439 protein-coding genes, 9 tRNA genes, 2 pseudogenes and 1 riboswitch (2 of these 451 running past the window's edge) are annotated in these 455,736 nt (G+C 62.7%); of the genes and pseudogenes, 234 read left to right on the forward strand and 216 right to left on the reverse strand.

Features of this window, described 5'->3' with window-relative positions; all coding sequences use genetic code 11:
* The 7 genes in view from IHE39_RS03960 to IHE39_RS03990 are tightly spaced (at most 60 nt apart) and all read left to right on the forward strand, a layout consistent with a single transcriptional unit that may run on beyond the window.
* A protein-coding gene (locus IHE39_RS03960) for an ABC transporter substrate-binding protein (RefSeq protein WP_184768802.1) crosses the window boundary here: on the forward strand, positions 1-849 show its 3' portion. It extends 711 nt beyond the left edge of the window; only the last 849 of its 1,560 coding nucleotides appear in the window; its start codon lies beyond the left edge, outside the window; its stop codon occupies positions 847-849.
* A 60-nt stretch (positions 850-909) separates the two neighbouring features.
* A complete protein-coding gene (locus IHE39_RS03965) occupies positions 910-1,878 on the forward strand; it encodes an ABC transporter permease (RefSeq protein WP_184768803.1) in 969 nt (322 codons plus the stop codon).
* 16 nt (positions 1,879-1,894) lie between these two features.
* Entirely contained in the window at positions 1,895-2,845 is a 951-nt protein-coding gene (locus IHE39_RS03970) for an ABC transporter permease (protein ID WP_192565579.1), read from the forward strand.
* A 5-nt stretch (positions 2,846-2,850) separates the two neighbouring features.
* Positions 2,851-4,044, forward strand: coding sequence for an amidohydrolase family protein (locus IHE39_RS03975; RefSeq protein ID WP_184768805.1), 1,194 nt, complete (start codon positions 2,851-2,853; stop codon positions 4,042-4,044).
* On the forward strand, positions 4,041-5,537 hold the full coding sequence (locus tag IHE39_RS03980) for an amidohydrolase family protein (RefSeq protein WP_192565580.1): 1,497 nt from the start codon (positions 4,041-4,043) through the stop codon (positions 5,535-5,537). The genes IHE39_RS03975 and IHE39_RS03980 overlap by 4 nt, the downstream gene beginning before the upstream one ends.
* On the forward strand, positions 5,530-6,513 hold the full coding sequence (locus IHE39_RS03985) for an ABC transporter ATP-binding protein (RefSeq protein ID WP_184768807.1): 984 nt from the start codon (positions 5,530-5,532) through the stop codon (positions 6,511-6,513). The genes IHE39_RS03980 and IHE39_RS03985 overlap by 8 nt, the downstream gene beginning before the upstream one ends.
* On the forward strand, positions 6,510-7,487 hold the full coding sequence (locus tag IHE39_RS03990) for an ABC transporter ATP-binding protein (protein WP_434781276.1): 978 nt from the start codon (positions 6,510-6,512) through the stop codon (positions 7,485-7,487). The genes IHE39_RS03985 and IHE39_RS03990 overlap by 4 nt, the downstream gene beginning before the upstream one ends.
* Before the next feature lie 19 nt (positions 7,488-7,506).
* On the opposite strand, the gene IHE39_RS03995 is transcribed toward IHE39_RS03990, so the two are convergent.
* The gene (locus IHE39_RS03995; protein ID WP_184768808.1) at positions 7,507-8,184 is read right to left on the reverse strand and encodes a GntR family transcriptional regulator; all 678 of its coding nucleotides are present in this window, start codon (positions 8,182-8,184) and stop codon (positions 7,507-7,509) included.
* Positions 8,185-8,321: 137 nt separating this feature from the next.
* On the opposite strand from IHE39_RS03995, the gene IHE39_RS04000 reads away from it, so the two are divergent.
* Both IHE39_RS04000 and IHE39_RS04005 read left to right on the forward strand, forming a co-directional pair.
* The gene (locus IHE39_RS04000) at positions 8,322-8,957 is read left to right on the forward strand and encodes a flavin reductase family protein (RefSeq protein ID WP_192565581.1); all 636 of its coding nucleotides are present in this window, start codon (positions 8,322-8,324) and stop codon (positions 8,955-8,957) included.
* An 11-nt stretch (positions 8,958-8,968) separates the two neighbouring features.
* Positions 8,969-9,715, forward strand: a complete 747-nt coding sequence (locus tag IHE39_RS04005; protein WP_192565582.1) for an aspartate/glutamate racemase family protein — start codon at positions 8,969-8,971, stop codon at positions 9,713-9,715.
* An 88-nt stretch (positions 9,716-9,803) separates the two neighbouring features.
* Here the strand turns inward: IHE39_RS04005 and IHE39_RS04010 are convergent, their stop codons facing one another.
* Positions 9,804-11,276, reverse strand: coding sequence for an amidohydrolase family protein (locus tag IHE39_RS04010; RefSeq protein ID WP_192565583.1), 1,473 nt, complete (start codon positions 11,274-11,276; stop codon positions 9,804-9,806).
* A 195-nt stretch (positions 11,277-11,471) separates the two neighbouring features.
* On the opposite strand from IHE39_RS04010, the gene IHE39_RS04015 reads away from it, so the two are divergent.
* The 4 genes from IHE39_RS04015 (at position 11,472) to IHE39_RS04030 (ending at position 16,113) form a co-directional block, all read left to right on the forward strand.
* Positions 11,472-13,040, forward strand: a complete 1,569-nt coding sequence (locus tag IHE39_RS04015; protein ID WP_192565584.1) for an ABC transporter substrate-binding protein — start codon at positions 11,472-11,474, stop codon at positions 13,038-13,040.
* 121 nt (positions 13,041-13,161) lie between these two features.
* Positions 13,162-14,640, forward strand: a complete 1,479-nt coding sequence (locus tag IHE39_RS04020) for an amidohydrolase family protein (protein WP_192565585.1) — start codon at positions 13,162-13,164, stop codon at positions 14,638-14,640.
* 406 nt (positions 14,641-15,046) lie between these two features.
* A complete protein-coding gene (locus tag IHE39_RS04025; RefSeq protein WP_184768814.1) occupies positions 15,047-15,361 on the forward strand; it encodes a hypothetical protein in 315 nt (104 codons plus the stop codon).
* Positions 15,362-15,591: 230 nt separating this feature from the next.
* Positions 15,592-16,113 carry a hypothetical protein gene (locus IHE39_RS04030; protein WP_192565586.1) on the forward strand — a complete coding sequence of 174 codons (522 nt, stop codon included), beginning with the start codon at positions 15,592-15,594 and terminating at the stop codon, positions 16,111-16,113.
* Positions 16,114-16,188: 75 nt separating this feature from the next.
* Here IHE39_RS04030 and IHE39_RS04035 read toward each other — a convergent pair whose 3' ends face one another.
* The 3 genes from IHE39_RS04035 to IHE39_RS04045 all read right to left on the reverse strand — a co-directional run bounded on the left by IHE39_RS04035 (position 16,189) and on the right by IHE39_RS04045 (position 17,982).
* Positions 16,189-16,641: a hypothetical protein gene (locus tag IHE39_RS04035; RefSeq protein WP_192565587.1), complete on the reverse strand. Its 453-nt coding sequence runs from the start codon at positions 16,639-16,641 to the stop codon at positions 16,189-16,191.
* 208 nt (positions 16,642-16,849) lie between these two features.
* Positions 16,850-16,923, reverse strand: a tRNA-Gln gene (locus IHE39_RS04040).
* A gap of 114 nt (positions 16,924-17,037) precedes the next feature.
* The gene (locus IHE39_RS04045; protein WP_184768818.1) at positions 17,038-17,982 is read right to left on the reverse strand and encodes a lysylphosphatidylglycerol synthase transmembrane domain-containing protein; all 945 of its coding nucleotides are present in this window, start codon (positions 17,980-17,982) and stop codon (positions 17,038-17,040) included.
* A 234-nt stretch (positions 17,983-18,216) separates the two neighbouring features.
* Here IHE39_RS04045 and IHE39_RS04050 point away from each other — a divergent pair, with 234 nt between their 5' ends.
* A complete protein-coding gene (locus tag IHE39_RS04050; RefSeq protein ID WP_210327468.1) occupies positions 18,217-19,632 on the forward strand; it encodes a Ppx/GppA phosphatase family protein in 1,416 nt (471 codons plus the stop codon).
* Entirely contained in the window at positions 19,629-20,351 is a 723-nt protein-coding gene (locus IHE39_RS04055) for an RlmE family RNA methyltransferase (protein ID WP_192565589.1), read from the forward strand. Before IHE39_RS04050 ends, IHE39_RS04055 begins: the two co-directional genes overlap by 4 nt.
* Here IHE39_RS04055 and IHE39_RS04060 read toward each other — a convergent pair.
* The 3 genes from IHE39_RS04060 to IHE39_RS04070 form a co-directional block, all read right to left on the reverse strand.
* Positions 20,346-21,755 carry an MFS transporter gene (locus IHE39_RS04060; RefSeq protein WP_192565590.1) on the reverse strand — a complete coding sequence of 470 codons (1,410 nt, stop codon included), beginning with the start codon at positions 21,753-21,755 and terminating at the stop codon, positions 20,346-20,348. The genes IHE39_RS04055 and IHE39_RS04060 overlap by 6 nt on opposite strands.
* A gap of 122 nt (positions 21,756-21,877) precedes the next feature.
* Positions 21,878-22,945, reverse strand: a complete 1,068-nt coding sequence (locus IHE39_RS04065) for a M48 family metallopeptidase (RefSeq protein WP_246485376.1) — start codon at positions 22,943-22,945, stop codon at positions 21,878-21,880.
* Positions 22,935-24,035 (reverse strand): YjgN family protein, encoded by a 1,101-nt coding sequence (locus tag IHE39_RS04070; protein WP_246485377.1) that lies wholly within the window; start codon positions 24,033-24,035, stop codon positions 22,935-22,937. The genes IHE39_RS04065 and IHE39_RS04070 overlap by 11 nt, the downstream gene beginning before the upstream one ends.
* 231 nt (positions 24,036-24,266) lie before the next feature.
* Here IHE39_RS04070 and guaB point away from each other — a divergent pair, with 231 nt between their 5' ends.
* Together guaB and IHE39_RS04080 are read left to right on the forward strand one after the other, a co-directional pair.
* Complete coding sequence (gene guaB / locus IHE39_RS04075; RefSeq protein WP_184768823.1) at positions 24,267-25,769, forward strand: IMP dehydrogenase; 1,503 nt, start codon at positions 24,267-24,269, stop codon at positions 25,767-25,769.
* A gap of 5 nt (positions 25,770-25,774) precedes the next feature.
* Positions 25,775-26,350: a hypothetical protein gene (locus tag IHE39_RS04080; RefSeq protein ID WP_192565592.1), complete on the forward strand. Its 576-nt coding sequence runs from the start codon at positions 25,775-25,777 to the stop codon at positions 26,348-26,350.
* A 5-nt stretch (positions 26,351-26,355) separates the two neighbouring features.
* Here IHE39_RS04080 and IHE39_RS04085 read toward each other — a convergent pair whose 3' ends face one another.
* Entirely contained in the window at positions 26,356-26,535 is a 180-nt protein-coding gene (locus IHE39_RS04085; protein ID WP_192565593.1) for a hypothetical protein, read from the reverse strand.
* Positions 26,536-26,884: 349 nt separating this feature from the next.
* Between IHE39_RS04085 and IHE39_RS04090 the strand changes: the two genes are divergently transcribed.
* A complete protein-coding gene (locus IHE39_RS04090; RefSeq protein WP_192565594.1) occupies positions 26,885-27,304 on the forward strand; it encodes an MAPEG family protein in 420 nt (139 codons plus the stop codon).
* Positions 27,305-27,323: 19 nt separating this feature from the next.
* Here IHE39_RS04090 and rnd read toward each other — a convergent pair whose 3' ends face one another.
* Both rnd and IHE39_RS04100 read right to left on the reverse strand, forming a co-directional pair.
* Positions 27,324-28,481 (reverse strand): ribonuclease D, encoded by a 1,158-nt coding sequence (rnd, locus tag IHE39_RS04095; RefSeq protein ID WP_192565595.1) that lies wholly within the window; start codon positions 28,479-28,481, stop codon positions 27,324-27,326.
* A gap of 84 nt (positions 28,482-28,565) precedes the next feature.
* A complete protein-coding gene (locus tag IHE39_RS04100; protein ID WP_343070067.1) occupies positions 28,566-29,855 on the reverse strand; it encodes an MFS transporter in 1,290 nt (429 codons plus the stop codon).
* A 130-nt stretch (positions 29,856-29,985) separates the two neighbouring features.
* Here IHE39_RS04100 and IHE39_RS04105 point away from each other — a divergent pair, with 130 nt between their 5' ends.
* Both IHE39_RS04105 and aspS read left to right on the forward strand, forming a co-directional pair.
* Positions 29,986-30,402: a GNAT family N-acetyltransferase gene (locus tag IHE39_RS04105; protein WP_192565597.1), complete on the forward strand. Its 417-nt coding sequence runs from the start codon at positions 29,986-29,988 to the stop codon at positions 30,400-30,402.
* A gap of 137 nt (positions 30,403-30,539) precedes the next feature.
* Positions 30,540-32,330, forward strand: coding sequence for an aspartate--tRNA ligase (gene aspS, locus IHE39_RS04110; RefSeq protein ID WP_184768830.1), 1,791 nt, complete (start codon positions 30,540-30,542; stop codon positions 32,328-32,330).
* A gap of 107 nt (positions 32,331-32,437) precedes the next feature.
* On the opposite strand, the gene IHE39_RS04115 is transcribed toward aspS, so the two are convergent.
* On the reverse strand, positions 32,438-33,631 hold the full coding sequence (locus tag IHE39_RS04115; protein WP_192565598.1) for an aq_1923 C-terminal domain: 1,194 nt from the start codon (positions 33,629-33,631) through the stop codon (positions 32,438-32,440).
* A 262-nt stretch (positions 33,632-33,893) separates the two neighbouring features.
* Between IHE39_RS04115 and parC the strand changes: the two genes are divergently transcribed.
* On the forward strand, positions 33,894-36,200 hold the full coding sequence (gene parC, locus IHE39_RS04120; RefSeq protein ID WP_192565599.1) for a DNA topoisomerase IV subunit A: 2,307 nt from the start codon (positions 33,894-33,896) through the stop codon (positions 36,198-36,200).
* Between the two features lie 206 nt (positions 36,201-36,406).
* Positions 36,407-37,567, forward strand: a complete 1,161-nt coding sequence (locus tag IHE39_RS04125) for an AI-2E family transporter (protein WP_192566043.1) — start codon at positions 36,407-36,409, stop codon at positions 37,565-37,567.
* 45 nt (positions 37,568-37,612) lie between these two features.
* On the opposite strand, the gene IHE39_RS04130 is transcribed toward IHE39_RS04125, so the two are convergent.
* The 4 genes from IHE39_RS04130 to hemB all read right to left on the reverse strand — a co-directional run bounded on the left by IHE39_RS04130 (position 37,613) and on the right by hemB (position 41,076).
* Positions 37,613-38,509 carry an EamA family transporter gene (locus IHE39_RS04130; protein WP_192565600.1) on the reverse strand — a complete coding sequence of 299 codons (897 nt, stop codon included), beginning with the start codon at positions 38,507-38,509 and terminating at the stop codon, positions 37,613-37,615.
* A 52-nt stretch (positions 38,510-38,561) separates the two neighbouring features.
* On the reverse strand, positions 38,562-39,317 hold the full coding sequence (locus IHE39_RS04135) for an arginyltransferase (RefSeq protein WP_192565601.1): 756 nt from the start codon (positions 39,315-39,317) through the stop codon (positions 38,562-38,564).
* A 140-nt stretch (positions 39,318-39,457) separates the two neighbouring features.
* Positions 39,458-39,928, reverse strand: coding sequence for an RDD family protein (locus IHE39_RS04140; protein WP_192565602.1), 471 nt, complete (start codon positions 39,926-39,928; stop codon positions 39,458-39,460).
* A gap of 116 nt (positions 39,929-40,044) precedes the next feature.
* Positions 40,045-41,076, reverse strand: coding sequence for a porphobilinogen synthase (hemB, locus tag IHE39_RS04145; RefSeq protein WP_192565603.1), 1,032 nt, complete (start codon positions 41,074-41,076; stop codon positions 40,045-40,047).
* A 144-nt stretch (positions 41,077-41,220) separates the two neighbouring features.
* On the opposite strand from hemB, the gene IHE39_RS04150 reads away from it, so the two are divergent.
* The 15 genes from IHE39_RS04150 to IHE39_RS04220 all read left to right on the forward strand — a co-directional run bounded on the left by IHE39_RS04150 (position 41,221) and on the right by IHE39_RS04220 (position 55,063).
* Positions 41,221-42,258, forward strand: a complete 1,038-nt coding sequence (locus IHE39_RS04150; RefSeq protein WP_192566044.1) for a 3-hydroxyisobutyryl-CoA hydrolase — start codon at positions 41,221-41,223, stop codon at positions 42,256-42,258.
* A gap of 26 nt (positions 42,259-42,284) precedes the next feature.
* Positions 42,285-42,677: a DUF6163 family protein gene (locus tag IHE39_RS04155; protein ID WP_192566045.1), complete on the forward strand. Its 393-nt coding sequence runs from the start codon at positions 42,285-42,287 to the stop codon at positions 42,675-42,677.
* A gap of 214 nt (positions 42,678-42,891) precedes the next feature.
* Positions 42,892-43,407 (forward strand): transcriptional regulator LdtR, encoded by a 516-nt coding sequence (gene ldtR, locus IHE39_RS04160; RefSeq protein ID WP_109576855.1) that lies wholly within the window; start codon positions 42,892-42,894, stop codon positions 43,405-43,407.
* A gap of 310 nt (positions 43,408-43,717) precedes the next feature.
* Positions 43,718-44,971: a L,D-transpeptidase family protein gene (locus tag IHE39_RS04165; protein ID WP_192565604.1), complete on the forward strand. Its 1,254-nt coding sequence runs from the start codon at positions 43,718-43,720 to the stop codon at positions 44,969-44,971.
* Positions 44,972-45,150: 179 nt separating this feature from the next.
* On the forward strand, positions 45,151-46,452 hold the full coding sequence (gene glyA, locus IHE39_RS04170; protein WP_184768839.1) for a serine hydroxymethyltransferase: 1,302 nt from the start codon (positions 45,151-45,153) through the stop codon (positions 46,450-46,452).
* A 141-nt stretch (positions 46,453-46,593) separates the two neighbouring features.
* Positions 46,594-47,058 carry a transcriptional regulator NrdR gene (nrdR, locus tag IHE39_RS04175; RefSeq protein ID WP_184768840.1) on the forward strand — a complete coding sequence of 155 codons (465 nt, stop codon included), beginning with the start codon at positions 46,594-46,596 and terminating at the stop codon, positions 47,056-47,058.
* Positions 47,059-47,061: 3 nt separating this feature from the next.
* On the forward strand, positions 47,062-48,186 hold the full coding sequence (ribD, locus tag IHE39_RS04180; RefSeq protein ID WP_184768841.1) for a bifunctional diaminohydroxyphosphoribosylaminopyrimidine deaminase/5-amino-6-(5-phosphoribosylamino)uracil reductase RibD: 1,125 nt from the start codon (positions 47,062-47,064) through the stop codon (positions 48,184-48,186).
* Complete coding sequence (locus IHE39_RS04185; RefSeq protein WP_192566046.1) at positions 48,186-48,803, forward strand: riboflavin synthase; 618 nt, start codon at positions 48,186-48,188, stop codon at positions 48,801-48,803. Before ribD ends, IHE39_RS04185 begins: the two co-directional genes overlap by 1 nt.
* A gap of 116 nt (positions 48,804-48,919) precedes the next feature.
* Positions 48,920-49,384, forward strand: coding sequence for a 6,7-dimethyl-8-ribityllumazine synthase (gene ribH, locus IHE39_RS04190; protein ID WP_184768843.1), 465 nt, complete (start codon positions 48,920-48,922; stop codon positions 49,382-49,384).
* Positions 49,381-49,881 (forward strand): transcription antitermination factor NusB, encoded by a 501-nt coding sequence (gene nusB / locus IHE39_RS04195; protein ID WP_184768844.1) that lies wholly within the window; start codon positions 49,381-49,383, stop codon positions 49,879-49,881. Before ribH ends, nusB begins: the two co-directional genes overlap by 4 nt.
* A complete protein-coding gene (locus IHE39_RS04200; RefSeq protein ID WP_184768845.1) occupies positions 49,878-51,080 on the forward strand; it encodes an MFS transporter in 1,203 nt (400 codons plus the stop codon). Before nusB ends, IHE39_RS04200 begins: the two co-directional genes overlap by 4 nt.
* 156 nt (positions 51,081-51,236) lie before the next feature.
* Complete coding sequence (osmF, locus tag IHE39_RS04205; RefSeq protein WP_184768846.1) at positions 51,237-52,148, forward strand: glycine betaine ABC transporter substrate-binding protein OsmF; 912 nt, start codon at positions 51,237-51,239, stop codon at positions 52,146-52,148.
* Between the two features lie 58 nt (positions 52,149-52,206).
* Complete coding sequence (locus tag IHE39_RS04210) at positions 52,207-53,376, forward strand: ABC transporter permease (RefSeq protein ID WP_184768847.1); 1,170 nt, start codon at positions 52,207-52,209, stop codon at positions 53,374-53,376.
* Positions 53,373-54,311 carry an ABC transporter ATP-binding protein gene (locus IHE39_RS04215; protein WP_192565605.1) on the forward strand — a complete coding sequence of 313 codons (939 nt, stop codon included), beginning with the start codon at positions 53,373-53,375 and terminating at the stop codon, positions 54,309-54,311. The genes IHE39_RS04210 and IHE39_RS04215 overlap by 4 nt, the downstream gene beginning before the upstream one ends.
* Positions 54,308-55,063 carry an ABC transporter permease gene (locus tag IHE39_RS04220; RefSeq protein ID WP_192565606.1) on the forward strand — a complete coding sequence of 252 codons (756 nt, stop codon included), beginning with the start codon at positions 54,308-54,310 and terminating at the stop codon, positions 55,061-55,063. The genes IHE39_RS04215 and IHE39_RS04220 overlap by 4 nt, the downstream gene beginning before the upstream one ends.
* Before the next feature lie 2 nt (positions 55,064-55,065).
* On the opposite strand, the gene IHE39_RS30555 is transcribed toward IHE39_RS04220, so the two are convergent.
* Positions 55,066-55,281, reverse strand: coding sequence for a hypothetical protein (locus tag IHE39_RS30555; protein WP_246485378.1), 216 nt, complete (start codon positions 55,279-55,281; stop codon positions 55,066-55,068).
* A gap of 94 nt (positions 55,282-55,375) precedes the next feature.
* Here IHE39_RS30555 and IHE39_RS04230 point away from each other — a divergent pair, with 94 nt between their 5' ends.
* Both IHE39_RS04230 and IHE39_RS04235 read left to right on the forward strand, forming a co-directional pair.
* The gene (locus IHE39_RS04230; RefSeq protein WP_192565608.1) at positions 55,376-55,870 is read left to right on the forward strand and encodes a DUF2165 family protein; all 495 of its coding nucleotides are present in this window, start codon (positions 55,376-55,378) and stop codon (positions 55,868-55,870) included.
* Positions 55,871-56,158: 288 nt separating this feature from the next.
* Complete coding sequence (locus IHE39_RS04235) at positions 56,159-58,300, forward strand: sodium-translocating pyrophosphatase (RefSeq protein WP_184768852.1); 2,142 nt, start codon at positions 56,159-56,161, stop codon at positions 58,298-58,300.
* Positions 58,301-58,466: 166 nt separating this feature from the next.
* Here IHE39_RS04235 and IHE39_RS04240 read toward each other — a convergent pair whose 3' ends face one another.
* Positions 58,467-58,988, reverse strand: a complete 522-nt coding sequence (locus IHE39_RS04240) for an outer membrane protein assembly factor BamE (protein WP_434781277.1) — start codon at positions 58,986-58,988, stop codon at positions 58,467-58,469.
* A 125-nt stretch (positions 58,989-59,113) separates the two neighbouring features.
* Here IHE39_RS04240 and IHE39_RS04245 point away from each other — a divergent pair, with 125 nt between their 5' ends.
* The 6 genes from IHE39_RS04245 (at position 59,114) to IHE39_RS04270 (ending at position 63,489) form a co-directional block, all read left to right on the forward strand.
* The gene (locus IHE39_RS04245; RefSeq protein WP_184768854.1) at positions 59,114-59,656 is read left to right on the forward strand and encodes a ubiquinol-cytochrome C chaperone family protein; all 543 of its coding nucleotides are present in this window, start codon (positions 59,114-59,116) and stop codon (positions 59,654-59,656) included.
* Between the two features lie 13 nt (positions 59,657-59,669).
* Positions 59,670-60,224, forward strand: a complete 555-nt coding sequence (locus IHE39_RS04250; RefSeq protein ID WP_184768855.1) for a YceD family protein — start codon at positions 59,670-59,672, stop codon at positions 60,222-60,224.
* Between the two features lie 105 nt (positions 60,225-60,329).
* Entirely contained in the window at positions 60,330-61,397 is a 1,068-nt protein-coding gene (gene plsX, locus IHE39_RS04255; protein WP_184768856.1) for a phosphate acyltransferase PlsX, read from the forward strand.
* A 12-nt stretch (positions 61,398-61,409) separates the two neighbouring features.
* Positions 61,410-62,381 carry a beta-ketoacyl-ACP synthase III gene (locus IHE39_RS04260; protein WP_184768857.1) on the forward strand — a complete coding sequence of 324 codons (972 nt, stop codon included), beginning with the start codon at positions 61,410-61,412 and terminating at the stop codon, positions 62,379-62,381.
* Between the two features lie 128 nt (positions 62,382-62,509).
* A complete protein-coding gene (locus IHE39_RS04265) occupies positions 62,510-62,833 on the forward strand; it encodes an integration host factor subunit alpha (protein WP_055971437.1) in 324 nt (107 codons plus the stop codon).
* A gap of 116 nt (positions 62,834-62,949) precedes the next feature.
* Positions 62,950-63,489 carry a MerR family transcriptional regulator gene (locus IHE39_RS04270; protein WP_067966704.1) on the forward strand — a complete coding sequence of 180 codons (540 nt, stop codon included), beginning with the start codon at positions 62,950-62,952 and terminating at the stop codon, positions 63,487-63,489.
* 169 nt (positions 63,490-63,658) lie between these two features.
* Here IHE39_RS04270 and IHE39_RS04275 read toward each other — a convergent pair whose 3' ends face one another.
* The gene (locus IHE39_RS04275) at positions 63,659-64,339 is read right to left on the reverse strand and encodes a hypothetical protein (protein ID WP_192565609.1); all 681 of its coding nucleotides are present in this window, start codon (positions 64,337-64,339) and stop codon (positions 63,659-63,661) included.
* A 294-nt stretch (positions 64,340-64,633) separates the two neighbouring features.
* Between IHE39_RS04275 and IHE39_RS04280 the strand changes: the two genes are divergently transcribed.
* A tRNA-Pro gene (locus tag IHE39_RS04280) sits at positions 64,634-64,710 on the forward strand.
* A 174-nt stretch (positions 64,711-64,884) separates the two neighbouring features.
* On the opposite strand, the gene IHE39_RS04285 is transcribed toward IHE39_RS04280, so the two are convergent.
* From IHE39_RS04285 to IHE39_RS04320, 8 genes are all read right to left on the reverse strand, one after another.
* A complete protein-coding gene (locus IHE39_RS04285; RefSeq protein ID WP_192565610.1) occupies positions 64,885-65,136 on the reverse strand; it encodes a hypothetical protein in 252 nt (83 codons plus the stop codon).
* A gap of 274 nt (positions 65,137-65,410) precedes the next feature.
* Positions 65,411-65,662 (reverse strand): DUF1344 domain-containing protein, encoded by a 252-nt coding sequence (locus IHE39_RS04290; RefSeq protein WP_184768861.1) that lies wholly within the window; start codon positions 65,660-65,662, stop codon positions 65,411-65,413.
* A gap of 315 nt (positions 65,663-65,977) precedes the next feature.
* Entirely contained in the window at positions 65,978-66,214 is a 237-nt protein-coding gene (locus IHE39_RS04295) for a DUF1344 domain-containing protein (RefSeq protein WP_115732453.1), read from the reverse strand.
* A 478-nt stretch (positions 66,215-66,692) separates the two neighbouring features.
* Complete coding sequence (locus IHE39_RS04300; RefSeq protein ID WP_184768862.1) at positions 66,693-66,929, reverse strand: DUF1344 domain-containing protein; 237 nt, start codon at positions 66,927-66,929, stop codon at positions 66,693-66,695.
* Positions 66,930-67,135: 206 nt separating this feature from the next.
* A complete protein-coding gene (locus IHE39_RS04305; RefSeq protein ID WP_192565611.1) occupies positions 67,136-68,374 on the reverse strand; it encodes an O-antigen ligase family protein in 1,239 nt (412 codons plus the stop codon).
* Positions 68,371-69,906: an undecaprenyl-phosphate glucose phosphotransferase gene (locus tag IHE39_RS04310; protein WP_184768864.1), complete on the reverse strand. Its 1,536-nt coding sequence runs from the start codon at positions 69,904-69,906 to the stop codon at positions 68,371-68,373. The genes IHE39_RS04305 and IHE39_RS04310 overlap by 4 nt, the downstream gene beginning before the upstream one ends.
* A 97-nt stretch (positions 69,907-70,003) precedes the next feature.
* Entirely contained in the window at positions 70,004-71,155 is a 1,152-nt protein-coding gene (locus IHE39_RS04315) for a glycosyltransferase (RefSeq protein ID WP_192565612.1), read from the reverse strand.
* Positions 71,156-71,161: 6 nt separating this feature from the next.
* Positions 71,162-71,728, reverse strand: coding sequence for a polysaccharide biosynthesis/export family protein (locus IHE39_RS04320; RefSeq protein WP_192565613.1), 567 nt, complete (start codon positions 71,726-71,728; stop codon positions 71,162-71,164).
* Positions 71,729-71,929: 201 nt separating this feature from the next.
* Between IHE39_RS04320 and IHE39_RS04325 the strand changes: the two genes are divergently transcribed.
* Positions 71,930-74,149: a GumC family protein gene (locus IHE39_RS04325; protein WP_192565614.1), complete on the forward strand. Its 2,220-nt coding sequence runs from the start codon at positions 71,930-71,932 to the stop codon at positions 74,147-74,149.
* A 74-nt stretch (positions 74,150-74,223) separates the two neighbouring features.
* Here the strand turns inward: IHE39_RS04325 and IHE39_RS04330 are convergent, their stop codons facing one another.
* On the reverse strand, positions 74,224-75,432 hold the full coding sequence (locus IHE39_RS04330; protein WP_192565615.1) for a GNAT family N-acetyltransferase: 1,209 nt from the start codon (positions 75,430-75,432) through the stop codon (positions 74,224-74,226).
* A 90-nt stretch (positions 75,433-75,522) separates the two neighbouring features.
* Here IHE39_RS04330 and IHE39_RS04335 point away from each other — a divergent pair, with 90 nt between their 5' ends.
* Positions 75,523-76,572, forward strand: a complete 1,050-nt coding sequence (locus tag IHE39_RS04335; RefSeq protein WP_192565616.1) for a polysaccharide deacetylase family protein — start codon at positions 75,523-75,525, stop codon at positions 76,570-76,572.
* 3 nt (positions 76,573-76,575) lie between these two features.
* Here IHE39_RS04335 and IHE39_RS04340 read toward each other — a convergent pair whose 3' ends face one another.
* Entirely contained in the window at positions 76,576-76,794 is a 219-nt protein-coding gene (locus IHE39_RS04340; RefSeq protein WP_192565617.1) for a DUF2842 domain-containing protein, read from the reverse strand.
* 158 nt (positions 76,795-76,952) lie between these two features.
* Between IHE39_RS04340 and IHE39_RS04345 the strand changes: the two genes are divergently transcribed.
* Complete coding sequence (locus IHE39_RS04345) at positions 76,953-78,047, forward strand: COX15/CtaA family protein (protein WP_192565618.1); 1,095 nt, start codon at positions 76,953-76,955, stop codon at positions 78,045-78,047.
* On the opposite strand, the gene IHE39_RS04350 is transcribed toward IHE39_RS04345, so the two are convergent.
* The 3 genes from IHE39_RS04350 to speB all read right to left on the reverse strand — a co-directional run bounded on the left by IHE39_RS04350 (position 78,037) and on the right by speB (position 80,879).
* The gene (locus tag IHE39_RS04350; protein ID WP_192565619.1) at positions 78,037-78,897 is read right to left on the reverse strand and encodes an aminoglycoside phosphotransferase family protein; all 861 of its coding nucleotides are present in this window, start codon (positions 78,895-78,897) and stop codon (positions 78,037-78,039) included. The two genes, IHE39_RS04345 and IHE39_RS04350, sit on opposite strands and share 11 nt — an antisense overlap.
* 1 nt (position 78,898) lies before the next feature.
* Positions 78,899-79,837 (reverse strand): N-acetyl-gamma-glutamyl-phosphate reductase, encoded by a 939-nt coding sequence (gene argC / locus IHE39_RS04355; protein WP_192565620.1) that lies wholly within the window; start codon positions 79,835-79,837, stop codon positions 78,899-78,901.
* Positions 79,838-79,922: 85 nt separating this feature from the next.
* Positions 79,923-80,879, reverse strand: coding sequence for an agmatinase (speB, locus tag IHE39_RS04360; RefSeq protein ID WP_184768874.1), 957 nt, complete (start codon positions 80,877-80,879; stop codon positions 79,923-79,925).
* Between the two features lie 189 nt (positions 80,880-81,068).
* On the opposite strand from speB, the gene IHE39_RS04365 reads away from it, so the two are divergent.
* Positions 81,069-82,148, forward strand: a complete 1,080-nt coding sequence (locus tag IHE39_RS04365) for a glycerophosphodiester phosphodiesterase family protein (RefSeq protein WP_192565621.1) — start codon at positions 81,069-81,071, stop codon at positions 82,146-82,148.
* Positions 82,149-82,233: 85 nt separating this feature from the next.
* On the opposite strand, the gene rpsI is transcribed toward IHE39_RS04365, so the two are convergent.
* The 3 genes from rpsI to IHE39_RS04380 all read right to left on the reverse strand — a co-directional run bounded on the left by rpsI (position 82,234) and on the right by IHE39_RS04380 (position 83,922).
* Complete coding sequence (gene rpsI, locus IHE39_RS04370) at positions 82,234-82,710, reverse strand: 30S ribosomal protein S9 (protein ID WP_184768876.1); 477 nt, start codon at positions 82,708-82,710, stop codon at positions 82,234-82,236.
* A 2-nt stretch (positions 82,711-82,712) separates the two neighbouring features.
* Positions 82,713-83,177: a 50S ribosomal protein L13 gene (gene rplM / locus IHE39_RS04375; protein ID WP_184768877.1), complete on the reverse strand. Its 465-nt coding sequence runs from the start codon at positions 83,175-83,177 to the stop codon at positions 82,713-82,715.
* A 298-nt stretch (positions 83,178-83,475) separates the two neighbouring features.
* Positions 83,476-83,922 (reverse strand): PaaI family thioesterase, encoded by a 447-nt coding sequence (locus IHE39_RS04380; protein ID WP_184768878.1) that lies wholly within the window; start codon positions 83,920-83,922, stop codon positions 83,476-83,478.
* A 178-nt stretch (positions 83,923-84,100) separates the two neighbouring features.
* On the opposite strand from IHE39_RS04380, the gene IHE39_RS04385 reads away from it, so the two are divergent.
* The 5 genes from IHE39_RS04385 (at position 84,101) to IHE39_RS04405 (ending at position 87,773) form a co-directional block, all read left to right on the forward strand.
* Entirely contained in the window at positions 84,101-84,922 is an 822-nt protein-coding gene (locus IHE39_RS04385) for an enoyl-CoA hydratase (RefSeq protein ID WP_192565622.1), read from the forward strand.
* A gap of 2 nt (positions 84,923-84,924) precedes the next feature.
* Positions 84,925-85,347 (forward strand): VOC family protein, encoded by a 423-nt coding sequence (locus IHE39_RS04390; protein ID WP_192565623.1) that lies wholly within the window; start codon positions 84,925-84,927, stop codon positions 85,345-85,347.
* Positions 85,348-85,410: 63 nt separating this feature from the next.
* Entirely contained in the window at positions 85,411-85,932 is a 522-nt protein-coding gene (locus tag IHE39_RS04395; RefSeq protein WP_192565624.1) for a CoA-binding protein, read from the forward strand.
* 144 nt (positions 85,933-86,076) lie between these two features.
* Positions 86,077-87,360, forward strand: a complete 1,284-nt coding sequence (locus tag IHE39_RS04400; protein ID WP_192565625.1) for an O-acetylhomoserine aminocarboxypropyltransferase — start codon at positions 86,077-86,079, stop codon at positions 87,358-87,360.
* A gap of 68 nt (positions 87,361-87,428) precedes the next feature.
* On the forward strand, positions 87,429-87,773 hold the full coding sequence (locus tag IHE39_RS04405) for a cupin domain-containing protein (protein WP_184768883.1): 345 nt from the start codon (positions 87,429-87,431) through the stop codon (positions 87,771-87,773).
* A 3-nt stretch (positions 87,774-87,776) separates the two neighbouring features.
* Here IHE39_RS04405 and IHE39_RS04410 read toward each other — a convergent pair whose 3' ends face one another.
* Entirely contained in the window at positions 87,777-88,424 is a 648-nt protein-coding gene (locus IHE39_RS04410; protein WP_184768884.1) for a CatB-related O-acetyltransferase, read from the reverse strand.
* A 30-nt stretch (positions 88,425-88,454) separates the two neighbouring features.
* Positions 88,455-89,057, reverse strand: a complete 603-nt coding sequence (locus IHE39_RS04415) for a class I SAM-dependent methyltransferase (RefSeq protein WP_343070056.1) — start codon at positions 89,055-89,057, stop codon at positions 88,455-88,457.
* A gap of 313 nt (positions 89,058-89,370) precedes the next feature.
* Between IHE39_RS04415 and IHE39_RS04420 the strand changes: the two genes are divergently transcribed.
* The 4 genes from IHE39_RS04420 (at position 89,371) to IHE39_RS04435 (ending at position 94,823) form a co-directional block, all read left to right on the forward strand.
* Positions 89,371-90,003, forward strand: a complete 633-nt coding sequence (locus IHE39_RS04420; protein ID WP_184768885.1) for an ATP-dependent Clp protease proteolytic subunit — start codon at positions 89,371-89,373, stop codon at positions 90,001-90,003.
* A gap of 300 nt (positions 90,004-90,303) precedes the next feature.
* Entirely contained in the window at positions 90,304-91,578 is a 1,275-nt protein-coding gene (gene clpX, locus IHE39_RS04425) for an ATP-dependent Clp protease ATP-binding subunit ClpX (protein WP_115733862.1), read from the forward strand.
* Positions 91,579-91,951: 373 nt separating this feature from the next.
* Positions 91,952-94,366, forward strand: coding sequence for an endopeptidase La (gene lon / locus IHE39_RS04430; protein ID WP_184768886.1), 2,415 nt, complete (start codon positions 91,952-91,954; stop codon positions 94,364-94,366).
* Positions 94,367-94,550: 184 nt separating this feature from the next.
* Positions 94,551-94,823, forward strand: coding sequence for an HU family DNA-binding protein (locus tag IHE39_RS04435; RefSeq protein ID WP_018427423.1), 273 nt, complete (start codon positions 94,551-94,553; stop codon positions 94,821-94,823).
* Between the two features lie 160 nt (positions 94,824-94,983).
* Here the strand turns inward: IHE39_RS04435 and IHE39_RS04440 are convergent, their stop codons facing one another.
* From IHE39_RS04440 to IHE39_RS04450, 3 genes are all read right to left on the reverse strand, one after another.
* Positions 94,984-96,078 (reverse strand): M24 family metallopeptidase, encoded by a 1,095-nt coding sequence (locus IHE39_RS04440; RefSeq protein ID WP_192565626.1) that lies wholly within the window; start codon positions 96,076-96,078, stop codon positions 94,984-94,986.
* A gap of 92 nt (positions 96,079-96,170) precedes the next feature.
* Positions 96,171-97,763 carry an ABC transporter substrate-binding protein gene (locus IHE39_RS04445; protein ID WP_192566048.1) on the reverse strand — a complete coding sequence of 531 codons (1,593 nt, stop codon included), beginning with the start codon at positions 97,761-97,763 and terminating at the stop codon, positions 96,171-96,173.
* On the reverse strand, positions 97,763-98,416 hold the full coding sequence (locus IHE39_RS04450) for a helix-turn-helix domain-containing protein (RefSeq protein ID WP_184768889.1): 654 nt from the start codon (positions 98,414-98,416) through the stop codon (positions 97,763-97,765). Before IHE39_RS04450 ends, IHE39_RS04445 begins: the two co-directional genes overlap by 1 nt.
* Before the next feature lie 227 nt (positions 98,417-98,643).
* Here IHE39_RS04450 and IHE39_RS04455 point away from each other — a divergent pair, with 227 nt between their 5' ends.
* Genes IHE39_RS04455 through IHE39_RS04475 form a run of 5 tightly spaced genes read left to right on the forward strand, consistent with a single transcriptional unit; the run spans position 98,644 to position 102,629 of the window.
* Complete coding sequence (locus tag IHE39_RS04455; RefSeq protein WP_192566049.1) at positions 98,644-99,636, forward strand: ABC transporter permease subunit; 993 nt, start codon at positions 98,644-98,646, stop codon at positions 99,634-99,636.
* Positions 99,636-100,541, forward strand: a complete 906-nt coding sequence (locus IHE39_RS04460; protein ID WP_192565627.1) for an ABC transporter permease — start codon at positions 99,636-99,638, stop codon at positions 100,539-100,541. The genes IHE39_RS04455 and IHE39_RS04460 overlap by 1 nt, the downstream gene beginning before the upstream one ends.
* The gene (locus tag IHE39_RS04465) at positions 100,538-101,368 is read left to right on the forward strand and encodes an ABC transporter ATP-binding protein (RefSeq protein WP_184768891.1); all 831 of its coding nucleotides are present in this window, start codon (positions 100,538-100,540) and stop codon (positions 101,366-101,368) included. The genes IHE39_RS04460 and IHE39_RS04465 overlap by 4 nt, the downstream gene beginning before the upstream one ends.
* Positions 101,365-102,108, forward strand: a complete 744-nt coding sequence (locus IHE39_RS04470; RefSeq protein WP_192565628.1) for an ABC transporter ATP-binding protein — start codon at positions 101,365-101,367, stop codon at positions 102,106-102,108. The genes IHE39_RS04465 and IHE39_RS04470 overlap by 4 nt, the downstream gene beginning before the upstream one ends.
* A gap of 14 nt (positions 102,109-102,122) precedes the next feature.
* A complete protein-coding gene (locus IHE39_RS04475; RefSeq protein ID WP_184768893.1) occupies positions 102,123-102,629 on the forward strand; it encodes a GAF domain-containing protein in 507 nt (168 codons plus the stop codon).
* A gap of 105 nt (positions 102,630-102,734) precedes the next feature.
* Here IHE39_RS04475 and IHE39_RS04480 read toward each other — a convergent pair whose 3' ends face one another.
* The 13 genes from IHE39_RS04480 to IHE39_RS04540 all read right to left on the reverse strand — a co-directional run bounded on the left by IHE39_RS04480 (position 102,735) and on the right by IHE39_RS04540 (position 116,433).
* A complete protein-coding gene (locus tag IHE39_RS04480; protein ID WP_192565629.1) occupies positions 102,735-103,508 on the reverse strand; it encodes a hypothetical protein in 774 nt (257 codons plus the stop codon).
* Between the two features lie 144 nt (positions 103,509-103,652).
* Complete coding sequence (gene panD, locus IHE39_RS04485) at positions 103,653-104,105, reverse strand: aspartate 1-decarboxylase (RefSeq protein ID WP_184768895.1); 453 nt, start codon at positions 104,103-104,105, stop codon at positions 103,653-103,655.
* Between the two features lie 32 nt (positions 104,106-104,137).
* Positions 104,138-105,121 (reverse strand): 3-oxopimeloyl-[acyl-carrier-protein] synthase BioZ, encoded by a 984-nt coding sequence (bioZ, locus tag IHE39_RS04490; RefSeq protein WP_192565630.1) that lies wholly within the window; start codon positions 105,119-105,121, stop codon positions 104,138-104,140.
* On the reverse strand, positions 105,118-106,383 hold the full coding sequence (locus IHE39_RS04495; RefSeq protein WP_192565631.1) for an adenosylmethionine--8-amino-7-oxononanoate transaminase: 1,266 nt from the start codon (positions 106,381-106,383) through the stop codon (positions 105,118-105,120). The genes bioZ and IHE39_RS04495 overlap by 4 nt, the downstream gene beginning before the upstream one ends.
* Complete coding sequence (gene bioD / locus IHE39_RS04500; protein WP_434781278.1) at positions 106,380-107,045, reverse strand: dethiobiotin synthase; 666 nt, start codon at positions 107,043-107,045, stop codon at positions 106,380-106,382. Before bioD ends, IHE39_RS04495 begins: the two co-directional genes overlap by 4 nt.
* Positions 107,042-108,178: an aminotransferase class I/II-fold pyridoxal phosphate-dependent enzyme gene (locus IHE39_RS04505; RefSeq protein ID WP_192565632.1), complete on the reverse strand. Its 1,137-nt coding sequence runs from the start codon at positions 108,176-108,178 to the stop codon at positions 107,042-107,044. The genes bioD and IHE39_RS04505 overlap by 4 nt, the downstream gene beginning before the upstream one ends.
* The gene (gene bioB, locus IHE39_RS04510) at positions 108,178-109,173 is read right to left on the reverse strand and encodes a biotin synthase BioB (protein ID WP_192565633.1); all 996 of its coding nucleotides are present in this window, start codon (positions 109,171-109,173) and stop codon (positions 108,178-108,180) included. Before bioB ends, IHE39_RS04505 begins: the two co-directional genes overlap by 1 nt.
* A 61-nt stretch (positions 109,174-109,234) precedes the next feature.
* Positions 109,235-110,086, reverse strand: coding sequence for a carboxylating nicotinate-nucleotide diphosphorylase (nadC, locus tag IHE39_RS04515; RefSeq protein ID WP_184768901.1), 852 nt, complete (start codon positions 110,084-110,086; stop codon positions 109,235-109,237).
* On the reverse strand, positions 110,086-111,624 hold the full coding sequence (locus tag IHE39_RS04520; protein ID WP_192565634.1) for an L-aspartate oxidase: 1,539 nt from the start codon (positions 111,622-111,624) through the stop codon (positions 110,086-110,088). Before IHE39_RS04520 ends, nadC begins: the two co-directional genes overlap by 1 nt.
* Positions 111,621-112,595 carry a quinolinate synthase NadA gene (gene nadA, locus IHE39_RS04525; protein ID WP_192565635.1) on the reverse strand — a complete coding sequence of 325 codons (975 nt, stop codon included), beginning with the start codon at positions 112,593-112,595 and terminating at the stop codon, positions 111,621-111,623. Before nadA ends, IHE39_RS04520 begins: the two co-directional genes overlap by 4 nt.
* An 84-nt stretch (positions 112,596-112,679) precedes the next feature.
* Complete coding sequence (locus IHE39_RS04530; RefSeq protein WP_192565636.1) at positions 112,680-113,618, reverse strand: NUDIX hydrolase; 939 nt, start codon at positions 113,616-113,618, stop codon at positions 112,680-112,682.
* Between the two features lie 429 nt (positions 113,619-114,047).
* On the reverse strand, positions 114,048-115,220 hold the full coding sequence (locus tag IHE39_RS04535; RefSeq protein WP_192565637.1) for an ABC transporter substrate-binding protein: 1,173 nt from the start codon (positions 115,218-115,220) through the stop codon (positions 114,048-114,050).
* Positions 115,221-115,497: 277 nt separating this feature from the next.
* A complete protein-coding gene (locus tag IHE39_RS04540; protein WP_192565638.1) occupies positions 115,498-116,433 on the reverse strand; it encodes a LysR family transcriptional regulator in 936 nt (311 codons plus the stop codon).
* Between the two features lie 231 nt (positions 116,434-116,664).
* On the opposite strand from IHE39_RS04540, the gene IHE39_RS04545 reads away from it, so the two are divergent.
* Genes IHE39_RS04545 through IHE39_RS04555 form a run of 3 tightly spaced genes read left to right on the forward strand, consistent with a single transcriptional unit; the run spans position 116,665 to position 119,539 of the window.
* The gene (locus IHE39_RS04545; protein WP_192565639.1) at positions 116,665-117,822 is read left to right on the forward strand and encodes an FAD-dependent oxidoreductase; all 1,158 of its coding nucleotides are present in this window, start codon (positions 116,665-116,667) and stop codon (positions 117,820-117,822) included.
* 46 nt (positions 117,823-117,868) lie between these two features.
* The gene (locus IHE39_RS04550) at positions 117,869-118,657 is read left to right on the forward strand and encodes an alpha/beta fold hydrolase (RefSeq protein ID WP_192565640.1); all 789 of its coding nucleotides are present in this window, start codon (positions 117,869-117,871) and stop codon (positions 118,655-118,657) included.
* A 12-nt stretch (positions 118,658-118,669) separates the two neighbouring features.
* Positions 118,670-119,539, forward strand: a complete 870-nt coding sequence (locus tag IHE39_RS04555; RefSeq protein WP_192565641.1) for an alpha/beta hydrolase — start codon at positions 118,670-118,672, stop codon at positions 119,537-119,539.
* A gap of 104 nt (positions 119,540-119,643) precedes the next feature.
* On the opposite strand, the gene IHE39_RS04560 is transcribed toward IHE39_RS04555, so the two are convergent.
* A complete protein-coding gene (locus IHE39_RS04560; RefSeq protein WP_192565642.1) occupies positions 119,644-120,555 on the reverse strand; it encodes a LysR substrate-binding domain-containing protein in 912 nt (303 codons plus the stop codon).
* A 190-nt stretch (positions 120,556-120,745) separates the two neighbouring features.
* Here IHE39_RS04560 and IHE39_RS04565 point away from each other — a divergent pair, with 190 nt between their 5' ends.
* The 10 genes from IHE39_RS04565 to IHE39_RS04610 all read left to right on the forward strand — a co-directional run bounded on the left by IHE39_RS04565 (position 120,746) and on the right by IHE39_RS04610 (position 130,197).
* Complete coding sequence (locus tag IHE39_RS04565) at positions 120,746-122,179, forward strand: NAD-dependent succinate-semialdehyde dehydrogenase (protein ID WP_192565643.1); 1,434 nt, start codon at positions 120,746-120,748, stop codon at positions 122,177-122,179.
* Positions 122,180-122,217: 38 nt separating this feature from the next.
* A complete protein-coding gene (locus IHE39_RS04570) occupies positions 122,218-123,177 on the forward strand; it encodes a dihydrodipicolinate synthase family protein (protein ID WP_192565644.1) in 960 nt (319 codons plus the stop codon).
* A gap of 51 nt (positions 123,178-123,228) precedes the next feature.
* A complete protein-coding gene (locus IHE39_RS04575; protein ID WP_192565645.1) occupies positions 123,229-123,774 on the forward strand; it encodes a 3-hydroxyanthranilate 3,4-dioxygenase in 546 nt (181 codons plus the stop codon).
* A gap of 4 nt (positions 123,775-123,778) precedes the next feature.
* On the forward strand, positions 123,779-124,777 hold the full coding sequence (locus IHE39_RS04580; RefSeq protein ID WP_192565646.1) for an MBL fold metallo-hydrolase: 999 nt from the start codon (positions 123,779-123,781) through the stop codon (positions 124,775-124,777).
* A 2-nt stretch (positions 124,778-124,779) separates the two neighbouring features.
* On the forward strand, positions 124,780-125,943 hold the full coding sequence (locus tag IHE39_RS04585) for an ABC transporter substrate-binding protein (protein ID WP_192565647.1): 1,164 nt from the start codon (positions 124,780-124,782) through the stop codon (positions 125,941-125,943).
* A 78-nt stretch (positions 125,944-126,021) separates the two neighbouring features.
* Complete coding sequence (locus IHE39_RS04590; RefSeq protein WP_184768914.1) at positions 126,022-126,936, forward strand: branched-chain amino acid ABC transporter permease; 915 nt, start codon at positions 126,022-126,024, stop codon at positions 126,934-126,936.
* 19 nt (positions 126,937-126,955) lie between these two features.
* A complete protein-coding gene (locus tag IHE39_RS04595) occupies positions 126,956-127,939 on the forward strand; it encodes a branched-chain amino acid ABC transporter permease (RefSeq protein ID WP_192565648.1) in 984 nt (327 codons plus the stop codon).
* The gene (locus tag IHE39_RS04600; RefSeq protein ID WP_192565649.1) at positions 127,936-128,691 is read left to right on the forward strand and encodes an ABC transporter ATP-binding protein; all 756 of its coding nucleotides are present in this window, start codon (positions 127,936-127,938) and stop codon (positions 128,689-128,691) included. The genes IHE39_RS04595 and IHE39_RS04600 overlap by 4 nt, the downstream gene beginning before the upstream one ends.
* On the forward strand, positions 128,685-129,386 hold the full coding sequence (locus IHE39_RS04605; protein ID WP_184768917.1) for an ABC transporter ATP-binding protein: 702 nt from the start codon (positions 128,685-128,687) through the stop codon (positions 129,384-129,386). Before IHE39_RS04600 ends, IHE39_RS04605 begins: the two co-directional genes overlap by 7 nt.
* Positions 129,373-130,197, forward strand: coding sequence for an aspartate dehydrogenase (locus IHE39_RS04610; RefSeq protein ID WP_192565650.1), 825 nt, complete (start codon positions 129,373-129,375; stop codon positions 130,195-130,197). The genes IHE39_RS04605 and IHE39_RS04610 overlap by 14 nt, the downstream gene beginning before the upstream one ends.
* Here IHE39_RS04610 and IHE39_RS04615 read toward each other — a convergent pair.
* The 10 genes from IHE39_RS04615 to IHE39_RS04660 all read right to left on the reverse strand — a co-directional run bounded on the left by IHE39_RS04615 (position 130,129) and on the right by IHE39_RS04660 (position 139,682).
* Positions 130,129-131,286, reverse strand: a complete 1,158-nt coding sequence (locus IHE39_RS04615; RefSeq protein WP_192565651.1) for a peptidase C39 family protein — start codon at positions 131,284-131,286, stop codon at positions 130,129-130,131. The genes IHE39_RS04610 and IHE39_RS04615 overlap by 69 nt on opposite strands.
* Before the next feature lies 1 nt (position 131,287).
* Positions 131,288-132,283 (reverse strand): succinylglutamate desuccinylase/aspartoacylase family protein, encoded by a 996-nt coding sequence (locus tag IHE39_RS04620; RefSeq protein ID WP_192565652.1) that lies wholly within the window; start codon positions 132,281-132,283, stop codon positions 131,288-131,290.
* A 2-nt stretch (positions 132,284-132,285) separates the two neighbouring features.
* On the reverse strand, positions 132,286-133,386 hold the full coding sequence (locus tag IHE39_RS04625; RefSeq protein ID WP_184768921.1) for an ABC transporter ATP-binding protein: 1,101 nt from the start codon (positions 133,384-133,386) through the stop codon (positions 132,286-132,288).
* Positions 133,383-134,381: an ABC transporter ATP-binding protein gene (locus tag IHE39_RS04630; RefSeq protein WP_192565653.1), complete on the reverse strand. Its 999-nt coding sequence runs from the start codon at positions 134,379-134,381 to the stop codon at positions 133,383-133,385. Before IHE39_RS04630 ends, IHE39_RS04625 begins: the two co-directional genes overlap by 4 nt.
* Positions 134,378-135,256: an ABC transporter permease gene (locus IHE39_RS04635; RefSeq protein ID WP_192565654.1), complete on the reverse strand. Its 879-nt coding sequence runs from the start codon at positions 135,254-135,256 to the stop codon at positions 134,378-134,380. Before IHE39_RS04635 ends, IHE39_RS04630 begins: the two co-directional genes overlap by 4 nt.
* A complete protein-coding gene (locus IHE39_RS04640; RefSeq protein WP_165915944.1) occupies positions 135,253-136,200 on the reverse strand; it encodes an ABC transporter permease in 948 nt (315 codons plus the stop codon). Before IHE39_RS04640 ends, IHE39_RS04635 begins: the two co-directional genes overlap by 4 nt.
* Before the next feature lie 112 nt (positions 136,201-136,312).
* Positions 136,313-137,872, reverse strand: a complete 1,560-nt coding sequence (locus IHE39_RS04645; RefSeq protein WP_192565655.1) for an ABC transporter substrate-binding protein — start codon at positions 137,870-137,872, stop codon at positions 136,313-136,315.
* A gap of 206 nt (positions 137,873-138,078) precedes the next feature.
* Positions 138,079-139,041: a transcriptional regulator GcvA gene (gene gcvA / locus IHE39_RS04650; RefSeq protein WP_192565656.1), complete on the reverse strand. Its 963-nt coding sequence runs from the start codon at positions 139,039-139,041 to the stop codon at positions 138,079-138,081.
* Positions 139,042-139,135: 94 nt separating this feature from the next.
* On the reverse strand, positions 139,136-139,327 hold the full coding sequence (locus tag IHE39_RS04655; protein ID WP_192565657.1) for a hypothetical protein: 192 nt from the start codon (positions 139,325-139,327) through the stop codon (positions 139,136-139,138).
* A gap of 279 nt (positions 139,328-139,606) precedes the next feature.
* Positions 139,607-139,682, reverse strand: a tRNA-Val gene (locus IHE39_RS04660).
* 213 nt (positions 139,683-139,895) lie between these two features.
* Here IHE39_RS04660 and IHE39_RS04665 point away from each other — a divergent pair.
* Positions 139,896-139,972, forward strand: a tRNA-Asp gene (locus IHE39_RS04665).
* 356 nt (positions 139,973-140,328) lie between these two features.
* Here the strand turns inward: IHE39_RS04665 and IHE39_RS04670 are convergent.
* Together IHE39_RS04670 and bcp are read right to left on the reverse strand one after the other, a co-directional pair.
* On the reverse strand, positions 140,329-141,597 hold the full coding sequence (locus tag IHE39_RS04670; RefSeq protein ID WP_192565658.1) for a peptidoglycan DD-metalloendopeptidase family protein: 1,269 nt from the start codon (positions 141,595-141,597) through the stop codon (positions 140,329-140,331).
* Positions 141,598-141,986: 389 nt separating this feature from the next.
* Positions 141,987-142,454, reverse strand: a complete 468-nt coding sequence (gene bcp / locus IHE39_RS04675) for a thioredoxin-dependent thiol peroxidase (protein ID WP_192565659.1) — start codon at positions 142,452-142,454, stop codon at positions 141,987-141,989.
* Between the two features lie 103 nt (positions 142,455-142,557).
* Between bcp and IHE39_RS04680 the strand changes: the two genes are divergently transcribed.
* Positions 142,558-145,962, forward strand: a complete 3,405-nt coding sequence (locus IHE39_RS04680; RefSeq protein ID WP_192565660.1) for a YhdP family protein — start codon at positions 142,558-142,560, stop codon at positions 145,960-145,962.
* Between the two features lie 100 nt (positions 145,963-146,062).
* On the opposite strand, the gene tyrS is transcribed toward IHE39_RS04680, so the two are convergent.
* Positions 146,063-147,316, reverse strand: a complete 1,254-nt coding sequence (tyrS, locus tag IHE39_RS04685) for a tyrosine--tRNA ligase (RefSeq protein WP_192565661.1) — start codon at positions 147,314-147,316, stop codon at positions 146,063-146,065.
* Between the two features lie 203 nt (positions 147,317-147,519).
* Here tyrS and IHE39_RS04690 point away from each other — a divergent pair, with 203 nt between their 5' ends.
* Both IHE39_RS04690 and IHE39_RS04695 read left to right on the forward strand, forming a co-directional pair.
* Positions 147,520-148,077, forward strand: a complete 558-nt coding sequence (locus IHE39_RS04690) for a GNAT family N-acetyltransferase (RefSeq protein WP_192565662.1) — start codon at positions 147,520-147,522, stop codon at positions 148,075-148,077.
* Positions 148,078-148,172: 95 nt separating this feature from the next.
* A complete protein-coding gene (locus IHE39_RS04695) occupies positions 148,173-149,531 on the forward strand; it encodes an esterase-like activity of phytase family protein (RefSeq protein ID WP_192565663.1) in 1,359 nt (452 codons plus the stop codon).
* A gap of 55 nt (positions 149,532-149,586) precedes the next feature.
* Here IHE39_RS04695 and IHE39_RS04700 read toward each other — a convergent pair whose 3' ends face one another.
* Genes IHE39_RS04700 through IHE39_RS04715 form a run of 4 tightly spaced genes read right to left on the reverse strand, consistent with a single transcriptional unit; the run spans position 149,587 to position 151,637 of the window.
* Positions 149,587-149,832 (reverse strand): hypothetical protein, encoded by a 246-nt coding sequence (locus tag IHE39_RS04700; protein ID WP_192565664.1) that lies wholly within the window; start codon positions 149,830-149,832, stop codon positions 149,587-149,589.
* Positions 149,833-149,838: 6 nt separating this feature from the next.
* The gene (locus IHE39_RS04705; RefSeq protein ID WP_192565665.1) at positions 149,839-150,273 is read right to left on the reverse strand and encodes a GNAT family N-acetyltransferase; all 435 of its coding nucleotides are present in this window, start codon (positions 150,271-150,273) and stop codon (positions 149,839-149,841) included.
* Positions 150,274-150,297: 24 nt separating this feature from the next.
* The gene (locus IHE39_RS04710) at positions 150,298-150,948 is read right to left on the reverse strand and encodes an FMN-binding negative transcriptional regulator (RefSeq protein ID WP_192565666.1); all 651 of its coding nucleotides are present in this window, start codon (positions 150,946-150,948) and stop codon (positions 150,298-150,300) included.
* A 14-nt stretch (positions 150,949-150,962) separates the two neighbouring features.
* The gene (locus tag IHE39_RS04715) at positions 150,963-151,637 is read right to left on the reverse strand and encodes an alpha/beta hydrolase (RefSeq protein WP_184768933.1); all 675 of its coding nucleotides are present in this window, start codon (positions 151,635-151,637) and stop codon (positions 150,963-150,965) included.
* Positions 151,638-151,855: 218 nt separating this feature from the next.
* Between IHE39_RS04715 and IHE39_RS04720 the strand changes: the two genes are divergently transcribed.
* The 10 genes from IHE39_RS04720 to IHE39_RS04765 all read left to right on the forward strand — a co-directional run bounded on the left by IHE39_RS04720 (position 151,856) and on the right by IHE39_RS04765 (position 160,055).
* Complete coding sequence (locus tag IHE39_RS04720; RefSeq protein ID WP_192565667.1) at positions 151,856-153,019, forward strand: cysteine desulfurase family protein; 1,164 nt, start codon at positions 151,856-151,858, stop codon at positions 153,017-153,019.
* Positions 153,020-153,190: 171 nt separating this feature from the next.
* The gene (gene sufB, locus IHE39_RS04725; RefSeq protein ID WP_184768935.1) at positions 153,191-154,720 is read left to right on the forward strand and encodes a Fe-S cluster assembly protein SufB; all 1,530 of its coding nucleotides are present in this window, start codon (positions 153,191-153,193) and stop codon (positions 154,718-154,720) included.
* On the forward strand, positions 154,720-154,881 hold the full coding sequence (locus tag IHE39_RS04730) for a hypothetical protein (protein WP_184768936.1): 162 nt from the start codon (positions 154,720-154,722) through the stop codon (positions 154,879-154,881). Before sufB ends, IHE39_RS04730 begins: the two co-directional genes overlap by 1 nt.
* 82 nt (positions 154,882-154,963) lie before the next feature.
* Positions 154,964-155,719 carry a Fe-S cluster assembly ATPase SufC gene (sufC, locus tag IHE39_RS04735; RefSeq protein WP_108608421.1) on the forward strand — a complete coding sequence of 252 codons (756 nt, stop codon included), beginning with the start codon at positions 154,964-154,966 and terminating at the stop codon, positions 155,717-155,719.
* 10 nt (positions 155,720-155,729) lie between these two features.
* Positions 155,730-156,995, forward strand: coding sequence for a Fe-S cluster assembly protein SufD (sufD, locus tag IHE39_RS04740; RefSeq protein ID WP_184768937.1), 1,266 nt, complete (start codon positions 155,730-155,732; stop codon positions 156,993-156,995).
* Positions 156,996-157,062: 67 nt separating this feature from the next.
* Positions 157,063-158,304 (forward strand): cysteine desulfurase, encoded by a 1,242-nt coding sequence (locus IHE39_RS04745; protein WP_192565668.1) that lies wholly within the window; start codon positions 157,063-157,065, stop codon positions 158,302-158,304.
* 5 nt (positions 158,305-158,309) lie between these two features.
* Positions 158,310-158,708 (forward strand): SUF system Fe-S cluster assembly protein, encoded by a 399-nt coding sequence (locus IHE39_RS04750; RefSeq protein WP_184768939.1) that lies wholly within the window; start codon positions 158,310-158,312, stop codon positions 158,706-158,708.
* Between the two features lie 102 nt (positions 158,709-158,810).
* Entirely contained in the window at positions 158,811-159,197 is a 387-nt protein-coding gene (sufA, locus tag IHE39_RS04755; protein WP_192565669.1) for a Fe-S cluster assembly scaffold SufA, read from the forward strand.
* A 9-nt stretch (positions 159,198-159,206) separates the two neighbouring features.
* Positions 159,207-159,725: a DUF2199 domain-containing protein gene (locus IHE39_RS04760; RefSeq protein WP_192565670.1), complete on the forward strand. Its 519-nt coding sequence runs from the start codon at positions 159,207-159,209 to the stop codon at positions 159,723-159,725.
* 15 nt (positions 159,726-159,740) lie between these two features.
* Entirely contained in the window at positions 159,741-160,055 is a 315-nt protein-coding gene (locus IHE39_RS04765; RefSeq protein WP_192565671.1) for a TfoX/Sxy family protein, read from the forward strand.
* A 499-nt stretch (positions 160,056-160,554) separates the two neighbouring features.
* On the opposite strand, the gene IHE39_RS04770 is transcribed toward IHE39_RS04765, so the two are convergent.
* Together IHE39_RS04770 and IHE39_RS04775 are read right to left on the reverse strand one after the other, a co-directional pair.
* A complete protein-coding gene (locus tag IHE39_RS04770; RefSeq protein WP_192566051.1) occupies positions 160,555-161,484 on the reverse strand; it encodes a pseudouridine-5'-phosphate glycosidase in 930 nt (309 codons plus the stop codon).
* A 20-nt stretch (positions 161,485-161,504) separates the two neighbouring features.
* On the reverse strand, positions 161,505-162,446 hold the full coding sequence (locus IHE39_RS04775; RefSeq protein ID WP_192565672.1) for a carbohydrate kinase family protein: 942 nt from the start codon (positions 162,444-162,446) through the stop codon (positions 161,505-161,507).
* Positions 162,447-162,728: 282 nt separating this feature from the next.
* Here IHE39_RS04775 and recA point away from each other — a divergent pair, with 282 nt between their 5' ends.
* Positions 162,729-163,817 carry a recombinase RecA gene (gene recA / locus IHE39_RS04780; RefSeq protein WP_184768943.1) on the forward strand — a complete coding sequence of 363 codons (1,089 nt, stop codon included), beginning with the start codon at positions 162,729-162,731 and terminating at the stop codon, positions 163,815-163,817.
* A gap of 237 nt (positions 163,818-164,054) precedes the next feature.
* Positions 164,055-166,715, forward strand: coding sequence for an alanine--tRNA ligase (gene alaS, locus IHE39_RS04785; protein ID WP_192565673.1), 2,661 nt, complete (start codon positions 164,055-164,057; stop codon positions 166,713-166,715).
* Positions 166,716-166,810: 95 nt separating this feature from the next.
* Here alaS and IHE39_RS30560 read toward each other — a convergent pair whose 3' ends face one another.
* A complete protein-coding gene (locus IHE39_RS30560) occupies positions 166,811-167,062 on the reverse strand; it encodes a VOC family protein (protein ID WP_246485379.1) in 252 nt (83 codons plus the stop codon).
* 413 nt (positions 167,063-167,475) lie between these two features.
* On the opposite strand from IHE39_RS30560, the gene IHE39_RS04795 reads away from it, so the two are divergent.
* On the forward strand, positions 167,476-168,324 hold the full coding sequence (locus IHE39_RS04795; RefSeq protein WP_192565674.1) for an AraC family transcriptional regulator: 849 nt from the start codon (positions 167,476-167,478) through the stop codon (positions 168,322-168,324).
* 27 nt (positions 168,325-168,351) lie between these two features.
* Here the strand turns inward: IHE39_RS04795 and IHE39_RS04800 are convergent, their stop codons facing one another.
* From IHE39_RS04800 to IHE39_RS04810, 3 genes are all read right to left on the reverse strand, one after another.
* A complete protein-coding gene (locus IHE39_RS04800; RefSeq protein ID WP_192565675.1) occupies positions 168,352-169,137 on the reverse strand; it encodes a hypothetical protein in 786 nt (261 codons plus the stop codon).
* Between the two features lie 26 nt (positions 169,138-169,163).
* Complete coding sequence (locus IHE39_RS04805) at positions 169,164-170,375, reverse strand: NADP-dependent isocitrate dehydrogenase (RefSeq protein ID WP_184768947.1); 1,212 nt, start codon at positions 170,373-170,375, stop codon at positions 169,164-169,166.
* 179 nt (positions 170,376-170,554) lie between these two features.
* Positions 170,555-170,875: a TfoX/Sxy family protein gene (locus IHE39_RS04810; RefSeq protein WP_192565676.1), complete on the reverse strand. Its 321-nt coding sequence runs from the start codon at positions 170,873-170,875 to the stop codon at positions 170,555-170,557.
* Between the two features lie 84 nt (positions 170,876-170,959).
* On the opposite strand from IHE39_RS04810, the gene IHE39_RS04815 reads away from it, so the two are divergent.
* From IHE39_RS04815 to IHE39_RS04825, 3 genes are read left to right on the forward strand one after another with little or no spacing between them, the layout of a single operon-like run.
* The gene (locus IHE39_RS04815) at positions 170,960-171,841 is read left to right on the forward strand and encodes an RNA methyltransferase (RefSeq protein WP_192565677.1); all 882 of its coding nucleotides are present in this window, start codon (positions 170,960-170,962) and stop codon (positions 171,839-171,841) included.
* Positions 171,834-172,628 (forward strand): glutamate racemase, encoded by a 795-nt coding sequence (gene murI / locus IHE39_RS04820; RefSeq protein WP_184768950.1) that lies wholly within the window; start codon positions 171,834-171,836, stop codon positions 172,626-172,628. Before IHE39_RS04815 ends, murI begins: the two co-directional genes overlap by 8 nt.
* Positions 172,629-172,674: 46 nt before the next feature.
* Complete coding sequence (locus IHE39_RS04825) at positions 172,675-172,863, forward strand: DUF3008 family protein (protein ID WP_192565678.1); 189 nt, start codon at positions 172,675-172,677, stop codon at positions 172,861-172,863.
* 82 nt (positions 172,864-172,945) lie between these two features.
* Here IHE39_RS04825 and IHE39_RS04830 read toward each other — a convergent pair whose 3' ends face one another.
* Positions 172,946-173,581 carry an NAD(P)-dependent oxidoreductase gene (locus IHE39_RS04830; RefSeq protein WP_184768953.1) on the reverse strand — a complete coding sequence of 212 codons (636 nt, stop codon included), beginning with the start codon at positions 173,579-173,581 and terminating at the stop codon, positions 172,946-172,948.
* Between the two features lie 149 nt (positions 173,582-173,730).
* Between IHE39_RS04830 and IHE39_RS04835 the strand changes: the two genes are divergently transcribed.
* From IHE39_RS04835 to ttcA, 4 genes are all read left to right on the forward strand, one after another.
* Positions 173,731-174,141, forward strand: a complete 411-nt coding sequence (locus tag IHE39_RS04835) for a winged helix-turn-helix transcriptional regulator (protein WP_192565679.1) — start codon at positions 173,731-173,733, stop codon at positions 174,139-174,141.
* Positions 174,142-174,214: 73 nt separating this feature from the next.
* The gene (locus IHE39_RS04840; protein ID WP_184768956.1) at positions 174,215-174,922 is read left to right on the forward strand and encodes a 2OG-Fe(II) oxygenase; all 708 of its coding nucleotides are present in this window, start codon (positions 174,215-174,217) and stop codon (positions 174,920-174,922) included.
* 224 nt (positions 174,923-175,146) lie between these two features.
* Positions 175,147-175,764, forward strand: a complete 618-nt coding sequence (gene rpsD / locus IHE39_RS04845; protein ID WP_115732354.1) for a 30S ribosomal protein S4 — start codon at positions 175,147-175,149, stop codon at positions 175,762-175,764.
* A gap of 172 nt (positions 175,765-175,936) precedes the next feature.
* On the forward strand, positions 175,937-176,785 hold the full coding sequence (gene ttcA, locus IHE39_RS04850; protein ID WP_192565680.1) for a tRNA 2-thiocytidine(32) synthetase TtcA: 849 nt from the start codon (positions 175,937-175,939) through the stop codon (positions 176,783-176,785).
* A 91-nt stretch (positions 176,786-176,876) separates the two neighbouring features.
* Here the strand turns inward: ttcA and IHE39_RS04855 are convergent, their stop codons facing one another.
* From IHE39_RS04855 to IHE39_RS04885, 7 genes are all read right to left on the reverse strand, one after another.
* The gene (locus IHE39_RS04855) at positions 176,877-178,142 is read right to left on the reverse strand and encodes a multidrug effflux MFS transporter (RefSeq protein ID WP_192565681.1); all 1,266 of its coding nucleotides are present in this window, start codon (positions 178,140-178,142) and stop codon (positions 176,877-176,879) included.
* A gap of 92 nt (positions 178,143-178,234) precedes the next feature.
* The gene (gene grxD, locus IHE39_RS04860; protein WP_184768959.1) at positions 178,235-178,570 is read right to left on the reverse strand and encodes a Grx4 family monothiol glutaredoxin; all 336 of its coding nucleotides are present in this window, start codon (positions 178,568-178,570) and stop codon (positions 178,235-178,237) included.
* A gap of 164 nt (positions 178,571-178,734) precedes the next feature.
* On the reverse strand, positions 178,735-178,959 hold the full coding sequence (locus IHE39_RS04865; RefSeq protein WP_192565682.1) for a hypothetical protein: 225 nt from the start codon (positions 178,957-178,959) through the stop codon (positions 178,735-178,737).
* A gap of 70 nt (positions 178,960-179,029) precedes the next feature.
* On the reverse strand, positions 179,030-179,767 hold the full coding sequence (locus IHE39_RS04870; RefSeq protein WP_192565683.1) for a class I SAM-dependent DNA methyltransferase: 738 nt from the start codon (positions 179,765-179,767) through the stop codon (positions 179,030-179,032).
* 13 nt (positions 179,768-179,780) lie between these two features.
* Complete coding sequence (locus IHE39_RS04875; RefSeq protein WP_067962623.1) at positions 179,781-180,014, reverse strand: BolA family protein; 234 nt, start codon at positions 180,012-180,014, stop codon at positions 179,781-179,783.
* Between the two features lie 14 nt (positions 180,015-180,028).
* On the reverse strand, positions 180,029-182,254 hold the full coding sequence (gene purL / locus IHE39_RS04880; protein ID WP_192565684.1) for a phosphoribosylformylglycinamidine synthase subunit PurL: 2,226 nt from the start codon (positions 182,252-182,254) through the stop codon (positions 180,029-180,031).
* 133 nt (positions 182,255-182,387) lie between these two features.
* Positions 182,388-183,803, reverse strand: a complete 1,416-nt coding sequence (locus tag IHE39_RS04885) for an aminotransferase-like domain-containing protein (protein ID WP_192565685.1) — start codon at positions 183,801-183,803, stop codon at positions 182,388-182,390.
* An 83-nt stretch (positions 183,804-183,886) separates the two neighbouring features.
* Between IHE39_RS04885 and IHE39_RS04890 the strand changes: the two genes are divergently transcribed.
* Positions 183,887-184,102, forward strand: a complete 216-nt coding sequence (locus IHE39_RS04890; protein WP_246485380.1) for a DUF1127 domain-containing protein — start codon at positions 183,887-183,889, stop codon at positions 184,100-184,102.
* A 123-nt stretch (positions 184,103-184,225) separates the two neighbouring features.
* On the opposite strand, the gene IHE39_RS04895 is transcribed toward IHE39_RS04890, so the two are convergent.
* The 5 genes from IHE39_RS04895 to purC form a co-directional block, all read right to left on the reverse strand.
* Positions 184,226-184,636 (reverse strand): hypothetical protein, encoded by a 411-nt coding sequence (locus tag IHE39_RS04895; RefSeq protein ID WP_192565687.1) that lies wholly within the window; start codon positions 184,634-184,636, stop codon positions 184,226-184,228.
* 50 nt (positions 184,637-184,686) lie between these two features.
* Positions 184,687-185,361 carry a phosphoribosylformylglycinamidine synthase subunit PurQ gene (purQ, locus tag IHE39_RS04900; RefSeq protein ID WP_192565688.1) on the reverse strand — a complete coding sequence of 225 codons (675 nt, stop codon included), beginning with the start codon at positions 185,359-185,361 and terminating at the stop codon, positions 184,687-184,689.
* Positions 185,358-185,591 (reverse strand): hypothetical protein, encoded by a 234-nt coding sequence (locus IHE39_RS04905; protein WP_192565689.1) that lies wholly within the window; start codon positions 185,589-185,591, stop codon positions 185,358-185,360. The genes purQ and IHE39_RS04905 overlap by 4 nt, the downstream gene beginning before the upstream one ends.
* A gap of 19 nt (positions 185,592-185,610) precedes the next feature.
* The gene (gene purS / locus IHE39_RS04910; protein WP_108609867.1) at positions 185,611-185,853 is read right to left on the reverse strand and encodes a phosphoribosylformylglycinamidine synthase subunit PurS; all 243 of its coding nucleotides are present in this window, start codon (positions 185,851-185,853) and stop codon (positions 185,611-185,613) included.
* 68 nt (positions 185,854-185,921) lie between these two features.
* Positions 185,922-186,689 carry a phosphoribosylaminoimidazolesuccinocarboxamide synthase gene (gene purC / locus IHE39_RS04915; protein WP_115732345.1) on the reverse strand — a complete coding sequence of 256 codons (768 nt, stop codon included), beginning with the start codon at positions 186,687-186,689 and terminating at the stop codon, positions 185,922-185,924.
* A gap of 287 nt (positions 186,690-186,976) precedes the next feature.
* Here purC and IHE39_RS04920 point away from each other — a divergent pair, with 287 nt between their 5' ends.
* Both IHE39_RS04920 and IHE39_RS04925 read left to right on the forward strand, forming a co-directional pair.
* Positions 186,977-187,297 carry a DUF1476 domain-containing protein gene (locus tag IHE39_RS04920; protein WP_184768969.1) on the forward strand — a complete coding sequence of 107 codons (321 nt, stop codon included), beginning with the start codon at positions 186,977-186,979 and terminating at the stop codon, positions 187,295-187,297.
* Between the two features lie 215 nt (positions 187,298-187,512).
* Positions 187,513-188,283, forward strand: a complete 771-nt coding sequence (locus IHE39_RS04925; protein WP_192565690.1) for an HpcH/HpaI aldolase family protein — start codon at positions 187,513-187,515, stop codon at positions 188,281-188,283.
* Positions 188,284-188,334: 51 nt separating this feature from the next.
* Here IHE39_RS04925 and IHE39_RS04930 read toward each other — a convergent pair whose 3' ends face one another.
* A complete protein-coding gene (locus IHE39_RS04930) occupies positions 188,335-188,889 on the reverse strand; it encodes an RBBP9/YdeN family alpha/beta hydrolase (RefSeq protein ID WP_192565691.1) in 555 nt (184 codons plus the stop codon).
* A 46-nt stretch (positions 188,890-188,935) separates the two neighbouring features.
* Entirely contained in the window at positions 188,936-189,430 is a 495-nt protein-coding gene (locus IHE39_RS04935) for a GNAT family N-acetyltransferase (protein ID WP_343070057.1), read from the reverse strand.
* A gap of 212 nt (positions 189,431-189,642) precedes the next feature.
* On the opposite strand from IHE39_RS04935, the gene IHE39_RS04940 reads away from it, so the two are divergent.
* A complete protein-coding gene (locus IHE39_RS04940) occupies positions 189,643-190,545 on the forward strand; it encodes a VOC family protein (protein ID WP_434781279.1) in 903 nt (300 codons plus the stop codon).
* 99 nt (positions 190,546-190,644) lie between these two features.
* Entirely contained in the window at positions 190,645-190,935 is a 291-nt protein-coding gene (locus IHE39_RS04945) for a putative quinol monooxygenase (RefSeq protein WP_192565693.1), read from the forward strand.
* A 90-nt stretch (positions 190,936-191,025) separates the two neighbouring features.
* Here IHE39_RS04945 and purB read toward each other — a convergent pair whose 3' ends face one another.
* The 5 genes from purB to IHE39_RS04970 all read right to left on the reverse strand — a co-directional run bounded on the left by purB (position 191,026) and on the right by IHE39_RS04970 (position 195,810).
* The gene (gene purB / locus IHE39_RS04950) at positions 191,026-192,327 is read right to left on the reverse strand and encodes an adenylosuccinate lyase (protein WP_184768976.1); all 1,302 of its coding nucleotides are present in this window, start codon (positions 192,325-192,327) and stop codon (positions 191,026-191,028) included.
* Between the two features lie 59 nt (positions 192,328-192,386).
* Positions 192,387-192,881 (reverse strand): hypothetical protein, encoded by a 495-nt coding sequence (locus IHE39_RS04955; RefSeq protein WP_192566053.1) that lies wholly within the window; start codon positions 192,879-192,881, stop codon positions 192,387-192,389.
* A gap of 41 nt (positions 192,882-192,922) precedes the next feature.
* Positions 192,923-193,639 carry a DUF2259 domain-containing protein gene (locus IHE39_RS04960; RefSeq protein ID WP_184768977.1) on the reverse strand — a complete coding sequence of 239 codons (717 nt, stop codon included), beginning with the start codon at positions 193,637-193,639 and terminating at the stop codon, positions 192,923-192,925.
* Positions 193,640-193,714: 75 nt separating this feature from the next.
* Positions 193,715-194,737: a P1 family peptidase gene (locus IHE39_RS04965; protein WP_192565694.1), complete on the reverse strand. Its 1,023-nt coding sequence runs from the start codon at positions 194,735-194,737 to the stop codon at positions 193,715-193,717.
* Positions 194,737-195,810 carry a branched-chain amino acid ABC transporter substrate-binding protein gene (locus IHE39_RS04970; RefSeq protein ID WP_192565695.1) on the reverse strand — a complete coding sequence of 358 codons (1,074 nt, stop codon included), beginning with the start codon at positions 195,808-195,810 and terminating at the stop codon, positions 194,737-194,739. The genes IHE39_RS04965 and IHE39_RS04970 overlap by 1 nt, the downstream gene beginning before the upstream one ends.
* A gap of 153 nt (positions 195,811-195,963) precedes the next feature.
* On the opposite strand from IHE39_RS04970, the gene IHE39_RS04975 reads away from it, so the two are divergent.
* The 7 genes from IHE39_RS04975 (at position 195,964) to IHE39_RS05005 (ending at position 202,402) form a co-directional block, all read left to right on the forward strand.
* Entirely contained in the window at positions 195,964-196,458 is a 495-nt protein-coding gene (locus tag IHE39_RS04975; protein ID WP_184768980.1) for a flavin reductase family protein, read from the forward strand.
* A 20-nt stretch (positions 196,459-196,478) separates the two neighbouring features.
* On the forward strand, positions 196,479-197,408 hold the full coding sequence (locus IHE39_RS04980; RefSeq protein ID WP_184768981.1) for an AAA family ATPase: 930 nt from the start codon (positions 196,479-196,481) through the stop codon (positions 197,406-197,408).
* A 2-nt stretch (positions 197,409-197,410) separates the two neighbouring features.
* Positions 197,411-198,655, forward strand: coding sequence for a vWA domain-containing protein (locus tag IHE39_RS04985; RefSeq protein WP_192565696.1), 1,245 nt, complete (start codon positions 197,411-197,413; stop codon positions 198,653-198,655).
* Between the two features lie 19 nt (positions 198,656-198,674).
* Positions 198,675-199,010: an XdhC family protein gene (locus IHE39_RS04990; RefSeq protein ID WP_184768983.1), complete on the forward strand. Its 336-nt coding sequence runs from the start codon at positions 198,675-198,677 to the stop codon at positions 199,008-199,010.
* 4 nt (positions 199,011-199,014) lie between these two features.
* Positions 199,015-199,725 carry an XdhC family protein gene (locus IHE39_RS04995; protein WP_184768984.1) on the forward strand — a complete coding sequence of 237 codons (711 nt, stop codon included), beginning with the start codon at positions 199,015-199,017 and terminating at the stop codon, positions 199,723-199,725.
* Complete coding sequence (locus IHE39_RS05000; RefSeq protein WP_192565697.1) at positions 199,722-201,332, forward strand: NTP transferase domain-containing protein; 1,611 nt, start codon at positions 199,722-199,724, stop codon at positions 201,330-201,332. The genes IHE39_RS04995 and IHE39_RS05000 overlap by 4 nt, the downstream gene beginning before the upstream one ends.
* A 224-nt stretch (positions 201,333-201,556) precedes the next feature.
* A complete protein-coding gene (locus IHE39_RS05005; protein WP_184769199.1) occupies positions 201,557-202,402 on the forward strand; it encodes an alpha/beta hydrolase family protein in 846 nt (281 codons plus the stop codon).
* Between the two features lie 3 nt (positions 202,403-202,405).
* Here IHE39_RS05005 and IHE39_RS05010 read toward each other — a convergent pair whose 3' ends face one another.
* On the reverse strand, positions 202,406-203,446 hold the full coding sequence (locus IHE39_RS05010) for a DUF1176 domain-containing protein (RefSeq protein ID WP_192565698.1): 1,041 nt from the start codon (positions 203,444-203,446) through the stop codon (positions 202,406-202,408).
* Positions 203,447-203,512: 66 nt separating this feature from the next.
* On the reverse strand, positions 203,513-203,683 hold the full coding sequence (locus tag IHE39_RS05015; protein ID WP_154383983.1) for a hypothetical protein: 171 nt from the start codon (positions 203,681-203,683) through the stop codon (positions 203,513-203,515).
* Positions 203,684-204,017: 334 nt separating this feature from the next.
* Between IHE39_RS05015 and IHE39_RS05020 the strand changes: the two genes are divergently transcribed.
* The 7 genes from IHE39_RS05020 (at position 204,018) to IHE39_RS05050 (ending at position 208,517) form a co-directional block, all read left to right on the forward strand.
* Positions 204,018-204,524, forward strand: coding sequence for a hypothetical protein (locus tag IHE39_RS05020; protein WP_184768987.1), 507 nt, complete (start codon positions 204,018-204,020; stop codon positions 204,522-204,524).
* Positions 204,525-204,625: 101 nt separating this feature from the next.
* Positions 204,626-204,874: a ParB N-terminal domain-containing protein gene (locus tag IHE39_RS05025; protein ID WP_184768988.1), complete on the forward strand. Its 249-nt coding sequence runs from the start codon at positions 204,626-204,628 to the stop codon at positions 204,872-204,874.
* Positions 204,875-204,959: 85 nt separating this feature from the next.
* Complete coding sequence (locus IHE39_RS05030; RefSeq protein WP_184768989.1) at positions 204,960-205,427, forward strand: SRPBCC family protein; 468 nt, start codon at positions 204,960-204,962, stop codon at positions 205,425-205,427.
* Positions 205,428-205,882: 455 nt separating this feature from the next.
* Positions 205,883-206,815 (forward strand): alpha/beta fold hydrolase, encoded by a 933-nt coding sequence (locus IHE39_RS05035; protein ID WP_184768990.1) that lies wholly within the window; start codon positions 205,883-205,885, stop codon positions 206,813-206,815.
* A 240-nt stretch (positions 206,816-207,055) separates the two neighbouring features.
* Positions 207,056-207,520 carry an aminoacyl-tRNA deacylase gene (locus tag IHE39_RS05040; protein ID WP_184768991.1) on the forward strand — a complete coding sequence of 155 codons (465 nt, stop codon included), beginning with the start codon at positions 207,056-207,058 and terminating at the stop codon, positions 207,518-207,520.
* 246 nt (positions 207,521-207,766) lie between these two features.
* Positions 207,767-207,994, forward strand: a complete 228-nt coding sequence (locus IHE39_RS05045) for a hypothetical protein (protein WP_192565699.1) — start codon at positions 207,767-207,769, stop codon at positions 207,992-207,994.
* Between the two features lie 124 nt (positions 207,995-208,118).
* Entirely contained in the window at positions 208,119-208,517 is a 399-nt protein-coding gene (locus IHE39_RS05050) for a GFA family protein (protein ID WP_246485381.1), read from the forward strand.
* 112 nt (positions 208,518-208,629) lie between these two features.
* Here the strand turns inward: IHE39_RS05050 and IHE39_RS05055 are convergent, their stop codons facing one another.
* The gene (locus tag IHE39_RS05055) at positions 208,630-209,070 is read right to left on the reverse strand and encodes an NlpC/P60 family protein (RefSeq protein WP_343070058.1); all 441 of its coding nucleotides are present in this window, start codon (positions 209,068-209,070) and stop codon (positions 208,630-208,632) included.
* Positions 209,071-209,414: 344 nt separating this feature from the next.
* Between IHE39_RS05055 and IHE39_RS05060 the strand changes: the two genes are divergently transcribed.
* Positions 209,415-209,900: a GNAT family N-acetyltransferase gene (locus tag IHE39_RS05060; protein WP_192565700.1), complete on the forward strand. Its 486-nt coding sequence runs from the start codon at positions 209,415-209,417 to the stop codon at positions 209,898-209,900.
* 23 nt (positions 209,901-209,923) lie between these two features.
* Here the strand turns inward: IHE39_RS05060 and IHE39_RS05065 are convergent, their stop codons facing one another.
* From IHE39_RS05065 to IHE39_RS05080, 4 genes are all read right to left on the reverse strand, one after another.
* Positions 209,924-210,538 (reverse strand): nucleoside/nucleotide kinase family protein, encoded by a 615-nt coding sequence (locus IHE39_RS05065; protein ID WP_192565701.1) that lies wholly within the window; start codon positions 210,536-210,538, stop codon positions 209,924-209,926.
* A 53-nt stretch (positions 210,539-210,591) separates the two neighbouring features.
* Entirely contained in the window at positions 210,592-211,485 is an 894-nt protein-coding gene (locus tag IHE39_RS05070; RefSeq protein ID WP_192565702.1) for a LysR substrate-binding domain-containing protein, read from the reverse strand.
* Positions 211,486-211,501: 16 nt separating this feature from the next.
* Complete coding sequence (locus tag IHE39_RS05075; RefSeq protein ID WP_192565703.1) at positions 211,502-212,572, reverse strand: YeiH family protein; 1,071 nt, start codon at positions 212,570-212,572, stop codon at positions 211,502-211,504.
* Between the two features lie 232 nt (positions 212,573-212,804).
* Positions 212,805-213,548, reverse strand: coding sequence for a DUF1647 domain-containing protein (locus IHE39_RS05080; RefSeq protein ID WP_343070059.1), 744 nt, complete (start codon positions 213,546-213,548; stop codon positions 212,805-212,807).
* A 225-nt stretch (positions 213,549-213,773) separates the two neighbouring features.
* Between IHE39_RS05080 and IHE39_RS05085 the strand changes: the two genes are divergently transcribed.
* On the forward strand, positions 213,774-214,667 hold the full coding sequence (locus IHE39_RS05085; RefSeq protein WP_184768997.1) for a DMT family transporter: 894 nt from the start codon (positions 213,774-213,776) through the stop codon (positions 214,665-214,667).
* 140 nt (positions 214,668-214,807) lie between these two features.
* Positions 214,808-215,224 (forward strand): DUF1801 domain-containing protein, encoded by a 417-nt coding sequence (locus tag IHE39_RS05090; protein WP_343070060.1) that lies wholly within the window; start codon positions 214,808-214,810, stop codon positions 215,222-215,224.
* A gap of 12 nt (positions 215,225-215,236) precedes the next feature.
* Here IHE39_RS05090 and IHE39_RS05095 read toward each other — a convergent pair whose 3' ends face one another.
* Together IHE39_RS05095 and IHE39_RS05100 are read right to left on the reverse strand one after the other, a co-directional pair.
* Positions 215,237-216,661: a coniferyl aldehyde dehydrogenase gene (locus IHE39_RS05095; RefSeq protein WP_192565705.1), complete on the reverse strand. Its 1,425-nt coding sequence runs from the start codon at positions 216,659-216,661 to the stop codon at positions 215,237-215,239.
* A pseudogene (locus tag IHE39_RS05100) lies at positions 216,648-217,341 on the reverse strand (lysoplasmalogenase). The gene IHE39_RS05095 and the pseudogene IHE39_RS05100 overlap by 14 nt, the downstream one beginning before the upstream one ends.
* Positions 217,342-217,575: 234 nt before the next feature.
* On the opposite strand from IHE39_RS05100, the gene minC reads away from it, so the two are divergent.
* From minC to minE, 3 genes are read left to right on the forward strand one after another with little or no spacing between them, the layout of a single operon-like run.
* Positions 217,576-218,280 carry a septum site-determining protein MinC gene (gene minC, locus IHE39_RS05105; protein WP_192565706.1) on the forward strand — a complete coding sequence of 235 codons (705 nt, stop codon included), beginning with the start codon at positions 217,576-217,578 and terminating at the stop codon, positions 218,278-218,280.
* Between the two features lie 17 nt (positions 218,281-218,297).
* Positions 218,298-219,113, forward strand: coding sequence for a septum site-determining protein MinD (gene minD / locus IHE39_RS05110; protein WP_192565707.1), 816 nt, complete (start codon positions 218,298-218,300; stop codon positions 219,111-219,113).
* Positions 219,110-219,379 carry a cell division topological specificity factor MinE gene (minE, locus tag IHE39_RS05115; protein WP_184769003.1) on the forward strand — a complete coding sequence of 90 codons (270 nt, stop codon included), beginning with the start codon at positions 219,110-219,112 and terminating at the stop codon, positions 219,377-219,379. Before minD ends, minE begins: the two co-directional genes overlap by 4 nt.
* 72 nt (positions 219,380-219,451) lie before the next feature.
* On the opposite strand, the gene IHE39_RS05120 is transcribed toward minE, so the two are convergent.
* Positions 219,452-219,910: a hypothetical protein gene (locus tag IHE39_RS05120; RefSeq protein WP_184769004.1), complete on the reverse strand. Its 459-nt coding sequence runs from the start codon at positions 219,908-219,910 to the stop codon at positions 219,452-219,454.
* A gap of 101 nt (positions 219,911-220,011) precedes the next feature.
* Positions 220,012-220,971 (reverse strand): aspartyl/asparaginyl beta-hydroxylase domain-containing protein, encoded by a 960-nt coding sequence (locus IHE39_RS05125; protein WP_192565708.1) that lies wholly within the window; start codon positions 220,969-220,971, stop codon positions 220,012-220,014.
* Positions 220,972-221,241: 270 nt separating this feature from the next.
* On the opposite strand from IHE39_RS05125, the gene IHE39_RS05130 reads away from it, so the two are divergent.
* A complete protein-coding gene (locus IHE39_RS05130) occupies positions 221,242-221,625 on the forward strand; it encodes a hypothetical protein (protein ID WP_192565709.1) in 384 nt (127 codons plus the stop codon).
* A 113-nt stretch (positions 221,626-221,738) separates the two neighbouring features.
* Here the strand turns inward: IHE39_RS05130 and IHE39_RS05135 are convergent, their stop codons facing one another.
* A complete protein-coding gene (locus IHE39_RS05135) occupies positions 221,739-222,629 on the reverse strand; it encodes a LysR family transcriptional regulator (RefSeq protein WP_184769007.1) in 891 nt (296 codons plus the stop codon).
* 130 nt (positions 222,630-222,759) lie between these two features.
* On the opposite strand from IHE39_RS05135, the gene IHE39_RS05140 reads away from it, so the two are divergent.
* The 8 genes from IHE39_RS05140 to IHE39_RS05175 all read left to right on the forward strand — a co-directional run bounded on the left by IHE39_RS05140 (position 222,760) and on the right by IHE39_RS05175 (position 230,489).
* Positions 222,760-223,386: an RraA family protein gene (locus IHE39_RS05140; protein WP_184769008.1), complete on the forward strand. Its 627-nt coding sequence runs from the start codon at positions 222,760-222,762 to the stop codon at positions 223,384-223,386.
* Positions 223,387-223,433: 47 nt separating this feature from the next.
* Positions 223,434-224,960 (forward strand): ABC transporter substrate-binding protein, encoded by a 1,527-nt coding sequence (locus IHE39_RS05145; protein ID WP_246485382.1) that lies wholly within the window; start codon positions 223,434-223,436, stop codon positions 224,958-224,960.
* 76 nt (positions 224,961-225,036) lie between these two features.
* On the forward strand, positions 225,037-225,954 hold the full coding sequence (locus IHE39_RS05150) for an ABC transporter permease (protein WP_184769009.1): 918 nt from the start codon (positions 225,037-225,039) through the stop codon (positions 225,952-225,954).
* A complete protein-coding gene (locus IHE39_RS05155) occupies positions 225,920-226,855 on the forward strand; it encodes an ABC transporter permease (protein ID WP_184769010.1) in 936 nt (311 codons plus the stop codon). The genes IHE39_RS05150 and IHE39_RS05155 overlap by 35 nt, the downstream gene beginning before the upstream one ends.
* Before the next feature lie 2 nt (positions 226,856-226,857).
* Positions 226,858-228,492 carry an ABC transporter ATP-binding protein gene (locus IHE39_RS05160; RefSeq protein ID WP_192565710.1) on the forward strand — a complete coding sequence of 545 codons (1,635 nt, stop codon included), beginning with the start codon at positions 226,858-226,860 and terminating at the stop codon, positions 228,490-228,492.
* Between the two features lies 1 nt (position 228,493).
* Positions 228,494-229,078 (forward strand): chromate transporter, encoded by a 585-nt coding sequence (locus tag IHE39_RS05165; RefSeq protein WP_192565711.1) that lies wholly within the window; start codon positions 228,494-228,496, stop codon positions 229,076-229,078.
* A 1-nt stretch (position 229,079) separates the two neighbouring features.
* On the forward strand, positions 229,080-229,619 hold the full coding sequence (locus tag IHE39_RS05170) for a chromate transporter (RefSeq protein WP_192565712.1): 540 nt from the start codon (positions 229,080-229,082) through the stop codon (positions 229,617-229,619).
* 522 nt (positions 229,620-230,141) lie between these two features.
* On the forward strand, positions 230,142-230,489 hold the full coding sequence (locus IHE39_RS05175) for a RidA family protein (protein WP_184769014.1): 348 nt from the start codon (positions 230,142-230,144) through the stop codon (positions 230,487-230,489).
* A gap of 473 nt (positions 230,490-230,962) precedes the next feature.
* Here the strand turns inward: IHE39_RS05175 and IHE39_RS05180 are convergent, their stop codons facing one another.
* The 14 genes and pseudogenes from IHE39_RS05180 to IHE39_RS05240 all read right to left on the reverse strand — a co-directional run bounded on the left by IHE39_RS05180 (position 230,963) and on the right by IHE39_RS05240 (position 260,087).
* Entirely contained in the window at positions 230,963-237,091 is a 6,129-nt protein-coding gene (locus IHE39_RS05180) for a DEAD/DEAH box helicase (RefSeq protein ID WP_192565713.1), read from the reverse strand.
* A 10-nt stretch (positions 237,092-237,101) separates the two neighbouring features.
* Positions 237,102-240,548 carry an STY4851/ECs_5259 family protein gene (locus tag IHE39_RS05185; RefSeq protein WP_192565714.1) on the reverse strand — a complete coding sequence of 1,149 codons (3,447 nt, stop codon included), beginning with the start codon at positions 240,546-240,548 and terminating at the stop codon, positions 237,102-237,104.
* A gap of 298 nt (positions 240,549-240,846) precedes the next feature.
* Complete coding sequence (locus IHE39_RS05190) at positions 240,847-241,356, reverse strand: hypothetical protein (RefSeq protein ID WP_192565715.1); 510 nt, start codon at positions 241,354-241,356, stop codon at positions 240,847-240,849.
* Between the two features lie 7 nt (positions 241,357-241,363).
* Positions 241,364-243,019 (reverse strand): tyrosine-type recombinase/integrase, encoded by a 1,656-nt coding sequence (locus IHE39_RS05195; protein WP_192565716.1) that lies wholly within the window; start codon positions 243,017-243,019, stop codon positions 241,364-241,366.
* A 373-nt stretch (positions 243,020-243,392) separates the two neighbouring features.
* Positions 243,393-245,387, reverse strand: a complete 1,995-nt coding sequence (locus IHE39_RS05200; RefSeq protein WP_192565717.1) for a hypothetical protein — start codon at positions 245,385-245,387, stop codon at positions 243,393-243,395.
* 83 nt (positions 245,388-245,470) lie between these two features.
* Positions 245,471-245,974: pseudogene (locus IHE39_RS05205) on the reverse strand (integrase core domain-containing protein); the annotation flags it as partial.
* Entirely contained in the window at positions 245,896-246,102 is a 207-nt protein-coding gene (locus IHE39_RS31210; RefSeq protein WP_434781280.1) for a transposase, read from the reverse strand. The gene IHE39_RS31210 and the pseudogene IHE39_RS05205, both read right to left, overlap by 79 nt.
* Positions 246,103-246,175: 73 nt before the next feature.
* On the reverse strand, positions 246,176-247,441 hold the full coding sequence (locus tag IHE39_RS05210) for a site-specific integrase (protein ID WP_192565718.1): 1,266 nt from the start codon (positions 247,439-247,441) through the stop codon (positions 246,176-246,178).
* Positions 247,442-248,057: 616 nt separating this feature from the next.
* Positions 248,058-250,169 (reverse strand): 3'-5' exonuclease, encoded by a 2,112-nt coding sequence (locus IHE39_RS05215; protein ID WP_192565719.1) that lies wholly within the window; start codon positions 250,167-250,169, stop codon positions 248,058-248,060.
* Between the two features lie 8 nt (positions 250,170-250,177).
* The gene (locus IHE39_RS05220) at positions 250,178-251,059 is read right to left on the reverse strand and encodes a hypothetical protein (protein WP_192565720.1); all 882 of its coding nucleotides are present in this window, start codon (positions 251,057-251,059) and stop codon (positions 250,178-250,180) included.
* Positions 251,060-251,159: 100 nt separating this feature from the next.
* The gene (locus IHE39_RS05225) at positions 251,160-254,135 is read right to left on the reverse strand and encodes a site-specific DNA-methyltransferase (protein WP_192565721.1); all 2,976 of its coding nucleotides are present in this window, start codon (positions 254,133-254,135) and stop codon (positions 251,160-251,162) included.
* A complete protein-coding gene (locus IHE39_RS05230) occupies positions 254,135-255,139 on the reverse strand; it encodes a PGN_0703 family putative restriction endonuclease (protein ID WP_192565722.1) in 1,005 nt (334 codons plus the stop codon). The genes IHE39_RS05225 and IHE39_RS05230 overlap by 1 nt, the downstream gene beginning before the upstream one ends.
* Positions 255,140-255,178: 39 nt before the next feature.
* Positions 255,179-257,047, reverse strand: coding sequence for a DUF262 domain-containing protein (locus IHE39_RS05235; protein WP_192565723.1), 1,869 nt, complete (start codon positions 257,045-257,047; stop codon positions 255,179-255,181).
* Positions 257,040-260,087, reverse strand: coding sequence for a BPTD_3080 family restriction endonuclease (locus tag IHE39_RS05240; protein WP_192565724.1), 3,048 nt, complete (start codon positions 260,085-260,087; stop codon positions 257,040-257,042). The genes IHE39_RS05235 and IHE39_RS05240 overlap by 8 nt, the downstream gene beginning before the upstream one ends.
* A 233-nt stretch (positions 260,088-260,320) precedes the next feature.
* Between IHE39_RS05240 and IHE39_RS05245 the strand changes: the two genes are divergently transcribed.
* Both IHE39_RS05245 and IHE39_RS05250 read left to right on the forward strand, forming a co-directional pair.
* A complete protein-coding gene (locus IHE39_RS05245; RefSeq protein WP_192565725.1) occupies positions 260,321-261,409 on the forward strand; it encodes a dsDNA nuclease domain-containing protein in 1,089 nt (362 codons plus the stop codon).
* 47 nt (positions 261,410-261,456) lie between these two features.
* Positions 261,457-263,139, forward strand: a complete 1,683-nt coding sequence (locus tag IHE39_RS05250) for an ATP-binding protein (protein WP_192565726.1) — start codon at positions 261,457-261,459, stop codon at positions 263,137-263,139.
* Between the two features lie 170 nt (positions 263,140-263,309).
* Here the strand turns inward: IHE39_RS05250 and IHE39_RS05255 are convergent, their stop codons facing one another.
* The 3 genes from IHE39_RS05255 to IHE39_RS05265 form a co-directional block, all read right to left on the reverse strand.
* Positions 263,310-264,065 carry a metallophosphoesterase gene (locus IHE39_RS05255; RefSeq protein ID WP_192565727.1) on the reverse strand — a complete coding sequence of 252 codons (756 nt, stop codon included), beginning with the start codon at positions 264,063-264,065 and terminating at the stop codon, positions 263,310-263,312.
* A gap of 121 nt (positions 264,066-264,186) precedes the next feature.
* The gene (locus IHE39_RS05260) at positions 264,187-265,716 is read right to left on the reverse strand and encodes an AAA family ATPase (RefSeq protein ID WP_192565728.1); all 1,530 of its coding nucleotides are present in this window, start codon (positions 265,714-265,716) and stop codon (positions 264,187-264,189) included.
* 8 nt (positions 265,717-265,724) lie between these two features.
* Positions 265,725-266,066 (reverse strand): DUF6634 family protein, encoded by a 342-nt coding sequence (locus IHE39_RS05265; RefSeq protein ID WP_192565729.1) that lies wholly within the window; start codon positions 266,064-266,066, stop codon positions 265,725-265,727.
* A 172-nt stretch (positions 266,067-266,238) separates the two neighbouring features.
* Here IHE39_RS05265 and IHE39_RS05270 point away from each other — a divergent pair, with 172 nt between their 5' ends.
* The gene (locus IHE39_RS05270) at positions 266,239-266,508 is read left to right on the forward strand and encodes a helix-turn-helix domain-containing protein (RefSeq protein ID WP_192565730.1); all 270 of its coding nucleotides are present in this window, start codon (positions 266,239-266,241) and stop codon (positions 266,506-266,508) included.
* Positions 266,509-266,913: 405 nt separating this feature from the next.
* Here the strand turns inward: IHE39_RS05270 and IHE39_RS05275 are convergent, their stop codons facing one another.
* The 5 genes from IHE39_RS05275 to IHE39_RS05295 form a co-directional block, all read right to left on the reverse strand.
* A complete protein-coding gene (locus tag IHE39_RS05275) occupies positions 266,914-270,696 on the reverse strand; it encodes a vitamin B12-dependent ribonucleotide reductase (RefSeq protein ID WP_192565731.1) in 3,783 nt (1,260 codons plus the stop codon).
* Between the two features lie 639 nt (positions 270,697-271,335).
* Complete coding sequence (locus IHE39_RS05280; RefSeq protein ID WP_192565732.1) at positions 271,336-271,827, reverse strand: NUDIX hydrolase; 492 nt, start codon at positions 271,825-271,827, stop codon at positions 271,336-271,338.
* A gap of 145 nt (positions 271,828-271,972) precedes the next feature.
* Positions 271,973-272,470, reverse strand: a complete 498-nt coding sequence (gene gpt, locus IHE39_RS05285; RefSeq protein WP_055970685.1) for a xanthine phosphoribosyltransferase — start codon at positions 272,468-272,470, stop codon at positions 271,973-271,975.
* Between the two features lie 128 nt (positions 272,471-272,598).
* Positions 272,599-273,438 carry a universal stress protein gene (locus IHE39_RS05290; protein ID WP_192565733.1) on the reverse strand — a complete coding sequence of 280 codons (840 nt, stop codon included), beginning with the start codon at positions 273,436-273,438 and terminating at the stop codon, positions 272,599-272,601.
* Between the two features lie 140 nt (positions 273,439-273,578).
* Positions 273,579-274,319, reverse strand: coding sequence for a competence/damage-inducible protein A (locus tag IHE39_RS05295; protein ID WP_192565734.1), 741 nt, complete (start codon positions 274,317-274,319; stop codon positions 273,579-273,581).
* A gap of 180 nt (positions 274,320-274,499) precedes the next feature.
* On the opposite strand from IHE39_RS05295, the gene wrbA reads away from it, so the two are divergent.
* Together wrbA and IHE39_RS05305 are read left to right on the forward strand one after the other, a co-directional pair.
* The gene (gene wrbA / locus IHE39_RS05300) at positions 274,500-275,129 is read left to right on the forward strand and encodes an NAD(P)H:quinone oxidoreductase type IV (RefSeq protein WP_192565735.1); all 630 of its coding nucleotides are present in this window, start codon (positions 274,500-274,502) and stop codon (positions 275,127-275,129) included.
* A 121-nt stretch (positions 275,130-275,250) separates the two neighbouring features.
* Positions 275,251-276,240 (forward strand): alpha/beta fold hydrolase, encoded by a 990-nt coding sequence (locus tag IHE39_RS05305; RefSeq protein ID WP_281399345.1) that lies wholly within the window; start codon positions 275,251-275,253, stop codon positions 276,238-276,240.
* A gap of 54 nt (positions 276,241-276,294) precedes the next feature.
* Here the strand turns inward: IHE39_RS05305 and IHE39_RS05310 are convergent, their stop codons facing one another.
* From IHE39_RS05310 to IHE39_RS05355, 10 genes are all read right to left on the reverse strand, one after another.
* Entirely contained in the window at positions 276,295-276,648 is a 354-nt protein-coding gene (locus IHE39_RS05310) for an SH3 domain-containing protein (RefSeq protein ID WP_192565736.1), read from the reverse strand.
* 107 nt (positions 276,649-276,755) lie between these two features.
* Positions 276,756-276,995: a DUF2188 domain-containing protein gene (locus IHE39_RS05315; protein ID WP_184769022.1), complete on the reverse strand. Its 240-nt coding sequence runs from the start codon at positions 276,993-276,995 to the stop codon at positions 276,756-276,758.
* A gap of 635 nt (positions 276,996-277,630) precedes the next feature.
* Positions 277,631-277,715, reverse strand: a tRNA-Leu gene (locus tag IHE39_RS05320).
* A 58-nt stretch (positions 277,716-277,773) separates the two neighbouring features.
* Positions 277,774-277,977, reverse strand: coding sequence for a hypothetical protein (locus tag IHE39_RS05325; protein ID WP_192565737.1), 204 nt, complete (start codon positions 277,975-277,977; stop codon positions 277,774-277,776).
* A 158-nt stretch (positions 277,978-278,135) separates the two neighbouring features.
* Complete coding sequence (locus IHE39_RS05330; protein ID WP_192565738.1) at positions 278,136-278,987, reverse strand: alpha/beta fold hydrolase; 852 nt, start codon at positions 278,985-278,987, stop codon at positions 278,136-278,138.
* Positions 278,988-279,091: 104 nt separating this feature from the next.
* Complete coding sequence (locus IHE39_RS05335; RefSeq protein ID WP_184769025.1) at positions 279,092-280,603, reverse strand: tripartite tricarboxylate transporter permease; 1,512 nt, start codon at positions 280,601-280,603, stop codon at positions 279,092-279,094.
* Positions 280,604-280,613: 10 nt separating this feature from the next.
* Positions 280,614-281,075 (reverse strand): tripartite tricarboxylate transporter TctB family protein, encoded by a 462-nt coding sequence (locus IHE39_RS05340; RefSeq protein ID WP_184769026.1) that lies wholly within the window; start codon positions 281,073-281,075, stop codon positions 280,614-280,616.
* A 245-nt stretch (positions 281,076-281,320) separates the two neighbouring features.
* Positions 281,321-282,298: a tripartite tricarboxylate transporter substrate-binding protein gene (locus IHE39_RS05345; protein ID WP_192565739.1), complete on the reverse strand. Its 978-nt coding sequence runs from the start codon at positions 282,296-282,298 to the stop codon at positions 281,321-281,323.
* A gap of 212 nt (positions 282,299-282,510) precedes the next feature.
* Positions 282,511-283,866 carry a sigma-54-dependent transcriptional regulator gene (locus tag IHE39_RS05350; protein ID WP_192565740.1) on the reverse strand — a complete coding sequence of 452 codons (1,356 nt, stop codon included), beginning with the start codon at positions 283,864-283,866 and terminating at the stop codon, positions 282,511-282,513.
* On the reverse strand, positions 283,863-285,704 hold the full coding sequence (locus IHE39_RS05355; protein ID WP_281399346.1) for a sensor histidine kinase: 1,842 nt from the start codon (positions 285,702-285,704) through the stop codon (positions 283,863-283,865). Before IHE39_RS05355 ends, IHE39_RS05350 begins: the two co-directional genes overlap by 4 nt.
* 123 nt (positions 285,705-285,827) lie before the next feature.
* Here IHE39_RS05355 and ade point away from each other — a divergent pair, with 123 nt between their 5' ends.
* Positions 285,828-287,639 (forward strand): adenine deaminase, encoded by a 1,812-nt coding sequence (gene ade / locus IHE39_RS05360; protein ID WP_192565741.1) that lies wholly within the window; start codon positions 285,828-285,830, stop codon positions 287,637-287,639.
* A gap of 86 nt (positions 287,640-287,725) precedes the next feature.
* On the opposite strand, the gene IHE39_RS05365 is transcribed toward ade, so the two are convergent.
* A complete protein-coding gene (locus IHE39_RS05365) occupies positions 287,726-288,802 on the reverse strand; it encodes an alpha/beta fold hydrolase (RefSeq protein ID WP_192565742.1) in 1,077 nt (358 codons plus the stop codon).
* 181 nt (positions 288,803-288,983) lie between these two features.
* On the reverse strand, positions 288,984-290,441 hold the full coding sequence (locus IHE39_RS05370; RefSeq protein ID WP_192565743.1) for a potassium transporter TrkG: 1,458 nt from the start codon (positions 290,439-290,441) through the stop codon (positions 288,984-288,986).
* A 153-nt stretch (positions 290,442-290,594) separates the two neighbouring features.
* On the opposite strand from IHE39_RS05370, the gene ilvA reads away from it, so the two are divergent.
* Positions 290,595-291,851: a threonine ammonia-lyase IlvA gene (gene ilvA / locus IHE39_RS05375; RefSeq protein ID WP_192565744.1), complete on the forward strand. Its 1,257-nt coding sequence runs from the start codon at positions 290,595-290,597 to the stop codon at positions 291,849-291,851.
* Positions 291,848-292,387: a DUF1697 domain-containing protein gene (locus tag IHE39_RS05380; protein ID WP_192565745.1), complete on the forward strand. Its 540-nt coding sequence runs from the start codon at positions 291,848-291,850 to the stop codon at positions 292,385-292,387. Before ilvA ends, IHE39_RS05380 begins: the two co-directional genes overlap by 4 nt.
* A gap of 62 nt (positions 292,388-292,449) precedes the next feature.
* Here the strand turns inward: IHE39_RS05380 and gloA are convergent, their stop codons facing one another.
* Entirely contained in the window at positions 292,450-292,890 is a 441-nt protein-coding gene (gloA, locus tag IHE39_RS05385; RefSeq protein ID WP_184769034.1) for a lactoylglutathione lyase, read from the reverse strand.
* A 218-nt stretch (positions 292,891-293,108) separates the two neighbouring features.
* On the opposite strand from gloA, the gene IHE39_RS05390 reads away from it, so the two are divergent.
* The 3 genes from IHE39_RS05390 (at position 293,109) to IHE39_RS05400 (ending at position 295,180) form a co-directional block, all read left to right on the forward strand.
* Positions 293,109-293,705, forward strand: a complete 597-nt coding sequence (locus IHE39_RS05390) for a cold-shock protein (RefSeq protein WP_184769035.1) — start codon at positions 293,109-293,111, stop codon at positions 293,703-293,705.
* A gap of 146 nt (positions 293,706-293,851) precedes the next feature.
* Entirely contained in the window at positions 293,852-294,370 is a 519-nt protein-coding gene (locus tag IHE39_RS05395) for a DUF192 domain-containing protein (protein ID WP_192565746.1), read from the forward strand.
* Between the two features lie 33 nt (positions 294,371-294,403).
* A complete protein-coding gene (locus IHE39_RS05400) occupies positions 294,404-295,180 on the forward strand; it encodes an alpha/beta fold hydrolase (protein ID WP_192565747.1) in 777 nt (258 codons plus the stop codon).
* A gap of 3 nt (positions 295,181-295,183) precedes the next feature.
* Here the strand turns inward: IHE39_RS05400 and IHE39_RS05405 are convergent, their stop codons facing one another.
* Together IHE39_RS05405 and IHE39_RS05410 are read right to left on the reverse strand one after the other, a co-directional pair.
* Entirely contained in the window at positions 295,184-295,774 is a 591-nt protein-coding gene (locus IHE39_RS05405; protein ID WP_192565748.1) for an HD domain-containing protein, read from the reverse strand.
* A gap of 1 nt (position 295,775) precedes the next feature.
* Complete coding sequence (locus IHE39_RS05410; protein ID WP_192565749.1) at positions 295,776-296,558, reverse strand: enoyl-CoA hydratase-related protein; 783 nt, start codon at positions 296,556-296,558, stop codon at positions 295,776-295,778.
* A 130-nt stretch (positions 296,559-296,688) separates the two neighbouring features.
* Here IHE39_RS05410 and cysE point away from each other — a divergent pair, with 130 nt between their 5' ends.
* Both cysE and IHE39_RS05420 read left to right on the forward strand, forming a co-directional pair.
* Complete coding sequence (cysE, locus tag IHE39_RS05415) at positions 296,689-297,537, forward strand: serine O-acetyltransferase (RefSeq protein WP_192565750.1); 849 nt, start codon at positions 296,689-296,691, stop codon at positions 297,535-297,537.
* Between the two features lie 130 nt (positions 297,538-297,667).
* Positions 297,668-297,871, forward strand: a complete 204-nt coding sequence (locus tag IHE39_RS05420; RefSeq protein WP_115732280.1) for a DUF3126 family protein — start codon at positions 297,668-297,670, stop codon at positions 297,869-297,871.
* A gap of 45 nt (positions 297,872-297,916) precedes the next feature.
* Here IHE39_RS05420 and IHE39_RS05425 read toward each other — a convergent pair whose 3' ends face one another.
* Positions 297,917-298,642 carry a hypothetical protein gene (locus IHE39_RS05425; RefSeq protein ID WP_192565751.1) on the reverse strand — a complete coding sequence of 242 codons (726 nt, stop codon included), beginning with the start codon at positions 298,640-298,642 and terminating at the stop codon, positions 297,917-297,919.
* Between the two features lie 207 nt (positions 298,643-298,849).
* Here IHE39_RS05425 and IHE39_RS05430 point away from each other — a divergent pair, with 207 nt between their 5' ends.
* A complete protein-coding gene (locus tag IHE39_RS05430; protein WP_192566060.1) occupies positions 298,850-299,383 on the forward strand; it encodes a gamma carbonic anhydrase family protein in 534 nt (177 codons plus the stop codon).
* A gap of 215 nt (positions 299,384-299,598) precedes the next feature.
* Here the strand turns inward: IHE39_RS05430 and IHE39_RS05435 are convergent, their stop codons facing one another.
* From IHE39_RS05435 to IHE39_RS05445, 3 genes are all read right to left on the reverse strand, one after another.
* On the reverse strand, positions 299,599-300,204 hold the full coding sequence (locus IHE39_RS05435; RefSeq protein ID WP_192565752.1) for a transglutaminase-like cysteine peptidase: 606 nt from the start codon (positions 300,202-300,204) through the stop codon (positions 299,599-299,601).
* Positions 300,205-300,893: 689 nt separating this feature from the next.
* Positions 300,894-301,511 carry a PilZ domain-containing protein gene (locus IHE39_RS05440; protein WP_184769043.1) on the reverse strand — a complete coding sequence of 206 codons (618 nt, stop codon included), beginning with the start codon at positions 301,509-301,511 and terminating at the stop codon, positions 300,894-300,896.
* Positions 301,512-301,628: 117 nt separating this feature from the next.
* Positions 301,629-302,267, reverse strand: a complete 639-nt coding sequence (locus IHE39_RS05445; protein ID WP_192565753.1) for a PAS domain-containing protein — start codon at positions 302,265-302,267, stop codon at positions 301,629-301,631.
* A gap of 381 nt (positions 302,268-302,648) precedes the next feature.
* On the opposite strand from IHE39_RS05445, the gene IHE39_RS05450 reads away from it, so the two are divergent.
* Both IHE39_RS05450 and IHE39_RS05455 read left to right on the forward strand, forming a co-directional pair.
* Positions 302,649-303,383, forward strand: a complete 735-nt coding sequence (locus IHE39_RS05450; RefSeq protein ID WP_192565754.1) for a rhomboid family intramembrane serine protease — start codon at positions 302,649-302,651, stop codon at positions 303,381-303,383.
* 102 nt (positions 303,384-303,485) lie between these two features.
* Entirely contained in the window at positions 303,486-303,917 is a 432-nt protein-coding gene (locus IHE39_RS05455) for a CBS domain-containing protein (protein WP_184769046.1), read from the forward strand.
* A gap of 63 nt (positions 303,918-303,980) precedes the next feature.
* On the opposite strand, the gene IHE39_RS05460 is transcribed toward IHE39_RS05455, so the two are convergent.
* Positions 303,981-304,238 carry a YjhX family toxin gene (locus IHE39_RS05460; RefSeq protein ID WP_192565755.1) on the reverse strand — a complete coding sequence of 86 codons (258 nt, stop codon included), beginning with the start codon at positions 304,236-304,238 and terminating at the stop codon, positions 303,981-303,983.
* Between the two features lie 394 nt (positions 304,239-304,632).
* On the opposite strand from IHE39_RS05460, the gene IHE39_RS05465 reads away from it, so the two are divergent.
* The 5 genes from IHE39_RS05465 to IHE39_RS05485 all read left to right on the forward strand — a co-directional run bounded on the left by IHE39_RS05465 (position 304,633) and on the right by IHE39_RS05485 (position 309,772).
* On the forward strand, positions 304,633-305,478 hold the full coding sequence (locus tag IHE39_RS05465; protein WP_192565756.1) for a MipA/OmpV family protein: 846 nt from the start codon (positions 304,633-304,635) through the stop codon (positions 305,476-305,478).
* A 76-nt stretch (positions 305,479-305,554) separates the two neighbouring features.
* Positions 305,555-306,286 (forward strand): response regulator, encoded by a 732-nt coding sequence (locus IHE39_RS05470; RefSeq protein WP_434781281.1) that lies wholly within the window; start codon positions 305,555-305,557, stop codon positions 306,284-306,286.
* Complete coding sequence (locus IHE39_RS05475) at positions 306,283-307,614, forward strand: sensor histidine kinase (RefSeq protein ID WP_192565758.1); 1,332 nt, start codon at positions 306,283-306,285, stop codon at positions 307,612-307,614. The genes IHE39_RS05470 and IHE39_RS05475 overlap by 4 nt, the downstream gene beginning before the upstream one ends.
* A gap of 159 nt (positions 307,615-307,773) precedes the next feature.
* Positions 307,774-309,276 carry an Asp-tRNA(Asn)/Glu-tRNA(Gln) amidotransferase subunit GatB gene (gene gatB / locus IHE39_RS05480; protein WP_192565759.1) on the forward strand — a complete coding sequence of 501 codons (1,503 nt, stop codon included), beginning with the start codon at positions 307,774-307,776 and terminating at the stop codon, positions 309,274-309,276.
* 4 nt (positions 309,277-309,280) lie between these two features.
* Positions 309,281-309,772: a GNAT family N-acetyltransferase gene (locus IHE39_RS05485; RefSeq protein ID WP_184769049.1), complete on the forward strand. Its 492-nt coding sequence runs from the start codon at positions 309,281-309,283 to the stop codon at positions 309,770-309,772.
* Here the strand turns inward: IHE39_RS05485 and panC are convergent.
* The 3 genes from panC to IHE39_RS05500 form a co-directional block, all read right to left on the reverse strand.
* The gene (gene panC, locus IHE39_RS05490; protein WP_192565760.1) at positions 309,769-310,629 is read right to left on the reverse strand and encodes a pantoate--beta-alanine ligase; all 861 of its coding nucleotides are present in this window, start codon (positions 310,627-310,629) and stop codon (positions 309,769-309,771) included. The genes IHE39_RS05485 and panC overlap by 4 nt on opposite strands.
* Entirely contained in the window at positions 310,626-311,462 is an 837-nt protein-coding gene (gene panB, locus IHE39_RS05495; protein ID WP_192565761.1) for a 3-methyl-2-oxobutanoate hydroxymethyltransferase, read from the reverse strand. Before panB ends, panC begins: the two co-directional genes overlap by 4 nt.
* A gap of 130 nt (positions 311,463-311,592) precedes the next feature.
* Positions 311,593-312,075 (reverse strand): hypothetical protein, encoded by a 483-nt coding sequence (locus IHE39_RS05500; RefSeq protein ID WP_184769052.1) that lies wholly within the window; start codon positions 312,073-312,075, stop codon positions 311,593-311,595.
* A gap of 156 nt (positions 312,076-312,231) precedes the next feature.
* Here IHE39_RS05500 and IHE39_RS05505 point away from each other — a divergent pair, with 156 nt between their 5' ends.
* The 3 genes from IHE39_RS05505 (at position 312,232) to IHE39_RS05515 (ending at position 313,800) form a co-directional block, all read left to right on the forward strand.
* Positions 312,232-312,630 carry an NADH:ubiquinone oxidoreductase subunit NDUFA12 gene (locus IHE39_RS05505; RefSeq protein ID WP_184769053.1) on the forward strand — a complete coding sequence of 133 codons (399 nt, stop codon included), beginning with the start codon at positions 312,232-312,234 and terminating at the stop codon, positions 312,628-312,630.
* A 312-nt stretch (positions 312,631-312,942) separates the two neighbouring features.
* Entirely contained in the window at positions 312,943-313,353 is a 411-nt protein-coding gene (locus IHE39_RS05510) for a DUF2155 domain-containing protein (RefSeq protein ID WP_434781292.1), read from the forward strand.
* Positions 313,354-313,422: 69 nt separating this feature from the next.
* Positions 313,423-313,800 (forward strand): hypothetical protein, encoded by a 378-nt coding sequence (locus tag IHE39_RS05515; protein ID WP_192565762.1) that lies wholly within the window; start codon positions 313,423-313,425, stop codon positions 313,798-313,800.
* Positions 313,801-313,809: 9 nt separating this feature from the next.
* Here the strand turns inward: IHE39_RS05515 and aat are convergent, their stop codons facing one another.
* From aat to IHE39_RS05545, 6 genes are all read right to left on the reverse strand, one after another.
* The gene (gene aat / locus IHE39_RS05520; RefSeq protein WP_192565763.1) at positions 313,810-314,427 is read right to left on the reverse strand and encodes a leucyl/phenylalanyl-tRNA--protein transferase; all 618 of its coding nucleotides are present in this window, start codon (positions 314,425-314,427) and stop codon (positions 313,810-313,812) included.
* Positions 314,428-314,439: 12 nt separating this feature from the next.
* Complete coding sequence (gene accC, locus IHE39_RS05525) at positions 314,440-315,783, reverse strand: acetyl-CoA carboxylase biotin carboxylase subunit (RefSeq protein ID WP_192565764.1); 1,344 nt, start codon at positions 315,781-315,783, stop codon at positions 314,440-314,442.
* A 17-nt stretch (positions 315,784-315,800) separates the two neighbouring features.
* The gene (gene accB / locus IHE39_RS05530) at positions 315,801-316,268 is read right to left on the reverse strand and encodes an acetyl-CoA carboxylase biotin carboxyl carrier protein (RefSeq protein WP_184769057.1); all 468 of its coding nucleotides are present in this window, start codon (positions 316,266-316,268) and stop codon (positions 315,801-315,803) included.
* Between the two features lie 29 nt (positions 316,269-316,297).
* Complete coding sequence (gene aroQ, locus IHE39_RS05535; RefSeq protein WP_192565765.1) at positions 316,298-316,732, reverse strand: type II 3-dehydroquinate dehydratase; 435 nt, start codon at positions 316,730-316,732, stop codon at positions 316,298-316,300.
* Between the two features lie 131 nt (positions 316,733-316,863).
* Positions 316,864-317,682, reverse strand: a complete 819-nt coding sequence (locus IHE39_RS05540; protein ID WP_192565766.1) for a DsbA family protein — start codon at positions 317,680-317,682, stop codon at positions 316,864-316,866.
* A gap of 146 nt (positions 317,683-317,828) precedes the next feature.
* A complete protein-coding gene (locus IHE39_RS05545) occupies positions 317,829-319,229 on the reverse strand; it encodes a M48 family metalloprotease (protein WP_192565767.1) in 1,401 nt (466 codons plus the stop codon).
* Between the two features lie 136 nt (positions 319,230-319,365).
* Between IHE39_RS05545 and IHE39_RS05550 the strand changes: the two genes are divergently transcribed.
* Positions 319,366-320,514: a pyridoxal phosphate-dependent aminotransferase gene (locus IHE39_RS05550; RefSeq protein ID WP_192565768.1), complete on the forward strand. Its 1,149-nt coding sequence runs from the start codon at positions 319,366-319,368 to the stop codon at positions 320,512-320,514.
* 129 nt (positions 320,515-320,643) lie between these two features.
* Here the strand turns inward: IHE39_RS05550 and IHE39_RS05555 are convergent, their stop codons facing one another.
* The 4 genes from IHE39_RS05555 to IHE39_RS05570 form a co-directional block, all read right to left on the reverse strand.
* Positions 320,644-322,320, reverse strand: a complete 1,677-nt coding sequence (locus tag IHE39_RS05555; protein WP_192565769.1) for a S8 family serine peptidase — start codon at positions 322,318-322,320, stop codon at positions 320,644-320,646.
* Positions 322,321-322,330: 10 nt separating this feature from the next.
* Positions 322,331-323,296: a phosphatase PAP2 family protein gene (locus tag IHE39_RS05560; RefSeq protein ID WP_434781282.1), complete on the reverse strand. Its 966-nt coding sequence runs from the start codon at positions 323,294-323,296 to the stop codon at positions 322,331-322,333.
* A 48-nt stretch (positions 323,297-323,344) separates the two neighbouring features.
* Positions 323,345-325,132, reverse strand: a complete 1,788-nt coding sequence (locus IHE39_RS05565) for an AfsR/SARP family transcriptional regulator (protein ID WP_192565771.1) — start codon at positions 325,130-325,132, stop codon at positions 323,345-323,347.
* Between the two features lie 386 nt (positions 325,133-325,518).
* Positions 325,519-325,710, reverse strand: a complete 192-nt coding sequence (locus tag IHE39_RS05570; protein ID WP_184769065.1) for a hypothetical protein — start codon at positions 325,708-325,710, stop codon at positions 325,519-325,521.
* Positions 325,711-325,985: 275 nt separating this feature from the next.
* Here IHE39_RS05570 and IHE39_RS05575 point away from each other — a divergent pair, with 275 nt between their 5' ends.
* Positions 325,986-326,918: a glutaminase gene (locus IHE39_RS05575; protein WP_184769066.1), complete on the forward strand. Its 933-nt coding sequence runs from the start codon at positions 325,986-325,988 to the stop codon at positions 326,916-326,918.
* Here the strand turns inward: IHE39_RS05575 and IHE39_RS05580 are convergent.
* Positions 326,853-327,347, reverse strand: a complete 495-nt coding sequence (locus IHE39_RS05580; RefSeq protein ID WP_184769067.1) for a hypothetical protein — start codon at positions 327,345-327,347, stop codon at positions 326,853-326,855. The genes IHE39_RS05575 and IHE39_RS05580 overlap by 66 nt on opposite strands.
* Positions 327,348-327,668: 321 nt before the next feature.
* A tRNA-Asn gene (locus tag IHE39_RS05585) sits at positions 327,669-327,743 on the reverse strand.
* Between the two features lie 202 nt (positions 327,744-327,945).
* Here IHE39_RS05585 and IHE39_RS05590 point away from each other — a divergent pair.
* From IHE39_RS05590 to IHE39_RS05630, 9 genes are all read left to right on the forward strand, one after another.
* Positions 327,946-328,209, forward strand: coding sequence for a hypothetical protein (locus IHE39_RS05590; protein ID WP_184769068.1), 264 nt, complete (start codon positions 327,946-327,948; stop codon positions 328,207-328,209).
* Positions 328,210-328,488: 279 nt separating this feature from the next.
* Positions 328,489-328,562: transfer RNA gene (locus tag IHE39_RS05595), tRNA-Cys, on the forward strand.
* 84 nt (positions 328,563-328,646) lie between these two features.
* The gene (locus IHE39_RS05600; protein ID WP_192566061.1) at positions 328,647-329,321 is read left to right on the forward strand and encodes a protein-L-isoaspartate O-methyltransferase family protein; all 675 of its coding nucleotides are present in this window, start codon (positions 328,647-328,649) and stop codon (positions 329,319-329,321) included.
* Positions 329,322-329,488: 167 nt separating this feature from the next.
* On the forward strand, positions 329,489-330,868 hold the full coding sequence (locus tag IHE39_RS05605) for a TolC family outer membrane protein (protein WP_192565772.1): 1,380 nt from the start codon (positions 329,489-329,491) through the stop codon (positions 330,866-330,868).
* A 229-nt stretch (positions 330,869-331,097) separates the two neighbouring features.
* Positions 331,098-331,862 carry a DUF2497 domain-containing protein gene (locus IHE39_RS05610; protein WP_192565773.1) on the forward strand — a complete coding sequence of 255 codons (765 nt, stop codon included), beginning with the start codon at positions 331,098-331,100 and terminating at the stop codon, positions 331,860-331,862.
* A 140-nt stretch (positions 331,863-332,002) separates the two neighbouring features.
* The gene (locus IHE39_RS05615) at positions 332,003-334,786 is read left to right on the forward strand and encodes a valine--tRNA ligase (protein ID WP_192565774.1); all 2,784 of its coding nucleotides are present in this window, start codon (positions 332,003-332,005) and stop codon (positions 334,784-334,786) included.
* Positions 334,787-335,152: 366 nt separating this feature from the next.
* Positions 335,153-336,295, forward strand: coding sequence for an outer membrane protein transport protein (locus IHE39_RS05620; RefSeq protein ID WP_192565775.1), 1,143 nt, complete (start codon positions 335,153-335,155; stop codon positions 336,293-336,295).
* Positions 336,296-336,544: 249 nt separating this feature from the next.
* Entirely contained in the window at positions 336,545-337,018 is a 474-nt protein-coding gene (locus tag IHE39_RS05625) for a hypothetical protein (RefSeq protein ID WP_192565776.1), read from the forward strand.
* On the forward strand, positions 337,005-337,823 hold the full coding sequence (locus IHE39_RS05630) for a tetratricopeptide repeat protein (protein WP_192565777.1): 819 nt from the start codon (positions 337,005-337,007) through the stop codon (positions 337,821-337,823). The genes IHE39_RS05625 and IHE39_RS05630 overlap by 14 nt, the downstream gene beginning before the upstream one ends.
* Before the next feature lie 120 nt (positions 337,824-337,943).
* Here IHE39_RS05630 and xth read toward each other — a convergent pair whose 3' ends face one another.
* Positions 337,944-338,735, reverse strand: coding sequence for an exodeoxyribonuclease III (xth, locus tag IHE39_RS05635; protein WP_184769075.1), 792 nt, complete (start codon positions 338,733-338,735; stop codon positions 337,944-337,946).
* Positions 338,736-338,873: 138 nt separating this feature from the next.
* Here xth and IHE39_RS05640 point away from each other — a divergent pair, with 138 nt between their 5' ends.
* Positions 338,874-340,358 carry a nucleobase:cation symporter-2 family protein gene (locus IHE39_RS05640; RefSeq protein ID WP_192565778.1) on the forward strand — a complete coding sequence of 495 codons (1,485 nt, stop codon included), beginning with the start codon at positions 338,874-338,876 and terminating at the stop codon, positions 340,356-340,358.
* A gap of 50 nt (positions 340,359-340,408) precedes the next feature.
* Here IHE39_RS05640 and IHE39_RS05645 read toward each other — a convergent pair whose 3' ends face one another.
* The 3 genes from IHE39_RS05645 to erpA all read right to left on the reverse strand — a co-directional run bounded on the left by IHE39_RS05645 (position 340,409) and on the right by erpA (position 341,710).
* The gene (locus IHE39_RS05645; RefSeq protein ID WP_192565779.1) at positions 340,409-340,894 is read right to left on the reverse strand and encodes a GNAT family N-acetyltransferase; all 486 of its coding nucleotides are present in this window, start codon (positions 340,892-340,894) and stop codon (positions 340,409-340,411) included.
* 88 nt (positions 340,895-340,982) lie between these two features.
* The gene (locus tag IHE39_RS05650) at positions 340,983-341,360 is read right to left on the reverse strand and encodes a VOC family protein (protein ID WP_184769078.1); all 378 of its coding nucleotides are present in this window, start codon (positions 341,358-341,360) and stop codon (positions 340,983-340,985) included.
* Between the two features lie 2 nt (positions 341,361-341,362).
* Positions 341,363-341,710, reverse strand: coding sequence for an iron-sulfur cluster insertion protein ErpA (gene erpA, locus IHE39_RS05655; RefSeq protein ID WP_184769079.1), 348 nt, complete (start codon positions 341,708-341,710; stop codon positions 341,363-341,365).
* Positions 341,711-341,781: 71 nt separating this feature from the next.
* Between erpA and IHE39_RS05660 the strand changes: the two genes are divergently transcribed.
* The 14 genes from IHE39_RS05660 (at position 341,782) to IHE39_RS05725 (ending at position 357,382) form a co-directional block, all read left to right on the forward strand.
* Positions 341,782-343,002 carry a deoxyguanosinetriphosphate triphosphohydrolase gene (locus tag IHE39_RS05660; protein WP_184769080.1) on the forward strand — a complete coding sequence of 407 codons (1,221 nt, stop codon included), beginning with the start codon at positions 341,782-341,784 and terminating at the stop codon, positions 343,000-343,002.
* 62 nt (positions 343,003-343,064) lie between these two features.
* Complete coding sequence (gene argS / locus IHE39_RS05665) at positions 343,065-344,822, forward strand: arginine--tRNA ligase (RefSeq protein WP_192565780.1); 1,758 nt, start codon at positions 343,065-343,067, stop codon at positions 344,820-344,822.
* 106 nt (positions 344,823-344,928) lie between these two features.
* Complete coding sequence (locus IHE39_RS05670) at positions 344,929-348,132, forward strand: SPOR domain-containing protein (protein ID WP_192565781.1); 3,204 nt, start codon at positions 344,929-344,931, stop codon at positions 348,130-348,132.
* A gap of 112 nt (positions 348,133-348,244) precedes the next feature.
* Positions 348,245-348,448 carry a hypothetical protein gene (locus tag IHE39_RS05675; protein WP_192565782.1) on the forward strand — a complete coding sequence of 68 codons (204 nt, stop codon included), beginning with the start codon at positions 348,245-348,247 and terminating at the stop codon, positions 348,446-348,448.
* Positions 348,449-348,514: 66 nt separating this feature from the next.
* Positions 348,515-349,315 (forward strand): segregation and condensation protein A, encoded by an 801-nt coding sequence (locus IHE39_RS05680; protein ID WP_184769208.1) that lies wholly within the window; start codon positions 348,515-348,517, stop codon positions 349,313-349,315.
* Positions 349,312-350,046, forward strand: a complete 735-nt coding sequence (gene scpB / locus IHE39_RS05685; RefSeq protein ID WP_184769084.1) for an SMC-Scp complex subunit ScpB — start codon at positions 349,312-349,314, stop codon at positions 350,044-350,046. The genes IHE39_RS05680 and scpB overlap by 4 nt, the downstream gene beginning before the upstream one ends.
* A gap of 39 nt (positions 350,047-350,085) precedes the next feature.
* Positions 350,086-351,189 (forward strand): ABC transporter ATP-binding protein, encoded by a 1,104-nt coding sequence (locus tag IHE39_RS05690; RefSeq protein WP_184769085.1) that lies wholly within the window; start codon positions 350,086-350,088, stop codon positions 351,187-351,189.
* A gap of 35 nt (positions 351,190-351,224) precedes the next feature.
* Positions 351,225-351,443: a twin-arginine translocase TatA/TatE family subunit gene (locus tag IHE39_RS05695; RefSeq protein WP_184769086.1), complete on the forward strand. Its 219-nt coding sequence runs from the start codon at positions 351,225-351,227 to the stop codon at positions 351,441-351,443.
* 138 nt (positions 351,444-351,581) lie between these two features.
* Positions 351,582-352,256 carry a Sec-independent protein translocase protein TatB gene (gene tatB, locus IHE39_RS05700; protein ID WP_192565783.1) on the forward strand — a complete coding sequence of 225 codons (675 nt, stop codon included), beginning with the start codon at positions 351,582-351,584 and terminating at the stop codon, positions 352,254-352,256.
* 41 nt (positions 352,257-352,297) lie between these two features.
* Positions 352,298-353,143, forward strand: coding sequence for a twin-arginine translocase subunit TatC (tatC, locus tag IHE39_RS05705; RefSeq protein ID WP_192566062.1), 846 nt, complete (start codon positions 352,298-352,300; stop codon positions 353,141-353,143).
* Between the two features lie 57 nt (positions 353,144-353,200).
* A complete protein-coding gene (serS, locus tag IHE39_RS05710; RefSeq protein WP_192565784.1) occupies positions 353,201-354,505 on the forward strand; it encodes a serine--tRNA ligase in 1,305 nt (434 codons plus the stop codon).
* Position 354,506: 1 nt separating this feature from the next.
* Positions 354,507-355,265, forward strand: a complete 759-nt coding sequence (gene surE / locus IHE39_RS05715) for a 5'/3'-nucleotidase SurE (RefSeq protein ID WP_192565785.1) — start codon at positions 354,507-354,509, stop codon at positions 355,263-355,265.
* Positions 355,262-355,915, forward strand: coding sequence for a protein-L-isoaspartate(D-aspartate) O-methyltransferase (locus IHE39_RS05720; RefSeq protein WP_192565786.1), 654 nt, complete (start codon positions 355,262-355,264; stop codon positions 355,913-355,915). Before surE ends, IHE39_RS05720 begins: the two co-directional genes overlap by 4 nt.
* A 180-nt stretch (positions 355,916-356,095) precedes the next feature.
* Positions 356,096-357,382: a peptidoglycan DD-metalloendopeptidase family protein gene (locus IHE39_RS05725; protein WP_184769091.1), complete on the forward strand. Its 1,287-nt coding sequence runs from the start codon at positions 356,096-356,098 to the stop codon at positions 357,380-357,382.
* A 124-nt stretch (positions 357,383-357,506) separates the two neighbouring features.
* Here IHE39_RS05725 and IHE39_RS05730 read toward each other — a convergent pair whose 3' ends face one another.
* A complete protein-coding gene (locus tag IHE39_RS05730) occupies positions 357,507-358,379 on the reverse strand; it encodes an ATP-binding protein (RefSeq protein WP_192565787.1) in 873 nt (290 codons plus the stop codon).
* A gap of 180 nt (positions 358,380-358,559) precedes the next feature.
* Between IHE39_RS05730 and yajC the strand changes: the two genes are divergently transcribed.
* From yajC to IHE39_RS05760, 6 genes are all read left to right on the forward strand, one after another.
* Complete coding sequence (gene yajC / locus IHE39_RS05735; RefSeq protein ID WP_184769093.1) at positions 358,560-358,898, forward strand: preprotein translocase subunit YajC; 339 nt, start codon at positions 358,560-358,562, stop codon at positions 358,896-358,898.
* A gap of 51 nt (positions 358,899-358,949) precedes the next feature.
* Positions 358,950-361,511, forward strand: a complete 2,562-nt coding sequence (secDF, locus tag IHE39_RS05740) for a protein translocase subunit SecDF (protein ID WP_184769094.1) — start codon at positions 358,950-358,952, stop codon at positions 361,509-361,511.
* Positions 361,512-361,901, forward strand: coding sequence for an Mth938-like domain-containing protein (locus IHE39_RS05745; RefSeq protein ID WP_184769095.1), 390 nt, complete (start codon positions 361,512-361,514; stop codon positions 361,899-361,901).
* A 34-nt stretch (positions 361,902-361,935) separates the two neighbouring features.
* Positions 361,936-362,736, forward strand: a complete 801-nt coding sequence (locus IHE39_RS05750) for a phytoene/squalene synthase family protein (protein ID WP_192565788.1) — start codon at positions 361,936-361,938, stop codon at positions 362,734-362,736.
* Positions 362,737-362,819: 83 nt separating this feature from the next.
* The gene (locus tag IHE39_RS05755; protein WP_192565789.1) at positions 362,820-363,257 is read left to right on the forward strand and encodes a hypothetical protein; all 438 of its coding nucleotides are present in this window, start codon (positions 362,820-362,822) and stop codon (positions 363,255-363,257) included.
* On the forward strand, positions 363,257-364,258 hold the full coding sequence (locus tag IHE39_RS05760) for a sterol desaturase family protein (RefSeq protein WP_246485383.1): 1,002 nt from the start codon (positions 363,257-363,259) through the stop codon (positions 364,256-364,258). The genes IHE39_RS05755 and IHE39_RS05760 overlap by 1 nt, the downstream gene beginning before the upstream one ends.
* A gap of 216 nt (positions 364,259-364,474) precedes the next feature.
* Here the strand turns inward: IHE39_RS05760 and IHE39_RS05765 are convergent, their stop codons facing one another.
* Positions 364,475-364,996, reverse strand: coding sequence for a GNAT family N-acetyltransferase (locus IHE39_RS05765; protein WP_192565790.1), 522 nt, complete (start codon positions 364,994-364,996; stop codon positions 364,475-364,477).
* 14 nt (positions 364,997-365,010) lie between these two features.
* Positions 365,011-366,420: a methylenetetrahydrofolate--tRNA-(uracil(54)-C(5))-methyltransferase (FADH(2)-oxidizing) TrmFO gene (gene trmFO / locus IHE39_RS05770; protein ID WP_192565791.1), complete on the reverse strand. Its 1,410-nt coding sequence runs from the start codon at positions 366,418-366,420 to the stop codon at positions 365,011-365,013.
* Positions 366,421-366,510: 90 nt separating this feature from the next.
* On the opposite strand from trmFO, the gene IHE39_RS05775 reads away from it, so the two are divergent.
* Positions 366,511-367,101 carry a hypothetical protein gene (locus tag IHE39_RS05775; RefSeq protein ID WP_192565792.1) on the forward strand — a complete coding sequence of 197 codons (591 nt, stop codon included), beginning with the start codon at positions 366,511-366,513 and terminating at the stop codon, positions 367,099-367,101.
* Positions 367,102-367,572: 471 nt separating this feature from the next.
* On the opposite strand, the gene IHE39_RS05780 is transcribed toward IHE39_RS05775, so the two are convergent.
* The gene (locus IHE39_RS05780) at positions 367,573-367,713 is read right to left on the reverse strand and encodes a DUF1127 domain-containing protein (RefSeq protein ID WP_018427695.1); all 141 of its coding nucleotides are present in this window, start codon (positions 367,711-367,713) and stop codon (positions 367,573-367,575) included.
* A gap of 51 nt (positions 367,714-367,764) precedes the next feature.
* Complete coding sequence (locus tag IHE39_RS05785; protein WP_082496386.1) at positions 367,765-367,905, reverse strand: DUF1127 domain-containing protein; 141 nt, start codon at positions 367,903-367,905, stop codon at positions 367,765-367,767.
* Between the two features lie 223 nt (positions 367,906-368,128).
* Here IHE39_RS05785 and IHE39_RS05790 point away from each other — a divergent pair, with 223 nt between their 5' ends.
* Positions 368,129-369,232, forward strand: a complete 1,104-nt coding sequence (locus tag IHE39_RS05790; protein ID WP_192565793.1) for a DUF2157 domain-containing protein — start codon at positions 368,129-368,131, stop codon at positions 369,230-369,232.
* Positions 369,229-369,837, forward strand: a complete 609-nt coding sequence (locus tag IHE39_RS05795; RefSeq protein ID WP_192565794.1) for a GDYXXLXY domain-containing protein — start codon at positions 369,229-369,231, stop codon at positions 369,835-369,837. Before IHE39_RS05790 ends, IHE39_RS05795 begins: the two co-directional genes overlap by 4 nt.
* Positions 369,838-369,860: 23 nt before the next feature.
* On the opposite strand, the gene IHE39_RS05800 is transcribed toward IHE39_RS05795, so the two are convergent.
* The 3 genes from IHE39_RS05800 to IHE39_RS05810 all read right to left on the reverse strand — a co-directional run bounded on the left by IHE39_RS05800 (position 369,861) and on the right by IHE39_RS05810 (position 373,787).
* Positions 369,861-371,438 (reverse strand): glycosyltransferase, encoded by a 1,578-nt coding sequence (locus tag IHE39_RS05800; protein WP_192565795.1) that lies wholly within the window; start codon positions 371,436-371,438, stop codon positions 369,861-369,863.
* Positions 371,439-371,529: 91 nt separating this feature from the next.
* On the reverse strand, positions 371,530-372,774 hold the full coding sequence (locus IHE39_RS05805; RefSeq protein ID WP_192565796.1) for a glycosyltransferase: 1,245 nt from the start codon (positions 372,772-372,774) through the stop codon (positions 371,530-371,532).
* Positions 372,775-372,938: 164 nt separating this feature from the next.
* Positions 372,939-373,787 (reverse strand): GntR family transcriptional regulator, encoded by an 849-nt coding sequence (locus tag IHE39_RS05810; RefSeq protein WP_312880768.1) that lies wholly within the window; start codon positions 373,785-373,787, stop codon positions 372,939-372,941.
* A 231-nt stretch (positions 373,788-374,018) separates the two neighbouring features.
* Between IHE39_RS05810 and IHE39_RS05815 the strand changes: the two genes are divergently transcribed.
* Genes IHE39_RS05815 through IHE39_RS05850 form a run of 8 tightly spaced genes read left to right on the forward strand, consistent with a single transcriptional unit; the run spans position 374,019 to position 383,151 of the window.
* The gene (locus IHE39_RS05815) at positions 374,019-375,182 is read left to right on the forward strand and encodes a C45 family autoproteolytic acyltransferase/hydrolase (RefSeq protein WP_192565797.1); all 1,164 of its coding nucleotides are present in this window, start codon (positions 374,019-374,021) and stop codon (positions 375,180-375,182) included.
* Between the two features lie 2 nt (positions 375,183-375,184).
* Entirely contained in the window at positions 375,185-376,129 is a 945-nt protein-coding gene (locus IHE39_RS05820; protein WP_192565798.1) for an ABC transporter permease, read from the forward strand.
* Entirely contained in the window at positions 376,126-376,944 is an 819-nt protein-coding gene (locus IHE39_RS05825) for an ABC transporter permease (RefSeq protein WP_184769110.1), read from the forward strand. Before IHE39_RS05820 ends, IHE39_RS05825 begins: the two co-directional genes overlap by 4 nt.
* A complete protein-coding gene (locus IHE39_RS05830) occupies positions 376,941-378,590 on the forward strand; it encodes a dipeptide ABC transporter ATP-binding protein (RefSeq protein WP_192565799.1) in 1,650 nt (549 codons plus the stop codon). Before IHE39_RS05825 ends, IHE39_RS05830 begins: the two co-directional genes overlap by 4 nt.
* Positions 378,591-378,611: 21 nt before the next feature.
* Positions 378,612-379,472, forward strand: a complete 861-nt coding sequence (locus IHE39_RS05835; protein ID WP_192565800.1) for an alpha/beta hydrolase family protein — start codon at positions 378,612-378,614, stop codon at positions 379,470-379,472.
* Between the two features lie 26 nt (positions 379,473-379,498).
* Entirely contained in the window at positions 379,499-381,058 is a 1,560-nt protein-coding gene (locus IHE39_RS05840; protein ID WP_192565801.1) for an ABC transporter substrate-binding protein, read from the forward strand.
* A gap of 21 nt (positions 381,059-381,079) precedes the next feature.
* Complete coding sequence (locus IHE39_RS05845; RefSeq protein ID WP_192565802.1) at positions 381,080-382,516, forward strand: amidase; 1,437 nt, start codon at positions 381,080-381,082, stop codon at positions 382,514-382,516.
* Between the two features lie 8 nt (positions 382,517-382,524).
* A complete protein-coding gene (locus IHE39_RS05850; RefSeq protein WP_192565803.1) occupies positions 382,525-383,151 on the forward strand; it encodes an FMN-binding negative transcriptional regulator in 627 nt (208 codons plus the stop codon).
* A gap of 51 nt (positions 383,152-383,202) precedes the next feature.
* On the opposite strand, the gene IHE39_RS05855 is transcribed toward IHE39_RS05850, so the two are convergent.
* Positions 383,203-383,287, reverse strand: a tRNA-Leu gene (locus tag IHE39_RS05855).
* Between the two features lie 342 nt (positions 383,288-383,629).
* Between IHE39_RS05855 and tig the strand changes: the two genes are divergently transcribed.
* Positions 383,630-385,090: a trigger factor gene (gene tig / locus IHE39_RS05860; RefSeq protein WP_192566063.1), complete on the forward strand. Its 1,461-nt coding sequence runs from the start codon at positions 383,630-383,632 to the stop codon at positions 385,088-385,090.
* 88 nt (positions 385,091-385,178) lie between these two features.
* Here the strand turns inward: tig and radC are convergent, their stop codons facing one another.
* The 5 genes from radC to IHE39_RS05885 form a co-directional block, all read right to left on the reverse strand.
* A complete protein-coding gene (gene radC, locus IHE39_RS05865) occupies positions 385,179-385,931 on the reverse strand; it encodes a RadC family protein (RefSeq protein WP_192565804.1) in 753 nt (250 codons plus the stop codon).
* Between the two features lie 144 nt (positions 385,932-386,075).
* Positions 386,076-386,903, reverse strand: a complete 828-nt coding sequence (gene map / locus IHE39_RS05870; protein ID WP_184769117.1) for a type I methionyl aminopeptidase — start codon at positions 386,901-386,903, stop codon at positions 386,076-386,078.
* 135 nt (positions 386,904-387,038) lie between these two features.
* Positions 387,039-387,740, reverse strand: coding sequence for an SH3 domain-containing protein (locus IHE39_RS05875; protein ID WP_192565805.1), 702 nt, complete (start codon positions 387,738-387,740; stop codon positions 387,039-387,041).
* A 73-nt stretch (positions 387,741-387,813) separates the two neighbouring features.
* The gene (locus IHE39_RS05880; protein WP_184769119.1) at positions 387,814-388,035 is read right to left on the reverse strand and encodes an alkylphosphonate utilization protein; all 222 of its coding nucleotides are present in this window, start codon (positions 388,033-388,035) and stop codon (positions 387,814-387,816) included.
* Positions 388,036-388,426: 391 nt separating this feature from the next.
* Entirely contained in the window at positions 388,427-389,458 is a 1,032-nt protein-coding gene (locus tag IHE39_RS05885; RefSeq protein ID WP_184769120.1) for a LacI family DNA-binding transcriptional regulator, read from the reverse strand.
* 265 nt (positions 389,459-389,723) lie between these two features.
* On the opposite strand from IHE39_RS05885, the gene IHE39_RS05890 reads away from it, so the two are divergent.
* The 7 genes from IHE39_RS05890 to IHE39_RS05920 all read left to right on the forward strand — a co-directional run bounded on the left by IHE39_RS05890 (position 389,724) and on the right by IHE39_RS05920 (position 396,953).
* A complete protein-coding gene (locus tag IHE39_RS05890) occupies positions 389,724-391,058 on the forward strand; it encodes an ABC transporter substrate-binding protein (protein WP_184769121.1) in 1,335 nt (444 codons plus the stop codon).
* Positions 391,059-391,162: 104 nt separating this feature from the next.
* Complete coding sequence (locus IHE39_RS05895) at positions 391,163-392,110, forward strand: carbohydrate ABC transporter permease (RefSeq protein WP_184769122.1); 948 nt, start codon at positions 391,163-391,165, stop codon at positions 392,108-392,110.
* Positions 392,107-393,048 carry a carbohydrate ABC transporter permease gene (locus tag IHE39_RS05900; RefSeq protein WP_184769123.1) on the forward strand — a complete coding sequence of 314 codons (942 nt, stop codon included), beginning with the start codon at positions 392,107-392,109 and terminating at the stop codon, positions 393,046-393,048. Before IHE39_RS05895 ends, IHE39_RS05900 begins: the two co-directional genes overlap by 4 nt.
* Entirely contained in the window at positions 393,045-393,233 is a 189-nt protein-coding gene (locus tag IHE39_RS05905; RefSeq protein ID WP_192565806.1) for a hypothetical protein, read from the forward strand. Before IHE39_RS05900 ends, IHE39_RS05905 begins: the two co-directional genes overlap by 4 nt.
* Positions 393,234-393,237: 4 nt before the next feature.
* Complete coding sequence (locus tag IHE39_RS05910; protein ID WP_192565807.1) at positions 393,238-394,335, forward strand: ATP-binding cassette domain-containing protein; 1,098 nt, start codon at positions 393,238-393,240, stop codon at positions 394,333-394,335.
* On the forward strand, positions 394,328-395,323 hold the full coding sequence (locus tag IHE39_RS05915) for an ABC transporter ATP-binding protein (protein WP_192565808.1): 996 nt from the start codon (positions 394,328-394,330) through the stop codon (positions 395,321-395,323). Before IHE39_RS05910 ends, IHE39_RS05915 begins: the two co-directional genes overlap by 8 nt.
* Positions 395,324-395,333: 10 nt before the next feature.
* Positions 395,334-396,953 carry a dihydroxyacetone kinase subunit DhaK gene (locus IHE39_RS05920; RefSeq protein ID WP_192565809.1) on the forward strand — a complete coding sequence of 540 codons (1,620 nt, stop codon included), beginning with the start codon at positions 395,334-395,336 and terminating at the stop codon, positions 396,951-396,953.
* A gap of 271 nt (positions 396,954-397,224) precedes the next feature.
* On the opposite strand, the gene IHE39_RS05925 is transcribed toward IHE39_RS05920, so the two are convergent.
* The 3 genes from IHE39_RS05925 to IHE39_RS05935 all read right to left on the reverse strand — a co-directional run bounded on the left by IHE39_RS05925 (position 397,225) and on the right by IHE39_RS05935 (position 400,630).
* A tRNA-Glu gene (locus IHE39_RS05925) sits at positions 397,225-397,299 on the reverse strand.
* Between the two features lie 79 nt (positions 397,300-397,378).
* A complete protein-coding gene (locus IHE39_RS05930; protein ID WP_192565810.1) occupies positions 397,379-398,584 on the reverse strand; it encodes a YcbK family protein in 1,206 nt (401 codons plus the stop codon).
* A gap of 216 nt (positions 398,585-398,800) precedes the next feature.
* The gene (locus tag IHE39_RS05935) at positions 398,801-400,630 is read right to left on the reverse strand and encodes a PHA/PHB synthase family protein (protein WP_192565811.1); all 1,830 of its coding nucleotides are present in this window, start codon (positions 400,628-400,630) and stop codon (positions 398,801-398,803) included.
* A 144-nt stretch (positions 400,631-400,774) separates the two neighbouring features.
* On the opposite strand from IHE39_RS05935, the gene IHE39_RS05940 reads away from it, so the two are divergent.
* The 5 genes from IHE39_RS05940 (at position 400,775) to recJ (ending at position 406,771) form a co-directional block, all read left to right on the forward strand.
* Entirely contained in the window at positions 400,775-401,122 is a 348-nt protein-coding gene (locus tag IHE39_RS05940; protein ID WP_246485384.1) for a hypothetical protein, read from the forward strand.
* 48 nt (positions 401,123-401,170) lie between these two features.
* Positions 401,171-402,388: an LL-diaminopimelate aminotransferase gene (locus tag IHE39_RS05945; RefSeq protein WP_192565813.1), complete on the forward strand. Its 1,218-nt coding sequence runs from the start codon at positions 401,171-401,173 to the stop codon at positions 402,386-402,388.
* A gap of 52 nt (positions 402,389-402,440) precedes the next feature.
* A complete protein-coding gene (locus IHE39_RS05950) occupies positions 402,441-403,757 on the forward strand; it encodes a homoserine dehydrogenase (protein WP_192565814.1) in 1,317 nt (438 codons plus the stop codon).
* A 192-nt stretch (positions 403,758-403,949) separates the two neighbouring features.
* A complete protein-coding gene (gene glpX / locus IHE39_RS05955) occupies positions 403,950-404,924 on the forward strand; it encodes a class II fructose-bisphosphatase (RefSeq protein WP_192565815.1) in 975 nt (324 codons plus the stop codon).
* A gap of 56 nt (positions 404,925-404,980) precedes the next feature.
* Entirely contained in the window at positions 404,981-406,771 is a 1,791-nt protein-coding gene (recJ, locus tag IHE39_RS05960; RefSeq protein ID WP_192565816.1) for a single-stranded-DNA-specific exonuclease RecJ, read from the forward strand.
* On the opposite strand, the gene IHE39_RS05965 is transcribed toward recJ, so the two are convergent.
* The 3 genes from IHE39_RS05965 to folE form a co-directional block, all read right to left on the reverse strand.
* Positions 406,768-407,733, reverse strand: a complete 966-nt coding sequence (locus tag IHE39_RS05965; RefSeq protein WP_192565817.1) for a patatin family protein — start codon at positions 407,731-407,733, stop codon at positions 406,768-406,770. The two genes, recJ and IHE39_RS05965, sit on opposite strands and share 4 nt — an antisense overlap.
* Before the next feature lie 84 nt (positions 407,734-407,817).
* Entirely contained in the window at positions 407,818-408,273 is a 456-nt protein-coding gene (gene hisI, locus IHE39_RS05970) for a phosphoribosyl-AMP cyclohydrolase (protein ID WP_192565818.1), read from the reverse strand.
* A 36-nt stretch (positions 408,274-408,309) separates the two neighbouring features.
* Complete coding sequence (gene folE, locus IHE39_RS05975) at positions 408,310-408,951, reverse strand: GTP cyclohydrolase I FolE (protein WP_067961716.1); 642 nt, start codon at positions 408,949-408,951, stop codon at positions 408,310-408,312.
* Positions 408,952-409,189: 238 nt separating this feature from the next.
* On the opposite strand from folE, the gene IHE39_RS05980 reads away from it, so the two are divergent.
* Entirely contained in the window at positions 409,190-409,618 is a 429-nt protein-coding gene (locus IHE39_RS05980; RefSeq protein ID WP_184769141.1) for an iron-sulfur cluster assembly scaffold protein, read from the forward strand.
* Here IHE39_RS05980 and IHE39_RS05985 read toward each other — a convergent pair.
* A complete protein-coding gene (locus IHE39_RS05985) occupies positions 409,600-410,541 on the reverse strand; it encodes a LysR substrate-binding domain-containing protein (protein WP_184769142.1) in 942 nt (313 codons plus the stop codon). The genes IHE39_RS05980 and IHE39_RS05985 overlap by 19 nt on opposite strands.
* 354 nt (positions 410,542-410,895) lie before the next feature.
* Here IHE39_RS05985 and yidD point away from each other — a divergent pair, with 354 nt between their 5' ends.
* The 3 genes from yidD (at position 410,896) to thrS (ending at position 414,399) form a co-directional block, all read left to right on the forward strand.
* Positions 410,896-411,258 (forward strand): membrane protein insertion efficiency factor YidD, encoded by a 363-nt coding sequence (yidD, locus tag IHE39_RS05990; protein WP_192565819.1) that lies wholly within the window; start codon positions 410,896-410,898, stop codon positions 411,256-411,258.
* A 225-nt stretch (positions 411,259-411,483) separates the two neighbouring features.
* On the forward strand, positions 411,484-412,269 hold the full coding sequence (gene blaOXA, locus IHE39_RS05995; RefSeq protein WP_343070068.1) for a class D beta-lactamase: 786 nt from the start codon (positions 411,484-411,486) through the stop codon (positions 412,267-412,269).
* Positions 412,270-412,422: 153 nt separating this feature from the next.
* Entirely contained in the window at positions 412,423-414,399 is a 1,977-nt protein-coding gene (gene thrS / locus IHE39_RS06000) for a threonine--tRNA ligase (protein ID WP_192565820.1), read from the forward strand.
* A gap of 54 nt (positions 414,400-414,453) precedes the next feature.
* On the opposite strand, the gene IHE39_RS06005 is transcribed toward thrS, so the two are convergent.
* Positions 414,454-414,651, reverse strand: a complete 198-nt coding sequence (locus IHE39_RS06005; protein WP_192565821.1) for a hypothetical protein — start codon at positions 414,649-414,651, stop codon at positions 414,454-414,456.
* A gap of 207 nt (positions 414,652-414,858) precedes the next feature.
* Entirely contained in the window at positions 414,859-415,830 is a 972-nt protein-coding gene (locus IHE39_RS06010) for an RgsD C-terminal domain-containing protein (RefSeq protein ID WP_184769146.1), read from the reverse strand.
* 139 nt (positions 415,831-415,969) lie between these two features.
* Here IHE39_RS06010 and IHE39_RS06015 point away from each other — a divergent pair, with 139 nt between their 5' ends.
* Both IHE39_RS06015 and IHE39_RS06020 read left to right on the forward strand, forming a co-directional pair.
* The gene (locus IHE39_RS06015) at positions 415,970-416,554 is read left to right on the forward strand and encodes a nitroreductase family protein (RefSeq protein WP_192565822.1); all 585 of its coding nucleotides are present in this window, start codon (positions 415,970-415,972) and stop codon (positions 416,552-416,554) included.
* Between the two features lie 5 nt (positions 416,555-416,559).
* Positions 416,560-417,165: a flavin reductase family protein gene (locus tag IHE39_RS06020; protein ID WP_184769148.1), complete on the forward strand. Its 606-nt coding sequence runs from the start codon at positions 416,560-416,562 to the stop codon at positions 417,163-417,165.
* Positions 417,166-417,168: 3 nt separating this feature from the next.
* On the opposite strand, the gene IHE39_RS06025 is transcribed toward IHE39_RS06020, so the two are convergent.
* Both IHE39_RS06025 and IHE39_RS06030 read right to left on the reverse strand, forming a co-directional pair.
* Positions 417,169-418,050, reverse strand: coding sequence for an HpcH/HpaI aldolase/citrate lyase family protein (locus IHE39_RS06025; protein ID WP_184769149.1), 882 nt, complete (start codon positions 418,048-418,050; stop codon positions 417,169-417,171).
* Positions 418,050-418,502 (reverse strand): MaoC family dehydratase, encoded by a 453-nt coding sequence (locus IHE39_RS06030; protein WP_184769150.1) that lies wholly within the window; start codon positions 418,500-418,502, stop codon positions 418,050-418,052. The genes IHE39_RS06025 and IHE39_RS06030 overlap by 1 nt, the downstream gene beginning before the upstream one ends.
* 149 nt (positions 418,503-418,651) lie before the next feature.
* Between IHE39_RS06030 and IHE39_RS06035 the strand changes: the two genes are divergently transcribed.
* A complete protein-coding gene (locus IHE39_RS06035; RefSeq protein WP_184769151.1) occupies positions 418,652-419,773 on the forward strand; it encodes a DUF2336 domain-containing protein in 1,122 nt (373 codons plus the stop codon).
* Between the two features lie 118 nt (positions 419,774-419,891).
* Here the strand turns inward: IHE39_RS06035 and parE are convergent, their stop codons facing one another.
* On the reverse strand, positions 419,892-421,952 hold the full coding sequence (gene parE / locus IHE39_RS06040; RefSeq protein WP_184769152.1) for a DNA topoisomerase IV subunit B: 2,061 nt from the start codon (positions 421,950-421,952) through the stop codon (positions 419,892-419,894).
* Positions 421,953-422,210: 258 nt separating this feature from the next.
* Between parE and IHE39_RS31215 the strand changes: the two genes are divergently transcribed.
* Positions 422,211-423,437, forward strand: coding sequence for a GGDEF domain-containing protein (locus IHE39_RS31215; RefSeq protein WP_434781283.1), 1,227 nt, complete (start codon positions 422,211-422,213; stop codon positions 423,435-423,437).
* Between the two features lie 56 nt (positions 423,438-423,493).
* Here the strand turns inward: IHE39_RS31215 and gcvP are convergent, their stop codons facing one another.
* From gcvP to IHE39_RS06085, 8 genes are all read right to left on the reverse strand, one after another.
* The gene (gcvP, locus tag IHE39_RS06050; RefSeq protein ID WP_192565823.1) at positions 423,494-426,304 is read right to left on the reverse strand and encodes an aminomethyl-transferring glycine dehydrogenase; all 2,811 of its coding nucleotides are present in this window, start codon (positions 426,302-426,304) and stop codon (positions 423,494-423,496) included.
* A gap of 14 nt (positions 426,305-426,318) precedes the next feature.
* On the reverse strand, positions 426,319-426,687 hold the full coding sequence (gene gcvH / locus IHE39_RS06055; RefSeq protein ID WP_184769155.1) for a glycine cleavage system protein GcvH: 369 nt from the start codon (positions 426,685-426,687) through the stop codon (positions 426,319-426,321).
* A 5-nt stretch (positions 426,688-426,692) separates the two neighbouring features.
* A complete protein-coding gene (gcvT, locus tag IHE39_RS06060; RefSeq protein WP_184769156.1) occupies positions 426,693-427,793 on the reverse strand; it encodes a glycine cleavage system aminomethyltransferase GcvT in 1,101 nt (366 codons plus the stop codon).
* A gap of 147 nt (positions 427,794-427,940) precedes the next feature.
* Positions 427,941-428,027: riboswitch (glycine riboswitch) on the reverse strand.
* A gap of 119 nt (positions 428,028-428,146) precedes the next feature.
* Entirely contained in the window at positions 428,147-428,527 is a 381-nt protein-coding gene (locus IHE39_RS06065) for a helix-turn-helix domain-containing protein (protein ID WP_184769157.1), read from the reverse strand.
* 158 nt (positions 428,528-428,685) lie between these two features.
* Entirely contained in the window at positions 428,686-429,477 is a 792-nt protein-coding gene (locus IHE39_RS06070) for a molybdopterin-binding protein (protein WP_184769158.1), read from the reverse strand.
* A 1-nt stretch (position 429,478) separates the two neighbouring features.
* On the reverse strand, positions 429,479-430,354 hold the full coding sequence (locus IHE39_RS06075) for a cytochrome b/b6 domain-containing protein (protein WP_192565824.1): 876 nt from the start codon (positions 430,352-430,354) through the stop codon (positions 429,479-429,481).
* Between the two features lie 120 nt (positions 430,355-430,474).
* A complete protein-coding gene (locus tag IHE39_RS06080) occupies positions 430,475-431,131 on the reverse strand; it encodes a DUF1345 domain-containing protein (protein WP_184769160.1) in 657 nt (218 codons plus the stop codon).
* Positions 431,128-431,601: a YaiI/YqxD family protein gene (locus tag IHE39_RS06085; RefSeq protein ID WP_184769161.1), complete on the reverse strand. Its 474-nt coding sequence runs from the start codon at positions 431,599-431,601 to the stop codon at positions 431,128-431,130. Before IHE39_RS06085 ends, IHE39_RS06080 begins: the two co-directional genes overlap by 4 nt.
* Before the next feature lie 65 nt (positions 431,602-431,666).
* On the opposite strand from IHE39_RS06085, the gene IHE39_RS06090 reads away from it, so the two are divergent.
* On the forward strand, positions 431,667-432,011 hold the full coding sequence (locus IHE39_RS06090) for a cupin domain-containing protein (protein WP_192565825.1): 345 nt from the start codon (positions 431,667-431,669) through the stop codon (positions 432,009-432,011).
* 13 nt (positions 432,012-432,024) lie between these two features.
* On the opposite strand, the gene IHE39_RS06095 is transcribed toward IHE39_RS06090, so the two are convergent.
* Both IHE39_RS06095 and IHE39_RS06100 read right to left on the reverse strand, forming a co-directional pair.
* Complete coding sequence (locus IHE39_RS06095) at positions 432,025-432,498, reverse strand: GNAT family N-acetyltransferase (RefSeq protein WP_184769163.1); 474 nt, start codon at positions 432,496-432,498, stop codon at positions 432,025-432,027.
* Entirely contained in the window at positions 432,498-433,625 is a 1,128-nt protein-coding gene (locus IHE39_RS06100) for an S-(hydroxymethyl)glutathione dehydrogenase/class III alcohol dehydrogenase (RefSeq protein ID WP_192565826.1), read from the reverse strand. The genes IHE39_RS06095 and IHE39_RS06100 overlap by 1 nt, the downstream gene beginning before the upstream one ends.
* A gap of 300 nt (positions 433,626-433,925) precedes the next feature.
* Between IHE39_RS06100 and dnaE the strand changes: the two genes are divergently transcribed.
* Positions 433,926-437,375, forward strand: a complete 3,450-nt coding sequence (gene dnaE, locus IHE39_RS06105) for a DNA polymerase III subunit alpha (RefSeq protein ID WP_192565827.1) — start codon at positions 433,926-433,928, stop codon at positions 437,373-437,375.
* A 24-nt stretch (positions 437,376-437,399) separates the two neighbouring features.
* Here the strand turns inward: dnaE and IHE39_RS06110 are convergent, their stop codons facing one another.
* Entirely contained in the window at positions 437,400-438,017 is a 618-nt protein-coding gene (locus tag IHE39_RS06110; protein WP_343070061.1) for a DUF6596 domain-containing protein, read from the reverse strand.
* Positions 438,018-438,029: 12 nt separating this feature from the next.
* Between IHE39_RS06110 and IHE39_RS06115 the strand changes: the two genes are divergently transcribed.
* The gene (locus IHE39_RS06115; protein ID WP_192565828.1) at positions 438,030-438,320 is read left to right on the forward strand and encodes a methyltransferase; all 291 of its coding nucleotides are present in this window, start codon (positions 438,030-438,032) and stop codon (positions 438,318-438,320) included.
* Positions 438,321-438,344: 24 nt separating this feature from the next.
* Here IHE39_RS06115 and IHE39_RS06120 read toward each other — a convergent pair whose 3' ends face one another.
* Entirely contained in the window at positions 438,345-439,673 is a 1,329-nt protein-coding gene (locus tag IHE39_RS06120) for a DNA polymerase IV (RefSeq protein ID WP_184769166.1), read from the reverse strand.
* Positions 439,674-439,740: 67 nt separating this feature from the next.
* On the opposite strand from IHE39_RS06120, the gene IHE39_RS06125 reads away from it, so the two are divergent.
* Positions 439,741-440,316, forward strand: coding sequence for a GNAT family N-acetyltransferase (locus IHE39_RS06125; RefSeq protein WP_192565829.1), 576 nt, complete (start codon positions 439,741-439,743; stop codon positions 440,314-440,316).
* 16 nt (positions 440,317-440,332) lie between these two features.
* On the opposite strand, the gene IHE39_RS06130 is transcribed toward IHE39_RS06125, so the two are convergent.
* Both IHE39_RS06130 and IHE39_RS06135 read right to left on the reverse strand, forming a co-directional pair.
* Positions 440,333-440,878, reverse strand: coding sequence for a DUF924 family protein (locus IHE39_RS06130; RefSeq protein ID WP_184769168.1), 546 nt, complete (start codon positions 440,876-440,878; stop codon positions 440,333-440,335).
* 2 nt (positions 440,879-440,880) lie between these two features.
* Positions 440,881-442,743, reverse strand: coding sequence for a monovalent cation:proton antiporter-2 (CPA2) family protein (locus tag IHE39_RS06135; RefSeq protein ID WP_192565830.1), 1,863 nt, complete (start codon positions 442,741-442,743; stop codon positions 440,881-440,883).
* Positions 442,744-443,008: 265 nt separating this feature from the next.
* Between IHE39_RS06135 and IHE39_RS06140 the strand changes: the two genes are divergently transcribed.
* Complete coding sequence (locus tag IHE39_RS06140) at positions 443,009-443,275, forward strand: hypothetical protein (RefSeq protein WP_184769170.1); 267 nt, start codon at positions 443,009-443,011, stop codon at positions 443,273-443,275.
* A gap of 66 nt (positions 443,276-443,341) precedes the next feature.
* On the opposite strand, the gene IHE39_RS06145 is transcribed toward IHE39_RS06140, so the two are convergent.
* The 4 genes from IHE39_RS06145 to IHE39_RS06160 all read right to left on the reverse strand — a co-directional run bounded on the left by IHE39_RS06145 (position 443,342) and on the right by IHE39_RS06160 (position 447,091).
* Complete coding sequence (locus tag IHE39_RS06145; protein WP_246470689.1) at positions 443,342-443,854, reverse strand: hypothetical protein; 513 nt, start codon at positions 443,852-443,854, stop codon at positions 443,342-443,344.
* Positions 443,855-443,968: 114 nt separating this feature from the next.
* Positions 443,969-445,051 carry a YcjF family protein gene (locus IHE39_RS06150; RefSeq protein ID WP_192565831.1) on the reverse strand — a complete coding sequence of 361 codons (1,083 nt, stop codon included), beginning with the start codon at positions 445,049-445,051 and terminating at the stop codon, positions 443,969-443,971.
* Complete coding sequence (locus tag IHE39_RS06155; RefSeq protein WP_192565832.1) at positions 445,048-446,520, reverse strand: YcjX family GTP-binding protein; 1,473 nt, start codon at positions 446,518-446,520, stop codon at positions 445,048-445,050. The genes IHE39_RS06150 and IHE39_RS06155 overlap by 4 nt, the downstream gene beginning before the upstream one ends.
* Positions 446,521-446,587: 67 nt before the next feature.
* A complete protein-coding gene (locus tag IHE39_RS06160; RefSeq protein WP_184769174.1) occupies positions 446,588-447,091 on the reverse strand; it encodes a SixA phosphatase family protein in 504 nt (167 codons plus the stop codon).
* Between the two features lie 243 nt (positions 447,092-447,334).
* On the opposite strand from IHE39_RS06160, the gene dksA reads away from it, so the two are divergent.
* A complete protein-coding gene (dksA, locus tag IHE39_RS06165; protein WP_067961780.1) occupies positions 447,335-447,751 on the forward strand; it encodes an RNA polymerase-binding protein DksA in 417 nt (138 codons plus the stop codon).
* 76 nt (positions 447,752-447,827) lie between these two features.
* Here the strand turns inward: dksA and IHE39_RS06170 are convergent, their stop codons facing one another.
* Complete coding sequence (locus IHE39_RS06170; RefSeq protein ID WP_192565833.1) at positions 447,828-448,562, reverse strand: flagellar biosynthetic protein FliO; 735 nt, start codon at positions 448,560-448,562, stop codon at positions 447,828-447,830.
* Positions 448,563-448,771: 209 nt separating this feature from the next.
* Between IHE39_RS06170 and cckA the strand changes: the two genes are divergently transcribed.
* The 5 genes from cckA to IHE39_RS06195 all read left to right on the forward strand — a co-directional run bounded on the left by cckA (position 448,772) and on the right by IHE39_RS06195 (position 455,599).
* Entirely contained in the window at positions 448,772-451,369 is a 2,598-nt protein-coding gene (cckA, locus tag IHE39_RS06175; RefSeq protein WP_184769176.1) for a cell cycle histidine kinase CckA, read from the forward strand.
* A gap of 94 nt (positions 451,370-451,463) precedes the next feature.
* Positions 451,464-452,201 carry a purine-nucleoside phosphorylase gene (deoD, locus tag IHE39_RS06180; protein ID WP_192565834.1) on the forward strand — a complete coding sequence of 246 codons (738 nt, stop codon included), beginning with the start codon at positions 451,464-451,466 and terminating at the stop codon, positions 452,199-452,201.
* A gap of 187 nt (positions 452,202-452,388) precedes the next feature.
* On the forward strand, positions 452,389-452,565 hold the full coding sequence (locus IHE39_RS06185; protein ID WP_184774253.1) for a hypothetical protein: 177 nt from the start codon (positions 452,389-452,391) through the stop codon (positions 452,563-452,565).
* A 334-nt stretch (positions 452,566-452,899) separates the two neighbouring features.
* The gene (locus IHE39_RS06190; RefSeq protein ID WP_192565835.1) at positions 452,900-454,258 is read left to right on the forward strand and encodes a DEAD/DEAH box helicase; all 1,359 of its coding nucleotides are present in this window, start codon (positions 452,900-452,902) and stop codon (positions 454,256-454,258) included.
* A 105-nt stretch (positions 454,259-454,363) separates the two neighbouring features.
* Positions 454,364-455,599, forward strand: coding sequence for an MFS transporter (locus tag IHE39_RS06195; RefSeq protein ID WP_192565836.1), 1,236 nt, complete (start codon positions 454,364-454,366; stop codon positions 455,597-455,599).
* Here the strand turns inward: IHE39_RS06195 and IHE39_RS06200 are convergent.
* A protein-coding gene (locus IHE39_RS06200; protein ID WP_192565837.1) for an SDR family NAD(P)-dependent oxidoreductase crosses the window boundary here: on the reverse strand, positions 455,572-455,736 show its 3' end. Its footprint extends 657 nt past the window's final position; the window shows 165 of its 822 coding nt (coding positions 658-822); its start codon lies off the right edge, out of view — the gene reads right to left on this strand; the stop codon is at positions 455,572-455,574. The genes IHE39_RS06195 and IHE39_RS06200 overlap by 28 nt on opposite strands.

Raw genomic sequence — 455,736 nt, forward strand, 5'->3', positions numbered from 1 at the left:
GAGATCAACTTCACCGAAAACGCGCCGTCCCAGGACCTGCCGCGCCTCGTCGCGCAGCCGGATCTGAAGGTGATGGAGCGTACCGACCTGCGCACGATCATGGTCGGCTTCAACCGCAAGCCGAAGCTGGCGAATGGCGCCGACAACAAGTTCAACGACCTGCGCGTGCGCCAGGCCTTTGCCCACGCTCTGGACAGCGAACTGGTCCAGAAGCGCATCATGCGCGGCAAATCGCGGACTGCAGGCGCGATCATCGCACCTGAGATCCCAGGTTATGTCGAGGCATTGGATTCGGTGCTTCCCTTTGATCCGGATCTGTCCAAGAAGCTGCTGGCCGAAGCCGGCGCCAGCGATCTTCCGTTCACGCTGGTCTGCACCAATGACGCCTATGTAAACGAAGAGGAGCTGTGCCAGGGCCTGGTCAATATGCTGACCCGCGCTGGATTCAAGCCGCAGCTCGACATCGCCCCGGCCGCGGCGCAGACCCCCAAGCGCGCCGGTGGCCTGGCCGACGTCTATCTGATCGGCTGGGCGAACGAGCCGATGCTCGACAGCTATTCCATCCTGCTGCAGATGATAAAGACGAAGACCGACAAGGCCGGCGTCTTCAACTGGGGTGGCTGGACCTACCCGGAGATCGACAAGCTCATCGAGCAGGCGTCGACAGAGATGGACAGGACGAAGCGTCTCGAGCTGCAGACCAAGGCGCTGCAGATGGCGAAAGACGACCTCATCATGCTGCCACTGCACCAGCAGCCAATGGCCTGGGTCATGAGCAACAAGATCGATGGGATCACGCAGCTTGCCGACAACAAGCCGCGCCACTGGCTGACACATTTCGCGCAGTAAACATCCACATGGAGCCGGCGCGGCAGGCGCTCCGGCTCCATCCACCCTGCGAGGCTCCACATGCTGGTCTTCACAATAAGCCGCATCGCCAACGCCATCATGGTCATGCTCGCCGTGGCCATGCTCGCATTCGTGATCTTCCGCCTTGCGGGCGATCCGGTCGAGCTGATGGTCAACGAGCAGATGACCCAGGAGGATCGCGACAACATACGCGAGCGGCTCGGTCTCAATGACGGCACCGCAACGCAGTTCGTGCGCTTCGTCACCAATGCCGCGCGGGGCGACTTCGGCATCTCCTACCGCAATGGCCAGGACGTTCTGACTCTGATCGGCGAGCGCTTTCCTGCAACGCTCGAGTTGGTTCTTGTGGCCACGCTGATTTCGCTGGTGGTCGGCCTGCCGCTCGGGGTGCTTACAGCCATCAAGCGAGGGCGATGGTATACCGAGTCGTTGCAGTTCCTGTCGATTATCGGCGTCTCGCTACCCAGCTTCGTCGTCGGAATCCTGCTTATCCTGGTCTTTTCGGTTGTACTTGGGATTGCCCCATCGTTCGGTCGGGGTGAGGTCATCCAGATCGGTTGGTGGTCGACGGGCTTGCTCACGCCCTCGGGCCGCGCGGCGCTGATCCTGCCCGCCGTGGCTCTTTCGCTCTACCAGATCACACTCATCATGCGCCTTGTCCGCGCCGAGATGCTGGAAGTGCTGCGTTCCGACTTTGTGAAGTTTGCGCGCGCCAGAGGCATTCCGCGCTGGCGCATCTATTTCCGCCACGCGCTGAGGAACTGCCTGATGCCGGTGGTGACGATGACGGCCATGAATGTCGGTTCGCTGATCGCCTTTGCCCTCATCACCGAGACTGTCTTCCAGTGGCCAGGCATGGGCATGCTGTTCATCCAGGCGGTTACCTTCCTCGATATCCCGGTGATGGCGGCCTACCTCTGCATCATCTCCTTTATTTTCGTCGCGCTGAACACGCTGGTCGACATCACCTACGCGGTGATCGATCCGCGCCTGCGCAACGCACGCTGACCACAAGGGCGTCTCGATGACGAGCGATACTTCAAAGCCGGGCGCGGCACAGCCCACCACCATGCTGCAGCGTGCGCGAGGCAGCGACGTCTGGTGGTCGTTCACGCACAGCAAATCGGCGATGATCGCCGCCACGGTTTTGGCCGTGCTGATCCTCACGGCGGTTTTTGCGCCGCTCATTGCGCCGCAGAACCCCTATGACGCAGCACAGCTCGACATGTGGAAGGCGGAGTTGCCGCCGGTCTGGCAGGAGGGCGGCGAGTGGCCCTATTTGCTTGGCACCGACACGCAAGGTCGCGACATGCTGTCGGCGATCCTTTACGGCACCCGTATATCGATCGTCATCGGCCTCGCCTCGGTTGCCCTGTCGCTGCTGATCGGCATGACGGCAGGTCTGGTCGCCGGCTTCTTCGGCGGCATGATCGAAAACGTCCTGATGCGCATCGGCGACATCACGCTGTCGATGCCAACGATCCTGATTGCCATTCTCGTTTCGACCGTGGTGCGGCAGCTGCTGCCAAGCGAGCTGCGCGAAATCGGGGCTTCGGCCGTGCTCATCCTCGCCATTTCGCTATCGGCGTGGGTGCAATATGCGCGCACGGTGCGTGCGCAGACCATCGTCGAGCGTAACAAGGAGTATGTTCAGGCGGCTCGGCTCCTGAAGGTGCCCGCCCGTCGCATCCTGGCGTACCATATCCTGCCCAACACGCTGACGCCGGTGCTGGTCGCCGCCACGTTGAATTTCGGCATGGCGATCCTCACCGAGGCGACGCTGTCATTCCTCGGCATTGGCATGCCGCCGGGACAGCCATCACTGGGAACCCTGATCCGCATCGGCAACCAGTTCCTGTTCTCAGGCTCGTGGTGGATCGTGCTCTTTCCAGTGATCCAGCTCTGCCTGCTCGTCGTCGTCGTCAATATCCTGGGTGACTGGCTGCGCGACGTTCTCAATCCGAAACTGAGGTAAGCGTGATGACCAACCTGTTGCTCCGCAACGTGCGCCCCCATGGCGGTGCGAACTCCGATCTGCTGATACGCGACGGGCGGATCGCCGGCATCGGCCGTTTCGAGGCGGACCCCGGCATGCCGGTCGAGGACGGCAAGGGTGCTATCGCCATTCCGGGCCTGATCGACGCGCATACCCATCTCGACAAGACCACCTGGGGCATGCCCTGGCACGAGAACAACCGCCGTGCAGTGCTGCGCGAGCGCATCGACTTCGAGCGCGAGAACCGCATCGAGATCGGCATCGACCCGCACCGCCAGTCGATGCGCCACGCGATCGGCCTTGCCGCTCACGGCGCGACGCATATCCGCAGCCATGTCGACATCGATCCGGTCCACAAGTTGGCTCTCGTCGACGGCATCATGGAGACTCGCGAGAAGCTGAAGGGCGTCATCGACATTGAGATCGTCGCCTTCCCGCAGTCGGGCTTGATGGTCATGCCGGGCACGCTGGAACTGCTCGACGAAGCGCTTAGCCAGGGCTGCGAGGTTCTCGGCGGCATCGACCCCTGCGGCATCGACCGCGATCCCAAGGGGCAGCTCGACGCCATCTTCGCGCTTGCGCTGAAGCACCAGAAGCCGATCGACATCCATCTGCACGAGGCGGGCGACCTCGGCGCCTTCACCATGGAACTGATGTTCGAGCGCATCCGCGCCAATGGCATGCAAGGCAAGGTCGCGATCAGCCACGCCTTCGCGCTCGGCATGAACGACTACCTCCGCGTCGGCCAGTTGATCGAACAGATCGCCGAACTCGACGTCGCGATCCTGACGACCGGTGCGCCGTCGGCGACTGTGCCGTCGATCATGCGCCTCAAGCAGGCCGGCGTGCGCGTCGGTGCCGGTTGCGACGGCATTCGTGACACCTGGGGGCCATGGGGCCAGCCCGACATGCTCGACCGCGCCAAGGTGGTTGGCATGAAGAACGGCCTGCGCTCGGACATCGAACTGGCCCACGTGCTGCACGTCGTTTCGCAAGGCGGGGCGGATGTTATGCGCATCGACGGTTACGGCCTCGCCGAAGGCTGCAATGCAGATCTCACGCTGCTGACGGGCGAGACGCTGGCCCATGCGGTCGTCGACGTCGCGCCACGTCCGCTGGTCATCAAAGGCGGCCGCGTTACCGCGCGCAACGGCCAGGCCACGGTGGAAATGCCATGACACGACAGGTTCTCGACACACTCGAACTCGGCAAGCGTCCCGACGGGCGGACGCTGATCACCGCAGCCTGGGTGCTCGGTCATCGCGATGGCGGGCATAGGCTGGTTCCAAACGGCCAGGTCGCCATCGAAGACGGCGAGGTGGTCTTTGTCGGCACTGACTTCACTGGGGAGGTCGCTCGCCGGATCGATTTCGGCAATGCGCTGGTCAGCCCCGGCTTCATCGATCTCGACGCGCTCTCGGATCTCGACACCACCATTCTCGGCATCGACCATCATCCCGGTTGGGCCAAGGGTCGGGTGTGGCCGCGTCACTATGTTGAGGCCGGGCCCTACGAGATGTACTCGCAGGAAGAACTGGCGTTCCAGAAGCGCTTTGCCTTTGGCCAGTTGCTGCTGAACGGCATCACCACGGCGGCGCCCATTGCCTCGCTGTTTTATCGCGAGTGGGGCGAAACGGTCGCCGAGTTTGATGCTGCGGCGGATGCGGCCGGGGACCTTGGCCTGCGCGTCTATCTCAGCCCGGCGTATCGCGCCGGCGGCATGGTGCTTGAGGCGCCGGGCCGGATGGAAGCTGTGTTCGACGAGAAGCGCGGTCTCGATGGCTTGCGCGATGCGGTCGACTATATCGGCCTTCAGACCGGTCGCCATGGCGACCTTGTGCGCGGCCTGCTGGTGCCGGATCGCGTCGAGACCTGCACGGAAGCGCTGCTGCGCCAGACGCAGGCCGCGGCCGACGAGCTCGGCTGCAAGATCCGCCTGCACATGGCGCAGGGCGCCATGGAGGTCGAAACCGTACGCAAGCTGCATGGCTCGACGGCTCCTGTTTGGCTGGCGCGCGCCGGCCTGCTCAGCGACAGGCTGATCGCGCCGCACGCCACCAACGCCACCGAGGAAGACCTCGGGCTCTATGCTCAGAACGGTGTGTCGATCGTTCATTGCCCGCTGGTCTCGGCCCGCGGCGGCAGCACACTCAACTCGTTCTCGAAATGCAAGGAGCGCGGCATCAACATCGCGATGGGCACTGATACGACGCCTGCCGACATGCTGATGAACCTGCTCGTTGGCCTCATCACCTGCCGCATCAACGATCAGGCCCCCGATCGCGTTCGCAGCGCCGACCTGTTCGATGCGGCAACGCTTGGCGGCGCCAAGGCACTCGGTCGCGACGACCTCGGGCGGCTTGCGCCGGGCGCACGCGCCGACATCGCAGTCTTCGGACTGGACGATGCGGTCATGGCCCCGTCGATCGATCCGATCACCACGCTGGTAACAGGCGGTTCGGGCAAGGTCACGCAGGCCGTGTTTGTCGACGGGCGCATGTCGATGCGCTTCGGCGAGGTCGCCGGCATCGACATGAAGGCCGCACGGCAACGCGCCCAGCGCCAGTTCGACGGCCTCATCGCAAAGTATCCCGAACGCAGCTGGGATAACCCACCTGTTTCGGAGATTTTTCCGCCAAGCTATCCGATCGAGGATAAACCCAATGGCTGAAGTCGACAAACCAGTACTCGATGTCCGCAATCTCAGGGTTGAGTTCCCGGGTCGCCGGGGCGTGGCCACCGCGCTTTCCGACGTAAGCCTGTCGATCCGGCCGGGCGAGATCCTCGGGGTCGTCGGCGAATCCGGCGCCGGCAAGTCGATGACCGGGCTGGCGATCCAGGGCCTGCTCGAACAGCCGGGTCGTATCGCCGAAGGCGAGATCTGGCTCGCCGATCGTCGCATCGACAATCTCGACGACCGCGCGATGGAGAAAATTCGTGGCCGCGAGATCGGCGCCATCTTTCAGGACCCGCTGACCTCGCTCAATCCGCTCTTCACAGTCGGCGCACAGCTGACCGAAACGATACGGCAGCACCTCACATTGAAGAAGGGGGAGGCGAGGGCACGGGCAATCTCGCTGCTGAAAGACGTCGGCATTCCGTCGCCCGAGGAACGCTTCGACCAGTATCCACATCAGTTCTCCGGCGGCATGCGCCAACGCGTGGTCATTGCCCTTGCACTCGCGGCCGCACCCAAGCTGATCATCGCCGACGAACCCACCACCGCCCTCGACGTCTCGATCCAGGCCCAGATCACGTCATTGCTGCGTCGCCTGTGCAAGGAGAAGCGGACCGCGGTCATGCTGGTCACGCACGACATGGGCGTCATTGCCGAGACTGCCGACCGGATTGCCGTGATGTATGCCGGTCGCCTTGTCGAGATCGGGCCCGTGGAGCAGGTGCTGAGCGCGCCCACGCATCCCTACACACGAGGGCTCATGGCTTCCATTCCAGAGCTTGGCGCACGCGTCAAGCACCTGAACCAGATCGATGGCTCGATGCCGCGGCTCGATGCCGTTCCGGCCGGCTGCGCATTCAATCCGCGCTGCAAGGAGGCCGGGCCGCGTTGCCTGCGAGAGCGGCCGGGCCTGTTGCCGGTGGGCGCCGGCGCCAGCGCCTGCTGGCTGAATGCGGGAGGAACAGCATGACCGCCATGACAGTACAGAAGACGCCGGCGCTCAGCGTCGACCGGCTCGTCAAGTCCTTCGACGTATCGGCGCCCTGGCTCAACCGGGTGGTCGAGCGCAAGCCGCGCCAGTATCTGCAGGCGGTCAGCGACATCAGCTTCGAGGTTCCACTGGGGGGCTGCCTCAGCCTTGTCGGCGAAAGCGGCTGCGGCAAGTCGACCGTCGCGCGCCTGGTAACCGGGCTCTACAGGGCTAATAGCGGCGAGATGCGCTTTGCGCTGGGCGCGGATGGCAAGCCGCTATCGGCCCAGATGATCTTCCAGGATCCTTACGCCTCGCTCAATCCGCGTTGGCGCGTGAAGAACATCATCGCCGAGCCGCTGCGCGAGTTGAAGCTGCGGAACTCCGCTGCCGAGATCAACGAGCGGGTGGTGGAGCTTCTGAAGACCGTCGGCCTGTCGGCTTCAGACGGCGACAAGTTCCCGCATGAGTTTTCCGGCGGGCAGCGGCAGCGAATCTCGATCGCGCGTGCCTTGGCAAGCGAGCCACGTTTCCTGGTGTGCGACGAGCCAACCTCGGCCCTGGATGTGTCGGTGCAGGCCCAGGTGCTCAATCTGATGCGGCGGTTGCAGGATGAATTCGGCCTGACCTATCTGTTCATCAGCCATGACATGAGCGTGGTCAGGCACATGTCCGATCGCATTGCTGTCATGTATCTCGGCCGCATCGTCGAGGAAGGCGACACCGAGGATCTGTTCGCCAAGCCGCGCCATCCCTATACGCAACTGCTGCTGGAGACGATCCCGAACGTCAAGCATCCGCACCGGGATCGCATCGTTGCCGGTGGAGAGGTGCCGAGCCCGCTCAAGCCTCCGTCAGGCTGCCCGTTCCATCCAAGATGCCCGATCGCTACCGCGCGCTGTTCGGCCGAACTGCCGCCGATACGCACGCTGGCAGGCGGAACGCGTGTCGCCTGCCACCTTGTGGCCGAGTGATGACAATGCCGGATGTAGGCTATGCCAGGGCGGCCTTGAGGTCGTGCGACATGTCGCGGACTTCCCTAAGGTCCAGCTCGGCCTCCACATGATCGAGATGATGTTGCATCAACCGCAAAGCCTTTTCGCCGTCGCCAGCGGAGATAGCCTCGACGATTTCGTCATGTTCGTCGGGCCCGCAGTTGAAGCGTGCTGTGTTGCGGTACACGGCGGTGATCAACGACGTGCGCGAGATCAGGTCGCGCATCATGCCGAAGAGGAAGTCCGAGCCGGAGAGCTCGGCGAGCAAGAGGTGGAAGCCGCCGGACAGTTTTATGATGTCGGTGGTCGCGTCATTCGCGTTCGCCACCCTCTCGCGGGCGACATGGCTGCGCAACCTGGAGACATCGGCCTTCGACGTCGACTTGCAGATGCGCTCGACGACGCAGCGCTCGACCGAGCGTCGCACGAAGAACACGTCGCGGGCCTCGTCGACGGAGGGCTGGCACACGTAAGCACCGCGATTTGGTATGATCGTCACAAGGCCTTCGCGCTCAAGCGCCGTCAGCGCCTGGCGAATGCGCGCGCGGCTGACGTCGAAGATTTCAGCGAGATGGCCTTCCTTGAGCTGGACGCCCGGACGGAGCCGGCGCTCGGCAATCGAAAGCCATACCTTTTCGACAATCTGCTGCGTCGAAACGCTTGCTTGTTCGGTCATGAAGCGATGCCTCCTACAAAGGCCGACATTCGTCATGGCCAACTAAAAGTCAACATTCCAATAAATTTTCCGAAACCAATTTTGCCGACAATTTAGTTTAAAATTGTGTACCAAATAGTTCGGAACTGAGAGGGCTTATGGAGTTCGATTTCACCAAGCTGGAGATGGACGGCCGCTATCGCCTGCTGACCAATTTCATTGGTCCGCGTCCGATCGCGCTCGTCACCACCCGCTCGGCCACCGGGCACAGCAACGCAGCACCCATGAGCTTCTTCAACGTGTTCTCGCATGAACCGCCGATCGTGGTTCTCGGTATCCAGCCGCGCCTTTCCGGCGAGGACAAGGACACCATGGTCAATATCAGGCGTACCGGCGAGTTCGTGGTCAACATGGTCGACATGGCGCTGTCTCAGCAGATGCTCGTCTGTGGCTTAGGCTTCGACAGCGATGTCGATGAGCTTGAGATGGCCGGGCTGCCCACCGCCAAGGGGGCACAGCTCGATGTCGAATACGTCACCAGTGCGCCGTGCGCCTTCGAATGTCGCGTTGAGCGGCTGATCGAGTACCCGCGTCGCGTGCTCGTGTTGGGCGAAGTGGTGCACATGCACGTCCGCCGCGATTGTCTCGACGAGGCCGGGCGCTACGTGAACCCTGAAGTTTATCAGCCGATCGCCCGACTTCATGCGGACAATTACATCACCTCCGACCGCCAGTTCGTGCTCAAGGCGCCGGCGATGGCGGATGTGCTCAAGGCAAACCAAAGCGGCGAGTAGGATCCAGCAAAGTGCATATCCGCCTGATCAATCCAAATTCGACCGCTTCCATGACCAACCAGGCGCTTGAAAGCGCGCTGCGCGTGGCAAGTGCGGGAACGCATGTCAGCGCCGTCAACCCGACCCGGACGCCTGTCAGCATCGAAGGCAGCGCCGACGAGGCTCTGGCCGTACCTGATATGCTGTCGGAAATCCGCAAGGGCGAGGAACAGGGCGTCGACGCCTATGTGATCGCCTGCTTCGACGATCCGGGCCTGCATGCTGCCCGCGAAGTCGCCAAGGGGCCGGTTATCGGCATCTGCCAGGCTGCCGTGCAGGTGGCCATGACAATCAGCCGGCGCTTTTCGGTGGTGACCACCTTGCCGCGATCGGTGCCGATCATCGAAGACATCGTCCAGGCCTATGGCGCGGGGCATCATTGCCGCGCCGTGCATGCCATCGACCTGCCGGTTCTTGGCCTTGAGGAAGACCCCGAGACGGCCGAGCGCCTGCTGATCGAGACGATCGAGCGCGCAAAGCTCTATGATCGTGCCGAGGCGATAATCCTCGGCTGCGCCGGCATGTCGAGCCTGTGCGACCGATTGGCCAAGGCAACGGGCGTGCCTGTCATCGACGGGGTGACCGCAGCCCTCAAGATCGCCGAAGCGCTTGTCGGCGCCGGTTACATAACGTCGAAAGTCAACGCTTATGATTTTCCGCGCCAGAAGGGGCCGGCGATCGCTGATGCCGACCTGCTGCTGAGGGCGGCGAACAGATGAAGCCGGAAAAGAAAAAGGGGCCGTTGGGCCCCTTTGCCTTGGTGCATGGTGGCGGCTTACTTCGGCAGGCCGCGATGGATGCGGGATTTTACATGGGCGGTGTCGGTGGCACCACAGGTTCCTCGAAGGTGCGATAGAGCTTGCCCCAGGCCGGGTCGTGCATATGCGCTTGCAGGCCGGCCCGGTCGACAAGAGCCTGCGCTTCCCGCTCGCCGAAATCGAGTGCCTGTTCGACATCCGTCGTCAGCACCTTGCCGCCTTCCATCAACACCTTGCCGTCGACGATGACGGTGTCCACGTCGCTGCCAAGCACCTGATGAACCAGCCGGTGAACGACCATCCAGTTGGGCGTCAGATGCGGCTGGCGCATGTTGATGATGGCGATGTCAGCCTTCTTGCCGATCTCGAGCGAGCCGATCTCGTGGTCCATGCCGAGCGCTCTCGCGGCGTCGATGGTGATCATCTCGAACATCTTGCCCGGCGGCAGCAGGTAGCGGTCGTGGTTGTGCAAGAGGTGTTGGGTGTATTGGGCAAGCCGCGCCATCTGGAACATGTCGAAGTGGCGGCTTGGCGAGACGCCGTCGGAGGTGACGGCCACCGGCACGCCCTTGGAAATCATGTCGAGGATCGGCGTCGAACGTCCGGGCGGTGCGTGAGTGACGAAGGTGCCGGTCTCGGCCAGGATATCGACTTCCTCATGCGAGATGCCCCAGCAGTGTTGTAAATGAACATCAGGGCCGAGGAGGGCGTTCTCCTTGTCCTGGAAGGCCATGCGGATCTGGCCGGCGAAGGCGTCGGAATGGATGCGCACGCCCCATTTGCGGGCCGTCTCGCGCACGCGGCGAGCCTGCATGCGGTCGTTGTCGGTGAGCTTGACCGCCCGGTCCGGCGTCGTCGTGTTGGAGGGATCAAGCGACGGCACGATGGTGAAAGGCGTCAGGAACACCTTGATGCGCCCTTCTGCATCGCCGTTCAGTTCCTGAATGGTTGCCTCCGCTCCCTCGATCATTTCTTCGAACGAGACGTTGCGCCGTTCCGGCTTGCCGCCCTCCCAGCGTGTCACCGGATGTGGCCAGGGCAACCCTGCCGGGCCGACGCAGATGATTTCCCTCAGCCCTATCTGGCCATAGGCCTTGGCATGGTTGCTGGCGAAGACCGGATCGTCGCTCCTCGGCATGGATGAGATGATGCTGACACCCGTCGTGACGCCGGCACGCAGGCGCTCGAGGCCGGAAACCAGTCCGTCCGCATACCAGTAGTCGCGGGTGGTGTAGTGGTAGTAGGTCGGCGTGACGATCTGCATCCACATGGAGTTGGTGTCCGCTGCGATACTGCGGATCAGCACGTGGCCGGCGTGGCCATGCGCGTCGATGAGGCCCGGAATGATCAGCTTGCCGCGGCAGTCGACGACCTTCTTGTCTTGATGTCGGGGCTCAAGTTCGCTCGCCAAACCAATGTCGACAATCTTGTCGCCCGATATGGCGACCGCGCCGTCCTCGATGATCCGCCGTTCGGCATCGACGGTGACGATGGTTCCATGGAGCAACAGCAGTTCGCTCATGCGATTTTGTCCATTCCAGTCAAGTGGTTGAGCCCAGATAGTGTCTTCCGAAGCGGTGAGCGTCCTGCGGCGGATAAGGACGCGCATACCAATTTTGCTACCGTTTTGGGTACTTTACGTCAACGATATTGTTGACAATGTCGTCGACCATCGTGATGGTGGAGATCGAGAAGCGACAGGATATGGGGAGGTAACATGTCTCGCTTGAAACGGATTATTCTTGGCGCGGTGGCGGCAGTCGCCCTGGCCGCACCGGCCAGCGCGGAAACCCTGCGTTGGGGCGGCCGAGCCGATATCTATTCGCTCGATCCCGACTCGATCGCGTCGACGTTCAACCTGTCGTTCCTCAACCATATCTATGAGGGACTGGTCCGCTACGATGCGAACTTCAAGATCGAGCCGGCGCTGGCGACCGAGTGGAAGCTCATCGACAACAAGGTCTGGCGCTTCACTTTGCGCAAGGGCGTCAAGTTCCATGACGGCGCGGACTTCACTGCCGACGACGTGATTGCCTCGCTCAATCGCGTTGCCGATCCGTCCTCGCCGCTGCGCGGCAACATCCCGCTCTACGTCAGCAGCAAGAAGGTCGACGACTACACCGTCGATGTCGAGGTCTCGGCTCCGACGTCGCTGTTCCTCAACGACATGACGAACATCTTCATGTTCAGCGGCAAATGGCTGAAGGCCAACAACACCGAAAAGCCGACTGCCGTCGACACGAAGACGGAAGGCTACGCAACCCACAACACCAACGGCACGGGGCCGTTCAAGCTCGAAAGCCGCGTGGCCGACAGCAAGACCGTGCTGCTCGTCAACGATCTGTGGTGGGACGAGAAGAAGCACAATCTCGACCGCATCGAATACATGCCAATCGCCTCGCCGGCGACCCGCGTCGCAGCGCTGCTGTCGGGCGAAGTGGACCTTGTCGATTCCGCGCCGATCCAGGATCTGCCGCGTCTCGAAAGCTCGCCGGGCCTGACGGTCCTGAAGAAGCAGGAGTTCCGCACGGTCTTCCTCGGCTTCAACCGCAAGGACAGGCTCGAGGATGGACGCCCCAATCCGTTCAACGACGTGCGTGTTCGTGAAGCCGTGGAAGCGGCGATCGACCGCGATCTGATCAATGCCAAGGTGATGCGCGGGCTTGCCCGTCCGTCCGGCTCGTTGATCGCGCCCGAGATTGCGGGTTATGCCAAGTCGCTCGACACCTACAGCAAGGCCGATCCGGAACGCGCCAAGAAGCTGCTCGCCGAGGCTGGCCAGGAAGGTCTCAAGTTCACCTATATGTGCTCCAACGACGAGAGCATCAACGAGGAGGACTTCTGCGCCGGCATCGCCAACATGCTGAAGCGCGCCGGCTTCGACGTCTCGATCGACATCGCGCCGCGGGCCATCCAGTCGCCGAAGCGCACGCAGGGCAAGGCCGATATGTTCAATCTGAGCTGGGCCAACGAGCCGACGCTCGACGCCTACTCGATCCTTGCCCAGGTGCTCTCCAGCAAGAACGACAAGGTCGGCGTGTCGAACTATGGCGGATGGTCGTATCCAGAGCTCGACAAGCTGGTTGCGCAGGCCGTGCAGGAACCTGACGTCGCCAAACGCCTGGCGCTGGAAGAAGCTGCCCTCAAGATCGCCAAGGACGACACGATCCTCGTTCCGCTGCACCAGCAGCCGATCGCCTGGGCGACGCAGGCCAAGGTCAAGAGCGTCGACTTCCGCTCGGACAACAAGCCACGCCATTGGCTGACGCAGATGGCCGGCGACTAAGCCCAGCCCAACGATAACTCCCAAGAAGACCTGGGCGCTTCATCCTGAAAGGTGAAGCGCCCTTTCTTTAACTGCGCCCGTCTGCCGGCCGGCGCGATGACTTCAGACGACTGGATTGGCGATGACACGTCCCAAAGAGCTGACCCTCGGCCAGCGGCCCGCCGGCCGTACGCTGATGACTGCCGACTGGCTGCTTGCCTATCACGGCGAGGGGCACTGCCTGGTGCCGCGCGGCGAACTGGTGATCGAGGGAGGCGAGGTCGTCTTCGCCGGCCGCCGCTTCGATGGCGAGGTTGCCAGGCGCATCGACTTCGGCGCAGCCCTGATCAGCCCCGGCCTGATCGATCTCGATGCGCTGTCGGACATCGACACCTATGTGCTCGTCACCGACAACCAGCCCGGATGGGCCAAGGGCCGTATCTGGCCGCGCTCCTATGTCGAGCGCGGGCCCTATGAGATGTATTCGCCCGAGGAGCTGGCCTTCCAGAAGAAGTTCGCCTTCGGCCTGTCGCTGCTGAACGGCGTCACCACGGCAGCGCCCATCGCCTCGCTCTATTATCGCGAATGGGGCGAGACGGTCGCCGAGTTCGACGCGGCCGCGGATGCCGCCGGCGATCTTGGCCTGCGTGTCTTCCTCAGTCCTGCCTATCGCTCGGGCGGCATGGTGCTTGAGGCGCCAGGCAAGATCGTGCCCGACTTCGACGAGGCGAGGGGCCTTGCCGGGCTCGACGATGCGATTGCCTTCATCGAGCGGCAGCACGGCCGGCATGGCGGGCTGGTCAATGGCATGCTGGCGCCCGACAGGGTCGAGACCTGCACGCTCGCGGTCCTGCAACGGACCATGGCGGCGGCACGCGACCTCGATTGCCGCGTGCGGTTGCATATGGCCCAGGGCAAGCTCGAGCTCGAAACCATGCAAACGCTCCACGGCGTGTCAGGTCCGCGCTGGATGGCCGATCATGGCCTGCTGAGCGAGCGGCTGATCACGCCGCACGGTACCCACGCCTCGGGCGACGACCTGGCCCTCTATGCCGAGAACGGCGTCTCCATCGCGCATTCGCCACTGGTGTCGGCGCGCATGGGCAGCATGCTGCACTCGTTTGCCGCGTGCAGGAAGCTCGGCATCAACATCGGCATGGCGACCGACACCTCGCCGCCTGACATGCTGATGAACCTGTTGATGGGCCTGGTTACCTGCCGCATCAGCGAAAAGGCGTCGGATGCCGTGCTGAGCAAGGACTTCTATGATGCAGCCACGCTTGGCGGCGCCAAGGCGCTGGGCCGCACCGACATCGGCCGGCTCGCCGCTGGCGCCAAGGCAGACATCTCGGTGTTCCGCCTCGACGACCCCCACATGACGCCGACAGTCGATCCGATCACCACTGTGGTAACAGGCGGTTCGGGCAAAGTCACACAGGCCGTGTTCGTCGACGGGCGGCTGTCAATGCTCGACGGCAAGCTCCCCGGCTTTGACATTCGTGCCGCACGCGCCCGCGCGCAGCGACAGTTCGAGGGCTTGATCGCCAAATATCCCGACAGGAGCTGGCAGCATCCGCCGGTGTCGGAGATATTCGCGCCGAGCTATCCCGTCTTGAGTTGAGTAGACGGCCGCCCTGGTCGGAAGCTGATTGCGCAACTGCCCAAAGGCGTTGATCGGGAAAGACCTCAAAAAGCAGCGAAATTACTACCTGTCGGGTCATCCCCCTGTCCTTGTCGGAAAAACCGACATGATCGACTGGACCGACGTATTGGTATGTGAGCAAAAGAAGCCGGATCGACATTTCCCCTTTTAGCGCGCCCCCCCCTCGTCGGGACACGGCGCACGACTGGCGGGGAGGCAACCTCCCCAGTTTTTCACAGGCCCGCCGACGACCATCGGCGGGTTTTTCTTGTCTATATTCTGGGACAGAGGCACAATCGGGCGTAGGCAGGGAATCTATTGATGCAAGTCGACTATCGCGCCACGGCTCGCTTACAGACCGGCGTCCGGCGGGACTGAAAAGGCGATGGGAGCGATCATTGGGCTTATGATCACCTGCTTTGCGGCTGTCGGTGTCTACAAGCTCTTCACGCAATCCGATTTCAGAAAGAGCCTGTTCGGAGAATTTGCAGCCTCACCGATAGAGACCACTTTCATCTTCGCCCTATGCGCCTGCATGTTGCTTTTCTTTTGGGGTGTTTTCATCCCGGCTCTCGGCACAATCAAGATACCGTTCATGGGCAAGCGCTACGAGCTATGGGCGGTCGCGGGCATCGCGTCGCTTGTCGGATTTGCGATCATGGTTTTCTATACTTGGCTAAAGACACCGCGTTCCAGATAGGGCAGTGCGCGAACCGTAGGGCATGGCATTGGCATTCGATGAAGATCGGCAGTTAAAAGCTATAGTTACCAGCGACGGGCTTTTCGATTGGGCACCTAAAGCGAGGCGAGAAGACCACTGGCAAGACGAAGACTTGAATTTGTCGGGTGACGATGAGGACTGGTGCTCGTGAGGAGGACCCCAGAACAGCCAATCGACAGACAGACTTGTCCCCAGAAGGAGAGGCATATTTGACCGATGGAGCCGGGCGCTTTCTTACTGATGCGCAAGGTCGCAGGCTTGTGATAGGTCGCCCCGTTGAGCGGTCCGCCGCCCGCGAAGCGCCGAGAGATTTCCATCAAGAGCTACTGGCAAAAGTTGAAAGCCTAGAGGCTTCGCTTCAAACGTATAGAGACAACCTTCCGCCACGAAGCCATAACAATCCACCGGAGCTTGTGGAGCCGGACCCGATTTCACCCGTCGAGATTCGTATGGTGGTGCAGGTGACCGTAGAGCTACGGACAGAAGCTGCACAGGCTCAGCCGGACCCAGTAAAACTTGAAGCGCAGGCCTCAAAGCTCAAAGCCGTGGCAGGTTCGATTCTCGCTTGGTTGGGACGCAAGGCTGATACCGCCGTTGATAGCGCAATTAAGTGGGCCATGCCCGTTGGAGCGGCTCGGGTGCTTGCCGGCCCGGATAAGGTCTATGCGAAGCTCTTGGCTGTAGCCGAGACTGTCTCGGCGTGGGCGCAGCATCTCTCAGCGGGAATGTGAAGCAGCTAAAAGCTAAACATGGACCATCCACCAAGCGCAAGTATCCTGCCAGCGTCACCTAAAACCCAAGCCGTATCAGAACAGCGCTTGAACGGCCTTGGCGAGCGCGACCCCGTTGAGCGGCTTCTCATCGCTCCATTGGAGCCCGCCTTCTGCCTTGTCCATCTGATAGATGATTTCCAAAAGAACCCGCTTCCGGTCGCCTTCCGATAGGGGAACGACTAGCGTGTTTCCTGCTTCATGTTGGGGACACACCAGCACGGCCCCGCCGATGGAGATGGACCCTGAATATAGTGCGGCTTCCTTCAGCACGTCGCACAGGTCTTTGTAGCGCGGATCATCGCGCTCAAGCGATTCAACAAGGTCTGCAGTTTGGTCGAACGCGGCGTGGACAACGTGCGGGGAGGAGTCCGTGATCTTTTCGGCAACGAACTGAAACGCGAGCCCCTGCGCGTCGGCCTTGTTCGCGGCGAAGATGATGAAATGCGTCTCGTCCTCAAGGCGCTTCTGAAGATCACCCTTCAGCAAATAGGTGCCCGATAGAAGCTTGATCCTGAAAGGTCTCAAAATAGCCCCTATGAAATCCCGCGAGTCGTCAGACGACTGCGACCAACGTAGGTTTGCGCGGACATGCATTCAAGAGCCGGTTAAGTCCACGTGGGGCATCCACGAATCTGTAACACTTAGCGTTTGCTAATGTTTTTTAAGTGCTTGAAAAATATATGAAAAAGAGGTGTGGCTGGGGAACCTGGATTCGAACCAGGACTAACGGAGTCAGAGTCCGTGGGTCTACCGTTAACCTATTCCCCAGCAAGGCCGATTTTTTGGTTCGGCCGCGACGCTGTCTCGACAACGCCGCCGGTGCGCGCCTTTTAGCCGCCGCCGGGAAATAGTCAACCCCATCGGCAACGGCAATTTCGGTTTTCAGCGCTCGTCGAGCTTGCCGCTGCGTCCGAATTGCGAATGCTCGAAGGCAAGGACCGCGGCAATGCCGAGGACGAGTGGAATGAGCAGATAAAACAAGCGGAAAACCAGCAGTGCGGCAAGCACGGTGGCCGGATCCATCTCCGGCAGGCCGGTGAGGAACACCACCTCGAGCACGCCCAGGCCGCCCGGCGCATGCGATGCCTGGGCGACCGCAAACGAGATCAGGAAGATGCCGAGGACGATCAGGTAGCCTGGATTGTTCTCAGTGGGCAGGGCGAAATAGATGATCGCCGCGGCAGCCAGGATCTCCAGCGGGCCGATGATCAGCTGGCGCGCGACGATGGGCAGGGACGGGTAGTAGAGGCGGAAGCTGCGGATGGCGAGCGGCTTGAGGTGCAGCCAGCTGCCGAAGATATAGGCGGCGACGGCGAGCAGCATGGCGATGCCCAGCGCGACCCACCAGCCTTCGTGGCTGCCTTCGGTGTAGCGGTCGAGCAGGCCTGGCTCGAGTAGAATCACCACGGCGCCGACAAAGACGCTCGACAGCACGAAGGTGAACCAGCAGATGCCGACCAGCACGCCCACATCCTGGCCGTTCAGCCCCTTGGTGGCATAGGCGCGGTAGCGGATGACGGCGCCCGAAAACACCGAGCCGCCGATATTGTGCGACAAGGCGTAGGTGGTGAACGAGCATACCGTGACGAAGAACCACGACACCCGTTTGCGCAGGTGCAAGAGCGCGATGTGGTCATAGCCGGCAAGGGCTGCGTAGGCGACGGCCGAGCTCAGCGCCGACAGGATCCAGCCATGTAGCGGGATGGCGGCAAGGCCGCTCCAGACGTCGTCGAGGGAGATTTCGCGCCACTCATTGTAGAGCAGCCAGGCGGAAACGGCGACGGCGCCAAATCCGATGACGGGCCAGATGAAGTCCTTGATTCTCATGCGGCAGCGCTTGCCCGCTCCTTTCGGTCTGGCGTTTCAGTACCTCGCGTTGTGGTTATGCGTCCGCTCGCACGACCGGCTGGGGTGCCAGCTTTGCCCCATCGAAGCCGGCTATTCAACCCGAGCCAAGGTTTTCTATAGGGAGGCCTGCCGCCCGGGACGCCGCGAGGCAAATTTCGACGCAGGCGGCCTTGGTGATCCGCGCGCGCGCTGATAGTCTGGTTTCAACACAAGATGAGATGCGCGTGCAGCGTCCGAAAGGTTCGCGCGGCGCCAGAAGGAAGTTGCAAGGTGAAGGACCGCGAGCCCGGCGCTGACGCGTCGGATGCGGGTGTCTCCGGGGATGGGCCGTCGCGTCATGGCGCCGGCCGATCTCAAAAGGGCCGTCAGGCCGCCGCACGACCGGCCAACGGTCACGGCCAAGGGGACGCTGCGCAACACAAGGCAAAGACCAGGAAAAGGCGTAAGCGCCGTCGCGGCCGCAAAGTTTTTGCGCGCGATGGCGCACAGCCCGTGGTTGACGGCGGACAGGCTGAAACAGCCCGCCCGCCAGCGTCGCTCAAGCCGAACATGCCCGCGGCAAGACCAGGTCCCGCGGCAATCCCAGAGCAGACCGAGCAGGTGCGTCGCGTTCCCATGTCGGAGCTGCCGGTTTTTGCCGCGCTTGACCTCGGCACCAACAATTGCCGGCTGCTGGTTGCCGTGCCTGGCCGGCCCGGACAATTCCGCGTCATCGATGCCTTTTCGCGCATCGTGCGGCTGGGCGAGGGGCTGTCTGCTTCCGGGCGGCTGGGCCAGCCGGCGATGGACCGCGCGGTCGAGGCGCTCAAGGTCTGCAGCGACAAGCTGCGCAACCGCAAGATCAAGAAGGCGCGCCTGATCGCCACCGAAGCCTGCCGCACGGCGGCAAACGGTGCCGAATTCATCGACCGCGTCGAGCGCGAAGCAGGTCTCAAGCTCGAGATCATTGACCGTCAGACCGAGGCGCGGCTTGCCGTATCCGGCTGTGGTTCGCTGGTCGAGCGCGATACCGACGGCGTGGTGTTGTTCGACATCGGCGGCGGCTCATCGGAGATCGCCCTGATCGACGTCTCCCGCCATCGTTCGCCTCGCCTGGCGAATCACATCGTGTCGTGGACGTCGCTTCCGGTTGGGGTTGTTTCGCTCGCCGAGCGTTTTGGTGGCCGCACGGTGACGCGCGAGATCTTTGCCGCGATGGTCGAGGACGTCGCGACGCGGCTGCGCTCGTTCGACGGGCGTGACCGTCTCGGTCATATCGTGTCGGGTCCGAAGTTCCATCTTTTGGGCACCTCGGGCACGGTGACCACGCTCGCCGGCGTGCATCTCGAACTCGACCGCTACGACCGCCGCCGTGTCGACGGTCTGTGGATGGACGGCTTGAGCGTCGATCGGATGGTCGAAAAGGTGCTCGGCTGGGATTTCCAGCAGCGCGTGGCCAATCCCTGCATCGGCGCCGACCGGGCCGACCTCGTTTTGGCCGGCTGCGCCATTCTCGAGGCCATTCGGGCCGTGTGGCCGTCGGAACGGCTGCGCGTCGCCGACAGGGGCTTGCGCGAAGGCATTTTGAGCGAATTGATGGCCGACGACGGCGTGTGGCGCCGCAACTGGCGGAACGGACAATTGAGATGACCAAGAAGCCGACAAAGCCGGGAGTTGCGGCAGGCGCGACCCGCGTGCTGCGCACCAAGATCAAGAAGAAGCACGGGCTCAAGGAATCATCGCGTCGCTGGCTCGAGCGCCACATGAACGATCCTTACGTCCAGCGCTCAAAGGCCGACGGCTACCGCTCGCGCGCCGCCTACAAGCTGATCGAGATCGACGACAAGCACCATCTGCTCAAGCCCGGCATGAAGGTCATCGATCTCGGGGCGGCGCCCGGCGGCTGGTGCCAGGTGGCGGCCGCCCGCACCAGCTCGACCGCCGAGAACCCGCATGTCCTTGGCATCGACTATCTTGAGATGGACGCGGTTCCGGGCGCGCCCGTGCTGCTGATGGATTTCCTCGACGACGATGCGCCGGCACGCTTGTCTGAGGCGCTTGGCGGCGCACCCGACCTGGTGTTGTCCGACATGGCGGCACCGACGACCGGGCATCGCCGCACTGACCACATTCGCACCATGCACCTGTGCGAGGTCGCCGCTGATTTCGCCATCTCGGTGCTCAAGCCAGGCGGCCATTTCCTCGCCAAGACGTTTCAGGGCGGCACCGAAGCCGATCTCTTGAACCTGCTCAAGAAGAATTTCCGCAGCGTCCATCACGTCAAGCCGCCAGCGTCGCGTGACGAATCGGCCGAGCTCTACCTGCTCGCCAAAGACTTCAAGGGCAAGGCCGAACCCGAAACCTCATAGTTGCTGCGGTTCGTCAGCGGGGTTGTGAGGCAGGCGATGACCGGAGATCGCCTTGCCGGCGTCCGGCGCCATGCGCGCATACATGAACGCCGGAACCAGCGCGATCATGCCAACCGTCAGGAAGGCGAAGGTGAAGCCTGCGCCGCCGATCGCCTGGCCTGTGGCCAGCGACCAGATTTCGAGCGCCCCGCCGCCGACGGCAACGCCCAGCGCCACCGAGGTTTGCTGCGCCACCGCCGAGATCGCGGTGGCCTGGCCGCTTTGTGCCGCCTCGATGTCGGCGAACACCAGCGCGTTCGACGAGGTGAAGAACAGCGAGCGCAGGAAGCCTGCCAGGAACAGTACCGCCAGCATCACCAGATATGGCGTCTGCGGTGTGAAAAACGCATTGGCAGCCATCAGGCCAGCCGACACCACTGATGCAATCATCAGCACGGAACGAAAGCCGACGGTCCGCAGGATCTTCGGCGCGACGAACTTCATCGACAGTGCGCCCGCGGCGGTGGCGAAGGTGATCATGCCCGACTGGAACGGCGACAGGCCGAAGCCGAGTTGGAACAGCAGCGGCAACAGGAAGGGGGATGCACCGACACCGACGCGAAACAGCGAGCCGCCGAAAATGGCGGTGCGGAAAACCGGATTGGCAAACAGCTTGAGTTCGAGCAGCGGGTAGGGCGCTGTGCGGGCGTGCCTGACATAGAGCAGGCCGGCGCCAAGGCCGATGGCGATGGTGATTGCGCCGATGATTGGCGGCAAGGCCGGCAAGCTGACAACGGACAGGCCGAAGACCACGCCCGACGCAGCGATCGCCGACAAGAAAAAGCCGGGCACGTCGATCGGTCGTGTCGCTTCAGGCGGTATCTCGGGCAGGAAGCGCCCGGACAGCCAGATGCCAAGCGCGCCGATCGGAATGTTGATCAGGAAGATCCAGTGCCAGGCAAAGAAGGTGGTGATGAAGCCGCCGACGGGCGGGCCGATCAACGGACCGACCAGCGCAGGTATCGTCAGCGTTGCCATTGCGGCGACAAGGCCGCTCTTTTCCGTCGTGCGCACCAGCACGAGGCGCGCCACCGGCGTCATCATCGATCCGCCCATGCCTTGCAGGAACCGCGCCAGCACGAATTCGCCGAGCGAGCCCGATATGGCGCAGGCGACCGAACCCAGCATGAACACGCCGATCGCTACGCGGAAGACCAGCTTGGCGCCGAAACGGTCGGCCATCCAGGCGCTGATCGGGATGAAGATGGCGAGCGAAACCAGATAGGCTGTCAGCGCCAGCTTGAGCGCGATGGGGCTCGTGCCGATGTCGGTGGCGATCGCCGGCAGCGATGTAGCGATGACCGTCGAGTCCATGTTCTCCATGAACAGGGCAACGGCAAGGATCAGCGGGGTGGTTCTGTTCACGCGGGGCAAGTCCGGGGGGCAGGAAGTCAGACGCAATGCGGTCTCTGGTTGGGCCGCAATCGAGGGTTATCACGGATGCCGAGGCATGTCCGCTGCCAGCGCCCTTTGCATTTCAGGGCCAGCTATTTCGAGACGCCGACTTCGCGGGCATAACGCAAAGTCTCGGCGATGCGTTCCGGTGTCGCCGGGTGCGTCGACAGGAAGTCGGTTTCATCCTTGTCGCCATACTTGTCGCGCAGCAGTTCGAAGAAGCGGGCGATGGCAGTCGGGTCGCGTCCTGCCTTGTGCATCAGCTCGACGCTGAACCGGTCCGCCTCGGCTTCGGCGCCGCGTGAATAAGACAGCGACATCAGCGCCGATCCCTGGATCAGCAAGTCCTCGGTGCCGGAGCCGATGTCGCCGCCGATCAGCATGATCAGAGCGGTCACGCCTGCCGCGCGGTAGAGCTGCCTGAGGCTGTGCTCGTGGTCGACATGGCCGATCTCGTGGCCGAGCACGCCCAGGATCATCTCGTCGTCCTTGCCGGCAAGCTCGACGAGTTCGTCGGTCAGTACGACCGTTCCATCCGGAAGGGCAAAGGCGTTGGGACCGATCGCACCGCCGGCGCGGAAGTTCAGCGTGTAGGCCGGCCCCTCGTATTTGGCCTGTGGTGTCAACGCCACGAGCCCGGCGAAGCCGTCGCTCAGCAGCTTCTGGCGCTCGGGGCTGAGCTTGCTCGGTTCGAAGATTGCCTGATCAAGCGAGGCAAGTGCACTCTTGCTCATCAGGGCCGTCACCGACGGCGGGGTAACAGCAACGGCCACCTCGACCAGAACCGGAACAGCGTAGCGATAGAGCGCGGCACATAGGATGACCGTTGCGGCGACAAACACCAGCAAGCGCGGATGGAAGCGCTCGAGTTGGTGGATCAAGCCGGGGCGCTTGCCCGAATGCGGTGCAATGAGCGCGTCGATGCGGTCATTGTCTGTGGTTTCGAATACACCAGAACGGGGATATGTCAGTTGGCGGGCAACCGAGCCGACGCGGTCCGAAACCGTGACTGCCGAAAAGGGTGAGGCTGCGAGTTGCACGCCGGCCTTGTCGGTGACTGCGGTCGCACCATCGGTGGCGATGGTCAAAAGCGCATCGACGGCGCGGGCTTCTCCGGCCTTGCGCCAGAGCCCAGAAACGGCTGCCGGCTCAGAAACCAAGGTCGAACCCTTCCACATCAAGGAACTCGGAACCCGTCGCCGTGCCCTCGTTCTGCAGGGCGCTCGCATAGGCGTCGAGCGATCCCGTGCTGTCCAATGCTGTTACCGTGGCCATGTAGCTGGCCATCCGAATGGCAGCCCAAGGGCGGGCAAGGCCAAGGGTGAAGATCGTGGCCAACAGGTTGCTGACCGATATCCAGGCGAAGCGCCGCCTGCCGATGGAGGATGCCAGCATGTGTCGTCCATCGATGACGGTTTCATTCATCGCGACGTTTCGCGTGCCAGCCCGATAAAGCAGGGACGATAGCATGAACACCAGTAATAGCGGGATCATCGCGCCATAGAGCGTGATCATCATCACGCCGATTGACCAGCCGCTGGCACTTGCAGGATCGACGGGCTTGAAATCCAGCCCGAAAAGCAGGCCGAACGCCAACGCGCCGGCGAGCACCGTGCCGCCTACAAACACGAAGGCCGGCAACCACCATTGTCCGTAAAGCCTGTCGAGGCGCGGGTCGCAGTCGATCGACCGGCCGCCATAGCGCAGGTTGCCGAGCATGTAGTTCCAGATCCACCGCGAGGCGAGCGGTGCAAGCAGGCCGAGCGAACCGTAGATCAGCATGCCGCCGACGATATAGGCAAGGAACGCGCCCCAGTAGCCGCCGGTGAAATCGAAACGCACATTGCGATAGCTGGTGACGCGCGCGTTGAAACGAAGACCGCGCATGATGAACCAAGGGATGGCAAACATCAGGGCGATGAAGATGAAAAGCCCCAGCACAGGCAGAAACTGCAGCGTCAGATTGTAGGCGACGAGCAGCACCAGCACGATGATGCGCCCGACAAGGATGCGCCATGGCAGCGCGTGGTAGTCGAAGCTGGCGCCGGCAAGATGCGTGTTGCCGTAGAAGTAACGCTGCCGCCGCACCTTGGCCCAGGCCGAGTAGATGCCAAGCGTCAGGATGGTCAAAAGTACGTTGACGATCCAGATGCCGAAATATTCGCGAGTCGTGCCGGTAAAGGTGAAGGGTTCGCGTCGCATCGCATAGTTCGGCGCGGTCTGCGGTTGCGCTGCCGGCATGTCGTTCATCGTGCGTTTGCCCCTGCAATTTGCGGCTGCATCCCACCTTTGCTGCACCTTGCCGAGAAAATGAGTCGGCGCAAGTATCGCTGGCCACGGCTGCGTCGATTGGCCTTGATCGACCGCTTTTCATCGGTCCGAAGACGTGGTACCAGCCAGCGCCAATCCTGAAAGGGAAAAGACGAGTCGACGCTGCATACCAATGGTTCCAGCGTCCTTTCACGCATTCCGAGGTTGGCCATGGCAAAAATCATTGAATCCTCCACCGGCGCTCTGGCGCTGACCTTTGACGACGTGCTGCTGCAGCCCGGCCATTCCGAGGTCATGCCCGGCGAAACCGACATCAGCACGCGCATTGCCGGTGATATCGACCTCAATGTGCCGATCATTTCGGCGGCCATGGACACGGTGACGGAGGCGCGCCTAGCCATCGCCATGGCTCAGGCTGGCGGCATCGGCGTCATCCACCGCAATTTCACGCCGGTCGAACAGGCCGAACAGGTCCGCCAGGTCAAGAAATTCGAATCGGGCATGGTGGTCAATCCTGTCACCATCGGCCCGGACGCCACGCTGGCCGATGCGCTCACCTTGATGCGCACGCACGGCATTTCAGGCATCCCGGTCGTCGAAAATGGTGGCACCGGTGGCCAGAAGACCGGCCGCCTTGTCGGCATCCTGACCAACCGCGACGTGCGTTTTGCCTCCGACCCGGCGCAGAAGGTCTACGAGCTGATGACGCGCGAGAACCTGATCACCGTCAAGGAGACGGTCGAGCAGGACGAGGCCAAGCGGCTGTTGCACCAGCACCGCATCGAAAAGCTGCTCGTCGTCGACAAGCACGGCAATTGCGTCGGCCTCATCACCGTCAAGGACATGGAGAAATCGCAGCTCAACCCGAACGCCTCCAAGGATGCGCAGGGACGCCTGCGAGCTGCCGCCGCCACCAGCGTTGGCGATGACGGCTTCGAGCGTGCCGAGCGCCTGATCGACGCTGGTGTCGACCTGCTGGTCATCGACACGGCGCATGGCCATTCGCAGCGCGTTCTCGACGCCGTCGCGCGGGCCAAGAAGATCTCCAACTCCGTGCGCATCATGGCCGGCAATGTCGCGACCGCCGATGGCGCCCAGGCGCTGATCGACGCAGGTGCTGACGCCGTCAAGGTCGGCATCGGACCGGGCTCGATCTGCACCACGCGCATCGTCGCGGGCGTTGGTGTGCCGCAGCTTTCGGCGATCATGTCGGCGGTCGAGGCTGCCCAGAAATCAGGCGTCACCGTCGTTGCCGACGGCGGCATCAAGTATTCGGGCGATCTGGCCAAGGCGCTTGCTGCTGGCGCGGGCGCTGCGATGATCGGCTCGCTGCTTGCCGGCACCGAGGAAAGCCCGGGCGAGGTCTATCTGCATCAGGGCCGCTCGTTCAAGGCCTACCGCGGCATGGGCTCGGTCGGTGCGATGGCACGCGGCTCGGCTGACCGTTACTTCCAGGCCGAGGTTCGCGATACGCTCAAGCTCGTGCCCGAGGGCATCGAGGGCCAGGTGCCGTACAAGGGCGCGGTTGGCGGTGTGCTGCACCAGCTTGCCGGCGGCCTCAAGGCTGCGATGGGTTATGTCGGCGGCCGCAATCTTGCTGATTTCCGCGAGCGCGCCACCTTCGTGCGCATCTCCAATGCCGGCCTGCGCGAGAGCCACGCCCATGACGTGACCATCACCCGCGAAAGCCCGAACTATCCCGGCGGCATGTGAGGTCGATGATCGGACGGCTGCGGCGTCACGCGGCCGCATTGAGCTTCGTTGCGGCGGCGGTTTTCGCCGCCATGACGCTGCTGGAGTTCTTCTATTTCCGCGGCCTGAGCGGTGGCCTGGCGTCGCTCGACCTGCGTTTCCTGGGCTTCTCCGAGAGTGAGGGATTCGCCTGGGTCGCAGCACTAGGGCGGCCTGGCGCCGAGATCATTCTCGTCTGGCACTACCTGACGTTCGACCTGGTCTTTCCGGCTTTGCTGTCGGCGACGCTGGTCAGCCTGATCCTGAAATCAGGCGATCGGTTGCCGCGCTTCGCAGCCATGGCGGAGACGATGCGCGCGGCGGTCGCGCTCGCCCTGGCGCTGCCCTACACGATTGCCGACTACGCCCAGAACATCGTCGTCGCACGCATCCTGTCCGACCCGCCATCGGCCGGAGCGAAGTCGATGTCGCTGGCTTCATCACTGATCGTGACGAAGTTTGCACTTCTGGCGATTCCGTTGATCGCCATCGCTGCCTTTTTGCTTGCGGCGCTGCGCAAGCGGGCGCTTCCACGAGACGTCGGACACCGCTTCAAAGGCTGATCAGATCAAAGCCGTGTCGCGAATTTCTGCTTTTTGTCGAAGGCCGACCCGTCGATGAATTCAAGATAGTGAACGAGGATGCCGCGAAGCTCATAGGTGCGCCGGTCGGGGGCAGTCGCATTGTCATTACCAGCGATAGTGACGTCAACGCCCAGTTCGCCGACCTGGCTGTCATCCGATGGCATGGACGAGGCGGTCGGTGGAATTTCGCTCTGGCCGCTCAGCCTGGGTGCTGTCCGCAGTGCGCGCTCCGCCTACGGCCAGGGCTTGCTCCAATGCGTGACGGAGCTTTTCGGGCGCGTCAGAGGCTTCTTCGAGCGCGCACCGCACGTTCGCGCGCAAACGTGCCGGCCTGAATGATGGCCAGGGCCGGTTAGTAGCGATTGGCAGTTGCAGGGAGCATCATGTTTGACCGATCATGGGATTGTGCTTCACGCCAATAATTTCGTCCACCTAAGTAAACTCTCAATTAGGACGAATGAAGTGTGTGGCAGATGATCTTGTAATTATTCGGCTTTGCTTGAGGGGATGCTTATGAACCAGGCTGTGATTTTCTGGCCCATGCTTGCCCAGGTGCTGCTGGTCTACGTCGTCTATGCCGTACTTTCTGCCCGGCGCAGGCATGCAGTTCGCTCGGGCGAGGCACGTGTCAACCAGTTCAAGACGCGGGCCACCGAGCCCGAATCGAGCGTGACCGCAGCCAACAACATCATCAACCAGTTCGAATTGCCGGTGCTGTTTTACGTCGCGTGCTTGTCGCTCTATGTGACGTCAGGCATTTCTTACGTAGCGCTCGTGCTGGCGTGGTTGTTCGTGGCGTTGCGTTATGCGCATGCCTGGTTCCACCTGACCCACAACAGGATCAAGTATCGCAGCAGGGCCTTTATTCTGGGCGCGCTGCTGCTGGCCCTGCTTTGGATATGGTTTGCACTGCATCTTGCTGGCGCGGTCTGAGCAACGCCGAACAGACCGTTCAAGCCTCGACTTCGAACACCGCGATCTTGCGCTTGTCGAAGCGGATGGCGAGTTCGCCACGCACGAGCTTCAGCGCTGCTTCGCCGAACACCGAACGGCGCCAGCCCTGAAGGGCAGGGACATCAGCGGCTTCGCCTTCGGCGGCGATGCGGTCGATGTCGTCGCCGGAGGCAAGCACCTTGGGTGCCACGCCTTCCTTTTCCGACACCAGGCGCAGTAGCACCTTGAGTAGTTCGGAGGCCGCACTTGAGCCTTCCGGCGGCTGGAACGTCTTGGGCAGCTTGGGCATCTGCTCGCGCGGCATGTCCAGCGCCTCGTTGACGACGGTCAGCAGTGCCGTGGCCGAGGATGACCGCTCCCAGCCCTTTGGCGTGGTGCGCAGCCGCGACAGGGCCGCGGCATCACGTGGCGCCTGCTGGGCGACTTCGTAGATCGCGTCGTCCTTGAGCACGCGTCCGCGCGGTACGTTGCGCTCGCGCGCCTCGCGCTCGCGCCAGGCTGCCACCGCCTGCACGATGGCCAGTTCCTGCGGCTTGCGCAGCCGCATCTTGAGCCGCTTCCAGGCATCTTCTGGATGCGGGTCGTAGGTCTCGCGCGAGGTCAAAACCTCCATCTCTTCGTTGAGCCAGTGCGCGCGGTTCTCGCGCTCGAGCTCGGTGACGAGATGCTTGTAGACATCGATCAGGTGGGTGACGTCGGCCAGTGCGTAGTCGAGCTGCTTTTCCGACAGCGGCCGGTGGCGCCAGTCGGTGAAGCGCGACGACTTGTCGATGCGCCCGCCGGTGATCTTCTGGACGATCTGCTCGTAGGAGACACTGTCGCCGAAACCACAGACCATGGCGGCGACCTGGGTATCGAACACCGGGTGCGGGATCAGTGCGCCGAGATGAAAGATGATTTCGATGTCCTGACGGGCGGCATGGAAAACCTTGGTCACCGCCTCGTTGGCCATCAGCGCGAAGAATGGCTTGAGATCGAGGCCCGGCGCCAGAGGATCGACCAACGCGGAAACACCGGGTGCTGCCATCTGGATAAGGCAGAGCTCGGGCCAGAAAGTGGTTTCGCGAATGAACTCGGTGTCTACCGTGACGAAGTTGGATTTTTCGAGAGCGGCTACGACGGTTTCGAGTTCGTCCTGGGTCGTTATTACATGCATAATATTGCTTTTATCAGAACGCGTTATCTTTCCATTTCAGCCGGGCGCCCTTTCGTCAAGCGCTTGCACGTCCAACGGGGATGTCTAGCGCTCATCAGTGCCGTTGGAGGGGCTATTTCGGCCGGCAAGACGGGCGAAAATGGGTGACGTCCTCAACAGGGCGATAAAGCGACCGCGATGACCGGCCGGAACCGGCGAGCGCGAGCCCATACGGTAGATGATCACCCCGACGAACACGACGTAGACAGCAGCGCTGAAGCTGAACAGCGAATGCGGGCCATATCGCTCCATCACGACCGAGGCCACGAACGGACCCGCTATGGCGCCGACCGAGTAGAACAGCATCAGGGCCGCATTGATCAGGACGAACTCGCCCTTTTCGGCGCGGTCGTTGGCATGTGCCGCCGACAGCGAATAGAGCGGCATGGCGAACGAGCCGAAGATGAAGACGAACACAAAATTGGCCAGCGGCGAGTCGCCGGCGAGGAAGACCAGCATCAGCGCCGAAGCCATCGCACCCATCGTGGTGACGAGCAGCACCTTGCGCCGATCCCACAGGTCGGACATGTAGCCGAGCGGGTACTGGACAAGCGCGCCGCCGATGATGCCGACACTGACAAAGGTGACGACGTCGGTGACCGACAGGCCGATCTGCTCGGCATAGATCGGGCTCAGTGTGCGGAACGCGCTGTTGGTGACGCCGACGAAGATGCAGCCGATGCTGCCGAGCGGCGATATCTGCCAGGCGCGCTTGAGGTCTAGCTTGACGTCTTCTGGCGGCGTCGGATTGGAGCGGTCGCCAAGCGAGACCGGCACCAAGGACAGCGTGATCATGATCGACATGATGGCGAAGATGGTGAAGCCACCGGCGCCGAAGACCGGGATCATGAACTGCGCGCCTGTCACCGAAGCGATGTCGATGATGCGGTAGATCGCCAGGATGCGGGCACGGTCATGATTGGAAACGCCCGAGTTGAGCCAGCTCTCCATCACCGTGAACAGTCCGGCGAAGCAGAAGCCGGTGGCAAAGCGGATCACCGACCACATCACCGGATCGATGACCAGAACCAGCGTCAACGTCGCCGAGGCGGCGATGGCGGCGAGTGCGGCGAAGGCGCGGACGTGGCCGACGGCCTTCATGATGCGCGTGATGAAAATGCAGCCGAGCAGGAAGCCCATGAAATAGGCTGTACCCATCAAGCCGATTGTCGACGCCGAAAATCCTTCCTGCGCCCCGCGCAGCGCAATCAAGGTGCTTTGCAGGCCGTTGCCGCCGAGCAGAATGCCGGCAGTGATCAGGAGCGGGATGAGGGGGCGTATGGAGGACATCAGGCAACGCGATACAAAAGCTGAGGTGGCTACAGTTTGCCCGATCGGTCAATGGCAGTCAGCCACTGGTGCGACATATTCCGTCGGCTGCGCCAACGTCGTTGTCACGGACGCGGCTAGCTTGCGCGCTTGGCTCCGGCCGCTGGCTGGATTGCCAAGGACCAACGAGGCCGCGATGACGACATTGACCGTGAGCACCAGCATTGACGACGAGACCGCCCGGTTCATCGGCGAGGGGCTCAACGCCTACAACTACGAGGCAGGCGGCCCCCATAACGACCAGGATCTCTGGATCGTTGCCCGTGATGACGACGGTCATGTTGCAGGCGGTCTCAAGGGTTCGTCGGAATACACATGGTTGTTTATCGAATGGCTCTGGATCAGCAGTGCAAAACGCGGCGAGGGTCTCGGCCAGCAGCTGCTCGCGCGGGCCGAGACGGCGGCGAGGCAGCGTGGCTGTATCGGTGTTCACCTCGATTCGTACACCTTCCAGGCGCCGGAGTATTACAAGCGGTTGGGATATGAGGAGTTCGGCCGCATCGACGATTATCCGGCCGGGCACTCCAGGGTCTGGCTGAAGAAGCGCTTTTAGGCGGCCGAGCGTATGGCCTGCCGTGGCTTTACCTTGACAAAACCGGGCACCCATGCGCTTTTCGCGCCAAATTTTAGGCCCGGGTGCAGCTGTCGCCCCGGCGTGACGTGAAAACAGCCTGAACCGGAAAATTTGCCATGCATCGTTACCGCAGCCACACCTGCGCTCAATTGAGGAAATCCGACGTCGGCTCAGCCGTTCGCCTGTCCGGCTGGGTGCATCGCGTCCGAGATCACGGCGGCCTGCTGTTCATCGACATGCGCGATCACTATGGCCTGACCCAGATCGTCGCCGATCCCGACTCGCCTGCCTTCAAGGTCGCCGAGACCGTGCGTGGCGAGTGGGTCATCCGCGTAGATGGCGAGGTCAAGGCGCGCATGGCCGAGTCCGTCAACGGCAACCTGCCGACCGGCGAGATCGAAGTCTTCGCCCAGGAAATCGAGGTTCTGTCTGCTTCCAAGGAGTTGCCGCTGCCGGTGTTCGGCGAGCCGGAGTACCCTGAAGACATCCGCCTCAAATACCGTTTCCTCGACCTGCGCCGAGAAACGCTGCACAAGAACATCGTTGCCCGCACCAAGATCATCGCCGAAATGCGCAACCGCATGACCGGCGAGGGCTTCACCGAATATTCGACGCCGATCCTGACGGCCTCGTCGCCGGAAGGCGCGCGCGACTTCCTGGTGCCTTCGCGCATCCATCCGGGCAAGTTCTTCGCGCTGCCGCAGGCCCCCCAGCAGTACAAGCAACTGCTGATGGTCGCCGGCTTCGACCGCTACTTCCAGATCGCGCCGTGCTTCCGTGACGAAGACCCGCGCGCCGACCGCCTGCCGGGCGAATTCTACCAGCTCGACCTCGAAATGAGCTTCGTGACCCAGGAAGACGTCTGGAACACGATGGAGCCGGTGATGCGCGGCGTGTTCGAGAAGTTTGCCGACGGCAAGCCGGTTACCCAGCAGTTCCGCCGCATTCCCTACGACACGGCGCTGCGCACCTACGGCACCGACAAGCCGGACCTGCGCAACCCGATCGAGATTCAGCCTGTCACCGAGCATTTCGATGGCTCGGGCTTCAAGGTGTTCGCCGGCATGATCGCCTCGAACCCAAAGGTCGAGGTCTGGGCCATCCCGGCCAAGACTGGTGGCTCGCGTGCATTCTGCGACCGCATGAATTCCTGGGCGCAGGGCGAAGGCCAGCCGGGCCTCGGCTACATCTTCTGGCGCAAGGAAGGCGACAAGCTCGAAGGCGCCGGTCCGATCGCCAAGAACATCGGTGAGGAGCGCACCGAAGCGATCCGCCAGCAGCTCGGCCTGTCGGATGGTGACGCTGCCTTCTTCGTCGCTGGCGATCCCAAGAAGTTCGTCTCCTTCGCCGGTGCTGCCCGTACCCGCGCCGGCGAGGAACTCAACCTCGTCGATCGTGATCGCTTCGAGCTGTGTTGGATCATCGACTTCCCGTTCTACGAATGGCTGGAAGAAGAAAAGAAGATCGACTTCGCCCACAACCCATTCTCGATGCCGCAGGGCGGCCTGGATGCGCTGAACAACCAGGACCCACTGACCATCAAGGCCTATCAGTACGACATGGTCTGCAACGGCTTCGAGATCGCCTCAGGTTCGATCCGCAACCAGCTGCCAGAGCTGATGGTCAAGGCGTTCGAACTGACCGGCAAGTCGCGCGAGGAGGTCGAGGAGCAGTTCGGCGGTCTCTACCGCGCCTTCCAGTACGGCGCGCCGCCGCATGGCGGCATGGCGGCCGGCGTCGATCGCGTGATCATGTTGCTCGTCGGTGCCAAGAACCTGCGCGAAGTGACGCTGTTCCCGATGAACCAGCAGGCACAGGATTTGCTGATGAACGCGCCGTCGGAAGCAACGCCGCAGCAATTGCGCGAGCTGTCGCTGCGCGTCGCGGTGGCCAAGAAAGAAGCTTAAGCAATCCGCGCAAGCGACTCTTTCGACTCAAAAAAATCTCGGCGACTCAACAAAAAAAGCCCGGCATCGCTGCCGGGCTTTTTCGTTTCGGGAGGTGGCGGCCAGGATCAGTCCTGGTTCGCCGTAACCGTCAGGCCGAGCGTCTTGGGCAGGTCCTTGGGGTTCGACATGCCGCTGGCTGCGAGCAATGCGAACGGAACCGGCGAGGCTGGCTTGGCGGCGATCTCGATCGACTTGGGCGCGTCGAGATAGGCGGTGACAGCTGCGGTGACCTGCGTCGCCAGCTCGGGGTTGTTCAGTTCCATCATCAGGAACGGCACGATCGCCTTGGCCTGGTTGGCGATGTCCTTGGCTGTCATGTTCTGCTGCTTGCCGAGGTATTCGAGCACCTTGTTGGTCACCGAATCGTCGTCGAAGCGGACGGTCGCGCCGTTGAAGGTCAGCTGCTGCATCAGGCCGAGCATGGCCAGGCCCTGGGCCGAGTTGTCAGTGCCTTCCGGCTGGGCAGCCATCTTCTTCTGCAGTTCTTGCACCGACTTCAGGAACTCGACGGTGTAGCCGCCGAGGTCGAAGGTCATGCCGAGCGTGCCTGCATTGTCGACGGTGACGTCGTAGCTCGACAGCGCCATGCGGCCGTCCGTCGGCTGCCAGGTGCCTTCCATCTGGAAATCGCCTGATATGTTCTGGTAGCCGAGCGCTTCGATCGCAGCCTTCGACTGTGGGTCTTCCACCAGGGTCAGGTCGGCGGTGAACTTCTCGGCCGAGCCGGTGAACTCCATGGCGTTGCCGTCGGCCGGCGGGGTCACCTCGGCCGCGAAGTTGGTCATCTGGAAGGCCTGCTTGTCGCCGATCTTGACGCTGACATTGTCGAGATTCGCGGTCTCGTACATCAGAAACGAGGCCAATAGGTCGGTCGAGTCGGAGGCCGGCAGCGTGACATTGCCGAGCGTCAGCGGACTGACCTCGACCTTGGTCGGGCCTTCGTTGAGGCTATAGGGCTCGGTCGTGATCGTCTCGATCTTGAAGCCGCGATTTTCTTCGGTGATGCCGCTGAGCGTGAGCTTGCCGATGGAAAACGGCTTGCCTTCGCCAGCCATCTGGATGCTCGTTCCCTCGAGCACGGCTTCGGAAGCATCGCCGGTTACGCTGGTCCAGGCGAGCGTCAGGTTCTGGCCGGCCAGCACCGACTTGAGCCGCTCGGCGACCGCGGTGGCATCCTGTGCCAGCGCTGCGTTGAGCGGAAGCGAAAACAGGAAGGTCGTGAGTGCGAGCTTGCGGAATGCAGAGCGGTGTTGCGTCATCATAGATCCCTGAGACTGTGAAATGGCTCAGCCTTTCGTCCGCCATGAACTGGACCGGAAGAAGGCGACGCAACGACAATGGCCGCAATTCGAGCCAAAAGGCAATCACTGGTGAGCAACGCGCGCAAAAATGGTGAATGAGCCACTGATCGCGTAATTGCTACTTTAGCGAGCGGGCAGATTTGTCGCAGTGTGATCCCGGCAGACCTTGCATTCGGCGATAAGGCTTGTCGCGAATCAGCCGTTCCGCTAGTCCAAACCCATGGGAAAAGGGCTTTTGCCGCCCGGAAACGGTAGCGGCGACAATATTGAACCGGTCGATCTGAAGAAGGCGCTCGAAGAGCGCTATCTGGCCTATGCGCTGTCGACCATCATGCACCGGGCATTGCCTGACGTACGCGACGGACTGAAACCGGTCCATCGCCGCATCATGCACGCCATGCGCCTGCTCAGGCTCAATCCTGACCAGGGATTCGCCAAATGCGCCCGCATCGTCGGCGAGGTCATGGGCAAGTTCCACCCGCATGGCGATCAGTCGATCTACGACGCGCTAGTGCGTCTAGCGCAGGATTTTTCGGTCCGCTATCCGCTTGTCGACGGGCAGGGCAATTTCGGCAACATCGACGGCGATAGTGCCGCTGCCATGCGTTACACCGAAGCGCGCATGACCGAGGTGTCGGTCTCGCTGCTCGAAGGCATCACGGAAGATGCCGTCGATTACCGCCCGACCTATAACGAAGAAGACGAAGAACCCGTCGTCCTGCCGGGAGCGTTTCCGAATCTGCTGGCCAACGGCTCGTCCGGCATCGCGGTGGGCATGGCGACATCGATCCCGCCGCACAATGCAGCCGAGCTGTGCAGTGCCGCGCTTTACCTGATCGACAACCCGGATGCCTCGGTCACTGACCTGATGACCTCGCCGGGCGAGTGGGAGCGCATCAAGGACGATGCCGAGCTTCGCCTCGGCTGCAAGGTGCGTGGGCCGGATTTCCCCACCGGCGGCAGTGTCGATGATGACTGGGACTCGATCGTCAACGCCTACGAGACAGGGCGTGGCGGCTTCCGCATGCGCGCCATGTGGCAGCAGGAGGACCAGGGCAGGGGTACGTGGAATCTCGTCGTCACTGAAATCCCCTATGGGGTGCAGAAGTCGCGGCTGATCGAAAAGATCGCCGAGCTGTTGATCGCCCGCAAGCTGCCGCTGCTCGAGGACATCCGCGACGAGTCGGCCGAAGACATCCGCGTCGTTCTGGTGCCCAAGAGCCGTACCGTCGACCCCGGCCTGCTGATGGAATCGCTCTATAAGCTCACCGAGCTTGAAAGCCGCTTCCCGCTCAACATGAACGTGCTGTCGCGCGGCAAGGTGCCGAACGTGCTGTCGCTCAAGAGCGTGCTGCGCGAATGGCTCGATCACCGCCGCGAGGTGCTGGTCCGTCGCTCGAAGTTCCGTCTCGGCGAGATCGAAAAGCGCCTCGAAATCCTCGGCGGCTATCTGATCGCCTACCTCAATATCGACGAGGTGATCCGCATCATCCGCGAAGAGGATGAGCCCAAGCGCACGATGATGGCGCGCTGGGACCTGACCGACAACCAGGCCGAAGCCATCCTCAACATGCGCCTGCGGGCGTTGCGCAAGCTCGAGGAATTCGAGATTCGCAAGGAGCACGACGCGCTCAGCATCGAGAAGAAGCAGATCGAGGCACTGCTGGCGTCTGATGCCAAGCAATGGTCGACGATAAAGTGGGAAGTGAGCGAGGTCCGCAAGCATTACGGCCCTGAGACCAAGCTCGGTCGCCGCCGCACGGTATTCGCCGAAGCACCCGATCATGACCTGACCGACATCGCGCATGCCATGATCGAGAAGGAGCCGGTGACGGTCGTCGTCTCGGAAAAGGGCTGGCTGCGCGCGATGAAGGGGCATCTGGCCGACTTCTCGCTGCTCACCTTCAAGGAAGGCGACAGCCTCAAGCTCGCCTTCCACGCCCAGACCACCGACAAGATCCTGGTCTTCACAACAGGCGGCAAGTTCTACACAATCGGTGCAGACCGTCTTCCCGGCGGGCGCGGCCATGGCGAGCCGATCCGCATCATCGTCGACATGGACAACGACCAGGACATCGTCACCGCTTTCGTCCATGAACCCAAGCGCAAGCTGATGTTGGTCAGCCACGAAGGCAACGGCTTCACCGTTCCTGAAGAAGAGGTCATTGCCAACACCCGCAAGGGCAAGCAGGTGATGAACGTCAAGACACCTGACGAAGCCAAGCGCTGCATTCCGCTGCAGGGCGACCATCTCGCCATCGTCGGCGAGAACCGCAAGATGCTGGTGTTCCCGCTCGAGCAGATCCCGGAGATGACGCGCGGCAAGGGCGTCAGGTTGCAGAAGTACAAGGACGGCGGCGTGCTCGACGTGAAGACCTTCGCCATGGAGAGCGGCCTCAGCTGGCTGGATTCGGCGGAACGCACCTTCACCCGGTCGCGTGAGGAACTGCTCGAATGGATCGGCACACGCGCCACCGCCGGGCGCATGGTTCCCAAGGGTTTCCCACGTACGGGCCGCTTTGGCTGAGTGCGACGTAACGGCTGAGCGCGTGCGGTGCGGCAAAGTTTTGATGCGCGGCACCGCGTTAGGCTCTATGATCTGCCCGTTGGCGCTGACCTGAGTGCCGGCGACTAAGCGGGTCCATTTCAGGGCCGAGGAGATCCAGGCTCTTGAACGTGACCAATCCCCGTAAACCGGAGCGAGAGCAGAGGCTGTTCGGCCCGGCCCAGCCGATGCGTGCGGCCCTGGTGCCACCGCTTTCGGCCGCGCGCTGGCTGCTCGTGCTGATCGTCGCCGCGGGCATCTATTTCTTCCATGGCTTCCTCGTGCCGGTGTTGGCAGCACTCGTCATCGCATTCGCCAGCTGGCCGCTGTACAGGCGGCTGCTGGTCGCGGTCGACGGCAACAGGACCATTGGCGCGACGCTTGCGCTGCTTTTCATCATCGCCTTCCTCGTCGTGCCGATCTCCTTTGCCGCGACCTACGCCGTCAACGAGATCCGCGATTGGGTCGGTTGGGCGGTGGAGACCAATCGCCATGGTGCGACAACGCCGGAATGGATCAACAACCTTCCGGTCGTCGGCGAGTGGCTGAACGAACAATGGACACGCTACGTCGGCCATCCCGGCGCCATCGGCGAACTGGCCCAGCTTCTCAGCGGTGCCAATATCGGCAGCATCTATCGCGGCGTGCTTGCTGCCGGTGGCAGCGCCTTCGGCATCCTGCTGACACTGCTGTTCATGCTGATCGCCCTGTTCTTCACCTATCGCGACGGCGAATCCTTCGTTGGCCAACTCGACCGCCTGGGCGAACGCATCCTGCCGATGCGCTGGGAGCGGATTTCGCGGGTCGTGCCCAAGACGATCAGCGCCACCGTCACCGGCATGACCTTGATCGCCATCGGCGAAGGCGTGGTGCTCGGGCTTGCCTACTGGGTTGCCGGCGTGCCTTCGCCCGTGACGCTCGGTGTGCTGACCGGTTTCATGGCGCTGATCCCCGGTGGCGCGCCGTTGTCGTTCACGCTTGTGTCGATCTATCTGGTTGCCAGCGGCTCGCCAATTGCCGGCATCGCCCTGTTTGCCTGGGGTTCGATCGAGCTGTTCATCGTCGACAAGACCTTGCGCCCCAAGCTTGTAGGCGGTCCGATCAAGCTGCCGTTCCTGCCGACCTTTTTCGGCCTCATCGGCGGCGTCAAGACGATGGGCTTTCTCGGCCTGTTCATCGGCCCCGTACTGATGGCGCTTCTTGTCGCGATCTGGCGCGAATGGCTGCATGAAGTCGAACTGAACGATGAGGCGGCGATGCTAGCAGCCGCTAATGCGCTGCCCGAGAATGACACGCCACGCACGATCGAAGCCATCACCGAGGACGTGCCGGCCAAACGGGTCGGTTAGGGGGCAAGCGGCCCCGGCAGGCCCGATCCGGGAAAAGGCAGCAGGCTACGCCGGCTGCCTTGCGAGGGCTGCCCTGCGCCTGCGCCCTTCGGACAACTGCCAGACCGAGTGGGCGACGAGCGTGATGATGAGGATGGCGCCGCCGATCAGGCTGTTGGTTGTCGGCACCTCGGCGAAGATCATCCACACCCAGATCGGCGCCAGCACCGTCTCGAGCAGGTAAAACATCGCGACTTCCGGTCCGGAGATGTATTTCGGCCCGTTGGCGAGGCAGAAAAACGAAATCGGCATGATCACCGCGCCGTTGAAGATGATCCACCAAGGCGCTTCGACGTGAAAGCCAGTCTTGGAAACCATGAACGCCGCGACCAGCCCCGGCAGGAGCACGCCGACAAGTGCCGTGAAGCCCATGTCCTTGTCGCTGGAGCGTGAAATGGTGATCGCCGATGCGATGCAGAAGGCCGAGCACACCGCCATCAGGTCGCCGAACAAGTGGCCGGTGCCGATCGAACTGCTGACGATGACCAGAACCCCGCAGACCATCGCCAGCATGGCGAGCATCGTCGCGGGGCGCGGCCGTTCCCGGAGAAATATCCACGACAACACGGCCGCGAACACCGTGTTGAAGGCCAGGATGAACACCAGGTTGGCGGTGGACGTGCTGTAGACGGCGGTGATGAATGAAATCGAGCCGATGCCGTAGAGACCGGCAACGACGAGGCCGGCGCGGCCTGGAATGAGTTGCGGTGCCTTTGGGCTCAGCGAGCGCCAGACCAGCCAAATGATGATGGCGGCGATGAAAGTCGTCCCGCTGCGCATCAGCAGGATGGACCAGTTGTTGCCGTCCGCGAGCTTGATCAGCGGGATGTCGACGGTAAGCGCCAACCCGCCGAGGCCGGTCAGCAGCAGACCTTTTGAGTGGTTCGATTGAGTGTTTGCCACGTGCTTCCCTGCCAGATGGTCGACGGCAGCGTGGAAAACGGGCCGGACGTGCTCAGATGTCGCCTTCGAAACGCTCCCAGCCTTTCATGCCGAGATGCTCCTGAGGTGTGAAGCGGACCTTATAGTTCATCTTGCGCGAACCGTTGACCCAGTAGCCGAGATAGACGTGGGGCAGGCCCATGGCGCGCGCGCGGGCAATATGATCGAGGATCATGAAGGTGCCAAGCGAGCGTTCGTCCATTTCCGGATTGTAGTAGGAATAGACCATCGACAGGCCGTCCGACATCTGGTCGGTCAGCGCCACCGCCATCAGTTCGCCTTGGCCCTGGCCGGTGATGAAGGTGTCGGGTCCGCGGCGGCGGTACTCGATCACCTTGGTGATCACATGCGTGTCCTCGACCATCATGGCGTAGTCGAGCACGGTCATGTCGGACATGCCGCCCTTGCGGTGGCGGGCATCGAGATAGGAACGGAACAGCGAATATTGCTCGGTCGAGGGCTCGGCGTTGTGCATGGCCCCGACAAGGTCGGAATTGCGCTCGATCACCCGGCGCATGTTGCGCGTCGCTTTGAACTCCTGGGCCAGGATGCGGACGGAAACGCAGGCACGGCAGGTCTCGCAGGCCGGGCGATAGGCGATGTTCTGCGAACGCCGGAAGCCGCCCTGCGTCAGCAGGTCGTTCATCTCCGGCGCCTTGTCGCCGACGAGGTGGGTAAAGACCTTCCGCTCGAACTGCCCCTCAAGATAGGGGCAGGGGGACGGCGCCGTCAGGAAGAATTGCGGAGAATGGGTCGGATGCTGCGTCATCGAGCGTCAGGAAGACTCCCAATCAATGTTCCCTAGCTTGGCGCTGCCGGCGAAAAATTCAACATGAATGTGAAGGCAGGCAGACTCTTTGCCTTCACATTTTGGCGCAAGTGCCCGTTTTGACTCGCCGAATGGCAATTTTAGCTGTCGCTGCGGCTGACCACGGTGCCGAGCAGCAGGTCATGCAGCGTGCGCTTGCGGTCGGAAAATAGCGTGACCAGCAGCACCAGCGGCGTCAAAACGACGTTGCCGGCCCAGAACAAGACGGAGTGAACCACCGCCAACAGGCCATCGATTGGCCTGCCGTCCAGGCGGTCGAGGCGAATGCCCATCATGCGCATGCCGGTCGTTGCCTGGTTCGGCCCGCCGAGCGTCATCCAGATGTAAAGCAGGGCGACTGCAGGAAACAGGACGCCGAACAGCAGCCAGCCGAGGCCGAGCGTCAGGAGGCCGAGAAACAAGATGACGATGGCGAAAGGGATCATCAGAAGACCGACGATCAGATAGTCGATCAGGAACGCCAGGATGCGACGCGTGCGCACGCCGTCATAGGCGCGGCTGTCGTCGAGCCTGCTGTTGATGATTTCGCCGTCCAGAACTCGTGCGGTCATAGCTTCCTCAATTGGCGGACGAGATTGTCCGCGCAGGACTGCAAATGGGAATTGCGGCGCCGGATTCAAGAATTCCGGCGCGATCTGGCGCAAATCCTCTCACAGAGAGCGCAGGCTCAGCCCTTGAGAATCTGCGCCACTTCGGGCGCGAAATAGGTCAGGATGCCGTCGCATCCGGCGCGCTTGAAGGCGAGCAGGCTTTCCAGCATCGCCTTTTCGCCGTCGATCCAGCCATTGGCACCTGCTGCCTTGATCATCGAGTATTCGCCCGACACCTGGTAGGCAAAGGTCGGCACGCGGAACTCGTCCTTCAGTCGGCGGATGATGTCGAGATAGGGCAGGCCGGGCTTGACCATCAGCATGTCAGCGCCCTCGGCCAGGTCCTGCTCGGCTTCGCGCACCGCCTCATCCGAATTGGCGTGGTCGATGTAATAGGTCTTCTTGTCGCCCTTGAGCAGGCCCTGCGTGCCAATCGCCTCGCGATAAGGGCCGTAGAAGGCCGAAGCGAACTTGGTCGCATAAGACATGATCGCCACGTCGTGGAAGCCGTTGTCGTCGAGCGCGTCGCGGATGGCGCCGATGCGGCCGTCCATCATGTCGGAGGGAGCGATGATATCGGAGCCGGCCGCGGCCTGCAGCACGGCTGCGGCAGCCACCTGGGCCACCGTCTCGTCATTGACGATGATGCCATCGCGCAGGATGCCGTCATGGCCGTGGCTGGTGAACGGGTCGAGCGCGACGTCGGTGATGATGCCGATCTCCGGCACCGCCGCCTTGATCGCGCGGGTGGCGCGGTTGATGATGTTGTCGGGCTCGAGGATATGCGCGCCCGTCTGGTCGCGCAGGCCCATCTCGACATTGGGGAAAGTGGCGAGTGCTGGAATGCCGAGCTTTGCCGCGCGTTCCGCTTCCTTGACCGCGAGATCGACCGACATGCGGAACACGCCGGGCATTGCCGGGATCGCTTCCTTGCGGTTTTCGCCGTCGATGATGAAGATCGGCCAGATCAGGTCGTCGACGCTCAGGCGGTTTTCCTGCACGAGGCGGCGCGACCAGTCGGCCTTGCGCATCCGGCGCAGACGCCGGCTGCCAGTGATCTCGTCGACGCTGCGGGCGCCGGCTGGCTTGGCTGGGGTGAACTTGTTCATCGGCATTCTCCGGCAATTGTGCAGTTTTTAGCATACCGGTTTGCCCAAGACCAAGATGCCGGATGGGACCTGCGGCATTGACGCACCCATGCGCTCCACATTAGCTCTGCACACCCAGCCTGAATGTGAGGGATTCCAGTGGACATCGACTTTGGCGGCGACGACGAAATCCGCTTCGAGCGCGCCGGAGCCGCCGGCATCGTCACCCTGACGCGGCCGCAAGCGTTGAACGCACTGACCCACAAGATGGTTCTGGCGCTGTCGCGGGCGCTCACCGCATGGCAAGCCGACTCAAACGTCGTCATCGTCATCGTCAAGGCCGAGGGCAGGGCGTTTTCCGCTGGCGGTGACATCCTGCATGTCTATCACGCCGGTCTCGCCGGCAACCCGCCAGTCGACTTCTTCGCCGACGAGTACCGACTCAACGCCCAGATCCAGCGTTTTCCGAAACCCTACCTCTCGCTGATCGACGGCATCGTCATGGGCGGTGGCGTCGGCCTCTCGTTTCACGGCTCGCATCGGGTGCTGACCGAAAATGCGCAGTTCGCCATGCCCGAAGTCGGCATCGGCTTTTTCCCCGATGTCGGCGGCAGCCATCTTTTGCCCGACCTCGGCGGCCATTTCGGCATGTATCTGGCGCTGACGGGCAACAGGATCCGCTATGGCGACGCGCTGTGGTCAGGCCTCGCAACGCACACGATTTCGGCGGACGGGCAGGTCGGGCTTCTCGAGCGCCTGTGCGAAACCGGCGAGCCCGAAGCGATGCTGCGCAATTTCTTCCGTCCAGCCAAGCGCGAGACCGAGCGGGAAACACTGGAGGCCATCGCCAGGCATTTTTCCGCTCCGACGCTGTCGGATGTCATCGCAAGCCTGGAAACGGACGCCAGCGAGTTCGCCAAAAAGACACTTGCGACCATCCTGTCGCGTTCGCCCACCAGCCTGTCCGTCGCCTTCCGGCAGGTCAGGGCGGGCCTGACCATGTCGATGGACGACTGCATGCGGATGGAGTTCCGCATCCTGAACCGGATGCTGGCCGGTCGCGACTTCTATGAAGGCATCCGCGCCGTGCTCATCGACAAGGGTTCGACCCCGCAATGGCAGCCGGCGCGACTCGAAGATGTCGATCCCCTCGACATCGGTCGCTACTTCGAAACGCTTGGCGACAGGGAACTTGCCCTGTGAGTGACAGTGCAAGCCACCTGCGCGAGATGCATCCTTCGGCGATCGAGAGCGCCTTCGCCTTGTTCCTGCGCGTGGTGGCTGGCTATTGCCTGCTGTTCGGCATCCTCTACTGGGTTCGTCTCATCGGTGTCTATGACGGCCCACTCTGGCGTTTCGACCTGATGCCGATCCATTGGCAGGTCGCGGCGGTGACACTGTCGGCGTTTTTCCCCTTCGCCGCGATTGGCCTGTGGATGTTGTCATCCTGGGGGCCGGTCATCTGGTTCATCTGCGCCATGACCGAAGTCGCGATGTATGCAGGTTTCCCCGAACTGTTCGGCAACAGGCCACTGATCGTTGTCTCCCACATCGTGGTGGCCTTGATCTATGCGGCCTTCCGCATTGTCCTGCACCTGAAAAGGCGCCGCGCCGCGCACTAGCAATGCTTTCAGCGCGTTGGCGGGCACTCCGTAAAATACAAGGTTAATTATTCTTACTCGGAAGGGTTTTCATTAACCCTCTTTCGAAACCAGTGGCTGGTAAGCCCTTGTTAAGCCTGACGTTTAAGTCGAATTTTATGGGTATTCGATAAGTTCGCGATCAAGGTGACATCAAACAAAAAAGTCACCAGGCGAAAACAGAGAGGCAAAGACAATGATCAATTCGCGTCAGGTGGCCAAGCCCGCCATGGTTTCCGAGGACCGTAACGAAGCGATCCGTTCGCTTTACATGGAATCTCTGCAGCTTGTTGAAAGACTTCATCGTCGTCTTCTTGACGTTATCAAGGATGAGTTCGATCGCAACGGCCGCAGCGACATCAATGCGATCCAGGCTCTGCTGCTCTTCAACATCGGCAATGCAGAACTGACCGCCGGCGAATTGCGCTCACGCGGCTACTATCTCGGCTCGAACGTCTCCTACAACCTCAAGAAGCTAGTCGAGCTCGGCTTCATCAATCACCAGCGCTCGCGCATCGACCGCCGCTCGGTCCGTGTCAGCCTGACGCCGAAGGGCCAGGATGTGGCCGAGGTGGTTGCCGGCCTCTATGACCGTCATGTCGGTTCGATCGAGCATGTCGGCGGCATCAATACCGACGAGTTCAAGCAGATGAACCGCGCCTTGCAGCGCCTCGACCGCTTCTGGAACGACACCATCGCTTACCGGATGTGAGCATTTCTGCCTGAAAAGGAACGACCTCCAGTCGCAGAGCCGGTTGCAGAAATGCACCGGCTCTTCCTTTTTTAGCTCAAGGCATGGCGATAGAAGCAGGCCCAGCCATGTTGCCGCCATATTCGAATGACTAACGGGAAGCTGTGATGTGCCAGATCTGCCTGTTCGGCCGTCAGCAACCCGTGCGATGAAGGCGCGTTTCACGCCTTGGTGATGCCGGGTTATGGTTGGCTAATTGTTAAGCATGGCCGTCATATCGTCGCGGGAGATTTCCTGCCGGTTGAGTTGCGCGAATATGTCTGGAACGTCCATGAAAACTAGCCGCCGTTTCTTTCTCACCGGTGCCGGCGCGATCGCCATGGCAGCCTTGTCGGGTGCCGCCAGCGCTCAGGACGTGATCGGCGAAGTTCTCGGTTCGTCGCGCCGCGGCAATTGGGACGACCAGTTCGATGCCCGCGTCAGCCAGGGCGCCAAGGTTGCCAGCACGCTGCCGGTTTTCACGTCGCAGACCGCCGCTTTCACCCAGCAGGCGATAGGCCAGTATCAGAACATCGTCGCCCAGGGCGGTTGGCCGATCGTTCCGGCCACCAAGAAGCTCAGGCTCGGCGTCGAGGATCCCGATGTCCAGGTGCTGCGCAAGCGCCTGATGGTATCGGGCGACCTGTCGGCGCGCGCGGGCCTTTCCGATTCGTTCGACACCTATGTCGATGCCGCCTTGAAGCGCTTCCAGGCACGCCACGGTCTGCCGGACGACGGCGTGATGGGCCAGTACACTTATGCGGCGATGAACATCAGCGCCCAGATTCGCCTTGGCCAGCTTGAGACCAATCTCGGTCGCATCCAGGCGCAGGCCGGCACGCTCGGCCAGCGTTATGTCAACGTCAACATTCCGGCCGCCCAGGTCGAAGCGGTTGAAAACGACCGCGTCGTGCTGCGCCACACGGCGATCGTCGGCAAGGTCGACCGCCAGTCGCCGATCGTCAATTCGAAGATCAACGAGATCGTCGTCAACCCGTATTGGAATGCGCCGGTGTCGATCGTCCGCAAGGACATCATTCCGCTGATGCGAAAGAATCCGAACTATCTGACCGACAACAAGATCCGCCTGTTTGCGCCCGATGGCAGCGAAGTCGATCCGATGAATGTCGACTGGTCGACGGAAGAGGCGGCGAAGTACCGTTTCCGCCAGGATCCCGGCGCCAACAACGCCATGGCTTCGGTCAAGATCAACTTCCCGAGCCCGGATGGCGTCTACATGCACGACACGCCGCAGCAGAGCCTGTTCGGCAAGCTGATGCGCTTCGACTCCTCGGGCTGCGTCCGCGTCCAGAACGTGCGCGACCTGGTCACCTGGATCCTGCGTGACACGCCCGGTTGGAGCCGCTCGCACTTCGAGCAGACGATCAAGTCGGGCGAAAACACCCCGATTCCTGTCACTAACCCGGTGCCGGTCTACTTCACCTATGTCTCGGCCTGGTCGACGGGCGATGGTGTCGTGCAGTTCCGCGACGACATCTATGGCCTCGACGGCGTCGACGAGCTGCAGATCACCTCGGCTCTCTGATCGAGCCATAGCGAACAGTCAAAGGCCGTCCTACGGGGCGGCCTTTTTCGTTGCGGCTATTCTTTTGGCGCAAAGCGACCATGAAATTTCGCGCGGCAAACGTGGCGACGCTGGGGCAAGTGTGTTAATGCGCGCCGAACCTCCCCGATGCCCCCTCCGGACAGCAAGGATCTTTCGCCATGGCCGCTTCGAAACAACTCGAATCCTTCTTTGGAACCCCGCTCGAGGAGGCCGATCCGGAAATCTTCGGCTCGATCCGCAATGAGCTTGGCCGCCAGCGCCACGAGATCGAGCTGATCGCCTCGGAAAACATCGTTTCCCGCGCTGTGCTCGAGGCGCAGGGCTCGATCATGACCAACAAATATGCCGAGGGTTATCCGGGCAAGCGCTACTATGGCGGCTGTCAGTTCGTCGACGTCGCCGAGGAGCTCGCCATCGAGCGCGCCAAGAAGCTGTTCGACTGCAAGTTCGCCAACGTCCAGCCGAACTCCGGCAGCCAGATGAACCAGGCGGTGTTCCTGGCGCTGCTGCAGCCGGGCGACACCTTCATGGGCCTCGACTTGAATTCGGGCGGCCACCTGACCCACGGTTCGCCGGTCAACATGTCCGGCAAATGGTTCAAGGTCGTCTCCTATGGCGTGCGCAAAGATGACAATCTGCTCGACATGGACGAGGTCGCGCGCCTTGCCCGCGAGAACAAGCCGAAGCTGATCCTCGCCGGCGGCACCGCCTATTCGCGCATCTGGGACTGGAAGCGCTTTCGCGAGATCGCCGATGAGGTCGGTGCCTATCTGATGGTCGACATGGCCCACATCGCTGGCCTGGTTGCCGGCGGCGTGCATCCCTCGCCACTGCCGCACGCCCATGTCGTCACCACCACCACGCACAAGTCGCTGCGCGGCCCGCGTGGCGGCATGATCCTGACCAATGACGAAGACATCGCCAAGAAGATGAACTCGGCCGTGTTCCCTGGCCTGCAGGGTGGCCCGCTGATGCACGTCATCGCCGCCAAGGCGGTTGCTTTCGGCGAAGCGCTGAAGCCTGAGTTCAAGACCTACGCGGCAAATGTCGTTGCCAACGCCAAGGCGCTGGCCGCGAGCCTCAAGGATACCGGCCTCGACATCGTTTCAGGCGGCACCGACAACCATCTGATGCTTGTCGACCTGCGTCCCAAGAACGCCACCGGCAAGCGCGCCGAGGCAGCTCTTGGCCGCGCCAACATCACCTGCAACAAGAACGGCATTCCCTTCGACCCGGAAAAGCCGTTCGTCACCTCGGGCGTCCGTCTCGGCACCCCGGCCGGTACGACGCGTGGCTTCGGCGAGGCCGAGTTCCGCGAGATCGGCCAGCTGATCACCGAAGTGCTCGACGGCCTCAAGGTCGCCAATTCGGATGAAGGCAACGCAGCCGTCGAAGCGGCGGTCAAACAGAAGGTCGTCAGCCTGACCGATCGCTTCCCGCTCTATCCTTATCTCGGCTAAGCATCCCTTAGCTTGGCGGGGGCCAGAAAAGGCCTTCACAATTCGAAGCCCCATGCTGGTCGTCCCGGCATGGGGCTTCTGCTTTTGGGGATGATGCATTAAGCCTTTCCCGGTCGAGGATTCGAATGACAAGGCTGAACGATGCGTTGCCCCTATTGCCAGTCTGAAGACACGCAAGTGAAGGACTCCCGTCCTGCAGAGGACGGGGCGGCGATCCGTCGCCGGCGCATCTGCCCGGTCTGCGGTGGCCGCTTTACCACCTTCGAGCGTGTCCAGCTGCGCGACCTGGTCGTGCTCAAGAAGACCGGCCGCAAGGTGCCGTTCGACCGTGACAAGCTGGCCCGTTCGGTCGAGATCGCGGTGCGCAAGCGCAATGTCGATCCCGAACGTATCGAGCGCGCCGTGACCGGCATCGTGCGCCAACTTGAAAGCTCCGGCGAAACCGAGATTCCGTCCGGCGAAATCGGCCGCCTCGTGATGGAGGCGCTGAAGACGCTCGACGATGTCGCTTATGTGCGCTTCGCCTCGGTCTATCGCAATTTCCGCGAGGCCAAGGATTTCCATGATGTGCTGGGGGAGCTCAAGGGCGACGAGGACGCCGGTTGAACGATGGCCAGCAGCAGTGCATTTGAACAAGACAGGATTGATCGCCGCTACATCGCAGCTGCCCTCAGGCTGTCGCGCAAGCATCTCGGACTGACCTCTACCAATCCGGCAGTCGGCACCCTCATCGTCCGCGACGACGGCAATGGCCCGGTCATCATCGGGCGCGGCGTCACCGCCATTGGCGGGCGCCCGCATGCTGAAGCCGAAGCGCTTGCCGAAGCGGGCGAACTGGCGCGCGGCGCCACTGCCTATGTCACGCTCGAGCCTTGCGCCCACCACGGCCGCACGCCGCCTTGCGCCAATGCGCTGGTCACTGCCGGCATTGTTCGCGTCGTCGGAGCAGCCGCAGATCCGGATCCGCGTGTTTCCGGCAAGGGCTACGCAATCCTTCGCAGTGCCGGCATCGAGGTCAAGGAAGGCGTGCTTGCCCGCGAAGCCGCCGATCAGCTTGCCGGCTACATGAATCGTTCGATGAGAAAGCGTCCGGAAGTGATTCTGAAGCTTGCGCTTTCCGCCGATGGCATGATCGGCCGCCGCGGCGAGGGACAGATCGGTATCACCGGCGAGATCGCCCGGCGCCAGGTCCATGTCATGCGCGCCGAATGCGATGCCATCCTGATCGGCATCGGCACCGCCATATCAGACGATCCCGAGCTCACCGTTCGGCTGCCCGGAATGCGTAGCCGTTCGCCGGCGCGTATCGTGCTCGACAGGCTCGCACGGCTGCCTGCGACCTCGAAGCTTGCGCGCTCGGCCAGTGACGTGCCGGTTCTGGTCGCCGCCTGTTCGGAGAGCCCCGCCGCCAACAAGGCCGAACTGGAGCGCGCCGGCGTGAAACTCCTGGCGACCGAGACTTATGGCGGCCGCGTCGCACTTCCTGAATTGCTCGAGGACCTGGGCAACCAGGGCATGTCGCGGATCATCGTCGAGGGCGGTGCTGACACGGCGCGTGCCTTCCTCGACGAGGGCATGGTCGACCGCATCGCACTGTTCTACGGCCCCGAGGCCATCGGCTCCGATGGTATTGCAGCCCCCATTGGTCGCGACCATATACCGGCAGGGTTCGAGCTGGTGCGCGAGGCGCGCTACGGCGAGGACAGCTTCGCCGAATGGATAAGGGAAATCTGATGTTTACCGGGATCGTCACCGACGTGGGTACAGTCGCGTCTGCAGCCCAGCTTGACCAGGGCGTGCGTCTGCGCATCGACACCGTCTATGATCCCAAGACCATCGACATCGGTGCCTCGATTTCCTGTTCGGGCGTCTGCCTGACTGTGGTCACGCTGCCGGAAGCAACGTCCAATGCCCGCTGGTTCGAGGTCGAGGCCTGGGAAGAGGCACTGCGCCTGACCACGGCGAGCGAATGGAAGGCGGGACAGAAGATCAACCTCGAGCGCGCGCTCAAGATCGGCGACGAGCTCGGCGGCCACATCGTTTCGGGTCATATCGACGGCATGGCCGAGATCGTCGCGCGCGAGGACGAAGGCGAGGCGGTACGCTTCCGCCTGGAAGCGCCGCGCGAACTGGCCAGGTTCATCGCGCCCAAGGGGTCGGTTGCACTCGATGGCACCTCACTGACCGTCAACAAGGTCGAAGGCACCCGCTTCGATGTGCTGCTGATCCATCATTCGCTGCAGGTGACGACCTGGGGCGAGCGCAAGGTCGGCGACCGGGTCAATCTCGAGATCGATACCATGGCGCGTTATGCGGCGCGACTCGCCGAGGCGGCCAGGGAAGGGCTCTGACGCGAGGCACCAACCGCGGGTCTTTTGGACAGCGGTTTCCTGCCACAGTGCTTAACACTCCGCTTGCGAACTCACCCGGTTCGGCCTAAGTCAGCCGCTCCTGCCGGAGATTTTACATGGCCAACGACAAGAAACTGAAGCTCCTCATCGTCGAGGCGCGCTTTTACGACGACCTCTCGGACGCGCTGCTGGACGGCGCCAAGGCCGCCCTCGACGCTGCCGGCGCAGCCTACGACGTGGTCACCGTTCCCGGAGCGCTCGAAATCCCGGCTGTGATCTCGTTCGCGCTCGATGCAGCCGATGACGAAGGCACCGAGTATGACGGTTATGTCGCGCTCGGCACCGTCATCCGTGGCGAAACCTATCACTTCGACATCGTCGCCAATGAATCCTGCCGCGCGATCATGGACCTGTCGGTCGCGGAATCGATCGCAGTTGGCAATGGCATCCTGACCGTCGAAAACGACGACCAGGCCTGGGCACGTGCCCGCCGCACCGAAGGTGACAAGGGTGGCTTTGCCGCGCGTGCAGCCCTCACTATGATCGCCATACGCGAAAAACTCGGAGCAGCCCGCTCGTGACGTCTCCTGAAGATAACGGCCAGCCGCCCGTCCGCCACGCCAACAAGCGCGGTGCTGCCCGCCTGGCCGCCGTCCAGGCCCTGTACCAGATGGACGTCGCCGGCAGCGGCCTGCTCGAAATCACCGCTGAATACGAGGCGTTTCGCCTTGGCAAGGAAGTCGACGGCGCGCTCTACCGCGAAGCCGATGCCCAGTGGTTCCGCGCCATCCTCGCCGGCGTCGTCGAAAACCAGAAGTTTGTCGATCCCGTCATTCGCGAGGCCTTGACCGAGGACTGGCCACTGTCGCGGCTCGATTCGACGCTGCGCGCCATCCTGCGTGCCGGCGTCTATGAACTGATGAAGCGCCAGGACGTGCCCGTGGCGGTGATCGTCTCGGAATATGTCGACATCGCCAAGGCTTTCTATGCCGACGACGAGCCCAAGCTCGTCAATGCGGTGCTCGACCGTGTCTCGCGTAAGCTGCGCGGCGAAGGTAAGGGCAAGGACGCGCTATGATCGGTGGCGAACGCGAAGCGCGGCGAACAGCATATATTCTCGCCGCATCGCAAGCCATCATCGGTTCCGCTGCCCCGATAGCCCTGTCCATTGGCGGGCTCGCCGGTTTTTATCTGCTCGATACCGACAAGTCGCTGGCGACAGCGCCTGTCACCGGTTTCAGCGTCGGCATGGCGCTTGGCGCGCTGCCTGCTGCCGCGATCATTCGCGGCCTCGGCCAGCGCAGCGGCTTCATGTTCGGCACCGCCGTCACCGCTGCCGGTGGCGCGATTGCGACGCTCGCCTTGTTTCGCTCGGAATTCTGGCTGTTTGCCTTCGGCCTGCTGGTCATCGGCGTCGGCAACGCCTTCGTGCAGCAGTTCCGCTTTGCCGCCGCCGACAATGCGCCGCCTGAATTCAAGGCGAACGCCATTTCGTTCGTGCTGGCCGGTGGCATCATCACCGCCATCCTCGGGCCGCAGATCGTCATCTTCACCCGCGAAATGTTCGCCCCCATCATGTTCGCCGGCTCCTTTGCCTCGATCATCGGGCTTTCGGCCGTCGGCGCGGTGATCCTCGCCTTTCTGCGCGTCAAGGCAAGTGCTGGTGCCGTTGCTGCCGTGGATATGGCCGACGCGCGCCCACTGATGGAAATCGTCACCCAGCCACGTTTCGCCGCGGCTCTGATCTGCGGCGTCGGCACCTACACGCTGATGAGCTTCGTCATGACCGGCGCGCCGCTGGCAATGGTCGGCTGCGGCTTCTCGCCCGACGAAGCGACCCTAGGCATTTCCTGGCATGTCATGGCGATGTTCGGGCCGAGCTTCTTCACCGGCCGGCTGATCCAGCGCTTCGGCGCCGAACGCATCGTGGCGCTCGGCCTGCTGCTCTTGATCTGCTGCGCTGTCGTTGCTCTTTCAGGCATTGCCTTGTGGCAGTTCTGGACCGCGCTGATCCTGCTCGGCCTTGGCTGGAATTTCGGCTTCATCGGCTCGACCGCGATCGTCGCAGACACCTATCGCCCGTCGGAAAAGGGCAAGGTCCAGGGCTTCCATGACTTCGTCCTGTTTGGTGCTGTCGCCTTCGCCTCGCTGATGTCCGGTGCGGTCTACAACGCCTATGGCTGGGAAATGCTCAACTGGATCGTCTTCCCGGTCTGCGCCGTGAGCCTGGGGGCACTTGCGACTCTGTCACTGACAAGCCGGCGACAAGCCACCTGACAGAACGCTGTCGGCAGCATTGGCCGCCGATTTCTTCGGACCACAAAAAAATATTGCGCAAGCACTGCGCATTGTGAAACCGTATGCCCCGACGAACGTTAGGTCGCCATGCTCTTATGCGGCCACCGAATTCCGGGAACGAGAAGGGGTTTCACTATGCGTCACACCACAACAATCGCCGCAGCGATCATCGCGCTCGGCCTCGCCACCAGTGCCGCGAGCGCGCAGGTGGTGGTCTCTTCCAAGATCGACACCGAAGGCGGCGTGCTCGGCAACATCATCAAGGCCGTGCTTGACGCCAACAACATCGCCACCACCGATCGCATCCAGCTCGGCGCGACGCCCGTCGTGCGCAAGGCGATCACTGCTGGTGAAATCGACATCTATCCCGAATATACCGGCAATGCCGGCTTCTTCTTCGAAAAGGCCGATGATCCGCTCTGGAAGGACGCCGCCAAGGGCTTCGAGACCGCCAAGCAGCTCGACTACGACGCCAACAAGATCGTCTGGCTGTCGCCGTCGCCGGCCAACAATACCTGGGCGATCGCCCTGCGCAAGGACGTTGCCGAGGCCAACAAACTCGCAACGCTAAGTGATTTCGGCAAATATGTCGCCGGCGGTGGCACTGTCGTGCTCGCGGCCTCGTCTGAATTCGTCAATTCGGCTGCGGCACTCCCGGCCTTCCAGACGACCTACGGTTTCACGCTCAAGCCCGAGCAACTGATCACGCTTTCGGGCGGTGATACGGCTGCCACCATCGGTGCGGCCGCCAACCAGACCAACGGCGCCAATGCCGCCATGGTCTATGGCACGGACGGCGGTATCGCGCCGTCCGGCCTCGTCGTGCTCGACGACGACAAGGGCGTGCAGCCGGTCTACCAACCGGCGCCGATCATCCGTGAGGCCGTGCTCAAGGAGCACCCTGAGATCGAGACCCTGCTCAAGCCGGTGTTTGAGAAGCTCGACCTTGTCACCTTGCAGGAACTCAACGGCCGCGTTCAGGTTGGTGGCGAGCCGGCCAAGGCAGTCGCTGAAGATTTCCTGAAGAAGAACGGCTTTCTGAAGTAAGCTTCCCCGGCGCGCCTCTTTAGGGGCGCGCCGACGGAACCGGGGACGCATCGCGGTCGTGAGCATCAGGTTCGACAAGCTGGGTGTGGCGATCGCCGCGATCACCTGTTATGGCGCTTTCGTGGCGCCTTTTGCCACTTTTCGCGCCAATCGTATCGTGGCTGGCGAACCGCGCTCGATCATCGAGGCATTGCCGCAACCGCTGGGCCTGGTTCTTCTGGCCATTCTGGTTGCCGCTGGCCTCGTTGCACTGTTCAAGACGCCCCTCGGTGCCCGACTTGGTGGAAGCGTTGTGGCCCTTGCTTCGCTGGCACTGCTGATCGGCCTTGCAGGCAGCCACCTGACCCCTGAAGGCAACACCTTCGCCCGGATATCTCCGGCCTCCGGCTTCTGGTTTCTGATCTTTTCCTTCACTTTGCTGCTTGCCGATGTCCTGACCCGGCTCGAGCTTTCGCCGGTCGGGCGTGTCGTCGTGCTTGTGGCGGCGGCTGTGGCGATCTGGTTGCTGCTTGCCTCCGGTCAATGGGACAGCCTGTCGATCCTCAAGGAATACGCCAACCGCGCCGACAGTTTCTGGAACGAGGCGAAGCGCCATGTCCAACTCGCACTCGGTTCGCTGGTTGCCGCCACCATTGTCGGCCTGCCGCTCGGCATCCTGTGTCACCGTGTCGAGGTGTTGCGGGACGGGGTACTCAATGTGCTCAACATTATCCAGACAATCCCCTCCATCGCACTGTTCGGCATCATGATCGCGCCGCTCGGCTGGGTCGCGGCCAACATTCCAGGTGCCTCGGCGCTCGGCATTCGCGGCATCGGTGCCGCGCCGGCTTTCGTCGCTCTGTTTTTGTATTCGCTGCTGCCGGTGGTCGCGAACACGGTCGTCGGCCTGGCCGGCGTGCCGCGCGCAGCCAACGACGCGGCACGCGGCATGGGCATGACCGGCTGGCAGCGGCTCACAAACGTCGAATTCCCGCTCGCCTTTCCAGTCATTCTCACCGGCATCCGCATCGTCCTGGTCCAGAACATCGGCCTTGCCACCATTGCCGCGCTGATCGGCGGCGGCGGCTTCGGGGTATTCGTTTTCCAGGGCGTCGGCCAGACGGCGATGGACCTTGTCCTGCTCGGCGCGGTTCCTACGGTGGCGCTGGCCTTTGCCGCGGCCATCATCCTTGACGCGGTGGTCGAGTACCTCGCGACCCGTAAATCCGCTGAGGTGGCTCTGGCATGATCGAAATCGAACACGTCACCAAGCGTTATGGCGAAACGACTGTTGTCGACGACGTCTCGATGGTCATCGAGCCGCGCACGGTCACGGTGATCGTCGGCACCTCCGGCTCGGGCAAGACGACGCTGCTGCGCATGATCAACCGCCTTGTCGAGCCGACCTCCGGCACGATCAAGCTCGACGGAACCGACAATCGCTCGGTGCCTGGCCACGAGCTTCGCCGCAGCATCGGCTACGCCATCCAGGGCAATGGTCTGTTCCCGCACCGCACCGTGGCGCAGAACATCGCCACCGTTCCCGCGCTGCTCGGCTGGGATACCGGGCGCATCAATGGTCGTGTCGACGAGTTGCTGTCGCTGCTGCAGCTCGATCCCGCAGCCTTCGGTCCGCGCTATCCGCATGAACTGTCGGGTGGCCAGCAGCAGCGTGTGGGCGTAGCCCGCGCGCTCGCCGCCGAACCCAATGTGCTGTTGATGGATGAACCGTTTGGCGCGCTCGACCCGATCATCCGCACCAAGGCGCAGGAAGACCTGCTGGCGATCCAGAAGCGCTTCGGCACCACCATCATCCTCGTCACACATGACATGGAGGAGGCGGTGCATCTTGGCGACCGCATCGCCGTCATGGATGCCGGTCGCCTGATCCAGTACGCGACACCCGCCGAGATTCTTGCCAGACCCGCCAATGACTTCGTCGAGACGCTGATTGGCGCAAGCGATCGCCCGTTCAAGCTGTTGTCGCTGGGCACTGTCGGCGCAGCGGTCGAACCCGGCCAGGCCTTGGGCGAGGGGATTCGGGCCGAGGCGAGCCAGCGCGACGCGCTGGCCGAATTGTTGTGGTCGGGACGCGCCGCAATGCCTGTAACTGCCAAGGATGGTTCAGCCCTTGGCCGCGTCACGGTCGAGGGCCTTTTGAAACGTGCCGCGAGGCCGCAATGAAGGCCTGGATTCCGCTCCTACTGCGCTTTTGCCTCTTGGTGTTGCTGATAGCGTTCCTGACCAACCCACTGTGGTTCGAGCCGCTGCTCAAGCCGCTGACGCAGAATGGCGCGCCCGCGATCTACAATCAGGGCAGCCTGCTGTCGCTGGCGCTGCTGCATCTGCGCACAGTCGCCATTGCTACCGTTGCGGCGATGGTGGTTGCGGTCGCGCTCGCCATCCTGGTCACCCGGCCCGTCGGCGCCGAGTTCCTGCCCTTGTCGCGCTCTCTGGTGAACATCGGCCAGACATTTCCGCCGGTCGCGGTGCTGGCGCTTGCCGTTCCCGCCGTCGGTTTTGGTGAGAAGCCGACGCTGATTGCCTTGTTCCTCTACGGTCTTCTGCCGATCTTCGAAAACACGCTGACCGGGCTTACCACCACGCCGGCCAACATTGTCGAGGCCGCCCGTGGTGCCGGCATGACCGGCTGGCAGCGCCTGCTCAAGGTCGAACTGCCGCTCAGCGTGCCGGTCATGCTCGCAGGGATCCGGCTCTCCGTGGTCATCAGCCTCGCCACCGCCACCATCGGCTCCACGGTCGCCGCCAAGACGCTCGGCGAAGTCATCATCGCTGGCCTGCAATCCAACAACCTGGCCTTCGTGCTGCAGGGCGGCCTGATCGTCGCGGCCCTTGCCGTGCTGATCTACGACGCGTTGTCTGCACTTGAACGCATGGCGGCAAGGCGCATGGGGCAGGTGGCGCAGGCTGCCTAGCCCTACCGGCCACGCACAGGGTAATCGAGGGTGATTTCGAGCCGGTTGCCGGTTGCACCCACGATCCAGCGGCGGCGCAGCACCGCGAAATCATGGCTGGTGCCGGTTGCCGAAACGGTCACGACGTCGCCTGTCTGGCATTCCGGCGAGAGCGCCAGCCCACTGAGCACACCGTCCAGCCCGGCCTTGCCGGCATAGATCTTGGCAGAACCTGTCAACGCGACATCGGCCGTCTGGCCTGTTGCACCGCTGCCGAGACTCGGTGATTGATCTGGCTGATGCCCCGATACGTCTTTTGAAGGAGTTTTTGCCATGGTTTGGCGTCTCTCTAAGATCGTGATGTGTCTTTGTCTCGCAGCTTTCGCCTTTCTTGTCGCGTTCGGCAATATCACCGACTACGGCTCCAACTTTGCTTTCGTCCAGCACGTCTTGAGCATGGACACCACATTCCCCGGCAATGCCCTGATGTATCGCTCGATCACCAGCCCGACGCTTTGGACCGTCGGCTACTGGCTGATCATCTGCGGCGAGGCGCTGACCTGTATCCTGTTCCTGATCGCCGCGCTGAAGCTTTGGCAGGCGCGCAAGGGTTCCGGCCGACAATTCGACGACGCCAAGGGCTTCGTCGTCATCGGCGCGACCATGGGTTTCCTGGTCTGGTTCCTCGGTTTCATGGTCGTTGGCGGCGAATGGTTCGCCATGTGGCAGTCAAGTACCTGGAACGGACAGGAAGCCGCGTTCAAATTCTACATGTCGATGTTGGCCGTGCTCATCTTCGTCAATCAGCCGGATCGCGATCTGGCCTGATCCAGCGCATCGGCCCGAAAATCGGAATCGATTTTCGGAAAGCACGATGCGTAAGTCTTATGATTTAGAGCGTCCTTTGTGCGTCCTTCCGGACGCACGGCGCTCTAAAGCTCGACTGTCTTCAACAACGGGGCGGCGAAAGCCGAGAAACACCTTTTCGATATCTTGACGTGCGCTGCCCTGTTTCGGATTGTTCGCCAGAGGCCGGAAACCGCGTAGAGGCTGCCGGTCTCGTTCACTAGCCCGGGGAGGGGAATTCCGGGCGCAATCAGGGAAGAGAAATTGGCAATGACAATGCTTTACGTCGTCATCGCCTGCGGCTTGCTATCTGTCCTTTACGCCATATGGGCGACTCAGTCGGTTCTCGCAGCCGACCAGGGCAATGCGCGCATGCAGGAAATCTCCGCCGCCATCCGAGAAGGTGCGCAGGCATATCTGGCCCGCCAATACACAACCATCGCCATCGTTGGCGTCGTCGTGTTCCTGCTCGCATGGTGGCTGCTTTCCGCGACCGCGGCGATCGGCTTCTTGATTGGGGCAGTGCTTTCGGGGGCAGCCGGCTTCATCGGCATGCATGTTTCCGTCCGGGCCAATGTGCGCACAGCACAGGCGGCGTCCAACAGTCTGGCTGCCGGCCTCGACATCGCCTTCAAGTCTGGCGCCATCACCGGCATGCTGGTGGCTGGTCTCGCTCTGCTCGGCGTCTCCGTCTACTACCTCATCCTGACTGGCCCGATGGGCCATGCGCCTGCTGATCGCATCGTCATCGATTCGCTGGTGGCACTGGGCTTCGGTGCTTCGCTGATCTCGATCTTCGCCCGTCTCGGCGGCGGTATCTTCACCAAGGGTGCGGATGTCGGCGGCGATTTGGTTGGCAAGGTCGAAGCCGGCATTCCCGAGGATGATCCACGCAACCCGGCGACCATCGCCGACAACGTTGGCGACAACGTCGGCGATTGCGCCGGCATGGCCGCCGATCTGTTCGAGACCTATGCGGTGACGGTCGTTGCCACCATGGTGCTCGGCGCGATCTTCTTTGGCGGCACCGAAGTGCTGTCCAACGTGATGCTCTATCCGCTCGCCATCTGCGGCGCCTGCATCATTACCTCGATCATCGGCACTTTTTTCGTCAAGCTTGGCGCCAACGGCTCGATCATGGGCGCGCTTTACAAGGGGCTGATCGTTACCGGCCTGTTGTCGATCGTCGGCCTTGCCGCGGCAACGTCATGGACCGTCGGCTGGGGCGAGATCGGCACAGGCGGTGGTGTCGTGATCACCGGTCAGAACCTGTTTTTCTGCGGCCTCGTCGGCCTCGTGGTGACAGGGCTCATCGTCGTCATCACCGAGTACTACACCGGTACCAACAAGCGCCCGGTCAATTCGATCGCCCAGGCGTCTGTCACCGGTCACGGCACCAACGTCATCCAGGGCCTTGCGGTGTCGCTCGAATCGACAGCGCTGCCGGCGATCGTCATCGTTGGCGGCATCATCGCCACCTTCCAGCTTGCCGGCCTGTTCGGTACGGCAATCGCCGTCACCACCATGCTCGGCCTCGCCGGCATGATCGTGGCGCTCGATGCTTTCGGCCCGGTCACCGACAATGCCGGTGGCATTGCCGAAATGGCCGGCCTGCCCAAGGAAGTGCGTCAGTCTACCGACGCGCTTGATGCCGTTGGCAACACCACCAAGGCTGTCACCAAGGGTTACGCGATCGGTTCGGCCGGTCTCGGTGCGCTGGTGCTGTTTGCCGCCTATAGCTACGATCTGCAGTATTTCGCAGCCAACAGCGCGCAGTTCCCGTACTTCGCCGACATCGGCACGGTGTCGTTCGACCTGTCCAACCCTTACGTCGTCGCCGGCCTGATCTTCGGTGGCCTCATTCCCTACCTGTTCGGTGGCATCGCCATGACCGCAGTTGGCCGTGCAGCCGGCTCGATCGTCGAGGAGGTGCGTAAGCAGTTCCGCGAGGATCCGGGCATCATGAAGGGCACCTCGAAGCCCAACTATGCCCGCGCCGTCGATATCCTGACCAAGGCAGCGATCAAGGAAATGATCATCCCGTCGCTGCTGCCGGTGCTGGCACCGCTGGTCGTCTATTTCGGCGTGCTGCTGATCTCGGGCTCGAAGGCTTCGGCCTTTGCCGCCCTTGGTGCCTCGTTGCTCGGCGTCATCGTCAATGGTTTGTTCGTGGCCATCTCGATGACCTCAGGCGGCGGTGCCTGGGACAACGCCAAGAAGTCGTTCGAGGACGGCTTCACCGATAAGGATGGCGTCAAGCACATGAAGGGTTCCGATGCCCACAAGGCGTCGGTTACCGGCGACACCGTCGGCGATCCCTACAAGGACACTGCGGGCCCTGCGGTGAACCCGGCGATCAAGATCACCAACATCGTCGCACTTCTGCTGCTCGCCGTGCTGGCACATAGCTGATCAGACTTGGCGGGCGGCTACGCCCGCCAAGTTTATCAGGCACACGATTACCCCGTCCGCGCTTTGCGCGGGCGGGGTTTTTTGCTTGATGGGGCTCGCCAAAAAGAAGCCCGCGGAATTGCTTCCGCGGGCTGTTGCCTGAGATTTTTGAAACTGCGTGGGCGGATCAGCTGCCGCCGAAGATGCTGCTGGCCGCGCTCGAACCCATCTTGCCCGCGCCCGAAAGCAGCTGGCCGAGGAAGTTCTGGTCCTTGCCGCCGGTCGGCGTCGTGCGCGAAATGAAGTCGAACACCTTGCCTTCCTGCATGCCGTAGTTGGCAATGTTGGAGACGCGTCCGTCAGCGCCGAAATAGACGGCGAGCACGCGCTGTTCGATCAGCTTCGGCTTGGCGAACGCGACAGCGCGCCTGCGCGTCTGCGAGATGTAGTAAAACACCTCATTGTCGAAGGTCGCGGTCGTGGACGGCGTGCCGAGTGCCAGCAGAACCTGCTCGCGGCTCGAGCCCACCGGCACAGAGTCGATCGACTGTTGGTCGATGACATAACCCTGGGTCAGCGTCTCGCTGGGGGTCAGGTCACCGAATGTCTTCGAGGTGTTGCATGCCGACAAGGCGGCAGCGGCCACGATCAGCGACACGGCCCCAGCCGGACGCAACGAGAATGGCATCTTGAATTTCAGCGAGTGCAACAACAACTCCATCCTGTCGTGCCAGAGCCCCTGCTTGCGCGAAGCCGCAAAACCGGTAAACCAGCTTGCGCGCCGATGCAACAAGGCCACTAAGCGAAACGGGTCCCCGGGAGACCGCCCTCAAAATGTTCCAGCGTCTGTTTGGCCGTGAACGCCAAGCCAATCGCGCCATCACCGAGGCGCTCTATACACGAATCGTGGCAGCCGCGCGGCAGGAACCATTTTATTCCGCATGGAATGTTCCCGACACGCCGCTTGGTCGCTTCGAGATGCTTTCGCTGCACATGTTCCTGTTTCAACACCGTCTGCGCGGCGAACCGGGGGCGTCGGCCGACATTGCCCAGCGTCTGATCGATGAGTTCTTTCTCGACGTCGACCATTCGCTGCGCGAGCTAGGCATCAGCGACGTCGGCGTTCCCAAGCGTATGAAGAAACTGGCGAAGATGTTCTACGGCCGTACCGAATCCTACAAGAACGCGCTTGAAGCAGATGACCGCGCAGCGCTCGCGGCGGCACTTTTGCGCAATGTCCGCCCGGATATGAAGGAATGGCCGGAAGCTGCCGCACTTGCCGAATATGTCTTTGCGGCGAATCGCGCCCTTGCCGACCAGCCCTCGGAAGACATATGTGCCGGCAAACTGACATATCCGGCGCCGCTGGCAGCCTGAAGGAGGCCACCCCATGATGCCTGACGAGACACCGAGCCCGGTTTCCTTCAAGATCAACGTCGCCAGACTGCCCCAGAAAGGCATGCCTGTCATTGTCGATGCCGGTGTCGCCCAGCGTGCTGCATTGGCCGAGGCCCATGGCCTGTCGTCGGTCGAGCGTTACAAGGCGGACCTGCTGGTCACCAAGTGGAAGCGCAATGGCATCAAGATCCGCGGCCGGGTCCAGGCCGAGATCACCCAGGCATGCGTCGTCACCCTCGAACCCGTTACGTCTGTGATCGACGAGGATGTCGACGGCGTCTTCCTGCCCGAGGATTCCAAGCTTGCCAGGCTGGGCTTCAACGCGGCTGGCGAGATCCTGCTCGACGCCGAAGGGCCGGACGCGCCCGAAACCTTCACCGGCGACACCATCGATGCAGGTGCGCTGGCCGAGGAGTTCTTTGGCCTCGCCATCGATCCTTATCCCCGCAAGGCCGGCGTCGCAGTCGCCAGTACTGATGACGATGACGTCGAGCCGGTCGAGAGCGAATTCCAGAAAAAGCTCCGCCTAATATCCAAGAAGCTTTGAAAACGCCCACCGTTTCGCGTAATCCCGGTTGTGCGGTTATCCAAAACCGTTACTTTCGCCGGACTTTTGCGTGCCCAGCTACGCCAACAGTGAGATGACCGACGCGTGATCAAGATTTCCATTGATGCCATGGGTGGCGATCACGGCCCTTCCGTGATCATTCCTGCCCTGGCCAAGGTCGCCACCAGGCGTACCGATATTCGCTTCATCATCTATGGCCGCGAAGAAGTGGTCCGTCCCGAGCTTGCCAAGCAGCCTAAGCTCGCTGCCGTCAGCGAGTTCGTGCACTGCGAGGTCGCGGTGCGCATGGACGACAAGCCGAGCCAGGCATTGCGCCAGGGTCGCTGGAAGTCGTCGATGTGGAAGGCCATCGAGGCCGTCAAGTCGGGCACGTCTGATGCCTGCGTCTCCGCCGGCAACACCGGCGCGCTGATGGCGATGTCGAAATTCTGCCTGCGCACCATGGCGACCATCGACCGCCCGGCGATCGCGGCCCTGTGGCCGACGTTGCGCGGCGAGAGCGTCGTGCTCGACGTTGGCGCCACCATCGGCGCGGACGCGCACCAGCTCACCGATTTCGCCATTCTGGGCACCGGCATGGCACGCGCATTGTTCGGCATCGACCGGCCGACCGTCGGGCTGCTCAATGTCGGCGTCGAAGAGATCAAGGGTCAGGAAGAGGTCAAGGAAGCCGGGCGCATGCTGCGCGAGGCCAACATGGCCTCGATGAACTACCAGGGCTTCGTCGAAGGCGACGACCTTGGCAAGGGCACCACTGACGTGGTCGTCACCGAAGGTTTTTCCGGCAACATCGCGCTCAAGACCGCCGAAGGCACGGCGCGCCAGATCGCCGGCTACCTGCGCGAAGCGATGAGCCGCACGCTGATGGCCAAGATCGGCTACATCTTCGCCAAGGGCGCTTTCGACCGTCTGCGCGAAAAGATGGACGTTCGCCGCGCCAATGGCGGCGTCTTCCTCGGCCTCAACGGAATCGTGGTGAAAAGCCATGGCGGCGCCGACTCGGACGGCTTCGCCGCTGCCATCGAAATGGCCTATGATATGGTCCGGAACCGGCTGCTCGACCGCATCGAAGCCGACCTCGACCTGTTTCACGCACGCAACCCGCATGCTGCAATGGGCCGCCCGGCGGCCGCGGTCGAAGATCAGGAATAGGATTTTTTCAACGTGATCAGATCAGTTGTGCGCGGCATTGGTTCGGCGCTGCCCCGCCGCATCATGAAGAACGCCGATTTCGAAGGCATGGTCGAGACTTCCGACGAGTGGATCGTCCAGCGCACCGGCATCCGCCAGCGCCATATCGCTGCCGACGACGAGACGACCGCTTCTCTTGGCGAGGCGGCAGCCCGCGCAGCGCTTGAAAACGCCGGTCTGACGCCTGACGACATCGACCTGATCGTGCTTGCCACCTCGACGCCGAACAACACGTTCCCGGCGACGGCGGTTGAAATCCAGAACAGGCTTGGCATGCGCCATGGCTTCGCCTTCGACATGCAGGCGGTGTGCAGCGGCTTCGTCTATGCCGTCACCACCGCCGACCTCTACATCAAGGGCGGCCTTGCCAAGCGCGTGCTGGTCATCGGATCCGAGACCTTCTCGCGCATTCTCGACTGGAACGACCGCTCGACCTGCGTGCTGTTCGGCGATGGCGCCGGTGCGCTGGTGCTGGAAGCCCAGGAGGGGCAGGGCACCATCGCCGACCGCGGCGTGCTGGCTGCCAGCCTGCGCTCCGACGGCACGCATAAAGACAAGCTTTACGTCGACGGCGGACCGTCGACGACGGGCACTGTCGGTCATCTCAAGATGGAAGGTCGGGAAGTCTTCAAGCATGCCGTCGGAATGATCACCGACGTGATCGAGGACGTTTTTGCCCAGACAGGCGTTTCCGCCGAAACCCTGGATTGGTTCGTTCCGCACCAGGCCAACAAGCGCATCATCGATGCTTCGGCCAAGAAGCTGGGCATTTCCGAGGAAAAGGCGGTCGTTACCGTGCATCTGCACGGCAACACCTCCGCCGCCTCGGTGCCATTGGCTCTGTCGGCTGCCGTGGCCGACGGACGCATCAAGAAGGGCGACCTCGTGATGCTCGAGGCGATGGGCGGCGGTTTCACCTGGGGCGCCGTCCTCGTGAGGTGGTGATCGCGTAGGCTTCGGCCTCCGCGCAACGTCTTGGAAAGGTCATGGGATCGGTCCTTGACCTTGACGGATCAATTACTTAACCTCCGGCGCGTTGCTGGATTTCAGATATTGAGGATGGGGCCCGTCGCATGGGGGGAAAGACACTGACACGTGCCGACCTCGCTGAATCCGTCTATCGGAAAGTCGGCCTTTCGCGCACGGAATCGGCGCAACTGGTCGAAACCGTTCTCGACGAAATCTGCGAAGCAATCGTGCGCGGCGAAACGGTCAAATTGTCGTCTTTCGCCACGTTCCACGTGCGCGACAAGAACGAACGTGTCGGCCGCAACCCCAAGACCGGCGAAGAAGTGCCGATCCTGCCGCGCCGGGTGATGACCTTCAAGGCATCCAACGTTCTCAAGAGCCGCATCCTGCGCGCTCATCAGAACGGCAAGTCCAAGGCCGCCAAGTAGCCAATTTGCTTCGACTATCCGGTTGATAGCCTGGTGCGTGATTCGCACCGGGCTTGAATGTTGTTGCCCAAAGCGCTGAAATAGATCACGAATCGTTTTTTGCGAAAGTGGCGACCATGGACAAGAGCCCCGACGCCTTCCGCACCATAAGTGAAGTTGCTGAAGATCTTGATTTGCCGCAGCATGTGCTGCGCTTTTGGGAAACCCGTTTCACCCAGATCAAGCCGATGAAGCGTGGCGGCGGCCGGCGATATTACAGGCCGCAGGATGTCGAGCTGATCAAGGGCATCCGCCACATGCTCTACGAGCAGGGCTACACCATCAAGGGCGTGCAGAAGCTGTTGCGCGACAATGGCAATCAGTTCCTGGTTGCCATTGGCAGCGGCGACATGAAGGCCGTCGAGGCGATTGCCCAGCGCAAGCAGGCTGAAGCGCCCCTGACACCGGCAGCGCAGCCGCGCGGTCCCGATGAGGAGATGCTGGTGGGCGAGGCGCGTGCCAAGCCCAGTCGCCGCTTCTTCGGCCTGGGCAAGGGCGATGACGAGGGGCCGGTGGCAGCTGATTCCGGCAAGCTTTCCCGCGACAACCGGGCGCTGCTGCAGGAGGCGCTGTTCGACCTGCTCGAATGCAAGCGCCTGCTCGACCAGGTTCGCTGAGGCCGGTAAGGCCAACAAAAAATATTCTGCTCGGGAATGAAGAAGTTTGACGGGAAAGCTGCCGAAACGGGTTGATGGCTTGCCGGCGAGAGCCAAAGCGCCTGCGCGAGGGAAGGCAGGAGGGACCTCATGGGTTGTTGGCGAGGACGTCGCTGATCGCTGCCGAAACCTATCGAGTGATCAGGGCGCACGCCTCCCACAACTCCATTGGCTTTGGGTGGGGCCTTGTACGTGCGTTCGGATGATGTCGTTCTCCAGCGTTTGCCGTTTGGGTAAACCGGCTAATTTCCTTTTTCGCTATCCCGCCGTTAGGCAATCCATCAAGCGCTTCAAAAGCCTTGTACAGCTCGAACCAACCCGGCTTCCCCTCCAAGTAGCGAAGAGCACTGCCGATTTCTGGGTTTAGCGTGGCGGCCCGCATCCAAAGTTGTGCTCGGGATGGTGTAGGTTGGGGTTGGACTACTTTGCCTTGCGCGTCAGTCAAAGTTAGTTCGGCCATGCCGCCCCGAATTCGCATTGCGGTGCCCTCCGCCTTTATGTAGCGGTGCCTTCGCGGTTGGCCCCCGTGAGAAAAATCGACAACAGCTCCATCTGTGACGGGGTCGGTATCCGCGTTCTTTGACATCGCTACGTTGAGCGTACTGAACAGCTGTTCGGCAAGGTTATGCACCTCTCCGCTGCTGGCAATTCCGTCAAATATTGTAGATCGCAGGACCAGGTAATCGCCTGCGTCGTTCTTGACCTCTTCGACGAATGGGTCGAACGGCGGCTTTAGTAATGCGCGCCAGACCCTCTTGTCCTGGTCGGCGCCGTTGATTTCAACGCCCCAATGATTGCTGGCCTGACTCATTCCTTCTCCTCGCTGTTGAGGACACTGCAATCGGCAAGCAAAACGCCACAGATATACAAACGTAGAAACGAAGCGCCACTTCCGCCATGTCGCCCACGGGTGGTTCATGAAGTGTCTCCCTTAAGACGGCCGATTCGGGAGCGGCAGGATGAGATATCCACAGAACGACCCGCAACACTGTGGGGCTTTTCGTCTGGCTTCGCGCTGCTTTGCCGAAAATGATCGGCTTATGATCTCCGCGAGCGATTTAGGTCTTGCGCCGTAAACCCCGAATATATATGCCTCCCCTCGGTCCGGAGTGTAGCGCAGCCCGGTAGCGCACTTGACTGGGGGTCAAGGGGTCGTCGGTTCGAATCCGGCCACTCCGACCATTTTTCCCTTCCCCTAAATTTCACCAGAGTTCTGAACGGTTCGCCGGCCGCCGCAAGGCGGTGATCCTTGTTCTGCTGGCTCGCGGTGCATGCTTCTTTAAATGAAGAACGCCATGGACGCTGGGTGGCGTCCATGGCGTTGTCTCAGGTCAAGGCCGATGCCGGCGCAGGATGCTAGCTGGCCGAACCCACCATCACGGATTCGATCTTGGCGCCGTTGTCATGCTGGTCGATTGCCACCAGCTTGCCGGGTGCCAGCTGCGGCGGGATCGCGACGTCGCGCGGGATGGTGAAGCTCTCGCCATTGGTGAGCGTGATGACGCGGACCGCCGGGTTGAACTTGGCAACGACGCCATCGACTTCGGTAGCAAGGGCTGCGCCCGACATGAGGGCAAGAGCGGATGCTGCAAGGATGAGCTTTCTCATTGTACTTCTCCTATCGCTCTATGACCAAGGATCGGATCCGGGAGGGAGATGCCAATTGCTTGGTGCGGAGAAGAAACATCCTGCTGTTAATTTGGTTCGGTAAACAACAAACACAAATAGCTCACGCGCTTTTGCTGTTGTCACGGTGTCGCACTGTCTTGAATTTCTGGCAGCGCGGTCAGCTGCAGGCTGAGATTGGCAGCGGTCAGGTCGGATGCGCAAAAGCCATGGGCGTGGCGCGCCCATGGCTTCAGGTCTTTTCGCTGTGGCGGCGCTACATCATCTGCGGGCCGGCCAGCACGTTGCGGACGACATCACCCTCGTCGTTGAAGAGGATCGAGATCTTTTCGCCGACCTTGACCGACGGCAGGGCGACATCGCGTGGAATTGTGTAGCTGCCGCCGCCCTGGAGCGTGATGACGCGGGTGTCGGCATTGAAGCGGGTGACGACGCCGCTGGCGTCCGAGGCGAGGGCGGAGCCGGAGAGGAGTGCGAATGCGGCTGCAGCCAGGATGAGCTTGTTCATGATCGTTCTCCTGATGGGGTTATGCGAGGTGCTGCTTGTTGCGGGACACCTTGCTGACACCATCAACTACGATCCGACGTCGGTGCTTGTTACGCGCCAACAGGTAAACTCTAGACACGTTTTGATCACGTGAACTTGCCGCGCGGCGGTGAAACTCTGGTGGCGAGTTGCCGTTCGCGCGGGGCATTTTCAATGCCGATGATTTGGCATCGCCATGTCCTGGAACGCCAAAAAAGCCATGGGTGGGAGGGCCCATGGCTTTTTGTCGAGGTGAGGCCGGCTTGGGGTAAGTCGGACCATCAATGCTGATCCGCCTTAGCGTAGAACGGCATTGACCTTGTCGCCTTCGCCGTTGAGCTGGATCGATACCTTTTCGCCAGCCTGGATCGCCGGGATGGCGACATCACGCGGAACGGTGTAGCTCTGGCCGCTCTCGAGCGTAATGACGCGTGCCTGTTCGTTGAACTTGGCAACAACGCCGTTTGCAGACGAAGCAAATGCAGCGCCAGACATCATGGCGATAGCCGAAGCGGCAAGGATGATCTTCTTCATTGTTTTGGTCCTTTCAATGTTCGGTAGCGAATAGACGGTTAATTGTTTTGTCGTTTCGCTTACCACTGAAAGATAGGCACCTATCTTTCGAATTTCCATAGGCTGGGTGGTCACTCTGAGTCACAAAGCGGTCACGCTGAGTTGAGCCGGCAAACGGGTGCCGGACCGTTCACAAATCGGCGCAACTGTGCGCAACGCCCCCGGGCGGGAAAACGAATCTGCTCGCTGCAGTGAGACGCGAGCCCGGTCTATCGTGGAGGACAGTGAAAGTGTGCAGGAGCGAGCCTGCATCTGGATGCAGGTCGGTTGCTCGATCGCGCTGGCTGGGCAATGCGGCGTTGGATGGAGCGCGGGGCGCATTGTGGAGCCGACGGCGGATTGCCAAATGTGCGCTGCGTCACAAACGAAAAAAGCCACGGGTGGGAGGGCCCGTGGCTTTTTCGGAGGTAAAGGCAGTTGAAGGGTATGGCGGTTCCGCTTAGCGGAGGACGCCCTGGACCTTGTCGCCTTCGTCATTGAGCTGGATCGATACCTTCTCGCCGGTCTGGATCGACGGGATAGCAACGTCACGCGGAACCGAATAGCTCTGGCCGCTTTCGAGCGTAATGACGCGTACGGCTGGGTCAAACTTGGCAACAACACCTTCAGCGGACGAAGCAAGTGCTGCACCAGACATCAAAGAGAGAGCCGAGGCGGCGAGAATGATCTTTTTCATGGAGGTAGTCCTTTCTTTTTTCGGTAGCGAGGCGGTTGTTTTTTGTTTTCCCGTCTCGCTGACCACTGTGAGATAGGCGCCTACCTTTCCGATTGCCATAGGCCGATCGGTCACTCTGATTCACAAAGCGGTCACGCTGAGTTGAGCCGGCAAACCGGTGCCGGACCGTTCACAAATCGGGAATCTTGTGTGCAACGGCGGGCGAGTCAGGCTGTGCGCAAAGCCATGGCTTGCTGGTGGCGGGCTTCAAGAGCGATCGAACCCCAGATCAGGCCGAGCAGCAGGTAGAAGTGGCGCCAGTGGTCGGTGTCGATGACAGTGCCAAGCGCGATATGGCCGAGGAAAACGACATAGGCCGACAGCAGATAGGGCTGCCACGGCCTGTCGCGCAGCAGGATGCGGAACCCGGCAGCGACAGTCCAGACGATCAGCGTCAGGTAGCTGGCAAAGCCAAGCCAGCCATAGTCCATCAGCGTCTTGAGCCAGATGTTGTGGGTGTCCTCGCCATAGATCTGGCCGAACACCAGGGGGCCGATGCCGAAAGGTTTCTCCGTTGCCAGAAGGAAACCGATGGCGTAACGGGCGAAGCGGCCAAGGCGCGCGCCGTCATAATCCTGCACGAGTTGGGCACGCGTGGTGAACAGTTCGGCGATACTCGGGATCTGCAGGACGATCAGCAGCGCCACGGTCAACAGCGCGACAGCCGCGATGCTCATCACCACGATCCGCAGTCGGAACCTGCCGCTGTCGCTCTGCAGGAACAGGAAACCGGTGAGCAGGATCGCCGAGGCGCCGAACAAGCCCCAGGCACCGCGCGAGAACGACAAGAAGATGCCGCCGGTGACGATGAGCAGCGGTACGGCATAGATCGCCATCTTGAGCGGGTTGCCGGTCAGCACACGGTAAAGCAGGTAGATGCCGGGCAAGGTGAGGAACGGGCCGAAGACGTTCGGATCCTGGAAGGCGCCGGCGGCGCGGCCGAATTTGGTAAACATCTCGGCGCCCGGCACCGCTCCGAAATAGCCAAGGATGCCGAGTACGGAAGTGAAGACCGCGGATGTCACCCAGGCCAGGAAGATGACCCTGAACAATCTGGGGTCGGCCTCGGTGACCGCGGCGAAGAAGATCGCGGTGAAGCCGAGAAACAGCGACACCGCCAGATAGAGTGGGGTGTTCATCAGGTCCGCCATCTGCGTCATCGCAAGCATGCCGCCGATGTTGAACGCCACGATCAGCACGACCAGCGGGGTGATGGCGCTTGAAATGCGCAGGCCGAAGAGCGACCACACGGCGATCAGCCCGGCCATGTAGAGTTCGTAAGGTGCGGGCTCGCGGATGACGAAGCCCGACAGCAGCACGCCCAGCGCGATGGCACCGGTGGAAATGAGCCCGATCAGCTTGGCGTTGATCGCGGCTCGCGGCAGCTCATAGGTGATCGTGCTCAATAGGCGTTTTCCGTGTCGAGCAGGCGGATCGGCGTCAGGAACAGGATCTTGATGTCGAACCAGAGCGACCAGTTCTCGATGTAATAGAGGTCGAACTCGGTGCGCTTGCGGATCTTCTCGTCGGTGTCCATCTCGCCACGCCAACCGTTGATCTGAGCCCAGCCGGTGACGCCGGGCTTGACCTTGTGGCGGGCGAAGTAGCCATCGACCACTTCGTTGTAGAGCAGGTTGTGTGATTGGGCCGCGATCGCATGCGGGCGCGGGCCGACCAGCGACAGGCTGCCGAACAGCGAATTGAAGAACTGCGGCAGCTCGTCGATCGAGGTCTTGCGGATGATACGGCCGACGCGGGTGACGCGCGGGTCGTTCTTGGTCACGGTCTTTTTCGCCGATGGGTCGGACAGCTCGGTGAACATCGAGCGGAACTTGTAGACCTCGATCACCTCGTTGTTGAAGCCGTGGCGCTTCTGCTTGAACAACACCGGGCCTTTGCTGTCGAGCTTGATGGCGATCGCAGTCGCCAGCATCACAGGCGAAAAGACGATGATGCCGAGCAGGCTGAAGATGATGTCGAAGGCGCGCTTGGCGACCGAGTCCCAGTCGTTGATCGGCTTGTCGAAGATGTCGAGCATCGGCACGGCGCCGATGTAGGAATAAGAGCGCGGCCGGAATTGCAGCTGGTTGGAATGTGCCGACAGGCGGATGTCGACAGGCAGGACCCACAGCTTCTTGAGCAACTGCAGCACCCGGGTTTCGGCGGTCAGCGGCAGCGACACGATCAGCATGTCGATGCGTGCAATGCGCGCGAATTCCAGCAGCTCGGAGACGGTGCCGAGCTTGGGATAGCCGGCGACGATCGGCGGCGAACGCCTGTCGTCACGGTCGTCGAAGATGCCGCAGATGCGTATATCGTTGTAGGGTTGCTGTTCAATGGAGCGGATCAGCACCTCGGCGGCCTTGCCGCCACCGACGATGACCGCCCGTCGTTCCATGCGCCCGTTGCGGGCCCAGCGCCGGATGACGCGCGCCATGATCAGGCGCTGGCAAACCAGCAGCGCCAGCCCAACAACGAACCAGCCGCCGAACAGCAGTCGCGAAAACTCCGCCGAAACCTTCATGAAGAAGGCGGTGACCGCCATCAGGGCGAAGGTGGTCGCCCAGCACAGCGCCATCCGTCCCAGCGAGACGCCCGGCCGCATCAGCGATTGCAGCTGGTAGCAGTCCATGATTTCGAAAAAGACGATCGCAGCCGCAGCGGCGGCCAGAATGACAAGCGGGTATTGCCAGCTGAGGTGACCGAGGAAACCGACGTGATAGGCGTAGAGCACCAGGCCCGTGACAAACAGCATGGCGAATTCGGTCAGGCGCAGGATGCCGCTGAGCATGACAGGGGACATGGTGTCGCGACGGTACTGAGCGGCCACCTCTTGCGCGACGCTGCTCAGCTTGGCCTTGTCCGACGGCTTGCTGTCGCCATCAGCCGCCTTGACGGCTTCCGGGGTGAAGCGGCGCTTTGGGTCGAAATTGTTCATCGTCGTCGATCTGTTGGCCGGTCGCCCGATTGCCAGATTGACATATCAAAGATGAGCTAAGAAACCCTTGAACAAGAAAATTGTCTCGTAGCGCAGTTCAGGCGCGACGCGACGGCAAGGCGGAGAAGTATGCTTTCTCGACTTCGCGAGCCATCACTTCGACGCCGAAACGCGCTTTCAGTTCAATGATATCAGGCATTGCTGCGGCATAGCTTGCCGGCGACTGGAAGGCCTCGATCATCTTAAGGCTTATTTCACCAGAATCCGGATTTACCAGAGCAAGCGATTGGGCCCCGAGGATTTCGGGGATGCCGCCAACTGACGTCGCGACGATTGGCTTGCCGGCGGCAAGCGTCTCAAGAACGATGTAGGGCATCGCCTCGGCACGCGACGGCACGACAACGAAGCGGGCAAGGGCAAAAGCCTGTCGCGCCGGCATTGGCGTCAGAAAGCGGACATTGCCGACCAGTTCGAGCCTTTTGACCTGCGCGTGGTAACGCGGCAGGTCATCGCCATCACCGACCATCACTGCGGTGACGTCGCGGTCGAGCTTTTGCCGCGCCGCGTCTAACGCGTCGATGAACAGGTCGGGACCCTTCAGGTCGCGCATCATGCCGATATAGAGAAAGTCGGCAGCGTCAGGCTGGGCTGCCACCGGTTCGAATTCCGCGTCGCTGAGGCCGTTATAGACCAGGCTGTTGGGGACGCGTGGCTTGCCGACCTTGCGGATGAAGGTGCGGCGCTCGTAGTCGGAGACGAAAAGCAGATGATCGGTGAAGTGCTCCATCAGGCGTTCAAGCCCGAAGAACAGCTTTCCGGTCATCGTCTTTTCGTCATAGTGCAGCGAGCCGCCATGCGGCGAGTAGAGGCGGGCCACGCAATACCTTGAAACCCGCAACAGTGAGCCGAACGCACGCGCATAAGCACCACCTTTGGCGCCATGCCCGTGCAGCACGTCCGGCCGCAATTCCTTGATGATCTTGTAGGTGCGCCAGCCATCGGCAATGTCGCCGGGGCCGATATGGCGCTGCATCGACGTGCGCCTGATACCAAGCGCCAGCATTGGCCGGATCGCCTCGAACAGGCGCTCCTCATGCTCGCCGCCGGTGGTCGAGTCGCAAATGATTCCGACCTGGTGGCCGGCAGCCACCTGGGCCTCTGTCAGGTCGCGCACATGCCTGAAGATGCCGCCGACCGGCGACCTGAAGCAGTGGACAATCCTGAGTTGGCGGGGCGGGGTCTGCTGCACGGCGACTCAGAACAGCCGCTCGCGGACGTAGATCGTGTCGCCGGGCAAAAGCGGGTCGGTCGTCAGCACGCGCCCGGTCATCACCTTGCCGTTGATGTCGCGGGTGATGTCGACATTGCCCTGGTTGGCGCGGGCGCTGTAGCCGCCGGCCATTGCCACCGCCTTCTGCACGGTCAGGCCGGGGACATATGAATATTGCCCGGCAGCACCCACTTCACCCATGACGAAGATCGGCCGATAGCGATCGATCTCGACCGAAACGTCGGGGTCGCGCAGGTAGCCCTGGCGCAGCTTGGCGGCGAGTGCTTTTTCGACTTCCTGCGCGGTGGAGCCGCGCGCCGGCACGCCACCGACGAGCGGGAAGGAGATGTAGCCCGACTGGTCGACGCTGTAGGTGTTGGTCAGGCCTTCCTGCTCGAAGACGGTGACCCGGATGCGGTCGCCGGCGCCGAGACGGTAGGGCTGGTCGAGCACTTCATGAAAGGCGGCAGGCGCTGGGCGATAGCTCGAGCAGCCGCTGACGACCAGCATGGCTGCGAGAAGCGCATGGCAAAGGGGAAGGGAGCTTTTCATTTCGGCAGACACACCTTCGACTGCTTGCCGCCACGCAGCGGAATATCGGTTCGCGACAGTTATCGACTTGTTAGGGTTAATGCCCGGTAAAGGACACGCTCATCTTGCGAGGCTGAGGTTGTATCTCGCGCGGCGATGTTAACGCATGGGTTACCATGTTTGTTTACCATGCAGTCTGCTCAGCCTCGGAGTAGGAACTGCATGTCTGGCGTCCAATCCACTGCCGGTGATGTCGATGTCGATCTGCGCCAGCTCTTCGCCAGTCTTGCGAGGAACTGGCTGCGCCTGGTGTTGTTTTCGGTTGCCGTCACCGCTCTTGCCTTCGTGCTGGCCTCGCTGGCGACGCCGCAATACCGCGCCGAGACCCGACTTTTGATCGAAACGCGCGAGTCGGTCTTCACGCGACCCGACGGCAGCGGCGAGAATGAGCGGCCCATCCTCGACGAGGAGGGCGTGACGAGCCAGGTCGAGGTCATCGGTTCGACCGATATCCTCAAGCAGGTTGCCAAGAAACTCGATCTGGCCAGCTTGCCGGAATTCGATGCCGCTTCGGAAATGTCGACGATTTCGCGTCTCCTGGTCATTGCCGGGCTCAAGAGCGATCCAAGCGAATTGCCGCCCGAGGAGCGCGTGCTCAAGGCGTTTCGCGAAAAACTCACCGTCTACCGGGTCGAGAAATCGCGCGTCATCGTCATCCAATTCTCCTCGGCCGATCCCAGGCTCGCCGCAGCCGTGCCGAATGCGATCGCCGAGGCCTATCTCGATTTCCAGCGCGGCTCCAAACTTGAGTCGAGCACCGAGGCGACGGATTGGCTGAAGCCCGAGATCGCCGACCTGAACAAGCGCGTCAAGGATGCCGAGGCGAAGGTCGCCAGCTTCCGCTCGCAGTCCGACCTGCTCGTCGGGCAGAACAATTCCGCGCTCGCCACCCAGCAGCTGTCCGAACTCTCCAGCGAGCTGTCGCGTGTCCGTGCCAGCCGTTCGGCGGCCGAAGCGACAGCCCAGAGCGTGCGCCAGGCATTGAAGGGTGGCGGTTCGATCGACGCCATTCCCGAGGTGCTGTCGTCGGGTCTCATCCAGCGCCTGCGTGAGCGCCAGATCCAGCTACGCACCGACATCGCCGATCTTTCGACCACGCTGCTGCCCAATCATCCCCGCATCAAGGCGCTGAATTCGCAACTCTCTGACCTCGACGCGCAAATCCGCTCGGAGGCTGAAAAGGTTCTTGTTGGATTGGTCAACGAGGCCAGCAACGCCGACCTTCGCGAAAAGCAGCTTGTCGCCGACCTCAACAGGCTGAAGGTGGAATCAGGACGCGTATCGGAAGAAGAGGTCGAACTGCGGGCTCTCGAGCGCGAGGCCGCTGCACAGCGAGCGCTGCTTGAATCCTATCTCACCCGCTACCGTGAGGCCGCGTCGCGTCAGGACCGCAACTATCTGCCGGTCGACGCGCGGGTGTTCTCGACCGCGATCGTGCCCTCCGAATCCTATTTCCCGAAGATCATCCCGATTGTCGGCGCTGCCTTTGTCAGCTCGCTACTCGTGATGGCGATCTTCACGCTGCTGAAGGAGCTGTTCTCCGGCCGCGCCATGCGGCCTGCAGCCGGCGCGCGCGTCACGCCAGTCGAGCAGGTGGCGATGCCGGTGCGCCGCGCCGCAAACTTGCCGGAAGAAGACGCGCCTCAGGCGTGGGTCGAAGAGCAAGAGCCTGCACTTGCTGTGCCGCTCGCCGACGACGATGGCGAGCCGCTGATGTTGGTCGATGCGCAAGATTACGTGGCTGCCGCAGAGCAGCCAGCCTTGGAAGCTGCGCCTGCGCCGACGCATGGCGGTATCAGCATCGAAACTGCCGCCGAGAAACTCATCGCCGGCGGCGCTGCCCGTGCCATTTTCGTGTCGCCAGAAGGCGATGACGCTGCAGCGACCGCGGTGCTGGTTGCCCGCGAGGTCGCCGATTCTGGTCTGCGGGTGCTGCTGCTCGATCTGACGGCCTCAGGTGCTGCGGCAGGGCCGATGCTCGACGGTGGCCGCTATCCCGGCATCACCAACCTTCTGGCTTCCGAAGCCCAGTTCACCGATGTCATCCGTGCCGACCACTATTCGGATTGCGATGTCATGCCGGTGGGCACTGCAGATCCGGCGCGCGCCATGCGTGCCGCCGATCGTCTGCCGATCATCATGGAATCGCTGACGACCGCCTATGATCTCGTCGTCGTTGAATGTGGGCCAGCCGATGCCGGCGAAATCAGGCGTCTTGTCGGCGATGGCACCGAGGTGCTGGTCAGCTTCCTCCACCACGACGACGAGATTGCCTATGTCGCCGATGGCCTGCGTGCCGGTGGCTATGAGGACGTCATCTTGGTGACCCCGGTAGGCCACCACTTGCCGACGACGCCGCAACCGACGCGGTCGGCTGCCTGAGGTAGAGCAACTCCAGGAAAAGTGTGCAGCGGTTTTCCGTCCGGAATTGCGATTCGAAGAAATGCGGAAACGCTCTAGTCGTCTTCGACTGGTACTGCGGCTGGCTTGCCGCGCACACCTGACCGCAATCGCTTGATCAGCGCCCACATCGTGGCATTGTTCTTGATCGTGCCCTTGGCACGCGACAGCGATTTCAGCCCGAGCGCATAGATGCGTCCCTTGACCGTCAATGGCACCAGCACATCGGAATGCAGGATCTCGAGATCGCACCACTGGCGCTTGTAAGGTTCGTCGCCGACGCTGAAATCGTAGATGTCGAAGCCCTGGTCGCAAGCTTCCGAAATGTTGTCGAAGAACAGGTATTCCCCTGGGCTGGCATAGGCCAACTCGTCGTCTGATATGGCGCCAAACTCGCAGACCAGGCGGTTTCCGGCCCGGCTCGAGCCGGTAACAGCGCGATACTTGCCGCCGACTTCGAGCCCGTGCAGCACGAAGGACGGATTTTCCTGTGCGAGCGCGTCGACGAACAGTTTGCGGAAGAAATTGCGCACCTCCGCGTCGGCAAACACATCGGTGATGCCCATGGCGCCGAAGCGCTGCTCTTTCATCGCGTAGAACGCATCGAGCATGGCGTTGGCCTCGGCAGTCGTGTGCGCCATCGTGCGCCGAGCGCCGCCAACGGCTTCGTATTTTCGTTCCTGACTGCGATGTCGCTTGCGCTTCTTCTTGCCGTTGGTCCGCGTCAGCACGCGTTCGAAGCCGCCGTCGAGATCGACGGCTAGCGCCACATTCGGGCTCGGCGACGACGACAGCTTGAGCAATGGATTGGACAGGCCCTTGAAATCGCCGATCAGGCGGTCGAAGGCGACAAGGTCGATGTCCGGCCGGGCTTTTCCGATCGCGCGCACAAGCACGTCGATGTCGCCGGCGCTCGCCGTGGCCAGCCAGTTCTTGTCGACGGCCGGAAAATTGCCGTTGGCATGCTTGCCGCCGAGGAAACGGGCGATGCGGAACGGTCCTTCGCGGCCGACTTCAAGCGCAACTGACATCACCGGACGCCCATTGGCGCTCAAGGTGGCGAGCACCGCGTCGGGTTTGCTGGCATCGATCCAGGTCGAGACCCATTCCGGGCTCTGGGCCGGCGCGTAAATGTGCGCGAACTTGCCGTAGGCGCTCAACGCTTCACTTGAAGCCGACAGGACGGCTGCGCTTGTCGCGTTGCCGGTGGTGGCAGCGTGACGAAGCAAGGCGTTGTTTTCGCTGGGGGCAGTAGCGTCAACCATACTTCAATCCTTGCCGGCTATTGATCGGCACATGTTGAGCATTCCTCGGTATGCTCGACGCCACCGAGCCTAAGCGCCAAAGGTGAAGGAATGATCGACATAGCCCGAAAGCTGGCTTTCCTGCTGATCGGATATGGCGGTCTTGGCGCACTGGCCAAGCCGCTGGTGGGCGGCGTCGGTGTCATCCTCATGCTGCACAGGGTCACCGCATTTCTCGATCGGCCCGACGGTCCCAACCGTCATCTGACGATAACGCCCGACTTCCTCGACCTGCTCATCGGCGAAATGAAACGGCTCGGTTATGCCTTCGTTTCGATGGATGAGGTCGTGGCTCGCCTCCGCTCTGGCCGGAATGCCGGGCCGTTCGCGGCACTCACCGCCGACGACGCCTACCGCGACAATCTCGTCGAGGCGCTACCGGTCCTCGAAAGCCAAGGCGCGCCCATCACCATCTATGTCGCGCCGGGGCTCACGTCAGGTGCCGCTGACCTGTGGTGGGAGGTTCTCGATGAGATCGTTGAGGTCGGCAGGCCAGTGACGGCCACGATCATGGGCAAGCAGCGCACATTCGAATGCGCCACCCCAGTGGCCCGCAAGAGCGCTTTCCTCGAACTGTCCGAGTGGCTGACATCAGAGGTGACGGAAGAAGAACAGCGGCAGGTTCTGCGGGGGCTGGCCGAACAGGTCGGCGTCGACGCCTCGGATACCAACCGGGTGTTGTTGATGGATTGGAGCGAGGTCCGCCAGGCCGCGAGCCACCCGCTTGTCACGATCGGTGCCCACACTGTCCATCATTGCAATCTCAAGCGCCTCGAAGCCGGCAAGGCGTTGCGCGAGATGCATCGTTCACGGAGCCTGATCGAGGCCGAGCTGGGCGAAGCACCGCTGCACTTCGCCTATCCCTACGGTTATGCCGCCGCCGCTGGAATGCGCGAGACCCATCTGGCGCGCGAGGCCGGTTTCGTGTCGGCGGTTACAACCCGACACGGTGTCCTGCTGCCCAACCATGCGACGCACCTGCACGCGCTGCCACGCTTGTCAGTCAACGGCCGTCATCAGGACCTTGCCGCGACGCGTGCCATGCTGTCTGGCGCGACGACGCTGCTGGCCAATGGCGGTCGCAGGCTCGTTACGGTGTAGGCTCTAGCGGTTGGCGGTCCTGGACGGCTTAACCATCCATTTGATGATCAACATCGCCGGCAGGATCCATAGAAGGCCGCTGAGGAAGAAGAACAGCAGGTGCACGACCGGACCTGACTGCGACAGCTGGGCCACCGCCACCATGGTCGCGATCAGCGCGTAGACGATGACCAGGAGCACCAGCAGCACGGTTCCGATCAGCTTCTTGACGCGCACGGGCATTTCTTCATCCTCTGTCGAGGCTTCGCATAGTCGCTCTTGCCAGCCGGTGCAACCGGGTAGGATGGTCGGCGCGACTGCTTGTCGCGTGAGCCGAACTTGCCAGCGGGGCCGTCATGGTCCACCAGTCCCGCGGTTTCGATGAGCCGGGAACGATCGTAATGTCAGCCATGACCAACACTGCCGCACCGCTTGCCGAGCGAAACAGGGAGCTGCGCAACCGCGCGCTCGTTCGTAGCTGGCTCTATGTCGTGCTTTTGGTCCTGTTTGCGCTGGTCATGGTCGGCGGCGCCACGCGCATGACCGGTTCTGGGCTCTCGATCACCGAATGGAAGCCGATCCACGGTGTCATTCCGCCACTCAACCAGGCCGAATGGCAGGAAGAGTTCGAGAAGTACCAGCAGATCCCGCAATACGAGCAGATCAACAAGGGCATGACCGTTGACGAGTTCAAGGGCATCTTCTGGTGGGAATGGGCGCACCGCCTGCTCGCCCGCGGCGTCGGTTTCCTCGTCGCCATCCCGCTCGCCTTCTTCTGGATCTCGGGCCGTCTCGAGCGGAGGCTGAAGCCGCGTCTTGTCGGCCTCCTGGCACTGGGTGGCTTCCAGGGCTTCATTGGCTGGTGGATGGTCGCTTCCGGGCTTTCCGAGCGCGTCTCGGTCAGCCAGTATCGGCTGGCGATCCATCTCACCTTTGCCTGCATCATCGTCACATCGGTCGCCTACATCGCGCGCGGCCTTGCGACCTATTCCGAGGCGCCGGCAGACCGGCGCATCCAGCGCTTCGCGGGCGTCATGGTGCTTCTGGTGATGTTCCAGATCTATCTCGGCGCCCTGGTCGCCGGCCTGCATGCCGGCCTGTCCTACAACACCTGGCCGCTGATGGACGGCGCCATCATCCCGGGCGACCTGCTGGTCATCGAACCGGTCTGGCGCAATTTCTTCGAAAGCCCCAAGACCGTGCAGTTCGTCCACCGCATGTTCGCCTATACGGTGCTGGTGGTTGCGCTCTGGCACGCCTTTTCGACCATGACGCAGGCGCCGCGCACGACCCATTCGCGCCGTGCCTGGGTGCTGGCTGTGCTGATCGTCGGCCAGGCTGCAATCGGCGTCGGCACCTTGCTGATGCAGGCGCATATGCACTGGGCGCTGCTGCATCAGGGCTTTGCGCTGATCGTGCTGATCTTCGCTACCGCGCACTGGCGCGCGACGAAGGGGGCCTATCCGCTCGAAAACGACGTCGCCGTCAGAAGCTAGCGCGTACCGCCCTGACGGCCGCCACGACAGCAAGTTCGCTCGCCTCCTCCTCGTCGTTTTCGTCCTCGGCATGCCAGGACGATGACAGGCAGCCCCAGGCGATGGCGTGATCCAGGATGGCGTCAGGGCGCTGGCCCAGCGTCTTGGCGAACATCTCTGCCATGTAGGCGATGCGCTGCGGGTCGACGCAGAGATCATCGTGCCGGTCGAGCGGGTTGTAGAAGAAGTTGGCCGCGTCGAAACCTGGATCGCCAAGGATGCCCTTGGGGTCGATGACCAGCCAGCCGCGCTCGCCGAGCAGGATGTTGTCGTGGTGCAGGTCGCCATGCAGCACGCGCAACTCGTGCGGATTTGACAGCAAGCGCTCCGCAATGGTTGCGGCGTCGCGATAGGGGCTTTGCAGCCCGGCATTGCGATCGAGCTCAGCCTTGTTGAACAGGCTGACAAAGCGCTCCCGCAGCGGCTGCAGATCGGCGGGAGGAGGGGCGTCGGACGGCGAAAACAGCCTGGCCATCACTTCGTTGGCGATTTCGGTAGCGTGCCGGTCGCCATGTTCGTTCAATTCATCGACGAGCAGCCTGTCGCCGGCATATTCGAGCAGCATGTCGTGGCCCTCGAAACCGAGCAATCGCACGGCTCCTATGCCGTCGCGCCAGCTGAGATAATGCGCACCACGCAACTCGTCGGCAACATCGTCGAACGGCTTGAGCGCCTTGACCACGGCAGGCTTGCCGTCGGCCAGCCGCACCTTCCAGATGCGGCTGGAGAACGTCTCGGCAATGAGTTCGGGGTCGCTGACATTCCAGTGATCCGGCCAACGATCTGGCCCAGGAACGACAGCCTGATCCATCCTAGTGCTTGAGCCCGAGCATCAGGTCCATGTTCTGGACGGCAGCGCCCGATGCACCCTTGCCGAGGTTGTCGAGCAACGCCACGAGGTTGACCTGGCCTTGGCCTTCGGTGCCGAAAATGTAGAGTTTCATGCCGTCGGTGTCGGCAAGTTCGGTCGGGTCAAGCCGGTCGAGCTTGGCGCTGACGGCCAGCGGCACGACCTCGACGATGTCCTGTCCGGCGTAATGTGCGGTGAGCGTCGCGTGGATGGCGTCGATCGACGCCGAACCGTTGAGGTCGGCGAGATGCAGCGGCACCTGGACGATCATGCCCTGGGCAAAACGGCCGACCGACGGTGCGAAGATCGGGCGCCGTTCGAGCAGGCCGTGCTGCTTCATCTCTGCGACATGCTTGTGCATCAGCGGCAGGCCATAGAGGAAATGCGGTGAGGCGATGTGGTCGGGACGGGACGCGTCCTCCATCTGGCCGATCATCTGCTTGCCGCCGCCGGTGTAGCCGGAGACGGCATTGACGCTGACCGGATAGTCGGCGGGCAGGATGCCGGCCGCGACCAGCGGACGTATCAGCGAGATCGCGCCGGTGGGATAGCAGCCGGGGTTGGCGACCAGTCGCGCATCGGCGATGCGCCGGCGCTGGGCGCCGTCCATCTCGGCAAAGCCATAGGCCCAGTCGGGGTGGACGCGATGCGCGGTCGACGTGTCGATGATGCGTGTCGAGTTGTTGCCTTCGAGGATGTGCACCGCTTCCTTCGACGCATCGTCGGGCAGGCAGAGGATGGCAACATCCGCCTCATGCAGCCGCTCGGCCCTGAGGTCGACGTTGCGGCGCTCGGCTTCCGGGATCGACAGCACGGCGAGGTCGTCGCGGGCGGCGAGCCGAGTGCGGATCTGGAGGCCCGTCGTGCCATGTTCGCCGTCGATGAAAATTTTTGGTTTCATTGTATGCCGTCCGTCGAAAAATTCGTTATTTCAGTTGGTTATGGCCAAATTCGGACTCACGTCCGCAAGCTCTTGATTCAGTGCCTCAAGCCTTGTCGCGCGCCTTCTTCTCGGCCAGCAGGCCGAGATAGTGCATCGCGACCGTCGAGCCTGCGATGGCCGTAATATCGGCATGGTCGTAGGCGGGTGCAACCTCGACGATATCGGCGCCGACGATATCGATCTGAGTCATCTGGCGCAGCACCGAAAGGATCTTGGCTGATGATGGACCACCGGCCACCGGAGTGCCGGTTCCGGGCGCATAGGCCGGGTCGAGGCAGTCGATGTCGAAGGTGACATATGTCTTCTTGCCACCGGTGCGTTCGGCGATCGCATAGGCGATGTCGGCGGCACGCATCTCCTCGACCTCGTGGCCGTAAAGGATCTTGATACCGCAATCGTCGGGCGCATGCGTGCGGATACCGATCTGGATCGAGCGGTCGGGATCGATGATGCCGTCCTTGACCGCGCGCGCCACGAACGAGCCGTGGTCTATGCGCTTGCCGTCGTCCGGCCAGGTGTCCTGGTGGGCGTCGAACTGTACCAGCGCCATGGGACCGTGGATTGCGGCATGGGCCTTCAGCACCGGCCAGGTGACGAAGTGGTCGCCGCCTAAGGTGAGCAGGAAAGCGCCAGATTTGAGGATCTTGGTCGCCTCGCGTTCGATCGCTGCCGGCGTCTTCTGGTGGTTGCCGCTGTCGAGCAGGCAGTCGCCATAGTCGATGACGGCAAGGTCGTCGAACAGGTCACGGTTGAACGGATACTGCGGATCACAATCGAAGATCGCCGAGGCGCGGCGGATGGCCTGCGGGCCGAAGCGCGCGCCGGGCCGGTTGGTGACCGCGGCGTCGAAGGGGATGCCCCACACGACGGCATCGGCCCCAGTGACGTTCTTCGAGTATTTGCGGCGCATGAAGGACAAAGCCCCTGCATAGGTCGGATCACCCGAGCGCCCCTTTGGGGTGCGCGCGTTGAAGGCGTGATCGATCGACGAAGAGGCCATAGGCAAACTCCTTTTTCAGTCTTTCGTAATTTCGAGGCGCAAGAACTACAGAAGCATTCGACAACATGCCAGCCCCAAGGCGAAAGGCGTGTGACACCTGCATTCATCGCGCTGTCATCCGGCTTTCACGCCCATGTCATCGCCGCCGCCTAGATCGTTTCCGGCAACTTCAGCCATGGAGCGATTCCCATGCGGACTGTTCTGGCAGGCACAGCCTCGTTCTTCCTGGCGCTTGGCCTGGCGACATCGGGCCATGCGGGTTCCCGCGCTGAAGAGATCCTCCAACGCTTCGAAAATGCCAACCAGTGGCGAGACCATGTGATGGTCGTGGCGCACAGGGCAGGTGGCCTGCAGGACGGCAAACGGCGCTTCGCCGAGAATTCCATCGCCGCCCTGCGCGATGCGATCATGCTTGGCGCCGAGATGGTCGAGATCGATATCCGACGCTCTGCCGACGGCGAATTGATCGTCATGCACGACAGCTGGCTCGACCGCACCACCGACTGCAAGGGCGAGGTGCTTGGCTACACCATGACTGAACTCAGGAAATGCCGGCTCGCTGTCGAGGGCACCGGCGATGTCACGGCCGAGCCGGTGCCGACGCTGCGGGACTATCTGTCTGTCGCCAGGGGAAAAATCCTGGTCAATCTCGACAACAAGCTCGAAACCGCTGACCTCGTCGACATGGTTGCGCTGGCGCGCGCCATGGAGATGGAAGAGCAGGTCGTGGTCAAGGCGAACCTGTGGAGTGCCGAGCGCGTCGCCACCGTCAAGGCGACCATGGCGCGCGTCGGGCGGGGGTTCCAGTTCATGCCGATCATGGCCGACGACGCCGTGCGCGACCCTGCCTTCGTCGCAGCCGCCGGCAAGGCCTTTGCCGCGGATGCGGTGGAGATGATCACCTGGCGCGGCGATACCGAGAAGATGACCGACACAGGTGGGCCGCTGTTTTCGGCGAAGGTGAAGGCTGCTGCCGTACGCGGCAACTGGCACATCTGGGTCGACACCCACGCCATCGTCAATAAGCCCGGCGGCTATCTCTCCGGCGGCCGCGGTGACGAATTGGCGGTTGCTGCCGGCTTTCCCAATGAGGTGTTTGGCTTCTGGGCTGAACGGGGCGCGACGATGATCCAGACTGACGAACCAAGGGCTGCGATCAACTGGCTGGCCGCCAATGGCTATCGAGTTCCCTATGCCGAAGCGGCGAAACCGGTGGTTTCGGTCGCCGGGCAGGCGGCAGCCGAACTGTCCGGCCAGCCGACGAACTGACTTTTCCGATGAACTGATGTCTCCCTTGCCACAACGAAAAAGGCCGCCCGAAGGCGGCCTTTCCAAATTCTGAACTGCGAAACGCTTAGCGCTTCGAGAACTGGAACGAACGGCGGGCCTTGGCCTTACCGTACTTCTTACGCTCGACGACACGGCTGTCGCGGGTCAGGAAGCCGCCCTTCTTGAGCACGCCGCGCAGCGTCGGCTCGTAGTAGGTCAGCGCCTTGGAGACGCCGTGACGAACAGCACCGGCCTGGCCCGAAAGACCGCCACCAACGACGGTGGCAACGACGTCGTACTGGCCGACGCGGGCAGCAGCGACGATCGGCTGGTTCAGGATCATCTGCAGCACGGGGCGCGCGAAGTAAGCCGCGAATTCCTTGCCGTTGACGATGATCTTGCCGGTGCCCGGCTTGATCCAGACGCGAGCAATGGCGTTCTTGCGCTTGCCGGTGGCGTACGCACGGCCGCTCTTGTCGAGCTTCTGGACGTGAACCGGAGCGGCAGGCTGCACCGAAGCGGTCACGGTGCCGAGTTCTGCGAGCGAGCTGAGATCAGCCATGATTACGAGGCCTTCTTGTTCTTGACGTTCAGCGCGCCGACGTCGAGCGTCACTGGCTGCTGAGCGACATGCGGATGTTCGGCGCCTGCATAGACGCGGAGATTCTTCATCTGGCGACGGCCGAGCGGACCACGCGGGATCATGCGCTCAACGGCCTTCTCCAGGACGCGCTCGGGGAAACGGCCCTCGAGCAGCTGGCGAGCAGTGCGCTCCTTGATGCCGCCTGGGTGACCGGTGTGCCAGTAGTACACCTTGTCGGTGAACTTCTTGCCGGTGAAGGCGACCTTGTCGGCGTTGATGATGATGACATTGTCACCGTCGTCGACGTGAGGCGTGAAAGTCGGCTTGTTCTTGCCGCGGAGGATGTTGGCGACGATGGAGGCGAGACGGCCGACGACGAGACCTTCGGCGTCGATCAGCACCCACTTCTTCACCACGTCCGCAGGCTTCTGCGAAAAGGTTGTCATGGTTATATGCTTTCGGTTCGGACCTTCAAAAGAAGGCGTTTCTTGTTGCTTTCATTGGCGAAAGACCGAAGCCCCAGCCAATAACAAAACGGCGACCCAATGCGGGCCGCTGCTTTGGATGGACTTATAGGCGAGGGTCTTCGCATCGTCAAGCATCTGCAATCCAGCGCTAGGACGAAAAAGATATAGAAAACATAGACATAGATATGCGGTATTATTTTACCGCATTCCCGTCGTTTGAATCGACCCCGGGTTTGGCACCTCCGCCGGCGGCAATGGCTAACCTATTGCGGCGCGTTCAGCGCTTTGGCGGGATGGAATAGGTGCCGGTTGCGTGCGCCACCGTCTGCTGGTTTGGGCCGGCCACGATGTCGATGTCGAACACCATCAGGCTCTTGCCGAGCTTTAGGATACGGCAATGGCCGTCGATCGGCCCCGCTTGTGCCTTGCGCATGAAATTGATGTTGAGGTTGGTCGTCACCGACAAGGCGTCGGGCCCGGCGTGGCTGAGCACGCAGACGTAGCCGCCTATGTCGGCAAGGGTGAATAGCGATGGCCCCGACACCGTTCCGCCGGGGCGGAGGTGGCGCTCGTCGGCATTGAGCCTGACCGTGCAGCCGCCCGCGAAGACATCCGTCACCTGGTAAAAATCATAGTGCTCGTTGAGTTGCGGGTAGACCTCCTTGAGGAGGGCGTTGACCTCGGCCGCGGCCATTAGCGGCTTCAATCCATTCTGCTCGGGCATCAGCTCTTTCCGTTGGCTTGCGGCAACATTTCCGGGGGCGTCATTCCGACTGCGTTTGAACCTGTGCGGTCGCCCGCGACACATAGTTGGGAACCAATGTTTGTGTGCAAACGTATATGGCTCAAGCTCGACGCCGGCGATTCGTCTTTCGCCGCATTGGTTCACGTTGGGGGACACTATGGCAGAAATCGTTGCCATCAAGCGCAGCACACCGGAAGGACCTGTTTGGTCCAGTCTGGAGAATGGCGTTCTGCGCCTGGTCCTCGCCAACCCACCCGCCAACGCCTTGTCGATCGACACGATGGCGGCGCTGCAGGCGCAACTCGATGGCGCTCGTGAGGACAGCGACGTCAGGGTGATCGTGCTTGCGGCTTCGGGCAGCGTGTTTTGCGCCGGCCACGATCTCAAGGAAGTGACGGCGCACAGGAGTGACGCTGATCGCGGCCGCGCCTTCTTCGAACTCACCATGTCACGCTGTTCGGCCCTGATGCAGTCGATCGTGCGCCACCCCAAGCCGGTCATCGCCGAGGTCGATGGCCTGGCAACCGCCGCCGGGCTGCAACTGGTGGCCAGCTGCGATCTGGCGATTGCCTCGGACCAGTCCACATTCTGCACGCCGGGCGTCAACATCGGGCTGTTCTGCTCGACGCCGATGGTGGCGCTGTCGCGCAACGTTTCGCGCAAGCAGGCGATGGAGATGCTGCTGACCGGCGAGACGATCGACGCGACCACGGCGCGCGACTTCGGCCTGATCAACCGCGTGGTGCCACGCGAGTACCTGACTCACATTGTTGCCAAATACGTCCAAACCATTGTTTCGAAATCACCTTTGACGCTGAAGATCGGCAAGGAAGCGTTCTATGCCCAGGCCGAGATGGGGCTGGCCGAAGCCTACGATCATGCGTCGCGGGTGATGGTCGAGAACATGTTGGCACGCGATGCCGAGGAGGGCATTGGCGCTTTCATCGACAAACGCAAAGCCGAATGGAAGGGAAAGTAAGTTTGGAACAACGCCTTTCGCTTGTCACCCTGGCGGTCGACGATCTCGGTCGCGCCGTGCGCTTCTATGAAGCGATGGGGCTCAGACGAAACCAGTCGATCACCGACGGTGTCGCCTTCTTCCAGATGGGTGGGATCGTGCTCGGCCTTTGGGGACGCGAGCAACTGGCGAGCGACGCTGGCATTCCAGGTGGCAAGGGCGGATTTTCCGGCGTGTCGCTTGCCTACAACACGCGCTCGGAGGGCGAAGTCGACGAGGTGCTGGCTACCGCAGAGAAAGCCGGCGGCCGAATCGTAAAACCCGCGCAGCGCGCCTTCTGGGGTGGCTGGTACGGCTATTTCGCCGATACCGAAGGCCATTTGTGGGAGGTGGCCCACAATCCGGATTTCCCGATCGCCGAGGATGGCAGCATCTCGCTGCCGTGAGCTGTGCGGCGTTTGCGCGCCTTGGCGAAAGCCGGTATCCAAAGGCCGTCGAACGAGGCGGCCATGAACCACGACAGCTACGACAACACCTACATCGCTGGCATCTTAAATTCGGTGAAGACGATCGCCGTCGTCGGCGCTTCGGCCAATGACGTCCGGCCGAGCTACTTCGTCACCAAGTACCTCATCGACAAGGGCTACGAGGTCTTTCCGGTCAATCCGGGACATGCCGGCAAGGAAATCCTCGGCCGCATGACCTATGCCAGCCTCGCCGACATCCCCGCGTCCGTCGACATGGTCGACGTCTTTCGCGCGTCAGGCGCTGTTCCCGGCATCGTCGACGACGTGCTCAACCTTGATCCGTTGCCCAAGGTCATCTGGATGCAATTGACCGTGCGCAACGATGAAGCGGCGGCACGCGCCGAAGACGCCGGCATCAAGGTCGTCATGAACCGCTGTCCCAAGATCGAGTACGCGCGGCTCGCCGGCGAAATCGGCTGGACCGGGGTCAACTCCGGCGTGCTCTCCTCCAAGCGCCCGGTGATGCGCGAGGGTTTCCAGAGCTTCGGCATACGCGCAAAATAATAGCGGCAGCTTCGCTTCAGCCTGACCCGATTGGAAAATCGTGCCGGAAGTATCGGTCCGGCTGGAACATTCGTCTTTGCTTTCCGGCGCGGGCTCCGCCAAAGATGGCGGCCGAATTCACCTTGCATGTCCTTGGAGGAACAAATGTCCCAGCGCGCTCCTGGTTTCAACACACTTGCGGTCCACGCCGGCGCGAAGCCTGATCCGGCAACCGGCGCTCGCGCCACGCCGATCTACCAGACGACGTCCTATGTCTTCGACGACGCCGACCACGCCGCGTCGCTGTTCGGGCTCAAGGCCTTCGGCAACATCTACACCCGCATCATGAACCCGACCCAGGCCGTGCTCGAGGAGCGCGTAGCAGCCCTTGAAGGCGGCACCGCAGCGCTGGCAACCGCCTCGGGCCATGCCGCTCAGCTGCTCGTGTTCCACAATCTGATGCGTCCGGGCGACAATTTCGTCGCCGCGACCCGGCTCTATGGCGGCTCGATCAACCAGTTCGGCCATGCCTTCAAGAATTTCGGCTGGGAAGCGCGCTGGGCCGACACCAACGACATTGCGAGCTTCGACAAGCAGATCGACGGCAAGACCAAGGCGATCTTCATCGAGAGCCTGGCCAATCCCGGCGGCACCTTCGTCGACATCGAGAAGGTCGCCGACATCGCCCGCAAGCACGGCCTGCCGCTGATCGTCGACAACACGCTGGCAAGCCCTTATCTGATCCGCCCGATCGAGCATGGTGCCGACATCGTCGTCCATTCGCTGACCAAGTTCATCGGCGGCCATGGCAATTCGATCGGCGGCGTCATCGTCGATGGCGGCACCTTCGACTGGTCGAAGTCGGGCAAGTACCCGATGCTGTCGGAACCGCGGCCTGAATATGGCGGCGTCGTGCTGCACGAGACCTTCGGCAATTTCGCTTTCGCCATTGCCGCCCGCGTGCTCGGCCTGCGCGACCTTGGCCCGGCGATCTCGCCGTTCAACTCGTTCCTGATCCTGACCGGCCTCGAGACCTTGCCGCTGCGCATGCAGCGCCATTGCGACAATGCGCTGACCGTCGCCGGCTGGCTGTCCGACCATCCCAAGGTCGAATGGGTGGCTTATCCCGGCCTCAAGAGCGACAAGAACCATGCGCTGATGAAGAAGTACTCGCCCAAGGGCGCGGGCGCTGTCTTCACCTTCGGCCTCAAGGGCGGCTACGAGTCAGGTGTCAAGTTCGTCGAAGGCCTGGAGCTGTTTTCGCACCTCGCCAATATCGGCGACACCAAGTCGCTGGTCATCCACCCGGCTTCGACCACCCACCGCCAGCTCTCCGACGAGCAGAAGATCGCTGCAGGTGCCGGACCTGATGTCGTCCGCCTCTCGGTCGGCATCGAGGATGTCAGCGACATCATCGCTGACCTCGAACAGGCGCTGGCCAAGGCCTGATCGGCCATGCAAGAGTTGACCCCGGCAGATTGCGCTGCCGGGGTCTTTTGCTGTTTGGGAGTTCGATCTTGCCGAGATTTCTTACCATCGACGTCAATGGCATCGAGCCGGAAGCAGGCGCTCCGGCGAGCGACCGCCTGATTTCGGGCGACCCGAAATTCAGCACCTGGAATGCCGAGGAGGCCGATGGCGGGCTTTATGCCGGTATCTGGCAATCGACGCCTGGCAAGTGGCGCATCGAATATGATGAATGGGAGTTTTGCCACATCCTGTCGGGCGTATCGGTGATCACGGAGGAGGGTGGCGAAGCCCGCACCGTCCGCGCCGGCGACAGCTTCGTGCTCAGGCCCGGCTTTAGGGGAAGCTGGGAAGTGCTTGAAACGACTCGCAAGGAATATGTGATCCGGCTCTGAGCCTCAGCTTCTCACGGCGTCGAATTTTTCGGACGCCAGCGTCAGTGCGTCGATCTCGTTGGCGCACAGCAGCGGCTTCAGCGCCTCGAACTTTTCCGCCGGCCATTCGTAGACCTTGAGCGCCAGCAGCCTGCCGACAACGTTCTGGGCAAAACGCGTCTTGATCGGAACGGCCGGATTGCCCGCAACGATCGTGTAGGGCGCGACGTCCTTGGTAACGATGGCGCCTGAGGCAACAATCGCGCCTTCGCCGATGTTCACGCCGGGCATGATCATGGCACGCATGCCGATCCAGGCGCCATCGCCGATGATCGTATCGCCCTTGCCGGCATAGGCATCCACAATGAACTCAGGGAACGGATAGAGGCTGAACCAGTCCGTCCGGTGTGTGTGGTTGCCGCCGAGCAGGATCACCGCCTCGGCACCAATGCAGACATAATCGCCGATATGGAGCTGATCGATCGGCCAGGCTGGCTGCCATGCCTTGAGGCTGTAGTCGTCGCCATAGAGATAGCGCACCACGCTCTCCTCGAACGATCCCGTCCAGGCATCGCTGTAGTAGCTGTGCGTGCCGCGAATGTGGATGTTCGGGTTCCTGACCGTCTCGTGCAGCAGCTCAACCTTGGACCAGTGTTTGGTATCGTTTGTCATCGTGTAAACATCCTCAGGCCACCCAGCCGCTCAGGCCTTGGTGGCGAACACATAAAGCCAGTCCGTCGGCAGGCCGTCATAGCCGCTGCCTTTGCGACTGGTGATTTCGATCTGCCCTTTCCAGCCGCGGTCGCCATATGCGTCTGCAAGCCAGTCGGGGGAAGGGTAGTTGTAGTACCTGCCGAAGCGATCGCGTCCCTCGGCTTCGCCAGCCTTGAAGCTCGCGTAGAACACGCCTCTCGGTCTCAGCGCCCGCTGCACACGTGCAATGATCCCCGCAAGATGCGCTCGCGGCACATGTAGCAGGCAGGCGTTCGCCCAGACGCCGTCATAGGCGTCGGTTTCTTCGATGTCTTCGAACAGAAGGACCTTGACGGTTCGGCCAAGACGTCTTGCAGCCGCTGCTGCCATCTCCGGTGTGCCATCCGATGGCGTGACGTCGAAGCCTTCGGCGAGCATGGCTTCGCTGTCTTGTCCTGCGCCGCATCCAAGTTCGAGCACGCGGCCACCACTCGGCAGCCGAGCCATGAATGCGTGGAGTTGGCGGTCGCTCGCCGCGACCCCCCTGGTCGTGTAGGCTTCCGCCTCGTTTGAGTAGAAGCTGATTGTCTCGCTGTCCTTGGCTTCCGACACGATCGCTCCGGCATCTGTCTTTCCGTGAAAAGGGCCGTCAACTGGCTTGCGAGCTGAGGCCTGGCTGTTTGTCGAGGCCCCAGGCATTCGCTCATCTGACGGGCGGGCATCATTTTCCCTACCGCAGCAGGTGCGGAAAGCGCCAGTGCCGACCATTGAGCCAGCTGTTGCTGCGAAAGTTAGCGGCAGCTGAAATCATGCGTGTTCACCGGCCTTGCGCAATGGTGAGGCGGCATCCTATTTACAGGGCAAAGCCTCTGAACCGATTCTGCCCGTCCGGCGCCGGAATCCCCTCACGATAAAGGGATAGTCGATGAAGAACCCCGTCGAAACATACATGAACCTCGTTCCGATGGTGGTCGAGCAGACCAACCGGGGCGAACGCGCCTACGATATCTTCTCGCGCCTGCTCAAGGAGCGCATCATCTTCATCACCGGTCCGGTCGAAGATGGCATGGCGACGCTCGTCTGCGCCCAGCTTCTGTTCCTCGAAGCCGAGAACCCGAAGAAAGAGATCAACCTCTACATCAACTCACCCGGGGGCGTGGTGACCTCTGGTATGGCGATCTACGACACCATGCAGTTCATCAAGCCGGCGGTTTCGACGCTGTGCATCGGCCAAGCCGCCTCGATGGGCTCGCTGCTGCTCTGCGCCGGCCACAAGGACATGCGCTTCGCCACGCCGAACGCCCGCATCATGGTGCACCAGCCTTCGGGCGGCTTCCAGGGCCAGGCCTCCGACATCGAGCGTCACGCCCAGGACATCATCAAGCTCAAGCGCCGTCTCAACGAGGTCTACGTCAAGCACACCGGCAAGGACTACGAGACCATTGAAAAGACGCTCGACCGAGACCATTTCATGACGGCGGACGAGGCCCGCGACTTCGGATTGATCGACAAGGTCATCGCCAGCCGCGACCCAGTTGAGGGTGCCACGGCTTCGTGATTGGACGCTGCGACCTGCCTGCAGGGCCACATCTCGCATTTTTGAGGTGCCCTGCGGCATTTCGGACACATTTTGCTGTTCCCTCCGTGGAAGCGTCGGCCTACGTTAAGGTGGCGTTGAGCTTCGACGGCTTAGCGTTGTTCAAGGGTGCCGCGACTCGTTGCAGCGACTTCTGGAATGTGAGTGTACGGAGCTCGTTGCGGCGGCCAGGGAATGGCGGTGGCGGCGTCCGTCGTTAGATTGCATATGCGCCCCGGAGCCAGACCTTCGGCCGGGCGGCAGTGAAAGGACTTGGACAAGATGAGCAAGGTCAGCAACGGCGGCGGCGACTCCAAGAACACGCTCTATTGCTCGTTCTGCGGCAAGAGCCAGCATGAGGTACGCAAACTCATAGCCGGGCCGACCGTCTTCATCTGCGATGAATGCGTCGAACTGTGCATGGACATCATCCGCGAGGAGAACAAGACCTCGATGGTGAAGTCGCGCGAGGGCGTGCCGACACCGCAGGAAATCCTCAAGGTTCTGGACGACTACGTCATTGGTCAGCCCTACGCCAAGCGCGTGCTGTCGGTGGCTGTCCACAACCACTACAAGCGCCTGGCGCATGCTTCGAAGAGCAACGACGTCGAATTGGCGAAGTCGAACATCCTGTTGATCGGCCCGACCGGCTGCGGCAAGACGCTGCTCGCCCAGACGCTTGCCCGCATCATCGACGTGCCGTTCACCATGGCGGACGCAACGACGCTGACCGAAGCCGGTTATGTCGGCGAGGACGTCGAAAACATCATCCTCAAGCTGCTCCAGTCGGCCGACTACAATGTCGAGCGCGCCCAGCGGGGCATCGTCTACATCGACGAAATCGACAAGATTTCGCGCAAGTCGGACAATCCTTCGATCACTCGCGACGTCAGCGGCGAGGGCGTCCAGCAGGCGCTGCTGAAGATCATGGAAGGCACTGTCGCTTCCGTCCCGCCCCAGGGTGGCCGCAAGCACCCGCAGCAGGAATTCCTGCAGGTCGACACGGCCAACATCCTGTTCATCTGCGGTGGTGCGTTTGCCGGCCTCGACAAGATCATCTCGGATCGCGGCCGCAAGACCTCGATCGGCTTTGGCGCCACTGTCGCTTCGCCGGAAGACCGGCGCAGCGGTGAAGTGTTCCGCCTCGTTGAGCCAGAGGATCTGCTGAAGTTCGGCCTGATCCCCGAGTTCGTTGGCCGTCTGCCGGTCCTGGCAACGCTCGAGGATCTCGACGAGCCGGCGCTGATCCAGATTTTGACCGAGCCAAAGAACGCGCTCGTCAAGCAGTACCAGCGCCTGTTCGAGATGGAAAATGTCGACCTGACCTTCCACGAGAACGCACTGTCGGCGATCGCCAAGCGCGCTATTGAGCGCAAGACCGGCGCCCGCGGCCTGCGTTCGATCATGGAAGCGATCCTGCTCGACACGATGTTTGAGCTTCCAGCGCTCGAAGGCGTCCAGGAAGTGGTGATTTCGGAAGAGGTGGTGACTGGCAGTGCAAGGCCGCTCTACATCTACTCCGAGCAGAAGGAAAAGAAGGGCAACGTCAGCGCCTGAGGCCTGGCAGTTTAGCTTTGAACCGCTCCAGCGAACGGCGCCCCTGCGGCGCCGTTGGCATTTGGGGCCTCGCCTCATTCTGGCCAGCAAATGATACGGCGCGGCGCATCCTCGGATGCGCAAAGCACGCTGTAGAATTTTGAAGCGGTGCATGTTCCTTTCCGAAAATCGATTCCGATTTTCGGGGGGCATACACTAGCGTGATTGGCCTTGATGTTTACCCGGCGAAGCTCCAACTAACGGAGAAGAGGCGATGGGTGCGTTTTCGTGCTGTAATACCGCGCGGTAATCGGCGGTAGGCGGAACCGTCCATGGTCGTTAATATGAGATTCGCGGTTGGCGCTCGCGCGGCTGCGAAATGAAAGGTTGGACAATGGCCAAAATATCCCGCTCTTCCAGCGAAGGTACCTTCGCAGTCCTGCCGTTGCGCGACATTGTCGTGTTCCCGCACATGATCGTCCCGCTCTTCGTGGGGCGTGAAAAGTCGATCAAGGCCCTGGAAGAGGTGATGGGTCAGGAAAAGCAGATTCTGCTTGCGACCCAGATGAATGCCGCCGACGATGATCCTGAGCCCGATGCCATCTACGACATCGGCACGCTCGCCAATGTGCTGCAACTGCTCAAGCTGCCGGACGGTACCGTCAAGGTGCTGGTCGAAGGCACGACGCGCGCCAAGATCCAGTCCTTCACCGACAAGCCTGATTTCCACGAGGCCCACGCTCTCGTCCTGAGCGAGCCCGAAGAGGAAGAGGTCGAGGTTGAAGCGCTTGCCCGTTCGGTGGTGTCCGACTTCGAAAACTACGTCAAGCTGAACAAGAAGATTTCGCCCGAAGTGGTTGGCGCTGCCAGCCAGATCGAGGACTACTCCAAGCTCGCCGATACGGTGGCCTCGCATCTTGCGATCAAGATCACCGAGAAGCAGGAAATGCTCGGCACGCTGTCCGTCAAGGAGCGGCTCGAGAAGGCGATGGGCTTCATGGAAGCCGAAATCTCCGTCCTGCAGGTGGAAAAGCGCATCCGTAGCCGCGTCAAGCGGCAGATGGAGAAGACGCAGCGCGAGTACTACCTCAACGAGCAGATGAAGGCGATCCAGAAGGAACTCGGCGAAGGCGAAGACGGCCGCGACGAGTCCGCCGAGATCGAGGCACGCATCAAGAAGACGAAGCTGTCGAAGGAGGCTCGCGAAAAGGCGGATGCCGAGCTCAAGAAGCTGCGCTCGATGTCGCCGATGTCGGCTGAAGCGACCGTCGTGCGCAACTATCTCGACTGGATCCTGTCGATCCCGTGGGGCAAGAACTCCAAGGTCAAGCAGGACCTGAACTTTGCCCAGGAGGTGCTCGACACCGACCACTACGGCCTCGACAAGGTCAAGGACCGCATCGTCGAGTATCTCGCCGTGCAGAGCCGCCAGAAGAAGCTGAAGGGGCCGATCCTGTGCCTCGTTGGCCCTCCCGGCGTCGGCAAGACCTCGCTCGGCAAGTCGATCGCCAAGGCGACCGGCCGCGAATTCGTGCGCATGGCGCTCGGCGGCGTGCGTGACGAGGCCGAGATCCGCGGTCACCGCCGCACCTATATCGGCTCGATGCCCGGCAAGGTCATCCAGTCGATGAAAAAGGCCAAGAAGTCCAACCCGCTCTTCCTGCTCGACGAGATCGACAAGATGGGCCAGGATTTCCGTGGCGATCCTTCGTCGGCGCTGCTCGAGGTGCTCGATCCGGAACAGAACGCAACGTTCATGGACCATTATCTGGAGGTCGAGTACGACCTTTCGAGCGTGATGTTCGTGACGACGGCAAACACGCTGAACATCCCTGCGCCCCTGATGGACCGCATGGAGATCATCCGTATCGCCGGCTACACCGAAGACGAGAAGGTCGAGATTGCCAAGCGGCACCTGATGCCGAAGGTGGTGCGCGACCATGCGCTCCAGCCCAAGGAGTTCTCGGTTTCAGAAGATGCGATCCGCTCCGTGATCCAGCTCTATACCCGCGAAGCAGGCGTGCGTAGCCTCGAGCGCGAGCTGATGAAGCTCGGGCGCAAGGCCGTCACCGAGATCATCAAGACCAAGAAGAAGTCGGTGAAGGTCACCGCCGCCAACCTGGACGAGTATCTCGGCGTGCCGCGTTATCGCTACGGCCAGGTCGAAGGCGAGGATCAGGTCGGCGTCGTCACCGGGCTTGCCTGGACCGAGGTCGGCGGCGAGTTGCTGACGATCGAAGGCGTGATGATGCCCGGCAAAGGCAAGATGACCGTCACCGGCAACCTGCGCGACGTCATGAAGGAATCGATCTCTGCGGCGGCATCTTATGTCCGCAGCAGGGCGCTCGATTTCGGCGTCGAGCCGCCGCTTTTCGACAAGCGCGACATCCACGTCCACCTGCCGGAGGGCGCCACCCCAAAGGACGGTCCGTCCGCAGGTGCCGCCATGGCGACCGCCATCGTTTCGATTCTGACCGGCATCCCGGTTCGGGCCGACGTGGCGATGACCGGCGAGATTACGCTTCGCGGCCGTATCTTGCCGATCGGTGGCCTCAAGGAAAAACTGCTTGCAGCACTTCGCGGCGGCATCAAGAAGGTGCTGATCCCGGAAGATAACGCCAAGGATCTGGCTGACATTCCGGAGAACGTGAAGAGCGGTATGGAGATCATCCCGGTCTCCCGGGTTGGCGAAGTGTTGCGCCACGCCTTGGTGCGCATGCCTGAGCCGATCGAATGGACCGAACCGGTCGATGTGCCTGCAGCCAAGTCTGACGCCGGCGACGATGCCGGCAAGGGCTTTGCTCATTAAGTTGCATCTAAAGTTGCAGTGAAAACGAAAAAGCCGGGCACCCGCCCGGCTTTTTCATGTGAAAAACCGCAGAATTCCGGGCTTTGTGAGCCTTTTCGACTTGGTTGTGCCGAAGCTTTTTTCTAAAGTCCGTGTCCTACCGGCTGAGTCTAATGTCCCGGTTTTCTCATGGAAGGGAATTTGAATGAACAAGAACGAACTAGTGTCCGCCGTCGCCGAAGCTTCCAAGCTTTCCAAGGGCGATGCGCAGTCCGCAGTTGATGCGGTGTTCTCCGTCATCACCGGCGAACTGAAGAATGGCGGCGATGTCCGGCTTGTCGGTTTCGGAAATTTCACCGTGTCAAAACGCGCGGAGTCGACCGGCCGCAACCCGCAGACCGGCGCGGAAGTGAAGATCCCGGCTCGCACGGTCCCGAAGTTCTCGGCCGGCAAGGGCCTCAAGGACGCGGTCAACTGATCGCTTTCTGACCGACGCAATGACTGAAAAGCCGGGCTTGCCCGGCTTTTCTTTTTGCCAGTTGCGTTTGCATCGCACTAAAAAAGGGGCCGCGGTCAAACCGCGGCCCCTTTGGTTTTCTCGATGAGAAAGGTTTGCCAGGCCGCCCGCCCAGCCTGGTTCAGGCCTTCAAGCGGAATGCTTCACGCGACAGATCGGACAGCACTTCGGCACGGTTGCCGCGCAGGATCACGATCTCTTCCAGCCTGAGCCCGAAACGGCCTTGCAGGTAGATGCCCGGTTCGATGGAGAACACGTTGCCTTCCACGAGGATCGTTTCTGAGGTCCCTGTGATGTAGGGCTGCTCGTGGATGTCGATGCCGAGGCCGTGGCCGGTACGATGGAGGAAGTTCGGGCCATAGCCGGCGGCGGTGATGACGTCGCGCGCTGCCTTGTCGACTTCCTTGGCGGCCACGCCGGGCTTGGCGGCGGCGATTGCTGCCTGCACGGCGCGTTCGAGCACGCCATGCACCTCGTCAAAGCCTTCCGGCTTGTCGCCGAACACGCCGACGCGTGTCATATCGGAGGGATATCCGTCCTTGCGGCCGCCGATGTCGATCAGCACGGCCTCGTTCGCCTTAAGCTTGCGGTCGCCGGTGTGGTGGTGCGGGAAGGCGCCGTTCTCGCCGAAGCAGACGCTGGTGAACTCCGGCTTGGCGCCGTTGGCGGCGTAGAAGTCGCGGATCACCTGTGCCACTTCCCGCTCGGTGACGCCTTCCCTGAGCGCGGCGAAGCCGGCGCGCATGGCGCCGTCGTTGAGCACGGCGTTCATCTTGAGCAGTGCGTACTCGGCCTCGTCCTTCTGGCCGCGCAGGAAGCTCACGGTATCGGCGAGAAAGCCGCGGCTGGCGCCGGGCAGGGCGTCGATGACCAGCAGCGCAAAATCGGCGCGCATGGTTTCGTCGAGCGCGATCCTGGGCTTGCTCTGGTCGGCGCCGCAATCCTTGAGCAGATTTGCGAGTGCGGCACCGGGGCCATCGGCATCGCTCCACGGGTAGAACGGCAACTGGGTGAAGGGGCGCTGGCTGTCGACGTTGAGTGCCGGCATCAGGAAGCCGGCATGGTCCTTGGCGACGATCAACAGCACTGGGCGTTCGTCACCATGCGGCGACATGCCGGCAAGCCAGACAAGGTGCGAAGAGGGGCCGACGACGACAAGGTCGGTTCCCGTTTCAGCCATGCGCTCGCGCAGCCGCGCCATCCGCTCTTCGTACATCGTCTCTGCCTTCTTGGAGTTGGGAGGGGTAAGGTGTGAGGTAGGGGCAATGGGACCGCCCGTAATCGGGCGGTCCTTGTCGGTACCGTTCGTCAGTTCTTCTTGACCAGACGGTAGTAGACGAAGTCGGAGGTCGCACCGTTGACGTAGCCTTCGACGTTTTTGGCACGCGCCACCTGGGTCGCGGCCTGGAACATGACGACGATCGGCGACTTCTCCTGCACCTTCTTCTGCAGGTCGACATACATCGCGCTGCGCTTGGCCTGATCCGGCTCGGCGAGTGCCGCCTTGGTCTCCTTGTTCAGCTCTTCCGGAACGGCCCAGCTGTTACGCCACGTGGTGGTCGACTGGTAGTTTCCGTCAGAATTGTCCTCGTTGTAGGCGAAGGCCTTGGCGTTGGAGTGCGGATCCATGAAGTCTGGGCCCCAGTACAGCAGCATCGCCTCATGCGTGCGGGCGCGGTACTTGGTGATCACCTGCGAGCCGGTGCCAGGCACGATGTCGAAGTCGATGCCGGCTTCGGCGAAGCTTGCCTGCAGCGACTGCGCCATGTCGGTGAACGGCGTCGAGTTGATGACGTCGAGCGTCACCTTGATCGGCGTCTTGATGCCGGCGTCGGCCAGGATCTGCTTGGCCTTGGCCGGATCATAGGTGTAGGGCGTCTCGTCGAGCGAACCCGGGAATCCCGACGGCCAGAAGGCCTGATGCGTCTGCATCTGGCCCTTGAGGAAGGTGTCGGTCATGCCCTTGTAGTTGACCAGGTAGCGGGCCGCGTCCCAAACGGCCGGCGGCGTCAGCGTTTCGGTCTTCTGGTTGAACGACAGGAAGTGCACGGCGGCCTGCGGATAGGTCTCGGTAACCAGCGTGTCCTTGCCCGCGATCGTTGCGATCTGGTCCGAGGTCAGGTTCTTGGCCATGTCGACGTCACCCGATTCCAACAACAGCTGCTGGGTCGCGGCTTCAGCGACGTGGCGGATGATGACGCCCTTGATTGCGGGTGCGCCGTTGAAATAATCAGGGTTGGCGGTCAGGTTGATCAGCTCGCCGGGGCGGAACGCCTTGAGCACGAACGGACCGGTACCAGCCGAGTTCGACTTCAGCCAGGCATTGCCCATGTCGCCATTGGCTTCATTGGCCTGCAGCGTCACCGCATCAACAATCGAACCCGGGCGGGCAGCCAGTACGTTGAGCACGAATGCCGACGCGAAGTTGCCCTCATACTTGATGACGACCTTGTTGCCGTCGGCCTTGACCATCGAATCGAAATTTTCAGGGGTCCAGCCGAGCTGCGTCAGGATGAAGGCCGGCGCCTTGTTCAGCACGATGACGCGCTTGAACGAATAGACCACGTCCTCGGCGCGCAGCGGGTTGCCCGAGGTAAACTTGACGCCGTCGCGCAGCGTAAAGGTGATGGTCTTGCTGGTGTCGTCGGCAGTCCACTCCTTGGCGAGACCGGCGGCCAGCGTCTTGGTGTCGGTGGCGTCGTACTGGATGAGGCGGTCATAGGTCTGGGAGACATATTCGCCCGACGAGAACTCGTAGGCCTCAGCCGGATCGATGCTGACGATGTCGTCGATGTTTTGCGCCACCACGAGAATGCCTGCCGGCGTTGCCGCAAGGCTGATTGCGGGCGTCATCGGCATCGCCAGCGCCGCGGCGAGCAGCGCGGCCTTGAACAGTTTCATCATCTTTTCTCCTTTTTGGTTCCCGTTGTCTTCTCTTCGGCCCTTGAACCGCGCAGGGCCGGATGCTCCGTGCGCGACCTGAACATCGGCAAGGTGCCGGTCCACAGCATGCGCGCGAACTTTTCGGTGTCGTTCGACCAGGAATGTGGGCGATTGCCGCGGAAATGCAGGCTGTCGCCGGCCGAAAGCACCATCTCCTCATCCTCGAGGCGCTGGGTGATCGAGCCTTCCAGGATGAACAGGATTTCCTCGCCTTCATGGCTGACCGTCTCTGAACGGTAGCCTGGCGGGACGTTGAGCACGAAGGACGAGAGCACGTTGCCGGTGAAGTCGGCGGCGATGCGCTCGTAGACGATCGACGAGCCGTCGACGGAGAATCGGTTGCGCTCGGCCGCGCGGGTCAATCCGTCCTCCGCGCTGGGCGTGGCGATGAAGTAATCCACACCCACGTCGAGGCTGCGGGCGATCTGGGCGAGGGTGCCCAGTGAAGGGGTGGCGTGATCGCGTTCGACCTGGCTGAGGTAACCGACCGAAATGCCTGCTTCGTCACACAATTCCTGCAATGTCATCGACAGCTGGCGGCGGCGGGCACGGATCAGCGCGCCTACCTTGGGCTGGCTCGCCGGCGTATTTTTGCTAGCCTCCGAGGACACGCTTTTTTGCTCCCATCAAAATTTTTTTGATCTAAGCAAAATTATTTGTATAGTCCAAGCAGAATTTTGCTCGACAGAAAACATCCGTGCCGCATCCGCGGCGCGGCCAATGTGGTAGGAACAAAGACCGCGTGGCATCAGAAATCGACTCCGCCGCCAAGGCGCTTCCAACAGGGCCTGGCGGCTCGTCGCGCAATGCGCGGCACGCCTGGAAAACGGTCAAAGGCGTGCTTGGCGTCCTCGTCGCCGTAGCCTTCACCTTCCTCGGCCTCCTTGCCATCACCTTCTTCATCGGCCGCGTCGTACCGATTGATCCGGTCCTCGCTGTCGTTGGCGATCGCGCCCCGCGCGCCGTCTATGAGGCCGTCCGTATTGAAATGGGCCTGGACAAGCCGCTGATCGTCCAATTCTTCCACTATGTCGGCAACGTGCTGACGGGCGATCTCGGCATGTCGGTGTCAACAGGCAGGCCCGTCGCCGAGGATCTGGCCCGCGTCTTTCCGGCAACCCTCGAAATGGCGACGATCGGCATCATCATCGGCGTGGCGCTGGGCGTGCCAATGGGTGTCTATGCCGCAAGCCGCCAGGGTAGCCTCGTCGACCAGGTCATCCGTGTCGTCGGCCTGCTTGGTTATTCGGTGCCGGCGTTCTGGCTCGGCCTTGTCGGCCTGGCGCTGTTCTACGCCAAGCTGCAGTGGGTCGGCGGTCCGGGCCGTATCGACATTTTCTATGATGGCATCATCGAGCCGGTCACCGGTCTGTTGCTGATCGACAGCCTGCTTGCCGGCGATATCGAGATTTTCGTCAATGCGCTGACCCATATCGCGCTGCCGGCCGCCGTGCTCGGCTTCTTCAGCCTTGCCTACATCGCGCGCATGACGCGTTCCTTCATGCTCGACCAGCTGGCACAGGAGTATGTCACCACCGCCCGCGTCAAGGGCGTATCCGAACGGCTGGTGCTGTGGCGCCATGCCTTCCGGCCGATCCTGGTTCCGCTCATCACGGTCATCGGCCTGTCTTATGCCGGCCTGCTCGAAGGATCTGTGATGATCGAGACGGTGTTCTCCTGGCCCGGCATCGGCAACTACCTGACGACGGCGCTGCTCAACGCCGACATGAACGCCGTTCTGGGCGCGACGCTGGTCATCGGCGCCGTCTTCATCGGCATCAACAAGATTTCGGACGTGCTCTACCGCGTCCTCGACCCGAGGGCACGCTGATGGCGACGACACGTGACTGGCTTCTCGACGATTCGCCGTCCTCGCGCCTGCAGGCCCGCCTTGGCCGCAGCTACCGGCTGGCCCGCGCGCTTTCGCGCAATCCGCTGGCCATGGTCGGTGCGATCATCGTGGCGACGCTGATCCTGGTGGCGCTGTTTGCACCCTGGATCGCCACCCATTCGCCGATTGGCCAGGATCTCGCCATGCGGCTCAAGCCGCCGAGCTGGGACAACTGGATGGGTACCGACGAACTTGGCCGCGATATCTGGAGCCGCGTCGTCTACGGCGCGCGCATCACGCTGATGATCGTTGCGCTGGTGGCAGTCCTTGCCGCCCCTGTCGGACTGGTGATCGGTGCCGTGGCCGGCTACTTCGGTGGCTGGGTCGATCGCATCCTGATGGGCATCACTGACATCTTCCTGTCGATGCCCAAGCTGATCCTGGCGCTGGCCTTTGTCGCGGCCCTCGGACCCGGTATCCAGAACGCCATCATCGCCATCGCCATCGCCACCTGGCCGGGCTATGCCCGCATCGCCAGAGCTGAAACCCTGACGATCCGCAATTCCGAGTTTGTCTCGGCGGTCGAACTGCAGGGCGCCTCGTCGTTCCGCGTCATCGTCAACCACATCCTGCCGCTGTGCACGTCCTCGATGATCATCCGCGTCACGCTCGACATGGCCGGCATCATCCTGACGGCCGCCGGCCTCGGCTTCATCGGCCTCGGCGCCCAGCCGCCGCTGCCCGAATGGGGCGCGATGATCTCGCGCGGCCGCTCCTTCATCCTCGACCAGTGGTGGGTGGCGACGATGCCCGGCTTTGCCATCGTCATCGTCAGCCTCGGCTTCTGTTTCCTCGGTGACGGCCTGCGCGATGTGCTCGACCCCAAGCATGGAGATCGGCAATGAACGCGCTGCTTGAAATCCGCAACCTGAAGGTCACGTTCCCGACGGCACGTGGTCCGGTCGACGTGGTCAAGGGCCTGTCGCTGACGCTTGGCCGCGAACGCCTCGGCATCGTCGGCGAGAGTGGATCCGGCAAGTCGATGACCGGCCGCTCGATCCTGCGGCTGATCCGTTCGCCCGGCCAGGTCACCGCCGACGAGATGACCTTCAACGGCACCGATCTTCTTTCGCTGTCCGAAAAGCAGATGCGCTCGATCCGCGGCGCCCGCATTTCGATGGTCATGCAGGATCCGAAATTCTCGCTGAACCCGGTCATGACCATCGGCGACCAGATCGCCGAAGCGCTGCTGACCCACCAGAAGCTCGGCCGCAGCGATATCCGCAATCGCACGCTCGCCATGCTTGAAGCCGTGCGCATCAACGATCCCGAGCGCGTGCTTGGGCTCTACCCGCACGAAGTGTCGGGCGGCATGGGCCAGCGTGTCATGATCGCCATGATGTTGATCCCCGAGCCTGATCTGCTGATCGCCGACGAGCCGACATCGGCGCTCGATGTCTCCGTCCAGGCCCAGGTGCTCGAGATCATCGACGATCTGGTCAAGCGCAAGGGCATGGGCCTGATCTTGATCAGCCATGATCTCGATCTCGTCTCGGCCTATTGCGACCGCATCCTGGTGATGCGCAGCGGCGAGGTGGTCGAGGAGTGCGATGCCGGCGAGCTCAAGAACGCCAAGCATCCCTACACGCGCGGTCTGCTTGCTTCGATCCCGCGCATCGACGAAAGCCGCGACGAACTCCCTGTCCTCGAACGTACTGGGGCTTCGACATGAACGCGCTGGCGATCGACAATCTCGACATCTCCTATGGCGATTCGAAAGTTACCCACGGCATCGGCTTCGAAGTCGCCGAGGGCGAGAGCTTCGCGCTGGTCGGCGAAAGCGGCTCGGGCAAGACCACCGTGCTCAAGGCCATCGCCGGCATGGCCAAGAGCTGGACCGGTTCGATCTCGGTGTTTGGCGAGCCGCGCACGCACGGCATCGACCGTGCCTTCGCCAAGCAGTGCCAGATGGTGTTCCAGGATCCTTACGGCTCGCTGCACCCGCGCAAGACTGTCGACGCGACGCTGAGCGAGCCGCTGACCATCCACGGCATCGGCAACAGCGGCGAACGCGTCGACGAAGTCATGCAGTCGGTTGGTCTCGACCGCCGCTTCCGCTTCCGCTTCCCGCACCAGCTTTCGGGCGGCCAGCGCCAGCGTGTGGCGATTGCCCGTGCGCTGATCCTCAAGCCCCGGATGCTGCTACTCGACGAGCCGACATCGGCGCTCGACGTCTCGGTGCAGGCGGAAATCCTCAACCTGCTCAAGCGCTTGCGCCGTGAGCAGGGGCTGACCTATCTGATGGTCACGCACAACCTGCCTGTGGTTTCGTTCCTGTGCGACCGCCTTGCCGTCATGCGCCATGGCCGCGTCGTCGAGGTCGCCAGTGTCGACCAGCTCAAGCACGGCGCGCTTGTCGATCCCTATTCGCGCGAACTGACCAGCTTCAGCGCGTCGCTTCCCAAGACTTGAAATAGAGGTACATCATGACAGAGACCAATTTCGCCGAGGCGCTGGCCGCCTTCGATGCCGCCATTGCGACCACATCAGAGGTCGAGGGCGTGTGGGCAGCGCTGCAGGTTCTGGCCGACGTCGTCGTTGGCGCCAAGCTTTTCACCGTGATGAAGCTCGACTGGGCCACCGAGGTCTCGGGCCGCACCTATACCAGCCATCCGGATGCCTATCCCGTCTCGGGCACCAAGCCGATCAACCGCACCCATTGGTTCGAGACGATCCACGTCCAGCGCCAACCCTTCGTCGCCAACACCATCAAGGACATTGCCGATGTCTTTCCGGATCACGAGCTGATCTGGTCGCTCGGCTGCGGTTCGGTGCTCAACTGGCCGGTTTTTGTCGGCGACACGATGCTCGGCACCGTCAACATGCTGCACGAGGAGCACTATTACACGCCGCTGCGCGTCGAAGCCGCCAAGCAGCTGTCGCTGGCCGCCAAGGCCGCCTTCCTCGCCGTCGAGCACCTCGAACGCCGCTAAGCCGTCAATCGTCGTTTGGAGGCGAGTTTGACAATCCATCCACCGGCGCGCCCTTGTGCCGGTGGATAGCCATAAACGGCAGGTCATCTGAAAACGGTAGGGCTCCTAAGAAGGCGCGAGGATTTCGGCGAGTGGGCTGCCTGCCGGTGGGGTGACGGTTGGCGCGATCGAGTTGTTGTACAGATGGATCGCGTAGGTCCTCGGCGTCGTTATGTCCTTGATCGAGAGCTCGCTGTCAAAGAGCAGATCGGTCATCTTTTGATGGATGGGGTAGAACGAATCCATGGGAAGCGCCTTGTCTCCCAAGCCGTACTCCTTGATGAAATAGGTCAGAAGCCTGGGGCCGGTCGTCCCCCATTTGGTGTGTTTGATATCGCGCCCAAGCCCGAGCTTCTTGAGCTGGCTGTATGCCGCTTTCTTTCTCGGCGACCACCACGGCGCAATGAAATGCCGGCCGGTGGTGCTCTGGACCAGGCTTCTCACGAGATCGCTGTCTGCTGGTGCCTTGAGGACAGCGTTGTTGATGACGCCGTTCGTTTCCCAGCCGAAAAGCCATTCTTGCTGAGGAAACGGCCGCAAGCAGTAGACGTCGCAATCTGCGTAAAGGCCGAGCCCGGCCTCAAGCAGCCTGTAGCGGTAAATGTTCGCGGTTAGCGCCAGGCTCTTCTCGCGTTTGTAGGCAACGATCTCGTGCCTTGATAGCAATTGCGAGGCGTCGAAAATCTCGACATCGTCGGGAATGTCGGCAGGCGGGTCGAACGTGTGCAGCACGGCGCGATACCCATGTCGCTGAAAAGAGCGGATACAGGCAGCGTGCAATCCGCCAAGCTTGGCGCCGATCCAGACGAAGTTGACAGTTTCCCCCGCTTTGCCATGCATGCTGTACCGACGATCCCCCCGCATATGCCTAGTGTTCCATTTTTGCGGGAATATTAGTCGCGTTGCAATCGATGGGACGCGGCATAGCTGCGGTGCCTGCGCAATCAGGCGAAACGCTATTGCCTTGTCGCAATGGCGAAGCAGTTAGTGATTGCTGACCAGCGCAGGAATGGAAAGTTTCGCACTGGCCTCGTCCAGGATCGAGAAGCTGTAGCGGCCGACTGGGTCGCGCTCGACCGAATAGGTCAGCCGGTCGGCGATGCGGTTGTCCTTGTCGAAGGTCAGCACGCGCGGCTTGAGCGCAGTGATTTCGCTCTCGTTGACATAGACCGAATTGCAGATGATCACCTGGTCGCCGGCCTGACAGGTGCGGGCGGCAGCGCCATTGAGGATGCAGCACCGCGAGCCGCGCTCGCCGAGGATCACATAGGTCGAGATCCGCGCGCCGGAGCTCTTGTTCCAGATTTCGACGAACTCCATCGGCAGGATGCCGGCTTCCTCGCAATGGTCGGGGTCGAGCGTGATCGAGCCGTGGTAATTCAGGTTGGCTTCGGTGACGTGGATACCGTGCAGCTTGCCGGCGACGATCTTGCGCATTCTTCCTCCCTGATACGCCGGACGGCGCGAAGTTACATTCCAATCACCAGCGCACCGCCGGTCATGCCGGCGCCCGCTGCCGAAAGCAGCAGCTTTTCGCCGCGCTGGAACGGGTCCGCCCGGTCCGCCAGCGAAAGCGAAAGCGGGATCGTCGCCGCCGACGAGTTGCCATAGTCGGCGATCGTCTTGACGATCCTGTCGTCGGCGATACCGAGCGACTTGCCGACGGCGTTGAAGATGCGGGCGTTGGCCTGGTGCGGCACGAAGCGGCTGATATCAGAAATATCAAGCCCCGCTGCGGCGAGCGCTTCCGTTGAGCAGCGGCTCATCATCTCGACTGCCTTGGCGAACACGGCGCGGCCATCAGCGATGGTCATGCGCGTTTCGGCGATGTCGAGTTCGTCGGAGAAAGGCCGGTTGCTGCCGCCGGCCGGGATCTGGATCAGCCCGTAGCCCGCGCCGTCGGCATCGACCGAGGCGCCCAGAATGCCATGGCCGGGGTCGTCGGAAGGCTTGAGCACGACAGCCCCCGCAGCGTCGGCGAACAGCACCGCACTTGCGCGCTCGGCCGAGTTGATGCGGCGGCTGAGGATGTTCGCTGCGATGACGACTGCCGGCTTGTTGTGCAACCGCACGAAGCCATCGGCGAAGGTCAACGCATAGATGAAGCCTGCGCAGGCCCCGGCGAGATCGACGCCACCGGCTCGGTCGAGCCCAAGCTTGTGCGCTACCAGCGGCGCACTCGGCGGCAGGAGGTGGTCGGGTGTCGAGGTGGCGAGAAGCAGCAGGCCGACATCTTTTCGATCGATGCCGGCGGCCTCAAGCGCCATCTCCCCGGCCTTCGCGGCCAATCCCGACAGCGTGTCCTGAGGTTCGGCCCAGAAGCGCGATTGGATGCCGGTGCGACCCTCGATCCAGCCGGCGTCGAGGCCGAGGCTCACCTCGATCTCGGCGTTTTCCACCTTGCGGCCTGGTACATGGTGGCCGAAGCCGGCGATGCGTGCCGTGCGGTTCATCCGCCGCCGCCGGCAAGTTCGGCGGCCTCGTCTACGGCGTCATAGAGCCGGTCGAGTTCGCCTGATGTCACGCAATAGGGCGGCAGCACGTAGATGACATTGCCGAGCGGCCTGACCAGCAGGTCGCGCTCGAGGAAGAAGGCGCGCAGTTTCGGCCCGACCTCGGCGAGATAGCCTGCCTTGCCGACGCGCAGGTCAAGCGCCGAGATGGTGCCAGCCGTGCGCAGGTTTTCGAAACGCTCATCGTTTCTGAAGCGCGCGAGCTTGTCCGCCTGCATGCGCGACAGTGCCGCCACCCGCTCGGCCACCGGCTCGTCGCGCCAGAGCGCAACATTGGCAAGGGCCGCAGCACAGGCGATGGGGTTCGCAGTGTACGAACTTGAATGGAAGAAGGTCTTGGCGCGGTCGGTGGAAAGATGCGCCTGGAAGATCGCCTCGGTGGCGAGCGTCGCCGCCAGCGGCATCGAGCCCCCGGTCAGGCCCTTGGAGGTGCACAGAATGTCGGGTGAAACGCCGGCCTGTTCGCAGGCGAACATGGTGCCGGTGCGGCCCCATCCGGTCATTACCTCGTCGGCGATCAAAAGCGTACCCGATCGCTCGGCGATTTGCTTGAGCTCGGTCAACCGCTGGGCTGGATACATCAGCATGCCGCCGGCACCGAGCACCAACGGCTCGACGATGAGGGCTGCTGCCTTGCCGTCGCGGGTCAATGCCTCGAAGCGGTCGAGCGTCTCCTGCTCGCGACCCGGCGCGGGGAAGGGGATGGTGTCGACCTCGAACAGCAGCGGATCGTAGGCGGCATTGAACACGCCGCGCGCGCCGACGCTCATCGTGCCGATGGTGTCGCCATGGTAGCTGTGCTCCATGACCACCAGCCGCGTGCGGGCATCGCCGTTGTTGCGGTGGAAGCCAAGTGCCATCTTCAGCGCCACCTCGACGCTGGTCGAGCCGCTGTCGGAATAAAACACCCAGTCGAGTCCCGCAGGTGCCATTTCGACCAGGGCGGATGCTAGCTGCTCCGCCGGTTCGTGCGTCAGGCCGGCGAAGATCACCTGGTCTAGCGTTTCGGTGGCGTTGCGGATCGCTTCGACGATCTTCGGATGCCTGTGGCCGTGCGTGATGACCCACCACGACGAGATCGCATCAAGGATGCGCTTGCCGTCGGCCGTTTCGACATAGGCGCCCTCGGTGCGCGCAATCAGCGGCGCTGCAGGCTCGGTCGCGTGCTGGGTGAAGGGGTGCCAGACGGCGGAGCGGCTCATGTCTTGGTCTCGAAGAACTGGGCCTCCAGGAAGTCGGCCGCATTGAAGTTCGCCCGCATGGCTTCGGCTAATGCCTGCGGCGTCAGCGGGTCGAGGCGCGGCAGGCGGCCGAGTACGCGCACGTTGCCCATCTCGGCGATGGTGCGCTGGGTATCGGCCATCTCGTCGCCGATGAAGGCCACGCCCAGCAGCGGGACCGAACGGCTGCGCAGCGCCTCGATGGACAAGAGCGTGTGGTTGATCGTGCCGAGGCCGGTGCGGGCGCAGAGCACCACGGGGGCTGCCCAGCGTGCGAAGACGTCGATGTAGAGCGCGCGCCGGTTGACCGGTACCATCAGTCCGCCGGCACCTTCGATGACAAGCGGCCGTTCGGTGGCCGGCAAGGCCAGCGCCTCGGCATCGATCTCGACGCCGTCGAGTTCGGCGGCGCGATGCGGCGACAGCAGCTCCTTCAGCCGCCATGTCTCTGGCAGGACGCGCTCTGGCGACAGCGTGGCGAGCCGCGTGACGATCTCGCTGTCGGTCTCCTCCTCGATGCCCGATTGCACCGGCTTCCAGTAGATGCCGTCCAGCAGGGCGGTGAGACCAGCCGCGAACGCGGTCTTGCCGATGCCGGTGTCTGTGCCGGTCACCACAATCTTGGCCGGTGTCTGTGCCATCATCCGGAGCATTCCTCGGCAAGCGCTGCAAACAGCGCCGAAACATCGTCTTCGCCGACTTTGAGCGTCAGCGATATCCTGAGCCGCGCCGTGCCTTCGGGCACGGTCGGCGGGCGGATGCCGCGCACATCGAAGCCGCGCGCCTGCAGCGCTTCGGCCAAAGCCATGGCGCGCGCATTGTCGCCGACGACGATGGGCAAGATCTGCGATCCGCTCGGCGGAAAGCCCAGTGCCGAAGCCTTTTCGCCCGCCAGCGCCACCAGCCTCGCCAACTGTTCGCGGCGTTCCGGCTCGTCGGTGACAATGTCGAGCGCAGCCGCAGCCGCAACCGCCATCAGCGGCGACGGCGCCGTGGCATAGATGAAGGGCCGGCAGCGGTTGACGAGGTAATCGCACAGCACGGCTGGCGCGGTGATTAGGGCGCCGGAGGCGCCAAGGGCCTTGCCGCAGGTGTGCAGCACAACGACATTGTCGCGGCCTTCGAGGTGATGCGCCAGCCCACGGCCGTCGGGGCCGTATACACCTGTCGCATGCGCCTCGTCGACGAACAGAAAAGCCTCGTGCCGGTCGGCCACTTCTGCCAGAGCGTCCAGCGGGGCGCGGTCGCCATCCATGCTGTAGAGGCTTTCGGCAACGATCCACGCGCGGCCGGCGCCGCCATTGGCGCGCCAGGCCTTGATGGCGTGGTCGATGGCGTCGGCGTCGTTGTGCCTGGTTTCCACCACCGCGGCGCGGCCGGCGCGCGCGCCTTCATGGGCGCTGGCGTGGATGAGATCGTCGAGCACGACCAAATCGCCTTTCTGGGGCAGGGTGGTGAGCACGGCGAAGTTGGCGACATAACCGCCGCCGAAGAACAGGGCACGTTCGGTGCCAAAGAAGCTGGCGGCTTTTGCTTCCAGTGCCTCATGCTCGGGGTCGTTGCCGCGCAACAGGCGCGAGCCGGTGGCACCGACTGGCGTGCCATTGGCGAGTGCCGCAGCAACCGCATCGGCGAGGCGCTTGTTGCCCGCCAGTCCGAGATAGTCGTTGGAAGCGAAGTCGAGCCCAGCGCGGCTGCTCAGCAAACGCAGCCGGCTCTTGCGGGCCAGCCCGCGAAGGCTGGCCTCGTAGCGGTCGAGCAAAGCCCGCTCGCTCACTACTCGCCGCGCTCCATCGGCTGGATGCCAAGGCGGCGGAACAGAGCGCTGTCCTTGTCTTCGCCGGGGTTTTCGGCGGTCAAAAGCGTGTCGCCGACGAAAATCGAGTTGGCGCCGGCGAAGAAGCATAGCGCCTGCATCTCGTCGCTCATCGCCGTGCGGCCAGCCGACAGGCGCACATGCGACTTCGGCATCATGATACGGGCAAGGGCGATGGTGCGGACGAACTCGATCGGCTCGATCGGATCGGCCTCGCCCAGGGGGGTGCCTTCGATCGGGATCAGCATGTTGATCGGCACACTGTCGGGATGCTCGGGCAGGTTTGCCAGCGTCACCAGCATGTCGACGCGGTCGGCCTTCTCCTCGCCCATGCCGACGATGCCGCCGCAGCAGACCTTGATGCCACTGTCGCGGACATTGGCGAGCGTATCCAGCCGGTCGGCGAAGGTGCGGGTGGTGATGATCTCGTTGTAGTAGCGCTCGGAGGTGTCGATGTTGTGGTTGTAGTAGTCGAGACCGGCCTCTTTCAGGCGTTGCGCCTGACCGAGATCGAGCATGCCGAGCGTCATGCAGGTCTCCATGCCGAGATCCTTGACGCCCTCGATCATGGCGACGACTGCATCCATGTCGCGCTCCTTGGGGCTGCGCCAGGCAGCGCCCATGCAATAGCGGGTGGCGCCGGCGTCCTTCGCCTTCTTGGCTTCGGCCAGAACGCGCTGCACTTCCATCAGCTTGGAGGCCTTGAGGCCGGATTCATGCCGCGATGACTGGCTGCAATAGCCGCAATCCTCGGGGCAGCCGCCTGTTTTAATCGACAGCAACCGGCTGAGCTGGACGCGATTGGGGTCGAAATTCTCGCGGTGAATGGTCTGAGCCCGAAACAGCAGGTCGTTGAAGGGCGAATCGTAGATCGCCTGGGCTTCTGCGCGGCTCCACTGCGGCAGCGCGCCATTGATCCCAGTTGCGGCTGCGTTCAGGTGCAAATCGGCGTTCATGCGCTCTCCATTGCCAAGACGTGTCCTTGCCATCCCACTCGGGGCGGGACCATTGCCCCGGTCAGGGGGCTGTGTCCAGTCCAATATCAAGGATCGGCGCGCTGTGCGTCAGCCAGCCGACCGAAATCAAGTCGACACCGCTGGCGGCGATCGCGGGGGCGGTCGCGGGGTTTACCCGGCCCGAAGCCTCGGTGATGGCGCGCCCGCCGACCATCCGGACTGCCTCGGCCAACATGTCAGGGGTCATGTTGTCGAGCAGCACGGCGTCGACTCCGAGCCCCAGTGCCTCGGCAAGTTGCTCCAGCGTGTCGACCTCGACCTCGATCTTCACCATGTGGCCGACATTGGCTTTGGCGCGCTCGATGGCCGGGCGAACACCGCCTGCAATGGCGATGTGGTTGTCCTTGATCAGCACAGCGTCGTCGAGGCCGAAGCGGTGGTTGGAGCCGCCGCCGCAGCGCACGGCATATTTCTCCAGCGCGCGCAGGCCGGGCGTAGTCTTGCGTGTGCAAACGATTTGCGCCTTGTGGCCGGCGACGGCATCGACGATCCCCGCTGTCGCAGTGGCGATGCCGCTGAGATGGGACAGGAAATTGAGCGCAACGCGTTCGCCAGTCAGCAGGCTGCGCGCCGGGCCGCTGAGCCTGGCGATGATGTCGCCGGCAGCGAGCCGGCCGCCATCCGGTTTCATGACCGTCATCTCGATTGAAGGGTCTATCAGCCGGAAGGCCAGGGCTGCGAGGTCGAGCCCGGCCACGACACCCGCCTGACGCGCTGCCAGCACCACCGCCGCCTGATGACCCGCCGGTACGATGGCGTCCGTGGTGATGTCGCCGGCGCGGCCGAGATCTTCGAGCAAGGCAGCGCGAACCAGCGGCTCGATCATGATCTGCGGCAAGGGCGAAAGGTTCATCATGCGCTCCGGGCGATAGGCGAGGTGTCTAGCGAGGCCGCGGCCTGCAGTGCCGCGTCGAGTGTGATGCGCGACCGGCGCGCGACCCCGCTTCGCAGGGGGAAGTCGCTGCGGCAATGGGCGCCGCGGCTTTCCTCGCGGCCAAGCGCCGAAACGGCCATCATCAGCGCTACCGCAGCCGGATCGGCGGCGGGCGAATTGCCGCTGGCAATCGGAAGCAGTGCTGTCGCCGCCGCGCGCAGGCCTGTGCCCTCGCGCAGAACGCCCAATGAGGAGGAGACAATGTCGCATGCTTCGCGGGGATCGGGGCGCGTGGGCGCCTGTGGTAAGGCGCTTACCGTGCGGTTCGCCTCAGGGGAGGCGGCGACGCTTCTTGCCACCCAACTGGCCATGACAACGGCTTCGGTCAGGGAGTTGCTGGCAAGCCGGTTGGCGCCGTGCAACCCGGTCGAGGCGACTTCGCCGCAAGCCCACAGGCCCGGCACGGTGCTGCGGCCTTCGAGGTCAACAGCCACGCCGCCCATATGATAGTGCGCGGCGGGGCGTACCGGAATCGGGTCGCGCGCAGGGTCGATGCCCGCCTCGTTGCAGTAGCCAGCAATCGTCGGAAAGCGCTCGGCGAAGCTTTTGCCCAGGCACGTCCGTGCGTCGAGAAACACCCTGTGGCCGCGGGCGAGATGGCGATAGACGCCACGTGCAACCGCATCGCGAGTGCCAAGTTCGGCGCCCGGCAGGTCGGCGAGGAAGCGCTTGCCCGTCTCGTCGATCAGTACCGCGCCTTCGCCGCGTACCGCCTCGCTGACCAGCCGCATCGGCCGCAGCAGGCCGTCGAGCGCGGTCGGGTGGAACTGGATGAATTCGAGATCGGCAAATGCCGCACCGACGCGCGCCGCGAGTGCCAGGCCCTGGCCAAAGCAGCCGAGCGGGTTCGTCGTGTCGCGGAACAGTCCGCCGACACCGCCCGAGGCGAGCACGACGCGGCTGGTGGCAAACGCCATGATGCCGGAGCTGCCTGCGGCGAGCACACCGGTGATCGCACCGTTTTCGACGAGCAGCTGGCGTGCAGCGAAGCCTTCGACAATCGTGATCGACGCCGTGTTCCGTACGGCGGTTACGAGCGCGCGCATCAGTTCGCGCCCGGTCGCAGCACCTGCGGCATGCACGATGCGTCTGCGGGCATGGGCAGCCTCGAGCCCGAGCGACAAGGCACGGCTGGCATCACGGTCGAAGGCGACGCCCAGCTCCGCGAGCCTCTCGATGGCCACTGGCGCCGCCCCGACGATGCGCCGGACGACTGTTTCGTCGCATAGGCCGTCGCCGGCAGCCAGCGTGTCGGCAAGATGCAGTTCGGGCGAGTCGTCGCTGCCGATCGCCGCCGCGAGCCCGCCTTGCGCAATGGAGCTCGATGCTTCACCGCCCAGAGGGGCCGCCGACAGCAGTATGACCGGCTCGGGTGCCAGTTCGAGCGCCGTCATCAAGCCGGCCAGCCCGCCGCCGATGACGACCGGTCGGCCAGCCAGGCGAACGATGTCGTTCATACCGCGAGCATCCGCTCGACGGCGAGGCGGGCGCGGGCGGCGATAGCGGGATCGATGGTCACGGCATGGCGGTTGTGCTCGAGTGCCGCGCGGATATTGCCGAGCGTGATCAGCTTCATGTGCGGGCACAGATTGCACGGCCGGATGAATTCGACGTCGGGATGGTCGACCGCAACGTTGTCGCTCATCGAGCATTCGGTCACCAAGACGACGCGAGCCGGCTTCTCGCGGCCGACATAGTCGGACATCGCGGCTGTCGAGCCGGCGAAGTCGGATTCCGCAACGACCTCGGGCGGGCATTCCGGGTGAGCCAGCACGGTAACGCCAGGATGGGCGGCGCGCATCTCGCGGATGTCCTCTGGCGTGAAGCGCTCATGCACCTCGCAATGGCCTTTCCAGGCGATGATCTCGACATCGGTCTGGGCAGCGATGTTTTGTGCCAGATATTCATCCGGCAGCATCAGCACGCGCGGCACGCCGAGCGATTCCACGACCGCCTTGGCATTGCCCGAGGTGCAGCAAATGTCCGATTCCGCCTTCACCGCGGCCGAGGTGTTGACGTAAGTGACGACGGGCACGCCGGGATAGCGCTGGCGCAGCAGTCGAATGTCCTCGGGCGTGATCGAATCGGCCAGCGAGCAGCCGGCGCCCATGTCGGGGATCAGCACCGTCTTGGACGGGTTCAGCAGCTTGGCCGTCTCGGCCATGAAATGCACGCCGGCGAGCACGATCACGTCGGCCTCGACCTCCATCGCCTTGCGGGCGAGTGCCAGGCTGTCGCCGACGATATCGGCGACGCAGTGGAAGATCTCCGGGGTCTGGTAGTTATGGGCCAGGATGACGGCGTTGCGCTCGCGCTTAAGCCTCAAGATGGCATCGATGTCTTCGGAAAAGACCGGCCACTCTATGGCGGGAATGACGCGTTGGACGCGGTCATAGAGTGAGGCGGCGGAGAGGGTCATTCCAGACATTTTGCCATCCTTATTATGCTCGAACTGAGTATAATAAGGACATATGCTTAGCATGAGCATAAGCTCTGTCAAGCGCGATTTCGCTTATTTGGTTCCGGCGACCTGACGTTCGTCGAGCACGGCGTGGCGGAAGCGGAACAGTTTTGCTGGGCGTCCGCCCGTGTCGGCGCTCATTTCCCCGGTTTCCTCGACCAGATCCTGCTGCTCGATGAGGCGGCGGAAATTCTGTTTGTGCACAGTCACGCCGGCCAGTGCTTCGACCGCGCGCTGCAGCTGCAACAGCGTGAAGGCTGGCGGCATCAGCTCGAACACGACCGGGCGATACTTGATCTTGGTCCGCAGGCGGCCGATGCCGGTGGCCAGGATCCGCCTGTGGTCGCCGGTCATAGTCCTGCCGGGCACGGCCGAACTGCCGGTCCCGGCTTTTGCGCGAACCGCTTCTTCGACCATTCCTGCCTCGAAAAGCAGCTCGTAGCGCTGCAGCACCAGCTCTTCATTCCAGTGCCGGTCGTCGAAGCCGAAAGCGCTGGCGGCGCGGCGCAGCCGGTTCTGCCGCTTGTCTTGTTGTTCGTCGGCCCACTGGCACAGGCGCGGCACGATGATGTCGTCGATGATTGCCGGCGCGCCTGCGCGATGGTCCTCCCAGGGGAAGAATTCGTACCAGTTGCGCCAACTGCCTGGTGGTGTGCGATGCGAGGGCTCCTCGCGCGTCAGCCCGAGATAGCTGATCGAAATCACCCGGCGGGCGGCTTCCTCCATGCTGCGGTCGCGGTCGGCAAAGGTGTAGAGCTGCTCGATGTAGCCCAGCGGGTGGCCGGTCTGCTGTTCGACCCAGTCGCGCAAGCCCGATTGCAACGAACGGTGACCAAGCGCGAACGGGCCTGAGGGCAGGGTGGTGCCGTCCTTGACCGTCAGGACAACCGGGTTGCCGTTGGGGGCTGCGACGAGCACAGCGATCAGATCCGCGCTGATTGCGCGACGCTCCGCTGCGCCTTCCGTGTCTGCCCCTGATGTCTTCAGCATCTTGCCCTTCGTCGATTTCCGGCTGCAATCGGAAAGCCAGATGGATCAAAGGTCAACACCCAATCGCCTGCCGCCGACCGTCATCACATCAAGTGTTTGATGGTTATTGGCCTGCAAAGCCAAGAAAATCCACATGCCGAAGGGGATTACCGCGTGACGATGGGTAAAGCTGTCTCGCCGGGCTGGCAAGAATGGGCGGACGCGCGTGTGGGGAAATGCTGAACAGCCCCGGAAGCAGCATCGATACCAAGGGCATCGCTTTGCTTGACCGAGAGGTCTTCTACGTCGGCAGCCACGCTGCAACTGCCTGAAGCCAGTCGCCCGGAGGAGTGGCTGGCCACTGCTGCCGGGGGCTGCGGGCCCCTCGCGCATCCTGGTCAAGTACGCGTCCCGGGACCGCCCGCCCGAGACGCGTGTCTCCTTTGGTTCCTAGTCCGCCGGCATCTTGCAGTCGGCAGCGTAGCTGTCGCTGTGCGCGGTCAGCACCTTGGTGTCGGTCTTGAGCACCATCTTGCCGTCCGCGCCCTTTTCCGCCTTGAGCGAGTACCAGTCCTGCACCGGGTGCTGGTTGGGGCCGAACTTGAACGAACCGCGCACCGACGGGATTTCCTGGCTCAGCAGCGCCTTGCGGAAGGCCGGCAGGTCGTCGACATTTGCCTTTTCAAGGCCGGTGCCGATCAAAAGTGCTGCGTCATAGCCTTGGGCGGCATAATAGGTGATCGGACGGTCGCCGAACTTGGCCTTCCAGGCCGCGACGAAGTCCTTGTTCACAGGATTGTCGAAGTCGTCGTTCCAGTGGCTGGTGACCTTCACGCCGAGCGCGGCGTCGCCGACGGCACCGACGATGACCTGGTCGAGGGACGCCGGATGGACGACCATCGGGATGTCCTTGAGCAGGCCGGCCTGCTGGTACTGGCGCATGAAGGCGATGCCGAGGCCGCCCGGCTCGAACTCGTAGACGACGTCGGGCTTGGCGGCGCGGATCTGTGCCATCTCGGCGGCGAAGTCGGTCTGGTCGAGGCCGGTATAGGTCTCGCCGACGACCTCTCCCTTGTAGAAGCGCTTGAAGGCGCCCATCGTTTCCTTGCCGGCCTGGTAGTTCGGCGCGATCAGGAAGGCCTTCTTGTAGCCGAGAGACTGGGCCAGCGCGCCGGCGCTCTCGCCCTGGCTGTCGTCCTGCCAGGAGCTGACGAAGTAGTTCGGGTGGCATTCCTTGCCGGCGAAGGTCGCGGACGCGGTGTTGGCGCTGACATAGATCGCATCGCCGTCGAGAATATCGGGCAGGGCGGCGAAGGCGACGTTGGCGAACACCATGCCGGTGAACAGCTTGATGCCTTGCTCGGACAGCATCTTGTCGGCGATCTGTTTGGCGTTGCCCGGCTTCAGGCTGTCGTCCTCGACAACCAGTTCGACGGCCTTGCCGCCAAGCTGTCCTTTGTTGGAGTCGATGGCCAACTGGAAGCCGTCGCGGATGTCCTGGCCGAGATAGCCGGCCGGACCCGAAAGCGTCGTGATCATGCCGATCTTGAGCGGGTCTTCGGCATAAGCCGCGCTGACCGACAGTGCCATGACGGCGGCCGACAAGATTCCCTTGAAATGCATCAGATTTATTCCTCTTCCCCAAAATTCGCCTCCGCTCCGGCGCGGTGTGCTTGCCATTGCAGCGGACATTTCAAAGGGAGGTGCAGCGGGGCAGGCGGCGCGCTTCCACGGGGCTGGGGCATCAACGCGCCAGCTTTCCGGGGTAGAGACCGCAGGCAACAGCTGCTCCTCCGCAGTGTTGTCCAATCGGCCAAGCTTGGCCCAACCAGCATTCCGGTAAATGGAAAACTCGTCATCCAGCCATGACGGGCGGGAATATCAATCGTGCAGCGATTACTTATACGTCATGGCGCGCCAAGTCGGCGGCGGTCCGTCGAAGCGTTTCCACCAGCACTTCGGCAGCCGGCGACAGCCTCGCATTGGTCCGGGTGGTGATGCCCATCGGCATGGCCGTGGCGCGCAAGGTTACCGGCAGTATGACGATGGCGCCGGCGGCGGCCTCGCGGCGCGCGACCTGGGCGGGAAACACGCCGAGATAGTCGGCGTCGATCAACAGCGCCCTGTTGGTCAGTAGCGAGACGGAATCCACCGCATGCGACGGCGGTTCCAGCCCTTCCTCGCGGAAGGCGATGTCGATCTGTCGGCGCAGGCTGGTCTCCTGCGGCGGCAGGATCCATTCCCAGCCGATCAGGTCGGCGAGGTTGAGCTGGCTGCGCTCGGCCAGCGGATGGCCGCGACGCGCCACGACACAGGCGATGTCGTCCATCAGCACCTCCTGGACGACATTCAGCCGATCGCGCTGTTCGGAGAGGCGCCCAACCACCATGTCGAGTTCGCCGGCGCGCAGTGCCGGGATCAAGACGTCATTGGTGCCCTCGACGATCTTGACCACGAGCTTGGGCCGCTCCTTGCGCAGGCGGGCGATGGCCGTCGGCAGCAATTCGGCCGACGCCGACAGCAAGGTGCCTATGGCGACGCGCCCGCCGGTGCCGTCGCGCAGGTCGGCGAGATGTTCCTCGGCATGCGCCAGCTGGGTGATGACGAGGCGCGCGTGCTCGGCCAGCGTGTCGCCGAACATCGTCGGCACGACGCCACGATTGGTGCGGTCGAACAGCCTCGCCTTGGTCAATGCCTCGATTTCCTGCAGCGCCTTGGTCACCGCCGACTGGGTCATGTTCAGGCGCTTGGCGGCGCGCACCAGATTGCCCTCTTCGACGATTGCCACGACCATGCGCAGATGGCGGATGGTGAGACGGCTGGTGACGAGTTTCATCGGAGCCTTGCCTTCAAGTCGTTTGCGTCCAAGTTGATATTCCAAATCCTCATAGGAATTTCCAGAGAATTCACTTGTCTGAATGTCCAATCACTGGAAACTTGCCGTGAGGAGGCGTGTTGGCGGTGCGGGGCGTTGCCAGCGCGCGGAGGCATTTCGGCTCGAGTCGCCTCGTTGCGGCCGGGCCCCAGACGTCGGCAGGATTTGCCGCACGGGGAGGACAACCCAGACATGACCGAGAGAACCGGAGCCGGGCGCCACGCGGAGATCGCAGGCGCTGGAATTGGCGGCCTGACCACGGCTGCCGCATTGGCCCAGCGTGGCTGGTCGGTGACAGTGCATGAGCGCGCGCCGAACCTGCGCACCTTCGGCGCCGGCATCTACATCTGGAGCAACGGTCTGCGCGTGTTGAAGGCGATCGGCGCCTATGAGCAGGCCGTCGTCGGCGCCCATATCGGACCGCAGTTCCATACTCGCGACCACCACAACACCACGATGGAGGAAATCCCCATCAACGCTCAGGGTGACGCCAGGCTGATCACCATCCTGCGCGAGCAGCTGATCAATTCACTGGTCGACACCTGCCGCCGCAGCGGTGTCGAGATCATGACCAATTCGGAAGCGGTGGGCGCGACGTCAGAGGGCGAGTTGCTGCTGGCCGACGGTGCGCGACGCAAGGCCGACCTCGTCGTCGGCGCCGATGGTATCAACTCAAAGGTGCGCGACTCGCTCGACCTGATGATGTACCGCAAGCATCTCGGCTATGGCGCGATCCGCATGCTGATCGGCCGCGACGATGCCGATGTGCCGGCAGAGGACCGCGACCGCTACATCGAATATTTCACCGGCACCCGTCGTATTCTCTACACCCCGGCCAGCGCCACCGACCTCTATGTCGCGCTGTGCTGCGCCGCCGATGACGCTGCCGCGCTCAAGGTTCCGGCCGACCGGGCGCTGTGGACCGAATCCTTTCCGCATCTCGCCCATCTTGTCTCGCGTTTTGGAGACGCCGGTCGTTGGGATGCGTTCGAGGTGGTCAAGCTCAAGAAGTGGAGCAAGGGTCGCGCGGCGATCCTGGGCGATGCAACGCATGCCATGCCGCCTTATCTCGGGCAGGGCGGCGGCTGTGCGCTGATGAACGGCCTTGGGCTCGCCGCCGCCGTTGCAAATGCGGCCGACATCGAGCAGGCGCTGGCTGCCTGGGAAGAGCGCGAACGGCCGATCACCGAGCACACCCAGGACACCGCCGAACGCCTCGGGGACATGAATTTCTGGCCTGACGATCTGCGCTCGCAAGTGATGAAGATTACCGGCAAGAGCCGCGAACTCGGCGCTGAGCGCATGAAGACTGCTCGTCATGCGCCGACCGCCACCGAGCCGCTTGCGTGACCAGTGAAAATCGGGCGCGAAGCGCCCCAGATTTCGGAGACCTCAGATGAAATCCATCCAGATCGGCGCCAACACGCTTTCTTATGACGAGGCCGGCGAGGGCGAGGTGCTGCTGCTTCTGTCGGGCTGGTGCCAGGACCACCGCCTGTTCAAGACGCTGGCGCCCGAGCTTGCCAGGACCCATCGCGTCATTCGCCTGGACTGGCGCGGCCATGGCGAGCACCGAGAACATGACGGCGACTTCACCGTCGACGACCAGGCGTCCGACGTCGTCGCCTTCCTCGACAAGATGAACATCGACAGGCTGGTGCCGGTCTCGACCTCGCATGGCGGCTGGGCCAACATCGAGGTGACCGACCGTCTGGGGGTGGCGCGCATCCCGCGTACCGTCGTCATCGACTGGATCCAGACCACGCCGAACGAAGACTTCTTCCGCATGATCGACCACATCCAGGATCGCACAAACTGGGAGAATGGCCGCGGCGATTTCTTCAACTATTGGATCGGCGACACCGAGAACCAGGACATCGTCAATCACGTCAACAACGAGATGGCCAAATACAGCTTCGAAATGTGGGCGCGGTCCGGCCGCGAGATCGGCAAGGCCTATCGCAAATGGGGCAATCCGATGCAGCGCATGGCAGCACTCAAGGACAAGCGTCCGATCACCCACATCTATTCGCAGCCCTTCGAGCCCGAATATGCCCAGGCGCAGCTCGATTTCGCCGCCGGCAACGACTGGTACCAGCCCAACAAGCTGCCCGGCAGGACGCACTTCCCGACGCTCGAGCAGCCCAAGGTGGTGGCCGACACCATCCGTGCTTTCGTCGCCTGACAGGAGTGGCGCATGAGCGTGCTTGCCGAAGAAGCCAACTGGCCGCGTGACGTCCTCGACCGCGACTATGGCGCGCGGGCTTCCGTGACGCCTGAGGTCTTCGAGGCGGCGATGGGTGACTACCGAAGCCGCTCCGTCGAGATGCGGGACCATGCCACGCATCTCGACGTCGTCTATGACGAGCAGAGCGGCCAGACGATCGATATCTATGGCACCTCAGGCGAGCCGCGGCCGGTCTTCGTCTTCGTCCATGGCGGCTACTGGCGCATGCTGTCCAAGCACGATTCATCCTTCATGGCGGCGATGCTGGCCAAGAATGGCATCGCCACCGCCGTGGTCGATTACCGGCTGGCGCCCGAGGCGTCGCTCGACGAGATCGTGCGCGAGGTGAGGGCAGCGATCGGCTTCTTGTGGAAGAAAGGCCGATCGTTCGGCATCGATCCCGAACGCATTCATGTCGGCGGCAGCTCCGCCGGTGGGCACCTGACGGGGGCCGTGCTCTCGGGCGGCTGGCACGTCGAGGCTGGCGTGCCGGAAGATGTCATCAAGGGGGCGCTGCCGATCAGCGGCCTGTTCCATCTTGCGCCGATTGCAAGATCGTTCGTGCAGGACTGGATCAAGCTTGACGAGGCGGCGGTCGAACGGCTGAGCCCGGCGGCGAACCTGCCACGGATCGGCTGCCAGATCGTCGTTGCCTATGCCGATGGCGAGCCTGACGGCTTCCGGCGGCAGTCGACCGCATATGACCAGATGTGGCGCGAGGCGGGCTTTGCCTCGCAACTGATGGAAATCCCCGCCCGCAACCATTTCGACGTGCTGTTCGACCTTGCCTCCGAGGATAGTGTCCTGTCGCAGGCGTTGCTCCGCCTGATCAAGGGCTGAGCAATTTCAGGACAAGTGCGCAGCGGTTTTCCGTCCGGAATTGCGCAAAAACAGGAGCATGGAGTTGTTCCGCGATTCGAAGAAAAGCGTAGCCGCTCTATGCGTCAGTTGGCTTCGCGTGGCGTCAGTTGTTGGGCATAGCGGCGCACCACGCCGGCAAAGGCCGAGACGGCAGGCGACACCGAGCGCCCGGTGGCGTGGATCAGCGACACCTCGCGCGAGATGGTGGGCTCGGCCAAGGGCTTGCCGGCGACCTTCCTGAAACGCGCCGCCGCCAGCGCATAGGTGGGCAGGACGGCAATGCCGAGGCCTGCCTCGACAAGGGCGATCGCCGTTGTCACCTGCGTCACCTCATAGGCCGGCTTGAATGGGATCTGCGCCATTTCGAAGCCGACTTCGACGAGCAGCCGGATGCCGCTGTCGCGCGTCAGCGTGATCAACGGCTGTTCCGCCAGAGCGGCCCATTTGACGGTCTCCGCCCCATGAAACGGGCTGTCGTGGTCGCAGAACAGCATCAGGCTGTCGCGCACCAGAGACAGCCGCTCGATGCCGTCCTCAGCAGGCGAGAAGGTGCCGAGGCCGCAATCGGCCTGGCCGCTGCGCACGCTTTCGACGATCTGCTCGGTGCCGACGTCGGCGAGTTGCACCGATATGCCGGGATAACTCTTCTGGAACTCGGCGATGGCCTGCGGCAGCACGACCGAGGCGAGCAGCGGCGGGGCGGCAATGCGCAGGCGTCCGCGCCGGCGTTCCGCCAGCATGTGCACGCCCTCGACGGCATGCTCCAGTTCCTCGATCACCTTGGTTGCCGAGTTCTGGAACTCGCGTCCCGCATCGGTCAGTTCGACCCGGCGCGTGGTGCGGTCGAACAGGCGCACCGACAATTCCGCTTCGAGATCACGGATTGCCTGCGACAGCGCCGGCTGCGCGGTTCCAAGCCGCTTCGAGGCGCGCGAAAAACTGCCGAGCTCGGCGACCGCCAGGAACTGCTGGATTTGCTTGATCGTGATCTTCACGGCGGTCTCCGCGGCGCAGGCTTGGACGGCTTGGCCATTTCGTCGCTAACTTATACAGAAAACAGTCTTAATTTATCAGATAAATCCATCTTGTCGATATAATGGTTTCCGCCGATGTTGGCACCAAGACGGCACGGGCCGCTGCCCGGCGCTGTCGAATTTAATGCCAATTGCGAAGCCGAGGCGCCCGATGTCCAACTACCCCGATCTTCAGCTCTATATCGGTGGCGCCTGGCGGCGGACTGCGGAAACGCTGCCCGTCATCAACCCGGCCGACGAGAGCGTGATCGGCGCCGTTCCTGTGGCCTCCACCGGAGATCTCGATGCGGCCCTCGAAGCCGCCGAGCGCGGCTTTGCCGTCTGGCGCAAGACCTCGCCCGCCCGCCGCGCCGAGGTGCTGCGCAAGGCGGCAGCACTTCTGCGCGAGCGCATCGACGAGGTCGCCAGGGATATCACCCGCGAGCACGGCAAGCCGTTCCAGCAGGCCCGGCTCGAAGTCATTCGCGGCGCCGAGTTCTTCGAATGGGACGCCGGCGAAGCCCAACGCACCTATGGTCGCGTCATCCCTAGCGAGCCGGGCATCCGCTACATCGTCCATCACCAGCCGATCGGCACGGTGGCGGCATTTTCGCCGTGGAACTTCCCGATGAGCCAGCCGGCGCGCAAGATCGCCGGTGCCTTGGCCGCCGGCTGCTCGATCATCATCAAGGCGGCGGAAGAGACGCCTGCCGGCTGCCTGCACATTGCGCGGGCCTTCCATGATGCCGGCCTTCCCGCCGGCGTGCTCAACCTCGTCTTCGGCATTCCGGCGCAGATTTCCGAGTATCTCATCCCGCAGGAGCAGGTTCGCCTGATCGCCTTCACTGGCTCGACCGCCGTCGGCAGGACCTTGACCGGCCTTGCCTCCCGCTACGTGAAGCCGACGCTGATGGAACTCGGTGGCCATGCACCTGTGATCGTTTGCGACGACGCCGATCCGGTGAAGGCCGGCATCGCCTCGGCCATCCGCAAGGTCCGCAATTCCGGCCAGGTCTGCACCTCGCCGACCCGCTTCTTCGTCCATGAGAGCGTCTACAAGTCGTTCACCGAAGCTTTCATCGAGCGTGCCCGCGCCGTAAGGGTCGGCAATGGTCTGGAAGAGGGGGTCGAGATGGGCCCGGTGGCCAATCATCGCCGCGTCGAGGCCATGGAAATGCTGGTCGCCGACGCCGTCTCGAAGGGCGCCAAGTTGCTGCTTGGTGGCGAGCGGCCCCGCAATAGCGGCTATTTCTATCCGCCGACGATCCTCGCCGACCTGCCCGACGATGCTCGTGTCATGCGCGAAGAGCCGTTCGGCCCGCTGGCGGTGATCAATCCCGTCTCCTCGCTCGAGGAGGCGATCGAAAAGGCCAATGGCGTGCCTTTCGGCCTCGCTGCCTATGCCTTCACCAACTCGGCCGCCAATGTCGACCAGATCACCGACGATCTGGAAGCCGGCAACGTCTCGATCAACACGCTGGAGGCCTCGGTCGCCGAGACGCCATTCGGCGGCGTCAAGGAAAGCGGCTTCGGCCGCGAGGGCGGCGTCGAAGGCATCTTGCACTACATGGTGGCCAAGAACGTCTCGCACCGCATGGCAATCTAGCCGAAGCCCGCAATCGCCTCCTAAAGGTTCGCAATTCGATGAAATACGACAAGAAGACAGCCAAGGCCCATTCGAGGGCGACGATGAAGGGCATCTGGGCCGCCGGCCTGATGCCGTTCAATGATGACCTGTCGATCGACGAAGACGGTTTCCGCAGCAATGTCGACCACTGGATCGGCGACCTCGGCATCGACGGCTTTTTTATCGCCGGCAAGCAGGGCGAGTTCTTCTCGATGTCGCTCGACGAGCGCAAGCGCAGCTTCGACCTTGCTGTCGATGCCTGCGCCGGCCGCGCCCAGACCATCATGTCCTGTTCCGACCAGAACATGGATGTGGTCATCGACCTCGCCAGACATGCCCAGAAGTGCGGCGCCGACTACATCGTCGTGCACGCGCCGATCCTGCATTTCTTCAAGCAGCAGGACGAGACTCTGCTCAATTACTATCGCACCATCGCCGACAAGGTGGACATCGGCATAGCACTCTGGAGCCATCCCGACAGCGGCTATCTGATGAGCCCCGAGCTGTGCAACAAGCTTGCCGACATCGAAAACGTCGTCGCCATCAAGTACTCGGTGCCGCGGCCGATGTACTCCGAACTGACCAGGCTTGCGGGCGACCGCATTCTCGTCAGCACCGCCTCCGAGGAGGAGTGGCTGGACAACATCCTTGAGCTCAATTGGCAGCTCTATCTGTGCTCGTCGCCGCCCTATCTGATCCAGACCAAACACGACAAGCGCATGCGCGAATACACCGACCTTGCTTTTGCCGGCAAAGCCGAGGAGGCGCACCGCATCCGTGACAGCCTCGACCCGGTGCGCGCTGCGCTCAAGGACACGCGCCCGCCCGAGAAGCCGCATTCGCACCAGAAGTACTGGCAGGAGCTGCTGGGGCAGACGGGCGGACGCGTGCGCCCGCCGCTGCTGCAACTCACCGAGGCGGAAAAGCGCGCCACCCGCGCCGCCTTCGAAACCTGCGGCCTGAAGACCTCAGCCTGACGACTGCCGATCAATCCGACGCCTGTGCGCCGACCCAAAGGAGGAACGACAATGACCAGACGCCTTTCGGCCTTCAGCTTCTCGAAATGGATCGACGAGCACGCCCACCTGCTCAAGCCGCCGGTCGGCAACCAGCAGATCTGGGAGGACGCCGACCTGATGGTGACTGTCGTCGGCGGGCCCAACAAGCGCACCGATTACCACGACGATCCGGTCGAGGAATTCTTCTACCAGCTCAAGGGCGACATGATGCTCAAGGTGGTGGACAACGGCAATTTCTACGACGTGCCGATCCGTGAGGGCGAGATCTTTCTTTTGCCGCCGCATGTGCGCCACTCGCCGCAGCGCCCGCAGGAAGGCTCCATTGGCCTCGTCGTCGAGCCGAAGCGCAATGACGGTCTGCTCGATGCCTTCGAATGGTACTGCTTCGACTGCAACGCGCTGGTCAAGCGTGTCGAAGTCACACTGAAGAGCATCGTCCGCGACCTGCCGCCGATCTACCAGGCGTTCTACGCTGACGAGAAGGCGCGCACCTGCCCGCAATGCGGCGCACTCCATCCGGGCAAGACCCCGCCGGAAGGCTGGGTGAAGCTCTAGGAGCATGAAGGTCACCAGGCGACATTTTTCGGGGCTCGACATCGAACTGGAGCAGCTTGAGGCTGGTCCCGTTCTGGTGACCTGCATCCCCGACATGGCCAATGTCGCCTGGCCGGCAAAGGCGATCTTCGCGGGCCTTTCGCGCCAAGATCTGGAAGCCGCGGCTGGTCGTTCGCCCGAGGGCACCGTTGATCCGGAAGGCGAGACGGTTGCGCTCAGCTTCAACTGCTATGTCATCAAGACGCCTGATTACGTGGCGCTGATCGACGGCGGTATCGGCGATGGCAAGGAAAGGCCACACCGGCCTGCCTGGCATCGCCGCGAGACAAGATTTCTCGACACGCTCGAAGCGATCGGCATCTCGCCCGAGCGCGTCGACATCGTCATCAACACGCATCTGCACGCCGACCATGTCGGCTGGAACACAAGGCGGGAAGGCGAAACCTGGCGGCCGGCCTTTCCCAATGCGCGCTACGTCGTTGCCGAGACCGAGCTTGCCTACTGGACCAAGGTCCACGCGGCCTCGGTCGACGGCAACACGCTGCATGGCGCCTTTGCGGATAGCGTGTTGCCCATCATCCAGTCCGTCGGCTTCGAGGCGGTTGCTTCGGATGCCGAGGTCGCGACTGGGCTGCGGCTGAAGCCAGCGCCGGGGCACTCGCCCGGCATGGTGGTCGTGTCGCTCGACACCGGTGAGGGCGAGGTGCTGTTCCTGGCCGACGCTGTCCATCACCCGTTGCAGCTCGGCGACGACAGCATCGTCTGCAATTTCTGCGAGGACCCAATTCAGGCTCGGTCGACGCGGCTCGGTCTGCTCGGTGCGGCCACTGCCACAGGCACCGTGCTGGCGCCCTACCATTTTCCCGCCCCTGTCTTCGGCCGGCTGACGGCAGAGGCGGCTTCGTTCCGGTTCGTGCCTCTCGATATCGAGGCACCCGGCCAGCCGACAGCTAACCGGCAATCAACAATGCGCGCTGAAATGCGCCGACCAGAGGAGAACTGAGGATGAATGTGAGGAAAACCCTTCTAGTTGCATCGGTCGCAGCACTTGCGGCTTTTCCGGCAATTGCCGCCGATCCCGTCAAGATCGGCATGATCACAACGCTGTCGGGCCCGGCCGGCTATCTCGGCCAGGACATCCGCGACGGCTTCATGCTGGCGATGGAAGAGGGCAAGCTCGGCGGCGTGCCGGTCGAACTGGTGGTCGAGGATGACGGCCTGAAGCCCGGCCAGGGCAAGCAGATTGCCGAACGCTTCATGGGTGAGGAAGGCATCAAGCTGTTCACCGGCATCGTCTTCTCCAACGTCGCCGGCGCCACCGTTCCCGACATCGTCGACAACGACGCCTTCTATGTCAGCCCCAATGCCGCGCCGTCGAACATGGCCGGCAAGGAGTGCAACCCGAACTATTTCGTCGTCTCCTGGCAGAACGACAGCCTGCATGAAAGTGCCGGCCAGAACGCTACCAACCTTGGCTACAAGAAGGCCTTCGTGCTGGCCCCGAACTACCAGGCCGGCAAGGACGCCATCGCCGGGTTCAAGCGCTACTTCAAGGGTGAGATCGCGGGCGAAATCTACACCCGGCTCGACCAGACCGACTTCGCCGCAGAGCTCGCCCAGGTCCGCGCGGCCAAGCCCGACGTCGTGTTCCAGTTCCATCCCGGCGGTCTCGGCATCACCTTCCTGCGCCAGTACGAGCAGTCGGGGCTGATGAAGGAAGTCCCGATGGTCGTGGCCGAGCCGTCGATGGATGGCGTCACCCTTGCCGCGGTCGGCGATGCCGCCATCGGCCTCAACGTGACGAGCCACTGGAACTCGGACTTCGACAACGCCGCCAACAAGCAGTTTATGGCGGCCTGGAACAAGGCCTACAACCGTCCGGTAACCTATTACGCAAGCCAGGGTTATGACGCAGCCCTTGCCTACGCCTCGGCACTGAAGGCCACCGGCGGCAGCCTCGACGACGCCGATGCCTTCCGCGAAGCTTTGCGCAAGGCCGACTTCGAATCCGTGCGCGGCAAGTTCGCCTTCGGCCCTAACCAGCATCCGGTGCAGAACTGGTACGCGCTGAAGGTCGAGAAGGGCGACGACGGCAAGCCGATGTTGAAGACCGTCGGCGAGGTCCTCAAGGACCACGGCGATGCCTACGCTGCCGAGTGCAAGATGTAATCTCGACCGGTTCACCATGGCGGGCGGCAAGGCTGCCGCTCGCCAGTTTTCCAGTTTTTCCAATCGAAGCGACAGGCTATGACGCTCTTCCTCGAACAAATGCTGAATGGCGTGCAATTCGGCGTCATGCTCTTCCTGCTGGCGGCCGGCCTGACGCTGATCTTTGGCATCATGGGCGTCATCAACCTGGCGCACGGCTCGATCTACATGATCGGCGCTTATGCCGGTACATGGGTCGCAGCCGAGACCGGCTCGTTCTGGCTCGGCATTCCGGCAGCCCTTGCGGCCGCTGCCGTCACCGGTGCGGCGATCGAGTTCCTTGTCGTGCGGCGGCTCTACGGCCGTGACCATCTCGACCAGGTGCTCGCCACTTTTGCCCTGATCCTGATCTTCAACCAGACGATCACCATCCTGTTTGGGCGTCAGCCGCTGTTCGTGTCGATGCCTGATGTGCTCGGCGGATCGGTCGAGCTTTTGCCGGGGCTGGTCTATCCGGTCTATCGCATCGCGATCATCGCCGTCGGCCTGCTCGTGGCGCTCGGGCTCTATTTGCTCATCAACAAGACCCGCATCGGCATGCTGGTCCGCGCCGGCTCGACAAACCGCGAGATGGTGCGCGCGCTCGGCGTCGACATCCGGCTGCTCTACACGCTGGTCTTCGGCCTCGGCGCGCTGCTGGCCGGTCTTGCCGGCTTCATGGCCGGGCCGATCCTGGCGGTCCAGGTCGGCATGGGCGAGCAGATCCTGATCACCACCTTCGTCGTCGTCGTCATTGGTGGCGTCGGCTCCATCCGGGGCGCCTTCTTCGCCAGCCTCATCCTCGGTGTCGTCGATACCGGCCTGCGCGCCTATCTGCCGGGCCTGCTGCGTCAGGTCATGGTCGGCCCGGAAGCCGACGCGCTCGGTGCCGGCATCTCGTCGATGGGCATCTATCTGTTGATGGCGATCGTCCTTCTCATCAGGCCGAAGGGCCTGTTCATCCGAAATTCCTGAACTAGGCGCTGACTGGCCCATGGAAAAGACACTCAAGCGACCCGTCTTGCTTGCCGGCGTTCTGATCGCGCTGATCGCATTACCGACGGTCGCCGACACAACCGGCTATGCCGCGCTGACCTCGCTCGCAACCCGCGTGCTGATCTACGGTATTGCCGCCGCCAGCCTCAATTTCGTGCTCGGCTATGGCGGCATGGTCAGCTTCGGCCACGCCGCGTTCTTCGGCATTGGCGGCTATGTCGTCGGAATCCTCTACCAGCACTATTCGCTGGGCGAGCCGCTGTTCGGCTTCATCCCTGGCACCAACCAGCTCCTGATCACCATTCCGGTGGCGCTGGTGGTTTCCGGTCTGATGGCGGCACTCATCGGCGCGCTGTCGTTACGGACCGGGGGCGTGCAGTTCATCATGATCACGCTCGCCTTCGCCCAGATGCTGTTTTTCCTGTTCGTCTCGCTCAAGACTTATGGCGGCGACGACGGCCTGATCATCCGCAGGGCCAACGAGCTGCCCGGGCTCAACATGCGCGACAAGCAGACCGTCTACTACGTTTGCCTGGCAATCACCGTGGCGTTCTTCTTCATCCTCTGGCGCATCGTCAATTCGCGCTTCGGTAACGTCATCGTCGGCCTGCGCCAGAGCGAGAAGCGCATGGCGGCGATCGGCCTGCCGGCCTATCGCTACAAGCTGATGGCGTTCGTTATCTCGGGCATGGGCTGCGGCCTTGCCGGCGCGTTGATGGCCAACTTCCTGCGCTATGCCAGCCCCGACATGATCCACTGGACGAAATCTGGCGAGCTGATGGTGATGGTCATCCTTGGTGGCGTCGGCACCTTGTTCGGCCCGCTGCTCGGTGCCGCCGTCTTCATCGTGCTTGAATCGATCCTCGCCTCATGGACGGAGAACTGGCAGCTCGGTCTTGGCCTTATCCTTTTGTTCGTGGTGCTCTACACCCAAGGCGGCGTCCAGGGGCTCGGTAGCAGGCTGCTCGGGAGGCGCGCATGACGCCGGTCCTCAACGTCAAGGGCATGGTCAAGCGTTTCGGCGGCCTGCTTGCCACCGACCATGTCGATATCACCGTCAATCCAGGCGAGATCCATGCGCTGATTGGCCCGAATGGAGCCGGCAAGACCACACTGATTTCACAGCTGATGGGTGAGCTCAGGCAGAACGAGGGCACGATCGAGCTCGACGGTGTGCCGATCACCAGCCTGCCGACGGCCAAGCGTGTGTCGATGGGGCTGGCGCGCACCTTCCAGATCACCTGCCTGCTGCCCGACTACACGGTGCTCGACAACGTCGCCATCGCCATCCAGGTGCGACAGGGCCACAGCTTCCGCTTCTGGGGCAATGTTCGCCACGCGCAGGAGTTGCGGCAAAGCGCACGTGGCTTCCTTGATGCAGTGGGCTTGGGCGACCGGGCCGGCGAATTGGTGGCCAACCTGTCGCATGGCGAGCAGAAGCAGCTCGAGCTTGCGGTGGCACTCGCCACCAAGCCGCGCCTTCTGCTGCTTGACGAGCCGATGGCAGGCCTCGGCCACGTCGAAAGCCAGCAGATGATCGAGATGCTGCGGGGCCTCAGGAACCAGGTCTCGATGCTGCTCGTCGAGCACGACATGGAGGCGGTGTTCGCGCTGGCTGACCGCATCTCGGTGCTGGTCTATGGCCGCATCATTGCCACCGGCACCGTCGATGAGATCAGGGACAATCCGGAAGTCCGCACCGCCTATCTGGGCGAAGGAGACGAGCTATGCTGAGCGTCGCCAAACTGCAGTCGGCCTATGGCCGCAGCCAGGTGCTTTTCGATGTCGCGCTCGAAATCGGCGATGGCGAGGTCGTCACGCTGCTTGGCCGCAACGGTATGGGTAAGACCACCACGGTCAAGTCGATCATGGGCCTGCTCAAGCCGCTGTCCGGCGAAATCAGCTTCACCGGCCGCGACGTGCGCGGCGCCACGCCTGAAACCGTGGCGCGGCTTGGCGTCGGCCTTGTGCCCGAGGGCCGCCAGGCCTTCTCCACGCTCACCGTGCGCGAAAACCTTGTCGCCACCGCCGCCAATCGTCTCGGCCGCAAGGATCCGTGGACGCTGGAGCGCGTCTACGCGCTGTTTCCAAGACTGAAGGAGCGGGCGGGGCAGGCTGCCGGGACGCTGTCGGGCGGCGAACAGCAGATGCTCGTTGTCGGACGCGCGCTGATGACCAATCCCAAGCTGCTCATCCTCGACGAGGCCACGGAAGGTCTGGCGCCGGTCATCCGCGCCGAGATCTGGGGTTGCATCGAGGCACTCAAGGCGGAAGGGCAGTCGATCCTTTTGATCGACAAGAACCTCAACGTGCTGAAGCGCCTGGCCGACCGCCACTACATCCTCGAGAAGGGCCGCACCGTCTGGTCCGGCACAGGCGAGGACCTGACCAACAACGCCGAGCTGGTGCAGCGTTATGTCGGCCTCTAGACCGCGACGCCGCCTACGGCTCTGCTTCGTCGGTTGGGGCGCCATTGCCTCGCGTGTAGGCGAGTTGCTCGCCGAGCGGCAGCCGGCCGGCGTGGAGATCGTGGCAGTTGCAGTGCGCGATCCCGAAATCGGGCGGCCTAGCATGCCAACAGGCGCGCGCCTGATCACCCGGCCAAACGAACTCGCCGGGCTCGACATCGACATGGTGATCGAGGTGGCTGGCCGCCCTGCGGTCGCCATCTGGGGCGAGGCGGCCCTGCGGCATGCGGCAAGCTTCGTGGTGTCTTCGGTCAGTGCATTCACTGACGAATCGATGCTCGGCCTGCTGCTTGCCGTCGCAGACGAAGCGGGCAGCCGCATAGTCGTTCCCTCGGGCGCGCTCGGCGACCTTGGCGCGCTCGCCGCCGCTTCGGTCCTCCCGATCGACGAGGTCAGACACACCATCGTCAAGCCGCCGCTCGCCTGGCAGGGCACGCGGGCTGCCGAGATGATCGACCTCGACAGGCTTGCCAGGCGCACCGAATTTTTCGCCGGCACGGCGCGTCAGGCGGCGGATGCGTTTCCGCAAAATGCCAATGTCGCCGTCATCTCGGCCCTGTCGGGCATCGGCCTGGACCGGACGCGGGTCGTGCTGGTGGCCGATCCGGCAGCCGTGCGCAACATCCATGAGGTCAGTGCCATCGGCGCGTTCGGCAAGCTCGACCTTAGGCTGGAGAACGAGGCGCTGAAGACCAATCCGAAATCATCCGAGATGACCGCGCTCAGCCTCGTACGCCTCATCGAAAACGCCGTCGCGCCGCTGGTGCGCTGAGCGGTCGGCATCGTCTGAGGCGCAAGTTGCCCGCGGTCCGATGATAAGAGCCGCGCGATAGGCCGGTTCTCCGTACCAGGCCATGCGATCGAGCATGGCATCGCGGATCGGCAGGTCGACGACATCGGCGGCATTTTCGAGCGCATCGACCTCGAACCATGGGTCGTTGACGAGGAAGTGCTCCTCGCTCACCGCATGGGCGACCACCCAATGCGGTGCGGTGCGGCCGTGGGTTTCCCTCTGGTCGATCAGAACCACGGCGATCGAACCGCCTGCCACGGCACTACGTAGTTCGGCTATGGTGAAGGCGCGCGCTTCGACCTCGATGCCGGCTTCAAGCACACGGCTCTTGAAGTCGGCCTGGACGAATTTCATCAGGTCGCGCTTGGCTTCGGTATTGCCGCGATCGATGAGGATCGCTTCCGACGTGCTCATGAACACCTTCACTGCATGACCGCGCGAGTTTGCCGCAAGTGCGAGGCCGTAAGGGTCGCAGCCGCCAGGGCCGTCCATCGATACCACCGTCGTCGCCTCGCGCCACATCGCCAGTTCCAGAAGACGGTCGATGCCGGACGAAGGATCGAGGCCGGCAAAGGCCATCATCAGCGAGGCAGAGCCACAGGTGAACCCGGTTGTCTGGGTGTAGATCGGCGTCCTGGAGCTTGCCGTTGGCCCGTCGTTCCGCAGTCGCCGCTCGGCATATGGTGCACCTGACCGCGCGGCAGCGATGCCGGCAATCGCTCTCAAGTTGGTCGAGATGGCATCCTCCCCCGGGACCGTGGCGATGCGCCAGGTCAGGATATCGCTGTCGAGGGACAACTGATCCATTGCCGACACCAATTCGCTGCCAACGGCGTTGCGGTCGATGTCATCGGCATCGACCCAGAAATGGGATATCCGCAGCATCGTTGACGTGCGCCGCCGGCGCCCGATCAGCAGCCCGACGATGGCATGGCCGCGGTACGCCATGAAGACGATACGGCCGCGCGCCGACTGGATTGCCGCAAGGTGCTCCGCCATGGCAGCCGGCACCCCCTGCGGTGCTTCGTGGCCATCGAGAAGTTGCGTGATGTTGATGGGTTCGGCCATGTCAGATCCTTGGTGTTGCGAGATGGGCAAGGCAGTCGCCGCGCACGACCAGTGACGGATGCCGCTGGCAAACGACGATGCCGGAGATGTCGAAATGCTGGGGTGTGGCAGGGCGCGCTGGATCGTCCACCGCATGGACCATGCCGCAGAGGGCGCCGGCCTCGATGCGATCTCCGAGATCGGTCATGGGTTCGAACACGCCGTCCTCGGTCGCATAGACATAGTAGTCGCGGCCAAGCACTTCGAACTCGATCGCGGGAGGTGAAGGAGCGTCAAACATCTGCTCCACCATGGCGAAATGGGCGAGGAGGCGCTGGATGCCGTTTTCGATCAGCGCCAGGCCTTGCCTCGACACCGTCCCGCCGCCGCCGAACTCACCACCAAGCGAGATGATGCCCTGGCGATTCGACTCCGATGTCGAGAGCCGGGGATCGGGACTGTAGCCCCAGACCTGCAGGTGCGGGGCGCCGAAGGCCCGCGCCGCTGCCAAAGCGCGGCTGTCGAGGTCCGGATCGCCGCTGCGGCGGGTGGAAACGAACGGAAGATAGTTCAGCGACGAGCCGCCGGCATGGAAATCCTGATAGAAATCGGCAAGAGGCAGCAGCACGGAGCTGACATAATCGGCGATGGCTGCTGTCGGTCCGCCCAGGGGATCGCCCGGATAGGCGCGGTTGAGATTGCCGCCGTCGAGCGGGGACACACGGCTGCCGGCAAGGGCTGCCGGCGCATTGAGCATCGGCAGGACGATCAGCCGTCCGTTGATCGAGGCGGGATCGATGCTCTGCAGCAGCTTGGTCAGAGCGATCTGGCCTTCATATTCGTCGCCATGGGTGCCGGCGGTGAGCAGCATCGTCGGCCCCTTGCCGCCTGCGACGACCCCGACCGGGATGGTGATCGTGCCATAAGCGGAGCGATGAACCGAGTGTGGGAAATGCAGATTGCCGATCTGCTTGCCCGTTCGTTCATAGTCCAGCCGTGTCCAGATTTGCGTCGACATCTTCAGTTGCTGCTCATGCGGGAGTTGGAATTGGCGGCCGCCTGGCGGTAGAGCGCCAGCAGCCGGGTTGTTTTCGGCGCGTGCTGCGCGCCGGGTGCGTTTGCCTGAAAGGCGGGAATTTCCTGCCAGCGGTGGCAAGCCACCAGCCGCCCATCACCGCCAGGAGAAAGGGCCGGGATGTCCCGTCGGCAGCGCTCGATCGCAAACGGGCACCTTGGGTGGAAGCGACACCCCGAAGGTGGATCGAGCGGACTTGGCATGTCGCCGGCCAGCGCAACGCTGGCCTGGCGGGCGCCCGGCCGCGGCACAGGTGCGGCGGCGAGGAGCGCTCTGGTGTAGGGGTGCGACGGCTGGTCGAAGATCGCCGCCTTCGGCCCGATCTCGACGATATTGCCAAGATACATCACCGCAACGCGATGGCTGATATGGCGGACGACGGAGAGGCCGTGAGAAATGAACAGGTAGCTCAGGCCCAGGCGATCCTGAAGGCTTTGCAGCAGGTTGACGATCTGTGCCTGAACCGAGACATCGAGCGCGGAGACGGGCTCGTCGCAGACGATCAGCCTGGGTTCGACAGCAAGCGCGCGGGCGATGCCGATGCGCTGGCGCTGACCACCGGAGAATTCGTGCGGATAGCGCCCGGCATGCCGCTTTGCCAGGCCAACCAGGCCAAGCAGTTCGGCGACCCTGTCATTGGCGCTGTTGCGGTCGGCCAGGCCATGCAGCAGCGCAGGCTCGGCGATCAGTTCGCCCACGGTCATGCGTGGGTTGAGCGAGCCGTAGGGGTCCTGGAAGATCAACTGGATACGCCGGCGCATGGCGCGCTGTTCGCTGGCGGTCTGTCCGGACAGCTCCCGGCCCTCGAACAGGATCCGGCCCGAGCTCGGCGCGGCCAGCCCGACCAGCATGCGTCCGGCGGTCGACTTGCCGCAGCCGCTTTCGCCGACCAAAGAGAGGGTTTCGCCCGGGGCGATGCCGAAGCTGATGTCATTGACGGCGCTCAGCGTCCGCTTCTGCCATGGCCAGGCGCCTGCGACGCTGAACGTCTTGCTCAGCCCTTCGACTTTCAGAAGTGGGGCAGATGCATCAGTGGGCGACGTCATTGTTGTCCTCCCCGGGTCAGGGTTTCCAGGAGAGGTGCGCGCCAGCAGGCGGACAAATGGCCCGGCCTGACGGTCTCAAGCGGCGGCGCCTCCATCGCGCAACGCTTGATGGCGAAGGGGCAGCGTGGCTGAAACCGGCAACCGGCGGGCAGCGCCAGCGGATCCGGCATGCTGCCTTCGATCGGCGTCAGCGTTTCGCTGTCGCCGTCGATCGAAGGCATCGAACTGAGCAGCCCGATCGTGTAGGGGTGCTCCGGACCGTCGAAGAGATCGGTGACCGGCGCGATCTCGACGATGCGGCCGGCATACATCACAGCGACGCGGTCGGCCATCTCGGCAACCACGCCGAGATCATGGGTGATCAGGATGATGGCCGCACCGCTATTCGCCTTGAGCTCGCGCATCAGGTCCAGAATCTGGGCCTGCACGGTGACGTCGAGCGCGGTCGTCGGTTCGTCCGCGATCAGCAACTCCGGCCGGCAGGCCAGCGCCATGGCGATCATCGCGCGCTGGCGCATGCCGCCGCTGAGTTCATGCGGATAACTCTTCATCCGGGCACGGGGCGAGGGGATGCCGGTCAATTCCAGCACTTCGACCGCACGGGCGCGCGCTGCCGCCTTGCCGACCGCCTCGTGCAACTGGATCGCCTCGACGATCTGGTCGCCGATCGTCTGCACCGGATTGAGCGATGTGTTGGGCTCCTGGAAGATCATGCCGATACGGCCGCCGCGAAAGTCACGCATCGCATGGGCTGGCTTGGTCAGCAGGTCATCGCCACGAAACAGGATCTCGCCTGTTGTGATTGCGCTTGGGACCAGTCGCAGCAGCGAAAGCGACATGACACTCTTGCCCGAGCCGGACTCGCCGACAATCGCCAGCGTTTCGCCGGCACGGACGCTGAAATTGACGTCGTCGACGGCAGCCACCGTGCCGCCCGCGGTATGGAAGCCGACCCGCAAGCCGCGGACCGCGATCAGGGGTATGTCTTGGGTCATCGCTGCAGCTTCGGGTCGGTGAGGTCGCGGAACGCATCCCCCAGCAGGTTGCAGGAAAGCACGATCATGAAGATCAGCAGGCTGGCTGCGGTCGAGACATGCGGTGCCAGGAATATGAAGCTGCGGCCTTCGGCAGCGATGCTGCCGAGTTCCGCCGTCGGTGGCTGCAATCCAAGGCCGAGGAAGCCAAGGGCTGCGGCCAGAAGGATCGTCTCGCCGAATTGCAGCGAGCAGTAGACGACGATAGGCGCGGCGCAGTTGCGCAACAGGTAACGCCGGATCAGGGCGCTGTCGGAAAGGCCGATCACGCGGCCGGCATCCATGTATTCGGCCTGCATCACCGAGGCGGCGGTGGCACGGGCAACGCGGGCGATGGGCGGCGCCGCAGACAGGCCCAGCGCAATCACCAGGCTGTCCATGCCAACGCCCAGCATGGCCGCCAGAGCGAGGCCAAACAGGATCGATGGAAACGACAAAAGGATGTCGACCAGCCGCATCAGTGGTCCTTCGAGCCTGCGGTAGAAGGCGGCGGCCAGGCCGATGCTGGTGCCGATCAGGCTGCCGACGACGATGCTGGCAAAGCCAAGCGCAAGTGTCGTCCGAGCGCCGTAAAGCAGTCGGGTCAGCAGATCACGTCCCTGGGTGTCGGTGCCCAGGAGATGGTCGCCACCCGGCGGGCGGAGCCGCATCCTGAGATTGGTGTCGTAGGGATCGAACGGCGCCAGAACGGGTGCCAGAATGGCCGCAACGACAATCAGGACCAGGAAGATCAGGGCGATGAGGGCCAGGGGATCGCGGGCGAGGTGCCGGAGCAGATGCGGTCGCGAAGCGCCGGCGGTGTTTGCCGTCTGGAGGGCGGTGGTGTCGGTGCTCATCGGACCTTGCTCCGGATGCGGGGATCGAGCAGGCCGTAGAGCGCATCGACAACGAAGTTGACCACGATGAAACCGCAGGCCAGCACGAGGATGCAGCCCTGGGCCATCGGAAAGTCGCTGGAGACGATGGAGCCGACCGCCAGCCGGCCGATGCCGGGCCAGCCGAAGATGGTTTCGGCGATAACCGCGCCACCGAGCAGCGAGCCGATCTGCAGGCCGATCAGCGTCACGACAGGTATCAGCGCCGTGCGCAGCGCATGTCGTGTGACGACGCGGAACTCAGATGCTCCCTTGGCGCGGGCGGTGCGGATGAAGTCGGCACCCAGCACCTCGACAACCGCGGTGCGGGTCATCCGCGCCACCGGCCCGATGAAGATGAGCCCCAGCGTCAGCGCCGGCAGTGCGACATGGTGCAATCCGCTGAGCGTCCAAAGCGGCCCGCCCCGGCCTTGCAGCGGAAACAGCTGCCAGCGGAACGCGGCGAACTGCAACAGCAGAAGCCCGACCCAGAAAGCAGGAACGGAGACGCCTGCCACCGACAGCGCGGTGACGGCTCGGTCGAAGACCTGCCCACGGCGCATGGCAGCAAGCGTGCCCAGCAGGATGCCAAGCGGGACCGCCCAGATCAGACTTGCCACCATCAGTTCGATGGTCGGCCCAAGCGCCGTCATAAGCTCTCCGGCGACCGGCGCGTTGTTGATGATCGACCGGCCGAGATCGCCTTGCATGACACGCAGCAGATAGAACCAGAACTGCATCATGATCGGGGCGTCGAGGCCGAGCTGGCGCCGGATGTCTTCGATTTCGGCAGCCGTACCCGACGGTCCGGCGATAATGGTGGCGGGGTCTGTCGGGATGACCTGAAGCATCAGGAAACCGACCAGAAGCACACCGAGCAGCACAGGTATCGAGGTCAACAAGCGCCAAAGGAGCTGTCGCGTCACGTTGTCTTCTCCCAAGCGGGCATCATTTCAAGGTTTCGGGGCTGGCCCGAATCCTGGCGTTCGAGCGGTCCACCGCACCGGCAGTCATGCCGGGCGCGGTGGACCGTCGCCGTCATTTTGCCAGCTTGAGGTCCAGCCCGTTGTATAGGGGCGCACCGCTGATGCCATGCGGCTTGAACGGCGCAACGCGCGACCCAGCCACCACCACCAGCTTCTCGTTGACCAGAGGCTTCCACAATACGGCGTCGTGGATGATCGCTCCGGCCTCGGCGAAGGCGGCAAAGCGCGCTTCCGCCGAAGTCGCGCGGTTGCCGGCGTCGATCAGTTGATCGGTCTTGGGATCGTTCCAGTTCATCCGGTTGGGCGTCGGCATGTTCGACGACAGGAAGTACAGGTTCATGGCGTCGCCCGCGCTCAGATACGGATAGCTCATCTGATACAGGTCGAAATCCTGGGTCTTCAGCTTGCCCCATACGATCGTCGGATCGTAGAGCTCGACCTTCAGATCGACGCCGATCTTGCGCAGATCACCCTGGATGGTCTCGGCCATCTGCTTGTCTGAATCGCCGGTGAAGCCATAGAAGATCAACGACAGAGGCTTGCCGTCCTTCATGCGGACGCCGCCGTCCTTGGAGACCCAGCCTGCCTCGTCGAGCAGCGCCTTGGCCTTTTCGGGATCATAGCCGAATGCGTCCAGCTTCATGTCAGGATTGAAGTCGCGCGCGGCCTCGGAATAATAGGACTTGGCCGCCTCGGCCTCGCCGAAGAAGATCGCATCGGCGATGGCGCTCTGGTCGATTGCCAAGCTTAGCGCTTCGCGGACGCGTTTGTCGCCCAGATCGGGGCGCGTGATCTTCATGCCGACATAATGCGTGCGGAAGCCGGCTTCGGGCCGCAGCAACTGGATCGAAGGTGTCGCCTGCAACTGTGAGATAGCCCAGGCGGGCACCGCGAAGGACACGTCGCCTTCGCCGGTCTGCAAGGCGGCGGCAAGGGTCGCCTCTTCTGGCACGATCTTCCAGACGATTTTCGCCACCTCTGCCGGTCCGGGATTGGTCATGAAGGAAGGCCCCCAGCGATAGCCCTCGTGACGGGTCAAAACGGTCTGGGTGCGCGGGGTCCACGACTGGAAGCAGAACGCTCCGGTGCCGTTGAAGGCGGCGACGCCGAAATCATCCTTCAGTGCGGTCGCCTGGTCCGGATCGATGATGATGAAGTTGAACTGCGTCATCTGGTACAGCAGTTCCGAATAGGGCTCCTTCAACTTGTATTCGACGGTGTAGTCGTCGAGCGCCTTTACGCTTTCGACCTTGCCGGCCTTCCATTTGCTGACGCCCGGGAAATCCGGATTGAGCCAGCGATCCATCGTGCCGACCACTGCCTTTGCGGTGAAAGGCTTGGCATCGCAGAAGCTTACGTCGCGGCGCAGGTGAAAGGTGTAGGTGAGGCCGTCGGCGCTGACCTCCCAACGCTCGGCCAGGCCGGGGCGGAGGGTCTTGAGATCATGGTCGAGCGTCACCAGCGTTTCGCCGACCATGTAGAGAATTTCGGCTGCGGCGAGCGCCGTGGAGCGCTGCGGATCGTAGCGGTCCGCATCGCTGATGCGCAGGACCACAGCCGTATCAGGCTCCTGCGCCATGGCGGCCGTCGTTGCCAATGCGAGCGAAAGCATGCATCCGGCCGCTCGTTTTCCGATCATTCCCATTAACTCACTCCCCGTTGTCGTTGGACGCCGTTCCGGCAAAGCTTCGGTCAGCGCCAAGCCGCTTCCCTGAAAGGAACGGCCTGGCGTCAAAACCGAGATCGAAATGTCCGGCGTCGTGAGCTGAAGAGTAGAGTGGCCGGCGACGGTCGTTCAAACGATAAGATCGCGTCAAATCATTCCTCTACGGAATGAACTGTCGTTTCGGGTCGACGTGGTGCCTGGTCGCCAATGGTGGGTGGCCGTTTGGACGCCGCCACCTCGTCCAAGAGCCACTGCCTGAAGGCCTGCACCGCCGGCAAATGGCTTTTCCGTTCCGGACAGACGAGGAAATAAGATTCCGGACTTTTCATCGGTCGGCCGAAAGGCGCGACCAACGTGCCGTCGGCCAGCTCGACCTCGATCATGAACTTTGGGACGATCGCCATGCCCATGCCGCTGATGGTTGCCTGGATGATCATTTCGAACTGTTCGAAGCGGACACCGTGGAAAGGATTGACCGAGGTGTCATCTGCTCTTTGCAGCCAGTCCTTCCAGGCGCGCGGCCGGGCTCGATGATGCAAAAGGGCGACCCGTCCGAGATCGGCAACGCTGCTCACCGGTCCGTTCGGCGCCATCAGCGAGGGCGCGCAGACCGGAACGACCTCTTCCTCCATCAGCCGGTCGGAAATGCCGCCGGGCCATGGTTTTTCGCCGAAATAGATGGCGACGTCGATGTTTTCCTCGACCAGGTCGAACGGCCATGTTCGTGCCGTCAGGTTGAGCGCGATCCTGGGGTGACGCTCCCTGAAGCGGCCGATCCTGGAGGCGAGCCAGCGCGAGCCGAAGGTCGGCAGCGTGGCGATGTTGAGCATGCCGCCGCCGCCCTGGAAGGCAAGTGCCTCCATCGTCGCCGATTCGAGGATCTCGAGGGCCTCGCGCACCCGAGCGAGATAGAGCTGCCCGGCCTCGGTCAAAACGATGCGCTGCCGGATGCGTTCGAACAGGCGCAGGCCGAGGAATGATTCGAGTGACTGGACCTGCTTGCTGACCGCGCTCTGCGACAGGTTCAGCTCTTCGGCGGCGCGGGTAAAGCTCGAATGACGCGCCGCCGCCTCAAAGATCGTCAGCGAGGGTAGCGAAGGCAAAACGCGGCGCATGACGATTCCGAACTGGGCACTGCAATGATGGCGGCGACTATGGAGCGCTTGTCGCTGCGCCGCAATCGGGCCAGTGAGTTGGCGTCCCCGCGGTTCAAAGTACAATTTTTGCGAGGATCGCGGCGGCCGAACCTATGATCGACACCACCATGAATATGGCGGCGACGGTCTCGATGCCGGACGTGCTTACCCTTTGTGGCACGAACCGCTCGAACGGATCCCCCGATGAGAAGACCTGCAGTCGGTCGTACCACTGCAATCCGTGATCAATAGCGCTGAGCCACATTTTCGTTCGCCACCCAATGGCGCCAACGCGTGGAGCGCCGGCTTGCGTGGCACCAATACGTCTCGACACATAGGGTTTCGAGGTGACAGCGACGGCTGGAAAATCAAAATGTCATAAGGATTTGGCGGCAGGGGGGCGCTGGCCGTCCTCAATCAACGCGACCTAGGATATCCGGCGGCGGTAAGTGGCCATCGCACAGATGCACGCCGCCCGTCACATAGGCAAGAGCTGTCCCGAACACCACGAGGCGCATGCCGGCAAGCAATATCAGAGGGAGTTTGGTGGGCGATGACGGGCTCGAACCGCCGACATCTTCGGTGTAAACGAAGCGCTCTACCAACTGAGCTAATCGCCCCAACCGCGCGGACCAATAAGCGGTTCGCCTGTGATCCGCAAGTTCAAATGCATGCCGCTGGGGCAGGTGAAGCGGTCAGAAAGCCGGGTTTTGTGGACATCGAAAAATAGACGACAAAGTTTGTCGATTATCTCCTCGATGTCGCTTGACACCTCCCATCGAACCCCGTAATTCACCGCCAACGACGCGGCGCCCAGCGCCAACGTCCAGAGCGCGGGTGTAGCTCAGTCGGTTAGAGTGCCGGCCTGTCACGCCGGAGGTCGCGGGTTCGAGCCCCGTCACTCGCGCCAGTTTTTCAAAGGCTTAGCCTTTGCCGACTGATCCTCTAGGTTAAGTTTTACCCGAGCGCCGAATGGTGTTGGGAAACACAGATTTCTCCAAATCTCCAAACATGTTCGTGCTGCCATTGTTCGCAGCATGCAGTCGCGAATCGCGTTGCCGGAAAAGTCCGCCGTTGATGATTCGTGCTGGCAGGCGATGCCTCCTGTGGGGCGTCTGTCATTTTTTTGTTCGCGCGCTGTTTTGCAAAATGATTCCGGCATCACGCAGAGTCGCAGAGCGGCCTGCGTTCCAGAACATGCGATGCGCGCGACAGATATCTGAACCTGTGGATGACGTTTCCGGGCGCCGCCTCAGGCCGCGTGGCTCAGAGGTACTGGCCGAGCTTCTTGCCGGTCTTGATGAAGCGAAGCGGGTCGACCGCTTCGCCGTCGCGCCGCACCTCGTAGTGCAGGTGCGGGCCGGTCGAGCGGCCACTGCTGCCAACTTCGCCGATCTCGTCGCCAACCGCGATCTGTTGATCGGGGGCGACAAGAATCTTGCTGAGATGGGCGTAGCGCGTGGTGAAGCCGCCGCCATGGTCGATCTCGACCATGCGGCCATAGCCGCCGTTCCAGCCCGCCTTGATGACCGTACCGGCAGCCGTGGCGCGCGCGGGCGAGCCGTAGGGGGCGCGAAAATCCATGCCCGAATGCAAAGCCGGCGTGCCGATCAGCGGATCGGTGCGGACCCCGAACGTGCTGGAGATCGAACGGCCGGCGGCCGGATTGGCGAGCGGCAGCTTACGCGCCTCCTTCTTCAGCCGGTCGAGCGTGTCGAGCGCCTCGTCGAGCTCCTTGACCTTACTGTCGAAGGCCATCGGGTTGTCGAGCGGCACCAGCGGGCCGCCAACACCCGACTTGCCGAAATCCGCGGAGACGGGAAGGCCGGCATTCTCGAGCGCGTCGGTGATAGCGCCTGCGGTCTGATAGGCATTGTCGGCCAGGGCATCGATGCGCTCGACCTGGTCGTCCTCGATGCTGCGCAGCGACTTGTTGATGGCGACGAACAGCTTATCGGCACGGTCAGCCCGACTTTCGCTGTCGGGCTCGGCCGACCTTGTCGACCAGAACGAGAATGGGCGCACGGCCGCGGCGTCAGCCGCCGCATAGGCGAGGGGCTGCCCTGTTGGAACGGAGATGTCGGCGCGCTCGTCGGCTGCCTTACCGTCAGAAACGGGTTCCGTCACTTCGGACGCTTGCGCCTTGTCGAGGATCGGGCCGAGCCTGCCGTTGCGCTGGCTGAGCTGCGATTGCCGCTCCAGCAATTCGCTGACCTTGGTTTCCATCAACTGCTGGTCGAGCAATTGCCGGCTGGTGATGCGGTCGACCTGGGCGCGCAGCGCCGAGATGCGGTCTTCGTAGGCGTGCTGCATGCGTGCCTGGCGCGCGGTCGCAGCGCCGATCAGGTCGTCACGCAGCACGAGGTAGGAGGTGGCCAGGAGGTAGCTGATGGCGACGGCGGCGAGCGCCGAACCGGCGGCCGCGGCGACCCAGGGACGCACGGTGAAATGTCGTATCTCGTTGCCGCGTGCAATGATGACGGTATGGGGTTCTTTACGCCTGCCGAACACGGCGGACTGACTTGCTGCTTTCACCGGACCGAACTCTCATCACGAGACAGCGACGATCCGATTACACATTATTAGGGTTAACAAAGCTTTGCGCTGCCGGGGCGATGCCAATCCGAGGCGTTGAGCGTCGGCCAAGAAAAATCCTCGCCAGGAAAATAATGGCGAGGATTTCTTTGTAAAAGACTTTCTGGCGCGTTACTTGGTTGTCGTATTTACAGTCACATGAAGACATATGACGTAGTTGCATCGGCAAACCGCGCTGTTTAGCGAAGGAATAGCCAAAGAAGAATGATGATCGGGATCGGAATGCCGATCATCCAGAGGATGATGCTGCGGAACATCTTGTTTCTCCAAATAAGGTCGTCCGGACAGAAACGCCGGGAGAGGGCATCGGTTCCGCAATGCGATATTAGCTAGAGCGTTTTCACGGCCTCCAGTACCTCGGTGGCGTGGCCGGGCACCTTCACCTTGCGCCAGATCCTTGCGATCTTGCCATCGGCGCCAATCAGGAACGTCGAGCGTTCTACGCCCATATACTTGCGGCCATACATCGTTTTTTCGGTCCATACGCCATAGGCCTCGAGCGCCTTTCGCTCTTCGTCGGCGACAAGGTCGATGCCAATTTGGTGCTTGGCCTTGAATTTGTCGTGTTTCTTGGCGCTGTCGGGCGAAACGCCAATGACCACCGCGCCAGCCTTTTCGAACTGGGTCTTGAGTTGGGTGAAGTCGATCGCCTGGGCCGTGCAGCCTGATGTATCGTCCTTGGGATAGAAATAGAGGACAACAGGTTTGCCGCCGAAGTCGGAAAGCGTCAGAATGCCCCCGCCGTCGCGCGGCAGCGTGAATTGCGGGGCGGTTTGGCCTGTGTCGAGTTCAGACATATCGATACCCTTGTTTGAAGTTACGGGGTGAGCCGGCAAGGATGTCAGGTTAATAATGCCGGACTTGGATTCGTCCACGACCGAAACGACTACGGGACATAGCGTGGATCAGGAAGTGCCCCGGCACGAGAAAATCCGGTTCAGGCGCGATGAGATTACCGATCTCGGCGCCTTGCCGTCGGCTGCGGGCCAGGAGCTGCCGCGTCCACGTCCGTCCGTGCGGCGGCGCGCGGGTCATTGCGTCCTTGCCGCGGTCGCGGTTGTTGGCTCGCTGGTGCTTCTGGCGATCATCGCCATCGAAGCGCTCAGCTATTCCGGTTTCGGCCAGGACCGGCTGCGCGCAGAGGCCGAGCATGCCATCGAAGGCCTGGCCGGCGTTGATGTCGACGTCTCGATGGGGCAGGCGCGGCTGACGCTCGATGGCCTCAGGCTGATCGCGGTCGAGGTTCCCGACGTCAAGCTCACGCGCGCCGAGGGCTCGCCGATGGCCGAAGCAGGCCTGATGCGCTTCGGCATCCGTCTTCTGCCGTTGCTCACAGGCAATGTCCGTCTCGGCAACGCCAGCATTTCCGATGCGCGGATCGTCGTCGATGCGATGCCGGCCGGCGGCGGTTCCGATTGGAGTTCTGCCCTGCGCAACCAGGACGGCCTCGTCGATCCGCAGAAACTGCTGGACGAGACATTCCGCGGGATTCGCCGCGGCTTTGACGCGGTCCAGTATGACGCCATGCGCGAAATCGCGCTCGGCAACGTCGATTTCGTCCTGCCTTCGGGCGGTGAGGTCAACATCGTGCGTGTCATCGACGCCTCGCTGGCCAAGACGCGAACGGGCGAGCTGCGTGTCGCAGCCAACTTCGACATTGACGGCCGCGACGTCGAACTGTCCGCCTCGGCTGCCCGCGAGAACGGCACCAACCGGGTCGCGGCACTGGATGCGACGGTCTCGATGACCGACCCGTTCGCTGGCAAGACCGACATTCCGGCTGCCAAGGCAAGCCGCATCGGCTCGGCCGAACTGGTCATCACCGGCAAGGAAGGCGTCGACGGTGACGGCTCCGAACTGATCGCCAGAGGATCGATCGGCAAGTCGACGCTGGATCTTCACGAGCGCGGCCAGCTTGTCGGTGACGTCACCGTCGACCTGCGTCTCGCCAGCGGCGACAACAAGCTCGACATCCGCAAACTGCTTGTCTCGACCGGCCGTTCGACGTTTGATTTTGGAGGAGCGATCGGCCCGCGCCCGGCGACGGGTGTCGCCAGCGACAATCCCGCCTACCGGTTCGAGCTGATCAGTCGCGATTCGCAGCTGGCACCGGGTGAATCGCCGGAGCCTGCGCTCAATTTCCTGGCGCGTGTTGCCGGAACCTATGACATCATCACCAAGACGCTGTCCGCCGAGCAGATCGGCCTGAAGTCTGGACCAGGCGGCGAGGCGCTCGGCAAGGCAGCGGTCCAGTTCGTCGAAGGCAAGGCTCCAGGCATTTTCGTCGCCTTCAACATCCACAACATGTCGGTCGCGCATGTGAAGCAGTTGTGGCCGTGGTTTTCGGCGCGAAATGCCCGGCTCTGGGTGTTGCAGAACCTCTATGGCGGGCGCGTCGTCGACGGCAACGTCCAGTTCGACGTCAAGCCGAACCGGCTCGGCAATGGCGTGCCGCTCAACGCACAGGAAGTGTTCGGCCGTTTCGAAATCGATGGTTCGCGCTTCGATACGGCCGGCCGCATTCCGCCGATCCGCGACGCGAGGGGCATCGTCGAATTCCATGGCAACGACGTCGACGTATCGCTGTCCCAAGGCACGGTCTTCATGCCCAGCGGCCGCACGGTTGCCGCGAGCAACGGCAAGCTCAAGGTCGTCAAGGCCAACGTCATGCCGGTTATCGGTTCGCTAGACATCGATGTCGAGGGCAGCGCCGATGCGATCGCCGAACTGGCATCCTACGAGCCCATCAATGCAATGCGCCACGTCGGCATCCTGCCCGAGGAATTGACGGGCGACGTCACCGGCAACGTCAAGGCCGACATCCCGCTGACCAGCGGCATCGACACCGACAAGCTCGATTGGAAGGTGGCGCTTGACTATGACGGTCTGGCCGTCGCCAAGGAGTTCGACGGCCAGAAGCTGTCGGAAGCTGACGGCAACATTACTGTCACGCCCGACAAGGCCGTCATCGTGGCCAAGGGAAAGCTCAATGGCGTTCCGGCGGAACTCGACCTTGTCGAGCCGCTGCGCGACAACGACGTCGACAAGCAACGCAATGTCCAGTTCGTGCTCGACGACAAGGCGCGCAATGCCCTTATTCCCGGCCTGTCGGACATGCTCTCGGGAACCATCAAGGTCGATGTCGAGCAGCCCGAGCAGGGCAAGCGCAACATCACTGCCGATCTGACCGCGGCGAAGCTCGACCTTCCCTGGGTAGGATGGAGCAAGGGGCCTGGCATCGCTGCCGAGGTGTCATTCACCATGACGACTGACGGCGGCAGGTCGACGCTGTCCGATTTCAATCTCGATGGAAAGACGTTCGCTATCAAGGGTGACGTCGCGCTCGCCAATGGCAGCCTGTCTTCTGCCCGCTTCGCTCAGGTGCAACTCAATCGTGGCGACGATGTCGCTGTAACCATCAAGCGTTCCGGCAAGGGCTATGCGGTCCAGGTCAAAGGCAATTCGCTCGATGCGCGCGCGCTGATCAAGCAATTCATGTCCGACGTCGACAGCGCGACGAAATCGACGGGGTCGAATTCCATATCGGTCACCGCCAATGTCGATACCCTGGTGGGTTTCAGCAACGAGAAGCTCTCGAATGTCAGCCTGGAGTATTCGGGCGCTGGCTCGAAGGTCGGCGGGCTCAAGGTCAGCGCGGCCGCCAGTTCCGGCGGGCTGATTACCGTCAGCAACACACTGCAAGGTGGCGGGCGCCGTCTGGACGTCCGATCTGCCGATGCCGGTGCGATCCTACGCTTCCTCGATGTCTATGCGCGCATGCAGGGTGGATCGCTGGCGCTGGCGCTGGAATCGGCAGGCGAGGGGCCGCTCAAGGGCCAGGTCGACGTGCGCGAGTTCGTCGTCGTCGACGAACCGCGGCTTGCATCGATCGTCTCCAGCAAGCCGGCCGGCGACAATCGCAGCCTCAGCCAAGCCGTGCGCAAGGACATCGACACCTCGCGTGTCCGCTTTGAGCGTGGTTTTGCCGAGATCGACAAGCGCTCGAAATATCTGGCTCTGGAAAACGGCGTCCTGCGTGGGCCATTGATCGGAACGACCTTCCAGGGCGTGCTTTACGACCAGCAGGGCCAGATGAACATGACCGGCACTTTCATGCCGGCCTATGGCCTCAATCGCATCTTCGGCGAGCTGCCGCTTGTCGGCGTCATCCTGGGTAACGGCCGCGACCGCGGCCTGATCGGCGTCACCTACAAGCTGTCGGGCGACGCCAATGCACCCAAGCTGCACGTCAACCCGTTGTCGGTTATCGCACCCGGCATCTTCAGGGCGATCTTCGAGTACTGAGCGCGCAAAAGGCGCTGGTCTCCAGACGTGAAAATGGCCGGCCCAGACGTGAAAATGGCCGGCAATGCCGGCCATTTTGCTATCCTGCGAGGAGCGCCCGTCAGGCCGGGCGCACCAGGATGTGCTTCTTCTTGCCGAGCGACAGCTTGACCACGCCTTCCGGCGTCAGATCTGCCGTCGTCACCGCGCGGCGCTCGTCATTGACCGACTGGTCGTTGATACGCACAGCGCCACCCTGAACGTGCCGGCGTGCCTCGCCGTTGGACGCGGCAAGTCCGGCCCTAACGACCAGGGACAGCAGGCCGATGCCTGCCGTCAGCTCGTCGCCTGCGACTTCAACCGTCGGCAGCGTGTCGGCGAGCGCGCCTTCCTCGAAGGTCTTGCGTGCGGTGTCAGCCGATTGCTCGGCAGCGTCGCGGCCGTGCAACATCGCGGTCACTTCGGTCGCCAGCACCTTCTTGGCGTCGTTGATTTCCGAGCCGCCAAGCACCGCCAGACGCGCGATCTCGTCGAGCGGCATTGCCGTGTAGAGCTTGAGGAAGCGCTCGACATCGGCGTCTTCGGTGTTGCGCCAGTACTGCCAGAAATCATAGGGCGACAGCATGTCGGCATTGAGCCAGACAGCACCGTTCATCGACTTGCCCATCTTGGCGCCGGAAGAGGTCGTCAACAGCGGCGAAGTGAGTGCGTAAAGCTGAGGGGTACCGAGGCGATGGCCAAGGTCGATGCCGTTGATGATGTTGCCCCACTGATCCGAGCCGCCCATCTGCAGGCGCAGGCCATAGCGTTTGTTGAGCTCGACGAAGTCGTAGGCCTGCAGGATCATGTAGTTGAATTCGAGGAACGACAGCGACTGCTCGCGGTCGAGGCGCTGCTTGACGGAATCGAAGCTCAGCATCCGGTTGACCGAGAAATGCTGACCTACATCGCGCAGGAATTCGAGATAGTTGAGCGGCAACAGCCACTCGGCGTTGTTGACCATCATTGCGTCGCGAGGACCGTCGCCGAAGGTCAGGTAGTTCGAAAACACCTGCTTGATGCCGTCGATGTTCGACTGGATCATCTCCGGCGTCATCAGCTTGCGCGCCTCGTCCTTGAACGACGGGTCGCCGACCATGCCGGTGCCGCCGCCCATCAGCGGCACGGGGCGATGGCCGGTCTTCTGCATCCAGTACAGCATCATGATCTGGATCAGGCCGCCGGCATGCAGGCTCGAAGCCGTCGGGTCGAAGCCGATATAGGCCGACACGGTTTCCTTGCAGAAGAGATCGTCGAGGCCGGCATCATCGGAGGTCTGATGGATGAAGCCGCGCTCGGAAAGGGTGCGCAGGAAATCGGACTTGAAGGCAGACATTGGTTTTCTCTCTCGGCGGACGATTGGTACAGTCGATCCGGCTTTGGATCGGCGACGCGAGGGCTTTAGCATCTGAAGCGCGGGAATCACAAGGATGGCGGGTCGATGGTGGCAATCAATGCAATCGGATTGATGAGCGAGAGGTCGGCAGGCATCGACCCGTTGGCCTGCGTCACGCCGTCGGCGGCTGAACTGAGGGTGTAATGGCCGAAGAAACCATACTGGAAACGCCACGTCTGCTGCTCCGCACCTGGCGTGACGAGGATCTGGACGATCACGTCTGGCTGCATTCGCAGGTCGACGCCTCGCGCTACCTCTCACGCGACGGCAAGCCCTGGACGCGTGAAGAAGCAGCCTCGCGGATGGCGGGCTGGGTCGAGGAATATCGGCAGTTTGGCATCACCAAGCTGAAGCTTGTGCGCCAAGAAGACGGCCGCTTCATCGGCCGTGCCGGTTTTTCGCTGTTTGCAGCCACCGGCCAGTTCGAGCTGGGCTACGCGATCGCGCCAGAATTCTGGGGGCAGGGCTACGCCACGGAGATAGCCGCAGCGCTGCCTGGTTTGGTCTTCGACCGCAACATCCGGGACGAGTTCATCGCCTTTGCCCATGTCGACAATGCCGCTTCGCTAAAGGTGCTGGAAAAGATCGGCATGCGCTACCAGCACACCGGTCTGATGAACGGCCTTTTGGCTCGCGTCTATGCGATGAGCCGCGCCGACGCAGCTGTACCTGCGACCGGTGGCCTGCCAGCCGGGCTCTGATCAAGGGACTTCATCAAAGTTTCATTCAGGCGTCACCCGCCCGACATGGCGTGGACCTAGCTGGGGGGCGTTCCTTCAACCAATCGGGGTCCACCATGCGACGCTCTCTCTATCTGGCTGCAGCCGTTGTTGCGCTCACCACCGCCTCCGCTTTCGCGGACGAGGCGGAATTCAAGGCAACGCTCGCCGGCCACGCGATCCTGCCGGCGAACACCATCATCGCAGCGCCTGAAAATGCGCCCGAGCACCTGCGGACGTCGGGCAAGTTCACCACCCCCGACCGCAAGCGGGCCGAAGGCCTCGGCACCGTACCGGGCAAGGATGGCGTGCGCCTGACCGGACTCTCGCTGCCCTTCGACGGCCAGCCCGTGCAGGGCTTCTCAGGCATCAAGGCAGTCGGCGATGGCACGTTCTGGTCGCTGTCGGACAATGGCTTCGGCAACAAGCTGAACTCCACCGACGCAGCACTGATGTTGCATCACATCTCGTTTGACTGGGACAAGGGCACGATGAACCGCATCAAGACCCTGTTCCTGACCGATCCCGACCGCAAGGCACCGTTCCCGATCGTGCTCGAAGGCTCCGACACCCGCTTCCTCACCGGCGGTGATTTCGACGTCGAGTCGATCCAGCCGGTTGCCGACGGCTTCTGGGTCGGCGAGGAGTTCGGCCCCTATCTGCTGAAGTTCGATCTCGATGGCAAGCTGACCGACGTCATCGGCACCGTCGTCGATGGCAAGCCGGTCAAGTCGCCCGACCATCCGACGCTGACGCTGCAGGCCAACCCGTCGCTGCCGATGCCGGCCTTCAAACTCAAGCGCTCCGGCGGCTATGAGGGCCTCGCCCAGTCGAAGGACGGCTCCAAGCTCTACGGCCTGCTCGAAGGCGCGCTGTTCAAGGAAGACGGCACCATGGAGCAGGCCGAAGGCAACCGCGCGCTACGTGTCGTCGAGTTCGACGTCGCCAAAAAGGAATGGACCGGCCGCAGTTGGCTCTATCCGTTGTCGGCCGGCGGCGATGCCATCGGCGACTTCAACATGATCGATGCCACCACCGCCCTCGTCATCGAGCGCGACCAGGGCGTCGGCACAGCTGCCAAGAAATGCGTCGATGCCAAGAACCCGCAGCCGGACTGCTTCGCCAACCCGGCTCTGTTCAAGCGAATCTACAAGATCGAGATGTCCGACGCCAATGTCGGCGGTGCGGTCCGCAAGATCGGCTACATCGACCTGATGAACATCGCCGATCCCGACAACAAGAAGCGCCAGGGCGGCGGCGAGGGCTTCTACGACATGCCTTTCAACACCATCGAGAACGTCGATCTCGTCGACGACACCCACATCGTCGTCGGCGACGACAACAACCTGCCGTTCTCGGCTGGCCGCTCGCTTGATAAGGCCGACGACAACGAGTTCGTGCTGCTCGAAGTGGGCGAATTCCTCAAGGCCAAGTAATGCTCTGCTTGAGCTTAACAGATCCGGGCTGCGCTTGCGGCCCGGATTCACTTTGTCAAATTCCGGCGCCAAGTAGTTTGCGGTACAACAGGAGCCCGTCGTCCGGTGCTTCGGCCTGAAGTGAGGCGCTTTCGTCGCGCGTGGCTACGACCGCATGGGCGGGGCTTGCCGGATCCAAGACATAGGCGACCCAGCCGGCGCTGGGGACGTCGATGCGCCGCGACACCTCGGCGTCATCGAACCACGCGGCATAGGCCATAAGGTCTTCGTTGCGAAACGGCCGGAAGCTGATTTCGCCCATCCCGTCTTACGACGCCTGCGACAGGTGCAGCAGCGGGAAGGGCTTGCCCTGACTGTCGAGGTCGGAGCGTCCGATCTGTTTGAAACCGCATTTGAGATAGAAGGCGACACCACCCGGGTTCTGCTCGTTGACGTCGACTTCAAGCGGCCCCCTCAGCCGGCCGACATGCTCGATCAGGGCCTTGCCGATGCCCTTGCCATGCTGGCTGGCGCCCACGAACAGCATTTCGACCTTCTGGCCGTCCAGGCCGATGAAGCCGAGGGGCGTGCCGTGCTCCTCGGCCACCAGCACTTCGAGCGCCGGCAGGTAGTTGTCGCGGACGAGCGGGCGGAAGAACTGGATGTCGTCTTCGCTGAGGAAGTCATGCGTGGCGCGCACTGCATCCTCCCAGATGGCAACGAGCACGGCGTTGTCGGCCGCGATGCGGGGACGGATGTTCACGAGAGAGGCTCCAGGTCGGAAGGGCTATTCGCCCGCGAGCCCGCCATATTGGCGGACCAGTTGCGCCATGCCGCCGGCCGGCTTCTGCTCGGCCGCGATGCCTTCGGCCACGCCGATGCGGTCGCCGACGGGCCGGTTCTGGCTGACCTTCCACTTGCCGTCGATGGCGGTGATGTCGATTTCGAGCCCGATGATGCCCTTGATCTGGGCCGCGATGTAGGTGTCAGGCGCATCGGTCACCTGCCAGGGCTCCGTCCGCCCGGCTTCCTGGCTGGCGGTAAGCTCGGCGATCTGGCCGGCGAGCCAGTCCTTGTCGTCGATCACCCGCGCCGTGCCGCGCACCTGCACGGTCGCATAGTTCCAGGTCGGAACAACCTTGCCGGTTTCGCGCTTGGTCTCGTACCAGGACGGGGTGACGTAGCTGTCCTCGCCCTGGAACACCACCAGCACCGGCATATCAGGCGTTTCGGCCAGCAGCCGCCATTGCGGGTTGGCCCGCGCCAGATGGGCGCGCAGCCTGCCGTTGGGCCCGGTATCGGCGTCGAGCAGGAATGGCAGCGGATTGGCCACCGGGCCTTCCGATCCGTTGCTGATCAGAAGGCCAAGCGGGTGGTTGCGGATCAGCGCATGCAAAACGTCCGGCCGCGTCTCGCGAAACAGCGGAGGCTGATACATGCGCGGAGCTCCTTTTAGCGCAGGCGCTTCGGACGCGGGTCCGAAAGCTCACCGGCGAGGCGACGGTCGAGGTAATCGGCGCATTCTTCGATCACCAGCTCCGGATCGTTGCCGAAGAAATGGTTGGCGCCGGCAAGCGTCTTCTGGGTGATGGTGATGCCCTTTTGCGTGTGCAGCTTGTCGACCAGGCCCTGCACATCCTTCGGCGGCGCCACCTTGTCGGCGTCGCCATGGATGATCAGGCCTGACGACGGGCACGGTGCCAGGAACGAGAAGTCGTAGGTGTTGGGCTGCGGCGCGACCGAAATGAAGCCTTCGATCTCCGGCCGGCGCATCAGAAGCTGCATGCCGATCCATGACCCGAAGGAATAGCCGGCAACCCAGCAGCTCTTGGAATCGGGATGCAGCGACTGCACCCAGTCGAGTGCTGCGGCCGCGTCCGACAATTCACCGGTGCCGTGGTCGAATTCGCCCTGGCTGCGGCCGATGCCGCGGAAATTGAAGCGCAACGTGGTGAAGTCGCGCTTCTGGAACATGTAGAAGAGGTCGTACACGATCTTGTTGTTCATCGTGCCGCCAAACTGCGGGTGCGGGTGCAGTATGATGGCGATCGGCGCGTTCTTTTCCTTGGACGGCTGATAACGACCTTCCAGGCGACCCGCCGGACCGGTGAAAATGACCTCTGGCATAAACTACTCCACTTGACGCAAAGCCGATGAAACAATCCTGTGGCCAGCCTTGACGCGAGGGACGCGCCTTCTTAGAAGCTAGTTTAGAACTGTTCAAAACTGGGTGGCGAGACCGCCCGTTTGGCAAAGCGGGTAGATAGGACGGCTCGCCTTGGAATTTCAAGGAAATTGCGCGTCCCGACACCCAAACGTGATTTGACAGGGCAGATTGAACGGAAATGGCCGGATCGCGCGCCTATCTCGACTACAATGCCAGTGCGCCGCTGCTGCCGGCAGCGCACGCGGCTGTGGTTGCGGCGCTCGATGTTGCAGCCAACCCATCGTCGGTTCACAGCGAGGGCAGGGCAGCCCGCAAGATCATCGAGGATGCCAGGCGCGACGTCGCCGCCTTCGTCGGCGCCAAGGCTGAGCATGTCGTCTTTACCTCGGGCGCTACCGAAGCAGCGACCACGCTGCTTTCGCCCGAATGGCGCATGGGCCGCGGTGCTGTGCGCATGTCCAGGCTCTATGTTACCGAGGCAGATCATCCGTGTCTGCTGAACGGCGGCCGTTTCCCGGCTGAGCGGGTCACTAGGCTTGGTGTCGATGGCAACGGGATCATCGATCTCGCCGCCCTGGAAACAGCGCTCGCGACCCACGACAAGTCCGATGGCCTGCCGCTGGTGGCGATCCATGCCGCCAACAACGAGACTGGCGTCATCCAGCCCGTCCGCGACATCGCCAGGCTGGTGAAGGCGGCGGGCGGTGTGCTCGTGCTCGACGCGGTCCAGGCTGCAGGGCGCATTCCTCTCGACATGTCAGAGGGTTATGCCGACTATCTGATTCTCTCTTCGCACAAGATCGGCGGACCCAAAGGCGCGGGAGCGATCGTCGCCACTGCCGACCTGATGATGCCCGCGCCGCTGGTCACTGGCGGTGGCCAGGAAAAGGGCCATCGTGGTGGCACTGAGAACCTGCCGGCGATTGCAGGATTTGGCGCTGCGGCGCGCGACACTCTGGCCGGATTGGCCGCGATCGACGCGGTTCGCACCATGCGTGACCGCATCGAAAACACGATCATGCGGCTCGTTCCCGATGCGGAAATCTTCGGAAAGGCAGCCGAACGGCTTGCCAATACGACATTCTTCGCTATTCCGGGCGTCAAGGCCGAGACGGCACAGATCGCCTTCGATCTCGCGGGCGTAGCACTCTCGGCCGGATCCGCGTGTTCGTCGGGCAAGGTCGGTCCCAGCCATGTGCTGAAGGCGATGGGCTTTGCCGACAATCTCGGCGCGCTGCGCGTGTCGATCGGCCGGAACACGGCCGAGGCGGACGTTGAGAAATTCGAGACGGCTCTTGCAGCGCTTCTTTCGCGCCGCGCGGACCGTACGAAAGCCGCCTGATCGGCGGGAAATTTGGCCCAAGGGCCGGTGAACGGGTGTGTCAGGGGCGCTGAAGGCGTTCTTCCGGGTGAATTCCCGGCAAAAGCACACTATATGGAACTTACGCCGCTCCAGCGGTGCCATAGTTTGAAAACTGTCGGGCCTTGACCCCGGCGTGGATGGAGAACGCTTATGCCTGCTGTGCAGGAAACGATCGAGCAGGTCCGCAAGATCGACGTCGACCAATACAAGTACGGCTTCGAATCGTTCATCGAGATGGACAAGGCCCCCAAGGGCCTGAGCGAAGACATTGTCCGCTTCATCTCGGCCAAGAAGGGCGAACCGGAATGGATGCTCGAATGGCGTCTCGGTGCCTATCGCCGTTGGCTGACGCTTGAAGAGCCGAACTGGGCGCGCGTCGACTATCCCAAGATCGACTTCCAGGACATCTACTTCTACGCCGCTCCCAAGAGCACGCCCGGACCGACCTCGCTCGACGAAGTCGATCCCGAGATCCTGAAGGTCTACGAAAAGCTCGGCATTCCGCTCCGCGAGCAGGAAATTCTTGCCGGCGTGCAGAAGCAAGCGGCTCCGATCGACGGCCTGTCGGACGAAGAGGCTGGCGACAATGTCTACAAATCGGGCCGTGTCGCTGTCGACGCCGTGTTCGATTCGGTGTCCGTCGTCACCACCTTCAAGGATGAGCTGGCCAAGGCCGGCGTCATCTTCTGCTCGATCTCGGAAGCCATCCGCGAGCATCCCGAACTGGTGAAGAAGTATCTCGGCACCGTCGTGCCGACCTCCGACAACTACTATGCGACGCTGAACTCGGCCGTCTTTACCGACGGTTCGTTCGTCTACGTGCCCAAGGGCGTGCGTTGCCCGATGGAGTTGTCGACCTACTTCCGCATCAACGAGAAGAACACCGGCCAGTTCGAACGCACGCTGATCATCGCCGAGGAAGGCGCCTACGTCTCTTATCTCGAGGGCTGCACAGCACCCCAGCGCGACGAAAACCAGCTTCACGCCGCAGTCGTCGAGCTCGTGGCCCTCGACGATGCCGAGATCAAGTACTCGACCGTCCAGAACTGGTACCCGGGCGATGCCCAGGGCAAGGGCGGCATCTACAACTTCGTCACCAAGCGCGGCGACTGCCGTGGCGACCGCTCGAAGATCTCGTGGACCCAGGTTGAAACCGGTTCGGCCATCACCTGGAAGTATCCGTCCTGCATCTTGCGCGGCGACGACAGCCGTGGCGAGTTCTATTCGATCGCGGTTTCGAACGGCTACCAGCAGGTCGATAGCGGCACCAAGATGATCCACCTCGGCAAGAACACGTCGAGCCGCATCATCTCCAAGGGCATCGCCGCAGGCTTTTCGCAGAACACCTATCGCGGCCAGGTCTCGGCCCACCGCAAGGCGACCAATGCGCGCAACTTCACCCAGTGCGACTCGTTGCTGATCGGCAACCAATGCGGCGCGCATACCGTGCCCTATATCGAGGCCAAGAACTCGTCGGCGCAGTTCGAGCACGAGGCGACCACCTCGAAGATCTCCGACGACCAGAAGTTCTACGTCATGCAGCGCGGAATTCCCGAAGAGGAAGCGATCGCGCTGATCGTCAACGGCTTTGTCAAGGAAGTCATCCAGGAACTGCCGATGGAGTTCGCCGTCGAGGCGCAGAAGCTCATTGGCATCAGCCTTGAAGGAAGCGTTGGCTGATGGACCCGGTGTCGATGGTCTTTTACGCGGTCGTTTGCGGCGGGCTCGCCGCGACAGCACCGTCATTCCAGTCGCGCCCGGCGCGACTGGTTGTCGGGACCATCACCGGCATCATCGCTGCAGCCCTTTTGCCGTTGCTGCGGCGCACATTCGGGATCTGAGATCCCGACGTCGCGCCGTCAACGTCAGTGACAGGAATTGCGCCGCCTGCCTCGGCGCCAGAAGTGAAGAAAGCTGAAGAAAATGCTTGAGATCAAGAACCTGCATGCCCGTATCGCCGAGAGCGGCACCGAAATCATCCGCGGCCTGAACCTTACGGTGAAAGCCGGCGAAGTCGCTGCCATTATGGGCCCCAACGGCTCGGGCAAGTCGACGCTGTCCTACATCCTCGCCGGCCGCGACGATTATGAAGTGACCGAGGGCGACATTCTCTACAACGGCGAGTCGATCCTGGAGATGGATCCGGCCGAGCGCGCCGCCAAGGGTCTGTTCCTGGCGTTCCAGTATCCGATGGAGATACCCGGCGTTGCCACGATGGAGTTCCTCAAGGTCGCGATGAATTCGCAGCGCAAGGCGCGTGGCGAGGAGCCGCTCAAGGTTCCGGATTTCATCAAGCGCGTGAAGGAGGCCGCCGGTACGCTGGAGATGGACTTCAACATGCTCAAGCGCCCGGTCAATGTCGGCTTCTCCGGCGGCGAGAAGAAGCGCGCCGAGATCCTGCAGATGAAGCTGCTGGAGCCAAAGCTGTGCGTGCTCGACGAGACCGATTCCGGCCTCGACATCGATGCACTCAAGATCGTCTCCGACGGTGTCAATGCGCTGCGTTCGCCTGACCGCGCCATCATCGTCATCACTCACTACCAGCGCCTGCTCGACCACATCGTGCCGGATACGGTGCACGTGCTCTACAAGGGCCAGGTCATCAAGTCGGGCGACAAGTCGCTGGCACTCGAACTCGAAGAGAACGGCTACGCCGGGATCATCGAAGAGGCGGCTTGAGGTGTCGACGATGAACATGCGTGCTGAAATACAGCGTACCCCGGCGGAGGCGGCGATCATCGACGCCTTCGGCGAGCGGCTTTCGCTCCTGCCCGGCGATGGCGCGGTCATGGTCAAGCGCGACGATGCGATCGAGCAGATCAAGGCCGGCCTGCCGACCCGCCGCGTCGAATCCTGGCATTACACCGACCTGCGTCGCCTTCTCGCCTCCGTGCCCGCCTTCGATGCCAGTGCCGCCGCCAAGACCATAGCGCCTCTGCTTGAAGGCTCGAGCCTGCTGTCGATCGTCAACGGTGTGTCGGCTGCAACGCCTTCCGTCGAAGGTGTCACGTTCCAGCGCCTCGGCGACAAGCTCGTCGACGGCAGCTATGCGCCGGCGCTCGTCACCTACGGCAGCGACGACGCTGTCGGCGCGCTCAACACGGCCTTTGTCGCCGACGGCTATTTCGTCGACATCGAAGACGGCGCCCAGGTCGAAAAGCCGATCGAGCTGCAGAACATCCAGGCCGGTGGCCAGGTCCATGTCCGCTTGCCGGTTCGCGTCGGCGCTGGCGCCAAGGCAACCATCGTCGAGCGCCAGACCGGCGAGGGCGCTGGCCTCGTCAGCTCGGTCAGCCAGCTTTTGCTCGGCGATGATGCCGAGGTGCTGTGGCTGATCGTCCAGGATCAGCCTGAGACTGCGACCCATCTCGCCCAGTTCAAGGCCGAGCTCGGCAAGAACGCCAAGCTGACGCTGTTCGTCATGAACGCCGGCGGCAAGCTCGTGCGCCAGGAAGTCATCGTCAAGGCAACAGGCGAAGGCGCCGACTTCAAGCTGCGCGGTGTCAACCTGCTCGCCGGCGACTGCCATGTCGACGTCACCATGGTGCTCGACCACGCCGTGCCGCATACGTCTTCGACCGAAGTCGTGCGCAACGTCGTCACCGGTCGCGCCAAGGGCGTGTTCCAGGGCCGCATCAACGTGCACCAGATCGCCCAGAAGACCGACGCCCGCATGGCCTGCAACACGCTGCTGCTGTCCGACGATGGCGAGTTCTCGACCAAGCCCGAACTCGAAATCTTCGCCGACGACGTCGCTTGCGGCCACGGCGCGACAGTTACCGAGATCGACCGCAACCATCTGTTCTATCTGATGGCGCGCGGCATCGACGAAAAGTCCGCCCGCGGCCTTCTCGTCCGGGCGTTCCTGGCCGAGGTCATCGAGGAGCTTGAGGACGAGACAGTCGTCGAGCCGCTGGAAGAGCTGCTTAACAGCTGGTTTGCGGCGCACGCCTGACCGGGATTTTCTCCCCGTTCGCGGGGAGAAGCCGCCGACAGGCGAATGAAGGCATGGGAATTTGTTGATGGATCAGAAGGTCGAAGACAGCACCTATGACGTCGAGGCGATCCGGCGCGACTTCCCGATTCTGTCGCGCGAGGTCTACGGCAAGCCGCTCGTCTATCTCGACAACGGCGCCTCGGCCCAGAAGCCGCAGGTGGTCATCGACACCATCGCCAACGCCTATTCCAACGAATATGCCAACGTCCACCGCGGCCTGCATTTCCTGTCCAATGCCGCGACCGACGCTTATGAAAAGGCGCGCGAGAGCGTGCGCCGCTTCCTCAACGCCCCTGATGTCGACCAAATCGTCTTCACCTCCAACGCCACGTCTGCGATCAACACCGTCGCCTACGGCTACGGCATGCCAAGTATCGGCGAGGGCGACGAGATCGTGCTGTCGATCATGGAGCACCACTCCAACATCGTGCCGTGGCATTTCATCCGGGAGCGCCAGGGCGCCAAGCTCGTGTGGGTGCCGGTCGATGACCTCGGCACCTTCCACATCGAGGAATTCGAGAGTCGCCTGACCGACCGCACCAAGCTGGTCGCGATCACCCATATGTCGAACGCACTCGGCACGGTGACGCCGATCAAGGAGATCTGCCGTGTTGCGCATGCGCGCGGCATCCCCGTTCTGGTCGACGGCAGCCAGAGTGCGGTCCACATGCCCATCGACGTGCAGGACCTCGACTGCGATTTCTTCGTCATGACCGGCCACAAGCTCTACGGCCCCTCTGGTGTCGGCGTGCTCTACGGCAAGCGCGAACTGCTCGAGCGCATGCGCCCGTTCCAGGGTGGCGGCGAGATGATCGTCGAGGTGACCGAAGACATCGTCACCTACAACGAGCCGCCGCACCGCTTCGAAGCCGGCACGCCGCCGATCGTCCAGGCGATCGGCCTGGGTGCAGCGCTCGACTACATGGACGGTATCGGCCGCGAGCGCATCGCCGCCCACGAGGCGATGCTGCGCGACTATGCGCATGAGCGGCTGCGCTCGATCAATTCGCTGCGTATCTTCGGCGATGCGCCCGGTAAGGGCGCCATCGTTTCCTTCGAGCTGCAGGGCATTCATGCCCACGACGTGTCGATGGTCATCGACCGCCAGGGCGTTGCCGTGCGTGCCGGCACGCACTGCGCCCAGCCGCTGTTGAAACGCTTCGGCGTAACCTCCACATGCAGGGCGTCGTTCGGCATGTACAATACGAAGGCCGAGATTGACGTTTTGGCCGAAGCGCTTGAAAAAGCGCGTAAATTCTTCGGGTGAGCACCATGGAAGACGCTATCGCCGCTACAGTTGACGACACCGCGCCGGATACGGCAGGTAAGGGTATCGTTTCGGCCTCGGCTATCCCGGCCGACGAGCTTGCGCGGCTGACCGACGACATCGTCTCGGCGCTGAAAACGGTTTATGACCCGGAAATCCCCGCCGACATCTACGAGCTCGGCCTGATCTACAAGATCGACATCGAAGACGACCGCACCGTCAAGATCGACATGACGCTGACAGCCCCAGGCTGCCCGGTGGCCGGCGAGATGCCTGGCTGGGTGCAGAACGCCGTCGGCGCTGTCGAAGGTGTGTCGGGCGTCGAGGTTGCCATGACCTTCGATCCGCCATGGACCCCCGACCGAATGTCGGAAGAGGCCCAGGTCGCGGTCGGCTGGTATTGAGCCATCTACGGGTGGTGCTTGCATGGACATGCAATCTTCACCATCTTAGCTTGGAATGAATCATTCCGCGGGCCTTGAACCCGGCGACGAATGGAGACTGGAATGGGACGTTTCGCCGTCATCACGATGACCGACAGGGCCGCAGAGCGCGTGCGCGAGATCATGGCCACGCGCGAAAACGCGCAAGGCATCCGCCTCGGCATCAAGAAAGGCGGCTGCGCCGGCATGGAATACACGGTCGATCTGGTGGCCGAGCCGAACCCCAAGGACGACCATATCGAGCGCGACGGCGCCCATGTCTATGTCGCGCCGGAAGCGGCTTTGTTCCTCTTCGGCACCCAGATGGACTTTGAAACCACGACTTTGCGCACCGGCTTCACCTTCTCCAACCCGAACCAGAGTTCGGCATGTGGTTGCGGTGAATCGGTCGAACTGAAGCCTGCCGACCTCAAAGCCCTGGCCGAGGCGCGCGCGCAAAGCGCAGTGTAGCTGCTCCTGATGAGCGCCGAAGCGTATCGCTGGCGGTGCTCATGTTGCGGCGAAGATCATGTCGGCCTGCCGATGGACATGATGTTCGGCGAGCCCGTCGATTGGGACGCGCTCGACGATGCCACGCGGGCCGCGTCGAGCCTCGACGACGATTTCTGCGAGGTGCGCTATTCGACCGGTGAGGTCGACCGCTTCATTCGCTGCCTTCTGCCTTTTGTCGTGCCGAGAATGTCCGCCGAATTCCGCTTGGGCGTCTGGATGTCGGTGTCGGAGCGCAGTTGGGATATCTACCGCGCGGGTTTTGTGTCAGGCGTCTATGCCGAAGGCGGCTGTTTCGGTTATCTCATGCACGACGTTCCAGAATATCCTGGAACCATATACTTCAATGCCGATGTCCGGTTTCAACCCGACGGGCTTCGGCCACGCGTGGCGCTGCACGAGACCGATCACCCCTTGTTCGTCGCCCAGCGCGACGGGATCGAACCGGCCCAGATCGAGCGCTGGGCAGCAATGATGCATGGCGGATAGGGTGAGGATAAGCCAATGAGCGACGACGCCATTCGCGAGGCCTTCTCCGGCCTCGGCGAGGTCACCATCCGCAAGATGTTCGGCGGCAAGGGCATCTACCATGACGGCCTTATCGTCGGCGTTGAGGTGCGCGGCGAAATCCTGCTCAAGGCCGATGCGGTGAGCGCGCCCGATTTCGAGGCTTCAGGCGCGAAGCGTTGGACCGATGCCGGCGGCCGGCCGGTGAACATGCCCTATTGGACCATTCCCGAAAGCGCCGTCGACGACCCGGACGAGCTCGCCGTGTGGACGCTCAAGGCCTATGAGGCGGCACTTCGTACCAGGAAGTAGCCCTTACATCGCGTCGGGCGGCACGAAGAAGCAGTTCTCGTGCTCTTCGGTCGGGTGTGGAATCGGCCGTCCTGCGACGGAATCTCCGAACCATAAGGGACGAAGTAACGATTTCGGTGCGTAACCTTGCGGTGGTCGCCGGGCACCAGCACGATCGACCAGCCGCCGCCATGCTCCGTCACCGCTCTTTCAGGGATAGCCTGGCACTCGCCGTGTTCGATGTCACCATGGCAGCAAGGCCGGCGGATACGCCCCAGCCTGAGGCTGATTTATGCGCATCCGAGAGCGGCGTGCCGGCGAAGCTGGCGATCACCAGCAACGCGCATCTCTGGCAGCCGTGGCGCCGCGGACCACGCTGCCTGCACATGCGGAGAGCGAAAGTCATCGCGCACCCATCGGCCGACCCACATCTGCGGGCCGACCGAGCCTACGACGACTGCGCAGTAATTATACTAGCCATTGCTAATTATTTCAGGCCTGTGTTCGACCGGTTGGGCTCTCAGCGCTTGCCGGCCAGCGAAATCGCGATCTTGGCTGCCAATCGGGCGTTGTTCTCAACCAGAGCGATGTTGGTCTTGAGGCTGGCGCCGTTGGTCAGCTCCAGGATCTTGGCGAGCAGGAACGGCGTCACCGCCTTGCCCGAGATGTTCTGGGCTTCGGCCGCTTTCTGCGCAGCCTCGATGTAGCCTGCCATCTCTTCGGTCGCGATCTCGTCGCTTTCGGGAACCGGATTGGCCACCAGCAACCCGCCATCCAGGCCTAGCGCGGCCCGCGTCTCATAAAGGCGCGCGATCTTTTCCGGTGCATCGAGCCTCAGCGGCGCAGCATAGGGCGACTTGCGTGACCAGAAGGCCGGCACGATGTCGGAACCGTAAGCAACGACCGGCACACCGCGCGTCTCCAGCACTTCCAGCGTCTTTTCGATGTCGAGGATCGCCTTGGCGCCAGCCGACACCACGATGACAGGCGTGCGGGCCAACTCGTCGAGATCCGCGGAGATGTCGAAACTCTTTTCCGCACCCTTGTGCACGCCGCCGATGCCGCCGGTGGCGAACACCTTGATGCCGGCGAGCTGCGCCGCGATCATCGTCGCCGCGACCGTCGTGCCGCCGGTGCGGCCTTCGGCAACGGCAAAGGCGATATCGGCGCGCGACAGCTTCATAGCACCGCCGGTCATCGCCAGCGACTCGCGCTCGCCGTCCGACAGGCCGATCTTGATGCGGCCGTTGACGACCGCGATGGTTGCCGGCACGGCACCTTCGTTGGAGATGATCTTTTCGACATTGGCCGCCATCGCCGAATTGTCGGGATAGGGCATGCCATGGGTGATGATGGTGCTTTCGAGGGCCACGACCGGCTTGCCGGCGGCAAGTGCAGCGGCGACAGGTGCGTGGATGTCGATGAAGGGGCGGGCGGTTTCAGGCGTCATGTTGTTCTCCTTGGACCGCGTCATGCCATTTCCGAGGCGTTCGGCACAAGGGCCAGCGCCGCGGCGAAGGCTGCCGGGGAGAGATCGGGCACGGCCGACGCGCTCTCGATCGCCAGCACCGCAGCCGCAATGCCATGTCTTAGCGCTGTCTCCAGTCTGTCGCCACGCAGCAGCGCCACCGTTGTCGCACCCGCCAGGGCGTCGCCCGCGCCGGTGACATCGACGACCCGTCGCGGGGCAGGCGGTGCGATGATCGAAAGGCCGTCGCTGTCATAGGCGAACACAGCACTTCCGCCGGCGGTCACCACGCCGCGCCTTAGGCCGGCTTCGCGTAAGCCCCGCGTGATCTGCAACGGCTCTGCGTCGATGCCGGTGCCGGCGAGCACCGCCGCCTCGCGCCGGTTCATGAACAGGCAAGACAGCTTGTCGAGGACAGGCGTCAGTCGCACCGCCTTGGCCGGCGAAATGGCGATGGCAAACAACGGTATTGGCTGGGCCACTTCGGCCAGGCGCCAAAGGGCTGTCTCGGGCAGGTTGGCATCGCAAAGCACGGCATCCACTGTGCCGATGGCTTCCCGCAGCTTGGCGCGGCGCATCTGCTTGGGGAAGGCGAGCTCGTAGAGCCCCATGTCGGCAAGCGCCGCCACCACGTCGCCGTCGCGGTCGAGCAGGGCCGTGTAGCTCGGCGTTGCCCGATCGAGGAAAACCGCCGACAGGTCGGCAATGCCGTTGCTCGCAATCTCCGCGGCCACAGCCTCACCGGCGGCATCGCCACCCCGCACCGACATCAGCGAACCGGCAGCTCCGCGTCGCACTGCGCCGCGCAGCGCATTGAAGACACCACCGCCGACCTCCTCGCTCATCGCGCCGGGGATCGAGGCGCCCGGCACGAATGGTGCTGTCATGCGCCCGCGGCGGTCGACATGGGCGCCGCCGACGGCGAGGATCTTGGGTGACTTCATGCTGAGGCTGTCCGGTGGGCGATTAAGGCGGCGAACTTAGTGTTCCATGCGGGAGGCGGCAACCGCCAGCGATTCGCCAAGACGGGTTCTGCCAGGCAACGGGCTGTTTGGCTCAGGCGGCATCCAATTATGCACAGTTTGAAAACAAAAAAAGAACATGGCAAGGAATGTCATTCGATTTCAATCGGTTGAGTTCTCTTGCCAAATGTGAACAAAACCGGTACAAATTTATATCGGCATCGGACAGTCCGGCCTTCATTGACGACTACGGGGTGATGTATCATGGCTCAGAATTCATTGCGGCTTGTAGAGGAAAATTCGGTGGACAAATCCAAGGCTCTGGACGCGGCGCTGTCGCAGATCGAACGCGCCTTCGGCAAGGGCTCGATCATGCGTCTCGGTGCCAATGAGCAGGTTGTCGAGATCGGTACGGTCTCCACCGGCTCGCTCGGCCTCGACATTGCGCTCGGCGTTGGCGGCCTGCCGCGTGGACGCATCATCGAGATCTACGGACCGGAAAGCTCGGGCAAGACCACTTTGGCTCTCCACACTGTTGCCGAAGCCCAGAAGAAGGGCGGTATCTGCGCCTTCGTCGATGCCGAGCACGCGCTGGACCCGGTCTATGCCCGCAAGCTTGGCGTCGACCTCGAAAACCTGCTGATCTCGCAGCCCGACACCGGCGAACAGGCGCTTGAAATCTGCGACACGCTGGTGCGTTCGGGTGCCATCGACGTTCTGGTCGTCGACTCTGTGGCGGCGTTGACGCCGCGTGCCGAAATCGAAGGCGAGATGGGCGAGTCGCTGCCCGGCCTGCAGGCCCGCCTGATGAGCCAGGCGCTGCGCAAGCTGACGGCTTCGATCTCGCGCTCCAACACCATGGTCATCTTCATCAACCAGATCCGCATGAAGATCGGCGTCATGTACGGCTCGCCCGAAACCACGACGGGTGGCAACGCACTCAAGTTCTACGCTTCGGTCCGCCTCGACATCCGCCGCATCGGCTCGGTCAAGGACCGCGACGAGGTCGTCGGCAACCAGACCCGCGTCAAGGTGGTCAAGAACAAGCTGGCGCCGCCCTTCAAGCAGGTCGAGTTCGACATCATGTATGGCGAAGGCGTCTCCAAGACCGGCGAACTCGTCGATCTCGGCGTCAAGGCGGGCGTGGTCGAGAAGTCGGGCGCCTGGTTCTCCTACAACTCGCAGCGTCTGGGGCAGGGGCGTGAGAACGCCAAGCTGTTCTTACGCAACAATCCAGACGCGGCGCGCGAAATCGAACAGCTGCTCAGGCAGAATGCCGGGCTGATCGCCGAGAAGTTCCTGGAGAACGGCTCGCGCGAGGATGACAGTGAGGACGAAGCCGGGGCGATGTAACAGCGCCACTGGCTGGATCGACCAAGTCCAGGACAGCCAATCCATGCGACCGCCGGCCATCGTGCCGGCGGTTTGCGTTTGTGCAGCCGGCTTTGACGATCCGGACGGCGGATTTGCGGGCTTTTGCCGGTTCGGTGTTTCTGGACAGGGTTAAGGTGGGCCGCTAAAAGGCCAGTTCCAATTTCCGCCTGCGCAGGCGGGGTGCATCTGTTCAGAGCGGCGATCAAAGGCGGCAATATGAGTGGCGTGAACGAGATCCGGTCGACATTTCTCGACTACTTCAAGAAGAACGGACACGAGGTCGTGGCCTCAAGTCCGCTCGTGCCGCGCAACGATCCGACTTTGATGTTCACCAATGCCGGCATGGTGCAGTTCAAGAACGTCTTCACCGGGCTCGAGAGCCGCGCCTATTCACGCGCGGCGACCGCCCAGAAGAGCGTGCGCGCCGGCGGCAAGCACAACGATCTCGACAATGTCGGCTACACCGCCCGCCATCTCACCTTCTTCGAGATGCTCGGCAATTTTTCCTTTGGCGATTACTTCAAGGAACAGGCGATCGAACTCGCCTGGAACTTGATCACCAAGGAGTACGGGCTCAACAAGGACAAGCTGCTCGTCACCGTCTACCACACCGACGACGAGGCGGCCGGCTACTGGAAGAAGATCGCCGGTTTCACCGACGACCGCATCATCCGTATCGCCACGTCGGACAATTTCTGGGCCATGGGCGACACCGGTCCTTGCGGTCCGTGCTCGGAGATCTTCATCGATCGCGGCGACCATATCTGGGGCGGACCTCCCGGCAGCCCCGAGGAGGATGGTGATCGCTTCCTCGAATTCTGGAACCTCGTCTTCATGCAATACGAGCAGGTGACGAAGGAGGAGCGCATCGATCTGCCGCGCCCGTCCATCGACACTGGCATGGGCCTTGAGCGCATGGCCTCGATCCTGCAGGGCGTCGAGACCGTATTTGAGACCGATCTGTTCCGCCATCTCATCGATGCGGCATCGTCGGCGATCGGTCGCGGCCCGGATGCCAGCAATGTCGGTTCGTACCGCGTGATCGCGGATCACCTGCGTTCGTCATGCTTCCTCGTCGCCGATGGCGTGTTGCCGTCGAACGAAGGACGTGGCTATGTGCTGCGCCGCATCATGCGTCGGGCCATGCGCCATGCGCAGCTGCTGGGTGCCAGCGAACCACTGCTGTGGAAGCTGGTGCCGGCGCTGGTCCGCGAGATGGCGCAGGCCTATCCGGAACTCGGCCGTGGCGAAGCACTCATCACCGAAACGCTCAAGCTTGAGGAAACCCGTTTCCGCAAGACGCTGGCACGCGGCCTTGGCCTGCTCGCCGATGCCACCGAAACACTTGGTTCCGGCGATATGCTCGACGGCGAGACGGCCTTCAAGCTCTACGACACTTACGGCTTCCCGCTTGACCTGACGCAGGACGCACTGCGCCAGCGCAGCATCTCGGTCGACCTTGCCGGCTTCACCGACGCGATGGCGCGCCAGAAGGCGGAAGCCCGTGCCAATTGGGCCGGTTCAGGCGAAGCCGCAACCGAGACTGTCTGGTTCGGCATCAAGGACAGGAACGGCGCAACCGAGTTCCTCGGCTACGAGACCGAGCAGGCCGAAGGCGTGATCCTGACCCTCATCAAGGACGGTGCCGAGGTCGCAACCGCGGCGGCAGGCGATACCGTTGCCATCGTCGTCAACCAGACGCCCTTCTATGGCGAATCTGGCGGCCAGATGGGCGACACCGGCTTGATGTCGGGCGAGGGTTTTGTCATCGAGGTGACCGATACCCAAAAGAAGGTGGACGGCCTGTTCGTCCACTACGGCAAGGTGACCAGCGGCAAGCTCAAGACCGGTGCCGTCGTCGAGTTGAAGGTCGACCACAACAGGCGCACGCGGCTGCGTTCGAACCACTCGGCTACCCACCTCATCCACGAGGCGCTGCGCGAGGTGCTCGGCACGCATGTGGCGCAGAAAGGTTCGCTGGTCGCACCCGAGCGGCTGCGCTTCGACATCTCGCACAACAAGCCGATTTCGGCCGAGGAGCTCGAGGAAGTCGAGCGCATGTCGAACGAGATCGTCATCCAGAACAGCCCTGTTACCACGCGCCTGATGAGCGTCGACGACGCCATTGCCGAAGGTGCGATGGCGCTGTTCGGTGAAAAATACGGCGATGAGGTCCGTGTCGTGTCCATGGGTACTGGCATCCACGGCACTAAAGCCAACCGGCCCTATTCGGTCGAACTGTGCGGCGGCACCCATGTCCGTTCAACCGGCGACATCGGCCTGGTGCGCATCGTCGCCGACAGCGCAGTTGCCGCTGGCGTCCGCCGCATCGAGGCGCTGACCGGCGAGGCGGCTCGCCGTCACCTCGACGAACAGGACCGTCGCCTGAAGGCCGTCGCGTCATCGCTCAAGGTTGCGCCCGCCGACGTGCTGGCGCGGGTCGAAACGCTTGTCGAGGAGCGCAAGAAGCTCGAGCGCGAGCTTACCGACGCGCGCAAGAAGCTCGCCATGGGTGGCGGGCAGGGCGGTTCGGCCGAGGCCGCGCGCGAGATTTCTGGCGTGAAGTATCTCGGCAAGGTTGTCTCTGGCGTAGACCCTAAGGACCTCAAGGGGCTGGCTGACGAAAGCAAGGCCGGCCTGGGTTCGGGCGTGGTGGCGCTGATCGGCGTGTCCGAAGATGGCAAGGCCAGCGCCGTCGTGGCTGTCACGGCGGACCTCGTCGACCGCTTCAGCGCTGTCGATCTGGTGCGCGTCGCATCCGCAGCTCTTGGCGGCAAGGGCGGCGGTGGCCGTCCCGACATGGCTCAGGCCGGTGGCCCCGATGCGACCAAGGCCGACGAGGCCGTCGAGGCCGTCGCCCAGGCGATGGCCGGCTGATCCGGCATAAGTTTCGGAGTTTGAAGGGCGGTGGCTTCGGCTTCCGCCCTTTTCGTTTGAACGTGTCGCCGCCTAGCGGGCGATAGGCCGATGGCTCAGCGTCCGGCGGAGCCGGCGACAAATTCGACTTTGATCCGATCAGGGTCTTCAATGAACAGCGCGTAAAAGTCGCTTCCGCCATTTGCGAAAGGATAGCGCTCGTCATAGAGGCAGGTGACGCCGTTTTCCCGGCAGAAATGCCTGAGACTGTCGACGGTCGCACGGTCTTCCACGCGAAATGCCAGATGATTGAGGCCAACGCCGCTTCGGTGGTCGGGGCGAAGGGCATGTTGCTCCGCGACCTGCACGAATGTCAGGTAGGTATCGTTGCCATGCTCGAGCGTGAAGCCATCCAGCGGCCACCGTCCTCATACCCGAACTGCGCGAGCAGAGGCGCCCAAAAGGCATGCGAGACATCCAGGTTCGAAACATAAATCTCGACATGATGGAGCATCGGCCTGTTTCCCGTAGCGGCTGCCTCGCAGACTGAGCTTTTATCGCGTCAGTTGCCCGGCCGCCATCCATAGCGTCTCAGCAATTGTGCGGTCCGCAAGTGCTGCAGACCACGGGCGGCGAAAGCCGGAGTATCTGTATGGTGCAGACTTGAAAGTGCATCGGGCTTGGTCTTCGTCGTTGCTTCGGACACGCCGCCGCAAGTCAGCAGGATTTGTCAAATTCGGCTATGGTTCTGTCCAGCCGATCGATTTGCATGAGGTTTGGCATGAACGGTGAGACGGCATGGGCGGTCTATGAAACCCGCCTGAGAAGGGTTTCGGCCCATATCCACGCGCACCTCGACGAGGAGCTGGATATGGACCGCCTGGCCGAAATCGCCTGCATGTCGAGCTATCACTGGCATCGGATCTATCGTGCCATCTACGGCGAAACACTTGCCGCCACGGTCAAGAGACTGCGGCTGCACCGTGCCGCCGGAGACATCGTCGGGACGAATCTGAGTGTCAGCGAAATTGCGAAACGGTCTGGCTATCCCAATGTCCAGTCGTTCAACCGCATCTTCAAGGCCGCCTACGGCATGCCGCCGGCGCGCTACCGGAGGGAGGGAAGCCACAAGCTCTTCGAAACCAACAGAGGAAAGGCTTCCCACATGTTCGACGTGCAGATCCGCAACATTTCTGAAACCAGCCTCGTCGGCGTCGCCCATCAGGGCTCCTACCTGCAGATCGGCCAGGCTTTCGAGCAGCTGTTCGGCACTCTCTACGCCCGCGGTCAGGCGCGCCCCGACATGCGCATGATCGGCATCTATCTTGACGATCCCGATCTCGTTTCCGAGGAAAAGCTGCGCTCGGTTGCCTGCGTCAGTACCGATGCCGCAGCACTCGCCGCCGCACCGCTCGAGCGTCGCGCAATCTCGGGCGGTGAGTATGCCGTTCTGCGCCACAAGGGCCCCTATGCAGAGATGCACATGGCCTACAAATGGCTCTACGCCGAATGGCTGCCAAAATCGGGCCGCCAGCTGCGCGATGCCCTCATGTTCGAGGAATACCTCAACCATCCGCGCGATGTGGCGCCCGCCGAACTCCTGACCGACATTCATCTGCCCCTGGTGTGACGCGGGCGGCGTGAGATCAGGTCGCCGTCAGATGAACTCGCGGCCACCGGTGTACTGACGGCGAAGCCGCCGGATCACCCACTTGTGGATCGGCTGGTTTGGCCGGCGATGGAGAAAGACGGTCTGGCGAAAAGGCATTTCGCCGGACTGCACTGCGTGCCAGGGCCCAAATTGCGATGGATCGGGAAAAAGTGCTGCGTTGTGTTTCTTCGCAAGGATGGTCAGTACCGATTGGTCGTGACGGTGGTCAACAAACCCTGGCAGGTTGGGCAGGCCATGTACATTCGGAGCGTCCGTGAGACATGCTTCGCTCGCCATGGCTTCGGACAGGCGCGACACAAATTGCCTTGCTTCCGGTCCGGCCCGGTAAAGTTGGATCCCACCGACGAGCTGCGGCAGTGACCAGAATTCTTCCGTATCGGCATTCAATTCGACAAAACAGTCGCGCTTGGTCCAGATCGACTGCAGCATCGAACCGCCCATCTGAAACAGGCTGACCGTGTGCTTTTGCGCCAACGCGATGAGTGGAGCCGGGTCCGCTATAAAGGTCATGGCGACGTCGGTGTAGAGCACCGGCGTGCCATCCGGCACGCTGTTCAAGACATCCATGACGACAAATGGCTTCCACAGCCAATAGCCGGCACCGCGCCGTGCGCTCATGATGGATGGATGTCGCTGCGCCAAATCGCGCAGCACTGGATGGTCCGGTGTGTAGACAACGGTATCAAGGCCGAACCGGCGCGCCGTCTTTGCAAGCAGTTTGCCGGCCTGCGAGTAATTCGCGGTCGCAAACGTCACATGAACGGCACGCACTGGGTTCGGCCCTGGATGTTTGACGGTTAGCCCATCGCCTTCTGCAGGTTCTCGTCGATCTTGTCGAGGAAGCCGGTGGTCGACAGCCAGGGCTGGTCCGGGCCGATCAGCAGCGACAGGTCCTTGGTCATGAAGCCGCTTTCCACGGTCTGGATGCAGACGCGCTCCAGCGTCTCGGAGAAGCGCTTCAGATCGGCGTTGTCGTCGAGCTTGGCGCGGTGCGCGAGGCCACGGGTCCAGGCGAAGATCGAGGCGATCGAGTTGGTCGAGGTCTCTTCGCCCTTCTGGTGCTGGCGGTAGTGGCGCGTCACGGTGCCGTGGGCGGCTTCGGCTTCCACCGTTTTGCCATCCGGCGTCATCAGCACCGAGGTCATCAGGCCGAGCGAGCCAAAGCCCTGGGCCACGGTGTCCGACTGCACGTCGCCGTCATAGTTCTTGCACGCCCAGACATAACCGCCCGACCACTTCAGGCTCGAAGCCACCATGTCGTCGATGAGGCGGTGTTCGTACCAGAGCTTGCGTGCCTTGAACTCGGCCTCGAATTCCTTCTCGTAGACGTCCTGGAAGATGTCCTTGAAGCGGCCGTCATAGGCCTTGAGGATGGTGTTCTTGGTCGACAGATAGACCGGGTAATTGCGCAGCAGGCCGTAGTTCAGCGAGGCGCGTGCGAATTCGCGGATCGACTCGTCGAGATTGTACATGGCCATCGCCACGCCGGCGCCCGGTGCGTCGAACACGTCATGCTCGATCACCTGGCCGTCGTCGCCGACGAACTTGATCGACAGCTTGCCCTTGCCGGGGAATTTGAAATCGGTCGCCTTGTACTGGTCGCCGAAGGCATGACGGCCGACGATAATCGGCTTTGTCCAGCCCGGAACCAGGCGCGGCACGTTCTTCATGATGATCGGCTCGCGGAAGATGGTGCCGCCCAAGATGTTGCGGATCGTGCCGTTGGGCGACTTCCACATCTTCTTGAGCTTGAACTCCTCCACGCGCTGCTCGTCAGGTGTGATGGTGGCGCACTTCACGCCGACGCCGTGCTTGTTGATGGCGTTGGCGGCGTCGATCGTCACCTGGTCGTTGGTGGCGTCGCGATGCTCGATGCCGAGGTCGTAATATTCGAGGTCGAGGTCGAGATAGGGGTGGATCAGCTTGTCCTTGATGAACTGCCAGATGATGCGGGTCATCTCATCGCCGTCGAGTTCGACGACGGGCTTGGCCACCTTGATCTTCGCCATTGGAAAATGCCTCTTCTTGCCTTGGAACCAGCCGGTTCCGGAGGGTTCACGATTGGGAGTGCGGCCCCTATACCAAAGCGAATCGGAGCGCGCAAATGATTGCCCTTGCTACCTTGGGCGTGCCTGCTGACAATGTATGAATCGTCCCCGGCCGACATATGTGGTCGCAGCCGCGCAATTCATTTCCTTGTCGGCTTTTTCGGCGCCATCGGCCCGACAAAGCGCGAGGCCATGGCAATCCAGCCCTTGATGGCATCGTCGCCGAGTTCGCCCGGCGCCACCATGATGAAACCCTTCATCTCGCGGCCGGTGAAGTTCATGCGGGTCGCGCCGGGCAGGGCGAGTGCCGCCGCCTCCTGATCCTCGCCAACGCGCACGAGCAGGCCGCCATCCTTCATGGTGCCGACCATCATGTTGCCGTTGAGTGTGAAGCAGGTGCCGCCGAACATGCGGATTTCGCCGATGAATGTCCGGATCTGGTCTGCAAGGGGGTCCACCATGGCTGGCCCTTACCGGAACTTCATTTTCGCGCGCAAATATGTCAGGGACGCGCAATAGGCGCAATTCTCGGTTCAATCGCAACGATGTCAGACACTTCAATCCCCGCTCAGCCCACCGCACCGGTGATCGTTCTCGTCGAGCCCCAGCTCGGTGAGAACATTGGCATGGTGGCACGTGCCATGGCCAATTTCGGCTTGGCCGAGCTTCGGCTGGTCAATCCGCGCGACGGCTGGCCGAACGAAAAGGCGCGTTCCGCCGCCAGCAACGCCGATCATGTCATCGACGGCGTGGTGGTCTTTCCCGATCTCGCATCGGCCGTGGCCGATCTCAATTTCGTCTTTGCCACCACCGCGCGCGAGCGTGACGGCTTCAAGGAAGTGCGCGGGCCCGTCGAAGCAGGGCGCACGCTGCGCGGCCATTCCGCTTCGGGGCTTCGCACCGGCATCCTGTTCGGACGCGAGCGCTTCGGCCTCTACAACGAAGAGGTGAGTCTTGCCGACGAGATCGTCACCTTCCCGGTCGATCCCAGGTTCGCCTCGCTCAACATCGCCCAGGCGGTGCTGTTGATGTCTTATGAGTGGATGAAGTCCGGCCTGGAAGATGAGACCCAGACCAATTTCACCAGCCCCGAAATGGCGCCGGCGACCAAGGATCAGTTGCACGGACTGTTCAATCATCTTGAATCGGCGCTGGACGCGCGCGGCTATTTCCGCCCGGCGGCCAAGAAGCCCAAGATGGTCGACAATCTGCGCTCGGTGCTGACCCGGGCCGGCTTCTTCGCGCCCGAGCTCAAGGTGCTGCGTGGCGTGGTCGCCTCTCTCGACTATTTCTCGCCCAAGGAGCCGCGCGGCGCTGGCTACCCCGATCGCAAGGCGAAGGTCGATCACGCCGCCCATTCCGGCGGCGCGGGCGCTGACGAGGACGACACACCGCCGGTCGGCGGCAGGGGGCTCGACAATGACTGACCGCCCGATCCTGATGTTCGATTCAGGCATTGGCGGGCTGACAGTGCTGCGCGAGGCGCGCGTGCTGATGCCCGAGCGCCGCTTCGTCTATGTCGCTGACGACGCGGCCTTTCCTTATGGTGCCTGGGAAGAGCCGGCGCTCAAGGCGCGCATCCTCGATCTGTTCGGCCGCTTGCTCGAGCGCTTCGATCCCGAAATCTCGGTCATTCCCTGCAACACGGCGTCGACGCTGGTCATCGATGCGCTGCGCCAGGCGTTCCCCGGCCATCCCTTCGTCGGCACCGTGCCGGCGATCAAGCCGGCCGCTGAACGCACGCGGTCGGGGCTGGTTTCGGTGCTGGCAACGCCCGGCACGGTCAAGCGCCAATACACGCGCGACCTGATCACCCAATGGGCGACCAAGTGCCATGTCAGGCTGGTCGGCAGCGACAGGCTTGCGCAGATGGCCGAGACTTACATGCGCGACGGCTTTGTCGACGAGCAGGCAGTCAAGGACGAGATCGCCCCTTGCTTCATCGAGCAGGACGACCGGCGCACCGACATCGTCGTGCTCGCCTGCACGCATTACCCGTTCCTGGTTAATCGCATGCGCAAGACCGCACCCTGGCCGGTCGACTGGATCGACCCCGCCGAGGCGATCGCGCGCCGGGCTCTGTCATTGCTCAATGGCTCACGCGGCCGGCGCGACGACGCCGGTCCCGATATCGCGGTCTTCACCTCGAAACGCACCGACTTCGCCACGCGCCGGCTGATGCAGGGATTTGGGCTGGCTGTCGAAGGAACATGACGGCGCGGCAGGCGTTTCCCAAACACGAGAGGTGAGGAGAAACGCCATGCCTGCAACATCAAGAGCTCAGCAGAAGGCCGCAGGAGCGGCGCTCGCCGCCAAGCGCGGCGAGATCAAGAAGAGCGAATTGGTCGGCGCATCGAAGGAAATGTATGAGTCGATGACCGAAAAGCAGCTCGAAGAGGTCGCCGAGACCAAGCACAAGGGCTTGCCGGAGCACAAGACAAAGCACTAGCCGCGCGTCCAATTGGACGCGCACTCTGTGCCGAAAATCGATTCCGATTTTCCGGGGCATGCACTGAGCCCCGGCAGTCCGGTCAGTAGCCGACGGTGAAGCGCTTGCCCGTATGCTTGGGCGTTTCGGCCTCGTCGACAATGGCGACCGCCAGGTCTTCGACCGAGATGTGGCTTTCGCCCTTGGCGTCGAACACCGGCTGGTCGCCGCCAATGCGGAACTTTGCTGTCCGTTCGCCGGGAGCCATCATGATGGCCGGCGAGATGAACGACCATTCCACGTCAGTCTCCGAACGCAGTGCTGCGAGTGCATCACGGGCGGCGCGTGCGCCGTCCTTGTAGGCTTCGGGGAAGTGCGGGCCGTCGACGAGTTGCTTGCCGTCGATTTCGAGGCTGCCGGCGCCACCAACCACGATCACGCGCTTGTCGGCGGCCTTGGCTGCGGCGACGATCGCCTTCGAGCCGGCGAGATGCTTCGAATAGATCTCGGGATCGCCCCAACCGCCATTGAAGGCCGAGATGACGATGTCGCTGCCGGAGATCGCCGCCTTCAGCGCCTCAATGTCGCTGGCGTCGGCCTTGACGGCGGTGACACCGTCGATCTGCGCGACCTTCTCCGGGCTGCGGACAATCGCCGTAACCTTATGGCCGCGCGAGGTCGCTTCCTTGAGGATGGTGGTGCCGACAAAGCCGGATGCGCCGATGAGAGCGATTTTCATGACTGTTCTCCTTGTTCGGTCTGTTTTGCCTTCCGTGGCAAAAGCAGGTATGATCTGTAATCAAGTTACCAACGATAACTATATAGATCGAACCGACGGATGCGAAAAGAACGCATGATTTCGTGCCCAGGTTACCTCAGGAGAACCACATGAACGCGCCAGCGAAGGCATCCGCCGCGGTGCCGCTGCTTCACACCACGCCCGGCTTCGAAGCCGATGGCGGCAACACGTGCCCCATTCGCGAAGTGCTGGACCGCGTCGGCGACACCTGGAGCATCCTTGTCATCATCAACCTCCAGGAGCATTCGGTGCGCTTCAACGCTCTGAAGCGCTCCATCGAAGGCATTTCGCAGCGCATGCTGACGGTCACCTTGCGCTCGCTCGAACGCGACGGGCTTGTCACACGCACGGTGCGGCCGACCACGCCACCGGAGGTCGAATACGGGCTGACCGAACTCGGGCAGTCCATCGCCGTGCCGATCGCATCGCTCGGCAGCTGGGCTGCAAGCAATCGCGACCGCATGCGCCAGGCGAGGGAGACCTTCGATCTCGACACCTGAGCGCGCAGGAATCGGAATGCGTCGACGGACGTGACGGCCTAGCCTCGGCTCCAACCTGAAATGGAGCGCCGCGATGAATGCCGACGACATTGTTTCGAAGCTGGACTGGGATTCGATACTTCGCAACCTTGATGCGTTCGGTGTCGCACCGACCGGCCCGCTGCTGGATCGGCAAACCTGCCTCGAATTGCGGGCGCTCTACGATCAGGACCAGCATTTTCGCAGCCGCATCGTCATGCAGCGGCACGGATTTGGTTCCGGCGAATACAAGTACTTCGCCAACCCGCTTCCGCAGATGATCGCCGGCCTTCGCCGAGGCTTCTACGAGCGCCTCGCACCCTTCGCCAATGGCTGGAACGAACGCATGGGGCTCGACAGGCGCTATCCGGCCGGTCTCGACGCCTTCCTTGCCGAGTGCCACGCCGACGGGCAGACAAAACCGACGCCGCTTCTGCTCAAATACGGCGCCGGTGACTACAACTGCCTGCATCAGGACGTCTATGGCGCTCACCTCTTTCCGGTTCAGCTGGTGATTCTGCTTTCCGATCCGCAATCCGAGTTCGAGGGCGGCGATTTCGTCATGACCGAGCAGCGTCCGCGTATGCAGTCGCGCGCCGAAGTGGTATCGCTCGGCATCGGGCAAGGCGCGCTGTTTGCCGTCAACGACCGGCCCAAGGCCGGCACGCGCGGCGACTATCGCGTCAAGATGCGCCACGGCGTCAGCCGGATTCACAGAGGCGAGCGCTTCACGATGGGCGTTATCTTCCACGACGCGAAATGAGCCGGCTTTTGGCTCCCAGCGTTGACATTGCATGATGTTTCGCCTAGTTAGCCGCCAACGCCGGGCCGAAACGCCCGGTGTTTCATTTGACGTGTCCCGTGGACCTTTTCCGCAAAGCGTGCGTGGAAGGTCCTGTCAGGCTCCGAAAACGGGGGCCAGAGGAGGGCGCGTTTCCTTCACTCGAAACACGAGGTTTCGGGTGTATCGTTTTGAAAGGGAATGCGATGAGCAAGCGCGAATCCGCGAAATACAAAATCGATCGTCGTCTTGGCGAAAACATCTGGGGCCGTCCGAAGTCCCCGGTCAACAAGCGTGAATACGGCCCCGGCCAGCACGGTCAGCGCCGCAAGGGCAAGCTTTCGGACTTCGGTCTGCAGCTGCGCGCCAAGCAGAAGCTGAAGGGTCACTACGGTGACGTTTCGGAAAAGCAGTTCCGCAAGACCTACGAAGAGGCAAACCGCCGCAAGGGTGACACCTCCGAGAACCTGATCGGCCTGCTCGAGTCGCGTCTGGATGCGGTCGTTTACCGCGCCAAGTTCGTGCCGACCATTTTCGCTGCCCGTCAGTTCGTCAACCACGGCCACGTCAACGTCAACGGCAAGCGCACCAACATCTCGTCCTACCGCTGCAAGGCTGGCGACGTGATCGAAGTCCGCGAGAAGTCGAAGCAGCTGGTCATCGTGCTTGAGGCCGTTGGTCTCGCCGAGCGCGACGTTCCTGACTACATCGAAGTCGATCACAACAAGATGGTCGCGACCTTTGCTCGCGTTCCCGGCCTGTCGGACGTTCCGTACGCAGTGCAGATGGAACCGAACCTCGTCGTCGAATTCTATTCGCGCTAATCCTCGGATCAGCATCGAATTGCAGAGAGCGGCCGGAAACGGCCGCTCTTTTCGTTTGTGCGCGCTGGCAACCGGACGGTCGCGCCTTGCATGGTGCGGAAAAGTACGAAATACCGCGTCGATGGGCAGTGGCCGTGCTTTCGCGGCGCTGTGGATTTGAAGGACCGTGCCGATGGGCATTCACGAGCAGGACGCGCTGGCCGAGCCGGAAGACCTCAACTTCCAGCTCTATCGCGATGCGCCTTCGTCGGTGGAGTTCAACAAGCTGCGCAAGCGGCTGTTGCGGCTGACCCGCCAGGCGATCGAGGATTACGCCATGGCCAGGCCAGGCGAGCGCTGGCTGGTGGCGCTGTCGGGCGGCAAGGATTCCTATGGCCTGCTCGCTGTCTTGATGGATCTCAAATGGCGCGGGCTGCTGCCGGTCGAACTGCTTGCCTGCAATCTCGACCAGGGCCAGCCCAACTTCCCCAAGAACGTGCTGCCTGACTATCTCAACGCGAACGGCATTGCCCACCGCATCGAATACCGCGACACCTACGCCATCGTCACCGAGAAACTGCCGGAGGGCAGCACCTATTGTTCGCTGTGCTCACGGCTCAGGCGCGGCCATCTCTACCGCATCGCGCGCGAGGAGGGCTGCTCTTCGCTGGTGCTCGGCCACCATCGCGAGGACATCCTCGAGACCTTCTTCATGAACCTGTTCCATGGCGGCCGCCTTGCCGCCATGCCGCCGAAGCTGCTCAATGACGACGGCGACGTCATGGTGCTCAGGCCGCTGGCCTTCTGTGCTGAGGCAGACATGGCCAAGTTCGCCGAAGGCATGAAGTTTCCGATCATTCCCTGCGACCTCTGCGGCAGCCAGGAAGGGCTCCAGCGCAATGCCATGAAGGCGATGCTGGACGATATCGAAAAGCGCATGCCGGGCCGCAAGGACACGATGTTGCGCGCGCTGGCCAACACACGCCCGTCGCATCTGCTCGACCGCAAGCTGTTCGATTTTGCCGGCTTGATGGCTGGCTAGGATCAACGGATCCATCAAGACAACAGCCCGAAAAACCGGCTTGGTTTTTCGGGCTGTTTTCGTATTCGGAGACTGTGTCTCGCTCCCGCTGTCAGTGGACCTCAGCTACTACCGGCTTGGGATCGTGCTGGCCGCGAAACAGCTTGCCCTTCTCGGCGATCAGCACCATCACCAGGCCGATGGCGGCAACGCCGCAGAAGCCGATGGCCAGCGGCACTGTCGTGCCGTCGAAGGACTGGCCGATGGCCGCGCCGATCAACCCGCCACCCAGCGTCTGCATGAAGCCCTGCACCGATGACGCCGTGCCGGCGATATGGCCGAGCGGCTCCATGGCGATGGAATTGAAATTCGAGCCGATCCAGCCGAACTGGAACATCGCCAGCGCAAACAGCACGATGAAGGCGGCGAACGGCACCGGCCCGGTCAGCGACCAGGAGAGCCAGATCATGCTCACCAGCAAAAAGCCGATCAGCGCGCCGTGCGACAGCTTGCGCATGCCGAGCTTGCCGACAAGCCGGGAGTTGAGGAACGACGACACCGACATCATGCCGGCGATCGCCGCGAACACCAGCGGGAACCAGACGCCGAGCCCGTAGAGGCCGACATAGACCTGCTGGGCCGAGTTGATGAAGCCGAACAGGGCGCCGAAGATCGTCATCGAGGCGAGCGTGTACCACAGCGACATGCGCGTGGTGAGCACGGTACGAAACCCCTTGGCGATCGACAGGATCGACAGCGGCCGCCGGTCGTCGGGGTGCATCGTTTCGGGCAGCCGGATCGCCGCCCACAGCGTGATCGCCAGCGCTGACACCGCCATGACGATGAAGATCATGTGCCATTCCGAAAACAGCATGACGATCTGGCCCATGGCGGGCGCCACCACGGGCACGATCATGAACACCATGAAGATCAGCGACATGATCTCGGCCATCTGTCGCCCGCCGAAGCGGTCGCGCACCACCGAGACCGCGATCACCCGCGTCGATGCGGCACCGATGCCCTGGACGAAGCGTAGTGCAAGCAAGGTTTCAAAGCTCGGCGCGAAGGCCGCGGCAAAGGCCGCCAGCACATAGATGCCGAGGCCGAACAGCAGCGGCTTGCGCCGGCCGAACCGGTCGGAGATCGGTCCGTAGGCCAAAAGCGCCAGCGCGAGGCCAGCGAAATAGGCGGTGATCACATATTGGCGGTGGTTTTCGCTCTCGACATTGAGGGCCGCACCGATCTGCTGCAGCGCCGGCAGCATGATGTCGACGGCCAGCGCGTTGACGGCCATCAGGGCGGCGGCCAGCGCGATGAATTCCCAACGCGGAATCGGGAACACGCCCTGTTGGGCGCTGGGAGAGACTTTCTGTTCCATGCGGAATCCAATTCAAACGGAAATGCGCCGGAAAGCCGGCGCATTTGCCACAAACGGGACCCCGGAACAGGCCGGAGCCGGTAATTCTTATGTCAGGCGGCGCCCTTGACGCTCACGCCCTTCTCCTGAAGGAACGACTGCAACTCGCCGGCCTGGAACATCTCGCGGATGATATCGCAGCCGCCGACGAACTCGCCCTTGACGTAGAGCTGGGGAATCGTCGGCCAGTTGGAATAGTCCTTGATGCCCTGGCGAAGGTCGTTCGAGGTCAGGACGTTGACGCCCTTGTAGTCGACCCCGAGGTAGTCGAGGATCTGGACGACCTGGCCGGAAAAGCCGCACTGTGGAAAGCCGGGCGTGCCCTTCATGAAAACCACGACATCCTGGCTCTTCACTTCGCTATCGATGTATTCGTTGATTCCGCTCATGGCGCACCTAAACCTCAGATCTGGCCGGCGGACCGGCAATGTTCGTTAGACTGCTAGCATCTGCCACTATGTGGTTGCAACAGTCGAGCATTCCAAGCGTCGCGTCGACCCGAAATCCGGAAATGTGACCTTTTTGCCGCCTCGCGTCGCCCTTGGCTGCGCCGTCAGGTGCTGCGCCGCGCCTTCGAGCGCGAGCGCACGGTGCGCTTGCGGCTCGTCTGCTTCTTGGCTGGCCTTAAAAGCTTCTCGATCTGGCGCAGCGTCGCCGAATTCGAAGAGGTCGTGCGCTTGCGCCGGCGGGTCCGCTTGGACGTGCTCGACGGTTTCTTCAGAATGTCCTTGAGCACGCCGTCGACGACGCCTTGGACCAAATCGTTGATCAATGACATGAGCGCCAGCTTCCCGTTCTGTGGAGTTTCCCGGATAAAAGATCGGGCAACCGATGTCGAGGCCTTCGGCCTACTTGATCGCTCGCACACAGATGAACGCCGGCGAACGGTTGAGCTCGGCGAAATGCCTAGGATCAACGGCGGCCATTTCAGCCACCGGCAACGGCTCAACGAAACGGTCGAGGCGCCAGCCGGCATCGGCCAACCCGTTCAGTATGTCCTGCAGCGGCCGGCGGTAGGATTCGACATAAGGGTTGGGCTCGCCAAAGCCGCCCCAATGCAGGCCCCAGCGGTTCGTCGCGAAATAGTCGGCATTGCCGCGGGCGCGGGCATCACCCCAGTCGCGCATCGGGTGGCCCATCGAAAAGACCAGCCGGCCGCCAGCCCGCGCGATGCGGTGGAACTCGGTGAAAACAGGCTTGAGGTCTTCGACATAGTCGAGCGCGAGGGAACACAGGATCGCGTCAATGCTAGCGATCGCCAGCCAGTCCAGTGGCTTGGCCAGGTCGCCTTCGTGGAATTCGACGTCGAGACCCGCGCAGCGCTTGCGCGCCAGTTCAAGCATTTCAGGCGTAATGTCGAAGGCGCGGACCTTGGCACCTGCCCGTGCCAGCTTCTGCGAGCAGATGCCAGAGCCGCAGCCGGCATCGACCACGTCGAGCCCGGTGACGTCGCCGAGCAGGGCCAGCGAAGCCGGCCGCTCGTAAAGCGCGTTGTGGGGCTTGGTCGGGGCGGCCGCATCGTAGCGGTCAGCGAAAGTAGAGTAGGCGCGGCGCCCTATCTGATTGTCATCCGGGCGCCGCGTCATCGGAGCGCAGACCTTACTCGGGAATGCTGGTCTGCAGGGCAAGCGCATGCAGCACACCGCCCATGTTGCCCTTCAGCGCGTCGTAGACCATCTGGTGCTGCTGCACCCGGGTCTTGCCGCGGAAGCTTTCCGAGACGACCTCGGCGGCGTAGTGGTCGCCATCGCCGGCGAGATCGCGGATGGTCACCCGGGCATCCGGAATGCCGTCCTTGATCATCCGTTCGATGTCGTGTGCGTCCATTGCCATGTTGTCGTTCCCGCTCAGTTGTCCATGAAGCGAGGGAACCAGGATTCGTGAGCCGAGGTCAACTCGTCGATCGCCACGGCCCGTGCCTCGCCCAGCCTCAGTTCCTCGCCGCCGGTCGTTCCGATCCACGGAGCGTGGATGCCGAGCGCCTTGGCTTCGTTCCACAATTCCTGCATCTCGGCCGACTTGGGGTCAAGCTTGACGGTGACCAGGTAACGGCCCTGGTCCTCGCCGAAAAACACCGGGATCGGATTGGTGCCGCTGAGGCCTGGAACGACAGCGCCGATGCCGGAGGCCATGGCCATCTCGGCGAGCGCAACCGCAAGGCCGCCATCGGACAGGTCGTGCACGGCACTTGCCGTGCCGCTGCGGATCAGCTTGCGCACGAAGTCGCCGACCTTCTTCTCGTGTTCGAGATCGACCGAAGGCGGCGGGCCGTCGGTACGACCGTGAACGTCGCGCATGTAGATAGACTGGGCAAGGTGGCTACCCCACCGGGCCGGTCCGCCGACCAGCAGGATCACTTCGCCTTCCTTGGCAAAGCAGGCCTTGGCCATCTTCGACCAGTCGTCGATCAGGCCGACGCCGCCGATTGTCGGTGTCGGCAGGATGCCCTGGCCGTTGGTCTCGTTGTAGAGCGAGACGTTGCCCGATACGATCGGGAAGCCGAGCGCGCGGCAGGCATCGCCGATGCCGGTCACGGCGCGCACGAACTGGCCCATGATCTCGGGCCGCTCGGGATTGCCAAAGTTGAGGTTGTCGGTCGCGGCCAGCGGCAGCGCGCCAGTGGCGGTCAGGTTGCGCCAGCATTCGGCCACAGCCTGCTTGCCGCCCTCATACGGGTCGGCCTCGCAGTAGCGCGGCGTCACGTCGGACGAAAACGCCAGCGCCTTGGTCTCGTGGCCTTCGACGCGGACAACCCCGGCGTCGCCACCGGGGCGCTGCAGCGTGTTGCCCTGGATCATCGTGTCGTACTGCTCGTAGACCCAGCGGCGCGACGACAGGTCGGGACCGCCGAGCATCTTCAGCAATGCGTCGGCCACGTCCGCCTGCGGCACGTCTTCGGCGGCCAGCTGCGCGCGCTTGGCCGGCTCGACCCACGGACGGTCATATTCGGGCGCCTCGTCGCCGAGTTCCTTGATCGGCAGGTTGGCGACTTCGACACCCTGGTGCAGGACGCGGAAGCGCAGGTCGTCGGTGGTCTTGCCGACGATGGCGAAGTCGAGGCCCCACTTGACGAAGATGGCCTCGGCTTCTTCTTCCTTTTCGGGGCGCAGCACCATGAGCATGCGCTCCTGGCTCTCCGATAGCATCATCTCGTAAGCGCTCATGCGCTCTTCGCGCACCGGCACCTTGTCGAGGTCGAGCTCGATGCCGAGGTCGCCCTTGGCGCCCATCTCGACGGCCGAGCAGGTCAGGCCAGCCGCACCCATGTCCTGGATGGCGATGACGGCACCAGAAGCCATCAGCTCGAGGCAGGCTTCGAGCAGGCATTTTTCGGTGAACGGATCGCCGACCTGCACGGTCGGGCGCTTCTCGTCGATCTTGTCGTCGAATTCGGCCGAGGCCATGGTCGCGCCGCCGACGCCGTCGCGGCCGGTCTTGGCGCCGAGATAGACGACCGGCAGGCCGACACCCTTGGCTTGCGATAGGAAGATGCCGTCGGTCTTGGCAAGGCCGGCGGCAAAGGCGTTGACCAGGATGTTGCCGTTGTAGCGTGCGTCGAAATTCACTTCGCCGCCGACTGTCGGCACGCCGAAGGCGTTGCCATAGCCGCCGACGCCGGCAACCACGCCCGACACCAGGTGGCGGGTCTTGGGGTGGTCGGGTGAACCGAAGCGAAGGGCGTTCATCGACGCGACGGGGCGCGCGCCCATGGTGAAGACGTCGCGCAGGATGCCGCCGACGCCGGTCGCCGCACCCTGATAGGGCTCGATGTAGGAAGGGTGGTTGTGGCTTTCCATCTTGAAGACCACGCAGTCACCGTCGCCGATGTCGACCACGCCGGCGTTTTCGCCGGGGCCTTGGATAACGACGTCGCCTTTGGTCGGCAGCGTGCGCAGCCACTTCTTCGACGACTTGTAGGAGCAGTGCTCGTTCCACATCGCCGAGAAGATGCCGAGTTCGGTAAAGCTCGGCTCGCGCCCGACAAGGTCGAGGATGCGCTGGTATTCGTCCGGCTTGAGCCCGTGCGCGGCGATAAGTTCGCCGGTGATCTTCACGTCATTCTGAATGGTCATCGTAGATCGCAGAATCCGTTGGGGGAGGCGTTGGTGGCTCCATAGCGCATGATTGCGCTGGGATATACCGCCAATGGCCAGAAAGTCACCCTTTATGGCTGGAATTGGCCTTTGGCTTGAGGATGCGTGGCGATCAGCCGAAGCTGTCGTAGCCTGCGCTGCCCTCGTCGAGCAGGCGCCGCACCTTGCTCAGCCCCTTTTCGACGTCGCCGCGTGTGCGCGGCGCCGAAACGCCAATCCTGACGCGGTGGAATACCTGATCGGAGCGTCCGGCCTTGAATTCATCTTCGTCGTCGATCAGCACGCCCTGGCCATAGGCGGCGTTCTTGAAGGTGCCGGAGTTCCAGGGGTCGGGCAGTGCCAGCCAGATGAACGGGATGTTTTGAGTCATGTTGTAGTCGCAGCCGTCGAGCGCCTTGCGCACGATGTCGAGGCGGGCGCTGATCTCGGCAATCGAGCGGGCGCGAATAGCCGCCGCTTCGCCCGACAGCACGAGCCGTGCGCACAGTTCGGCGAGCAGGAACGGCATGCCGCCGGTGACCATCTTGTGGGCGACGCGGATGCTGTGCCGGAAATGCGCCGGGCAGGACAGCCAGCCGCCGCGCACGCCTGCGGCGACCGACTTCGACAGGCCACCGACGACGAAGACGCGTTCGGGGGCGAATTCGGCCAGCAGCGGCGTGTGATCGTTGGTCAATGCCCCGTAAAGGTCGTCCTCGACCAGCAACACATTGTACTTCCGCGCGATCTCGGCGATCGCCGCGCGGCGCTCGCTTGGCATGATCACGCCTGTTGGATTCTGTGCGGTCGGCATCATGAATGCCAGCTTGGGGTGCTTTTGGGCGCAGACGGCCTCGAAATCGTCGGGGTCGATGCCGTGCACGTCCGAATTGACCAGCGCCATGCGCCGGCCGATCAGCCCGGAACTGCGGGCGATCTGGGTGTAGGTTACGTGTTCGAACAGGACGTGGTCGCCAGGAGAGGTGACGGCGGCGATGATCGCCATGACCGCGGCGTGGGCGCCGAGCGTCGGCACGATCGTCTCGGGCGCCGGACGGAAGCCGTTGCGGGACAACCATGCGCTGCCCGCCGCGAACCAATGCTCGGGAAAGGTCCTGGTGTAGCTCGTCATGTCGTCGGGATGCTCGCGGCTGATTGCAGCGAGCATTGCTTCGATTGCGCGGCTCTGGCCGACATTGGGTGCAGCCGTGCTGTCGAAATGCAGCTTTCCCGGCGGCGCTTCCACCGCGCGAGAGCCTTCGTGGGGCAGGGGCGCCGGGGCGATCGGTGCCGGCAGTTCGCGGTCCCGCTCCATGATGTAGGTGCCGCGACCGACTTCGCCGCTGACCAGCCCGCGTTCGCGCAACAATGCATAGGCGCGTCCAACTGTGCCTATGGTCACACCGATGTCGTAGGCGAGGTTGCGTTGTGGCGGCAGCTTGGTGCCCGAGGCCAGAACGCCGCTGTCGATGTCGCTTTCGATGCGCTCGGCCAGCCGCAAATAAAGGGGGCCGGAGCCGGATGAAAGGTCGGGAAGCCAAATTGTCATGGTGACAATTCCTAAATTGCTATCATCACTGAGTCAATTCATAGCATTTCTTGTTACCAATAGACACAATGCGGACAGAGAAAATGAGTACAATTGATGCAATTGGCGGAGCTGCCGAAGCTGCATCTCCGTACACGAAACGTAGCGGTCTTCGTCGCTTCGTGCACTGGCTGGCGTTTTGCGTGGAGCGGCGGCGCACCAGGCTGGCGCTGCTGGAGCTTACAGACGACCAACTCGCCGATATCGGAATTTCGCGCTGCGATGCTTATCGCGAAGGGCTTCGTCCCTTCTACGATTGACTACTCCCATGGTCGCGAGCCGTCACGACCCACGGACGGTTCGGCTTGGGTGGAGGCGCGCCCCTGTGCCTCCACCTCTTTTGCCAACGGGCGGGCAGGCGGCGATCTTTCCGTCTGGAATTGTCAGGCGGCAGCGCCGCAGGAGGTATCGCCAGTACGCCAGCGATTGATATCCGAGCCGATGCGGGCGCCGAGCGCCTCGCTCATCAGCGGGCCGAAAACCTGGACCTGGCTCGAATTGCCCTGCGCCTGAACGACCAGCAGCGGCCTTGCGCCATACTGCTTGGCAGGCACCAGAAGGAAGCGTGGCGTGCCGCCGAAATTGTTCAGCTCGTTGGCCATCTGGTACTTCTTGAAGGCCGGATCCTTGCTGGCGAACCAGCATTTGTGAGCCGCAATCGCCACCTGTTCCATGGAACGAAGCGATGCGCTCTTGCCGGACGACGACGACGGTGGCGGCGTCTTCGGGCTGGAATTGCAGGCGGCGAGGCCGATGACCGCGGCCGTTGCCGCCAGAATCCGCAGAGACTTCATGCGCCGATGCCCGCCTTTTCAGATGATGAGGGGAGGAGTTTCCGGTGCGCTCAGGCTGCCTTGGCCAGCCCGAGTACGCTCTCGAACAGTGCGCGGCCGTCATTGCCGCCATGCGCTGCCTCGATCAGGTTTTCCGGGTGCGGCATCAGGCCGAGCACGTTGCCCTTGTCATTGATGATGCCGGCAATGTCGTTGACCGAGCCGTTCGGGTTGGTGCCCTCGGCGTAGCGGAACACGACCCGGCCTTCACCTTCGACGCGCGCGAGCGTCTCGGGATCGGCAAAGTAGTTGCCGTCATGGTGCGCTACGGGGCAGCGGATGACCTGGCCGGCCGCGTAGTTGCGGGTGAAGGCGGTGTTGGCGTTGGCGATCTCGAGCTTCACTTCGCGGCAGACGAACTTGAGCGAGGCGTTGCGCATCAGGGCGCCGGACAGCAGGCCCGCCTCGACCAGGATCTGGAAGCCGTTGCAGACACCGACGACTTGCACGCCCTTGGCGGCCTTCTCGGCCACGGCGCGCATAACCGGCATGCGGGCGGCGATCGCACCGCAACGCAGGTAGTCGCCGAAGGAGAAGCCACCCGGAATGGCGATCAGGTCGACATCGGGGATTTCCGTGTCGGTCTGCCATACGGTGACGGGCGCCTTGCCCGAAATCTTGGTCAGCGCCGCGATCATGTCGCGGTCGCGGTTCAGGCCGGGGAGGAGAACGACTGCTGATTTCATTTCGATTCGTAAGGCCTCTGAGGTTCGGCGAGTTCGCGCAGTTCCAAACGACGCTCGATACGCTCGAGCCATTCGTCGTGACGGTCAAGTCTGCGGTTGACGCCAGCCAGCGCTTCTTCCGCACCCGTCATACTTGTCTTGATCTCCTGAAGGTCGAACTTCATCTCCGGGAGATCGCCATGCACGCGCTTCAGCAGTTCGTACATCAGGTCGTTGGTGACTTCTGCCACTACACCCTCTGGTGCAACCTCAGATAAGCGTCACGCTATAATTCTCAATCACCGTGTTCGCCAGAAGCTTCTCGCACATGGCGTTGAGGTCAGCTTCCGCCTTGGCCTTGTCGGCGCCTTCGATTTCGACGTCGAAGACCTTGCCCTGGCGCACGGAACCGACGCCGCCGAAGCCCAGCCCGTCGAGCGCATGCTCGATCGCCTTGCCTTGCGGGTCCAGGACGCCGTTTTTGAGGGTGACGGTGACGCGGGCCTTGATCACGGGCATTTCACTCCGAAAGTGTCGACTGGAAATGATTCGGGCGCGACTGTGGTCGCGCCCGTTGCTGTCTAGTGTTTGACGAGAACCGGTCCGGTCGGACGCGGGGTCTCGTTTTCGTTCATGATGCCGAGGCGGCGTGCCACTTCCTGGTAGGCTTCGACAAGTCCGCCCATGTCGCGGCGGAAACGATCCTTGTCGAGCTTGTCCTGGGTGGCGACGTCCCACAGGCGGCAGCTGTCCGGCGAGATCTCGTCGGCAACCACGATGCGCATCATGTCGCCTTCGAACAGGCGGCCGCATTCGATCTTGAAGTCGACGAGCTGGATGCCGACGCCCATGAACAGGCCGGAAAGGAAGTCGTTGACGCGGATGGCAAGAGCCATGATGTCGTCGATTTCCTGCGGGCTTGCCCAGCCGAAGGCGGTGACGTGCTCTTCCGAGACCATCGGGTCGTCGAGCGCATCGGCCTTGTAGTAGAACTCGATGATCGAGCGCGGCAGCACGGTGCCTTCCTCGATGCCGAGACGCTTGGCCAGCGAACCAGCGGCGACGTTGCGCACCACGACCTCAAGCGGGATGATCTCGACTTCCTTGATCAGCTGCTCGCGCATGTTAAGCCGGCGGATGAAGTGGGTCGGAATGCCCATGCGGTTCAGGTGGTTGAAGATGTGCTCGGAAATGCGGTTATTGAGCACGCCCTTGCCGTCGACGACCTCATGCTTCTTCTTGTTGAAGGCAGTGGCGTCGTCCTTGAAAAACTGGATAAGGGTGCCCGGTTCCGGGCCTTCATAAAGGATCTTGGCCTTGCCTTCGTAGATGCGGCGGCGATTCTTCATTTGAATGATTCTCTGGTTGGAAGGGTGGACGGCAAGCTACCGGTCCCTTTCTCACGCCGCAAAGCCGCGGCGGCTGTGGGTTTCAAGGCCGGTCTCTATCTTAATCGGGCCAATTGCTCAATCATCATTTCCCGCCAATCAACGCCTTTTGCTGCGGAAATGCCGCACCGCACACGCAAATGGTGCAAAAGAGAGATATTGACCGGGCGGCGGGCTTTTGGTTTGAGGAAGTCGATATCATATGCACCGGAAGTCGAATCGATTTTCCCACTCCCTGGAGGATTGCCATGAGCAACATGAAGGACCGCGAAGAAGGTTTTGAACGCAAGTTCGTCTTCGACGAAGAACTGCGCTTCAAGGCAAATGCGCGGCGCAACAAGGCGCTCGGCCTCTGGGCTGCCGAAAAGCTTGGCAAGTCGGGCGCCGATGCCGATGCCTATGCCAAGGAAGTCGTGGTTTCCGACATCGAGGAAGCCGGCGATCATGACGTGTTCCGCAAGATCCGCGCCGATTTCGACAAGGCCGGCGTCGACCAGTCCGACCATCAGATCCGCCGCACCATGGATGAACTGATGGCGCAGGCGATCGACCAGATCAAGAACACCTGATTTAGCCGGACCCTAGTTTTGCTGGACCAACGAGCCGCCCGGATTCCGGGCGGTTTTTGTTTGCGCCGATGCTGGCTTCAGGCTGAAATGGGTACCGGCCAGAGCATGATCCCGGAAGGTAGGAACCGGTTTTCGGATAGGTAGTGCTCTAACAAGTGGATAGAGCCTCATTCCGATGCATCGGAATGGACAGGGCTCAGGGAGGGAGAGAAAAAATGTCGCTTGCCGAGAGACTGCATGCCAGCGAGACCATCATCACGGCCTGGTCTGGCGTGCCGGATGCGTTGACCGTCGAAATCCTGGCCGGGCAGGGCTTTGATGCCGTCACCCTCGACATGCAGCATGGCGGACACAATGAAGACAGCGTGCTGCGCTCGATCGCGCCGGTGCTGCGGGCCGGGAAGCACTCGCTCGTGCGGGTTCCGGTTGGCCGATTCGACATGGCGAGCCGGGCGCTCGATTTCGGTGCCGAGGCCGTCATCGCGCCGATGGTCAATTCGGTCGAGGACGCCAGGCGCTTCGCTGCCGCGATGAAATACCCGCCGCTTGGCGAGCGTTCCTGGGGCCCGACCTTTGCTTCGCCACGTCATAGCAGCAAGGATCCAGTCAAATGGCTGAAGGAGAGCAACGCACGCACTGTCTCCTTCGCCATGGTCGAGACCCATGCCGCGGTCGCCGTGCTCGACGGTATTCTGGCGACGCCGGGCATTGATGGCATCTTCCTTGGGCCGGGCGACTTTTCCATCGCCTGGACGAAGGGCGAGACGATCAATTCGACGCTCGAGGACATGATGGCAACTGTCGCCGACGTCGGCAGGCGAACCCGCGCCGCCGGCAAGCATGCCGGTATCTATGTCACCGATCCAAAGATCGCGGGGCGTTTCGTCGATATGGGCTACCAGCTACTGGCGACGGGCTCAGAGCACCAGCTGATCGCGGCTGGCGCTGCGGGCCTGCTTGCCGATCTCAAGAAGTCACTCGGCTAGCAGGCCCGCGTCCGCTTGGGCGCGTGACCGATATCTCAGATCGAAAGGCTTTCAGCCTTCCAGGCGCGACAGGAACTGCGCGAACACCATCGATCCCTCGGGCCAGGGACCAAAGCCGGAATCGGCATTGATGTGGCCGGCTTCGCCGGCCTCGACGAACAGCGAGCCCCACGCGGCGGCAATGTCTTCGGCGACGTCGAGCTTGCAATAGGGGTCGTTGCTGGAGGCGACCACGACGGATGGGAACGGCAACGGGTCGCGCGGGTAGGGGCCGAACGTCATCAGGTGCTTTGGCCGGATCGCCGGATTGGAAACGTCCGGGGGCGCCACGAAGAAGCCCCCCGCCACATGTTTCTTGAAGCCGGCAATGGCATGGATGGCGGTCGGGATGCCGAGCGAGTGCGCAACCAGCACCACCGGGCGTTCGGCGGCGTTGACGGCGGCGATGACCTTGGCCGTCCAGTCCTCGCGCACCGGCTTCGACCACTCGTCCTGCTCGACGCGGCGCGCGGTCGACAGCTTTTCCTCCCAGCGGCTCTGCCAGTGGGATGGCCCCGAATTGGTGTATCCGGGAACGATGATGATATCGGCGTCTTTTACCTTCATGTCGCGGATGTAGCGATCCGATCTCGCCGGTGCAAGCCGGTGCGGCCTACAGTTCCATGTGCACGATCTCGATCGGAACGCCGCCGCTGCCGTGGGAGAAATAGCCCCGCTCGACCTTACGAAAGCCATGCCGGCGATAAAAGCCCTCGGCATTGACGGTCGATTCAACCTTGATCGGCCCGTCGTGACCCTGCCGCGCATTCTTGATACCGATTTCCAGCAGCCTCTTGCCTAGGCCCGAGCCTGCGGCATCGGCCAATAGGAACAGCCGTGTGACCTCGCCCGGCTCGGAATCGACAAAACCGACGATCCTGCCGTCTTGCTCGGCAACGACCATGAGCCCTTTGGCGATCATCTCTTCGTAGGTGTCTGCCGTGCGTCGACCCATCCATCCGGCGATCTGCTCGGCGGAGTAGTGGCCCTTCGCCAGCTCGCAAACGGAAGCCTGCGTGACATCAAACGCGGCTTGCCCGTCACCACGGCGTGCCGGCCTCAGGGATGTATGTTCACTCATGAAAAGCACCTGGATCAAATTCAGCAACCAAACAGCTAGCGTTCGGCATTGGAAAAGTCTCCGGCGATGGGCCGCTGGTACAATCAAACCCCAGCAAACCTGGCCGTTACCAGTAGCCGGAAGTGGTCGATTGATATCGAATCGTTGAACGCGGTGTTCGGTCTTTGCTGACTTGTGTGAACGATACGCGCAGCCGATCTATGACGAGACAGACAGCGGTGTTGGCCGGAGAATGGATTTTGGAACTGACACGACGCAAACTGGTTGGCAGCGCAGCCCTCCTCGCATTGGGCGCTGGGGTGCGGCCCGGCCATACGGAGCCCACGATGAGCAACCTACCTTTTGCCGCCACGACCCCGGTCAGCGTGTCCCGCGTCGGCCTCAAGGCCAGAGACGCCCAGGCGCTGGCGAATTTCTATCGTGACGTCGTCGGCTTGCAGGAACTCGCCCGCGATGGCGAAACCATCACCTTGGGTGCTGGCAGCCGCGCATTGCTGGACATCGAGTCCGACAAGGCGGCCCAGCCCGACGATCCACGCAGTGCCGGCCTGTTTCACACCGCCTTCCTGTTGCCGAGCCGTGCCGATCTCGGGCGCTGGATCAAGCACGCCATCGACAAGCGCATTCCTGTCGACGGTGCTTCCGACCATCTGGTCAGCGAGGCGCTCTACCTGACCGATCCAGAAGGCAACGGCATCGAAATCTATCGCGACCGGCCGCATGACAGCTGGAAATGGACCGGTTCGCAGGTCGCCATGGCCACCGATCAACTGGATATCCCTTCGATCGTCGCCGAGTTGCCCGGCAGTGATGGCGGCTGGCAGGGCATGCCGGAAAACAGCATCGTCGGCCACGTTCATCTGCGCGTCGGCGAACCGGCTTCGGCTGCCGATTGGTGGAAGACACAGTTCGGCTTCGACACGGTGGCGAAATACGGCAACAGCGCCGTGTTCCTGTCCTCAGGCGGCTATCACCACCATATCGGCGCCAATTCCTGGCAGAGCCCGGGTGCTGGAAAGCGGGACCTCTCACGCACCGGCCTGGCCTGGGTCGAGATGCGCTCGGCCGACGCCAAGGCTGCGTCGACCTACGAAGATCCGTGGGGCACCGTCATCCGGGCGCTGCCTGGCCAGCCGGGCTGAGCTTTGCTCCTGACATCGCCTGGCCGCGGCATGTGCTAAGCGGAACGAACCTGCCGATCGGGCAGGTTCGTTTTTCGCCGTGCATCATCGAGGTCGTTCATGTTGAAGGTCATCGCTCAGGATTTCATCAAGCCTGAGTTCATCGAAATCGTGCTGCCGCTTTATGCCGAGCTTGTTGAAAAGACCAAGCTCGAACCGCTGTGCATCGCCTACGATCTGTATGTCGACCAGAAGGATCCTGGGCATTTCGTCTTCATCGAGGAATGGCCCGATCGCTCGGCTTTGGATATCCATTGCCGGACCGAGCATTTCACCCGGCTGGTGCCGCTGATCAACAGACATCAGCGGCAGGACGCGACCTTCACCCTGATGAATGCGTTCGTGGCCTGACGACCCATCGCCGGATTCCGAGAACAAAAGGCCCTCTCGGCGATCTGCCGCGAGGGCCTTTTTGTTCATGCGGGCCTAGGGCCTGCATTGCTAGCCGAATACGCGGCTGAAGATCGTGTCGACATGCTTGGTATGGTAGCCGAGGTCGAATTTTTCACGGATTTCGCTCTCGGGCAAGGCAGCCGTCACGTCCTTGTCGGCGAGAAGTTCCTCAAGGAAATCCTTGCCTTCTTCCCAAACCTTCATGGCGTTGCGCTGGACCAGGCGGTAGGCGTCCTCGCGGGAAACGCCAGCCTGCGTCAGGGCCAGCAGCACGCGCTGCGAATGCACCAGGCCGCGAAACTTGTTCATGTTCTTGAGCATGTTGTCGGGATAGACGACGAGCTTGTCGATGACGTTGGTCAGACGCGCCAGCGCGAAATCGAGCGTCACGGTCGCGTCCGGACCGATCATGCGTTCGACCGACGAGTGCGAGATGTCGCGCTCGTGCCACAACGCCACGTTCTCCATGGCCGGTGCCGCATAGGAGCGGACCATGCGGGCGAGGCCGGTCAGGTTTTCGGTCAGAACCGGGTTGCGCTTGTGTGGCATCGCCGACGAGCCCTTCTGGCCCGGCGAGAAGTACTCTTCCGCTTCCAGCACCTCGGTGCGCTGCAGGTGACGGATTTCGGTGGCGACGCGCTCGATCGACGAGGCGATGACGCCGAGCGTGGCAAAGAACATGGCGTGGCGGTCACGCGGGATGACCTGCGTCGACACTGGCTCCGGCTTGAGGCCGAGCTTGGCCGCGACATGCTCTTCGACGCGCGGGTCAATATTGGCGAAGGTGCCGACCGCGCCCGAAATGGCGCAGGTGGCGATGTCTTCGCGCGCATGCACCAACCGCTCGCGGCAACGGGTGAACTCGGCGAAGGCCAGCGCCAGCTTGACGCCGAAGGTCGTCGGCTCGGCATGGATGCCGTGGCTGCGGCCAATCGTGACGGTGTCCTTGTGCTCGAAGGCGCGGCGCTTGAGCGCGGCCAGAAGCGCGTCGATATCGGCAAGCAGGAGGTCGGTGGCGCGCACCAACTGCACCGAAAGGCAGGTGTCGAGCACGTCGGACGAGGTCATGCCCTGGTGGATGAAGCGCGAATCCGGGCCGACGAATTCGGCCAGATGCGTCAGGAAGGCGATGACGTCATGCTTGGTGACACGCTCGATCTCGTCGATGCGCTCGACGTCGAACTTGGCAGCGCCGCCCTTTTCCCAGATCGTCTTTGCCGCATCCTTGGGGATCACGCCGATCTCGGCCAGCGCGTCGCAGGCATGGGCCTCGATCTCGAACCAGATCCGGAACCGGGTTTCAGGAGACCAGATGTCGACCATCTCGGGCCGCGAATAGCGAGGGATCATGGCGGGGCTCGTCCTGCTGAAGTTTCGTTGCGGCTCCCTAACAGAGGTGGGCGCAATGCTCAACGCGAACGGCAGGCAAACCACAAAGCTGCGGCGAAAAGGGCTAAGAATCCCCCGGGAAAGTACAGTCGCAGGCCCAAAACGGCGAATTGATAGAGCGCGACGAGCCCGGTGAAGACGAACTGGAACGCCCAGGTGATGGTGAAGGCCGGCGCGTGCCACTCGGCATAGTAGGTACGGTATTGCAGCGCGTAGAGCAGTGCCGTCAGACCGACCGTCATCACCCCGAGAGATACGAAGGCGGCTGCGAACGCCGTCTCGCGGCCTCGGCTATGCGACAGCAGGCGTGCCAGCGTCCAGCCGGCCGGGAATGCGACAGCACCGCCGAACGCGAACAATAACACTACCGTGCGGACGCGTACCGGCGTTTCCCAATGGTCGAACAGCACCGTCAGGAACGCGCTGGCGCCCATGGCAAAGCCCCAGACAGCCGCACCGAGGATCGCCAGCCGCAACGACGGCAGGGACTGGCCTAGCTTGTGGCGCATGCGCATCGGTCTCGTGGTCCGCGCCGCGCCGGCAGCAATCGTGTCGCTCACATTCGCCCCGTCACGGCGATCCAGCGATGATCCGGACCTTCGAAGCCATGGCGGACGACCGATACCAGCACGGCATAGGTCATTGCCCCGCCTGCACCGAAAAAGCTCTGCACGCCACCGATGCGATAACCGGTCGGGCAGCCGCGGCTCAGCGGCACGTCCTTGTCGTCCTGCAGCACCTCGGTCTTGCCGCCATCACCGACGCGGACCAGCTTGAAGCCCTTGACCGGGCCGATACCGGGGCAGCGTTCGATCTCGCCGAGCGAAATCTCCTCAAGCTTGAACTCGAGTTGCGGATCGATGGGCGGGAACACCGGGCGCGGATTGACCGTCATCCTGTGTGGGTCAGCACTTGTCTCCGTTACCGCGTTGAAGCCGGCGAGACGGCCGCGATTGGCCGCAAGCTCCTCGTCCTTGATGATCTTGTCACCACGATTGCGGGCTTCCTCGCGCGCTGCATCAAGACCGACGCTCTCGTCCTCCATCTGCACGCGCACCGGTGTGTTGGGCAGGAACTTGTCCGATGTGGTGTCGATGTAGAAGCGGTGGGCATAGGCAAAACCCGAGCCGTCCTGGATGCCGTATTCCTCGAAGGCGAACACCTTGCCGTCGGCACTGAAGCCGAGCACGTTGAGTTCGGCGCTGTCGCCCGCCTGAGCTGCCGAGGAGACGGCGCACATGGCTGCGAGGCAAAGAAGCTTCATCACTTTCATCGCGGCGGCCCCTCTTTCCAGCTGAATCAATTTTTCAAACGATGGCGCCAACATACCGTCAACAAACGGCTTTGTTCAGTCTTTGCGCGCCGACCACACAGGCATGATGTCGCCTGATACGGCGGTCGCCGCATGCACGCCCCGTGCAATCGCGCGTGCCATTGTCGAGGCAGCAGCGGCGAAGAAGTCGACCACGTCAGCCTGCTCGACCTCGATGCCACTTGCGCCGGTTGCCAAAGCGAACACCAGGTCGCCGTCGAACGGCGTGTGCACAGGCCAGATGGCGCGGGTGAAGCCATCATGCGCCGAGATCGCCAGCCGCTTGGCGGCGGCCTTGGTCAGCACCGCATCGGTGGCGATGACGGCAATCGTCGTGTTGGCGACGGCGCTGTTTTCTTCCTCGTACTTCTTGAACACGCGCGAAGCGTCCGGGGGCATCGGCGAGGGGTAACCCAGCCCGCCGAACTCGCTGCCAAGCTCGAAAGGGGCCGCCCAGAAATGCCTGGAGCGCCCGACGGTCACCGAACCGGTGGCATTGACTGCCGCCAGCGCCCCTATCGTCACGCCGTTGGGCAGCACAGTCGATGCCGAACCCAGCCCACCCTTGAGGCCCGCCGTCAGCGCGCCGGTGCCGGCGCCGACAGTGCCGACCGCGAATTGGTGCGCCGCGGCCAATGCTGCTTCATAACCAAGCTCGCGGTAGGGCGGAAAGCGCCCCCAATCCTTGTCGCCGCCATTCAGCATGTCGAACAGGATCGCCGCCGGCACGATCGGGATCACCTGATCGCGTATCGCAAAGCCGATGCCCTTTTCGCGCATTGCCGCCTGCACGCCCGACGCCGCATCGAGGCCGAAGGCCGAGCCGCCCGACAGCGCGATTGCGTTGATGGTCTCGACTGTGTTGTGCGCTTCGAGCAGGTCGGTCTCGCGCGTTCCGGGCGCGCCGCCCAGCACCTGGACAGCCGCCGTCGCCGGACTGTCGCAGACAACCACCGTCACGCCCGACTTGATCTTTGCGTCCTGGGCATTGCCGACGCGTAGGCCGGCGACGTCGGTGATCAGGTTCAGCGGTCCGGCTCTTAACGTTGCTGGCAGCATCACTGGGTCTCTACAGGCAGGTAGTTGGTACCGTCGAAGCGGAACAGCCGAAACGGGTTTTCCGCGAGGTCGCCCTTGGCGTCGAAGCGAATCTTGCCGATGGCGGTATCGAAGGCCCGGCCAGTCAGCGCGTCGGCGACAGGCTTTCCGTTTGACGAAGCAAGCCGAGCCGCAGCACTGGCAATTTCGACTGCGGCATAACCAGGCAAGCCGTAGCCGTCGGTCACGGTCTTGGCGGCCTCGAATGTTGCGCGCACCTCGGGGCTCGCGAAAGCTGGCCATTCCGGCGGCGCGATCATCAGTGTGCCCTCTGCCGGGGGCACTGCGCGGTCGGCGCTGCGCAGCGTCTCGCCGCCGGCAAAGACGATATCGACGCCGAGCGAGGCGGCGTCGCGCCCCATCACGGCGATGTCTTCGCCGTCACCGCCGACGAACACATGCGTGGCGCCAGCTTTGCGCAGCCGGCCAATCAGCGCCACCTGGTTGTCGAGCTGCGGCCGGTAGGTGTCGAAGAACACCGGCTTCAGGCCGACCTGTTCGGCGCTGGCGCGAAAACTCTCGGCCAGTTCGCGGCCATAGATCGTGCCGTCGTCGACGATGGCAAACAGCTCGTCGTTCCAAAGCCGTGTCAGGATCGACGCAGCGGCGTTGCGCTCGCCATCGCCGCGCGGCCCGAGCCGAAACACCTGCCAGCCGGTCTTGTCGCGCAGATCGGTCAAACTGTCAGTGCGGACACCGACGGTGATGACGGGAATGTTGGCGTTCTTGAGCACGGGCAGGGCAGCCTCGGCAGCTTCGGTGCAGAGAAAGCCTGTCGCAACCGACACCTTGGCGTCGACGAAACTTTGCGCCGCCTTAGCGCCGCCTTCGGCCGTGCAGCGGTCGTCGGCGACGACCAGCGAGGCCTTCCCCTTCGCGGCTGCCAGCTGCGCACCGGCCTTCACCTGTTCGCCAAGGAGCGCTGACGGGCCCGACAACGGTGCCGCCACGCCGATCTTGACCGGCTCAGCATGGGCGGCAAGCGCCGTCAGCGACGCGGCAAGCAAGGTGGTGATGGCCGTTGCGGCTCGCATTCGCTCCGAAAAATCCTCAATACGCCTAAGTTTGCGCGGTTTACCTGACCTACTGCCTGGCCCGGCCAAGCGCAACGTGCTTGTGCCATGTCAGCTTGTGAGGCGGACGACGCGGCCATATATAGCTGGTATGTCTTGTTGCAGGAAAATCCGGTGTTGAAGAAGTTTGAAGTCGGGCCGCAGGCCTACCGGGATGCGATGAGCCATTTTGCCGGCGCGGTGCATCTGGTGACCACCGACGGCCCGGCGGGAAAACGTGGCGCCACCGTCATCGCCGCCTGCTCGGTGTCGGACGATCCGCCGATGGTGCTCGTCTGCGTCAACCGCGAGAACCCCAACAACGAACTTTTCGTCAAGAACGGCAACTTCGCGCTCAACACGCTGGCTGCGAAGCACGAGCCGCTGGCCGTGGCTTTTTCCGGTGTTACCGGCCTTGCGCCCGAACAGCGTTTCGCGCTTGGCGAGTGGGAGGTCCTGGCATCGGGCGCACCGGCTCTCATCGGCGCCGTCGCCGTGTTTGACTGCGAACTCGTCGACGCCAAGGAACTGGCCACCCATCGCGTCATGTTTGGCAAGGTGACAGGCCTTCGCATCGGCGATAACCTTCGCCCGCTGATCTATCACGGTCGCAGCTACCACGTGCTGTAGACCGCCTTTCCGGAAACGCCATGACCGACCGCACGCCTCGTCCCATCCCGCAAACGATCGACGAGACGCTGGAAATGCTGACCAGTGCGGACTACGTCGCCGACAGGGCGTTGGCGACGGTGCTGTTTTTGTCCCTGCGCATGAACCGGCCGCTGTTCCTCGAAGGCGAGGCCGGTGTCGGCAAGACAGAGATCGCCAAGGTGCTGGCCAGTGCGCTCGGCCGCCGGCTGATCCGGCTGCAATGCTATGAAGGCCTCGACGTTTCTTCCGCCGTCTACGAATGGAACTATGCGGCGCAGATGATCGAGATCCGCATGGAAGAGGCTGTCGGCAAGGTCGACCGCTCCGACATGGAAAAGAACGTCTTTTCCGAAAAATACCTGATCCGCCGCCCGGTTCTGGATGCGTTGACCGGCAAGACGGGTGCAGCACCGGTCTTCCTCATCGACGAACTCGACCGCACCGACGAAGCCTTCGAGGCGTTCCTGCTCGAAATCCTCTCCGATTATCAGGTCACGGTGCCCGAGCTCGGCACGATCAAGGCCGAAGAGCCGCCGATCGTCATCATCACCACCAACCGCACCCGCGAAATCCATGACGCGCTGAAGCGCCGCTGCCTTTATCACTGGGTCGACTATCCCAATGCCGAGCGCGAGCTGGAGATCGTCAGCCGCAAGGTGCCACAGGCCAACAAGCGGCTTTCGCAGGAGGTCGTCCGTTTTATCCAGAGGCTGCGCGAGGTCGAGCTGTTCAAGGTACCGGGCGTTGCCGAAACTATCGACTGGGCTTCCGCGCTGACCGAACTCGACAAGGTGGCACTCGATCCCGAGACGATTTCGGACACCATCGGCGTGCTGCTCAAATACCAGGATGACATCGCACGCATCGAACTGGGCGAGGGCCGCCGCATCCTCAACGAGGTGAAGGCGGAGCTGGCTGCGGCGGAGTAAAGATGGAAGCGCTCCGTTCCAGCTCTGCCCAACCCGAAGGCCGCATCGCCGACAACATCGTCTATTTCGCCCGCGCGCTGCGCAAGGCCGGCATGTGCGTCGGCCCCGCCTCGGTCATGGATGCCATCGAAGCCGTGCTGGCTTCGGGCATCGGCTCGCGCGATGATTTCTACTGGACGCTGCACGCCGTGCTGGTCAGCCGGCACGAGGATCACGCCACCTTCGACGAGGCGTTCCGGCTGTTCTGGAAGTCGCGCGAGCTGATCGAAAAGATGCTGGCGATGTTTTCGCCTGTCGCACCCGACAAGCGCGAGAAGCAGAAGCCGCGGGCTGCCGAAAACCGCGTCAGCCAGGCGATGTTCGAGGGCCACCAGAAGAGCCAGCCGCCGCGCGAAATCCCCGAGGTCGAGGTCGACGCCCGTTTCACCGTGTCTGGCAATGAGATGCTGCGCGGCAAGGACTTTGCGCAGATGACAGCCAGCGAAATATCGGACGCGCGCCGCGAGATCGCAGCGCTCAGGCTGCCGTTCGACACCGTGCGAACCCGCCGCTTCAAGCCCGATCCGCATGGCACCAAGGTCGATCCGCGCGCCATGATGCGCGCGGCTGCCCGTACCGGCGGCCAGCTGATCCTGCCCAAATTTCGCTCCGTCCGCGAAGTCCACCCGCCGCTGGTGGTGCTCGCCGACATTTCCGGTTCGATGAGCCAGTACACGCGCATCTTCCTGCATTTCTTGCATGCGCTGACCGAAAAGCGCAGGCGTGTGCACACCTTCGTCTTTGGCACTCGGCTGACCAACCTGACCCGGCAGATGCGCCATCGCGATCCAGATGCTGCCCTTGCCGACTGTTCCGCCGCGGTCAAGGACTGGTCTGGCGGCACCCGCATCGGCGATACGCTCGGTGAGTTCAACCGGCTGTGGTCGCGTCGTGTGCTGGGGCAGGGCGCCGTGGTCCTGCTCATTACGGACGGGCTTGAGCGCGATGATGTCGCCGGCCTTTCCGAAGAGATGGAGCGATTGAAAAAATCCTGCCGGCGGCTGATTTGGCTCAATCCGCTGCTGCGCTTCGACGGCTTCGAGGCCCGCGCCCGCGGTGTTCGCGCCATGCTGCCCTATGTCGACGAGTTCCGCCCAGTGCACAATCTCAACGCGCTTGGCGATCTCTGCGCCTCGCTCGGCGCGCCTGCATCGCGCCAAAGCGACCCCAGACTGTGGATGATCGACGGCCGGCGCCGGGCGGCGTAAGGTCGAGGAGGGAGGTTCCATGCCAAGCACGTTTCTCGACGACGCCCGCGACCCGCTGATCATCGCGGAAGGCTGGATGAAGGACGGCAAGGATGTCGCCATCGCCACCGTGGTCGAGACCTGGGGCTCGGCGCCGCGTCCCGTCGGCAGCCACCTCGTCATCGACGCAGGGGGCACCTTCCACGGCTCGGTCTCCGGCGGTTGCGTTGAAGGCGCGGTGATTTCCGAAGCCCTCGACGTCATCGGCAGCGGCAAGCCGAAGATGCTGGAGTTCGGCGTCGCCGACGAGACGGCATGGCAGGTCGGGTTGTCCTGTGGCGGCCGCATCCGGGTCTATGTCGAACGGCTTGGGTGAGGCGATGGATCCGTTTGCACTGAAGACCCTGAACGCAGAGCGCCGCGCCCGCCGTGCTGCAATCCTTGTCACCGATCTCGGCGATGGCCGCGACCGGGTTGTCAAGGAGGGCGATGCCGTTGCCGGCGATCTCGGCATCGCCATCACCAAGGCGTTCCGCACCGGCCTGTCGGGGGCAGTCGATGCCGAAGGACGCCAGTTTTTCCTCAATGTGCATTTGCCGCAGCCGCGGCTGGTGGTGATTGGTGCTGTGCATATCAGTCAGGCGCTAGCGCCGATGGCCAAGATTGCCGGCTTTCCGCTTGAAATCATCGACCCGCGCACGGCTTTCACCAGCGACGAGCGCTTCCCCGATGTCATTCACAAGGCCGAATGGCCCGAGGACGTGCTGAAGCATTGTCCGCTCGACCGTTATGCGGCGCTCGCAGCCATCACCCATGATCCCAAGATCGACGACTGGCCGCTCAAGTCCGCGCTCGATGCCGGGTGCTTTTATGTCGGCGCGCTCGGCAGCCGAAAAACTCATGCCAAAAGGGTGGAGCGCCTGCTGGCGATGGGTGCCACGCCCGAGCAGATCGAGCGTATCAATGCGCCGATCGGGCTCGACATCAGTGCAGCCAACCCGGCCGAGATTGCAGTTGCCATTCTCGGCCAGGTCATATCAGCGTTCCGTTCGCGCGGGCTTGGCGCAAGCGCAAGAGGCGAGGCGGCGTGAAATTTGGCGCGATCCCTGTCGCACAGGCCAAGGGTGCGGTGCTTGCGCATTCCACCAGCGCCGGCGACCATCGCTACCGCAAAGGCCATCGGCTCGGTGCCGAAGACATCGCCATCCTCGCTGCCTCGGGCCTAAGTGAGGTTGTCGTCGCCGTGCTAGAGCCGGACGACCTTGGCGAGGACGAGGCCGCTGAGGCGATCGCGGCAAGTATGCGGCACCGCCATGTCGAGGTGAAACCGGCAGCGACGGGCCGGGTCAATCTGCATGCGCGCGAGGCCGGTGTCTTCACCGTCGATGCCGGCCTGATCGATGCCATCAACGCCATCGACCCAGCGATCACAGTTGCCACGCTCGCCCAGCATGCGACCGTCGAGAAAGGCCAGATGGTCGCGACCGTCAAGATCATTCCCTTCGCGGTTGCCGGTCATCTGGTACAGCAGGCGTCCGGACTGTGTGCTTTCAGCGAAATTTTCGTCGTCAATGCGTTCGTGGCAAAACGCGTCGGCATGGTCCAGACCGTGCTGCCGAGCGTCAAGGCAAGCGTGCTCGACAAGACATCTCGCCTGACCGAGCACCGGTTGGCCCGCTCGGGCAGTCGGCTGACGGCCGAGCGGCGCACGCCTCACGAAGTGCCAGCCGTGGCCGAGGCCGCGAAGTCGCTCGCCCGCGACCACGACATGGTCGTGATCTTCGGCGCTTCGGCACTCAGCGATTTCGACGATGTCATTCCCGCAGCGATCCGTGCCGCCGGCGGCATCGTCGTCCGCTCCGGCATGCCTGTGGATCCGGGCAATCTTCTGGTGTTGGGCCATATCGGCAACACGGCGGTGATCGGGGCGCCGGGCTGCGCGCGCAGCCCCAAGGAGAACGGTTTCGACTGGGTGCTCGACCGGGTCATGGCAGGGCTCGAGGTGACGGGGGCAGACATTGCCGGCATGGGCGTTGGTGGCTTGCTGATGGAAATCCCGACACGGCCACAGCCGCGCGACCTGTCGGCCATTCCGTCCGTGCCGAAGGTCCATGCCGTGCTACTCGCCGCCGGGCGCTCGAGCCGCATGGGCGGGCCCAACAAGCTGCTGGCGCTGTTTGAGGGCAAGCCGCTGGTGCGCCGCGCCGCCGAGCGGGTACTTGCCTCGAAAGCCGAAAGCACTGTCGTCGTATCGGGACATCAGGCCAGCCGCATCCGCGAGGCGCTCGCCGGGCTCGACATCCCTCTCGCCCACAATGCCGATTTTGCTTCGGGCCTCGCCAGTTCGCTCAAGACTGGCGTTTCAGCACTTCCCGAAGATGCCGCCGGTGCGCTGATCGTTCTCGGCGATATGCCCGAGGTGCTGCCGGCTGATCTCGACCGGCTGATCGAGGCGTTCGAGCGGGCCGAAGGCCGCGCCGTCGTCCGCGCCAGCCATGACGGCAAGCGCGGCAACCCGGTGATCCTGCCCCGCTCGCTGTTTTCGGCCGTCGCCCATCTTGAAGGTGACACCGGTGCGAGGCATCTGATCGAGAGCGAAGGCGTCGACGTCATCGACATCGAACTCGGCGCGGGCGCTGCCATCGACGTCGACACGCCCGAGGCGCTGGAGACTGCCGGCGGGATGCTGCAAGACTGATACGGTTGACAAGCCGCCCATCGTCCAGCCAACCCTACGTCATGTCGCTCGATTCAATGTCTCATTCCTCCACGCCTCCCTCTGGCCTGCCGGAGATCTCCCCCTCAAGGGGGGACATCAGCGTTTGTCCGGCGGGTTCTCGCACTGCACCGATGCAGATCGGTCGAGGCGTGGATGAAGTCAGCACGTGGCAGCTTTGCAAAGCGGGCCTCCACTCGCTTGTCATTTCCCTTGCTGTCGTTGTCTCCGCTCCCGCCCATGCCCAAACCCTCGCGCCCTACAAGGACGATCTCTTCGCCTATCCTGGTATCCTCTCGTCCGAGGGCGAGACCTACCGCGTCGTCGACTACCAGGAGATGCGCGACATCGATGAGCGCGACCAGGTGCCGGAGCGCAGGGTGCAGGCCAAGTATGTCTCGACGGGCGTCCGCAAGGTCCAGCAGGACCTGGTGCTGAAAATCGACGCCGGTGACATCAGGCACGTCGCGGTCGGCAATGCTGAGGGCGCTTCGGTCATCGTGCTCTACCTCCATGGCCAGGGCGGCAGCCGCAAACAAGGCGTCGACGACTTCACCTTCGGCGGCAACTTCAACCGCATCAAGAACCTGATGGTCGCCAATGGCGGACTTTATCTGTCGCCCGACTTCTCCGACTTTGGTAACAAGGGCGTTTCAGAGGTGGCGGCCCTGATCGACCACTACGCCGTGCAGTCGCCTGCCGCGAAGATCGTCGTTGCCTGCGGCTCGATGGGCGGGGCGCTGTGCTGGGGGCTGGCACGTGACGCCAAGGCAGCGAAGAAGTTGGGCGGCCTGATGTTGCTCGGCTCGCTGTGGGACGACGGCTTCCTCAAGTCGCCGGCCTTCACAGCCAAGGTGCCTGTGTTTTTCGGCCAGGGCAGCAAGGACCCGGTCTTCCCGATCGACAAGCAGGAGGCGTTCTTCCGCGCGATCCTCGCCAAAAAGCCTGGCTACCCCGCGCGCTTCGTACGTTTCGAGACCGGCACCCACGGCACGCCGATCCGCATGACCGACTGGCGCGAGGCGCTCAACTGGATGCTGGCTGCCAAGTAGGCCTCATGGCCCCGAATTGTAGTCGAGCACAGTCTCCGGGTTGATCTCGCCGTCATAGGACGCGTCGACGTCGTACTTGACCAGCGCAAACGCGCCGTCGCGGAACAGCCAGGTGCCATCAGACGATGCATCGCCGACACCGCGCCATTTCGAGTGCGACAGGATCGTCATCGTCTTGTCGTCGAAGGACGAGTTGACCAGCGCGTTTTCGGAGCGGTAGCCGATGACGTTGACGCTTTCGAGCTTGCCGTCGGGATTGTCGCCCTCGTAGTGGATGTCGAGTTCGGGCGTGGCGAAATGCTGTTCGCTGAGGCCGTCGGCCTGGTTCCACAGATAATAGACGTGGGTCTCGTTGTAGGCGCCCATCTGGCAGAAGAAACGGAACAACCGGGCTTCGCTGGCCGGCGCGTCGGCGGCATCGCCCTTGTTGTGATACGAGATCTTGTAGCTCAGCGCTGCGTCGTCGCCCTCCTTGGCGGTATCGCATTGCACCTGATGGCTTTCGGCGAAGAGCTTCCTGGCCTGGTCGAACACCGCATCGGTTTCGGCAGGCGGCGCATCGCCGCATTGCTTGGGCAGCGCGTCGCCCAGATCGCCTTCGGCCGGCTTGAGCGCACCTTTTTCGAGCTGGATCGGGGTAAAGGGCGGCTCCTGGATGGAGCCGTTGACCTGCCGGGCGCTGTAGCAGCCGGCAAAGACCTTCTCGCTGCCGTCCTTGTCGATGGCGCGGATGGCGACGGGGATGTTGTAAAAGATCGAGCCTGCGGCACCTTCCGAGCTTACCGCGCCGGTTTCGACGTCGACGCGCTCGGTCTTGTCGTATCCCTTGGCGAATTCGGCAAAATCCTTGGCGGGCTTGGCCTCGCCGAAATAATCCCAGGCGCGGGCGTATTCCTTGCGGCTGACGGCATTGTAGAGCGAGCGCACGACAGCGGCCGCGTCGGATCGGTCATCGAGATAAGGCAGTTCGGCGGCCAGTGCTTGGAACGGCCACAGGGTGGTCAAGGCGACGGTGGCTGCGCCCCGTTTCGAAAAAGTCCTCATTGCGAATCTCCTGCCTGCCGCAATGATGCATCATCGATTGCGGCAGCGCAGTGACGCGCGGGACCATCATGCTTGGCGCGTCGACATTTCGCGGGCGATGCGGGGGAAGTCGGCCGGCTTGATGCCGATATCAGCGCGGTCAGCACTGTTCATCGCATTCAGCAAGGCAAGCGCCGCACGGTAGCGGACCTGTTCCTTGGGGCGAGGGCGGGCGAACAATTCAGTATAGAAACCCATCACTCAGGCTCCAGTTGGTCCTCCCATGGTGAGATATAGGTGATTCCATCCGAATTGTGCAGTGCAGCATAAGCATGGCTGCCATGCAGGCTGCAGAAATCTTTCGCGAGGGACGTAACGAGCTTGCCCTTGGTCACGTACCTCAAATACCGGCATTGCTGGCTTTCCTCGCCGCAAGGCGATTTCGGGCCGCATATTACCCCCATGCGGCCCGATTTTTTTTCGACAACTTTTTTGAAGATGCCATCGAAGCTTCGAAACGATTTTTAACCGAGCCTGATTATGGTTCCGGCGAATATTGCCGTATCATGCGGTTTCGTGCGGAGGGCCTTGAATGGGCACCGAGATCAATCGCGACTTTGCTTCGTTGCTCGACGACCTTTTTGTCGCTTCGGAGCCTGGTGAGATCGCGCCCGCGCCGACCATCCCGTTCGACTATCTCGCCGTCGCCGAGGAGCTGCATTCCGGCCGCATCCGCGTTTCGGGCGAAACCGCCGCCGCCGGCTATCGCGAGGTGGGCGAGGCGCTCGAGGACGAATTCGTGTCCCTGCTCGACATGGTCAGGGCCAAGGCCGTGGCCGACGCCGTCGAGGCGGCTACGGGGCCTGCTGAACCCGAGGCGCCCGAACCGCCGTCGATAGATCCCGAGGCGATTGCCGCCGAACTCGGTCTTGGCGAGGCCAAGCCCGCCGATCTCGCCAAGTTGCGCCGCATCTTTGCGCTCGCCAACCATCCCGACCGCGTGGCGCCGCATCTGCGCCAGCGCGCCATGGTCCGCATGCAGCTCGCCAACATGATGATCGACGACGCCAAGCGTCGCGCCGCCAAGAAAAAGAGCTGATCCCGCCCCAGTCTTGATCCCGGTCCGGCCGCTGCCCCGCTTGGCCGATGCAGCAAGACGTCCTATCTACGGGACGCTGCATCGCACTGCCGGGAGGTCCCATGCTCAGAGTCCAGAAGATACCGCTCGACGACATCTATGTGCCGACGGCGCGCAAGAAGACGCTGCATCCCGAAACCGTGCGCCACCTGGCCGAAGACATCGTCGAGAACGGCATGAAGACGCCGATCCAGGTGCGCCACGACGGCAAGCGCTACGTGCTGGTCGAAGGCCTGCACCGGCTCGAGGCGGCGCGTTGGCTGGGCGAGACCGACATCGATTCCTATCTCGTGCAGGCGCGAAAGCACTAGCTGGATTTTTTCTGACGCGGCTGTCGGATCGAGCGCGGCTGGCTCGTCCTAGGTCCGAAAGCTGAATTCAACGAGGAGACTGGCAATGACTTCTTCCAACGACCGCGAACTGGTTCTGACCCGCATCGTCGATGCGCCGCGCGAAAAACTCTATCGTTGCTGGACCGACGCCGAATTGCTGCCGAAATGGTTCGCGCCACTGCCCTGGACGACGGCCAGCGCCAAGCTCGACGTGCGCGCCGGCGGCGCCAGTGCCATCACCATGCGCAGCCCCGAGGGCGTCGATTACCCGAGCTCGGGCGTCTATCTCGAAGTCGTGCCGAACGAGAAGCTGGTGTTCACCGACGCCTTCACCGAAGCCTGGACGCCGTCCGAAAAGCCGTTCATGGCGGCGACGGTGACCTTCGAGGACATCGGCGGCGGCAAGACCAGATACACCGCAGTTGCCCGGCACTGGTCGGTCGAGGACCGCGAAGCGCATGAAAAGATGGGCTTTCATGAAGGCTGGGGCAAATGCGCCGACCAGATGGAAGCACTGGCAAAGACGCTCTGAAGCAGAACGCTGTGAACACAAAGGCCAGGCCGGGTTACCGTGCCCTGGCCTTTGTGCTTTGGGAGCGCCTTTCTTCCTTGTCTCCTTGTGGCAGCAGGTGCCCAGAAGGGGCGAATAAGGAGTGCTGGACGGAGCGCTGCGCTTCAAGACGTATCGCCAGATAGTACTTACGAAGCAGCAGAAGGGAACCGTTTGCGGGGCTCCAGAAAGGGCGCCGCAGCGACGCGACCATTCTCTCCTTGTGCGGGATATGGCCGGCACGCCAGAGGGGGTGCGAAGGAACGAGACGGGCATAGTTGCTACGCCAAGTGAACGTCCAGAGTTGGCGGAACCGCACGTGTCCCTCGCATGAATCTCTCCCACCCGTGGAAAAATTCTCCCACAGTGTCGGCATGCGGTCATATCGTTCGTCCTAGAGGCAAGAGCCATGAGGCTTGGACAAAGAGGACGAGGACATGAACAAGCGCAGTTTCATCACCATGCTGGCGGCGGCGGCATTTGCAGTTGTGACCGGAGGAGCGGCGATGGCCGAGACGACCAAGACCACGGAAGTCGGCGTCAAGGCTGGCCATGCCGAGATCAACGGCGTGAACTATTATTACGAGATACGCGGCGAAGGCGAGCCGTTGCTGCTGCTGCATGGCGGCCTGGGCTCGATCGACATGTTCGGCCCGGTGCTGCCGGCGCTGTCGAAGAACCGGCAGGTCATTGCGGTGGACCTTTACGGACATGGCCGCACTGCGTTGACCGAGCGCAAGATGAGCATGATCGACATGGGCGACGACATGGCAGGGCTGGTCAAGAAGCTCGGCTACGACAAGGTCGACGCGCTCGGCTATTCCTTCGGCTCGGGCGTCGCTTTCCGCCTTGCTGTGCAGCATCCCTCGACGGTGCGCCGGCTGACACTGGTTTCCGCCGCCTATGCCCAGGATGGCTTCTACCCCGAAATGCTGCCGATGCAGGCGCAGGTCGGCGCCGGCATGGCCGAGATGATGAAGCAGACGCCGATGTACCAGGCCTATGCGGCGGTGGCTCCGAAGGTCGAGGATTTTCCGAAACTGCTCGACCAGATGGGCGAGTTCATGCGCCAGCCCTATGACTGGGCCGAGGACGTCAAGACGCTGAAGATGCCGGTCATGCTGGTCTATGGCGACAGCGACATGTACCGGCCCGAGCATATCGTGAAATTCTACCAGTTGCTCGGCGGCGGGCTGAAGGATGCCGGCTGGATGCGCGAGAACATGTCGCAGAACCGACTGGCGATCATCCCGAACCGCACCCACTATGACGTGTTCTTCGCACCGGAACTGGCAACGACCGTGCTGCCGTTCCTCAATGGCGAGACCAAGGTCAAGACCTGGGACGAGCAGGTCAAGGAATCGCAGTAACTCCATGACCGGGCGCCTCCGGAAATCGGCGGCGCCCGGCCAATTTCCTTGCCGGACCACGGCTTCGAATGGTATCGTCCACCCACGCTGAGAATGCCCCTTGCAGGGTGTCTGAGATGCGGCCAGCAACTGATCGAAAATGAGCTGGCGATGATGCGGCCAATTTTGCCGCGCGGCAGTTGATGCCGCCTTCTACATGCAGGCCGTAGTGACGCGATGATGCCACGAAAGGGAGTGGTCATGGCTATCTCATTGACGATGCAGGAATATCTCGAAGACAACCACATTCGCTACGACGCCGCCAAGCATTCCCGCACTGGCTGCTCGATGATGACGGCGCAAGCCAGCCACGTGCCCGGCAGCGCACTCGCCAAGGGCGTGGTGCTGAAATGGGACGACGGCTATGTGCTGGCCGTGCTGCCGGCGACGCGCCATGTCGATCTTGCCCGGATGCGCGAGATCATCGGCGACAAGGTGCGGCTGGCGACCGAAGAAGAGGCAAGTTCGCTGTTTCCCGATTGCGACGAAGGCGCGGTGCCGATCCTGGGGGTGCCCTACAGGGTGGCCTGCGTGGTCGATGAGCAGCTGCGCCGCGGCAGCGACGTCTATTTCGAAGGCGGCGATCACCGCACGCTGGTGCATGTCAGCGGCGACGAGTTTTCGCGGCTGATGTATGGCATGCCGCAGGCCCGCATCAGCTGGTGATGGCACAAGGACGGGCGTGAGAGGACGCGCGCGTTTGACGCAAGTCATTGAATGATGAGGCCTGTTGCCGCTTGGGCCGTTGAGCCAGCGGCGGACCGGGCGGCCGGGAAGGGCCGTTCAATCGGGTGCGACAGGTTTTTTCGCCGTTCGGGAAAATACCCGCTTCGTGTCACCGATCCGCCATTAGGCGGTCATGGTTCGGGGCTATGTTGAGCAATGTCGAAATGGTCACGGATGGAGGCGACTATGGACGACCAGCATGAATTGACACTGGAAGACCTGCTGCAGGATCCGATCATCCTGAAGGTAATGGAACGCGACGGCTATTGCCCCGAAGACATCCGTCTTCTGGCACATCACGCGACCTCGGGCGCACAGGTCTGGGAAAGCGTATCCTCGCGGGCCAGTGCTCGCCGGCAGAACCGTCTGCTTCTCCGCACAGCCACCGCGTCGTGCACGTCGCTCTGCGCGTGAAGCCGCAACCGGCGATGTGACTGCCGCCGCAGGCAGTCACCCACCTTTCACCCTCGACAATCGATAGTACTGCACCTTATGCCTGATACCGATATCAGCGGTATTTGGGTTAAGGGGCTTTGCCATGGCGCAACGATATGAAGGCGGATGCATGTGCGGTGCCGTGCGCTATGTCGTGGAGGCCGAACCGCTGAACGAACGCATCTGTCATTGCCGCAGCTGCCAGAAGGCTGTGGGTGCCGCGTTCAACGCGCGGCTGATGTTCCGTGCCGACGAGGTCGAGCTGACCGGGCCGGTGAAGACGGCGTTTTCGTCACCGGGCGTGAAGCGTGGCTTTTGCGCCGAATGCGGCACCACCGTGCTGTCTGGGCGCGAGGCGGCCGGTGTGCTGGCGGTGACCTCGGGCTCGCTCGACGAGCCCGCCCTGTTCCGCCCGACGGTGCATATCTGGGTGTCGTCGAAGCAGCTCTGGCTCAAGCTCGATGACGGCCTGCCGCAATTTGCCGAGGCAGCACCGGCCTAGGTGCTCAGCTCTGTTCCTGCCGGCACTGCGTGCCGACAGGACGAGGACCAAGAAGCCTATGGCGTCGAAGAAAACATCCGCGGCAAGGGGGTCGTGGCCGCGGATGCCTGTTTTACCTGACCTGGTGGCCCTGCAGGATGCGCTCGACGGGTGCCCAGCCGATATAGCGCGGCTGGGTCCAGCCTTCGGCGGGTTCCAGTGCCTCGACGGCGCGGATGTCGTCGATACGCACTTCGTCCCAGGCATGGATGACACGTCCATCGCCGAGGCAAAGCCCGACATGGCCGTAATTGGTCCTGGCGTCGAACAACTCGCCGCTCATGTCGAAGAAGACGAAGGCACCGCGCGGCGGTTCGCCTGATGGAGTGCCTTTGACGCCATATTCGTCCGCGGATTCCTTGGCGGAGTCGCCGCCGAAGACTTCGATGTCGTTGCTCTCTTCATAGGCGTCCTCGACGAAAGCGAGGCAGCGGAAGCAGTAGTCCTCGTTGCCAAGCTGGGACATGGCCCAGGTGATGACGTTATCGATGTAGTTTTCTGTGCGTGTTTTCACGGAGCAGATATCCTGTTGAGATGGTGAGTGTCTCGATCGTGATCGTGATCGTGATTGTTGCGATGCGCGCCATTCGACCCTCCATTCCAGGACAATAAATTAGTGCGGTCCGGATGTATGCCGAACCTATTGCTGTATGTTGCGAAGCAAGCAGATCTTGCATCGGGGCGCGGCTCATACTGTTATTTATGCACATGGTGGAATACATTATTTGCACTGTGTGTTGCTTGACGTTCCGGAAATCCGAAACTATGTGCGGCTTGGGCAACAGCCCAACCCGTTGGCGGACGACACGAACCGCGCCGGCATTCGCCGGGTCAAAAATCCAAACTTTTGGAACTGCCATGACCGAACAGATATCTTCGGCCTCCGAGGTCTCATTGCGACGCATCTCCTCGCGGACCGTCTATGAAGTCTGCGAACTCAGCGAGACGCTGAGCGAAGCCCAGCGCAACAAGGTGGCCGACAATGGCACCTCGATCGCCGAGGCACATTTTTCCGAAAACGCATGGTTTCGCGCCGTTTATGCCGACGACACGCCAATCGGCTTCGTCATGCTGCATATCGGCTCCGACCACGACGTCATCGACTGCCCCGGCGCCTTCCTGTGGCGCTTCATGATCGCCGGCCCCTTCCAGCGCATGGGCTTCGGCGAGAAGGCGATCGTGCTCGTCGCGCGTGAGATGAAGGCACGGGGTTTTGCCGAGCTGTTCACCAGCTATGGCCTCGGCGAGGCGAGCCCGGAAGGCTTCTACAAGCGCCTCGGTTTCGTCACCACCGGCGAGGCCTATGACGACGAAGTCGAAGCCGTGCTGAAGTTCGCGAACTGACCAACGGCGCGGGCCGGGCGACCTCAACCACGGCCCGCGCTTTCCATCTCGCCCAGTTCGCGCAGCGGACGCTCGATCCTTTCCATCTGGCTGGCGATGGGCAAGGTTCCGTCGAGCACGATGTCGGCGGCCTCGATCAGTTCCTTGTCGTCGAACATTTCGTGCCCGCCATCGGCGTAGAAACTGAGGTCGTCGAACAGATCCTCGAGGGAAAGCCCGTCCGTGGCGGCGTAGTCGCGGACCAGCCGCCGGCACAGCGCGACGTCCCTGGGCAGGCTGACATGCAGGGCGAGGTCGATCCATCGGGCGGTCTGCGCATGGAGGCGGCCAAACGGAGCGTCGAAGAAGACGAGTTTTGTTGGAAGCAGCCGATCCTGTGTGACCGGGTGAGCGATGGCCGCGCCCCGCTTCAGGGCTTTGAGAGCCGTTGCCAGCTGTCGATAATCCCAGGCGCCGTAGTCGCGCCAGTTGCGATGCCATTCAAGATAGTCATGGGCAAGATAGTCATGGGGATGGCTCGATACGCTGTCGAAGTCGTCCCAGCAGAGATGGCTGCTGCTGAAACGATCGACCAGTGCGCGTGTGAGCGTAGTCTTTCCGGCTCCGGAAATCCCGGAAATAGCGATGATCATGGGCATGCGCGACATCTCGGGGAAGATGATGACGCCAGCATTGCGCAATGTCGAAGCGCTCAGCTGTTGCCGGCATCGCCCCTGACGAGAGCGAGGAATTCGCGCGCGGCGCGGGTGGCGTATCGCTCCTTGTGGCGCAGCACGAAGAAGCTGCGGGTTGGCAGGGCGAAGTCGATGGCGACGAGCGTGCCGGCCTTGAGCGAGGCGTGGGCGACGAGGCGCGACATGATGGCGACGCCGGCACCTGCTTCCACCGCGGCGCGCACGGATTCGTTCGATGGCAGTTCGAGCGCGATGTCGAGGCTGCCGGTTTCGACACCGCGTAGCGCCCTGATTGCTTCGAAATGGGCACGTGTGCCCGAGCCTTGCTCGCGCACGATCCAACGCTGCGACTTGAGGTCTTCAGACGTGGAAGGTGGCACGACGGTCCATGGATGGCCAGGGGCGGCGACCAGCACCAACTCGTCTTCGGCGACCGGTTCGATGGCAAGTGCCGGGTCGTCGACTTCACCCTCGACAAAACCGAGATCGGCCGAGCCGTCATGGATCTGCGCCGCCACCGTTTCGGTGTTGCCGATGGTGATGGCAAGCGCGACGCCGGGAAAGCGCGATTGGAAACCATGGGCGATGATAGGCAGCCAGTAATTGGCGACCGTCTGGCTGCCGGCAAGCTTGAGCGAGCCGCGCTTCAACCCGGCGAGGTCGGCAAGCACCACTTCTGCTGAGCCCGCCCGGGCGAGCACGGCGCGTGCCTCGGACAGGAAGATGCGGCCGGCGTCGGTAAGCACGATGCGGCGGCCGACCCGGTCAAACAGTTTTGTCTGGTAGCGTGCTTCCAGAGCCGAGACCGCGGCACTCGTCGCCGACTGTGTCAGGTTCAGCGCCTGGGCCGCTTGGGTGACATGTTCGCGTTCGGCGACCGCAACGAAGATCCTGAGCTGTTCGAGGGTCACGGCTTTCCTTTCGGTCTCAGCCCAGAAGCTTGACCAGCATTAGAGAGAAAGTCGCGATGAAAAGGAACGCGGCAAGGCCAAGAAAGAGTGGACGCAGCCCCTTGGCCCGGAGCTTGCGGATGTCGGTTTCAAGGCCCATGGCGGCCAGTGCCATGGTGAGCAGGAAAGTGGTGAGTGAGACGATCCACGCCTTTGCCTCGGCGGGGATGTCGATGAGGCTGTTGATGCCGACCATGGCGACAAAGCCGAGCACGAACCAGGGCATCGGGGCAGAAGGGCTGCTTTGGGCCGCGCGCGACGACTTCGCGCGCTGGCGGGCGGCCACGCCGAGCGCGATCACCACCGGCGCCAGCACCATGACACGGGTGAGCTTTGCCACCGTGCCGAACTCGCCCGCCTGCTGGCCGTCCTGGAAGCTCGCGGCGACGACCTGGGCGATCTCGTGGATCGAGGCGCCGGCCCACAGCCCATAGGCATGCGGTCCGAGCTGGAGCAGCCCTGGCAACAGCGGGTAGACGAACATTGCGATCGAGCCGAAGACGGTGACGCAGGCAACCGCATAAGCGACATCCTCGTCGGGCGCCTTGGTCACCGTGTTGGTGGCGATGACGGCGGAGGCGCCGCAGATCGAGGTGCCGGCGGCGATCAGTTCGGCGAGCTTTTGGTCGACGCCGATCAGCCTGCCGAGCCGCACGGTGAAGGTGAAGGTGGCGACAAGCGTTGCCGCGATGATGGCGATGCCGGTAGCGCCGACCTCGGCGACCTGGCTCGCGGTCAGCTGCAACCCAAGCAGGATGATGGCAAAACGCAGCACCTTGCGCATCGAAAACGCCACGCCGGGCCTCGCTGCCGCAGGCGTGCCGACAAGATTGTGGAAGGCGATGCCCAGGACGATGGCGATGATCATCGGGCTGAAGGAGGACAGGCCCGGCAGATGGCGCAGCGCAAAGGCGAGGGCGGCGATGCCTGCAGCAAGCAGCAGTCCGGGTAGCAGCCTGGCACTGTCGCGATCATCGCGCGCCGCCTGGCGCCGCGTCTGGCTGGGGCCAGCCGGGATTGGGGTTTCAGTGCGGGCGAGAGCGTTCATGGACTTGGACCTGTCGATTTCAGGTGCAAGCTATGCGTCGACTTCTGATCAATCCAACGCGTAATATCGTTTGAATCGTTCGATTGGAGTGATTGGTTGGAGCGCAGGTTGCTGACGCGCTTGTCGGCTGTCGCGGTGCCTAGGTTCCGCCAGTGCGTGGCTTGAACTCGATCGCCTTGAAACGGGCTCGGACCGCTCGCCAAAACCGCTTCATAGGCAAAGCCGATGATTTTCAGGCAGAGACCTGATCTTCTTCAACGTCTTGGTGGATCCGGTATCCCAGGAGCTTTTTCGATGCCTTGGCCCGACACCCTGCCATGTGAGCAAGGACGGTCAGAAGTGCCTGGTCCTGGCGGTGATTGCTCCGATCGGATCCATGGGGTGCGATGCACTCTTTGATCAGGGACAGGTTCGCCCATCGCTCGAGCAGATCCGTGGCCAAGGGGTTGCGAGTGTCGAAGGCAATGCATGCCCCGTTCAGGTTCGCCGCTTCGGACTTCCAACCTGCCGGCAGGCCGAGATAGCGGAGCATGTCAGGATGCGTCCACGCACCAAGCGTTCCTGAGGAACTGGCGCTGTAGTAGCCGAACCGCTCGGTCTCCCGGCGTAACTGAAGCAGCGGCTCAGCGATGATGTTGCCAGCGTCCATCCAGCAGACGATGCCGGGCCTTTCCTGGGCAACAGTCCGGATGATCTGCGGCTTCCATGCATATTGGCCAGCCGAGTTGTGGATGTCGACGAAAGCGGGGTAGCTGGCGAAATCGAACCGTCTGAGCTCGCAGCCAAGGTCCGTAACGGACGCTCGTTGATCCGCTGTCAGGCCGAGGTCGTAGACAATGACTGATGTCGTGGGTTCGTGTTGGCGCGCGCTCGCCAGCAGATTGAGCAGTGAGCGCGCATGACTGCTGTCGCTGGCAGTAACCAGCGCCATGGCAGAGGCGGACTTTCTGTATATCTCGATGAGCTTATTTAGCACCAGCGCTGCAAGCCTTTCCGAATTTCAGTAGAGCCGGAACGGCCTGCTTGATTCTCGGTGGCTTACATAGATTGGGCTCTTGCATTACGCCAGTCTGTCTGGGTTTGGCAAGATTTTCCGGTGGGCGCCGCTGCGGGTCTGGTTGGGCGGTCCAAGGCGCATTTCACGCCACCTTGGCGTCTGGTATCTCTCTGGCCTCCGTTCCTCTTGCCAGTCGAGTCGCCAATGCCTGTTTATGAGCTTGCAGCACTGGGTGCGGCGACATGCTGGGCCATCACCGGGTTGATTTCGGCGGGGCCAGCCGGGCATCTCGGCGCGCCGGCGTTCAACCGGCTGCGTCAGCTCTTCGTCACCGGGCTGCTGGCACTCTATGTGCTGGCGACCGGCACATGGCGCGAACTCGACGCCAGCGTTGCCGGGCCGCTGTTACTTTCGGGCCTGATCGGCATCTTCGCCGGTGACACGCTGCTGTTTGCGGCGTTGAACCGGCTCGGCCCTCGCCGCTCCGGCATCCTGTTTGCCCTGAACGCGCCGATTGCCGCCGTGCTTGGCTGGCTGATGCTGGGCGAAGACCTTTCCGCCAAGGCCGCAGCCGGCATCGGCCTGACGGTCGCCGGCGTGCTGCTGGCGATCCTGTTTGGCAAGCGCCGCGACCAGCTGCATGCCTGGGAAACGGTGAAGGGGCCGCTGTGGATCGGCGTGGCGCTGGGGCTCGGGGCCGCGACCGGCCAGGCGATCGGCTCGATCATCGCGCGGCCCGTCATGGCGACGGGCATCGACCCGTTCCTGGCATCGATGCTGCGCGTCGGCATTGCCGCCTTCTGCCTAACGGTGCTGCTGCAACTGCCGATCCCCGCGGTGAAGCCGAAGGGGCCTCTGACCTGGAAGGTGGCGTTGCTGACGGCGCTGACCGGCTTCATCGCGCTTGCCGTCGGCATGACGCTGCTGTTGTTTGCGCTGTCTGGCGGCAAGGTCGGCATCGTCTCGACGCTTTCGGCGACGTCGCCTGTCATCATCCTGCCGATGCTGTGGGCGCGGACCGGTGAACGCCCCGCCGGCGGCGCCTGGGCGGGTGCGGCACTGGTGGTTGCCGGCATGGCGCTGCTGTTCATGAAATGAGGCTGGGGTGCGGCGAGCGCGGTTTTCAGCAGGATTTGTCAAAGCCGTTCGTGCCACTATCCGCACCGCATCGCCACTGTGGCGAGGCCAATGAGACAGGGTGCGGCCATGCTCCATGCTCTTGCGGCGAGGGTTTCGTTGTGCGCGAACTGACAGCCATGCCCGACGCGGTTGCGGCAGCCTTCGATGCGTTTCCGTCACCGGTGCGGGCGCGGTTGCTCGAGGTGCGCGCCTTGATCCTTGCCACGGCGGCCCAGACCCCAGGTGTCGGGCCGCTGACCGAAACGCTGAAATGGGGCGAACCTGCCTACCTGACCGAAGCCAGCGGAAGCGGCACCACCATCCGCCTCGGCTGGCCGAAGCCAGAAGGGCAAACATGTGCGGTGTTCGTCAACTGCCGCACCACGCTGGTCGAGCATTTCCGGGCGCATTTCGGAGATGTCTTCACCTATCAGGGCAACAGGGCGATCCTGCTCGACGCATCCGGTCCACTGCCGACAGAACCGCTGGCGATCTGCCTGGCGATGGCCTTGACGTATCACCGACGGCCGCGCTGACGCTTGCAGTGCTCAGTGCAGCTTCGTCACCAGCCTGACCAGCCAGTCGGTCAGGCCCTTGTAGGGCGGGCGGATCAGGTCGCTGGCCGACGGCTGGTATTTGCGCAGCACCGGCATCGCCTTGGAGAAGGTGAGAAAACCTTCGCGGCCATGGTAATGGCCCATGCCGGAGGCGCCGACGCCGCCGAAGGGCAGGTCGGCGCAGGCGAACTGGTAGAGCGTGTCGTTGACACAGACCCCGCCGGCAACGATGCGCTGTAACATCGCCTCGATCTCGGCCTTGTCTTCGCCAAAGCAATAGAGCGCCAGCTGCCGGTCGCGCCCGAGCACGTAGACGGTGGCCTCGTTGAGTGAGCCATAGCCGATGACCGGCAGGATCGGACCGAAAATCTCGTCGCGCATAACGGCGCTGTCAGGGGCGGGATCCAGCACCACCGTCGGGGCAAGCAGGCGCACGCGCCCTGAAGGCAGCGAGGTCGTGTCGAGCAGGGGAACCTGCTCGAAGCCACGCGTCGCCGAATCGTCGAGCAGGCCTGTCAGGCGGGCGTACTGGCTGTCGTTGATAACAGAGGTGTAGTCGTCAAAACCCTGGCGCGCATTGTAGCGGGCGCTGACCTCCTGCTTGAGCAGGCGGACGAACTCGTCGCGCTTGTCTTTCGGCACGAGCACGTAGTCGGGCGCGATGCAGGTCTGGCCGGCATTGAAGAATTTGCCAGTGGCGATTCGCCGTGCCGCTCGCTCGAGATGGGCGCTGGGGGCGACAATGGCCGGCGACTTGCCGCCGAGCTCGAGCGTGACGGGCGTGAGGTTGCGGGCTGCAGCGGCCATGACCTTGCGGCCGACAGCGGTCGAGCCGGTGAAGAACAGGTGGTCGAAGGGCAGTTCGGAGAAGGCGGCCGACAGTTCGGCACCGCCGGTGGCGACCGCGACGCGTGACGCCGGGAAGACTTCGGCCAGTAGCGACTGCAGGAAGACGGCGGTGCGCGGCGTGTGTTCGGATGGCTTGAGGAAGACATGGTTGCCTGCTGCGATGGCCGCTATCAGCGGCGCCAGCGCCAGGTTCACCGGATAGTTCCACGGCGCGATGATGCCGACGACGCCAAGCGGCACGTGGCGGATCTCGGCGCTGGCCGGCAGAAGCTTCCAGCCGGCCGAACGGCGCTCCGGCTTCATCCAGGATTTCAGCTTGCGCAGCGTGTGCCTGATTTCCGACAACACGACGCTGCCCTCGCCGAGCAGGCTCTCATGGCGGGAGCGGTGGCCGAAATCGGCGCTGATGGCCTCGACCATCTCGTCCAGGCGCACGGTGAAGGCGCGCTGCAGGCGCTTGAGGTCTTGGACGCGCTGGGCATAGGCCGGCCGCGTTTCGAGCCAGGCTGCGCGCAGCGTCTCGAAGGTAGTCCCGATATCGGGCTGGCTGTCGTTAGCCTTCAGCATCGTTTTCCGTCGAGCGGGCGAAGAGATACTGCGCGGCATAATAGGTGCCGAGCACCCAGATGGCATTATAGGGAATGTTCCAGCGGAAGCGGCCAATAAGCAAGCACGGTGTCGCTGACCATGAAGAACAGGCCGCCGAGCGCGGCAAGGCGCGCGGCCCGCTGCCTTGGCGTTCCGGCAAGCTGGCGGTCGCGTGACAGCGCCTGGGCGGCCATGGCGGCCAACACCAGCGCGTAGATCGCCACTGGAATGCGCATCGGTGAAGGCAGATGCGACCACAGCCCGGCGAAGACGGCAGCCGCAAGGATCGCGAACAGGGCGAAGATCGCCACGTGGCTGCCGAACCTGGAATCGCGGGTCAGTGCCCAGATATAGGCGCAGTGGGTGAGCAGGAAGCAAACAAGGCCGGCAAGGAAATAGTCGCCCGGCAGCATCAGGAAGAAATCGCCGGCCGCGGCGAAGCCGAGGCCAACTGCGATCGGCACGCCATAGGCGCGCGCGCCCATACCGCGGAGGACAGCGACAAGCAGAAGCAGCGTCGCTGTCGGTTTGGTCAGGTAATGCAGCCAGCGCCAGGGCGATGTGTCGTCTGGCGCGATCAGGCTGCCAACAATGGCCAGGACCGCGCAGATGGCGAACAGCCAGTAGAGCGCTGCACTGTTGCGTGTTGCCGTATCCATGCCGCGCGCTCCCCTCGTGCTGCCGATGCCAGGATAAGCCAATGTTTTCGACGGTTTGTCCAGTTACCGGAACGTAAGGTGCGGGAAGGCAACAAAGGCGAGGGTCACCGCGCCGTTGTGCAAATGCGATACGCGTCGAGCATAACGAGCTGTAAGGCAAATTGCGGTTTACGTTTCGTTCACCATCGCCTACACCGCGACCTCCCTGAAGCCCCGCCGGTGATTTGCGCCCAGATGCAGAACAAATCCATCCGCTTTCGCGCCCGTTCATTCGTCGCCTTCGCGCTTGTGCCCGAGGCGCCGCTGGAGCAGTGGCTGCTGGATCTCGACCGCTGGATCGAGAATTCTCCCGGCTTTTTCAAGGGCCGGCCGGTGGTGCTCGACCTCAATACGCTGAAGCCGCAGGCCGGCGAAATCAGCGCCCTGGTGGCGCTGATCGCCGACCGTGGCATCAGGACTTATGCGATCGAGGCCGACCATATCGATTCGCTCGGTAACGATCTGCCGCCGATGCTGGCCGGTGCCAGGAAGACGATGATCGAGGAAGAACAGGTCGACGCCGAAGCGCTGGCACAGGCCGAGCAGCAGGCCAAGACGGCGCAGTCGCCGTCGAACACGCTGATCGTCGACCAGCCCGTGCGCTCCGGCCAGTCGATCGTGCATCCGCATGGCGACGTGATCGTGATGGGCTCGGCCAGTTTCGGCTCCGAAATCCTCGCCGGCGGCTCGATCCACGTCTACGGCACGCTGCGCGGCCGCGCCTTTGCCGGCGCCTGGGGCGACCGCAGCGCGCGCATCTTCTGCCGTCGCAACGAGGCCGAGCTCCTGGCGGTGGACGGCTGGTACCGCACAGCCGAGGACATGGAGCCGTCGATGCATGGCAAGGCGATCCAGGTCCACCTGGAAGACAACGCCATTCAGGTCGCGCCCCTCAATTGACAAACGGAGACAGCATCATGGGCAAGGTAGTGGTCGTCACATCTGGCAAGGGCGGCGTCGGCAAGACGACCTCGACGGCCGCTCTCGGCGCCGTGCTGGCCCAGTCCGGCAAGAAGGTGGTGCTGATCGATTTCGACGTCGGCCTGCGCAACCTCGATCTGGTGATGGGGGCCGAGCGCCGCGTGGTCTTCGACCTCGTCAACGTCACCCAAGGCCAGGCCAAGCTGTCGCAGGCGCTGATCCGCGACAAGCGCGTCGAATCGCTGTTTTTGCTGCCGGCCTCGCAGACCCGCGACAAGGACGCGTTGACCGAAGAAGGCGTCGCCAGCGTCATCAACACGCTGCGCGAAAAGTTCGACTACGTTTTGTGCGATAGCCCCGCCGGCATCGAGCGCGGCGCCCAACTGGCCATGCGCTTTGCCGACGAGGCGGTCATCGTCACCAATCCCGAAGTCAGCTCGGTGCGCGATTCCGATCGCATCATCGGCCTGCTCGATTCCAAGACGCTGAAGGCCGAGCAGGGCGAAAGCGTCACCAAGCACGTGCTGGTCACCCGCTATGACGCCGGCCGCGCCGCCCGTGGCGAAATGCTCAGCATTGCCGACGTGCTGGAAATCCTGTCGGTGCCGCTGCTCGGCATCATCCCCGAGAACCAGGGCGTGCTGCGCGCCTCCAATGTCGGTTCGCCGGTGACACTCAACGAGCCGACAAATGCGGCGGCTCGTGCCTATGCCGACGCCGCCAGGCGCTTGCAGGGCGACGACGTGCCGATGGTCACGCCGGTCGAGAAGAAAGGTCTCCTTAACCGTCTTCTGGGAAGGAGGGTCGCATGAAGCTACTCGATTTTTTCAAGCGCGGCGGCAGCGCACCGGTGGCGCGCGAACGCCTGCAGGTGCTGCTCGCCTATGAGCGCAACAACCGCAACCAGCCCGATCTCGTCGCTGTGCTGCGCGAGGAGATCATCGCGGTGATCGCCAAGCACGTCCAGGTCAACCAGGACGACGTCAAGATCACCATGGATCGCGGCGCCACCACCTCGACGCTGGAAATCGACATCCACATCCCCAACGCCGGCATCAAGGCGTCACCGGCGATCTGAGCGCGAAAGCGGCCCTGGCAAGGCTGCCTGATCGGTGGAGGGGTTCCGGCCGTCAGTCGGGGCAGGCGGGCCCTATGCCTTGCAGGTGGCGAACAGGTCTTTCGCCGCCTCGCGCGTGCCGTCGAGCGGAAACTCCGCGGAACCGTCCCCGACGACGACCCGAAGCTTGGTCCGGGACGTAAGCAGGTCGACAAGCCGCTCGTCGAGCACAGCCTTGCCGATCAACAGGTGCAGATCGGCTTCCTCAAGATGCTCGGCCTTGGTGTTGATGGGGACTTCGATGTCGCCCGCGCGGAGGGTGACCACGACCGGCCCGCTCTTATTGGCTGGCTCGAATTCATAGGTGAATACCACCTCCTTGCTTCGGTTCTCGCAGGAGAATGACAACGGGGCATAGTCGCTCTCCGGAGTCCCGTAGATGAGGGACGCCCCGCCATCGCCGCTGGCATTGCCGAACCATCTTATGTCTTCGGCCCGCACTAGCGCTGGTATCAGCAATGCCACGGCAAAAGCAGCGGTGCGAATGTTCATCTGAGCCTCCGTCGTTGCTGCCGAGTGTGGCTGCAACCAGTGCCAGACGCAACCGCGGTCGGTTGCGTCTGGCGCTCAGGCTGTTCCGTCGTGTCGTGCGTTCAGACCAGTCGGCCAAGCAACTGGGTCACCCCGGTAACCAGCCCCAGCAACAGCAGCACGAGCAGAATGTTCACCGACCGCTTGATGAAATAGTACAATGGCCGGTTGGTCGACTTTAGTGCCTTGTTGCGTGCCAGCAGTGGCGCAAGCCAGGCAAAGACCCTGTTGGCCAGGCCACGATTGTCTTCCGGCGTGTTGGGCACCACCGAGGCGCGCGTTATTCCCTGATAGAAGAAGTTGAACAGCGCTCCGATTGGGTTGAGCGGGCGCTTGACGTCGCACATCAAGATGAGGCGATCGGAGTCGGTGTCGTTGCGGACATAGTGCAGGTAGGTCTCGTCGAACATGAGGACCTCGCCATCGCGCCAGCTCTGATTGCGGCCATCGACATTGATGAAGCAGGCGTCCGAGTTGGGTGTGGCAAGGCCAAGATGGTAGCGCAGGGATACGGCAATAGGATCGGCATGTCTGGTGAGTTGCGCGCCCGCCGGCAGGAAGGCGAACATCGCGCCATGCACTGCAGGCACCTGCTGCAGTATCTCAACCGTCCTGGGACAGAGCCGTCTCGCGGAATGGTGCGTGTAGCCGTACCAGTTGAGGTAGAATCGGCTCCAGCCATATTTGAAGAACGTCCGGAAGCCGACATCGTAAGAGCCTGCCGTGCCCGGACGTTTTGTGGCGTCGAAGTAACCCTGGCGCACGAGCTCCAGTCCTTCGTCGCGGATGGTCTGCCAGTTCTGGCGAAGCAGGTCTGTTTCGGGGAACTCGACCGGGTCGAGAACAGCCTTTGAACCACGCGGCAGCGTGGTCATGAACAACACGCAATTGAACGGCGTGAAGATCGGCCAGCCCTTGCGAATGTACTCGGACAGGTTTTTGTAGCGGGCTTCGCCGCGGAACCGGTAGACGTAGACAATACTCGCGGCAACAAGCGCCAGCAAAACCACGGAAACTTGCATAAGTTCTCCTTTGCAACCATTCCGCGCGAGCAAGTAGGGATGGCGCATTACCGCAGCATTGCGCGGCTGGCGCCTTGTGATTGGTCGCTTGTTGTTCCGTCCACGCATAGGTCGTTCCGTTGCCTCCAAGACGGGGTCTTTCCGCCCGGCTAGAGGTCTGGGGCTGGCGTCTCAACGGCCCACCAGGCCGCCGGCATTTGTCGGCTCTCGCGCGGAGGTTGGCGAATGGCAGGAAACGCAAGGTTTCGAATGCGGGTGCGGTCTATCTGCATGGCGGCGCAGGTTGTGGCCTGCACGACGGCCACCGAGTCGAGCTTCGAAGGCCCCGATTATTCCGACGACACCCGCAAGCTGGAAAAGCGGATGATGGCGGAGGCGGCAGCCCTTGGTACCACGCAAGGGGTGGCGGGTGCCGCGGCCTCGATGCTTCCGATGGGCGCAATCAGCCTCGTCACCACGACAGCGGGCCGGGCCGGGCGCGATGCGATGATCATCCGCCACGACAAGCTGATGCGCGCGCAGATCGAACGCGACAATGCCGAATTCTACAAGCGCTACGGCATATCAGACGCAGACGCGGGGCCCGCTGTCGCTGACCAGAGCGCGGGCGGCCCGAGGCGTTGCGCCAGGCGAGGCGGGGTGAAGCGGTGTTGAGGGAGCTTGCGAGGCGGCAGGTGTCGTAGCCGCCAAGATGCCGGCCATCGCTGGGCCGGATCCGACGCCCGGTGCAAGTCGCGTGCTGCCGCCAGCTACGGCGGCATGGCTCTTCACTGCAGCCTGAAATCGCAAATCTCGGCGCTGATGGCGGCGACCTCCTCGCAGAACTGGACGTGGTAGTCGTTGCGGAACGTTGCGAAGTATTCGAGGTTGGGCAGTTCCATCTCGGTATGCACGACGCAGAGCCGGCCGTCAGCGATCATGTTCCTGAAGAAGGCGTGCGGCAGGATGGTGACGCCCATGCCGTGAGCGGCCAGATGGGCCAGCGCCACCATATTGTTGCACGAAATCGTCCGCTTGAACGGCAGGTTGGGGTTGTCGATGACGCTGTGCAGGATCGGCCGCAGGATCGAGCCGGTCGTCTGGATCAGCAGCGGATGCTTGGTGAGGTCGTTCAGTGTCGCATTGTCCTTGCCGCCCAGAAGCTTCGGACTGCACATCCACACCAGTTCGATGGCGCCAAGCGGCGTGCTGACGAATTGTGGCTCCTGGATGACGCGCGGGCAGATGACGAAGTCGAGGCGGCGGTCGACCAGGCGCTCGAGCAGGGACGCGGTGAGGTCGATCTCGGGTTCGAGCGTGATCATCGGATAGCGGTCGAGGATGCCCGACAGCAATTCGGGCAGCCATGACAGCGCGACCAGATCGGTGACGCCGAGGCGGAAGCGGAACGACGGTACCGACGATTTCTTCGCCAGCGAGTTCAGGCGATCATTCAGGCGCAACATTTGCTCGGCGATGGTGCGGATCTCCTCGCCCTTCGTCGTCAGGACCGGCTTGCGCCCGGTGCGGTGGAAAAGCGGCGTCGAAAACTTGGCCTCGAGTTCGCCGATGCGCTTGGAGATTGTCGACTGGACCATGTTCAGATAGTCGGCCGCGGCCTCGAAACTGCCCAGCGTACTGACCCAGTAGAGCGCTTCCATCTGCTTGATCGTGAACATGAATTCCTCCTGATATGAAGAATGGCGATGTCTTCTGATGCATTAATATCGCTTTTCTTCAGGAGGTGACACTCCTATCCCTTTGATGACTGGAGGCCGCTGGTCCGCGGTCGCCAAGGGAGGAGATATCATGACCGTCACCGAACTGCCGTCCGCGGCGCCCGTTTCAGACGAACTGCTGAAGCAATACGCCAATGTCGCGACGTCGATCGTCAGCGACAATCTGGACCGTCTTCCGGGCGCGGTGGGTCTGCTGCCTTATCATGCCGGCGGACAGCTGGTCGGCACGGCGCTGACGGTGCGAACGCGCCGCGGCGACAATCTCGCCATCCATGCGGCGCTGCGCATTGCCCGCCCCGGCGACGTCATCGTCGTCGACGGCGGTGGTGACACAAGCCAGGCGCTGATCGGCGAGATCATCCTGGCCCACGCCGAATCCATCGGTGTCGCCGGCTTCGTCATCGACGGGTCGATCCGCGACGTCGCTGCAATCCGGGCCAGCAAGCTGCCCTGCTACGCCCGCGGCGTCACCCATCGCGGTCCCTACAAGAATGGCCCCGGCGCCATCAACGTCGACGTCGCCATCGGCGGCCTCGTCGTTCATCCGGGCGACCTGGTCGTCGGCGACGAGGACGGCATCGTCGCCCTTTCGCCCAAGGTGGCGGCCGACATCCTGCCCGGCATCCGTGCCCAGGAGGAGAAGGAACGACTGAAGCTGGAGGGCTTCAGGACGGGTGCGCGCCTGCGCGCCGTCTAGCAGCGACGGAATTCACGAAATCAACTAGAACTCGGGAGGAGTTTGAAATGAACGCATTCAGGAAAACCGCACTAGGGCTTTCGACGGCGCTGCTTCTGTCGCCGATGCCAGCGGCCATGGCCCAGTCGGGCGATGCCGTGACCATCGTCTTGCCGGGCGGTCCGGACCGTCTCGATCCATGCGAGACTCCACGCTCGGTCATCGGCCGCATCATCAAGCAAAACGTCGTCGAAACACTGGTCGAGCTGGACTACGCCAAGCAGACCACCGTGCCGCGCCTGGCAGAGAGCTGGGAGCAGACCTCGCCGACCGAATGGCGCTTCAACCTGCGCAAGGGCGTGAAGTTCCATGACGGCACGCCGTTCGATGCGGCGTCGGTCGTCTACTCGCTCGAGCGCACGCTCGATCCCAAGCTGACCTGCATCACCCGCACCAAATATTTCGGCGGCGTCGACATCACCGCCAAGGCGGTCGACGACAATACCGTCGTCTTCACCACCAAGACGCCGATGCCGATCCTGCCAACGCTGCTGGCGCAGCTGGCGATAGCATCGGCCAAGACGCCGAAGGGCGAGTACACGGCCGACCCGATCGGTACCGGGCCGTACGACTTCGTCAGCTGGACCCAGGGCGAGAACGTCAAGATCAAGCGTTTCGACGGCTATTGGGGCGAGGCGCCGAAGATCGCAGAGGCGACTTATGTCTGGCGCACGGAATCGTCCGTGGCCGCGGCCATGGTCGAAACCGGCGAAGCCGACCTGGCCTTCTCGATCGCGCCGCAGGATGCGACAAATCCGGATACGGACAAGGTCTACCCGAACTCCGACAGCGCCATGTTCCGGCTGTCCGCAGACATCGCCCCGCTCAACGACATCCGCGTGCGCAAGGCCTTCAACCTGGCGATCGACCGCAAGGCATTCCTGGGCAGCGTCATCAGCGACAAGGCGGAACTTGCCACCCAGCAGGTCGGCCCGAGCGTGCTCGGCCACAATGCCAAGCTGGTGCCGTGGCCCTACGATCCCGAGCAGGCCAAGGCGCTGCTCGCCGAAGCCAAGGCGGCGGGCGTGCCCGTCGACACCGAGATTCGTATGATCGGCCGCCCCGGCATGTTCGCCAACTCCAACGAGTTCGTCGAGGCCGCTGCCGAGATGCTCCGCGCCGTCGGCTTCAAGATCAAGCTCGACAATCTCGAAATGACGCAGTGGCTGGAAGCGGCAAACAAGCCCTTTGCTGCCAACCGCGAAGCCAACGCGCTTTTGACCATGCACGACAACAACAGCGGCGACGCCCAGTTCACCGCGTTTTTCAAGTACCACAGCGATGGCCGCCAGAGCGAACTCCACGACGCCAAGGTCGACAAGCTGATCACCGAAGCGGGCATGGCCTCGGGCGATGAACGCGCCAAGCTCTACCAGGAGACCTTCCGCTACATCTACGAGGATCTGGTCGCCGACGCGCCGCTATTCCACATGGTCAACTACATGCGGGTCGGCAAGCGCCTCGACTTCACTCCGACCATTGCCAACGCAGTCGAGCTGCAGCTTGCCAAGCTGGTCGTAAAGTCGCCTTCATAACTTTGGGACGGCGCCGGCCGCTCGCCGGCGCCAACCTACCGTTCCACGTACCAGTATCCGGCGGAGGAGGCGGAGCATGGGCAATTTCATCTACAAGAGGTCGCTGCAAAGCCTGCTTTCGCTGGCGCTGCTGATCATCCTCGTCTTCTTCCTGGCCAGGCTGACGGGCTCTCCCGCCGACCTCTATCTGCCGCTCGACGCCACCGAGGAGATGCGCGACCAGTTCAACCAGCGCTTCGGTTTCGACGATCCTGTCTATGTCCAGTTCGGCCGCTTCGTCGTTGGCCTGCTGCAGTTCGACCTCGGCGAGTCGATCCAGTACTCCAAGCCCGCTGTCCAGGTCGTGCTCCAGGCTTTCCCGACGACCCTGATGCTGGCGGCCATCACCATGCCGATCGTCATCGCCGTCGCCATCGTCACCGGCTCGCTCGCCGCTTTCCGTCCCGGCGGCATGTTCGACCGTATCGCCAGCCTGATCTCGCTGATCGGCGCGAGCACGCCGAACTTCTGGATCGCGATTGTCGGCGTGATCGTCTTCGCCGTGTGGCTGCGTGTGCTGCCGACCTCCGGGACCGGCACGCCGTGGCACTGGGTCCTGCCGATCGCTGTCCTGTGCCTCAGGCCGACAGGCGTGCTGGTTCAGGTGGTGCGGTCGTCGATGATCACCGCGCTGTCGTCGGCCTATGTGAAAACGGCGCGCGCCAAGGGCGTGCGCTCCAGGGCCATCGTCTTCGTCCATGCGCTGCGCAACGCGCTTTTGCCCGTCATCACGGTCGCCAGCGACCAGGCTGCCGGCATCGTCAACGGCGCGGTCATCGTCGAAACCGTGTTCGGTTTCCCCGGCATCGGCAAGCTGATGATCGATTCCGTGCTGTTGCGCGATTTCGCCGTCATCCAGGCCGCAGTCCTCGTCACGGCACTTGCCGTCTTCATCATCAACATCGTTGTGGACATCACCTATGCGCTCGTCGATCCACGCATCCGGCACAGCTGAGATGGCCAGGCCCGCACAGGCAGCGCCGTCGGCATTCCGCGACATTGCGTCGAGCCTCGCACGCGACAAGGTGGCCCTGGTTTCCGCTGCCTTCCTCGTCGTCGTCATGATTTGCGTCGTCGTCGGCCCGACGCTGCTCGCCGACCAGGCCCGCGCCATGAACCTGATGCAGCGCAACGCCGCACCGTTTTCGCTCGACCGTCCTTGGCTCTACATCCTCGGCGCCGATGCGCTCGGGCGCAGCGTGCTTGCCCGCATCATCGTCGCCAGCCAGAACACCATGCTGATCGCCGGTACCGCGGTGCTCACCTCGCTGGTGATCGGCGGTGCGCTCGGGCTTGTTGCCGGCTTCAAGGGCGGTGCCATCGGCGCGATCCTGCTGCGCCTGGCGGACGCCATCATGAGTTTTCCGTCGCTGCTTCTGGCCGTCATCGTGCTGTTCGTGTTCGAGCCGGGCGTCGCCAACGTCATCCTGGTGCTTGCCATCTCGCGCGTGCCGATCTTCCTGCGCACCGTGCGCGCCGAGGTGCTAGAGCTCAAGGAACGCCTGTTCGTCACCTCGGCCCGCGCCATGGGTGCTTCGACCCCGCGCATCCTGTTTCGCCATGTCGCCCCGATGGTGCTGCCGACAGTCATCAATCTCGCAGCACTTGAAATGGCCTTCGTCATGCTCGTCGAATCCGGCCTGAGTTTCCTCGGCATCGGCATCCAGCCGCCCGAGATCACCTGGGGCCTAATGGTGTCGGACGGGCGCAACTACATCGGCTCGGCCTGGTGGGTGGCGTTCTGGCCGGGCCTGGCGATCATGCTCGTCACCATGTCGCTCAACCTGTTCTCGAACTGGCTCCGCGTCGCCACCGATCCGGTCGAACGCTGGCGCCTGCAAACATCGGCGGAATGACAATGTCAGAACCACGCCTTCTTGAGGTCAAGAACCTCAGCATCCAGTTCCCGACGCGCAAGGGCATCGTCCATGCCGTCAACGACGTCAGCTGGTCGGTCGACCAGGGCGAAACGCTGGCGATCCTTGGCGAAAGCGGCTCGGGCAAGAGCGTCAGCGCTTCGGCGGTGATGAACCTGATCGACACGCCGCCGGCGGTCATCTCGTCGGGACAGATCCTGTTTCGTGGCCGCGACCTGCTGCAGGCAAGTGTCGAGCAACGACGGCTGGTCAACGGCAAGAACATTTCGATGATCTTCCAGGACCCGCTCGCCGCCCTCAATCCGGTCTATCCGGTCGGCTGGCAGATTGCCGAGACGATGCTTGTCCATGGCATCGCGCCCGACACGGCGCGCCGGCGCGCCATCGACCTGCTTGGCCGTGTTGGCATATCCGACCCCGAGCGCCGGGCGCAGGATTATCCGCACCAGTTTTCGGGCGGCCAGCGCCAGCGCATCATGATCGCGTCGGCAATCGCGCTGCAGCCAGACCTGCTGATCGCCGACGAGCCGACGAGTGCGCTCGACGTCACCGTGCAGGCGCAGGTGCTCGACCTGATGAAAGAGCTGCAGCGCGAGAGCGGCATGGGCATGGTCATCATCACCCATGATCTCGGCGTGGTCGAGAAGGTGGCGGACAAGGTGGTGGTCATGCAGGCCGGTCGCATCGTCGAGGCCGGCGAGGTGGCCAAGGTGCTGTCGCAGCCGAGCAATCCCTATACGCAGCGCCTGCTCGATGCGGTGCCGGGCCGCCATGGCTTCAGCGTCAACAAGGCCGCCGAGGCTGGGCCGACGCCGCTGCTCGAGGTCCGCAACGTCTCCAAGGTCTATTTCGGCCGGCTCAAGCTGTTTTCGAGCGCGCCGCAGCCGCAGGTCCGCGCCGTCGACGACGCGAGCTTCACCCTGTCCATGGGCGAGACGCTCGGCATCGTCGGCGAGTCCGGCTCAGGCAAGTCGACGCTGGCGCGCATGCTGCTCGGGCTCGACGTGCCGACGGCGGGCTCGATCGACTTCGACGGCAAGGACCTGCTCAAGCTGTCTGCGGCCGAGACCTTCAAGGTTAGGCGGCGCATGCAGTTCGTGTTCCAGGACCCGACCGCCTCGCTCAATCCGCGCATGACCGTGCAGCAGATCGTCTCCGAGCCATGGGCGATCCATGCGGGCGTGCTGCCAAAGCAGCAATGGGGCCAGCGCGTGGCCGAATTGCTGCACAAGGTCGGCTTGCTGCCCGAACATGCCGAGCGCTACCCGCACCAGTTCTCGGGGGGACAGCGGCAGCGTATCGCCATTGCCCGTTCGCTGGCGCTGCAACCGGAGCTGATCGTCTGCGACGAGGCAGTGTCGGCGCTCGACGTCTCGATCCAGGCGCAGATCATCGACCTGCTCAAGGAACTGCGCCGCGAGATGGGCCTGTCCTACGTCTTCATTGCTCACGACCTCGCGCTGGTCAGGGATTTCGCCACCTCGGTGGTGGTGATGTATCAGGGCCGGATCGTCGAGCAGGGGCCGACCGAACAGGTCTATGGCAACCCGCAGCACGACTACACCAGGCGTCTGCTGGCGGCGAGCAAAGTGCATCCGGGCGCGCTGGCGGCCTGAGATGACGGCGGTTCCCGACCCCACGGCCGAACTGCCGGTAGCCATCGCCGCGCGGCCCGCGCCGGGCTTGGGCGCCTTGTTCCTGACCTGCCTGAAGATCGGCTTGCTGAGCTTTGGCGGAGGGCTTTCCGGCTGGCTCTACCAAGAGTTCGTTGCGCGCAACCGCTGGATCAGCGACGAGGATTTCGCCAGTTCGCTGGCGATTTCGCAGATGCTGCCCGGCGCCAATGTCGTCAACCTGGTGATCTGCATGGGCGACGAACTGCGCGGTCTGGCCGGCAGCGTCGCTTGCGTGCTGGGCTTCCTCGTCGGCCCGTTCTTTGCCGTGATCGCGCTCAGCGCCCTGTTCGACAGCCTGCCCGACGTCACCATGCTGGAGGCGGCGTCGAATGGCGTGGCCTACGCCGCGCTCGGGCTCTTGCTGGTGATCTGCCTCAAGGGTGTGCAGCGTGCGACGAAGTTCCCGCCCGGCCTTGTCGTCATCGCCGCCGTGGCAATTGCCGTCGGCCTGTTGAAGCTGCCGCTGATCCCGCTGGTCCTCGTGATTGCGCCGGTCAGCGTCGCCCTTGCCTGGCGCAGGAGCTGAGATGCGCGACGACGACCTTGTCACCCTGATCGCGGTTTTCGTGCCGTTCTCGCTGCTGTCGATCGGCGGCGGCTCGGCGATCATCGCTGGCATCCAGCACGAATCCGTCGCCGTTCACGGCTGGATCAGCAGCCGCGAGTTCATCGACCTGTTCGCCATATCCCGCGCGGCACCCGGGCCCGGCACGATGCTGGCGACGCTGATCGGCTGGAAAGTCGCCGGCTGGTGGGGCGCGCTCGCCGCATCCCTGGCGCTGTTTTTGCCGTCTTCGCTGCTCTGCTACGGCGTCATCAAGGTGTCCAACGCCCACAAGGCGAAGCGGTGGCACAAGGCCATGCGCGAGGGCCTTGCGCCGGTTGGCGTCGGGCTGGTCATCGCCGGCGTGATCTCCATTTTTCGGCTTTCCGGCGGTGGCCTTGTGGCCGCAGCAATCGCGGTTGCGTCCGCCGCGATCCTGACCTGGATGCCAAGGTTCCCGACACTCGGAATTCTGGTCCTGGGTGCTGCCACGACATCGGCGCTGTACAGCCTGGGCGACTGATTGGCTTGGGCGGACAGCGCATGCAAGAGCGGCCCGCTTGGACTTAGCCAAGTCGGGCCGTCTGCATTGCGCGGTGGGCGTTGGGGTGGGGCAGCCGACGCAATACTCACACCTAGGATTTAAGGCACCGCGCCGGCGCACTACCCCACCTTCCCAAGCTCGAATCTACGCCCTTCGGTGGCACAGAGACAATTAGCTCATTGGATGGGTTGATGTAGCTTGTTCGTCTGATGGAGCGGCTGGAGCCGAGCTCAAGCGTGAAGGGTGGCAGCGGACGAGTACGACGCGGATTCCGCCTTTCTTGCCGTCGACCGACATCGACCGGCGACGCCATCGCGCTGCCGAACTGCGCCGCGAATTGAGGCGGAGTGCTGGGGCGCTTTCGGGCCTCAGCGAACGCGATCGAAGAGTAGCGACGTCGGCGCCGGATGGAGCAGCCATTTGCCATCGACGAACGTCTCTTGCCCTCAGGCGACCTATCAAGGATAGCAGTGTGGCGGAGTCGCGACAGAGGATGATCCGATGCTTGAAAGAATAAATCCCGATGCCCGGTGGAGTGACGCGGTTGTCGTTGGCAACCTGATATTCGTCGCTGGCCACACCGCAGAGAAGACGCGAGGCCAATCGGTGCGCGAACAGACGGAGGAAGTCCTCCAGTTGCTCGATGAGACGTTGGCGCAGGCTGGGGTGACAAAGAGGAACCTCGCCATGGTGCAGATCTATCTGGCTGATATGTCGAACTTCGACCAGATGAACGAGGCCTGGGACAGATGGGTCATTGCCGGCGAGGCGCCGGCGAGGGCGACGGTCGAATCCAGGCTCGCTTATCCTGATCTCGGTGTGGAAATCACTGCGGTCGCCGCCCGGTAGACGAGGTACCAGAACGCCACAGCGTGAAGGGTGAGCCCACTGACCGACGAACGCGCAGGAAAGTTGGCGGATTGAGTACGAGCGCTTTCGCGGGTGAATTCTGCGCAGCGAGTGGCACGAACTGTTTCGCGGTCTTGGGTGGTGATTGTTGGAGCGGTCCTCCACTTCGTCATCCTCGGGCTTGCCCCGGCGGCGCCTGCGATCCATCTGCACCCCTCAAAAGAATAGGCCGCACTGAGGCGGCCTATTTTTCAACTCAATGCGTGAATGGCGTGGGCCAAACTCAGCTACAGCCTGACGTCGCCCCACAAAAGGAATTAGGGGTCGGCATATTTATCTAGGGGAAACAGTATCTTGATTGTTGGCATACCTGAAAAGAGTATGCCGGGGGCCCGTCATCCAACCCAACACAGCGTGATGAAGCTTAGCTGCGAATCTTCGGATACCGAACGCCGCCATGTTTGCGGACCGAACTACCCGCCAGGCATCGCAACCACGTATGTACCTCCGCTCCCCTTCCTTTGCAGGACCACATTGATCGCGGCGAGCTGACGGGCCTGGGCTGCCGCATCTGCCTGGAAGTCGTGCCGCACACGAAGGTTGCGCGGCGGCGTCCAGGCTCCAAATCCTTGATCCAAGACAATTGTCGCGCGGGCGCCGTTTTCGTATTCGACCCTCAGGTAACGACCATGAGGTACTTCCTTATGCTGCAGCGAGGCGCGAAGTCCTCGCTGTCTGCCCAGAAGCGTCACCACATCGTGCTGATCGGCAGCTTCCCGCCAGTCGTGCCAGAGCTGCCACGGATCGCCCCGTTGCTCGAGAACACGCGGCGGACGAGTTTCGACAATGAGTTCCGCTTCGGTGGATCCGGAACTGGAAGCAAGATGGCTTACGGTTTCGATCAACAAGCGGGCGACGAGCGGAGAAGAAACATACCCGTCCTGATAGACGATCCGCGAAATGGGGACATTCTCCCATGCCCCGCACTTCTCCAGCAGATCACCTAGGAGTCCGGCTGCACGCGCGCCGAAAGTTGAAAGGTCGAGGTCGAGTTCGGTTCCGACCTCGATCAACTGCGCACCGGGTGGAGGTAGCAAGTCTTCGAGATCAATAGCGGAAGTTGGGGCCTCGATCGGCATGGCCGCCTTCGCTAAGGGGCGGTGTATGGGGCGGCCCCATGTCGGCCCCATGGCGCATGCGTCCTCCTCAGACGATGTCCAAACAGCGCAAGACGCGTCTCCCTCCACCGCTGCAATGGCGACCGAACCGTTTTCGAACAGCGGCGCATCTGCTGACACAAGGGATATCTGATAGCGTAGAGCAAAATCACGGAGCGCCAGCTTCTCGGCCGAGTTGAGCTGCATTAGCTTTGCCTTAGGCAACGCCAGGCGCACTCGATGCCCTTTCAAAGACCAGGACAGGAATTGCTGCTTCGGACCCCAGTCGGTTGCTGCCGATGTGGCATGCCATTGCGGAAGGAAGATTGTGAGCTGGGACTGGGCGGCGCGGCCAAGCTCGCGGTGGATTTCATCAATCGGCACCAGAGAAAGCTCGGCATCAGGTGCGAACTTGTCCCGGTCGTCGAGGTCGAGGGGAAAGCTGAAATGCTTCCGAACGAAATCAAGTGCAGCGCGGCGATCGAGTTCGTCTTTTCCGTCCGGCGCGTCCGACGTTAACACGCAGGATGCGCAGCCTGACTCGCAACCCGGTGTTTCGCAATCGAGGATTCGCTCCGCACGCTTGATGACAGGACGCATCATAAATTCGAACGACGTGGCGAAACCGGCACCGCCGGCAGCACGGTCGAAGAGGAACAGCGAGACTGCGTCCGCGCCCAGTCCATTACGACTCCTGGTGACCGCGAATCCCATCTCGTCGGCTTCGATCCCGAGTTCCTGTGCCAGGGCCTCGCGCAGTGCGATCACGAGCGCATTGGCACCCGCACGCCGCAGCGGATGCTGTGGCTGCAGTTCCAGGACGTCAGTCGTTATCTCGTGGCCGAGTGACACATTCCGTTTGATGGCGAACGGACGCTCATTGCCCGGACAAAAATCTTCACCCTTTCGGTAGCGCAACGGCTTGTGACCGACCAAGGCGGGCGGCGGAGTGGCTAGTCCGTGATTGTCCATGTCGGCTTCGGCCCGCCCGCAATGCAGGCAGATCGCGTAGCCATATCCGCTTCCGCCGCCACGATTGGAATAGTAGACCAAACCTTCGCTGCTGCAGCGGAAGCGACCGAGCTCCGGAACCGGCAGACTGCCCCACGGTGTCCCTCTCGTCGATGCGATAGGGTCTTCCGGCGGCACATAGGTAGGCGTGTCGGTTTCTGCATGGGCCCGCTCCCGCGGGTCGACGGAAAAGCCCGCCGGACGGAGAAACTCGATCGTCTCCGGTTTCTCGGCACCGCAGACATGGCAACAATCTGGTCGTCCACCACGTTTTGTATCTGACGCACCGCATTCCGCGCAGCGCCAATGAAAGCGCAGGCTCTGTATTTCGGCGATGCCTTCTTCGCTGGCCGGCCTCTTCCAGTTCAGCGTGACCCCGGCGGACTTATGGACAAGCCCGTCGAGCACGACTTCGGAACCGGGGGCGTAGTCCCGAATAGCGAGATCGAGAGAACGCTGTGGGCCGACCGCCCTCCGATGACGGTTTCCGTCCGGAGTGGTTTCGTCGGGCAACTTGAACTGCTTGCCCGGGAGAAACGTCACGACATCGCTTGGGAAGCCGTGCCCGGGCAAAAATCCCCTGTCGGCCAGTCCGCTCAAGAGGAACTCGCCGCAAAGACGCTTGAGTTCGACGGTCATACGCGTCTGGCCTGCTTCCCTGACGCCTTCGTCCTTGGCGAGCGCGACGAGTCCCTCCCAGTCTGCAACGAAAGTCCTCGTCGCCTGGACAATGGCGTCCCGGGTATTCTGAATCAGCGTCAAGTCGCGTTCCAGGATCGACCGCTTCGTGAGGTGATTGATCCTTTCCTGATGGGCTTGCGCCGTTCCGGGTCGCTCGAGCCACTCCACGAAGATCTCGACCGGACGATCCGCCCTCAACGGCCGGGACTCCTTGATGTCGGCAGGGCATCCCAGAAACGCACCGATCTGCATTTTTAGTGCATCGCCGGCCCGCTCGCGCATGAAGGCGCCCAGAAGGTATGCATTCACGTGACGTTGCACGATTGGTCGGCTGCTTAACGTCACCTTGGGCGCAGCCATCGAGCGCAGCAGGAAACCTGAAGGGTCGCGGAAAGCCTCCCGATCGAGCGGCCGATCCTTGCAGAAGGTGAAGGCGAGCGCCACAGCCTGGCCGCGGCGACCGGCGCGGCCGACACGCTGACGATAGTTTGCGATGGATGGCGGCACGTTCGTCATCATCACAGACGAAACTGAACCGATGTCGACGCCCATCTCCATCGTGGTCGAGCAATTCAGGATGTTGATCCTGCCGTCCTTGAACTCTTGCTCGTAGCGACGCAGGCGGCGGCTGTCTTGTTGAGCGGAATGCTCCGCCGAACGTGCGTAGTCGGCAAACAGCGCTATTCGATCGGAGAAGGCGAGCCAGAGTCCCTTGCCCTTTAGTTCATTGATTGTCGGATCGGCTTCGATCCACTCTCGAGTAACCTTTCGCAAGGATTCGAGATCGACGCGGCCAAGCATCGGGGACGGGTGACGCGGCAGGGATATCGGGAGGGCATGACGCCGATCCTCTGTGCCATTGTCCAGTCCGTACGGTGTCAATCCAAAGGGCGCGGCATCGAGGATGCGCCGCGTCACGGAGCAATGGAACCCCTGGATCAGGGGCGCGACGAAAGCCTTGTCGAAATCGAAGATGCGCCGCTCTGGATCGGCCGAAAATGTCGACAGAACTTGCCGCCAGGCCGCCTGCAGGCATTCGTCGAGATCGGCGCGATCGGTCGCCGAACCCAAGTCAAGTCCGAGGCCCTGAAGCAAGAAAGCGACCGGCCGCGACCTTGGGTTTGCACGAAAGTGGCCGTTTGGCCAGGCGCGCAGCCTTTTGTCGCCGTATGTATCGTCTTCCGGTCCGACCAGCGAATGTCGGTGGCTTTTGTGTGCGATCCAGTGGTGCATCTGCTGATCGATCGCCACGAAGCCGTTGGCGCGCACGAAATGCGTGAGGACCGCGTCCAGGTAGGATCGCCATTCCTCGATCGTCTTGCCACGTCGCCGGAATGCGTCGGGAAGCTGGGATGGCGTGAGGCGATCGACAGCTGGGTGGCGCAGCCGGGCAAGCCCAAGCGTCTCGACGGAATTCGCCCGCTTCGGGCGTCGAGAGAACTCGCGGAGCAGAAGAAATTCGGCTGTCTTGTGTGCGCTCGTGAAGAGTTCTTCATCTCTCGACTGCCAGATCGGCAGAATCCACTCCGATACCTCGATCCGCTCGGCCAGTCGGCTCACAAGCTCCGGCCAGGCGATACCATCCGTGCGTCCCGCTGCGAGGGCCTTCAGTTGTGCCTTGTGAGAAGCGATCATGCCTTGGAGGGCGGGAACACGAGATTGAGCGAAAGCGGTCTCCAGTCCGACGAGATCCGCTTCGACCTTCGCAATCTCCTCGGCAGCACCAGGTGCAGGCATCATCGATGCCTGCACCTGGTGATAGACGAAGGAACGCACGAAGTTGCGTTCGGCCTCCACCTGAAGCTTGGCCGCCATGCGCGCGGTGCCCTGCCTGCTGTCAGTGAAGGAGAGCAGCCGCCGTCCGCCGCTGGGCAACTGGACACCCTCCGACGCCTTGGCGGGCTCCACCCCCTCAAGCAGGATTGGAGCGGCGTTGCCGAGAATGAACGGAGCGCCGAAGCGCAGAGGCCTCAGCCGCCTCGCTTCGTGATCCTTCCCGGGCCGGGGCTTGCAATGTGGGCATGCACGGCTGCCGAAATGATCCTCGCAATGCAGTGTGAGGCCGTTTTCGGCAGGCGCATCGACGACACGCCACCCTTTTTGTCGATCAAGCCAGAAACTGCGCGCCGCAGGCGTTGGATTGGCGGCAAAGAGGCGGTCTAGTTCCAACTGGCTGTCTTCATCATCCGCCCGCTCGTCGCTGTCGGGATCCTCGGATTCATCTGCCTCACCGTCGTCGCCTTCCCGGGCACGGTCGAAAGCAAACTCGTCCCGCGGCGGGTTGCGAAGCGGCGCTGCAAGGCGCGAACCTCTCTCGGTTCCTTCGAGATACGCTTCGCCACATTCCGTGCAACTCACGATTTCCAGCACTGGCGCGCCACAGCACGGGCATTTGTCCGCACGGTCTGGCAGGATGTCTCCGAAAGGCCAATCCGGTGGCCGCCTGTCGCAACCGGAATTGATGCAACTCCAAACGCCTGCGACAGCCCGCTCAAATGCGTGGAGGCGGATAGGAGCGAGGCGTACCTCTTCACCGATGTCGTTGCTGCGCGCAGCTCTCGACAGCGCCGTGACAAGATCCGGTGGGGTCACGTCAAAGCGTCGCGCCGGCGCTTCGAAAGCAGCCAAGGGAACGCCGCCTGCAAACAGCCTTTCCACCAGGCGCCAGGTTTCTGCATCTCGCCCCAGAGTATCGAAGAGTTGAGATGGGGTAGCTTGCCGAATGTCCGTCTTCCCTTCGGAAACGGTATCCTGAGGACGAGCGGGCATCATGCGATGCCCTTCGATCACATGGACCTGGCTGTCCGGAATGCCTGCGACATCCGCCAGGAACCTCTGCAGGTGTTCGCGCACCTTCTCGCCCGATCCGATCGTGGCCGAGGTCGCGACAAAGCGCACCTCATCCGGTTTGACGTCGAATGCCAGAAGGACACGTCGAAGAAGCAGTGCGATCTCCGCCGCAGCCGCGCCGACCAGCGCGTGAGCCTCATCGAGGACGATCCATTTGATCTTGCCCTTGGATGTCTCGATGATCGGCTGGTCTTCCCGACGCGCCAGCATGTATTCGAGCATAGTGACGTTGGTGACGAGAATGGGGGGAGGACTCGTCCTTAGTTGCACGCGATCGATGACCTGCTCGGGCGTGTTCCGTCGCGCGGAATCCCTAGCGTCCTGGGGCAGATCTCCGTTGTAGAGACAGAACCGAATTTTGCCCCCGAAAGGTTTCGTCCACGCCGACAGCCGCTCCTTCTGGCTTTCGATGAGCGCGTTAAGCGGGTAGAGCATGATGGCCTGAACACCTTCGAGCGATCCACGCCCGGCTGAAGCTTGGGCCGCCAGGTCGCTCAGAATCGGAAGGAGGAAACACTCCGTCTTTCCTGAACCCGTTCCGGACGTCACGAGAACCGATTGCGGATTTGGCATGGTGAGACAGCGCCAGGCGTCTGTCTGATGCCGGAACGGCTTGCGACTCTTCGGAAAGCGATAGTCGTGGCCCTCAGGAAGGGCGTCCAGCGCCTCGACGAGATCGTGATGCAGCAGTTTTCCAGACAGCGCCACCATCGCTTCGGCCGAGGTGACGAACGGATGGGCACCCTCCAGAACAGGCTCCTGCAGGAGCGAGCCGGTCCGGCTGCTTCCCGCCAATAACTCTCGCAGATGACGACGCAGGCCGTCATGTGCCAGACCAGACTGTGCAATAATGGCTTCGGCCGTTCGCCGTTTTACCTCTTCAAGAATTTCAAAAGGGGTCATTGGGATCCCATCAGCTGTAATAATCTAGGAAATGGGACCATGCGCCCGCGACATATGCTGGGTCCGAGCGCAGCGCCTGCCGAACGATCAGAGATTGCTCTCGGTCTACCGAGAATTTTTCGTGGACGCCAAGGGCGAGCAAAGCAGGTGCAAAGAGGCCGGCAAAGGACTCGTGAGATTTCGACGCAATGTCCTCGTGGATACGTATACCTCGCGATGCCAGAGATGACGCAATGTCGTTCGGCATCTCGCTGCCTCGGTGAAATTGAGCCGCTACGTAACTGCTGGTCAATTCCTTGAGCGATGGCCTGCCGGGCGAGACGGCGGATGGCAATCCGATGCGTGCAAAAATCGAAATGAGAGCGGGCTCCAGCGCCAATAGACCATCACGAAGCGACGTCAGCCGCCCGAGCGCCGCACCTGCCGCTTTCTGAGCCCCGAGAACGGGCTCTAGAGCCTCCTGGACCGCAGCGTACTCAGCATGAAACACCGTCGCCCAGCTCTTCAGCGGCAACCCCATCCACAGAAAGGGGAGCTCGTCCTGCAGTGCCCAGATAACGCTGCGGTCACCCTCATCTCTAGCGCTGACCAGAAGGCGAAGCGCGGCCTCCGGAACCTCGGGTAGCAGCTTCAGGGCATCAAATGCGCTGGCTGGCAGGCCGTTCAGGTTGAGAGCGGCGTCAAGTAGCCATTCGAGGTCCTCGGTCTCATCCTTTCCCTGCCCGCAATGCCGCAAGGCGATGACGAGCGCTTGGCGCCGCTCCTCATAGTCGGAGATTGAAATGCAGGCGGCCAGGCCTCTAGACGAGAGCCCTGCCTGACTTGTTCGGCTTAGGGGAGCTGGTCGGGAAACGACATCGATTCCTTCCCTCAGATAGACTAAGCACGGCCCGAAACAGCGTTCCGGCAAACGCCACAACCCGAAAACATCGAGTTCGAGTTCATGTTCGTACGCCGGCTTCAGGAGCATCCGTCCAACGAGGCGCACCCCGGCACCATTGTGAGACGTCCAGCTGACTTTTCCGTCAATGATGCTGAGCTGCTCGTAACGATAGCGAGAAACGCGGATCGGCAGGCGGAAATCGCCGAGGAAGTCTAGCTCGACGAGGTCGTCCTGGTTCGGCAAGGTAGCCAAGGTCTCGCTGATCGCAGCCCGTAGAATTCCGAGGGGCAGCTCGCCATCGATCTCTTTCTTGAAACCCGACCTTGAGCCCTTAGGCGCGACCTGAAGCGTCGTCTGCCGCGGGGCGATTGCGATTGCGCCACGCAATTGAGACAGATCAATACGAGTCCCCGGCTGAATGACCCCGCCGTCCGCGAGGACAATGCCGGCCTCTCTCCCTGCGAGCGGGACAACAATGTCGAACGCGGGTCCGCCCGGTGGCTGCAATGTGAGAGGTAGGCGGTAGATCGGTCGCCCGGGGAATTGGATCGTCAGCCTGCCAGGCTCGATCTCGTGCATCTCGCGGCACGGATCTCCACTCGAGACTTTCCACCCAGGCAAATTGTTGAGGCGAATCTCACCTGCTTGCATTGCGGTCATCGCGCCCCGGATGGCCGCATTCTCCGGGATTAGCGACAGCAGGCGCTTCTCGATCTGTATGCCTGCTTCGGGATCCCGCCATGATAGCTCGAACAATCCTAATCCACGCAAGGCTCCGTTTAGAGGCTGCCATTTGCCCCCGGGACGTCGCTGAAAGAGTTCTCCCGGTCTCGGCTGCCGCGTCTTTCCTCGCTCCTCACGGATCATGGGCGCGACAGGAGACAACGCGAGCTCAAACCGGCCGTCGGCGAGTTCGAAGCCGGGGCCTGCCATAGTCGTCAGTTCGAGCTCTTGTTCTCGGCTATCGGTGTTCGGCTCTATCCTGAAGCGGACTGACTCGTGTTCATTCGCCCGGAAATAGGCGGTGCCGCTGAGACGTATGAGCTTGCAAGCGATCGTCGGCACATCTTCGATCTCGGCGATGACACCTTCTGACCCAGCTTCCACCGTCCAGTCCCTTGGAACTAGCACATGGAGCGTTTTGGCCGGAGAGCTCACGGAGCCTGCTCGAATAAACCGTAGAATCGTCCGATCTGGCGTCGACCCCTCATCCTCCTGGAACACCAGAACGTCGGACCTTAGTGCATCTCCCCTTGGCCATGTCCAGAGCGTGGGGGCTCCCTCGGGTGCGGTAAGAGAGACAGTGACAGGTGCCACGAACGGGTAGTCAACCAGAAGTCTTGCGACGCGCGAGGACGGATGGATCCTCCACCGCCGCTGCTCTCCGATCGGGGGCTCCAGCAGCGCAAGCTCGCCGCCATAATGTTTGCCAAGTTCGCCCGACGGAATTGCGCGCAGCCTTGCTCCCATAGAGGGGGCTGTGAGACGGGAGACTGAAACCTCGCCATCGGCCAGGATTTGCACGGCAGGTCGCCATTGGCCATCCTGTTTGACAAGGAACCGACGGGCTTCCACCCCTTCTGTGGCCAGCCCGCTTAACTTCTCGTCGAGAAGATCGGTCAAAAGGCCAGACACCAGTCCGGAATCCTTGGCCGCGACGTACAGAGGAAGCTCATCCAGCCAGCCAGGGTGCTTGACATCTAGAACCGCCGAGTTGGCGATTTTGCCGCCTCCTATGTCTTCGGCTTCGCGTCGTAGCTGAATGAGGCGTGCTGCGAGTTCTGCACACAGCTCGATGAAGTCGTCCCGCTGATAGCTCTTGCGCATCCGGCCACGTTCTTCGTCGGCGATCGCGAGGATATCCTGGTGGGTGTCGAGGCGATGGGTGATCGCACGGCGCATTATCGTCCGGAGATAGAATTTGAGCCAGCCTCGCTCGTTCTCAGTAAGGATTCGCACCGGGAATCCGCCTTCGAGAGCCAGCGTTAAGAGGAATTCACGGGCGTTGTCGCTGGTCCGAAGCTCGCGGCGCCAATATCCGAGCCCAAGGAGTGTGAGTTCTTGCTTGCTCGGATAGGGGACCGATGGGAAAATATCGGGGGCCAGTTCATTCCATCTGAGAAAAGTCGACTCGGATTCACGCCTGAACCACTCGGCGCAGAATGCGACGAACAGGGCGCCGGCGCGCCGGTCCGGCGTTACCAGCCGACCACTGCTGGAAAGCTCGTGCAAGATTCGTTTCGCTGCACCATATTCGGCGTCGACCATGCGGTAGCGATAAAGGGGCTCGCCATTCGGCTGCGGCAGCCCTCTCGCGCCAAGATAAGCGCGGAGCCATTCGCGAACAGGGCCCGACGACAATGGTTTTGACGCCATCCTTGCACACCCGCTTGTGCGGGCAGCGCGGCGTAGCGTCACCACCTCTATTTGCAGTTCCAGTGCATCATCGCTTGTTCGGCTCTTTAGTTCCTGGTTCAGAATTTCCAGAAACTGTAAGTCATCCCGACGCTGCTGGAACATCTCGGCGAGCTGCTCGTCTAGCAAAGACGACAGATCGGAATATTCTCCGCCCAATTCTCCACCCTTTTTTCCCCACCTTAGGTTGCACGAATTATCTGCGAAAGGAACCCAACCTTGAAGCGGGCTCCGGAAAGGGTGTTCAAACCCTTAGCCGGATATCCGCAATAATCGCCGTGCGCGATTTCCGAATGGGCTTCCGCAAGGGACTCGATTCCGCTTTGCTCGCGAAATGATCTCCGCTGCGTTCGCCTCGAAACCGGATGTTCCCTTCAGGTAGCGGAGGTGTTGAGGGTCGCCACTACCAACTCAGTTGGCTCCCGACCGACCCGAGATAGGATGACTTACGGACCATTCACATCGCGGATCGAAGACCCCGAATCTCTTCCTCCAGCTCGGCGCATCTTCGATTAAGGCGAGCAATCTCGTTAGCTTGCTCAACGAACTCAAGCTCGGCCTGGACCCATTGTTGCCTGATCAGGTCAGTCTTATCCTCGGCATTGTCGACCCTTTCCGTAACCGCCTTTCGGATAACCTTCTTGCCCTTGAGTTGCTTCTCCTTGATTGCCTTAAGCCAATCATTGACCTTGCCTTTCAGGTCCTTGTGCCGTGGTTTCTGAAGGAGCGCGCGATCAAGGCCAGCGCGCCTCAGGACTTCCTCTGCGGTTAGTCTTCCTTCCGCATAAGGATACAGGCCACCATATCGCTCGAGATCGAGCTCGATAGCCCGTTTGGCGCGTTCAATCTTGATGAGGGTCGTCGCGGCTTTTCGGCTAGCTGCTTTTCGCCCTTGCTCTGCGAGGCCAGCCGATGGCCTCAGCTTTGGAGCTTTTTCTCGGGAGTGTCGCTTGCGAACATCTACCATCCCGGTTCTACGCGGCTTTGCGGCTGGACCAAATCATGCTCGCGGAGTGGCTGCTTGCGAGTATGCGTTCCCGCACGTCCTCCCAGCGATACAGATTGGCAAGGATTTGCCCCTCAATATTCGCAACAAGCAGGTCTGCGCCTTCTTCTGAGGCAGCGGCATGTTCATCAAGCAGCCTCGCCAACACCCCGGCGCAATCCGCTTTGGCACGAGCCATTTCAAGCCTGTGATCACAGTCCGTTCGGCACGCACCCGCATCTGGTGATCCCCGTCCCTGCGTGCACGGCCCGAACTGCCCAAGGCCTTTGGTGCAGAGGACGCCTGGCCGTACCAATTCCCAAAGGCGGCCGTTAAAGGTCAAAATCCTGATCGCTTCGGACATGCTGTCTGTTCCGAGTGCATGCTCCCCGCGGCGCATCTTAAAGTCAGCCAGGCCGACCCGAAGGGATACTGCGGCCGGGCCAGCCGCTGCCCCTAGTTCAACGTCAGCCAGCGCCTCTCCGGCGACCGCATATGCGATCTCGGCGGCAACTTTCTTTACGTCTTGGGCGATGGCCGGATCAGACAGCATATATTGCAATGTCATCTCAAGATCCTTGTGCCCGAAGAGATCCATCAGCACTTGAGGTGCCGCCGCCACGCACAGCGCTATTAACCGCGCCACGGTGTGACGCCATCTGTGCGAATGTGGTCTGCTACTTCCCGTGAGGTGGCTTAACCCCAACTGTGACACGGCCTGGACCACCGGCTCGTTTACATTCCGAAGGGGAGAGCCGGCCGGTTCAGCTCCATCCTGAAGCAGCACCCAGAGATGTGCCTCGCCTTCAGGGCGAATGACACGCGCGATCTCCTGTTGAAGCTGGAGTGCCTTGAGGGCCCTAGGGTGCAAGGGCCAATCGCGTTCTTGACCGCGTTCCCCTTCGGCAAGCTTGAATGTGTTAGCTACGTAGCGACCTGTCCCGTGCGGATCCAAAGACCCGTCAGTGCCGTCGAGCGACTCGCTTGATCGGCCTCCGGTACAGAAACTATGGACGCAATAATTCATTGCTTGGATCACGCCCACCATGATGTTGATACTAATCGCATCGCGGGGTGGCCATGCGGCGGTTGTTCTCTTCTCTCTCGCCCAAGTCATGGTCCAGGGGAGCTGAGTCACTCGCTTTCCCGTGGGGTCCCGCCAAGGGAAGTTGGCTATTATGGCTCTTCGCTCTTCGATCGTCTTGGGATGGCTCGTGCTACGTTTTGACTGTGCTGCGTGGGCCCGAAGCTCCGCCCAGCAGGCGACTATCGCGGAGCCGAGATTGTCTTGTAGCCACAACGCTCGGCCAACAATTTCCGTAACGAAGGGCTCGCTATAAGGCTCGGTAACCTTGCCCTTTTTCTGCTTCAGCTTGCTGGGTGGCGATTGCCCGCGACGTGTGGTTTCAATAGAGGGCTCAATTGAGACAGTTTCGACTTCAGTCGAATGTATGCTGAGGGGGAAATCCGACAAGACGCCACGCCCGCCAAGTTCGGCAAGATTCTTGATCACAGTGCTGATTGTGATCTGCGACCCGGAGCTCGGCGAAAGCGCCGAGCGCATTCTCTTCCAGTCAACTGATTGCAAATGTGACCAAAGCTGGCTGTCCAGCGCTGAATGATCGCCTGCGGACCATCGAGCCATTTTTACCAGCCATCGCGCTCTTCCCAACCAAGTGGAGACCTTAACCCGTCTAACACCTGATTGAGTTCTGCGGGGTAGAGCCAATGCCAGGAGGGACTTTCGGAGGCTCTGATCGTAAAGCGGTACAGCGGCCGTTGCGTTGCGACTGTCGGGAAAGCATGAGGTCGTGAGAGTTCTGCTACTTAATCGTCTCAGGGTTCCAGGTGGCAACCAGGTCTCAGGAACAATCCAGATATCGTCACCAACCCGTACCCCTGGGAAGATCTCTAGAAGACTCACCTCTTCCCAGGTCCGCGCGCCCAGCGACGCATAGTCCCCGATGGCAACAGAGAGCGCCTCTCCCCAGCGTTCAGGGCGCGCGATTTCGGTGGGACTAGTAAGCTGGAAAGGTATCATGAACCTGGAGTTCCCCTGACAACAGCTTGTTCAGCCACAGCTGAGTCGACTCCCCAACTGACTCCTTCGCGAAATCCATCAATGTGGCGTCCAAGGATGCTGCTTCTTCCTCGAATGACGATCCAGTCCACGCCGCTAAAGGAATTGTGCGCTGGATGTAGATGAGTTCGGCTCTTGCGCGCGTGAGCGGATCGAGGCTCTCCTCGAAAACGATCCCGTTGATGCAACCGGTGCAGCGCTGCACTCGGCAGATTGCACCGGGGACGTGATCGGGGGATACGTTCTTTGGAGGAGAATCTGGCTGGAGGCAGCCCATTCCCAGCCGTGTCCGCTGCCGCCGGTCTAACAGCCGACGTTCTTGCTCCAGAGTAATCTCCCCCCGCTCCAGCTTCAGTCGGATCCGGGTTGCGTCGAGTACCCGTCCGCTCTCGATCTCGCCGAATGTTACGTCTTGGAAGGCACGGACGAGTCCCTCACTTTGAGCGCGGTAGCGCCGACGGCGGAGGTAGTGAACGAGTGAACGGTAGTCCTCATGCTGGCCAGCAAGCCGCGCGATGAGGATGTTGTTGCCGCTGGTTATGTAGGCGTGGCCGATCCAGGCATCCCGGGCATCCCCCGTCACGAGCGCCGCCAACGCAGGGTGGTCCTCGAACAGCCCATGCTTCTGCGCTGCCAACCTAGCAATTTCGTTTAGGTGGCTTGAGTCGTCGCCATGAAGGCAGCCTACCTCGCCCACCTTGTTGACTACGTGGAACAACCATGGGCTCCGAGACATCGTCTCGAGTCGCACGATCTCGGCAGCCGTCTCTGGCATACCGTCACTCAGGTACTTGGCGCGTGCATCGGCCAATCGCTGAAGCACCGTGCGTCTGAGGGGAGCGGTGCATTTTATCATGAACTCGATGATACGGTATGGATGCCACTCGGGCTTGCGCAGACAAGGGATGAACACGTGCTTGTCCGCTCTGCCTTTGAAACTATGAAGCACGCAGAACTCGGGTTTCTGAGGATGAGGCTCCCACCAGTGTTTTTCGTCGGAGATGTCGATGCCAATGGCGGTTGATAGATTCCAACCTGTGCCAACGAGAAAGAGCCAGAAGAAAACGGCTGTGTCTTGGTAGCTGGGATGAAACCACCGAAGTTTACCTACTATTCCTTCGCTTGCGCGTTCGGTCATACCTGGGGCGAGGTACTCCGGACCATTGTGTTTTTGTGTCCGGACGTTGTTCGCCTTATTAAGACCGCGGGCGCCTGCAGCGTAGAAATCCTCCTTCGAGGGCAAGGTATTTCGGGTCAATTTGCGGACTAGCCAAGCGTGGTTTTCTCTCTGCTCCCACGCAGCACTTGCTCGAGTTGATCGAAGTCCGCGAGGGTCTCTTCCACCATTGGCTAAGCGCTCGCCTTCCTGAAACATGGCCTTGATCGACATCGCCTCCTTTTTGAAGGCGTTGTACAGCCGCGGGTATGCTTTCAGGTCGACATCATCCTTATGGACTATCGGATCCCGCTCGCGTGCGGGCCAGAATAACGGCGTGGAACCACTTGTCATTCTTGCCGCGTCTACCAGGCCCTTGATGTGCTTGTAGACGCTTCCGGTGAAGCCCTTCGCTTCAGCCCATTTTGCTAGGGCAATACCATGGCCATCCTTCAGATCGGCAAAGCACTTTACCGACTGATCGGGGTCGATACTGTCGAGGAAACGCAAAAGTTGACGGCAGGACGACCTGAAGTCTGCCTCGTAACTCTCTGGAGGACAAAGCGCCTGGAAAACCTCTGAGAGACCGAGCGCGAAACCGAGCCTCCCCTGAAAATCCGCTGGCCATCTGGCCTGCAACTGTGGGGGCACATCCTCCCGTTTACGTCCCTCGGCAAACTCAGTCAGATCCACCGGATAGTACGAGCCATCATGGGCCTCAACCCAAAACTGGAGTGCGACGTCACCAGCGATATTGTTGGACCGGCGCTGCTTCACGCGGTCACCTGACGGTCGAGTTCCCCGGAAAGTGCTCCGATACCATTCTTTGGACCGCCGGAAGGTAGAGTTTCCCGACGTTTTCACGATGGCGGGCTGGCTGCGCCATCGGGATTGAGCAACGAGATCGGGACCTTATGCCCGATCGCCCCGTGTGGGCGCTCCTCGTTGTAGTATCTGCGCCAATCCTCCATCTTTTCAGCCGCGTCCGCAAGCGTCAGGAACCAATGGGCGTTCAGACACTCCGCCCGGAAGCGGCCGTTGAAGGCTTCGATGTAGGCATTGTCAGTCGGCTTCCCCGGCCTTGAGAAGTCGAGCGTGACGCCTCTGGTGTAAGCCCACAGGTCGAGGTCCCGGGAGACGAACTCGGAGCCCTGGTCGACGCGGATCGTCTTCGGATAGCCGATCTTCGGGCAGACATGCTCCAAAGCGCGGACCACGTCTTCGGCCCGATAGCTGAACCGGGGATCGAGCACAGGCACGTAGCGGGAGAACGTATCGACGACCGTCAGCACGCGGATCTTCTTGCCCGTAGCGAGCTGATCGTGGACGAAGTCCATCGCCCAGACGTCGTTCGGGCGGACGGCTTCTTCCAGTTGAAGTAGGTCGCCTGGCTGATCCCCGCCCGACGGCAGATCTCCGCGACCGGAATCCCGTCCGCGCCCTGCTTCAGAATGAACGCCTTCTGCGCGTCCGAAAACTTCGATGCCTTCATCGTCTTCCGCTCCTCCCAGCCAAGGGATGTTACCGCGGAAAACTCCAGTTCCGAACGGCCCAGTTTTCGGGGTTCAGAGCAAAAGAAAGGTGTGCCAACCGGCCGCTGCTTCTGCCAAGCCAGAGGCCGTCACGAGCCACCGGAGATACAGATCAGTCGTTTCTTCGCTTACGTGCCCTAGCTGTTTTCGCAGCGTTTTCAGATACCAAGCGCCTCGCGCTACGACCCAGTCTGCGCCCATATCGGATAACGCCCGGCCGGCCGCCGTGGCTTCATGCTCGAGCGCATAGAGCACGTAGAAGCATGCATAGGTATGCCTGCCGAAATGCGTAGTCCATCGGGCAGGGCGTGGTTCTACCGTATGGAAGCAGTCGTACAGCCGCGCCTCAGAGACCGGCGTACCCTCGTAGTGGCGGGCATCGGAGAGAAAAACTAGCGATTTCGGCGGGCTGTTCTCACGTTTGTGCCATAGGTAGCGGAGCCTCAACCATCCACCGTCCAGCCAGTTTCGGATCTCCATTAGGAATGGGATCGCAATGGAGATCGTGCGTGGTCTACCGCCCTTCGTCACGACCAGAGTGACTGGTCCGCTGACCTGGCCTGCCAAAGATAGATTCTGCAACGTTTCCTTCGAGGGGATCTGATGCTCTTTGATCGCAACGGTCTCGAAAAGACGCGTTCCCGATTCGAGAACGAAACGCGAAGCGAGGTACTTTGGGTAACCCTTCTTCTGCCGAACGGCTTGCAGCCAGCTTGCCACCTGCTGCGGTTTTGGGAGGTAGCTGACCTTCTCAACGTCTTCTGAGTCAGATTCCGGACGCCTTCCTTGCCGCGATCGAACGAGGGCCGTGGCTTGTCCGGGGAGTTGCGCGCCCGAGGGCCTGCTGACCACCTTGTACTTGACATCGAATGCAGGCCGTAAGCCGCGGTCGGCCGCCCAGGCTAGAAATGCTGTCGACTCGTCAGCATGATGATTGGCCGTTCTCGGCTTTAGTGTCCGACCGCTAAGGGACCAGCGTCCCAGAGCCATGTCATTCTGAAAGCGGAGAACACTCTTGTAAGATACGTCCCGCCAATCGATCTTGCGATGATCACACCAATCGACAAACACGCCGAGATGCCGCGCAATGTTCTCGACCGTCTTTTCTGACGGCACTTTCTCTGCATCCCAAGGAGCAGGCCGCCCGAGCCCCGCTTCGCCCAGAGCGCGTTCGCGAAGATATCGATTGTGCGTTCGGCAATACCGCCCCGCTCGATCAAAGAGCGCGGGCACACCAGCGACTGAGTCGAAACCCAACCGACCAAGCCGCTTCGCGTCCGGATAATACAGCGTCGCCATCGCGATCGATGCTCTCGCCGCTATTCCGATCGATCCCGTCGTTTCCGCAGGTAGGTTGATGTGAGCTGGATGTCGTCGTGACGTGTCGCTCGAAAATATCCGACGATCGATCCCGTCGGACGGGGCGCAGCAACGACGTGGTGACGGCAAGCGCCACACTCTGGATTGCGTCCTTCCGCGTAGCAGCTGTCTGGGCGTTCGAGAAGGCAATGCCCTTCTGCGGCGGCGTGGAAAAGTGTCGCCAAGACGTTTTGTTTGTGAGTGACCATCGGTTGCCTCCTGTGGATACGCGCGAGCCTGGGGCGTCGCGGGGCGCTGGTCAACGGTGCGGCCTAAGGATGGCGTGCGGGGGAATTTCGTCCGCCTGTGGATTGCCCAAAAGCCGTCAAACCCAAGGATTTCGAGGCAAAAGGACTCGTTTCCTCGTCAAAGGACTGCTTTGGCAAAATGGGCGCGGGAGTCCTTTGGGGGCACCTCATTGCGGCTTCCCTTGCCCCAACGATGCGATGCCGAAGATTTCCGCAGGCCTGTGGACAACCTGTTGACAAGCTGTGGAGCGCTCCGAGCACCCTGAGGAGCGCTCGGTTCCGGGTTAACGTCGGAATCGCTCGGACCGTCAGCTTGGGAGGCGAATCAGGTCCTCGATCAGCTCCGAGCCGGGCGAAACTCCGGATACGAAAAGTCTGTCCCGAGCTCGGGTCGCGGCGACATAGAGAAGCTGCCGCTCGGTCGCGATGACCTCGTCGAGTTCGAATTCGTCAGCGACGTCGGCCACGCGCGCTGCAAGCGGAAGAACGCCTTCGTCGCAGGCTACGACGAGCACCGCCCGAAACTCGAGACCCTTGGCGAGGTGCATTGTGCCGACGAGCGCCGACGCCTCTGTATGCAGCTTGCCGGAGGATATTGTTCGGTACGGCAATTCCGCCGCCTCGGCGATCGCCCGGGCGCGAGGCAGCTCATCCGCCGAGCGGACGAAGATGGCGATCTGGTCGGCAGGGATGCCGTCGGCGAGCGCCATGCGGACGAAGGTCACCGCGGCCACCCGTTCCGCGTCCTCGCTGTCGGCAATGATGACCTCTGGGTCGAGGCCCTCGAAGACCGACACCGTGCCACGGCGGTCCTCCTCGAGGCCGTCGACGTCCCTTACGGTCTGCGGCAGCAGGCGGTCCGCCATCGCCCTGATCTGCTGGGAGGTTCGGTAGTTGACCTTAAGCGTTATCGAGCGGCCACGCACGTCGATCCCAAGTCCCTTCCATGAGAAGGGCTGCTGGAAGATGCGCTGCCCAATATCGCCGGTGAAGAACAACGCGTCGGACCGGTTCGGAGCAATCGCTGAAAGGAAACGCAGTTCGGGCACGCCGAGGTCCTGGGCCTCATCGACGACGATGTGGGTGAAGGGCTTGTCGGTCTTGCCGGAGCAGGTTTCCGTCACCGCCGCGAACAACGACGCCTGGGTGAACAAGCTGCGTTGCCCAAGGACCTGCCGGACGGTCGCGAAGACCTGCCATAGCGCTTCACGCTGTTTCGCGCCTAGGCGGTTCTTGCGCCCCATTCGAGGCACATCAGCATAGGCGTCGGCGCTGTCGATGCGCCAGGCGTCAATGACGTTCTCCCACTCGGAAATCATGAACCGCAACGAGAAGCCAGTCTTCACATCGTTCGCCGCCTTCTCAACGATTCCACGGACCGTGTCGCGATCCGCGATATGCGCCTTGCGTCCCGTGGTGAGTGCGAAGAGTTCCTCGGCGATCTTCCGGAAGGAAGCGACCGTGACCCGGCTCTCGATGTCTGAGCGGCCACCCGACAGCACCGCCAGCTTGCGCTGCAGGGCCGCGGCCAGAGGATCGGAGAAGGTGGTGAGCAAGATGCGGGCGTCGGGATCGAGCCGGAGGACGCGCATCACCCGATGCAGTGCCACGACGGTCTTTCCCGTTCCCGCCGAGCCGGCCACACGCGCGGGTCCGGAATACTCTCGCTCGACGACGCCTCGCTGCAGCGGATGCAGGAACACCGCCCACTTCTCGAACGGTGCGTCGAGAGCCGTCTGCAACTCGTCCATCCCCTCCAGGACCCGGAAACGGCGCAGCGTATCCGGATGCGCCATGGGGTCCGCGACGGGAGCCGCGGCAGGCTTCAGGATTCCGGTTGCCGCGTATTCGAGAAGTCCCTCGGCCGCCTCCTGGGGCAGGTGGGCGGCCAACGCGAAGAAGGTTTCCTCGGTGGCTGTTGCGACGTCGTTCAGCCAGTCCGGGGGGACGCCAATGGAAAGCAATTCGGCTTGGGCAAGGCGATCGAAGATCAGCGGCTGAGGGGCAGCGCCCTGTGGCGCGGAAGACGTATCGAACGGCAGGTCCGGCTGCGTGAACTTGGTCGTGGCGGGTGGTGCGATTTCCTCCACCCGCTCGCGCACCTCGACGATCTGGACCGCACCCGTCGCCGGATGCGTTTCGATCCGCCGTCGCTCCGCCCAGGCATAGGCGTCGTCATGGTGGTCGACATAGGCAAGCATCAGGCTTGCGCCTGTCTTGTGGACGATGATGCGGATGTCTCGGGACACCCGCACCGACCAGAAGTTCGGATCCTTGGACTTGTCGATGCGATGGAACTGTAGCCCGGGCTGGTCTGGATTCGCCTGCAGGTCGAACGCCGTAAGCTTCGCCTGCTTCTGCTCGTCATTGGCGAGCTTGGCGAGGGCGGCGGTGAAGCTGTCGGCAAGTATGGTCGGCATCGGAGCGACTACTTTTCGTCTTTTGGCGATCGAGACAGGCGGTCCCGACGATGCTCAACGACAAGTTTCGCGAGCATGTCCTCGCGCTTCACTTGATTTGCAGATTTGGCCTTCGGTTTAGATGCGCGTTCCTTTGGCGCCTTGATTTTAGCGGCTTTTGCCTCTCGTGGGAGGACAGCAGGCGCTTTAGGTTTCGGTCGACGTAGATCACGTCGCCGGATCAAGGTCGTTGCGACCCCCAAAGCATCGCGCACCAGCTCAGGCTTGGGAGGATGCGTGCGGAGGGGCCTCAAGACGTGATCACCAGTCGATACGATAGTGCGAAAGCGATCGCTTTCATACCAGGTTACTCGGTAAGAGCGCGGCTCAAGTCTATCGGTATGAAATGCACTAACGCTTAAAAACGAGCCACTCACAACGTCGCCGACGACAATGATGTCGTCAGCGCAGGTGACAGCAAAGTGGACGATCGGCTCGTCAGCCATTTCGATCAACCGTCCGGTTATAAAGAGCTCCCACCCCTTTCGATCGACGGCCACGATTTCAATCATCTGCCAATCAATCGCGTACCCGGACTGGTGGTAGCGGCCGCCATCGTAGATCCCAATGAACGTGGCTGCCTCTGCCAGTTCGAGACGAACGCCCCGCAAACGCGGCTGAGGACGTTCCGATGTAGGGCTTACCGCCAATCTCGGATTATCTGTGCATCCGTGTTTCGGCCATGGCGGTCCCAAGTCGTCAAAGAACACGCGGCTACCCCGGCCGTTCTGGTAGTAAAATACCGTCTCCTTACAGACCGGGCATTTTGCATTGGGGTTTACGAAGCAAGACGAATAGCCTCGGCTGGCTCGTTCGTCACGCAAGATGCGCTCAGCGTCGCGGATCTGCATCGATCTGCGCAACTCGGAGCGATCGATCCGGACGTTGCCCCATGTGCTGGAACACCAACCGCACCCGCAACTCGGATAGTGGTTGTGACCACGCCCCATCTCAAACCCCAAACACCTTCAGCACTTCATCCCCGAAGTGGTTGATCACCTTCACAGCAATCCTGCCCGTGCTCGGGCGCGGGAAGGGCCGTGACGTGTCCGAATACAGCGTCGACCAGGCGTCCTCATCGATCTCGGCCTTCAGCGCAGTCTTCAGCGACTTGTAGGGGTCGTTGGCGCCGAGGAAATAGGCGTGGCGGACGAAGAAGCTTTCTTCGTTGTAGTCGGTGTCGATGAACCAGGCGGCGATGCCCTTCACGTCGTCAGAGCGGATCTCGCCTGTTGACGGGTCGAAGATGTCGACGCCGTTGACCTTGACCTGCAACTGCCCGTCCGCCGTCTCGATCAGATCGACATCCGGTTCGCCGAATACGACGAAGAGGTTGCCCTTGCCCGTGTTCTTGAGGTCCTCGGCCATGTGCAGGTCGGGGTTCATGCGGGCCTTCAGGACGGCCAGCGGCCCGAGGCGGTTGAGGTCGCTCGCCTGGGCCTCGAAATTGAAGGCGCAGGCGATCAACGCGTCGAAGCGGGCGTCGGAGGCCTCGCGGGCGGCGGCGGTGATGTCGCTGCGGGTGAGCGTCCCGAACTCGGGACCAATAAGGATTCCCGCGCGCTTCTCGCGGCCGTCGCCGTCATTGTAGCGGCCCTCCGCCGCGAGGAACTTGCCCGGCCAGGGTTCGACCGAGTTGAAGCGGATGGTGTCACGCTTTTCCTGCTGGTGGACGCCTGCCGTGCGCAGATGCTCCAGAACCATCTGGCCGAAATCGATCTCCGGCACGTTGGCGGGAGCTGGCTGCAGGCCGCCTTCACCGGCCCTGATCTCGGCAGCGAGGGTGTCGTCGCGGGCGGTGACGACACGGTGCGGCGACAGGCTCTCCACGGTGAACGGTCCGGCGACGCGCACCTTGCTCTTGTCCTCATAGGGACGGTCGTAGAGCATCTCGACATCGGCAGCCTTGGCGATCGAAGCGTCGATCTCCTTCTGCCGCGTGATGCGGCCTTCCCACCAGCCTTTGTGCAACTCACGAACACGAGCGCTGGCCAGTCCGGCCTTCGCGGCACCGTCCTTCGTCTCGAGCCACAGGTCGAGGTCGCGCGGTATCTCCCATTCCGCGAAGGCGGTCTGCAGATTCTCGTTCAGTGCGCTGCGCATCGGCTCCAACACTGCTTGCCAACGCTCCCAGATCACGTCGATCTCGGCATTATTGGCGATGGATTTCAGCGTGATGTGCGGCGCGCGCTCGTAGACGAATCCCTGCCGGACATCGCCGGATGTCGATCCATGCGGCTGTATCTTGCCGGACACCTTCTGCTCCTGCGCGCGGCCCTCCGGGCTGTCGGCCAGGTGATAGAAGGGATAGCGGGCAGACATCAGACGGGTCCGGGCGAGCGCAAGCGCCACGCGCGACGTGTCGATGGTAATCCAACGCCGCCCCCATTGCTCAGCGACCGTCGCCGTCGTGCCGGAGCCGCAGGTCGGGTCAAGCACAAGGTCTCCTGGATCGGTGGTCATGAGAATGCAGCGCTCGATGACCTTGGTTCCAGTTTGCACGACATACAACTTATCGTAAGCAAATCCCGAATGTCCGGTATCCGGCCAGAAATTAGAGTACGGAGAAACAGGATAGTCATTCAGGAACCGAACGTAATTCAGTGTGTTCTCTGTTCCATAAATCCTGTCAGAACGAGAGGCACGGCGGAGGCCGTCTGGATATCTAGGTTTCCAGTGGCTGCTTTTCGTGGGGTGGTATGTTCTGCCTTGAAAGTCGAACGGTGTCGGTTCCTTTGAAGGACCCTGGCCGCACAGATCGCTGATCCGGAATATCCGAGCCGAGGTAGGGAGTGCATCCAAGTTGGCGAGTTCATTTACAGAAAGCCGTCTTCTATTCCCAACCGCGAACTCAGCGCTCTTATAGGCGCTGGACTCGTCGTCCGCGCCTTTCTTTTCAAAGTAGAGAGGCCTGAATTTCTTCTTCGTATCGTCCTTGCAATACCAAATCACATAATCACCAACACGACTAAGGCCGCTTGTAGCAAGCCCGCCGGTCGTCACGAAATAGATGGTGCTCTGATAGTTTTTTTCCCCAAACACCTCGTCCATCAGCGCCCGGACGCGATGCACGTTCTCGTCGCCGATCTGCACAAAGACGGAGCCGCTTTCAGTGAGCAGTTCACGCGCGACCATCAACCTGTCGCGCAGATAGGTGAGGTAGGAATGGATGCCGTCCTTCCAGGTGTCGCGGAACGCCTTCACCTGTTCCGGCTCGCGTGACACGTCGGTCGCCTTGCCGTCCTTCACGTCACGGGACTGTGTCGAGACCTGCCAGTTCGAGTTGAACTTGATACCGTAGGGCGGGTCGAAATAGATGCTCTGCACCTTGCCGCGCATCGCCTCCCGTTCCGCGAGGCTCGCCATCACCTGCAGGCTGTCGCCGAGGATGAAGCGGTTCGTCCAGTGCTGGGCGTGCTGGTAGAACTCGGCCCGCGCCTCCGGATCTGTCAGCCCGTTGAAATCGGCGAACAGGTCCGGCGCGTCGGTCTCGCTTGCGCGCTTGGCACTGGTGCTGCGCTTCAACTCGTCGATGATCGCCTTGGGATGCACCTTCTCCTGCACGTAGATCGGCGGCGCGTTGACGACGAGGTCGGACCAGTCCTGGGTGTCCTTGCCCTTCCAGACAAGCTGCGCGTCGCCGATCTCGATCTCGCCCGTCTCGGCGAGTTTCCGCATCTGCTCCTTCGTGATCGTGATCTTCACGCCGTTCCAGACGATCTGCGGATCGATATCTCCATCGCGATCCCGCGTCTCGCCGTTGGCCAGTGGCCGCGGGCGGTGCAGGGACATCGAGCGCTCGCTCTCGCCCAGCATCTCCGCCTGCTGCTCGAACAACGACGCCATCTCGGCCGTCGGATTGTTGATCCGCGTGGCCGCGTCGTGCGTGAGGGCGTCGATCGCCTTCTGGATGGGCGTTTTGGCCATCAGGATTTCTCGTCTTTTGCGTCAGAGGGATGGGCAAGGAAGGCATAGCGATCGCGGAGGTAGTCCGCCCAGCCGTCGCCGTCCGGCACATCGGCGATTAGCGGCGCGAACAGGGATTCGGTCGATCGGCTGACGAAGTCGTCCGGGTTGACCAGAAGCGAGCGGTAGACCGTGAAGGCGTTCTCGCCGAGCTCAAGCTTCCGCAGCGCAGGCGAGGTGACGCGGGTCAGCCGCCTGTTCCCGGCGGGGGCGATGTGGAGCACGCGGACGCGCTCGGTGCCGTCTTCCTTCTCCCCCTGCATGCGAGAGGCCAGCATCTGCTGCCGGAAGAGCTGATAGAACGGTTCCCAGAACAGGTCGGTGAGCTTCAGGCGGGTATCGCTGCGGACGGGACCGAACGGCGCGAAGGCTATGCCCTGATAGCGGCGAAGGCGCTCGGCCTCGCGCTTCTGCTCGGGCGGAGTTCCATAGGACTCCGTGTATTTCCACTCGACCAGCAAGGTTTCGATCCGTCCGGCCTGGCGGAATCGCAGGATCGCGTCGGCGCTGGTGACGTTGGCGCCGCGTTTCGGCACGCCGGTCCGGGGCCATTCGTTGAGATAGTCCTTGCGGCCGATCCATTCGAAGCCGACGAACCAGGATTTGCCGTCGGGCCCCGTCTCGACCTCCAGCATGTCGGGAAGCGGGCCGCCAATCGCCTGCTGGACGAGCTTGGACAGTACATCCGGGCGCGTGGCCAGTGGCATCAGGAAGTTCAGGCAGCAAACCTGCGAGGACAGCCCGTGGGCAGCATGCTGGTGCCAGGCGATGTTGTTGTCGTCGAAGTAGCGCGCGGCAATTTCCCGGATTTCGGGATTGAGATTCGACAGCCGGTTGCCTGGGGGGAGGCGGTAGTCGCACCCGTCAAATCCACACTCGTCCGGCAAGGTCGCGCGGAAGAACACCGACTGGCGCGCACGCTCCTGTTCGACGAAATCGACATTTCCTGTTTCGGCACGGGTCATTTGGAGAGACCTCCGCCGAGCGTCCCAACCTGTAAAGGCTCATGCGGCATCGGCAGTCTCGATCTCATCCATCAGTGCGTCGTCGGGGGCTGTCGTTTCCTCAAAGGCGGCCGCATCGACGCTGGCCTTGCCCATGGCCCTTCCTGCCAAGCCGGCGAGGAGAGTAACTCGCGCATCAAAGAAGGCCTCGAAATCGTCCGCTCGCAAATGTTCGACCGGGATGAGGTGTGTCTTCAGGATTGCGTCGAGTTCGGACGCGCCAATCTTATGATCCTGCTCGATCCGCTTCAGATAAACCGAGGGTGCGTCCCCTCGTACGATATAGCGATTGGTTGCCGACGAAAGCGGAGTCTTGTTCACGATGGAATCATACTGTTCGACCACTTTGTTATTGTTACGACACCAAGACTGCGGGAAAATGTGGTGCACGTCGACCGCCTCGCTCCAGAGCGTCATCAGGTCGAAAGCCTTGCCAGATACGAAGTCTCGGCATCCTTCCCGCATCAAAAGAGCGTGGAAGCCCTTGTAGGCAGCTGATTGGCGACGACGCAGGCGCGTCAGCTTGTTGGAGACGAACGTGACGTCTTCGAAAATGGATGGGCTGGCCTGGCTTTTCTCGAGCCAGGCAATCAGCTGGGGAACGTCGCGTGCAATCTTTGTTTCCGTGCCCCCGCCGTAGTGTTCTCCCAACACTCCCGCCCAGAACCACTTCGACAGATTGGCCCGCACCGTCGCATTGTTAGTGGATGTGGCTGGCAGGGTGGCGAAGAGCGCCGCCAGGGCAACCACTTGCGGCGGATAGGGCAGATCGCGCTGATATACGATGTTCTGTTCTGCAAGGAACTTGCCAGCCTCGATAAATCCAGCTTCTACCCTGTCGGCATAACCCAGATAGCCAGCAAGCGGCAGAGCAAGAAGAGCATCCCTTTTGCAGGTAATTTGCGGCAGCTGCGTCCCAGGAATCGGGTGCTCCTCGCGCTGCCGACGAATTTCCATCGTATGAAGCAGCGTGCAAGCCTGCAGGAAGTCCGTGCTTGCGAGCTTTGCGAAGACCCCGTCCGGCTTGGTCTGGACGCGGATGCGTCCCAGGCGTCCGTGCTGGGATTTCGTACCCCACCAGTCTTCGCGCAAATCAAAGCCTTCGCCGGTGCCTGCAAAGATGGCGGTCACCAGCTCGAAAGCGTCCAGTTTGACCCCTCCGACGTTCACCTTTTCGAAGATCGTGCAAACGGCTTCTCTTCCATTGTCCTTGGTCAGCTTGATGATGGGCATCTCGTAGCGCTGGATGCGGTCAAGGATTTGCCGATCGAAGGCCTTGTCCATCTCATAGATGTCGACGCCCTTCGCCTTCCAGTGATCGCGCCAGCCATAAACCCAATCCTTCTCGTCGAAGCACCGATTTAGCGGAAACAGATGCTGCTCGTATTCCAGCGCCGATGAAGACACGTCGATGTCCACGTCGCGAGCGAAAGCCTTCATGCGGATACGAGTGGCCGGAACCGTTTCGATCGCCTCCTCGAAATCGCCGGTGGCCAGAGCTTCTTGGATGTTCAGATAAAAGTATCGTTCAACGATATCCGATTGTGAATTTTTCACCTTTGCCGGGCGATCGGAGTATATCGACTGAAAGAGTGAAGTCATGCGCTGCTGACCATCCAGTAGCAATGCTTCCGGCCCTGGGTTTTCAGTCGCCGTGCCTTCGACAGGCCGAAACTTGAAATTTACCTGCCCACCGCGCTCCAGCGTCAGCAGCGCGCCGACCGGATAGCCTTTAGCTATGCTTGCGAGAAGGCTCACGACGGCATCTTCGTTCCAGACATATCCCCGCTGAAAATCCGGCAGCTGAAGTTTGCCGTCACACACCTGTTCCAGGAGTGTCTTGAGCGTCTGCTTGGTGCTGTCAAACATGAAGCCGTCCCCCAGCTCTATCCGCCAAACCCTTCATCAGCATTCCCCATTCTTCTTGAATCGCGAACGCATCCCGGAATTCGGCAAACTCCCAGCGTCCGAAGGTCCTCAAATTGTTGACACCCGGCACCCAGAGCGTCTCCATGGTCTGGGCCTTGAGCTGCGCGTCGAGGCCACGGAACCCCTTCACCTCCACCACCAGGTTGAGAGGGTCGTCCGTTCCGTGTCCGTCATCTACCTGAACAATGAAATCTGGAAGATATCGGCGCGTCACCGAGCCGGCGAGATAAGGGACCTCGAAGCCGAGAGCCTGGTTCTTTACATAGGCAATGGTGGCGGGATGGCTCTCGACGACCCGGGCGAGCTCCGCCTCCCAATCGGAATCGAGCACCACCGCGTTGACGTGGCACTTGTCCGGTGCCGTCCATTGCACGGGCTTTGTCGTGCTGAATGCGACGTGGTTGGTGGAACCGCGCGGATTGTAGGGGTCGAGCATCGCCTTGACGATGGGCGCGCCGTCCGCACTCGCCTCGCGCACGATGCCCGCATAGATGAGGTTGGCTGCCTTGTCGGCGATCTCGGCGTAGGTCAGCATGCCGATCCTGGTGCCGCCGACAGTCTTCAGGTGATCCCTGATCCAACGGCGTGTGATGGGCTGGATGAGGTTATAGAGGTGATAGGGAGGGTCCTGGTCGCCGTCGCGGAAGTAGCGCTCCACGAGGCGCTTGGTCAGATGTACCGCTACGGAGTTCGGACGCATTTCGTCGAGCGCATCCGGCGAGATGTCGTGCCCTTCGCCCACCAGCCCCTCAAGCCGCGTCTCACAGGGGCCAACGAGTTCCGGCGTCAGGGTCAGGGTCGAGTCCGCGTTGAACGTAGCGGAGATGCGGTCCGGCGGAAGCTCGGTGCGATAGCCGGCCACGCGCGGGAAGCGGATCGATAGTCGCTCGCGCTCGCGGATGGCGGCAACGCGGGTCACGGGCTTCGGCGGCTTCTTCGTGACGGCCTGGGGCTCGGTGGCGAAATCGAACGGAATGCCGAGGATGTCGGCATACTCGGTCTCGAAGAGTTGGGTCTCCGGATTCAATTCGTAGGATTGACGGCGCAGGCCGCGGCCGATCACCTGCTCGCACAGCAGCTGAGTTCCGAAAGCGCGTACACCGAGGATGTGCGTGACGGTGTTGGCGTCCCATCCTTCGGTAAGCATGGACACGGACACCACGCACCGGATCTGCTCGCCCAGGCGGCCCTTCTGCCCGACCGTGTTCATGACCTCTCGAAGGAGTTCGCTGTCGGAGATGTTTCCGGCGGCGGCGCCTTCGCGTTCCTGCTTCTCGCGGCGGAACTGCTCGATTTCACCCGCGGCCATTTCGCGGAATGTGGAGTCCAGCGCCTCGCCGGATTCGATCTGCTGGGAATCGATCAGCAGCGTGTTCATGCGGGGCAAAGGCTCCCCGGTGTTTTTGTCGAAGTTGCCGAATAGCCCAAGATGACCGTGATGGATGGTCTGCATCTGGCCTTCGCGCTCGCGCTGCCAGCCGGACACCCACTCATAGACGAGCTTCGAACTCGCCGTGTTGTTGCAGACGACGATGAAGACGGGCGGTACCGAAATGCCGGCGCGCCGCCATTCCTCGAATTCTTTCTCGTAATGGCTGTAGAGGGAGATAAGCGCCGTCTGGAGCTGCGCCGGAATCGACAGGGGGTCGAGCTCGCCGGACTTGGAGGCGCCCTTCTTGGGCATCTGTTTTCCGATGTGATCCCAAAGGTTCCGATAGACGGGTGTCTCGGCATTGACCGCGTTGTCCGCCACCGGAACACGCGGCAGCTTGACGATGCCGCATTCGATGGCGTCGACGAGACTGAAATCCGAAACGACCCAGGGAAACAGCGTGCCTTCCTCGTAGCCGGAACCGCGCAGGAAGAAGGGCGTGGCGGAAAGATCGTAGACCGCGCGCAGGCCAACCTTGCGCTTCAGCGCCTCGAGACCCGAAATCCAGAGACGGGCGGCCTCATTGTTCTTTTTCGCTTCTTCCTTGTCCTCGCCCTTCGCCTCGGCTTCGTCGTCGGTGCCGGGCCGCTCGCGGTAGCAGTGGTGCGCCTCGTCGTTGATGACGACGATGTTCTTCAAGGGAAGAAGCTCGCCGCAGGCGCGGGCCAGCATTTCGCCTTCGCTCTCCTGCTTCTCGATCGGCTGCCCCGTGCGGCCCTGCATGAGCCGTTCGCCGACGGGATTGAGGTCGTGCGCCTTGCGGCGCTGGAAGGCGTGGTAGTTGGTGATCACGATCTTGGCCTTGCCGAGATCATTCATCAGTTCGGCGGGGACCAGTTCACGAGTGCGGTAGTAGTTGTCGGTGTCGGATGGGTTGAGGACACGGAGCCGATCCTTGATCGTGATACCCGGCGCCACCAGCAGGAAGCCTCTGGAAAAGAGCGACGAATTCGGCTGCCTGGCGGCATTAATGGACTGCCACGCGATCAGCATTGCCATGACCGTCGTCTTGCCAGCGCCCGTCGCCAGCTTCAACGCAAGCCGGAACAGATCCGGATTGGCGTCTCGGTTTGCCTCCTCGAGATGACGGAAGATATGCGCATATTGCTTGCGCCCGCGCGCTACCTCGGCCAGCCAGATCGCCGTCTCGACTGCCTCGATCTGGCAGAAAAAGGGTCGCTGATTGGAGAATTCGTGGTGTCGCCAATGCTGCAAAAGGCGCTGCGTGACGGGCGTAACGCCCCAGTCGTTGGGATTCGGCAGGGCGCGCCAGGATTCGATGTGTCCGCGGATTTCGTTGATGATCGGCGTCGGGTTATAGCCGCTTTCACCGCCCTCAGGAGCATCGAAGGCGAGGGACGCCTGGCTTCGGCCCGCGCCGGATTTCGACCGTCGTGCCTTGGGCACCGGCGTAATGTACTTCGACCGTCGCCGCCCTTCGATCGGGGGATGCTCCAGTGGCTGGCCGTCATCACCGAGCGCATGATGCCGCGTCGGCGGCAGATAGGGCGAATTGAGGATAGGTTCCGCATAGAATGGCTTGGTCATGGTCCCCCCGGAACGAATCCCGGACACCATGCACGGAAAGGAACCTATTGATCAACTTACGGAGTCCGTCATGCGGGATTGGAGGGAGGACGAACATGATTTGATGTGGTTGCAAGTCTAGAGCCCCCAGCGCGGGCAGACGCGGCCAACACGCGTTTAGTGAATGGATGTATGTATCGGCTCCGGCACAACATGCTTAGGATGCGGGGATATTGTCGATTCGGGCGCAGTAATTGGATATAAGGCAAACCCTCCTGAAGGAACCTCAGCGCGAGCAGGGTGGCAAGCTTGCGGTAGAACGATTTGAATACCAGGCAGCTTGGGGGCTGTCACGGATACTCCAGCTTTACAAGAGTGGCGCGGACTTCGGGGTCGCGTTCGAGTTCCACGACGACGTCCTCGAACTCGACAGCATAAGCAATCCCACGAAGATCACATTCTTCCAAGTGAAGACGCAGAAATCCGGCACATGGACGCTTTCCAGCATTTCGGCTTCATCTGGTGCCAAACTGAAGAAGACCACGGTTAAGCGGGGCGATGCGCCGCCGGCGAAGAAGTTGTCCTTCGCGGCGAAAATGTATGACAACTACAAGCGATTTCCGAACCATACTGAGAGACTGGTCTTCGTCACCAATCAGATGTGCTCTGATCTTGCAGCCGGTCATGACGAGGCGAAGTTCGACACCGCCGCGGCGGCAAAGATCGAATCCTTCCGGAAACGCCTGAAGGAACAGGATCCAAACTTTCAGGACGAGCACTCGAAGCTGTTCCACTTCTGCTGCTCCACCATGAACCTCGCCAGCTTCAGCGACACGATTATGGGCGCCGTCCAGAAGTTCGTGATCGAGCAGACCGGAATGACGGAGACCAGCACCTACGCATTCGCCCTCATGCTTCTCGAAGAATGCCGCCAGCGGGAGCGGATGGACGTCGACTTCAGCGGCTTTGCCCAGATGTCGGAATCCTTCGTAACACGAAAGCTGATCGACGATCGCCTCGAGGACTTCAAGAGGAAGCGGGCGGAGGCGGTCGAGTGGTCGGGAATCGCTCCGTACATTACGAACATCGTTCGCCGCCGAGACATTGGGGCGGGTTGGAAACTCTACGTCAACGACCGCCGCTCCCGCTACGGACCCGGACCACAGAGATTCCGCAAGGCCGTCAAGGATGTCGTTGCGAACCACATCACTGGAGCCCGCGATCTAATGTTGGAGGTGGACGCTGCTCTTCCGGAAGTCAGGCCGCTCGCAGACCTTTGGGACAAAAGCGTGAGCGACGATTACCTTCGCGCCGTCATCCTTTACGAGTTCCACGATGTCTAGCAGCGAACGCTTTCAGCAACTCGTCAGAAATCTCAGATTGAAGCACCATGAAAAACTTGCGCTTCGAGAAGTTAGAACTCCTGTCGACAACGGAGCGCAAGGGCAGGACGGTCAAGTTCCATCCCCGACTGACGGTGATCACCGGCGAGAATGACGTCGGCAAATCCTCGATCATAAAGAGCATCTACTGGGCGTTCGGCGCTCCGGTCAGGATGCATCCGGAGTGGCTCAAAGCGAAGGTGAAGGCCCGCGTGTCCTTCACCATCGACGGTGATCGCTTCTCGATCGTCAGGGACGGCACAGCCTTCGGCGTTTTCGACGACAAGGGCGCTCTCCTGATCACGACAAGGAGCGTCACGTCCGAGTTGGGCCCGTTCCTCGCGAAATTGCTCGACTTTGGTCTAGTGCTGCCGAACAAGTCCGGCGTTACGGAGACGCCGCCGCCCGCCTACATGTTCATGCCGTTCTATATCGACCAGGATAGCGGCTGGAGGCAATCGCTCGAATCCTTCGACAACCGCGGGCAGTACAAGAACCCGCGGAAAGCCGTGGTGGAGTTTCATTCCGGCATCAGGCCGAACAGGTACTACGTGCTCCAGGCGAGGAAAGCCGCCGTCCAATTGGAGATTACCGAACTTGGCCGCGACCGGCAGGTGCTGGAGAAGGCGGTCGCCAAGCTGAACCTGCAGCCCGCCTTCACCGGAACGGAGTTCACCGAGCTCGAGCATCGGGAGTCCGTGGATCGCCTTCTCTTGGAGCTTCGCGACCTTCGGGCTGCACGGCTCAAAAGCGCCGCCGAGCTTGCCGACCTCGTAGACGGACGTGAACTCGTGAGTGAGCAGATGAGGATCGCCCGCCTCGCAATGGAGGAGCTGGGCAAGGATTATGCCTACGCGTCGAAGGCCGAGGCTGAGATATTCTGCCCGACCTGCGGGACGAGCCACCACAACGACTTCACGCACAAGTTCTCAATCCTCGATGATCGCGAAGCGTGCGCGCAGTTCCTTCGCGACCAGGATGACCGCCTGGTCGATATCCGGAAAAGGGCGGAACAAGTGGAAGCGCGCCTTAGCGGTACGGACGCCCTGATCGAGAAGGTGTCGGGAACCCTTGTTGAAAAGGAAGGGGACCTCACGCTCAAAGAGGTCATCGAGAACGCCAGCGCAAACATGGCGAGAGGGCTGTTCGATGCGCAGCTCGAGGACATCAAGGCGGAAGTCGACAAGAGGGCGGGGGAGATCGTCGAGATCGACGCCGAGGTGAAGACGCTGGACGACAAGAAACGCAGGAAGGAGATCGAGGCCTACTATGCCGAGCTCATGACCGGCTTCCTGCGGACCCTCAACGTTCAAAGGATCGATTTGGATAGCGCGATCAAGATCGTCCGTAAGGTCAACGACACGGGAAGCGACCAACCGCGGGCGGTCCTCGCCTACCACCTCGCGCTCATGAAGACCGTCTTCCGGTTCTCCTCCGCCTTAACGGCGCCGATGATCATCGACAGCCCCAACCAGCAGGATCAGGACGCGACCAACGTGGCGGCGATGATTGCCCTCATCATGAGCAGCCGTCCGGACAACGGCCAGACAATCCTCGGGACGGTTGGCCTTCACGATCAGAAGGTTGAAGACGGGGAAGTGATCGAGCTCGTTGACGAACTATCGGCCCTATCGTCTGATCATTATCCTCAAATCCTTGATACCATGAATCCTTTACTCGGCATGCTGTAGACACCTCACCTAATCCATTGGATTGCTCTGCTTTCGGCGCGCGAAACGCCGGCTTTCAGCCGTATTGCACGTCCAACGGCCGACGGGAGCGGTCCGTTTCAGCAAGGGTCACCGCCGACGGACAGGGTGGCAACCCCTGCCAGACCAAACACCGACGAACTCCTCGGCGCCTACACCTCCACCACCAACGCCGGATCGAAGTTGCTGTTCTCGTCCTCGTATCCCCGCGGGTTGCAGACCACCCGGGTTTCCCCAACCGTGTAGTCGCAGCTGTCGTGGGTGTGTCCGTGAACCCAGAGAGCGGGCCGTCCATCCTCGATCAGAGGGGTCAGGTCGGATGCGTACGCGCCGTTCAGGAGATCGCCTTTGAACCGCGGCGGAATGGAAAGCGCGTGCGGCAGGTGGTGTGTGACCACGACCGTTCTGGACGAATCCTTCAGGGCGGTGTCCAGGAAAGTCCGCGACTGCTGATGGATCCTGTACGAGGCCTCCGGCACAAACCTTTGCCAAGGATTCCGCTGCCGAGCGATCTGCTTGTAGTCGTTCATGCGGCCACGGGCGTGGTGCATCGCGATCTGGGGATGACCCTCGATGCGGTAATCGGTCCACAGGGTGGTGCCCAGGAAGCGGACTCCATCGATGATGACGGACGTGTTTTCGAGGAAATGCACGTCCGGGAATGCTTCCGCTGCCCCGAAACCGTCTTCGATTCCTTCCCTTATGGCCCCTTTATAGAACTCGTGGTTCCCGGCGACGTAAACGCACGGCATTGAAGGGGCGATGTGTTTCGCCAACCAGTGGACACCGTTGGCCGGAGCGCGGCAGAGGTCTCCGGCCATCATGCAGACCTCGGCGTTCGGTATCCGGAGAGGCTGCCGCAGGTCGGCGTACTCGAGGTGGAGGTCCGACAGGACCCAGACCCTCATGGCGGGTCCGTCCTGCAATTGTTGACAAAACAGGCGGCGGTCTCTGGATGAGAAGCGAATCCCATAAGCGCCCTTCTACCCATTGCATGCCCTCCAGCGAATCCGCTCAACGGGTGCGACTTCACTGCCGACCTCGGAGGTCTTCACGCACTTCAACGAGCTTCTCGACCAGACGGTGAAGCTTCCGGATCGAACCGCCGGGCCAGACGGAGGCGAGAGCATCGGTCTCCACTTGATCGAGTGGAGTCGCCCACCGGGGATCGTGGCCGAGCTCGACATAAAGGTGTTCGAGGATGCGGGGCGCCAGGAACATGAGTTGGTCCGGCCCCGGCAGGGGAAACTGAAGGATTCGGCATCTGTCCAGCAACACGGCGGGGACGCTCCGGACCTCGTTGGCGGTCATCAGCCAGGATACGTGCGACAGATTGCAACTGGCTTCCAGGTAGGGGTCGAACCAGCGGGTGGAGGTCTCCTTCTCCAGAAGTCCCACAAGGACGTCATGGACATTGCCGTTGTGACGGCTCGTCGCCACCTTCTCGAGTTCGTCGAGGATGATCGCCGGGCCTGCGCATTTATGGCGGCGGATTGCCATCACGGCCATGCTCGGCTCGCCGGTGGACCACCGTCTCGCAGTCCCTCCGATGGCGCTGTCGCTGATCCCGCCGCAGGGCACCATTTCATACGGCAGCCCGAGTTCTTCCATCAGTCGCCAAGCAAATCTGGATTTCCCGCCTCCGGGCGGTCCAAGAAGGATCGTCGGCCGCAGCCAGGCGTGACGCTTGCCAGTAACCTTCCTGAGAATCGTGTCGATTGCGGACACCGCATATGGGAATTCCGCGACCAGCCTCGTCCGCACCAAGGCCAGGTCCGGTGCGGCCGGCAGAGGCAGGGGCTTCCCAAAGAATTCCCTGAACTCCTTCTCGACCTTCCTTCCGTCCGGGGTGGTCTCGTTTCCAGCGGACCTGAAGACAACCACGGACCCGGACGACGATTGAGCTTTCTCCGGCTCCCCGGTTCCGGCTTTTTCAAGCTCGTCGACAGTCAGTTCGAATGCTTCGGGCCGCGGGGAAGCCTGTCGCTTCAGGATTGCAGTCTGGAACTGGTATTCAAAGCTGTTCTTCTCGCGGAGCTGCCCTGACCTGTGCCACGTCGAGAGACCATATCCCTGCGACCGGATGGAACTGGAGAAAGCGCTCCAAGCCAGCGACCGCCACAGCAGTTCCAGGTCATCGGATCTGTGAAGGTCGTTCAACGCCAGCGTGGCGATGTCCCCGGCAATCCTGGCAGCCGCATCCGGATGGCCCCATACTGCTAGGTAGAACTGACAGCGAACGCCGCCTGACTCGAACGAGGCGTGCGACCTGCTTTCCAACGCGCCGAATGCTGTCATGAGGTCTTGAACGGTATGTTCGTTCTGATCAACGGTGAGCCTGTCGAGGGCCGCGATGAGGCCAGCAAGCCCGAGATCACACCGTGTCTTGAGTGCCCCCGAAAGCCGAATTGCGTACTCCCGAATGTCCTCGCTGACACTATCCCTGAAGAAGCTCATTCCCCGCAAGAGTTCATCCTCGGTCGGCAGGTGGAGCCCCGCCACCGCCGCCTTTTCGCGACGCTTGAAATGTCGAAGGTGCGCTGGGTCCTTCACCGACATCTAAGAACCTATGCATCCCGGCCGAACTGGCTGGCTGGCCGACCAAGCCGATACCAACGCGAAAGCGTTCGCGCCCATTCGAAGTCGACGGAGATTATCCAAAGATCCGAGGTGCCGATGGCCCGGTTCTCTCCGACGAGCTTCGGATGTCCCGTCGACAGTCCGGCCAGGCAGGGGGCTGGTCGTTTCGTCAGCACCCAGCGGTCCAGGATCGGAACCTCGTTTCCGGCCATGGCTTCCGGCCGCACGCCACGCTGAATGCGCTCCATATCGGCAGCGAGCGACAGCATTCGCTCCATCCCTCTCACGAATTCGGGACCTTGATCGTCACCTGGGTTGAAGAGCAGCATCGGGATCTCCGTCTGTCGGCCAAGGATCCGATGCAGTCGGATCCTGTGATTCGAAGGAATCAGCCAGGCAGACATACGGCGTCGACGGGTCGGCGTCCACACGCCACCGTCGGCGTCCGGACGTCGCTCTACGATGCTGGTGTTCTCAAGTTCAACGGGTTAGAAATCCGGCATGCAGGCATCCTATGACTTCCTCCGCGCCGCCCGATCTCTTCTGGATATCAGCGCGAAAGACCTCGCCGAAAAGGCAGGGGTGAGCACCCGCTCGATCGTCCGGATCGAGGCCGGTGAACCCGTCGGACTCGAGACCAGCATGCGCGTGCAGGTCGCGCTCGAAGCGTGGGGCATCGAATTTCTGGCGGAGACGAAATCGAGCGGGCCGGCGATGCGAGTTCGCAAAGGGGTGGTCAAGAAGGTCGGGTTTCAATTGCAGGCCCGTTGATCGGCGAAAACCGCGGGTTGGGTTCCCCGAGCCGCGTCTACGCCTCCGGCAGGAACTGTTCGGTTACAGAGCGGCCGCACGCTTCGAAATGATCGTCAATGCCATCTAGCCTGGGAGAGGCTTCCCGGGGGCTTCGACAGCCTCACACCTCGCAGGCAGAGGCTTTGGCGGTGCCTGATAATCTGCGAGGTATCGTGTTGGAGAAAATTATGGCCTTTCGTGCGGCTCTCAAAGCCGCCTGCGGCGGGGCAAGGGAGCCTAGCACCCGCGTTTTCGCCTTCTACACCAGTGTACTGCCAGGCAGCCGCAGTCGGGGGCGGCTACGGCGCTATTGAGGGCGCGCCGCCCCCGACTGCTTTCTTACCAGCCGAAAAAAGAAAGTATGCCAACTATGCGGTCGGCATACTATGAGCAGCCCGATGTACTTCCGCAGGTGTCGCACTTCTCGCAGGTGCCGTTGCGGACCATGGTGAAGTTCTGGCACTCCGAGCAGGAATTGCCGGTGTAGCCTTGCAGCATCGACTTGGCGCGGCGGTCGGCGGCGACTTTCTTGGCCTCGGTCGCTTCCTGGGCGGCAGCGTCGGTGAACAGCGAGGTCGTCACCGTCTCGGAAGTCTCCTCGATGGTGATTTCTTCGACCAGTTCCTTGGCACGCTCCTCGTAGTCACGCTTGTAGGCGGTGGATTCCTCGACCGAGATCGCGGCTTTTGGTGCCAGCGACAGCACGTTGGAGCCGGAGAAGGCGGTCACGGGCGTGGCGCGCGCCGGGCTTGGAGTGGCAGCCGAGCCCTTGGGATCGTTGCCGGCGACGCCGGAGACGACCTTGAGCGGGGAGGCGCCGCGGGTCAGGCCCTTGGAGAAGGGCAGGGCCTTGCCTTCGGTGATGCCCTTGCCGAGGGCCGTCTTGTCGAAGTCCGACTGGTCGACATGGGCGAGGTCGTGGCGGTTGAGATAGCTGACGGCGAGCTCGCGGAAGACATAGTCGAGGATCGAAGTGGCGTTCTTGATGGCATCGTTGCCGATGACCATGCCGGCCGGCTCGAACTTGGTGAAGGTGAAGGCCTCGACATATTCGTCGAGCGGCACGCCATACTGCAGGCCGAGCGAGATCGAGATGGCGAAATTGTTCATCATCGCGCGGAAAGCAGCGCCTTCCTTGTGCATGTCGATGAAGATCTCGCCGAGGCGACCGTCGTCGAACTCGCCGGTGCGCAGGTAGACCTTGTGGCCGCCGACGACGGCCTTCTGGGTGTAGCCCTTGCGGCGGTTCGGCAGCTTTTCGCGTTCGCGGTAGAGGCGCTCGATGACGCGCTCGACGATCTTTTCGGTGACCTGTACCGCCTTGGCTGCGGCAGGGGCCGCGAGCAGCGCCTCGACGGCCTCATCTTCATCCTCGTCCTCATCTGCGATGAGCGAGGCATTGAGTGGCTGCGACAGCTTGGAGCCGTCGCGATAGAGCGCGTTGGCCTTGAGCGCCAGCTTCCACGAGAGCATGTAGGCGCTCTTGCAGTCCTCGACCGTCGCCTCGTTGGGCATGTTGATGGTCTTGGAGATGGCGCCCGAGATGAAGGGCTGGGCCGCCGCCATCATGCGGATATGGCTTTCGACCGAAAGATAGCGCTTGCCGATCTTGCCGCACGGATTGGCGCAGTCGAAGACGGGCAGGTGCTCGTCCTTGAGGAAGGGCGCGCCCTCGAGCGTCATCGCACCGCAGACATGGATGTTGGCGGCTTCGATGTCCTTCCTGGAGAAGCCGATCGCCGGCAGGATCTCGAACGAGAAATCGTTGAGCTGCGCGTCGGTGAAGCCGAAGGTCTCCTTCACCCAGTCGGCGCCAAGCGTCCACTGGTTGAACACGAACTTGATGTCGAAGGCGCTCTTGAGCGCGGCATTCAACGCCTCGATCTTCTCGTCGGTGAAGCCCTTGGCCTTCAGCGCGCCGGGGTTGATGCCGGGCGCCTGGTTGAGGTTGCCATGGCCGACGGCATAGGCCTCGATCTCGGCGATCTGGGCCTCGGTGTAGCCGAGCGTGCGCAGCGCCTCCGGAACGGCGCGGTTGATGATCTTGAAGTAGCCGCCGCCGGCGAGCTTCTTGAACTTGACCAGCGCGAAGTCGGGCTCGATGCCAGTGGTGTCGCAATCCATGACCAGGCCGATCGTGCCGGTCGGCGCGATCACGGTTGCCTGGGCGTTGCGGTAGCCATGCTCCTCGCCGAGTTCGATGGCGCGGTCCCAGGCAGCACGGGCGTGGCTGACCAGGTCCTGCTGCTTGAGGTCGGAAGCGACCAGCGGCACGGGATGGACCGACAGCTTTTCGTAGCCGTCCTTGTCGCCATAGGCGGCGCGGCGGTGATTGCGCATGACGCGCAGCATGTTTGCGGCGTTGCGGTCATAGTCCGGGAAGGCGCCGAGCTCGGAGGCCATCTCGGCCGAGGTGGCATAGGCGACGCCGGTCATGATCGCCGTCAGCGCGCCGCCAATGGCACGGCCTTCGTCGGAGTCATAAGGAATGCCTGAGGTCATCAGCAGGCCGCCAATGTTGGCGTAGCCGAGGCCAAGCGTGCGGTACTCGTAGGACAGCTTGGCGATTTCCTTGGACGGGAACTGCGCCATCATGACCGAGATTTCGAGCACGACGGTCCAAAGGCGCACGGTGTGCTCGTAGGCCGCGATGTCGATTGTCCCGTCGGTGTTGCGATAGGGCAAAAGGTTGATCGACGCCAGGTTGCAGGCCGTGTCGTCGAGGAACATGTATTCCGAACACGGGTTCGACGCACGGATGGCGCCCGCCGAGGCGCAGGTGTGCCAATCGTTCATCGTGGTGTTGAAGTGCAGGCCGGGATCAGCCGACGCCCAGGCGGCGTAGCCGATCTTTTCCCACAGGTCGCGGGCCTTGAGCGTCTTCATGACCTTGCCGTCCTTGCGGGCGGTCAGCTGCCAATCGCTGTCCTGTTCGACGGCGCGCAGGAAATCATCCTTGAGCGAAACCGAATTGTTGGAGTTCTGGCCCGAAACGGTGAGATAGGCCTCCGAATCCCAGTCGGTGTCGTAGGTCTTGAAATCGATCGAGGTGTAGCCCTGCTTGGCGAACTGGATGACGCGGTAGATGTAGTTCTCCGGCACCGCGTTCTTCTTGGCGGCCTTGATCTCGCGCTTGAGCGCGGTGTTGATCGCCGGATCGAAGCAATCGTCGTCCTGGCCTTCGCAGTTGACGCAGGCGGCCATGATCTTGGCGAGGTGCTGCTTGACGATCTTGGAGCCGGTGACGAGAGCGGCGACCTTCTGCTCTTCCTTCACCTTCCAGTCGATATAGGCCTCGATGTCGGGGTGGTCGGCGTCGACGACGACCATCTTGGCGGCACGGCGGGTGGTGCCGCCCGACTTGATGGCGCCTGCTGCGCGGTCGCCGATCTTGAGGAAGCTCATCAAGCCCGATGAACGGCCGCCGCCCGAAAGCTTTTCGCCTTCGCCGCGCAGATGCGAGAAGTTCGAGCCGGTGCCCGAACCATACTTGAACAGGCGCGCTTCACGTACCCACAGGTCCATGATGCCGCCCTCGTTGACGAGGTCGTCGGCGACCGACTGGATGAAGCAGGCATGCGGCTGCGGGTGTTCGTAGGACGACTTCGACTTGGTCAGCTTGCCGGTGAAGGGGTCGACGTAGAAATGGCCCTGGCCGGGACCGTCGATGCCATAGGCCCAGTGCAGGCCGGTGTTGAACCATTGCGGCGAGTTGGGTGCGACGCGCTGGGTGGCGAGCATGTAGGACAATTCGTCCTTGAACGCACGGGCGTCGTCCTCTGATTTGAAGTAGCCGCCCTTCCAGCCCCAGTAGGTCCAGGTGCCGGCGAGACGGTCGAAGACCTGACGGGCGTCGATTTCTGAGCCGTAGCGTTCGTTTTCGGGCAGCTTGGCGAGTTCGGCCTCGTCGGGCACCGAGCGCCACAGGAACGAGGGGACGTCGTTTTCCTCGACCTTCTTCAGCCGGGCGGGCACGCCGGCCTTGCGGAAATACTTCTGCGCCAGGATGTCGGCGGCGACCTGGGAGAACTGCGCCGGCACATCAATGTTGTCGAGCCGGAAGACCACCGAGCCGTCCGGATTCTTGATCTCGGAAAGGGCCTTGCGGAACTCGATCTCCGCGTAGGCCGATTGTCCATCCTTGGTGAAACGCCGCTCGATGCGCATCGGTCGATTTCCTTTTGTCTATATATAGCGTCTTTCGCGGGAAATTTCCCGTTGCTGATGCGAAAGACGCAAGCCCGTCTGAACCGGCGGCCTGAACAGCCGGTTGCCCTATCCCGCCTATCCCGCGGCCTGACCTGGAAAACTCCTTCCGGAGCCTGTTCCCATCAACCTGCGGACCGTTGCGGGTCCTTGAAACTGAAACTTTTTCTGCGATTCCCTCATGGAGGGCTACTCACACTATCTAGCGGTCAGGTTGGCTGCAAACACTAAATATAGTGTTAACAGAAGATTTCCGCCAGTCCCACATTTTTACCATCCAACCCCTTGGACATCCAGAAACCGCACGCTTCGGCGCCCCGCAGGGCGGGGGGTAAATGCGAGCAGCTACGCACAAAATCTGGGAAAAAGACCGGGCTCTTAACAATCCGGCCGCACACTCTACAAGCGCGCTTGAGTCATAAAAGGCGACTCGGCAGCCAACGTCAAGGAGTCGTTCTTGTAGATTTTGTGACCCCAACATCTTGTGTGTCACTAATGTGGATAACGGGGAGAACTTGCTGCGCGGACGAAGCCGGCGCAACAACGGCGAAGGCTAAAAATGCCTGCCGCGAGCCGCCTTGTGGTGAGGGTTGGTATTGCTCAGGCGGCGAATTTTGCGTGCGCGGCACCAAAAGACGAGATCAGCCGGCAAAGGTCGGGTTCGTTGACCATGCGTGCAGCTTCGCTGGGAGAGACCCACTTGCGCGTGCGCTGGCGCCGCTCTTTCCACTTTTCGGCGACCTTGCGTACTTCGAGCGGATAGACCAGCACCTCGCAGGCGACCTGTTCGCCGCTCGAAAGCTCCTTGAGGTAGAAATAGCGGCCGGCTTCATGGGTATCGACCGAGCCGCTGAGGCCGGCTTCTTCGCTCGCCTCGCGCGCCGCGGTCTCGCACAGCCGCTCGGCGGTTTCCGGCCAGCCCTTGGGCAGGACCCAGCGTCCGGTGTCGCGGCTGGTGATGAGCATGATTTCGATGCCGGTGGCGGTGCGGTGCCAGGGCAGGGCGGCAACCTGGAGCCTGCAGGCTGGAGCGCCGAACAGTCGGCGTATCCGCTCGACCAGATGGTTGTGATAGACTGGCTTCATCAGCATCGGCAGCCCTACCTGACCTGTAGAATCATGCGCCGCATCACGAATTGTAGGGTTAATCCTCCGTAACAAAAGTAAATAGATTGATAACAAAACGCCCGACATGAAGGCCGGGCGTTGGGAATGGCAGAAACTGTGGGGCGGACGGTCAGCCCATGTGGTCTTCAGCGATCGGCTTCTGGTAGGTGAAGCCGAGATCCCAGGGGAAATAGATCCAGGTGTCCTGCGATACCTCGGTGACGAAGGTGTCGACGAGCGGCCGACCCTTGGGCTTGGCATAGACGGTGGCAAAATGCGCCTTGGGCATCATTGCGCGAACGATCGCGGCGGTCTTGCCGGTGTCGGTCAGGTCGTCGACGATCAGCACGTTTTCGCCTTCGCCTTCGAGCAGCGATGGCGTGATCTCCTTCAGCACCTGCAACTGACCCTGCGAGGTGTAGTCGTGATACGAGGCGATACAGATCGTCTCGATCAGCCGGATGCCGAGTTCGCGCGAGATGATCGCCGCCGGGACGAGGCCGCCGCGGGTGATGCAGACGATCGCCTTCCACTGCGGATTGACGCCGGCGAGGCGCCAGGCGAGCGCGCGCGCATCGCGGTGGAACTGATCCCAGGATACGGGAAAGGCTTTTTCGGGAAGGGACATGTGACGCGCACTCCGGCTCGGCGCGCCACCTGGCGCGGAAATAGGGGAATGCAGGCGGAATTAGCCGGAAAGCCCCGTCCTTGGCAAGGGCGGGGCGCCAGGAGCGGTCAGTAAATCAGGCGGTAATCTTACCGTGACAGCAGGATCGCGGTGTCGCCGGCCTGCAGGACGTTGCGGGTGACGCCGCCAAACAGGAACTCGCGGATCCACGAATGGCTGTAAGCGCCCATCACCAGAAGGTCGGAGCCGGTTTCGACCATCTTGTTATGGATGACGGCGTCGACGGTGTGCCCGCGCGAGGCCTCGACGCTGACCGACACCTTGGCGCCGTGGCGGGCGAAGGCCGAGGCGATTTCGGCGCCTGCCGCGTCCATGGTCTGGTCAGCGGTTTCGACGGGGTCGATGACCAGGATTTCGGTGGTGTCGGCCTCGACGATGAAGGGTAGGGCGTCGAAGGCGGCGCGCGTGGCCTCGCGGCTGCCGTTCCAGGCAATCAGGATGCGGCGAAAGGTCGAGATCAGCGGCGCCGAATGCGGCACCACCAGTACCGGCCGGCCGGCCTCGTAGATCAGCGAGTCGATATCGGCGGCAACCGAATCCCGAGCCTCGGGCGAGGACTGGGCAACAATGACGATGTCGGCGCAACGCGCGCTTTCCACGCCCGACAGCGCGCTGTCGCCGGAAAAGCTCTCGAAGCTGCGCCATTCGAACGACAGGCCCGATGACTCGATGCGCGCCAGGAACGCCTTCTGCACCTTCTCGGCGCGCTCCTTGCACAGATCGGCATTGGCCTGGATGAATTCGGTGTCGGGGAAGCCGACAGCGGTCGTGTAGGGCATCGCGAGTGCCTCGGCGTGGACGCCGATGAGGTGGCTTTCGTGCCGGTCGGCAAACGGGATCGCTACGTCGAGAACCCGGGCGACGTCGCGTTCGCTCTGGATAATGGCAACGATTGTCTTGAACGGCATGGCTCCCTCCTTCACGTGAGCTGAATTCTGCCCTGCCAAAGAAACACTGACATGCCCGTACTTGTTCCAATGTGACTTGAATCAAGTGTTTGGGATCAGCCTTTGGGCTCAAGTGTTCGGGATCAAGTGTTCGCGGCCGCTCAGGCGGCCTTGGCGATGTCGGCGAGCATCGCCTCGATGGCGATGCGCGCGGAGTCCATGGCTTCCTGCGAGCGTGAGCGGACCACGAGCTCGGTCCAGAACGTGCCGTCGAGGTACTTCGGGTAGGAGCCGATGATGGTGTCGGGGTGCGCCTTCTGGATATCGCCGAGCGGCCCGCCGATAGTGCCTTCGCCATAAGGGCACTGCACGGTTGTCGATAACAGCTTGGCTCCGGTCCTGAGCGTCGGCATGACATTGTCGAGCATCGCCTGGAAGATCGACGGCACGCCGGCCATGACGTGGACGTTGCCGATGCGGAAGCCGGGCGCCACCGAGACGGGGTTCTCGATCAGGTCGGCGCCGCGCGGCGTGCGCGCCATGCGCTTGCGTGCCGCGGAGAATTCCAGGCCGCGCGAGGCGTAGTTGGCTTCCAGCATGGCATAGGCGCGCGGCTCGTATTCGCAAGGCACGCCGAAGGCCTTGGAGATCGAGTCGGCGGTGATGTCGTCATGGGTCGGGCCGATGCCGCCGGTGGTGAAGACGTAGTCGTAGCGGGCGCGCACCGCATTGACCGCGGCGACGATCTCGTCCTCGTCGTCCGCGACAATACGCACCTCCCTGAGGTCGATGCCCGAGGCGGTCATCATGTCGGCGAGGTGACCGATGTTCTTGTCCTTGGTGCGGCCGGACAGGATCTCGTCGCCGATGACGACCATTGCTGCGGTGACGATGTCGGCCATATCAGAAGCTCCGTTGTCGGCTCAGTCAGATACAGGCGCACGGACAAGCGGGCAATGGTCGCCGTTTGGTGAACGATGCGTCACGTATTGGGACGCTTTCATTGAACGGCCAATCCACTACATCTATCCCAGCCGCCGACCCAAGACGGCGCAACGAGATTTCCCGTTTGGAGAGATGAAATGGCTAAGATTCTTGTTCTGTATTATTCGAGCTGGGGCCATATGGAGCAGATGGCCAAGGCCGCTGCCGAAGGCGCACGCGCTGGTGGCGCCGACGTGACCATCAAGCGCGTTCCCGAGCTGGTCCCCGAGGCCGTCGCCAAGGCTGCCTACTACAAGCTCGACCAGGAAGCGCCGATCGCCGATCCGCTCGAACTGGCCGACTATGACGGCATCATCATCGGCACCGCCACGCGCTATGGCACCATGGCCTCGCAGATGAAGAACTTCCTCGACCAGACCGGCCCGCTTTGGGCCAAGGGCGCCTTGCTCGACAAGGTCGGTTCGGTGATGGTCTCGACCGCGACCCAGCATGGTGGCGCCGAACTCGCACTGATCAACGCCCAGATCCACCTGCAGCACCACGGCATGGTGATCGTGCCGCTGTCTTATGCCTACCAGGGCCAGATGGGCAACGACGTGGTCCGCGGCGGCGCGCCTTACGGCATGACCACGACCTCGGACGGCGACGGTTCGCGTCAGCCGTCGGCGCAGGAGCTCGAAGGCGCCCATTTCCAGGGCAAGCGCGTGGCCGAGATCGCCATTCGCCTGCATGGCAAGGGCACGAATGCTGTCAAGGAAGTCGCATAACAGCTTCTGATTGCTACAATTTTTGTGAACGGGCGGCCGCAAGGCCGCCCGTTTTGCATACCCCGGGTTTGCGCCGCCAACAGGCGCAGCTAAGCTGCGGACATTGCCTGCAGGAGGTTCGATGGCGACTGCGACGATTCTCGGATGGGTGGCCAGCATCGCCTTTCTGGCCATGGCGCTGGTCGGCGGCTACTTCGTGCTGGCAACGCGCAGGATTTCGGCGCAGGCCGAACGCGCGGTGCCGGCGAGCGGCAGGTTCATGACACTAGGTGCCCACCGAATCCACTATGTCGACCAGGGCGAGGGCCGCCCGATCCTGTTCATCCACGGACTTGGCGCGCAACTGCACCATTTCCGCCACCCGCTGTTTCCCGAACTCGCTGATTTCAGGTGCGTCGCGCTCGATCGGCCGGGCTCGGGCTATTCCGCGCGGCCGGTCAGCTTTTCCGGCGGCCTTGTCGAGCAGGCCGATCTGGTCGCACGCTTCATTACCGAACTTGGGCTGGAGAAGCCGCTTGTCGTTGGCCATTCGCTCGGCGGTGCCGTGGCACTGGCACTGGCGGAAAACCACCCCGAGACGGTTTCGGGGCTGGTGCTGCTGTCGCCGCTGACTCATCTGGAAGACGAGCTGCGGCCCGAGTTCCGCTCGCTCTACATCAAGTCGTCGCTGAAGCGCCGCCTGATGGCTGAAACGCTGGCTGTGCCGACAAGCCTGAAATATGCGCCGCAAACATTGGCCTTCCTGTTTTCGCCGCAGGCAGCACCCCAGGACTACGGCACCGCCGGCGGCGGTTTTGCCGGGCTCAGGCCAAGCCACTTCTACGCAACCTCGGCCGACATGGTGGCGATCGAGCGCGATCTTGGCGCGATCCAGGCGCGTTATGGCGAGCTGGATCTGCCGGTCGGCGTGATGTTCGGCACGGCTGACCGCGTGCTTGACTTCCGCCTGCACGGCGCACCCCTGGCCGGCCGGATCAAGGATCTTGAGCTCGACCTGGTCGATGGCCTGGGCCACATGCCGCAATTCGTCGAGGCGAAGCGGGTGGCGGGCTTGGTCAGGCGCATCGCCGCCAGGGCTTTTGGGACGCCGGCTGACAAGCTCGTCGGATAGAGTGATCTTAGGCAATTCCGGACGGAGCCGCTGCGCATTTTTCCCGGAACTGCCTTAACGGCAGGAATTGCTCATCCAGTTGCGATGGGCCCAGCCTTCGAAACCGTCGCCGCCGACGAAGTACCAGCTGCCGCGCCGATCGGTAATCTCGACGGTGTCGCCGTTGAACAGCTGGTGCACCATGGGTGACGAAGCGCTTGGGCGCGCCCGCATGGCGAGGAAGCCCGTGCCACGGGCGAGATTGTAGGTGCTCGACAGCCCGTGCACGGTGCCTTCGCAATATTGCGCCTGCACCGGTGTCGCGATGCCGATCGTCAACGTTGCCGTAACGGCAGCGATTGCCGCCGCCGAAAGCGCGGCTTTGGCTGAAAAAGCTGAATTACCCGCAAGCACTGATTTGAGCGACATCGTCCGGCCTCCGCTGAGGTATCCGGCGCATGGCCGGGTTGCCGATAAGTGTCGCCGGCACGGCAAGAAGTTCACGCGCGCGGCCCATTTTCTCACCTGGGGGAAGGCTAGTCGGAAACCTCGGTATCGGGCCTGTCGTCGCCCTTGGCGAGTTCGTCGTGCCAGCGGCCTTCAGCGTCTTCATACTGGATGCCGTCGGTCGAGCCGGCGACGCGCTGTTCGGCTGCCGCGGTTTCGGCGGCGCGCAGGGCGTCTTCGTGGTTGGGAAATGTCTCGGAGAACGTTCCGCCGACCTTGTAGGCCCAGCCACCATCGTGCTGGACGACTTCATAGACGAGCTTGGCCATGGGTTTCCTCGCTGGCGCTGGAAGCAAATGCGTTGGTTAGCACCTCCGGGTGCCGTTCAGCCGCATGGAATGCGCCGCGCGCCGCGGCAAGGATGGACTGACGCCCGTGCTGGCATGTCTGATGCACGAGAGCGGCGTGTAGCCTGCGACCCGGCGGCAGTCACCTGAAGGCATCGCCGGTGCGGTTGTCAGGCGACGGCGGCCGTGGAGCGACTGCGGAGCCACAGCGGTTGCGAGGCGCGCAAAGGATTCGAATGCGACCATGCCCGCTCAAACGTCCTCGGGGGCAAATGGTTGCATGCCGCGTGGCGGCGCTAGCTGGTCTGGTTCAGAGAGGGACGATGGAAAAGACCACCCAGGCACCGCAAACCGCTGCAGCAAGTCCGAGGCAGGCGCTACGGTGTTTTTCCCAGAAATATGGCGCACGTTCCCAATTGTAGTGCATGTACTCAGCTCCCCACTCACTCCCCACGCGGTGAAGTTGTATTTCACTCTGAAACAATCCGCAATTTTCCGGCGTGGTTGTACAGTGACGAAAGAGCGCGAGCGTGGCAATTTTGTCACGCTCAAAGGCAGCCGGATATGCTTGCGAGCGGGGCCCGATTCGCTGGCGCGGGGTTGGGAAGGTTCGTTGCTGGTGCGGACGGCGGGGCTCGAACCCGCATAGCCGAGGCTGAGGGATTTTAAGTCCCTTGCGTCTACCAGTTTCGCCACGTCCGCTCGAGCCGAACTGGTAAAGCAGCCGGGCGATATTGCAAGTCCCGGCAACAGCTTGCGGCTACTTCGTTTCGTTGAAATCGAGCAAAGGGGACTGCGTTTCGGCATTCGATTTCGGTGCCTTGCGCGGCGCTTTCTTGGCCAGCTTTTTGGCGGCATCCTTGGTTATGGCAGTCGCCGCATCCTGCGGAACGGCCGCCTGGGGCGTTGCCTTGGCCGGTTTCGCCGCGACTGTTGTAGCCTTTTCAGTGAACTTGATTGCCATGCTTGATGTCCGTCGTTTCATCGTGCCGAGTCAGCGGCTTTGGCTCTCCATACACGATTTGTCTGCCCAAAGGGCCATTGGCAGCCAAACATGCCGTCCGGCGACTGGCCGGCCGTGATTGCGGACATTGTTGCGGGCCGGTGTCCGCCCCAACGACGCTACTTCCGCTCGATGAACTCCAGTACCGACTTGTTGTATTCGTCGGGCGCCTGCAGCATGGCGAAATGGCTGGTGTTGGGCAGGATGATCAGTTCGGCCCCGGGGATGATGGAGGCCATGTAGTCAGTGTGCTTGCGCGTCACCGCCTCGTCATGGTCGCCGAGCACGATCGCCGTCGGCACCGTGATCTTGGCCAGCTGATCCTTGGTCCAGTTCGGTTGCGTCTTCCACATCTCGCTGATCTGAGCGACGAAGGCTTCGTACTCTGCCGGTGTCTTGGACATTTTGGCGTAGTCCCGGCCGGAGCGTTCGATGTAGGCACCAAAGGTCTTGTTGGTTTCGACGCCGGGATCGACACCATCGGTGGTGACGTTGGCGGCCTGCGCATAAAGCCTTGTCAGGCGCTCCGGGTGCTTCATGGCGATGTCGAGGCCAATGATGCCGCCGTCGCTCCAGCCGACGATCGCGGTCTTGTCGATCTTGAGGTGATCGAGCAGCGCCAGATAGTCGGATGCCATCAATTCATAGCCGAAGGGATCGGTGGTTCGGCTCGAGCGGCCATGGCCGCGGCTGTCGGCGACAATCACCTTGTGGGTCTTGGACAGCTCTACTACCTGGCTCGACCAGATTTCGGCATGGCCGAGACCGCCATGGATCAGCAGCACCGGGTCGCCGGCACCATAGACGGCATAATACATGTCGATGCCGTTGACCTTTGCGTAGCCGGTCTCGGTTGATGCCGGCATGGGCACCGGCTCCGGCAACGTCAGCCAGCGTTCTTCGGCACTCGCCACGGCTATGGAGAACAATGAAACAAAAGCAATAACAACAGCAGTCCAGAAAGAACGCATGCCCGCCTCCGCCCGTTTCGTGCGGCAAGTGACTGCCAATGCGCCGGAAAAGTCAACGGGCGGAAAATCCGCCCGTTGGTTTTGCTGCGAGTTGCTGGGCTTCTTCAGCCTTCTTCCTCGACGAAGACCTCGTCGCGCTTCTTGCGCACCGCAGGCAGCAGGACGACGATCAGCACGCCCGCGGCTAGTGCCAGAAGGATGGCGCTGATCGGGCGGGTGACGAAGGTGGTCGCGTCGCCGCGCGACAGGATCATGGCGCGGCGCAAGTTTTCCTCGAGCAGCGGCCCGAGCACGAAGCCGAGCAATAGCGGTGCCGGCTCGCAACGCAGCTTGACCAGCACGTAGCCGATGAAACCGAAGAAGGCGACGGCATAGAGGTCGAAGACGTTGGAGTTGACGCTGTAAACGCCGATGGCACAGAACGCCATGATGATCGGGAACAGCACGTAGTAGGGCACTGTCAGCAGCTTCACCCACAGGCCGATAAGCGGCAGGTTGAGGATAATCAGCATCAGGTTGCCGATCCACATCGAGGCGATGATGCCCCAGAATAGCGCCGGCTGCTCGGTGGCGACGTTGGGCCCGGGCACTATGCCCTGGATGATCATCGCGCCGATCATCAGCGCCATGACAGGGTTGGCCGGGATGCCGAGCGTCAGCATCGGGATGAACGAGGTCTGGGCGCCGGCATTGTTGGCCGACTCCGGGCCGGCGACGCCTGCGACTGCACCCTTGCCGAACTCTTCAGGGTGCTTGGAGACGCGCTTTTCCACCGTATATGAGGCAAACGCTGCCAGGATCGCACCGCCGCCGGGCAGGATGCCGAGCGCCGAACCGATCGCCGTGCCGCGCAGGATGGGTGCTGCCATCTCTCGGAAATCCTGGCGTGTCGGCATCAGGCCTGAAACCTTGGCCATCAGCACTTCGCGGGTCTTTTCGCTTTCAAGGTTGCGCAGGATCTCGGCGATGCCGAAGACGCCGACGGCGACTGCGACGAAGTTGAGCCCGTCGGCATATTCGCGGATGCCGAGCGTGAAGCGCGGCGTACCGGTGTAGATGTCGGTGCCGACGAGGCCGAGCAGCAGGCCGAGCACGACCATGGCGAGTGCCTTGATGATCGAACCGTGGGCAAGCGCAATGGACGAGACCAGGCCGACGACCATCAGCGAGAAGTATTCGGCGGCACCGAATTGCAGCGCGATCGCCGTCAGTGGCGGCGCGAAGATGGCGACCAGGAAGGTCGAAACCGTGCCTGCGAAGAACGAGCCGATGGCGGCGATGGCAAGTGCGGCACCAGCGCGGCCCTTGCGCGCCATCTGGTAGCCGTCGATGGCGGTGACGGCGGACGAGGATTCGCCCGGCATGTTGATCAGGATCGCCGTGGTCGAGCCGCCATATTGCGCGCCGTAATAGATGCCGGCGAGCATGATCAGCGAGGAGACGGGATCGCCGATCTGGAAGGTGATCGGCAACAGCATGGCGATGGTGGCGGTGGCGCCGATACCGGGCAGCACGCCGATGAGGGTGCCGAGCAAGACGCCGATCAGGCAGAAGCCGAGATTGGCGAGTGTCGTTGCGGTCGAAAAGCCGAGCGCGAGATTGTCGAAGAGTTCCATCTCATCCCCCTCAGAATGGCAGCCAGGGGCCGAAGCGCTGGAACGGCAGGCCCAGCGCGTAGCTGAACACGATAACCGAAAACAGCGTGACCCCGGCAGAGAGGATGACGGCGGCGAGCGGCTTCATCCGGGTGGAGGCGAAGGCGGCGATCAGGCAGGTCAGGAAGATCGACGGCACGAAGCCGAGCCCGCGCACGGTAAGGCCGAAAAAGACCGGAGCCGGCAGGATGAAGGCCATGCCGCGCCAGGCGATCGGGCCGAGCGGTTCGCCCGCTACCTTGGTGGCCTGGACGATGACGATGGCGCCGAGCAGGATCAGCACCAGGGCCAGCACGAGCGGGAAGTATCCCGGCCCCATGCGGAACGTGGTGCCGAGGTCGAGGCCGAGCGACTGGATGGCGAAAAAGGCGCCGGTGGCGACGAAGATCGCTCCACAGGCTCCGTTGGTCGGATCGATGGCGAGGTTTTTCATGCGAGGCCCTCTGCTAGCGCCTGATGTCGAGGTGAAGTGCTGCCGTCATCCGCCTGCTTCGGACTTCTCCTGATGTGGCGGAGCAAGCCAGCATCGAACGCCGCATGATCGCGCAGCGCCGGCAATAGGCAAGAAGTTTCGGAGGCAGGAGCTTTCGGCAAGCTGCCTTCTCCCCGTTTGAGAGGAGAAGGCGTGGCTGTCGGACCGGCCACGCGCTGCGCGGCCGGTTTCCATTGCCGCTGGGCTTAGTCGGCGAACTGGCCGGCGGCTTCGATGATCGGCTTCCAGCGCGCGATTTCGCCTTCGAGCTTGGCCTTGAGCGCAGCCGGGGTGGCGTCAGCTTCCGACGACGGGATGGTACCGAGCTCGGCGAAGCGGGCAACGACGTTGGGGTCCTTGAGCGCGACTTGGAGCGACTTCGAAAGACGCTCGGTCACTTCTGCAGGCGTGCCCTTGGGCGCATAGACGCCGTGCCAGATGCCGACTTCCATGCCATCGAGACCGCCTTCTTTGGTGGTCGGAACGTCCTTCAGGACGTCGAGGCGGGCAGGCGAGGTGACGGCATAGGCCTTGATCGTGCCGGCCTGGATCTGCTTGGTGGTGTTGGTGGTCTGGTCGCACATGATGTCGACCTGGCCGCCGAGCAGGTCGGTCATAGCTGGACCGGTGCCTTTGTAGGGGACGGTGACCAGCGGCGTGCCGATGGCGCTCATGAACAGCATGCCGCACAGATGCGAAGCAGCACCGATGCCGGCATTGGCGACGGTGACCGTGTCCTTGTTGGCCTTGGCGTATTCGACGAGGCCCTTGAGGTCGGTCGGCTCCAGATCCTTCTTGGCAACGATGGTCATCGGCACTTCGGTGACCAGGCCGACATATTCGAAGGCATTCAGCGTGTCATAGGCGAGCTTGCGGTACAGCGTGGCGCTGGTGGCCATGCCAATGTGGTGGAGAAGCAGCGTGTAGCCATCCGGATCGGCGGCAGCGACACGGCCGGCGCCGAGCGTGCCACCGGCACCGCCGACGTTCTCGACGATGACCTGCTGGCCGAGGTCCTTGGACATCGATTCAGCAACGAGGCGGGTGACTGTGTCGGTCGGGCCACCGGCCGCGAACGGCACGACGACAGTGATGGTGCGCTCAGGATAGCCGGCAGCGCCAGCGGCAAGCGGGAAAATGGCAACGGCGGCAGCCGTCGCCAGCGACGCGATAAGTTTCTTCACGGAATCCTCCCAGATATCGGAACTCGACCTCCGCCATGACCACAGCTCCTCCGGGGCCGGCGTTGGATAACCGATAGGGCAGCAGCAGGGACCGTTCCGCAACGTCGCATGGCCATGGTCGTCGGCTAAAATGCCCTGGCGAGCTGGTCGATGGGTGGAAAAGGTGACATCAGCCTTTTCCAGTGTGTGGAATTCCACACAATCAGTGGCGTCTAGCGCTCGGGGGCGTCTGCCATGCCGGCCTGATTCTTGTCGAGACCGTAGCGCTGCATCTTCTCGTAGAGCGTCTTGCGCGAGATTCCGAGCTGCTCGTAGACCGGCTTGAGGCTGCCGCCATGGGCGACAAGGGCCGCCTGGATGACATTCTTCTCGAAGCCGGCGACCCGCTCGGCGAGGCGTTCGTCGCCGTCGGGAGAGCCGTCGTCGGTGGATTGCATGTCGAGGCCGAGCACGAAGCGGTCGGCGGCATTGCGCAGCTCGCGGACATTGCCGGGCCAGTCAAGCCGGGCAATGTCGGCGACGACGCGCGGCGGCACCTCCATCGCCTCGCGGCGATAGCGGCCAGTTGCCTCGCGCACCAGCTGCAGGAAAAGCAGCGGCACGTCCTCGCGTCGCGCCGTGAGCGCTGGCATGCGCAGCGTCACGACGTTGAGGCGGTAGAGCAGGTCGGCGCGGAAACGCCCGGCGGCCGCCTCGGCGTCGAGATCGGCCTTGCTGGTGGCGATGAAGCGCACGTCGAGCGGAATTGGCTCATTGGAGCCGAGGCGAAAGATGATGCGGTCCTGGATGACGCGCAAAAGCTTTGCCTGCAGGTCCGCCGGCATCGAACCGATCTCGTCGAGCAGCACGGTGCCGCCGCGGGCATGCTCGAACTTGCCGTAGCGCGGCCTGAGCGCGCCGGGAAAGGCGCCGGCCTCGTGGCCGAACAGTTCGCTTTCGATCAGCGTTTCGGGCAGGGCGGCGCAGTTGATGGCGACGAAGGGTTTTGTGGCGCGGCTGGAGATGTCGTGCAGGGCACGTGCCGCCACTTCCTTGCCGGTGCCGGTGTCACCGATGATCAGCGCGTCGGCGTCGGTGGCAGCAATGGCGCGCAGCTTGTAGCGCAGCTCGACCATGATGTTGCTGCGGCCGGGTAGACGGGCCTCGAGGTCGTCGTTCTTGCCGGCTGCGGCGCGCAGTTCGCGGTTCTCAAGCACCAGCTTGCGCCGATCGATGGCGCGTGCCGCCATTTCGGCGATGTGCTGGGATGTGAACGGCTTTTCGATGAAATCGTAGGCGCCCTCGCGCATGGCGCGCACGGCAAGCTGGACGTCGCCATGGCCTGTAACGAGGATGACGGGGATGTCGGCATCGACCTCGTGGATGCGGCCCATCAGCGTCATGCCGTCCATGCCCGGCATGCGGATGTCGGAGACGACGACGCCGTTGAAGCCCTGGGTGATGAAGTCCAGGGCGCGCTCGCCGCTGGGGCTGTCCTGCACGGCAAGGCCGGCGAGATCTAGCGACTGCGCGGTGGAGCGGCGCAGCTCGTCCTCGTCGTCGACCAGAAGCACGACGGGCGGCTTCATTCCGCGGCCTCGCGCATGGCGGAGCGCATCGTATCGAGCTCGATTGTGAACAAGGCCCCGCCTTCAGGATGATTCAAGACGCCAAGACTCCCACCGAAGTCCTTGATGATGTTGTACGAAATCGAAAGACCAAGGCCAAGGCCCTTGCCCACGCCCTTGGTCGAGAAGAACGGGTCGAAGATGCGTTCGGCAATCGCCTTAGGCACGCCGGGACCGTGGTCGCGCACCGTGATGGTGACCTTGCCGGCCTTGCGCCGTGCCACCAACTCGATGCGGCGGTGGGGCAGGCCTTCCACGGCGTCGGCGGCGTTGGTGACGATGTTGACCAGCACCTGCTGCAAGCGCACCGAGCCTGCCTTGACCGTCAACGGAGTTGGCCCGAGCTCGACGAGCAGCTCTGCGTCAGCCGCCTTGAGGCGCCAGGCGACGATTTCCTGGGTATCGTGCACCACCTCGGCCAGATCGACCGGTCCGAGCTTCTCGTTTGGTTTGCGGGCGAAGTTCCTGAGATGCCTGCTGATCGAGGCCATGCGGTCGGCGAGGCTGGAGATGCGCGAGACGTTGTCGCGCGCCTCGGCGACGCGCTCGCGATCGATCAGGATCGCGGCATTGTCGGCATAGGTTTTCACCGCCGCCAGGGGCTGGTTGAACTCGTGCGACAGTGCCGCCGACATCTGGCCAAGGGCTGCCAGCTTGCCCGCCTGGATGAGGTCGGCCTGGGTCTGGCGCAGCTGTTGCTCGGCGGTGCGGCGTTCGGCAACCTCGGTTTCCAACCGGCTGTTGACCAGCGCCAGGTCGGCGGTGCGCTCCTCGACGCGGCGTTCGAGCTCCTGTTGCGCCGACTGCTGCATCTGCATGCGCTCGGCCAGGCGGGCGCGGCGCTGCAGGATGATCGCGCTGCCAAGCGCAGCGAGGCCCAGCGCCAGCAGGGCAAGCACGACCGCCGTCAGGGACTGGGCGCGGGCGGAACCCGTGTCGGCCAGGACATGCACCGTCCAACCAGCTTCGGGCATCGTCTCGGCGACCTCGAGGAACTCGCGGGTGTTGCCGCGCTCGGTGATGGCAAGCAATTCGCGGCCGTCGGCCATGAAGCGCGACACCGGCAGGTTGCGCAGTATGGCGTCGGAATAGCGCCGCGAGGCGGTGGTGCGGGCCAGCATGTCGGCGGTCAGCGGCTGCATGCCGGCATAGAGCCAGCCGGGGCGGCTGCTCATGAAGATGATGCCTTCGGGATCGGTGACGGTCAGCTCGAAGTCGCCGCCGCGCCAGGAGGCCTCGATCTCCTCGATATGGACCTTGAGCACGACGACGCCGGCGATCTGGTCGCCGAGCTTGACCGGGGCCGAGAAATAATAGCCGCGCATGCCGGACATCACGCCGAGCGCGAAGAAGCGGCCGATGCCACCACGGATGGCGTCCTGATAGTAGGGGCGATACGAATAGTTCTCGCCGACGAAGGTGGTGGGCAGATCGTAGTTGCTGGCCGAGATCGTGTTGCCGCCCGGTTTGATCAGGTAGATGTCGGACGATTCGAGCAGGCCGTTGATCGATTTCAGATAGCGGTTGGCGACATCGCGCAGCGCCTGGTCGTCGGGCGAGGCGAGCAACAGCTGGATGTCGTCATTGTCGGCGATCAGCTGCGGCAGCGACTTGTAGCGGCTGATCTGGCCGGTGAGTGCGGAGACCGCGAGCCTGAGCGTGGTCTGGCCGCGCGCTTCGGCCTCGTCCATGTAGGCGCGCGTGGCGAGCCGTCCACCCAACACCACGATCGCAAGCGCCAGCGCCGCCAGGGCAAGCCCCGGCCACACCCAGCGGCGACCAAAAAGAAGATGCTGCATCACGCGGCCCGAACCCGTTCTTGCCGCCAAGTATAGCGGGGCGGCCATGCCGCACAACCAAGGCGCTGTTTTCCGGCGTGGCTTTCGCTACAGTCGTTGCGAAAGAGCACAGGATTCCATGCAATGCCCAACACGTCGCCCTTCGCCAAACCGCGCCCCTGGACCGAGACCGCCCCTGAACTGGTCGACGTCGCCATGGGCCGCAAGCCGGCCGACCTCGTGATCCGCAACGGCCGCTGGGTGAACGTGCATTCGGGCGAGATCATTGCCGGCACCGACATTGCCATCGTTGCCGGGCGCTTCGCCTATTGCGGCCCGAACGCCAGCCACGCCATCGGTCAGGGCACCAAGGTCGTCGACGCCGGCGGGCGCTATCTCGTGCCCGGCCTGTGCGACGCGCACATGCATGTCGAAAGCGGCATGGTGACGGTGACCGAGTTCTGCCGCGCGGTGATCCCGCATGGCACGACGTCGATGTTTATCGACCCGCACGAAATCGCCAACGTGCTCGGGCTGCCCGGCGTCAGGCTGATGCATGACGAGGCACTGGCGATGCCAATCAACGTGCACGTGCAGATGCCGTCCTGTGTGCCGTCGGCCCCGGGGCTGGAGAATGCGGGGGCTGCGCTGACGGTCGAGGACGTCGCCGTGGCGATGACCTGGGAGAACATCATCGGCCTGGGCGAAGTGATGAATTTCCCCGGTGTCGCCGCCAACAATCCGGTCATGTCGGGCGAGATCGCCGAGACGGTGAAGGCCGGCAAGACGGTCGGCGGGCATTATGCCTCGCGTGATATCGGCCTGCCGTTCCACGGCTATGTCGCCGGCGGTCCCGAGGACGACCACGAGGGCACGCGCGCCGAAGACGCGATCGCGCGGGTACGGCAAGGCATGAAGGCTATGCTGCGGCTTGGCTCGGCCTGGTACGATGTCGCCAGCCAGATCAAGGCGGTGACGGAGCAGGGCATCGACCCGCGCAGCTTCATCCTGTGCACCGACGACAGCCATTCGGGCACGCTGGTGCACGAAGGGCACATGGACCGCGTCGTCCGCCACGCCATCCAGCAGGGCCTGAAGCCGGTGACGGCGATCCAGATGGCGACGATCAACACCGCCCAGCATTTCCGCCTCGAACGCGAGCTTGGCTCGATCACGCCGGGCCGGCTTGCAGACGTGCTCATCGTCTCGGATCTGGCCGAACTCAAGATCGACGAGGTCTATGCGCGCGGCGTGCGGGTGGCCAAAGCCGGCAAGCTCGATATCGACATTCCTGCCTATGCCTATCCCGCCGAAGCCAAGCAAACGGTCAAGCTGGGCAAGAAACTCAAGGCCGTCGACTTCGACATCAAGGCACCGGAAGGCGCCAACGAGGTACGGGTGCGGGTGATTGGCGTCATCGAGAACCAGGCGCCGACGCGCGCGCTGGAGGCCGATCTCGGCGTCGAAGACGGGCTGGTGGCGATGGACCGTCGCAACGACGTCTGCCAGATCGCGCTCGTCGAGCGTCATCGCGCCACCGGCACGGTGACCAATGCGTTCGTGTCAGGCTTCGGCTACATGAAGGACTGCGCGCTCGCCTCGACGGTCGCGCATGACAGCCACCACATGATCGTCGTCGGCACCAACAAGGCCGACATGGCGCTGGCCGCCAACCGGCTCGGGCAGGTGGGGGGCGGCGTGGTGTTGTTTTCCGAAGGCAAGGAGCTGGCGATGGTCGAAATGCCGATCGCCGGCCTGATGTCGGACGAGCGTGCCGAAATCGTTGCCGCCAAGGCCGACAAGCTGGTCCAGGCGATGCGCGACATGGGCTGCAGCCTCAACAACGCCTACATGCAGCATTCGCTGCTGGCCCTGGTGGTCATCCCGGAACTCCGGATTTCCGATGTCGGGCTGGTCGACGTGACGACGTTTGAAAAGGTCGAGCTGTTTCTCTGAACCGGGCCGCTGCTCGTCTGGCTAGCAAAAGAAAGCCCCGCATAGCGGGGCGCCCAAGGCGTCCTTTTTCATTCCTGCCGTCGGGTCTACTGTAGCCCGCCGAGCATGTTGATGCGGTCGGTGACCTCGCGGTCGCTGGCAAAACCGTCGTCGGCGCGCAGGCGCTGGCCAAGCAGCTTCACCATCTCGGGATTGTCGGCGAACTTGGTGTGATTGAACGAGTCGCCGCTCTTGGCGTCGGAAAGGTCGACGACGATCACGCCGTATTCGGCGAGGTCGCCGGCGTTCTTGTAGTCGCCGAGGCGCGGCTTGGAGCCGGCCAGGATACCCGACAGCTTGAGCGCGCGGTCGTCGCCCGAGGTCATCAGGAAGAACGGCTTGTTCGGCTTGCCGTAGCGGCGCATCTGGCTCTTGAACACGTCGACATCGATGTCAGGCGAAGCCAGAACGACGTCGCCGAGCTTGCCGCCGAGGTCGCGGTCGCCGGTCAGCGCCAGCTGGCGCAGCGCTTCCATGGTCACCCAGGTGCCCATCGAATGCGCGACGATATCGATGCGGCGCGCGCCCGACTGGGCGAGCATGCGCAGCGTCACTTCGAGCTGGTCGCGGGCGGCCGCGGCACTTTCCCTGTCATAGACATAGTCGGTCGTGCTGCCGCCTGAGGCCCAGGAAAACAGCACCGGGGTGCCGGTGTAGCCCGAGTCGTGCGCGATCTGGGTGGCGCGGTAGACGCCGGCATCGAAGGATGTGTTGTAGCCGTGCACGAACAGCATGGCGCGACCGCCGCGCGCGGCGATGTCGGCGCTGAGTGCCTTGGAGAATTCAGGTTGAGTCTGGTAGCCGACCGCATTGGTGGCGGTGAAGAACTTGGTCGGATCGGGGTCCTTGCGGTTGCGCAGCTCGATCTGGCCGGTCTTGTGGACCTTCGGCACGGTCACGTCGACGCGAGCGAAATTGAGCGTCGCCGAGCGGTCGCGATCGAAGACCTGTTTGTCGTCGGCGGCATGCTGGCGCGTCGAGGCGACAAAGATCGCATGGTTGCCAGCGATCTCCGAGACGGGGACGTTGACGACCGCGCCGGTCAACAGCGCGCCGGACGGCTGCCCGATGCAACCGGACAAAAGGAGGGCGGCGATGGCGATGCAATAGTTGGACGGCGACACTTTTGATGATCTCTCTGACGGGCAAGGCGTTCAGCGTGCCACCCTCGGGACGGCCTGATAGTGGCGGAAGTAAGTCGCGTCCAGTCGAAAAGAACAGCGCAAGTGGACATCGCCTGGCGAGTGTTGCCGGATTGCCGAAATTGTGGCGGAAACAAGGACTTCCGCATTCCAGTTCACGGAATTAGCGACCCCAGAAAGTTGGCGTGAAGATCACCAGCACGGCCAGGATTTCGAGACGCCCGAGCAGCATTGCCGCCGAGCAGATCCACTTGGCGGCATCGGGCAATGACGAGAAGTTGCCGACCGGGCCGATGATCGGACCGAGGCCGGGACCGACATTGGTGAGCGACGTCAACGAGCCGGTGACAGCGGTGATGAAGTCTAGCCCGGTGGCGCTCAACAGCACGATGGTGATGGCCCACAGCACCATGAAGGAGGCGATGAACAGCACGACCGCGCTCTGCATTTCAGGGGCGACGGTGCGGTCGCCATAACGCACCGGTATGACGGTGTTGGGATAGATCAGGCGGCGCAGACCGTTGGCCAAAAGCTCGAACAGGATGAGGAAACGGTAGGCCTTGATGCCGCCGGTTGTCGAGCCGGAGCAGCCGCCCATGAAGGTGGCGACGAAGATGCAGCCGATAGCGAACGGTCCCCATCGGCCGTAGTCGTCGCTGGCAAAGCCGGCTGTGGTGATGATCGACATCAGGTTGAACGTCGAATGGGTAAGCGCCGTGAAAAACGGAATGCCCATGTTGACACGCAAGTAGATGGCAACGGCGATTGCGAAGACGATGCAGTAGCCGGCATAGACGCGAATCTGCGGGTCGCGCAGCGCATCGAGCCTGCCCCGCACGGCAAACAGGATCATGATCGAAAACGGCAACCCGCCGATGAACATGAAGACGATGCCGGTCCACAGGACCGCGGGGTTGTCAGCGTAGCGAACGAAAGACGTATCGTGGGTTGAGAAGCCGCCGGTAGCAACTGTCGACATGGCATGGTTGACAGCGTGGAAACCATCCATGCCGGCAGCGGCATAGGAAATGGCACAGGCAAGGACCAGCACCGTATAGATTCCGATCAGGCTGAGCGCGAAGGTGTGGAAGCGCTCGAAGGGCCGATCTTCGATGTCGGAGGATTCGATCTTGAAATAGGACACGCCGCCGATATTGAGGAACGGCAACAGGAACAGGCCGAGCGCGATGACGCCGAGCCCGCCCATGAAGCTGAGTAGGGAGCGCCAGAGTAGAATGCCGGGCGGCGCCGCGTCGAGGCCATTGATGACCGTTGAGCCGGTGGTAGTGACGCCGGACACCGATTCGAAGATGGAATCGGTCACGCTCAGGCCGAGCGACGAGGTCATGAATGGCACGGCACCGGCGATCGCCAGCGTGATCCAGAGGAAATTGACCAGTATGAAGCCGAAGCGGGTGTTGGCCGGCGGCACGCGGCCCTGCGTGGCAAGCGCGATCGCCAGCGAAAGCCCGCCCATGAACAGGGCCGTGAAGGCGAAGGAACGCCAGTCGTCATTGCCGTAGTAGAGGTCGACCGCCGCCGGCAGGAGCATCGCAACAGACAGGTAGATGGCAAAGACGGCTGCGATGTGGATCGCGGCGCGGACGGCAATTCTGTTCACCGAGACGTATCCCCAAATGTATCGCGGCGAGCCAATCTGTCGGCCTGGACCTGGCGGCGGGAGCCGGACAGTGGCTTCGTGACGCCGAATATGCAATAGCGCGGGAGCGCGGGCCACAGCATTTGCGCGGTCGATTTCAGGAGTGCCTTTGCCATGACCAGTTTTGCCGAAAGGGTTTCGCTGGCAGCCGCGGCGGTGAGGCAACTGTTTCCCGAAACACCGCTGCAGGAGAACGACTATCTCTCGCGCAAGACTGGCGCGCGCGTGCTGTTGAAGCGCGAAGACCTGACGCCGGTGCGCTCTTACAAGATTCGCGGCGCGTTGAACTTCTTTCGCAAGACCCTTGCCGCCGGCAACGAGGCGGAGTTGTTCGTTTGCGCTTCGGCCGGCAACCACGCCCAGGGTTTTGCCTTCGTCTGCCGGCATTTCGGCAAGAAGGGCGTGGTGTTCATGCCGGTGACGACGCCGCAGCAGAAGATCGACAAGACCAGGCTGTTCGGCGGCGAGTTCGTCGAGATCAAGCTTGTCGGCGACTTCTTCGACGATTGCTATCGCGCCGCGCTGGAGTTCGCCGAAAGCTCCGGCGGCCACATGGTGCCGCCCTTCGACCACAAGGACATCATCGAGGGCCAGGCGACGGTCGCCCTTGAGATTATGGCGCAGATGCCGAATGGACGCATGCCCGACATCGTGCTTTTGCCGGTCGGCGGCGGTGGACTGTCTGCCGGTGTGACGCGCTACTTTGCCGAAACTGGCGGCACACCGCGTTTCGTCTTCTGCGAGCCGGCTGGCGCGCCCAGCCTGCGCGACAGCCTCGCCACCGGCAAGCGCGTGAAGCTCGCCAAGGTCGACAATTTCGTCGATGGCGCGGCCGTCGCCGAGATCGGCCGCGAACCGCTGCGCCTGCTCAAGGATTTCGCCGCCGACACGGTCAGGCTGGTGCCGGAAAACCGGCTCTGCGCCACGATGATCGAGATGCTCAATGTCGAGGGCGTGGTGCTGGAACCTGCCGGCGCGCTGGCGATCGACGCGCTCAAGGATTTTTCCAGGAAAGAGCTCAAGGGCAAGACCGTGGTCGCGGTGGTCTCGGGCGGCAATTTCGACTTCGAGCGGCTGCCCGACGTCAAGGAGCGCGCGCTGCGCTTCGAGGGCTTGAAAAAGTACTTCATCATTCGGTTTCCCCAGCGGCCGGGCGCGTTGCGCGATTTCCTCGAACTTATGGGCCCCGACGACGACATCACCCGCTTCGAGTATCTCAAGAAGTCGGCGCGCAACTTCGGCTCGGTGCTGATCGGCATCGAGACCAAGGACCGGCGCAACTTCGATCTGCTCAAGGCGCGCTTCGATGTCGAGGGCGTGCAGTACCAGGACATTACCGACAACGAGACGTTGGGCGGCTTCATCATATGAGCGTGTTCGTTGCGCTGTTTTCCGGCATCAATGTCGGTGGCAATCGCATCGTCAAGATGGCTGAACTGAGGGCGTTCTTCGACGAACTCGGCTTTGCCGATATCGCAAGCTACATCCAGAGCGGCAATGTGGTGTTCAAGGCTGAGGCTGCCGGCGTTCGTGCTCTGACTGAGCGGATCGAGCCTGGGTTCGAAAAGCGCTGGGGTTTTCGCTCGCGCATCATGGTGCGCGATCTCGGCTGGATCGAGGCGCTGGTGGCCAACAATCCCTATCCTGATATGGCCGGCGATCCGACCAAGCTGCATGCGAGCGCCCTGGAGCGCGCGCCGACGTCAGAAGAAGTCGCGAGGCTTGCCGAGCGTTGCACCGGGCCCGAACGCTTCGTGGTCAAGGGCGATGTGCTTTACCTCCACACGCCCGACGGCCTGGGCAAATCGAAATTCGCCGAAATCCTGCCGCGCACCCTCAAGGTACCTGGCACGATGCGCAACTGGCGCACCGTGCTGACTTTGCTGGAGATGGCCCAGAAGGCCTGACGGCTTTTCGCCCCCAGTGCGTCGAGCTTGCCGAAACCGGTCCTTGCTTCGGGCCGAAGCGGTTACCAGCTGCCGGTGTTCGGCATCGACAGCCAGGGTTCCGCCGGCGCCTTGCGCTCGCCCTTTTGCAAGAGCTCGATCGAAATGCCGTCGGGCGACTTGATGAAGGCCATGTTGCCGTCGCGCGGCGGACGGTTGATGGTGACACCCTTGTTCATCAGGTCCTGGCAGGCGGCGTAGATGTCGTCGACCTCATAGGCGAGGTGGCCGAAATTGCGGCCGCCCTGATAGTCTTCCGTATCCCAGTTGAAGGTCAGTTCGAGCAGCGGCGCCTGCGACGAAGCCCCCGTGCCTTCATCCTCCGAGGCGGCAAGGAAGATCAGCGTGTAGCGACCCTTCTCGTTGGTGGAACGACGGACCTCCTTCATGCCGAACTTGTTGCAATAGAAATCCAGTGAGGCGTCGATGTCTTTGACGCGGACCATGGTGTGCAGATAGCGCATCGCTGTTCCTTGGGTTGGGGTTCGGGCGATACATAGGGCGGGGCCGCCATGCTCGGCAACCTTGGCGTCGCGTTTTCCGGGGAACTGGTGCGAAGCTTGTGTCTATCCGGGGGGCAAGTCGAAAAATGGCCGGTCGGCCCTTGCGTAAGTCCAGAACGGAAGTGTTAATCTTATATCAAGAATCAGTAATGGCGTTTGCAAGGAAAGGGGGCGTTCTGATGGGGGAAAAGGCCTCTCTCGCGGTGCAGAACGGCACTGGCCGTGACGCTTTCGAGCTCGATGACAACACTGACGGCGTCGGTCTGGTCGAGCTTGCAGGCGCCATCAAATGGTTCGATGTGGCCAAGGGCTACGGCTTCATTCTCCCCGACGGTGGTGTTGGAAGCGACGTGCTGCTGCACGTGACCTGCCTGCGCCGCGACGGCTTCCAGACGGCACTGGAAGGTGCCCGCGTGGTTTGCCTGGTCAAGCAGGGCGACCGCGGCCTGCAGGCCTTCCGCGTGCTCTCCATCGACAATTCGACCGCCGTGCATCCCGCTGAAATGCAGGAGCAACGCACCCATGTCTCGGTTGCGCCCGAAAGCGGGCTTGAGCGCGCGCTGGTCAAGTGGTTCAACCGCACCAAGGGTTTTGGCTTCCTGACGCGCGGCGAAGGCACCGAGGACATTTTTGTCCACATGGAAACGCTACGCCGCTTCGGCGTCACCGAGCTCCGGCCGGGACAGGTGGTGCTGGTTCGGTTCGGCAAGGGCGACAAAGGCCTTATGGCTGCCGAAATTCACCCCGATCTAGGGACCTTGCCGGTTTCGCACTAGGTTTCAGGTGAAGCCGGCCTGCAAATGGCGGCTTTCTGCGCTTCCGGTGCTGACGGACTCAATGTCCGCTCCGCTTCGGTTCTCGAAATCCACCATTTTCGGATCGGCCTGACCACAAACGCGAACGCGCCCCGAAGATGGATTTGATGACTACACGTAAATCATTGATAGCCGGAGCGCTCGGTGCTGCAATGCTTGCGGCGCCGGCTTTTGTCGTTTCGCTTGCCCTGACCGGCCCTGCTGTCGCTCAGCAGGCGATGGCGCTGCCGGTCGATGCCGAGCCGCTGATCGCCGTCACCGCCAAGGGCGACGTGCCTTTCCGCATCGAGATCGCCGACGAACCGGGCGAACGCTCGATGGGGCTGATGTTCCGCAAGGATCTCGCCGACGACCAGGGCATGCTGTTCGTGTTCGAGCAGACCCAGCCGGTCGGCTTCTGGATGAAGAACACGCCGCTGCCGCTCGATCTGGTCTTTGTCGGTCCCGACGGCAAGGTGCTGGACGTTTTGCCGGGCACGCCGTTTTCCGAAGCCGTCATCGCGCCTGACGAACCGGCGCGCTTCGTGCTCGAACTCAAGGCTGGAACGGCAGCCAGGATCGGCATGGCCGACGGCGTCATGCTCAGGCATCGCGCGATCGCCGCGGTTGCCGGCAATCCAGGCTGAGGCGAGATCTCGGCCAAAGACTTCGGAGCGACGATGGCACTCGATCATTTTTCCCATGAAGGTTTCGACCTGGCATTCCTGGACTTGCCGCCGGTGGGCGCGGGCAGTGGCGAGCCGGTCCTGATGATCCACGGCTTTGCCTCCAGCCACTTCGTCAACTGGGTGTCGCCGGGCTGGTTCAAGACGCTGACCGAGGCGGGATACCGCGCCATCGCCTTCGACCATCGCGGCCATGGCGGCTCGACCAAGAGCTACAACGAGGCCGATTACACACCGAGCAAGATGGCCGCTGATGCGGTAGCCCTGCTCGATCATCTCGGCATCGAGCGTGCCCATGTCATGGGCTATTCGATGGGCGCGCGTGTCTCGGCATTCATGGCGCTGGAAGCTCCCGAGCGCGTGGCGACACTGGTGTTCGGCGGCCTTGGCATCGGCATGGTCGATGGTGTCGGTGACTGGGACCCGATCGCCGCCGCACTGCTGGCCGAGGATCCCGCTGTCATCACGCAGCCGCGGGCCAAGATGTTCCGCGCCTTTGCCGACCAGACGCGCAGTGACAGACGAGCGCTCGCCGCCTGCATCTCGACCTCTCGCGAACTGGTGACCGACAACGACGTCAGGCGGATCATGCAACCGGTCCTGGTTGCCGTCGGCACCAGGGACGACATTGCCGGCTCGCCGCACGAACTTGCCCGGCTGCTGCCGCATGGCGAGAGCTTCGACATCGAAGGGCGCGACCACATGCTGGCGGTCGGCGACCGGACGTTCAAGAAGCGGATGCTGGAGTTTTTGGCCGCGCATCCGATCTGAGCGTCAGCCGCTCAGCTTTGCCAGTGACCGTTCCATGTTCGCTCGGGCCCGGGCTTCGAAGCGAGCGATGAAAATGTCGGTGTGGAAGATGCGTGGCCGGGCAAGGAAATTGCGCAGCACGGCGCCGCGTCCGGCGCGCCAGTCGGCGTCGCTGACCCAGCCATATTCGCGCCTGACGGCATCTTCGTAGGCGTCGAAGGTTTCCGCAGGGGCGCCGAGGATCGACAGGTCCATGTCGAGCAACAGGGCGGTGTCATTCCTCGCTGTCGCGTCGTCGAAGTCAGGTACCTGGTGGGTGGCGGTCGCCTCGATCATCTTGACGATGCGGGCGAGGCGTGGGGCGTCGACATGGCCGTGGAGCCTTTCGGCGGCAAGCGCGGCGCTTAGCGCCTCGTTGTCCTTGCGCCGGCTGTCATAGATCGCGTCATGGAACCAGATGACGGCCTCGACTGCCTCGCGATCGGCGAATTGGGCGTGATACTCCGCCAGCAATCCCAGCAGCGCCTCGATGTGACGGATGCCGTGATAGTGGCGGTCGTCGGCTCGGTAGAGAGCGGTCAGTTCCGCCTTGGTGGCGTCATCCAGAAGAGACATGTCACTGGCCCTTGAAAACGGGTGTGCGCCGGCCGGCAAAGGCGGCGCGGCCCTCGGCATAGTCGTCGCTGAAGAAGGTGGCGTCACCGGCGGTCTGGGCAAGGGCGATTTCGCCAGCGTCGTAGCTTAATGCCGCGCGGATCGCCGCCTTTGAGGCGCGCACTGAGAGCGGCGCGTTGTCGGCGATTGTGCGGGCGGTCTCGTCGATGCGGGTGTCGAAACGCGCGGGTTCGACGATTTCGAGCAGGAAACCGGCTGCAAGTGCAGCCGGCGCATCGATGCGACCTGCGGTGTAGGTGAGGTAGCGTGCCATTTGGGGACCGGCGGCCCAGACGATGTCGCCCATCGCATCTTGCGGATAGGCAAGGCCAAGACGCGCGGCAGGCACGGCGAACTGTGCATCAGAGGTGGCAATGCGCAGGTCGCAGGCTGCTGCCAGGCCAAAACCGCCGCCGAAGCAGATGCCGCGGATCGCTGCCATCACCGGGATGGCGCAGTTGCGCAAGGACGCGAAGGCTGCCGAATTGGTCGCCTCGTAGGCACGTGCGCTGTCGGCATCGCCGCGTAGCGTGTCGAACTCGGAGATGTCGGCGCCGGCGGAAAAATCCTGGCCCGTGCCGCGCAGAACGATGACGCGGACGCCGGGCTCGGATGACAGCCGAAGCACATGGCTGGCCAACTCCACCCACATGGCCTGGGTGATGGCGTTCTTGCGCGCCGGCCGGTTGATGGTGATCGTGGCTACGCCATCGGCCGTTGTGACCAGCAAAGGTTCAGTTTCCATGGCGCCTTGAATTTCCGCAAACCAAATCCACTTGATCGAGCACTAAGGAAAATTGAGTTCAATCGTGCTAACATCTGGCTTATATGTCCCGCGCGGGATTGCACAAGCCGGCAGTGAACGGAGACCGTCGATGAACACCATATCCGCAGCGCGCCCAAGCTCGGTGAAGCCGGTCGATCCGATCTGGCGATCGGTGCGCGACGAGGCGACGGACGCGGTGGCCGGCGACCCGCTGCTTGCGGCGTTCCTTTACGCCACGATCCTGAACCAGGACACGCTTGAAGAAGCGGTGATCCATCGCCTGGCCGAGCGGCTGGCGCATCAGGATCTCGGCGCCGACCTCATTCGCCAGACATTTTACGCGATGCTCGAAGACAGGCCGGACTGGAGCGACACCGTGCGCACCGACATCCAGGCCTATTACGACCGTGATCCCGCCTGCGACCGGTATCTGATGCCGGTGCTGTACTTCAAGGGCTTCCACGCCATCCAGACGCATCGCCTGGCGCATTGGCTGTGGAACCGTGGCCGCAAGGATTTCGCGCTCTACCTGCAGAGCCGCTCGTCCTCGGTGTTCCAGACCGACATCAACCCGGCCGCGCGTATGGGTAAGGGCATATTTATCGACCATGCCACGGGGCTTGTCGTCGGTGAAACCGCCGTCATCGAAGACGACGTCTCGATCCTGCATGGCGTGACGCTCGGCGGCACCGGCAAGGCCGGCGGCGACCGCCATCCCAAGATCCGCTACGGCGTGTTGATCGGCGCCGGCGCCAAGATCCTCGGCAATATCGAGGTTGGCCATTGCTCGAAGATCGCCGCCGGTTCGGTAGTGCTGTCGCCTGTGCCGCACAACAAGACGGTCGCCGGTGTTCCGGCGCGCGTCGTCGGCGAAACCGGCTGCGACCGCCCATCGAGCCAGATGGACCAGTTGCTGCCGTCGCAGACGATGGATCACGTCGTCAGCTTCGATATCTGAGGTTGGGTGCCAGCGCCCCTGACGGGCACCACGTGCGATTTGCACCGGGGTAAAAGCCAAGCCTCGCCTTTACAGCGCCATGGTTGGCGTGTCAGAAGCGCGTCTCTTAACGACAAGCCGGAGAAGCCAGTTGAAGCCGGAAGAAATCCGAAAACTCGACGCTTATTTCAAGCGCCAGTTCCAGAACCCCAACCTTCAGGTCAAGGCACGTCCGCGCAAGGACGACTCGGCTGAAGTCTATATCGGCGACGAATTCCTCGGCATCGTTTTCAAGGACGAGGACGACGGTGACTACAATTTCTCGATGGCGATCCTCGACGTCGACCTGGCCTGATCTATCGGTCGGCCCTTGCGCCGCGCGGCGAACTTCGCGCGGCTGCTATTTGATGTGCAGCATGGCATTCGCCTTGGCGATAACCGCCCGGTCCAGCGCACGCCACTCTCCCAGAAGTTCCCGTGGAAATCTGTAGGTCAGGCTCAAATCCTTGCCGACGAAGACGTCGCGCTCGCAAGGCGCGAGCGATTCTTCTGCTTCTGTGCCGCTGAGGCAGCGGGCGACAAAAGGCTGCTCGCCGCTGCGCGAGGCGACAGCAAGCACCTCGTTGAGATAGCCCGAATTTTCCGTGAAGCCGAACAGCGTCATGCCGTCGGGGCCGGGCACGCCCGGCTTGACAGTCAGTTCGCTGTAGATCGGCGCAAGGCGGCCGCTCATGTCGCGCGTCATCATGCGTGGTTCGAGACTGAGGAAGACGATGCGTTTGTCGCCTTCGAGATTGTTGAATGCCGGCCGCGCCGCCTCGCTGTAGCCGTCCATCTCGGGCCAGCGCAGATAGAGGTCGAGGCGCCCGGCAATGCCGTCGCGGCGGGCTTTTTCGAAACGGATCATGTTGGCCGGGGCGGAAACCACGTCGTTGCCGATGACGATTTCGCGCGTTGCGACGTCATCGGTATAGCCGGCCATGGCAATGGTGTGGCCGAACCAGCGGCCGCCGAGGCTGATCGCCACCGAGAGTATGGCAAACACGGCAAAACCGTAGAAGACCTTCATCATCAGCGCCGAATCGACGACGTCGAAACCGGAACTTTCGGTCGCCTCTTGCTTCATGAGATGTCTCCAGGACAGCCGGGGCTCGCAATTGCGTTCGAGCATCGGACTTCGCAGCGTTGGTAGCGTTTGCTCCGTGCCTTCAGGAGCCCGATATCTGACCGACATTGCGTGTGCATGGTTAATGGCTCGTTAAGGCTGTGCTGCGCGCTTGCCTTGTGGCGATGCCCTCCATAGTTTGCGCGCGCAAAAGAAGAGGATTTTATGATGCCGCTTTACGCTCTCGACGGGGTCGAGCCGCAGTTCGAGGACCGCGCCAGCAGTTGGATCGCACCGGATGCCGCGGTTGTCGGCGATGTCAGGATCGGGCGCGACGTCGGCATCTGGTTTGGTTCCGCCATCCGCGGCGATCGCGAACCGATCACCATCGGTGCCCGCAGCAATGTCCAGGAGCACACGGTGATGCACACCGATCCAGGTTTTCCGCTCACAATCGGCGACGGCTGCACCATCGGTCACAGGGCGATCCTGCATGGCTGCAGCGTCGGCGACAATTCGCTGATCGGCATGGGCGCAATCGTGCTCAATGGCGCGAAGATCGGCAAGAACTGCCTTGTGGGTGCCGGAGCGCTGGTGACCGAAGGCAAGGAATTTCCCGATAACTCTCTGATTGTCGGATCGCCCGCCAAGGTCATCCGTACGCTCGACGATGCCGCGGCTGACCGGTTGCGCAAGTCGGCGGACGACTATGTCGCCAACCAGCGGCGCTTTAGCGCCGGCCTCAAGCCGATTGCGGATTGACACCAAGGCTTCCGCCAGAAAAGGCGGAGCCGGCCCGGGGATGGGCCGGCTCCTAGACCCGGTCGTTGGGGACGGGGAGGGTGGGGACGCGACCGGGTTTCTCACCAGCGCATGACCCCAGAAAACCGATACCGATTTTCGAAAGGGCCATGCACCGATTTCAAGTGCTGCTGCCTTCGCGCGCGCCCCGATGGGCGCGCTCGGCGCTGCAGCTCCTAGCGAACCGACGCCACCGCGTCGGCGCGGCCGTCGTTGATCGCAATCCAGACGCCCGAATTCCGCTCCGACTGGCGCTTGAGATAGGTGTATTCGGTCTCGTCCCAGGCCAGGACCCGCGTGTCGAGGTTGTCGAGGATGTATTCGCCGAGGCTGGTGCGCACGGTCAGCACCGCATGGCCGTCGCCATTGGGCTGACGAACAACCGTGATCAGCAGGTTGCCGGCGGGAACGCCCAATTCCATCAGCTTGCGGCGCTTTTCCAGCACATAGTCCTCGCAGTCGCCGGCGCCGGTGTCAGGATAGGACCAGACTTCTTCCTGGCCCCACATTTCCATGTCGGTGCGCGGCGCGACGTCGGTGTTGACCTTGTCGTTGATGGCGATCATCGCCTTCCACAGGCTGCGGGTCAGCTCGACCGGCTTGTTGCTGGCGGTCTTTTCGCTGCACTCGATCGGCGAGCGCTTGCACAGTTCATAGTGGCCGACCGGCTGGGTGGTGCGGCCGTTGGTCTGCATGATGGCAGGTGTCGCCATGGCGGCGCTCACGGTGCCTGCCTGAATTGTCGTGGCCAGAAGCAGCAGCCATCCCCGACGCATGTTCATTTTGTTGTCTCCCCGTTCGAGGTGACAATGACAGGCCCGGATTTATTTGACGCAAAGCTGCGAAGTAGATGTTGAGTAAAAACAAAAGAGAACTCGCGTAAACAAAGAATAGAATAAGAATAAAATTTTCGCAAAATTTGATTGCAATTTTATCGAATTGGCTGTGGTTGCCGTCGTGGGCGTCTGTTTGCGGGTGAGCGCGAGGCAATGGGGGCGGCGCGGCCGCCGGATAAGTACTTGGCAAAGGCGGAACGGATCGGTGCTCTCAGGATTCGTTGCCGGATGCGCTGTTGTGGCGTTTGATCGACACTGACAAGGCCGGCAGGGCAATGAAGGCGAGATGCAGCTTTGCGCTGGCTGTTGCTTGGGCTTGGCCAAAAAATACTTGTCCACAGGCCGAAAAAGAGCACGTTGCACTGTATGGACCCAAAGGCCGAGCCGCGGATGTGTCATAGGCCTAGCGGCCCAGCTTTCACCTGTGCTGGAATGGAACACCTGCTGGCAGTTGTGCCGTCTTGTTCCGGTGTGCTGGTGCGCCGCGGTGGAGGCTAAAGCTGCACCGTCAGAGCGTCGTAGTGGTGCTAACGGCATCGAACCGTGGCTCCGGCCCCAGGTGAGCAGGGCCAAAGCAAACAGCCTGACCTTCGGCGAAGGTCAGGCTGTACCTTTTGGTGAAACGTTGGAGGCTGTCAGGTGCGCGGGCGGTTGAACTCGGTATCGAGCGATTCCGGGCGCTGGATGACGGCGAATTCGATGGCGACGCCATCTTCGAAATGACGCACGACCTGGCCGCGCATGGTGCCGAGCGTAACCTGGACGCCGATCGCCGGCTTGACCTCGATTTCAAGCGCGGCCCCTGAAAGCGATAGGTCGATGATGCGGCAGGGATACTGCCTGCCATCCATGAGCTGCAGGGCGCTGATCGGGTTGCGCGGCGCGACGCGTTCGTGGCGACGATCTTCCGGCAGGTCGAGTTCGTGCTTGTTGGCAAGCCAGGTCAGCTGTGCTGCCAGCTTGTCCTTCTTGCGGTCGGACGCAATTACGGTCATGGCGAAGCCATCCGGCAAGGTGCGGGTGACGACGCCTTCGACACGGCCGATATGGTCGATATAGGCGATGACCTTTTCGCCAGGCGCACCTGAGCGGTCGGTGCGGAAGGCAACGTTGCCAGGTGACATGTCGACGACCTGTCCGGCATGCTCGGTGCGATCCTCGAGCATGAACCGGCCATAGATCTTCACGCGAACGCGCTGGAAGTTGCGCCGCTCCGCCTGTGACGGCGCGTAGTCAATCGCCGCTGGCCTCATGTTACCCTCATATCTGCAAACTCCCGCCGAACCGCATCGGGGAGCTATTGCGGGAAACTACCGCCAAAGAGGTTAACAAAACGCCTTGCAGCGGGCCTTGCGAGCGGCCCGACTGTGCTATTCTTCGCGTCCGCCTTCAAGAACGAACAGATGGCGTATCCGGCGCGCGCCATCGAGCGGGCTCGGTTCGCCCGAAAGGGAGCTGTCGCTTGGTGCGAGCGACGGTACCGTGACCGCCGGGCGGTTCCTGAGGAACATCGGCTCGAGATCGGGATCGACGACACGCACGCTTTCGATCGAGGCGTCGGTGAGCGGGTCGGAACCGAGCCAGAACGGCCGGTCGACACTCGACAAAACGCCCAGGCTGCGCGGGTTCTCGACGCCGCCGTCGAGCGGCAGCAGCAGCATCTCGAAGGTCGTCGCGCGCAGGCTCGACGTGAAGCCTTCGAAGTTGATCACCACCACCGATTTCTGCTGGAACACACCATAGGCAAGGCGGGCCATCAGCCGCTGGTCCTTCTGGCGCCACAGCGAGGGGAACGAAAACCCCTTGAGCTCGCGGCCGAAAGTGGCGCACAGCCGGGTGCCGGCGAGGCGAAAGACCGCTTCGCCGCGGGCGTCGCGCTCGAGGATGAAAGTGTCTGCAAGCAGGGCCTTGATCTCGGCCGGCTCGACTTCCGTACGTTTGGGCGCGGGTCGGCCGTCGCGAAGGCGGTTCCAATATTGGAACAGTGCCAGCGATCCTTTCTGTTTCATATTGCTCCGCTCCGAGCGTTTCTGTGCCTGATGTGCCATCTCTGGACAGAATCGCTTCATTCTTGAGGACTACATGAGGCGCGGAGCAGGACGCGTGCCAGTCTTGGTAACAGTTGTTAACGGGTCGGATACGTTAAGGTTAACAAAGGGTTTACGTTGCTGCGTCAGGGCATACGTGGCACGTTCAATTCACTCCATGAAGTGGCCGCGCAGGCGCGGTCGGCAGCACTTCAGTCAAGAGTCAATTTGGGGACGGGCAGGGGGGCTCGACCAGCCGTCCAGGGGCAACCCTGGGCGGCTTTCTTTTTTGCGCTTTGGGCCGGGCTGTTCTAGATGGGACGAGGCTGGCGAACGCCGGACCCGAACCCGGATCGGAAGTGCATGAGCGAGCCAGCGAGCCCCACCGACAATACGGACGAAATTGTTGACGCGGTGCCCGAGCGCCGTGAGCCGATGTTCAACCTGCCCGGCATTGTCATCGCGATCGTTGGCGCCTGCGTGGCGATCCATCTCAGCCGCGTCTACATTCTGAGCCCCGACCAGGATTTTGCCCTGCTGGTCCGCACGGCTTTCATTCCGGTTCGCTATTCGGGGCAATACGCGCTGGAAATCTGGGCGTTCACCAGCCCGCTGACCTATGCCTTCCTGCATGGCGGTTTCGCTCACCTGATCATCAACATGGTGTGGCTTGCAGCCTTTGGTTCGCCGCTTGCCAATCGTCTTGGAAACATCCGCTTCTCGGCGTTCTTCGCCGTTACGACGCTGGCGGCAGTGGCGTTGCATTATGTGCTGCATTCCAATGACGCAGCACCGCTGGTCGGCGCTTCGGGTGCGATTTCAGGAATGATGGGGGCTGCGGCGCGCTTCAGCTTCCAGGTCGACCGTTCGCAAGGCAAGCCGGCCTTCGCAGGGGCGCCGCTGCCGATCCGTGATGTCTTCCGCTCACGCACGGCGCTGACGTTCCTGGGCGTGTGGATGGTGATCAACCTGGTCACCGGGCTCGTCGGACTTACCCCGGGCGACGACAGCCAGATCGCTTGGGAAGCCCATATCGGCGGCTTTCTGGCAGGCTTCCTGGGCATCAGGTTTTTCGACCGCAGACGCGAATTCGCCTGAGTGCGTTTTACTTGAAATGCGGCCCAATGCAGCGCACCATGCAGTTGGCCCGGTGGGCCGGCGTGGAGTGATTTGACTGATCGACAGCAGCAGGAGGCCACAATGACTGTGAAGGCAATTCTCGAGAAGAAGGGCCATGACGTTTTTACCATTGGGCCCAATGTACATCTGTCGGAAGCGGTTCGGATTCTTGCCGAACATCGTATCGGTGCCCTCGTCGTGACCAATGGCGACCGCAAGATCGTCGGCATCCTGTCCGAGCGCGACGTCGTTCGCATCATCGGCAAGGAAGGTGGTGCCGCCCTTGAAAAGGCGGTGCGCGACGTGATGACCCCCAAGGTCAAGATCTGCAACGAAAACCACACGGTCAACCAGGTCATGGAGATCATGACCGTCGGTCGCTTCCGCCACCTGCCGGTCGAGCGCGACGGCTATCTCTACGGCATCGTGTCCATCGGCGACGTCGTCAAGCGCCGCATCGAAGACGTCGAGCGCGAGGCCGAGGAAATCAAGGCTTACATCGCTACGGCCTGAGCTTATGCGCATTCGAGCGCCGTGCCGCTTTTTGGGAAGCACGGCGCTCAAGCGCAGGTTCGGCTATCTGTTGTCGAGTTCCGGGCGAACCAGTTTCAAGCCTACCCTGGTGATGCGGTAAGGCCCGCCTTGCGACGAGGCGACAGCCTTCTTTCGCTTCAGCTTCCGGAACAGTGCGAGATCGAAGCCGGGATAGCGCCAACCCTCGCGGGTGAGGCAGATCACGTCCTCGATCCTGTCGTTGTCGTCTTTTTCGATTTCGATGCGCCCGCCTTGGGCGAGCAGATGCAGGATGCGCTGCTCTATGCGCGATATGTCCATTTTGGAATGAGTCCTGGAAAACCTGGCTGCGGCAGCAGGCGCTGAAGCAGCCAAAACAAAAAATCCGCCGCCACGATTGCTCGCGGCACGGGGTTTCAGGTTTTCACGCCCCGCCTTCCCAGGAAGGTCGGGGCTTTAGCGGGACTCAGCCAAGTTAAACATCCACACTCCATCGGGATGGGTCTGAGATAGCGGGCAACCCGGCGAAATGCCAGCCCGCAGCGGCAAATGCTGGCGCGCGTTGCATGGCGGTCACACCGCCACGCCCCCAAGGTCCGCAACAAAACTTAACATTACTTCATACAGGCCGCGGTCTCGAACTGGGATGGGTGGTGTCGCCGGGTTCGCTGCCTGGTGGGCGGGGGCGCTCACATCTCACGGCTTTGGAGTGCACATGTTCACGAAAATGGGTTCTGCAACGATTTCCTTCAGGACATCGTTGGTTGCCTTGGCTTTCGGCTTTTGGGGATGTTCCGGCGCGCTTGCCGCGGATACGACGTCGGAAGAGCTGACCGCCGTACCTGATCCCAGCCGCTTCGGCCGCATCGGCGAGAAGCTGGCGGAGTGGCATGTGGTTGCCGGTGGCGGCGCGCTGATCCAGCCTGAATATGAAGGATCCGACAAGTTCAAGGTCACGCCGGTGCCATTCGTCTCGGCGACGCTGTTCGACACGCTGACCATCGATCCCACCGGCGCGACCCTTGCTGTCTTCGAGCGTGACGCCTTCGCGCTCATCGCGCGGCTTGGCTATGAGCTGGGCAGGCAGGAGGACGACTCCGATCATCTCAGAGGCATGGGCGATATCGATTTTGGCGCCACCATTGGTGCAAAAGCCGCCGTCGAACTCGGTCCGGTCGAGCTTTTCGCGCAGCTCGACAAGACGATCGGCGGCAGTGAAGGCCTCGTCGGCAGGGTTGGGCTCGAGGTGACGCAGCCGGTTTCGGAACGGCTCATTCTTGGCGCTTCGGCATCAGCTGTGGTTGCCGACGAGAACCACATGCAGGCCTATTTTGGCGTCAGCGCCGAACAGGCAACGCGTTCGGGGCTTAAGCGCTTCGATGCCGGTGCTGGTTTGAAGCGTGCCGATTTCTCGCTTTCCGCAACCTATAGTATCAATCAGAACTGGATCGTGCGCGGCGAAGCGCAGCTTGGTGTGCTGGTGGGGGATGCTGCGGACAGTCCGGTGGTCATGGAAAAGCTTCAGCCTGCAGCGATGCTGCTGGTCGGCTATAAATTCTAGCACAAGATAACCTTTCAGCGGGATCGCGATGTCCGATATTGGGTCCAGTCCTGGTTTTGCTGGCAACGACAGCGACGTGAACTTGGCTGCGCAGGCCCGGCACGGCGCGCGCATCCTGATCGTCGAGGACGATTTCGAGATCGCCAGGATGCTCAGTGAAACGCTGATCGAAAACGGCATGGCCGTCGAAATCGCCGAAAGCGGTGCCGAGATGGACGTGCTGCTGCGTTACCGTATGTTCGACCTCATCGTGCTCGACGTCATGCTGCCCGGCGAGGACGGCCTCAGCATCTGCAAGCGGCTGCGCCTGGAAACAACGATTCCGATCCTGATGCTGACAGCGCTTGGCGAGGAGATCGACCGGGTCGTCGGTCTCGAAATCGGCGCTGACGACTATGTGACGAAGCCGTTCAGCGCGCGCGAACTGACGGCGCGGATCAGGGCGCTTCTGCGGCGCACGGCATATCCGGCGCAGGAGCGCACGCGGCCTAAGATGCTGCGCTTCAACGGCTGGCGCATCGATCCGGTTCGTCGCCAGTTGCATGACCCCAGCAACGCCAGGGTGGCAACGACGACGCACGAATTCGACCTGCTGCTCGCCTTTTGCCGCAATGCCGGGCGCGTCCTGTCGCGCGAACAGCTGCTTGGCGTGACCCATGCCGGGTTGGCCGGGCCGATCGAGCGCAGCATCGACGTCCATGTCAGCCGGCTGCGCCAGAAGATCGAAAAGGATGCCCGCGACCCGGTGCTGCTCAAGACAGTCCGGCTCGGCGGCTATTTGTTCACCGCCACGGTGGAAGAGGCATGAAAGCGTTGCTTCGCCGCCTTGTTCCGCAGTCTCTGCGCGGCCAGCTGATGGCGATCATCATGGTGGCGATGCTCGTCGTCATCGTGCTCGGCTCAGCCTTCGAGCGTATCACCAATTCCGACTACGTGCCCGACATGGAGATCGTTGCCGAACGTGCCGGTGTGGTCGCAGCCATGTTGCGCCAGGTGCGGCCTGACAAACGGGGCGCAGTTCTCAAGGCCGCGAACGAGGCCGGGCTGGATTTCCAGTTGTTGAGCCGCGAGCAGGTCGCCGGCACGTCTTCGCCGCAGCAGCGTACGGCGCTCGGCCGTATCATTGCCGCGCTGTTTCCACCCGACAGGGCGCCACCGCTCGGCGGGCTCTGGCTGCTGGTCGCAGATCAGCCAGCGCTTGTCTTCGATCTCGATGAGAAGACGGCCGTGGCACTCTTCGGCGCCCCCGACACGGTGTTGACGTCGCAGTTCGTCAGCCCCGCCACCTACTACCTGCTGGCGCTGGTCGTTCTGTTTGTCTTGTTTTCGTTCTTTGCCGTGTGGGCCGTGACTGATCCCTTGAACCGGATTTCGGCGGCGGTTGGTTCGGCCGAGATCGACAATGGCGACGCGTTGTTCGTTGAGCGCGGCTCAATCGAAATGGTCGGCCTGGCGCGTGCGCTCAACGGCATGCGGGCGCGCATCCGGGCGATGATCGACAACCGCACCCGCATGCTGCGCAGCGTCAGCCACGATTTGCGCACGCCGCTGACGCGGCTGCGCCTCAGAGCCGAGCGCATGGACGATAGTGTGCTGCGCGGCGCCATGCTGTCCGACATCAGCCATATCGAAGGGCTGATCGACGAGACGCTGACCTATCTGCGCAACGACGTTTCGACGGAGGAACTGCAGCGCGCCGACATCGCAAGTGTCGTGCAGACGGTGTGCGCCGAATTCTCCGATGTCGGCTTTTCGGTTTCCTACACCGGCCCCGACCGGCTGCCCGGCTGGTGCAAGCCGAACGCGCTGGCGCGCGCCATCACCAATCTTTGCGACAACGGCGTCAAGTTCGCGCCCAATGTCGAGGTTCTGCTGACCGCGACCGACGAAGCGGCCATCATCGAGGTCAGCGACAACGGGCCGGGCATCCCCGAAACCGTGCGGGCACGTGTCTTCGAGCCGTTCTACAAGGTCGACGCATCACGGGGTGCGAACGCCCGGCGCGGCTTCGGTCTCGGCCTGTCGATCGTCGCCGACATCGTGCATGGCCATGGCGGCAAGATCGAGCTTGATGAAAACAGGCCGACTGGACTTGTGGTCAAGGTCGACTTGCCGAGAGGCCTTGTCGCCGCCTAGGCAAATCCCTGAGTGATGAGCCGGAATTGCTCGCCGCTGCGTCCGCCGAGCAGGCAACGCTTGCCTCGATTGGCTGTTTGCACTAGCGAAGGCGCACACTAAACTATGCGCTCGCACCTTCTCGATCCGCATCTTCTCGATCCAATGACGCAGGCCGCCATGACCCTCATCGATACCCGTACGCCCGATGCCAAGCGCTTCATTCCCGGTGCCACCGGCGACTGGGAGGTCATCATCGGCCTGGAGGTGCACGCCCAGGTGACGTCGGAGGCAAAGCTGTTCTCCGGCGCCTCAACCGCATTCGGCGCCGAGCCCAATGCCAATGTCAGCCTTGTCGATGCGGCGATGCCCGGCATGCTGCCGGTCATCAACGAGGAATGTGTCAAGCAGGCGATCCGCACGGGCCTGGGCCTGAAGGCGCAGATCAACCACAAGTCCGTCTTCGACCGGAAGAACTATTTCTATCCCGATCTGCCGCAGGGCTATCAGATCTCTCAGTTCAAGCAGCCGATCGTCGGCGAGGGCAAGATCACCATTTCGGTCGGCCCCGACCGCAAAGGCGAGTTCGAGGACATCGAGATCGGCATCGAGCGCCTGCATCTGGAGCAGGACGCCGGCAAGTCGATCCACGACCAGCATCCGACGATGTCTTATGTCGACCTCAATCGTTCGGGCGTGGCGCTGATGGAGATCGTCTCCAAGCCCGACTTGCGCTCGTCGGACGAGGCCAAGGCCTATGTCACCAAGCTGCGCACCATCGTGCGCTATCTCGGCACCTGCGACGGTAACATGGACGAAGGCTCGATGCGCGCCGACGTCAACGTGTCAGTGCGCCGTCCCGGCGGCGAGTTCGGCACGCGTTGCGAGATCAAGAACGTCAACTCGATCCGCTTCGTTGGCCAGGCCATCGAATACGAGGCGCGGCGCCAGATTGCCATTCTCGAGGATGGTGGCAAGATCGACCAGGAGACCCGCCTGTTTGACCCGCACAAGGGCGAGACGCGTTCGATGCGCTCCAAGGAAGAAGCGCATGACTACCGCTACTTCCCCGATCCGGACCTTTTGCCGCTCGAATTCGACCAGGCCTATGTCGACGCGCTCGCCAAGGACCTCGTCGAGCTGCCCGACGAAAAGAAGGAACGCCTGGTCACGTCGCTTGGCCTGTCGGTCTATGACGCCTCGATCCTGGTCTCGGAAAAGGCGATCGCCGACTATTTCGAGAAGGTGGCTGCGGGCCGCGATGGCAAGCTTGCCGCCAACTGGGTCATCAACGACCTGCTCGGCGCGCTGAACAAGGCCGGCAAGGACATCGAAAACGCTCCCGTATCACCCGACCAGCTCGGTGCGGTTATCGACTTGATCAAGGAAGGCACGATCTCCGGCAAGATCGCCAAGGATCTGTTCGAGATCGTCTGGAACGAGGGCGGCGACCCGCGCGAGCTGGTCGAGAGCCGTGGCATGAAGCAGGTGACCGACACCGGCGCCATCGAACAGGCCGTCGACGATGTCATCGCCGCCAACCCCGACAAGGCCGACCAGGCGCGCGCCAAGCCGACAATGGCCGGCTGGTTCGTCGGCCAGGTGATGAAGGCGACGGGCGGCAAGGCCAACCCGCAAGCGGTCAACGACCTGGTCAAGGCCAAGCTCGGCATCGAGGAATAGAGCGGTGTTTGTCCGGACGGCGAGTGAGCGCGACCTTGAGACGATCAAGGCGCTGCTCGCCGAGACGTGGCACGCGACCTACGATGCCATCTACGGTGTCGAGCGTGTCGACGAGATCACGGCCGAGTGGCATTCGCTGGCCTCGCTCAAGGCGCGGCTGACGCGGCCCAATTCCGAGTTCCTGGTTGCCGACGACGGCAAGAAGATTGCCGGTATGGCTTTTGCCGCCGCGACCAGCGACGGCAAGGTGCTTGTGCTGCACCAGCTCTACATACGCCCGGGAAACCAGCGCGCGGGGGTCGGCCGGCTGTTGCTCGACGAAGTCGAGCAGAGCTTTCCCGAAGCACGGACGATGCGTGTCGAAGTTGAGGAGGCCAATGCGCCGGCGTTGGTCTTCTACGCTGCCAGTGGCTTCGTGCGCGCCGGCGAGACCGCCAATTGCGGTGCTGAACAGTCCGGCATTCCCGCGCTGATCCTCGAAAAGAAGCTGGGCTAGATCGGGCCGGCTTGGCTGGCCGCTATCTCGACATTGTCGATGAGCCGCGTCTTGCCGAGGCGGGCGGCAACGAGCACGCGGCCGTCACGGTCTTTCCGCCAGGGCGCCAGCGTCACGCTTTCGCGCGCCTCGACATAATCGACTACATCGAAACCGGCGTCGAGAATAGCCTGGCGCGCCGCGGCCATCGTCGCCTGTTCGTCGGCGCCAGACTGAAGCCGCGAAGCTGCCTTGCGCAGCAGCTTGTTGAGCTGCCGTGCGATCTCAAGTTCTTCCTCGCTGAGATAGGCGTTGCGCGACGACATGGCGAGGCCTTCGGCGTCGCGGATCGTCGGCGAACCCAGCACTTCGACCGGCAAATCGAGGTCGCGGCACAGCTTTTTGACGACACACAGCTGCTGGTAGTCCTTCTCGCCGAACACAGCGAGGTCGGGTTCCGACTGGATGAACAGCTTGCCGACGACGGTGGCAACACCGTCGAAGAAGGCCGGGCGGAAATCGGTTTCGAGCCCGGCGGACGGGCCGCCAACTGATATCGAGGTAGCAAAGCCTTGCGGGTAGACCTCATCGACACCGGGTATGAAGGCCAAGTGGACGCCGGCCTTTTCCAGCCTGTCGAGGTCGAGCGCCAGCTGGCGCGGATATTTGTCGAGGTCTTCAGTCGGCGCGAACTGGCGCGGATTGACGAAGATCGAGACGACGCAGCGGTCGGCGCGCTCGAGTGCTGCGCGCATCAGCGAGACATGGCCGTCATGCAGCGCGCCCATTGTCGGCACCAGCGCGACCTTGAGGCCTTCGGCACGCCATGCCCGCACCTGGGAACGGAGGGCGGCGATGGTTTCGACGACAACGGTCATGCCTTGTCCTTGGTCAGTGAAAACAGATGTTCGGGGCCAGGGAAGGCGCGGCTGCGCACGTCGCGGGCGTAGGCTGCGGCCGCATCGGTGACGACGTCGCGTAAGTGTGCGTATTCCTTGACGAATTTGGGCACGCGGTCGACGGTCAGGCCGATAGCGTCGTCCGTGACCAGAACCTGGCCATCGCAAGCGGGGCTGGCGCCGATACCCACGGTGGGGATCCTGATGCGACGGGTGATCTCGGCCGCGACCGGCTCGACGGTGCCCTCGATGACGACCGAAAAGGCGCCTGATGCCTCGACAGCCCTTGCATCGGCATAAAGTGCCTCGGCATTGGCCTCGGAGCGGCCCTTGATCTTGTAGCCGCCTTCCTTCTCGACCGATTGCGGCAAGAGCCCGATGTGGCCCATGACCGGAATGCCAATTGCGACGATCGCCGCGATCTGCGCGGCAATGGCCACGCCGCCTTCGAGCTTGACCGCGTCGCAGCCGGTTTCGCGCATGATGCGGCTGGCCGAGGCGACCGCGTTTTCGACCGTGTCCTCGTAGCTGCCGGCAGGCATGTCGACGACGACGCAGGCACGGGAAGAGCCGCGCATCACCGCCTGGCCGTGGGCGACCATCATGTCCATCGTCGCACCCAGGGTGTTCGGATGGCCATGCAGCACCATTGCAACGCTGTCACCAACCAGCAGCAGGTCGACATGCGGGTCGAGCAGCCGGGCGATCGGATAGGTGTAGGCGGTGAGACAGACGATGGGCTCCTTGCCCTTGCGGGCCAAGAGAGCGGCGGGCGTGATGCGGCCGGCAGCCGCAGGCGCGTCAGAAGCCATGTCTTTTCCTCCCTCGACGGTCCGGCCTGGCCGGTCCGAGAGCCCAACGGGCCGGATTCCATTACGGATCGGCTAAACATTTTGCAAGTGCGAGATGAAGGCGTGAGCAGATGCGAGATGGCATCGTCCATCAGGACGAGCGTGGCGGTGCCTCTTCCTGCGCCAGACGCCTGATGTAGACGGCGAACTCCGGGTCCTCGCCAGGCAGAAGCTGGGGCAGGGCGTTGCGAAAATCGGCGCGCCGGCACCATTCGCGCATGAAATCCTCCCACGATGCCCAGCGCCGCCGCTTGCGCTCGGGCATGTCAGGCTCATAGGCGACGAGATAGGCGCGCTCGAACAGGGCGATCAGGATGGCGAACATTGCCAGCAGGCGGTCGCGCTGCTCGCCGGTAAGATTGATGGTCGCATCCTGCGACTGCAGCCTGAGGTCGGAATGGCCGAGAGACAGCTTGAGGAAGTCGGTGTAGCCGTCGGAGAGCATCTGGTAGATTTCCTCCTCCTCGTTGACACGTTCCTTGCGCTGCTCGAAGACGAAGAAGAAGATGGCCAGCGGCAAGCCGAAGATCGTCACCAGCATGCTCAGCATTTCAAGGAATTGCATGAAGGGCATGGTTGCGGTCCGATTTGACGCTGATGGCGAACAGTAGGTGTTGATTGATCCTCTGCCAATCGTCGCAGGCGGCAAGTTGGAGCGTCTAAACTCTTGCCATCGGGCCAGCCTGACGCCATAAGCAGGAGACTTTTACGCGCCTGTCGCGAGGATCCGATGAAGAATTTCCTTGTCCAGTTTTTCACCTGGTGGAATGGCCAGACCCTTGGCACGCGTTTTCACACCTGGCGCAATGGCACCAAGGTCGGCCAGGACGAATTCGGCAACACCTACTATGAAGGTGGCAAGGATTCGGAAGGCCGCACCCGCCGCTGGGTGATCTACAAGGGCTATTCGGAAGCCTCGCTGATTCCTCCCGGTTGGCACGGCTGGATGCACCATCGCGTCGATGTGGCGCCGCCGAGCGACAACTATATTCCGCGCGACTGGCAGAAGTCGCACCAGCCGAACCTGACCGGCACCGGCGGCGCTTACCGCCCGAAGGGTTCGGTGCTGGGCAATACGCATCGTCCGCAGGTCACCGGCGACTACGACGCCTGGACGCCCGGCGCATAAGACAGCTCAACGGCGCGGACATTTGTCGCCACAATTGGCGGCTAACTCCTTGCCCATTGGCGTCAGGCGATTAGCCTTGGCGCGTGGGAATCAGCGAGTGGGACACACTCCGGGCGCAACGGCGGTAACGACTGAATGACATTTCCTGGCCGGAATCCGTCGAGCGGACGATCAAAGGCGAAAGCCCTGCTTGTGGCTGCGGCGCTGTGCGCAGGGATTGGCCAGACGATGGCCCAGGACAGCATCGAGCAGCTGCCGCTCGACCAGCAGGTCGAACAGGGCGATGATCTTCCGGCCATCGATGTCCAGCCCTTGCCCGGCGAGGCACAACAGGCTCCCGGCGAAGCACAGCCTGCGCCGAAGGTTGCGGCACCGCCTCAGCGGATCAAGAATGCAGTTGCTGAGTTTGCTGGCATCGACAAGATCACCGGCCGCATCATCACCTTCGACGTCTATGTCGACGAGACTGTGCAGTTCGGCGCGCTGCAGGTGACGCCGCGCGTCTGCTACTCCAGACCGGAGAACGAAGAGCCGAAGACGGATTCCTTCGTCGAAGTCGACGAAATCACGCTCGACCGCAAGATCCGGCGCATCTTCACCGGCTGGATGTTTGCCGAAAGCCCCGGCCTCAACGCCGTCGAGCACGCCGTCTATGACGTCTGGCTGAAGGCCTGCAAGCAGAAGTCGGACGTTCCCGCGCCGCAAGCTGCCAAGACCAACTGATCTTTTTCGGAACCGCATCGGGTCCCTGACGTTTGGCGTCGTGAACAATGCCAACGGGAGGATCGCGCCGTGACCGTCAACCGTGACGAATTGCTCGAGCTCGAACGGGAATTCTGGACCGGCAACCAGGAGTTCTTCGCCGAAAACGCCGACAGGGAATGCCTTGTCGCGTTCCCGGAAATGGCCGGTGTGATGAGCAATGCCGAACTGGCCGCGACCGCGACCAAGCCGCATCGCTGGCGCAACCTCGAGATCAAGCTGCAAGGCATCGTCGAACCCGGCAGCGATATCGTCATGCTGACCTATGAGGCCAAGGCGATCCGCGACAATGGCGAGCCGTATCAGGCGCTGGTGAGCACCGGCTACGTTCATCGGATGCAGGGCTGGAAGATGATGTTCCATGCCCACACGCCGACCGGCACGGACACGGGCAAAGCGAAGAGCTAGCAGCGCTGCTCAGGGCATGAATGTGGCTTCGCCAACAAGAGCCTTGGCAAGCATCTTCTCGTATTTGTCGCGCGGCACGTCGACAGCGCCGAAGCGCTTCAGGTGATCGGTGGTGAACTGCGTGTCGAGCAGCAGGAAGCCGCGCTGCTTGAGGCGCTCGACGAGGTGCACGAGGCAGACCTTGGAGGCGTCGGTTTCGCGCGAAAACATGCTTTCGCCGAAGAAGGCACGGCCCAGCGAAACGCCATAGAGCCCGCCGACCAGCTCGCCATCGCGCCAGGCCTCGACCGAGTGGGCGTTGCCGATGCGGTGAAGATGGGTATAGGCCTCGCGGATCGGCGCATTGATCCATGTCGAAAGCCGACCGGCGCGCCGTTCGGCACACGCGTCGATGACGCCTTCGAAGTCGCTGTCGAAGCGGACCTCGAAATGGCCCTGCCGGATCGTCTTGGCGAGGCTGTGCGGTACGTGGAAGGCGTCGAAGGGGATGATGCCGCGCGTCTCGGGCCGGACCCAGAAAACTTCCGGATCCGACGCGCTTTCGGCCATGGGAAAGACGCCCGACGCATAGGCCTTCAGAAGAAGGTCGGTGGGTATGCTGTAGCCGGGCGCATAAGGTCGGGTCATGCGACCCTCATTCTACTCGCCTTTCGCGAGATGTTTTTCCAGCCAATGGATGTCGTAGTCGCCATTTGCGATGTCGGGGTTGCCGACAAGCTCGCGGAACAGCGGCAGCGTCGTCTTGATACCATCTACCACGAATTCGTCGAGCGCGCGTCTGAGGCGCATCATGCACTCGACGCGGTTGCGGCCGTGCACGATCAGCTTGCCGATCAGGCTGTCGTAGTAAGGCGGGATCCGGTAGCCGGAGTAAACGCCCGAATCGACACGGATGCCGAGGCCGCCGGGCGTGTGGAAATGGGTGATCGTGCCGGGCGAGGGCACGAAGGTCCGTGGATCCTCGGCGTTGATGCGGCACTCGATGGCATGGCCGTGGAAGCGGATGTCGTTCTGGGTGACCGACAGGCCGCCGCCCGAGGCGACGCGGATCTGCTCATGCACGAGGTCGATGCCGGTGATCGCTTCGGTGATCGTGTGCTCGACCTGAAGGCGGGTGTTCATCTCGATGAAGTAGAACTCGCCGTTTTCGTAGAGGAACTCGATCGTGCCGGCGCCGGAGTAACCGAGATTGGCGACCGCATTGGCGCAAATCTCGCCGATGCGCGAGCGCTCTTCGGCGTTGAGGGCGGGCGAATTGGCCTCTTCCCAGACCTTCTGGTGGCGGCGCTGCAACGAGCAGTCGCGCTCGCCGAGATGCACGCCCTTGCCAGCACCGTCGCCGAAGATCTGCACTTCGATGTGGCGTGGCTTCTGCAGGTACTTCTCGATGTAGACGGCGTCGTCGCCGAAGGCAGCGCCCGCTTCAGTACGTGCGGTCTGCAGCGCGATTTCAAGGTCAGCCTCGGTGAGCGCAACCTTCATGCCGCGGCCGCCGCCGCCGGCGGAGGCCTTGATGATGACCGGGTAGCCGATCTCTGCGGCAACGCGCTTGGCTTCCTTCTCGTCGCTGACAGCGCCTTCCGAACCGGGCACGACCGGAATGCCCAGGCGCTTTGCGGTGCGCTTGGCTTCGATCTTGTCGCCCATGATGCGGATGTGGTCGCCCGAGGGGCCGATAAAGGTGATGTTGTGAGCGGCCAGGATGTCGGCGAACTTGGCGTTTTCCGACAGGAAGCCGTAGCCCGGATGCACGGCGTCAGCGCCGGTGATCTCGCAGGCCGCGACGATCTGGTGGATGTTGAGGTAGCTGTCGCGCGAAGGCGGCGGGCCGATGCAGACGCTCTCGTCGGCGAGGCGCACATGCATGGCGTCGGCGTCGGCGGTGGAGTGCACGGCAACCGTCTGGATGCCGAGCTCCTTGGCCGCGCGCAGCACTCTGAGGGCGATTTCGCCGCGATTGGCGATCAGGATTTTCTGGAACATGCGCGCAGCCTTCCGGCTTACTCGACCACGACGAGCGGCATGCCGTATTCGACAGGCTGCGCGTCTTCGATCAGGATAGCTGTGACCGTGCCGGAGCGTGGCGCGGGAATCTGGTTCATCGTCTTCATCGCTTCGATGATCAGCAGCGTCTGGCCTTCCTTGACCACCGAGCCGACCTCGATGAAGGGCTTGGCGTCGGGCGAGGGTGCCAGGTAGGCGGTGCCGACCATCGGCGAAGGCACGGCGTTCTTGGAGATGTCGACGACCGCGGGTGCCGCGACGGCTGCAACCGGGGTCGAGTTCACCGCTCCAGCAGCTGCCATGACAGGTGCGGCAACCGTGTGCACTGCCTGCGTCTGGCGTGAGACGCGCACCTTGAGGTCGCCGAGCTCGACTTCGATCTCGGTCAGGTTGGTGTCGTTCAGAATTCCTGCGAGATCGCGGACGAGCTGCTGATCAACACCGTCGGTCTTCTTCGTCGCCATGTTTAAGCCTTTTCTCTTCCTGTTTCCGGTCAGAGCCGGGCGGCCAGCGCCTGAAGCGCCAGCGTGTATCCCAGCGGCCCGAAGCCGCAGATCATGCCCACGGCCACCGGAGCCACCATGGATTTATGGCGGAACGGTTCGCGGGCGTGGATGTTGGAAAGGTGCACCTCGGCGACCGGCAACGGCGAGACGGCACGAATGGCGTCCTGCAGCGCGATCGAGGTGTGGGTGTAGGCGCCTGCATTCAAGACGATGCCGGCGGCTTTCTCGCCGGCCTCGTGGATCCAGTCGACCAGTACGCCCTCGTGGTTCGATTGGCGGAAATCGACTGCAAGGCCAAGCGAGGCGGCTGCCGCATGGCAGTCGGCTTCGATGTCGGCCAGGGTCTTGCCGCCATAAATCCCGGGCTCGCGTTTGCCCAGCATATTAAGGTTCGGACCGTTGAGGACGAAAACCGTTTTCAATCTACAGACCTTTCCACCCGCCAGATCCTCTCTGGCGCGGCGGACCCTCTATAATCGGCATAAGCCGTCGCGGAAAGAGCGCAAGCGACTTCTTGCGCTGTCCACAACGGCTCGCGCTGAACAATCCTTGTTCAGCAGGTGGAATTTGCCTGGCAAGCGGCGGCCGCGGCGATCTTTTCTGCCAACACATCCTGGCCGAGCGCGCCGAAGACGACCTCGTTGCCGACGACATAGGACGGCGTGCCGGAGATCTGCAGCTTGTTGGCAAGTTCGTAGGTGCGGTTGAAGGCCTCGCCGATCTCGGGATCCTTCATCGCTTCGCGCAGCTTGGCTTCGTCAGCGCCGAGATCGACGGCGAGCTTGATGGCGTTGTCTTCGCTGGCGCGGCCTTCGCCGCCGATCAGCTTGTCGTGGAACTCGCCGTACTTCTCCGGCATCAGGTTGCGGAACGCCATCGACACGACATGAGCCTTTTGCGAATCCGGTCCGAGGATCGGGAACTCCTTGAGCACGAAGCGCAGGTCGGGATTGGTCTTGACGAGCGCGTTCATGTCGGTCTGGGCGCGTTTGCAGTAGCCGCAATTGTAGTCGTAGAACTCGACGATGGTGACCTTGCCGTCAGGGTTGCCGACGATGCCATCGTATTTCGAGTTGAAGATCTCGTCCTTGCTCTGCTTGATCACGTCGAGGCTGGCGATGCGCTGCTCTTCCTTCTGCTTGGCTTCCAGCGCGCCCTGCATTTCGAGAAGCAGCTCGGGATTGTTGAGCAGGTAGTCGCGCACGATCGTCTCGACCTGCTTCTTGTCGAGACTACCAGTGGCGGACACGGATGGCTGGGCAGCGGCGGTTTCGGCATGAGCGGCGTTTGGTGACCCCGCGAGGTAGCCGAAGGCCAGCATGGCGAAGGCGACAGCGATGCCCGTCGTGCCGAGAAGAAGTGCTTTTTTCATGGTTCTAAACTCCAGCCTTGGGGCTTATGCATGACCCCGAAAATGAAACGATTTTCGGGGTCATGCATCAGGTTTAAAGTTTCACAGTGTCCTTGCGCGCCCAGGGGTCGCGCGGCGCTGTGTGTCGCTGTCCACCGAAAGAAGGTTCACTTCTTTTTCTTGCTCGGCGCTTTGTAGTTGATGATGTCCTGCGCGCGCACCCAGCCCGGCGAACCGCGCTGAAGTTTCTGCTGTGCCCGCATCGCAAAGATTTTGGCGTCCTGGTAGGCACCGCTGTAATAATGGCCGTCGGCGGTGGCAAGGTCGGCATCGGCGACGTCGCCGAGCATGCCGTAGGCCTGGGCGAGATAGCGGTAGCCAGAGGCGTTCTCGCGGTCGCGGTCGAGGCCCTTGCGGATTTCAACGACGGCCTTTTTGAGCGCGTCGGGCGTTCCGACCGCAAGGTAGGTCTGGCCAAGCGCGATCGGCAGGATGCCTGACTTCGCCGTATCGAGCCGGACTGCCGTGGTATAGGCTTCCGCTGCGGCCGCGGGCTTGTTCGACTTCATCAGGATGTCGCCGCGCAACTCGTGGAAATAGGCGTTCTTGGGCTGCGACTTGATCAGCGCATCGGTCTTGGTCAGCGCCGAACGCAGGTCGCCGAACAGATAGGTCGACTGGGCGTCGCCATAATGCGAGGCAAGCCCGTCGGTGCCGCGCAGCAGGCGCGAGGCGGCTGCTTGGCCCTGAGTGTAGGCGGCGATCTTCACCCGCATCATATCGTGGCGCTGCTGCAGTGCCTCGGAGTCCTTTTTGTCGAAAAACGGGCTCTCGCGCGCCAGCGTCTCAAGATTGGCGATGCGGTCGCGCGGCATCGGGTGGCTGACCTGGTAGGGATCGACCCTGGCACCCGACAGCGACAGTGCGGTCTGGAAGCGCTGGAAGGTCTTCAGCATGCCCTGAGCCGACTGGCCGGTGGCGTTGAGATAGGTCATCGCCGAACGGTCGGCGGTGGTCTCTTCCGAGCGCTGGTAGCCGAGAAGGCTGCGCCGCGCCATTTCGGAACCACCGGCAACGACGCCTGCGCCTGCCGCACCAAGGCCGCTGGTGTCGGTGGCGGCACCAGCCACCATCGCGCCGGCACCGAGCAGGGCGGCGACGATGGCCATGGTCTGGGCGCGCGCCAGCTGGTCGCGCAGGCGCTCCTGGTGGCCGCCGGCAATGTGGCCGGCTTCATGGGCGATGACGCCGATGATCTCGTTCGGCGTTTCGGCGGTCATCAGCGCGCCGGTGTTGATGAACATGCGCCGGCCGGCAACGAAGGCATTGAACGCCGGGTCGTTGACGAGGATGATGTTGATGTTCGAATTGGCGAGCCCGGCAGCCTTGAGGATCGGCCGGGCGTAGTCGCGCACCAGGGCTTCGATCTCGGCGTCGCGCACGATCGGCACGTTCTGCGCATGGGCAGCACCGGTCGAGCCGAGCGCAAGCCCGGCCGACAAAGCAAGTGCGGTGACCGCGCGCGTTGACCTTGCGATGAAACGCGAAAGACTTGTGATGCTCTGCATGGCGGGGAACACTCGTAAACGAGCCATCGGGCTGTGAAAAGGCTGGTTCAAAAAACTCATCAACTTGTGATCCCCATATCAATCAGGCATTTGTGCGGCACATTGCCTGGCGGGCGACAGTAGAAAGTAGACGAAAATGGCGGTTGCGATTTCACGGCGCGGCGAGGTGGAACCCTTCCATGCGATGGACATCCTGGCCGAAGCCAACAGGCTCAAGGCCTTGGGCGCGCCGGTCATTTCGATGGCCGTCGGCCAGCCTTCCGATCCAGCACCGCAGCGGGTGCGGGATGCCGCTGCCGCTGCGCTCAAGCTTGGCCGCATCGGCTACACGGATGCGCTCGGGCTGTTTGACCTGCGTAAGGCGATATCGGCCCATTACGCCGAGCACTACCGCATCGACGTGCCGGTTTCGCGAATCGCCGTTACCACCGGCTCGTCGGCGGCTTTCAATCTCGCGTTCCTCGCGATGTTCGACGCTGGCGACCGCGTGGCGATCGCAGCCCCCGGTTATCCTGCCTACCGCAACATCATGGGCGCGCTCGGCCTTGACGTGGTCGAGATCGAATTGGAGGGCGCTGCCTATCTGCATGCCGAGCACCTGCGCGCCGCGCATGCGCAAAAACCGCTGAAAGGTGTGCTGTTTGCCAGTCCCGCCAACCCGACCGGTGCCGTCGTGCCGGCGGCCGACCTCAAGGCGCTTGTCGATACCGCCCGCGAACTCGGCATCGCGGTGATTTCGGACGAAATCTACCACCGGCTGGCTTATGGCGCGCCCGACGTGACGGCGCTCGCCTATGACACTGACGTCACCGTCATCAACTCGTTTTCCAAATATTACTGCATGACCGGTTGGCGCATCGGCTGGATGGTGCTGCCGGAGCGGCTGGTGCGCCCGGTCGAGCGCATCGCGCAATCGCTCTACATCTCGGCGCCGGAACTGTCGCAGGTCGCGGCCATCGAGGCGTTCAATGTCGGCGATGAGCTCGAGGTCATCAAGGCACGCTACGCCTGGAACCGCGAGTTGCTGGCCAAGAGGCTGCCGGAGCTGGGCTTCAACTTCGCAGCTCCCATGGACGGTGCCTTCTATGCGTTCTGCAACGTGTCGCGGCTGACCAATGACAGCATGGAGTTCGCCAGCCGCATGCTGGCCGAAGCCCATGTCGCGGCGACGCCGGGCAGGGATTTTGACCCGCTCGCAGGCCACCGCTACATGCGATTCTCCTATGCCGGCAGCCACGACGAAATGATCGAGGCCATGGACCGGCTGGAGCGCTGGCTGCGCTGAAATGCAACCGCCCCGTCGGTCGTACCGACGGGGCGGACAGGGGCAAAGGGGAGGATGGGCTTTGCCGCCTGAGCGCCGGAATGCCGTTACCCCCACAGAACGCATTCCGACAGGAGTACTAAGGAGCGGTCAGGGACCAAGCACCGCTGCGACCGCCTTGCCGGCATCGAGCAGGCCGGCGCCGAAATAATACGTCTTGCCCTTCGCCGGTTCGTTGTCGGCGTTCATCGGATCGGGTGTGAGCGGCGTTGCCCCCGGCTTCACCGCGGCGTTCTGGTCGCAGGCGGCGATGAGGTTGGCCTTGGACGCCATGCCGTCGAGCTTGGCTATGGGGCCATGTCTTGCCTTGTGGGCACGCGCTGTCAGCGCGGCGACGCCTGCTACAAGAGCAGCCGCGCCGGAGGTTCCGCCAAAGGTGGTGTAGTAGCCGCCGCCGATACCCTGGTTGTCGAGTGGCGGCAGGATCGACGAGTAGGGATCGGAGCCGCCGGCATAGCCGAACGTGCCGGGCAGGTCGGTGGTCAGCAGCGAGAAATGGCTGTGCGGGATCACCTTGCCCTTGCCCGGATGGTAGTGGTGCTGGTCGACCATCGGGTCGGTGCGGTCGACGCGCAACTGGTGGCGGGTGTAGATCTCGAAATCGTCGGAAGGCGCCACGAGCGTCAGCTTGGCGCCGTAGTTGCTGTAGCCCGAGCGGTAGCCATTCGGCGTAACGGCTCCAACCGCGATCACACCGTTGTTGGCGGCAGCAAGGCTGGCGGGGTAAATCATCTGGCTTTCGCCGTCGTTGCCGGCCGCGCAGACGACCGGCACTTTGCGGCTGATGGCGACGATGAGCTTGGCCAGGATGTTCCAGGCAACTTCGCGATTGCCGGTCTTGCCGACCGCATGCGGCCTGAGCTCGCTTGCCGGCGGCGTCGCCTCCTCGAGACGGGCGAAGAGGTCGGCACGCTCCCAGTTTGCCCGGTCGTCGAGGTCTTGCGACAATTCGGGCTTGGCGTTGAGGACGCTGCGCGCGGGATCCGGGATGCCGCGTGGCAGCAGGATCACGTCGGCGCCATTGGCAAAGGCATAAAGGAACGCCGCGATGAATTGGTCTGGCTGCTGCTCGAAGCCGGTCCTGATCGAGATCAGCCGCGACAGCGGGTCGACGCCGAAATAGGGCAGCGTGTTGCGGTTCGGGTTTGGCACGGCACTGCCATCGTCGGCGATCAGCACGTCGGGCAGGGCAATGGCAGGGTTGGGCGCAACGGTTGCGGCAGGCTCTCCGACGACCAGGCCCGCGACGGCCGTGCCGTGGCTGCCAAAGGTCTCGTCGCCCTCGATCAGCGTGTGCAGGACGCCTTCGGAGGCCACGAGTTCTGTAATCAGGCTGCCAAGATAGGCCGTTTCGGGGCCGGTCAGGTTGAGCGTGCCCAGTCCTGCTGTGGACAGTCCGCTGAAGAAGGCGGCCTTGACCTCCGGGTCGTAGGGGCTCGCGGCAGGCGCCGCGACGTATTTGGCGCCATAGGGATGGCTCACCAGGTCGATGGACTTCACCGCGTCGAGCCGGCTCTTGAGGTTGGGATGGCTACGACTGACGCCGACGTCGATCAAGGCGACAGTTGCGGGCGTTGTCGCTGCCGGGAACGCCTCGGTGATCGTGTCCCAGACGGTGCCGTTGATGGTGGGTGACGAAAGATCGGTCTCGCCGCCCGGTGTCAGCGGCCCGAAGGTGGCGTCGATCACGCCAAGGGCCGTAAGGTGCCAGAGGTAGTAATAGGACTGTGGTGGCTGGAAGGAAAATTGCTGGTTGCCGTTTGCCATGATCGCCCCCTCAGATCCATTCGCGCTGTGCCGCGAGATAATTCGCCATGAAAGCGTCCCTGAGATAGGGCTGGAAGCGCTGCGCCAGCGCCCGTCCGCCATTGGTGTCGCTCGGATAGTGCAGACCGGCCCATTCCCGGTTTTCGGCCACCTTGCGGGCAATGCGCGACAGCTCTTCCGTCGCCGAATGCTCGGGCAGGATGGCGTTGAAGGCGAACGCGATCGAATGACACTGGAACGAGTGGTTGCTCGGATAGGCCTGGTGCGCCGGATTGGGCAGCATCAGGCGCAGGCGTGGCTCGACCTGGTTGGGTCGGGTGCGGTTGAACTTTGCCTTGTAGATCAGCCCGACATATTCGCAGGCCGTCAGGATCGCCTGGAACAGGCCTTCCGTCTGGTCGAAGCCGCTGATCCCGTCGATGCCCAGCGGCTTGGTGAAATCCGAGACGTCGAGGCTCGCTTCGCGCTCGATGTCCTCCTTGCGGCGTGAGCGTTCGCGGTCGCGCGACTGGAGTGAAAGCAGCACCGTCGTTTCCAGCCGGGTGACGTCGGGCCCGGGCGGCAGCAGAATGTCGAGTTGTTCCCAGGTGAATTTGCGCGCCGCCGTGAACGCATGCGGCGAGGGCGAAGTGTGCAGGCGCCTGAGCTCGAAGGCCGGGATCATGCTGCTTTGTGAGCCGCTGCCCGAACCTGTTTGAAGGCCGCTGCCCTTGTTCTTGTTTTTGTTCTTATTTTTGTTCTTGTTCTTGTTGAGCGAGGCCTTGTTCAGCACGCCGGCGCTCATCACGGCACTGGCGACGCCTGCCGCCATTACCATCGCCTCGGCGCCGGATGCGAGTTTCGTTTCCAGCACGATTGGAGGCCGATCCGTGGCCGCGCAAGGCAGCACGTCGTCGCCGGCGATCTTGAAACGATACTGATCGAGAAAGTGTGAAAAACCGCCCTCAACAGGCGCAATACTGTCGTTGCCAGACACTGAATTCCCCATTGATTTGATCGAATTTTGCGGTGCTCGGCGCGCCGGTCATGTTTTTTTGACACCGGCTTTGATCAGGCCGGAGATCAGATTGGCGCCGCCCTCGGTGCGCATGATCGGGTAACGGGCGTCGATCAGAGAACTGATCGAGAAATTGGGTTCGACGACGTTGAGGCGGTCAAGCAGCGTGCGGGCCGCGCGGACGTCGCCGAGCTGGGCGTGGCTCGCCACGAGGTAGCGCAGCAGCGAATTGAAGTCGGGCCGCTCGCGCAGCGCCTGTTCGCCCGCCTCGACGGCGACGCGGTGATTGCCGGCGAGCGTCGCATTGATCAGCCGCGAGGTGTCGAAATAGTAGCGGTAGGGGCTGTAAGCGCCGAGATGGCGCGCCCAGTTGGCAAGGCTGAGGCCCTTGTCCGGCTGGCCGGCATAGGCATGCAGCATCGAGTAGAGATCCCAGCCGAGTACCTGGGTCGGGTTGGCGCGGATGGCGCGCTCGAATAGCCCCGATGCGTAGTCGTATTCGCCAAACAGGAACGAATGCACATGGCCGACCAGGGCCAGGGTGACCGAATTGCTGGAGTCGAGCTCCAGCGCCTTGCGGGCATAATGCTGGGCCTGCTCGATGGCGACGGCGGAGTCGGAAAAACGCTGGCCAACCTGGAAGGTCATCAGGAAGGCGAGCCAGGCATAGGCCTGCGATGACGGCCGCTGGGCAATGATGCGCCGGAGTGACGCCTCAGACATGACGAGGTCGTTGCGCGACAGCCGGAACATGGCGTTGACGGCGGCATAGAGGCTCTCGGCCTCGACGGCGTCGTCGGTCTGTTCGGAGCGCGCGATGAAGTATTTGCGCAACTCGTCCATCGCTTCGTTGATGAGTTGATGGGCAGCGGATGTTTCGCCCGCTTCGACGGCGCGCCGTTCGAGCGTGGCACCGCCCATCCACAGCAGGCTGCGATCTGCGGTGCGATGAACGCTGACGCTGATATAGGCCTGGTGAGCCGAAAAGCGGTAGCGGACCTGCATTGCGAGCGCCACCGACTCGAATGCTGCATCCGGCTCCTGAGTCTTGGAAAGATCCGGACGCGACAGATCGCAGACGGCAAGTTCGCCGCCTTCGAGCAGCGAGCGGACAAGCAGCTCCGCAAACATGTCGGGCAACGATTCCGCTTCGAAGGCGTCACCCGATATCGACGGCGGCAGAAGCGCCACCGACCAGCCGGTCCGGCCGCCGTTCAATGGCAAGGACTTGCGGTTGCCGCCGTCGGAGGAATCCGGGCCGGGCTTTTGGCCATGTGTCGGGATGAGGCCGTTGCTGCGTCTGTCCTTGGGGCTGACGTCGCGCTGTCCGAGCGCGCTTTCGAGTCGGCCTTGCCAGACCTGGCGCTCGAGCATCAGCCATTCCTCGAACTCGGGGTCGCCGATGTCGAGGCCTTCGAGCAGCTCCGGCCAGGATTCGAGCTCGGCCTCGCTCGGCACCGACTGGCGCGACGGGTCGAGCAGTTGCAGCGCATCGACCGACACGCGGTTGAGATCGAGCGAGATCGTGTGGTTGTCCGAAATGATGATGCTGTCGGCGATCGTGCCCAATGACTTGCGTACGTCGACGAGCGCCTGTCTCAGGCTCGCGGCGGCCTGTTCTTCGCCACGGTCGCTCCACAGCTTGTCGCGAAGCCAGATGCGCGAGCGGGCGCCGCGTGGCGCAAGCGCCAGCATCGCCACAAGCGCGCGCGATTTCTGCGCCTTGGGTGTACACGTAGCGCCGCCGGCATCGGTGACGGCCAGCGCCCCGAACAGGTAGATATTGCAAAGCGTACTGGCGTCGTCACCAGCCATCGTGCGGACCTTCGCTGCAGGTCGTCCATGCCCCCAAAGAGGGTACCACAGGTCGAATCGCCCGCGGCCCTCGCAACTTGCGTCGGGATCATACAACGACATTCCGGCAAGTGCGCGTGCTTGTATGCTTTTGGCACCGGGCAAGACCTGCAGCATTCCAGCGTTCCTCACCACTCTTGCCGGAGGTGATTCCGGCCTGATTTCGGTAGGACGTTAGGGAGGCGGGGTGATTGCGGCGTGAGTGAAACGTCAAAACAGTCGTGAAATGCCGTTCTGACGGGTCATCTGATCGGGCGGCCTACTTCACACGCCAAATGGTTTGGCAATCGCCCTGGCGATCGCGATGAGCAGACCATGCCCCGGTCGCGTCGCCAGTTCGTGATGATTCAGCGTCCCGATGAACTGTGGCGGCGGGGGCCGGCGAGCTCTTTGCCGAGCGCCAGTGCTTCCTGCAGATCGGTTGCATATTTGGCTGTATCTTCGAGGCCGCCGAAATAATTGAGGCGGATGGTTTCCCCACGTTTGCTCATGACCACGCCGATGCTCCGCAGGCTCTCACGCACATCTGAAAATCGCATATCGCAACTTCTCCGTTTGGTGGGTTGAGTGAACATTAGAAGTCGCTTGTAACAGTCCCGTGTTGACGCAACGTGAGGGATACGTGAATCGCGGCTACAAAAGTTTCAGTTCGCGCACATCTTTATCGATTCCGTTGCGACTGCGGCACGAGCGGTGCCGTAAACAGATGGTTCTGCCGATGGGCCAATGAAGGGCGATACGGGTGGCGGCGCGCGCGACTTGATGTAGAACGGCGTTCCGGTTCGAGCCGGACGAAGAGCTTGCAGGAAGTGCCATGTCCAGCCTCCAGGATACGTTAAACGAGATCGTCGCCGAAATGGCGGCGCAGACCGAGCGCGGCGCGGTTGCCTCCTATATTCCCGAACTCGGCAAGGTCGATCCGGCCAAGTTCGCCATTGCGGTGGTCGGAAACGACGGCGAGGTGGCATCGGCCGGTGACGCCGACGAGCCGTTTTCGATCCAGAGCATCTCCAAGGTATTCACGCTGGCGCTGGCGCTCGGCCGTGTCGGCGATCAGCTGTGGAACCGCGTCGGGCGCGAGCCGTCGGGCACGGCCTTCAACTCCATCGTCCAGCTCGAGCTCGAGCATGGCATTCCGCGCAATCCCTTCATCAATGCCGGCGCGATTGTCGTCTCCGACGTGCTTTTGTCAGGACATCAGCCGCGCGAGGCGATCGGCGAGGTGCTGAGCTTCATGCGCACCGTGGCCGACGACGACTCGGTCATCATCGATCGCGACGTGGCTAATTCCGAGCGCGCCACCGGCTTCCGCAATTTCGCGCTGGCGAACTACCTCAAAGGCTTTGGCAACCTGAACCACGCCCCTGAGATGACGCTGGGGGTCTATTTCCACCACTGTGCGGTAGCCATGAGCTGCCTGCAGTTGGCCAATGCCGGGCGATTCCTTGCCAACGCTGGACGCATCGAATCGTCTGGCCATTCGATCGTGTCGAGCGAGCGCGCCCGCCGTATCAACGCGCTGATGCTGACCTGCGGCCATTATGACGGCTCGGGCGAATTCGCCTTCCGCGTCGGCATTCCCGGCAAAAGTGGGGTCGGCGGTGGCATATTGGCGATCGTGCCCGGCGTGGCGTCGATCGCTGTCTGGTCACCGGGGCTCAATGCGCGCGGCAACTCGATGCTAGGCTCGATCGCGCTGGAACGGCTGACCAAGCGGATGAACTGGTCGATCTTCGCCTCGCGCTGAGCAGTCCATGCCGGCCAGCTGTCGTGCAGCCACTTTTTTGGTCTGACGGCGGCCTTTCAGGTTGGCCCAGACGATATCGCGCCCGAACACCATAACCTCGCGGTCCGCGCCGACGATCACCCATGACCATCGGCCGTCGGCGAGATTCCGCAATTTCACCTTCATGCCGATCAGCGTGGTGCTTTCGCCATTGGCGCGGATCATCTCGTCATGCGGCGCGATGGAACTGATCTCGTGGCGCGGCAGAAGGTCGGCGGCATGATTCGACTGGAAGCGCATCGCGATGTCGCGCCTCGTCCTGGCTGGGCAGGGTGCCGCCGCGCAGGGTGAGATCCATCCTGACGAATCCCTTGAGCTTGCCGGAAGGGGCGATACAGCACTGATAAGCTCGCCGCCCAAGCCTGCATTGCGCTTGTCGGTGCGCTCCATGCGAACGAGCAGGGGCACTTTCGCCGTCGACCTCGACGGGACCCTGCTCGACGTTTGCATAGCCAGCAGGAACGGGCAGGGCTTCCAGGGCCTTGTGGCGACACTCCCGCGAGCAGAGCCTAGCGGGCGAACAGCCTGAGTCGCAATGGTGTGTAAGACCGATCAATACTGATGGGCGCTGCAGCAGCCGAAATGCACGCGATCCGCGCCAGGGATGAGGTGTGAGAATGCAGGAAGGATTTGCGCTGCGATGCGTACCGCAGCCGCGACCTCGCCGTGGCGAGACAGTTATTGAGCTTTCAATGCATTTTGAGAATGAAGTGGCTCCCCGGGCCGGATTCGAACCAGCGACCAACCGGTTAACAGCCGGTTGCTCTACCACTGAGCTACCGGGGAACAGCGCTCTGGTGTGAACGAGGCGGCGTATAGCAACGGTAATCCGATTTGCAAAGCGCTAATCGAACTTTTTGCGAGTTTTTCCCAGGCAGCTTTCTGGTAATCACACCGGGACAGCCTCATATGTCCGCTTTGCCAAGCCTTTTTGCCGGCTTGGCGCGGCATTCGGGCGCACAGGTTTCACCGGACATATGCAGGGATAATGACAAGCCCCAGACCCCAGCAGCCACCCAAACGCAAGATTTCCATCTTCGGTCGCGAATTCGCCATGCCGCGCTCGCGCGGGGTGCGTATCGGCATCGGCGTCGCGCTCTGTTTCTTCGGCCTTCTGGGCTTCCTGCCGGTGCTTGGCTTCTGGATGATTCCGCTCGGGCTTCTGGTTTTGTCGCACGAATTCCATGTCGTGCGCCGTGTGCGCCGCAGGCTGATCATCTGGTGGGAGCGGCGCAAGCGCCCCGCCAGCTAACGTCAGACGAACCGCACGGATTCGCCGTCGGTCGTGGGGCGCCGGAACCCGCGCCAAGGGATTCGGGCAGGGCAGGCCGGTCGGGGTATCCCAGGGCTTTGGTACCGGGGATGTTGGTGCAGGGGACGTTGGCTCGCTCACCAGGAATTCGCACGGTGGGCACTGTTTCATCGAATCCTGCGGCGCAGCCTTCACCAAAACCCCCGGGAAAGATTCTTCCCCGCTTGACGGCGGAATCCTGGCAACCTATTGGAGCCGTGTAGACGCCCGAAGCGGCGAGGCCTCGTGGCGGAGTGGTTACGCAGAGGACTGCAAATCCTTGCACCCCGGTTCGATTCCGGGCGAGGCCTCCAGCTTCCTCGGCAACCGCCGCCGGGGACCCATTCGGGTACAGTCATATTTTGCGCATCACGCGCCGAAGGCGGGCCCGGTTGAACATGAACGCTGATTTTTCCGAACGTCGCGTGAAGATGGTGGACGGCCAGGTCCGCACCACTGATGTGACCGATGCTGCCATCCTCTCCGCCATGTTGTCGGTGCCGCGCGAGGAATTCGTCGATAATGGCCAGCGTGAGCTCGCTTACATCGATGAGGACCTGCGCTATGGCGTAACGGCCGATGCCGATCAGCCGCGTTATCTGATGGAGCCGTCGCCCTTCGCCAAGCTGGCGCAGCTGGCCGAAATCCTGCCTGGCGATTTCGTTCTCGATGTCGGCTGCGGCACGGGCTATTCCTCGGCGGTGCTGTCGCGCCTCGCAAGCTCGGTGATCGCTCTCGAAAGCGACACAACGCTTGCCGCAAAGGCAAGCTCGACACTTTCGTCGCTTGGCTATGACAATGTCGTGGTGGTTTCCTCCGCGCTCGCCGCTGGTTATCCTTCGCAGGGGCCTTACGATGTCATCTTCGTCGGCGGCAGCGTCGAGCAGGTACCCGAGGCGCTGCTTGGCCAGCTCAAGGAAGGCGGCCGGCTGGTCGTCGTCGAAGGGCGCGGCAATGCCGGTGTCGCCAGCGTCTTTCTCAATGCGGGCTCCGTAGTAACGGCGCGCCGTGCTTTCAATGCGGCAGTAAAGCCACTACCGGGCTTCAATCGCACACACGAATTTGAGTTCTGACTTCCTTTTTCTTGCGGCGGGCAATGCGTCGTGATGATCTAAGGAGCGGACGGGGGTGATTGATTCTGGACTTTTCGAGTCTGGAATAGTCGCTTGTTGTCGGTTTCGGCGAGGGGCATCTATAGCTGTCATCAGGCAGCTCGCCGCAGAATGAATGAGGGACGCGCGTGTCGTTTTTCCGTAAAAGTGTGTTTGCCGTAGCCTTGGTCTCCGCGACGGCGCTTTCGCCGCTGTCGGCCTCCGCGGAAACGATCCTCGGAGCTTTGGCAAAGGCCTATCAGAACAATTCCACTCTCAATTCGGCCCGCGCGGGTGTGCGCGTCACCGATGAAGGCGTGGCGATCGCCAAGTCGGGCTGGCGCCCGACGATCAATGGCTCTGCCAGTATCGACTATTCGACGACGCGGCGGGACTCCACGAGCCATCTGACGACCGGCTCGTTCGGCATCGAGATCAAGCAGTCGTTGTTCGACGGTTTCCAGACCAAGAACAATGTCGCTGCTGCCGAAGCGCGTGTACGCGCCCAGAACCAGAGCCTGCGCAACACCGAGCAGAACATCCTGTTCGATGCGGCCAGCGCCTATATGGACGTGATCCGCGACCGCCAGATCGCCGCGCTGCGGGAACGCAATCTGCAGTTCCTTGGCGAGCAGGTTCGCGCTGCGCGCTCGCGCTTCGACGTGGGTGAGGGCACCCGTACTGACGTGGCGCAGGCCGATGCCTCGCGTTCGGCGGCACTGGCGCAACTGGCCGCGGCCCGCGCTGCGGCTCTGTCCAGCGCTGCCACTTATCGCAAGCTCGTCGGCGAGGAGCCGAAGAACCTGAAGGGAGCAGCGCCGCTCGCCAAGCTTCTGCCCAAGAGCCTCGATAGTGCGGCCGCCCTGGCGGCTGAACAGCATCCGGCGATCCAGGCCACCGAGCATCTGGCCGACGCTGCGGGCTTTTCGGTGAAATCGGCCGAGGGCGCACTGCTGCCGCAGGTGTCGGCATCGGCGGGGATTTCCCAGACGCATCGCGACAATTCGCCCAACAGCATCACTTCGCCGGACGGCTGGACGACTTCGGCCAACATCGGCGCCACGCTTGTAGTGCCGATCTATCAGGGCGGCCGTGCGTCGGCGACAGTGCGCCAGTCCAAGGAGTCGCTTGGCCAGGCCCGCATCGAAATCGACGTCAATCGTGACCTGGTCCGCCAGGCGGTAACCTCCGCCTGGACGCAGTACACCGCAGCACGTGAAGCGGTGGCGGCGAACCGCGAAGTGATTTCGGCAGCCCAGCTGGCGCTCAACGGCGTCATCGAGGAGCGCAATGTCGGTCAGCGCACGACACTCGACGTGCTCAATTCGCAGCGCGACGTCATCGACGCCCAGATCAACCTGGCGACCGCCGAGCGCGATGTCGTGGTGGCGAGCTACGCAATCCTGTCGGCTGCCGGCTATCTCTCGGTCGAGCGGCTCAACCTGCAGGTCACCAAGTACAAGCCGGAAGAGCACTACAACGCCGTCAAGGACAAGTGGATCGGTCTCCGGACCCCGGACGGCCGCTGAGCTTCAGCGGCTACTGAATCAGGCGGGTGCCTGCTCCGATGGAGCTGGCGCCCGTTTTCGTTTTGCCGACCAAGTAGAAGTCGCCGGAACACTGTATTCTGTTGAAATCGCCGGGGGTGCCCGATTGGGGATTCTCTAAGGGGAATCAGTCAGCTACGCTTGGGCTCTGATTCGAAGCCCGTTTTGGCGGGCTCATTTGTATCCTGTCACAAAGGCGGCGGATGTGACGATGGCCCAGGCTAGCAGCGCTCAGCGCGAACCCTCGATGGAAGAGATACTCGCTTCCATCCGCAGGATCATCGAAGACAACGACACCGGACGCCGTCCGGCCGTCGACTTCGAGCAGATGCGGCCGGAACCTGAAGACGACCGCAGTGAACGCAACATCATCGAAGTCGAAGCATTCCGGGCCGAGTTCCAGGCACCGAAGCCCGCTGAAGCTAAGCCGCTCGAAGTGACGCCCGCAACTGCCAAGCTCGAAACCGTCCGACGTGACGAGCCTGCCTCCGCGCGTTGGCCGTCGGCGGAGCCGAAGGCGTCGTCCGTCGCGGCAATGCCTTTGCGGGCGCCCGTTGCCGAGACGCCAGCACCGGCACCTGTTGTCGAAGCGCCGGCAGCACAGCGCGCCTCGGCGGCAAGCTGGGCGCCGCAGTCGACCATTGCGGTGGAGCAGATGGAGCGCCTGGCCGGCCCAGTGCGCGAGGCCGAAAAGGTCGAGCCACAAGTTGCGGCACCCGCTGCGGAACCCGTTGTCGTCGAAGAGACGCTGGCGCCCAAGTCGGCGATCATTTCGGAGCAGGCCGGCCGCCAGGTTTCAGCGGCCTTTGGCGAGCTCAACGACGCTTATGCGGCGCGCAGCCGCAAGTCGTTCGACGACATCGCCACCGAGATGCTGCGGCCGATGCTGCAGGACTGGCTCGACAACAACCTGCCGACGCTGGTCGAACGGCTGGTACGCGAAGAGATTGAACGCGTGGCGCGCGGCGCGCAGTGATTTCGGCTCTGCCGACATGAAAGCGCCGCCTTCGGGCGGCGTTTTCGTTTCCGGCTGCGGCTGGCCGCGCTGTTGACTTGGCCGCACCCATCCGATTTACACCGGACCAACAAATCCGGACCAAAACGGAACCAATTCCGATGCTTGAGAAGACCTACGACGCCAAGACCGTCGAACCCAAAATTGCCAAGGCCTGGGAAGATGCCGATGCCTTCAAGGCGGGCGCTGGCGCTCCCGAGGGTGCCGAACCGTTCACCATCGTCATCCCGCCGCCCAACGTCACCGGTTCGCTGCATATGGGCCATGCGCTGAACAACACGTTGCAGGACATCCTCGTTCGCTTCGAACGCATGCGCGGCAAGAACGTGCTGTGGCAGCCGGGCATGGACCATGCCGGTATCGCCACTCAGATGGTCGTCGAGCGCAAGCTGATGGAAAAGCAGATCCATCGTCGCGACCTGACGCGCGAGCAGTTCGTCGACAAGGTCTGGGAGTGGAAGGACGAGTCCGGCGGCATGATCTTCAACCAGCTGAAGCGGCTGGGGGCGTCCTGCGACTGGTCGCGCGAGCGCTTCACCATGGACGAGGGCCTGTCCAAGGCCGTCGTCGAGGTGTTCGTGACGCTGCACAAGCAGGGCCTGATCTACAAGGACAAGCGCCTTGTGAACTGGGATCCGAAGCTCCTGACCGCGATCTCGGACCTCGAGGTCGAGCAGCACGAGATCAACGGCAATCTCTGGCACTTCCGCTACCCGGTCGAAGGCGAGGTCTACGATCCGGAGAACCCTGCTACCTACATCACGGTTGCGACCACGCGGCCCGAGACGATGCTCGGCGATACCGCCGTTGCCGTCCATCCCGAAGACGAGCGTTATGCAGCACTCGTCGGTAAGAACGTCATCCTGCCGATCGTCGGGCGCAAGATCCCCATCGTCGCCGATGAATATTCCGATCCGGAAAAGGGTTCGGGCGCGGTCAAGATCACGCCGGCGCACGACTTCAACGACTTCGAGGTCGGCAAGCGCCACAACCTGCCGCAGATCAACATCCTGACCATCGAAGCCAACATCAACATCGTCGACAACGACGAGTTCCTGGAAGGCGTCGAACGTACCGAAATGCGCGATGGCGTGTGGGCACAGTTGCATGGCCTCGACCGGTTCGCTGCGCGCAAGCTCGTCGTCCAGATCATGGAAGAGGGCGGTTTCCTCGACAAGATCGAGCCGCACAAGCACATGGTGCCGCATGGCGACCGCGGCGGCGTGCCGATCGAACCCTTCCTGACCGACCAGTGGTATGTCAACGCGGCCGAAATGGCCAAGCCCGCGCTGCGCTCGGTGCGCGAGGGGCGCACCAACTTCGTGCCCAAGAACTGGGAGAAGACCTACTTCGACTGGATGGAGAACATCCAGCCCTGGTGCGTGTCGCGCCAGCTGTGGTGGGGTCACCAGATCCCGGCCTGGTATGGCCCCGACGGCCAGGTCTTTGTCGAACGCAGCGAAGAAGAAGCGCTCGATGCGGCCGTGCAGCACTACCTGGCCCTTGAAGGCCCGTGGAAGGCATGGGTCGAGGAGCGCCTCGAGAATTTCGAGCCTGGCAAGATCCTGACCCGCGACGAGGATGTGCTCGACACCTGGTTCTCGTCGGCGCTGTGGCCGTTCTCGACGCTCGGCTGGCCCGACAAGACGCCGGAGCTCGACACCTATTACCAGACCGACGTGCTGGTGACCGGTTTCGACATCATCTTCTTCTGGGTTGCCCGCATGATGATGATGGGCCTGCATTTCATGGAAGAAGAGCCGTTCCACACGGTCTACGTCCATGCGCTGGTTCGCGACAAGAACGGCCAGAAGATGTCGAAGTCCAAGGGCAACGTCATCGACCCGCTCGAACTGATCGACGAGTATGGCGCCGACGCGCTGCGTTTCACGCTGGCGATCATGGCAGCGCAGGGGCGCGACGTGAAGCTCGATCCGGCGCGCATCGCTGGCTACCGCAATTTCGGCACCAAGCTGTGGAATGCCACGCGCTTTGCCGAGATGAACGGTGTTGCGCGCAATGACGCGTTCTGGCTCAACGATGCCAAGCTGACGGTCAACCGCTGGATCCTGACCGAACTGACCCGCGCGACGCGTGAGGTGACGGCGGCGATCACCACCTACCGCTTCAACGAAGCGGCGGGCGCTGCCTATCGCTTCGTCTGGAACACCTTCTGCGACTGGTACCTCGAACTGCTCAAGCCGATCTTCATGGGCGACGACGAGGCTGCCAAGACGGAAAGCCAGGCGGTCGCGGCCTTCGTGCTCGACGAGATCTACAAGCTGCTGCATCCGATGATGCCGTTCATGACCGAGGAGCTGTGGGCGCACACAGCGGGCGAGGGCAAGGAGCGCACGTCGCTTCTGTGCCATGCCGCCTGGCCGGCGCCTGATTTCGAGGACGTGGATGCGGCTGCCGAGATCAACTGGCTGGTCGACTTGGTCTCAGGCATTCGCTCGGTGCGCTCGGAGATGAACGTGCCGCCGGCAGCGATCGCGCCGCTGGTCTTCGTCGGCGCCAACGACGAGACGCTGGAGCGTCTGAAGCGTCACAATTCGGCGATTGCGCGCCTGGCCCGTGTCGGCGAGATCACCCATGAGGCGGCCGCACCCAAAGGCGCTGCGCAGATCGTTGCCGGCGAGGCCACGGCCTGCCTGCCGCTCGGCAGCTTGATCGATCTGTCCGCGGAAGCGGCGCGCCTGCAAAAGGAGCTCGCCAAGACGACCGAGGAGATCGCCCGGCTGCACAAGAAGCTGTCGAACGAGAAGTTCGTGGCTTCGGCGCCCGAGGAGATTGTTGCGGCCGAGCGCGAAAAGCTCGAGGACTACCGCCGGACGCAGGAAAAACTCGACACCGCGCTGTCGCGCGTGCGCGACGCCGGCTGACGATTCGAAGCTCAAAACCTGCCGCGCGATGACGTCGCGGCAGGTTTTGCTTGTGCTGCCAGAAATGGCATGTCGCTGCGTAAATTGTGGCCAATGTAACTATTTTGCGCCCGATTGTTGCCATAATGTAACAAGCCTCCAAAACAGCCCGATTTCGGGCTGTTTTTGCATTGGGGATCCGGATTTCCTTGGAAATTCAGGATCGATCGGCGCGGATTTGGCTGAAATTGACGTTTGCGTAAGCGGAAGGCGATGGCCCTGCCACGCTGCCGCCGCAGGGCGGCTATTGTTTGCAAAAAATCAATGTTGCGTGAGCAGGATGAATTCGTTCAATTCTCATCACGAGGCATTCGGGAGAGGACAACCATGAACATTTCGCGTCTCAAAGCGCTGCTGGGGGCAACGGCGCTGACGATCGTTGCGGCAGGCGCAGCTCAGGCCGGCGGCTTTTCGCGCGGCACGGCCGATACGGATATCCTGTTTGAGCAGGGCAATTTTAACCTGCGGACCAGCGTTGTCGTGGTCAAGCCGAACCGCGAATTCACTGTCAATCCTTATCCGGATGGGACGGGTTACAACTTTGCGGACACCTATGTCGTCCCTTCGGCTGCGGTGAAGTTCAAGTTTTTCGACCAGCTTTCCTGCGCGGGAACAGTGAGCCAGCCTTATGGCGGTGGCGTCACCTATCGTGCCCCGGGCAATGGAACGCTGGCGAAGCTCGAAGAAGATTTTACGGTCACGGAATACGGCGCCACCTGCGCCTTCAAGTATGACCTGGGCAAGGGAAGCCTATCGTTCCTCGGCGGGCTTTTTGTCGAAAACGTCGACTACACTCTGCTTGGCGGTAGCGGTACCGTTTCAGTTAAACTGAAGGACAACGATATCGGTTGGCGTGCTGGACTTGCATACGAAATTCCGGAAATCGCACTGCGCGCTCAGTTGATGTACCGCTCCGGTACCGATGTGGCAGCAGAGGGTACTACCAACGGAGTACCAGTTGCGCAGGGCTTTGCGGAGCTTCCCCAGAGCGTTGAGTTGAAGGTTCAGTCCGGCATCGCTCCAGGTTGGCTCGCATACGGTAGCGTGAAGTGGACAGACTGGTCGGTGAACGAGCGGCTCTTGCTTGTTCTAAACAAGTTCAATCCCGCTCCCACCACTCGAGTTAATACCTACAATTGGCAGGACGGCTGGACGGTCACGGGTGGTATTGGCCACGCTTTTACCGATGCGATTTCCGGCACCGTCTTTGCGACCTGGGATCGTGGCGTCGGTACCGGTTGGGATCTCCAGAGCGACACCTATACGGTCGGCGCTGGCGTTTCGATGAAGGACAAGATTGGCGGCGAACTCCGCGCGGGCGTTGGGCTTAGCTACCTAACCGCTGTAGAGGAAACTCAGTACAATGATGCTTTCGTTCCCAACAGTCCCGATCCGCGCAATGGCTTCAATCGTGCCGTCGGCAACGACTGGTCCGTCGCAGTCTCCGCTGGCTACAGCGTGAAGTGGTAACCTCCACAACCTGATCCAGAACAAGCCGGGCCTCGTGCCCGGCTTTTTTGTGCCTGGGCTGCTGGACTGCTCGTTTGCCTTTTGGAAACCATGGCGCGGCAAGTCGGCAACAGTTGTGACGAATCGGCAACACTTTTTAATCAAGCTATCGGCTAATGAACATGACGGGGACATTGCCAATTTCCCGCCATAAACCCGGCGCACCTCGAATGGGTCTTCGGACCAGCGCCCGGTTGCGGCAGGCTGGCAATGAACCAACAGCAAGGCCGCGATGTTGCGGCAGGAACAGAAATGAACGCCAAGGCGACCTTCATGGCCAAGCTGCCCAGCCGTCGAAAGACGGCCGCATCGGCCATTGGACGCCGCTTTTCCTGCCATGCTCTGAGTGTTCGCTTCGCCGGCGGAAGTATTGGCGCCATCACACACTCCCGGGCGACGTCCGCGCAGTTGGCCGCCGATCACGATTTCTTGCAGGGCCTTGGCCGTAGTTTGGTCGAAAACAACGCGCATCTTGATGTGATCGATGTCGTGGACTTGGCGCCGATGGCCGCAGAGGCTGATCTGGCGCGGTTCGACTGCGAAAGCGTGGAGAGGGCGAAAGAATGGAATCCGGGTCCGGCTGATCAGTCGGGCGCGATGTGGAATTGTGCCCGAGCCGCATGGCGAGGGCACGGTCACCCACCGAGGTGGGCGAGAGAAACGAACTGCTATGCGCATATCTGAGTTGGTAAGAGCATCAGCCTTTTCGGCGCTTGTCGCGGCCTCCCTGTTGGGCGCCGCCGGCGAAGCGCTGGCGTTCGACGACAAGGTGTTCGACGACAAGACTGGCGTGAAGCCGGAATCAAGCCCTTGGGCGGTGTTCCAGTTCGGCTTTTCCGCCTACAAGAGCGGTCACAAGGACCAGGCCGTCGAAGCCTATCGCTACGCTGCCGAAAACGGCCAGATCGGTGCCACCTGGAAGCTCGCGCGCATGTATGCCGAAGGCGACGGCGTTGCCCAGAACGACTATGAGGCGTTCAAGTTCTTCACCGAGATTGCCGAACAGGACGTCGAGCCCGGCTCGCCCGAGGAGAGCTATGTCTCCGACGCGCTGGTGGCGCTCGGCGGCTATATGAAACATGGCATTCCCGGCAGCCCGGTGTCGGCCAACCCGGTCGCCGCGCAGGAATATTACATGCGCGCGGCCGCCAATTACCGCAATGCCAACGCCCAGTACGAGATGGGCAAGATGTTCCTCAAGGGGGACGGTGGCGTGAAGGCTTCGGTCAAGCAGGCCGGCCGTTGGCTGCAGCTTGCGGCTGAAAAGGGCCATGCAGGCGCGCAGGCGACGCTTGGCAACTTGCTGTTTGAGAGCGGCAAGGTGGTACGTGGCCTCGCCATGATGACGGCAGCGCTCGAGCGCGCCCAACCTTCCGACCAGCCCTGGATCCGCGGCATGCAGGAAGAGGCGTTTGCCCTTGCCGACGAATCCGATCGCCGCACCGCGATCTCGCTCGCCGAAGACATCCTGACCAAGGGCAACCAGTAGGCGGCGCGATTGCTGCGGCTGGAATGCATGCGCCCGTCTGCGAGACCGCCATGGGCGCCGCCCGTTAATTTCCTGAAGATGATGTTGTAAGCGCGCCAGAGCCGAAGCTCTGGCAGTGCCTCATGCCGCCTGAAGGTTGAGGTCGATAGCCACCGGCACGTGGTCCGACGGCTTTTCCCAGGCGCGCACGTGTTTTTCGATTGTCGCCGAAGCAAAGCGGTTCGCGGCTTCGGGCGACAACAGCAGGTGATCGATGCGGATGCCGTTGTTCTTCTGCCAGGCGCCGGCCTGGTAATCCCAAAAGGTGTAGACGTCACGCTGGTCGGTCACCGAACGTACGGCCTCGGTGAAGCCGAGGTTCACCAGCCGGCGGAACGCCTGGCGCGTCTCTGGCTGGTACAGCGCGTCGCCCAGCCACATCTCGATGTTGCGGGCGTCGATGGCTTCAGGGATGACGTTGTAGTCGCCCGCGAGCACCAGCGCCTCTTCCAGCGCCAGACGCTCCGCCGCCCAGCGCTCAAGCCGCGCCATCCATGACAGCTTGTAGGGGAATTTTTCGGTGCCGACGGGATTACCGTTGGGCAGGTAGAGCGACACGACGCGCAACACGCCGTTGTCGGTCGAGAACACGCCTTCGATGAAGCGCGCCTGCTCGTCGGCGGCATCGCCCGGCAGGCCGCGATTGACCTCGTCGAAGCGCAGCTTGGACAGGATGGCGACGCCGTTGAAGCCCTTTTGGCCGTGGGTTTCGACATTGTAGCCGAGCGCTTCGATCTCGAAACGCGGAAAGCCTTCGTCGACCGTCTTGATTTCCTGCAGGCAGACGATGTCCGGGGCGCTTTCCCTAAGCCAATGCACCAGGTTTTCGATGCGGGCGCGGACACCATTGATGTTCCAGGTCACGATCTTCATGAATTTCACGCGATGATTTCAAATAATTCTTGATAGCCTGCACGGCGGTTCCAGACGATCCTGCACCATCCCTAGGGAGAAGGGAACCGGTCCTCTTCGGCATTCTTCGGACCGGCTGGCAAAAGGGGAACAAATGCCATGTCTAACAGTACTCATCCTGTGGACGAGGTGCTTCCAGCGCCTCGCCTAGCCGCGCTCGGCATCCAGCATGTGCTGGTCATGTATGCCGGTGCAATCGCGGTACCGCTCATCATCGGACGGGCCCTGAAGCTCGATCCGGAGCAGGTCGCCTTCCTGATCTCGGCTGATCTTTTCGTCTGCGGCCTCGTCACCATCATCCAATCCTTCGGCGCCACTCAATGGTTCGGCATCAAGTTGCCGGTCATGATGGGCGTCACCTTCGCCGCCGTCGGCCCGATGGTCGCCATGGCCAACGCCAATCAAGGCCCCGATGGCGCCCGCATGATCTTCGGCGCCATCATAGGTGCTGGCATCGTGGCTTTCCTGATCGCGCCGCTGGTCAGCCGCATGCTCAGGTTCTTTCCGCCCGTTGTCACCGGCACCATCATCGTTGTCATCGGCGCATCGCTGATGCGCATCGGCATCAACTGGATCTTTGGCAATCCTTTCGGCCCGACCGCGCCAAGGCTCGTTGCGCCCGAGCATGCCGAATGGCTGAAGGCGGTGACCGACATGGCTGCGGCCACCGGCTCCACCATCCCGCCGATCCCGGCCAAGCTGGCGCTCGCCGCGACCGCGCCGAACGCCGCTTATGCGCCGCTTGTCAATGTCGGCATTTCAGCGGTCGTGCTGGCCTCGATCCTGATCATCGCCAGGTTCGGCAAGGGCTTTTTGGCCAACATCGCCGTGTTGCTCGGCATCGTCATTGGCGGTGTGCTGACGGCGTCGCTCGGCATGATGCATTTTGACAAGGTGGCGTCCGCCGGCTGGTTCGAACTGATCACGCCGTTTCGCTTCGGCATGCCGATCTTCGACCCGATTCTCATCGTCACGATGGTGCTGGTGATGATCGTGGTGATGATCGAATCGACCGGCATGTTTTTGGCACTTGGTGACATGACGGGCAGAAAGGTGACCCAGCCGATGCTTTCGGCTGGCCTGCGCACCGACGGTCTCGGCACCATCATCGGCGGCCTGTTCAACACCTTTCCGTACACCAGCTTCTCGCAGAATGTCGGTCTTGTCGGCGTCACCGGCGTCAAGAGCCGCTTCGTCTGCGTTGCTGGCGGCGTGATCCTGCTGATCCTGGGACTGGTGCCCAAGATGGGTGCATTGGTCGAAGCGCTTCCGACCGTGGTGCTGGGCGGTGCAGGACTGGTGATGTTCGGCATGGTGGCGGCGACAGGCATCCGCATCCTGTCCAATGTCGACTTCAAGACCAACCGCAACAATTTGTTCGTGGTCGCGGTTTCCATCGGCTTCGGCATGATCCCGCTCGTCGCCCCCGACTTCAAGATGTGGATGCCGCACGACATCCATCCGCTGATCGAGTCGGGCATCCTTCTGGCGTCGGTTTCGGCGGTGGTGCTGAACGCCTTCTTCAACGGCACCAAGGCCAATGAGGCCGAGATCCGCGAAGCGGCGATGGCATCAGAGGCATAGCGCTGGCTACTTGAAACAAGGCGAGGGCCCCGCGAGGGGCCCTTTGCAATTCAGGCGTCCAGCCGATGAACGTAGAACTTGGTGTCGACAAACACGACCGGGAAGCTTGCCGGAAGGTCTGACCTGGCCACCTCTGCAAAGCCGTTCTTCTCGTAGAAGCGATGGGCGGCAAGGAACCTGTCGGTCGTCCCGAGATAGACCGCCCGAATGCCGCGTTCGCGTGCCGTGGCGAGCAAAACACCCAGCAGCTTCGCGGCGGTTCCATGCTCGTGGCCACGCCATTCGGCTGCGACGAACATCTTGCGCAAGGCGGCGAGCCCAGCGCCGATGTCGACGAGGCCGATCGTTCCGACGATCCTGCCATCGGCCTCGGCGACCCAGAATTCACCGAGATCACGCTGGTAGAACTCCGGGATTATCCGCAGGTCTGGCTGGTCGTCGACAGTGACGTCAAAGCCGAATTCGTCTCGCTGGATGGGCAGGATGACGTTCACCACGGCACCGAAGTCACGCGGTTCAAATCGACGGATCTGCATGCTGTTTCCCTTATGCTCAGAATCTTTGAACGCCTGGGGGCAGCGGCGCATCGCGACGAGATGGAATGGTTCGGAGGAAGGCGCAAGCCTATCTGCGCTCGACAAGACCGATGGTGTTGCCTGCCGGATCCTTCAGGAATGCCATCCATTCAGATTCGCCAGCGGGCCCGAACTCGCCCGCCGCATCGCGATGGACGAGCGTGGGCGCGGTGGTAAACGCCACGCCATTGTCGGATGCGATTTCGTAGAAGGAGTCGAGGTCGTCTATGTCGAGATAGACTGTCGCCTGGGGGATGCCGCCGGTGAAGAACAGCCTGACGCCGCCGACGACGATGAAGGCGATGCCGGGCGGGTCGTAGCGGGCATGTACGGGCAGACCGAGGACATCGAGCCAGAAGGCGAGCGTCGCGTCGATGTCGCGACCGGCCGCAAGCGCCACCTGACGGAGCGCTTGCGGCCTGCGCATGGCTAGATGGAGAAACTGGTGCCGCAGCCGCAGCCGGCGACCGCGTTGGGGTTCTTGATCTGGAACGACTGGCCCATCAGGTCGTCGACGAAATCGACGACTGAGCCGCCCATGTAGACGAGCGACAGGTCATCGACCAGCAACGTCGCGCCGTCGCGCTCGATGGCCACGTCATCGTCATTGCGGCCGTCGACGAGGTCGAACTTGTAGGAAAAGCCGGAGCAGCCGCCGCCTTCGACCGAAATTCGCAGCGCGATCTTGCCCGGATCGCCGGCGACGATCTTAGCTATCCGCTTCGCGGCGGCTTCGGTCATGTCGACCTTCATGGCAGTCTTGGCATCAGCGCCCATCGGCGTCACCTTGCTTTCGGTTTCTTATGATAGGTATGAAGCCACCTGGGGCAAGTCAACAGGTGGGGAGTATGGCAGGCGAACGGCAACTTGGCGATATCGGCTTCGGCTACCGGCCGCGCGCCGCCTATGCCTGCGACCCCGCACGGTCGCGCGGGCGCCTGTTTGACGAGGTCGAGAGCCCGACGCGCACGCCGTTCCAGCGCGACCGCGACCGCATCATCCATTCGACAGCCTTTCGCCGCCTCAAGCACAAGACGCAAGTGTTTGTGGCGCATGAGGGCGATCATTTCCGCACCCGGCTGACACACACCATCGAAGTCGCCCAGATTGCCCGCGCTTTGGCGCGCGCCTTGCGCTGCGACGAAGATCTCGCCGAGGCAATCGCTCTGGTCCATGATTTCGGCCACACGCCTTTCGGCCATACCGGCGAAGACGCGCTCAACGAAAAGATGGCGGCCTGGGGCGGCTTCGACCACAACGCCCAGTCGCTGCGCGTGGTGACACGGCTCGAAAGCCGCTACGCCGAGTTCGACGGCCTCAACCTGACCTGGGAAACGCTGGAGGGGCTGGTCAAGCATAATGGCCCGCTGACCGATGCCGCCGGCAAGGGCCTGAAAGGCCCGGTGCCGCAGGCGATCCGCGATTATTCCGAACTGCATGACCTCGAACTCGACCGCTTCGCCAGCCTGGAAGCGCAATGCGCGGCGATTGCCGACGATATCGCCTACAACACCCATGACATCGACGATGGGTTACGCGCCGGCCTCTTGACGCTCGACATGCTCGACGGTGTCGGCCTGCCGGCGCAGATTTTGCGCGGCGTGCGCGAGCGCTACCCCGCGCTCGACGCGATGCGCACCGGCCACGAGCTGATGCGGCGGCAGATCACCATCTTCGTCGAGGACGTGATTTCCACCGCCACCGCACGGATCGCCCTTCTGGCGCCGCAGAGTGCCGACGAGGTGAGGGCGGCGGGCGAGGCGATGGTGACCTTCTCGGAGCAGATGGCTGCGTCGGAGAAGGAGCTCAAGGCCTTTTTGTACCGCAACATGTACCGCCATTCCGAAGTGATGCGGGTGCGGGCCGATGCCGACAAGATCGTGCGCGATCTTTTTGACGTCTATTTCGCGGATCCGCGTGCCATGCCGGAAGGCTGGCGTGAGGGGCTCGATCGGGCAGAGGACCGCATCAAGGCGCGCGCCGTCGCCGACTTTCTGGCCGGCATGACCGACACTTATGCGATCAAGGAACACCGGCGCTTGTTTGACCATACGCCCGATTTGAGTTAGGCCGAGCGAAATTTCCGGCATATTTTGCCGGTTGCCATGCAATGCCAGCCAGAGCCGAGCACATGAACATTTTCGCCGATTTCAGCGAGCGGATTACCAAAGCCGTCGAAGCGCTTGAATTGACTCCAAAAGATGGCGGTGCACTCGACCTGACACGCATTGCCGTCGAGCCGCCGCGCGACGCCACCCATGGCGATCTCGCGACCAACGCGGCGATGGTGCTGGCGAAGCCGACCGGGCAGAACCCGCGCGCGCTGGCTGAACGGCTGGTCGCCGAGCTCGCCAAGGACGCCGACGTGGTCAAGGCCGAGGTTGCAGGCCCAGGCTTCGTCAACCTCAAGCTCAAGGATGCGTTCTGGCAGAAGCATTTGGCCGACCTTCTGTCGCGCGGCACCGAATATGGCCGCTCCGGCTACGGCAACAAGAAGCGCGTCAATGTCGAATATGTCTCGGCCAATCCGACCGGGCCGATGCATGTCGGCCATTGCCGCGGTGCGGTTGTCGGCGATGCGCTGGCCAACATCTTGGGCTTTGCCGGCTACGACGTGACCAAGGAATATTACATCAACGACGCCGGCGTGCAGATCGACGTGCTCGGCCGCTCGGTGATGCTGCGTTATCGCGAGGCACTTGGCGATGAGATCGGCGAGATCCCGGCGGGGCTTTATCCCGGCGACTATCTCGTGCCGGTCGGCCAGTCGCTGGCCAAGGAATTCGGCCGCGACCTGCTGCAAAAGCCCGAGGATGAGGCGCTTTCCATCATCAAGGACCGCACCATCGACGCGATGATGGTGATGATCCGCGAGGACCTGGCGCTGCTCAATGTGCGCCACGAGGTGTTCTTCTCCGAACGCACGCTGCATGAAGACAACGCCAAGGCGATCCGCTCGGCGATCAGCGACCTGACGCTGAAGGGCCACATCTACAAGGGCAAGCTGCCGCCGCCCAAGGGCGAAAAGCCCGACGATTGGGAAGACCGCGAACAGACCTTGTTCCGCTCGACCGAGGTCGGCGATGATATGGATCGCCCGCTGGTCAAGTCGGACGGCGCCTTCACCTATTTCGCAGCCGACGTCGCCTATCTCAAGGACAAGGTCGACCGCGGCTTCGAGGAACTGGTGTTCGTGCTCGGCGCCGATCATGGCGGCTACGTCAAGCGCATGGAAGCGCTGGCGCGTGCCGTGACCGACGGTGCGGTCAAGCTTGATGTGCTGCTGTGCCAACTGGTCAAGCTGTTCCGCGATGGCGAGCCGGTGCGCATGTCGAAGCGGGCAGGGGAATTTATCACCTTGCGTGAGGTCGTCGAGGAAGTCGGTCGCGATGCGATTCGCTTCATGATGCTCTATCGCAAGAGCGATGCGCCGCTGGATTTCGATTTTGCCAAGGTGACCGAGCAGTCCAAGGACAATCCGGTGTTCTACGTGCAATACGCATCTGCGCGCTGCCACTCGGTGTTCAGGCAGGCGAAGGAGCAGCTCGGCCAAGCAGAATTCGCACGCCCCGGCCTGATCGGTGCTGTCGAAAGGCTTACCGACGAAGGCGAGATCGCTATCGTCAAGAAGCTCGCCGAGTATCCGCGCCTGATCGAGTCGGCTGCGCAGTCGATGGAGCCGCACAGGCTGGCGTTCTACCTCTACGACCTCGCAAGCACCTTCCACGGACATTGGAATCGCGGCACCGACAACCATGACTTACGGTTTGTTAAGGTTAACGATCCAGAATTGACCTATGCCAGACTCGGGCTGGTGCAGGCTGTTTCGGACGTTTTGACGTCAGGCCTGGCGTTGATCGGAGCGGATGCTCCGACCGAAATGCGCTAGGTTTTCCGGAGCTGAATGTCACCTTTTGCCCACATTGCGCTGGTAAGGGCCAACCTTACGCGACGTTCATTGCGTCCGAAAAAAGTGCGAGAGTTCGGGAAAAAGAATGGCAGACAGAACCCAGCTGAAGATCGCAGACAAGAATGATTTCGCCGACGAAGATCCCTTCGCCGAATTGACGAGGATCATGGGCTTCGATCCGCGCCAGCCAGTGGTGCGCCAGGATGTTGGCGCCCCCGCTGACCGCGTCGAGCCGACTGTTGACGACGACTTTGGCATTGATCTGGAAAAGGAACTGCTTGGCGAATTGGCTGGCGACGATCTCCTCGCCGAGCCGGAGCAAACTGCACCAGCAGTTTACGTCGAGGCCGATGAGCCCGTCGCTTACGCGCCCGTAGAAGCACCCGTTGCCTATACGCCGGCTGACGATCGCGACCATGAGCCGGAATTTGCTTCCGCTGCGTCGTTCGACGATGCGGTTGCTGCAAGCTTCGAGGATTTTTCGCTCGAGGACGAACTGCTTCGCTCCGAGGAGCCGGCTTATGCCGCAGCGCCTGCCTACGAACCGGCGCCTGAAGTCAATTTTGCCCCGGAGCCTGCCTTCGCGTCCGAGCCAGCTTTTGCGCCCGAACCCGATTTCGACGATGCGGTCGCTGCGTCCTTCGAGCAGGACTTCGCGATGGAAGACGAGCTGCTGGCGGCCGAGGAGCCTGCCGAGCAGATCGCAACACCGGTTGCTTATGCCGCTTCGAGCGAGGTCGATCTCGATGCCGAATTCGACATTGCCCTTGCCGATGTCGACATGAATTTCGCGGCTGTCGAAGAAGAAACCTATGAAGCCGAGGCCGACGATCAACTGACGCTCAGCGACTACCAGCCGGCCCAGCCCGAGGTCGCGTTCTCGCAGGCCGATCTTGTCGAGGAGCCGCAAGCGGCTGCCGCACCTGTCGCGCAGGCCGAAGAATATGACGAGTTCGAGCGCCGCCTGCAGGACGCGCTGCGCGACGAAGAGCCGGCCTATGAAGCTGCCGTTGCCTATCAGGAACCGGCTTTTGAGCCGGTGATCGAAGCGCCGGTCCATGAACCCGAGGTCGCTCAGGTTGCCGCCGTCGAGGACACCAGCCTCGAAGACGAACTGAATGCGCTGCTCGGCAACATGAGCAGCCAGGCCAAGGCTTTGTCCGAGCCAGTGCCGCTGCGCGTCGTCGAGCCGATCGCTGTCGAACCCGAGCCGACATTCGCAAGCTCGCTGTGGGCGCCCGAGCAGCCTGCCGAGGAACCGGTGCAGTCCTATGAAGACACCGACTATGCGTCGTCCTACGACGCGCCGGTCGAGGAGTTCGTAACCGCCGAGGAAGCGGCTCCCATCCTGGCTGATGCCGGCTATTCCGAGCCGAGCTACGATCATCAGGCCGACATTGATGTCAGCTTCGACGACGACGCCTTCGACATGGCGCTTGAGCGCAGTGCCGTGGCTGAAGTCGCAGCACCCGCAGTTGCCGTTGTCGCAGCCGCTGCTGTAGCAGCCCCGATGCGGCCGCTTGCTGCCTCGCGCTACGAGCAGGCCCGTAGCTGGGGTCTGGGCACGCCGGTTGCGCCGCGCGTCGCAGCACCTGTCGTAGCCGCCCAGTCGAGCTACCAGCCGGAAGCGATCGAGAAGCCTGATGCCTATGTGCCGGTGGCGCCGACCTATATGCCGCAAGCCGAGCCCGAGGCCTATGTGCCCGAAGCTTATGCACAGCAGGCTGAACCCGAGGCATATGCGCAGGCAGATCCTGCCGTAGACGATCTGGAAGCCGAGCTTTTCGCTGCCGTGTCGTCCTTCGACGATGCGCCCGATATCGAGACCGTCGACGTGCCGGAAAAGGCAGTCGCGCTTGCCGACGACCTCGACATTCCTGAACTGTCGTTCGAGGACGATGCGCCGCCGGCGCCGGCCTATGACGATCTCGACGGCGAATTCTCGAACCTGATGAACGAGATGAATGCGCCTGAGGCAAGCAAGCAACTCGGGTCGACCAACTATGAGTCGAACCCCTACGCCACCGGCTTTGACCGCAAGACTTTGCGCGATGGCGATGTTTCGCAGCCGATCGAACTGGCAGGTGCTGCCGCAGCGGGTGCTGCCGCCATGTATGCCGGCCGCCAGCAGGCCGACGACCGTCTGGGTGGCTTCGACCTCGGCGGCATGCAGCACAGCCAGGCAAATGCGCCGCGCCAGCAGGGCCAGGCCGACGAGTTCGACTACGATCCCGATTTCGACGAGGCGATGGAAGCGCTGCCCGGATCGGCGGCACCCCGTCCGGCGCGTCGCGGCATGATGATTGCCGCAATCGTCGGTGCGGTTGCCGTTGTCGGTGGCATCGGTGCCTTCGCGCTGTCGTTTGGTGGCGGCGAGGGGGCAGGTGCACCTGTCATCGTCAAGGCCGACGAGAGCCCGATCAAGGTCAAGCCGGAGAATCCGGGCGGCGCTACCGTGCCGAACCAGGACAGCAAGGTTTATGACCGTGTTGCAGGCGGCTCGACCAACGGTGCCCCGGCACAGGACAAGCTTGTCACCAACGCGGAAGAGCCGGTCGACCTCGCGGCGCAGGATGCCGAGGCGAACATGCCTGAAAACATGCCGCTCAATGGAGACGACGTTGCGGCCGAACCGGCGACCGCGAAGTCGGAAGAGCGCGTCGCCCAGGCACCGCAGGCAGATCAGCCGGATGCGACCACCGAGACCGCTGCTGTCGCCCCTCGCAAGGTCCGCACCATGGTGGTGAGGCCAGATGGCACGCTGGTGCCGCGCGAAGAGCCGGCGCCGGCCGCAGTTGCCGCGACCGAGCCGACCGATCCGGCACCGCAGCGTGTTGCCGAGCCGGCAAGCGAAGCCACCGGCACCGTGCCCGCCCAGCCCGCGCTGGCGCCGGTCGCCAAGCCGGTGCAATCGGCCAATACCCCGTCCACCGCGCCGATCGCGCCGCAGCGCCCGTCCGAGCAGCCGGTTGATGTCGTTGGCGAGGTCAAGCCTGACCAGGTCGCCGCCGTTGCGCCGTCGGCACCGACGACTGCCGCCGCTTCCGGTGCCTGGGCAATGCAGATTGCCTCGCAGCCGAGCGAAGCCGCTGCGAAGTCGACCTATGCCGATCTCGCCCGCCGCTATGGCAGCGTGCTCAACGGCCGCGAAGTCAGCATCGTCAAGGCCGACATCGCCGGCAAGGGCACGTTCTGGCGCGTTCGCGTGCCGGCTGGCACGCGCAACGACGCGGTCAGCCTGTGCGAAAGCTACAAGGCCGCTGGCGGCAACTGCTTCGTTTCGAAGTAGGCAAGCCTTACTCAAATCGGAAAGCGGCGCAGCCAGGCTGCGCCGTTTTCGTTTTCAGGCCCCGGCAATGCGCAAGATTCTATCGCCGGTCAAAAGGCGCTAAGCTGGCAGCATGACCGAATCACCGCCTGACACGTTGGGGACGCGGCTTTCTGGGGATTACCGGGCAAAGACCGCGGCAATCCTTGCGGCGGATGCCGAACTTGTCCTTCACTGCAAAATCGCTGGCCACTGCAAAATCGCCGGCAACTTGCATGCGCGCGCTGAAACCGTGCCGCAGGCGGAATTCGGACATTATTTCGAGGCAGTTGCATAGCCTCTCAAGGAGAAGGCACGGATTTTGGCGGAAGCATTGGAAAGCAAGGCGCAAAAGCCAGCACCGATGGACCGTCTGTGGGCGGAGAACGCCGACGACCGCATGACGGACGATCCGTCGCTGGTCGTCGACGTCGCCGGCTTCGAAGGCCCGCTCGATCTTCTGTTGCACCTGGCACGCAGCCAGCGCGTCGACCTGTCCCGCATCTCCATCCTGGCACTTGTCGAGCAGTACCTGACCTTTGTCTCTCAGGCGCGGGCGCTGAGGCTGGAGCTTGCCGCCGACTATCTGGTCATGGCGGCATGGCTCGCCTTCCTCAAGTCGAAATTGCTGATCCCCAAGCTGCCGGGCGACGAGGGTGAGAGCGGCGAAGAACTGGCTGCCGTGCTGCAATTCCGGCTGAAGCGGCTCGAGGCGATGCGCGATGCCGCCTCGCGGCTGGTCAATCGCAACCGGCTTGGTCGCGATGTCTTCCAGCGCGGTGCGCCCGAACTGGTGATCATCGACAAGCGCAACGAGTATTCGGCCTCGCTGTTCGATCTGCTGAGCGCCTATGCCGGCCAGCGCCAGCGCCAGGCGATCACCAATGTGCAGATCGCCAAGCGCGGTGTCTGGTCGCTCAAGCAGGCGCGGGACATCCTGACCCGAATGGTGGGAGAGCTGAAGGACTGGACCGCGCTCGATCATTTCCTGCTGCGCTACATGACTGGCCCGGAAGAGCGTGCAACGGCGATCGCAAGTTCCTTTGCCGCAAGCCTTGAGATGGTCCGCGACGGCAGCGTCGAAATCCGTCAGCACGAACCGTTCGCGCCGATCTATCTGCGCGAACGCCGGGCCCCGGGCCCGCAGACCGAAGGTGTGTCATGACCGAAGGATCGAATGTCGTCCCGTTCTCCCTCGACGACGAGGACGGCGAGACCGTGGAACACAACCCTGCGGCCCGGCTGCACCTGGCCGAAGCCGTGCGCATGGCCGAAGCCATCGTCTTCGCCAGTGCCGAGCCGGTGAGCGAGCGGCAGCTCGTCGCCCGGCTGCCGGAAGGCATCGACGTGCCCGCCGCCATGGCCGAGTTGCAGCGCATCTACGAACGGCGCGGCGTCAATCTGATCAAGGTTGCCGATTCCTGGGCCTTCCGCACCGCTGGCGACCTGGCCTTCCTGATGAGCCGTGACACCATCCAGCAAAAGAAGCTGTCGCGCGCCGCCCTCGAAGTGCTGTCGGTGATCGCCTACCACCAGCCGGTGACCCGCGCCGAGATCGAAGACATCCGTGGCGTCGAGACCTCGAAGGGCACCCTCGACACACTGATGGAAACCGAATGGGTGCGCATGCGCGGCCGCCGCAAGACGCCCGGCCGGCCGGTCACCTACGGCACCACTGACAAGTTCCTCGATCATTTCGGCCTCGAGGAGATACGCGACCTGCCCGGCATGGAAGAGCTCAAGGGGGCAGGACTGCTGTCGTCGCGCATGCCAGCCGGCTTCTCGGTGCCGCTGCCGCCGTCCGATCCAGACCTGCTCACCGACGACGAGGACCCGCTCACCGACATCGATCTGGAAGAGCTTGGCCTGTTGACACCCCGCGTTACAGATGATTGACCCGCGCCGGTGTGGAACCGGCAGCAGAAGGTCCATCCTGTGACGACAAATCAGGCCCAGACGGCATCCCGGGTTACTGCGGGTGTGACCTTTGCCGCACGGCTGGCCTTTGAGAACATCCGCCATTCCTTCGGCAACGGGTCGGAGACGCTGCGCGACGTCAGCCTTGCCGCCGAGCCGGGTGAGGTCCTGTGTCTGCTTGGGCCGTCCGGATCGGGCAAGACGACGTTGCTCAGGATTGCCGCCGGCATCGAGGCGCAGACCACGGGGCGCGTGTTGCTGAACGGCAAGGAGATCGCGGGGCCGTCAGTGTTCCTGCCGCCGGAACAGCGTTCGATAGGCCTGGTGTTCCAGGATTTCGCGCTGTTTCCGCATCTGACGATCCTTGACAACGTACGCTTTGGGCTGACCGCGCTGTCTCGCGAGGAGGGCAAGCGCGAGGCGCTGATCGCGCTCGCGCGCGTCGGCCTCGAGCATTACGCCGACAATTATCCGCATGCCCTGTCCGGCGGCGAGCAGCAGCGGGTGGCGCTTGCCCGGGCGCTGGCGCCACGGCCGGCGGTGCTGTTGATGGATGAGCCGTTTTCGGGCCTTGATTCGCGCCTCAAGGATTCGGTGCGGGCCGAAACGCTGGCGATCCTGCGCGAAAGCCGCGCGACCGCCATCGTCGTCACCCACGATGCCGAAGAAGCCATGCGAATGGGCGACCGCATCGCGCTATTGAAGGATGGCAAGCTGGTGCAGACCGGCAGGGCGGACGACCTCTACCTCAGGCCCGCAAACCTGTTCGTCGCGGGCTTCTTCTCCGAACTCAATGTCTTTGCGGCCAAGGTTGTCGATGGTTATGCCGCGACCCCGGTGGGCGAGGTCGAAACCGACATATCTGAGGGCGCAGAGGTGCAGGTGGCGGTGCGACTGACCGGTATCGATGTCAGTGAAGACACCGGCGAAACCCAGGCACGCATCATTTCGCGGCGCTATCTCGGCGTTGTGGAATTGCTCGAGCTTGCCGTGCCGGGCACCGACCTGCCGGTGAGGGCGCGCATACGCTGCGGCGCTTTGTCCGCAAAAGCACGTGATATATGGCTGTCGCTTCGGAAAGCGGATGTTCTAGTGTTTGAATCCGGAAGCGAAAGAGCCTAGATCAATCGCAGGGAAACTGTTCAAGAGAGAGTTCAATGGGTTCGTTTTCAATCTGGCACTGGCTGATCGTCCTGGTCGTCGTGCTGCTGCTGTTTGGTCGTGGCAAGATCCCGGAATTGATGGGCGACATGGCCAAGGGCATCAAGAGCTTCAAGAAGGGTATGTCGGACGACGAAGCCGATGACTCCAAGACGGTCGAGCATCGCAATGATGAAACAGTGAACTCGACCAAGGAAAAGGCCGGCAAGAGCTGAGGCCCTTACTCCTGATGCAGCGCTGCGCGTCCGACCGGACGCGCAAGGCACGCTGTACGCTTCTTGAATTTGTGCGGGGTCCCTTGCAGAAACCGGCGACGGTTTTCGAGAGGCCTGCACTAGCCGGATCGCATCGACATGTTTGAAATCGGCTGGACCGAAATGCTGGTGATCGCGGTCGTCATGATCGTGGTTGTCGGCCCGAAGGATTTGCCCAAGATGCTCCGCACCATGGGGCGGATGATGGCCAAGGCACGTTCCATGGCCGGCGATTTTCAGCGCCAGTTCAACGATGCACTGAAAGAGGCCGAGCTCGACGACGTCAAGAAATCGGTCGACGAGCTCCGCGGCCTCAATCCGGCGAACGAGATCAGGAAGCAGCTGAACCCGTTTGAAAAGGCAGCCGCCGACGTGCGCGCCGGTCTCGATACAGCGATGAAGCCAAAGCCCGCTGCACCGCCGGCCGAATCCGTTTCGGAAGTCATACATCCGGCCGAGCCGTTGAAGAATGGCGCAACCGCCATGCCTGGTGTTTCAGGACCCGAGACCATGCCGGCAGCACCGGTGTTCCCGGCAACTGAGGTCAAGGCCACGCCGGTGCCTGCCGCTGCCAAAGTGGTGGACAAGCCAAAGGCGACCGCAAAGCCCAAGGCAACGCCAGAACCCACCGCCAAGGCAAGCGCAGCACCGGCCAAGTCCAAGGCGGCAGCCGCACCGACCATGCCCGGCCCAGCGAAGGCTGCGCCGGCAAAGGCTGCCGCGCCCAAGAAGACCGTTGCCAAGTCGACGACCAAAGCAGGAAAAGCCTCGTGAGCGCCGAAGACGACGAAATCGAAAAGTCCTCGGCCCCACTGATGGAGCACCTCATCGAGCTGCGCACGCGGCTGATGTGGTCGATCGGCGGCTTCTTCGTCGCCTTCCTGGTCTGCTTCTTCTTTGCCAAGCAACTGTTCAACCTGCTGGTCATCCCGTTCAAATGGGCGACAGACTGGGCCGGCCTTGACCCGCACAAGGTCGAGCTGATCTACACCGCGCCGCAGGAATTCTTCTTCACCCAGATCAAGCTCGCCATGTTCGGCGGCCTGGTCATCGCGTTCCCGGTGATTGCAGCACAGATCTACAAGTTTGTGGCGCCCGGCCTCTACAAGAACGAACGCGCCGCCTTCCTGCCGTTCCTGATCGCCTCGCCGGTGCTGTTCCTGCTCGGTGCGTCGCTGGTCTATTTCTTCTTCACCCCGATGGTGATGTGGTTCTTCCTTGCCATGCAGCAGGCCGGCACCGACGACCAGGTGCAGATTTCGCTGCTGCCCAAGGTGTCGGAATATCTCAGCCTGATCATGACGCTGATCTTCTCCTTCGGCCTGGTGTTTCAGCTGCCGGTGGTGACGACGCTGATGGCGCGCGTCGGGATGGTCTCCTCGCAAGGTTTGGCCGACAAGCGCAAATGGGCGATCGTGATTGCGTTCGTGGTGGCAGCCGTGCTGACGCCGCCCGATCCGGTCAGCCAGATCGGCCTTGCCCTTCCCACGATCCTTCTTTACGAGATTTCCATCTGGACCGCCCGGATGATCGAAAAGAAGCGCGAGCAGGAGCGTGTGGCACGCGAGAAGCAGGATGCGGACGAAAGCGCCGCTGAAGAGCAATCGCAAGCAGCATCGAGCTCGCTCGAAGGCACAGGCAGCGGCACCAACGCCAGCTGACAGCCCGATCCGCCGTCGCGGTCGTTCGACCAACTGCCGCGACCGGAACCTTTTTAAATGCTTGATACCAAATGGATTCGCGAGAACCCTGAAGCTCTGATCGAAGCGCTGATGAAGCGCGGTCAATCGACGGATGCGGCCAAGTCGACGGTCGAGGACCTGATTGCCAGGGACGAGGCGCGCCGCGCCCATGTCTCCAAGCTGCAGGAGGCGCAGGAGCGCCGCAATGCCGCGTCCAAGGAAATCGGCAACGCCATGCGCAATGGTGATTCCGCCCTTGCCGAGAAGCTGAAGACCGAAGTCGCCGAGATTAAGGGCTTCATCCAGGACGGCGAAGGCCGCGAGCGCGAGCTCGACAAGGCGCTCGACGCAGCCCTTGCCGTGATCCCGAACGTGCCGTTTGAAGACGTGCCGGTTGGCCGGGACGAAACCGGCAATGTCGTGTTGCGCACGGTCGGCAAGGTGCTGCCGCGCCCGAACTGGGTCAAGGAGCATTTCGAGATCGGCGAGGCGCTCGGCCTGATGGATTTCGAGCGCGCCGCAAAGCTCTCCGGATCGCGCTTCACCGTGCTCAAGGGCCAGCTTGCCCGGCTCGAGCGCGCGCTCGGCCAGTTCATGCTCGACCTGCACACTTCGGAACACGGCTACATGGAAGTGCAGCCGCCGCTTCTGGTGCGCGACGAGGTGCTGTTCGGCACCAACCAGCTGCCGAAGTTCGAGGAGGACCTGTTCTTCGTGCCGCATGGCGACAGCCGGCTCGGCCTGATCCCGACCGCAGAGGTGCCGCTGACCAATCTGGTGCGTGAGGAAATTCTGGCAAACGAGCAGCTGCCGCTGCGCATGACGGCGCTGACGCCTTGCTTCCGTTCGGAGGCTGGTTCGGCTGGTCGCGATACGCGCGGCATGCTGCGCCAGCACCAGTTCTACAAGGTCGAGCTGGTTTCGATCGTTGATGCCGAAAGCGCGCTCGCCGAGCATGACCGCATGACCGAATGCGCCGAAGAGGTGCTCAAGCGCCTCGGCCTGCCGTTCCGTACCATGGTGCTGTGTACCGGCGACATGGGCTTCGGCGCGCGCAAGACCCACGATATCGAGGTCTGGCTTCCCGGCCAGAATACCTATCGCGAGATTTCGTCCTGCTCGGTTTGCGGCGACTTCCAGGCGCGCCGCATGGACGCCCGCTACCGTCCGAAGGAAGAGAAGGGCACGCGTTTTGTGCACACGCTCAACGGTTCGGGCGTCGCCGTCGGCCGCGCGCTGATCGCCGTCATCGAGAATTACCAGAACGAGGATGGCAGCGTAACGATTCCTGAAGCGCTGCTGCCTTATATGGGTGGCCTGACCAAGATCGAAGCGAAGTGACATGCGCATTCTGCTGACCAACGACGACGGCATCCACGCCGAAGGCCTTGCTGTCCTGGAGCGGATCGCCAACCAGCTGTCGGACGACGTCTGGGTGGTGGCACCGGAGACCGACCAGTCGGGCTATGCGCATTCGCTGTCGATCTCGGAGCCGCTTCGGCTGCGCAAGATCAGCGACAAGCACTATGCGGTCAACGGCACGCCGACCGATTGCGTCATCATGGGCGCACGCAAGATCCTGCCCGAGCCGCCGGACCTGATCCTGTCGGGCATCAATTCGGGCCTCAATGTCGCCGACGACGTGACCTATTCGGGGACCGTGGCGGGTGCCATGGAAGGCGCGCTGATCGGCATCCGCTCGATTGCGTTGAGCCAGGCCTACATCTACGAAAACGACGAGCGCATCGTGCCATACCAAACGGCCGAGGCGCTGGCGCCAGCGCTGCTGCGCAAGCTGATCGCCACCGAACTGCCGATCGGCGTCCTGCTCAACGTCAATTTCCCCAATTGCCCACCTGAAGAGGTCACCGGACCTGTGGTGGCGAGCCAGGGCAAGCTGGCCTACGGCATCTGGGTCGAGGAACGCCGCGACGGCCGCAGCCTGCCTTACTACTGGCTGCGTTTTGGACGCGATGAGCCGGAAGTGAAGCCCGGAACCGACCTGCATGCAGTGCGCAACAAGCAGATTTCGGTCACCCCGCTCAAGCTCGACATGACGGCGCATGAACTGCGCGATCAATTGGCCAAGGCTATTGCATGAACATGATGCCGGACGACCGTGAAGGCTTCGCCGCCTTTCTTCTTCGCCTGCGCGGGCGCGGCATCGTTCCGAAAAATCTGATCGCTGCCTTTGAGGCAACACCCCGGCGCGATTTTCTCGCCGGACAGTTCCATTCCATCGCCTGGACGGACCGCATGCTGCCGATCGAATGCGGCGAGGCGATCGAAGGTGCCGACCTGCAGACGGCGGTGATTTCCGCACTCAACCTCGAGCCTGGCAACCGCGTGCTCGAAGTCGGCACGGGTTCGGGCTACACGGCGGCTGTCATGGCGCGGCTGGCCGGCCGCGTCGTCACCGTCGAGCGCTTCAAGACGCTGACCGATCTGGCGCGCCAGCGCTTCGAGATGCTCGGCCTTGGCAACGCGCTGGTCCGCCAGGCCGACGGCTCGAACGGTTTGCCGGGTGAGGGGCCGTTTGATCGAATCGTCGTCTGGGCCGCCTTCGACAGCCATCCGCGCATGTTCGTCGACCAATTGTCGAGCGGCGGCACCATGATTGCGCCGATCGGCCCGGAGGAGGGCGAGCAGGTGCTTTGCAAGCTGACCAAGATTGGCAGCCGCTTCGAGCGCGAGGATCTTGGCGTCGTCCGCCTGCAGCCGCTGGCCCGCGGCGTCGCCGCCGTCATCTAGGCCAGCCACCACTACATCCTTGGCAATGTGCGCGCGAGCCGGGCTTCCAGCCTGCCCTCGGCGCGCGTCTGCTCACCGTCTGACGAAGCATTTGATTTATTTGATCCCCTTAACCGACCAGTAACATTAACGCGCTTTAATCAAGCCTAGTTGGTATCGGGTAAAGCGCGGGTCAGTGCGATGCGTTTCAGTATTTTGAAGGCGAATAAACGCTCTCTGGCGCGCGGTGGCGCCGTTCTGCTGGTTGCCGGCATGGCAGCAGGGTGCAGTTCCGGAGTGTCGCGATTTGGCGGCGGTGGTGTCGATGACATCTTCACCGCATCGACGCCGAACCAGCGTTCGATCATCAATAATCAGCCACAGCAGCAGCCGTTCCCTGGTGACGCCCAGATGGCAGCCCCGATGGCGTCGGCCAGTGCCGGATCGGTCAGCCGCGGCAGCCTGCAACCGGTGTCGTCGCAGCCTCTGCCGGCGCCTGTCGCCCAGGCGCCGGCACTTGCTCCGGCTCCCGTCCAGACGGCACAGGCTCCTGCATTGGCGCCTGCCGTCGATCGCACCACGACCGGTACAGTTGCTCAGCCGGCGACGGCGGATCAGAACACACTCAAGCTGCCGGGCAAGAATCCGCAGCCTGCCACCTTGCCAAGCAACAAGGTCGCGGTGCTGCCGCAGCAGCCCAAGACCAAGGAAGCCGCAACAGCGCAGCTCGGCTCGCCAGCGGATAACAACGCCAAGCCAGCAGGCGCCGGCGGCTACAAGGTCGTCGAGGGCGACACGCTCAACCGCATCGCCAAGAAGCTTGGCGTGACGACGACGGCACTGAAGGAGGCCAACAGCCTGCAGGACGGCCGAATCCGCATCGGCCAGACCTTGAAGGTGCCGGGTGCCGGTGCGACCTCGGCTGTTGCCAAGGCCACGCCCGCCGTTGATCCGGTGGTCACCGCAACCGCTGCCACGGCTGCTCCGAAGCCTGCCGTTGCCGCAGCCAAGCCTGCAGCCGCAGCTCCCGCAGTTGCTGCCTACACGCCGCCGAAGAAAGACAAGTTGGTGCAGCAGGCCGAGGAATCGGCCGAAGCAGCGCCGAACTCCACCGGCATCGACCGTATGCGCTGGCCGGTACGTGGTCGTGTCGTTGCCAACTACGGCAAGGGCGGCGGCAAGTCGAACGATGGTATCGACATCTCGGTGCCGGAAGGCACGCCGGTGAAGGCTGCCGAAAACGGCGTCGTCATCTATGCCGGCGACGGTCTCAAGGAATTCGGCAACACCGTTCTGGTGCGCCACGAGAATGGCCTCGTGACCGTCTATGGTCACGCAAGCTCGCTCAAGGTCCAGCGCGGCCAGAAGGTCAAGCGTGGCGACGAGATCGCACTTTCAGGCATGAGCGGTTCGACCGATGCGCCGAAGCTGCATTTCGAAGTGCGCAAGAACTCCACGCCGGTCGATCCGAGCGGCTACCTCGAATAGCCGATGCCAGGTTTGCGCATCGGGCCTGTTTTCGGGCCGATGCGGCAGCGAGGTGCCCTGACCTCCATCAGTCCCGCCATATCAGCCCGTCCCTGTCAGGGGCGGGCGTTTTCATTTGGAGGGTTCAGTCCTTGAGCGGCTTGCCGAGGCGTCCGGCAAGGTCCTGGATGAACTGCCAGGCGACGCGGCCTGAGCGGCTGCCGCGGGTCGTTGCCCATTCCAGCGCCTCGGCCCGCAAGGTCTCGGGATCATTGTCGAAGCCGTGGTAGCGGGCGTAGCCGTTGACCATGTCGAGATATTCGTCCTGCGAGCATTTGTGAAAGCCGAGCCACAGACCGAAGCGATCGGACAGCGAGACCTTTTCCTCGACGGCTTCCGACGGGTTGATGGCGGTCGAACGCTCGTTGTCGATCATGTCCCGGGGCAAAAGGTGCCTGCGGTTCGACGTCGCGTAGAAGATGACATTGTCTGGCCGGCCCTCGACGCCGCCTTCAAGTGCTGCCTTGAGCGACTTGTAGGAAGTGTCGTCATGGTCGAACGACAGGTCGTCGCAGAAAAGGATGAACCGGTAGTGCGCTGCCTTGAGCAGGTTCATGAGCTTGGGCAGCGTGTCGATATCCTCGCGATGGATCTCGATCAGCTTGAGCGGAGCTGCCGTCTTGCCCGAGGCGTTGATCGAGGCGTGTGCCGCCTTGACCAGCGACGACTTGCCCATGCCGCGTGCGCCCCATAACAGGACATTGTTGGCGGGCAGGCCGGCAGCGAAGCGCTCGGTGTTGTCGACGAGGATGTCGCGGACCCGGTCGACGCCCTTGATCAGGCCGATGTCGACGCGGTTGACTCGGTGTACGGGTTCGAGAAAGCCCGGATCGGACGCCCAGACATAGCAGTCTGCGGTGCTGATGTCTGTTTCGGGAACGGGCGGAGGCGCCAGCCTGGCTACCGCAGCGATCAGAAGATCCAGCTTGGAGTTGAGCGCTTCGATGGTCTTTTCCATGGCAATCCCGTTAGTCTCTAGCTATTACCTGTGCGCGACGCTGTAACACGCTCAAATTGCGCGGAAAAGCGCAGCGGCTTGGGCCAAGCGTAGTTGCATTGGTGGCATGAGCGACTATATTCCGCGCACATTTCCGGGGTTCCGATGTGCGGTATCCCGATACTTTCTCAGGAGACATTCATGTTCGTAACGCCGGCATACGCACAGGCCGCTGGAGCAACGCCCGACGTTCTCATCAGCATTTTGCCGTTTGTACTGATCTTCGTGGTCATGTATTTTCTGATCATCCGTCCGCAGCGCACGCAGCTCAAGAAGCGTGGCGAGATGCTCTCGGCGATCCGCCGCGGCGATACGGTCGTCACCGGCGGTGGTTTCGTCGGCAAGGTGAGCAAGGTCATCGACGACCATGAGCTCGAGATCGACCTGGGCAACGGTCTGAAGGTGACGGCGCTGCGTGCGACGATTTCCGACGTTCGGGTCAAGGGCGAGCCGATCGCCAACCAGAACGCCAAGAAATAACCGCTAGCGAGGCGACACGCACCGCTTTCTTGCCTTAACGGACGAGGCCAAATGCTCTATTTCTCGCGCTGGAAGACAATCTCGATCTGGGCCGCCGTGCTCCTCGGGATAATCTTCACCATCCCGAACATGCTGACCCAGTCTCAGCTCGATTCCCTTCCGGGGTGGTTTCCCAAGCGCGCGCTGACGCTTGGCCTCGACCTGCAGGGCGGTTCGCACATCCTGCTTTCGATCGACCGGCAGGACCTCGTCGATGAGCGCCTCCAGGCGACCCGCGACGACATCCGCACACTGCTGCGCGATGCCAAGATCGGTTACACCGGTCTGACCGGCACCGGCACTACCGTACAGGTGCGGATCACCGATCCGGCCGAGGTCGAGGCTGCCAAGACGGCACTTGCCGCGCTGGTGGCGCCGCTTTCGTCGGGCATGTTCGGCTCGGGTACGGTGAGCGAGCTGTCGCTCGAGGAGCCCGAGGCCGGCCTGCTGCGCTACACGCTGACCGACGCCGGCATCGACTATCGCGTCAACAATGCCGTCACCCAGTCGATCGAGGTCATCGGCCGCCGCGTCAACGAACTAGGCACCACCGAGCCGATCATCCAGCGTGCCGGTGCTGACCGCATCCTCGTGCAGGTTCCGGGCCTTCAGGACCCGACACGCCTCAAGGAAATTCTTGGCAAGACCGCCAAGCTGACCTTCCAGATGGTCGACCAGTCGATGTCGCCGCAGGATGCCCTGCAGGGCCGCCCGCCGGCAGGCTCGACGGTGATGTATTCGCAAGACGATCCGCCCGTTCCCTACCTGATCGAAAACCGCGTCATCGTGTCGGGTGAAAACCTCACCGATGCGCAGGCGACCTTCGACCAGCGTACGTCCGAGGCTGTGGTTTCGTTCCGCTTCGACGGCAAGGGCGCATCACGCTTCGGCCAGGCCACCCAGCAGGGCGTCGGCCGTCTGTTTGCTATCATCCTCGACAACCAGGTGATCTCGGCACCACGCATCAATGAGCCAATCCTCGGCGGTTCGGGCCAGATTTCCGGCAGCTTCACCGCCGAGAGCGCCAATGACCTTGCCGTGCTGCTGCGCGCCGGTGCATTGCCAGCCGACCTGACGATCGTTGAAGAGCGCACCGTCGGCCCAAGCCTTGGCGCCGACTCGATCGCCGCCGGCAAATTCGCCTCCGTAATCGCGGGCATCCTCGTCATTGGCTTCATGCTGGTTGCCTATGGCACACTTGGCATCATCGCCAACATTGCGCTGGCCGCCAACGTGGCGCTGATCATCGCGATCCTCTCCATCCTCGGCGCAACGCTGACGATGCCAGGCATCGCCGGTATCGTGCTGACCGTCGGCATGGCGGTCGACTCCAATGTCATCATCTACGAACGCGTGCGTGAAGAGCGGCAACTCGGCCGATCGCTGGTGCAGTCGCTCGATTCAGGTTTCTCGCGCGCGCTGGCGACCATCGTCGACGCCAACTTCACCACCTTCATTGCAGCGCTGATCCTGTTTTATCTCGGTTCAGGACCGGTTCGCGGTTTTGCGGTTACGCTTGCTATCGGTATCGTGACGACCGTCTTCACCGCCTTCACCCTGACCCGCTGGCTGGTTTCGATCTGGCTGCGCCGCGCCAAGCCCAAGGAACTGCCCAAGGGCCTGTTGCGTTTCGTTCCCGACAACACCTCGTATTCGTTCATGGCCTTGCGCCGCTACGCCTTTACGCTGTCCGCAGCGGCGTCGGTTGCGGCGATGACCTTGTTCTTCACCGTCGATATGAACTACGGAATCGATTTCAAGGGCGGCACCAGCCTCGAGGTCCAGGCCAAGAACGGTGAAGCCAACTCGTCCGAGGTGCGTGCGCGGTTGAGCGAACTCAACATCGGTGATGTTCAGGTCCAGGAATTCGGCTCCGCCAGCACGTTGCTGATCCGGGTCGAAGGCCAGAACGCCGGTGACAATGCCGAGCAGAGCGTGGTCGAGAAGGTGCGTGGCGAACTCGCCAACGACTATGACTTCCGCCGTGTCGAATCGGTCGGACCGACGGTTTCGAGCGAACTCGCCTTCTACGGAACGCTCGGCGTGGTGACCGCGATGCTGGCGATGCTGATCTACATCTGGTTCCGCTTCGAGTGGCAGTTCGGCCTAGGCGCGATCCTCGCCACCATCCACGACGTGACCATGATGGTCGGCCTCTATGTCATCACCGGCATCGAGTTCAACCTGACCAGTATCGCGGCGATCCTGACTATCGTCGGCTATTCGATCAACGATACCGTCGTCGTCTATGACCGCGTCCGTGAAAATCTGCGCAAGTACAAGAAGATGCCGATCGAGCAATTGCTTGACCTGTCGATGAACCAGACGCTGTCGCGTACGGTTCTGACCGGTCTGACCACGCTGCTCGCTCTGATTTCACTCTACCTGTTCGGTGGCGAGGTCATCCGGTCCTTCACGCTGGCAATGATCTTCGGCATCGTGGTCGGCACCTACTCGTCGATCTTCGTCGCTGGTCCGCTGCTCATCCTGTTCAGGCTGCGGCCTGAAGGGTTCGAGTCCGAGGACAAGGGCAAGCCGGCGGTGCCGGCTGGTGCCCAGCCGACCAAGTCGTAAGTGATGGCTGGACTGATCATTCGCGAGGCGCATTTCCCCGGGCGGGCACCCGTCGACGCCTATGGCGACGGCGGCTTCCGTTTCGCCGACATGTCGCATCGCGGATCGATCCTGTGTCTGCCATCGGGCATCTATGGCTGGCAGCCCGCTGACCCACTGGCACTCCAGCCTGCGGATTTCGAACGGCTGTTCGCCGAAGCCGGCGATGTTGAGATCCTGATCGTCGGCATGGGCAAGGAGTTACGCCGGCTGCCGGAAGCACTGCGTACCGCACTGAAGGTAACCAGGATTTCGGCCGATCCGATGTCGACGGGGGCTGCGGTGCGCACCTACAACGTCTTGCTTGCCGAAGACCGCGCAGTGGCGGCAGCTTTCATCGCTGTCGACTGACGTGCACCAAGCGAACGATCCGGCGAAGGCTCTGATGGATGCGGTGCGCGTTGCCGACCGCGACCGCTATCTCGCCGCACTCTATGCACCCGAAGACAAGCGCCCGGCACTTCTGGCGCTTTACGCCTTCAACGCCGAGATTGCGGCCATCCGCGACCGCGTCAGCGAGCCGATGCCGGGCGAGATCAGGCTGCAATGGTGGCGCGACATCATCGCGTCAGGCACCAAGCAACTGGGGGCAGGGCATCCGCTCGCCACAGCGCTGATGACGGCGATCGAAACCTATCGTCTGCCTGCTGCGGCCTTCGACAACTATCTCGAAGCTCGGATATTCGACCTCTACGATGATCCGATGCCCTCGCGCACCGATCTCGAGGGCTATTGCGGCGAGACCGCTTCGGCGATGATCCAACTGGCGGCCCTCATACTCGACGCGCCAGAGGCACCGAGGCACGCGGAGCTGTCCGGCCATGCCGGCTGCGCCCAGGCGATATCAGGATTGCTGCGGCTGCTGCCGAAGCATCGCGCACGCGGCCAATGCTACGTGCCCAAGGACATCCTTGCTGCTGCCGGCCTGACGCCGGAAGAGTTCGTCGCCGGCGGCCACGATCCCAGAGCGGCGGTTGCGGTCCAGGCGATGATCGCCCTGGCGCGCGAGCATCTCCGCGCCTTTGAACGGGGCGCCAAGGCGCTGCCGGCCACGTTGCGGCCGGCCTTCCTGCCCTTGTCGCTGACGCCTGCCTATCTCGACCGTGTCGAGCGCGGCAAGGATGGCATGTCCACGCTGCGCAAGCATTTCACCATACTCGCGACCGCTTCCCGCGGCTGGCGCTAGACTGTCGTTGACGTAAACGTCAACGATGCTAGTCTGCCGAAGAAATCGCCCCAATGCGCGGTTTCGGGAGGATATTTAGTATCATGAGCCTGTCAGTTCTGGTGGCGATGGTCGTCGTCGGCATAGCCGCCGTGGTCGCCGCCGTGCATCTCAGCGGCGGTAGCGCCAAGGCGCGATTGTCGGGCACCGACCATGCACTTGACCGATTTGCCGCGGATTTTCCTGACAGCACCACCCGCGCGGTGTTCCTGACCGAGGGCAGCGAGGCAGCTTTCCTGCTGCTCGACAATGACGCCGTCGGCATCGTCCGCGGCATCGGCGACAAGTTCCTCACCCGCATCGTGGCAGGGGCCGACGTCGTCGCCCTCAGCGCCCTTGACGACACGACCGTCTCGCTTCGCTTGCGCGACTTCACCTGGAAGGGCGGCGATTTCCGGTTCGCAGATACGGAGGCAGCCGGCGCCGTAGTGGCAACGCTTTCGGGACATGTCGGCGCATATGGCACCAGAGAGAATGGGTGATGGACAGTTATGACTTTCCCAAGGTGACGGAACTTGCGATTCCGTTCTTCGTGGTAGCGATCCTGATCGAGCTTTGGCTGGTCCGCACCGGGCGGGCGAAAGGCGCTTTCGAAACCCGTGACACGTTGACCAGCCTGATGATGGGCACCGGCAACGTGGTCGCCGGCTTGCTGCTCGGCGTTGTGTCTTACTGGGCGCTGCTCTGGGTCTGGCAATTCAGGTTCTTCGACCTCGGCTTGTCGGTCTGGGTCTTCATCGCCGCTTTCCTGCTCGATGACATGCGTTACTACTGGTACCACCGCATCGCTCACCGCGTGCGCTGGGTCTGGGCCGAGCACGTCAACCACCACTCGAGCCAGCATTACAATCTGTCCACCGCGCTCAGGCAGAGCTGGACCGGGTTGTTCACCGGCATGTTCATCCTGCAGGTACCACTGGTCCTGCTCGGCTTCCATCCGGCGGTCATCGCTTTCGTCTTCGGCTTCAATCTCGTCTGGCAGTTCTGGATCCACACCGAGGCGATCGGCAGGATGTGGGCGTGGTTCGAGTTCATTTTCAACACGCCGTCGCATCATCGGGTGCATCACGCCACCAACCCACGCTATCTCGACGCCAACTTTGCCGGCACGCTGATTATCTGGGACCGCATGTTCGGCACCTTCGTCGAGGAGAGGGAGGAGGACCTGCCGCGCTACGGTATCGTCCACAACATCGGCACCTTCAATCCGGTCCGTGTCGCCTTCCACGAATGGATCGGCATGTTCAAGGATGCGGCCGCGCCCGGGCTTAGCCTGCGGCAGCGGCTGGGCTACCTGTTCATGCCGCCGGGGTGGAGCCATGACGGTTCGCGCGAAACATCGGAGAGCCTGAAGGTTGCCTATGTCAGGCGCAATCCCGAAGAGGCCGGCAAGCCCGGGCTGCCGGGATGGAACACAAGAAGCGAGCTTGATTCTGGAGCTGCCGATGAAGCGGCTGACGCGCGACGTCGTGGCGCTGGGTAGCAGGCCGCCTGCGACCCAAAGGGGACACCACCCAGACGATCGCTCTCGGATACAATTGACTACTTCAAGAACTGATGCACATTTTGTGCGCCTCACCGCTCGGGGGGCGATGGCAATGCCTGTTGAAGCCTTCCCGTCGTGCTTCTGGCGGCGGTCATGCATGCCATTTGGAACGCGCTTCTGAAGGCAGGTGGCGACCGGGGGCTAACGCCGGCGTCATGCACCTTCTGCGTGCTGGTCGCGTCCGGTAAAAAAGAAGAAGCGGTCGAGGCCGCGAGCATTGACGTAGGAACGGACGTCGCGATGCAGGCGTTTGGCAACGCTTGCCGAGGCGACATTGTCGGGGGCGACGATCGAGCCGATTTCCAATTCGTTCGTTGCGGCAAAGCCGTATGCCATCGCCGCGCGCGCGGCTTCGAGTGCGATGCCGCGACCGCGCCATGCCGGTGCGACATGGTAGCCGATTTCGAGCGCGCGCGGTCCGCCGATATCCTGCCAGGTCGGACCGCAATCACCGATCAGCGCACCGCTTGCCTTGTCGATGATCGCCCACAGGCCGAACCCGTCGCGCTGGTAGCGGTCAAGATTCCTTGCGATCCATTCGCCCGCGGCACTTTCGGTCGTCATCTCGGGGTAGAAGTGTCGGGCGTAGTCGTCGGCGAAGACCGCCAGGATCTCCGCCGAATCGCCAGCTTGCATCTCCCTCAAGATCAGACGCGCGGTCTCGGGAGGAACCATCTTGTGCCCCGTTGCTATTCCGCCGCTTGTGCCGCTTCGGCGATGCCAAGCCAGGCGCGACAGTCGACGAGCGCGCGCCCGGTCATCGCTTTTTTCTTGGCGACGGTCTTTTCCTTGCCGCGCAGGCGCTTGCCTTCGACTTTTGGCGCTTCCATAACCGGGAACAGGCCGAAATTGACGTTCATTGGTTGGAACGAGCGCTTGCCCGGCTCATCGTCCGATACGATGTGGCCGCCGGTGATGTGGTTGAGCAGCGCGCCGAAGGCGGTGGTGACGGGCGGAGCGCTGATTTGCTGTCCCAGACGTTCGGCAGCAGCGAAGCGGCCGGCCAAGAGGCCGATGGCAGCACTTTCGACATAACCCTCGCAGCCGGTGATCTGGCCGGCGAAACGCAGGCCGTGCCGCGACTTGAGCTGCAGAGTCGGGTCGAGCAAGGTCGGCGAGTTGAGGTACGTGTTGCGGTGCAGGCCGCCGAGACGGGCGAATTCGGCATTTTCCAGGCCCGGAATCATGCGCAGCACGTCGACCTGCTCGCCATGCTTCAGCTTGGTCTGGAAACCGACCATGTTGTAGAGCGTGCCCAGTGCATTGTCCTGACGCAGCTGGACAACCGCATAGGCTTTGACAGTCGGATTGTGGGCGTTGGTCAGGCCCATCGGCTTCATCGGGCCGTGGCGCAAGGTTTCGCGGCCACGCTCGGCCATCACTTCGATCGGCAGGCAGCCGTCGAAATAGGGCGTGCCTTCCCACTGTTTGAACTCGGTCTTCTGGCCATCGAGCAACGCCTGGACGAAGGCATCGTACTGTTCCTTGTCCATCGGGCAGTTGATGTAGTCCTTGCCGGTGCCGCCGGGGCCGACCTTGTCGTAGCGCGACTGGAACCAGCAGACATTCATGTCGATACTGTCGAAATGGATGATCGGCGCAATCGCATCGAAAAAGGCAAGCGCGTCAGCGCCGGTGCTGGCGGCGATGGCTTCGGCCAGCGACGGTGCGGTCAGTGGGCCGGTGGCGATGATCGTCTGATCCCAGTCCTCAGGCGGCAGGCCGGTGATTTCCTCGCGCACGATGGTGATCAACGGATGCGCATCGAGCCGGGCTGTGACGGCATTGGAAAAGCCGTCGCGGTCGACGGCGAGCGCGCCGCCGGCCGGAACCTGATTGGCGTCGCCGGCGCTCATGATCAGCGAGCCGGCGAGCCGCATTTCGGCGTGCAATAGGCCAACAGCGTTGGTTTCGGCGTCATCCGAACGGAACGAGTTGGAACAGACCAACTCGGCTAGGCCATCGGTCTTGTGCGCGTCGGTGCCGCGCACCCCGCGCATTTCATGCAGGATGACCGGCACCCCGGCCGAAGCCACCTGCCATGCCGCTTCCGATCCGGCGAGACCGCCGCCGATGATGTGAATAGGTTTTGTGCTCATCGCGCCGGAATAATCCCTTGGCTAAGGGAATGCAACGATGGGGCGGCTTGCGAGTTGCACCCGATGCGGGACAGTCACTAGGATATCACCATGACGAGACGTTCGATCACCCTGTTTGCCGGCCTCGTTTCCGTCATGGTCGGCGGTCCAGCCACGGATCGTGCCGCTGCCGCAGTGGCCATCGACATCTGCCATGGTTATGGCTGCGCGTTTCGTTCGCGCCTCGATCTTGGCGCCGGCGAAGACAGAAAATTCGCGTCGATCCTTTCTGCCGGCCGCGCTTCGCCCGAAGCCGAGCGCAAGGCGATCGCCAAGGCGGTCAGCTATTTCGAGAAGCGGGCGCAACAGGTGACCGGCGTACGCGACCAGCCACGTTCGGAGTTCGGCGCCTCGAAAATTCGGGGGCAGATGGATTGCGTCGACGAGTCAAGCAACACTGATGCGCTGCTGCGCTATCTCGCGCGTCGCGGCCTGCTCAGGCACCACAAGGTTGAAGCCAGGGATTCCAGGGGTTTCCTGCTCGATGGCCGCTATCCGCACTGGACGGCGGTAATCCGGGCACCCGACGGCGTCAAATGGGTGGTCGATTCCTGGTATGCACCAATGGGTGGCGCGCCCGACATCATTCGGCTCGGCGACTGGAAGTCACGCGGCGTGCTGGAAAGCGGTGCGCTTAACTAGACCGGATTTCTCTAGAGGTCGAAGGCCTGAACCAGGCTCCAAAACGACAACACCCGCCGGGGGAGGACCGGCGGGTGTCGTTTTGGGTGGTCAGCTTATCGGGAGGAAGAAGCTGACCTATTCGCCGTTGTCGGGGAGGAGGTCGACGCAGGCTGAATTCTGTTCGCCAGTCAAAGAGAACTGGGCTCTCGGGGTAACAACACCTGCCGGGGGAGGAGGTCCGGCAGGTGTCGTTTTGGGTGGTCAGCTTATCGGGAGGAAGAAGCTGACCTATTCGCCTTTGTCGGGGAGGAGGTCGACGCAGGCTGAATTCTCTTCGCCAATCGAAGAGGGCGAAACTCTCCGGGGTAACGACACCCGCCAGGGGAGGAGGTCTGGCGGGTGTGTTAAGGTGGTCAGCTCATCGGGAGGAAGAAGCTGACCGGATCCGTCCAGGTCGGGGAGGAGGTCGACCCTGACGGAAGCTCTGAATTAGATAGCGCGGCGGGCGATCGACTGGATCTCGCCACGATTGATGCCGAGATCGGCAAGCTGGCGGTTCGACAGACGGCCAAGCTCGTTCACCGTCTCGCGATAAGCGCGCCAGTTACGGTAAGTGCGGAGCAAGTTCATTTTAGTTCTCTTTTCGGTTCGGACAGGTAGGTCGGGTAGATCGGCTTCGGTTTAGATCGCCTTGCGAGCGACGAAGTGGATGTCGCTGCGGGTAATGCCGAGGTCGGTCAGTTCACGGTTCGACAGGCGGCTCAGCTCGGAGACAGTGTCACGGTAGCGGCGCCAGTTGCGGTAATTGCGGATCAGGTTCATCTTCGTTTTCCCTTCGTCTTCTTTTCTCTTCTGTGTACGGGGCGTAGATAGGATGCCCTTGCCTAAAATTGAAGCGCTATGCTCGCATGGCAGCAATGCGTTTTGTGCATTGCAACATTAATGGGCATTAAGCCTTCGGTCATAATTGTGACCGAATCTGAAATTCGCCATGATGACAACGGCTTGGCCTTGATACGGTCCGCCGGGCAGGGGGAAGCGACATATGGCGAGCTACGCCACCAAGGTGAAGAATGACATCGGCCGTTGGGTCGAGAGCGGACTTGTCGACCGCGCGACCGGCGACGCGCTTGTTCGCGATGTCGAGGCCAACGAGCGCAACGGGCTCAATTTCGGTTCGATCCTCGCCATTATGGCGGCACTGCTGTTTGCGGCAGCGATCCTGATCCTCGTCGCGGCCAATTGGGAAGCGATACCGCGCGCTGCGCGCGTATGCGCGTTGTTTGCCGTGATCTTTGTGGGCTACGTCGGCGGCGCCGTGCTCAAGCAGCGTGACCATGGCGGCTTTGCCGAAGCCTTGTGGCTGATCGGTGCCGCGGCCTTTGGCGGTTCCATCGCGCTGATCGGCCAGATGTATCATTTTTCCGGCGACGAGGCCTCGGCCGTCGTCACCTGGAGCATCGGCACAGCCATCGCCGCAGCGGCACTGCGCTCCAATGCGCTGACCGTGGCCGCCGTCGGCATCGCCGACGCATGGCTGGTGATGAAGGGCTTCGAGCTGTTCCGTCGCTCGGAGTTCCCGCATCTCTTTATAACATTCATGGCAGTGTTCTGGGCGCTGTCGTTCTGGACGCAGAGCCGCGCTGCCCGGCATCTGATCGCGCTTTCGGTCATTCTATATGCAGTGCTGCTCGGCTTTCACTACGAGTCGCTCGAGGTCGGGCTGGTGCTTGCGCTGGTCTCGGCGGCACTTCTTGCCGTTGCAGCGCTTGCGCCTGCGGCCTCGGAGCATATTGCCCAGCTTGGCGGGCGACTGCCCCTGCATGCGCTGATCGGATTCCTCTCCGGCATGGGCATGGTGCAACTCGACCAGATCGATGACGGCGGCTTTGTCATCGCGGCCGCCGTTGCGCTGGCGGTCATTGCAACAGTGATTGTATTTCTTGGCCGCGAGGGCCGTGGCTTGCGCTGGATCGCCTATGTCGGCTTCGCCTTCGAACTTGCCGTCATCTACCTGGTGACGGTCGGCTCCATGCTCGGCACGGCGGGCTTCTTCTTCGCAGCTGCACTCATTCTCGCCGGCCTCGCCTATGCGATCATCCGCATTGAACGGCGCATGAAATCACAGCCAGCTCAGGGAGCAGCATGATGGCCCGCTACAAGCTCGTTGTCGCCGCCATCGTACTGGCACTGGCGCAGATCGGCTTCCTCGGCTGGATGATCGTTGGGCGCGCGGCGATATTGCGCGATGGCAAGGAGGTCCTGCTCAAGGTTGAACCAGTCGATCCGCGCGACCTGTTGCGCGGCGATTATGTCCGGCTCGGCTACGACATTTCGCGCATAGAGGTGGAAAAGATTGCCAACCTGCCGCAGGGCGAAGCCGCGACCGCGGAAGGCCCAATCATCGTGCGCCTGAAAAAGGATGCCGACGGCTTTTGGCGGGCGACGTCAGCTTGGCTCGGAGCGGCCACGACTCCCGCACCAGATGATGAGGTCGATCTGCTGGGCCAGGTCTCCAATGGCTGGAGCCTGACGCCTGGTTCAACCATCAGTGTCGACTACGGCATCGAACGGTTCTACGTGCCCGAAGGCGAGGGGCTGGCGATCGAGGAGGAGATGCGCAAGCGAAACGCCGGCGCGGAGCCCGAACTGCGCAGCTTCGGGATCAAGGTAGCGGTGGCGAGCGACGGCAGCGGCCAGATCAAGGCGCTGATGGACGGCGACACCATGCTTTTCGTAGAGCCGCTTTACTAGGACAGAGCAACGCCCCTGATGCTTTACCAGGGGACGTGCAGTACTTCGATCTTGGGCAGGCCGAGCGGAACGATGCCGAGATCCTTGGCAAGCGCCGCAAAGCCTTCGGTCTCGAGCAGGAACTTGTAGGGAATTTCCGGGAAATTGAGCCCACCGCGATGCAGTGCTGCATCGACAAGCAGCATTGCACCACCAACGCCGTCGAGATTGACGCTTTCGACGTCGCGCAGATCGCTGAGATACAACCGCCGCCCGCCCTTGGCCGGAGGCTGATAGAGCCCGTTTCGCATCGCCCGCCAGTAGCGGTAGTCTCGCTGATGGCTGGTGGTGACGAAGCTGTTGAGGTCGAAGCTGCCCTCGCCGGAGACTTTTGTGCAGTCCGGCGTCACGATCCGCCGTCCTGTCTCGGTCAGTCGCGCGACGATGTCGGTCGGGTATCGCCATACGTCGATGTCGATCCACAGCGCCCAGTCGTCGCTTTCGTCGAGGCCATGCTCAATAAGGTGATTGCGTATGGCGGCGATTCCAGCGCGCCGCACGCGTTGCAAGTGGGGCTTCCAACGTTTCGAGCGATCTAGTTTTTTGCCCAGAGACTTCCTGAGCAAGATCACGTCGCGGTATAGGTCCTTAAGCGGCGCTGTCGCTTCCTTCAGTCGCTCCCAGCTTCCATCGGTGCTGTCGCCTTCGCAGAACACCAGCTTGATGCACTCCTTAGGGTGCTCCAGACGCGCCAACGCTGCCAGGCTTGGACCGATATGGTCGGCGGCGTCTCTGAGTGGGATAAGGATGGCAAGGTTTTTTCCGGAAGGCGGCAGGCGTTTGACGACTGCCGGGTCCACTGCGGCTTGAGCTGCCGCCATGTCCATCTGCGCGCCCTTGGTGAGCTCATGGCGAATGCGATAAAATGCGCTCCTTAGGTGCTCCAGAACCGATGGTGGTTTGCTGCGAATCCACCAGGTTCCACTCCAGTGGTGGATCGACAGTGTTGGCGAAGAGGCTGTCGGGTCAATCGCGGCGGTGCCGTTTCTGTCGGTTGGGGCGAACAGGGCGCTGGGATGGATCGTCAAGGCGCCTTGGTCGGCATAGCTGAGTTGAGCGCCCGTGAGCATGCACGGCCCCGTAGCGTCGAGCACGTCGCGAGCGTTTCGCATCGCCGGCAAGCCCGCGATAAGATGCTCCCAGAAAGGATGCGCTTTAGGGCTCGCCATCGTGCCGTTGAACAACAAATAGGGCAGATTGCGGACGCGGATCTGATCCTGTGCATGGATATCGGGCTCCTTGCACAAGACGACACGATCTTCGTGCATGATCGCTTCGAAAGGCCCGATGCACTCGCAATCGAGGTCAGCATAGACGCCACCGAAATGGTGCAGCAGCATGTAGCGTGCGGCGTCTGCGCGCTGAACGCCATTCCAATAGCTGCAATAAGTTGGCAGATACTGGGGATAATGCTCGGCGACAAAGTCGAGAAGCATCCTGTCGCTCCACAAGATGTGACGCCAACCCGGGTTATGTTTTTCCCAACTCTTCGACCAGGCGAGGAAATTCTCGGGAATGCTATCGGTCTTCCAAGTCTGGTGAAGAATTTTGGGAATTGTCATGCAATGCCGATCAAACTCGTCTTTCAGTCATGCTGCGAGTCATGACATTATTAGTCGAGGCTGATCAAGCTGTTATCGAGGGTTTCTCGGATCAAACGAGACTGGACCTGACGGCGGCCGCGATGGCTTGCGGACCAAAGCGTTGCGAGACCGTTTCGCGGGCGCGCCGCCGCCGCGCCTGAAGCCAGCCGGGATCGCTGCACAATGCGACTGTGCGTGCCGCGAGTTCGTCGTCGGTCTCGGCAAAGTCGATGTCGACGCCGTCAACCAGACCGAGGCCCTCCGCTGCCAGCCGGGTGGCGATGACCGGCAGGCCCCAGGCCATCGCTTCCAGTATCTTGAGGCGCGTGCCGCCGCCGCTGACGAGCGGCACGACGGCCAGGTGCGCGCGGCGATAAAGCTCCGCCAGATCGTCTGGATTGGCGATGAGTTCGACATCGGGCAGGGCGGCCACGTCGGCAAGGCTGCGGTGGGGGCTGCGTCCGGCGATGATCAGCTTTACGCCGCCGAGTGCGGTTTGCATCCGCGGCAGAATCTGCGTTGCCAGCCTGCGCGCCGCTTCGAGGTTGGGAGGGTAGTTGAGGTGGCCGATGAACAGTAGCGTCGGCTGGCCATGGGCCATTGCGGGCTGGTCGGCCAATTGTTCGGGGATGAGGTCGAACCGGGGGACGCCATTTGGAATGACATCGGCATTGGCACGGCCGCCGGACAAGCCGCGCAGCCTTTCGCGATCCTGCTCCGAGCAGACCCAGACCTTGTCCACCAAGCGCAGCGACCGCAACTCCATGTCTCGCATGCGCCTGACATGGCGGGTCTTCTTCGAAAACAGCCTGGCCAGCCAGCCGGACTCCGGCATCATCTGCCGCGCAAGGTCGGATTCGATGTTGTGCATGTCGAGCACGAGTGTCGGCGCCAGCGGCCGCAGATGCGAAAGCAGGGGAAACAGCGGAATGCCCTCGACGACTATGGTGTCGGGCTTGAAGTCGCGCGCCACCGCCAAGAGGCGCGAAAGCGCAATTTGGGGGATGCGCGTGTCAAGGGGGGTCTGGCGCTTGGTGAGGCGCGGCGAAGTCGCAGCCTCGGCGGGGTTGGTGAGGGCCAGTGTCGTGATGCGGCTGTCGTCGAGCTTCGCCGGTGCAGATGCTTCACGCACCGAAATCACCAACACGTCGCCAAGCGTGGCCAGTGCCTGGGCATTCTGCCAGTTGCGCAGATCTCCGCCCGAGACGGGCGGCCAGACGGCGTCGGACGCGACGAGCAGGGTGCGTCGGGAAGCCGACAGACTGTTGCTGTCGACTGTTGTAGCGGCGCCTATGGGATTTGTCGGTGCGTGCACGGCTGGATCACTCTCGTTCAGAGGTTTCAGGTCCGCCGGGCAGAGCGAGTTGGATGCGGTCGAATAGCAGAAACGGCAGGGGCCGTCACCTGATTCCGCCGTTTGCACATGTCATTGCCATTTGAGCGATGCCTCCAATCGGGAGGGTAACCAGATTGGCGGAGCTACAGCGCTCCCTCGGAACTCGCCTGCATCAGGTGGCGACGGAGCAGGGCCGAGGCGAAGCTGTAGTCCCCCGACTCGATCGCGCGCAGTATCGAAAGATGGTCCCCGGCGGACTCGCGCAGCCGCGATTCGCTGAGATGCGAGAAGTCGCTTAGCTCGGTCATGTGGCGCAGGCTGTTCTGGCGCTGCAGGCTCTGCACCAGGAAACGGTTGTTCGACCACGAGACGATGGTTTCGTGAAAACGCGCATTGACCGTGAACCACTCGTTGCGGCTGATCTCGTGGATCGGGCGGTTCAGCATGGCCGTCTGTTCACGCTCGATCACGTGCAACTGGTCCATTTTCGGCGCGTAGCCGGGAACAAGCAGCGCGTTGCATTCGACGATCAGGCGGAATTCGTAGCTTTCATCGACGGCCTCCTTGCTGACCAGGGCTTCCGCGAACTGCCAGCCATGGCCGGCCCTGCGGGCAACAAGGCCCTCCGTCGACATTCGCATGAGCGTGCGCCTGACAGCGCCGCGTGTCGTTGAAAACTGCTCCAGCAGCTCGGTTTCAGAGACTTCCTCGGCGATCCTGCCGGAGGCGCGCGCCTCCATGATCTGATTGTAGAGGTTTTCCGTCTCCGACTGGCCGATGATCTCGCCGACGGCATCGTTGCCAGGTTCCCGGGCAAGTTGCAGGCCGCGGGTCGGCGAGTGTTCGATGAGCCCCTCGTTCACAAACAGTTGCAATGCCTGTCGTAGCGGTGTGCGCGACACGCCGAGCTCGCGCGCCAGCGCGGTCTCAGAAATACGCTCCTTCACCGACCAGCGCCCCTGGTTGATCAGTGCAAGCACCTTCTGCGCCACGTCGGCCTGCAGATTGCTGAGCGTCGCAGCGTGTTCCAGAGGTTCCGTCTCCATGCTGCCTCGTCTGCCCATCCCGCAGCGGTTCTGCGCTGCATCCAGATGGACTATATGGCGGCGGCATAGGCAAAACAAGTGTACCTATAGAATGCAAAATCCATAAAATTAACGATGGAGTGTGGACATCGGTTTTTTGTAGCGATATAGAACTGAAATGAACTTTACGGAGCAGGCATGCAAGTCGACCCCTTTCCTCTCGTGACATTGTCGGGTGGCGCCTATGAGCGCGGGCGGCAGTACGGCGCACTGCTAACGGGCAGGATCGCGCTCAGCGCTAAGCTTTACGGCGGGGCGCTGGAGAAGATCGGCTTTGCCGACGACCGCCGCATCGCGCTTATCCGGTCTTATGCCGATCGCATTGCCGAGTTCGACGAAAGCTATGTCGAGGAAATGCGTGGCATCGCCGATGGCTCGGGCATCGCCTTCGAAGACATCGTGATGATCAACGCGCGGACCGAGATCGTGGCTGCGGCGGGCGCCGAGATGGGCGTCGACGAAGATCCCGACGACGGCTGCACCGGTGTGATCGTCATGCCGGAGCGCAGCACGACCGGCACCTTGCTTCACGCCCAGAACTGGGACTGGCGCGTCGAGTGTGCGGAAACGGGTGTCGTGCTTCGCGTCCGGAGCGGCGATCGGGGTCCGGATTTCCTGACCTTCGTCGAGGCGGGTGGCCTTGCCCGCAGTGGCTTCAATGCGGCCGGAACGTCGATTACGGCAAACTACCTCGAGTGTGAGCGCGACTTCACCCAGCAAGGCGTGCCGCTCGGCGCCATCCGCCGCAAGGTGCTGGAGGGCGAGCATTTCGCCAAAGCGATCAAGGCTGTCGCCACCACGCCGAAGTCGTGCTCGAACAACATCATGATCGCGTCGTCCGCGGGCTTCGGCATCGACTTCGAATGTGCGCCGGACGAAGCGTTTCCCCTCTACCCACAGGATGGGCTTCTCGTTCACGCCAATCACTGGGTGAGCCCTGTTGCCCTGTCGAAGCTGCGCGACACCGGCATCCCGCACGTGCCGGAAAGCCATTATCGCGACTGGCGGGTGAAGCGTATTCTCGACGAGCGCGGCGACAAACTCGGGCGCGGCGACCTGAAGGCCGCGCTGTTCGACGACTTCCTCGCACCTTACTCCGTATGCCGCCCGCCGCGGGAAAACGAGTCGAACAACATCTCGACCACGGTCGCCATGATCGTGATCGATTCCTCCCGGGGCTTCATGGAAATCGCGCCGCTGCCGGCGCTCAACAAGAATTTCCGGACCTACGCCCTCGACGATGCCCATCTGCTGCCCGACGACGCCGCGCCGCGGGCCGAGTCGCTGCAGGTTGGAAGCTAGCCATGCTGCGTTTTGCGCTCGCACGGCTGGCCATGGCGATACCGACATTGCTGCTCGTCGCGGTGACGGTGTTCGTGCTCATCCGTCTCATCCCCGGCGATCCGGCGGCGATGATGCTCGGCGACGCGTCCGACGCACAAGGGCTGGCGGCGCTGCGCGAGCGGCTCGGTCTCGACCGCAGCATCCCCGAACAGTTCCTGATCTGGGCGTCGCTGCTGCTCCAGGGCGATCTCGGCAAGTCCATCGTCTCGGGACAGGACGTGCTGCCGACCATCCTCGATCGCTTTTCAGTCAGCGTCCAGATCGTCATTCCGGCTGTTTTGCTGGCGACCCTTGTCGCCGTGCCGATGGGCATGTTTGCCGCCTGGAAACAGAACAGCCTGCGCGACATATCGCTGGTCAGTTGTGCGACGTTGATGCTGTCCATCCCGGCGTTCTGGATGGGCATGCTGCTGTTGCTGCTGTTCGGGCTGAAGCTGCGCTGGCTGCCGGTGGTTGGCTACGTCAACTTTTCCGAGGATCCGAAGGCCGCATTCGTCTATCTCATCCTGCCCGTCGCCACCCTGTTCTTGCACGAGGTCGGCGTGATCCTGCGCATGGCGCGCGCCTCGACTCTGGAAGTGCTCAACCTCGAATACATCACCCATGCCCGGGCAAAGGGCCTGCCCGAAAGTGCAGTGATGTGGCGGCACGCTTTCCGTAATGCCTTCGGCCCGACCTGGACGTTGCTGGGTCTCATCCTCGGCAACCTTTTGGCCGGAGTGGCGATCATCGAGACCGTGTTCACCATTCCCGGTCTCGGCCGCCTGCTCGTCGATGCGATCTTTGCCCGCGACTACCCGGTCATCCAGGGCTGCCTGCTGTTCATCGCCTCCATCTACATCCTGGTCAATCTGGTGGTTGACCTGCTGTACCCCATCTTCGACCCGAGGATTGCTGCGCAATGAGACGGCTCCCGCTCAATCTCCTCATCGGTGGTGTGCTCATCACGGTGCTCGCGGCCATGGCGCTGATCGGCATGGTCTGGACGCCTTACGATCCGCTGGCGATGAACTTCGCCGCCACGCTTTCGCCGCCGAGCGCCAGCCACTGGCTGGGAACCGATGAGTTCGGGCGCGACCAGTTGAGCCGGTTGATGACCGGAGCCGGCACCAGCGTTCGCACCAGCGCCCTTACTGTGCTGCTGGCGGTGTCCGCCGGAACGCTGTTCGGTGTCGTCAGCGGCTTCATGCGCGGTTGGCCCGACCGGATCATCATGACCCTCAACGATGTGCTGCTCGCCTTTCCCGGGCTGCTGTTCGCGCTCGGTCTGCTTGCCGTCCTGGGCGCAACGGAAGGCGGCATCATCCTGTCGCTCGGGCTGATCTACATGTCCTCGGTCGTTCGCGTCGTGCGGGGCACGGTGCTCGGACTGCGGGCGAGGGAATTCGTCGAGGCATCAGCCGTGATGGGCAATTCGCGCCTTTACACCATGTGGCGCCACGTTCTGCCCAACTGCATCGCGCCGCTTACGGTGCTGGCCACATCCATCTGCGGCTGGGCCATGCTGGCGGAAAGCTCGCTGAGCTTCCTTGGCCTTGGCGTTGCGCCGCCGTCGCCGACCTGGGGCAATATGCTGTCCGGCAGCCGGGCCTTCCTGGATCAGGCGGTGTGGCTGGTGATCTTTCCCGGCCTTTCCATCTCGGCGTCGCTGCTCGGCATCAATCTCCTGGGCGATGCGCTGCGCGACATGCTCGACCCCCGCATGAGGATCCGCGCATGACCACGGCCCCGCTTCTCGAGATCGAGAACCTGTCGCTTGCGGTGCCTGCGGCCGGGCTCACCATCGTCCGCCAGGCAAGCATTGCCATCGCGCCGGGCGAGATCGTCGGCATCGTTGGCGAGTCCGGTTCCGGCAAGACCATGCTCGGGCGTGCCGTAATCGGCCTTTCTCCACCGCCGGTGAAGCATGCCGGCGGCGACATCCGCTACCTCGGTCGCGCTTTTTCATCGATGAGCGAAGCCGAACTGCGCTCCATCCGCGGCACTGGCGTCGCCATGATCTTCCAGGAGCCGATGACCTCGCTGAATCCGTCGATGACCATCGGCCGCCAGATGGAGGAGGGGCTGGCGCTGCACGGCGGCATCACTGCCCCGGAACGGCGAAAGCGCGTCCTGGCGATGCTGGAGCGGGTTGGCATCGGCGCCGACGAGCGCTTGCTGAGTGCTTATCCGCACGAGTTCTCAGGCGGCATGAGGCAGCGCATCATGATCGCCAGCGCCATGTTGCTGCGCCCGGCACTGCTCGTTGCCGACGAGCCGACAACCGCGCTCGACGCCGTGACTCAGCGCGATATCATGGATCTGCTTGTCGAACTGACCCGCGAGCACAAGACCGCGGTCATGCTCATCAGCCACGACCTACCGATGGTCGCGCGCTATGCCGGCCGGATCGTCGTCATGCAGAACGGCTCGATCGTCGAGCAGGGCCTAACGTCCGAACTGCTGGCAGCGCCGCAGCACGACTACACTAAAAGGCTGCTGTCTTCGTTGCCTACCCGCGGGCCGGCGCGGCCCGTGGCCAAGGGTGACGCTCTGATTTCGGTCGATAAGCTGGTCGTCGAGTTCCGCAAGAACGGCGGCCTGTTCAAGCGCGCCAGCACCAAGGCGGCGGTGCGAAACGTCAGCCTGGACATTCGTCCCGGCGAGGTCGTTGCTGTGGTTGGCGGATCAGGTTCCGGCAAGACCACTCTTGCCCGGGCGATCGCCGGACTGACGACATTTCAGGGCGGCAGCGTCACGTTCCGCGGACAGGCGATGTCAAACGGCGATGCGGCCTCGCGCAGGGACTATCGCAAGCATTGCCACATGGTCTTCCAGGATCCGTTTTCGTCGCTGGACCCGCGCATGAAAGTTGGCGCGCTGGTAGGCGAGAGCCTGCGCGCATTGCCCGAGATCCCCAGGTCCGCTCATGGACGGCTCATCGAAGAGGCGCTCGTCGACGCCTCGCTGGATCCGATACTGGCAAGCCGCTTTCCCCATGAGCTGTCGGGCGGGCAGCGGCAGCGCGTGGCCATTGCCCGCGCGCTCGTGCGCCGCCCAGCCTTCGTCATCGCCGACGAGGCCGTGTCGGCGCTCGATGTCACCGTACGCGCCCAGATATTGTCGCTGCTGGCCGAACTGCAGAAGAAGCTCGACTTCGCCTGCCTGTTCATCACCCACGACCTTGCCGTGGTCGAGCAGATCGCCGATCGCGTCATCGTCATGCAGGATGGCGTGATCGTCGAGGAGGGCAGTCGCGACGCCATTCTCGACAACCCCAGCCATCCCTACACCCGCAAGCTTCTGAGCGCGATCCCGCTGCTCGAACCGACGACGGCCGGCGGCCTGCGCCTCAAGTGGCGTCACGCCGACGCCGCGATGCAATGAACTGACAGGGAGGGAACAGCGATGGCTGGACATATTCAGCGCACGTCGAGGCAGGGACACGGCATCAAGCTGAGCTACTATGATTTTGGCGCGACGCCGTTCTTTGCCTGCCAGATGGATCAGCGCTTCAGCTACTGCCTTCATGTGCCTGAGGGATATAGCGAAACGGACGCAAAGATCTACAATCTTGCGGTCATCGTCCATGGTACAGGGCGCACCGCGACATGGTATCGCGACCGCTTCGCGGATTTCGCCGACAACAATGACTGCATCATTCTCGCGCCGCTCTTTCCGGTGGGAATCATCGAGCCGGGCGAGTTGTCGAACTACAAGCGCATCGATTTTCACGGCATCCGCTACGATCACATCCTGCTGTCGATGGTCGACGAGGTGTGCGCCAAGTACCGCGTCCGCGACGATGGCTTCCTCATGTACGGCTATTCCGGCGGCGGGCAGTTTTGCCAGCGCTTCTTCATGCTGCATCCGCAGCGGCTGCGTGCCGTTTCGATCGGCGCCCCCGGCGTCGTGACGCTGCTCAATGCCGACTACGACTGGTGGGTCGGTGTGCGCGACATCGAACAGCGCTTCGGCCACCGCATCAACCTCGAGGCGATGCGGCGCGTGGAAGTGCAGACCGTCATCGGCAGCGAAGACACCCAGACCTGGGAGATCACCATCCCGCGCGACAGCAAGCTGTGGATGGATGGCGCCGAATTGCAGGGCGAGAACCGTCTCGATCGCATCGAGGCGCTCGCCGGATCGTTCGAGGCCGGTGGAATTCGCGTGCGCAGGGACGTCGTCTCTGGAATTGCGCACTCGCCCTTCGATATGGCCGGACCGGCCGAGGAATTCTTCACCACCGTAATCAGCAAAACAAAATAACAGCAACGACTTAGGGGAACAAAGCAATGCAGACCATCAAGCAACTGTCGGTCCTCGCGATCCTGCTCGGAACCGCCGCTTCGGCAACGTCGTCCTTGGCCAACGAAGCAGGGACACTGCGCGTCGCCATCCATTCGGACATCGCCAGCCTCAATCCCGGGGTCAATCGTGACGCCAATTCGGACATGGTGCTCGCCCATGTGGTGGAAGGGCTCGTCGGCTTCGGCGACGACCTGACGGTTAAGCCGATGCTCGCCGACAGCTGGACGACAAACGACGATGCAACCGTCTATGAATTCAAGCTGCGGGACGGGGTGAAATTCCACGACGGCAAGCCACTGACCGCCGAGGACGTGGTCTGGAACTTCAACCGCTACCTCGAACCAGCCACGACCTTCCAGTGCGTCGGGCGCTATGACGGCCAGGTCGGGCCGAAGCTCGCCAAGATCGAGGCAGTGGATGCTGGGACGGTGCGTTTCAGCTTCGACGCACCGGCACCGAATTTCCTGATTACGCTGGCGACCATCCAATGCACGCCGTGGATCCTGAGCCGCTCGTCCGTCGACGAAAACGGAGCCTTCGCCAAGCCGGTTGGCACCGGGCCATTCGCCTTCGACACGCAGCAGAGCGGCCGCTTCCTCGATCTCGTGCGTTTCAAGGAATACGCAGCACTGCCCGGCAAGCCTGACGGCTATGTCGGCAACAAGACCGCCAATCTCGAGCGCGTGCGCTTCATGGTCGTACCTGATGCCAGCACGCGATCGAACGGTCTTCAGTCAGGCGAAATCGACGTGATCGACGAGGTCGAGCCATCGGTCATCGAGTCGCTGCGCACCTCCAAGATGACAGTCGACATTCAGCCGACACCGGCATGGATGACGCTGCAGCTGCAGACCACGGCGCCTGCGCTTTCCGACCCGAAGATGCGCCGGGCGATCGCCCACGCCATCGATCTGACGCAGTTATCGGCGGCCCTCGGTGGCGGGCTTTACACGCCAAACCCGTCGGTTCTGGCCAAGGACACCTATTACTACGACAACTCGGCAGCCGCCTGGCCTGCCTACGATGTCGAACTTGCGCGCAAGCTGGCAGGCGAAGCTGGCTACAAGGGCGAGGAGATCAGCGTGCTGGTTGCCAATCGGCAGAACCGCGTGCAGGTCGCGACGATCATCCAGGCGATGCTGTCGCAGGCCGGCATCAAGATCCGCCTCGACGTGCGCGATTGGGCGACGCAACTCGACCAGTATCGCGCCGGCAAATACGAGCTCGCCGTCTTTGCCTATTCGGCCCGTCTCGATCCGCTGCTCAGCTACCAGTCCTATATCGGCGACAAGAAAGCCGAGCCGACCCGCATGTGGGACGACGCGCGCGCCACTGAACTGCTCGCCAAGGTCTCGACACTTCGCCAGCCCGAAGAGCGCAAGAAGGTGTTTTCGGAGCTGAACGCGGAAATGGGCAAGCAGGTGCCGATCCTCGGCCTGTTCAATATCCCGAGCGTGACAGCGCTTTCTCCTGGGGTGAAGGACTTTGCCGGCTGGCAGGGCGGCACCAACCGCTTCTGGGGCGTCACCAAGGTCGCCGACTGACTTGTCGGAAAGGGAGAGGGAATGTCCTTGCACGCGTTCGACTATGCCACCTCAGATGCAATGAGCGTGGCACAGGCAATCGCGGACGGTGTGCTGACACCGTCCGAGGCTGTCGCTGAAGCATTTGCCGCGATCGATCGCGTCAACCCCGTGCTGAACGCCGTGATCCTGGAAATGCGTGACGCCGCGCAGGACCAGCTTGCGGCCTTGCCCGAAACCGGGCCGCTGCGAGGGGTGCCGACCCTGCTGAAGGACGATTGCCCCTCATTTGCCGGTGCGGCCATGTCGTATGGTTGTCGCGCCGCGCGCGGAAATGTGTCGCACCAGGACCACGAGATCGTCTCTCGCTACCGCGCGGCCGGGCTGGTGGTCGTCGGCAAGACCAACCTGCCGGAAATGTCGTGCAACATCGCCACCGAGCCGACATTGCACGGGCCTGCCCTCAACCCGTGGAGCCTCAGCCGCAGCGTCGGCGGCTCTTCGGGCGGTGCCGCGGCGGCCGTCGCGGCGGGGGTGGTGCCCTTCGCCTATGGCAATGACGGCGCCGGATCGATCCGCATCCCGTCTTCCAACACCGGCCTGTTTGGCCTCAAGCCGTCGCGGGGGCGCACGCCGTGCGGCCCCGTTTCCTCCGAAAACTGGGGCGGTTTGGTCTGCCACCATGTCCTGACCCGCAGCGTCAGGGATTCGGCTGTCATGCTCGACCTGACCTCTGCCCAGGAGCCGGGATCGCTCTATGTCGCACCTTTCGAGGCCCAGTCGTTTCTTGCGGCGGCGGGCAGGCGCCCGGGACCACTTCGCATCGGCCTGGTCGATCGCTCCGACCTCGATATCGCAGTGGAGCCGCAGGTGCGCGCCGCACTAGAACGTGCCGCGGCCAGGATCGAGACGCTCGGCCACAAGGTCGTGCCCGTCTCCTTTGCCCATGACAGCGTTGCCCTCGCGCAGGCGGTGACCGACCTGATCGCCGCCTACACCGCGATCGAGGTCGACGACATCGCACTCGAAATGTCGTGCCCGGTCGACGATTTGCATTTCGAACCGGTGAATATCGGCCTTGCCGAATATGGCCACAGCCTTGGCGGTACCGATGTGTTGCGGGCGCGTGGCCGTGCCAACGCCACGTCGCGTGCCTTCGCCGGAGTCTTTGCCGGCGTCGACCTGGTGATGAGCCCGGTCACCCCGTGCCTGCCGCAACCGCTCGGCACGTTCGACGTGCGCAGCAGCGACTGGAAAACGTTCATCGGTAGCGTCATGGCGGCGAGCGTCTTCACCCATCCGGCGAATGCGGCAGGAATCCCCGCCATGAGCGTGCCGATGGAGCAGAGCGACGACGGGTTGCCGATAGGGATCCAGTTCCTGGCGCCCTATGGCGCAGAAGCGCTACTGCTGTCGGTGGCTGCCGAGATCGAGCGCACCTATCCATGGTCGCAGCGCCGGCCGTCGATCCACGCTTGAGGTTTCAAATGCTTTATACCAAGCCCTATTTCGATCCGCACGATGCGGCCGAGATCCACGACCTCGTCGACCGTGTCGTGCTCGGCACGCTGATCACGCCGCATAAGGGCGGCTTGGCGATCTCGCACCCGGTGTTCATGATGGACCGGGCGCGGAACTGCCTTGTTTCACATGTCGCCGCCAACAACAGCCACGCCGACCTGATCCGCAATGGGCTTCCGTCAGTTGCTGTCCTGATGGACCGCGGCAGCTACATTTCGTCCTCGTGGTATCCGGCGGCACCCGCCCGCGACAGCGCGCCGACGTGGAACTTCATGGTCGTGCACATTCACGGCACGCCGGTCCTGATGTCGCAGGCGCAGACCGCCAGGCATCTGCATGACCTTGTCAGGCACATGGAAGAAGGCCGCGAGGACCCGTGGCAACTGGGCGAACTGGGGCCTGGGGGGCTCGAGCGCCGGCTTCCCAACATTGTCGGCTACGAATTGCCGATTGCTCGCGTCGAGGCTCGGTTCAAGCTCGGGCAGGACGAACGTCGGCGCGACATGGTTGCCGCCGAACATCGGTTGCGCCAAGCGGGCAAAGACGGCCTTGCCAAAATCATGTCGCGATACTGCCCGGTGGAGCCTGAGTAGGCGGGAAGCGATGCAGTAAGGCCGCTGGCCGGTGCTCCAAAGGGGAGCATCTGGTGCGGATGATAGGAGTCGAACCTACACGCCTCTCGGCACTGGAACCTAAATCCAGGGCGTCTACCAGTTCCGCCACATCCGCATGCGACCGCCAATCCCATGCCGCCATCATTCTGTCAATCTCGGAGCCGAAATGACACCGGCCGGGAGAAACCGCGAAGATAGTTGAAAATTGGCCCCGCCTGTGACAAAAGGCCTGTCAAATAGGATGGGACGCAAGGGACCGTCTTTCAAAGACACGATAAGAAGTCGGAAAAACAATAACTTATCGGACTTTTGGAAGAAGGCGAAACCAAACGGGCCGCAACGGCGGGCCAGGATGGCGATTTGCGAACTTGAAGCCACCCCCGGCAAACGAATTCCGGCAGGCTGAACGGCAGGACGCCGTCCAAGCCGCGCCATACGTGAAAACAAAGGTTTGATGATGCAGGTCACCGAAACGCTCAACTCCGGCCTCAAGCGCGAGATCAAGGTCTCGGTTCCTGCCGGCGACATGGAAGCCCGCCTCGAGAAGCGGCTTTCGGCTGCCAAGGACAAGGTCCGCATCAACGGCTTCCGCCCCGGCAAGGTGCCGATGCAGCACATCCGCAAGATGTACGGCAAGTCCTTCATGGCCGAAGTGGTCAACGAGATCCTGACCGACTCGACGCGCTCGATCATCGCCGAGCGCGGCGAAAAGGCTGCGATGCAGCCCGACGTCGTGATGACCGAGGACGAGAAGGAAGCCGAGAAGATCCTCGCCGGCGGCGTCGATTTCGAGTTCTCGCTGAGCTACGAAGTGATCCCGGCGATCGAGATCAAGGACTTCACCGACATCAAGGTGTCGCGTCCCGTCTACGACGTTCCGGAAAGCGAAATCGACGAGCAGGTCAACCGCGTCGCCGAATCGGCCCGCACCTACGAGCCCAAGACCGGCAAGGCCTCTGACGGCGACCGCGTTACCATCGACTATGTCGGCAAGATCGACGGTGTTGCCTTCGACGGCGGCACGGGCGGCGACCAACCGCTGGTGCTCGGCTCGAAGGAATTCATCCCCGGCTTCGAAGACCAACTGATCGGTGCCAAGGTCGGCGACGAAAAGCTCGTCACCGTGACCTTCCCGGAAAACTACCAGGCCGCGCATCTGGCCGGCAAGGAAGCGACCTTCGATGTCACCGTCAAGGAAATCGCAGCCCCCGGCAAGCTCGAGGTCAATGACGAGACCGCCAAGAACCTCGGCCTCGAGTCACTCGAGAAGCTGCGTGACATCGTTCGCGGCCAGATCGAGAACCAGTTCGGTGCCATGACGCGCCAGAAGGTCAAGCGCCAGTTGCTCGACCAACTCGACGGTTCGTATCAGTTCGAAGCGCCTTCCAAGCTCGTCGAAGCCGAATTCAACAACATCTGGAGCCAGGTGACCCGAGATCTCGAGATTGCCGGCCGCACTTTCGCCGACGAAGAGACGACTGAAGAAGAAGCCCGCGCCGAATACCAGCGCCTGGCCGAGCGCCGCGTGCGCCTCGGCCTGGTTCTCGCCGAAATCGGCGAAAAGGCCGGCGTGACGGTTTCCGACGAAGAGCTGCAGCGCGGCCTGTTCGACACCGTTCGCCGCTACCCGGGCAACCAGCAGCAGGAAGTGTTCGACTTCTACCGCAACAACCCGTCGGCGCTGGTCAACCTGCGTGCGCCGCTGTTTGAGGAAAAGGTCGTCGATCACCTGCTGTCGCAGATCACCGTCACGGACAAGAAGGTGACCAAGGAAGAGCTGCTCGCCGACGACGAGGACGAAGCGTCGGAAAAGCCGGCCAAGAAGGCTTCGGCCAAGAAGGCTGACAAGGCCGAGGGCGAAGAGCCCAAGAAAAAGGCCGCTCCGAAGAAGAAGGCCAAGGAAGCCGACGCTGAGTAAGGCACCGCTCCTGGAATGAAATCGAAAGGCCGCCGGAGCAACCCGCGGCCTTTTTGATTCCGGGATAGGCGGCTGCCTTCGGCTGCAGCTAGATCAGCAGCAAGCCCTTCATGCTGGCAAAACCCTTTTTGCCGATGATGATGTGGTCGTGCATCGAGATGCCGAGCGGCTTGGCGATATCGATGATGGTTTTGGTCATGTCGATGTCGGCACGCGATGGCGTCGGATCGCCCGAGGGGTGATTGTGGACCAGGATGATGGCTGTCGCCGACAGCTCCAGCGCCCGCTTGATGACTTCGCGCGGATAGACTGGCGTATGGTCGATGGTGCCTTGCTGCTGCACCTCGTCGGCGATCAGCACGTTCTTCTTGTCGAGGAACAGGATGCGGAACTGTTCACGTTCCTCAAAGGCCATGGCGGCGCGGCAATAGTCGAGCACCTGGTTCCATGAAGACAGCACTTCGCGGCCGCTGATCTCGCCACGCGCCATGCGTCTGGCGGCTGCCGCGATGACCTTGAGGTCGAGCGCGACGGCCGGCCCGACACCTTTGATTTCCTGCAGCAGGTTGACCGGGGCGCCAAGCACCTCGGCCAGGGTGCCGAAACGGGCAAGCAGGGCCTTGGCTGCCGGCTTGGTGTCGGCGCGCGGGATCAGCCTGAAAAGCAGGAGTTCGAGCAGTTCGTAGTCGGCAAGATTGTCGCCGCCAGCCGTCGAAAAACGCTCACGCAGCCGTTCGCGATGGCCAAGATAATGGGGCTTTTCCTGCGCTGCTTCGCGCTTGGGCGGCGGCAGCGGCCGCTCGCCAAAGAAACCGCGCTCGTCGTGCTCGTCGCTGGCCATGCCCAGTATGTCGCCCCCGCGGCATCAGAGCGCCGTGCGTTCGAACGAACGCACAAAGGACGCGCTGTCTCCCAAGATCGACACATCGTGCTTTCGAAAATCGTTGCCGATATTCGGGCCGATGTGCGAACCGGCGAAGCGATATTATGCGGGCAGGCCCGGGCGGTCGAGCCCCTTGGGCGACAGGGTGAAGATCTCGCAGCCGGTCGCCGTCACGCCCACGGTGTGCTCGTATTGTGCTGACAGGGAACGGTCGCGGGTGACCGCCGTCCAGCCGTCGGACAGAACCTTCACATGCGGGCGGCCGAGATTGATCATCGGCTCGATAGTGAAGATCATGCCCTGGCGCATCTCGACGCCTTCATTGACGTTGCCGTAGTGCAGGATGTTCGGAGCGTCATGAAACAGCGCGCCGACGCCGTGACCACAGAAATCGCGTACCACCGAGCAGCGCTCGGCTTCGGCATAGGTCTGGATCGCGGCGCCGATGGCGCCGGTGCGGGCGCCGGGGCGGACGGCGGCGATGCCGCGCATCAGGCACTCATGGGTGACTTCCAGCAGGCGCTCGGCGGCGCGCTTGATGGTGCCGACCGGGTACATCCGGCTCGAATCGCCATGCCATCCGTCGAGGATGTAGGTGACGTCGATGTTGACGACGTCGCCGTCCTTGAGCGGCTTGTTGTCGGGAATGCCGTGGCAGACGACATGATTGATCGAGGTGCAGGACGACTTGGTGTAGCCGCGGTAGTTCAGCGTTGCCGGCAGCGCGCCGTGGTCCATGCCGTATTCGAAGACGAAGCGGTCGATCGCGTCGGTTGTAACCCCTGGCGCAACGCGGTCGACCAGTTCGTCGAGGCAGCTTGCGGTGAGCTGGCACGCCTTGCGCATGCCTTCGAAAGCCTCCGCGCCATAAAGGCGGATCTGGCCGGTGTTTCTGAGGGGCGCCGTGGCGGCGTCGAGATAGCTGACCATTGACCTCTACCGGGTAACTTTGTGCTCGCAACACCTGCGAGACGAGCCGCAGATTTGGCACCGGATGCGCTCGGTTTCAACCCGCAAAGCCCTGCCAGGTGCGATATCGGCTGTTTAGGTGGCGAATTTGGCGAGTCAGCCCGGGTTTGCGCTGTCGGCGGCCTGGCCAAGCGTCTGTTTGGGGCGAGGGGCTGAAGGGTCGGCAGGCCGCAGCAGGTCACCATGAACCCAGCCCTTGCGGCCCGAGGCCGAAACCAGCGTCCATTTGCCGTCGCGGGCGAACACCCTGACGCTCTCGCCCTGCTTGAGGCTAGAGGTAACGGGCGCCGAAACGCTCGGACGCTGGCGCAGATAGACCGACGTGCTGGTGTAGAGCACGTTGAGGGTGGTAGCGCCGATGCTCGCGGATTTCGCTGTCGCTTGCTTGGCGGTTGACTTCGGGCGCGGCAAGGGGGTCGGTGGGCGTGTAATCGAGGCCGTTTCGATCTCCGCGGCAGGCCTGCTGGGCGCTCGTTCCTTCGCGACAGGTGCTGCTGCCACAACCTTTTTAGACGCAACGTCAGCTTTGGGTTTGGGAGCAGCTGCCATCTTGCGCGGCTCGACATTCGCCTTGGGACGCGCCACCTCAGCTTGCGGGCGTGGCGCGACATTGACCTTCGGCCGGGTGATGTCAGGGGCTTTGCGGGCGGCAGTTTCCGTCTTGGGCTTGTTTGCCGCTTTGGCTGGCCGTTCGTCGAAACGCATCTTGCTGGGCAGATCCTGCGTCATCGCCCAGCCGCCGGCAGCAAGCGCGCCGAGCACCAGCCATCTCAATTTGGGAAGGGCGAATCCAGACATGGACTGAGTTTGGACCTCAGTGCTTAAAACCGCGTTGACGCGGGGCGTTGCCGCGCGGCGCGGGCCAAATGCCTCAGGCCTTCTTCAGGAACTCGGTCTTCAGCACCAAGCCCTTGACTTGCTTGGTGTTGCATTCGATCTCGCCGGCGTTGCCGGTCAGGCGGATGTTCTTGACCAGCGTGCCACGCTTGATGGTCTCGGAGGTGCCTTTGACCTTCAGGTCCTTGATCAGGGTGACGGAATCGCCCTCGTTGAGTTGGGCGCCGTTGCTGTCTTTGACGATGATGTCAGACATGTCTCTTCCTTCCGCTGCCAAGTCGCTATTTTCAGCGGGAGTAGTTTGTCAAAGCGGTGGCGTAAAGGGCCCCGTGCCTTTTACGGCTTGGGCGCGTTGGATTCGGCGGGATCGCAAGGCGGTTGGCCTTTGAAGTCCCGCGCCAGGCAGCCATATTTGTCGAATGTCTGTCCGCTGGTTCTCGCTGCTTTCGCCATGCCGCAGGCCGACACGCTCAGGCAGGCGAGCAGGGCGATCGTTACTCTCGTAGCGTGCATCGTGCTAATTCCGGTTGAGTGGTCTAACGAATCTCTTGTCGCGGGTGGACTTGCAGTTGAACTGTAAGTGATTGGAAAGCTTGGCGCACACCATCTTGCTTCCGACAGTTGGATGCCGTTCTTCGCGCACCGGATCACTCGAACTGCAGGTTCTCCTTCAGCAGGACCTCGATGCGGATGCGCTCCTGGGAGGCGAGGGGTTCGCGGTGGTCGGAGCGGGCGCGCATGATGCGGAGCGCGCTGCGGACAGCGTGACCTGGGTCCTGGGCAATGACGGCGTCGATGCGCTCGTCCATCAGCGCCTGCTCGCTGAAAGGGGTGCGTTCATGGGCGACGACTGTCAGTGCGCGGGCGCCTTGCGTGTTCCATACAGCCGTCAGCGGCACCCGTGCTTCGGAGCTCAGGACGTAGACTGCGACTGTATCCGGATTGTGCTGCAAGGTACGCTGAATGATGAGGTCGGCGCGCTTTTCGTCGCCATAGGTTTCCAGCGACGGCAGGCTCTCGAGATGAGGGAACCGGGCGTTGATGATGCTGTCGAAGCCGAGGCGGCGCTGGATGCTGTCGAGCGCCATCATGGTTTCCGCAACGATCATGATCTTGCCGGGCCTTCCGCCGGTGAAGCTGCCGACGATCTTGCCGGCTGTCGCGCCGGCCGCAAAATTGTCGACGCCAACATAGTCGGCGTTCTCCAGCCGCTCCTGGCCCGACAGGAATTGTACGGCTTTGACGCCGCGCTCAACGAGCCTCAGCAGCGCATCGCGCACCTGTGGCGATTCCGGCGCCATGACGGCCACCCCGTCCATTGCGTCGTGGTCAATGCCGGTGAGGTATTTCGCGATCTGGTGGGGGTCGCTCATGGCAATCTGCGCTATCTCAACCTCGGTAGCATCGGCGCGCAACGCCTCCCTGGCCTCGCTGACCCGGGCGATCAGCTCGGCAAGATACTGGTCTCCCGAAGTCGGCAGGACAAAACGGAAGCGATAGGTCTTGTTGCGTGCCAGGGCCACGGCTGCCGGATTGCGCACGAAACCGATGCGTTCGATGGCCTCGGTAACCTTGAGCGTCACCTTATTGCTGACGTTCGGCCGTTCGTTCAGCACGCGGTCGACGGTTGCCAGACTGACACCCGCGGCTTCCGCCAGATCTTTTGTGGTTGGCCGCATTGTTTGATCATTCCAGCTTCGAACCGGATTTCTCCAACAAAAGCAGATGAAAAGCAAGTTTTGAGGTGCGCACCTCAAAATTCGCTTGCATTGAGGTGCGCACCTCAATTATGACTCTCATCGTGGTCGCCAGGAGGATTGAGCGAGCCACGCAGGCGGCGCGGAGGAGACTGGCCCGCCGGGAAGGTCATTCCGCGTCAGGTGCCCGCAAAGGGCGTTTTCACCTTCCGATGGAGATCGGAAGGATGGGAGGGAGGTCCCAGCCATGACATTTCGCCATGTTAGATCATTGGCCGCTTTCGGTGCCGTTTTGGCTGCCGGCGTGGCAGCTACAAGCCAGGCCAGCGCAAAGGACCTGACGTTGTGCTGGGCCGCATGGGATCCGGCAAATGCGCTCGTCGAACTCAGCAAGGATTTCGAGGCCAAGAGCGGGGTCAAGATGAAGTTCGAGTTCGTGCCGTGGCCGAATTTCGCCGACCGCATGCTCAACGAGCTGAACTCAGGCGGCAAGCTGTGCGATCTCATGATCGGCGACAGCCAGTGGATCGGCGGCGCCGCCGAGAACGGCCAGTACGTCAAGCTCAATGATTTCTTCGACAAGGAAGGAATCAAGATGGACGACTTCATCCCGGCGACCGTCGTCGGTTATGCCGAATGGCCGAAGAACTCGCCGAACTACTGGGCACTGCCGGCCTTCGGCGACGTCGTCGGCTGGAGTTACCGCAAGGACTGGTTCGCCCGCCCTGAGCTGCAGGCCGAGTTCAAGCAGAAGTACGGCCGCGACCTCGCTGTGCCGAAGACCTTCGCCGAGCTGAAGGACATCGCCGAGTTCTTCCAGAAGCGCGAGATCGACGGCAAGACGGTCTACGGTGCCGCCATCTACACCGAGCGCGGTTCGGAAGGCATCACCATGGGCGTGATGGACGTGCTCTACAGCTACGGCTTCCAATATGAGAACCCAGACAAGCCCTACGAACTGGACGGCTACGTGAATTCGGCCAAGGCGGTGCAGGGGCTGGAGTTCTACAAGCAGCTCTACGATTGCTGCACGCCGCCCGGCCACTCCGACGCCTACATGTCGGAGGACATCGACGCCTACAAGTCGGGTCAGGTCGCCCTGCACATGAACTTCGCCTTCACCTGGCCCGGCATCAATGCCGATGCCAATGTCGGTGGCGACAAGTCTGGCTACTTCCCCAATCCGGCAGGCCCCGACGGCAAGGCCTTCGCCCAGCTTGGCGGCCAGGGCATCTCAGTCGTCTCCGCCTCGGAGAAAAAGGACGATGCGCTCGCCTACATCAAATGGTTCGCCCAGCCCGAGATCCAGCAGAAATGGTGGCAGATGGGCGGCTATTCGGCACTGCGCAAGGTCGTTGAAGATCCGGGCTTTGCGACCAGCCAGCCCTATGCGCAGACCTTCCTCGACTCGATGGCGATCGTGAAGGATTTCTGGGCCGAGCCGTCCTACGCCTCGCTGCTGCAGGCAGCACAGAAGCGCTTCCACGACTATGTGGTCGCCGGGCAGGGTTCCGCCCAGGACGCGCTCGACGGCCTCGCCAAGGACTGGACGCAGGTCTTCGACGACGAAGGCAAGTACTGACCGTCATCAGCCTCGGCCCGTGCCTCCCAGCGGGTCATGGCGCGGACGGAGCCGGGTTCTGCCCGGCTCCGTCGCCGCACCAGTCGCCAATCAGGGGAATATCAATGCTGCACTCTCCAGTGGACCGGGTTGCCGAGGCAACGCCGCATGCCATGGCCAAACGGTTCAGGGGCTTGTCCGATCGCTCGCTCGCCTGGCTCTTCGTCACGCCGTCGATCGTGCTGTTGCTCGCGGTCAACATCTTTCCGCTGATCTGGACGATCCGGCTGAGCTTCACCAATTTCCGCGTCAACCGGCCCAATGCGGAGGTCGCCTTCGTCGGGCTGAAGAACTATGTCAGCATCCTGTCCGACAAGGACATCTGGCTGACCATGCAGGCGACCGCCCATTTCCTGATCTGGACGCTGGTCCTTCAGGTGCTGATCGGCTTCTCGCTCGCCTACCTGATCAACAAGAAGTTCCGCGGCAACGACCTCTGGACGACGATCATCGTGCTGCCGATGATGCTGAGCCCTGCCGTGGTCGGGAATTTCTGGACCTTCCTCTACCAGCCGCAGATCGGCCTGTTCAACTACGCTGTCGGCTTCCTGACGGGCGCCGATCCCTCCAGTTTCTCGATGATCGGCGACGTGTCCCTGGCGCCCTGGGCAATCGTCATCGTCGACACCTGGATGTGGACGCCTTTCGTCATGCTGATCTGCCTGGCGGGCCTGCGCTCCATTCCCGACAGCATCTACGAAGCGGCCGAATGTGACCGCGCCAGCAAATGGCGGCAGTTCTGGACCATCACCATCCCGCTGGTGCTGCCCTTCCTGATGCTCGCAGTGCTGTTCCGCGGCATCGAGAACTTCAAGATGTTCGACCTCGTCGTTCAGCTCACCGGCGGCGGCCCGGGCTCGATCACCGAACTTACCTCGATCAACCTGAAGCGCGAGGCCTTCGAGAAGTGGCGCACCGGCTATGCCTCGGCCTACGCCGTCATCCTCTTCGTGACCGTCTTCGGCCTGGCCTCGATCTACGTCAAAGCCCTGAACAAGGTGAAACAGAGATGAGCAGCTATTCCGTCACCGAGCCGTCGCGCCGACAGAAATGGTTCGCTGGTATCCTTGTCGTGCTCTACGCGCTGATCACCATCCTGCCGCTGGTCTGGATCATCGCCACCAGCTTCAAGACCCCGTCCGACGCCATTGCCTATCCGCCGAAGACCTTCTTCACGCCGACGGTCGAAGGTTATGTCAACGTCTTCACCACGCGCACCCGTCTCACCGAGGAGCAGTTGCAGGCGGTCGGAGAGCCCCAGACCTGGTACGACAGGCTGGTGCGCAAGGACGGCCTGGTCATTTCCGGTCCCTCGCGCTTCGCCGAGCGCTTCACCAACTCGGTCATCATTGGCTTCGGTTCGACGGTGCTGTGCATCGTGCTAGGCACGGCTGCGGCCTATGCCTTCTCGCGCTTCAAGGTGCCGCTGAAGGACGATCTGATGTTCTTCATCTTGTCGACGCGCATGATGCCGCCGATCGCGGTCGCCATCCCGATCTTCCTGATGTTCCGCTCGCTCGGCCTCAGCGACACCCATGCCGGCATGATCCTGCTCTATACGGCGGTGAACCTGTCGCTGTCGGTCTGGCTGCTCAAGGGCTTCATCGACGAGATCCCGATCGAATATGAGGAAGCGGCGCTGATTGATGGCTACACGCGTTTCCAGGCCTTCTACAAGGTGGTGCTGCCACAAGCGGCGACGGGTATCGCCTCGACCGCGATCTTCTGCCTGATCTTTGCCTGGAACGAATATGCCTTCGCCGTGCTGCTGACATCGGGCAATGCCCAGACAGCACCCCCTTTCATCCCGACCATCATCGGCGTCTCCGGTCAGGACTGGCCGGCAGTTGCCGCGGGCGCGACCCTCTTCCTCGTGCCGGTCATGGTGTTCACCATCCTCCTGCGCAAGCATCTGCTGCGCGGCATCACCTTCGGAGCAGTGCGCAAATGACCAGGTTCTTCGACGGATTGCTTCATTTCCGGCGCGGCGCCTGGGAGATGCTGGCCTCGGTGCTGATCGCTGCCGGCGTTTTCATGCTCATGCAGCCCTTCGCCCTGGTCCTCTATTCCTGGTCCTTCCTCGTAACCCTGCTGGGCACGGTGACGTTCATCATCGTCAGCCATTTTCCGGAGTAGGCCCGTGGCGCAGATCAGAATCCAGAATGTGCGCAAGGAGTTCGGCGCCTTCACCGCCGTCCGCTCCTCGAGCTTTACCATCGAGGATGGCGAGTTCTTCATGCTGCTCGGCCCCTCCGGCTGCGGCAAGACGACGACGCTCAGGATGATGGCCGGGCTCGAGCTGCCGACCTCGGGCGAGATCTTCATCGATGGCGAAGAGGTCGGCATGAAGCCGGCCAGCAAGCGCGACATTGCCTTCGTGTTCCAGATGTTTGCGCTCTATCCGCATATGAACGTGCGCAAGAACATCTCCTATCCGCTGGTCAGCCAGGGCATGAAGCGCGAGGAGGTGAAGACGCGGGTCCACGAGGTTGCCCGCATCCTCAAGATCGAAAACATCCTCGACAGGCCGGTTGGCGGGCTGTCGGGCGGTGACCGCCAGCGCGTAGCACTCGGCCGGGCCATCGTGCGCCGTCCCAAGGCGTTTTTCATGGACGAGCCGCTCGGCGCGCTCGATGCGGAGTTCCGCGAGCACATGGCCGAGGAATTGCGCGCGCTGCACGACCGCATGGGCGCAACCACGGTCTATGTAACCCACGACCAGCTCGAGGCCATGCAGATGGGCGACAAGATCGTTGTCATGAACCACGGCGTGGTCGAGCAGTTCGGCAAGCCGCAGCAGATCTATGACTGGCCGGCGACCAAGTTCGTCGCCCAGTTCATCGGCTCGCCGCCGATGAACTTCCTGGAGTTCGAGGGCATGATCGGCATCGGCGGCACATCAATCGATCTCGGCGAGGCGAAGATAGAGGTGCCGGGCTTGCGCGAAGGGCGGGCCGGCAAGCTGACACTGGGCGTGCGGCCCGAACATGTGAGGTTCGTGAACGACTCGGCATACAGGGGGCGGGTCAGCGCGGTCGAATATCTGGGGACGACCCAGATCGTGACACTGAGGTCGAGCTACGGCGATCTCAAGGCGCGTGTCCCATCGGACCAGGTGGTTCGCGAAGACGAGCTGGTCGGTCTCCAGTTCGACCCGCGGACGCTGTCGGTGTTCGACGCCGAAACCGGCAAGGTCCTGCGCTCGGACGCCAATGATGGAGTGCTGGGACATGGCTGAAGTTGTCCTTGAAAATGTCACCAAGTCCTTTGGCGGCACAGGTGCGCTTAACAATGTTTCGCTGACGATCCCCGACGGTTCATTCGTCGTGCTGCTCGGCCCCACGGGCGCGGGCAAGACGACGACGCTGCGCATGGTCTCCGGCCTCGATGCGCCCGACAGCGGCGAGGTCCATATCGGCGGCCGGCCGGTGAAGGGGATGTCGCCGGCCGAGCGCAACGTCGCGATGGTGTTCCAGCAATACTCGCTTTACCCGCACCTGACAGTGCGGCAGAACCTCGAGTTTCCGCTGAAATCGCCGCTGCTCAAGACACCGCGGGACCTGATCGACCGGACTGTGAAAGAGGTCGCGGAGGTTCTGCAGATCGCCCACAAGCTCGACAACAAGGCGACCGCGCTGTCGGGCGGCGAGATGCAGCGCGTCTCCATCGGCCGGGCGCTGGTGCGCAACCCGCAGATATTCCTCATGGACGAGCCGCTGAGCTCGCTCGACGCCAAGCTTCGGGCCGACCTGCGCATCGAATTGAAGCGCATCCAGGCGAAATCGGGGGCGACGCTGCTTTATGTCACTCACGACCAGATCGAGGCGATGACGATGGCGACCCATGTCGGGGTGTTGAATGAAGGCAGGCTGGTGCAGTTCGGCCCGCCGCGCGAAGTCTACGAGCAGCCAGTCAGCGTCTATGCGGCAACGCGCCTCGGCCAGCCGCGCATCAACGTGCTGCCGGCCGATCTGTTCGCCGGCGCGCCTTCGGCCGCGAAAAGCATCGGCCTTCGCCCTGAACATATCGTGCAGGGCGAAGGGCAGGAGGCGCTGGTCAAGCGTGTCGAGCATCTCGGCGACCAGACGCGCCTGCACCTGACCCTGAAGCGGCACGACCTTATCACCGTTACCGATGCTCACACACCGCTCCGGGGCGGCGAGACCATCAAGATCCAACCGTCGCGGCCGCTCTATTTCGATGCGGCTGGCATGCGCATAGCTTGAGGAGATTTCCATGGCGCAATTCATCAACAGGCGCGAAGACGTCGTCACCGAGGCAATCGACGGTGTGCTTGCGCTGTCGGGCGGCGCGCTCACCCGCCTCGACGGCTATCCGCATATACGCGTCGTGCTGCGCAGTGATTGGGACAAGTCAAAGGTGGCGATCGTCTCGGGCGGCGGCTCCGGTCACGAGCCAGCGCATGTCGGCTTCGTTGGTAAAGGCATGCTGACGGCCGCGGTCTGCGGCGACGTCTTTGCGTCGCCCAGCGTCGATGCGGTGCTCGCCGGCATCCTGGCGGTGACCGGGCCGGCCGGCTGTCTGTTGATCGTCAAGAACTACACCGGCGACCGACTGAACTTCGGTCTCGCCGCCGAGCGGGCCCGCGCCTTCGGGCTTAACGTTTCGATGGTGATCGTCGGCGACGACATCGCATTGCCCGACTTGCCGCAGGCGCGCGGCGTCGCCGGCACGCTGTTCGTGCACAAGATCGCCGGCGCGCTTGCCGAACGGGGCGCCGACCTCGACACGGTGACGGCGGCGGCGAAACACGTTATCTCGGGCACCCGCACCATCGGCATGTCGCTCGACACCTGCAGCGTTCCGGGTTCGCCTAAGGAAGATCGCATCCCCCTTGGCAAAGCCGAGCTCGGCCTTGGCATCCATGGCGAAGCCGGCGTCGAGCAGATCGACTTTGCTGGCGCCCGTGCTTCCGTCGCGACCATGGTCGAGCGACTGGCATCGGTGATGGGCGAGGGGCAGCATGTGGCACTGGTCAACAATCTCGGCGGCACCTCAGTGCTGGAAATGTCCGTGCTTGCCCATGACCTGCTCCAGTCGGCCATCGGCGAGAGGATCAGTCATGCCATCGGGCCTTCGCCGTTGATGACGTCGCTCGACATGCAGGGCTTTTCCATCTCGGTTTTTCCGGCGGATGCGGCCGAACTGGAGTTGCTCAAAGCGCCTGTCGCGATCCCGGCCTGGCCTGGGCTCTCGCGGGCCCGCCCGATTACGGTCGCCCCCATGCCCGACGGCCTGACTCCGATCACGCCGATGCCGTCGAACCATGCGGCGACGCGCGCCTTCGTGATCAGCTGCTGCAACGTGCTGATCGGAGCCGAGCAGGATCTCAACGCGCTCGACGCCAAGTCGGGCGATGGCGACACCGGCTCGACGCTGGCGGGTGCCGCCCGTGCCCTGATCAACGCCATCGACCGGCTGCCGCTGTCGGATCACACGCAACTGCTGCGTGCCATCGGCCAGGAATTGAGCCAGACGATGGGCGGCTCCTCGGGCGTGCTGCTCGCCATCTTCTTTGCCGCCGCTGGCGACGGGGCATCTAGCGGCCTGCCGATGCGGGAGGCACTGCGGGCGGGGCTGGCGCGCATGCAGGAGATCGGCGGCGCCAAGATCGGCGACCGTACAATGGTAGATGCCCTTTCTCCCGCTCTGGTGGCCCTCGACGATAGCCTCGTCGCTGCGGCTGATGCCGCCCGCAAAGGCGCCAACTTCACAGCGACCCTTACCCGCGCCAAGGCCGGCCGCGCCGCCTACATCAACGCAAAGCAACTCGAAGGGCACATCGATCCGGGTGCCGAGGCGGTCGCGCGGCTGTTCGAGCACCTGGCGACCTGACCCGCGCCGCGCCATCGGTCGGGCTGCCATCGACACTCCACGGCGGCCCGATTCAGCTATCCGCGTCCCACTCATGCGGCTCGACATTGCTGGGCCAAGGGCGCCAGGCGGCAATCATGCCCCGCCGAAACAGTTCTGATCGGTTGGCCGTCATGGAAGATGTCGAGCGCCGCTGGAACAGCCCGATGGAGCCGAGCGGAATCGGCCTGCTCGGATCGCCTGTTGGCTGCCCTAAAGCTTGGCACAATGTCAGCTAGATGGCTGAAAAACCTGGTACGCCCAAGGGGAATCGAACCCCTGTTACCGCCGTGAAAGGGCGGTGTCCTAACCGCTAGACGATGGGCGCGCTCAGGTGAGGCGGTGTATAATTGGCTTGTTCGCGACAGGCAACCCGTCTTTTTGCTGCGTCGCGAAATTTTTTCTACTTATCCACGGCGACGGCCGCAACGCCAGTTCCAGTCGCGTTCCGGGCCGACGTCGATGTGGACGGAGTTGGTATGGCAATAGGTGCCGACGCCGCCGCGGCCCGGCATCGCGCGCAGATAAGTCGCCAGTTCCCATTTGCCGACGCCCGGAATCTGGATGTCGGCCGCCGCGCAATACATATGCTGCGAATTCTTGGCGCCGCGGGCGCGGCGGTTGCGTTCGGGGTTGCGGTAGCCCGACGTGACGATCATCTTCTTGCCGTAGTGCTGCTCGGCCGCCTTCAGGATTCGCACCAGCGACGGCTTCAGGCAGGCGACATCGACGCTTTCGGTCTGCTTGAGCAGGCCATTGGGCGCGAGTCGCGCCATGCCGGCTGCCGAAGCCAGCTCCAGGCCGGGATCCTCGTCTTCGTGCAGGTCGACGTCGCTGTCGTCGTTAATGCCCGACTTGCGCTTGATCTCGAACAGGTCGGTGGTGCGCACGCCCGGCAGCGCCCAGTTCGAATCGCCACTTGACGAGCCGCCCAGCGAAGCAAGCTCCACCGGCTTTGCTTCGGCTTTCGCCGAGGCCAGTGTGATGATCGGCTTGGCTTTTTCTTCCGCGGCCTTTGGTTTGGCGTCGGACGATTCGTCGCCCATCGCGATCAACGGCTTTGCCTTCTGCTCCGCTGGCGCAGGTGCCGCCTTGGCGGACGAAGAGCCGAACAACGAGGCAAACAGCCCCTTCTTCTTGGGCGCTTCGGGCTCGGCCGCCGGCCCGTTGGTCAATATGAAGCCGGTGTCTTGCTGTGCAGGCGGTTTGGCCGTTTTCGCGTCCGCGGTCTGGGCAGCGTCAGCTTCCGCCTTCGGCTGCTCCGCTGCGGCCACCGTTAGGGGCTGCTGCTGCTGTTCGGCACTGGCGATGGCAACTTCGGCTGCGTTTTCGGCCCCTGGCTTGACCAGCGGGACATACCCGACCTGGTCGGGAAGGGCGGTGTCGCCTGCCTGGCTCATCGTCACCTGGGCAACGGTCGCGGCTGGGGCGCCGGCGGCGGTTGCCGATTGAGCCGTGGTTGTTTCGGTGGTCGTTGCAGCATTGGCCGCGGGATTTGCCAGGTCGAAATTGGGTTCGCCCGTCGACGAGCAAGACACAGTAAGCAGCGAAACCAGTACGGTCAGCGCAACGCCGCATCGCCGGTCTGCGAATCGCAGTGCTCCTGACGTCAAACCGGTCCCCTCTCATGCACTGCAGGCCAACGATTACGCTTGGCGATTGAAATCGAACGTTTACGCAACCACGCTCCTGAACGAGAAGCGGTACTCAAAATTTCGGCAATGATACCCCAGTTAGCGGGCTAGGCGTCAATTAAGGCGAGATCATGATAGCCGCCACGTTTTCGCCCTCTTGGTAAAGGGCGTCAATTCACTGCCTGTGACAGCCGGTTACACGCGAACTTTCACATAGCTGCCGGGGGCATCCTCTAGCACCCGGCCGCTTATGCCAGGCTTGCGTGCTGCGACAAGGGTATCGTCCTTGGCTTCGATCCAGCTCTGCCAGTGCGGCCACCATGAGCCTGAAGTCTCGACGGCACCCTTGAGCCAGTCATCGAAGTCGCCCACCGGCTTGCCATTCGACCAGAACTGGTACTTGCCCGTGGCAGGCGGATTGACGACACCGGCGATGTGGCCCGAGCCGCCCACGACATAGTCGACATCGCCGCCGAAATACTGGCAGCCGAGGAACACCGAGCGGGCAGGGGCGATGTGATCCTCGCGCGCCGCCAGATTGTAGACGGGGATGGTGACGTCGGCGAGCGAGATGGTTCGGCCGGCAAGTTCCATCCGGCCTTGCGACAGGTTGTTTTCGAGGTAGCAGTTGCGCAGGTAAAACGAGTGGTTGGCCGCTGCCATGCGTGTCGAATCGGCGTTCCAGTAGAGCAGGTCGAAGGGCGTCGGCTCCTTGCCGCGCATGTAGTTGTTGATGACATAAGGCCAGATCAGGTCACCCGAGCGCAGCATGTTGAAGGCCGTCGCCATCTTGGTGCCGTCGAGATAGCCCTTGTCCTTCATCGCCCCTTCGAGTGCTTTTATCTGATCCTCGTCGACGAACACCTTGAGGTCGCCGGCATAGGTGAAATCGACCTGGGTGGTGAAGAAGGTGACCGACTGGATGCGGTGGTCGCCCTCCTGGGCCAGAAGCGCCAGTGCTGCCGCAAGCAGCGTGCCGCCGACGCAATAGCCGATCGCGTTGACTTCGCGTTCGCCCGTCGCCTGCTCGACTGTGTCGAGACCGTATTGCAGGCCCTCGCGAATATAGGCTTCCCAGTTCTTGAGGCCGTGACGCTGGTCGGGGTTGATCCAGGAGATGACGAAAACGGTGTGGCCCTGTTCGACAGCCCAGCGGATGAAGGATTTCTGCGGGTTGAGGTCGAGGATGTAGAACTTGTTGATCCATGGCGGGCAGATCAGCAGCGGCCGCTTCAGCACCTTGTCGGTGGTGGGCGTGTACTGGATGATTTCGGCGACATCGCTGCGGCCGACCACCTTGCCCGGCGTCATGGCGATGTTCTTGCCGATCTCGAAGCTGGAATAGTCGGCCTGCCTGAGCTTGAGGTCGCCCTTGCCGGCCGAAATGTCCTCGGCGAACATCTTCATGCCGCGCACCAGGTTTTCGCCATTGCTGGCGACTGTCTCGCGAAACAGCTCCGGATTGGTCAGGATGAAATTCGACGGCGAGATCGCATTGGCGACCTGCTTGACGTAGAATCCGGCCTTGTGGCGGGTGTGCTCGTCGAGGCCGTCGGCGTGGTCGACAAGATCGCCGGCCCAGCGCGCCGTCACCAGATAGGCCTGCTTGAGGAAATCGAAGAAGGCGTTGCGACCCCATTCGGGATCGAGAAAGCGCTTGTCGGCGCGGTCGGGTTTGACGGCGTCGTCGACCTCGTCGCCGCCCATGCGCTGGATCGACTTGCTCCACACATCTAGATAGCCCGAAAACAGCCGGGTCTGCGCCTCGAGCGCCCGTTGCGGGTCGGACAGCCAGTATTCGGTGAGCTTCGAGAAGGTCTTGACCATGTCGGCCATCGGTTCGGCGACGGTGTCGCGCAGTTCGCCCTTCTCGCGCGGTTCGGCCCAAGCGGAAGCGGCCTTGCCCGCCTGCTCGATCATGCGGGCCATGTTGAGGGCAAAACGTTCCGGATCTTTGACGAGGTATTGCTCGACGGAGGAGGGGGAATCGCCACTCGGCTTGTCCGAATCGTCTACCTTCGCCATGGTTCTTGCAGGTCCTCCCAAAGCGCCCATTGTTGACATAGTATCATGTGACGTCTTACCGGGTCCAACGCGCTGTACCGCGCCTGTCGGGGAAACTTTATGACATATAGTGTTGGTCGGAATGTTTTTTTCTGTGCCCGCGTGATGTTATCAGCGAGTGCGCTGGCATTGGCCGTTGCCGCCAGCGGCTGCACAAGCACTACGACCTCGACCGCCAGCAGTGCTGCACCAGTCACCGGACGCGGCGCGCAGGACACCGGAACCTACCCCAATCTCAACATTCCGCCGAAGGTAGCCGCCGCGCAGTTCACCGAGGAGCAGAAGGCGGCCAAGCTCGCCTCGCTCCAGGCGGCGCAGCAGCGCCAGGGCGCCAAGGCGGGCGCGGGCGGCGGCAACTCGGCCGCCATGACCACCCTGGCCCGAAAGCATGGCGACGACACGCTGAAGGCCATCGAAGGCAAGTGCGAGACTATCGACCCAGCCTGCAATTGAGTGTATATCGCGCACGCATCGCCGAGCCCCCGTTTACCTGGAATTGACATGGAAGAATTTCACAAGGTCCGCCGCCTTCCGCCTTATGTCTTCGAGCAGGTCAACCGGCTGAAGGCCTCGGCCCGTTCGCGCGGCGCCGACATCATCGACCTTGGCATGGGCAATCCAGACCTGCCGACGCCGACTGCCATCGTCGACAAGCTGTGCGAAGTGGTGCGCGATCCACGCACCCACCGCTACTCATCGTCGCGCGGCATCCCCGGCCTGCGCCGCGCCCAGGCCAATTATTATGCCCGTCGCTTTGGCGTGAAGCTCAATCCCGACACCCAGGTCGTGGCCACACTCGGCTCGAAGGAAGGCTTCGCCAACATGGCGCAGGCGATCACCGCGCCTGGCGACGTCGTGCTGTGCCCGGATCCGACCTACCCGATCCACGCCTTCGGCTTCATCATGTCGGGCGGCGTCATTCGCTCGCTGCAGGCCAAGCCGGATGACGGCTTCATCCCGGCGCTCGAACGCGGCGTCCGCCATTCGATCCCGAAGCCATTGGCACTGATCCTCAACTACCCGTCGAACCCGACGGCGCATGTTGCTTCGCTCGACTTCTACAAGGACGTCGTCGCCTTCGCGAAGAAGAACGACATCATCATCCTGTCGGACCTTGCCTATTCGGAGATCTACTTCGACGGCAATCCGCCGCCTTCGGTGCTTCAGGTGCCGGGCGCGATCGACGTCGCGGTCGAATTCACCTCGATGTCGAAGACGTTTTCGATGCCGGGCTGGCGCATGGGTTTCGCCGTCGGCAACGAGCGCCTGATCGCCGCGCTGACCCGCGTGAAGTCGTATCTCGACTATGGCGCTTTCACGCCGATCCAGGTTGCCGCGACCGCAGCGCTGAACGGCGACGGCACCGACATCGCCGAAGTGCGCGAGGTCTACCACAAGCGCCGCGACGTGATGGTCGACTCGTTCACCCGCGCAGGCTGGGAAATCCCGGCGCCGGCGGCGACGATGTTTGCCTGGGCGCCGATCCCCGAGCCGTTCAAGCATCTTGGTTCGCTCGAATTCTCCAAGCTGCTCATCGAGCATGCCGACGTGGCTGTCGCTCCGGGCGTCGGCTTCGGCGAACATGGCGACGATTATGTGCGCCTGGCGCTGGTTGAGAACGAGCACCGCATCCGCCAGGCTGCGCGCAGCATCAAGCGCTTCCTGCAGACCACCGCCAAACACCCCAACAACGTGGTTCCGCTCGCAGCCCATCGCTGAGCGGCATCACGGCCACATTCCCAGAACTACTGAAGTAAGAGGCGCCGCGACCATGGCTGAAGCATTGCGTGTTGGAATTGCCGGTCTCGGCACGGTCGGTGCTTCGGTGGCGCGCGTACTGCGCGACAAGGGCGCCGAGCTCACCCGGCAGTGCGGCCGCGAAATCGTCGTCACAGCTGTTTCCGCCCGCGACCGCACGCGCGATCGCGGCGTCGACCTGAGCGGCGCCCAGTGGTTCGACGATCCGATCGAACTGGCCGAGAAAGCCGATATCGACGTCTTCATCGAACTGATCGGTGGTGACGAGGGTGCCGCGCGCGCTTGCGTGCGAGCCGCCCTGGACGCTGGCCGTCACGTCGTTACCGCCAACAAGGCGCTGCTCGCCAAGCATGGCGTGGCGCTGGCCGAGATCGCCGAGAAGAAGGGCGTGCTGCTCAACTACGAAGCGGCGGTCGCCGGCGGCATCCCTGTCATCAAGACGATGCGCGAGGCGATGGCCGGCAACAGCGTCACCCGCGTCTTCGGCATTCTCAACGGCACCTGCAACTACATCCTGACGCGCATGGAAGCCGAGGGCCTGACCTTCGAGGCCTGCCTCGCCGACGCCCAGCGCCTTGGCTACGCCGAAGCCGACCCGACCTTCGACATCGAGGGCAACGACACGGCGCACAAGCTTGCCATCCTGACCAGCCTGGCTTTTGGCTCGAAGATCGCGGCCGACGACATCTATCTCGAAGGCATTTCCAACATCACCCAGGCTGACATTCGCGCAGCGGCTGAGCTCGGCTATCGCATCAAGCTGCTCGGCGTTGCCCAGCGCACCGAAAGCGGCATCGAGCAGCGCGTGCACCCGACCATGGTGCCGACGGCTTCGGTCATCGCCCAGGTCCATGGTGTCACCAACGCGGTGGCGATCGAAACCGACATTCTGGGCGAGTTGTTGCTGTCGGGTCCCGGTGCCGGCGGCAACGCCACGGCGTCGGCCGTCGTCGGTGACATCGCCGACATCGCCAAGAGCCGCCCCGGCTTCCAGCACGGCCCGGTGTTCGGCCGTCCGGCCAAGGAACTGAAGCCCTACAAGAAGGCGCAGATGCGCAGCCACGCCGGCGGCTACTTTATCCGCCTGACCGTGCACGACCGGATCGGCGTCTTCGCAGCCATCGCCAAGCGCATGGCCGACAACGACATTTCGCTGGAATCGATCGTTCAGCACGCCAATGGCACGGAAGGCGGCACCGCGCAGAAGACGGTAATTCTGGTGACCCACGAGACCACCGAGGCTGCCGTCCGCAAGGCTGTCGACGGCGTGACCAAAGACGGCCACCTGACCGACAAGCCGCAGGTCATCCGTATCGAGCGCGCCGGCTAGTCCGACGCCTCGACGAGGGGGCGCAAATGTGCCCCCGGCCAGGCAGTCAAGCCTCAATTCCCTTTCAATCGATTGATATTGTTTCGCTTTCGATTAAGCGGGCAACAGGTCTTGCCGTTGTCATGCGGGTTTGACAATAAGAGCCGGCCCGGTTTGGGCGCTCCGAACCCATCGACTTCAGGACCCAGCATTATGGCGAAAAGCGTTGTAGCCGGCCTCGACCGGATTCTCACCATGGAACTCGTGCGCGTCACCGAGCGCGCTGCCGTTGCCGCAGCAAGGCTGCGCGGGCGCGGCGACGAGAAGGCCGCCGACCAGGTCGCCGTCGACGCCATGCGTCAGGAATTGAACCGCCTTGCCATCAAGGGCACCGTCGTCATCGGCGAAGGCGAACGCGACGAGGCACCGATGCTCTACATCGGCGAGGAAGTCGGCTCGGGCGGCCCCGATGTCGACATCGCCCTCGACCCGCTCGAAGGCACCACCATCTGCGCCAAGAACCTGCCCAACGCCCTCGCCGTCATCGCCATCGCTGAAAAGGGAAGCCTGCTGTTCGCGCCTGACGTCTACATGGACAAGATCGCCGTCGGCCCCGGCTACCCTGAAGGCGTCATCGACATCGATGCTTCGCCGGCTGAAAACATCGCCAGCGTCGCCAAGGCCAAGGGCGTGCCGGTAGAAGAGATCACCGCCTGCATCCTCGACCGCCCGCGCCACGCCAAGCTGATCGAAGCCGTGCGTGCGACCGGCGCTGCCATCCGCCTGATCGGCGATGGCGACGTGGCCGGTGTCATCCACACCACCGATCCTGAAGAAACCGGCATCGACATCTACCTCGGCACCGGTGGTGCGCCTGAGGGCGTGCTGGCCGCTGCCGCCTTGCGCTGCACCGGTGGCCAGATGCTCGGCCGCCTGTTGCTTGATTCGCCGGAAAAGGTTGCCCGCGCCGCGACCATGGGCATCACCGATCCCAAGAAGGTCTACCGCATCGATGAAATGGCGCGCGGTGACGTGCTGTTTGCCGCAACCGGCGTCACCGACGGCAACATGCTTGCCGGCGTGAAATTCGGCCGCGATTCGATCACCACCCACACCATCGTTCTGCGCTCGTCGTCAAAGACGGTGCGTGAGATCAAGGCGCGTCACCAGGATCTGGAAAAATTCTGATTACGCGCTTGTCCGTCTCGCCTATGGTCGATCCGAAGCGGGTGGACCTCAACTGAATGGCGACTGAAAAGCGTAATTTTCTAGGCGTACGGCGTTCGGCCACCGGTGTCTCATGGGAGCACCGGCTGACCGAACGCCAGGACATGCTGGCGCTCGCCATCGCCCAGGGGCATGGCGTGCCCGACATCGTTGCCCGCGTGCTCGCCGGGCGAGGCGTGTTGCCTGAGGACACCGAGCGTTTTCTCGACCCGACGATCCGCGACCTGCTGCCCGATCCGGCGTCGCTGACCGACATGGCCAAGGCTGCCGAGCGTATCGCCGATGCGGTGCTGCGCAAGGAAAAGGTGGCGATCTTCGGCGACTATGACGTCGATGGCGCATCGTCTTCGGCGTTGATGAGCCGCTTTCTCACGCATTTTGGCATCGAGTCCGAGATCTACATCCCCGACCGCATCTTCGAAGGTTACGGCCCCAACCCCGATGCGATGCGCGATCTCATCGGCCGGGGCGCCAGCCTGATCATCACCGTCGACTGCGGCACCAACAGTGCTGCCTCCATCGATGCTGCCAACGAGGCCGGCGCCGATGTCGTGGTGCTCGACCACCATCAACTTGGCGGGCCGCTGCCCCATGCGCGCGCGGTGGTCAACCCGAACCGCGACGACGATCTTTCAGGGCAGGGCCATCTCTGCGCTGCCGGCGTGACCTTCCTGGCGCTGGTCCAGACTGCCAAGGTGTTGCGGGAAAAATTGCCTGATGCACCGCGCCCGGATCTGTTGTCGCTGCTCGACCTTGTGGCACTGGCGACCGTTTGCGACGTCGTGCCGCTGACCGGGGTCAACCGCGCCTTTGTCGTCAAGGGGCTGCAGGCGATGCGCCAGCAGAACAATCCCGGGCTGACCGCACTCGCCCGCGTTGCACGCATCGGCGAACCGCTCAACAATTTTCATCTCGCTTTCCTGCTTGGCCCGCGCATCAACGCCGGCGGGCGCATCGGCGACGCCGCCTTGGGCAGCAAGCTGCTCGCCACCGACGATCCGGTCGAGGCCGGAACGATCGCCGAAACGCTCGACCGCCTGAATCAGGAGCGGCAGGCGATGGAGACCGAGATGCTGGCCGAAGCGCGCGCCGAGGCCGACGCCGAGATCGGTGCCGGCCCCGGGCCGGCGGTGCTGGTCACCGCAAACACGACCTGGCACCCTGGCATCGTCGGCCTGCTCGCCTCGCGGCTCAAGGATCATGCCCGCCGCCCGGCCTTCGCCATCGCCTTCAATCCGAATGGCCTTGGCACGGGGTCGGGGCGCTCGGTTTCCGGTTTCGACCTTGGACGGCTCGTGCGCGAGGCCGTGGAGGCCGGCTTGCTGGTCAAGGGTGGCGGCCACGCCATGGCGGCCGGCATCACCGTCGAGCGCGCCAAGCTTGGCGAGTTGCGTGCCTTTTTCGAGCAACGCGCCGCAGCCGACGTGTTCCGGCTACAGGACGAGGAAAGCCTCAAGATCGACGGCGCCCTGGCTGCGGAAGGCGCGACGCTGACGTTGGTCGATGCGCTGGAGAAGGCCGGGCCGTTCGGGGCAGGGCATGTTCCGCCGGTCTTCGTTCTGCCCCGGCACCGTATCGCCGACGCGCGGCTTGTCGGCACGGCGCATATCCGTATCGATCTGCGTTCGGAAAGCGGCGGCCGGGTGCAAGCCATGGCCTTCAGGGCGGCAGAAACGCCGCTTGGCGATTTCCTGTTCCGCAATCGCGACCGCGCGATCCACGTTGCCGGCTCGATTTCGGTCAATCACTGGAATGGCAGCCGCACGGCCCAGTTCAGGATCGTCGACGCGTCGCTGGCCGGGCCTTAACCCAGCACCGCCTGGAGCCGGAGGATCTCCTCCATCTGCGCCTTGGTCGCCTCGTAGCCGAGGCGGATGGCTTCGTCGGCGCGGTGGAATTCCGACAGGCCGATGAGGCCAAGCTTGGGCTGGATCGACAGGTCGGGCGGATCGCCGGCGAGACGAGCGCGCGAAATACGGTCCTGGATGATGTTGAAAGCCTCGACCATCACGCCGGTGATGCCAAGCCGCGTTTCGCGATCGCTCTGTGTCGAGCTCTCGCCAGGCCGTGCCGGGCGCTCGACCACAAGTTCGCCGGCACTGTGCTTGATGACGGCGGCACGCCCGAACAGGTCGTAGTGCAGATTGACCGCCACCACCAACGGCTGTTCGTTGGCGCGGCAGACCGAAACCGGAACCGGATTGACCAGCGCACCGTCGACGAGCACGCGTCCGTTGCAGGTAACCGGTTCGAACACGCCGGGCAGGGCATATGAAGCGCGCATCGCCTTGATCAGCGAGCCGCTCGACAGCCAGATCTCATGGCCGGTGCGGATCTCGGTGGCGACGCAGACGAAGGGTTTTGGCAGGTCTTCGAAGCTCACGGAGCCCATGTGATGCTGCATGCGGGCATCAAGCTTCATGCCGCCGAACAGGCCACTGCCGCCAAGCTTGAAATCGAACAGGCCAAAGATCCGGCGCTTGGTCAGGCTGCGGGCGAACTCCTCGAGCTCGTCGAGCCTGCCGGCGAGATAACAGCCGCCGACCAAGGCGCCGATCGAGGTGCCTGCGATCATGTTGATGCGAATTCCGGCCTCATCAAGCGCGCGCAGCACGCCGATATGGGCCCAGCCGCGCGCGGCGCCGCCGCCAAGTGCCAGTGAGATGCCGTTCTGCTTGGCCGTTTCGGGCGTGTTCGAACTCGTGCCGGAAGAAAAGCCGTTGGCTTCCCGGATGTTTTCGCGTGCATGAAATGACGCCCACTCGAGCATCAAAATCTCCCTTGTCCCAGAAGCAGACTACTCCCGACCCGTATTAAAATCGTGAATCTATGTGTTCTGGAACAGCAAGCCGGTTCACGATTTCTTGTGGTAGGTCTCGTCTGTATCGAACAGAGGAGCACTGCCGTCCGCGCTGAGCGTGGCCATGCCGTTTTTGTACCCCACCGTCCGATAGAAACAGGAACGCCTGCCGGTGTGGCAGGTTGCTTCGTGGCCGGTAACATTTACGCGTAGCCACACGGCATCCTGGTCGCAGTCGGTGCGGATTTCGACGACGTGCTGGAAGTTGCCCGAGGTCTCACCCTTCTTCCACAACGAACCGCGCGAGCGCGACCAGTAGTGGGCAATGCCGGTTTCGATGGTCAGCGCCAGGGCTTCGGCGTTCATGTGCGCGACCATCAGCAGCACGCCGTCGCCAGCGTCGGTGACGACGGCGGTGACGAGGCCATTGGCGTCGAAGCGCGGCGTGAACGCTTCGCCTTCTTCGAGCGCGCGCTTGTCTTCGGAAGCTTGTGGAAACTGCAGGGTCATCGCCGGGGTCCTAAGTCGGGCACCGGCGAAGCGGGATCAGATCCCGCCGCCGCCGGCTCGCACCATGGTCACGAACCGGACCTGTTCTTCGGGAGTGTCCCGGAAAACGCCGGTGAAGGTGGAGGTCAGGGTCGTTGAACCCTGCTTGCGGATGCCGCGCATGGCCATGCACATATGCTCGGCCTCGATCATCACGGCGACGCCGCGCGGATTTAGCACGTCCTGGATGACACCGGCAATCTGCGCCGTCATCGCTTCCTGCGTCTGCAGGCGGTGGGCGAAGATGTCGACGACACGGGCGATCTTGGAAAGCCCGACAACCTTACCATCCGGCAGATAGCCGACATGGGCCTTGCCGATGATCGGCACCATGTGGTGCTCGCAATGCGAATGGAACTTGATGTCGCGTACAATGACCAGATCGTCATAGCCAGCGACCTCCTCGAAGGTGCGGCCAAGCTCGTCGGCCGGGCACATGTCGTAGCCGTTGAACATTTCACGGAAGGCCTTGGTCACGCGCTTGGGCGTGTCGATCAGGCCTTCGCGCTGCGGATCGTCTCCGGTCCAGCGCAACAGCACCTTCACTGCGGCTTCAACCTCCGCCTCGGTCGGGCGGTCGGTCGCAGGCTTGTCCATATAGGCTGATTGCGGCATCAGCTTCTTGGCAACGGCATCCATATCAGGCGTCTCCAGTAGTCCCTGTCAGAGCAGGGACGAGTTGAACGGACACAGCCACTTTAGGGACCACCGGAACAAGAGTGCCGTACCCAAAGCTGCTTATCTTGCTCTTCTCCCGATGCAGATTCTGCTGCCTTGTCGGGAGGCGAGCGCCACCATTATATATGGGTGACGACGACGATTGAAAGATGCAACCGCGACAAGAGTTGTTCGTCACGCGCACTCAGAGTGAAAAAAGTTGATCGACGACATCTACAACACGAAAATCCTCGGTTTCGCCGGCAATATCGGCCGGCTTGGCCGGCTCGATCATCCCGATGCGACGGCGACGGCGCATTCAAAACTGTGTGGATCGACTGTCACGATTGATCTGGCGATGAAGGACGGGGTGGTCACCGACTTTGCCCATGAAGTGAAGGCCTGCGCGCTGGGCCAGGCGTCGTCGTCGATCATGGCCGAGCATGTCGTTGGCGCCAGCGCCGAAGAATTGCGCGCGGTACGCGAAACGATGCTGCGCATGCTCAAGGAAGGCGGGACCCCGCCGGAGGGCCGGTTCGGCGACCTGAAGTATCTCGAGCCGGTGCGCGACTACAAGGCGCGGCACGCCTCGACGATGCTGACCTTCGATGCCGTGGTCGACGCGATCGGTCAGATTGAGCGCAGGTAGGCTGCAGCCAGGCAGTTGTCGAGGACATCGAGGCTTTCGGCGAATTCGGCCTTGATCCACTCTGCGAAGCACTGTGCAGGCTCGGACAGCTTGGCTAGGTTCTTGGCCACCAGCCAGTAGCCGCCGCACACGACATTGGTCTCGAACGGCTTGACCAACGTTCCTGCCTGAAGTTCTTCATACACCAGCAGCAGGTCGCCAAGGGCGACGCCGTGGCCGAGCATGGCCGCCTGTTTCGACAGCGCCGCGTCGGCCAACAAAGGCCCACGCTCGGGGACAGAAGCTTCGTCGGCACCTGCTGCTTCAAACCAGCGCGCCCAGCCCTGGCGGTTTTCCTCATGCAACAGCGTGTAGCGGCGCAGATCAGCAGGGGATTCCAAAGGCGGGCCGGATGCCAGCAGCGCCGGCGAGAGAATTGGCGAATCGACGACCAGCCCCAACAGCTGCGACTCGCTGCGCGGCCATGCCGTATTGTGCGCGCTGAAGCGCAAGGCGAGCTCGGCCTGGTCGCTGCGGAAGTCGATCAGGCGCGGGTCGACATCGAGCGCGATCTCGATGTCGGGCCGCATTTCGCGGAATTTGTTGAGCCGCGGCAGAAGCCAGCTGGCGGCAAGCGCGGGTTCGGCACTGACGCTGACCACTGAAAGGGCGGGCCTTGTCGCCAGCTCCGAAAGCCGCCGGTCGATGTCGTCGAAGCTCTTGACCAGCTGCTGCAGCAGCTTCTGGCCCGGCTCGGTCAGTTCGACGCGACGATGGTAGCGCACGAACAGCGGCTGGCGCAGGAAGGTTTCCAGCTCGCGTATCTGGCGGCTGATGGCTGCCTGGGTGACAAACAGCTCTTCAGCGGCACGGCTGAAACTCAGGTGCCGACCGGCCGCCTCGAAACTTCTCAGTGCCGTCAGCGGAAGCCGCCCGCGGTTCATTCGCATAATCTCAGGTTATCCAAGATGGACGTTATACTCGTTTGAAGAGCACGGCTAGAGGCGGTCTAATCCTCTCATCCAGGAGGCAAAACCATGCCAACGCTCTTCAACGCTTACGCGGAGATGTTCCGCATCGCGACATTCCAGGGCGACCATGTCACCCAAAGAACAAAGTGCTGCGACGCCGACCGGCTTCAACTCGATGCTCCGCAACGACGGTGCCCCCACCGCGGGGCGAAGCTTGGCTGGCATGCGTGACACGGCGCCGCAGCGGCGAGGTCCTAGATGCCGAACATTGCGTCTGCATGGCGGAACGGACATCTATACCGAATAGATTCCGATCCGGCGGAGACGATGGACCACGGTCACGACCATAGACACGGCGCAGCAGCGCTCGGCCGCAACTGGCCCGGGCCGTGGCGCAAGACGCCGGGACGCGTGTTCGGAACATCACTGGTGCGGCTCTACCAGCTGACGCTGTCGGGTTTCATCGGCAATTCGTGCCGCCATATGCCGACCTGTTCGGAATATGCGCATGAGGCAATCGCGCGCCACGGCTTGTGGGCCGGCGGCTGGATGGGGCTGTTTCGCGTTCTGCGCTGTGGCCCGTGGGGAACGCATGGCATCGACCGCGTGCCGGAGATGCTGGCCCAGCCCTATGCCTGGTACGTGCCTTGGCGCTACTGGCAGATCGGCCGCAGGCGATCAGGGCACTGAGCCGGGAAAATACGCGATCCGTGCTGCGCATCACGCATATCAGTTAATCGAGATGTTTGGCGGTTTACGATTTGATCAGGCTAAGACAGCTTAGTCGAGTTTAAGCCATATTCGAGACAATTGCCGTCCATAGTCCTTTGGCGCCAACCGACAAAGGATGTCACGACAGTGCCTGCTTCATTTCGTCGATCTTCGTTCCTTGCAATCTTTACGTTCCTTGCCTCAGTGCCTTTCGCGCAAGCGCAGGTAGGGGCCAATACCGCAGCACTGAAGCCGGCGCTCGAGTGCACGCTGATTGTCGACGCCCAAAGCGGCGCTACGCTGCGCCGCGACGGCATTTGCGACCGTCGCGTAAGCCCCGCGTCGACGTTCAAGGTCCCATTGGCGCTGATGGGCTACGATGCCGGCATCCTCAGTGACGCGCACACCCCGCGCTGGGACTACAAGCCGGGGTTCAACGCCGTGAAGCGCGACCACAGGCCTGTCGACCCGACGATATGGGAGAAGGATTCGGTTGTCTGGTACTCGCAGCAGATCACCCGTAAGCTCGGCAACGAGCGTTTTGGCGGCTATGTCAGCGGCTTCGGCTATGGCAATGGCGACATCACAGGCAATCCGGGCAAGAAGGATGGCCTGACGCATTCCTGGCTGAGCTCGTCGCTGAAGATCTCTCCGGATGAGCAGGCTGTCTTCATCAGGCGAATTCTCGACCGCAAGCTTCCGGTTTCTGCGAAGGCGTTCGAAATGACCGAAACCATCCTGCCTGTGTTCGACGCCGGCAACTGGAAGGTCCAGGGCAAAACCGGCACCGGTTGGCAGACCAACAAGGCAGGCGCAACCGACCGCAACAGGCCGTTTGGCTGGTTCGTCGGCTGGGCCGAGAAGGGCGGCCGAAAGGTCGTGTTTGCCAAGCTGTTCGTCAACAGCGGCAAGAGCCCGGTTCTGCTCGGGCCAAAGGTACGCGCCAACTTCCTGGCGGAACTGCCAGGGCTGATGGAAGCGGCCAACTAGGCTCATGCCTCCATCAACCGATAACGGCGGCGCTCAAAGCGCCGTTGTCCGGCTTTACGAGCTTGAAAACTCCCCCTAAAAGACCGCTCGTGCCGGACGCTTCCGGTTTTTAACCACCCGCGCTCGTTTGCGGGACTGGATAGGAGAAGAACGTTGTCGAATTCCGTTTCCCTTACATTTCCCGATGGTTCCGTCCGCGAATATGACGCGGCGCTGACCGGTGCTGGCCTGGCCGAGTCGATCTCGAAGTCGCTGGCCAAGAAGGCGGTGGCATATGTCGTCGACGGCACTGTGCGCGACCTTTCCGACCCGCTCGGCAAGTCCGGCAAGGTCGAGATCGTCACCCGCGACGACCCGCGCGCGCTCGAGCTGATCCGCCACGACACGGCGCATGTGCTGGCCGAAGCCGTGCAGGAGCTGTGGCCGGGAACCCAGGTCACCATCGGGCCCGTCATCGACAACGGCTTCTATTACGATTTCGCCCGCAACGAGCCTTTCACGCCCGAGGATTTCCCGGCGATCGAAAAGAAGATGCGCGAGATCATCGGCCGCAACAAGCCGTTCACCAAGGAGGTCTGGTCGCGCGACAAGGCCAAGCAGGTGTTCCGCGACAAGGGCGAGGCCTACAAGCTCGAGCTGATCGACGCGATTCCCGAGGACCAGAACCTCAACATCTACGCGCAGGGCGAGTGGTTCGACCTGTGCCGTGGCCCACACATGGCCTCGACCGGCCAGATCGGCAGCGCCTTCAAGCTGATGAAGGTCGCCGGCGCCTATTGGCGTGGCGATTCCAACAACCCGATGCTGACGCGCATCTACGGCACGGCCTGGGCTGACCAGGCCCAGCTCGACCAGTATCTCCATATGCTGGAAGAGGCGGAGAAGCGCGACCACCGCCGTCTCGGCCGCGAGATGGACTTGTTCCATTTCCAGGAAGAGGGACCAGGTGTCGTGTTCTGGCATGCCAAGGGCTGGAAGATGTTCCAGAACCTCGTCAGCTACATGCGCCGCCGCCTCGATCAGCAGGGTTACCAGGAAGTCAACGCGCCGCAGGTGCTCGACAAGTCGCTGTGGGAGACCTCAGGCCACTGGGGCTGGTATCGCGATGCGATGTTCAAGGTGACGGTCGCCGGCGATGACACCGACGACGACCGCGTCTTTGCGCTGAAGCCGATGAACTGCCCGGGCCACGTGCAGATCTTCAAGCACGGGCTGAAGTCGTACCGCGACCTGCCGGTCAAGCTCGCCGAATTCGGCAACGTCCACCGCTACGAGCCGTCGGGCGCGCTGCACGGACTGATGCGCGTGCGCGGCTTTACCCAGGACGACGCGCACATTTTCTGCACCGAAGAGCAGCTCGCCGCCGAGTGCCTGCGCATCAACGACCTGATCCTGTCGACCTATGCTGACTTCGGCTTTGACGAGATTTCGGTGAAGCTGTCGACGCGGCCCGACAAGCGCGTCGGCTCGGACGAGGCCTGGGACCATGCCGAGGAGATCATGAGCAATGTGCTCAAGACCATCCAGGCGCAGTCGGGCAATCGTATCAAGACGTCGATCAATCCGGGTGAGGGCGCCTTCTACGGCCCCAAGTTCGAATATGTGTTGCGTGATGCCATCGGCCGCGAATGGCAGTGCGGCACCACGCAGGTCGATTTCAACCTGCCCGAACGCTTCGGCGCCTTCTACATCGGCTCGGATTCCGAGAAGAAGCAACCGGTCATGGTGCACCGCGCCATCTGCGGTTCGATGGAGCGTTTCCTCGGCATCCTGATCGAGAACTATTCGGGCCATTTCCCGCTGTGGTTCGCCCCGCAGCAGGTGGTGGTGACGACGATCACCTCCGATGCCGACGACTATGCGAAATCGGTCGCGGCCAAGCTCAAGGCGGCCGGCCTCTCGGCCGAGGTCGACCTGCGTAACGAGAAGATCAACTACAAGGTCCGCGAGCATTCGCTGGCCAAGGTTCCGGTCATTCTCGTCTGCGGCAAGCGCGAGGCCGAGGAGGCTACGGTCAATGTGCGCCGTCTCGGTTCGCGCGACCAAGTGTCGATGGGCCTCGAGGAAGCCGTCGCAGCACTTGTTGACGAAGCGATGACGCCGGACAGGCGCCGCGCCGCGATTGCCTGAGACAGACAAAAAGGGCGGCTCGATGCCGCCCTTTTCGTCCCAGAGGTTCAGAAATCAGAACGACTTGCTGAACCTCAGCCTCCCCCCCCAGGATTCAAAGTCATCGTCGCCGACACCGTCATAGAAGGCCGAGGCCGACCATGACCCGACCTGGCCGCCCGACAGCGAAAAACCGACTTCGCCACAGTCGTTGGGATCGATCTCCGAAGCGACGACTTTGACGCTCTGGTTGCGGTCGGCAACAACGGTCAAGTCGCGTCTGCAGATGCGGTCGCGGTTCTTTGCAATGATCGTGTAGTCACTCGAGAAGGAGCTCAGTCGGCGCCTTCGTTGGGGGGCGAGCGCGGCAGCTTCCGAGGTGACGACTTCGACGCCCAGTTGCACCAACAACGGCGAAGTCGCGCCTGCAGATGCGGTCGCGGTCTTTTGCGATGATCGTGTAATTGCCCGAGAAGGAGCTCAGTCGGCGCCTTCGTTCGGGTCCAGCGCGGCAGCTTCCGAGGCGACGACTTCGACGTCCTGGTTGCGGCCGGCAACGACGGTGAAGTCGCGCTGGTAGATACGGTCGCGGTTCTTGGCGATGATCGTGTAGTCGCCTTCCGAAAGAACCATCGAAGCGAACGCCCCGACCACTGCATCGCCCAGCGGGTCGCCGGATTCCGTCAGCACCGACCAGGATGTGTCGGCGATGGCCTCGCCGCCGGCGTCGCGCACCAGCTTGAAGGTCACGTCGGCGGCGCGGTGCTCGACCGTTGCTTCGGTCAGCTTGCCGGCTTCGACGCGGATGTCGGAGCGAATGACGGCGTTGACGCCGCCATATTTCGAGACGACGTGATAGGTGCCGGAGTTGAGCCGAACCACCGAATTCGGGGCGACGTTCGGGATGATCAGCGCACGTTCGCTGTCGCTGCCGGTGTCAGCCTCGAAGATCGAGAATGTGAGCTTGCCCGGCGGGATGCGGACACCACCGGAAAGCACCGCATCAAGCTTCAGCCCGCCGGCATCGAGCACGAGGCCCTCGCGCTTGCCCTGCTTGCCGACGGTGATGCGCTTGGTCGCGCCCGCACGGCCGTAGGACGCATGGACGAGGTAGCTGCCGGGTGGCAGCTGGAATATGCTGGTGCCGCCCTGGGCCGAGGCCACCAGAGGCAGCTTGCCGTCCGGGCCGGCCTCGGGGCTGAACACCCGCCAGACCAGGCCACGGCCGATATCGCTGCCCTTGTCGGTCAGCTGCGCGGTCAAAGTGATCTCGCCAAGGGCGCTCGTTGCCAGAGGTTCGTCGCCGCGCGGAGAGGCAAAGCTCGAAATGCCGGGAAGGCTCAATCCATCGATGGCGGCAGCGCCATCCTGCGCGAAAACGGCCGCAGGCTGCACCGAAAACAGTGCGGCACCCAGAATCGGCACGAAAAGTCGGAAGCGTCCCCTAGACATGCCTTGTTTGAAGCGCAAGGCGGTGGCAATTTCAAGGCTATTCCGGCGTGATGGATTCTCAACCGCACTGCGCCGATGCCAGAGCAGCCACCATTTACGGACAGGCGCTTCAGCCCAACATCCAAGGAGTGCCCGCGCCGTGACATCGCCGATCATCGATTTCCTGCTTACCCGCAATTCCGCGCCGATCCCCGAGTTGCGCGCACCAGCGCCTTCCGACGGTGAGATCGCGACGATTCTCGCAGCCGCAAGCCGCGTGCCCGACCATGGCCGGCTTGAGCCCTGGCGCTTCATTCTTTATCGCGGTGAGGCGCGCATCGAGATCGGCCAGAAGCTGGCCGATCTGGCTGAGCGCCGGGAAGGGCCGCTGCCGGAAGGGCGGCGAAACCAGGAGCTCGCCCGCTTTTCGCGCGCGCCGCTGGTCATCGGCGTCGTCTCTAGCCCCAAGGATCACCCCAAGATCCCCGAGTGGGAAATGTTCCTGTCGGGCGGCATGGCGGCGATGAACCTGATCACGGCGGCCAACGCGCTCGGCTACGGCACCAACATGATCACCAACTGGTATTCGGATTGCGAAAAGGGCCGCGCGCTGCTGGGCTTGGCGCCGCATGAGCGTGTCGTCGGCTTCATCCACATCGGCTCCTATGATGGTCCCGGCCAGGAACGCCAGCGTCCTGACGTGGCAAAGCTCTATGCCGACTACTCCGGGCCGTGGGAGGGCTAGGCCAAGTGTTCTACGAACCGTCGGATGGCCACGGCCTGCCGCATGATCCGTTCAAGGCGCTGGTATCGCCGCGGCCGATCGGCTGGATCTCGACAGTCGGGAAGGACGGCGCGGTCAATCTCGCGCCCTATTCCTTCTTCAACGCCCTGTCCGGCAAGCCGCCGCTGGTCTGGTTTTCTTCAGAGGGCCAGAAGGACAGCGCGACCTTTGCCGACGAGACCCGCGAGTTCGTCGCCAACATAGTCGGGCGGGACCTGGCCGAAAGGATGAACAGGAGTTCTGTCAACGCGCCGCGCGGCGTCAACGAATTCGGCTATGCCGGGCTGACGCCTGCGCCATCGCGACTGATTGTGCCGCCGCGCGTTGCAGAGGCGCCGGCGGCACTCGAATGCAAGGTCACAGAAATCTTTCGGCCGAAGGGCCTGGACGGCCAGGAGACCGGCGCCATCGTCGTTATCGGTGAGGTCGTCGGCGTCCACATCGACGAAGCCTATCTGACCGCCGGGCTGTTCGACGTCGTCAAGGCCGGCAACGTCTCGCGCCTCGGCTACATGGATTATTCGACCATCGATGCCGTCTTTTCGATGCGCCGGCCGCGCTGGGAAGACTGAGCCTCAGGCGCCGACGCCGGCGGCGCGCGCCCGCGCCAGCAGGCGCTGGGCGAGCCTGAGATGGGGCCTGTCGTACATCTTGCCGTTGATGCCGACCACGCCCGGATTGCCTGCCTCCTCAAAAGCAGCGACGACGGACGCTGCGCGGGCCACCGCCTCGGCGGTCGGCGTGAACGCCTCGTTGATGACGGCGACCTGGTCCGGATGAATCGCCATCTTGGCGGTGAAGCCGTCGCGCTCGGCCTCGAGGCACTCGGCGCGCAGGCCCTCGCTATCGCGGAAATTGACGAAAACCGTATCGATGGCCGCGACATCGGCGGCTGCCGCACCCAGCACGGTCATCGACCGGGCAAGCCGGAACACATCGGTGTAGCGGCCGTCACTGTCGCGCGCTGCACGTGCGCCGATGGCGGCCGAAAGGTCTTCGGCACCCCAGGTCAGTCCAGCGACGCGAGCACTTGCGCCGACGTAGCTTGCGGTCGCCAGCACGCCGGCTGCGGCTTCCGTGATGATCGGGATGATCCGGATGGCTCCGTCCGGCAGGCCGTTTTCCGCTTCATGCACACGCAGCTTGGTCGATAGATGCTGGACGTCGGCGCCGGAATTCGACTTCGGCAACATGATGCCATCGGGCGCAATCGGCACGATCGCCCTGAGGTCGTCGTCGGTAAGCCCCGTCGACAGGTCGTTGACACGGACGTAGATCAAAGCCCGCGTTTCACCGCGCCGCCTAGCGATGAAATCGGCCGAAACGCCACGCGCATGAGCCTTGTTGTCGGGAGCGACCGAATCCTCAAGGTCGACGATGACGACGTCGGCGGCTGACGAAAAGCCGCGTTCGAGCTTCTTTTCGGAATCGCCTGGTACAAACAGCAAGGAGCGCATCAGGCCGCCTTCTTCTTCATCATCGCCTGGCGCTGGCATTTGGCGACAAGCGCGCCATCCTGATTATAGGCGCAATGCAGGAACTCGACGATGCCGCGATCGTTTCTCGATTTCGATTCGCGCACCGACAGGATCTCAGTCTCCACGCGGATAGTGTCGCCATGAAAGACCGGGTGCGGGAAGGTGGTTTCGGTCATGCCGAGATTGCCGATGGTGGTGCCGAGTGTCGTGTCATGCACCGAAATGCCGATCATCAGGCCGAGTGTGAACAGCGAATTGACCAGCGGCTTGCCCCATTCGCTCTTGGCGGCGAAATCGAAATCGATGTGCAGCGGCTGCGGGTTAAGCGTCATCGTCGAGAAGAACATGTTGTCGCTCTCGGTGACGGTCTTGGTGAGCTGGTGCCGGATCACCTGGCCGACTACGAATTCCTCAAGATAAAGACCAGCCATCCACAGCTCCTCCTGTTGTGCCGATTTGATAGGCGCTGCCTTGGCGCCCGGCAAGCGGGTTAACGGATATGGTGAACCGTTCGTAAACCTTTTCTTCTTAGGGTCGCTTCAGGGGTTTGGTACGGGTTGTCGGGGGCGCGGAAAAACGAATGGTGGTCTCGCATTTCCTGAAATGGATAGACACCGCCAAGGTGAGCGAGCGGGTGGCTGCTGCGGCCGCCCTGGCGAGCGCTTACGTCAATCGCGAGATGCCGTTCGAGGATCGCTGTGCTGCCGAAGCGGCGCTGACCCTGCTGCTCGACGATCCATCGTCGAAGGTGCGCCAGGCATTGGCCGAAGCGCTCTCGATGAGCGTGCATGCGCCGCTCCAGATCATTTCAGCACTTGCCGCCGACCAGCCCGACGTCGCCGCCATGGTGCTCGCGCGGTCGCCGTTGCTGACCGACGCCGATCTCATCGACCGCGTCGCATCGGGATCGACCGTCATCCAGAAGCTCGTTGCCGACCGGGCCGTCGTGTCGATGTCGCTTGCAGCCGCGCTCGCCGAAGTCGGCGAGGCGGAAGCCTGCGTCGTCCTGCTGCAGAACTACGGTGCCAGCATTGCCTCGCTGAGTTTCCGCCGCATGGCCGAGCGCTTTGGCCACGATGCACGCGTGCGCGAGGCACTTGTCGCCGATCCGCGCCTGCCGTCCGACTGCCGGCACTTGCTGCTGGTCAAGCTTGGTGAAGCCTTGAAGGCATCGCCTTTCGTCATGGCGTTGATGGGTGCAGCGCGTGCGGAAAAGGTGACACGCGACGCCTGCGTCAAAGCCTCTCTGACACTCATCGAAGGCACCCGTGCCAACGAGCACATGGCCCTTGTCGAGCATCTGCGCTTGCGCGGTGATCTGACCGCGAGCTTCATCATCCGCATCCTCGCCCATGGCAAGGTCGATTTCTTCGGCGCCGCCCTGGTCGTCCTGACTGGCCGCGACGAGCCACGGGTGAGGGCGCAGCTGTCGGCAGGGCAGGATGTTGCGTTGACCGCATTGTTCCGCTCCGCTGGTCTGGCGGACGCGACGCATGCGATCATCCTGCGGGCGCTGAAGGTCTGGCGCGAGGTGGCCAATGGCCGCCGTGTCGCCGGCGCGCAGGAAGTCAGCTGGCTGATGCTCAAGGAATTGGGCGGCCAGGCCGCCGAAGGCGAAATGGCCGGATTGGTGAAGTCGATCCACCTCGAGGCCCTGCGTGAAAACGCCCGCGGCCATGCCCTGGCAATTGCGGCCGCCTAGCGGCTCGAAATCGGAATCGATTTCCGGGAAGACGCATCCACGATCCAGGGCACCTCACGATCCAGGGCACCTATTGTGCGTCCAACCGGACGCTCGGTGGTCCACGTTTCGGCGACGCTCAAATATCCAGCACTTCCGTCTGCGCAAACTCGGCGCGTTCCTGGATGAAGCGGAAACGCAGCTCCGGCTTGGTGCCCATCAGTGCGTCGACGGTCGACTTGGTGGCGTCTTCGGCGTCGATCACGTCAACCCGGAGAAGCGTGCGCTTCTTGGGGTCCATCGTCGTTTCCTTGAGCTGGCTCGCCATCATCTCGCCGAGGCCCTTGAAGCGGCCGATCTCGACCTTGCCGCGGCCGTTGAACTCGGTACGCAGAAGCTCTTCCTTGTGGGCGTCGTCGCGGGCGTAGCCGACCTTGCCGCCCTGGCGCAGGCTGTAGAGCGGCGGCACGGCCATGTAGAGATGGCCACCATGTACCAGCTGCGGCATTTCCTGGTAGAAGAAGGTGATCAGCAGCGAGGCGATGTGGGCGCCGTCGACGTCGGCGTCGGTCATGATGATGACGCGGTCGTAGCGAAGGTCCTCGTCGCGATACTTCGAACGCGTGCCGCACCCCAGCGCCTGGATCAGGTCGGCGATCTGCTGGTTTGCGGTCAGCTTGTCGTGGCCAGCGCTGGCGACGTTGAGGATCTTGCCGCGCAGTGGCAGGATCGCCTGCATCGAGCGGTCGCGCGCCTGCTTGGCCGAGCCGCCTGCCGAATCGCCCTCGACGATGAACAGTTCGGCACCTGCGGCGGCATTCTGGGTGCAGTCGGCGAGCTTGCCGGGCAAGCGCAGCTTGCGCACAGCGCTTTTGCGCGACACTTCCTTTTCCTGACGCCGGCGCACGCGTTCGTCGGCGCGCGCAATGACCCAGTCGAGCAGCTTAGAAGCTTCCTGCGGATTGTCGGCGAGCCAGTGGTCGAACGGATCGCGGATCGCCGTTTCGACGATGCGCATCGCCTCGACGGTCGCCAGCTTGTCCTTGGTCTGACCGACGAACTCCGGCTCGCGGATGAACACCGACAGCATGCCGGCTGCCGAGATCATCACGTCTTCGCTGGTCATGATCGCGGCGCGCTTGTTGCCGACGAGGTCGGCATAGGCACGCAGGCCGCGGGTCAGAATGTTGCGGAAACCCATCTCATGGGTGCCGCCGTCGCCGGTCGGGATGGTGTTGCAGTAGGAGTTGATGAACCCGTCGCCGCCAAACCAGGTGACGGCCCATTCGACCGAGCCGTGGCCGCTTTGCTTCTCGCTCTTGCCCGAGAAGATTTCGCGGGTGACCTGCATCTCGTCGCCGAGCGAGGCCTTGAGATAGTCACCGAGGCCGCCGGGGAAGTGAAATACCGCCTTGACCGGTGTCTCATCCTTTTCCTTGAGCAGCGCCGGGTCGCAGCTCCAGCGGATTTCGACACCGCCGAACAGATAGGCCTTCGAGCGCGCCATCTTGTAGATGCGGGCCGGCAGGAAATGCGCGCCCTTGCCAAAGATGTCGGGGTCGGGATGGAATCGCACTTTGGTGCCGCGTCGGTTGTGCACGTCACCCAGGCTTTCGAGCCCGCCTTGCGGGACACCACGCGAAAAACGCTGGCGGAAGAGCTGGCGGCCACGCGCGACTTCGACTTCGAGCTGGTCGGAGAGCGCGTTGACGACCGAGACACCGACGCCGTGCAGACCGCCCGAGGTCTCATAGACTTTGGAATCGAACTTGCCGCCGGCATGCAGCGTGGTCATGATGACCTCGAGCGCCGACTTGTTCTTGAACTTGGGGTGCGGATCGATCGGAATGCCGCGTCCGTTGTCTGTTACGGTGAGAAAACCCTCGGCGTCGAGCTCGACCTCGATGAAGGTCGCATGGCCGGCTACGGCCTCGTCCATCGAGTTGTCGATGACTTCGGCGAAGAGATGGTGCAGCGCCTTTTCGTCGGTGCCGCCGATATACATGCCTGGACGGCGGCGCACAGGTTCGAGGCCCTCGAGAACCTCGATGTCGGCCGCACTGTAGCTGTCACTTGCGTCCTTTACCGGAGCAGGGCGCTTGGCTGCTGCAGCGGCGGCGACCAACGGGTCGACCGGACGGGCTACGGGACGTGCTGGCTCGGGGCCGAGATTGCCGAAAAGGTCGCTGTTGTCGTCCATGCTCAATACGGTTATTCCGCGTTGCGAATCACTTTGTCGAGTTTGCCAGTTTTGCCGGTCCGGCAACAGTTCCTGATCTGTTCGTACACCGCCAGTTCGATATGCGCGAATTGGCGGGATTGGCGCAACCATTCGTAAACGCTATCCGAAGTCGCAGCACTCAGGCGGCGATTGCGGCGGCTCTGCAAGGTTGCGGCTAACCCGGAATGTCCAATAACTGCTGCCCGAACATTCGGACATCTGGAAGGCCGCGCCCCCGTGCTTGACTTCGGTTCCTTGTTGCTCGCCACGGCCCTGTCGGGCGCGTGTCTGAGCGGAACGCTCGTCGCGATCTGGCTGACGGCGCGTCAGTCCCGTTTCGTGCTCACGATGGCGGTGGGGATACTACTTCTCGTCTCTCATGTCATCGCCTTTTGGCTCTATGGCCAATATGCCTCGCCATGGCTTGGGCAGGCCATGCTTTCCCTGCTGGTGGCTGGCTTCTTCGTCGTCTTCACCTCCGCCGACCAGTATATCGAACGCGGCTGGTCGGGACCTGCCACCATGCCGATCGCCGCCATCATCGCGTTGACGGTTGTTGTGACGGCAGCGGGCTACGACGGCCTCGGCTTCGTCATCGCCTATTCCACGGTCACCGGCATCCTGATCATGATCGCCACCGCGTTCTGGACCAGCAAGAATGTCGACCGGCGGGTGCTTGCCCCGGTTTCGCTGCTCACCGGCAGCAGCGCCGTGTCTTTCGCGCTGTGTGCTTTCGTCATCGTCCAGCAGAAGCAGTGGGTGCTGGGAGGCGTGCCCAGAAACTGGGCCGAGGACGTCAACACAGTCGTTGTCGTCGCCTGCATGACCGCGCTCGGGGCGCTCACCATTTCCTTTCATCACTTGCGCACCCAGAGCCGGCTGACCGAGGAAACCCTCACCGACCCGCTGACGGGGCTGATGAACCGGCGCGCGCTCAGTTCTCTCCACGACGGCACGCGCTTTGGCCCTGGCATGGCGCTGGCCATGGTCGACCTCGACCACTTCAAGCGCACCAACGACGTGTTCGGTCATGCCGTAGGCGACCGGGTGCTGCAGCGCTTTGCCGATGTCGTGAGGCGCCAGTACCGGCACGGCGTCGAGGGCTTTCGCCTCGGCGGCGAGGAGTTCGCCATTGTCGGGAATGAGTGCGCTGGAGGTCTACGAGACACTCCGCAAGATCGGCGCGTCCTTTGGCGCCGAGGTCGTCGGTACCAAGCTTGGCCCACTGAGGAGCACCGTCAGCGTCGGTGTCTGTTTCGGAGACGACGAGGCGAAAAGCCTGGAGCAACTGCTGCTCGGCGCCGACGCAGCTCTCTATGCAGCCAAGCGGGCAGGCCGCAATCGCGTCGCCACAGCCGAGACCGCCGGCAACGGGGCATACCGCGAGCCCGAGCTGCTGTTTGCCTGACAGCGGCGGCTTGTTGCCGGAGGCGAGGCATTCAAGCCTTTGAATCAAGTGTATGAATAAAATCGGCGGCGCCCGTGAGGTGCGCCGCCGATGAAGTTGTTCGCCGGTCAGTTTACTCGGCGGCGCCGAGGTATTCGCTCAGCGGCGGGCAGGCGCAGACCAGGTTGCGGTCGCCGGCGACGTTGTCGATGCGCGACACCGGCGGCCAATACTTGGCGACGGTGTCGGGATCGCCGCCGGGATAGGCCGCTTCCAGACGGGAGTAGGGATGCTTCCACTCGCCGGCCAGCGTTTCGGTTGCCGTGTGCGGAGCATTGACCAGCGGATTGTCATCCTTCGGCCACTCGCCCTTTTCGACCTTTGCCGCTTCGTAGGCGATGGCGATCATCGCTTCGCAGAAACGGTCGATCTCGTGCTTTGGCTCGGACTCGGTCGGTTCGACCATCAGCGTCCCGGCAACCGGCCACGACATGGTCGGCGCATGGAAGCCATAGTCGATCAGGCGCTTGGCGATGTCCTCGACCGAAATGCCGGCACGCTCCTTGAGTACGCGGGTGTCGAGGATGCACTCATGTGCCACACGACCGTTCTTGCCCTTGAACAGCACGGGATAGTGCGCCTCGAGCTTGCTGACGATGTAGTTGGCATTGAGGATCGCCGTTTCCGTCGCCTGCTTGAGGCCCGAAGCGCCCATCATCCGGATGTACATCCAGGTTATCGGCAGGATCGAGGCGCTGCCGAAGGGGGCCGCAGAGACCGCATGCGCGCTACCGATTTCGACGTGGCCGGGCAGGAATGGCGCCAGGTGCGACTTGACGCCGATCGGGCCGATGCCGGGGCCGCCGCCGCCATGCGGAATGCAGAAGGTCTTGTGCAGGTTCATGTGGCAGACGTCGGCACCGATGTCGGCCGGCCGCGAAAGTGCGACCATCGCGTTCAGGTTGGCACCGTCGAAATAGACCTGGCCACCATGGGCATGCACGATGTCGCAGATGTCGCGCGCGCCTTCCTCGAACACGCCATGCGTCGAGGGATAGGTGAACATCAACGCCGCGAGCTTGTCGGCGTGCTGCTCGGCCTTCACCTTGAGATCGGTGACGTCGATGTCGCCGTCTTCGAGGCAGTGCACGACCACCACGTCCATGCCCGCCATCGCCGCACTGGCCGGGTTGGTGCCATGCGCCGAGGACGGGATGAGGCAGATGTTGCGCTGCGTCTCGCCACGCGAATGGTGATAGCGGCGGATCGCCAGCAGGCCGGCATATTCACCCTGGCTGCCGGCATTGGGCTGCAGGCTGACGGCGTCGAAGCCGGTGATTTCGCACAGCCATGCTTCGAGGTCATCGGTCATCGCGCGATAGCCGAGCGAATGGCTGGTCGGCGCGAACGGATGCAGGTTGGCGACCGACGGCCAACTGACCGGCATCATCTCGGCAGCGGCATTGAGCTTCATGGTGCAGGAGCCGAGCGGGATCATGGCGCGGTCGAGCGCCAGATCCTTGTCAGCCAGCCTGCGCAGGAAACGCATCATGTCGGTTTCCGAGCGGTTCTGGTGGAACACCGGCTGGGTCAGGAATTCCTTGCCGCGCGGATTGCCCGGAAGCGAGCGCTTGGCTTCGGCTACGACCTTTGCGCCAAACAGGGTAGCGATCGCTTCGAGATCGGCAGCGGTCGAGGTCTCGTCGAAGGCGACCGAGACATGGTCGGCGTCGATGACACGCAGCAGGCGGCCGGTCTTCTCGGCCTCGGCGGCAAAGGCCTCGGCCTTGCCCTTGGCTGCGATGGTGACGGTGTCGAAGCGCTTGTCGCCAAGCACCGACAGGCCGGCGGCCTTCAGGCTCTCGGCTAGACGGCTCGCCAGCGCGTGGACACGCTCGGCGATCGCCTGCAAGCCGACCGAGCCGTGCCAGATGGCAAAGGATGCCGCCATGTTTGCGAGCAGGGCCTGTGCCGTGCAGATGTTCGACGTCGCCTTGTCGCGGCGGATGTGCTGCTCGCGGGTCTGCAGGGCGAGGCGGTAACCCGGACGACCCTTGCTGTCGACCGACTGGCCGACGAGGCGGCCCGGCATCAGGCGGGTCAGCTTGTCGGAGACGGCGCAATAGGCGGCGTGCGGACCGCCAAAGCCCATCGGCACGCCAAAGCGCTGCATCGATCCGGTGGCAATGTCGGCGCCGAGGCTGGCTGGCGTGTCGGTCACGGTCAGGCTGAGCGGATCGGAGACGAAGATGACGATGGCGCCGACGGCCTTGGCCTGCTCGATCGCCGCCTTGTGGTCGCCATAGACGCCGTTGGTATCAGGCCAGGAAACGATTAGCGCAGCCGTGTTGTCGTCGATGGTTGCGCCGTCGATCTCGGTACCCAGTGGCTCAGCGCGGGTGCGAACGACGTCGAGGACCTGCGGATGCGCTGCACCTGCAATGGCGACGCGGCTGCGTTTGTCGCGGTGATGGCGCAGCGCGATGCCGACGGCCTCGGCGACGGCGGTCGCTTCGTCGAGCAGCGAGGCAGAAGCGACGGGAAGGCCGGTGAGTTCGGCGACCAGTGTCTGGAAGTGGAACAGGAGCTCCAGACGACCCTGGCTGATCTCGGCCTGGTAAGGTGTGTAGGCGGTGTACCAGGCTGGGTTTTCGAACAGGTTGCGCTGGATGACCGGAGGCACGTTGACGCCGTGATAACCGGCACCAATGAAGCTCTTCAGCACCTTGTTGCGGCCCATCTTCTCGCCGAGCTCGGCAAGCGCTTCATGTTCGCTCGCCGGTGCAGGCAGGTTGAGCGCGCGGTCGAGCCGGATCGATTTCGGCACGGCCTGCGAAATCAGCGTTTCCACGGAGGGTACGCCGATGGCGGTGAGCATGGCGCGGGTTTGTTTTGGGCCGGGCCCGATGTGGCGGGCCGAAAAGGGGTAGGGTGCGGTGGTCATCTCAGGCGATCCTGTCAACCGATATGGGCTTTGTAGCCCGCTTCATCCATCAGGCCGTCGAGCTGGCCCGCATTGGCGATCTTCATCTTCCACAGCCAGCCGTCGCCGGTGGCAGCCGAATTGACGAGCGCCGGGTCGGACGAGAGCGTTGCGTTGGCTTCGGTGATATCGCCGTCGATCGGCGCATAGACGTCCGAAGCGGCCTTGACCGATTCGACAACGACGGCGACGTCGCCCTTGGCGAGCTTGCGGCCGGACTCCGGCAGGTCGACGAAGACCAGATCGCCGAGTTGTTCCTGGGCGTAGTCGGTAATGCCGACGGTAGCGATGTCGCCTTCAACGCGGATCCACTCGTGGTCTTCGGTGAAATAGGTCTTGGTCATGGAAATTATCCTTTGCGGTAGCGATGCTGCGTGAAGGGAAGCGAATGGACGTCGACGGGCACCTTGGTGCCGCGGACGTCGGCGAAGACGCGGGTGCCGGCCTTGGCCAGCGGTGTCGAAACGTAGCCCATGGCAACAGGGAAACCGGCGGACGGGCCGAAGCCGCCCGAGGTGACGCGGCCAATCAGCTTGCTGTCCGCGTCGAAGAGCTCGGCGCCGGAGCGAACCGGCTGGCGGCCCTCGGGCTTCAGGCCGACGCGCTTTTGCTTGGCCCCGTCAGCGAGGATCGTTGCAAGGGCCGCGCGGCCGATGAAGGCGCCGTCAGCGCGCAGGTCCTTGGGGATCGCCCACATAAGACCGGCACTTGCCGGGTCGTTGTCGGGGGTGATGTCGTTGCCGTGCAGGCAAAGCCCGGCTTCGAGGCGCAGGCTGTCGCGGGCGGCAAGGCCGATCCACATGGCGCGTTCGTCTGCCAGAATCTTGCCGAGCAGTTCGCGTGCGTCCGCCTCCGGCAGGCCGATCTCGAACCCGTCCTCGCCGGTGTAGCCGGAGCGGCTCATGAACCAGTCGGCACGCGGCTCGAAGCCCTGCATGAAGAACAGTTCTTCGGTGGCGAGGCCGGCCTTGCCGAGCACGGCAGCAGCTTCCGGTCCCTGGATCGCGATGAAGACGCGGTCGAGCGGCTCGATCGTGGCGTCGAAATCCTTGGCAAGCGTGCGCAGATGCGCCTCATCGGTCGCGGCATTGCCGGCGTTGGCGACCACCATGAAGCGCTCGTCGCCGAGGCGCGTGATGATCAGGTCGTCGATGATGCCGGCGGCTTCGGTCAGGAAGAAGGTGTACTTCGACTGCTTGACATCAAGCGCACGCGCATCGAGCGGGCAGGCCCGGTTGATGAGGTCGGCAGCGCCCGGTCCGGTGACCAGGAACAGCTTCATATGGGAAATGTCGAACAGTCCGACATGCTCGCGGGTGTGAAGGTGTTCCTTCATCACGCCGGCCGGGTAGGTCAGCGGCATGTTCCAGCCGGCAAAGGCGCCAAAGCGCGCTCCAGCGGCGGCGTGCAGGTCTGCAAGGGGTAGTTGGTTCGTATGGTCGCCCGTCATGTCTTCTCCAGAGTCGCACGTGTCCAGCCGCTGTGGCGGCCATTCCGTGCCCCTCTGTCTGAAGCCTGAGAGACTCGCGCTCCGGAACTCTGTCGGCAGCGCTTACACCTTCGGCGCGGGAGCAAGTCCCGACTTTCCAGAGTGTCCTTCCTGTTTACGGTTCTTTTGCCTGAGAGATTTCGGGCGATTTCCCCTTCGGCGTCAGCTTTCGCTGCTCTCTCCCGCAAACAGGTGGAGCCCGCAAAGGCCCCAGACGAGTCGTCAATATCTCAATGACGACGCTTTGTCACCTAGACGCGCAGTGCTTATTCACCGGAAGGATAGTCCCAACCAATACTTCCGGGTGGCCTGCCTCAGGCGCCTGCATTTTCCAGCTTGCGCAGGTCGCGCTCAAGCTGGCCAATCAGGTTGCCGGTCTGGCGGTGCAGCCGTCGCAGCCGTTCCATCTGCAGCGAGATCGAGGCGGCAGAGAGATCGTCTTCACGCGGCGCTGGGCCGATGCCGTGCAGGATCCACGAAATGCTGGTGCCGAGCAGCCCGGCCAGCTTGGTGATGCGGTGCGCGCCGGGCTGCGAGCGGTCGCGCTCCCAGGCGTTGACGGTGGCGATCTTGATCCCGAGGCGCCAGGCTAGGTCTCCGGTGCTGAGGCCGCTGGCTTCGCGGGCCCGTGACAGGCGTCCGCCAATGGTGTCGAGATCGGGTGATTGTTCATAGATATTCGTGGTGTCGGACACCAGAGGGGCCTCCTGTCGTGGGTTGGATTTGGGCCGAGAAAATGTCTGGCGGCTGGCTGCGAGCATCGACCACATGTGCCGGCCGCGCAACCGCAAGATCCGGAAAAAGCGCCAAACTATTGAAAAGGCGAGGCGATAACTGAATTCAGTCGGAGAGATCAAATGCCGCCATACCAGTCGTAGCCGCGGTCTTCCCAGTAGCCGCCCTTGCCGAGACCCATGGCACCGAGGCCGTCGACCAGTTCGATCCTGTGGAGGTATTTCGGCATCTTGTAGCCGAGCTGGCGCTCGACGCGCACCCTGAGCGGGGCGCCATTTTCGACGGGCAGCGGCTTGCCGTTCATGCCATAGGCGAGGATCGTCTGCGGATGCCGTGCGTCGATCAGGTCGATCGAGCCATAATATTTGACCTCGCCGGAGATGCTGCGCTCGATCGTGTCGAGGCAGTGGAAAACGACGTAGCGGGCACTTGGCTTGACCGTGGCGGCGTCCAGCACCAGCGCCATCGGCACGCCTGTCCATTTGGCGATGCAGCTCCAGCCTTCGACACAGTCATGGCGGGTGATCTGGGTGCGCGAGGGCATGTTCATCAGTTGCTGGCGCGAAAGCGACAACGGCTTGTCGACCAGACCCGTCACTTCCAGACGCCAATCGGCGAAGTCGCCTGCCTGAAGACTTTTGTAGACGCTGTCGTCAGGCGCGGTGATGCCGTTGGGGCGTTGCGGTTGGCGAATATCGGCCTCGGTGAACTCCTGGGCCAGTGAGTCGCGGCCGGCCAGCAGCCGCTGGACGTGGTAGGTCAGGTCATTGGCGCCTTCGAGGACATTGCGCACCCCGTTGTCGCGATCGGCAAGGAAATCGAAGGCGTCGCAGCCGGAGAGCGCGACCGTCGACGCCCCGAGCGTTGCGGCGGTGAGAAAGCTACGACGGCTGAGCTGGAACTTGGGCATCTCAGGCGCTTCCTTCGTGATTTTCGTCCGCCGGCGGATCGGTGCGATACCAGCCGGTGAAGATCGAGCGCAGTTCGTTGATCGGGCCTGCCGCGAGGATCATCAGTATGTGGATGATGAAGAAGCCGACGAGCAACGCCATGGCAACGAAGTGGATGGTGCGCGCAGTCTGCCGTCCGCCAAGCAGGTCGGCGAGGAATGGCACGGCTGCATTCATGCTTGGCGACATGGCGAGGCCGGTGATGATCATCAGCGGCAGAAGCACGAACAGCACGCCGCCATAGGCCAGCTTCTGCAGCGTGTTGTAGTCGCGGCTGTGGTGGAATTTCAGCCTTGCGTGGTCGACGATGTCCTTGGGTAACCGACGCAGATCATTGGCGCGGGGTGTTAGGTCGCGGCGCAGGTGGCCGTTGAGCAGGCTGGCACCGAGCCAGACGAGCAGCGTAGCAGACAGCATCCAAGCAAAGAAGAAGTGCACGACGCGGCCGGTGGCGAGATCCTGGCCGGAGGGAATTGTTGCCCATGCCGGGAAGGCGCGCGCGCTTGGATTGGCAGTCGATCCCGACACGCCGAGCACTCCCGTCGTGTTGAATCTGTTTCCTAGAATCGTCGTGTAACCGACTGGTCCTGTGGAGCTATTCTCTGCTCCAATCACCAGAACGTCGTTGCTGAAGGCAAAGCCGGACTGCTTGCCGATGTAGAGTGCGGGATGGGCGTTGAAGATCTGCAGGCCGCTCAGCAGCAGGAAAAACAGTGAAAACGCCCATATCCAATGCGTAAGGCGCGTCCAGCCTGACTGCCGGTAGACGAGCGTGCCTTCGCTCGTCGGCGCCGAGCCGTCATCCGCCTGCTGCACCAATCGTGCCTGGCTTTCCATCGCGGCTGATCTCCCGTGGCATCGGCCGTTGCGGGACGACATCTTACGCCCCTTCGCAAAGGATTACGCTTGGGCGCCGGGAATTGTTTCGCTGTCGCGATGATATTCGCGTGAGCCGCTTCAGCTTGCCAGCGAGACCACCAGGTTGACTGCGGCGGCGACGATGATGGTGTTGAAGAAGAACGACAGGATCGAATGGACCAGCGCCGCCTTGCGCATATGCGTCGATGAAATGTTGGTGTCGGCGGTCTGCGCCGTCATGCCGATGACGACGGCGAAATAGAGGAAGTCCCAGCCGCAGGGGCGTTCGGTGCCGGGAAAGATCAAGCCGCCGACTGGCTTGCGGCTGCGTGTCGATGCGGTTTCAGTCTTGCTGTCGCCTTTCCAGTAGAGGCGGGCGTAGTGCAGGGCCGCCATGGCATGGATGGTCAGCCAACCGAGCGGCAGCGACAGCAGCGAAAACGCCAGCCAGGTGGGATGCGGGACCTTACTTGCGTTCATCACGACGAACAGCGAGCCGACGGCCACCACGACGATGCCGATCGTGACCAGGAAGATGATCCAGATAGGCTCGTCGGCCTGTTGGGCGCGCCGGCTGAGGAAGTCCGCCGTCAGCCTCGGCATCTCGCGCAGCACCAGGAAGATGTAGGTGGCGAAGAACGCATTGGCGGCAATGCTGTAGCTGAGCGGGTGCTGGAGCAGCATGGCCGCAGCAAGCGCCACAAGTCCGACGCCTAAACTTGCCAGGAAGATGAAGTGGCGGCCGAACGGCTTCATGGCGCCTGGACCGCCTTGAGGGCCCGGCGCGCGATCTGGTCGAGCGCGCCGAGAAAGCGTGAGCGGTCTTGTGGCGCGAAGGACGCGTTGTAGCCCTTGCTCTCGCCTGTTTCCCGCAAATGCTGCTTCAGATCGCGCATGGCGACCGCCATGCCGATGGTCTCCGGCGTGAACGGCCTGCCGGTTGGGCCGAGCACATGCGCGCCCAGTGCGACGGTCCTGGCGGCGAGCGGGATGTCGGCGGTGATGACGATGTCGTTGGCGCGGGCATTTTCGACGATCCAGTCGTCGGCGGCGTCGGCGCCCTTGGACACCACGACGTTGCGGATCATCGGATCGCGTGACGGCCTAAGGCCGCCATTGGACACGAAGGTCACGACGAGATCGAGCCGTTCAGCGACCTTTACCACCTCGTCCTTCACCGGGCAGGCGTCGGCGTCGACATAGATGAGCGGGGCATTTTCAGACATTTCTGGCACGGTTCCGGGAAAGCATATCTTTGGCTATGGTCGAGCGCGTCGAATGGAGGCCGACCATGGCACATCTGATCAATCGCGAACAATGGGCCGAAAAGCCCGACGCATGGCATGGCGAGTTCGAGGGCGGTGCCTATGGCGCGGACGTCTCGGTGGTGTTCTTCTCAAGCGACAAGGTCGGCGGCGGCCCCAGGCTGCACACCCATCCCTATCCGGAAGTCTTCATCGTCCGCGTCGGGCGGGCGCTGTTCACTGTCGGCGACAAGACGATCGAGGCGGAGGCCGGCCAGATACTGGTCGCGCCGGCAAACACGCCGCACAAGTTCACCAATCTCGGGCCCGGCCGGCTGGAGACAACCGACTTGCATGTCGCCGGAAGCTTTGAGACGACCTGGCTGGAATGAGGCCGCGTGCGCTTCAGGCGCTTGTGGACGAGACCGGCCTGAGCATGTCGATGTGAGGGATGTCGTCCTCCAGATACTCCTCCGACACGGTGTCGAAGCCGAAGGACGCATAGAACTTCTCGAGATGGCTCTGCGCCGACAGTGCGATCGGCCGGCCCGGAAACAGCCGCTCGCAGGCGGCGATGGATTCGGCCATCAGCTTGTCGCCGAGCCGCTTGCCACGATGATCGGGGGACACCACGACCCGGCCGATATAGGCCGGATCGTCTTTGCCGGTTGGGGCGATGATGCGCGTGCTTGCCAGCAATTCCGTGCCGGCAAGCAGCCTGAGGTGCAGGGCCTCGGGGTCCTTGCCGTCCATTTCGGGGAAAGCGCACTTCTGTTCGACGACGAAGACGTCGAGGCGCATCTTCAACATCGCATAGAGGGCGCGCGGGGACAGCTCGTCCAGGCCCCTGACGTCGACCTCGTATGCGATCGTGCTCATCAGTAAACGACCACGCTTCTGATGCTTTCGCCCGCATGCATCAGGTCGAAACCCTTGTTGATGTCTTCGAGCTTGAGCGTATGCGTGATCATCGGGTCGATCAGGATCTTGCCCTCCATGTACCAGTCGACGATCTTCGGAACGTCAGTACGGCCACGCGCGCCACCAAAGGCGGTGCCCTTCCAGGTCCGTCCGGTGACCAGCTGGAACGGCCGCGTCGCAATCTCCTGGCCGGCACCGGCGACACCGATGACGATCGACTCGCCCCAGCCGCGATGCGACGCTTCGAGCGCCTGTCGCATCACCTTGACGTTGCCGGTGCAGTCGAAGGTGTAGTCGGCACCGCCGATCTGGTCGGCACCACGCTTGGTCATGTTGACGAGGTAAGGCACGATGTCGCCTTCGACCTCCTTCGGATTGACGAAATGCGTCATGCCGAACTTTTCGCCCCAGGCCTTGCGGTCATTGTTGATGTCGACACCGATGATCATGTCGGCACCGGCAAGACGAAGACCCTGCAGCACGTTGAGGCCGATGCCGCCAAGGCCAAAGACGATCGCCGTCGAACCGATTTCGACTTTTGCCGTGTTGATGACGGCACCGATGCCGGTGGTCACCCCGCAGCCGATGTAGCAGATCTTGTCGAACGGGGCGTCCGGGTTGACCTTGGCCAGCGCGATCTCGGGCAGCACGGTGAAGTTCGAAAACGTCGAGCAGCCCATATAGTGGAAGATTTTTTCCCCACCGATCGAAAACCGGCTCGAACCATCCGGCATCAGGCCCTGTCCCTGCGTCGAGCGGATCGCGGTGCACAGGTTGGTCTTGCGGCTGAGGCAGGACGGGCAGGAACGGCATTCGGGCGTATAGAGCGGGATGACGTGGTCGCCCTTCTTGAGCGAGGTCACACCCTTGCCGACATCGACGACGACACCGGCACCTTCATGGCCCAAAATGGCAGGGAAGATGCCTTCGGGATCGGCACCCGACAAAGTGAACTCGTCGGTGTGGCAGATGCCGGTCGCCTTGATCTCGACAAGCACCTCGCCCTCGCGCGGCCCTTCGAGGTCGACCTCCATGATCTCGAGCGGCTTTCCAGCTCCAACGGCGACTGCAGCGCGGGTTTTCATGGCGATGTTCCTTCAAGCAAACAGGGGGCAAATATCGGCGGCAAGGTTTCAGGTTTTGCCAAAGCGTTCAACCGTCAAGGCGACGCATGACGGTCGCAAAACGGCGGTTGCGATGATACTCCACAAGCGGTTTCCGGCGCGACCCCTTGCGGGATGGACATGGTGGCTGGCGTGGCCGAACATGCCGGTGAAATTCTCAGATTGATGGCAGACGATTCGATGTCGAGTGACAGGCTCCCACGCGATCCACTGAAGCGTGAAGCGCTCATAAGGGCTGAAAAGCCAGAGACTTCCGAGCGGATGTTCATTCATCTTCGCGTACACTCTGCCTACTCGCTGCTCGAAGGTGCGCTCAAGCTCGACAAGGTCGTCGGACACGCAACCAAGGACGAGGCACCCGCCATCGCCGTTGCCGATACCAACAATCTGTTCGGCGCGCTCGAATTCGCCCAGAAGGCGACCAAGGATGGCGTGCAGCCATTGATCGCTTGCCAGGTCGATGTCGACTTCGCCGACGGTGGTGACAGCACCCAGCGCGGCCAGGGATGGAAGCAGGCGCTCGATCTGTTTCCCGTCGTTTTGATTGCCGCGACCGAAGCCGGCTACGCCAACCTCGTCAGGTTGGTCAGCCGCCTCTATCTCGAAACCCCGAACGGCGAACCCGTGCATGCCAAGCTTGATTGGCTTGCCGCCGCCGCGGATGGCATCATCTGCCTGACGGGCGGTCCTCGTGGGCCGATTGGCGCTGCCATCAAGAGCGAACACACGGTCATTGCCGAAAGCCGCCTGCTGACCTTGAAGCAGATGTTTGGCGACCGGCTTTACGTCGAGCTCGAGCGTCTGGTTGGTTACGACCGGGTGGTCGAGGCGGCAACAATCGAATTGGCCTATCGGCACTATCTGCCGCTAGTCGCGACCAACGAGGCGTTCTTCGCCAAGCGCGCCGACTTCGACGCACATGACGCGCTCATCGCCATCGCCGAGGGATCTGTCGTTGCCGAAGACAATCGCCGCAGGCTGACGCCAGACAATTTCCTTAAATCCCAGAAGGAGATGGCTGAGATCTTTGCCGATTTGCCTGAAGCAATCGACAACACGGTCGAGATCGCCAGACGCTGTTCCTACTATCCCAGGAATCGCAACCCGATCCTGCCGCGCTTCACCGGCGGCGATATCGCCGATGCCGAAGCGGCCGTCGCTGCCGAAGCGGCGGAACTGGCCCGCCAGGCTCGCGAGGGTCTTGTCATGCGGCTGGAGACGCGCGGACTGTCGGCGGGTTACACGCCCGAGCAGTACCAGGAGCGCCTCGAATACGAACTCGGCATCATTGAGCGCATGAAGTTTCCCGGCTACTTCCTGATCGTTGCCGACTTCATCAAATGGGGCAAGCTGCAAGGCATCCCCGTCGGCCCTGGCCGCGGTTCGGGCGCTGGTTCGCTGGTAGCTTATGCCCTGACCATTACCGACGTCGACCCGCTGCGCTTCTCGCTGCTGTTCGAGCGCTTCCTCAATCCCGACCGCGTCTCGATGCCCGACTTCGACATCGACTTCTGCCAGGACCGGCGCGAAGAGGTCATTCGCTACGTCCAGGGCAAGTATGGCCGCGACCAGGTCGGCCAGATCATCACCTTTGGAACGCTGCAGGCGCGCGCCGTGCTGCGCGACGTCGGCCGCGTCTTGCAGATGCCCTACGGCCAGGTCGACAAGCTGTGCAAGATGGTGCCGCAGAACCCGGCCAATCCGGTAACGCTCGGCCAGGCGATCGAGGGCGAGCCGCGCTTTGCCGAGGAAGCCGAGCGCGAGCCGATCGTGCAGACCCTGCTCGACATGGCGCAGAAGCTCGAAGGCCTCTATCGCCACGCCTCGACGCACGCCGCCGGTATCGTCATCGGCGACCGCCCGCTGTCCGAACTGGTCCCGATGTACCGAGACCCGCGCTCGGACATGCCGGTCACCCAGTTCAACATGAAATATGTCGAACAGGCCGGCCTGGTGAAGTTCGACTTCCTTGGCCTGAAGACTTTGACGGTGCTGCAGAAGGCGCTGGAGTTCATCAGCCGCCGTGGCGTCGACATCGACCTCGCGCTGATCCCGCTCGACGATCCCTTGACATACGCCATGCTGTCGCGCGGCGAGACCGTCGGCATCTTCCAGGTTGAAAGTGCCGGCATGCGCAAGGCGCTGATCGGCATGAAGCCCGACCAGATCGAGGATATCATCGCGCTGGTGGCGCTCTACCGCCCCGGCCCGATGGAGAACATCCCGACCTACAATGCCCGCAAGCATGGCGACGAGGAGATCGCCTCGATCCACCCGATGATCGACCACCTGGTGAAGGAGACCCAAGGGGTAATCGTCTACCAGGAGCAGGTCATGCAGATCGCGCAGGTGCTGTCGGGCTATTCGCTCGGCGAAGCCGATCTGCTGCGCCGCGCGATGGGCAAGAAAATCCGCGCCGAGATGGACAAGCAGCGCGAGCGCTTCGTCACCGGTGCCGTGGACAAGAAGGTCAGCAAGCCGCAGGCCAACGCGATCTTTGACCTGCTCGCCAAGTTCGCCGACTACGGCTTCAACAAGTCGCACGCCGCAGCCTACGCCATCGTCTCCTACCAGACGGCGTATCTGAAGGCGCATTACCCGGTCGAGTTCCTCGCGGCCTCGATGACCTACGATATGTCCAACACGGACAAGCTGAACGACTTCCGTCAGGACGCGATGCGCCTTGGCATCGATGTCGTGCCGCCATCGGTCATGACCAGCTTCCGCGACTTCGAGGTCGGCGAAAAGAAGATTTTCTACTCGCTGGCCGCGATCAAGGGCGTTGGCGAGGCTGCGGTGCAGCACATCGTTGCCAAGCGCATGGAAAAGCCGTTTGCCAGCCTTGCCGACTTTTGCGAGCGCATCGACCCGAAACTGGTCGGCAAGCGTGTCTTCGAAAGCCTGATCATGGCCGGCGCGCTCGACTGTTTCGGGCACGAACGGGCCGCGATGATGGCGGGCATCGAGCGCATGATGGGCCTTGCTTCGCGCGCCCACGAAAACGCCACACTCGGCCAGTCCGACATCTTCGGCAGCGCGGCCTCAGGGCAGGCGCCGTCGTTGCACCTGCCGGTCGCCGATGCCTGGCTTGCTGCCGACCGCCTGCATCGCGAATTCCAGGTCGTCGGTTTCTACCTCTCGGCGCATCCGCTCGACGAATACAAGGCAGCGCTCGAAAAAATGCGCGTCCAGAACTGGGGCGACTTTGCTGCCGCCGTTAAACGTGGTGCGACCGCGGGCCGTCTGGCCGGCACGGTGACGACCAAGCAGGAGCGCAAAACCAAAACCGGCAACAAGATGGGCATCGTCCAGTTCTCGGACGTGTCGGGCCAGTATGAAGCGGTGATGTTCTCCGAAACGCTGGCGCAGTACCGCGACCTGTGCGAGCCCGGCAAATCGGTGGTGGTCACGGTCGCCGCCGAGGACCGTCCGGAAGGCGTCAGCCTGCGCATCCAGACGGTGCAGTCGTTGGAGGATGAAGCGAGCCGGGTGCAAAAGACTTTGCGCATCTTCGTGCGCGACGCAGCACCGCTCAACATGCTGTCCAACCAGCTGACGGTGCGCGGCGAAGGCGAGGTCAGCTTCATCGTGCTCAAGGGCGAGGCCGAGGGCGAGATCGAAATCGAGCTGCGCGAACGCTATCGCATCACGCCGTCGATTGCGTCCGCCATGCGCGCGGTGCCGGGTGTGGTCGAGGTTGAGCTGGTTTAGCTGGCGGATTTTCGTCGGCGTCGGTCACTTCTTCTTGCCCGCCAGCTCAATACGGCAGGCCTGCGCCCGCTCCACGAGCATTGTACGCTCCCGCTCGTTCTGGGTAAGCGCCGCTGCCCGTTCGAACTCGCTAAGTGCCTCCCCGAAGCGGCCGAGCTTCATCAGCAGGTCGGCGCGTACGCTTGGCAGCAGGTGATAGTTGCGTAACGCCGGTTCGTGCGCGAGCTGGTCGTCGAGCTCCAGCCCGGCCGCTGGACCGAAGGCCATCGACAGCGCCATGGCGCGATTCAGTTCGATCACGGGTGAGGGTGCAAGCGCTGCAAGCGCAGCATACAGAGCCGCTATGCGTGGCCAGTCGGTGTCTTCGGCCGTGTGAGCCCGGGCGTGGCAAGCAGCTATTGCAGCCTGAAGCGTGTACGGGCCTCGTTGTGGCAGGGCTTCGGCCTTGGCCAGTGCTGCAAGGCCACGATTGATCAGCAGATGATCCCAGCGGGACCTGAACTGGTCGAGCAGCAGGATCGGCCGGCAGTCAGCATCAGTGCGGGCCGGCAATCGCGATGCCTGGATCTCCATCAGCGCGACCAGGCCGTGGACTTCGGCGTCTTCGGGTGCAAGCGCCGCCAGCATGCGCCCTAGCCGCATCGCGCGCATCTCATGAAGTGGATACTGCACGACTGGGACGACGAGCGCTCGATCGCGGTGCTGAAAAGCTGTCGCCGGGCGGTCCGGCAAGGCGGAACGCTGGTCGTGCTGGAAGCCGTTCTGGCGCCGCCCAATGAAGGCGCAGGCGCCAAGTTCGCCGACCTCAACATGCTGGCGGTACCTGGCAGGCAGGAAAGGACCAAGGAAGAATTCGCGAGGCTGTTCGCCGCGTCGGGCTTCCGGCTAACCAATGTGATCGAGGCCGGGCCGCGCATCAGTATCATCGAGGGTGAGCCGGCCTGATCACCGGGCGTGGCTCATTGCAGCCTAGTCGTCCAGCGGTTCCGGCGGGTGGGCGTTGCGGCCCTTGCCGAAGGTGTAGCCGGTCTCGACGGCGTTCTTGCCAAATTTGCCGCGCAGCACGTCGATGGCGCCTTCGGCCAGTGCGCGCTTGCGCGACTGGACGTCGACGAGGTCGGGCGGGTCGGCGCGCTCGTCGTCGGACAGGTCGCTGACGCCGATGCCGAGCAGGCGGTACTTGGTGCCGTCGGTTTCCTTCGACAGCAACTGCATGCCGGTCTGGAAGATGCGGTCGGCCAGGCGTGTCGGATCAGCAAGCTGGCGGTTACGCGTCTTGATCTTGAAGTCCTGGGTCTTGAGTTTCAACACCACCGTCCGCCCGGCGATGCCTGCCTTCTTCAACCGTGCCGAGACCTTTTCCGACAGGGCCCGCAATACCGGCACGAGTTCTGCCGATGAGGCGAGGTCGCTGTCGAAGGTGGTTTCCGCCGACACGCTCTTGGCTTCCTGGTCGGGCGAGACCTGGCGGTCGTCCTGGCCGCGCGACAGGTGATAGAGCCGGCTGCCCATCGTGCCGTAGCGCCGCATCAGGTCGCCGCGGTCCATGCGCTGCAACTGGCCGATGCTGCGGATGCCGTCGCTCTCCAGCGTCGCGGCAAAGGCCTTGCCGACGCCCCAGATCATTGTCACCGGCTGCTGTGCCAGGAAACCGACCGCCTCTGCCTCGCCGATGACGGAAAAGCCGCGCGGCTTGCGGAAGTCGGAGGCGACCTTGGCGAGGAACTTGCAATAGGACAGCCCGGCGGAAACGGTGATTCCGATCTCTTTTTCGACAGTGGCTGCGAAGCGGGCGAGTACTAGTGCGGGCGGCAGACCGTGCAATCGCTCGGTGCCGTCGAGATCGAGAAATGCCTCGTCGATCGACAGCGGCTCGACCAGTGGCGTCAGCGCCTGCATCATCGAGCGCACCGCGCGGCCGACGCGGACATATTTTTCCATGTCAGGGCTGATCACCACCGCCTCGGGGCAGGCTTCCAGCGCCTTGAACATCGGCATAGCCGAGCGCACGCCGTGGATACGCGCGATGTAGCAACAGGTCGAGACCACTCCGCGTTTGCCACCACCGATGATGACCGGCTTGTCCTTCAGCTCGGGATTGTCGCGCTTTTCGACCGCCGCATAAAAGGCATCGCAGTCGACATGGGCGAGATGCAATTTATAGAGCTCGGGATGGCGCAGCAGGCGAGGGCTGCCGCAGGCATGGCAGCGCGGTCCCGACCCACGCTGAAGGGCAAGGCAGTCGCGGCAAAAACCGTGGCTGGGATCGTTGACAGGCATTGCCTTCGCTGCGAACATAAAGAGAACAAGCGCGATTTTAGGTCAGCTGCCCCGTCGGGACAAGGCTGCGCCACGGAGCCATGCCATGACTGATGCCATTTCGCCGCTGACGCCGGATTTGTGGCCGCATTTCGAGGATTTGTTCGGCAAGCAAGGCGCCTGCTACGGCTGCTGGTGCACATATTTCAGGCTGCCGCCGGCAACAAGGCGGGACAGCAACCGCGAGAGCAACAAGGATCACATCAAGGCGCGAATCGCGGCCGGCCCGCCGCCGGGCCTGCTGGCCTTCGCAGATGGCCAGGCGGTCGGCTGGATGCAGATCGGCCCGCGCGCCGACGTGCCGGAGTTCAACAATGCGGGCAGGGGCTCGGCACCGCTTGAGCTGGGCGACGCCATTGATCCTGCCGTCTGGGCGATTTCGTGCTTCTTCATCCGCGGCAAGGCCCGCGGCCATGGCCTGACGCACCGGCTTGTCGATGCGGGGATCGCGTTCGCGCGTCAGTCAGGTGCCCGCATGCTCGAAGCCTGCCCGATCGACCAATCGAACGGCAAGAACACGGTCAGCCTGTTCGTCGGCTCGACGCGGGTGTTCGAAGAGGCAGGGTTTGCGCGCGTCATCGAGCGCAAACCGGGCCGGCCGCTGATGCGCCTCGAGCTTTGAGACCTGAGACGGCCGGCTAGCCGGAAAAACCACCAGCTTCCAGGAACGCCACTTCCTGCTCGGTCGATTCGCGGCCGAGAATGAAGTTGCGGTGCGGGAAGCGGCCGAAACGGGCGACGATGTCGCGATGGCCGATGGCATGCTTGAGGTAGTCGCCGCCAAGTGCGGTCGAGCGTTCGAGCGGTATGTCGTGATCGGCCAGCGTCTCCGAATGCGAGAACGGCAGGTAGAAAAAGACCCTGATCGCGCCTTCCGTGGCCATGTCGTGGCCGTTGGCCACTGCTTGCCGCGCGAAATGGCGGGCAAGCGGATCGGTAGCATACATGTGGCCGCTGCCGCGGAAGCAATTGCGCGGAAACTGGTCGAGCAGGATCATCAGCGCCAGCGCGCCTTCGGCATCATCGGCCCAGGCGTCGCACTTGCGCTTGGCTGCGGCCATGTGCAGGTCGCCGAAGCGGCCCCGGAAGCTGTCGTCGAACATCTCGTCCTTGCGGAACCAGCTTTCCGGGCCGGCCTCGCGCCAGAAGGCGACAACTTCGGACGCACGCTGCCTGTCCACCATGATCAGTTCCTTTCGATTTGTTCCGCGGGAGTGGCCTTTTTGGCGATCACGTCAGCCGCTTCTTCGTTGAGAGCCTTGGCAGTGCGGCGCGGGGGCGTCAGCGGCGTCGGCGCTGGATTGGGAACATTGCCCTGAAGATAGTCGCGGCCGGACTGGATATCACCCGCGAACTGCATTTCGAGGCGCGCGGCATCACGACGGCGGACTTCCTCGATGACCTCGACGACGTCGTCGGGATCCTCGCCCAGCTTTTCCAGGGTCGAGCCACCGAATAGCAGCGCCGATTCGAACGTCTCGCGCAGTTGGTAGTCGACGCCGGCGCGGATGAGTTGGATCGCGGTGCCGCGGTCATAGGCACGCGCCAGCACCTGCACCAGCGGGAACTCGGCCCGCATGTGCTCGGCGATGCGCACGGCGACGTCCGCCTTGTCGACGCAGATCAGCACGGCGCGCGCGCGCCCCGCACCCGCCGCGTGCAGGATGTCGAGACGGGTGCCGTCGCCATAATAGATCTTGAAGCCGAAATCGGCGGCGGCCTGGATCATCTCGACGTCGTTGTCGATGATCGACACGTCGATGCCGCGCAGCAATAAAGGCTGGCTGGCGATCTGTCCGAACCGCCCGAAGCCGATGACCAGCACGCTGCCGCTGAGTTCGGCTGCGACATCAACGTCTTCGAGCGACTGCTCGACCTGGGGGGTGAAGCGGCGCAGAACCATGATCGCTAAGGGCGTCAGCACCATCGAGATGATGATGATGGCTGTCAGGATCGCGTTGGCCTCGCCGTCGATGATGCCGACAGCCAGGGCCGAGGAGTAAAGCACGAAGGCGAATTCGCCGCCTTGCGCCATGATTACGGCACGCTCCAGCGCCTCGCGATGCCCCGCCTTCAGGAAGCGGGCAACCGCATAGATGCCGAGGCCCTTCATCAGCATATAGACGACGACGTAGAAGGCGATCATCTGCCAGTTGGCCAGGACCACCGTCAGGTCGAGTGACATGCCGACGGCGATGAAGAACATGCCGAGCAGGATACCGCGGAAGGGCTCGACGTCGGCTTCGAGTTGATGGCGGAAGGTCGATTCGGACAGCAGCACGCCGGCGAGGAATGCGCCCATCGCCATGGAGAGGCCGCCGAGTTGCATGGCGAGGGCCGCCCCAAGGACGACAAGCAGCGCTGCTGCGGTCATGACCTCGCGGGCGCGCGAATCGGCAAGGACGCGGAACAAAGGATTGAGCAAATAGCGGCCGGCGATCACCAGTCCGGTGATCGACGCGATGCCGATACCGATGTCGGTCAGCCGTCCGGCCCAGCCGGTACCGGCATCGTTGGCCGCAACCGGGGCCAGGAAAGCCACCAAAGCCAGCAAAGGCACAATGGCAAGGTCTTCGAGCAGCAGGATAGAAACCATGCGCTGGCCCTTGGGCGTCGACATTTCGCCACGCTCGTCGAGCAACTGCATGACGATTGCCGTCGAAGTCAGCACGAAGCCTGCGCCTGCGACGAAGGATTGCGACACCAGGAAGCCTCCGGCCAGTCCGATCATCGTCAACAGCAGCGCGCAGACGCCGACCTGGAGTGCGCCAAGGCCGAAGATTTCGCGCCGCAGCCCCCACAGCCGCGACGGCTGCATCTCAAGGCCGATGATGAACAGAAACATCACCACGCCAAGTTCGGCGACATGCAGGATGGTTTCCGATTCCGAGAAGATGCCGATGCCGAACGGGCCGATGATCACGCCCGCGCTGAGATAGCCAAGGATGGAACCAAGACCGAGGCGCTTGAAGATGGGCACTGCAACGACGCCTGCAGCGAGCAGCGCGACCACCGGAACCAGATCGACACCCGCTGTCTCTGCTGCCATGCGCCTTGTCGATCCTTGCTTGCGCGGCGGACGGCCGCTTGGTGGGAAAGTGCCAAGATAGGTGCTTCGAGCGCTGCCGAACAGCCCGGCCGGCCTTTCGAATTATCTTGCCACAACATTGTCGTCGAATAGGGGTGCCCTGGCGCTGGCCTCACAACCTGCCATTGCGTGCGACATGGCTTGCCGCTAAGCGGGCGTGGTTTCGACCACGCGTGAGGTTGAACAGCCGCCGGCGTTTTCTGCCGGCTACGAGGAGAAGACTGACATGAGAAATATTCTGTTTGCTGTGCTTGGCGTTGCCGCACTTGGTCTCTCGGCCTGCTCGAAGGCGCCGGAATGCACCGCCGAAGTTCTGACCAAGAAGGGCCAGGAAGTAGCGACCGCGCTTCAGGAAGCCATCACCAAGGATCCGGCCAAGGCTGCCGAGCTGTCTGCCAAGGTGCAGGAAGTTGCCTCGAAGTACACCGGAGCGACGACTTCTGAAGAGGCCTGCAAGGCTTATGACGACCTGCTGACCGCCATCAAGGGCTGATTCGTCAGGCTGAAACGAAAAGGGCGGCACCATCGGTGCCGCCCTTTTCTTTGCCGTGATGAAGAATCAGTTCTTCGCGATGGCCCCGACCGCCGTGCCATCGACACGCGACAGCTTCATGCCGATGACCGGCACCAACTGCTTGTCGACTCGGACCGAGACGGTGACGTGCATCAAATTGTCGTCGGGCATGCGCGCCTGCATGACGCCGTTGAGCTGGTTACGGTTGAGCGACAAAATGACTTTGCGGCCGTCGACGACGCTGCCGGAGATGATGTCGAGGCCCTTGCCTTCGGAGCCGTCCAGGAACTTGCCGCGATAGCCGCTGCGTCCCTTCTGCTCGATGGTGGCCGACATCTTCTGGGTGAACACCCCGACGCGGCAGCCGCCGTCGAGCGACATGCCGACCTTGCCGTCAGGCGTCGAGCCGGTGAAATTGCAGGTGAACTTGGTGCCCTTGTATTTTCCGGCGACGATCTCGCCCGGGCCGACCCATTCGCCTTCGACTGTCTTGAAGAACTTCTTGTCGCGCTCGGGTGCCTTGACCGTGTCGGCTTGCGCGACGGAAGGCAGCGCCATGGCCACAGCAGGCAGGACAGCGGACAACAACAAGCGCTTCATGGGCACACCCGACAGCAAGAAACTGGAACGATTAGCTGTGAGGACCATGACCAAGAATGGTTAATGCTTCGTCTATTTGGCCTTTTCGGTACCCTTGTCTTTGGTCGCGAAGGTGGTGAGTGCGGCCAGGAAATCGCCCATGCCGGGACGCTTGACTGCGGCGAAGGGCAGGGGCCGGGCCGTCTCCATCGCGGCGATGCCGATGCGGGCCGTCATCATGCCGTTGACCACGCCTTCGCCGAGCTTGGCCGACACCTTGGCGGCAAGGCCGTGGCCGACAAGCTGCTGAACGAAGCTGTCACCAACGGCAATCGAGCCGGTGACGGCGAGATGGGCAAGGGCCGAGCGGGCGAGGCGGAAAAAGCCGAGCGTTCCAGGTCTGCCGCCGTAGAGTTCGGATAGGCGCCTGATCAGGCGGCCGGCTTCGAACACGACATAGGCGATGTCGACGAGTGCACGCGGGCTGACCGCCGTCACCAGCGACACACGCTTGGCGGCGTCCAGGATCAGGATCTTGGCCTGCGCGTCGAGCGGCGCCAGGATTTCGGCTTCGGCGAGCCGCACAAGGTCGGCGCCATCGATGACTTCGCCGCGCAGGTCTCCAAGCGCCCGCCGGCCCGCGGCCGTCTCAGGCTTCGACGCCAGCAGATTCGACAGTTCGTCGACGACATTGCGGGCAGTACCCGGATCGTTGCGCACTATGGCATCAGTGGCCCGGTTGCGCAGGCGCTCGACCGAAGCCAGCCTGAACACCGCGAGAAGTTCGCGCGTCAGGATGACGACAAGCGCTGATGCCGCGATGCCGGCAGCGCCCACTGCCAGCCAGCCGAGCCAATCGGCGCGCGAGAACAGATCGCGGATCAGCTTGTCGGTCCAGAGCCCGATACCGAGCGAGATCAGGATGCCGAACGCGGTGAGGAAGATCGCGCCGATGCGTGATTTGCGCGTGGGTGCGGTTGCCGGCGGTGGTTCGGCGGCGGCGATGTCGGCCTCGTCGAAGACGTCGAACTCGGCAGGCGTGACGATCACCGCATCGGTTGCCAGCGCGCGCGGTTTGCGCGGAGCCGCCGCCGACGGCGTGCGGGGCGCGGTGATCTCTTCCATTGCCGGTTCCGGTTCGATGCGAAAGGCAGCGGGTCTTCTGGGAGCGCTCATGCGAGATGGTCTCCGATGAGGAATTGCAGCGCTCGGTCGAGCCGGATATGCGGCAGCGACAGCGTCACGCCTTCGGCCGTGCGCTCCAGCCTGGGCGGACGGAAACGCACGAAGCGGATCGTCGGATCGTTCGCATCCTGGCGGTGATTGGTGCCAAAGTCCTGAAAAACGACATCCGCCTTGTCTGGTAAGTCACCGGGAAATATCGCGGTTTCGCTGTTGCCGTCGAAACGTTCCTTGCCGATGGTCTCGCCTTCGATCGGCGTTCCGATGATGACGGGCAGCGTCTCACGACCTTGCTTGACGGTGCCTTCGCGGGTGGCGCGGACAGCGGCAAGCGCCAGCACGTCGACTTCGGCGCCGGAGAGATTGGCCCGCGCAACGGCACGGTCGGTCAGCCGCCGCACGATCGACTGCAGCCGGTCGTGGCTCTCGTGATGCAGATGGTCGGCCTTGGTTGCCGCGACCAGGATGCGGTCGATGCGGCGCGAGAACAGGTCGGTCAGGAGATTGCCGCGACCGGGGCGGAAGCAGGCGAGGATTTCGGTTACCGCGCGTTCGAGGTCGGCAATGGCGCCGGGGCCGGCGTTGAGCGCCTGCATCGCATCGATCAGCACGATCTGCCGGTCGAGCCGCGCGATATGCTCGCGGAAGAACGGCTTCACCACATGCGTCTTATAGGCCTCGTAGCGCCGCTCCATCATCGCATGCAGCGAACCAGGCCGGGCGCGCTGGCTGAGGCCGGGAAGCGGCGCGAATGTCAACGCCGGCGAGCCCTCGAGGTCGCCGGGCATCAGGAAACGCCCTGGCGGCAGCGTCGACAAGGCCCTCTCATCGTCCTTGCAGGCCTTGAGATAGGCCGCAAAACTCTCGAAAAGCCGCCGCGCCGTCATCTCGTCGGCATCCGCTTGAGGCTTCACGGTGACTGCAAGTTCACGCCATGCCTCGGACAGGTCGGCGCGAACCGGCAGTTGCGCGAGTTCAAAAGCCTCCCTGGAGAAGTCGTCGTAGCTCTTTGTCAGCAGCGGCAGGTCGAGCAGCCATTCGCCAGGGTAGTCGACGAGGTCGACCGACATTTTTCCCGCTGAAAACATGCGGTTCCAGCCCGAAGCCGACTCGAATTCTATGGTCAACCGGAGTTCCGAGATGGCGCGGGTGGAATCTGGCCAGATGCGCTGGTCGACGAGGGCGGCGACATGATCCTCGTATTGGAAGCGCGGTACGGCATCATCGGGCTGTTCTTCGAGAAATGCGCGCGAAATGCGCCCGGATTTCTGCGCTTCGAACAGTGGCAGCCGGCCACCATGGATCAGATTGTGAACGAAGGACGTGATGAAAACGGTTTTGCCGGCGCGCGATAGCCCGGTCACTCCCAACCGCAGTGAAGGCGAGAAAAGCCCCGTGGCACGGCCGGAGAACGTGTCGAGCGCAATGCGCGCCTCGTCGGTGAAGGTGGTCAGAGACGCCAATCGTCGATCCCCATGCGGTCGCACCCGATATAGGTGCCGTCACAGGGATTTGAAATGGCGGTCGATTTCAAAGATCGGCCGGCGTGAGAAACGCTTCGAGATAGCCGTGGCCAAGTTCGGCGCCTGAAAGCTCGCCTTCGAAGCGGATGACAGCCAGACCCGAGGTCGGGAAGCCGGTCTGCAGCGTATGCAGCGCCGTCTGGTCGCCGTCGCCCGAAACTGCCATGGCGAGGTCTTCCATCATCGGATTGTGGCCGATGACAAGGATCGAGCCATGCCGGCCGTTCTCGCGGATCTTGTCGAAATAGCCGGCGGCGTCGGCACTGTAGAGATCGTCGGTAAAGACAACCCGTCCGGTATCGGCATGGCCAGCCAGGCCTTCAAGCGTTTCGCGGGCGCGCCGGGCATTGGAGCAGAGCGTGAGTTCCGGCACGTAACCATTGGCGCGCATCGCCGCCCCGGTCGCTTCGGCGTCCGCGATGCCGGTGGCGTCGAGCGGGCGGTCGAAGTCCCTGACACCGGGCAGTGCCCAGCCGGCCTTGGCGTGTCGGAGAAGGTAGAGCTTGCCCAAATGTTGCTCCTGGAAGCCCGATCTCGCGACGAGCCTGCGCCAACTGTCGTCTCAGGATGTAGCCAAGCGCCGGGCGCCTTGCAACCGGACGATGCCGTTGCGCGTTCCTTAGGCGGAGAGTTGCGCTCTTGCCACGGACGAATCACGACGTTGTGGGTGGCGCAAACTTTTCGATGAATACGCTTGTGTGGGGCTTGGCCCGCGAATATATAGGCGCCAAAACGGGGTTGTCGGGTGAGTCGAATGAACGATACCGTTACTCTTGGCTACGTGCCCTCCGATGAGGAGCCGTTCATGAACGAGCGGCAAAAGTCTTACTTCAGAGCTAAGTTGGTTGCCTGGAAGAACGACATCCTCCGCGAAGCTCGCGAAACCCTCGAAATACTTCAGCAGGAAAACGCCAACCATCCGGATCTTGCCGACCGCGCATCATCCGAGACGGACCGTGCCATTGAACTCAGGGCACGTGACCGTCAACGCAAGTTGATCTCCAAGATCGACTCGGCCCTGCAGAGGATTGACGAGGGTACCTACGGCTATTGCGAGGAGACCGGCGAGCCGATTTCGCTGAAGCGACTGGACGCGCGTCCGATCGCTACGCTGTCGATCGAGGCTCAGGAGCGTCACGAGCGCCGCGAAAAAGTCTATCGCGACGACTGATCGCGGAATACGGAAGCAATGAAAAAGGCGGCTCAGGCCGCCTTTTTCTTGTCCGAAGCTTGGGCCGCAGGCGTCGTTACCGCTTGTGGCTGGTCAGTTCGCCGAGCAGCTTTGCCATTTCGTCATCGAGCGATGGGTCGGCGACCTTGGCCGATTTGGCCTGCGGTCTATCATCGAGCGAAACTTCGAGCTCCTTCATCAACGTGTCGTCGATAAGGTCGCGAGGCGATGGTGCCGCGGCGGGGGCGGGCACAGGCCGCGCCGGGGTGGCGTAGGTTGGCGCGACATAGGTCTTGGTATCCGGGCTGGTCGCGACCAACGGCGCCGAAGCGACAGGCATCTTGGGCGGCGCCGGGCGCGGCTGGATAAGCGGGGGCGTTGGCTGCGGCTGCCTGGCAGGCGCTTGCGTTGTCGGGCGAGGAGCAGGCTGCGGTGCTGCCGTGGCCTGGGGCCGAGGCGCCTGGGGAGCTTGCTGTGTCCCTTCAGTGCCGGTCAGTGCCGGGCGACGTGGAGCGGTCATGCGGATGTCCGTCTCGACCACCACGTCGGTCGGTCCGCCGATCAGCAGCAGATGCTCGATGTCGTCGCGCCGCACCAGTACAAGCCGCCTTTGGCTGTCGATGGCGGTCGCGTCCATGACGGCGAGGCGGGTCTTCCTGTTCCTGCCGCCGGCAACGAAGGTGCCGAAGGTCAGGCTGCGGACCAGCTTGACGATGACAAGTACGATGACCAGCAGCACAAGGGCGGCAAAGGTCCACAGCACCGCTGCCGTGTATCCAGGTCCTGCTACGCTATCCAGCCATTCGAACATGTCTTACCCCCGTGCCGCGCCCGGGGCGACACTAACTCTTAGCTGTCGCGCACGGCAAGTTGCCATTCACCCATTGCAGATACGATTGAAGCTAAGCGCATGATCTTGCCCCGGGCTTGCACCGCCTTTTTGTGGCTAGGCCTTTTCCCGGTAAGGAGAATGTGATTCAACCGCTCCGGTACGAGGGAGCCGGAGAGACTCGCAGGGGCATGGCCAAGGAAACGCGCAACGACTTCTATCCGGTTCCGATCGTCGATCAGGCAGCGCGCCCCGATGCCATCACCCGGCTGATCATCTTCATCGTCGTGCTGACCGGCGCGGCGATTGTCTTCGGCATCTTCCGCGAGCGGCTTGGCGACCCGTTCTTGATGGGCATGCTCGGCGTGCTGGCCATGGTCGGCGTTGGCTATCTCTTCGCGACCGCCATCGGCTTCGTCCAGATCGCGCCACGCTCGCCTGCCGACGGGCTTTCCAAGGCTTTTGTCGACTCGATGTCGCAAGGTCTCGTCCTGACCGACGCCAAAGGCCGCGTCGTCTATGCCAACCGCGCCTATGCGGACATGACCGGAGCGACGACGGCGTCGGACCTGAAGACGGTCGAGGGCCTGTTGTCGGATGTGCCCGAAGCATCGGCGACGATCTCGCAACTGGCATCCGGCCTGCGCGATGGCGAGGCCAACGATGGTGAGTTCCGCCTTGCGCAATCCATTCGCCCGGGTGCCGCGCCCGGTGCCCGCTGGTACCGCGTGCGGGCCCGCGCCTTCAATGTGCCGAGCCAGCGCCAGCCGCTGAATGCCTGGCAACTCGCCGACATTTCGCCTGAAAGGGCAGAGCAGGAGCGTTTTTTCCTCGATCTGCAGCAGGCCATCGATCACCTTGACCATGCTCCGGCCGGTTTCTTCTCGGCCGATCAGGATGGCCGCATCACCTACGTCAACGCAACCTTGGCCGAATGGCTCGGCATCGACCTGGCAAGCTTCACGCCGGGTGCTATAACGCTTGACGAGGTCGTCGCCGGCGACGGCATGGCGCTTGTTCGCTCGGTCAAGGCCGACCCAGGAACGACGCGCAACGCCGTCATCGATCTCGACCTTGCGACCATCGCAGGCGAGGCCCTGCCGGTGCGCTTCATGCACCGTGTCTCGGCAAGCCGCGAAGGCGTCAACGGGCCGACGCGCACCATCGTGCTCAACCGCACCCAGGGCGAGGATTCGTCGGCGCAGTTGCGTGCATCGGAGGTGCGCTTCACGCGCTTCTTCAATTCGACACCGATGGCGATCGCCGGCGTCGACCACAATGGCCGTATCCTGCGCACCAACGCGCCGTTCCTGTCGCTGTTTTCGTCAGTCGTCGACCGGGATGCCGTCGACCGCAAGGTCCGTCTCGACACGGTCATCCACGACCGAGATCGCGCTGCATTCGCGGCAGCGCTCGAAAAGGCGCATCAGCGCCAGGCCGACATCGCCCCGATCGACACCGTGATGCCCGACAACGAGGAGCGCCATATGCGCTTCTACGTCAATGCGGTGGCCGATGGTTCGGATGCTGAGGGCGCCGAAGAGGCAGCGATCGTCTATGCGGTCGAGACCACCGAGCAGAAGGCGCTCGAAAACCAGATGGCGCAGAGCCAGAAGATGCAGGCGGTGGGGCAACTCGCCGGTGGCATCGCGCACGACTTCAACAACGTTTTGACCGCCATTATCATGGCATCGGACCTGTTGCTGACCAATCACCGTCCGTCGGATCCGTCTTTCCCTGATATCATGAATATCAAGCAGAACGCCAATCGTGCAGCCTCGCTGGTGCGGCAGCTGCTGGCGTTCTCGCGCAAGCAGACGCTGCGTCCGGAGGTGCTGAGCCTCACCGACGTGCTCGCCGATCTGCGCACGCTTGTGGCTCGCCTCGTCGGCAACAGCATCAAGCTCAAGATAGATCATGGCCGCGACCTCTGGCCGGTCCGTGCTGACATCGGTCAGTTTGAGCAGGTGGTGGTCAATCTCGCTGTCAATGCGCGCGATGCGATGCCTGACGGCGGCGACCTGATGATCCGGACCAAGAACGTGCCGCTCGAAGAGTGCAAGGCCTATGGCTATCGCGAACTGGTGCCGACCGACTATGTCGTCGTCGAAGTCGAGGACACAGGCAGCGGTATCGCGCCTGAAGTGCTGAAGAAGATCTTCGAGCCGTTCTTCACCACCAAGGAAGTCGGCAAGGGCACTGGCCTGGGCCTGTCGATGGTCTACGGCATCATCAAACAGACCGGCGGCTTCATCTATTGCGACTCTGAAGTCGGCAAGGGAACCGTTTTCCGCATCTTCCTGCCGCGCCACGTTGCCAAGGCTGTGCCGGTGGAAGAGGCGAAGTCCGGCGCTGAGGCGGCTGCTGTTGCCGCCAAGCAGTCGGAAGCAGCACAAAACAACGTTGCCAAGGACCTTTCCGGTTCGGCGACTGTGCTCTTGGTCGAGGACGAGGATGCCGTACGCATGGGCGGGGTGAGGGCGCTGACCTCGCGTGGCTACACCGTGCACGAAGCGTCGTCAGGCGTCGAGGCGCTCGAGATATTCGATGAGCTCAAGGGCCAGATCGACATCGTCGTTTCAGATGTGGTGATGCCTGAAATGGATGGGCCGACGCTGCTTGGCGAACTGCGCCAGCGCCAGCCCGATATCAAGTTCGTCTTCGTTTCAGGTTATGCCGAAGACGCCTTTGCCAAGAACCTGCCTGCAGATGCCCAGTTCGGCTTCCTGCCCAAGCCGTTCTCGCTCAAGCAACTGGCGACGGTTGTCAAAGAGGTGCTCGAGAGCTAGTCGCTACGTATTCAGTTCTGCCCTAACGTCTATTAGCTTTCCCGTATGTGGCGATCATGCCATCATGCTGGGCAAGCGTCGTCGGGGATGACAGATGCAGACAACGCCACATAACGAAGCGAAACCAGGCGACTACGCCGAAACCGTTCTATTGCCGGGCGATCCCCAGCGTACCGAATGGATCGCCGCTACCTTCCTGCAGGACGTCCGCTGCGTGAACCGGGTGCGTGGCGCGCTCGCTTACACAGGCCGCTATCTAGGCAACCCGATCAGCCTGCACACCACCGGGATAGGTGCGCCATCGCTCGCCATCTACGCCCATGAATTGCTCGAGACATATGGCGCAAGGACACTGATCCGCGTCGGCACTTGCGGCGGCCTGGCTGAGCACGTCAGGCTGCGCAGTCTGGTCATTTCGCAATCGTCGAGCAGCGACAGCGCCATCAATCGCCAGCTTTTCGGTGTCTACGACTACGCGCCGAGCGCCGACTTCGAACTGCTGTGTCGCGCCGCGCGTCGGGCTGCGGAAATGGGCCTTGTCCACCATGTCGGGCAGACGGCGTCGAGCGACGTGTTCTATCACCCCGATGTCCTTGGCCGTTTTGCCGGGGTGCGTGCCCATGGCGCGTTGGCCGTCGATATGGAAACCAACGCGCTGTACACGGTCGCTGCTCGTTTTGGCGCCAGGGCCTTGTCGATCTGCACGGTGGTCGACAGCCTGGTCAACCACGAGGATACGGATTCAACAGAGCGCCAGGAACTGTTCACCGACATGGTTCGCCTTGCCCTCGACGTCGCGACCTCGGCAGAGGCCGGCTCGCGGCTGCGGTAGCGCACCTGCGTGGCTATGCTAACCTGATGGCGGCCTTGTGAGTCGGCCGCCTTGCCCGCGTTATCCCAATTGAAGACGGAGCTGCCGCTCGCGCCGGCAAGTTCCGCGCAAGCTGCGATCCATACCTCTGATTGCGTGTTCTGGTCTGTGTTCGTTGCGTCTGGGCAATCGACTAGGGAACAGCCAGTTGGAACAGTTTGTCGAGGAAAGCATGAAGAGGCGTCTGACCGAACCGGTCGACATACTCACCGCAGTCAGCATCTTGAAATCGCACGGTTATTGGGGGGACGATCTGATCATCGCGATCACCAGGATATTCTACGTAGACCTGGATACTTTCAACGAAGTGGTCGGCACTGCCTGAAGCCGCTTGACACCGGCATTTCTATCCTCTGATGTTGCAATGCAGCATGGGAGGCTTGCTATTTGTTGCCAAATCATCCATATGCGGCGTCATAGGCGCTTGAGCCGGGCTTACGGCTTTCTCCTCAGAGAGACTGGTTGCGTCTGTTTTCACCCTTTCCGGTAACGGAAGGCGGCGAAATAGACCCGCGGCATGAGGCCAGCGGGCACGACAGCGCAGCCGAGCGGACGGTCGTCCGCCGCCTTGTCGTTTCACGAGAGATTCAGGCCGGCAGGTTGCGCCCTGCCGCCATTGTTGTTTGTGGCGGATAACCGTTGCACGAAAGAAGAAGATATTGACGAATGAAATCAATGCGGAGCTGAACGGCTTCGCCAAACTCGGCATTACCGGCGCGCTGCTCAAGGCCACCCAGATGGCCGGATTCAACGAGCCCAAGCCGATCCAGATCGAGTCGATCCCGGCTCAGCTGGCCGGCCGCGACATCCTCGGCATCGCCCAGACCGGTTCCGGCAAGACCGCGGCGTTCTCGCTGCCGATCCTGTCCAAGATCATGGCGCTCGGCACCAAGCGCCGGCCCAAGACGGCACGTGCGCTGATCCTGGCGCCGACGCGTGAACTCGCCGTGCAGATCGAAGATACCATCAAGATCCTCGCCAAGGGCGCGCATGTCTCGACCGCGCTGGTTCTCGGCGGCGTGTCGCGTTTCTCGCAGGTCAAGAAGATCGCTCCGGGCGTCGACGTGCTGATTGCTACGCCGGGCCGCCTGACCGATCTCGTCCGCGAAGGCGACCTCGTGCTGGCCGATACCGAATGGCTTGTCCTCGACGAGGCCGACCGCATGCTCGACATGGGCTTCATCAACGACGTCAAGCGCATCGCCAAGGCGACCTCTCGCAACCGTCAGACCGCGCTGTTTTCGGCAACCATGCCGGCTGAGATCGCTGAGCTGGCGCAGGGCCTGCTCAAGGATCCGATTCGCGTCGAGGTTGCGCCGCAGAGCACGACCGCAGCTGAAATCCGCCAGAGCATAATCCTTGCCCGCACCAAGCAGAAGCGCCAGATCCTGGCGAAGATGCTGGCCGACGAAGCCATGACCTCGGTCCTGGTCTTCGCCCGCACCAAGCATGGCGCCGACCGTGTCGTGAAGGATCTGGATCGCGACGGCTTCCCTGCCGCCGTCATCCACGGCAACAAGTCGCAGAACGCGCGCCAGGCCGCGCTCAACGGCTTCCGTGCCGGCAAAGTCCGTATCCTCGTCGCTACCGATATCGCGGCACGCGGCATCGACGTTCCTGGTATCAGCCACGTCGTGAACTTCGATCTGCCCGATGAGGCGGAAAGCTACGTTCACCGCATCGGCCGTACCGGCCGCAACGGCGCCAACGGCGTCGCGGTCACGCTGGTCGATCCTTCGGAAAACTCCAAGCTGCGGCAGGTTGAGCGCATCATCCGCATGAAGCTGACGATCGACGCCGACCACCTTGGTGAACCCGATCCGGCACGTCCGGCTGGCGAACCGCGCGGTTTCGTGGCGGCCAACGATCGTGGTGAGCGCGAGGAGCGCCGTCCCAACGGTCAGCGTCCGCGTGGCAACAATGGCGGCAAGCCAAAGGGCGATCGTCCGCATAGCAATGCACCCAAGGGCGGCAAGCGTCGCTTTGGCGCACGCAAGCCGAATACGCGCGCAGCGTAATCTGTGCAGCAGATCGGGCCGGCTTGGTCCATTTGCTGACATGGCATGAATAGGTTAGGGCGGTCGGGGCGGTGCTTCGGCCGCCCTTTCGTTTGAGGGGACGGCATGGCCGGAATAGCGACGCTCGCAATCGCTTATGTGCTGTCGCAGTTCTATCGCTCGTTCATGGCCGTACTGACCCCGGCACTCACCGCCGAACTCGGCGCCACCAAGGCGCAATTGTCCTTCGCCTCAGGCGCCTTCTTCATCAGCTTCGCCCTGGCGCAATTTGCCATTGGCGTTTCGCTCGATCGCTTTGGCCCGCGGCGCACCGCATCGACGCTGCTTCTGCTCGGCGGCGGGGGCGGGGCCTTCGTCTTCGCCTCGGCGACAGCGCCCTGGATGGTCACCGCGGCCATGGCGATGATCGGCATCGGTTGCGCGCCTGTGCTGATGTCGTCGCTGTTCATCTTCGCCCGTACATTTTCCATCGCCCGCTTTGCCGTGCTCGCCTCATGGATGGTCGCCTTCGGCACCGCCGGAAACGTCATTGGCGCGGCGCCGCTGGCGCAGGCGGCCGAGGCGTTCGGCTGGCGCCCGGTGATGGCTGGCCTGGGCGTCATCACTATTGCTGCGGCACTTGCCGTGCTTTTTGTGGTGCGCGATCCGAAATCACCGGAGGGCATGGAAAGCGGCAATGCAGGATTTGGCGGCTATCTCGAGCTGCTTCGCATGCGCGTCCTGTGGCCGATCATCCCGCTGACCGCGATCAACTATGCGCCGACGACAGGCATCAGAGGTCTCTGGTCAGGTCCCTATCTCGTTGAGGTCTACGGAGCCGACGCATTGCTGATCGGGCAGGTGACGTTCTTCATGGCGCTGGCCATGGTGGCGGGCGCCTTCGTCTATGGCCCGCTCGACACCATGTTTCGCACCCGGAAATGGGTGGCCGTCGTCGGCAACACCATTGGCCTCGCGGCGATTCTCTATCTCGCGCTGAATGTCGTCTTGGACATCACCACCGTCACGATCATCTTCGTCATCATCGGCGTATCAGGCGGCAGTTACGGCCTGCTGATGGCGCATGCGCGTGCATTTCTGCCGCCGCACCTGATCGGGCGTGGGGTGACGCTGATGAACTTCTTCTCCATCGGCGGCGTGGGTTTGATGCAGTTTGCCACAGGCGCCGTGGTTACGGCCAATGTGGTGCCGGGCCAGCCGATGGCAGCCTACTCGGCGCTGTTCTGGTTCTACGTGCTGATGCTGGGGGCAGCGATCATCATCTACCTCTGGGCGCGCGATGCAAAGCCCGAGACGACGGCAGATACCGGCAATCAGTCGAAGCTTGAGCGCCTGAGATAGATCATTGGCTCCGCCGTCCAGCGCGTGGCAACGCGCAGTGCCTTTTCTCTGAGCGGCCGCGGCAGCAGGAACAACAGCTTCATTGCCCAGGTCAGGCGACGCGGGAAGGTAACCTCGAAGCCGCTTTTGCGTATCGC

This window comes from Aminobacter carboxidus, from assembly GCF_014863355.1.
GTDB lineage: Bacteria > Pseudomonadota > Alphaproteobacteria > Rhizobiales > Rhizobiaceae > Aminobacter > Aminobacter carboxidus.

Coding starts and splice junctions, on each gene's coding strand:
- IHE39_RS03965 (WP_184768803.1), top strand. CDS start 910: ATGCTGGTCTTCACAATAAGCCGCATCGCCAACGCCATCATGGTCATG.
- IHE39_RS03970 (WP_192565579.1), top strand. CDS start 1,895: ATGACGAGCGATACTTCAAAGCCGGGCGCGGCACAGCCCACCACCATG.
- IHE39_RS03975 (WP_184768805.1), top strand. CDS start 2,851: ATGACCAACCTGTTGCTCCGCAACGTGCGCCCCCATGGCGGTGCGAAC.
- IHE39_RS03980 (WP_192565580.1), top strand. CDS start 4,041: ATGACACGACAGGTTCTCGACACACTCGAACTCGGCAAGCGTCCCGAC.
- IHE39_RS03985 (WP_184768807.1), top strand. CDS start 5,530: ATGGCTGAAGTCGACAAACCAGTACTCGATGTCCGCAATCTCAGGGTT.
- IHE39_RS03990 (WP_434781276.1), top strand. CDS start 6,510: ATGACCGCCATGACAGTACAGAAGACGCCGGCGCTCAGCGTCGACCGG.
- IHE39_RS03995 (WP_184768808.1), bottom strand. CDS start 8,184: ATGACCGAACAAGCAAGCGTTTCGACGCAGCAGATTGTCGAAAAGGTA.
- IHE39_RS04000 (WP_192565581.1), top strand. CDS start 8,322: ATGGAGTTCGATTTCACCAAGCTGGAGATGGACGGCCGCTATCGCCTG.
- IHE39_RS04010 (WP_192565583.1), bottom strand. CDS start 11,276: ATGAGCGAACTGCTGTTGCTCCATGGAACCATCGTCACCGTCGATGCC.
- IHE39_RS04015 (WP_192565584.1), top strand. CDS start 11,472: ATGTCTCGCTTGAAACGGATTATTCTTGGCGCGGTGGCGGCAGTCGCC.
- IHE39_RS04020 (WP_192565585.1), top strand. CDS start 13,162: ATGACACGTCCCAAAGAGCTGACCCTCGGCCAGCGGCCCGCCGGCCGT.
- IHE39_RS04025 (WP_184768814.1), top strand. CDS start 15,047: ATGGGAGCGATCATTGGGCTTATGATCACCTGCTTTGCGGCTGTCGGT.
- IHE39_RS04045 (WP_184768818.1), bottom strand. CDS start 17,982: ATGAGAATCAAGGACTTCATCTGGCCCGTCATCGGATTTGGCGCCGTC.
- IHE39_RS04050 (WP_210327468.1), top strand. CDS start 18,217: ATGAGATGCGCGTGCAGCGTCCGAAAGGTTCGCGCGGCGCCAGAAGGA.
- IHE39_RS04055 (WP_192565589.1), top strand. CDS start 19,629: ATGACCAAGAAGCCGACAAAGCCGGGAGTTGCGGCAGGCGCGACCCGC.
- IHE39_RS04070 (WP_246485377.1), bottom strand. CDS start 24,035: ATGAACGACATGCCGGCAGCGCAACCGCAGACCGCGCCGAACTATGCG.
- guaB (WP_184768823.1), top strand. CDS start 24,267: ATGGCAAAAATCATTGAATCCTCCACCGGCGCTCTGGCGCTGACCTTT.
- IHE39_RS04080 (WP_192565592.1), top strand. CDS start 25,775: ATGATCGGACGGCTGCGGCGTCACGCGGCCGCATTGAGCTTCGTTGCG.
- IHE39_RS04085 (WP_192565593.1), bottom strand. CDS start 26,535: ATGCCATCGGATGACAGCCAGGTCGGCGAACTGGGCGTTGACGTCACT.
- IHE39_RS04090 (WP_192565594.1), top strand. CDS start 26,885: ATGAACCAGGCTGTGATTTTCTGGCCCATGCTTGCCCAGGTGCTGCTG.
- rnd (WP_192565595.1), bottom strand. CDS start 28,481: ATGCATGTAATAACGACCCAGGACGAACTCGAAACCGTCGTAGCCGCT.
- IHE39_RS04105 (WP_192565597.1), top strand. CDS start 29,986: ATGACGACATTGACCGTGAGCACCAGCATTGACGACGAGACCGCCCGG.
- aspS (WP_184768830.1), top strand. CDS start 30,540: ATGCATCGTTACCGCAGCCACACCTGCGCTCAATTGAGGAAATCCGAC.
- IHE39_RS04115 (WP_192565598.1), bottom strand. CDS start 33,631: ATGACGCAACACCGCTCTGCATTCCGCAAGCTCGCACTCACGACCTTC.
- parC (WP_192565599.1), top strand. CDS start 33,894: ATGGGAAAAGGGCTTTTGCCGCCCGGAAACGGTAGCGGCGACAATATT.
- IHE39_RS04125 (WP_192566043.1), top strand. CDS start 36,407: ATGCGTGCGGCCCTGGTGCCACCGCTTTCGGCCGCGCGCTGGCTGCTC.
- IHE39_RS04135 (WP_192565601.1), bottom strand. CDS start 39,317: ATGACGCAGCATCCGACCCATTCTCCGCAATTCTTCCTGACGGCGCCG.
- IHE39_RS04140 (WP_192565602.1), bottom strand. CDS start 39,928: ATGACCGCACGAGTTCTGGACGGCGAAATCATCAACAGCAGGCTCGAC.
- hemB (WP_192565603.1), bottom strand. CDS start 41,076: ATGAACAAGTTCACCCCAGCCAAGCCAGCCGGCGCCCGCAGCGTCGAC.
- IHE39_RS04155 (WP_192566045.1), top strand. CDS start 42,285: ATGCATCCTTCGGCGATCGAGAGCGCCTTCGCCTTGTTCCTGCGCGTG.
- ldtR (WP_109576855.1), top strand. CDS start 42,892: ATGATCAATTCGCGTCAGGTGGCCAAGCCCGCCATGGTTTCCGAGGAC.
- IHE39_RS04165 (WP_192565604.1), top strand. CDS start 43,718: ATGAAAACTAGCCGCCGTTTCTTTCTCACCGGTGCCGGCGCGATCGCC.
- glyA (WP_184768839.1), top strand. CDS start 45,151: ATGGCCGCTTCGAAACAACTCGAATCCTTCTTTGGAACCCCGCTCGAG.
- nrdR (WP_184768840.1), top strand. CDS start 46,594: ATGCGTTGCCCCTATTGCCAGTCTGAAGACACGCAAGTGAAGGACTCC.
- ribD (WP_184768841.1), top strand. CDS start 47,062: ATGGCCAGCAGCAGTGCATTTGAACAAGACAGGATTGATCGCCGCTAC.
- IHE39_RS04185 (WP_192566046.1), top strand. CDS start 48,186: ATGTTTACCGGGATCGTCACCGACGTGGGTACAGTCGCGTCTGCAGCC.
- ribH (WP_184768843.1), top strand. CDS start 48,920: ATGGCCAACGACAAGAAACTGAAGCTCCTCATCGTCGAGGCGCGCTTT.
- IHE39_RS04200 (WP_184768845.1), top strand. CDS start 49,878: ATGATCGGTGGCGAACGCGAAGCGCGGCGAACAGCATATATTCTCGCC.
- osmF (WP_184768846.1), top strand. CDS start 51,237: ATGCGTCACACCACAACAATCGCCGCAGCGATCATCGCGCTCGGCCTC.
- IHE39_RS04215 (WP_192565605.1), top strand. CDS start 53,373: ATGATCGAAATCGAACACGTCACCAAGCGTTATGGCGAAACGACTGTT.
- IHE39_RS04220 (WP_192565606.1), top strand. CDS start 54,308: ATGAAGGCCTGGATTCCGCTCCTACTGCGCTTTTGCCTCTTGGTGTTG.
- IHE39_RS04230 (WP_192565608.1), top strand. CDS start 55,376: ATGGTTTGGCGTCTCTCTAAGATCGTGATGTGTCTTTGTCTCGCAGCT.
- IHE39_RS04235 (WP_184768852.1), top strand. CDS start 56,159: ATGACAATGCTTTACGTCGTCATCGCCTGCGGCTTGCTATCTGTCCTT.
- IHE39_RS04245 (WP_184768854.1), top strand. CDS start 59,114: ATGTTCCAGCGTCTGTTTGGCCGTGAACGCCAAGCCAATCGCGCCATC.
- IHE39_RS04250 (WP_184768855.1), top strand. CDS start 59,670: ATGATGCCTGACGAGACACCGAGCCCGGTTTCCTTCAAGATCAACGTC.
- IHE39_RS04265 (WP_055971437.1), top strand. CDS start 62,510: ATGGGGGGAAAGACACTGACACGTGCCGACCTCGCTGAATCCGTCTAT.
- IHE39_RS04270 (WP_067966704.1), top strand. CDS start 62,950: ATGGACAAGAGCCCCGACGCCTTCCGCACCATAAGTGAAGTTGCTGAA.
- IHE39_RS04275 (WP_192565609.1), bottom strand. CDS start 64,339: ATGAGTCAGGCCAGCAATCATTGGGGCGTTGAAATCAACGGCGCCGAC.
- IHE39_RS04285 (WP_192565610.1), bottom strand. CDS start 65,136: ATGAGAAAGCTCATCCTTGCAGCATCCGCTCTTGCCCTCATGTCGGGC.
- IHE39_RS04290 (WP_184768861.1), bottom strand. CDS start 65,662: ATGAACAAGCTCATCCTGGCTGCAGCCGCATTCGCACTCCTCTCCGGC.
- IHE39_RS04295 (WP_115732453.1), bottom strand. CDS start 66,214: ATGAAGAAGATCATCCTTGCCGCTTCGGCTATCGCCATGATGTCTGGC.
- IHE39_RS04300 (WP_184768862.1), bottom strand. CDS start 66,929: ATGAAAAAGATCATTCTCGCCGCCTCGGCTCTCTCTTTGATGTCTGGT.
- IHE39_RS04310 (WP_184768864.1), bottom strand. CDS start 69,906: ATGAACAATTTCGACCCAAAGCGCCGCTTCACCCCGGAAGCCGTCAAG.
- IHE39_RS04320 (WP_192565613.1), bottom strand. CDS start 71,728: ATGAAAAGCTCCCTTCCCCTTTGCCATGCGCTTCTCGCAGCCATGCTG.
- IHE39_RS04325 (WP_192565614.1), top strand. CDS start 71,930: ATGTCTGGCGTCCAATCCACTGCCGGTGATGTCGATGTCGATCTGCGC.
- IHE39_RS04330 (WP_192565615.1), bottom strand. CDS start 75,432: ATGGTTGACGCTACTGCCCCCAGCGAAAACAACGCCTTGCTTCGTCAC.
- IHE39_RS04335 (WP_192565616.1), top strand. CDS start 75,523: ATGATCGACATAGCCCGAAAGCTGGCTTTCCTGCTGATCGGATATGGC.
- IHE39_RS04340 (WP_192565617.1), bottom strand. CDS start 76,794: ATGCCCGTGCGCGTCAAGAAGCTGATCGGAACCGTGCTGCTGGTGCTC.
- IHE39_RS04345 (WP_192565618.1), top strand. CDS start 76,953: ATGTCAGCCATGACCAACACTGCCGCACCGCTTGCCGAGCGAAACAGG.
- IHE39_RS04350 (WP_192565619.1), bottom strand. CDS start 78,897: ATGGATCAGGCTGTCGTTCCTGGGCCAGATCGTTGGCCGGATCACTGG.
- argC (WP_192565620.1), bottom strand. CDS start 79,837: ATGAAACCAAAAATTTTCATCGACGGCGAACATGGCACGACGGGCCTC.
- speB (WP_184768874.1), bottom strand. CDS start 80,879: ATGGCCTCTTCGTCGATCGATCACGCCTTCAACGCGCGCACCCCAAAG.
- IHE39_RS04365 (WP_192565621.1), top strand. CDS start 81,069: ATGCGGACTGTTCTGGCAGGCACAGCCTCGTTCTTCCTGGCGCTTGGC.
- rpsI (WP_184768876.1), bottom strand. CDS start 82,710: ATGGCTGATCTCAGCTCGCTCGCAGAACTCGGCACCGTGACCGCTTCG.
- rplM (WP_184768877.1), bottom strand. CDS start 83,177: ATGACAACCTTTTCGCAGAAGCCTGCGGACGTGGTGAAGAAGTGGGTG.
- IHE39_RS04380 (WP_184768878.1), bottom strand. CDS start 83,922: ATGCCCGAGCAGAATGGATTGAAGCCGCTAATGGCCGCGGCCGAGGTC.
- IHE39_RS04385 (WP_192565622.1), top strand. CDS start 84,101: ATGGCAGAAATCGTTGCCATCAAGCGCAGCACACCGGAAGGACCTGTT.
- IHE39_RS04395 (WP_192565624.1), top strand. CDS start 85,411: ATGAACCACGACAGCTACGACAACACCTACATCGCTGGCATCTTAAAT.
- IHE39_RS04400 (WP_192565625.1), top strand. CDS start 86,077: ATGTCCCAGCGCGCTCCTGGTTTCAACACACTTGCGGTCCACGCCGGC.
- IHE39_RS04410 (WP_184768884.1), bottom strand. CDS start 88,424: ATGACAAACGATACCAAACACTGGTCCAAGGTTGAGCTGCTGCACGAG.
- IHE39_RS04420 (WP_184768885.1), top strand. CDS start 89,371: ATGAAGAACCCCGTCGAAACATACATGAACCTCGTTCCGATGGTGGTC.
- clpX (WP_115733862.1), top strand. CDS start 90,304: ATGAGCAAGGTCAGCAACGGCGGCGGCGACTCCAAGAACACGCTCTAT.
- lon (WP_184768886.1), top strand. CDS start 91,952: ATGGCCAAAATATCCCGCTCTTCCAGCGAAGGTACCTTCGCAGTCCTG.
- IHE39_RS04435 (WP_018427423.1), top strand. CDS start 94,551: ATGAACAAGAACGAACTAGTGTCCGCCGTCGCCGAAGCTTCCAAGCTT.
- IHE39_RS04440 (WP_192565626.1), bottom strand. CDS start 96,078: ATGTACGAAGAGCGGATGGCGCGGCTGCGCGAGCGCATGGCTGAAACG.
- IHE39_RS04445 (WP_192566048.1), bottom strand. CDS start 97,763: ATGAAACTGTTCAAGGCCGCGCTGCTCGCCGCGGCGCTGGCGATGCCG.
- IHE39_RS04460 (WP_192565627.1), top strand. CDS start 99,636: ATGGCGACGACACGTGACTGGCTTCTCGACGATTCGCCGTCCTCGCGC.
- IHE39_RS04465 (WP_184768891.1), top strand. CDS start 100,538: ATGAACGCGCTGCTTGAAATCCGCAACCTGAAGGTCACGTTCCCGACG.
- IHE39_RS04470 (WP_192565628.1), top strand. CDS start 101,365: ATGAACGCGCTGGCGATCGACAATCTCGACATCTCCTATGGCGATTCG.
- IHE39_RS04475 (WP_184768893.1), top strand. CDS start 102,123: ATGACAGAGACCAATTTCGCCGAGGCGCTGGCCGCCTTCGATGCCGCC.
- IHE39_RS04480 (WP_192565629.1), bottom strand. CDS start 103,508: ATGCATGGCAAAGCGGGGGAAACTGTCAACTTCGTCTGGATCGGCGCC.
- panD (WP_184768895.1), bottom strand. CDS start 104,105: ATGCGCAAGATCGTCGCCGGCAAGCTGCACGGTATCCACGTCACCGAA.
- bioZ (WP_192565630.1), bottom strand. CDS start 105,121: ATGAACCGCACGGCACGCATCGCCGGCTTCGGCCACCATGTACCAGGC.
- IHE39_RS04495 (WP_192565631.1), bottom strand. CDS start 106,383: ATGAGCCGCTCCGCCGTCTGGCACCCCTTCACCCAGCACGCGACCGAG.
- bioD (WP_434781278.1), bottom strand. CDS start 107,045: ATGATGGCACAGACACCGGCCAAGATTGTGGTGACCGGCACAGACACC.
- bioB (WP_192565633.1), bottom strand. CDS start 109,173: ATGAACGCCGATTTGCACCTGAACGCAGCCGCAACTGGGATCAATGGC.
- nadC (WP_184768901.1), bottom strand. CDS start 110,086: ATGAACCTTTCGCCCTTGCCGCAGATCATGATCGAGCCGCTGGTTCGC.
- IHE39_RS04520 (WP_192565634.1), bottom strand. CDS start 111,624: ATGAACGACATCGTTCGCCTGGCTGGCCGACCGGTCGTCATCGGCGGC.
- nadA (WP_192565635.1), bottom strand. CDS start 112,595: ATGTCTGGAATGACCCTCTCCGCCGCCTCACTCTATGACCGCGTCCAA.
- IHE39_RS04530 (WP_192565636.1), bottom strand. CDS start 113,618: ATGCTGAAGACATCAGGGGCAGACACGGAAGGCGCAGCGGAGCGTCGC.
- IHE39_RS04535 (WP_192565637.1), bottom strand. CDS start 115,220: ATGCATTTCAAGGGAATCTTGTCGGCCGCCGTCATGGCACTGTCGGTC.
- IHE39_RS04540 (WP_192565638.1), bottom strand. CDS start 116,433: ATGAAACTCGTCACCAGCCGTCTCACCATCCGCCATCTGCGCATGGTC.
- IHE39_RS04545 (WP_192565639.1), top strand. CDS start 116,665: ATGACCGAGAGAACCGGAGCCGGGCGCCACGCGGAGATCGCAGGCGCT.
- IHE39_RS04550 (WP_192565640.1), top strand. CDS start 117,869: ATGAAATCCATCCAGATCGGCGCCAACACGCTTTCTTATGACGAGGCC.
- IHE39_RS04555 (WP_192565641.1), top strand. CDS start 118,670: ATGAGCGTGCTTGCCGAAGAAGCCAACTGGCCGCGTGACGTCCTCGAC.
- IHE39_RS04565 (WP_192565643.1), top strand. CDS start 120,746: ATGTCCAACTACCCCGATCTTCAGCTCTATATCGGTGGCGCCTGGCGG.
- IHE39_RS04570 (WP_192565644.1), top strand. CDS start 122,218: ATGAAATACGACAAGAAGACAGCCAAGGCCCATTCGAGGGCGACGATG.
- IHE39_RS04575 (WP_192565645.1), top strand. CDS start 123,229: ATGACCAGACGCCTTTCGGCCTTCAGCTTCTCGAAATGGATCGACGAG.
- IHE39_RS04580 (WP_192565646.1), top strand. CDS start 123,779: ATGAAGGTCACCAGGCGACATTTTTCGGGGCTCGACATCGAACTGGAG.
- IHE39_RS04585 (WP_192565647.1), top strand. CDS start 124,780: ATGAATGTGAGGAAAACCCTTCTAGTTGCATCGGTCGCAGCACTTGCG.
- IHE39_RS04590 (WP_184768914.1), top strand. CDS start 126,022: ATGACGCTCTTCCTCGAACAAATGCTGAATGGCGTGCAATTCGGCGTC.
- IHE39_RS04595 (WP_192565648.1), top strand. CDS start 126,956: ATGGAAAAGACACTCAAGCGACCCGTCTTGCTTGCCGGCGTTCTGATC.
- IHE39_RS04600 (WP_192565649.1), top strand. CDS start 127,936: ATGACGCCGGTCCTCAACGTCAAGGGCATGGTCAAGCGTTTCGGCGGC.
- IHE39_RS04605 (WP_184768917.1), top strand. CDS start 128,685: ATGCTGAGCGTCGCCAAACTGCAGTCGGCCTATGGCCGCAGCCAGGTG.
- IHE39_RS04610 (WP_192565650.1), top strand. CDS start 129,373: ATGTCGGCCTCTAGACCGCGACGCCGCCTACGGCTCTGCTTCGTCGGT.
- IHE39_RS04615 (WP_192565651.1), bottom strand. CDS start 131,286: ATGGCCGAACCCATCAACATCACGCAACTTCTCGATGGCCACGAAGCA.
- IHE39_RS04620 (WP_192565652.1), bottom strand. CDS start 132,283: ATGTCGACGCAAATCTGGACACGGCTGGACTATGAACGAACGGGCAAG.
- IHE39_RS04625 (WP_184768921.1), bottom strand. CDS start 133,386: ATGACGTCGCCCACTGATGCATCTGCCCCACTTCTGAAAGTCGAAGGG.
- IHE39_RS04630 (WP_192565653.1), bottom strand. CDS start 134,381: ATGACCCAAGACATACCCCTGATCGCGGTCCGCGGCTTGCGGGTCGGC.
- IHE39_RS04635 (WP_192565654.1), bottom strand. CDS start 135,256: ATGAGCACCGACACCACCGCCCTCCAGACGGCAAACACCGCCGGCGCT.
- IHE39_RS04645 (WP_192565655.1), bottom strand. CDS start 137,872: ATGCTTTCGCTCGCATTGGCAACGACGGCCGCCATGGCGCAGGAGCCT.
- gcvA (WP_192565656.1), bottom strand. CDS start 139,041: ATGCGCCGCGTTTTGCCTTCGCTACCCTCGCTGACGATCTTTGAGGCG.
- IHE39_RS04655 (WP_192565657.1), bottom strand. CDS start 139,327: ATGTGGCTCAGCGCTATTGATCACGGATTGCAGTGGTACGACCGACTG.
- bcp (WP_192565659.1), bottom strand. CDS start 142,454: ATGTCTGAACTCGACACAGGCCAAACCGCCCCGCAATTCACGCTGCCG.
- tyrS (WP_192565661.1), bottom strand. CDS start 147,316: ATGTCTGCCTTCAAGTCCGATTTCCTGCGCACCCTTTCCGAGCGCGGC.
- IHE39_RS04690 (WP_192565662.1), top strand. CDS start 147,520: ATGGCCGAAGAAACCATACTGGAAACGCCACGTCTGCTGCTCCGCACC.
- IHE39_RS04695 (WP_192565663.1), top strand. CDS start 148,173: ATGCGACGCTCTCTCTATCTGGCTGCAGCCGTTGTTGCGCTCACCACC.
- IHE39_RS04700 (WP_192565664.1), bottom strand. CDS start 149,832: ATGGGCGAAATCAGCTTCCGGCCGTTTCGCAACGAAGACCTTATGGCC.
- IHE39_RS04710 (WP_192565666.1), bottom strand. CDS start 150,948: ATGTATCAGCCTCCGCTGTTTCGCGAGACGCGGCCGGACGTTTTGCAT.
- IHE39_RS04715 (WP_184768933.1), bottom strand. CDS start 151,637: ATGCCAGAGGTCATTTTCACCGGTCCGGCGGGTCGCCTGGAAGGTCGT.
- IHE39_RS04720 (WP_192565667.1), top strand. CDS start 151,856: ATGGCCGGATCGCGCGCCTATCTCGACTACAATGCCAGTGCGCCGCTG.
- sufB (WP_184768935.1), top strand. CDS start 153,191: ATGCCTGCTGTGCAGGAAACGATCGAGCAGGTCCGCAAGATCGACGTC.
- IHE39_RS04730 (WP_184768936.1), top strand. CDS start 154,720: ATGGACCCGGTGTCGATGGTCTTTTACGCGGTCGTTTGCGGCGGGCTC.
- sufC (WP_108608421.1), top strand. CDS start 154,964: ATGCTTGAGATCAAGAACCTGCATGCCCGTATCGCCGAGAGCGGCACC.
- sufD (WP_184768937.1), top strand. CDS start 155,730: ATGAACATGCGTGCTGAAATACAGCGTACCCCGGCGGAGGCGGCGATC.
- IHE39_RS04745 (WP_192565668.1), top strand. CDS start 157,063: ATGGATCAGAAGGTCGAAGACAGCACCTATGACGTCGAGGCGATCCGG.
- IHE39_RS04750 (WP_184768939.1), top strand. CDS start 158,310: ATGGAAGACGCTATCGCCGCTACAGTTGACGACACCGCGCCGGATACG.
- sufA (WP_192565669.1), top strand. CDS start 158,811: ATGGGACGTTTCGCCGTCATCACGATGACCGACAGGGCCGCAGAGCGC.
- IHE39_RS04760 (WP_192565670.1), top strand. CDS start 159,207: ATGAGCGCCGAAGCGTATCGCTGGCGGTGCTCATGTTGCGGCGAAGAT.
- IHE39_RS04765 (WP_192565671.1), top strand. CDS start 159,741: ATGAGCGACGACGCCATTCGCGAGGCCTTCTCCGGCCTCGGCGAGGTC.
- IHE39_RS04770 (WP_192566051.1), bottom strand. CDS start 161,484: ATGACGCCTGAAACCGCCCGCCCCTTCATCGACATCCACGCACCTGTC.
- IHE39_RS04775 (WP_192565672.1), bottom strand. CDS start 162,446: ATGAAGTCACCCAAGATCCTCGCCGTCGGCGGCGCCCATGTCGACCGC.
- recA (WP_184768943.1), top strand. CDS start 162,729: ATGGCTCAGAATTCATTGCGGCTTGTAGAGGAAAATTCGGTGGACAAA.
- alaS (WP_192565673.1), top strand. CDS start 164,055: ATGAGTGGCGTGAACGAGATCCGGTCGACATTTCTCGACTACTTCAAG.
- IHE39_RS04795 (WP_192565674.1), top strand. CDS start 167,476: ATGAACGGTGAGACGGCATGGGCGGTCTATGAAACCCGCCTGAGAAGG.
- IHE39_RS04805 (WP_184768947.1), bottom strand. CDS start 170,375: ATGGCGAAGATCAAGGTGGCCAAGCCCGTCGTCGAACTCGACGGCGAT.
- IHE39_RS04810 (WP_192565676.1), bottom strand. CDS start 170,875: ATGGTGGACCCCCTTGCAGACCAGATCCGGACATTCATCGGCGAAATC.
- IHE39_RS04815 (WP_192565677.1), top strand. CDS start 170,960: ATGTCAGACACTTCAATCCCCGCTCAGCCCACCGCACCGGTGATCGTT.
- murI (WP_184768950.1), top strand. CDS start 171,834: ATGACTGACCGCCCGATCCTGATGTTCGATTCAGGCATTGGCGGGCTG.
- IHE39_RS04825 (WP_192565678.1), top strand. CDS start 172,675: ATGCCTGCAACATCAAGAGCTCAGCAGAAGGCCGCAGGAGCGGCGCTC.
- IHE39_RS04830 (WP_184768953.1), bottom strand. CDS start 173,581: ATGAAAATCGCTCTCATCGGCGCATCCGGCTTTGTCGGCACCACCATC.
- IHE39_RS04835 (WP_192565679.1), top strand. CDS start 173,731: ATGAACGCGCCAGCGAAGGCATCCGCCGCGGTGCCGCTGCTTCACACC.
- IHE39_RS04840 (WP_184768956.1), top strand. CDS start 174,215: ATGAATGCCGACGACATTGTTTCGAAGCTGGACTGGGATTCGATACTT.
- rpsD (WP_115732354.1), top strand. CDS start 175,147: ATGAGCAAGCGCGAATCCGCGAAATACAAAATCGATCGTCGTCTTGGC.
- ttcA (WP_192565680.1), top strand. CDS start 175,937: ATGGGCATTCACGAGCAGGACGCGCTGGCCGAGCCGGAAGACCTCAAC.
- IHE39_RS04855 (WP_192565681.1), bottom strand. CDS start 178,142: ATGGAACAGAAAGTCTCTCCCAGCGCCCAACAGGGCGTGTTCCCGATT.
- grxD (WP_184768959.1), bottom strand. CDS start 178,570: ATGAGCGGAATCAACGAATACATCGATAGCGAAGTGAAGAGCCAGGAT.
- IHE39_RS04865 (WP_192565682.1), bottom strand. CDS start 178,959: ATGTCATTGATCAACGATTTGGTCCAAGGCGTCGTCGACGGCGTGCTC.
- IHE39_RS04870 (WP_192565683.1), bottom strand. CDS start 179,767: ATGACGCGGCGCCCGGATGACAATCAGATAGGGCGCCGCGCCTACTCT.
- IHE39_RS04875 (WP_067962623.1), bottom strand. CDS start 180,014: ATGGCAATGGACGCACACGACATCGAACGGATGATCAAGGACGGCATT.
- purL (WP_192565684.1), bottom strand. CDS start 182,254: ATGACCATTCAGAATGACGTGAAGATCACCGGCGAACTTATCGCCGCG.
- IHE39_RS04885 (WP_192565685.1), bottom strand. CDS start 183,803: ATGACAATTTGGCTTCCCGACCTTTCATCCGGCTCCGGCCCCCTTTAT.
- IHE39_RS04890 (WP_246485380.1), top strand. CDS start 183,887: ATGAGTACAATTGATGCAATTGGCGGAGCTGCCGAAGCTGCATCTCCG.
- IHE39_RS04895 (WP_192565687.1), bottom strand. CDS start 184,636: ATGAAGTCTCTGCGGATTCTGGCGGCAACGGCCGCGGTCATCGGCCTC.
- purQ (WP_192565688.1), bottom strand. CDS start 185,361: ATGAAATCAGCAGTCGTTCTCCTCCCCGGCCTGAACCGCGACCGCGAC.
- purC (WP_115732345.1), bottom strand. CDS start 186,689: ATGAAGAATCGCCGCCGCATCTACGAAGGCAAGGCCAAGATCCTTTAT.
- IHE39_RS04920 (WP_184768969.1), top strand. CDS start 186,977: ATGAGCAACATGAAGGACCGCGAAGAAGGTTTTGAACGCAAGTTCGTC.
- IHE39_RS04925 (WP_192565690.1), top strand. CDS start 187,513: ATGTCGCTTGCCGAGAGACTGCATGCCAGCGAGACCATCATCACGGCC.
- IHE39_RS04930 (WP_192565691.1), bottom strand. CDS start 188,889: ATGAAGGTAAAAGACGCCGATATCATCATCGTTCCCGGATACACCAAT.
- IHE39_RS04945 (WP_192565693.1), top strand. CDS start 190,645: ATGTTGAAGGTCATCGCTCAGGATTTCATCAAGCCTGAGTTCATCGAA.
- purB (WP_184768976.1), bottom strand. CDS start 192,327: ATGATCCCTCGCTATTCGCGGCCCGAGATGGTCGACATCTGGTCTCCT.
- IHE39_RS04955 (WP_192566053.1), bottom strand. CDS start 192,881: ATGCGCATGCGCCACAAGCTAGGCCAGTCCCTGCCGTCGTTGCGGCTG.
- IHE39_RS04960 (WP_184768977.1), bottom strand. CDS start 193,639: ATGAAAGTGATGAAGCTTCTTTGCCTCGCAGCCATGTGCGCCGTCTCC.
- IHE39_RS04965 (WP_192565694.1), bottom strand. CDS start 194,737: ATGCTGCCAGCAACGTTAAGAGCCGGACCGCTGAACCTGATCACCGAC.
- IHE39_RS04970 (WP_192565695.1), bottom strand. CDS start 195,810: ATGCGAGCCGCAACGGCCATCACCACCTTGCTTGCCGCGTCGCTGACG.
- IHE39_RS04980 (WP_184768981.1), top strand. CDS start 196,479: ATGACCGACCGCACGCCTCGTCCCATCCCGCAAACGATCGACGAGACG.
- IHE39_RS04985 (WP_192565696.1), top strand. CDS start 197,411: ATGGAAGCGCTCCGTTCCAGCTCTGCCCAACCCGAAGGCCGCATCGCC.
- IHE39_RS04990 (WP_184768983.1), top strand. CDS start 198,675: ATGCCAAGCACGTTTCTCGACGACGCCCGCGACCCGCTGATCATCGCG.
- IHE39_RS04995 (WP_184768984.1), top strand. CDS start 199,015: ATGGATCCGTTTGCACTGAAGACCCTGAACGCAGAGCGCCGCGCCCGC.
- IHE39_RS05010 (WP_192565698.1), bottom strand. CDS start 203,446: ATGAGGACTTTTTCGAAACGGGGCGCAGCCACCGTCGCCTTGACCACC.
- IHE39_RS05015 (WP_154383983.1), bottom strand. CDS start 203,683: ATGGGTTTCTATACTGAATTGTTCGCCCGCCCTCGCCCCAAGGAACAG.
- IHE39_RS05020 (WP_184768987.1), top strand. CDS start 204,018: ATGGGCACCGAGATCAATCGCGACTTTGCTTCGTTGCTCGACGACCTT.
- IHE39_RS05025 (WP_184768988.1), top strand. CDS start 204,626: ATGCTCAGAGTCCAGAAGATACCGCTCGACGACATCTATGTGCCGACG.
- IHE39_RS05030 (WP_184768989.1), top strand. CDS start 204,960: ATGACTTCTTCCAACGACCGCGAACTGGTTCTGACCCGCATCGTCGAT.
- IHE39_RS05035 (WP_184768990.1), top strand. CDS start 205,883: ATGAACAAGCGCAGTTTCATCACCATGCTGGCGGCGGCGGCATTTGCA.
- IHE39_RS05040 (WP_184768991.1), top strand. CDS start 207,056: ATGGCTATCTCATTGACGATGCAGGAATATCTCGAAGACAACCACATT.
- IHE39_RS05045 (WP_192565699.1), top strand. CDS start 207,767: ATGGACGACCAGCATGAATTGACACTGGAAGACCTGCTGCAGGATCCG.
- IHE39_RS05050 (WP_246485381.1), top strand. CDS start 208,119: ATGGCGCAACGATATGAAGGCGGATGCATGTGCGGTGCCGTGCGCTAT.
- IHE39_RS05060 (WP_192565700.1), top strand. CDS start 209,415: ATGACCGAACAGATATCTTCGGCCTCCGAGGTCTCATTGCGACGCATC.
- IHE39_RS05065 (WP_192565701.1), bottom strand. CDS start 210,538: ATGCCCATGATCATCGCTATTTCCGGGATTTCCGGAGCCGGAAAGACT.
- IHE39_RS05075 (WP_192565703.1), bottom strand. CDS start 212,572: ATGAACGCTCTCGCCCGCACTGAAACCCCAATCCCGGCTGGCCCCAGC.
- IHE39_RS05085 (WP_184768997.1), top strand. CDS start 213,774: ATGCCTGTTTATGAGCTTGCAGCACTGGGTGCGGCGACATGCTGGGCC.
- IHE39_RS05095 (WP_192565705.1), bottom strand. CDS start 216,661: ATGCTGAAGGCTAACGACAGCCAGCCCGATATCGGGACTACCTTCGAG.
- minC (WP_192565706.1), top strand. CDS start 217,576: ATGCAGAACAAATCCATCCGCTTTCGCGCCCGTTCATTCGTCGCCTTC.
- minD (WP_192565707.1), top strand. CDS start 218,298: ATGGGCAAGGTAGTGGTCGTCACATCTGGCAAGGGCGGCGTCGGCAAG.
- minE (WP_184769003.1), top strand. CDS start 219,110: ATGAAGCTACTCGATTTTTTCAAGCGCGGCGGCAGCGCACCGGTGGCG.
- IHE39_RS05120 (WP_184769004.1), bottom strand. CDS start 219,910: ATGAACATTCGCACCGCTGCTTTTGCCGTGGCATTGCTGATACCAGCG.
- IHE39_RS05125 (WP_192565708.1), bottom strand. CDS start 220,971: ATGCAAGTTTCCGTGGTTTTGCTGGCGCTTGTTGCCGCGAGTATTGTC.
- IHE39_RS05130 (WP_192565709.1), top strand. CDS start 221,242: ATGGCGGCGCAGGTTGTGGCCTGCACGACGGCCACCGAGTCGAGCTTC.
- IHE39_RS05135 (WP_184769007.1), bottom strand. CDS start 222,629: ATGTTCACGATCAAGCAGATGGAAGCGCTCTACTGGGTCAGTACGCTG.
- IHE39_RS05140 (WP_184769008.1), top strand. CDS start 222,760: ATGACCGTCACCGAACTGCCGTCCGCGGCGCCCGTTTCAGACGAACTG.
- IHE39_RS05145 (WP_246485382.1), top strand. CDS start 223,434: ATGAACGCATTCAGGAAAACCGCACTAGGGCTTTCGACGGCGCTGCTT.
- IHE39_RS05150 (WP_184769009.1), top strand. CDS start 225,037: ATGGGCAATTTCATCTACAAGAGGTCGCTGCAAAGCCTGCTTTCGCTG.
- IHE39_RS05155 (WP_184769010.1), top strand. CDS start 225,920: ATGCGCTCGTCGATCCACGCATCCGGCACAGCTGAGATGGCCAGGCCC.
- IHE39_RS05160 (WP_192565710.1), top strand. CDS start 226,858: ATGTCAGAACCACGCCTTCTTGAGGTCAAGAACCTCAGCATCCAGTTC.
- IHE39_RS05165 (WP_192565711.1), top strand. CDS start 228,494: ATGACGGCGGTTCCCGACCCCACGGCCGAACTGCCGGTAGCCATCGCC.
- IHE39_RS05170 (WP_192565712.1), top strand. CDS start 229,080: ATGCGCGACGACGACCTTGTCACCCTGATCGCGGTTTTCGTGCCGTTC.
- IHE39_RS05175 (WP_184769014.1), top strand. CDS start 230,142: ATGCTTGAAAGAATAAATCCCGATGCCCGGTGGAGTGACGCGGTTGTC.
- IHE39_RS05180 (WP_192565713.1), bottom strand. CDS start 237,091: ATGACCCCTTTTGAAATTCTTGAAGAGGTAAAACGGCGAACGGCCGAA.
- IHE39_RS05190 (WP_192565715.1), bottom strand. CDS start 241,356: ATGGTAGATGTTCGCAAGCGACACTCCCGAGAAAAAGCTCCAAAGCTG.
- IHE39_RS05195 (WP_192565716.1), bottom strand. CDS start 243,019: ATGGCTCGATGGTCCGCAGGCGATCATTCAGCGCTGGACAGCCAGCTT.
- IHE39_RS31210 (WP_434781280.1), bottom strand. CDS start 246,102: ATGAAGGCATCGAAGTTTTCGGACGCGCAGAAGGCGTTCATTCTGAAG.
- IHE39_RS05210 (WP_192565718.1), bottom strand. CDS start 247,441: ATGGCGACGCTGTATTATCCGGACGCGAAGCGGCTTGGTCGGTTGGGT.
- IHE39_RS05215 (WP_192565719.1), bottom strand. CDS start 250,169: ATGCCGACCATACTTGCCGACAGCTTCACCGCCGCCCTCGCCAAGCTC.
- IHE39_RS05220 (WP_192565720.1), bottom strand. CDS start 251,059: ATGCAGATCCGCGACGCTGAGCGCATCTTGCGTGACGAACGAGCCAGC.
- IHE39_RS05225 (WP_192565721.1), bottom strand. CDS start 254,135: ATGGCCAAAACGCCCATCCAGAAGGCGATCGACGCCCTCACGCACGAC.
- IHE39_RS05230 (WP_192565722.1), bottom strand. CDS start 255,139: ATGACCCGTGCCGAAACAGGAAATGTCGATTTCGTCGAACAGGAGCGT.
- IHE39_RS05235 (WP_192565723.1), bottom strand. CDS start 257,047: ATGTTTGACAGCACCAAGCAGACGCTCAAGACACTCCTGGAACAGGTG.
- IHE39_RS05240 (WP_192565724.1), bottom strand. CDS start 260,087: ATGACCAAGCCATTCTATGCGGAACCTATCCTCAATTCGCCCTATCTG.
- IHE39_RS05250 (WP_192565726.1), top strand. CDS start 261,457: ATGAAAAACTTGCGCTTCGAGAAGTTAGAACTCCTGTCGACAACGGAG.
- IHE39_RS05255 (WP_192565727.1), bottom strand. CDS start 264,065: ATGAGGGTCTGGGTCCTGTCGGACCTCCACCTCGAGTACGCCGACCTG.
- IHE39_RS05260 (WP_192565728.1), bottom strand. CDS start 265,716: ATGTCGGTGAAGGACCCAGCGCACCTTCGACATTTCAAGCGTCGCGAA.
- IHE39_RS05265 (WP_192565729.1), bottom strand. CDS start 266,066: ATGCTGCTCTTCAACCCAGGTGACGATCAAGGTCCCGAATTCGTGAGA.
- IHE39_RS05270 (WP_192565730.1), top strand. CDS start 266,239: ATGCAGGCATCCTATGACTTCCTCCGCGCCGCCCGATCTCTTCTGGAT.
- IHE39_RS05275 (WP_192565731.1), bottom strand. CDS start 270,696: ATGCGCATCGAGCGGCGTTTCACCAAGGATGGACAATCGGCCTACGCG.
- IHE39_RS05280 (WP_192565732.1), bottom strand. CDS start 271,827: ATGCTGATGAAGCCAGTCTATCACAACCATCTGGTCGAGCGGATACGC.
- gpt (WP_055970685.1), bottom strand. CDS start 272,470: ATGTCCCTTCCCGAAAAAGCCTTTCCCGTATCCTGGGATCAGTTCCAC.
- IHE39_RS05290 (WP_192565733.1), bottom strand. CDS start 273,438: ATGCCGTTCAAGACAATCGTTGCCATTATCCAGAGCGAACGCGACGTC.
- IHE39_RS05295 (WP_192565734.1), bottom strand. CDS start 274,319: ATGGCCGACATCGTCACCGCAGCAATGGTCGTCATCGGCGACGAGATC.
- wrbA (WP_192565735.1), top strand. CDS start 274,500: ATGGCTAAGATTCTTGTTCTGTATTATTCGAGCTGGGGCCATATGGAG.
- IHE39_RS05305 (WP_281399345.1), top strand. CDS start 275,251: ATGGCGACTGCGACGATTCTCGGATGGGTGGCCAGCATCGCCTTTCTG.
- IHE39_RS05310 (WP_192565736.1), bottom strand. CDS start 276,648: ATGTCGCTCAAATCAGTGCTTGCGGGTAATTCAGCTTTTTCAGCCAAA.
- IHE39_RS05315 (WP_184769022.1), bottom strand. CDS start 276,995: ATGGCCAAGCTCGTCTATGAAGTCGTCCAGCACGATGGTGGCTGGGCC.
- IHE39_RS05325 (WP_192565737.1), bottom strand. CDS start 277,977: ATGGCAATCAAGTTCACTGAAAAGGCTACAACAGTCGCGGCGAAACCG.
- IHE39_RS05330 (WP_192565738.1), bottom strand. CDS start 278,987: ATGCGTTCTTTCTGGACTGCTGTTGTTATTGCTTTTGTTTCATTGTTC.
- IHE39_RS05335 (WP_184769025.1), bottom strand. CDS start 280,603: ATGGAACTCTTCGACAATCTCGCGCTCGGCTTTTCGACCGCAACGACA.
- IHE39_RS05340 (WP_184769026.1), bottom strand. CDS start 281,075: ATGAAAAACCTCGCCATCGATCCGACCAACGGAGCCTGTGGAGCGATC.
- IHE39_RS05350 (WP_192565740.1), bottom strand. CDS start 283,866: ATGAAGCCGCCCGTCGTGCTTCTGGTCGACGACGAGGACGAGCTGCGC.
- IHE39_RS05355 (WP_281399346.1), bottom strand. CDS start 285,704: ATGCAGCATCTTCTTTTTGGTCGCCGCTGGGTGTGGCCGGGGCTTGCC.
- ade (WP_192565741.1), top strand. CDS start 285,828: ATGCCCAACACGTCGCCCTTCGCCAAACCGCGCCCCTGGACCGAGACC.
- ilvA (WP_192565744.1), top strand. CDS start 290,595: ATGACCAGTTTTGCCGAAAGGGTTTCGCTGGCAGCCGCGGCGGTGAGG.
- IHE39_RS05380 (WP_192565745.1), top strand. CDS start 291,848: ATGAGCGTGTTCGTTGCGCTGTTTTCCGGCATCAATGTCGGTGGCAAT.
- gloA (WP_184769034.1), bottom strand. CDS start 292,890: ATGCGCTATCTGCACACCATGGTCCGCGTCAAAGACATCGACGCCTCA.
- IHE39_RS05390 (WP_184769035.1), top strand. CDS start 293,109: ATGGGGGAAAAGGCCTCTCTCGCGGTGCAGAACGGCACTGGCCGTGAC.
- IHE39_RS05395 (WP_192565746.1), top strand. CDS start 293,852: ATGACTACACGTAAATCATTGATAGCCGGAGCGCTCGGTGCTGCAATG.
- IHE39_RS05400 (WP_192565747.1), top strand. CDS start 294,404: ATGGCACTCGATCATTTTTCCCATGAAGGTTTCGACCTGGCATTCCTG.
- IHE39_RS05405 (WP_192565748.1), bottom strand. CDS start 295,774: ATGTCTCTTCTGGATGACGCCACCAAGGCGGAACTGACCGCTCTCTAC.
- IHE39_RS05410 (WP_192565749.1), bottom strand. CDS start 296,558: ATGGAAACTGAACCTTTGCTGGTCACAACGGCCGATGGCGTAGCCACG.
- cysE (WP_192565750.1), top strand. CDS start 296,689: ATGAACACCATATCCGCAGCGCGCCCAAGCTCGGTGAAGCCGGTCGAT.
- IHE39_RS05425 (WP_192565751.1), bottom strand. CDS start 298,642: ATGAAGCAAGAGGCGACCGAAAGTTCCGGTTTCGACGTCGTCGATTCG.
- IHE39_RS05430 (WP_192566060.1), top strand. CDS start 298,850: ATGCCGCTTTACGCTCTCGACGGGGTCGAGCCGCAGTTCGAGGACCGC.
- IHE39_RS05435 (WP_192565752.1), bottom strand. CDS start 300,204: ATGAACATGCGTCGGGGATGGCTGCTGCTTCTGGCCACGACAATTCAG.
- IHE39_RS05440 (WP_184769043.1), bottom strand. CDS start 301,511: ATGAGGCCAGCGGCGATTGACTACGCGCCGTCACAGGCGGAGCGGCGC.
- IHE39_RS05445 (WP_192565753.1), bottom strand. CDS start 302,267: ATGAAACAGAAAGGATCGCTGGCACTGTTCCAATATTGGAACCGCCTT.
- IHE39_RS05450 (WP_192565754.1), top strand. CDS start 302,649: ATGAGCGAGCCAGCGAGCCCCACCGACAATACGGACGAAATTGTTGAC.
- IHE39_RS05455 (WP_184769046.1), top strand. CDS start 303,486: ATGACTGTGAAGGCAATTCTCGAGAAGAAGGGCCATGACGTTTTTACC.
- IHE39_RS05460 (WP_192565755.1), bottom strand. CDS start 304,238: ATGGACATATCGCGCATAGAGCAGCGCATCCTGCATCTGCTCGCCCAA.
- IHE39_RS05465 (WP_192565756.1), top strand. CDS start 304,633: ATGTTCACGAAAATGGGTTCTGCAACGATTTCCTTCAGGACATCGTTG.
- IHE39_RS05475 (WP_192565758.1), top strand. CDS start 306,283: ATGAAAGCGTTGCTTCGCCGCCTTGTTCCGCAGTCTCTGCGCGGCCAG.
- gatB (WP_192565759.1), top strand. CDS start 307,774: ATGACCCTCATCGATACCCGTACGCCCGATGCCAAGCGCTTCATTCCC.
- panC (WP_192565760.1), bottom strand. CDS start 310,629: ATGACCGTTGTCGTCGAAACCATCGCCGCCCTCCGTTCCCAGGTGCGG.
- panB (WP_192565761.1), bottom strand. CDS start 311,462: ATGGCTTCTGACGCGCCTGCGGCTGCCGGCCGCATCACGCCCGCCGCT.
- IHE39_RS05500 (WP_184769052.1), bottom strand. CDS start 312,075: ATGCCCTTCATGCAATTCCTTGAAATGCTGAGCATGCTGGTGACGATC.
- IHE39_RS05505 (WP_184769053.1), top strand. CDS start 312,232: ATGAAGAATTTCCTTGTCCAGTTTTTCACCTGGTGGAATGGCCAGACC.
- aat (WP_192565763.1), bottom strand. CDS start 314,427: ATGACCCGACCTTATGCGCCCGGCTACAGCATACCCACCGACCTTCTT.
- accC (WP_192565764.1), bottom strand. CDS start 315,783: ATGTTCCAGAAAATCCTGATCGCCAATCGCGGCGAAATCGCCCTCAGA.
- accB (WP_184769057.1), bottom strand. CDS start 316,268: ATGGCGACGAAGAAGACCGACGGTGTTGATCAGCAGCTCGTCCGCGAT.
- IHE39_RS05540 (WP_192565766.1), bottom strand. CDS start 317,682: ATGAAAAAAGCACTTCTTCTCGGCACGACGGGCATCGCTGTCGCCTTC.
- IHE39_RS05545 (WP_192565767.1), bottom strand. CDS start 319,229: ATGCAGAGCATCACAAGTCTTTCGCGTTTCATCGCAAGGTCAACGCGC.
- IHE39_RS05550 (WP_192565768.1), top strand. CDS start 319,366: ATGGCGGTTGCGATTTCACGGCGCGGCGAGGTGGAACCCTTCCATGCG.
- IHE39_RS05555 (WP_192565769.1), bottom strand. CDS start 322,320: ATGGCAAACGGCAACCAGCAATTTTCCTTCCAGCCACCACAGTCCTAT.
- IHE39_RS05565 (WP_192565771.1), bottom strand. CDS start 325,132: ATGGCTGGTGACGACGCCAGTACGCTTTGCAATATCTACCTGTTCGGG.
- IHE39_RS05570 (WP_184769065.1), bottom strand. CDS start 325,710: ATGCGATTTTCAGATGTGCGTGAGAGCCTGCGGAGCATCGGCGTGGTC.
- IHE39_RS05575 (WP_184769066.1), top strand. CDS start 325,986: ATGTCCAGCCTCCAGGATACGTTAAACGAGATCGTCGCCGAAATGGCG.
- IHE39_RS05580 (WP_184769067.1), bottom strand. CDS start 327,347: ATGGAGCGCACCGACAAGCGCAATGCAGGCTTGGGCGGCGAGCTTATC.
- IHE39_RS05590 (WP_184769068.1), top strand. CDS start 327,946: ATGACAAGCCCCAGACCCCAGCAGCCACCCAAACGCAAGATTTCCATC.
- IHE39_RS05600 (WP_192566061.1), top strand. CDS start 328,647: ATGAACGCTGATTTTTCCGAACGTCGCGTGAAGATGGTGGACGGCCAG.
- IHE39_RS05610 (WP_192565773.1), top strand. CDS start 331,098: ATGGCCCAGGCTAGCAGCGCTCAGCGCGAACCCTCGATGGAAGAGATA.
- IHE39_RS05615 (WP_192565774.1), top strand. CDS start 332,003: ATGCTTGAGAAGACCTACGACGCCAAGACCGTCGAACCCAAAATTGCC.
- IHE39_RS05620 (WP_192565775.1), top strand. CDS start 335,153: ATGAACATTTCGCGTCTCAAAGCGCTGCTGGGGGCAACGGCGCTGACG.
- IHE39_RS05625 (WP_192565776.1), top strand. CDS start 336,545: ATGAACCAACAGCAAGGCCGCGATGTTGCGGCAGGAACAGAAATGAAC.
- IHE39_RS05630 (WP_192565777.1), top strand. CDS start 337,005: ATGCGCATATCTGAGTTGGTAAGAGCATCAGCCTTTTCGGCGCTTGTC.
- xth (WP_184769075.1), bottom strand. CDS start 338,735: ATGAAGATCGTGACCTGGAACATCAATGGTGTCCGCGCCCGCATCGAA.
- IHE39_RS05640 (WP_192565778.1), top strand. CDS start 338,874: ATGTCTAACAGTACTCATCCTGTGGACGAGGTGCTTCCAGCGCCTCGC.
- IHE39_RS05645 (WP_192565779.1), bottom strand. CDS start 340,894: ATGCAGATCCGTCGATTTGAACCGCGTGACTTCGGTGCCGTGGTGAAC.
- IHE39_RS05650 (WP_184769078.1), bottom strand. CDS start 341,360: ATGCGCAGGCCGCAAGCGCTCCGTCAGGTGGCGCTTGCGGCCGGTCGC.
- erpA (WP_184769079.1), bottom strand. CDS start 341,710: ATGGGCGCTGATGCCAAGACTGCCATGAAGGTCGACATGACCGAAGCC.
- IHE39_RS05660 (WP_184769080.1), top strand. CDS start 341,782: ATGGCAGGCGAACGGCAACTTGGCGATATCGGCTTCGGCTACCGGCCG.
- argS (WP_192565780.1), top strand. CDS start 343,065: ATGAACATTTTCGCCGATTTCAGCGAGCGGATTACCAAAGCCGTCGAA.
- IHE39_RS05670 (WP_192565781.1), top strand. CDS start 344,929: ATGGCAGACAGAACCCAGCTGAAGATCGCAGACAAGAATGATTTCGCC.
- IHE39_RS05675 (WP_192565782.1), top strand. CDS start 348,245: ATGACCGAATCACCGCCTGACACGTTGGGGACGCGGCTTTCTGGGGAT.
- IHE39_RS05680 (WP_184769208.1), top strand. CDS start 348,515: ATGGACCGTCTGTGGGCGGAGAACGCCGACGACCGCATGACGGACGAT.
- scpB (WP_184769084.1), top strand. CDS start 349,312: ATGACCGAAGGATCGAATGTCGTCCCGTTCTCCCTCGACGACGAGGAC.
- IHE39_RS05695 (WP_184769086.1), top strand. CDS start 351,225: ATGGGTTCGTTTTCAATCTGGCACTGGCTGATCGTCCTGGTCGTCGTG.
- tatB (WP_192565783.1), top strand. CDS start 351,582: ATGTTTGAAATCGGCTGGACCGAAATGCTGGTGATCGCGGTCGTCATG.
- tatC (WP_192566062.1), top strand. CDS start 352,298: ATGGAGCACCTCATCGAGCTGCGCACGCGGCTGATGTGGTCGATCGGC.
- serS (WP_192565784.1), top strand. CDS start 353,201: ATGCTTGATACCAAATGGATTCGCGAGAACCCTGAAGCTCTGATCGAA.
- surE (WP_192565785.1), top strand. CDS start 354,507: ATGCGCATTCTGCTGACCAACGACGACGGCATCCACGCCGAAGGCCTT.
- IHE39_RS05720 (WP_192565786.1), top strand. CDS start 355,262: ATGAACATGATGCCGGACGACCGTGAAGGCTTCGCCGCCTTTCTTCTT.
- IHE39_RS05725 (WP_184769091.1), top strand. CDS start 356,096: ATGCGTTTCAGTATTTTGAAGGCGAATAAACGCTCTCTGGCGCGCGGT.
- IHE39_RS05730 (WP_192565787.1), bottom strand. CDS start 358,379: ATGGAAAAGACCATCGAAGCGCTCAACTCCAAGCTGGATCTTCTGATC.
- yajC (WP_184769093.1), top strand. CDS start 358,560: ATGTTCGTAACGCCGGCATACGCACAGGCCGCTGGAGCAACGCCCGAC.
- secDF (WP_184769094.1), top strand. CDS start 358,950: ATGCTCTATTTCTCGCGCTGGAAGACAATCTCGATCTGGGCCGCCGTG.
- IHE39_RS05750 (WP_192565788.1), top strand. CDS start 361,936: ATGGATGCGGTGCGCGTTGCCGACCGCGACCGCTATCTCGCCGCACTC.
- IHE39_RS05755 (WP_192565789.1), top strand. CDS start 362,820: ATGAGCCTGTCAGTTCTGGTGGCGATGGTCGTCGTCGGCATAGCCGCC.
- IHE39_RS05760 (WP_246485383.1), top strand. CDS start 363,257: ATGGACAGTTATGACTTTCCCAAGGTGACGGAACTTGCGATTCCGTTC.
- IHE39_RS05765 (WP_192565790.1), bottom strand. CDS start 364,996: ATGGTTCCTCCCGAGACCGCGCGTCTGATCTTGAGGGAGATGCAAGCT.
- trmFO (WP_192565791.1), bottom strand. CDS start 366,420: ATGAGCACAAAACCTATTCACATCATCGGCGGCGGTCTCGCCGGATCG.
- IHE39_RS05775 (WP_192565792.1), top strand. CDS start 366,511: ATGACGAGACGTTCGATCACCCTGTTTGCCGGCCTCGTTTCCGTCATG.
- IHE39_RS05780 (WP_018427695.1), bottom strand. CDS start 367,713: ATGAACTTGCTCCGCACTTACCGTAACTGGCGCGCTTATCGCGAGACG.
- IHE39_RS05785 (WP_082496386.1), bottom strand. CDS start 367,905: ATGAACCTGATCCGCAATTACCGCAACTGGCGCCGCTACCGTGACACT.
- IHE39_RS05790 (WP_192565793.1), top strand. CDS start 368,129: ATGGCGAGCTACGCCACCAAGGTGAAGAATGACATCGGCCGTTGGGTC.
- IHE39_RS05795 (WP_192565794.1), top strand. CDS start 369,229: ATGATGGCCCGCTACAAGCTCGTTGTCGCCGCCATCGTACTGGCACTG.
- IHE39_RS05800 (WP_192565795.1), bottom strand. CDS start 371,438: ATGACAATTCCCAAAATTCTTCACCAGACTTGGAAGACCGATAGCATT.
- IHE39_RS05815 (WP_192565797.1), top strand. CDS start 374,019: ATGCAAGTCGACCCCTTTCCTCTCGTGACATTGTCGGGTGGCGCCTAT.
- IHE39_RS05820 (WP_192565798.1), top strand. CDS start 375,185: ATGCTGCGTTTTGCGCTCGCACGGCTGGCCATGGCGATACCGACATTG.
- IHE39_RS05825 (WP_184769110.1), top strand. CDS start 376,126: ATGAGACGGCTCCCGCTCAATCTCCTCATCGGTGGTGTGCTCATCACG.
- IHE39_RS05830 (WP_192565799.1), top strand. CDS start 376,941: ATGACCACGGCCCCGCTTCTCGAGATCGAGAACCTGTCGCTTGCGGTG.
- IHE39_RS05835 (WP_192565800.1), top strand. CDS start 378,612: ATGGCTGGACATATTCAGCGCACGTCGAGGCAGGGACACGGCATCAAG.
- IHE39_RS05840 (WP_192565801.1), top strand. CDS start 379,499: ATGCAGACCATCAAGCAACTGTCGGTCCTCGCGATCCTGCTCGGAACC.
- IHE39_RS05845 (WP_192565802.1), top strand. CDS start 381,080: ATGTCCTTGCACGCGTTCGACTATGCCACCTCAGATGCAATGAGCGTG.
- IHE39_RS05850 (WP_192565803.1), top strand. CDS start 382,525: ATGCTTTATACCAAGCCCTATTTCGATCCGCACGATGCGGCCGAGATC.
- tig (WP_192566063.1), top strand. CDS start 383,630: ATGCAGGTCACCGAAACGCTCAACTCCGGCCTCAAGCGCGAGATCAAG.
- radC (WP_192565804.1), bottom strand. CDS start 385,931: ATGGCCAGCGACGAGCACGACGAGCGCGGTTTCTTTGGCGAGCGGCCG.
- map (WP_184769117.1), bottom strand. CDS start 386,903: ATGGTCAGCTATCTCGACGCCGCCACGGCGCCCCTCAGAAACACCGGC.
- IHE39_RS05875 (WP_192565805.1), bottom strand. CDS start 387,740: ATGTCTGGATTCGCCCTTCCCAAATTGAGATGGCTGGTGCTCGGCGCG.
- IHE39_RS05880 (WP_184769119.1), bottom strand. CDS start 388,035: ATGTCTGACATCATCGTCAAAGACAGCAACGGCGCCCAACTCAACGAG.
- IHE39_RS05885 (WP_184769120.1), bottom strand. CDS start 389,458: ATGCGGCCAACCACAAAAGATCTGGCGGAAGCCGCGGGTGTCAGTCTG.
- IHE39_RS05890 (WP_184769121.1), top strand. CDS start 389,724: ATGACATTTCGCCATGTTAGATCATTGGCCGCTTTCGGTGCCGTTTTG.
- IHE39_RS05895 (WP_184769122.1), top strand. CDS start 391,163: ATGCTGCACTCTCCAGTGGACCGGGTTGCCGAGGCAACGCCGCATGCC.
- IHE39_RS05900 (WP_184769123.1), top strand. CDS start 392,107: ATGAGCAGCTATTCCGTCACCGAGCCGTCGCGCCGACAGAAATGGTTC.
- IHE39_RS05905 (WP_192565806.1), top strand. CDS start 393,045: ATGACCAGGTTCTTCGACGGATTGCTTCATTTCCGGCGCGGCGCCTGG.
- IHE39_RS05915 (WP_192565808.1), top strand. CDS start 394,328: ATGGCTGAAGTTGTCCTTGAAAATGTCACCAAGTCCTTTGGCGGCACA.
- IHE39_RS05920 (WP_192565809.1), top strand. CDS start 395,334: ATGGCGCAATTCATCAACAGGCGCGAAGACGTCGTCACCGAGGCAATC.
- IHE39_RS05935 (WP_192565811.1), bottom strand. CDS start 400,630: ATGGCGAAGGTAGACGATTCGGACAAGCCGAGTGGCGATTCCCCCTCC.
- IHE39_RS05940 (WP_246485384.1), top strand. CDS start 400,775: ATGTTATCAGCGAGTGCGCTGGCATTGGCCGTTGCCGCCAGCGGCTGC.
- IHE39_RS05945 (WP_192565813.1), top strand. CDS start 401,171: ATGGAAGAATTTCACAAGGTCCGCCGCCTTCCGCCTTATGTCTTCGAG.
- IHE39_RS05950 (WP_192565814.1), top strand. CDS start 402,441: ATGGCTGAAGCATTGCGTGTTGGAATTGCCGGTCTCGGCACGGTCGGT.
- glpX (WP_192565815.1), top strand. CDS start 403,950: ATGGCGAAAAGCGTTGTAGCCGGCCTCGACCGGATTCTCACCATGGAA.
- recJ (WP_192565816.1), top strand. CDS start 404,981: ATGGCGACTGAAAAGCGTAATTTTCTAGGCGTACGGCGTTCGGCCACC.
- IHE39_RS05965 (WP_192565817.1), bottom strand. CDS start 407,733: ATGCTCGAGTGGGCGTCATTTCATGCACGCGAAAACATCCGGGAAGCC.
- hisI (WP_192565818.1), bottom strand. CDS start 408,273: ATGACCCTGCAGTTTCCACAAGCTTCCGAAGACAAGCGCGCGCTCGAA.
- folE (WP_067961716.1), bottom strand. CDS start 408,951: ATGGATGCCGTTGCCAAGAAGCTGATGCCGCAATCAGCCTATATGGAC.
- IHE39_RS05985 (WP_184769142.1), bottom strand. CDS start 410,541: ATGAACCGCGGGCGGCTTCCGCTGACGGCACTGAGAAGTTTCGAGGCG.
- yidD (WP_192565819.1), top strand. CDS start 410,896: ATGGACCACGGTCACGACCATAGACACGGCGCAGCAGCGCTCGGCCGC.
- IHE39_RS06010 (WP_184769146.1), bottom strand. CDS start 415,830: ATGTCTAGGGGACGCTTCCGACTTTTCGTGCCGATTCTGGGTGCCGCA.
- IHE39_RS06025 (WP_184769149.1), bottom strand. CDS start 418,050: ATGCGCTCCTTGCTGTTTGTACCAGGCGATTCCGAAAAGAAGCTCGAA.
- IHE39_RS06030 (WP_184769150.1), bottom strand. CDS start 418,502: ATGGCTGGTCTTTATCTTGAGGAATTCGTAGTCGGCCAGGTGATCCGG.
- IHE39_RS06035 (WP_184769151.1), top strand. CDS start 418,652: ATGGTGGTCTCGCATTTCCTGAAATGGATAGACACCGCCAAGGTGAGC.
- parE (WP_184769152.1), bottom strand. CDS start 421,952: ATGGACGACAACAGCGACCTTTTCGGCAATCTCGGCCCCGAGCCAGCA.
- gcvP (WP_192565823.1), bottom strand. CDS start 426,304: ATGACCACCGCACCCTACCCCTTTTCGGCCCGCCACATCGGGCCCGGC.
- gcvH (WP_184769155.1), bottom strand. CDS start 426,687: ATGACCAAGACCTATTTCACCGAAGACCACGAGTGGATCCGCGTTGAA.
- gcvT (WP_184769156.1), bottom strand. CDS start 427,793: ATGACGGGCGACCATACGAACCAACTACCCCTTGCAGACCTGCACGCC.
- IHE39_RS06070 (WP_184769158.1), bottom strand. CDS start 429,477: ATGCCCAAGTTCCAGCTCAGCCGTCGTAGCTTTCTCACCGCCGCAACG.
- IHE39_RS06075 (WP_192565824.1), bottom strand. CDS start 430,354: ATGGAAAGCCAGGCACGATTGGTGCAGCAGGCGGATGACGGCTCGGCG.
- IHE39_RS06080 (WP_184769160.1), bottom strand. CDS start 431,131: ATGAAGCCGTTCGGCCGCCACTTCATCTTCCTGGCAAGTTTAGGCGTC.
- IHE39_RS06085 (WP_184769161.1), bottom strand. CDS start 431,601: ATGTCTGAAAATGCCCCGCTCATCTATGTCGACGCCGACGCCTGCCCG.
- IHE39_RS06090 (WP_192565825.1), top strand. CDS start 431,667: ATGGCACATCTGATCAATCGCGAACAATGGGCCGAAAAGCCCGACGCA.
- IHE39_RS06095 (WP_184769163.1), bottom strand. CDS start 432,498: ATGAGCACGATCGCATACGAGGTCGACGTCAGGGGCCTGGACGAGCTG.
- IHE39_RS06100 (WP_192565826.1), bottom strand. CDS start 433,625: ATGAAAACCCGCGCTGCAGTCGCCGTTGGAGCTGGAAAGCCGCTCGAG.
- dnaE (WP_192565827.1), top strand. CDS start 433,926: ATGTTCATTCATCTTCGCGTACACTCTGCCTACTCGCTGCTCGAAGGT.
- IHE39_RS06110 (WP_343070061.1), bottom strand. CDS start 438,017: ATGCGGCTAGGGCGCATGCTGGCGGCGCTTGCACCCGAAGACGCCGAA.
- IHE39_RS06115 (WP_192565828.1), top strand. CDS start 438,030: ATGAAGTGGATACTGCACGACTGGGACGACGAGCGCTCGATCGCGGTG.
- IHE39_RS06120 (WP_184769166.1), bottom strand. CDS start 439,673: ATGTTCGCAGCGAAGGCAATGCCTGTCAACGATCCCAGCCACGGTTTT.
- IHE39_RS06125 (WP_192565829.1), top strand. CDS start 439,741: ATGACTGATGCCATTTCGCCGCTGACGCCGGATTTGTGGCCGCATTTC.
- IHE39_RS06130 (WP_184769168.1), bottom strand. CDS start 440,878: ATGGTGGACAGGCAGCGTGCGTCCGAAGTTGTCGCCTTCTGGCGCGAG.
- IHE39_RS06135 (WP_192565830.1), bottom strand. CDS start 442,743: ATGGCAGCAGAGACAGCGGGTGTCGATCTGGTTCCGGTGGTCGCGCTG.
- IHE39_RS06140 (WP_184769170.1), top strand. CDS start 443,009: ATGAGAAATATTCTGTTTGCTGTGCTTGGCGTTGCCGCACTTGGTCTC.
- IHE39_RS06145 (WP_246470689.1), bottom strand. CDS start 443,854: ATGGCGCTGCCTTCCGTCGCGCAAGCCGACACGGTCAAGGCACCCGAG.
- IHE39_RS06150 (WP_192565831.1), bottom strand. CDS start 445,051: ATGAGCGCTCCCAGAAGACCCGCTGCCTTTCGCATCGAACCGGAACCG.
- dksA (WP_067961780.1), top strand. CDS start 447,335: ATGAACGATACCGTTACTCTTGGCTACGTGCCCTCCGATGAGGAGCCG.
- IHE39_RS06170 (WP_192565833.1), bottom strand. CDS start 448,562: ATGTTCGAATGGCTGGATAGCGTAGCAGGACCTGGATACACGGCAGCG.
- cckA (WP_184769176.1), top strand. CDS start 448,772: ATGGCCAAGGAAACGCGCAACGACTTCTATCCGGTTCCGATCGTCGAT.
- deoD (WP_192565834.1), top strand. CDS start 451,464: ATGCAGACAACGCCACATAACGAAGCGAAACCAGGCGACTACGCCGAA.
- IHE39_RS06195 (WP_192565836.1), top strand. CDS start 454,364: ATGGCCGGAATAGCGACGCTCGCAATCGCTTATGTGCTGTCGCAGTTC.